This window comes from Luteibacter mycovicinus, assembly GCF_000745235.1.
Taxonomy (GTDB): domain Bacteria; phylum Pseudomonadota; class Gammaproteobacteria; order Xanthomonadales; family Rhodanobacteraceae; genus Luteibacter; species Luteibacter mycovicinus.
This window is the reverse complement of sequence record NZ_JQNL01000001.1, coordinates 2562501-2965000: the sequence shown is the minus strand read 5'-3', so window position 1 is coordinate 2965000 and position 402500 is coordinate 2562501. Positions and strand designations below refer to the sequence as shown.

Sequence of the window (402500 nt, the reverse complement as noted above, 5' to 3'; positions counted from 1 at the left end):
CGACACCGCCCGCATGGCAAGGGCGTTTACGTGATTACCGACGGCCCTCGCGACGATCTTTTCGCCGCCGTCGAGGCCGCGCTGGCCGGTGGCGCCCGCATGCTTCAGTACCGCGACAAGTCCACCGACGCGGACCGCCGACGCAGAGAGGCCGACGAGATCTCCCGCCTGTGCGCCCTCCACGACGCGCCCTTTATCGTGAATGACGACGTCCCGCTCGCCCTGGCCACGGGCGGCGGGGTGCATCTGGGCCGCGAGGATGTGTCGATCGCCGAAGCCCGCGCGGAACTGGGCCCGGACGCCATCATCGGTGTCTCCTGCTATGGATCCCTCGAGCGGGCGAAGCAACTGGCGGGAGAGGGGGCGGACTACCTGGCTTTCGGCGCCATGTACCCGTCGACCACCAAGCCCCATGCCCCGGTCGCCCCGCACGACGTTTTGACGCAGGTCGCCCTCCTGGGCCTGCCGGTCGTGGCGATTGGCGGGATCACCCCCGACAATGGACGGGTCCTTATCGAAGCGGGTGCCGACTACCTTGCCGTGGTCTCCGCCGTTTTCGCCGCGCCCGATATCCAGGCCGCGACGCGCCGCTTCGCCGATCTTTTCGACTCACGCCCCGGAATCATTCAATGACCAGCAACCAGGAACTCTTCGCCCGCGCCCGAAAGCTGCTGCCCGGAGGGGTCAATTCGCCCGTGCGCGCCTTCCGGTCGGTCGGCGGCGAGCCGTTCTTCACCGCCCGGGCTGACGGTCCCTTCCTCTGGGACGTCGAGGGCAAGCGCTACATCGATTACGTCGGCTCCTGGGGCCCCATGGTCGTGGGCCATAATCATCCGGCTGTGCGCGAGGCCGTCGAACGCGCCGTCAGGAACGGACTGTCGTTCGGCACGCCCTGCCCCGCCGAGGTCACGATGGCCGAGACCATCGTCGATCTGGTGCCGTCCATCGACATGGTGCGCATGGTCAACTCGGGTACGGAAGCCACGATGTCGGCGATCCGCCTGGCGCGTGGTGCGACCGGCCGCTCGAAGATCGTCAAGTTCGAAGGCTGCTACCACGGCCACGGCGACAGCTTTCTGGTGAAGGCCGGTTCGGGCGCGCTGACCTTCGGCGTGCCGACCTCGCCGGGCGTGCCCAAGGCGTCGGCCGACCTGACGCTCACCCTCCCCTATAACGACATCGATGCCGCCCGCCTGCTCTTTACACAGGAAGGCAAGGAAATCGCCGCCCTGATCATCGAGCCGGTCGCCGGCAACATGAACTGCATCCCGCCGAAAGAAGGTTATCTCCAGGCCTTGCGCGACCTGTGCACCGAGCATGATGTGCTGCTCATTTTCGACGAAGTCATGACCGGCTTTCGCGTGGCTCTCGGCGGCGCGCAGGCGCATTACGGCATCACGCCGGACCTGACCTGCTTCGGCAAGATCATCGGCGGCGGCATGCCGGTCGGTGCCTATGGTGGCCGCCGCGACCTGATGGAGCAGATCGCTCCGGCCGGTCCGATCTATCAGGCGGGCACCTTGTCGGGTAATCCGGTGGCGATGGCTGCCGGCCTGGCGATGGTTGAACTGATCCAGGCGCCGGGCTTCCATGACGATCTGGCGGCGCGCACGGTGAAGCTGACCGACGGCATCCTGGGCGCGGCGAAACGTGCCGGTGTGCCTTTCAGCGTCAATCGCGTGGGCGGTATGTTCGGGTTGTTCTTTACGGACGAAACCGTCGAGAGCTATGCGCAGGCGACGAAGGCGGATGTCGACGCATTCAACCGCTTCTTCCACGGGATGCTGGAGCGTGGGGTGTATCTGGCTCCGTCGGCGTTCGAGGCCGGGTTTGTTTCCAGCGCGCACGACGATGATGTCATCGCGGGCACGGTGGCGGTGGCGGGTGAGGTGTTTGCTTCGCTGTGATGTCTGCGGAATAACGCATGTGGAGGCCGTGCCTGGCGTTGGATGCGCGGCACGGCTTCACTCGTTTTTTTGGCGGGGTGAGGGTTCGCCAGCAGGCTGGCTCCTGCCGGAGAAGAGCATCGTCGATCCGGGCGGCGAGGCCGGCCGGATCGACAGGATCGCTCAGGCGACTTGCGCTTCCTTGGTGAAGGCGTGCAGTGCCGCGCCGAGGCGTTCGAGGCCTTCCGCGGTTTCTTCGTCGGTGATGGTCAACGGCGGGACGATGCGCAGCACGTCGGGGCCGGCCTGCAGAATCAGCAAACCATGCGCGGCGGCAAGGTCGAGGATTTCACCCGCCCGGCCCTTATAGGCATCACCGAGCACCGCACCGATCATCAGGCCACGCCCACGGACTTCCGAGAAGAGGTGCAGGTCGTGGTTGAGCTTGTTGAGTCCGGCGCGGATGTCGTTGGCCTGGCGTTCGACGTTGAGCAGCACGGCGGGCGACGAGATCTTCTTCAGCGCGACGCGGGCCACCGCGGCGGCCATCGGATTGCCACCAAACGTGGTGCCATGCGCACCGAACTGCATGATGTCGGCGACCTTGGGGCCGACCAGCATCGCACCGATCGGGAAGCCCGCGCCCAGCGCCTTGGCCAGCGTGACGATGTCGGGCGTGACATGGTCGTGCGCGTGGGCGAACAGCGTGCCCGTCCGACCCATGCCGGACTGGATTTCATCCAGCACCAGCAAGGCGTCGTGCTTGTCGCAGAGCTCGCGTACGGCCTTGAGGAAACCGGGTTCGGCCGGCATCACGCCGCCCTCGCCCTGAATCGGCTCCAGCATCACCGCCGACACGCCGCCCTGCGCAAACGCTTCTTCCAGTGCGGGCACGTCGTTGAATGCCACATAGCGGAAGCCACCGGGCAACGGCTCGTAACCTTCCTGGTATTTCGGCTGCGCCGTAGCCGTCACCGACGCGAGCGTGCGCCCGTGAAACGAGCCCTTGAAGGTGATGATGACGCGCTCTTCCGGCGGGCGGCCCTTCGAAGTAGCCCACTTGCGCACCAGCTTGATGGCGGCCTCGTTGGCCTCCGTGCCGGAGTTGCAGAGAAAGACCCGCTCGGCGAACGGGGCGTGCCCGATCAGTTCTTCGGCCAGGCGCAGCGGCGGCTCGGTCCAGAAGACATTGCTTGCGTGCCAGAGCTTGCCGGCCTGCGTGGTCAGCGCGGCGACCAGATCGGGGTCCTGGTGACCCAGCGCGTTGACCGCGATGCCCGCACCGAAATCGAGGTAGTCGCGGCCTTCGGTATCCCAGACGCGGGAGCCCTTGCCGTGGTCAAGGACGACGTCGCGGGGACGATAAACGGACAGCCAGTAGCGCTTGCCGAGGCCGATGAGATCGGAGGAATCGACAGGATGCGAGGACATGGAACGAACTCCCGGGCCCGGCCGCAGCGCCGGAACCCTTACAGAAACGGATGGAATCGCACGGTACGCTCTGCGGTCCGACATCGAACCCGCATCGTATGATCGGCTGTACCGCGCGTGCAACGACTCTGTGACACGCCGCTTCAGCGGCTGAACGGCCACGCGCCGCAGACCGACGGGAAACTCCTTGCGAATCAAAGCACCTGCCACGTGGCACGGCGTTTGCTGCCTGTGGGACAAGGCCCTGTGAAGCCCGCGATGTTCGTTCGCCCGACGACCCTGCCAAGCCGAGCGACGAATGGGAACTCCCGGTCCCCCAGAGGACCGGGAGTTTTCTTCACTCCGCTGACGGATCAACGCAGCTGGTCGAGCGCCAGCTGGTGCTTCTTGCAAAGGCGATAGACGGTGACGCGGGAGACGCGCAGACGGCGCGCGCATTCGCTGATGTTGAACGCACTGGCGCGCAGACAATCGACGATCGCCTCGCGCTCGGCCGAGGTTCGGGCGCTGCCAAGGCTGTCCCGGTCGCCGCCGGGCGCATCCGGCGTCAGCTCGAGATCCTCGGGCGTAATGAGGGCGTCGTCGGCAATGACGGCGGCGCGCTGCACGCGGTTCATCAGCTCACGGACGTTGCCCGGCCACGGGAAGCCGTTCATCGCCTTGCGCGCGGCGGTGCTGAAGGCCCGTGCGCGCGTGCCATAGGTTTCGCGGAAAGCGTCGAGAAAATGCTGGGCCAGCAGCTCGATATCGCCGGCGCGCTCCCGCAGGGGCGGCATCCGCAGTCGGAGCACGTTGAGCCGGTAGAACAGGTCCTCGCGGAAACGGCCCTGGGCGACGGCCTTTTCCAGGTCCACATGAGTGGCGGCCAGCACGCGGACGTCGACATGCACGGACTGACAGCTGCCGACGCGATCGATCGTTCCTTCCTGAAGCACACGCAGCAGATTGGTCTGGGCATCCAGCGGAAGGTCACCGATCTCGTCGAGAAAGACGGTGCCGCCGTCCGCCGCCTCGAAATGGCCGATACGCCGTGCCGTCGCGCCGGTGAAGGCACCGCGCTCGTGCCCGAACAATTCCGACTGGACCAGGTTGGCCGGCAGCGCACCGCAATTGATCGCGGCGAACGGCTTTCCGTGACGGCCGGAGAGTTGATGCAGGGCGCGGGCGGCCATTTCCTTGCCGGTGCCTGTCTCGCCCGTAATGAGGAGCGGGAGTTCGACCGGCGCGAATTTTCGAATGTTCTGTGACAGTGCGCGAATGGCCGGGCTGTCGCCGGTCATCACGGTGGGGCGCTCGTCCGGCGGCTCGAGACCACCCTCATGCGGCACCCTGAGCAGCGCCTGGCGCAGGGCGGCGAACGACGACGCGCCGTCGATGAGTTCGAGCGCGCAGGGCAAGGCGAGCCGGACGGCAGGGTCGCTGGAGGGCGTGTGTGGACCGGTGAGCCCGATCCAGGGCATGCCGGGATGCAACCGCCGCAGTTCGCCCAGGAGTTTCAGGGCTTCAGGAGCCGCCGAACGCAGGTCGACCACGGCGACCGCCATCTCACCGCACTCGGGCAGGTCGCCGCCCACACGACCGGGATCGGCTACCAACGTACGCCATCCCGCCCGGATCAGACCGAAGTGTTCCTCGACGCTCGGCCTGCCCACCCAGACGACACAACGACCCGTCATTTCCCCGCGCGACATGCCTGCTCCTCACACGATACGTGGCCTGCTGCCGGCTCTCGCGGATTCATGACCGGACCCGCCGCCGGCACCCCCTGCTGGCCGACAAGCCCCACATCGCCACTCGGCTGTCAGCCGGCGGCGACAGGGAGAGACGGTACCGCTGCCTGCCGGAAGCGGCCATACGCCAAACGGGCTAGCTCCCGGGAGGCCGCGGCATAGCTGTCGCGGTAGCTACAGAAACAAATCGGGCAGCAGCGGTTCGCCGGGCACCACGGCGTAGCGGTCGAAGTCGGTGACACCCTGCTCCCGCAGGATGTCTTCATCGATGACGAAGTGCCCGGTGTAATCACGGGAAGGCCGCGTCAGGATGGCATGCGCCGCATCGGCCACGATCGCGGGCGTGCGGCAGTTCTGCGGGCGGACGCCATCGATCATGGCGATGGCCGCCGTGGCGATCACCGTCCGGGGCCACAAAGCGTTGACGGCGATACCCATCGGCGCGAACTCGGGCGCCATACCCAGGACACAAAGGCTCATGCCGAACTTGGCGATCGTGTAGGCCACATGCGGCGCGTACCACGTCGGGTCGATGCTAGGCGGAGGCGACAGCATCAGCACGTGCGGATTCGCGGCTTCTTTCAGGTACGGCAGGCAGGCCTGCGTCACCAGGAACGTGCCGCGGGTGTTCACCTCGTGCATCAGGTCGAAGCGTTTCATCGGCGTGTCTTCGACGCCCTTCAGCCAGATCGCGCTGGCGTTGTTCACCACGATGTCGATGCCGCCGAAGCGCTCGGCTGCCGTAGCCGCCGCCATGCGCACCTCGGCTTCCTCACGGATGTCCACTTTCAGGGGCAGCGCCACGCCACCTTCCGCTTCGATCTCGGCGGCTGCGCTGTGGATGGTTCCCGGCAGCTTCGGATTGGCCACGCTGCTCTTGGCCGCGATGACGATGTTGGCGCCGTCACGGGCCGCGCGCTTCGCGATCGCCAGGCCGATACCGCGCGACGCGCCGGTGATGAACAGCGTCTTGCCCTTCAGCGATGTCATGGTGGTACCCCTTAGGCGCGCTGGAAGCGCGGGAGGATGTCACGCAATTCGGCCAGGCGTTGCAGCGGGTCGTCGAGCTCGAGCATGTGCTGGCACTCGTTCGGATCCAGCGGCAGCAGTTCGGAAAGACGAAAACCGACCCAGCTCGCGTCGTCGGCGTGCTCGGCCATGTCATGACGCCACGGCGGCATCATCTGATCGGCGAGCCGCTCCAGAATCGTCGCGAGCAAGCCGAATTCCGCCGGCAGTTCCATCTTCGGTTCGTCGACCCACGGCGCGATGTCACCGCGCACCTGGCCGTCCGAACGCACGCGCGTGCGGGTGACGCGAAAGCGCTGACCGCCCTGGGCGACGATGCCGAGCAAGCCGTCCTCACTGGTATGAAAGTCGGTGATGGTGGCCAGCGTGCCGACGGCGGCGGGCACCGCGGGCTGTCCCGCCTCACGGCCCTCGAGGATCATGCAGACGCCGAACGCGCGACCGGTCCGCGAGCATTCGCGCACGAGGTCGATGTAGCGCGGTTCGAAGATGCGCAGCTGCAGGTGACCGCCCGGGAAGAGGACGTTCGACAGGGGAAACAACGGCAGATCGAGTGCGGGCGTGGTGGCAGCCATGCCCCTGAGTCTAACCTGCGTCCAGCGCGTTGAAGAAGCGCCGGGGCGCGCCTTCGAAGCCACCGTTGGACATGAAGACGACCTGGTCGCCGTCCGCCGCTTCGGCGACCAGCGCGTCGATCAGGGCATCGACGGTGGAGGCGGTGGTTCCGCGGCCACCGAGTGCGCCGGTCACCTTGCCCGCGTCCCAGGCCAGCTCGGGACGATGCAGAAACACCACACGATCCGCATCGGCGAGCGAGGGCGCCAGCGCATCGGCATGCGCGCCCAGACGCATCGAATTGGAGCGCGGCTCGAGTGCCACGACGATGCGACCCTTACCGACTTTGGCGCGAAGGCCGGCCAGCGTCGTGGCGATGGCGGTCGGGTGATGGGCGAAGTCGTCGTAAACGGTGACGCCCTTTGCCTGGCCGATCAGCTCCATCCGCCGCCGGGCACTGGCGAAATCGGCGAAGGCCGGCAGCAACGCCACGGGATCGGCACCGGCGGCGGTCGCCGCCGCCAGCGCGGCCAGCGCGTTCATCACGTTGTGACGCCCGAGCGAACCCCAGCGAATCTCGCCGAGCGCGGTGTCACCACGGCGCACACGGAAGTGCGAACCGTCGGCGGCGATCAGCTCGGCACGCCAGTCGCCCGCGTCGATGCCGAAGGTTTCGACCGGCGTCCACGCACCCATCGCCAGCACCTCGGCCAGATACGGATCCTCGGCGTTGACGATCAGCCGGCCATTGCCGGGCACCGTCCGCACGAGATGGTGGAACTGGCGCTGGATGGCGGCGACGTCCGGGAAGATATCCGCGTGGTCGTATTCGAGGTTGTTGAGAATGGCGATGCGCGGGCGGTAATGAACGAACTTGGAGCGCTTGTCGAAGAACGCCGAGTCGTATTCGTCGGCTTCGATGACGAAGGGCTTACCGGTGCCACGCCGCGCGGACACGTCGAAGTTGCCCGGGACACCGCCGATCAGGAACCCGGGCGACTGCCCCGCGGCTTCGAGCAGATGCGCCAGCAAGCTGGTGGTCGTGGTCTTGCCGTGGGTGCCGGCGACAGCCAGCACCTCACGCCCGCCCAGCAGCGTCTCGCCCAGCCATTGCGGGCCGGAGATATAGCGCAGGCCCGCGTCGAGCATGTACTCGACCGCCGGGTTGCCGCGCGTCATCGCGTTGCCCACCACCACCAGATCGGGCGCGGGCTGCAGGTGCTCCGCCCTGTAACCCTGCATCAGACCGATGCCGAGCTGCTCGAGCTGGGTGCTCATGGGCGGGTAGACGTTGGCGTCCGAACCCTCGACCGTCAGACCGAGCTCACGCGCCAGCGCGGCGACTCCTCCCATGAAGGTGCCGCAGATACCGAGGATATGGACGCGCACGGGGGTCAGGCGCTGGCGGCCTTGACGTTACCGGGCAGCACATCCAGCACGCGCTGGGTGACCTCGTCGAGTTCGCCGACGCCGTCGACGACCTGCAGCTTGCCGCGCTGCTTGTAGAAGTCGGCTACCGGAGCGGTCTGGTCGGCATAGATGCCAAGACGCTTCTTGACCGTATCCGGGTTGTCGTCGGGACGGCCTTCCTTCTCGAAACGGACCTCGCAGCGGCCGATGATGGCCGCGTCGGGCACGTCGAGCTTGACCACCACGTCCAGCGGCTGGCCGATACGGGCCAGCACGGTGTCCAGCGCGTCGGCCTGGGCCAGGTTGCGCGGGTAGCCGTCGAGGATGAAGCCCGGCCCGGCGTCCGGCTCGCCCAGACGGTGCTCGATGATGCCGAGCATGATGTCGTCGGGCAGCAGCTGACCGGCGTCCATCAGGCCCTTGGCCTTGAGGCCGAGCTCGGTGCCTGCCTTGATCTCACCGCGCAGAAGATCGCCGGTGGAGATGTGCGGCACGCCGAGGCGCTCCTTGAGGCGGGTGGCCTGAGTACCTTTGCCGGAGCCGGGGGCGCCGAATAGCACGAGTCGCATTGATGCTCCGTTCGTCGGACATGCGGGGTAACCCCGCCGCCGGACACAAGAAAATGGGTCTCAAGGTAACGGGCGGGGCGCCACGCCGTCAAACAGGCGACATGTCGCAGGTGTAGGGCGGTTTGACGCGCGTCGCGTTACCCTGCCTGCTCCGCTCCCGCAGAAGGACCCGAAGCATGGCCGCCGGCAAAATTCTCTACGCCCAGTCGGGCGGTGTCTCCGCCGTCATCAACGCCACCGCCGCCGGCGTCATCGAGACCGCCCGGGACAAGGGCATCCCCGTCTATGCCGCGCGCAACGGGATCCTCGGCGCACTGCGCGAGGAGCTGATCGACACGACCAGGGAAGCCAAGGCGAACATCGCCGCGCTGAAGCACACGCCGGGCGGCGCCTTCGGCTCCTGCCGCTACAAGCTCAAGTCGCTCGAAGAGAACCGCGCCGAATACGAGCGCCTGATCGAGGTCTTCAAGGCGCACGACATACGTACCTTCCTTTATAACGGCGGCAACGACTCGGCGGACACGGCCAACAAGGTCTCCAGGATCGGCCAGGCACTCGGCTACGAGGTCAACTGCATCGGCGTGCCGAAAACCATCGACAACGACCTGGTGGTGACCGACACCTGCCCGGGCTTCGGCTCCGTGGCCAAGTACACCGCCATCGCCGTCCGCGAAGCGAGCCTGGACGTCGCCTCCATGGCCGACACCTCGACCAAGGTGTTCATCATCGAGGTCATGGGCCGCCACGCGGGCTGGATCGCCGCGGCCGCCGGGCTGGCGGGCTCGGGACCCAACGATGCACCGCACGTCATCCTGTTCCCGGAGAACGTGTTCGACCCCGAGGCCTTCCTGGCCAGGGTGCAGGCCACGGTCGAGAAGGTCGGCTACTGCACGGTCGTGGTATCCGAGGGGGTGAAGAACAAGGAGGGCACGTTCCTGGCCGAGTCCGGCGCGCGCGATGCGTTCGGCCATGCGCAGCTCGGCGGTGCGGCACCGGTGCTGGCGGCTCTCGTTCGCGAGAAGCTGGGCTACAAGTATCACTGGGCGTTGCCCGACTACCTGCAGCGCTCGGCACGGCATGTCGCATCCAAGACGGACGTCGATCAGGCGTACGCGGTGGGCAAGAAGGCGGTGGAGTACGCCGCCGAGGGGCTCAACGCGATCATGCCGGTGATCGTGCGCGTGTCCGATGAGCCGTATAAGTGGAAGATCGAAGCGGCGCCGCTGGACAAGATCGCCAACCACGAGAAGAAGATGCCGAAGAACTTCATGTCGAAGGATGGCTTCGGGATCACCGCGGCGGCGCGACGGTATCTGGCGCCGCTGATCGTGGGGGAGGTGCCCCCGCCCTACGGCGACGATGGGCTGCCGGTGTATGTGACGCTGAAGAATGCTTCGGTGCCGAAGAAGCTGAGGAAGTTCAAGCCTGGGTGACGTGTCGCGTCGGGCCGGCGGCGAGCGGGGCGCGCCAGCGGTCGTCGCGGTGTGGGTCGCGCGCAGGCGCGCTCCTACATGGTCACCGTGTACGTGTAGGAGCGCGCCTGCGCGCGATGCTCCGACCTCAGTCCAACACACCGTGCATCAACCCCAGATCCCGCACGAACTCCGCATACCCCGCCTCTCTCGCCTCGGCATCCGGCAAGCGCAGCAGATACGAAGGGTGCACCGTGGCCATCGCCTTCCGTCCATCGGGCAGGTCGATCCATTCGCCACGTTGCGCCATCAGCCGGAACGACGAACCGAACACCGCCTGCGCCGCCATGGCGCCAAGGCAGACCAGGGCCTCGGGCTGGACACGATCGATCTCGGCTGCGAGCCAGGGTCGGCAGGCGGCCTGCTCCTCCGCGTTGGCACGTTTGTGTAACCGCACCTTTCCGCGCGGCTCGAACTTGAAGTGCTTCACCGTGTTGGTGACATAGAGGAGGTCGCGCTCGATCCCCGCCTCTTCCAGCGCGCGGTCGAACAGTTTGCCGGCTGGCCCGACGAACGGCTTTCCGGCCAGATCTTCCTGATCGCCCGGCTGCTCGCCGATCACCACCACCTTCGCGTGCACCGGGCCTTCGCCGAACACCGTCTGCGTCGCGGGCTTCCACAGGTCGCAGGCTCGGCATTCGCGCGCCTGCGCGCGCAACGCCGTGATACTGCCTTCGGGCGCCGCCGCGACGGCTTTCTGCAGCGGCGTGATTTTCTTCTTCGGAATCGTCGGCTGCTTGTCGACCATCGCCTGCATCCTCGGTAACGCGTCGCGTACCAGGCCTGGAATGAGCTTCGCTTCCGGCAGGTTCTTCCAGTACTTCACCGGCATCTCGCGCCGCATCGCATCGACTTTCAACCGGGCCGGATTGAAGATGCTGGCGTAATACGTGCGCCAGAGATCTTCGAGCGCATCGTCGGTGGGTGCATCCGCCCTGCTCGCACCCGGCCCGAACGACAGCGTCTCGCCATTCCAGTGCGCCGTGCGTGACGGCGTCAGCAGGGACCAGTGCATGCCGGTGAAGCGGCGCACGAAAAATGGCGCGACGCGTTTGACAATGTCGAACGACGGCTCGAACCAGGCGACGTAGACCGTGTCCTCCCCATACCGGACTTCACGAAAGCGCACGAACGCCTTCATCTTGTGCATGTCGCGGCTGACCTGCTTGACGCAGGTGTGCGCCCAGGCGACATCGTCGTCGGTAGCGATGCGCAGCAAGGCTTTCTCACCGTGCGCCAGCCGCCACAGCATGCGATAGAGCGTGGCGTGGCGACGCCTGTCGGTATGCGCCAGCACGGCGCTGGCGACATTCAGAAAGTCGCGGGGGACGGCGGGAACGCTGGTGCGCACAGGCGGAGGAATCGCGTCGTCGCCGGCGAACAATCCGCCGGTGCCGCCGCCCTCCCAGTCCACTTCGGACGGTTCGATGTCGGCCAGCAACAGCGCCCGCGCCTTGGCGCGCCACTCGTCGAAGTCCGACGGATCGTCCAGCGTGACGACGCGCATGATCAGCCGAAAAGATCCGGCTGCGAGGGCTCGCGCAGGTCACGGCGAAGCGCCACGCTCTCGTGATCCCCGCGCGGACGGTGATCGACCGTCTCGACGAAGGGTGCCACTTTCTTCACCGGCACACGCAGGCGAATGAGATCGTCATAGCGGATACGCCGGTGCCCTCGCATCGCGATCATCTTGTCGACCGTCTTGACGCCAAGGCCAGGCACGCGCAACAAGGTCTCGCGTGGCGCGCGGTTCACATCCACGGGGAACTGATCCCGATGGCGCAGCGCCCAGGCCAGCTTCGGATCGACGTCGAGCGACAGCATGCCGTCGTCGCCCGGCGGCGCGATTTCGTCGGCGCCGAAGCCGTAGAAGCGCATCAGCCAGTCCGCCTGGTAGAGGCGGTGCTCGCGTACCAGCGGCGGTGGCTTCAGCGGCAGGATCTTCGACGCGTCGGGGATCGGGCTGAAGGCCGAATAGTAGACGCGACGCAGCCGGTAATTCGTATACAGGTTGGTGCTGGCCGAGAGCACGTCGCGGTCGCTGGCATCGTCGGCACCGACGATCATCTGCGTGCTCTGACCGGCAGGCGCGAAGCGAGGCGCCTTCTTCTCCGCCTTGGCTTCGTCGATGGACAGGCGCAAGCGACCCATCGCGCTGCGGATGTCACCCAGGTGTTTCTCCGGCGCCAGCGACTTCAAGCCGCCTTCGGTCGGCATCTCGACGTTGATGCTCAGGCGATCCGCCCAGCGACCGGCGGCGTCGATGAGTTCAGGCGACGCGTCGGGAATGGTCTTGAGGTGGATGTAGCCGCCGAACTTGTGCTCGGTGCGCAGCGTACGTGCCACGCGCACCAGCTGCTCCATCGTGTAGTCGGGCGACTGGATGATGCCTGACGAGAGAAACAGGCCCTCGATGTAATTGCGCCGGTAGAACTCGAGGGTGAGATTGACCACTTCCTCAGCCGTGAAGCGCGCTCGCGGCACATTGCTGCTGCGCCGGTTGACGCAGTACACGCAGTCGTAAACGCAGAAATTGGTCAGCAGGATCTTCAACAGCGATATACAGCGGCCGTCCGGCGCGTACGCATGACAGATGCCCATACCTTCGGTCGAGCCGATGCCCCCGCTTTTCAGCGAGTTGCGGCCCTTGCCACCGCTGGATGAGCAGGACGCGTCGTACTTCGCGGCGTCGGCGAGGATGGCGAGTTTGTCGGAAAGCTTCATGGGGGAAGTGATGGTGCCAAAACCGGGCCGGGCCTGCGTGAAGGCGGCCGATCGAGCGATTACCCCGCCAGCGACCCGCCCGTTATCATCCCTGCTTTAAACACCGGCGCCCACCATGGACCTCATCATCCGTCACGCCACGCTTCCCGACGGCCGCAAGGACGTCGACATCGGCATCGAGGGCGGGCGATTCGCAGCGATCCAGCCGGCGCTTCCGGCAAAGGGCGTCGAAGAGATCGACGCGCACGGCCGTCTGGTCAGCCCGCCGTTCGTCGACGCGCATTTCCACATGGATGCGACGTTGTCCCTGGGCCTGCCACGCCTCAACGCCTCCGGCACCCTGCTCGAAGGCATCGCACTATGGGGCGAACTCAAGCCCGACCTCACGCAGCAGGCGCTGGTCGACCGCGCCATGGCCTACTGCGACATGGCGGTGGCCCAGGGCCTGCTCGCCATCCGCAGCCACGTCGACATCTGTGACGACCGTCTGCTGGCGACCGAGGCCCTGCTCGACGTGAAGCGCCGCGTCGCGCCCTACCTGCATCTCGAACTCGTCGCTTTCCCACAGGACGGGCTGCTCCGTTCACCGACCGCGAAGGCCAACCTGGTCCGCGCCCTCGACATGGGCGTGGACGTGGTCGGCGGCATCCCGCACTTCGAACGCACGATGGCCGACGGCGCGGCATCCGTCCGCTGGCTGTGCGAACTCGCCGCCGAACGTGGCCTGCGGGTGGATATGCACTGCGACGAATCCGACGACCCGCTGTCACGGCATATCGAGACGCTTGCGGCGGAAACGGTGCGCACGGGCCTGCAGGATCGCGTCACCGGGTCGCATCTCACCTCGATGCATTCGATGGGCAACTACTACGTGTCCAAGCTGCTACCGCTGATCGCCGAGGCGGGCGTGCATGCCATCGCCAATCCGCTGATCAACATCACCCTCCAGGGCCGGCACGACACCTACCCGAAGCGTCGCGGCATGACGCGTGTCCCCGAGTTGCTCGATGCGGGCGTCAATGTCGCGTTCGGCCACGACTGCGTGATGGATCCCTGGTACGGCATGGGCTCCGGCGACATGCTGGAAGTGGCACACATGGGCCTGCATGTGGCGCAGATGACCTCGACCCGGGGCGTCGCACATTGCTTCGACGCGGTGACGGTCAACGCCGCGCGCGTCCTCGGGCTGGAAGGCTACGGGATCCAGCCGGGCCACCGTGCGGACTTCGTTCTACTTCAGGCGGGTGACGCCTTCGAGGCCATCCGGCTGAAGGCGGCCCGTCTTCTGGTCGTTCGGAGCGGAAAAATCCTTGCCCGCGCACCTGAACGGCGTTCGGCGCTCTTTCTGACGGAACGCCCGTCGAATCTGACACTTGAGTTCCGGCCCGGATCGATTTCCTGAACCGACGGGTTCAATAGCTGTCGCGACAGTGAACGCTTTCGTGAACCTTTCAAAATGTAAGACTTTGCGTTCAGCTTTCCCTTCATAGCATCCGAATCGTCGATCGGCCGTAGCGAGTCACGGCGAGACGATCGTCCAGGAGACAGGCTATGAAAATGATGCTTCGTACCGCCTTTGCCGCCCTCGCTCTGGTCGCCACGACCGCGGCGTTCGCCGACGACCACCGCGATCACGATCGCCACGGTGACTACCGTGGGCATGATCGCGGCCATGACCGTGGCGACTGGCATCATGACAACGGCTGGCACGGTCACCGTCCGCCGCCCCCGCCGCCGCGCTACTACGGCGGGTATCACCACGGGCCGGATCACTACTACCGTCCGCCCCCGCCGCGGTACTACGGCCACTGGGAGCGCGGGCACCGCTACGCCGGTCGCAACGTCGTCGTGTACGACTACGGCAGCTACCGCCTGCGCCCGCCGCCGCGCGGCTACCACTGGGTCCGCGAGAACAACGATTTTCTGCTCGTCGCTGTGGCGACCGGCATCATCCTCGACATCGCCACGCGCTAAAGCGCGCTTAACAGAGACTCGCTCATGAAGATGCTCACAAGAATGGTTTTCTGCATCGCCGCAGCTGGCGCGATCGCACCGGCTTTCGCCCTGGCACCGGCGCCGCAGGACTGGCACCACGACGATCACGACAATCGCAACGATCGTCGTGACGATCATCGCGACGACCGCCGCGACGATCATCGCGACCATCGGGACGACCGCCACGACGATCGTCGTGCCGACTGGCACCCGCGCCCGGGCGGTCACTGGGAGCGCGGTCACCGCTATGACGGTCGCGTGGTCGTCGTGAACGATTATCGCGAGCGTCACCTCCGCGAACCGCCACGTGGCTACCACTGGGTGCGCGCCGATAACAACGATCTGCTGCTCGTGGCGATCGCCACCGGTGTGATCGCGGACATTCTGTCGCAGTAACGAAGTGAGGCTTAACAAGGGATTGTGGTCTGAAGCGCCGGATCGGCATATGGATTTGTGCCGATCCGAACGCTGAGCCCGTGCATGAAGGCGGATTCGGGCTATAAAGGAGACGGCAATCTCTGACGCATGGATGTGTCGACATCATGAATGCTCGTCTTGGAGTTATCGAGCCGGAGTCGCTCACCGCGCCCGTCGTGTCACCTCCGATCGGCACGAACTGGGAAGATCCGGATATCCGTGGAGCGGTCTCGTTCGAGATCCCCCTGCCGCTTCCCGCAGCCAGGGGGGCACCCATACTTCGCTTTTCCTATGTGTCGACTTGTGCCTCCGGCCCTTTCGGTGTTGGCTGGAGCCTCAACATGCTTCCGATCGCAAGACGCCCGGGCGGAACAGCGTTGCGATTCGACGACACGGACAATTTCTGCGGGCCTGATGGATCGCCCATTTTCCCCTGGGATGAGACGAGCGTGACGTCGTTCCGGGGCGATGCACTTCCAATGCCCTTTCGTGTTCGCCAGTTCCTTCCCAGGGTGGAAGGAGCCTTCAGACGCATCGAGCATTGGCAAGCGGAAGGCGCACACGATTTCTGGCTCGTGCACGATGCGGACGGTACGCTGCACGTCTATGGCGCGCACGCCGACGCGCGACTGAGCGACCCCGCCGACCCCGGGAGGATCGCAGAGTGGCGCGTCCAGGAATCGCTCTCACCGCACGGAGCACGCACCGTCTACGAATATGCGCGAGAAGACGGCGTGGGACACCCGGACGATGGTCGCGACTCCACCTCCGCTCGCTACCTATCTCGCATCCGCTATGGGAACCGCCACCCCGGAGCGAATCTGCTCGTCTGGGAAACCGCGACCCTGCCTGACGATGACTGGCACTTCGACTGCATATTCGATTACGGGGCCCGGGACACAGGGCCATCCTCCTGTCCGTCGTATGAGCCCGGCGCGCCTTGGCCAGCACGACCCGACCCGGTATGCGATGTCGCGTATGGATTCGAACATCGGCAACTACGCCTTTGCCGTCAGATCCTCGCATTCCATCGCTTCCCCCTGCTCGGGGCGAATCCCGTACTGGTGCATCGCCTGCTCCTGGATTACACGGCCACGCCTCGCTATTGCCTGCTCCAGCGAGTAACACGACTGGCATACGACGAGCACGAGAAATGTCACGCGCTGCCTCCCCTGACGCTTACCTGGAACGAACCCGACGCATCCTTAGGCCAGACCTGCATCTTCGACTGCCCCTCCCCGATGGATCGGACGTCCGATATCCGACTGATCGATCTCTACGGCGGGGGCCTTCCCGGACTGCTCTGGCAGAGCACCGTGGGATGGCTATATGCCGAACCGTACAGAAATCCTGGCGAAGCGGACGGCATTGTCTACGGGCCGGCGGTAGCTTTACCCATGCCAAGCACGGGTAAACCTGGCACATCGCTCCTCGAATTCGTCGGAAGCAGTCCCTGGCGATTCGTCGATGCCAGCAGCGACGGCCGGCTGGAATGGATGCTCAACACCGACACCGTCAAGGGAACGAACCGAATCGGGTCGAACAAGCAATGGACGCGCTTCACCTCGTGCACGTCCATGCCGACGGAATACGTCCCTTCATTTGCCCACGAGGTCGACATCGACGGCTCAGGTCGCCGTGCGATGGTCATCGTAGAACGGCATGCACTCCGCATCTTTGCGCGAAACGCCGCCGGCGACTTTCTTCCACCCCGCACCGAGATGCACCTCGCCGACGCGCTCCCCACAGGGTCGGATCCACGCGAATGGAAAGCGTTCGCCGCGCTCCTGGTCCCTGGAGCAAATGACCTCGTCACAGTGGATGTCCATGGCGCGGTTGTCGCCTGGGCCGACAGGGGTCATGGACGGCTTGCCGCTCGTCGTGCCGTCTGCCAGCTCGATGTCGGTGAAAACCTCGACCCTGCACGACTCTTCGTGGTCGATGTCGATGGCGACGGGCTTGCCGACATTCTCTACGCATCGCGCCGGGGGTTGTTGATTTTCTTTAACCGATCCGGCCATGGTTTCGATCAGGCGCTGATACGTGCCTGGCCCGACGGCTACCGGCTGGACGATACGTGGCGCTTCGAGACAGGCGACGTTGCAGGACGCGGAGGATTCAGCCTGCTGATACAGGCACCCGGTGTCGCGGGTAACCGGCCGACGAGATGGCGAATGGATATCGGACTGCCGTTCCCCCTTCGTCTCGCCACGACCGACAACCACCAGGGCGCGCTCACCCGTGTGGATTGGCGGAGTAGTGCGCAGGAAGCGCTTGACGGCGCTCACCAAGGGCTATGCCCCATCGACAGACTCCCTTACGCCATACCCGTTGCCAAACGCATCACCTTGACCGACGAGATTGCCGGCCGGTCCTGCTATCGCGAGTACGCCTATCGCGACGGCCACCACGACGCCGTGGAAAACATATGTCGTGGGTTTCAACGTATCGATACGTTGACCGTGCCAGGAGACGACAGCATCGCCGCTAACTTACAGCGTTGCTGGTACCACGTTGGAGACGCGTCCGTCGACGATGGGCGTACGGGTTTCAACGACGCGGCCCCAGGCGCGATCCCGCTAGCGGAAGTGCGGTTCACACAATGGCTCGGCTCGGATGACCGTGACGATCCTCTGCAGAACCCCGAAGACGCCAATGAGCTGCGTCATGCGCTGATCGGATCTCTCCGTCGAAGGGAAACTTACGAGTGCGACAACGTAGGCGAGAACACCATGCTTATCGCCCTCACCGAGGTCAGACATCAGGTGCGCCGCGTCGTGGCGGCCGGCGAAGCCGCACCTTTCGGATGTTCGCTGCCGCTCATGCTCGAGGATTCGAACGAGGATCGCTCCGGCTGGGAAAGCGATCCTCGACGAGAGCATGGCCTGTATCTCGATCACGACGCTTTCGGCATCGCGCGGCGAACCATCCGCGTAGCGTGCTCGCGAGAGATGGGATGCCCTCCAGATGACGATGAAAGCCGCCGACTATGGGCCGACTCGCACGACGAACAGCAACATGTTCAGACCGTTGTGGAAACTCATATCATGCCGTGGCACAGTTCCGATCGCCAGGCGTGGCGACTTGGACTTGCGGGAGACTGGCGAGTAGACCGCATGATCCTGAGTAACGTCGCCTTGCCCACCGCAACCATCCGCGCCGAGCGCTTCGAGGGAGAGAGCGACCCTACCCTTCATGGGACACGCGCACTGGTCGCTCTTTCTTCGACCGAGTATGTATCGGCCGATGGCCAGGCTCTCCCTGATCTGAACGGCCTGGTCGCGTGTGTCATGGTCGCAAGCATCGACGCCGAAGCGCAGACCGGCTTCCGGTTGGAGCTTGGCGACGACCGCTTTGCGACGATGGCAGACCACGCCGGTCATATACCTATGCGCAGCCGCTTGATGAGTCCATCGGAAGGCCTCCTCGGCGAGGAACTGGAGCTGCGTGAATACGATGGTCGCGACCATTTCTTCCGCGTCCGACGCGACTCTCCAGCGCGAAGCATCGGATGGACATCCTATCGCTACGATGCCAGCGACCTGTTCGTCATCAGCGCCAGTGACCCTGTCGGTTGGAACGTGCGATTCGACATCGACTACCGCCGGCTTCGGCCGTGGCGAACAACCGATGCCAACGGCGTCGTCCGCTCCATCGCCATGGATGCCTTCGGTTCGCTTCGGCGCGGCACCATCCATGGCAAACAACGCGACTCCGCCGGCGTAGTGTCCGACACCGGTTTCGGCCAGATATCTCCCGTCACACCACTACCTGCCTCGACCGTCGGCGAGAGCGTGGACGACCCGGGAAGTGCGGTGGGCGATCATGGCTTCGCATGGGTTGCCAACGAAAATGCCTGGGACACCGAAAGGCAGCCCACGCATGCTCTGAAGATCGTCGCCGATCGCTATCCCACCGACGCCGCGCGTCAATTTCATCGCTCGATCGTGCATTTCGACGGTTTCGGGAGGCTGATCAGGGAAGTGCACGCAGCGTCGTCAACAGCAACGGCATGGTCCGTGCAACGGCAGTTCCACTGGATAACGGATGGCCCGATTGCCGCCAGTTCACTGCCTTACGGCACACAGGACTGGCTCTACCGCGCCATACCTCCCGATGTCGGCGCGACGCGCTTCGCATGGGATGCGCGTGCGCGCCTGACAGCGACGACCGATGCCGAGGGACGCACGAAAAGAACCTGGCGCTTTAGCTGGTACACGGTCGACGAGGACGAGAACCGCGTCGCCGCGAAGCAAAACCTTGCTGACCCGCTTCCTTCCTCACCGCAGATGGTTTCCTTCGATGCGGGCGGCACGGCTATCCGCTTCACCCGCTATCTTGCTGGCGCCACATCGGACGTGACGGAACCTTGCATCGAACGCACCTTGCTTCACCTCGACGGACAGCCTGTATCGGTAGTCGACGCACGATCCTTTCCGCAGGGGCAAGCCGTGCGAACGTACGCCACAGGTCTCGGCGCCGGTCACGTGTGGAGCGCCGATGCCGGGGACGTCTGGTCGCTTACCAACGATGCGGGCAACCTGGTCTGGCGACGGGATGCGACAGGTGTGGACCACGAATGGACCTACGATGCCGCCGGGCGGCTGACCACTACCGACGTGGCGACCGGCACATCCCGCCGAACCATCACACGAGTCGCTTACCGCGACCCGGAGAGCTCCCCGTCGGGAGACAATCTCGCGTCGTTGGCGACATGTACGTACGACACAGGTGGACGCATCGATATCGTTCGTGCATCGCTTCTGGGCCGCCCGTTGACTCGGTCGCGTCGACTTCTGAAGGCAGGCGTCCTGGCGAACTGGATCGATAACGATACGATCGACGACGCGCTCGAAGCGGAAGCTTCGGTGACCCATATGGATTGCGACGCGCTGGGAGCGCCCGTCTCGATCACCCACTCCGCAGGCTACCGGCAAGAAGCATCGTGGGCCGCGGATCGCACGATGAAGGAACTACGGGTCTTCACCACCGGCGATGCGCCTGTTGCCGTCGTCGGATACGACTCGCGTGACGCCGCCGGTAGGGCACTTCAGGTGCATTTCGGCTCTATGACCCGGGCCCTCGAGTACGAGGCTGCAACCGGGCGCCTGATCTCCGAGTCCACCGCGACCGGAGCGGGCGGTGTCCTTCACCAGACGCGGATCACCCGTGACCGCGTTGGTAACATCATCGCCCTGGACCTTGGCGATGACGACCAGCGCCATTATCGCTACGACGGCGGCTACCGCCTGGTCGAGGCTTCGGGCCGTGAGTCCGTGACGTCGCCGGTCGACGGCGCCCTTCCTCCGCTGATCCTCGGTCCCGTACTCCCCTCGCTCACCGTGGGCTACACCCAACGATTTGAGTACGATGCATCCGATAACGTAGTGAACGTCGAACATCGTCGCGACGATGGCCGTTTGCGATCCGAATCCACGGTGGTAGCCGCCCTGTCCAATCGCGGATTGCCGGCAGCCACCGGCGCCGTCCCAGGGGACGTGGACCAGTGGTTCGACGCTGCCGGAAGGTTGTCCGTGCTCTGGCCCGGCAAACGACGTCTACTCTGGGACACGGAGGGGCGCCTGCATGAACTCGGCTCGGTGAGCGATCCAGATGGCCACGAGGTCAGCACGTACGGGGGCGACGGCATGCGCCTCCGCAAGACCTGGTGGAGACCCGATGGCACCGGCGAAATCCGTTACGATGGCGCGCTCGCACAGCAAAGCGGCTCACTCGGCGAAACGGACGTCCTCGAAGTGCCGGCAGAAGGCGTCGTGCTCCGCATGCGGGTACACCAGGGCTCCCCCGCGGTGTCTTATGAACTGGATACGACCTCCCGACCGGCTTCTTATGTGGTGGACGACAGCGGCACCATGCTGACGAGCGAGGAATACCATCCATACGGTACTTCGGCGTTACGCGCTGCCCGCGCCGAAGCGGATGAAGCGGCGAAGAATGTCCGTTACAGCGGCAAGGAACGGGAAAGCTGGGGAGGCCAGGACTTCGGCCACCGATTCTACGAGGCGTGGCAATGGCGATGGATGTCGCCGGATCCGGCAGCCGATGCAGCCGGCCTCAATCGCTATGCGATGGTCCACGGCAACCCCGTCACTCACGAAGACGTCGATGGGCTCATGACGCCCGAGGAGCGCCTCGTGCGAGACCAGGACGAACGAGGCATGCGCACGCCCGGAGCCGATATCGCCAGGGCAAGACGACTATTCTTGGACGACGCCGCACGTTACGTTTCCGCACGCCTGCGCGAGGGGCAGACGGGCGAGCAAGCCTTACAGCGAGGCGCCGCGTACGCGGGATTTTTCATTCCTGTCACTGGAACGTTCAGCTTGCAGGCCGTGTCCCATGCGCTGGAGACGCATGCCGATACGCTGCAGGTAAGCCTTCAGAACAACGCGGTCGTCGGGATCGCGCAGAATGGCTTCGTCAATCCAGTGGCTCCGGTGTATGGCGATGGGCCGTTCCCCGGCACAACGCCGCTGACGCATGGGGAAATCAGGGGATCCAACGTGTCGTTCAACATTGCTGAGCAGCATCTTCAGGGGGGCACTGCGAGGACGGCGAGTCAGTTTGCGATTACCGACTTCGATGCGTATATCGGCGGCATCAATCGTGCATTCAGACGCTCTGCCAGCGATAGCAGGGCAATCCGCCGTGAGCCCCACGCCGCACCGGCAGAGCTTCATCAATGGACGATAGAGAACATCCGTCAGCATCTCGCGCCACATACCGCTCCGCGAGATCAGGGTGATGTCACCGTTGAGGTTCGGCCCATGCGGCGTGTGGACGGTATCGGCGGCGCACACGCCGAAGTTCAGGCGATCAACCAGGCAAATCGCATCCTCGCGAGTCGTCTTGCATTTAACGACATCCCGGAGAGAGTCATCGTATTCACCGTCAAATTACGACCATCCATTCAGCTCGGACGTGCAGCATCGACCGGGCAGATCGATAGGAAACTCTTGCCATTCGTGGCCTGCTATCACTGCGACGGCATTCTGAGCGGCGCACCAGTGCCGCATGGCGCCATCGCACGGGTGCAGACGGGCCGCTCTAACAACAGCGGATACTTGCCTGAGAGACCCGCATCGCAAAATCGGCCGGACAATGAGCGCAGACATCGCCGTCCGGACTATCGCAGTGATGCCGAGAGCAACTACGCATCATCGGGTAGCAGCCGTTCCAGCAGCGTATCCAGCCGCTCCAGCCGCTCCAGCAGCGTATCAAGCAGAAATTCGGGGAGCTCGCATCACACCAGCGAGAGCGGACGTTCCAGCCGCGGCGAATCGCGACAAGATAGAAGCCGCTCTCCTCGCGGCCGCCCCTCGGAGTTGGCGCAGCGACACCCCATCCTTTATCGAGCGCTCACCACGGATATGCCGCCGCCCGGGCACCGCCCCCCGCGGTCACCCGTCCAGGGGAACAGAACTCCGCGATCACCGCCGCACCGTCCGGGTACGTCGCGGCAACTGGAATTTTGATCGTAGCCAGTTCTCGTCACGCCGCGCACGTGGCGCAGCGCACAACACCTTCGACCGCCTCCCCTGCCTATACTCGGCCCGGGCCCTTGGCGGGCTCCTACAATTCGGGGAGGCTTCGATGCTGCAGCAGTACGGTTTATGGATCGCGCTGGCATGTGCGGTCGTTGCGATTCTGTATGGCGCATTTTCGGTCAGCTGGGTTCTGGCCAGATCGCCGGGCAACGAACGAATGCAGGAGATCGCCGCGGCGATCCAGGAAGGCGCCCGCGCCTACCTCAACCGCCAGTACGCCACCATCGGTGTCGTCGGCATCGTCCTTTTCCTGCTCATCGGCATCTTCCTCGACTGGGGAACGGCGATCGGCTTCGCGCTGGGAGCGCTCCTCTCGGGGGCGACCGGTTACATCGGCATGAACGTGTCCGTTCGTGCGAACGTGCGAACGGCCGAGGCCGCCAGAAGCGGCCTTTCTTCCGCCCTCGCGGTAGCTTTCCGGGGCGGCGCGGTCACCGGCATGCTGGTGGTGGGCCTCGGCCTGCTCGGGGTCGCTGGCTACTACGGCGTATTGCTGCACATGGGCTACGAGCGCACGCACGCGCTGCATGCCCTCGTCGGCTTCGCCTTCGGGTCGTCGCTGATCTCGATCTTCGCGCGTCTGGGCGGCGGCATCTTTACCAAGGGTGCCGACGTGGGCGCGGACCTGGTCGGCAAGGTCGAGGCCGGCATCCCCGAGGACGATCCGCGAAACCCCGCGGTCATCGCGGACAACGTCGGTGACAACGTCGGCGATTGCGCGGGCATGGCGGCCGACCTGTTCGAAACCTACGCGGTCACGCTGATCGCCACGATGCTGCTGGGCGGTGTCATGGCCACCGAGGTCGGTCCGTCGGGGGTGCTGTATCCGCTGGTGCTCGGCGGCGTATCGATCGTCGCTTCGGTGATCGGCACGTTCTTCGTCAAGACCCGCGGCGGCAAGATCATGAATGCGCTGTATGCCGGCGTGTTCGTCTCGGCGCTGCTTGCGGCCATCGCATTCTGGCCGATCACGCAGTCGCTGATGGCCGACTCCTCCTACGGTGCCAACCGGATCTTCGGCTGCGCCGTCATCGGGCTGGTGCTGACGGGCGCGATGGTCGTGATCACCGAGTACTACACGGCGACCGAATATCGCCCCGTGCGTCACGTGGCACAGTCGTCGACTACCGGCCATGCGACCAACATCATCGCCGGTCTGGGTGTGTCGATGAAATCGACGGCCTTGCCCGTGCTGGCGGTATGTGCGGCGATCTGGGGAGCGCACACGCTCGCGGGTCTGTACGGCATCGCCATCGCGGCCACCGCGATGCTGAGCATGACCGGCATGATCGTGGCGCTGGATGCCTATGGCCCGATCACCGATAACGCCGGCGGCATCGCCGAGATGGCCGAACTGCCCGCCGAAGTACGCGGTGTCACCGACCCGCTGGACGCCGTGGGCAACACGACCAAGGCGGTGACCAAGGGGTACGCGATCGGCTCGGCCGGCCTCGCCGCGCTGGTGCTGTTCGCCGACTACACGCACAACCTCAACCTGCACTTCGGCGGCACGGAGGTGCGTTTCGACCTGTCCAACCACTACGTCATCATCGGTCTGCTGATCGGCGGCCTGATCCCTTACCTGTTCGCCGCGATGGCGATGGAGGCCGTGGGCCGGGCGGCGGGAGCGGTAGTCGAAGAAGTGCGGCGGCAGTTCCGCGAGATCGCCGGGATCATGGAAGGTACGACGCGCCCCGATTATTCGCGGGCGGTGGACATGCTGACCCGTTCGGCCATCCGCGAGATGCTGGTGCCGTCACTGTTGCCGGTACTGGTGCCGGTGGTGGTGATTTTCGGCTTCAAGTGGCTGGGCGGTCCCGAAGCCGGCGCGCAGGCACTGGGTGGTGTGCTGATCGGCACCATCGTGACCGGCCTGTTCGTCGCGATCTCGATGACGACGGGCGGCGGCGCCTGGGATAACGCGAAGAAGTACATTGAGGACGGGCACTTCGGGGGTAAGGGCTCCGATGCGCACAAGGCGGCGGTCACGGGAGATACCGTGGGCGATCCGTACAAGGACACGGCCGGACCGGCGGTGAATCCGCTGATCAAGATCATCAATATCGTGGCTCTGTTGTTGATTCCCCTGTTGTAGGGCTTCCGAGCGAGGAGCATCGCCAGCAGTGCTGGCTCCTACCCGAGCAGGGATACCCAGCTCGCGTGGGGGCCAGAGCCAGGGGTACCCAGCTCCGGTGGGAGCCAGCCATGCTCGCGAAAGCCCGGCTGCCTCAGCGTCGGACTGGCACCCGCTAGCCCACAAGTCATGCCCCGGACCCCGCCTTCCGTAAGCTAATGTCAGGGAACCGCTAGCAAACGGACCCGACCCCATGCACCGACGCTGGATTGCGCTGGCCATCGCCCTTACTTTCAGTGGCATGACCCACGCCCACGACACTCCCAAGACTTCCTCCGCCCCCGCCATTCAGGCCGCCGGCGACGACGAAAACCTCTGGCTCGACGACATCGACGGCGCGAAGCCGCTCGCATGGGTCAGGCAGGAAAACGCGAAGACCGTCAGCCGCTACGCGGAAGGCGCGGACTTCAAGACGCTGGAGGCACGCATCCTCGAGGTGCTGGACTCCGATGCGAAGATCCCGATGGTCAGCAAGATCGGCGATCATTTCTACAATTTCTGGCGCGACAAGCAGCATCCCAAGGGCCTCTGGCGCCGCACCACCCTGGCGGAATACCGCAAGGACAAGCCGGCCTGGGAGACCGTGATCGATCTGGACGCCTTGTCGGCGGCCGAGAAGGAAAACTGGGTCTGGCACGGTGCGCAATGCCTGCGTCCGGCGAACCGCCGCTGCCTGGTGTCGCTGTCGCGCGGCGGTGCCGATGCCGACGTCGTCCGCGAATTCGACCTGTCGACCCGGACGTTCATCAAGGACGGCTTCACCCTTCCGGAGGCGAAGACGCTGGTCAGCTGGGTCGACGACGACCATCTCTTCGTCGCCACGGACTTCGGCCCCGGCTCCATGACCGAATCGAGCTACCCGCGCATCGTGAAGGAATGGAAGCGCGGCACCCCGCTGTCGTCGGCGACGGTGGTTTACGAGGGCACGCCCAAGGACATGTCCATCTCGGCGTACCGCGACCAGACGCCGGGATTCCAGCGCGATTTCGTACAGCGCTCGCTCGAGTTCTACAACTCGGAAGTGTTCCTGCGCGGCAAGGACGGCAAGCTGAGCAAGATCGACGTACCGAACGACGCCGAAACCGACATCGAACGCGAATGGCTGCTGATCGAGTTGCGTACGGCGTGGACGGTGGGAGGTAAAACGTACCCGTCCGGTGCGCTCCTCGCGGCGAAGTTCGATGACTTCATGGCCGGCAAACGCGACCTCACCGTGCTGTTCACCCCCGATGAGCACAGCTCGCTGGCTGGCCACTCGTGGACGCGCCATCACCTGATCCTCAATGTGATGCGTGACGTGGTCAGCCAGATCCAGGTGCTGACGCCGGCCGACAAGGGCCCGTGGAAGAGCGAACCCCTGGGCGGAGCACCGGCGCTGAGCACGGTGCAGGCTGGCGGCATCGATGCGGATGAGAGCGACGAGTACTTCCTCACCGTGTCGGGCTATACCCAGCCCACGACGCTCTATTACGGCGTGATCGGTCAGGGCGAAGGCGAGGCGATCAAGCACAGCCCGGCCTTCTTCGACGGCTCGAAATTCACCGTGAGCCAGCACTTCGCCACCTCGAAGGACGGCACGAAGGTGCCCTACTTCGAGATCGCGCCGAACGGGATGAAGGCCGACGGGAGCAACCCGACGCTGGTCTACGGTTACGGCGGCTTCGAGATTTCGCTGCAGCCGATGTACTCGGGCGGCGTCGGCCGCGCCTGGCTGGAAAAGGGTGGCGTCTACGTCGTGGCCAATATCCGTGGCGGCGGCGAATACGGCCCACGCTGGCACCAGGCGGCCGTCAAGGCCAACCGTCCCCGCGCCTATGAGGATTTCGCGGCGGTCTCGCAGGACCTGATCGACCGCAAGATCACCAGTCCGAAGCATCTGGGCATGATGGGCGGCAGCAACGGCGGTCTTCTGGCCGGCAATATGCTGACCCGGTACCCCCAGTTGTACGGCGCGGTGGTCAGCCAGGTCGCCCTGCTCGACATGAGGCGCTACACGCATATGTCGGCCGGTGCCTCGTGGATGGCGGAATACGGCGACCCGGACAAGCCGGAGGAGTGGAAGTACATCCAGACCTTCTCGCCGTACCACAACCTGCACAAGGGCACGCATTATCCGGCGGTGCTGTTCACCACCTCGACCCGCGACGACCGCGTGGGCCCTGTGCATGCCCGCAAGATGGCGGCCCGCATGCAGGCCATGGGTTTCGACGCGGCGTTGTACGAGAACCTCGAGGGTGGACACGGCGCGGCGGCGGACAACAAGCAGTCGGCCTTCATGAACGCACTGAGCTACACGTACCTCTGGGACCACCTGAAATAGGCCGCAAAAGGCTTTATGCTACCCGGCCGTTCTTCTACCCCACTGAATCGTCAAGGAATCCCATGGGTCTGCATCTCGTTCCCGCCGGCAAGAATGTGCCGGACGAAATCAACGTCATCATCGAAATCCCCAAGGACGCCGAGCCGGTCAAGTACGAAGTGGACAAGGAAAGCGGCGCGATCTTCGTCGACCGCATCCTCTCCACGCCGATGCGCTACCCGTGCAACTACGGCTATGTGCCTGGCACCCTGGGCGGAGACGGCGATCCGCTGGACGCCCTGGTGATCCTGCCGCTGTCGCTGGTCCCGGGCTCGGTGATCCGTTGCCACCCGGTCGGTATGCTGAAGATGACCGACGAAGCCGGCGCCGACGAGAAGCTCGTCGTGGTTCCGGTGGAGAAGGTGTTCGCGGGCTACGCGCACATCAAGGACATCGAGCAGGTTTCCGGCCACTGGCTGGAGCGCATCGGCCACTTCTTCGAGCACTACAAGGATCTGGAGAAGGGCAAGTGGGTCAAGGTCGACGGCTGGGTCGGCGCCGCTGAGGCCAAGGCCGAGATTCTGGCGGGCATGGATCGTTACAAGGCCGACCACTAAGAACGACGGTCGGCAACATATGCAGGAGCGCGCCTTGCGCGCGATGTTTCAGGTTCGCGCGCATGGCGAGCTCCTACATTGTTTTTGTTACCCGCGGTTCAACAGCCCGCGCAGATCGATGATCGCGGCATTCGCCCGCGAGATGTAATTCGCCATCACCAGCGAGTGGTTGGCGAAGAATCCGAACGGCGAACCATTGAGCACCACCGGGCTGCCGAGCGCCTTCTGCGATTCCTCCAGTTCACGAATCACCTGCTGCAGACTGGCATCCGCATTCTTGCTTCGCAGGATTGGCGCGAAGTCGTGGCGGATGGCCTTGAGCTGCTCCAGCAACGCCCACGTGTAGCCACGCGCTTCGTAGAAGTTGTCGTCGATCTTGTTCCAGGGCGTCTTGACGTACACCGCCCGTGCCGGGCCGGCGTTGCCGCTGACGTCGGCGTTGGGCGCCGCATCCACCTTGAGCTGTCCCGCCGCTGCGGACAGCCGCTGCGAGAGGGAGCCGAGGCGCGCCGACACTGTCTGCAGGTAGTCCGCGAGGTTATCCGCGCGTGCGTAGAAGTGCGCGTTGGCGTCTTCCGCATCGCTGAGACGCCCCAGATACTTCTCCAGATCGTCCACCGCCTTCGAATACTGCGATTCCGAACTCGGCAACAACCAGCGATCGTTGGGGCTGTTGAGCAGCGGATCGGCCTCGCCCAGATCCTTGTCCTCGGTGGACTGCGTCTGCGACCGGCTGAGGTCGTTGCGCAACGCGCGCGACAGGTCGCGCGAGGCGGTCAGCGAACCGAATTCCCAGTTCGGCATGTTGTCCATGAACACGCCCGGCGGCATCTTGTCGTTGCTGAGGTAACCACCGCGCTTGTCCATCAGGGTGTCGACGGAGCGGATCAGCGTATACGTGGTGACGGCACCGGTGCTCAGGGGCCTGCCGATGTCTTTCATGTGCGCCGTGGTGACGGTAACCGGGTCGAACTGTTCCGGCTCCTTGTCCCACCACCACATGAAAAACAGGATGACGAGGATCAGGATCGCGATCGGCACGGCGACCAGCAGTCCGACAGGGTTGCGCCGACGTGGGGTCGGCGCGGGTGAGGCGGTCGCATTCATGATGTCTTTCCTTATCGTCGCGAACGTGAGCGCCTAGCTTACCCAATCAGTGCGCGGAGGGGTTCGAGGGTTCCCAGGTCGTCGTCGGCTCGCCCTTGGCGCCGAGGTTCTCCAGCAGCGTCGCCATGTCCTCGGCGTGCTCTTCTTCCTGCGCAAGGATGTCTTCCATGATGCGGCGCGTGGTCGGGTCGTCGTCGCCGATGTACGTGACGATCTCACGGTAGCTGTCGATGGCGATGCGCTCGGCGATCAGGTCTTCCTTGATCATGTCGACCAGCGTGGTGCCCTCGACATAATCGGCGTGGCTGCGGGAAAGCAGGCCTTCCGGATTGAAATTGGGCGTACCGTCGAGCTGGGTGATGCGCTCGGCGATGCGGTCGGCGTGGCCCTGTTCCTCGTTGGCGTGTTCCAGGAACTCCGACTTGACGCTCTGCGAATGAATACCCGGTGCCATGTAGTAATGGAACTTGTAGCGAAGCACGCAGACGATCTCCGTCGCGAGGGCTTCATTGAGCAGTTTGATCACCGTTTCGCGATCGGCGCGATAGCCCGCGGTCACCGCGCCGTCGTCGATGTGCTGACGCGCACGCTTACGGATGTTCTCAATATCGCTGATGAAAGGCTTGCTGCTGGCCATGGCCTGGTCTCCTGGGAGAGTGGGTTCAGGTATGGCCGGAGACGTTAAGGGCCCCGCCGGGAAGGCGGGGTGAAGGGTTTGCGGGGTAGGCCACCGGGTTGGGGCCTGCCGGCGCAGGCACCCGGCCACGCCGTCAGGCCTTTCGGTACACCTCGGCGCCCTGTGCCACGAACTCCATGCTCTTTTCCGCCATGCCCTGCTCCGCGACAAAATCGCGCACGTCCTGGGTGATTTTCATGGAACAGAACTTCGGACCGCACATCGAGCAGAAATGCGCGGATTTGTGTGCGTCTTTCGGCATGGTCTCGTCGTGAAATTCGCGGGCCTTGTCCGGATCGAGCCCCAGGTTGAACTGGTCGTCCCAGCGGAATTCGAAACGTGCCTTCGACAGCGCGTTGTCGCGCACCTGCACCCCCGGATGCCCCTTGGCGAGATCGGCCGCGTGGGCGGCGATCTTGTAGGCGATGATGCCGTCGCGTACGTCCTGACGATTGGGCAGACCGAGGTGTTCCTTGGGCGTCACATAGCAGAGCATCGCCGTGCCGAACCAGCCGATCATCGCGGCGCCGATCGCACTGGTGATGTGGTCGTACCCGGGCGCGATATCGGTGGTGAGCGGGCCCAGCGTGTAGAACGGCGCTTCGTGGCACTTCTCCAGCTGACGTTCCATGTTCTCCCTGATCAGCTGCATCGGCACGTGGCCGGGACCTTCGATCATGGTCTGCACGTCGTGCTTCCACGCCAGCTTCGTCAGTTCGCCCAGTGTGTCCAGCTCACCGAACTGCGCCGCGTCATTGGCATCCGCCACGCAACCGGGACGCAGGCCATCGCCGAGACTGAAGGACACGTCGTACGCCTTCATGATTTCGCAGATGTCTTCGAAGTGCGTGTAGAGGAAGTTCTCGCGATGATGGGCGAGGCACCACTTGGCCATGATCGATCCGCCCCGGGAGACGATGCCGGTGACGCGCTTGGCGGTGAGGGGCACGAAGCGGAGCAGGACGCCCGCGTGGATCGTGAAATAGTCGACGCCCTGCTCCGCCTGCTCGATCAGCGTGTCGCGGAAGATGTCCCACGTGAGTTCCTCGGCCACGCCGCCGACCTTTTCCAGCGCCTGATAAATGGGCACGGTACCGATAGGCACGGGCGAGTTGCGGATGATCCATTCGCGTGTCTCGTGGATGTGCTTCCCCGTGGAAAGGTCCATGACGTTGTCGGCGCCCCAGCGGATCGCCCAGACCAGCTTTTCGACTTCTTCCGCGATGCCGGAGCTGACCGCGCTGTTGCCGATGTTGGCGTTGATCTTGGTCAGGAAATGACGGCCGATGATCATCGGCTCGGCTTCGGGGTGGTTGATGTTGGCCGGGATGATGGCGCGGCCGCGCGCGACTTCATCACGTACGAACGCCGGGGTAATGCGCCCCGGCAACGCGGCGCCGAACGCTTCCCCACGATGCTGCGTGCGCAGGGCACTGTCGGCCAGCGCCTCGATGCGCTGGTTCTCGCGGATCGCGATGTATTCCATCTCCGGCGTGACGATTCCGCGGCGCGCGTAGTGCATCTGGGTGACGTTGGCGCCAGCCTTCGCCCGAAGCGGCAGGCGCGTGCTGCCGAAGCGGAAGGCATCGAGGCGTGGGTCGTGCACGCGCGAGCGGCCGAACGCCGAGGACAGCCCATCGAGGCGCTCGACGTCGCCCCGCTCCTCGATCCAGCCTGCCCTCAGCGCAGGCAACCCCGCGGCCAGGTCGACCGTGTGCGCCGGATCCGTATAAGGCCCCGAGGTGTCGTAGACGACGATGGGCGGGTTCGCCTCTCCGCCGAACAGCGTGGGCGTGGCCGACTGCGCGATCTCGCGCATGGCGACGCGAACGTCCGCCCGGCTGCCGCCGATGTGGATCTTGCGCGAGCCGGCGATCGGCGTGGTGACGGAGGTGGAAAGCTCGCGCGCGGCGCGGGCAAGATCGGTGGGACTGGCGTTCATCGGCTTCTCGTACCTTGCGGATAAGGAAGAAGCGGACGGCGCCGCCACGCCGTGCCCCGTGCATGGACGCACGTTGCCTGTCGTGGACGAAGCTTCCTACGCCGGTACGGACCGGATCAGGTTCGAAGGGACTCTCTCAGCCCGCGCAATTGCTTGGGCACCCCCGCTTCGAGGGCGATTCAACCACGAAGCGGGGCGGGAAGCGAGCGCTCAGCCCTGGGACGAGCGCGGCTCATAGGCGCGGAGGAACATGTCGACGGCCGCCAGGGCATTGGCCTTGACCTCCTCGCCGAACTGCACGGCGCAGTCTTCGCAGCCAAACAGGCGCCGGATGAGCAGGTCGCCCTTGAGCAGCGCGAGGAACTGCGTGGTCGCACGGGAAATGTCGACGATATCGAGCTGACCGCGCGAGGTGGCGCCCTCGAGCAGGCGCATCACCAGCTTGTGCATACGTGCCGGGCCTTCCTCCCAGACCAGGCGACCGAAACGCGGATTACCGCCCGACTGGCAATCGGAAAGAATCGCGCGGAACGTACCGACGGACTCGGTGTTGGTCTCCATCGCCGCATGCCGGCTGGCGATGTTGGTCAGCGTGACGCGGATGTCCGCGCCCGGGCTGAAGTCGAACAGGTCGTCCGGCAGGCGCTCCTGTACGTGCGCACGGATGACTTCACGGAAAAGGTTGTCCTTGTCGCCGAAGTGGCTGTACACGGTGAGCTTGGAAACGCCCGCGGATGCCGCGACCGCATCCATGCTGGTGCCCGCGAAGCCGCCCTGCGTGAAGAGCGCCTTGGCGGCATCCAGGATAGCCGCGCGCTTCTCCATGTCCTTGGGACGCCCCGGGCCCTGGCTCTTCATTTTCGGGCTGGCGTTCATGGCTGCACCTTCACAAACAGAAATTATGACTTTATTATACGCAGCGGTTCAGTTATTTCCACCACTCCTGCGGCATGAGCCTCAAGGTGGCGGTACGACGGAAGCGCTGTGCGGCGGATTACAATGAAGTGGGGCCACTGCCCGGGTAAACCCAAGGCGTTCAGGGGCTTGCACCATTCATCGTTCAGGCGCCAGCGAGTGAAGGCACGGTCAGGCATGACTTCCGTCAGCCCGGTCCGGTGACTTCCGGCACTTAGCTCGGGCGGTGGCGCACCCGCAGCCTTGGCAACATTGGGAAAACGGGCGCTAAGCGCTTATCCTTTCGAACCTTTTTCAGCTTTTCGTACGGGATCCAAAAACCATGGCGATGAATTTCGAGCAGGCACGTCAGAACATGGTCGAGAACCAGGTTCGTCCCTGGGAAGTCCTCGATGCCGACGTCCTGGAGACGCTGAAGGGCGTCCGTCGCGAAGATTTCGTCGCGCCGTCCCACCGTAATGTCGCCTTCGCCGACCTGACCCTGCCGCTGGGCCATGGCGAAGTGATGATGAAGCCGGTGGTCGAGGGTCGCGTGCTGCAGGCCCTGGAACTGAAGAAGACCGACGAGGTGCTGGAAATCGGTACCGGCTCGGGCTTCCTGACGGCTTGCCTCGCCCGCCTCGCCGGCAAGGTGACCAGCATCGACATGCACGCCGACTTCGTCGACGCCGCCCGCGAGCGCCTGGCCGCCGCCTCGGTGGTCAACGCCACGGTGGAAACCGCCGAAGCCGTCAACGGCTACCAGCCGACGGGCGTTTTCGATGCCGTCGTGGTCACGGGCGCCGTCCATGCGGTTCCCGAAAAATTCGTGCGCTGGCTCAAGCCGGGCGGGCGCATGTTCGTCATACGCGGCAATTCCCCCGCTCAGACGGCGGTCCTCCTCACCCACGAGGGTGACGGCCGCTATCGCGAGGAATCGCTGTTTGAAACGGACCTTCCTTACCTGGCGCATGCCGCGCCGGTGAAGCGCTTCGTGCTTTGACCCAAAGATCTCCCATCACCCACGAGGCGAAACCATGCGCTTGAAGCTGCTCACCGTCGCGCTGGCACTGGCCGCGACGCCGTTCGCGAGCCACGCTGAAGACCTGCTCGACGCCTACCGCCAGGCCCGGGCCAACGATCCGGTGCTGTCGCAGGCCGATTCCACCCGTCTCGCCACGGGTGAAACCGTCGTACAAAGCCGTGCGCTGCTGCTCCCGCAGATCAGCGCGCAGCTGGGTATCACCCAGACGGATCAGAATGGTCCGGATCGCGACACGACCACGGGCACGGACCTCGGCCATACCCGCACGCGCAGCGAGTCGGCCACGGTCACCCAGAGCGTGCTCGACTTCAGCAGGTACGCCGATCTGAAGGCCGCCAAGTCGTCGTCGCAGGCACAGGACGCCACGTACGAAGCCGCTTTGCAGCAGCTCTCCACGCGCGTGGCCACGGCCTATTTTCAGGTCCTGACCAACGACGACGCCCTGACCTTCGCCAAGGCCAACGAGCAGGCGCTCGCTCGTCAGCTCGAGCAGGCCCAGCAGCGTTTCGACGTCGGCCTGTCCGCGATCACCGACGTGCAGGACGCCAAGGCCCAGCACGACACCTCGGTCGCCGCCGTCATCACCGCCGAGAACACCCTGGCGGATTCGCGTGAAGCACTGACCCAGATCACCGGCAAGCCGGCGGACAATCTGAAGAAACTTCGCGAAGACCTGCCCATGGACGCCCCGTCGCCCAACGATCCGAAGGCCTGGGTCGCCGAAGCGGTCAAGAGCAACCCGAGCATCCTCGCGTCGCAGTACAACGTCGACTCGGCGGAGCACAGCATTTCCTCCGCCCGCGCGAGTCATCTGCCGACCATCGACGCGAGTGCCGGTTACAGCAAGAGCACCTCCTGGACGCAGAATGCGGGCAGCCCGGCGACGAACGCCCTGAACCGTGTCTCGGGCAACGGTCGCGGCGGCACCAGCGTCGGCCTGACGCTCAGCGTGCCGATCTTCTCCGGCGGCGCCACGCAGTCACGCGTTCGTCAGTCGATCTACCAGCGCGATGCCGCCCAGGACTCCCTGGAAAGCACCCGTCGTCAGGTCGTCCGCGACACGCTGAACTACTACCGCTCGGTGGTCGCCGGTATCAGCAAGGTGGAGGCCACCAAGGCCGCCGTCGCCTCTTCGGAAAGCGCGCGCGACGCGACGCAGGCCGGCTTCGAAGTCGGCACGCGCACCATCGTCGACGTGCTGATCGCCCAGCAGAACCTGACCTCGTCGCTCAGCGACTACTCGCAGGCCCGCCATCAGTTCATTCTCGACAAGCTGCTGCTCAAGCAGACGGCCGGGACCGTGGATGTGAAGGACCTCGAGGCGATCAACGCGCTGCTGCAGTAACGACTTTCCTTTCGGGGGAAGAATAAGAAACGGGCCCTCGCGGCCCGTTTTTTTTGCTCTTTGGCGGACACGCCCCACACGATCGCACGGGCGGCGCTGACTCCGACGAACCTGCTGCCCGACGAAGATGGCCGGGCCCAACCGGGCCTCGGAACCAAGGAAGAACCATGAAGGGATTTATCATCGTCGGCCTGCTGGCGAGCACTGGCTTAGCCCATGCGTCGCCGGCCTCCCCGACGAACCACCGGCTCAAGGTGGTCGAATACGCGAGCGCCACGTCGTTCGAATACGACGTCCGGGCCAAAGGTGTTCTCGGCGACGTCGTTGCGCCATATGCCACGGTCTGGACCAGCGCCATGGACAACTGCGATGTGCGCGGCGGCTACGTCACCGAGTACCACGACGGGTTCAAGCGCAGTTATTACGACACGCGCGAAGGCGGCGTACGGGTGAACGCCTATGCCACCTGCCGCGTTGCCGAGGATCCCTTCGCCGATCGGATCAAGGAGGGCCCGATGCCCGCGGCGGCGATCGTCACCGGTGATGGCCTGGGTCCGTCGACGGGGCTTGCCCAGGCGAGCGGCGAGCCGCACGCGGCCTATCGGGCCGTCCGCGAACTGGTATACAAGACGTGCCTGGACCAGGCTCGCCGCGTTCGCTTCATGAGCACTCATGTCGACAACCGGCCCAACGCGACGCCGCAGGTGGAAGCCCGGTTCGCCTGCAATTCCGGCCTCGACGCCGGGAACCAGAGGGACTGACCCTTCACTCCTGAAGCAGGGTATCCACCAGCGCCATCACCTTGCCCACGGATCCGCGCTCGCTGTCGAAGACGTGGCGAGCGCGGTTTCCCATGATCTCCCGGCGGTCTTTGTCCCGAAGCAGGGCCAGCACCTGCTCGCCCAGCTCGTCGCCGTCCTTCACCCGCTGACCGCCGCCTTCATCGAGCAGGGCCTGCGTGATTTCCTCGAAGTTGTACGTATAAGGCCCGACAAGCACCGGCTTGTTCAGTGCGGCGGGCTCCAGGACGTTGTGTCCACCGATGGACACCAGGCTGCCACCGACGAAGGCGACATCGGCCGACGCGAAGAAACGCAGCAGTTCGCCCATCGAATCGATGACGAAGCACTGCGTGGAATGACCGGGAATGTCATCGCCGCTGCGCGTTCCCACCTGGAAGCCCAGGCTGCGGACGGATGCCTCGACGGCCTTGAACCGCTCAGGGTGACGGGGTGCGATCAGCAGCAGCGCATCCGGCAGCCGGCGCATCACCGCGAGGTGAGCCTCGAGGACGCACATTTCCTCGCCTTCGTGCGTGCTGGCGGCGATCCAGACCGGACGCCCCGTGCCCCATGCCTCGCGCATGGCCAGGCCCGCCTGCAACGCCGTGTCCGGCACCGGCATGTCGAACTTGAGGTTGCCGCAGACCGTGAGCTGGCTGGGCTCCGCACCGAGCAGCCGATAGCGCGCGGCATCGGTGCGGGACTGTGCGGCGATATGACTGACGCAGCGCAGGGCGCGGCGGACGAGGGAGCTCATGCGCGCGTAGCCGCGCAGCGATCGCTCGGATAACCGGGCATTGGCGATCAGCAGCGGAATGCCGTGCTTGCGGCAGGCGAAATACAGGTTCGGCCAGATTTCCGTTTCGACGATGATCGCCAGCCGCGGGCGCGTACTGCGCAGGAAGCGCTTCACGGCGAACGGCAGATCGTACGGCAGGTACACGCTGTGGACGCTGCTGCCGAACAGCTGACGCACGCGTTCGGAGCCGGTCGGGGTCACCGTGGTGACCAGCATCGGCGCCTGCGGATAAGCCTCCATCAGCGCTTTCACCAGCGGTTCCGCGGCATTGACCTCACCTACCGATACCGCGTGCACCCAGAGGCAGCCGGCGAGGCGCGGTTCGCGGAAGCGACCGAAGCGCTCGCGCCAGCGCACGTGGTAGTCGCCGTAGCGCATGCCACGCGCCATCAGACGCAGCATCACCAGCGGTGTGAACAGGTACATCGCGAAGTTGTAGAGCAGGCGCAGCAGCACGCGATTCCCTGGGTTGACCCGTGACCGGTCAGTATAGCCGCGCCCATTCGCTACAATGGGCGGACATGCCTGGTATGACCCGCCCTACCCTGACGCGCCAGCTTCTTACGCCCCGCCACTGGCCGGCGTGGCTCGGCGTCGGCTTCATCTGGCTTATCGCCCACCTGCCCTTCCGCTGGCTGATGCGCCTCGGACGCATGGCGGGCCGCCTGGCCCTGCACCTGAACCCCGAACGGCGGCGCATCGCCGCGACCAACATCGCCCTCTGCTTTCCGGAGCTGGATCCGGCGGCACAGAAGGCGCTGGTTCGGGCCAATCTGTGCGACGTCGGCATGATGCTGGCCGAATTCGCACTGGGCTGGATGGGCTCGGATCGCGCGATCGCGAAGGTCCCCGTCACGGTCGACGGGCTCGAACACCTGGAAGCCGCACGCGCCGCCGGCCGTGGCGTGCTCCTGGTCGGCGGACATTTCTCGCACCTCGAACTGAGCGCGCGCCTCGTCTCCTCACGCATCCGCATCGCGGGCATGTACCGCCGCATGGATTCGGAGGTGTTCGAATTCGCGGTGCTGCGCTCGCGCCTGCACTACGCGGATGCGATGTTCGACAAGGACGATATCCGTGGCACCGTGCGCTACCTGAAGGCCGGCGGCACGCTCTGGTATGCGCCCGACCAGGACATGCGCAGCAAGGACAACGTCTTCGTGCCGTTCTTCGGCGTGCCGGCCGCGACCATCACGGCCACGCATCACCTGGCGCGCCTCTCCAACGCGCTGGTGATTCCGTTCTATCACCGGCGCCTGCCGGGAGACGCGGGCTACGCCATGCGCCTCGGCGCGCCGCTTGAGGATTTTCCCAGCGACGATGCCGCGCGCGATACCGAGCGGGTGAATGCACAGATCGAGCAGATGGCGCGTGAGGCGCCTGAGCAATACCTGTGGGTGCATAAGCGGTTCAAGACGCGGCCGCCGGGTGAGCCGAAGATTTATTAGGTGGTAGCGATGGGTGGTGCGGCATCTTTGCTTCGTTGGCTTTTCGCGAACAGGGTTCGCTCCTACAGGTGCGCGGTGGGGCCAGACGGATAGCTGCCCTGGATGCTTCTTTCATGGGAGTTTCTCCCACCTTTCTTGCGGTATACGCTGACGAAATGCCGAACCTTTCGTCATAAACAACGAAAGCTTCGCGAAAAAACACGCGCGTAGAACGTCCGTCGTCACTCCTCAAGACGGACCTTCCCATGCAGTCGATCTTTCGTTTCGCGCGTTCGTTGCGCGGCCGCAGCGCGTGGCACCGCAAGCGGTCGCACGTGGTCAATGCGGTACTCAACTATGTCGGCCGCAGTGTGGCGCACTGGCGGGAGCACGACGCATGGCTGGCCTTCCTGGAGACACCGCCGATGGCCGGCGTCTCGTCGATCGACACCATCCTCACCGAGCGCTACCAGCACCGCTATATCAGCAAGGCCTGGAATCGCGAGCGCCGGCTGAAGGTGCTGCGCGAGCATTACGAATTCGCCCTTGCCCGGTTCCCCCGGACGCTGTTCCACGTGCTGTACCGCGAGCGCCAGGTTTTGCTTGGCAAGGTGCTCCTGCGTAACGGTGAGGCTCTCTCGCTGATGCTCAAGGCGCCGTTCCGACGCGCCCGCGAGGGCGAGATGACGCTCTCGCTGGTCGATCACCAGGGCATGCAGATCTCCTATGCGGCGTTCTCCTTCGTCGACGGCGGCAAGGCCATCGCCATCGGCTGCCTTCAGGGTGCGCCCAACCACGCCGGCCTGGAAGCCGTGCGCGAACTCACGCGGCAGTGCCATGGCCTGCGTCCTAAAAACCTCCTGCTGTCGCTGATCCGTTCGCTCGCCGAGGCTTTCGAGGTGGAACGCGTCCTCGGGATATCGAATGAGGCTCACGTCTTCGCGGGCATCGCCGACAAGGTAAAGGCCGACTACAACGGCTTCTGGCGCGAGGCCGGTGGACAGGAGACCAGCGAGGGCTTCTACGCCATGGCCCCTCACGAGCCCGTGCGTTGCGAAACCGAGGTCGAAAGCAAGCGCCGCAGTGAGTTCCGTCGGCGCGAAGCGCTGCGTCACGAAGCCTGCGATCTAGTCCTCAGGGCGTTCGGATTCGAACGCGCCGTGGTCCTGCCGCTGGCCGCCTGATACGCGGCGCTCGTACAGCTTCGCGTACTTCAGGAACGCATAGAAAGCATGTACCCGGGCGGCGATGAAACCCGCCCAGCCGCCCCGCCAGTGACCGCGCCAGAAGTAGTACCGGGCAAAAGCGATGGCGGGATAGACCACCATCCGCAGACGAAGCATCCGCGGCTCGCGCGTCTGCCGGTCGCGCACCTGCAACGTCGAGTAACGGTTGGCCTTGTCGACCCGCCCGTCGATATCGCGCTCGCCATAGTGGTCGATGACGGCATCGAGGCGCCGCACCGACCCGCGCACCAGGACACTCTCGTGTACTTCGTGACCACTCATGCCGGCGCGTGTGCGGTCGAACAGACGCACGTAGTGATTCAGGCGCGCGCGACCGGGCTGCCAGCGCCAGAACACCCACTCGCGACGGAGCATCTCGAAACCCGCGACATCGGGCGTGACGAGCGCCGCCCTCACCCGCTCGGCGGCGATGGCGGGCAGCGCCTCGTCCGAGTCCAGCAGCAATACCCAGCGGTGGACGGCGAGATCGATCGCCGCCTGCTTCTGTGCGCTGTAGCCGGCGAACGGCTGAATGCTCACCCGTGCCCCATGCGACGCGGCAATGTCGCGCGTCTCATCGGTCGATCCGGAATCCAGCACGACGATGTCGTCCGCAAAACGGACGGAAGCGAGACAGGCGCCGATCGTCGCCGCGCTGTTGAACGTGGTCACGACGACCGACAGCGGCTCACGCGCCACGGGACGGTTCCAGGTCCGGCAGATCGACGAGCAGCGCCGCGCACCACACGGCGAACAGCCACGCGGTGAGCAGACCCCACCATGCCGAATAGAAGGCCATGTGCGTGTTCAGCGGGAAGAAGATCGCAAACAGCGCCACGCTGGCGGGGAATGCACGCTCGCGCGCCACGGGACCGGCTTTCCACCAGACGCGGACGGCCAGCACGGTGGCCGCCAGCCACGCGAGGAGGCCGAGGGTTCCGGTCTCGGTGGCGGCCTCGAGCACGACCTGATGAGGATGGCAGGCACCCTCCCCATCGCCGCATTTCTCGATGGTCAGGAAGTGGTCTCCGGGCGACGCGACCGATGGATAGGCCACGCGGAAGCCGCGGACGCCCACGCCGTTGATGGGATGCGCCGCATAGAGGCGCAGCGACGTCGTCCAGATATCGAGACGCCCGGTCAGCGCGGCGTCCAGGCCCGCGCTGGTACCGGTGAGGGCGGGCAAGGTATGCGCCACCCGGTCGCGGAATCGCGGCGATACCTGCCATGCCAGTGCGCCGACCAGAAGCACGACCGCGCCCATGCCCAGACAGGCCACGGCGAAGCGACGGAACGTACCCGCCTCACGCCAGAGGAACGCCAGGGCCACGAGTGCGTAGCAGATCCACGAGGCGCGCGAACCGGAAAGCAGCACCGGCCCGAGCGCCAGCAGGAACGTCAGGATCAGGCCCCGGCGTCCCCAGCGCTCGCGCCCGGCCCAGAGAAGGAACGGCGCCAGCGCGGACACCGCGGGACCGAGCTTCAGGTTGGTCGCACCGAAGATGCCGGACAGGCGCGCCGGATCGGAGGCGCCCGCGAGGCCATAACCGGTCAGCGCCTGCACCCAGGCATCGGCGACCCAGAGCGCGACGACCGCTGCGGTGGCGAACCACATGGCACGCACCTTCCCTGGCCGGCGCATGGCGAAACACGTGTACACACCCAGCGGAGCGAACCGGAGGATGCCCGCCAGCGTGCCCCAGCTCTTCCCGGGCGCGACGGCGTCGACGACGGAGACGAGCGCGGCACCCGCGTAGGCGGCGAATAACCAGAGAAACAGGCGCGCACCGGGATGATGACGAATCGCCGTCGGCTCGCGCACGACGAGCAGTATCGAGCCGACCAGTGCGAGAAACACGCCGACCTCGGCACTGCGCCCCAGCGGCAGCAACGCGGGCACCAGCCAGATCGGCAGGAGCGGCGAGGCAAGCCCCGCTTTCAGCAGCGCACCGGGCCCGCGCGAGCTCACGCGGCCGGGGTGCCTTCGACCAGCTCGGCGTACAAGGCGAGCGTGGCCGACTGCATGTCGACGAGGCGGTAGCTGCGCGGCGGCGGAATCGGCGGAGCGAAACGCAGGAGTTCGGCGGCGCGCTCGACCAGGCGTTCGCGATCGCCCAGCGGCACGCGGCCCGCGGGATAGAGCTCGGCCAGAAGTTCGCCGACGCCACCGTGCGCGTAACCCATGACGGGGCGGCACAAGGCCAGCGCCTCGACCACCGTACGGCCGAACGACTCCGGCCGCACCGACAGCTGCAGGACGAGATCGGACAGGGCGTAGACGTCGCGCACGTCCGATCGCGCCGGCGAGATCACCACACGGTCGTCGAGGCCGCGCGCATGAATGAGCTGACGCAGCTCGGCGACATACGCCTCTCGCCCCGGTTCGTCCGCGCCGAGCAGCAGCAGACGCGCATCGATGGCGCGCTGTTGAAGGTCCGCGATCAGTTCGATCGCGTCGGCATGACCTTTCAGGCGGGTGCCACGGCCCGGCAGGGTCAGCAGGGGCGCGCCGGCCAGTTGCGGGTATTGCTCGAAGAACGCCCGCTGCCAGCTGTCGTCGGGACGGTAACCGTAGGGAAACGCCTCGGTGTCGATGCCACGCGGCACCACGGCGATCCGCGCGGTCTCGATATCGTCGGGGTAGTGGCGGAGCACGTAGTCACGCAGGGTCTGCGAGACCACGATGACCCGCTCCCCTCGGAGCAGGATCGCGCTGTAGCGACCCGGACTGTTCAGCCCGTGAACGGTCGTGACGAAGTGCGGACGGGGCTTGACCCCACGCATCGCCCACCAGCCGATCCATGCCGGCAGCCGCGACCGGGCGTGCACGATGTCGGGCTTCAGTTCGCGCAGGATGCGGCGCAGCTTGCCTACCGTGAACAGGGTGCCCAGGGATTTGCGACCGATGGGCAGGGCGATGTGCTCGCTGCCTTCGGCCTCCAGCTGCGCCACCAGGCGTCCGCCCGCCGACACCACTACCGACCGGTGCCCCGCAGCCACCAGCGCCCGCGCGATTTCCAGGGTCGAGCGCTCGGCCCCGCCCGAATGGAGCGAGGGGATCAGCTGTACGACGGTCATCGTCCGGTGCGGGGAGACGGTGGCCATGGGTGGTTCCGGTGAGTGTGATGACGCAGACGAAGCACGAAACGTGCCCGCAGGGGGCCGTTCAGTCTTTCAGGACGTACGTCGCGCCACAGTACATGCACTTTGAGGTGCCACCGTCGTCTTCGATGGACAGGTAGACCCGGGGGTGCGAGTTCCACAGGTACATCCCCGGCATCGGGCAGGACAGCGGCAGGTCGGCGCGCGTCACTTCGTAACGGTTTTCGGCGTTTGCCGGGATCAGCGGCGCTGCCGCGGGATTGGGTCGCATGGGGAAACTCCGGGCAAAACGGTAAACCGAGGCCTGCGATGGTAACAAAAAAGAAAACCCGCGCCGTTGCCGGCGCGGGTTTTTCACGGCCGTGAAAGCCGGGACGATTACTTTTTGTCAGCCGAGGCGTCGTGGCCTTCGGTCGTGATGCGGATCTTGATGTCGTCCGACACGTTCGGGACGTAGGCACCGACGCCGAAGTCCGAGCGCTTGATGGTGGCGGTGGCGTCGAAGCCGATCGACTGCACCTTCATCATCGGGTGCGGGCCAACCTTGTTCAGGGTGGCGTCGAGGGTGACCGGCTTGGTCACACCGTGGACGGTGAGGTCACCGGTGACCTTGAGCTTGTCCTTGCCGGCCGAGACCACCTTGGTGCTCTTGAAGGTGATGTTCGGGAACTTGGCGGCATCGAGGAAATCCGCCGACTTCAGGTGCTCGTCGAGCTTGGGCACGAAGGTGTCCAGACCGGACAGCGGCAGGGTCACCTCGACGGTGGCCTTGGTCGGGGCGGCTTCGTCGTAGACGAGGGTGCCGTCGACCTGATTGAGATTGGCGGTCGGATTCGAGAAGCCGAAGTGATTCCAGCTGAACAGGACCATGGTGTGGGTCGGGTCGAGCTTGTAGGTCACCGGGGCGGCGGCGGCGGTGCCGGCGGTGGCGAGCAGGCCGGCGAGGGCAACGTAACGGAGGGCGCGCATGGTGTTTCTCCAGCAGTGAGGTGGGTACGGCGTGTGACGGCGGGACCGGAGGGTCACCGCGGGAAAGAGGTCAGGCGATCTGGGCGGCTTCGTCGAAGTCCAGACGCGGCAGGCGGCCGAACAGGTTCTTGTCCGGATCGCCGTAACCGATGTTGATGAGAAAATTGGACTTGACCTGGCTGCCGGCGAAGAACTCGGCATCCACGCCCGCCTGATCGAATCCGGACATCGGACCGCAGTCGAGCCCCAGCGCGCGGGCCGCCATGATCAGGTAGGCGCCCTGCAGCGAACCGTTGCGCGAGCCGGAGGACTGGATCAGGTCTTCGTTGCCGACGAACCAGCTGCGTGCGTCCGCATGCGGGAACAGCTTGGGCAGGTGCTCGTAGAACGCGAAGTCGGTCGCGACGATGGCCGTAACCGGAGCCGACATGGTCTTCTCGGCGTTGTTCTCGGCCAGGTACGGCTTCAGACGCGCCTTGGCGTCCTGCGACTTGATGAAGATGACGCGCATCGGCGAGGAGTTGGCGGCGGTGGGGCCGAACTTCGCCAGCTCGTACAACCGGTGGATCTGCTCGTCGGTCACTTCCTTCGGCAGCCAGGCGTTGTAGGTGCGGGCGGTGAGGAAGAGCTGGTCAAGCGATGCATCGGACAACGGAGCGCTCATGGATATCCTTGTACAGTGATGGAACGCCGGAGGCCCGGCATCCCGACAGTGTAAGCGTCGCGACGCCCTGTGTGGACCGGTCGGACAAGGAACGAACTGTGCCGAATTCGACAACAATCACCGATCGTGACCTGTGCTGGGTCGTGACCGACGGCGCGGCCGGCAATCGCCGCCAGGCGCTGGCACTGGCCGAAGCTCTCACGCCGTCGATCCGCGAGATCACCATCGATCTGCGCGCCCCCTGGTCGTGGGCGGCCCCGCGCCTGCTGCCGGGCGCGCGTCTGGCGCTTGGGCGTGCCAACCAGAACCTGCTGCCGCCATGGCCCTCGCTGGTCATCGGCTGCGGACGCACGGCCGCCTGGGCGACGCGGCAGATCCGCCGCTGGTCGGCAGGCCGCACGCTGTCGGTGCAGTTGCTCGATCCCCGGCTGGATCCGCGACACTGGGACCTGGTGATCGCGCCGAAGCACGATGAGCTGACCGGCGACAACGTGCTCCGTCCGATCGGGTCGCTGCATCCCATCGATGACGCCTGGCTCGCCGACGGGCGCGAGGCGTTTGCCGGCCTGGCCGACCTACCCGGCCCGCGTCTGGGGGTGCTGGTCGGCGGCGACCGGCGTGGCGCGCCGCTCGACGGCAAGGCGGCCGATGCCTTCGTCTCCGCCGTTCGCCGGCGACTTGCGACGGATGGCGGCTCGGTCATGGTCGCCGCCTCGCGACGCACGCCGCCTGCGCTCCTGCCGGTGCTTCGCGACGCCTTCGCCGACTGGCCGGGCGTGATCTGGACGGGCAGCGCCGACGGCCCCAATCCGTATCCCGGCATCCTGGCGTGGGCCGACCGTCTCGTGGTCACACCCGACTCGGTCAATATGTTGTGCGAGGCCTGCGCCACCGGGGCGCCGGTGCATACCGTCGTGACGGCGCCGCTGGATGCGAAGCTGGGGCGGTTTCATGCAGAGCTGCGAGCGGCGGGACGGCTGCATGACATCGATGCGGTGACACCGGAGCGGCAGGCACCGCTGCGGGAGACGGCGACAATCGCGGACGAGGTACGCAAGCACCTCGGACTGCCTGCATCCCCGGCCCGATAGTCCCCGTCCTACGGCCTGGGTTTCAGCCGCGCCCGGAACCCTGCCTTCAGCTCGTCCGACATCGGCGCGGCGGCGAGTATCGCGTCGAGCTTCGCTACCCGGTTGCGGAAGGCCGCCACTTCGTCCCTGAACCGGTCGGGATGGTAGTCGATCAGCAGGTCCGCCTGCGCCGCCGCCGAAAGCTCGTCGGGGATACCGCCGAAGTCCTCCCAGTGCCCCTTCAGCCAGGCCACCGCATCGCGCACATCGCGCATCTGTCCGACCAGACCGTCGACATCGGGTGCATCGGTGGGCCACGTCACGTCGACCACCTGCGGATGGGCGAAGTCGTGCTCCGGCAGCGTCACATGCAGCGTCAGGTCGCGTCCGGTGAGCCGCCAGGTGCCGGGCTTGTCGTCATCCGCCCGCGGAAGCGCCACGCCGTCCACCGTCACCTTCGATGGCATCGCGACGGCGACGAAGGCCACGGACCACGTCCGTGACGTCGGCATGCCGGGATACGTGCCGTCGCGCGCCGCGATTTTCAGGCGTACGCCCTGCTTCGTCCGCTCGGTCGCCAGAGCCGTGCGAGCGAACGCCGTGCCCCGGTAGGCTTCGTCGTCGCCCGCGTCTTCGTACAGCGTGGCCGACTGATTGCCGCCCGGGTAGACGAGCAAGGTCCGCGCACCCGTGTCGTGGGACACGCTCACCGTCGTATTCGTATTGGTCGGCACGATGGCGCCGGCACGCGCAAAGACCGGTACCTCATCGAGTCGGTAACGGCCCGCGAGCGCACGCTCACCATGCAACGAGCGACCGCGGGTCGTGTCGAACCAGTCGCCTCTCGGCAACCAGGTCTCCTGGCTGGCGAAACCGTCGCTGCCCGCGGCGGCCGTTACCGGATCCACCAGCAGGTCGTCGCCGAACATGTATTCGGCGCCGCTCGCGTAGGACCGGTCGTCTTCCGGCCACGCGTAGTACAGCGGCCTGACCAGCGACACGCCCGTGTCGAACGCCTTCCGACCCATCGTGTAGGTGTACGGCAGCAAGCGGTAACGTGTCAGCACCGTGTCGCGCAAGGCGTCGAATTCCGCAGGCGCGAACCGCCAGGGCTCCTTGCGCAGGTTCGGGTTCTTCGTGGTGTGTGTGCGCATGATCGGGCTGTACGCACCGAACTGCATCCAGCGCACGTAGAGTTCCGGATCGACCCGGCGCGCCTTCGGATCGCTTTCGTCGCGGAAGGTGTGACCGCCGAGGTCATGGCTCCAGTAGCCATAAAGCACGTTGGACGCGGTCGACGTGAAGCGCGGCTGGAACGCCAGCGAACCCCACGAGATGATCGAGTCGCCCGAGAAGCCGATCTGGTAGCGGTGGTTTCCCAGTCCGCCCCAGCGGTGATAGATCAGCGCACGCTTGTCACTGGTCTGCTGCATGTGGGTGAAGAACACATGGTTGAGCCACCAGGTGTTGCTCAGTCCCGGCATGGCTTTCGATTCGCGCCATTGCTGCCAGTCCAGCCACCAGAAGCTCACGCCCATCGCCTGCAGGGGATCGAGCACCGTGCTGAAGAGTGCCGACATGTAGCTCGCGTCCGCGGCTTCGAAAGGCAGCGGATGGGTGCGGTCGGCCTTCATCGCATCCATGAATCGGCCGTACGCATCCTCGTGGGGAAGCATGCCCGAGGCGGGGTGCAGGTTCAGCGTGATCCTCAGGCCCTGGTCGCCAAGCCAGCGGAGCAGCCGTTGCGGGTCGGGAAACAGGCTTCGGTTCCAGGAGAAGCCCGTCCAGCCCGGCGTCTGGCCCGCAATGTCCCGTTTGTCCGAACCCGATGCGAGACCTGGCGTCGTGTGCCAGTCCATATCGATCACGAGAACATCCATCGGAATGCCGTAGCGCGCGAAGTCCGCCGCCACGTCGCGGATCTCGCTGTCACTGTAATTCCAGTAACGCGACCACCAGTAACCAAAGGCATAGCGCGGCGGCAACGGCTCGCGGCCGGCGATTTTCGTGAAATCACCCAGCGCGGCGACGTAGTCGTGGCCGTAGCCGAAGAACGTCCAGTCGGTGCATGCCTGGCAGGCGCGACGGTGCACCCACGGCAGCTTCTCATCGCCAAAGACGAAGCTTCCCGTGTCGTCGACGACGTGCCAGCCGTCGCGTGAGAGCAAGCCGTCGCCGAGATCCAGCGGCGTGTTGTCGGACGCATGACGGTCGCCATCGACCTGATCGAGCGTGCGCGCCGTACCGCCGAGATTTCGTGTTTCCTTCAGGCCGGGGTGCCAGGCGATGGCCGGCTTGAGCTGCTTCGATTCGACCGTCAGGTTGTCGGCACCGAACGGGCCGGAACCCTCTTTGTAGCGCAGCGTCAGCAAGTCGGTGCGAATGACGAGCCAGCCCTTTTCATGGGAGACCTTCGCGGGAACGTCGCCTGCGTTACCGCGTGTCGCGAAGACCAGCGAAGGCGCGTCCTCGAACTGTTTCGAGGACGAATATTCCATGCGAATGACGCGGGGCGTCAGGACCGTGAAGCGAGCCTCGCCGCTGGTGACGGGATCGGCGTGCGCCGATGACGATGCGACGGCGACAACAAACGTCGCGAACGCGACGGCAGCCCGGATCACTCTCATGCACCCTGCCTCCCCTTAAAGGAAGCTCCGACTCTAGCATGAGTCCGTCAGGCGTCGACGTAACGCGCCGCGTCGCCGACCCAGCGTGCGATGAGCCTCTCACAACGCGCGGGATGATCTTTCATCATGGCTTCGGCGACCCGCTGCACTTCGGGCATGAGATGACCGTCACGGGTGAGGTCGGCTATGCGGAACTGCAGCTGGCCCGTCTGACGCGTGCCCAGTACTTCACCGGGGCCACGCAGTTCCAGATCCTTTTCGGCGATGCGAAACCCGTCGTTGGTCTCACGCATCACCTGTAGTCGCTCTTTCGCCAGACGCGACAGCGGTGTCTGATAGAGCAGCACGCAATTGGATGCGATGGCGCCACGACCCACGCGCCCGCGCAGCTGATGCAGCTGGGCGAGACCGAGGCGCTCACTGTTCTCGATGACCATGAGGCTGGCGTTGGGCACGTCGACGCCCACCTCGATGACGGTGGTGGCGACCAGCACGGCAAGTTCGCCGGCCTTGAACGCATCCATCACCGCCTGTTTCTCCTTCGGCTTCATGCGTCCATGAATCAGGCCCACGGCCAGATCGGGAAGGCCGGTCGTCAGCTCCGCGTGCGCCACCTCGGCGGCTTGCGCGTTCAGCTGCTCGGACTCTTCGATCAACGTGCAGACCCAGTAGACCTGCCTGCCCTGCATGCAGGCCGCATGGATGCGCTCCATGACCTCGTAGCGACGCTCGTTCGAGATCGCGACGGTCTGCACCGGCGTGCGTCCGGGTGGCAGTTCGTCGATGGACGACACGTCGAGATCGGCGTACGCGCTCATCGCCAGCGTACGCGGGATCGGTGTGGCGGTAAGTACGAGCTGGTGCGGAATGAGCGAGCCCTCGGCGCCCTTGTCGCGCAGAGCGAGCCGCTGATGCACACCGAAGCGGTGCTGCTCGTCGACGATCACCAGGCCGAGTTTCCTGAACGCGACGCCTTCCTGCATGAGTGCGTGCGTGCCGACCACGACATGGGCGTGGCCCTCCGCCGCGCGTGACAGCGCGCTCTTGCGCGCCTTGCCCTGCACCTTGCCGGCCATCCATTCCACTTCGAGACCGAGGGGCTCGAGCCATGCACGGAAGTTACGAAGATGCTGCTCGGCAAGCAGTTCGGTCGGCGCCATCAGGGCGACCTGGTAACCGCTCTCGACGGCGGCGACCGCGGCCAGCGCGGCAACGACCGTCTTGCCGCTGCCGACATCGCCCTGCACGAGTCGCAGCATGGGATGGGCACGCGACAGGTCGCGCGCGACTTCCTTCGACACGCGCGTCTGCGCACCGGTCAGCGCGAACGGAAGCGCGGCGAGCAGACGATCCTTCAGTGTGCCCGCGCTTTTCAGCGCGGGCGCCTTGCGTTCTTTCACCGCCGCACGCATGCGGCGCAACGTCAGGTGCTGGGTCAGCAACTCCTCGAAGGCGAGCCGCTGTTGCGCCGGATGCCGCCCTTCCTCCAGCTGCCGCAGATCGACATCCGTGGGGGGGCGATGCACGTAGGACAGCGCGTCGCGCAGCGACGTCAGCCCCGCCGGCCGGCCGATATCCTCGGGGATCAGTTCCAGACGATCGTCGGTCGGCAGGTGCGCCAGCGCACGGGCGATGACGCTGGCGAGGCGACGCGGCCCGAGTCCTTCCGTCGTCGGATACACCGGGGTCAGCCGCTCGTCCATGAGGACGGGTTCGTCGGTCTCGATGCGCTGGTACTGCGGATGGACGATCTCCAGCCCTTGCGGGCCCTGGCGCACTTCACCGAAGCACAGCAGGCGCGCGCCCTTCGGCAGCTGATCGACCTGCGACTTGCGAAAGTGGAAGAAGCGCAGCAACAACGGACGACCGGAGTCGTCGCCGATAATCACCTTCAGTTGCGGACGAAAGCGAAAGCCGCGCTCGACATGCTCGACGACACCCTCGACCTGGGCGCGATCGCCCGGGCGCAGATCGGCGATCGGCACGACCGTGGTGCGGTCCTCGTAACGCAAAGGCAGATGGAACCAGAGGTCCTGCACTTCGCGAAGGCCGAGCTTGCGCAAGGTCTCGGCAAGCGCCGGCCCGACGCCGCCGAGCGATGTCAGCGGCGCACGCCCGGGGTCCGCCACCGGAACGGCAGCGGTGATCGGCGTTGCGCGACGGGCCACGGGAATGACGGCGCCCTTACGGCAGGACGAGGATCGCGTCGACTTCGACCGTTGCCGCCTTGGGCAGTGCCGAGACCTGGATGGTCGAGCGCGCCGGGTACGGCTGCTGGAAATATTCGGCCATCACGGCGTTCACCGCGGCGAAGTCGCCCAGATCGGTGACGTAGATGCCCACACGGACGATGTCGGCCAGCTTGCCGCCCGCGGCTTCCGCCACCGCGACCAGGTTGTCGAAGACGCGACGCGTCTGCACGGTGATGTCGCCCTCGACGAGATTGCCGGTGGCCGGGTCGAGCGGAATCTGCCCTGAGAAATACACCGTGTTGCCGGCGCGCACGGCCTGCGAGTATGGGCCGATGGCCGACGGAGCCTTATCGGTGGCGATGGTGCTGCGGGTCATGGATACATCCTCGATGAATTCACAGCAGTCTATCTACGCCGCGCCACGCTAGCTACCTGAAGCGACGTACAGGAGCACGCCCCGTGCGAAAGCTCACCCACGGTGAACCCATCGCGCGCAGGGCGCGCTCCTACAGGGGGTGGCGGTATACGCCGCTGACTACACCCGTGCGCCTGACCCGGCGCATGACGTCGGCAAGATGCTTGCGTCCCTTGACCTCGATGGCGAAGAGCAGCGTGGCGGCCGTGCTATCGCGCTCGATGTATTCGACGTTCTCGATGTTCGAGCTGGCGTCGGCGATGGCCGCGGCCACCGTGGCGAGGACGCCGGGACGGTTGAGCACCTCGATGCGCAGCTCGGCACGGTAGTCGCCCGACACGTCGCGATCCCACTCGATGGCCACGATGCGCTCGGGCGTCTTGCGGAACTCCGGCACGTTCGGGCATTCCACCCGGTGCACGACGATACCCTTGCCCGAGGAAAGGAATCCGATGATTTCGTCGCCCGGCAACGGATGACAGCAATTGCCGAAGCTGAGCACGCCGCGCTCGGCGCCGCTGATGCGGATCTTCTCCGCGCTGTGCTGCTGCTCCGACGACGCCGACGGCTCGCCCTTGCCCGGTCCGAGCAGAGCGACCAGCTGCGTGGCGACCTGGTCGGCAAACCGGTTACCCAGCGCGATCTCGGACAGGAGTTCTTCCAGGCGTTTGAGCTTGGCGTCTTCGAGGAAGCGATCCAGCGTAGCGGCCGGCACCGAGTCGAGGCTCATGCCGCGCGCGTCGAGCGCGCGATCCAGCATGCGGTGACCGAAGTCCACGGCATCCTCATGCTGCAGATGCTTGAGGTACTGACGAATGGCGGTGCGCGCCTTGCCCGTGACCACCGCTTCCAGCCATGCAGGGTTGGGCACCGCCGACGGCGCCGTGATGATCTCGACCTGCTGGCCGGAAATCAGGCGCGTGCGCAGCGGCACGAGTTTCTTGTCCACACGCGCCGCGACGGCGTGGTCGCCCACATCCGTATGCACGGCGTAAGCGAAATCCAGCGCAGTCGCGTTTCGCGGCAGCGAGAAAATCTCGCCGCGCGGGGTAAACAGGTAGACCTCGTCCGGGAACAGGTCGATCTTGACGTTTTCCAGGAACTCGGAAGCTGAGGGGGTGTTGGCCTGGCTGTCCGCCAGCGCGGACAGCCACTCACGTGCACGCGCCTGGGCACTGTTGGCGGGACCGGAATCGGACTTGTATGCCCAGTGGGCCGCCACGCCGCGCTCCGCGACCGACTCCATCTCCGAAGTACGGATCTGGATCTCGATCGGCGCCCCGAAGGGCCCGAGCAGCACGGTGTGCAACGACTGGTAGCCGTTGCCTTTGGGAATGGCGATGAAGTCCTTGAAGCGACCGTCGACCGGCTTGTACAGCCCATGCACGGCGCCCAGCGCCATGTAGCAGTGCATGGCGTTGTCGGTGATGACGCGGAAGCCGTAGACGTCCATCAGCTGCGCAAACGACTTGTGGTCGCCGCGCATCTTGGAATAGATGCTCCATGCCGACTTGATCCGGCTGACCGCACGACCGGGAATCTTCTCGGCGGCAAGCCGACCTTCGAGGGCCATCTCGATCTTGGCCATCGCTTCGCGACGGTTACCGAGTGCGGCGCGGATGCGCTCGCCGATGATGCGGTGGCGATCCGGGTAGAGCGCCTTGAAGCCGAGGTCCTGCAGTTCGGCCTTGAACTTGTTCATGCCGAGGCGTTGGGCGATCGGCGCGTAGATCTCGAGCGTTTCGCGCGCGATACGACGGCGCGAGGTCGCGTCCTTGGCGCCCAGCGTACGCATGTTGTGCAGGCGGTCGGACAGCTTGATCAGGATGACCCGCAGGTCGCGCGCCATGGCCAGGAGCATCTTGCGGAAGCTTTCCGCATCGGCTTCCTGGCGACTGGAAAAGCGCATCTTGTCGAGCTTGGTGACGCCGTCGACCAGCTCCGCCACGGTCTCGCCGAATTCGCCGGCGAGCTCTTCGCGGGCAAGCCGGGTGTCTTCGAGGGTGTCGTGCAGGATCGCGGCGATGATGGTCTCGGCGTCGAGACCCAGCTCCGCCAGGACGTGGGCCACGGCCACAGGGTGCGTGATGTACGGCTCACCCGACTTTCGCGTCTGGCCCTCGTGCGCGGCGGCGCCGATGAGAAACGCGCGGCGGATGCGCATGACCTGGTCGTGCGGCAGGTAAGCGCCCACGCGCTCTTCCAGCGCCTGCACATAGGGAGGCACCGGGCCATCATCGACCACGTCGGTCAGTTTTTTGGCGGGAATGACTTCCATGGGAGAACCTTACACCGTCAGCCGGTGCAGCCTCCCGCGCGCGGCGTCAGCAGCCGCGCGTCAACGTGCGCAACGTTCAGATGAGTGCTGGGCCGACAGCGACCCGGCATCATCAATCATCCCCACCCTTCGAGAGGTCGTCGTCCACTTCCGTGGCGGCCCACTCGAGGGCTTCGCGCTCGGCGCGCTCGCGGGCGGCGCGGTCGATCTCGTCGATCATTTCGTCGTTGACGCGACGATCGGCGATTTCGCGCAGGGCGAGCACGGTCGGCTTGTCGTTGCCCGGATCGAGCGTGGGTTCGGCACCCTTGGACAGCTGGCGGGCGCGCTTGGTCGCCATGAGCACGAGCTCAAAGCGGTTGTCGACTACCTCGAGGCAGTCTTCGACAGTAATACGGGCCATTTCAAATCCTTGACAATAAAGACACTTCTGACTGTGCAGTTTAGCGGTCAGCCCCGTTGGCTGGCAATGAGGTGAGGGGTATCATGTGCGGTTCTGACCAGGACGGACGGGCATTAGTGCAAATAATAAAACCAGGCGGTACACTATCCTATCGCCCCACCCCCAAAGTCACTCCGATGCGCCCCATGAACCTCCCCCGGATCGTCCGTAACGCCGTCGGCCTGGCCGCGCTGGCGCTGTTGGCCGCGTGCCACATCGCCCCGCCGCGAAACGACGATCCGAACGAAAAGTTCAACCGGAAGGTCTACGCCTTCAACGACAAGCTGGACAAGGCCATCATCCGGCCGGTCGCTGTCGGCTATCGTAAGATCACCACCCCGCCGGTGCGGACGGCCGTCAGCGACTTCTATACGAACATCCGGCTGCCGATCACCATCGGCAACCAGCTGCTCCAGGCTCGTCCGAAGCAGGCGGTCATTACGACCGGCCGCTTCGTGGTCAACCTGACCATCGGCTTCCTGGGCTTCAAGGATCCGGCCAGCATGCTCGGCATGCCGCTGTACGACAGCGATTTCGGCGTGACCCTGGCCCGCTGGGGCGTCCCCGAGGGCGACTACCTGGTCGTGCCGTTCGTCGGTCCAAGCACGGTGCGCGACATCTGGCGTCTGCCGGTCGACAGCTACTTCTTCGATCCGCTGAGCTACCTGTCGCGTAACCACGACTTCAAGGCCGGCCAGTACTACGCCCCGTCGGTGCTCTATCTCATTACCCTGCGCGCCCGCGCCATCGACGCGGAAAGCTTCCTGGCCTCGGCCTACGATCCCTACGTGTTCCTGCGCGACGCTTACCGCCAGCAGCGCCTGAGCCAGATCTACGACGGCAACCCGCCGGCGGAAGCGATCGAACAGCTGCAGGGCCTCGACCAGGACAAGGACTTCGATCCCGAGAAGCTCCTGGATGAACAGCACAAGTGGGAAAACCAGAACGGGCAGCAGCCCAACTGATGAAAAGGGCCCCTCGGGCCCTTTTTTTTTGCCTGGACCCTTATGGATCGGGCGCGCCCAGCTACGAAAAAGGCCCCGAAGGGCCTGTCTCAGCTCGACATAACCACGACATCACAACAACTCGTCGACGCCCGACACCCGCGCCAGCGCCTGCAGCCCCTCGGGGACACGAGCGACCTTGATGGCCCTGCGCTGGGCCCGCGCATGCGCCAGCAACGCCAGCACCGTGGCCAGCCCGGCGCTGTCGGCGTGCGACAGGCCGCCGAGATCCAGCACTGTCTGCTTGCCGCGGTCCAGCTCGGCGCGGGCCGAGTGGAGGGCGTCGGCGGCCGTGGCGAACGTAAGATCACCGGACACCGCGAGGGTGTCCGGCGCCGGGGTCGTCAGCGAGAACGACGTGTCGCTCACTTGTTCGCGCCGCCCGTGTCCTGCTTCATTTCCTCGATCGCGCCGGCACCCTTCTGCTCCAGGTCGGCGGTCAGCTTGTCGAGACCTTCCTTCTTGATCTCGGCATCCACCTGATTGCGATAGTTGGTGATGTACGAGATGCCTTCGATGACAACGTCGTAGGCCTTCCAGTCGCCGGTGGTCTTGCTCTGGCGGAACACGTAGTTGACCGAGACGGTCTTGCCGTCGTCGAGCACGACCTGGGTCTGGACCAGGGTGCGCGACTTGTTCAGGTCGCCGTTGAACGGCAGCACCTTGACCCGGCCACGCGTGTAGTTGAGCAGGCCCTCGGCGTAACGGTGGGTGATCGAGTTGTAGAACGCCTTGGCGAAACGCTCGCGCTGCTGCGGCGAGGCTTCCTTGGCGTGCTGACCCAGCACCAGGATGGACGCGTAATCGATATCGAAATGCGGCAGGAAGGTGTCGTCGATGACGGCGATCAGCTTTTCCTTATCGTTCTTGAGCTCGGCCTGGTGCCCTTCGATGGCCTTAGCCAGGTCGTCGGAAATGGTCTGGACGACCTGCTGGGGACCCTGCTGCTGGCCGGCCGACGCCGGAGCGGCATCCTGGGCGAGCACGGGGGCGGCCACGACCGTACCGATGGCAAGGGCAATGGCGAGGGAAATCTGACGCAGCATGCGATATCTCCTGAGCCGGCCTTACTTCTTGCCGGCGTTGTCGGGTTGGTTGCCGCCCGGGGCGGAACCGTTCTTGTTGTCGCTCGGCGAACCGTTCACGAGGAACTTGCCGATCAGATCTTCCAGCTGCAGCGCCGACTGCGTGAGCACCAGCTCATCGCCGTCAGCCAGGTATTCCGGCGAGCCGCCGGGCTGGATCGCAACATACTGGCTACCGATCAAACCGCTTGTGAACACCGCGGCGGCCGAGTCGTCAGGTATCTGGGAGTAACGCTTGTCGATCGCAAGGGTCACGGTCGCTTCCGACGAACCGGGCTTGACCACCACCGATTCGACGCTGCCGATCGGCACACCGGCCAGCTTGACCGCGGCACCGGGCTGCAGGCCGCCGATGTTGGTGAAGTTGCCCGTCACGTGGAAGGTGCCACCCAGACGGTCGGGGGCGCTGCCGCCGCCGAAGAACTTGCCGATCATCTCTTCCAGCTGCTGAGCCGGACGGGTGAAGGCGAGCTCACCGCCCGCCTTGACCGGCGTCTTCGACTGGCCGAACTGCAGGCCGACGTACTGGTCGCCGAGCAGGCCGCTGGTGTAGATCGTGGCCACGGAGTCATCGGGAATGTCCTTGTGGCTGTCGTCGATCGACAGGGTCACCTTCGCCTCTTCCTTGCCCGGAACCAGGTCGATCGCGTCGACCGAGCCGACACGCACGCCGGCAACCTTCACCGGGGCGCGGACCTTGAGCTGTCCGACATTGACGAAGCGCGTGGTCACCTCATAGGCGGAACCGCGATGCGAATTGGCCACCGACGTGGTCTGCGTGGCGAGGTAGGCCAGCGCGGCGAAACCGAGCACGATGAACAGGCCGGTGCCGACGGCATAGGAAGGTCTCTGGCTCACGGCACGATCCTCGAATGGGAGATAGGGAAAAGAAGAGTCATGGCGGGTCTCCGGTGCCTCAGATCAGGAACGAGGTGAGGACGAAGTCCAGCGCCAGGATGGCGATGGACGAAGCGACCACCGTGCGCGTCGTCGCGTATGCGACGCCCTCGCTGGTGGGCGGCGTGGTGTAGCCCTGGAACACCGCGATCAGCGAGACCACGATGCCGAAGGCAAACGATTTGAGCAGGACCCCGTCGATGATGTCCTTGTGGACGTCGACCGACGCGGTCATGTTCGACCAGAAGGTGCCGTTGTCGATGCCCAGCCAGGTCACGCCGACCAGATGGCCGCCGAACACACCCATGGCGCAGAACACGACGGCCAGCAGCGGCAGCGCGACCACGCCGGCGAGGAAACGCGGCGCCACCACATAGGCGACCGGATCCACCGCCATCATTTCCATGGCGTCGAGCTGATCGGTCGCGCGCATCAGGCCGATCTCGGCGGTCACCGAGGTGCCGGCGCGACCGGCGAAGAGCAACGCGGTGACGACGGGACCGAGCTCGCGGTAGATCGCGATGGCGACGACCGTACCCGTGGCCGAGGTGCCTCCGAAGATCGACAGCACGTCGTACAGCTGCAGGCCGAGCACCATGCCGACGAACAGACCGCAGGTCATCACGATCGTCAGGCTCATCGCGCCGACGAACCAGATCTGCCGCAGCGTCTCACTGAAGTAGCGGAAGCTGCGCGGCACCGCACCGAGGATATTGATGAGGAACAGGCCACACGCGCCGATCTGCGCGAGGCTGCGGATGACGACATTGTCGTCCCGGGTGGTCATGCCTTGCCTCCGGGGAAACCGAGCGCGGTGGCGTAATCGCCCGCGGGATACTGGAAAGGAACGGGACCGTCGATCTCACCGCCGAAGAACTGCGCCGTCCACGGCGAGCCATCGGTGGCCAGACTGGCGGGATCACCCTGCGCCACGACCTTGCCGTTGGCGATCAGGTAGACGTGGTCGGCCACCTTCTGCACGGCGGCGAGCTCGTGCGCGACGAGCACGCTGGTGATACCGAGCGTCTGGTTGAGCGTGCGAATCAGCAGCAGCACCTGATTCAGCGCGATCGGATCGAGGCCGACGAAGGGCTCGTCGTAGAGGATCAGCGCCGGATCGAACACGATGGCCCGGGCCAGCGCCACGCGACGGGCCATGCCGCCGGATAGCTCCGTCGGCTCGAGCTTCGCCGCACCGCGCAGGCCCACCGCCTCGAGCTTGTTCAGCACGATGTTGCGGATGAGTTCCTCGGGCAGCTTCGTGTGCTGGCGCAGCGGAAAAGCCACGTTCTCGAAGACGTCGAAGTCCGTGAGCAGCGCGGAATTCTGGAATAGATAACCGATGCGTTCGCGCAGCTCGAACAGCTTCTCGCGCGACAACGAGGGAACGTTGTTGCCATCGACCTCGACCGTACCGGCATCGCCACGCATCTGCCCGGTGATGTGTTTGAGCAGGGTGGTCTTGCCGGTACCGCTGGGCCCCATGATGGCGGTGACCTTGCCACGCGGAATATCGAGATCCAGGGAATCGAAAATCGTCTTACCGTTGAGTACGGTCGTCAGTCCGCGAATGCGGACGATGGCGTCGTCGGTCATGGGGCCAGCAGCTCCTCGATCAGCGTTTCGTGGCGGCGCGCCGACATGGGCGTGCGCTGGCGGACGGCGCGGACGATCGCCTGAAGGTCCGCCAGGGCGTCCTCGAAGCGATCGTTGACGATGATGTAGTCGAACTCGTGCGCATGAGCGATCTCCTCGCGCGAGTTGAACAGGCGGCGTTCAATCACCTCGGGCGCGTCCGAACCTCGACCGCGCAGGCGGCGTTCGAGTTCCGTGCGGGACGGAGGAAGGATGAAAACTGACACGCAATCGGGCTTGCCCTTACGCACCTGACGCGCGCCCTGCCAATCGATCTCGAGCAGGACGTCAGAGCCGACCTTCAGCTTCTCCTCGACCACGGTGCGCGAGGTGCCGTAGAGGTTGCCATGGACTTCGGCGTGCTCGAGGAAGATGCCCTCGGCGATCTCGTTCTCGAAGTCCGGACGCTCCACGAAGAAATAATGGCGGCCGTACTGCTCACCCACGCGCGGCGGACGCGTCGTGTGCGAAATCGACAGGGAGATATCCGGCTCGCGCTCGAGCAGCGCGTTGACCAGCGTGGATTTACCCGCACCCGAAGGCGCGGCCACCACGAACAGGGTGCCTTCGATCATCCGCGGGCTTCTCGTAGGGGGTTCATGGACATTCCCTGCCGGGCAAAACGCAATTGTAGCGAAATTCTGCACGTACCCGGCTTTCGCGGGCACTTCAGCCCCCGTACCGGCTCGGCGAGATACCGACCACGCGCTTGAACGCGTGGCTGAAAGCGCTTTCGGAGGCGTAGCCCAGATCGCGTGCCAGCGCCGCGACCGGCACGCCGCCACGACGTAGCGCGTGCTCAGCCAGACGCATCCGCCAGCGGGTGAGGTAAGCGAGCGGCGCCACCCCCGCTACGGCCTTGAACTGCGTCGCGAAGACGGTTCGGGACATGGCGGCGGCCCGGGCCAGCTGGTCGAGGCGCCAGGCGCGGCCCGGCTCGCCGTGCATCATCTTCAACACAGGCCCAAGGCGAGGATCCGCGGCGGCGCGCAGCCAGCCCGCGGGCAATTCGCCGCCCTTGTCCAGATGAGAACGCAACACGTGGACGAACAGCAGATAGGCCAGCTGCGTCGTTACCATCCCTGAGCCCGGGCGGTCTACGTCGCATTCCTCGACCAGACGATCGAGCACCCAGCGCATGACCTGGGCCTCATCGGATTCGCCGCGGACGTGGATCAGGGGCGGGAACGCCTCGTTGAGCATAGACGCGTAAGCGGGATTGATCCGCACATGGCCACCGAGATGCAGAGTCACGTCCTGGCCGTCCTCGCGGGGACTCCCGCCCAGCGCCCGGATCTCAGGGCGCGTCATGCCGGCGAAGAGGGATGACGCCTCGATCGGCGGCTGATCCGGATCGCTGGCCATGATGAAGCCTCGTGCCGCCGTCAGGAGGACGACATCGCCCTCCTCCATCCGCAGCGCGGCCTCTTCGCCATCCATGCGCAGCCAGCAGGCGCCGTGGACGGCGGCGAAGAACTTGATGCGGTCCGGCGGTGGAAAACGGACCGCCCACGCGCCGCTGGCGGAGAATCCGCCCGACATCACGGATTCGACGTCGGCCAACCGAAGGACCTGGGAAATGGGATCGTCGTTCATTCCCGAACGATTGAGCATGCATGAGGGATTTTCAAGCATTCATCGTTCGACTTCGTACCCCTATCTTTGCTGGGAGACCCCACAGGATCCCATCCTATGTCGACCCCGCAGAGCCCCATAGCTACTGGATTTACCGCCGCCTCCACCGCCGACGACGTGCTGGCCGGCATCGACCTCGCCGGCAAGACCGCCATCGTCACCGGCGGCTACTCCGGCATAGGCACCGAGACCAGCCGGGCCCTCCGTGCCGCCGGCGCCCGCGTTATCGTCCCCGCACGGGACCTCGCCAAAGCACGAAAGGCACTGGACGGCCTGGACATCGTCATCGAACCCATGGACCTGGCCGATCCGGCGTCCATCGACGCTTTCGCCGCTCGCTTCGTCGCACGAGGCGAACCGCTGCATATCCTCATCGACAGCGCCGGCGTCATGGCCTGTCCACTGGAAAGGGATACGCGTGGCTACGAACGCCAGTTCGCGACCAATCACCTCGGTCATTTCCAGCTCGCCATGCGGCTATGGCCCGCACTCGCAGCGGCAGGCGGTGCGCGCGTGGTGTCACTGTCGTCTCGCGGCCATCGACTCGCGGGCATCGATCTCGACGACCCGCACTTCGAGCGCCGCGCGTACGATCCGTGGATCGCCTACGGTCAGTCAAAGACCGCCAACGCACTATTTGCGGTTGCACTCGACGCCCGTGGTAAAGCACATGGCGTCCGCGCCTTCTCGGTGCATCCGGGGGCAATCGTCACCGATCTTGCGCGCTACATGAGCGAAGACGATCTCCGCGCCCGTGGCGCCATCGACGAGGAAGGCCGGCCGGTCGTGGACCTTGCGCGTGGCATGAAAAATGTGGCGCAGGGCGCGGCGACCAGCGTGTGGTGCGCGACGAGTCCGCAACTCGACGGCATGGGTGGCGTCTACTGCGAGGACGTCAATGTGTCGCCCGTCATGCCGCCCGTCGATGACGAACTCGCCCTGGGCTTCCAGGCGGTTGGCGTGCGTCCCTGGGCGGTCGATGTTGAAGCCGCCGAACGACTGTGGACACTCAGCGAAACGCAGACGAACGTGAGATTTCCCGCGTACTGACAGGGCATTCAGTTGCGCCGGTGAAAGTATCCGGCGCAACTGTCAATTGCAGTTCGACACCGTGTATGTGCACGAGAGGGACGACGTGAGCCGCCATAACTGGTCGCCCGGTTATTACGTACGCAACGACGAGACCCTCTCGCACTACGCGCATTACCTCGATGAGATCGCCACCGGCATTCCCGAGCGCTTGTAAACCACCCCGCCCTTCATGACGAACGCCACGTTCGCCAGCGCGCCGATATCCGTCGTCGGGTCACCTTGTACCGCGATGATGTCGGCGTCCAGACCGGGCTTGAGCTGACCGATGCGATCCTGCTGACGCAGCACGTTCGCGTCGATAGCGGTGGCGGCCAGCAATGCCTTCGCAGGTGACATACCGTCGCGCACCATCCAATCCAGTTCCTTGTAGTTCTGCCCATGGGTGAAGACACCCACGTCGCTGCCGTTACCTATCGTCACACCCGCATCCATCGCCAGCTTGAATGCCCTCGCCGCCCTCTGCATCGATTCCGTCGGCGGGCGGCCCGGCTTCCAGCCACCGAAATATTCCGACGTCGCGGCGCTGGCCTCGAGCGTCGGCATGAAGGCGACACCGTGCTTCTTCATCAGCGCGAAGACTTCGGGCGTGCCTTCGTAGCCGTGCTCGATCGTGTCGACGCCCGCCATGACGGAACGACGCATGCCTTCGGCTGTGGTCGAGTGGACGGCAACGGGCAGGCCCATGGCGTGAGCGGCATCCACGGCGGCCTTCAGCTCTTCTTCGGTGAACGTCGGCATCGAGCCCTTCGCCTTGCCGCAGTGATAGTCCGCGTAGAGCTTGATCCAGTCCGCTCCGTGGGCGGCCTGGTCGCGCACGGCATCGAGCATCTGCGCCGTGCCGCTGACCGGAATCGCGCCCTGCGGCAGGTCCATGTCGTCGCGGAAGCCCAGCGGGCCCGGGCCGTAGCAGTGCGCGGCGATCGTGGCTCGCGTGGCCACATACAGATGGGGGCCCGGGATAACGCCCTTATCGATCGCGTGCTGCACGTCGACATCGGCGTAGCCGGCGCCTTCGGTGCCGAGGTCTCGTAGCGCCGTGAAGCCGGCCATCAAGGTGTCGCGCGCGTGCTGCACAGCTTCGATCGTGCGGAAGGGCAAGGTTTCCTTGAGTACCTGGTCGTTCCAGGAGGTCTCGTTGTACGGGTGCAGGAAGATGTGCGAATGCGCGTCGATGAGTCCAGGCAAGAGCGTCGTCCCGGGCAGATCGATGGTCTGTGTGCCGGCGGGAACGGTGACGTCGCTGGGCGCGCCCACCGCCAGGATGCGCTCGCCCTGCACCAGCACGACCCAACCCGAATGAGTCTTCTCGCTGCGGGCGTCAAAGACGCGGTCAGCCTTGAGCAGCCACGTTGATTGCGGGGCGGCTTGCGCTGACGCTATTTCCTGCGCCACCGCACTGGTGGCGAGCAGCAAACCGATCACACACGCGAGCCCTGCTCGCAACCCCACAGACCGTGCCATAGATATCCCCATGTGAATCGGTTACTCGCCAGGATGATAGGTGCGCTCGATGTGGCCTTGCAGATCCTCGGGCCAGAAATACACCTTACGCAGGTTGCCCGTGGTGTAACGCTCGGCCTCGTCATTGAAGTGCTTCGACCCAGGATCACCGCTCTCACCGCCCGCCGTGATCGCGCGGGCGCTCACTTTGTCACCGAACTCGACCACGGCGACAAAGCTATTGCCGCTGGTTCCGTAATAGCGTTTCGCACCCGGCCAGCGATGCGCGCCGAAGGAGGCGAGAGATCCCCAGCGCGACGAGGTGAATGGCACCGGGATGCTCGGTTTGCCGTCGTCGAAGTCCTGCTTGATCGCGCCGTCAACGCGCTGATAGCGGTTGATCTCGCCCCAGGGTACGCCCCAGCTACCGAAGTCCTTCTGCAGACGATCGACCGCTTCGGACAGCGCGGCGAGCCTCACGTCGGGCCCCGCCTTTTCCGCCATCCTGTCGTAAACGCTGAGCCCCTCTTCGGAGTCCAGTTTGCTCGCCTTGTCCCAGAGGATGTCGCCCCAGAACACCGCCAGTGACGTCGGCATCGACGTGACGCCCCAGCGATAGTCCCAGCTACGCAGGAGGCCGATCGGCCCGGCCAGGGCCTTCTTACGCGGATCGCTCGACGGCAATGCGTCATAATCGGCGATAAGGATCGGCAGCTGCCGGGCGAACGCCGTGAGATACGGGTCGAACGCCGCGTCGATCAACGACGCCTGGGTGAAATCGTGACGTCCCGTCAGCACGCGCGTCGCATGCAGGCCACGCGGATTCTCGCCAACCGCGTCCATGTAGCGCGGAAAGTCGGCCTGCTTCGGACTGTCGGGGCCCGCTGCTGAATACGGCCAGTCGTTGGTGTTGAAGATCCAGCCCGTCGGCGGGTCGAGCAGATGTGGCGCCTTGTCGAGCGGCAACAGGCTCTTCCAGTCCGTCGCCGGATCGCTGCCGTCGACCGGCTTCGAATAATCGAAGCGGTTGTCACGGTTCGGGATGAACTGCGGATGCAGGTACGCGATGTGGCCCTTATCGTCTGCGTAGATCGTGTTGTTCGACGAATTGGCCTTGAAGTCCGCGACTTTCATATACGCGGCGTAATCGTTGGCCTTGGTGCGAAGCCAACTCTGCTGCAGCGCTTCGAGCGGCTTGTTCATCAGCGCAAGCGCAATCCACTTATCGCCCTCGGCACGCACGATGGGGCCGTGGTGCGTGGCGTACACCGTGAAGGTACGCGCGGCGCGCGAGCCATCCGCCATGCGATACGGCACGACGACGTCGCGCGACGTGACCGGACGAAGCTCACTACCGTAGCGGTAGAAGGGCTTGCCGTCCCTTTGCACGATGGTCTCGGCGAATTCATCCACCACGTCGGCACCGGTCGACGTATGCATCCAGCCGATGTGCTTGTTAAAGCCCTGATAGATGAAGAACTGCCCCCAGGTCACCGCGCCATAGGCGTCGAGACCCTCGTCGCTGGACATCTGCAACTCGGAGCGGAAGAAAAACGAGGTATGCGGATTGATCAGCAGCAAGGCATGTCCGTTCGCCGTCAGTTTCGGCGCGATGGCGATGCCATTGGAGCCCGTGGGCTCCCACCAGCTGGAGGGTGGGGTGAACTGTGCCAGGGCGCCTTCCGGGTCGTTGCCATAGAAGGCCTGCAAGCCCTTCGTCGACGCACGCTCGATGTCGCCGCCGATGCTGCCTTCGCTGAAGCTCAGCGCCATCCAGGGTTCGAAATGCGTGATGACCCGCGGATGCACGTCCGGATGGGTGGCCAGGTAGTCGTTCAGTCCGTCCGCCCAGGCATTCATCAGCGACTTGAGCCAGTCGGGGCTGCGCGCATAGAGCGCGTTGAGATCGTTCGGGTCGACGAAGAGCTTCTGGCGCAGGTCCTGCCACAGGGCCGACTCTCCTTCCGCTTCGGCCAGTCGACCGAGCGAGACGAGATAGTTGGTCTCGACGCGGTTGAAGTCGTCCTCGGCCTGGGCATACGCCATGCCGAAAACGGCATCGGCATCGGTCTTGCCATGCACATGGGCGATGCCCCAGTCATCGCGCTGGATGGTGACCGCGCCCGCCTCGTGTTTCCAGCGAACCGCATGGTCGGCGGCCTGGACGGACGATACGGCCGTCAGCGCCAGAAGCAGGGGCAGACACAACGAGAGGCGACGTACGGACATGCATTCCCCTTGGCAACCATAAGAATATCTAATCAACATGATAACGGGATAGTCATTCCCATTATGGCGATGCGCTACTAGCTTCACACGGATATAAATCGAGGAAGCGCGCCATGTCGACCTATCCACGCAGTTTTTCCCATATCGGCCTCTCCGTCACCGATCTGGACGCCGCCGTCACCTTCTATACCGAGGTCATGGGCTGGTACCTCATCATGCCGCCGACCACGATCGATGAAGACGACAGCGCCATCGGCGTGATGTGCACCGACGTATTCGGCGTCGGCTGGGGTTCGTTCCGCATCGCGCATATGTCCACGGGCGACCGCGTGGGCGTGGAGATCTTTCAGTTCCGTAACGCGCAGCGCCCGGACAACAACTTCGAATACTGGAAGACCAGCGTCTTTCATTTCTGCGTACAGGATCCTGACGTCGAGGGTCTGGCGGCGAAGATCGTCGCCGCGGGCGGCAAGCAGCGCATGCCCGTGCGCGAATATTTTCCCGGCGAGAAGCCCTATCGCATGGTCTACATGGAAGACCCGTTCGGCAACATCCTCGAGATCTACAGCCACAGCTATGAGCTGACCTATTCCGCGGGTGCGTACGGCAAGGCAGCGGATGCATGAGCACGACGACGCTCTTCGACGCCTATGACCTCTCGGGCGTACCGCTGAAGAACCGCGCGGTCATGGCACCCATGACGCGTGCGCGCGCCCCGGGCTATGTGCCCACGGACGATACCGTGCGTTATTACCGCCAGCGCTCGGGAGCCGGCCTGATCGTCACCGAAGGCACGCCGATCTCGAGGGAAGGCAATGGCTTCGTCGACTGCCCGGGCCTGTGGAACGACGAGCAGGTGACGGCCTGGCGCAAGGTGACCGACGCGGTGCACGATCCCGGGGGCGTCATCTTCACGCAGATCTGGCACGTCGGACGCATGTCGCACACCTCGCTCCAGGAAAACGGTGCGGCACCGGTAAGTTCCACTAACCGTCCGGCCGCCGGTTGTTCGGCGTTCGGTTATGACGCGGACGGCAACCCGGCTTTCGTTGCCGCCAGTACGCCGCGCGCGCTTGGCACCGACGAAGTGCCGCGCGTGGTCGCCGATTTCGCGCGCGCGGCGACCAACGCCGTCGCCGCCGGCTTCGACGGCGTGGAAATCCACGGCGCCAACGGCTACCTCGTCGAGCAGTTCATCAACGGCGCCGTCAACGACCGCACCGATGCCTATGGCGGCGACACGGTCGAACACCGCGCACGCTTCGCACTCGATGTCGTGGATGCGTGCATCGCCGCCATCGGCGCCGCGAAGGTGGGCATTCGACTGTCGCCGTTCGGACGCCTGCATGACCTGGGCGACTTCGAAGGTGAAGAGGAGACCTTCCTCTATCTGGCACGTGAACTGGGCAAGCGCAACATCGCGTACGTCCACATCATGGATCAGGCCAGCCGTGGCGCACCCGCCATGCCGACTGGGTTCCTCGCGAGATTCCGGGCCGCCTATGGTGGAACGTTGATCCTTGCAGGCGGCCTCGACCTCGCGAAGGCCAACGCGATGATCGCGGGCGGGCTGATCGATCTGGCCGCCTTCGGCGCGCCGTATATCGCCAATCCCGACCTCGTCGATCGTTATCGTCATGGCTGGCCGGTGGCCAAGGCGGACCAGGCGACGTACTACGGCGGCGATGCGCGGGGTTATACGGACTACCCGTTCTACGGGGCCACAAACGCGGTCTAACGCACGAAGTAACCCGTGGCGGCCGGTAGAGCCGGTGGGAGCCAACCCTGTTACCGTGAGGCGTGGCTCAGTCGTTCGCGAGCGAGTGCCACGCCTTCGCGACTGAGATCACAATCGCGCATCCGTTGAATGATTCTGACGGAGGCATCGGCACTATCGAGGAAGACAAACCATTCCTGAAGCATGCTGTATAGCCCTTCGTCGACCCGAGCCAACATCGCACGCCACTCATCCCCAGGTCCAGCGCACAGCGCAAGAGTTTGGCTAAGTTGATCGAGGGAGTCCGCTAGCCCCGTTGCCATCATTCCCGGCGCTGCCTCCTCCTCAAGCTGAAAGCTCATCGAGCTTCTGTCAAAGCCCGTCACCATGAGCAGGGCGCTGTCTCGCATAGCACTACGGTCGCCTGCGCACTGGGCAAGCAATACCTGCTGGAAGAGCTCAAGAGCCTTACTCGCGAAGAGAATATCCACGCCTCTGGATCCGACAAGCGGACGGCCGCCGAAGAAAATTGTCGCGGTAGCGGTCTCACTTTTTTCGTTGAGCGCCGCTTCGAGGTCCGCCTCGATCGCCTCTATCCTGCATTTGTATTGCAAGATGGCTAGCGGGTCACGATAGGCGCGAGCAGACCGAAGCATGTCGCGTGCCGCTCCAAGGTCGGCGCGTAGCCACTCTATGTTTGAGAAGTTACTCACTATTTAATCCTTTCGTTGCTAAGGCGAGCTCACCAGAATCGACAAGATCGACCTGAAGCATGCCCTTCCATCGATTGCTTTCACGACGGTGTGAGAACAGTCCGTGCCAATAGGTTATCTGGCGCATGAGCCACAATGATCGTGAATCGAGGTCGATGCAATAGGCATCACATCGGAACATCAGCTTGGTCCGATGCGCCGCGAACAGGTCGCCGCGCTCATCCATCGCCGTCCACCAGGCTTCGTCTCGCCGGAGATGGCGCGGGCGACGCGCGAACGTGACGACATCGATGTCGCGCGGACAACGATTTTCGGTTCGCTCGACGTCTTCGACGAAGCTGCCGTCGAGCCACTGGAAACCGTCGACGATGCCGAAGCCTCGGAGGGCTTCGCGATAGCGCAAAAGGCCGTCGAATAGCTCTTTTCGGGCAGGAGACGTAGCCAGTCGCTCGTGAACTTCACGGAGGCTCACCGGATACGGAGAGCGCCCATCTATCGCCTGGGCGCTGCCTGTATAGGGCGGAAGGACGCCCGAGAAATCGAATGCCGGAATCATGGCCCCGCCGTCCGTGAAGTGATCGGCTGAGCATGCGTGTGAGTAAAGTTCTGAACGACCAGCGTCGGCCGATGCTGTGAGTAGGCTTTGCCCAGACCGGCGGCCCAGCTTGCTGCGCGGACAGCGCTGGTTTGCCCGATTCGCAGGTGTTTGCACGCCGACGCAGCGGTAAATTGTCGCTTTGGCACGGCAGAATGTAGCACCTCCAGCAGCTTCAGCACCTCTGCTACCTCGACCTCGGCAAGTTGACGACGTGGGCGTCGGGCTCGATGCACATCACGCTCGGCGATCGACCGGGGCCATGCTGCCGCTGGAATTGGACATCCACTTCATCGCACCCGGTCGGCCCGAGGCGGATGAACTTAAGCTCAGCGGCTATCTGGATACGTCGCGGGTGGCGCGCGAAGGACAAGCGGGACGCGTGAGCGGCCGATCCGGGTTCTACGCGATCGGGTCTCAGAAGGTTTTCCACGAGCCAGGAGACACACGCCGCGGGCTGACCATGGCGGCCGAGTGGATGTGGGCCGACCGCCATAGCGCCCGGATCACCCGCTGGTATTCGCTCGATGCGATGTATCGGGGCCCCTTCCCCGGCCTGCCGGCACGAGCCGGATGCGGTGGCTATCGGCGCGCAGCTGATGGCGACCTTCTGAGCGCCGATTGCTTCATGCCTGATGCGCCAGCGCGTAGTCGAAGGCCGCACGCACCGCCGCCACCTGGGCATCGTTGCACTGCTGAGGCGTCGCGCGCGGGCTGTCCGGATAGACCTCGGTGGTCGTGACATAGCGGGCGTTGGTGATGCCTGCGCAGAGCCCGAGTTTTTTGACGTCGTATTCGATCACGCCCGGTGCGACGACCGGCGAGCCGATGATTTCGCCCTGCGCATCGGCGGGTGCGATATGGGTGACCTTGGCGACCGCCTCGATGATGGCGTTCTGGAACGCCGGCTGCGGGTTGCCTGAATCGTCGACGAGGTAGAACCCGTCGGGGATCTCACCCGGCTCGTAATCGACGCCATCGCGCGCGGCCAGTGCCGGGCGGAATTCCGACTCGTCGGAGTCGGTGGTCTCGTGCAGATCGATGTGCACCAGCACGGCATCGACGAGCGGCGCCAGCAGTTCGACCAGCGCGGCCGACTCCGCCGCCGGGCTGTCGACGACGAAGTTGCGGTTGGGGTCGATCGCTTCCGGGTTCCAGCGCAGGATGCGCTCATAGGCCCACGGGCTCACGCAAGGCACGACCAGAAGGTTGGCATGACCGGCGTAATCGTCGCCATGCTCACGCACGAACTGCAGCGCGCCTTCGACGCCACTGGTCTCGTATCCGTGTACGCCACCGGTGACGAGCAAAACGGGAAGCTGGTCGTTCCAGCCACGGCTACGGATCGCCAGCAGCGGGTATTCGCCTTCCGCATACATGAGGCGGCCGTATTCGCTCACATCGAAACGTTCGCGCAGCGGCTCAATGGCACGCAGGACGTCGTCCGCATAGGTGCGCGTCTTCACCTGACGCGCGCGCCAGGCGGCAACGTCACATGCGTTCCAGGGCTGACCGGGCGTGCCGACGGGGTATGCAGGGGTATTCATGGTGGGGTGGCTCATTCGATGTTCTGCACCTGCTCACGCATCTGCTCGATCAACACCTTGAGCTCGACGGCGGCGTTCGTCGTACGCGAATCGACCGATTTCGACCCGAGCGTATTCGCTTCGCGGTTGAATTCCTGCATGAGGAAGTCGAGACGACGGCCGACCGGCTCCTTCAGCGCCAGCACGCGACGTGCCTCGGCGATATGGGTGGTCAGGCGATCCAGCTCTTCGTCCACGTCGACGCGGGTGATCTGCAGCACCAGTTCCTGCTCCAGACGGCCCGGCTCCACCGGCTGCCGGATGTCGGCAAGCCGCCCCTCGAGGCGGGCACGCAAGGCCGCCTGAATTTCGGGCAGCCAGACGCGGACGTCGGCCACGATCTTTTCGATGCCGTCCAGACGTTCTTTCAGCATCTCGCCCAGCTTCTGGCCTTCACGGGCGCGGGTGTCGTTGAGGGCAACCAGGGCTCGCTCGAGCACGTCCAGCAGGGCGACCTGCAGGGCATCGGCGTCGGTTTCCGGCTGCTGGAGCACGCCCGGGAAGCGGAGCAGTTCCGTGAACTCGATGGTCATCCGCGGGAAGCGCTGCTCGAAGTCCAGCGCCAGCTCGGACAGGCGCGCCAGCACCGCGCCGTTGACCTGCGGGCCTTCCGCCGCACCGGCCTCGGCGCGCAGGCGCACCGTGATATCGACCTTGCCACGGGACAGCCGGGCGCCGATCCGCTCGCGCAGGGCGCTCTCGAAGCCGCGCATGTCCTCGGGCAGCCGGGGGCTGATCTCGAGGTACCGGTGGTTCACGGTACGCAGCTCGCAGGTGAGCGTGCCGGACGGGCCGGCGCGCTCGGCGGAGGCGTAAGCGGTCATGCTGCGGATCATCGAAGGCTCGCTTGCGCTGGAGGAAAGGGCGCAATGGTAAACTGACCCACCGCCCGCGCCCAAATCAGGCCCTCCATGACTTTCTCCCGCCCGAGCGGACGCGCAGCCGACCAGCTGCGCCCCGTCACCATCGAACGCCACTACACCCGCCACGCCGAGGGCTCCGTCCTCGTGTCCTTTGGCGACACCAAGGTGCTGTGCACCGCGTCGATCGAAGAGCGCGTCCCACCCTGGCTGCGCGGCAAGGGCGAGGGCTGGGTCACCGCCGAGTACGGCATGCTGCCCCGCGCCACCACCGACCGCACGCAGCGCGAAGCCGCGCGCGGTGGCCAGGGCGGCCGCACCATGGAAATCCAGCGCCTGATCGGCCGCTCCCTGCGCGCCTGCGTCGACCGCGCCGCCCTCGGCGAACGCGTCATCACGCTGGACTGCGACGTGATCCAGGCCGACGGCGGCACGCGCACGGCCGCCATTACGGGTGCCTACGTAGCCCTGGTCGATGCGGTCGCGACACTGACGAAGCGCAATGCGATCAAGCGCAACCCGATTCTCGGCGCCATCGCCGCCGTGTCGGTAGGCGTTTACAACGGCGTGCCGGTGCTGGATCTCGACTACCCCGAAGACTCCAACTGCGATACCGACATGAACGTCGTCATGAACGACGGTGGCGGCTTTATCGAGGTGCAGGGTACGGCCGAGGGCCACGCGTTCCGCCGTGACGAGATGAACGCGCTGCTCGACCTGGCCGCCAAGGGCATCGACGAACTGGTGGCCGCGCAGCGCGCCGCACTGGAGACGGCCCCATGACCGAGGTCCGTGCCGCCACGGCCGCCGATCTCGACGCCATCGTCGCCATCCACCGCGCCGCCTTCGGGCGCGACGCGGAGGCGACACTGGTGCGCAAGCTGGTCGACGCCGGCCGCGCCACGGTGTCACTGGTCGCCGTCGATGACGAGGACACGGTGATCGGTCACGTGCTGCTGTCGCCGGTCTCGATCGAAGAAGGCGACGACGGGAAGTCGCTGGGCCTGGCCCCCGTCGCCGTGCACCCCGACCACCAGCGCCAGGGCATCGGCCATGCGCTGATCGAGGAAGGCATCGGCGCGTGCTTCGTGCAGGACGCGCGAGCGATATTCGTGCTGGGCTCGCCCGCGTATTACACGACGTTCGGCTTCGGCAAGGCGTCCGCGCATGGTCTGCACGATGCGTCCGAGGGCGGCAACGCGTTTCAGGTGCTGCCGCTGACGATCGAGGGACTGACCGGCTATCGCGGACGCGTGGACTACGCTCCCGAGTTCACGGCCGGAGACCTCTGACCCATGCGTTTCGTACTTGCATCCGGTAATGCCGGCAAGGTCGTGGAACTGGAACAGCTGCTCGCCGGCAGCGGTGTCGAACTGGTCGCGCAGACCAGCCTCGGTGTCAGCGACGCGGACGAGACCGGCCTGACCTTCGTCGAGAATGCGCTGATCAAGGCGCGCCACGCGGCGCGTATCACCGGACTGCCCGCGCTGGCCGACGATTCGGGCATCTGCGTCGACGCGCTGGACGGTGCCCCGGGCCTGTACGCCGCACGCTATGCCGGCACGCACGGCGACAGCGCCGCCAACAACGCGAAGCTGCTGCGCGAGCTCGACGGCGTGCCGTCCGACAAGCGCACGGCGTATTTCATCGCCGTGCTGGTGGTGCTGCGTCATGCGGACGACCCCGCGCCGCTGATCGCCGAAGGCCGCTGGTATGGGCGCATTCTCGAGGCGCCACGCGGTGAGGGCGGTTTCGGCTACGACCCGCTGTTCCTGCCCGACGGCTACGACGTCAGTGCGGCGGAACTCGATGTCGCCCTGAAGAATCGCCTCAGCCATCGCGGCCAGGCGCTGGACGTGCTGAAGGCGCGCTTCGCCGAGCTCGCATGACGCTGATCCCGCCGCCGCTGTCGCTTTACGTCCACATGCCGTGGTGCGTGCGCAAATGCCCGTACTGCGATTTCAACTCGCACGGCGTGCGCGGCACACCCGAATACGCGACGTATGTCGACGTGCTGCTGGCCGATCTCGACGCGGATCTGCGTGACATGGGCGAGGCGCTGCACGGCCGGTCGATCGGCACGGTGTTCTTCGGCGGCGGCACCCCCAGCCTGTTCTCACCCGAACTGGTTGGCCGGTTTCTCGACGGCGCCAAAGAACGCTTCGCGTTCGCGCACGACGCCGAGGTCACGCTGGAAACCAACCCGGGCACCGTCGAGCACGGCCGCTTCGACGGCTACCTCGCCGCGGGCGTGAACCGCATTTCCTTCGGCGTGCAGAGTTTCGACAACACCAAGCTGCACCGTCTGGGTCGCATCCACTCCGCGAGCGAGGCCGCCAACGCGGTGCGCAGCGCGCAGGACGCCGGACTGGACAATATCAACATCGACCTGATGTATGCCCTGCCCGAGCAGGACCTGGCGGGCGCGCTTGACGATGTCGACAAGGCCATCGCGCTGGCACCGACGCATATTTCGCATTATCAGCTGACGCTGGAGCCGAATACGGCGTTCGCCGCCAACCCGCCGCCGCTGCCCGATGACGATGCCGCCTGGGCGATCCAGGAAGCCTGCGAGGTTCGCCTCGCGGAGGGCGGCTACGGACAGTACGAAGTGTCGGCTTATGCGCAGGCTGGCCGCCGTTGCGCGCATAACCTGAACTACTGGCGCTTCGGCGACTACCTCGGCATCGGTGCCGGGGCACACGGCAAGATCAGCGACGCCAGCGGCGTGCGCCGTCGCTGGAAAACCCGCCTGCCTGCGGCCTATCTCGCGTCCGCAGGTCAGCCGGCGCGTATCGGTGGCGACGGCTACGTCGGTGCGGACGACCTGCCCTTCGAATACATGTTGAATGCGTTGCGCCTGATCGATGGCGTGCCCATGGCCGATTTCACGCAACGGACCGGGCTGCCGCCGGAGACGATCGCGCAGGGTCTTGCGCTCTGCCTCCGGCGCGGCTGGCTGGTGGACGACCCGTCGGTCCTGCGCACCACCGCGCTCGGCCAGCGCTTTCTCAACGATGTGATCGAAGCGTTCATGGCGTAACGGTTAGCGCCCGCCTACTCCATAAGTGGTAAGCCGTAAGCCCGCCATGGTTTCGCTGGCGTCGCACCCGCCCGCACACCTAAACTTCCTGCGAAGGTCGGGGAGGACCTTAAGTCATGACACCAGGCACGCCGCCGTACGGCCGGACGGGACCGCATCCCGTCGCCCTGTCGCCGCGCGCCGAGCGCGAAGCGCAGCAGGGTCTGTCGCTTTGCCTGACGTGGCTGGACATGCCCTTGCGGGAGTCGCTGCGCGATTTCGACCGGCGCCTGTTCGCGTCCGCCGAGAGCAGCCGCAACCATCTCGAGCAACAAGCGTGCTTCGAGAGCCGCACCATCGTCGAACGCGATGGCCCGGCGTTCCGTAACCGTTTCGCGGCCTGCCTGTCGGAGCGCTTCCGCCATCTGGGCGAGAGCGCGGAGCACAAACCGTCTCTGGCCGGTCAGCTGACCACGGGGCTCAGCCTCGTCGATCCCGAAGAGCAGGAAATCGAGGACGCACTGGCCAGCATGGCTGCCCGCGGTGAAGCGCGCAGCGCCAGCAGCCTGTTCGAACTGGGTTACCGCCTCGCGGTGCTGGCGGGAACCCCGCCACTGGAAGGCGAGGCGCTGCCCGCCGGGCCGCGCGCACTGGCCGCCGCACTGAACGCCGCGGTCAAGCCGATGCCGTTGACCACCGCCCATCGCCTGCTGCTGTTCCACGCGGTGGACGCACGCGTGCTGGCGCAGAGCGAATCGTTCTACGGAGCCCTCAACGAGCACTACCGTACACGCGGCATCCTGCCCGGATTCCGTGTCTACCCCAACGTGCGCGTCGCATCCACGCCGGCGACCGAGCGCCGGTCGAAACCCGGCGAGCCCGCGGCGGCAACCGCGACGACGCACGATGCATCCGCCGCGCCCACGGCGACCGCCGAGGGCCACATCGGAGTGCTCGAAAGTCTGCGCAACCTGCTGACCACGCGCGTGCAGACGGGACGTGGCGCCGGTTTCGCTCCAGGCCGTCTGGCCTCCGACGACGAACTGCAGACCGCGCTGCTCGCCCTGCAAGGTCACGTGAGTGACGTCACCGACGCGGCGCAGCGGGAAATCCGTAGCGCCCAGGCCTTGCGCGACGAACTGCTCACCCAGCTCAACCGCAGCCGGCCGGCCGGCTCCCCGCTTGCCGAGCTGTCGCAGGAACAGGGCGACACGGTGGAACTCACCGCCCTCCTCTTCCAGAACCTGGGCCAGCAGGTCGCCGTCGCCAGTCCGGCGCGCGCCGTCCTGGGTGGACTGCAGTGGCCCATGCTGCGTGCCGCCGTCAACGATCGCGGCTTCTTCGACCAGCCCGAACATCCGGCGCGCCAGCTGCTCGACACGGTGAGCGAGGCCGCACACCACTGGCTCGATCCGACGGAAGGCGAGCCGGATGCGGCACTGGTCGACCGCCTCGAGCGACTCGTCGTGGAAGCCAGCCACGCGCAGGTAATCGACCCCGCGTGGCGCGCGGACATCGAGCAGCAGATCGCCATGCTGGCACGCAAGGCGCATGTCGCCGAGCGCCGGCAGATCGAAGCGATGGAAGGTCGCGACCGTCTCGAGCGGGCGCGCCAGCGCGCCACCGAGATCATGGGTGAGCGCATGACCGGCGACGCGCCGCCACGCGGTGTCCTGCGCATCCTGCTGGAACGCACCTGGGCCGACGTACTCGCGCTGCACATCCTGCGTGGTGGCGAGAACGGTGAAGCCTTTCTTCACTGCCTCGGTGTCACCGATCAGTTGCTCGGACGCCGACCGATCGCCGATGTGCAGAAGCTGCGCGTCGAAGTCGAACGGGGACTGGAACATCTGGGCATGCATCCCGCGGAAGCGCGGCAGGTCGCTGGCGGACTGTTCGAGCCGTCGGGACGCGAAGCGACCGATGCCGATCTCACGCCGACCGACGTGGCCGTACGCCTGAAGCAGCGGCCGCGCCTTGGCGAAGGCACGGCGCACGGCGAACCGGTCCCCGCCGTCGAGCCGACGCCCATGGACGGCGCCGCGCGGCGCGTCTACGACGGTTTCGCCACGCTTCGCTTCGGTACCTGGTTCGAATTCACCCAGCCGGACGGCAGCCAGACCCGCCGCAAACTGGCGTGGTTCTCGCCAGCCACCGGCCGCTGCCTGTTCGTGAACCAGCGCGGCGGCCGTACCGACGATATCGACCTTACCCGCCTGGCCCGCCTCGTCGCCACGAACGAAGCGCGTGAGTGGAGGGAGCAACGTGTGTCGCTGATCGATCGGGCCTGGCAGGCCATAGCGCGCAACCTGCGCCGCGACAGTGACGACACCCGGCGCAAGGCGGGCCACGCATGAACCGCGATTTCGAACAACGTCGCGCACCGCGCAAGCGAGCCACTTCACCCATACCGATCGTGGACGTCATGACCGAGCGCGTGATCGGCCAGCTCGGCAATCTCTCGGCCACGGGACTGATGCTGCTGGGCCCTCATGCGCCGCGCAGCGGTGCCGTCCACCAGGTGGCTTTCATGCTGCCGGGCGCCCAGCATGGCGAGCATCGCGTCGAGATCGGCCTCCAGGAACAGTGGCACGAACCGGCGGCCGCCGCCGGCCAGTTCTGGTCCGGCTACCGCATCGTGGCCGCGAGCGACGACGACGTCCGCGCCATCGACGAGTGGATCGGACCGCCACCGGACTGAACGGAGCCATTTGTCCATGCTTTACGACGCCCCGCGCGGAGAGTCAACATCGCTCCTTATGAGCGACGCCACCACGATCCTGGTCGATACCGAACTCGAACGCGACGATGCCGCGGCCGCCGCCGTCGAGCTGTATCGCCGCCTGGTCGGCGAAGGCAGTATCGCGCCGCTGCCATCGAACCCGTCCGACCCCTCTTTCCCCGTGCTCGACGATCCGCTGTTCGCCGAGAGCGGCGTGCGTGCGATCGGCCTGCATGCCAGCGGTCATCGCTGGCGTGAGGACGGCACGGGCGGCGCCGTACTGATCGACGGTGGCCGTGAGAATGGCATTTTCTGCCCCTATGACGGCAGCTTCTGCATCCGCTGCCCCGAATGCAATCAGCCGCTCGCGCCCGGCGACGATGGCAGCGAAGCCCTCGAGGAAGCCCTGGCGGTGTGGTGCGAAGCGCCCGATTCCGCCTACGTGGCCTGCCCCTCCTGCGCCAACTGGACCCCGCTGACCCAGTGGCGCTCCCCCGGTCACGACTTCGCGGTGGGCCATTTCGCCATCACCCTCTACGGCGCCCATGTGCGGTCCCTCACCGGCGCGGGCGCCGATCACGCGGCGACGCTGCTCCGCCACCGGCTTGGCGATCTGGCCAGCGACTACGCCGTGGTCTTCGCCCGGGGCTGATAGCGCTCCCCGGGGTTGGCTAGGTGCGCACGGAGGCGCACCATTGACGTTTGTCCCACTCCCCTTCCCCGGAGATCACGATGAACGACGCGCTTGCCGCGCTTTACCCCCAGCACCTCGCGACCCTGCGCGAGCGCACCGACACCGCCCTGGCGCGCGGCGGCTTCGAGCATCTGGTGGTGCCCGCCGGCCGGCCGATCACCAAGTTCCTGGACGACCAGGACTACCCGTTCATCGTCAATCCGCACTTCAAGCACTGGCTGCCACTGGTCGACGCGCCGGGTAGCTGGCTGGTCTACACCCCGGGCGAAAAACCGAAGCTGGTCTTCCTGCAGCCGCGTGACTACTGGCACGTGGTGCCCGAAGCGCCGACCGGTTACTGGGTCGACCACTTCGACATCGTCGTCGTGCGTAAAGCGGCCGACGCCATCGCCGAACTGCCGGGACTCGCACGCAGCGCGGTGATCGGCGATCAGCATTGCGGCCTCCAGGAGATCGTGGCGAACAACCCGCCCGAGGTCATCGACCACCTGCACTATCACCGCGCGTTCAAGACGCCGTACGAACTCGAACTCATGCGTGAGGCCAGCCGTCGGGGCACGCGTGGTCACCGCGCCGCCGAGCGTGCCTTCCGGGAAGGCGCCGGCGAACTGGGCATCCATCAGGCCTACCTGGCCGCCGTCGGCCAGCTCGACGCGGAGCTGCCTTACGCCAGCATCGTCGGGCTCAACGAGCACGGCGCCGTCCTGCATTACACGAACTTCGACCGCAGCGCGCCGGCCGACAGCCGCTCGTTCCTGATCGACGCCGGTGCCAGCGCCTCCGGCTACGCCAGCGACATCACCCGCACGTATGCAGGCAAGAACGCGGGTGAATTCCAGGCACTGATCGATTCCGTCGATGCCGCCGAGCAATCGTTCGTCGCCAGGGTCCGTGCGGGGCAGAGCTATCCGGAGTTGCATGTCCATGCACACCACGTGCTCGCGGGCGTCTTGCGTGAGCACGGCTTCATTCGCATGAGCGCCGAGAGCGCGGTCGAATCGGGTGTATCGTCCGCCTTCTTCCCGCACGGGCTGGGTCACGGCATCGGCATGCAGGTGCACGACGTCGGCGGCTTCCAGGCGGCTGAGACGGGTGGCACGATCGCCAAGCCCGAAGGTCATCCGTATCTTCGTCTGACGCGCAAACTCGAAGCCGGGATGGTCGTCACCATCGAGCCGGGCATCTACTTCATCGACATGCTGCTGGCCGAACTAAAGGACAAGCCGTTCTCGGGCGACATCGACTGGGCCAGGGTCGACGCCTTCCGCAAATACGGCGGCATCCGCATCGAAGACGACGTGGTCTGCACCGCGAGCGAGCCGGAAAACCTGACCCGCGACGCCTTCGCCCTCCTGTAGGAGCGCGCCTGCGCGCGACCGCACGACGGTCGCGCGCTACACCTTCAGATAGATCCCGCGCCGGTCCATCCAGCGCACGACACCCCACCAGATCGTCACGAACACCACACCCCACGCCGCCGAAGGAACATACGGGCCGAACAGCGGCGTCATCCACGACGCAAAAGCGATGCGGTACAGGGGCGCCGTGACACCCAGGGCGATCAACAGGTAAACCATCAACCCGGAACCCGCGTAAGCCGCGATGGCGTTCTTGCCAAAGGCTCGGCCTGGAAGGCGCCAGCCACGCCGATCCACCAGCACGTGAGCCAGGGACAACAGTGCGAACGACACCCCGGCGGTCCACAGGACATAGCTCGGTGTCCACAGGTTCTTGTTGAACGGCCAGATCCCTTGCAGAAGCCAGCCCGCCGCAGCGAATACGACGGCGGCCACAAGCAGCTTTCGCAGCGCGCCCGTGCGCAACCACGCCCCGGCGCGCATGCCGATCAACGTGGTCGCCAGCGACGGAAGCGTCGCAAGCAAGCCCTCCGGATCGTGACCACGCCCCGTCGCGGGATCGATGACGTAAACGAACGGACCGAACACCGTACTGTCTAGCTTACTGGCCCAGTTTGTCCACGGCGACATGCCACCGGCGAGCAACAGCGCCCCGTACAGAACGAGCAATCCAACCCAGACGATGTCCCGGGTCACTGCCCGTGCGTAGATCGCGAGCAACGAAGCGAAAGCGAAGCAGATGCCGATCCGCTGGAGAACTCCCGGAAAACGTAGGTGCGCCTCCGGAATGGCGAGCCATGCGACCACGTTCAGCGCCAAGCCCAGGCCGACGATACGCAGCCCACGGCGAAGGGCGGCATCGCGGATCGGCGACTGCACGGCGCCAGCTTCGACACGCGGCACGATCGCCAGCGCGATCGATACGCCGACAATGAAGAGAAACAGCGGGAAGACCAGATCGGTGGGTGTGCAGCCGTTCCATTCGGCGTGTTCGAGCGGCCACCAGACGTGGCCCCAGTCGCCGGGGTCGTTAACCAGAAGCATGGCCGCGACGGTGAGGCCTCGAAGGACATCGACGGAACCATAGCGCACTGTGTTCTGCGTCATTCGGGATACGCTTGCGCCTGTAGGAAAGCGGAAGGATAACCCCGACAGGGCACGAGCAGATCGTCTCCGTCGGCTCATGCCGATGCCCCGGATTTCAACCGGGCTTTACACACTTTACCTGGTACGTGACCGACGGCGTCCACACGCCATCGAGATCCCGAGCCTCGACGGTGAATTCGACGGGCCCCTTCTCGTCGCCGCGCCAGCACAAATGATTGAAACGATAGGCGTCAGCTTCCTTCTTGCTGTGCACCATCTTAGCCTTGGTGCGACACTTCACCTGCCCGCAATGAAGTTGCGTCGCCCTGATATCGACGGGGTAGACGGGATTCCCGGAAAGTGAAACAGACATCCAAGCATCCTTTCCAAGGTTTGCGGTAAAGGGGGGCTGCTCTTGGACCAGGAAAGGAGCGCACGACGCGCCATCCCGAAATAGCCGCAATCCTTTTGCAACGCCTCTCATTGAGAGCCTTTGAAAGTCCCGCTCCTGCAGAAGCTTCGCATCGTTCGTATTGGTGTGGAAGCCTACTTCCACGATCCTCGAGGGAACCTTGGCGTATCGATTTTCACCTTTTGAAGGATCGCCCGTCGGTGCACGTGATACCGAGTAGCTTGCGTATCGGGGGTCGGATCCGAACGATTCCTTCATACTGCAAAGCGTCAGCTCCGCTAGCTTTTGGTCCTTCTCTCGCCCGGGATGCACGATGACTCGGGTGCCCGTGGCGGATGGCGCGCTAGCGTTCGTATGGATATGGACCACAGCGTCAGCACCAATGAAGTTGGCGTACAGCGGTCGACTTCTGATGTCTTGAAATCGCTCCCGCTGCGGATCTTTGTCTTCTGGACTCGTACCCCAGATTTCCGGATTCTCCGGCCTCCAGTTTTCGAGAAAGTACCTGGCAGCGACACTCCGCCATGGCAGACCGCTAGGTTCGTGCACCAAGCTGACTCGGCCACCACGAACCCTCACCGCCTCCACACCACTTGGCGCAACGAACTGAGCAAGATACTCAGCAAAATCCTGAGTTATTTCGTCTTCGAGCACCCCATTTATGCGTTCGCGCTGCATGGTCCAGCCATATTTCCCATGAAGGTACGCACCATGACCCGCAGCGACTACTACCTTTGCGGCCTGATCAGCGTCGGCACGCTGCATTGTCTGGGATGGAGTGACGGTATTCGTGAGGGGGACGGCTTTATTGAACCAATAGTCCATATCTCGACCGCCAATTCTCCAGTCTACGAAAGTAAATCCAGGAATTTTATCAGTCAGATCTTCGAGGCCGGTCCTTATCCAACCCTGCATGTCCTCGAGCTCCAATCCACCGACATAACGACCGAAGCTCTCATCAAGCTCGAGGATCACGGAGTTTGAAGAACGATCCAGGGAGGCCCGGATAGTCACAGGCCGGGTGACCTCTTCGAAAAACTCGCGGCTGTTGGCTATCTCGTTGACTCGCTCGCCTATTGCTTTCTCAAGCTGCTGCCACTGCACGTCGGTCAGCGGAGTTGAGGGTGGGATCTGGTCCTGGGCAAATGAGGGAGAAGCTACAAGCAATCCAGAAATCATGAATGCGCAAATAACTTTCTTGCGGAGGGTCGAGCGGAAGGCCCAATAAAAGTGATGCATGTCGACATTCCTGGCAGGCCGCATATGCGGCCTGTCCATACTCGACATTTACCTTTTTTAACGGCATCGGCCGCGCCTGCGTCGTTACGGGCGCAAACGCTCTGGCCACGTAAGCCACGCCCGCGGTTGGTCAGCGCTCCAGCGCATCCGGTGATTTCGGCACCATCGCCGTCATCACATCCGGCGAGCCCTTCGTGACCGCCACATCGTCCTCGATGCGGACACCGATACCGCGCCAGCGCTCATCGACTCGCTTGTCGTTAGGCGGCACGTAGATACCCGGCTCGACCGTGACGACCATGCCCTCTTCGAGAATGCGCGGCTCCCCATCGATGCGATAGTCGCCGACATCGTGGACATCGAGACCGAGCCAGTGCCCCGTCTTGCTCGGGAAGTACGGCTTATAGCTGCCTTCCGCAATCGCGCGGTCGGCGCCGCCCTTGAGTATCCCGACAGCGCAAAGACCCTCGACGATAATGCGCACGGCCGCGTCGTGCGAATCGGCGAAGGAACGCCCCGGGCGCACCGCGTCGATCGCCGCCAGCTGCGCTTCATGCACGATCTCGTACAGCGCGCGCTGCTCCGTCGTGAAACGACCACCGACGGGGAACGTACGCGTGATGTCGGACGCATAGCAATCGACTTCCGCGCCGGCGTCGATCAGCAGCAGATCGCCCTCGCGCAGAACCGCACGATTGGCCTGGTAATGCATGATGCAGGCGTTGGCGCCACCAGCCACCGTCGGAGGAAAGGCGGGAAACGCGCCCTTGCCGCGAATCGTGCGAAGGATCTCACCTTCGATTTCGTATTCGGCGACGCCGGGCCGCGCGATCGCCATCGCCGCGACGTGCGCCGCCCCCGCCACTTCCGCCGAGCGACGCATCAATGCCAGTTCGTCTTTCGACTTGAAGAGCCGCATGTCGTGCAGCAGATGGCTGAGCGCGACGAGGTCTTTCGGCACCACACCGCCGCCACGTGCGGTGCGTAAACGACGCATCCACGCGAGCAGCCGTGCGTCGAAGTCGGGCTCCTGACCGAAATGGCAGTAGACCCGCGCGCGCCCCTCGATCATCCCCGGAAGGATGTCGTCGATATCGTCGATGGGGAAGGCATCGTCCAGACGAAGTTCGCGCGCCGCACGATCGGTGCCCATGCGCTCGCCATCCCAGCGTTCGCGCTCGGCATCGCGCTCGCGGCAGAACAGCACGGTCTCGCCGTGCGCTCGCCCCGGCAGCAGGGCGAGCACGGCTTCCGGCTCATCGAAGCCGGTGAGGTAATGAAAGTCCGAGTCCTGTCGGTAGGGCCACGGGGCGTCGGCATTGCGCATTCGCTCGGGAGCGGCGGCAAGGATCACCACCGCGTCCTCACCGGTCATACGCATCAGCTCCCGGCGCCGCCGGGCGTACTCGGCCGCGGCAATCAATGCAGGGTGTCGTTGGCCGGTCGGGAGGCGCGGCTGAGTTCGGCGTGCAGCAGCATGGCGCCAGCGCGGACGAATTCTTCGAGCTCGGTCAGGCTTTCGTCGTTGACGTCGTCGTCCGCGTCGAACTCGAACTCCGTGGTGGCGATGCCGGCCATGTCCTGCAGCACTTCCTTGGCGTCATCGCTCATGCCCCGGTTGACTTCGACCGAGCCGCCGAGGCCGAAACCGCCTAGAAAGCCCTGGACCCAATCGGTCAGGCCCTCCGCGCGTTCCGGCACGGGTGCGTCGTCATCGGGAAGCCACGGCGAAAAGGTCAGCTCGGGGTCGGCCAGCCACTCTTCCGTCTGATGACGCAGCCGGGTCAGCATGGCCTGCTCGTCCGCATTGGGTGCGGGATCGGGCTCGAATTCGAGGGCGGACAGCACGGAGCCGTGAGGGAAACGGCCGCCGGCACTTAAGTAACCCACGAGAGAGCCATGAAATTCACTGACCGATATGGACAGCTTGCAGCGGGCGATGAGTTCGGCGATCTCTTCCGGATCGACGGTCTGGTTGGCCGACATGGCGGATACTCCTGGGAAACTGAGCGGTCAGTCTAATGCAGCCGCCTTCACGCTGCGCCTGCCTTCCGCTTCACGGATTGCCGACAGCGCGAAAACGTCCTGTTATAGTCCGCGCATGACGAACCCGGACGCCTTCAAGACTGAACTGGAAGCCCTGAGCGCCACGCTCGACCGGCTCGTCGACACCGTTCGCCGTCTTACCGAGGAAAACCGCAGTCTGCGGCACAGCCAGGAACAGCTGGCGAACGAACGTGCGGGGCTGATGGCGCGCAATGAACAGGCGCGCAGCCGCGTGGAAGCGATGATCCAGCGCCTCAAGGCGCTCGAGAACACGGGCTGATACCTCCTTATGAATGCCACCGCCAGCGAACCGGTATCCCTGCGCCTGCTCGATCGCGAGTTTCACATCGCGTGCGCGCCGGAGGAACGTGACGGCCTGATCGACGCCGCCCGGTTTCTCGACGGCAAGATGCGTGAGCTGAAGTCGCATTCCAAGGCGCCTGGCTTCGATCGCCTGGCCGTCCTGGCCGCCGTCAGCATCGCCCACGAGCTGCTTTCGCTCAGAAAGGAGCACGGCTCGCAGGAACAGGTGCTGACCGACGGACTGGCCGCTTTGCGCAGAAAGCTTGATGGTCTGCTCGACGCACCGGTAAAATGACGGCAGGCGTTCCCTGCGGTGTTCGCCAGCGCACTTTACATTTGCCTTGTTCCTACATACGACCCCGGGTCGGCTTTTGGTGGCTGTTGTGCATGTCCGCCTTCGTGCGGAAAGCCTTGATGCCGCCTAGCTCTCCCACCTGATCCTTTGGATCAAGGTCGTTTGGTGCGCAGCGGCATCGCGGAGAACGCCTCTCCCTATTTAGCCGGTCGGTCCGCAGGGGCCGGTCAGCGCCCCCACCGCGGCTGATCGTCCCATGTCAAAGCTCCCCGAGAGACGCGAACTTCGAGCCGACCTCGTCCAGCGCCGACGCCAGCTGAAGCCGGCCGAGCGTGTCGCCGCGGCCCAGGGTCTGCGCCATTCGCTCGAACAGCTGCCGGAATTCCTCACCGACAAGCACGTCGCCGGCTACTGGGCCACGGGCGGCGAATTGCCGCTGAACCTGGCCATCGCCCCGCTCGCCGAGCGCGGGCAGACGTTCTACCTGCCCATCGTGACCAAGTCGGGTGGCAAGCGCCGTCTGACCTTCGCACCGTGGACCACGGGCGAGGATGTCGAGGCCAACGAAATGGGCATCCCCGAGCCGAAAGCCTCCGGGCACGTCGTCGAGGCCGCGAAGCTGGACCTCGTGCTGGTGCCGCTGCTGGGCTTCGACCGCAAGGGCAACCGCCTCGGCTTCGGCGGCGGCTACTATGACCGCAGCTTCGAATTCCTGCGCGATCAGAAGCGCCCGGCACAGCCCCTGCTGGTCGGCGTGGCGTATGACTTCCAGGAACTCGACGGTATCGAGAGGGCCGAGTGGGATATCCCGCTCGACTACATCGCCACCGACAAGGAGCTCATCGACTGCACGGGCGCCGCCGAATGAAGTACTGGCTCATGAAGTCCGAGCCGGACACCTTCTCGATCGACGATCTGAAACGCAAGGGTGTCGAGCCCTGGGACGGGGTGCGCAACTATCAGGCGCGCAACTTCATGCGCGACGGGATGAAGGTCGGCGACAAGATCTTCTTCTATCACTCCAATACCGACGTACCCGGCATCGTGGGCATCGCATCGGTGGCTTCGTCCGCGTATCCGGACGAGAGCCAGTTCAACGCCAAGTCCAAGTATTACGACGAGAAGAGCACGCGCGAAGAACCGCGCTGGATGCTGGTCGACGTGAAGTTCGAGCGCAAGCTCGCACGCACCATCTCGCTGGACGAACTGAAAAACCGTGACGAACTGGCGGACATGCCGCTGGTCCGCAAGGGCAACCGGCTGTCGGTGATGCCGGTGGCCAAAGGCGACTGGGATTTCATCCTCAAGCTGGAAAAAGCATGAGCCAGGACAACGAGAAGCGCCTTGCCGCCGAAACCGCCGCCTTCCGCTACGTGGGTGAAGGCCGTTTCAAGGGCGGCATCATCGGCGTGGGTACCGGTTCCACCGTGAACTTCTTCATCGACGAACTGGCCCAGTACCGCGACCGGATCAAGGCCGCCGTCTCCAGCTCCGAAGCCTCCAGCGATCGCCTGCGCAAGCTCGGTATCGACGTGCTGGACCTCAACGCCGCCGGCCGCCTCGACCTCTATGTCGACGGCGCCGACGAGTGCGATCCGCAGCGACGCCTGATCAAGGGTGGCGGTGCCGCGCTCACGCGCGAAAAGATCGTCGCCGCCGCCTCCGACAAATTCGTCTGCATCATCGATGCGAGCAAGCAGGTCGATGTGCTGGGCAAGTTTCCGCTACCCATCGAAGTGATCCCGATGGCGCGTAGCCATGTGGCGCGCGAGATCGTCGCGCGTGGCGGTCAGCCGGTGTGGCGCGATGGCGTCGTGACCGACAACGGCAACTGGATCCTCGACGTGCACAACTGGCGCATCGCGAATCCCGTGGAACTGGAAGCGGATCTGAATCAGATCGTCGGCGTGGTGGCTGTGGGGTTGTTTGCGAAGCGGCCCGCCGATGTGGTGATCGTGGGCAATCGCGAGATCTGAGAAGGCCAGGCGATAGCCTGGCGCCTGCGGATCATCGCGAACACAGGTACCCTCTCGCCCCATGACCCTCGAATCCATCCTACTTATCATCCTGCTGGTGGCCGTTCTGGCGTGCCTGGCGCTGCTTTTCGTCCTGATGTCCCGCAACGGCAGACAACAGGACGACGGCAGTGCCGCAAAGCTGGACGCACTGCGCGACGACACGCGCCGCCTCGAGTCCGTGCTGCGCGACGAACAGCGCGCCGGCCGTGGCGAACTCGGCGAGAGTTTCGGCCAGTTCCGCGGTCATGTGCAGGAACAGCTGCAACTGGCCGCCGAGCGCCAGCACGAGCGCATCGAAGCCTTCGGCAAGCGACTCGACCAGCTCACCGAACGCACGGATCTCGGCCTGCAGTCGCTTCGCCAGGGCCTCGCCGACGACTCGCGCAAGACCCGCGAAGAGTCCGCCGTTACCCTGAAGCACTTCGGCGAACTGATCGACCAGCGCTTCGCCGCGCTTACCCTGGATAACGAGAAGCGCCTGACCGAAGTCCGCGCCACGCTGGAAACCCGCCTGGGCGCGATCCAGCAGGACAACGCGGCCAAGCTCGAGCAGATGCGCGCCACCGTGGATGAGAAGCTGCAATCCACGCTCGAAACCCGCCTCGGCCAGTCCTTCCAGCTGGTGTCGGAGCGCCTGGAAGCCGTCCAGCGCGGCCTCGGCGAAATGCAGGCCCTCGCCACGGGCGTCGGCGACCTCAAGCGCGTGCTGACCAACGTGAAAACCCGCGGCACGTTTGGCGAAGTCCAGTTGGGCGCCCTGCTCGAACAGATCCTCATCGCCGAGCAGTACGCGGCCAACGTGGCCACGGTGCCCGGTTCGGCCGAGCGCGTGGAATATGCGATCCGCCTGCCCGGCGCCGACGATGACGGCGCCCAGGTATGGCTGCCGATCGACGCGAAATACCCGATCGAGGATTATCAGCGTCTGCTGGACGCCCAGGACGCGGCGGACGTCGAAGGCGCGCTCGTCGCCGGCAAGGCCCTTGAACTACGGGTGCGGGAAGAAGCCAAGCGGATTCGCACGAAGTACGTCGCTCCGCCGCATACCACGGACTTCGCTATTCTCTTCCTGCCCACCGAAGGCCTGTACGCCGAGGTCATCCGCCGACCGGGGCTGTCCGACCAGTTGCAGCGCGACCATCGCGTTACCGTCGCCGGACCGACCACGCTCACCGCCCTGCTCAACAGCCTGCAGATGGGCTTCCGCACCCTGGCCATCCAGAAGCGCTCGTCCGAGGTCTGGCAGGTGCTGGCGGCGGTCAAGAACGAGTTCGGCAAGTTCGCCACGGTCCTGGAACGCACCCAGAAACAGCTCGATTCGGCGACCAACAGCATCAAGAACGCGGGGGTCCGCACCCGCGCCATCGAGCGCAAGCTCCGCGGCGTCGAATCGCTGGGTGGCGAAGAGTCGCAGAAGCTGCTGGATCTGGGTGCGGCCGATGAGCCAGACGCGGCCGCGGACGACACCTCGGACTGAGCCGGGGCCTCCCGGGCCATCGCGAGCAGGCCCGCTCCCACGTTACAATCGTCGTTTGCACCGTTAAGGAACCCCCCCCGATGAGCGACGACGCCAAGTTCCGTCCGGTCAGCCGCGAACAGGCGGAAGAAGCCGTACGCACCCTGCTGCTCTGGGCAGGTGAGGATCCGAACCGCGAAGGCCTGCTCGACACGCCCAAGCGCGTGGTCAAGGCCTATGGCGACTGGTTCAAGGGCTACGACGAAGATCCCGCCGAGTACCTGCGCCGGACGTTCGAGGAAGTGGCCGGTTACGACGAAATGATCGTCCTGCGCGACATCGAGTTCGAAAGCCATTGCGAGCATCACATGGCGCCGATCATCGGCCGCGCGCACGTGGGTTACGTGCCTACCGACCGCGTCGTCGGCATCAGCAAGCTGGCCCGGGTGGTCGATGGTTTCGCCCGTCGCTTCCAGGTCCAGGAAAAGCTCACCGCCCAGATCGCGCATTGCATCGAAGACACGCTGCGTCCGCGCGGCGTCGGTGTGGTCATCGACGCCAGTCACGAATGCATGACCACCCGTGGTGTGCACAAGCGTGGCGTGTCGATGATCACCAGCCAGATGCTCGGCAGCTTCCGCGAAGATCCACGCACACGGGGTGAGTTCCTTCGCTTCGTCGGCGTCGACCGTCGCTGACCTTGAGCGGCCCGCTCGATACCCACGTCCACGACGAACGCCTGCAGGATCTCTTCCGCGACGGCGTCGTCGCCGAGGACCTCCCCACCGCTTTTCCGCTCTTGCGCGGTCGCGGCTTGCTGCGCGCGTTTTCCGCGCTGTTTCATGGGAGCGAGGCACAGGTGCTGTTGCGCCTGCTCGTGCTGCGCACGATCGGCGCACGCTCTCACGCGACGGAATGGACGCCGCAGGAAATCCGCGACAACCTGGCGTTCGTCGACACGGTAAAGCTCGAAACGGTGGTTCAGCGACTCAAGGACCACGAGCTGCTCGTCTACGACGCGGAGACCCAGCGTTATCGCGTCGGCCCGCTCGGTCGTAAGGCGCTCGCCGCGCTGGCGGTGATGCTCGAGTTCGAGAACGACGACGACGACGGTCTCGGTTACCTCACCGCGCAGCTCGCTGCCGGTCAGGCGGTGGGCCGTGTGTCCGTCGACGAGCTCGGCCATCTGCTTTCGCGCCTGACGGAGCTGAAGGAAGACTTCGACCGCGCGGTGTTGTCCGGCTCGGAGCACCGTATCCGCCGCGCCGCCGAACGTCTGGATTCCGTGTGGACCTGGGTCGAGAAAGGCACCGAGGTCGTCGCCGGCATCACCGAAAAGGACGAGCTCGAGCCGGCGGCGCACCGGCTCGCCCAGGCCGTGGGTCGCGCCCAGAGCGCGCTGCTGCGTCAGGCCGGCACGTTCCAGCGCGAACTGAACAAGATCGACCAGCATCGTGTGCACCTGGGACGCACCGGCCTGTCCTCGTCGGACCTGGTCGGCTGGCTGCGCGCCCAGGACATCGATGCACTGGCTTCCTTCGAAGACGGGCAGCTGCTGCTGCCGCTGCCTGCGCCGTTCATCCACGATCAGATCGCCCTCGACGTGGCGGAGTTCGAGCTGCTGGAGCGTGAGCGTCTTGCCGCCGAGGTCACCGCCCTGCCCGGCGCGGAAGAACCACCCGATGCCGCCGACCTGCCGATGGACGAGGAAGACCTGCGATTCCTCGAAGACTGGAGCATCGAACTGGCCGCCATCACCGAGCCGCGCGAACTGTCGGACACCCTGATCGGCGACGACTACGCCCTGTCCGCTTACCGGCTCTCGCTGCTCGGCCTGCTCGGCGATCCCGAATCCGCCGCCCTCGAAGGGGGCACCGCCGATCTCGCGCGACTACCGCTCGCGCTCGAGATCGAGCCCCTGCTCATCGAAACCGACCTGCCCCAGATCGCGCTGGTCAGCGCGGGACGCCTGCGTCCACGCGACGCCGCCAAGGACACCGCCGATGCATGACGATACCGCCACCCTCGTAACCCGGCTGCTGTCACAGCGCTGGTTGCCACGCGACGACGTGCAGGCCCGCAAGGCACTGCTCGACGAGGGATACCGCGAAGAACTCGACCGCCGGCTCGAAGCGGTCGGCCTCGAACTGCGCGAACACCCTTATGCCGCGTACATCGGCCTTGCCGTGGCGCGCAAGAGCGAGCGCGCCGTCTTCGGCGGCAGCGACAGCTGGATCTCCAACACCCTGCAACTCGACCGCGACGGCGTCGCGCTGCTGGTCGTGGTCTGGGCCCTCATCGTGCTGCCCAAGCGCCAGCGCCAGGTGGAGCGCCAGGAGGCCGAAGCCGCCGCCTCGCAGAGCCAGATGTTCGCGGAAGAGAAACCGATCCCGCGCGACCCCGCCGTGTCGCCAGTGATCGCCGAGCGTACCCTCCTCGCCGATTTCGGTGACAAGCTGGGCGGCAAGACGCGCGTCGGTTTCAACCTCGGCACGCTGAACCGCCTGGGCTTCATCATCCGTCGCAAGGGCGAAGTGGCCGAGGGTCCGCTGCTGGATCTCGCCTTCGATTACGAACGCACCGCTCGCCGCATCCTCGACGGCGCACTGGGCGACCTGCTGTCCGATGCCGCGGCACGCGCGCCGGTCCGGTCGCACCATGACGACACCGACGATCCGGACGAGCCGGGCGACGACGACGTAATCGACGACACCGAGGAAAGCACCGATGTTTGATTTCCGCAGCCTCGAAGTCGTCCACTGGGATTACTGGCAGCGCTTCAGCCTGCCGCTCGACACCAACATCGTCACCGTCGTGGGCCCGAATGGCTCCGGCAAGACAACCCTGCTCGACGCGCTGCGCACGTTGCTGACGATCGACTGCGCGGGCAATCGCGACTACAAGAGCTACCTCCGCCACAACGGCAAGCCGTTCGCGTGGCTGCGCGCCCGCGTCGGCAATATCCCCGGACCGAGCGGCGAGCGTCCGTTCTTCCCGCTGATGGACCGTGAGGTCACCCTCGCCTGCCGCATTCAGAAGAAGGGCGGCGAGTGGACGCGGCAGTACGCCGTGGTCGGCGGCGACGTGAGTGTCGAAGAGATCGAAGCGCGCAACGATTTTCTCGGCCTTCGCGAGTACCGCGTGCGTCTCGAAGGCGCCGGTCTTTCGCAGGCGATCCGCCGCGTGCTCACGCTCGAACAGGGCGCCACGGACAAGCTCTGCCAGATGCCGCCCAAGGCGCTGCTCGACCTGGTCTTCGACGTGTTCGGCGACAAGGCCGTTCTCGATGACTATCAGCGGGCACGCAACGAACAGATCGAAGCCGACCGCGAACAGCACGGTCTCGAACATCAGCTCTCGCTGATCGGCGTGAGCCTGCAGGAGGCCGAAGGCCGCGCCCGCTCGTTCCAGGAATGGAACGCGCTCAAGAGCGAGCGCGTCGATCTGGTGGCGAGCATCCTTCCGCGCACCGAGCTGGCCGAGCTGGGCGGTGGCGTGCGCGGTGCACGTCCGCAACTCACCGGCGTCAAACGTCGCGTCGCCGAACTGGAGCAGCGCGATGCGGACCTCGCGAAGCAGCTCGGGGAATTCGATGCCTCGGGCGAAGCGCTTCGCGGCGAACAGCACGAGGCCGACCTGGCGCGCCAGCAGACGCAGAAGAGCCTCGACGCGGCGCGTGCCGAGCTGGCCCAGAATGACCTGTTGATCAAACAGGAGGCGCGCCTGCGCGAGATGGTCGCCGCCCAGGGTGACGCCGATCACGAACGTCTCGCCGATGTCGCACGCGATGCCCGCGCCCAGGCGAGCCTGCTGCAGACCGAGGAAGGCAAGCTGCGCCAGGAACTGGCGACGCTGACCGGTCAGCTGTCGGCGTGGCGCAGCGGCCGACGCTACACCCCGGATTTCGAAGCCTCGTTCCGTCGCGCCCTCGATGAGGCGGGCATTCGTCACAGCATGCTCAGCGAGATCGTCGAGATCGTCGAGCCGCGCTGGCAGCCGGCCGTCGAAGCGGTCCTCGCGGGCTATCGCCACGTGGTGCTGCTCGACGACCCGCGCGATCGCGAGAAAGCGTGGAAGCTGGGCGAGCAGCACCGCTACAAGCACTTCGTCGTCGCCGACCGCGCCCCCGCCGGGCGCGCCACGCGCAGCTCGCTGCTCGAGGTGGTCGAGTTCTCCGCCGCACCGCCTGACTGGCTGCTGCGTAACCTCGACCGTATCCGCCGCGTCGAGGACATCGCCGATGGCGCGACATTGGGCAAGGATCAGGACTGGATCACGCCGCAGGGCTACTTCCGCGAACGTCGCGGCGGTCGCCATCTCGGCGTGGATGACATGTACTTCGGTTCCGGCGCGCGCGAACGACAGCTGCGCGACGGTGAGGCGAAACTGCGTGACATCGAGGCACGACTGCGCGACATCGCGACCGAGCGAAAGGACGCCATGGCGCGCGCCAGCGACGCCGAAGGCATCCTGCGTGGCGCCAGCGCGAGCAGCCAGCTCGCCGACCGCGCGGACGAATTCGCCGAAGCGCACGCGCAACAGGCCGGCTTGCGCGAAGACGTGCAGCGGACGGCTGACAGCCATGTCGCTGCGGAGGCGCATTACGAAGCGGTGCGCGAAAAACGCCTCAGGACGTCGAACGCACGCGACAACGCCGCGCGCGAACAGCTTTCGACGCAGAAGCAACTCGCCGAGACCGTTCGCCAGTACCACCAGCTGCGTGGTGAGCAGATCGACCGGCTGAAGGCATTCCGCGCGAAGCGTGCGCATATGCCCCTGGCTTTGCGCAGCCGCGCCGCCGTCGCGGCACTACGCGAGCGTTACGAGTCGCCCGCATCCGTGCGTCGCGAGATCGACCGCATCGAGCGTCGCCTCGAGGAGGGCCACTGGGAGGAGGATCCGAGCGTCGTCGCGCTGCGCGAGAAACTGCTCGCCGATCACGAAGGCCTCAGACACGATCTCGAGAAACGCCGCATCCACCTCGAGCGCGCCTCGCGCATCACGCACGAGGCGCGCGGCGCCTATATCCAGGTCTTGCGCAACACGGTGCGTCGTTACGCCCGGAACCTGAAAGTGCTTGCCGAACTCGCGGGCATCGGCGTCGACGTCGATCTCCCGGAGCTCAGCAACGACGATCTGGCACTCGCGTCGGCCGCGCTGTATGTGCGCTTCGAGTTCGACAAGAAGGGCTGGATCGGGATGGACGATGGCGAAGCCTCGGGCGGCCAGCAGGTGATGAAGTCGCTGCTGCTGCTCGTGGCGCTGATGCGCGATGAAGACCGGCCCGGCGGATTCGTGTTCATCGACGAGCCTTTCGCGCATCTGGACATCTTCAACATCGACAAGGTCGGTGCATTCCTGAAGTCCACGCGCGCGCAGTACATTCTGACGACGCCGGCCACGCATAACGTCAACGTGTTCCAGCCGTCGGAACTGACGCTCGTCACCAGCAAGCGCCGGCCGGGCGCAACCTGGGCACAACCGTTGGCGGTATTGCGGCGGCGCTCACACGCCGCCTGACGTAACGGCCCCGACAAGGGGCCGTTCGATCGCTCAGTGGCGCGCGGTCTCGCCCGACATGGGATTGTCTTCACCCGATCCATCCAGCGCGTTGCCGCTGGCATCGGTCGGGCGCTGACGCGTCGGATTATGTTCGTCTTCCTCGGGCCGCACGCGTGCATGGTGACGCGCGATGAGCCATGCCGCCGCGATGGCGCCGACACCCAGACCCACGCCAATGGCGAGACCCAGCGGGCGACGACGCGCGTGACGTCCCGCTTCCGCCAGCGCCTGCGAGGTCAGTGAGCCCGCGCGGCCGGCATACTCACGCGCCGTGCCGATGGCCTGATGTTCGCGGTTGCCGGTCATCGAACCGACGAGGCGCTCGGCGCGGCCGAAAAGTTCCGCACGGAGGCTCTTGCTGCGCAGGAATGTCATGGCTGTCTCCTTGTTTCGAGACCGACACGATGACCGCCATGGCGTGATGATTTTGCGGTGGCGGCGTGGAGGCTGCTACGCCTCCACGCCCTGGTCGTGCGCGGGGCGCGATCCTAGGGTTTCCAGCCAGGCTTCGTCGGAGCCTTCTTCCACGCCCTCGAACAGGAAGGTGGAAAGATAGCGCTCGCCGGTGTCCGGGAGCATGGCGAGGATGACGCTGCCCTCCTCGGCGCTTTCGGCGTATTTCAGGGCGGCGGCAAGCGTCGCACCGGCGGAGATACCGACAAAGAGACCTTCCTCGCTGGCGAGTCGGCGGGCCGTATCGCGGGCGAGCACCTCGTCCACCGGGATATCGACGTCGAAGATCTTGCGGTTGAGTACCTCGGGCACGAAGTCCGGCGTCCAGCCCTGGATCTTGTGCGGTGCCCAGGGCTGGTCGGCGAGCAACTGGGCCGCGGCCGGCTCGGTGGTAACAATCTTCACCTCGGGGCGCGCGATCTTGAGCACCTCGCCCACACCGGTCAGTGTGCCGCCGGTGCCCCAGCCGGTCACGAAGGCATCGAGGCGGCGGCCGGCGAAGTCCTGGAGGATCTCGGCGGCGGTGGTGCTCCGGTGATAGGCCGGGTTAGCCGGATTCTGGAATTGCCTGGGCAGGAACCAGCCGTGCTTCGCCGCAAGCTCCTCGGCACGTCGGACCATGCCGCTGCCGCGCTCGGCGGCGGGGGTCAGGATCACGCGGGCACCGTAGGCGCGCATCAGCTTGCGGCGCTCGACGGAGAAGCTGTCCGCCATGGTCGCCACGAACTTGTAACCCTTGGCCGCGCAGACCATGGCCAGCGCGACGCCCGTATTGCCCGAGGTGGCCTCGACCACGGTGTCGCCGGGTTTCAGCAGACCCTTGGCTTCGGCATCGAGAATGACCGCGATGGCCAGGCGGTCCTTGACCGAGCCGCCGGGGTTGAAGAATTCGACCTTCGCGTACAGGGAAATGCCAGCCGGGGCGACGCGATGCAGGCGAACGATGGGCGTGCGGCCGATCGTGTCGAGAATGCTCTCGTGAATCATGGGGTAATCCTTGACGGGAAGTACGAGAACCCAGAAGGTACTCCCCGGACCACGGGGCGACAAACCCCACCGGATCACGCAGACTCCCGGTCCATGAATCGACGTCCATACGCCTTCGCCGCCACCCTGCTGCTGACCGCCGCCGCCCAGGCACAGGACTTTCCGCGGACGCCGGCCGAATACCTCCGACGCATGGACGCCAATGGCGACGGCAAGGTCGACGAGGCCGAGTACGTCCGCTACATGAGCCAGGGCTTCCTGCGCATGGACGTCAACGGCGACGGCGTGCTCGATGCCAACGATGGCCCGATGCGGCCCGGCGCCAGGCCCGTGAGGCTGGAAGAGTTCCAGCGCAACCTGATCCTCCAGTTCCACAAGCTGGACAGGAACAGGGACGGTTTCCTCAACGCGAAGGAACTGTCCCAGCCGCCGATGTGACATCGCGCCCGCAAGAGCCTGCGGTGCGTTACCCTCTGCCCCACTTTGGAGAGGACGGATGAATACGACGGAACTGTTCCTGATCGCGATGACGATCATTCTTGGCGTGCCTTATCTGATCTGGCGCGTCTTTCGGACCGACTACTGGGCACCGCTGGTGGTGGTGCAGATCCTTACCGGGATCCTGCTGGGGCCGGGCGTGCTGGGGAAGGTCTTCCCCGACTACTACACGACGGTGTTCGCGCCGCCCGTCATCGGTGCCCTCAACGGCATCGCCTGGTGGGCCGTGATGGTCTTCGTCTGGATCGCCGGCATCGAGCTCGACCTGCGCGACGCCTGGAAGCAACGCCGTGAATGCGGGACCACGGCCGCCCTCGCCCTCGGCGTGCCTCTTGCGACCGGCTGCCTTGCCGCGCTGGCCATGCTGGCCTGGCGCGGGGGATGGATGGGTGAAGCGGCGACGACGTGGCAATTCGTGCTGGGCATCGGCATGGCCTGCGCCGTGACCGCGCTACCGATCCTCATCCTGCTGATGGAGAAGATGGGTATTCTGCGGGCACCGCTGGGACAGCGTGTGCTGCGTTATGCGAGCCTGGACGATCTCGCGATCTGGGCGGTGCTGGCGATCATCCTGCTCGACTGGAAACGTGTCGGCCATCAGGTGGCCTTCCTGGCCGTGTTCGCTGTCGCCTCCGCCGCATTCCGGCGGCTGATGGCACGTGTGCCGGAGCCGGACCGCTATTTCATCGGTCTGATCTGGCTGGCCGCGTGTGGTTACGGTGCCGACTGGTGCGGTCTGCATTTCATGGTCGGAGCCTTCCTTGCGGGCGCCGTGATGGAACGTGACTGGTTCACGCTCGAGAAGCTCGACGGTCTGCGTCACAACGTCCTGCTCGTCATCATGCCGGTGTTCTTCCTGTCCACCGGTCTGCGAACGAACTGGCAGGTCGGAGGCACGGCGGTGTTCGCCGCCGCGGCTCTGCTGCTGGTCGCCTCCGTCGTGGGCAAGCTGGCCGGCGTCGGCATCGCCGGTAAGCTGCTCGGCTGGGCACGTGGCGATGCCTGGACCATCGGCTGGCTGCTGCAGACCAAGGCGCTGATCATGATCATCTTCGTCAACGTGCTGCTCGACCGTCACATCATCACCAGCGAGACATTCACCGCGCTGCTGCTGATGGCGGTGGCCAGCACCATGCTGACCACCCCGATCGTCAAACCGCGGCTGAAGCACTTCACCCCATGAGTACGACGGAACCGAAGAGCACGACGCACACACCGGTGCGCCGCGCCGCCGTGATCTTCATCTTCGTCACGGTGCTGATCGACATTCTGGCGTTCGGCATCATCATTCCGGTGTTGCCGCACCTCATCGAACAGATGACCGGCAATACCGTATCGAACGCGGCGTGGTGGGTCGGTGTGTTCGGTACGGTCTTCGCCGCGGTGCAGTTCATTTCGTCGCCGATCCAGGGGGCGTTGTCGGACCGCTTCGGGCGTCGCCCTGTCGTGTTGCTTTCGAATCTCGGGCTTGGGCTCGACTTCGTATTGATGGCCGTGGCGCCTTCGTTGTGGCTGCTGTTCGTCGGGCGCGTCATCTCCGGCATGACCGCCGCCAGCTTCACCACGGCCAATGCCTACATCGCCGACGTCACGCCGCCGGAAAAACGCGCGGCGGCCTTCGGCATGCTCGGCGGCGCGTTCGGTATCGGCTTCATCATCGGACCGGCGCTCGGCGGATTCCTTGGCGGATTCGACCTGCGCCTGCCGTTCTGGGTCGCCGCGGGTCTGGCGCTGACGAACTTCCTTTACGGGTATTTCATCCTGCCGGAGTCGCTACCGGTGGAGAAGCGCAGCGCACGCTTCGAACCGCACAGCGCAAGTCCACTGGGCTCGCTGAAGATGCTTCGCCGGCATCGCGAGATTTTCGGTCTGTCGGTCGTGATGTTCCTTTTCTACCTCGGGCACTACGTTTTACAGACGGTGTTCGTCCTCTATGCCGACTACCGTTATCACTGGGGTCCCCAGGCGGTGGGGTACGTGCTCGCGCTCGTCGGCGCCTGCGATGGATCGGTGCAGGCATTCCTCACCGGTCGACTGACTGCGCGCTTCGGGGAGCGACGGGTCATGGTCGCGGGGCTGTCGTTCGGTGTGGCGGCATTCGCCGTCATGGGTTTCGCCACGACCGGATGGGTATTCCTGATCGGTATTCCGCTGCTGTCACTGTGGGGGCTGTCCGGACCGCCGATCCAGTCGATCATGACGCGCCATGTGGCGCCCGATGAGCAGGGTCGTCTGCAAGGCGCCGTGACCAGCCTGGGCAGCTTCGCCGGGATCTTCGGGCCTTATCTGTTTGCGCAGATCTTCGCCTTCGCGATCGCGCCGGAGCGGAGCGTGCATGTACCGGGCGTCCCGTTCATCCTGGCCGCTGCGCTGGTCGGGGCCGGAGCGGTTATCGCCGCGCGGGCTACCCGGCAGGAGAGCCCCAGCATAACGAGCCCCTGACACGTTCGGGCGGTCCATGACCGCCTGGGCGTGCCCTTCGCCAGGGTCAGGTGATGGACGAGCCGCCCCTCCGGCGCTACCCGCGAAAACGTGAGCTAATTCGCAATCGCCGTCGTATCATGGGCAGAATTTCGACCTATCACGCGACGGCTGGGGCGTGCGTTTGGACAACCAGTTGTGGGAAAGCAAATATCACGAGGCGGTCGACCGGCTGACCCGTGAGGAAACCCAGTGGAAGACCGCCGAGTCCCTGCTGCGCCAGCTGGTCGGCTGCCTTGGCCGCGCGGCGCACGGCTCGAACGACCAGCTCGATCCGCATATCGAGCAACTGTCCTCGGCCTTGCACGGCCCCGTCGACGCCATGGTGCTCGAGCCACTGGTCAACGACCTGAGCCAGGCGCTGGACAGGCTGGGCGAGCGCCCGCAGAACGCCGTCGAAGAACGCTCCATCCCGATCACCCGCCCCCAGCGCACCGAGCACGGATCCTCCGTGCAGTCGGCGCTGAGCCGGCTGGTCGATCGTATCGTCGTCCTGCCGAAGCTGGCTGACCGCGCCAACGACCTCCGTCACGATGTGGCGGACGCCGGCGACCTGGTCGCCCTGGCGGCGTGCGGTGATCGCCTCGCGGATCTGGTCAACGAGCAGCGGATCGGCCTTCAGCGGGAAATCGACGCGCTTCAGGCGGTGCTTCGCCATGTCACCAGCCGTCTCGACGAGATGAGCCAGTACATGTCGCGCGAGCTCGCCGACCAGTCCACCGGAGAGGCCAATGGCCAGGCGCTGGACGCCTCGGTAAGTCACGAGATGCGCCTGCTGGACGAAGCCGCCCTGGAACTGGACGACATTCACGACCTGCGCGAGCGCGTCGGCGAAAGCATCGAAAAGATTGCCGCCTGTTTCCGCGAGTTTCGCGATCGCGAAGGCAGCCGTCTTACGGCGTACCGTGACCGTGCCGAAAAGATGCGCCTGCGCATCGAACAGCTCGAAACCGAACGCAACGCTCTGCAGCGTTCGCTCGAACGCGAGCACGAGCTGGCCCAGACCGACACGATGATCGGCATGCCCAACCGCCTTGCTTACGAAAAGCGGATCGAGGTGGCGTTCGAGGCATGGAAGACGGCGTCCCGCCCGCTGTGCGTCGCGGCGATCGACATCGACCACTTCAAGAGCATCAACGACACCTACGGCCACACCGCCGGCGACGCCGTCCTGCGCATCATCGGCCAGGCCCTGGTGAAGCATGTGCGCCCGTGCGACTTCGTCGCCCGCTACGGCGGCGAAGAGTTCATCGTGGTGTTCGATGGCGCCGACGAGCATGAAGCGCTGCAGGTCTGCGAGCGCCTGCGCGGGAAGATCCAGCATCTGGCCTTCCACGCCAGCCGGCAGCCGGTGCGGGTCACCGCCTCCATCGGTCTGACGCAGTTCCAGTCGGGCGATACACCCCAGACGGTGTTCGATCGCGCCGACCTTGCGCTCTATACCGCCAAGAACGGCGGACGGAACCGCTGCGTCATCGGCTAGCCCGCTACGTCGCCACGCCGAAGATACGCCCGACCGTCGAGGACAGCACCATCGCGGCGGTGCCCCAGAACACGATGCGCACCATGCCGCGAAGCATGCCGGCGCCTGCCAGCCGTGCCGACATCGCCCCGAGCGCCGCGAGAGCGATCAACGAGACGACGATGATCGCGGGTGTCATTGCCACGCGAGGCACCAGCGCGGCAGCCGCGATGGGCAGAATCGCGCCGACGGCAAAGCTGGCCGCCGACGCCGCGGCAGCCTGCAATGGCCGCGCAGCCGTCGCATCCGACATGCCGAGCTCGTCGCGCAGATGCGCACCCAACGCGTCGTGCGCCATCAGCTGATCGGCGACCTCACTGGCAAGCTTGCGGTCCAGACCGCGATGCACATAGATCTCGGTCAGCTCGCGATGCTCGCCCACCGGATCTTCGGCCAGTTCGATCGATTCGAGCTGACGCTCGGCGTGCTCACTGTCGGCCTGCGAACGCACGGAGACATACTCACCCGCCGCCATCGACATCGCGCCGGCGACCAGCCCAGCGACACCGGCCAGCAGGACCTGGCTGCCACCGGCCTTGGCGGATGCCACGCCGACCAGCAGGCTCGCCGTGGAAAGGATCCCGTCGTTGGCCCCGAGCACGGCGGCGCGGAGCCAGCCGATACGGTCCAGGCGATGATGCTCATGGTGTCGTATGCGATGCATCGTCTTCTTCCTTCTTCTTGTTCTCGTCAGCGCGCTCTTCCGCGAACGCCACGAGCCAGCCGATGCCCAGGGCGCAGGCCGTACCCAGCAAGACTTCACCCAGTCGATAGAGCGCGGTTTCCCAAACGGGGCCATCGCTGGGCACGAGGAGCAGGATGGCGGCCGTGATGCCACCCACGCGTGCCGCGGCACCCGCATTGGCGGTCCAGCAGGCAATAGTGACGACGCCCAGCCCGACGGCGAAGGAAAGCAGGTCGCCACCGCCGCCGACCCAGAGGCCGAGCAGCCCGGCCACGCCACCGAAGGCGGTCCCGAGGATACGATCGCGACCGGCGCCACGCGTATCGCCGAAATGGGGCTGAATGACCGCGATGGCGCTGATCGCGGCCCAGAAGGCCTGACCCGTGTGCAGCGCATGGCCGATGCCGTAAGCCACACTGGCGGCGAGAACCGTCTTCAGCGCCATGAACACGCCGGTGCGCACCCGGCCGCCCAGCGGCATGGTGCGGAGCATGCGGTCCAGCATCGACTGCGCGCGATGCAGGCGGGTCGTCCGGCGCTCGGTCTCGGTTCGGGAGTCGGTCTCGCTCATGCCACCATCGTAACCGCAGGGTGTGTGGAGAAATCGCGCGCGGGGCGCGCTCCTACACGAGCAGGGGACTTCAGGACTTCAGTTTCCAGCCGGTACGGAAGATCCACCAGACCACGGCGAGGCAGACGACCAGGAACCCCACCGTCGCTCCCACGCTCACCAGCACGTTGACGTCGGCCTGGCCGTAGAAGCTCCAGCGAAAACCGTTGACCAGATAGACCACCGGATTGAACAAGGTGATCTTCTGCCACATCGGCGGCAACATCGAGATGGAATAGAAGCTGCCGCCGAGGAAGGTCAGCGGCGTGATCACCATCAACGGCACCACCTGCAGTTTCTGGAAATCATCCGCCCACAGACCGATGATGAAACCGAACAGGCTGAAGGTCACCGCGGTCAGCAGCAGGAAGCCGATCATCCACACGGGGTGCTGGATCTCGTAAGGCACGAACAAGCGTGCGGTCACGAGGATCAGCAGCCCGAGAATCACCGACTTGGTGGCCGCCGCACCGACGTAGCCGATGACGACTTCGACATAGGACACCGGTGCCGAAAGCAGCTCGTAAATCGTGCCAGCCCATTTCGGCATATAGATACCGAACGATGCATTGGAGACGCTCTCGTTGAGCAACGACAGCATGATCAGGCCGGGGATGATGAAAGCGCCGTAGCTGATGCCTCCGATGGCGCCCATGCGTGAGCCGATGGCCGCGCCGAAGACGACGAAGTACAACGACGTGGAAAGCACGGGCGAGGCGATGCTCTGGGTCAGCGTGCGGAACGTGCGGGCCATTTCGAAGCGGTAGATGGCACGGATCGCGTGGATATTCATACGCCACCCCTCACCAGGCTTACGAAAATGTCTTCGAGCGAACTCTCGCTCGAATGGAGATCCTTGAAATCGATGCCCAGCTCGTTGAGCTTGCGCAGCAGCACCGCGATACCGGTATCGTCGCCCTGCGTATCGAACGTGTACGTCAGGGACTGGCCATCCGCGCTCAGCTCCAGCGGCCACTCGTTCAGGCCTTCGGGCACGGCGGTCAGCGGGCTCTGCAGGGACAGCGTCAGCTGCTTCTTGCCCAGCTTGCGCATGAGAGTGTGCTTCTCTTCCACGATGACGATTTCGCCGCGATTGATGACGCCGATGCGGTCGGCCATCTCCTGCGCTTCTTCGATGTAATGCGTGGTGAGGATGATGGTGACACCCGACTCGCGCAGGCGACGGACCATCTGCCACATGTCGTGGCGCAGTTCGACGTCGACACCGGCCGTGGGCTCGTCGAGAAACAACACGCGAGGCTCGTGCGCCAGCGCCTTCGCGATCAGCACGCGGCGCTTCATGCCGCCGGACAGCGACATGATTTTCGAGTCGCGTTTCTCCCATAACGACAGATCGCGCAGGACGCGTTCCAGGTGCACGGGGTTGGGCGCCTTGCCGAACAGGCCGCGGCTGAATTTCACCGTGGCCCAGACGGTTTCGAAGGCATCCGTGGACAGCTCCTGCGGCACCAGCCCGATCAGGCCGCGCGCGGCGCGGAAGTCCTTGCGGATGTCATGACCGTCGACGGTCACGCTGCCGCCGGTGCCGTTGACGATGCCGCAGACGATGCTGATCAGGGTGGTCTTGCCGGCGCCGTTCGGGCCGAGCAACGCGAAGATCTCGCCCCGCTTGATGTCGAGGTCCACGCCGTTCAGTGCGCGCAGCCCGCTTTTGTATTCTTTGGTCAATCCGCGGATCGCGACGATGGCGTCGGGCGCGGCGGTGGTGGCATCCATGGTAACCCGCGATGTCGATGGGTAAGACGGCCGATGGTAGACCCATGCGGAGCATGGGGCGAGACCTTGTGGATCGGCGCGGCGGCCCCAGATCGAACGCGATTGCCCACCCAAAGGCCCTGCCATGTCCATCTCGCTCTACGACGCCACGGTTCCCGTCTTCGTCCGCGGCTTCCGCGTCCTGTCCGACCTGCTCACCAAGGCGGAGGCCCAGGCCGACGCTTCCGTCCTGATCGATGCCCGTCTCGCGCCGGACATGCTCAGCCTCGCGGGCCAGATCCAGCGCGCCAGCGATACCGCCAAGTTCGCCGTGGCCCGCGTGGGTGAAGTGCAGCCGCCGTCGTTCGAGGACAACGAAACCACCTTCGCCGACCTGCGCAAGCGCATCGATGCGACCGTAGCCTGGATCGAATCCGTGGACCGCGCCGCCATCGACGCGGGCGAATCGCGCACGATCACGCGCAAGTTCAAGGATAAGGAATACAACTTCTCGGCGCAGGAGTACCTGCTGACCTTCGGCATCCCCAACTTCTTCTTCCACGTGACCACCGCGTACGACATCCTGCGCCATAACGGCGTCGCCATCGGCAAGCTGGATTACCTCGGCTTTGCCGGATGAGTGACGGCCGATGCCGTTGCGCCTGGGGTGAGACCGACGACCTGCTGCGCGGGTACCACGACCGCGAATGGGGCGTGCCCGAGCGCGACGGCCGGCGGCTATGGGAGAAGCTGGTTCTGGACGGTTTCCAGGCGGGGCTGTCGTGGCGAACCATCCTGGCGCGTCGCGACGGCTTCCGGCAGGCGTTCGAAGGATTCGATCCGGACGTCGTCGCGGCCTACGGTCCACGCGAGATCGAGCGGCTGTTGGCCGATCCGGGAATCATCCGCTCGCGGTCCAAGATAGGCGCCGCCGTCGGCAACGCGAAGGCGTACGTGGCCATGCGGGAAGCTGGCGAGGATTTCGCCGGTTTCTGCTGGAACTTCGTGGGGGGTGACCCCATGCTTTGGGAAGGGCCGGTGCCACCGAACAGTCCACTGTCGGAGCAGGCATCCAGAGCCCTGAAGAAACGCGGTTTCACCTTCGTCGGACCGACCATCGTGTTCGCCTGGATGGAAGCCACCGGGATGATCAACAGCCACGCCCCGGACTGCTTCAGGCGCACCGAGCTATCGCGTAAGCCTTTACCGGACAAGGGTTAACGCCTTTTTTAGCCGGGAAGGCGTAGGTTCGACTCAACGCCGCCACGCGGCGTTTTCCGTCTGGTCCACCCAACCATCTGTGAGGGTCCCATGGCTTCGAGTTCCGCCCAGCTGTTCATTCCGCACTGCGAATCGACACAGGGACCGTGGATCGTCCGCCGTGCCTCGTCACCGCTTGGCCGCTACGCCAGTCAGGCCATGGCCATCGCCGCCGCGGAGGCGCTCGCGCCGGGCCTCTCCGACAGCCTCGGCCTCCCCGTGGAGATCCACGTTCAGCAAGCCGATGGCACGTGGGAAGAACACACCTACGTAGTCGCCGGGCTGGTGGCCGGCCTCCCTGCGTCGCCCGCCGGGATCAACCGTCACGCCTGAGCGTCATGGGGTGAGACGTCGATGAGGTAACCTTGACCGGTTGCCTCTTCCTCTTTTGCGCCCATCGATGCTCACCGACGACACCAAAGCCGCCATCCGCGCTGCCTACACGCGGCTGAAGGACGGGCTTGCGGGTTTCCGCGGCCGTTCGGCGCAGCTGAAGATGATCGCGGAGGTCGCCAAGGCGCTGGCCGAACCGGCGGGCGCCGCGGTGATCGAGGCGCCGACCGGCACGGGTAAGTCGATGGCTTACCTCATCGCTGGCCTGGAAGTCGCCCGGGCCCAGAAGAAGAAGCTGGTCATCGCGACGGCCACGGTGGCGCTGCAGGAGCAGCTGGTCCAGCGCGACATTCCCCAATACCTCAGCTTGTGCGGCGTCGAGGCCAAGATTGCGCTGGCCAAGGGCCGTGGCCGTTACCTGTGCCCGCGCAATCTGCGCATGGCCGGTGCCGAACCCGCCGCCCAGACCGGTTTCGATTTCGACGCCGATCTCGCCTTGTGGTCACGCCCACCGGCGGAGCGCGACACCAAGGCGGTCGAGAAACTCGGCAAGGCCTTCGAATCGCGTGAGTGGAGCGGCGACATCGACACCAGCCCGGAGCCTCTGTCCGATCTGGTCCGCGGCATGATCACGACCAGCGCCGGCGGTTGCACGGGACGCAAATGCGGCGCCTTCGCGGTGTGCCCGTTCTTCGTCGCCCGCCGCGCCATCGGCGAGGCCGACATCGTGGTCGCCAACCAGGATCTGGTGCTGGCCGACCTGACCATGCCGCGCGACGAAGACACCTTCGGCGGCGTCATCCTGCCGAAGCCGGAAGACACCCTCTACATCTTCGACGAGGCGCACCACGTGCCTGCCAAGGCCATCGACCGTGGCGCGGCCGACGTGCACCTCGCCACGGCCGTGCGTCGCATCGGTCGTCTGCAGAACCAGATTCACGGCGCCTATTCGCTCACCGACAAGGAGAGCATCGGCAACCTCACGCTGGAAGCCGGCGACGAGAAGATGGTGGCCATGTCCAACGCGCTCGAAGAAATCGAGCGCGAGATCCGCATGACGTGGACGCCGTCGTCCAACGAAACCGAGCCCGTCTTCCGCGCGTCGCTGGGCCAGCTTCCGGAAAACTGGAAGATGCACGCCGAGCATCTGCACCTGATCACGCGGGACATCCAGCGCTGGCTGCGCACCGTGCGCCGCACCGTCGTCGAGATGGAAGCGGGCGGCCCCACGCAGGAAGCGCTGTCGCGCGAGCTGGGCATCGCGCTCGAACGCCTCGAGCGCCAGGTGAAGACCTGGTATGCCTGGTCGACCGAGGATCGCGAGAACGGTCCGCCGCTGGCGCGCTGGGTCACCATGACGCCGGAGCAGCAGCTGGTCTGTCATGCATCCGCGGTATCCGCGGGTGGCCTGTTGCGTAACGTACTGTGGGACAACGCATCGGCGGTGGTCATGACCTCGGCCACGTTGAGCGCGGGCGGAAATTTCCGGGGGTTTGCGGACTCCGTCGGACTGCCCAACGAGGCCGTCACGCTGAGCCTTCCATCGCCATTCGATCTCGAGAATCAGGCGACATTGAGCGTGCCGAGCATGCGCACGTTGCCGGACGATCGGGAAGGCCACGCTCGGGAAATCTCCGAGTGGCTGGCGAAGAATCTGGACTGGAACGCGGGCAACCTCGTGCTGTTCACCTCGCGCGCCAAGCTCGACCGTGTGCTGCAGACATTGCCGATCGAGTTCGTGCGCAAGGTGCGCGCGCAGGGTTCGTTGTCCAAGCAGCAGCTCATTACCGAGCATCGCGAAGACATCGAAGCCGGCAAGGGCAGCACGCTGTTCGGTCTGGCCTCGTTCGGCGAGGGCCTCGATCTGCCCGGCAAGCTGTGCGAGACCGTGGTCGTGACGCAGCTTCCGTTTGCCGTGCCGACCGATCCGGTAGGCGCGACCTATGCGGAGTGGCTGGAGTCGCGCGGACGCAATCCGTTTATCGAGGTGAGCGTGCCGGACGCGACGCGTATTCTCACGCAGTACTGCGGCCGGCTGATTCGTACCGAGACGGATACGGGGCGCATCGTGCTGCTCGACCGTCGCGTGATCACCAAGCGCTACGGCACCGGCATGTTGCGCGCGCTGCCGCCGTTCGCGCGCGATATCGAGCGCGTGGCATGAGCATCGTCCGCTTCGACGCATTGAAAGCCGTGCCGTGGAAGAACGGCCTCGGCATCACGCGTGAGATCGTGGTCGAGCCGCCGGGCGCGACGATGGATGATTTTCTGTGGCGTGTGAGCATCGCCGACGTGGATACGGCCTCGCCGTTCTCGGTGTTCGCAGGCATCGATCGCACGATCGTTCTCATCGAAGGCGATGGATTCACGATGACCCTCGACGGTGAGCGTCAGCATGCGTTGACGATGGCTTGCGAGCCGTTTGCGTTTGCGGGCGAGTCACGGGTGGACGTGCGGCTTGCCGGTGGCGCGACGCGTGATTTCAATCTCATGGTGCGGCGCGGCCATGCCTCGGGACGGATCGATGTCGTGCGCGGGCCCGTTACGATGGACGGCTCGAACATCGCGTTGCTGCATGTCGCGCGCGGCGAGGCAACCATCGATGGCGAGGCCTGCGCTCAGGGCGACACCGCTATCGCTCCGCGGTCGGTGACGCTGCGCGATAACGCGACCGCCCTTCTGATCCGGATCGCCTGACCCGACCGGTTCGATCAGGCGACGTGGTCGACCGCCGGATCTTCCGGCGCCTGGGGCTCTTCCCGCTTCCACAGGTCCACGGACGTGAGCTGAAAGGCCACCGGAGGCACGGCGGCCTGCCAGTCCCCGATGCCGGGGAACGCCTTTCCGAGGTCGCGGACCAGTTCGGTGAATCCCCGGTCCTTCTCGGACACGGCCAGGGGCGGAATGCCTTCCGCGTGGAAATACAGGAAAACCGTTTCGAACGAGCCGTCGTCGCGATTGCCCGCCTCGACGCGCGTCACCTGCTCCAGTGCCAGTTCCGTGGCGTGGAAACGCGCCGGGCAATGCACGATGACCTGCGCCTCGCGGTCCAGGTGCACCGTGCCGCGCGCGCCGAACCGGTCGCGCAAGCGCCGGAGCAGGGGCCTTCGGGCAGGGGGTGATCGGTGATCCATGGCGCGACGTTACCCAGCGTCGATCGCAAATTCAAACGGGGTTCACCCCCGATACGCATCGTAGGGGGTCGCCCCAACGGAATCTCCGCCATGCGCTCTGCCCTCACGGCCCTTCTCCTGTCCATGGCCTCGACCGGTGCCCTTGCGAGCACGCCGGTCACGGCCGTCTCCGATCTCGACCTGCAGCGCTATGCCGGAACGTGGCACGAGATCGCCCGCCTGCCCATGTGGTTCCAGCGGAAGTGCGAGAAGGACGTTACCGCGCATTACACCCCGAATCCCGACGGCACGGTGGCCGTGCGCAACGCATGCGTCACGGCGGAGGGGAAGACCATCGCCAGCGACGGCGTGGCTCGTCGGCCTGAGCCGTATTCACGAGGCAAGCTGCAGGTGCGCTTCGCGCCAGCCTGGCTGTCGTGGGTGCCCCTGGTCTGGGCGGATTACTGGGTCATCGCGCTGGACGACGACTATCGCTGGGCGATGGTGGGGCAGCCGGGGCGCAAGTACCTGTGGATTCTGTCCCGGGAGCCTACGCTGGACCGGAAAACGTTCGAGGCCCTGAAGGCGCAGGCGGTGGCGATGGGCTACGATCTCGCGCCTCTGATCATGTCCGGAAAAGTCGAGTAACCCGAATGAGCAGCGCAAGCCCCGCTACCTGCCCCTGCGGGCTCGATACGCCCTACGTCGCATGCTGCGGCCGATGGCATGGCGGTGTGCCCGCGCCTACGGCCGAAGCGCTGATGCGCTCGCGCTACACCGCTTACGTCCTCGGACTCGAGGACTACCTGCTTGCCACCTGGCATGTATCGACGCGTCCTGCGGCACTTGGACTCGCGAGTCAGTCTCCCAGGCCCACGTGGCTGGGTCTGACTGTGAAGCGGCACGAGAGTCCCTCGCCCGATACGGCGATCGTCGCCTTCGTCGCACGCCTGCGCATGGGCGGTGGCAGAGCGGAACGGATGCACGAGACGAGCCGTTTCGTACGCGACGACGGGCGCTGGTTTTACGTGGACGGCGATCTGGGCGCATGACGCCCGATTCCGGCGCGATCGTTTGTCGTGCCATTCGTGAGCGGCGCTTGCTCGTGGTCGGATACGGCGGTGCGCAGCGTGTCGTGCAGCCCCATGTGTATGGCGACGACCATTCCGGTGACCGGTTGCTCAGCGCTTATCAGGTCAGCGGCGGCAGCGCTTCCGGTGCATCGCAGGGGTGGAAGACGCTCCGGATGGACCGGGTGGAATCGATCGCTTTATCCGACGAGCGGTTTCACGGTGCGCGGTCGGATTTTCAGCGCGATGATGGGGCGTTTCTGAGGATCGTCTGTCAGCTGACCGACTGAGGCGGCGTGTTCTCACCAGTGGGCTGGCTCCGACCAGGTGCCGGTTTCGGTGGGAGCCAACCCTGTTGGCGATGGGCCGCGGCAGCAGCCCATCCGATCAGATGATGGACCGCGTCACGCCACCATCGACACGAATGGCCGCACCTGTCGTGCCCGACGCCTGCTCGGACGCGAGGTAAACCGACGCGTTGGCGACTTCCTCAACGCTCAGCAGGCGCTTGATCAGCGACGTCGGACGATGCGTCTGGATGAAGTCCTTCTCGACCGCCTCCATCGTCGTCCCCTGATCCTTCGCGATCTTGCCGAAGAACTCGCTCACACCTTCGGACAAGGTCGGACCCGGGAGGATGGCGTTGACCGTGACACCGGTGCCCGAGAGCACCTCAGCGAGACCACGCGACACGCCGAGCTGCGCCGTCTTGGTCACGCCGTAATGGACCATCTCAGCCGGTACCTGCACGCCCGACTCACTGGAGATGAACTGCACGCGACCCCAGCCACGCTCGGCCATCCCCCTGGCGTAGTGACGCGACAGACGCACGCCGGAGTTCACGTTCACTTCGAAGAAGCGGCTCCACTCGGCGTCGTCGATGGCGAAGAAATCCTTCGGCTCGAAGATGCCGAGGTTGTTTACAAGGATGTCGGTATCGGGGACGGCCTTGATCAGGGCCGCGGCACCCTCGGCCGTGCCGAGATCGGCGGCGACGCCCGTGACGGTCGCATTCGGCGCGGCCTTCTTTACGGCGGCGATCGCTTCGTCGACGCGACCCTGGGTGCGGCCGGTGATGACAACGCTGGCGCCGGCGACGGCGAGGCCGGTCGCGATGGCCAGGCCGATGCCCGCGGTGGAACCGGTGACGATGGCGCTGCGCTTGCTGAGGTCGATGTTCATGGAGTGGCTCCGGATGGATGAGGGGTAGACCTCCATCATCGTCGGGGCGGTGTGGGACGGGATCAATCGCTGACCGGAGGAAAGACTTTCGCGCTGGGGCCAAGAAACGGGTGTGATGGGGTGCCCCCTGGCGCGGGAATCGCCAGCAGGGCTGGCTCCTACAGGGGCATCGCAAGACTCGGCGTTTGGACCGGCGTCCGGGTTAAACGGCCGGATCGGCGGTGAGGCGGGTTTCGCCCTGGGGGACGCCGTTGGGACCGAAGCGACGTTCGGCGATGGTGGTGCGGCCCTCGTGGTCGACGAGGATGACCGTGCTGGCGCGGGTGCCGTAGGCCTCACCTACGATGAATGCGCTGGAGAGAAAGCGCTCCCGCTCGATACCGATGCCGGTGTCGGGGAGCACGTCATCGGGCCAGCGGCCCTGATCGGAGAGCATGGCGAAGAGCGACTCCAGTGTGCCTTCCGCAGTCGCAGTGGCGCCAACGGCGCTGGCTGCGCGGCTGGTGTTGACTTCAGCGCTTGCGTTGGGCGCGAGGCCGTAGCCAGCGCCATGCTTCAGCCAATCGGATAGGCGACCTACAAGTGCACGTGTCTTCGGCCAGGGCGCATTGAAGTCCGCGTTACTCAGGCCGTGCACGCCGCCTTCGACCGGCTGCGCGCGGGCAACGGGATGATTGCCGAGGTAATACGCGTCGTCGCGATCGAAGGTCAGCAGATTGAAGGGCCGGTAGTCCCGCGCGCTCGCCATGAGTTCGATCGCGTGCGTCCGCGCCGGCAACGTGGAGCCGAGGTAGTCCGCGACCAGCAGGCCACGGGAGAGGCCGCTGTGGTCGGCGGTCATGTCCCGGACGTTGGTGATGACGCTGACCCTGCCATCGGGAGCGACGCCGGCCCAGGTTCCCCCGGCTTCGAGATCACGGCCGGCGAGGATCTGCGGTGCCTCGTCCCAGGGGGCGAGTGGCGCGGTCGGACGGGCGTGGAATTCATCGCGGTTAGCGACGAGCACGAGGCGCCAGCGCGGATGGGCGCGCCAGGCGAAGGCGATCAGGCACATGAGGGGGTCGGAGCCTGGGGAAGCATTGCGGCTATTGTGCGCCCTCGAGCCGTCCTGTGGACACCGGCCTGGCGGGAGCCGACGCCCCGCTGGGCGCAACCGGGCTGGCTCCCGCCAGAACACGGTGGCACCGGTTCACCGGTGCCACCGGCACGCTTACGCCGCGACGGTGACCTCGGCTTTCTTCGCGGCGAGCATGCGTGCGATGGAAGCGGCGGCTTCGCGACCGTCGTAGACGGCACGCACCACAAGATCCGCACCGCGCACGTTGTCGCCGCCGGCGAAGACGCGCGGATTGCTGGTCTGCAGCGGCAGGCGGCCTTCGCCACCGGCCACGATGCGACCGCTGCGATCGCGCTCGATGCCGAACGTGTCGCACCAGTCGGGCGGACTCGCCTGAAAGCCGAAGGCCTGGATGACGACGTCGGCGCGCAGATCGGTTTCGCTGCCCGGTACGTTCTGCGGACGCGGACGGCCGTCGTCGCCTTCGACCAGCTGGGTCTCGACGACACGAACGGCTTTCACACGGCCATCTTCACCGACCAGGGCCGTCGGCTGACGCTGAAACAGGAAGCGGACGCCCTCTTCGCGGGAGTAACCGACTTCGCGACGCGAGCCCGGCATGCTGGGCTCGTCGCGACGATAGACGCAGGTGACCGAAGCGGCACCGAGACGAATCGCCGTGCGGTTGCAGTCCATGCCGGTGTCACCGCCGCCGAGCACGACGACGTGCTTGCCGGCGAGATCGTATTCGGCGGCCGGCTCTTCTTCGCGCAACAGACGGTCGGTGTTGGCGATGAGGAACGGGAGCGCGTCGTGCACACCCACCAGATCGCGACCGTCGAGCTGGCCGTCGACATAGGTATATGCGCCGGTACCGACAAACACGGCGTCGTAATCCGCCAGCAACTCGTCGAACGCGATGTCGCGACCGATCTCGATGCCGAGGCGGAAGGTCACTCCCATGCCTTCGAGCACCATGCGGCGCGTGCGCACGACGGACTTGTCGAGCTTGAACGGCGGAATGCCGAAGGTCAGCAGACCACCGATCTCGTGATACTTGTCGAACACATCGGCGGCGATACCCGCGCGACGCAGGCGATCCGCGCAGGCCAGACCAGCGGGACCCGCGCCGACGATGGCGACGCGCGCACCGGTTTCCTTCACACGCGACAGATCGGGGCGCCAGCCCTGACGAATCGCTTCGTCCGTCGCCCAGCGTTCGACGCTGCCGATGGTGACGGCACCGAAGTCACCCTGCTCGAGGGTGCATGCACCCTCGCAGAGACGATCCTGCGGACAGACGCGACCGCAGATCTCCGGCAAGGGGTTGGTCTCGTGCATCAGCGTCGCCGCTTCGAACAGACGGCCGTCCTGCACCAGCTTCAGCCAGTTCGGGATGTAGTTGTGCACCGGGCAGGCGTGCTCGCAATACGGGTTACCGCAGTCGATACAACGCTCCGACTGCGATGCGGCTTCCGACGACGCGAAGTCGCCGGAGATCTCGCCGTAGCCGAGCACGCGCACCGCGACCGGCACCGTACGCGGCGTCTGGCGGGGGATTTCGAGAAAGCGGAAGTCCTTCGAACTCATGCCGCACTCCGCAGTTCTTCGGCCAGCGCGTCGAGACTCGCGGCCTTGGGTTTCACCAGCCAGAAGCGCTGCAGCAGGCCACGGAAATCGCCGAGTACCTTGCGACCCCAGGCGGAGTCGGTGAGTTCGGCGTGGCGGGCGATCAGCTGGCGCAGATGCTGCATGTAATGTTCCATGCCTTCGTGAGAGATGCGCACGATGTCGACGAGTTCGTGGTTGTAGCAATCGACGAAATTGCGCTCCATGTCCAGCACGTAGGCGAAACCGCCGGTCATGCCGGCGCCGAAGTTCAGTCCGGTGCGACCCAGCACGGCGACGACGCCACCGGTCATGTACTCGCAGCAATGGTCGCCCGCGCCTTCGACGACGGCCAATGCGCCGGAATTGCGCACGGCGAAGCGTTCGCCGGCCTGACCCGCGGCGAACAGTTCGCCACCGGTTGCGCCGTACAGACAGGTATTGCCGATGATCGAGGCGTCCTGGCTGGCGAACGGCGAATCGGCCGGCGGACGAATGACCAGACGGCCACCTGCCATACCCTTACCGACGCCGTCGTTGGCCTCGCCGATCAGATCGATGTTGACGCCGGCGGCGTTCCACGCACCGAGACTCTGCCCCGCCGCGCCGAGCAGATGCAGGTTCACCGGTTTGCCCGCCATGCCCATATCGCCCCAGCGACGGGCGACGTCACCGGACAGCCGCGCACCGATGGCGCGATCCGTGTTGGCGATCGGGTAGGTAAACGTGCCGCCCAGGCCATCCTTCACCGCTTCGCGCGTTTCCGCCGCGATGCGACTGGCGAGCGCCGCGGGGTCGCGCATCGGGTTACGCGCGAAGGTGCAGGCGAAGTCGACCTTCTCACCCATGCCGTCTTCGCTGATGAGCGGCGACAGATCGAGGCGTTCCTGCACCGGCGTCACGCCGTCACGCTGCTCGAGGCGACCGCTCTGGCCGATGAGTTCGGCGATGGAGCGGACACCCAGTTGCGCGAGATGCTGGCGCACGTCCTCCGCGATGAAGCGGAAGTAGTTCATCACCATGTCGGGCAGCCCGAGGAAGTGCTTCTGCCGCAGGATCGGGTGCTGCGTGGCGACGCCCGTCGCACAGTTGTTCAGATGGCAGATACGCAGGTACTTGCAGCCGAGCGCGACCATCGGACCGGTGCCGAAGCCGAAGCTTTCGGCGCCGAGCATCGCCGCCTTGATGACATCGAGACCGGTCTTCAGACCACCGTCGGTCTGCAGGCGCACGCGACCGCGCAGGTCGTTGAGGCGAAGCGTCTGCTGCGTCTCCGCCAGACCCAGCTCCCACGGGGTACCCGCGTACTTGATCGAGGTGAGCGGACTGGCACCGGTACCGCCGTCGTGGCCGGAAACCGTGATCAGATCCGCGCCCGCCTTGACCACACCGGCGGCCACGGTGCCGACGCCCGCGTGCGAGACGAGCTTCACCGAGATCAGCGCCTGCGGATTCACTTCCTTGAGGTCGTGGATCAGCTGGGCGAGGTCTTCGATGGAATAGATGTCGTGATGGGGCGGCGGCGAGATCAGCCCGATACCCGGCTTCGCGTAACGAAGACGAGCGATGGTCGCGTCGACCTTGTGACCCGGCAGCTGACCGCCCTCACCCGGCTTGGCGCCCTGGGCGATCTTGATCTGCAGCACTTCGGCGTTGACCAGATACGTCGGTGTGACGCCGAAACGACCCGAGGCCACCTGCTTGATCTTGGACGCGCGGTCGGTGCCGTAGCGCGCGGGATCTTCACCGCCCTCACCCGAGTTGCTGCGGGCGCCGAGGCGGTTCATCGCGATAGCGAGCGCCTCGTGCGCTTCGGGCGACAGCGCACCGAGCGACATGCCGGCGGAGTCGAAACGCTTGAGGATGTCCTCGACCGGTTCGACGTCGTCCAGCGGAATGGGCGTGGTCGCGCGTGGCACGAGCAGATCGCGCAGTGCGGACGGCGGACGCGTGTCGACGTAACGTGCGTATTTGGCGTAGTCGGCGTAGTCGCCCGTACGTACCGCCACCTGGAGGCTGGCGATGACGTCCGGGTTGTACATGTGGAACTCGCCACCGTGCACGTACTTGAACAGGCCACCGGCACGCAGCGCGTGCGCTTCGTCCCAGGCTTCGGCAGCGAGCAGACGCTGCTCCTGCTCGAGGTCGGCGAAGGTGGACCCGCCGATACGCGACGGCGTGCCCGGGAAACAGGTGGCGACGACTTCCGGCGCCAGACCGACGATCTCGAACAGCTGCGCACCGCGATAGCCCGCCACCGTGGAGATACCCATCTTCGACAGGATCTTCAGCAGGCCCTTGCGGATGCCGCGACGGTAGTTGCGGCCGATCTCGCGCGGAGCGCCTTCGCCGTTGCGGATGTGCCCGCTGCGGCCCATGTCGAACAGACTCTGGTAGGCCAGCCACGGGTAGATCGCGGTGGCGCCGAAACCGAGCAGACACGCGAAGTGATGCGGATCGCGCGGCGTCGCCGTCTCGACCATGATGTTGCACTGACAGCGCAGGCCCTTGTCGACCAGACGCGCATGCACGGCACCGGTGGCCAGCAGCGAATGAATCGGCAACAGATCGCGGCGCGGATAGCGGTCGCTGAGGAACACGATACGCACGCCCGCGCGCACGGCTTTCTCGACGTCGTCGCAGATACGCAGGAGCGCCTGCTCGAGCGTTTCGTCCGCGCCGTACATGAGGTCGAAACGTGGCGTGTCCGCATAGTCCTCATTCGCCAGGATCTGACGCAGCTTGCGCTGCGAAAGGATCGGCGAGTTGAGCAGGATCTGCTTCGCGTTCTCCGGGCCGAGATCGAAGATGTTGCGTTCCTGGCCTATCTGGGTAACCAGCGACATCACCAGGCGCTCGCGCAGCGGATCGATCGGCGGATTCGTCACCTGGGCGAAGCCCTGGCGGAAGCGATCGAACAGCGGACGGATCTGTCGCGACAGCACGGCCATCGGCGTGTCGTCACCCATCGAGCCCGTGGCTTCCGCCTCGGTTTCGGCCAGCACCTTCAGCACCGACTCGCACTCTTCGCGCGACAGGCCGTAGAGCTTCTGGTAGCGGCGCAGTTCGTCGGCGGGCAGCGGTTCCGCCGCCAGGCTCGGATCGATCAGGTCGGACTCGAGATAGGTCACGCCGTCGCGCAGCCAGTCACGGAACGGTGCCCGCTGGCGGTTGATCGCGTCGATGTCGGCGTCACGCAGCAGACGGTGCTCGCGGAAGTCCACGGCGATCATCTCGCCGGGCGCAAGCCGACCCTTGGCGACGATACGCGACGACGGGACGTCCCACAGACCGGCCTCGGACGCCACGATCAGATGATTGTCGTCGGACAACGCCCAGCGCGCGGGACGCAGGCCGTTACGGTCCAGGGTGCAGGCGGCGTAACGGCCGTCGCACATCACCAGACCGGCGGGGCCGTCCCACGGCTCGCTATGCAGCGCGTAATACTCGTAGAACGCGGCGAGATCTTCGTCGATGTCTTCGCGCGCGGCGTAAGCCGGCGGCACGAGCACGCGCATGGCGGTGAGCAGATCCATGCCGCCCATGAGCAGCACTTCGAGCGCGTTGTCGAGACTTTCCGAATCCGAGCCGCTCTGGCGCACCAGCGGACCGATGTCGGAGAGATCGACGAGCTCGGAACGCATGACGGCCGTGCGGGCCTGCATCCAGCGACGGTTGGCACGAATGGTGTTGATCTCGCCGTTGTGCGCGAGCAGGCGGAACGGCTGGGCGAGGCGCCACTGCGGCGACGTGTTGGTCGAGAAACGCTGGTGGAAGACCACCGCGTCGGCGACCAGCGCCGGGTGCGCGAGGTCCGGATAGACCTGACGAAGACGACCGGGGGCCGCCATCGCCTTGTAGCCCACGACCTCGCCCGAGAGCGAGACCACATAGAACTGCTTGTCGTCGACCAGCTGCAGCTCGGTGCGGCGACGCGCACGGAACAGTGCGGCTTCGAATTCCGCCGGCGAAAGGTCGCCCGGCGCGTCGACGAAGATCTGTCGCACGCGTGGCATCGAAGACGACGCCAGCGGACCGCAGGCATCCGTGTCGACAGCGACGTCGCGCCAGCCGGCGACGGAAAGATTCACGGCGGCCAGCTCGGCCTCGAGCACACGAGCGCCGGTGTCGTCGCCGTTCGGGTCGAGGAAGACCACGCCCGCGGCGAAATGGGTGGCGAGCGTCACGCCCGCTTCGCCGGCGAGCGCGCGCAGCCATTCGACAGGACGGCGAATGAGCACACCGCAGCCGTCGCCGCTTATACCGTCGGCGTTGACGCCACCACGGTGGGAAAGTTTCGCGAGCGCGTCGAATGCGGTGTCGACCAGCTTCGCGCTGGCGTGACCGTCGATCTGCGCGACGATACCGAAGCCGCAGCTGTCGTGTTCGAACGCCTCGTCATAGAGGCGCGGAATGCCTTGCTTCACCATCCGCCTCCTGGTGGCCGTTGGTTTTGCTGGGGTGACGCAGACGTGGCCCCGCGACCTGGAACGGCCGACTCTTCACGTATACGCAGGAAACTAGCGGCCCACTTTAGTCACATTTGTCGCGGCGCGTCAAAGCGTTCGGACGTCCAAACGGAAAGCCAACGGAAATCTTACGGAAGGGAACGAAAGACCAGTCGGGGAAAATGAGGCATGGGGCGGGTTGCGGGGCATACCAGGCCATACGGCGAGGCGACCCCGAATCGCCAGCAGGGCTGACTCCTACCGGGCCCGGATAGGTAATAATCGACCCTATGCGCCCAACTTTCCGTCTGCCACTCGCCCTGACCCTCGCCATCGCCACGCTTACGCCCCTCCTGCCCGCCCACGCGGCGCAGGATGGCAAGACGCGGTCCCAGCAGGACGAGGCACGGCAAAAGCTCGAAGGTGTCCGCAAGGACATCGACAACCTGACGAAAGAGCAGCGCGAGACCGCCAACGCCCGTGACAGCGCCAACGCCGCGCTGGCGAAACAGGCCGAGCAGGTATCCGCCGCCGCCAGGGCGGTGCGCGAGACGGATGGCGACCTCCAGCAGCGCCAGCACGACCTGGAGCAGCTGAACGCGCAGCGGGCACAGATGGAAGCGGGCCTCTCGAAGCAGAAGGACGCCCTCGGCGACTTGCTCCGCGCGACCTATACGCTCGGACGCGGCTCGGATCTGCAGCTCCTGCTCGGCGACGAAGACGTCAACCGGATCTCGCGCGCCCTGGCCTACTCGAAATATTTTCAGGACAACCGGGTCGAGAAGATCCGCGGCCTGCTTGCGGATCTTTCCCGCCTGCAGGAGGTCGAAGCCGCCATCACCGCCGAACAGCAGAAGCTCGAGGCGACGCGGGCGGAGCGCGAGTCGCGCGCCGCGGAACTGGAAAAGCAGCGCGCCAGCCAGGCGAAACTGGTGGCCGAGGCGGACTCGAAATACAAGGACCAGGCCCAGCGTATGGCCGCGCTGAAACAGAACGAGCAGGACATGAACTCACTGGTCGGCCGCCTGCAGAAGGTGATCGACGACGCGGCGAAGGCCGAGGCGGCCCGGGCGGCCGTCGAGGCGGCTCCTGCGCCCAAGGGCACGCCCGCAGCGGCACCGGTGGGCAACATGCGCGGCAACCTGCCCTGGCCGGCCAACGGTCCGGTGCACGCGTTCGGCAGCGGCGTCATCATCGTCGCGCCGCGCGGCAGCGAGGTGAAAGCGGTCGCGCGCGGCCGCGTGGTCTTCGCCAACTTCCTGCGTGGCTACGGCATGATGATCATCGTGAACCACGGCAACGGATTCATGAGCATGTACGGCAATAATGAGACGCTGCTGCACGGCGTGGGCGACACGGTGGAGGCCGGCCAGGCGGTCGGCACCGCCGCCGCACCCGCCGGCGACAACGGCGCGTACTTCGAGCTGCGCCAGGGTGGCAAACCCATCGACGCGCGTGGCTGGTTGAGCAAGAAGCATTGACCCCGGAGACAGGCATGCGTCAGCACCCCCTTCGCCTCGCCCTCGCACTGGCTCTCGCCGGTGCGATCGCGGTTCCCACCGTCCAGGCGCAACAGGCGAAGCCCGCGCTGAAGCAGCCCGACGCCCCCGCCGCGTCGTCGACCACGGCGGCGAAGGTCGCCACGCAGGCCGACGACGCCGTCGATCTGGACGACATTCGCAATTTCACGCGGGTGTACCAGATCGTTCGACAGGCCTACGTCGAGAAGCTCGACAACAAGACGATCATGAAAGCCGCCATCAGCGGCATGCTCCAGAACCTCGATCCGCACAGCGAATACCTCGACAAGGAAGGCCTCGACGAACTCGATGAGGACACCACGGGCCAGTACGGCGGTCTGGGCATCGAAGTCCTGCAGGTCGAAGGCGCGCTGAAGATCGTCTCGCCCATCGACGACACCCCTGCGTCGCGCGCGGGCATCAAGCCGGGCGACACCATCCTCAAGGTCGACGGCATGGTCGTCGACAGCCAGAACATCGACGACGCGTTCAAGAAACTCCGCGGCGATCCCGGCAGCAAGGTCACGCTCACCATTCTGCACGAGAAATCCGACAAGCCGATCGACATGCCGCTGGTGCGCGAGCGCATCGCGGTCACCAGCGTCAAGCTGCGTCAGCTCGATCCCGGCTACGTCTACATCCGTCTCAGCCAGTTCCAGGAAGATACGTCGACCGACCTCGACAAGAAGCTCTCGGACTGGATCGCGAAGAACGGCGCGCCCCGTGGCGCCGTGCTCGACCTGCGCTCCAATCCGGGCGGTCTGCTGACCACGGCCGTCGGCGTCGCCGACACCTTCCTGGACTCGGGCACCATCGTCACGACCAAGGGCCGGTTGCCGGACGCCAACCTGCACTTCGATGCCCACCCGGGCGATCTGCTCAAGGGCGCACCGATGGTCATCCTCACGGACAACGGCACGGCTTCCGCCGCCGAGATCGTGTCCGGTGCACTGAAGGACAACCACCGCGCACTCATCATGGGTCGTCGCACCTTCGGCAAGGGCGTGGTGCAGACCGTGTTGCCGCTGGATCAGGACCACGCGGTGAAGATCACCACCGCACGCTACTACACCCCCAACGGCACCTCGATCCAGGCCGAAGGCATCAAGCCGGACATCGCGCTGGCCGACCTCTCCGTGAACAAGAGCGACACGCCGCCCGCGCTGATCGGCTCGGAAGCGGACCTGCCCAATCATCTGGTGAACGAGAAAGCGTCGTCGGACGACAAGAACGCCAACGACGACGACGGCAAGCTAGCGATCGAAGACTATCCGCTGTCGCAGGCGCTCAACGTGCTGAAGGGTTTGTCGCTGGGCCGTAACGTATCGAAGTAAGCGCCCCGGCGCTTACCAGAACTTCCACCAAGGACGCGCGGCGCGGGCCTTGACCATCTCACGCCGCAGCTTCCGTGGGAGCTGCGGGGTGGCGCCCGGCGCCAGGGTTTCTTTCGCCGTCCAGCCGGTGAACACCAGCTTGCCGTAAGCGCTGGCGGGAAGGTCCACGTCGAAGGTGGTCACGCTCTGCGCCAGCTCGGGCGGCAGCGAATAAAAATGGTCGACATCGTCGCCTTCGGCATCGGAGGCATCCTGCAATGCTTCGATACGGGCATGGATGGCATCGAACGCCGGCGGTGGTTCGCCATGCGAGACGATGTGACGGACGTCGTCGCCCTCCCCGTCGTGCTCGACATGCCAGGTGCGCAGGCCATCGACGTAGCACGTGGCGGCGCTGACCATCACGTGCTCCTCCTGTTCGCAGGTGATCACCGTGCAGCCACGCGAGAGCGGGCGCAGCGATTCCTCCGCGATCAGGGGCGAGGCGAACCGTGTGACGACGACAAACCAGCCGGACGGCAGTTCGATGGCGTAGCCTCGACGCGGATCGGTCGTGGTCTGCTCATTGCGGACCAGGTCGAGAGCGGCGAGGACGGCATCGCCATCCTTGCCTTTGACCGCCAGCCAACCGACCGAAACGCCCATCGGCTCACGCCTGCTCGGGCGGTGGTTTCAGAAGAAACTTCACGGCCAGCAAACCGAGCTCGTACAGGATGCACATCGGCACGGCCAGCATCACCATCGAGAGCAGATCCGGCGGCGTGATGAAGGCGGCGATGGCGAACGCGCCCACGACGGCGTAACCGCGCCCCTTACTGAGCTTTTCGGCGTCGACGATGCCGATGGCGGCGAGGATCACGACCGCGACCGGGACTTCGAAGCACAGGCCGAAGGCGAAGAACATCAGCATGACGAAGTCGAGGTAATGCGTGATGTCCGTCATCATCGCCACGCCGTCGGGCGTCACGGCATTGAGAAACTTGAACGCCGCCGGCAGCACGATGAAATAGGCGAAGGCGCAGCCCGAATAGAACAGCACCAGCGATGCCACCAGCAACGGGCGCGCCAGGCGCTTCTCGTGCTTGTAGAGGCCCGGGCTGACGAAGGCCCAGAGCTGGTACAGGATCATCGGCATGCTGATGAACAGCGCGCAGAAGAAGGCCAGCTTCAACGGAGTGACGAACGGGCTGGCGACTTCCGTGGCGATCAGATGCGCGCCCTGCGGCATGCGCTCGACCAGCGGTTTGGCCAGTTCCGCATACAGGTGGTTGGCGACGGGCATCAGCGCCAGCAACACCACGAGCAACACCACGATGGCGCGGAGCAGGCGGGAACGGAGTTCGATCAGGTGGGAAAACAGACCCTCTTCGACCACGTCGTCGCCGGACGGATCGGAGTCAGCTGCGCTCATGCGGTTCGTTCCTGGGCGGCGGGGTGTCGCCGTGGGCCAGCGGCAGCATGTCGCGCGCCGGGTCGGGCTCACGACCCTCGACGCGAGCTACCGGGGTATCGGAAAAGGTGTCGCGCACACGGTCACCGGTCTGGCGGGCATCGTCGGCGGCGGCACGGAAGTCTTCACGGACGCTGCTGCCAGCAGCGCGGATGTCGTCACGCACGCTGTCATGCGTGGCACGCGCGTTTTCGGCGGTCTCGCGCAGCGTGCGCTTGATCTCTTCGGCCTGGATCTCGCGCTCCACCTCGGATTTGACGCTGTCCCAGCCGTTGCGCATGCGCCGCAACAGGGCACCTGCCGTACGCGCGGCGTGCGGAAGGCGCTCGGGGCCGAGCACGATGAGCGCCACCACCGCGAGCAGCAGCAATTTACCGAAGCTGATCTCGATCATGGCGCCGCCGGGATCACGGAGCGCGGTCGCGCGGCTCGGTGGTTTCGCTGTGGACCGGCGGGACCTGGGTGCTCACGGGCGGATCGGCACGCAGCTTCTCCTCCCGTTCGCGCGCTGCACGGGCCTCTTCGTCGCCGTCCAGACCCTTCTTGAAGTCGCGCATGGCGCCACCCAGGTCCGAGCCGATGTTGCGCAGCTTCTTCGTGCCGAAGATCAGCACGACGACGAGCAGCAGGAGGACGATATGGGTAATGCTCATGAAAAACCTCGCGGGCCCGTTCGCTCCGGGCCGTGGGACGGTCCGGCGCCCCTTGGGGCACCGGGTGGGACGACACTCAGCGGTTAGTGTACTCCTCAAGTTTATCCCTGAATTCCACTACCTCGCTTGGAACATTCGTCACACCGCCTTCAAAAATGCGGCGGGCCGTGATTCCGGGGCCGTAAATCTGCTCGTTGGAGTCGTCGTCGATGCTGAAATGGGTGCCATCGAGCGCGATGCCGGCAAACAGGCCCTTGGCGCGCGAGTAGGTGTAGATCTCGGCTTTCATCTGGCCATCGGTGGCGGCCGTGGCGGAGCGGCCGACCGGGCCGGCCGCCGCGGAGGCGTTGGCGCCCATGGTGAACTTGCCGTCGATGATGCTCTGCACGCCGCGGTCGGTGCGGAACACGAGGATCACGTCGGCGGACTGGATGCCGACCTGGAAGCCGACGCCCGCACCGGCCATCGAGATGAAGTTGGGGTTCGACCACGTGCCGTCACGCGTCTTGATCGAGATCAGGCCTTCGCCCTTGGAGCCAGAGAACACGAAGCCACCCTTGACCATGGCCGGCAGCACCGCGATGGCCTTGGCGTTCTTGAGCAGATCGGCAGGCAGCGATTTGTCGGGCGCGTCGTCGATCATCTCGGACAGCACACGGACCGCGTTCCGGGCCTGTTCTCTCGGCGGGTCGGCGGCCTGGACGGCCAGCGAGGGCAGCAGGGCGAGAAGGCCGAGGGCGAGCAGGCGAAGCGGGCGTGGGGACATCGGGTGGCTCCTATCGATACGCGGGGTGGCAGCGGCTGCGGCATTGAGAGCGAGCCTCGTCGCGCCGCCCTATGGCAGACTGCAACGATTCCCGCGAGCGCCGGACTCCGATGCCAGGTACGCCAAACTATACCGGCCTTGCCGGTCATTCCCACGACACCCTGCCCCAGGCGGGTGTGCTGCTGGTTAATCTCGGTACACCTGAGGCGCCCACCGCGGCGGCCGTACGGCCGTACCTCGCCGAGTTTCTGGGTGACCCGCGCGTCATCGAGTACCCGCGCCTGCTGTGGAAAGCCATTCTCCACGGCGTCATTCTCCGCGTCCGTCCCAAGCGCTCCGCCCACGCGTATGCCCGTATCTGGACCGCGGAAGGCTCGCCCCTGCGAACAGGCAGCGAGGCGCTGGCCGCGTCCCTGCAGGCCGAGCTCGGGCGCCGTCGCAACGGACCGATCCGCGTCGCCCTGGCCATGCGCTACGGGCGGCCCAGCGTGGCGGCGACGGTTGCCCAGTTGCAGCGTGAAGGGGTGCGGCGGTTGCTCGTTCTGCCGCTCTACCCCCAATACTCGGCCACCTCGACCGGCAGCGTGTTCGACGCGGTGGCCGACACGGTGAAGGGTCTGCGCTGGCCACCGGAACTGCGCCAGATCAACGACTACCACGACGATCCCGCCTATATCGCGGCGCTCGCCGTCAGCGTGCGCGACCACTGGGAGCGCAACGGCCGGGGCGAGAAGCTGCTGATGAGTTTTCACGGCATTCCCGAGCGCTACGTGCGCAACGGCGATCCGTACTTCTGCCAGTGCCACGCCACCGCTCGCCTGCTCCGCGACGCGCTGGGCGTCACCGCGGAGGAGGCGCCGATGAGCTTCCAGTCACGGGTGGGCCGCGAACGCTGGTTGCACCCGTACACTGACGAGATGGTCAGGCAGTTCGGCGCACAGGGCGTCAAGCGCATCGACACGATCAGTCCGGGCTTTGCCGTCGACTGCCTGGAAACCCTCGAAGAGATCGCCATGCAGAACGCGGAATTCTTCCGCGAGGCCGGCGGCGAGACGCTCAGCTACATCCCCTGTCTCAACGCCCGTCCGGACCACGTGGGCGCCATCGCGGACCTGGTGCTGCGCCACACGCAGGGATGGCCCGAGTTCGCGGCAGATTACGACCCGGCCGCGGCGGCCATGCGCCTCGCCGCCGCGCGCGAACGTGCGCGTAAGGCACGCGCCGATGCGTGAGTTGCGCATCGCCATACCAGGCATGGAGCTCGCCGGACTGAGCTGGGGCGAACCCGACGCCGCGCCGCTGGTGCTGATCCATGGCTGGCTCGACAACGCCGCGAGCTTCGCTCTGCTCGCACCCCGGCTTGCCGACCGGTTCCACGTGATCGCGCTGGACCTTCCTGGCCACGGTCACTCGGACCATCTGCCCGAGAGCACGATCTACACGCATCAGGATTACACGCGGGCCGTGCTCGCCGCCGTCGACTCGCTCGCGCTGCCGCGCTTTCATCTGCTGGGTCATTCTCTGGGTGCCGGTGTGGCGACGATGGTGGCCATCGCGGCGCCGGAGCGCATTCGCGCACTGTCTCTGATCGAAGGCTTGGGGCCGCTCGGAGACGACGGATCGCGAACGCTGGACCGGTTTCGCGAAGCGATGGTGTCGACGGCTGGCGGCTCCCGGCCCCTGCGCGTCTTTCCGTCGATCGACGATGCGGCCCGTGCCCGCGCACTGGCCAGCGGCCTCGATGCGACGCTGGCACGACACATCGTGGAACGCGGCCTGCGCGAAGTCGACGGTGGATACAGCTGGCGCAGCGATGCGCGCCTGTCGCGGCCCACGGCCCTCCGTCTCGCGGAAACGCAGATCATGTCGTTGCTGCTGGGGCTCGCTGCGCCGACGTCGTTGTTGCTCGCCAACCCCTCGCCGCCTTATCTCGAGCCCGAGGCATTGCAGGTACGGATCGATTGCGTCGACGACATCCGGGTGAAGCACATGGATGGAGGGCATCATCTGCACCTCGAGCACCCGGAGGCCGTGGCTGACTGGGTGCATGGCGCGCTGTAAGCAGACAGAGAAAGACACATGCTCGCCAGAGTCACACGCCTGTTTCCTCTCTGGGCTCTCGCCGTTTCGGTCGCTGCGTACTTCCAGCCCGCCCTCTTCCTCCCCGTCGGCCCCTGGATCGCCTGGCTGCTCATGCTCGTGATGTTCGGCATGGGCGTGACCCTCAGCCTGGACGACTTCAGACGCGTCCTCGTACGCCCCATGCCCGTCTTCGCCGGCACGTTCCTGCACTATCTGGTGATGCCACTTGCGGCGTGGGGGCTGACAAAGATATTCACGATGCCGCCCGATCTCGCCGCCGGCATGATCCTGGTCGGCAGTGTCGCCAGCGGTACGGCGTCCAACGTCATCATCTATCTGGCGAAAGGTGACGTGGCGCTGTCGGTCACGCTGTCATCGGTATCCGCCCTGGTCGGCGTGGTGGCGACACCGCTGCTCACGCGCCTCTACGTCGACACCCGCGTGGCGCCGGACACATGGGCGATGCTGCTGAGTATCGTGCAGATCGTCGCGCTGCCGATCGGCCTGGGCCTGTTGATCCATCACACGGCTCGCGGCGTGGTCAAACGCATCGAGCCCGGCTTACCCTTGTTCTCGATGGTCTGCGTACTGATCCTGATCGGTGCCGTGGTCGCGGCCAGTCAGCCGTCGATCGCCGCCGTGGGCGCGATCACCATCGTCGCGGTCATCCTGCACAACGGCATCGGGCTGATCAGCGGCTACTGGGGCGGCAGGCTGTTCCGCTTCGACGAATCCACCTGCCGCACCCTGGCGATCGAGGTGGGCATGCAGAATTCGGGGCTCGCGGCGACGCTGGGCAAGCTCTATTTCTCACCGCTGGCCGCGCTACCCGGGGCGCTGTTCTCGGTCTGGCACAACCTGTCGGGCTCGATGCTGGCCGGCTACTGGTCGGGCAAGCCGACCGGCGAAGCAACGCATGACGGCCCGGCGGCCCCACGCGGGCCGGTTTAAACCACCGGTTCCATCCGGAAGCCCGGCTGCACGACCGGGTCGACCAGCCAGTGATCCGCGAGCAGGAAGGCGAACAACACCATCAGGTACACGATGGAGTAGTTGAACATCTTCATCGCGAACATCTCGTCCGGCGGATTGAACATGCGTGCGGCGTACCAGAGGAAACCGAGGCCGAGGATCACCGCGCCGAACAGGTAGATCAGTCCGCTCATCCCCGTGAAGAACGGCAGCATGGTCACGACGAACAGCAGGATCGTGTAGAACAGGATGTGCCAGCGCGTGAACACCACGCCGTGCGTCACCGGCAACATGGGTACCTGGGCCCGCGAGTAATCGTCGACGCGGAAGATCGCCAGCGCCCAGAAATGCGGCGGTGTCCACACGAAGATGATCAGCAACAGCTGCAGCGCGAACGGATGCAGCTCGCCGGTCACCGCGGTCCAGCCGAGCATCGGCGGCGCGGCGCCGGCAAGGCCGCCGATGACGATATTCTGCGGCGTCGCACGCTTCAGGTAGGCGGTATAGATCACCGCATAACCGATCAGCGAGAAGAACGTCAGCACCGCGGTCAGCCTGTTGACCAGGAAGACCAGCACCAGCATCGAAACGATGCCCAGCGTCATCGCGAAGACGAACACCTGCATCGGCGTCAGCTGGCCGGTCGCCAGCGGACGATGCGAGGTACGCGCCATGATCTTGTCGATGCGCTGGTCGATCAGGTGATTGAACGCCGCGGCGGAAGCCGACGCCAGCCAGATGCCGAGCGTGCCGAAGATCGCCGCATGCCACGTCGGCAGTACACGCTGACCGTCGGCGTCGACGGCGAGGAACATGCCGATGACCGCGCAGAACACCAGCATCGCAACGACACGTGGCTTGGTCAGCTCGAAATATTGACCGATGATGCTCACGGGGACTCCGTCGTGGCGGGCAGCCGCTGCGTGCTCGCCAGGGCGGCAAGCAGCGTGAACAGGAGCAGCGCGGCGACGCCATTGTGCGCCGTGGCGACGGGCAAAGGCAGGCCGAGGTGCACATTGCCGATGCCGAGCAGCACCTGCGCGATCAGCACCACCGCCACGGCGATACCGATCCTGCGCAGGCCGGCGCGCGCCAGCTTGTGCGACAACCAGCCCAGGTAGACGAAGGTCACCAGCGCACCGATGCGGTGGGCGATCTGGATCGCGCTACGTGCGGCCATGTCCAGCACGCCGCCCTCGTAGTTGACGCCGATGCCGCGCCAGAGCACGAAGGCCTGCGGGAAGTCCGTCTGCGGCCACCACTGCCCGAGGCACTGCGGAAAATCCGTGCCACAAGCGAGCGCCGCGTAATTGGAACTGGTCCAGCCGCCGAGCGCGATCTGGCAGACGAGCACGACGATGCCGATGGCGACCGGCGCGCGAAGTGCCGCGAACCGGTCGTCCGGTGTGCCGACACGCCACCAGCGCAGGGCTGCCCATGCGAGAAGGGCGAAGGTCGCCAGTCCGCCGAGCAGATGCCCCATCACGACGATGGGCTTGAGCAGCAATGTCACCGTCCACATGCCGAGCATGGCCTGGAAGATGATCACGGCAAGCGCGGCCACGCCGACGCGCCAGGCGCCGGGTCGGTCGAGCATCGCCGCGGCGATCAGCGGCAGCGCGATGGCCAGTGCGGACAGGAACGACGACACCACGTATTCGCCGCGCATGTACATCACGACACCCACCGTCGCGAACACCGCCGCCACGAGCACCGCGGCCATCGCCATGCGTCGGCGCCAGGCCGACATCAGGGCGATGACGAGGACCATCACACCGAGGCTGCCGGCGAGGAAGCGGTGTACCTGCTCACGCCACGCCTTGTGCGTTTCGTACGGACGATCGGGGAAGGCTTCGTTCGCGCGGGCGATGTCCTGAGCGTGGCCCGGCCACGTGGCCTTGCCGTAGCAGGTCGGCCAGTCGGGACACGACAGCCCCGCGTTGGACAGACGCACGAAGGCGCCGAACATCACGATGCAAAAGGCGAACAGCGCAGCCAGCAAGGCCAGCGTGCGCAGGGTTTTAAGAGCTCGGGGCGACATCAGCGGATCACCTTCTGCAGGTCCTTACGCAGGCCGCTCGGATCGAAACCGGCGGGATACCAGGACAACGCGGTGGCATTGGATTCAACCAGCACGGCGGCGACCGTGTCGGGCTGCGTGGGACGGAATTCTTCGAAGGCCTTCGCCGCGTCGGTACCGGTCTTCCAGTCGGGCATGACGGCGTCCGCGCCCTGCGCGGTCGGCGGCGTGCCGATATAAAGAAGGCGCAGGCGATCGGCGTTGCGGTTGAGCACGATGCGCGCGTTACGCATGAGCGCCAGCGTCTCGAGGCAGTGTGCGGCGCAATCCGGCCCCGGCAACGCGACCAGGGTCAGTCGCGGCTCGCTGTCACGCCATGCCCAGGCCGTGCCGGCGACGTCCACGCGGACCTCGGCCATGCTGCGCTGCGGCACGATGGGACGACCGTTGCCTTTGCCTTCCGGCTGCCAGCCACTCAGCGTCAGCAGGCCCGCCGCGATAATGGGCGCCAGGAACACCAGCATGATCAAGACGAGCTTGAGCCGGCCACTGCCGGGTTTGCGTGGGGGGACGTTCGGATCGGTCATGAATGCTCGGGCCGTTTCGGGCGTCGCTTGCGATGCAGGAGGACGAAGATCACCACAGCCGCCAGGGCGAAGGTGAACCATTGGAAGGCGTAGGCGCGATGGCGCGCCGGCGGCATGAAGCCGGGCGTCCATTCACGGATGTAGATGCTGGCCGGGTCGGGATCCAGAAGGAGTACGCGAGGATACAGGGAGCGCCCGATGTCGTTACCGATCTCCCTGAGATCGACGTAGACCATGGTCTTCTCCGCGCCGTGCTGCTCCGGGAGACGGTCGCCACCCAGGCGCACACCGACACCCGGCGCCGGTACGTAGAGCCCCCGCACGGTGGTGACGCCCACGGGAAGCGGCGGCAGCCGGGGGTTGGCGCCCGCTTCCTTCGGCAAGAAACCGAGGTCGACGAGGAGGTACGGATCGCGCCCGTGCGGCGAAAACGGCGCATAGACGTGCACGCCGACCTGACCGGAGTGGGTCTGGTCGTCGAGCAGGTAGTAATGGTCGGGCAGGTAAACGCCACGTACCGAAAGCCTCGGGTATCGATCGAGGGGAGGATTATCGGCGATCGAACCGAACTCCTCGACGCTTGCTGCGGCCGATGCGGCGTACCGCCGCAGCAATTCATCCTTCTCGTCCGCGCGATCCAGCTGCCATATGCCCAGGCGTACGAACGCCAGCACGCCCACCAGCGTGAGTGCGACAGCGAACCACGTCGGACGGCGCAGGAAAGTCATGCAAGACGCCCCATGCCCAACGCTATACTCGGATTGTCGATATGGCGCGGAGCCGTCACGTGGAAACCATCTACAAATATGCGCTGGTGATTTTGCTGCTCGTGGTGTTGTTCAACCTCGGGCAGGCGCTGTTCTTCATGATGACCGACAAGGGCCAGAGCAAGCGCACCGTCTGGGCACTCACCCGCCGTATCGGACTCTCACTGCTGCTCATCGCCATGGTGGCGCTGGGCATCTTCATGGGCTGGCTGCACCCCCACGGGGTCGGTCAATTCTAACGCTTGGGGCCGGGGGGCCAAGGCGCGGTGCGGCAATCGGTGCCGTGAAGGACTGACTGGGGCGGAAAGGACGTGGAACAAGAGAATCGGACGCCGTTACCGGCGGGGCTCTATCTGGCGCTGATCGCCGTCATCTGGCTGGCTGTCACCGTACTCTGCACGTCGTTGATCGCCGTGGTGTGGGCGCCTCCGCAGGCCGCAGCCGTGCGCACCCTTTTTGCCCAGGCGCCTCCGGCGCTCCTCGCGGTCTGGGCCTGCACTCTCATCCCGGCGGCCGGCGCACTCTGGGCGCGCGGACGACATCCCCGTGCGTGCGCCGCTCTCGCGGCGCTGTTCCTCGTAGCGTACGCATTCCTCGCGCCGAGGCTCTACCAGGCGCGGCCGCTGGGCTTCTGGGTCGCCTGTGGAGCCCTGGCGCTGACCGCCATGGGTGCGCTCCAGCTTGCGCGAGTCGCAAAGCACTGACCAGAGCCACCTCAGGCAATGACGCACCCTGAATACCTGCGGTTGACAGCGTCCGGGCGGCGGGAGAGGATCGGACCATGAACCGCCTCGCCGCCCTCATTACGCTGATTAGCATCGCCATCTCATCGATGGTGGGTTGAATCACGCGCGACAGGTGACCGACAACCCGCCCTCCGAGGCGGGTTTTTCGTATCCGCCTCCGGGAAAACGAACGCACCGGAGACGCACGCCATGTCCCTCCCCGCTTCACGTCACGCCACTCGGGACGAACCCGTACGCGATGCCGCCGACTACCTGAGGCGCATCCTCAACGCCCGCGTGTACGACGTGGCCCAGCGGACGGAACTGCAGCATGCGACGGTGCTGTTCGAGCAACTGGGGCACCACGTCCTGCTGAAGCGGGAAGACACTCAACCCGTATCGTCGTTCAAGCTCCGCGGCGCCTACAACCGGATCCGCAACCTGTCCGCCGACGTACTGGCACGCGGCATCATCACGGCGTCAGCGGGAAACCACGCGCAAGGCGTCGCCTGGTCCGCCGCGAAGCTCGGCATCCCGGCGGTCATCGTCGTGCCTGAAACGGCACCCCTCGTTAAGGTCAATGCGACGCGGCGATTCGGTGGGCCCACGGTGGAAGTCATCAAGGCGGGCGATTCGTATAACGATGCGTTCGCCCACGCGATGGCGCTGCAGCGAGAACGCGGCATGACGTTCATCCCAGCCTTCGACGATCCCGACGTTATCGCAGGACAAGGCACCGTAGCGATGGAGATACTGAGCCAGCACCACGGGCATATCGACGCCATCTTCGTGCCCATCGGAGGGGGCAGTCTCGCCGCGGGAGTCGCGACCTACGTGAAAGCGCTCCGCCCGGATATCCGCGTGATCGGCGTACAGACGCGTGACTCGTGCGCCATGGCGCAATCGATCCGGGCCGGGCGACGGGTCGAACTCACGGAGGTCGGGCTTTTTTCCGACGGCACGGCGGTGAAGCTGGTGGGGCAGGAAACGTTTCGACTGTGCAGCCAGTACCTCGACGAAGTGATGCTGGTCGACACCGACGAGGTATGCCTTGCGATCAAGGATATCTATCAGGACACGCGGCGTTTCGTTGAGCCGGCGGGAGCGCTCGCCGTCGCGGCTGCGCGTCGCTACGCGACCCAGGCCACCGCCTCGGGAGCGGTCGACCACCCGCTCACCCTTTGTGCCATCGTCTCCGGCGCCAATCTCAATATCGACCGCATCCGCTTCATCGCCGAGCGCGCCGCGGTGGGCGAATCGCGCGAAGCCTTGTTCGCGGTGAGCATCCCCGAGGAGCGCGGCAGCTTCCTGCACTTCTGCGAGCTCGTAGGCGAGCGCAACGTGACGGAATTCAACTACCGTCTCGGCACCGATGAAAACGCACGGATCTTCGTCGGCCTTCAGGTGGACGACCCGGTAGACGAAGCGTCGCTTGCAACCGTCTTCGAGGCAGCGGGATTCGCCGTCGTCAATCTTGGCAACGATGAGCTATCGACGCAGCACATCAGGCATATGGTGGGCGGACGCTCGACAGCCGCACAGGGCGAGCGATTGTTTCGCTTCGAGTTCCCCGAACGACCGGGTGCGTTGATGCGCTTCCTTCGTTCGATGTCGCCAAGCTGGAATATCAGCCTGTTCCATTACCGCAACCAGGGCGCCGATTACAGCTCGACGCTGGTCGGCATCCAGGCGGAAGCGGCGGACGAAGACGCGCTCACGCGGTTCCTCAACCGGCTGGGCTATCCGTACCGCGAAGAGACCAGCAATCCCGCCTACCGACTGTTTCTGAGATGAACGAGGGAAGCAGGAGCGCGCGAGCGCTCCTGTGAAACAACGGCCCGTGCGGATCAATGAGCCTTTGACACGACCAGGTCGATCGATCCCACCGGCGAGAGGTTCCCCGCTTCGTCCGAGCCTTTCGCACACACGCGTAACGGGCCTTTGGCCTTGGGCAGACTGATGAACGACGAAGGCAGCGTGCGGTACTTCGCGTCGTCGGCGCAATCGGTGGAGTCGAGGCGCCCCACCTTCACGATCGGCGGCGCGACGTAAGGGCTACGGATCTCCATAATCCATGCAGCATCCGTCTCATCGCGAACGGCCGGTACCGGCACTGCGGTAGGCGCCGTATCGTCAATCACCCGAAGCATGACGCTCGCATGCTCAGGCGCCTGCCAGTCGTTATCGATGCCCAGCTGTCCGATGACGCACATGGCGTACACGCCTTCGGACGGTCCGACCGGCAGACGGTCCAGCGGCTGCTCGCGGGCATACATCGGAGCGCTGTAACCCTCGGGGCTGGCGCAATCGACCGTCGCGGCATCACCGTGCTTGTAGCGGACCCAACGGGTATCGTCATTCACCAGCACGCCCCACCGCGCGGGTACGAGATCCCCCTCTTCGTCGATCTGGCTGCGTGTGTACTCACCGACGGTGCGATCGAGCTTCACGCCGTTACCCGCGTCGAGGGCACTGGCGTCCCAGCCGCCATCGGCACGAAGTGCCGAGAGCAGCGGCGCCGCAATACTCTGGTAGCTCGCGCCGACGCGCGACACCGGCTGCCGCCCGGTGAGTTCGCACGGGCGGTCGAAACCGCATCCGTCAAAGCGCGGATCGACCTTCGTACCGAGCACGCCGACAATATCCGACGTGCCGTGGCGCAGCACCGGGGAGCCCGACGAACCACCCGATACACCGGCGCAATCGGTCGCCGATTCACGCAGGAAGAAGCGTTCGCCCTCGAACAGCCGAACGGGCTCACTGGCCTGACAGGTTGCCAGGCGAAGGAAGCGGTCTTCTTCCGACACGCCCACCGCGGGAACCTGCACTAGGTCGACAGGGAGCGACCCGACAATCGCCGGCGCACTCGGGACAAGCGGAGCGACACCGAGTGCCGCAAGATCGGCGTATGAGACGTCCAGCCGGAGCACGGCGATGTCCATGTTCTTGGTGGTCGCGTACAGAATTCGCTCGACTCCAATGGGTCGATGGACCGGCTGGGCATCCTGAAAATAAGCGGGCGTAAAGCGGTAACCCGATGGCGCCACCTCGTCGATCATGACCTGATTGGGGATGAGTTCCTGGCCGAGAACGCAGTGCCCGGACGTAAGCAACAACGCGGGCCGACGACCGTCCGGACTGGCGGAACCCGCGACGATCGAGCCGGTACAGGTTCTTCCGTCGAGCAGATCGAGCTGACCGACAGCGCGGAAGCGCGGGTCGCTGGACGAAGGAAGCAGGTTTGCGTCGCTTGCTAATGCACCGACGGCGTAGCCCATCGACAGGAGCAAGAGCGATGCACGCGACAAACGAGCGGATACTCTCCGATTCATAAGCACTCTCCATGTGTTCGCGTTTTTCGAAGACCTTCACTGCGAAGGCCGATGCCGACTTTAGCAACGCGGTTGGAGAGGAAACATGTCAGAAAGCCCGGTAGATCTGTAGGCGTAAGCCGAAGTCAGTCACGCTTTGACAAAGGCGACTTCTTCCAGCGTCCGTGGAGCCACTCGTACTCTTGCAGCACCGTCGGGGAAAACCGCTCGCGGAGTTTATTGACGAGCGGTTTAGCCCGCTCCCAGGACGTAACAACAGCCGAGTACCAAGTCTTCTTCAGCATCTCTTCGTCGTAAATTCCGGCCTGAATGCCGATACTCACCGCCTCGAAATGATTGAGGAAGTACCGAATGCATACAGCTTCTTCCGACTCGATATTTTCCGGCGAGGCGAGGCAAGCCACATTTCTGTCGTTCGCGTCGACGAAATACTCCAGCTTCCTGGCGCCATTCTGGAGGATGACATCGTTCCGACTCGCAAATAGAAGATCCGCGCTTTGCTTTTTCCGCGCGATGCTGCGCGCGGTGAGAACCGACGCAACGGCAACACCGACGCCGCTGGCAACCAGAAGATTCCTGAAGAGGCCAGAATCGACGGTATCGAAAATCCACTGAAACACTGAGCTTTCCTTCGCATTTCTTGTCCCTGAAAACAAGCTACCCGCCAAGGGGCGGGTAGCTTGGTGTGGCTCACAGGCCGCCAGCGGTGTCATTCATGACTGTCTCCTTTGATGGCAAGACCAGTCTAGCTTGTGCTCAGATCATACGTCCGTAGGAAAAATCTGAATTTCAAACAGAAAAAACTCAAAGCACGTAAACAAACAAGAACAGCGCCAGCCACACCACGTCGACGAAATGCCAGTACCAGGCCACCGCTTCAAACCCGAAGTGATCGTCCTTCGTGAAGTGTCCCTTCGCGCAGCGCAGCCAGATGATGGCCAGCATGATCGTGCCCAGCGTCACGTGCATGCCGTGGAATCCGGTGAGCATGAAGAACGTCGCGCCGTACACGCCGCTGCCCAGCGTCAGGTTGAAGTGCTCGTACGCCTCGGCGTACTCGTGCGCCTGGAACCACAGGAACAGGCAACCCAGCAGCACGGTGGCGCCGAGGCCGATCAGCAACGCCGTGCGATGACCCGCCTTGAGCGCGTGGTGCGCAATGGTGATGGTCACGCCGGATGACAGCAGGATCAGCGTATTGAGCAGCGGCAGGCCCCATGCGGCGATGGTCTGGAACGAGCCGCCGATCTTCTGCGGACCGCCGCCGCCGTTGGCGCCCCAGGAGGCTTCATAACCCTGCCAGACGAACTGGTGGGTGAGCACACCGTGGCCTTCGCCGCCCAGCCACGGCACCGAGAAGATACGGGCGTAGAACAGCGCACCGAAGAAGGCGCCGAAGAACATCACCTCGGAGAAGATGAACCACATCATCCCCATGCGGAACGAGCGATCCACCTGGCCGTTGTAGCTGCCTGCCATGGACTCGCGGATGACCGAGCGGAACCAGCCGAAGAACATGCCCAGGATCATCACGATCCCGATCCAGAACAGCGGCTTGCCAAACGTGCTGCCCTCGCCCGGTTGCGAGTTCAGCCAGTGCGCGGCACCGAACACCGTGACGAACATCGAGACCGCGGCCACGATCGGCCAGTAGCTCTTGCTCGGTACATAGTAGACGTCGTGTTGCTGGTGACCCATGGTGGTTTCCCGTGGATATCGCGTGTTTGGCCGGTCAGACCCGGAGCATCTGAACGATCGAGAGCAGGAACACCGCGACCGCGAAACCGCCCGCGATCATGGCCGTCCTGCGGGCGCGCTTGCGACGCGCCTCCGTCCCGGTGTCCGTCATGCCCTGCATCGATCAGTGATCCGTGTTGCCGTGGGCGAGCTCGTCGTCATGGATGACCGGCGGCACGTCGAACGTATGGAACGGCGCGGGTGAAGGCACCGTCCACTCCAGACCCTTGGCGCCTTCCCAGGAACGATCGGCGGCTTTCTTCTTCGAGAAGAACACGCAATGCACGACCACACCGAGGAAGATCAGCTGCGAGGCGCCGAACCAGAAGCCGCCGATCGAGCTGATCATGTTGAAGTTCGCGAAGGCCACGTTGTAGTCGGGGATACGGCGCGGCATGCCGGCCAGCCCGAGGAAGTGCTGCGGGAAGAACAGCACGTTGACCGAGATGACGCTGGACCAGAAATGGATCTTGCCCCAGGTCTCGCTGTACATGTTGCCCGACCACTTCGGCATCCAGTAATAAGCGGCGGCCATGATCGAGAACGCCGCGCCGGTCACCAGCACGTAGTGGAAATGGGCGACCACGAAGTACGTGTCGTGGTACTGGAAGTCGGCCGGGGCCAGCGCGAGCATCAGGCCCGAAAAGCCGCCGATGGTGAACAGGATGACGAAGGCGATCGAGAACAGCATCGGCGTCTCGAAGGTCATCGAACCGCCCCACATCGTCGAGACCCAGTTGAAGACCTTCACGCCCGTGGGCACCGCGATCAGCATGGTCGCGTACATGAAGAAGATCTCCGCGCCCATCGGCAGGCCCACGGCGAACATGTGGTGCGCCCAGACGATGAACGAGAGGAAGGCGATGGACGCGATGGCGAACACCATCGCGCGGTAGCCGAAGATCGGCTTGCGGGCGAAGGTGGGGATGATCTCCGAGATGATCCCGAACGCCGGCAGGATCATGATGTAGACCTCGGGATGCCCAAAGAACCAGAAGATGTGCTGGAAGAGCACCGGGTCGCCGCCGCCGGCGGCATTGAAGAAGTTGGTATGGAAGTACTTGTCGGTCAGCAGCATGGTGACCGCGCCGGCCAGTACCGGCATCACCGCGATCAGCAGGAACGCCGTGATCAGCCAGCTCCACACGAACACCGGCATTTTCAGCAGGTCCATGCCGGGCGCGCGCATGTTGAGGATGGTGGCGATGATGTTGATCGCGCCCATGATCGAACTGATGCCCATCAGGTGGACCGCGAAGATGGTATACGCGATGGACTCGCCCTGCAGCGACAGCGGCGGGTACATGGTCCAGCCGCCGGCCGGGCCACCGCCCGGCATGAACAGCGTCGACAGCAGCAGGATGAAGGCGAACGGCATGATCCAGAACGACAGGTTGTTCATGCGCGGCAAGGCCATGTCCGGCGCGCCGACCATGAGCGGAATCATCCAGTTGGCCAGGCCGACGAACGACGGCATGATGGCGCCGAAGATCATCACCAGCGCGTGCATCGTCGTCATTTCATTGAAGAAATACGGCTGCACCAGCTGCATGCCCGGCTTGAACAACTCCGCGCGGATGACCATCGCGAAGGCGCCGCCGATGAAGAACATCGTCAGCGAGAAGATCAGGTACAGCGTGCCGATGTCCTTGTGGTTCGTGGACATCACCCAGCGCTGGAAGAACCCCTTCGGGGCCCCGTGGTGATCGTGGTGGTCGTGGGTGGCTGCGTGGGCCATAACCTTGAACCTCTGCCGGATACTTGAGCGGGTTAACCCTGGGGGACCGGGGCGGGGGCGTTCTGGGCGGTCGCGGCGGCCTTCTGCAGCCTGGAACCGTCTTCCTGCGTCGCCAGCCACTGTTCGAATTCGGCCTTGGGCACCGCCTTGACCACGATCGGCATGAAGCCGTGATCCTGGCCGCAGAGCTCGGCGCACTGGCCGCGGTAGACGCCCGGCTCCTTGATCTTGGTCCAGGCCGCGTTGGCGATGCCCGGGATGGCGTCCATCTTCCAGCCGAGCGCCGGCACCCACCAGGAGTGGATGACGTCGCCGCCGACGATGATGAAACGGATCTTGGTACCGACAGGGACGACCAGGGGTTTGTCCACGTCGAGCAGATAGGTCTGGTAGCCGTCGACCTGGATCTTGCCCGGGTCGAGGTTGGAATGAAGCTGGCGGGTACGGTCGGAGGACTCTTCGAGCTTGGAGATGAAGCCGACCTTGTCGACCCCCTTGCCCTTGTAGTCGACGTAGTCGTAGCGCCACTTCCACTGGTAGCCGGTGATCTTGATGGTCATCTCGGCATTCGTGGTGTCGGCGAACGAGGTCAGACCGCCGGTGGCCAGATGGGCCAGGAAGATCAGGATGATGACGGGGATGACCGTCCAGACGATCTCGAGTCTGGTGCTGTGCGACCACTTCTCGGCGACCGCACCCCGCGACTTACGGAAGCGGAACATCGCCACGAACATGGCACCGAAGACGATGACGCCGATGACCACGCAGACCCACAGGGCCACCATGTGCATCGCATAGGGCGACCACTCGCTGACACCCCGGGTCATGTTCAGCTGGTTGGGTTCCGGGTTGGCCCATGCCGCCCCGCCGAACAGGGCGAGGGCAACCGCCGCCCACGCCGCTTTCCATCGTCCGATGCCGCCAGATGTCATGTCTTGCACCTTTAGTGAACCTACCTGCGCGTCTGGCCTGAGACTTCGGACAGCAGCACCATGAGTTTCCTGGACGCCTCGGCCCTTTCCTCTTCCCCAAGGAACGCGCCGATTTCAAGCTGATTGCCGTGTGACCTGAGCAACAGACGCTGACGCCCGTCCCCCGATGCCAACCCTACCCGTACCCAGTACGTCTGGAAACGGACGATCCGACGACCCGGCACGGCACGCACCTCCAGCGTGTCGGGCCCCACCACGATCCGCTCGCCCCGGCCGCCGGCCCGCCAGGCCGCGCCAAGGGCGAACCCCACGACGAAAGCCTCCGCCAGGGCGAACACGGGAGCGAAAACATTCCCCTGCCACGCACCGAGCGACGCCGTCGCCAGGGCCATCGCCGCGAGACCCACGATCAGTCGACGCAGACCGCGCCTGTCCAGCGCACGGTTGGGCCGGAGCCACAACACGCGCGGCTGACCCGCGGCGGTCGGTCGAAGCACGATCATGCGAATCCCGCGTGCCTTGAACGGACCGATGATAGGGCGGCGGTCAGAATGCGGCAAGGTTGGGAAGCGGCGTGATGCCGCAGGGCGCCCCATCCCGCAAAGCAACACACATGCAGGCCCTGCGTCCCATACAATGCGCGGTCTCCCCCGTCCCGACCCACCCCAAGTGAACCCACAGATCCTCCGTCCCGAACTCCCGACCGGCGCCGAGCCGGCACGCGCGCGTATCACGTCCGCCTGGTTGCGCGACGAAACCGAGGCCGTGAACGACCTGCTTGCCCAGGCCACATTGCCCCCGACCGAGCGTGAGCACGTCATCGACGTGGCCGCCGGCCTGGTGACCCGGGTTCGCGCCCGCGCCAAGGACCAGAGCGCCGTCGAATCCTTCATGCGCCAGTACGACCTGTCCTCGGAAGAGGGGGTCCTGCTGATGTGCGTGGCCGAAGCGCTGCTGCGCATCCCCGACAAGGCCACGGCGGACAAGCTCATCCGCGACAAGCTGGGCGATGCGGACTGGAAGAAACACCTGGGCCAGAGCGAGTCGGTGTTCGTCAACGCCTCGACCTGGGGCCTGATGCTCACCGGCCACCTGGTCAACCTGGCGGAAGAAACCCGCCACGACTTCACCTCCGCGCTGCGCCGCCTGGTCGGCCGCGCCGGTGAACCGGTAGTGCGCCTCGCCGTGCGTCAGGCCATGCGGATCATGGGCCACCAGTTCGTGATGGGTCGCACCATCAAGGAAGCGCTGGACCGTTCCGCCGAAAAAGAGCACGCGGTCTACCGCTATTCGTACGACATGCTCGGCGAGTCGGCGCTGACCCAGGCCACGGCTGAGCGTTACCAGCAGGATTACCGCGACGCGATCAACGCGCTCGGTGGCCGTGGTCCGTTCACCAGCAACCTCGAAGCGCCGTCGATCTCGGTCAAGCTGTCGGCGCTGCATCCGCGCTACGAAGTGGCCAACCGCGCCCGCGCCCGTGCCGAACTCGGCGCCAAGCTGCTCGAACTCTCGCAGCTGGCCTTCAGGAACGGCATCGCGCTGTCCGTCGACGCCGAAGAAACCGATCGCCTCGAGCTCTCGCTCGACATCATCGGCGACGTCTTCGAGCATCCGTCACTGCAGGGCTGGAACGGCCTGGGCATCGTCATCCAGGCGTACCAGAAGCGCGCGCCGTTCGTGATCGACTGGGTGACCGAGAAGGCTCGTACCACCGGTCGCCGCTGGTTCGTACGACTGGTCAAGGGCGCCTACTGGGACGCCGAGATCAAGCGTTCGCAGGAAAACGGCCTGTCGGGCTATCCGGTGTACACGCGCAAGCCCAACACCGACGTCTCGTACCTGGCCTGCGCGCATCGTCTGTTCGCCGCCGGCAGCGACGCGGTGTATCCGCAGTTCGCCACGCACAACGCGCACACCATCGCCGCGATCCATCACATCGCCAGGGGCCGTCCGTACGAAAACCAGCGCCTGCACGGCATGGGCGCGGACCTCTACGCGGAAGTGATCGGCAAGGACAAGCTCAACGTGCCCTGCCGCGTGTACGCGCCGGTGGGCAGCCACGAAGACCTGCTGCCTTACCTGGTCCGCCGCCTGCTCGAGAACGGCGCCAACACCAGCTTCGTCAACCGCGTGGTCGACGAAAGCGTGCCGGTGCGCGACCTGGTCGCCGACCCGTGCGAAACGGTGCGCGCCTTCACCTCCATTCCCCACCCCCGCATTCCCCTGCCGGTCAATCTCTACGGCGAACTTCGGAAGAACTCCATGGGCATGAACTTCGCTAACGACAACGAGCTCAACGAGCTCGCCGACGCCGTCAACCGCCACAGCGGTCCGTGGACGGCCGCGCCGCTGGTCGCCGGTGGCAGCACCGCTGGTGTGAAGACCGAAGTGACGGATCCGTCCGATCGTCGCCGCATCGTCGGCACGGTCGAGAACGCCGATCCGGCGCTGGTCGACAAGGCGCTCGCCGCCGGTGTGAAGGCGCAGCCGGGCTGGGACCGCCTGCCGGCCGCGAGCCGCGCCGCGATCCTCGAGCACGCCGCCGAGCAGCTCGAGCACAACCGCGCGGAGTTCATCGCGCTGTGCGTGCGCGAAGCCGGCAAGAGCCTGCCCGACGCCATCGCCGAAATCCGCGAAGCCGCCGACTTCCTGCGCTACTACGCCACGATGGCGCGTCGCCTGTTCGGCCAGCCCGAGCAGCTGCCGGGCCCCACCGGTGAGAGCAACCAGCTGTTCCTCAATGGCCGCGGCGTCTTCGTCTGCATCAGCCCGTGGAACTTCCCGCTGGCGATCTTCCTCGGTCAGGTGGCCGCCGCGCTCGCCGCCGGTAACGCGGTCGTCGCCAAGCCCGCCGAGCAGACCTCGCTGATCGGCTACGCCGCCGTGAAGCTGCTGCACGCCGCGGGTGTGCCGGCCGACGTGCTGCAGTACCTGCCGGGCGACGGTGCCACGGTCGGTGCCGCCCTCACCCGCGACCCGCGCGTCGCCGGCGTCGCCTTCACCGGCTCGACCGACACCGCCTGGGCGATCAACCGTGCGCTGGCCGCGCGGAATGCGCCGATCGCCGCGCTGATCGCCGAGACCGGCGGCCAGAACGCGATGATCGCCGACTCGTCCGCGCTGCCCGAGCAGATCGTCAAGGACGTGATCAACTCGGCGTTCCAGTCGGCCGGCCAGCGTTGCTCCGCCGCGCGCGTACTGTTCGTGCAGGAAGACATCGCCGACAAGGTGATCGACATGCTCGCCGGTGCCATGGCCGAGCTGAAAGTCGGCAACCCCGGACTGCTCTCGACCGACGTCGGCCCGGTCATCGACGAAGACGCGCGCCAGATCCTCGTCGACCACGCCGCGCGCATGGATCGCGAAGCGAAGAAGATCGGCGAAGTCGCCCTGCCGGAAGCCACGACGCACGGCACGTTCTTCGCGCCGCGCGCCTACGAGATCCCGTCGCTGGACGTGCTCACGCGCGAAGTGTTCGGCCCGGTGCTGCACGTCATCCGCTGGAAGGGCGCCGACCTGGAGAAGGTCGTCGACCAGATCAACGCGACGGGCTTCGGCCTGACGCTGGGTATCCACAGCCGCATCGACGACACCATCGATTACATCTCCAGCCACGCGCGCGTCGGCAACTGCTACGTCAACCGTAACCAGATCGGTGCGGTGGTCGGCGTGCAGCCGTTCGGCGGCGAAGGCCTGTCCGGCACCGGCCCCAAGGCGGGTGGCCCGCACTACCTGCTGCGCTTTGCCGGCGAACGGACGCTCACGGTCAACACCACCGCCGCCGGTGGCAATGCGTCGTTGCTGACGATCGGCGAGTAATCGCCGGCCTGCGTCAGCGCTGGCCATTCGAAGCCGCGCCCCTGCGAGGGCGCGGCTTTTTTCTGCGCGCAATTCCGGCAACTCGCCGGCAACTCTTTTACGCGACGGTGGAAGATCAAATGCCCGGCCCGTTGCAGCCCGGACACGCCAGTCCTAGGCTGAAGCATGTCAGGACACGACGTCGCTGACCCATCGTGCCGCGAGGGAACCACCGATGAACCACAGGATGTGGGCGCGTATCGTCGCTGTGCTGATGCTGGTGTGCTCCGTTGCAAGCCACGCGGCACCCGGGCGCGCAAAGAGCGAGCTTTGTCCGGCGCCTTTCATTTCGGACGGGCAGTGGAGCGTGGGGCCTTATGGACCCATCCTGACACTGCACACGACACTCTGCGGACGTCTGGCGGATGGCTACGATCTGGCCTCCGTGTATGTCGAGGTGGTCAAGCGCTTCAGCGGCAATCCGCTCTGGTACAACCCGCAAGGACTGCGCGACCAGGTTCGCTGCCACTTCGCGCTCTTTCGTCAGGATGTCACGTTCGAGATCGAGCCCAGCCTGCCTTACGTCGGCGAAGCCCGGACCATAACGTCGCGGTGTAAACCGAAAGTCGCCGACCCCGATCCGCCGGCAAAGAGCTGAACCGACATGAAGACGAGAACGTGCCATCTCACCGCCTTCATCACGCTCGCCTGCGGTGTGGTGACCGCCTGCGCTTCCACACCGGACCCACGGGAGATAACGTCATCGCGCGCCGTCAAGGCTCCGCCCTCCGACTGCCCGCCCCCTTTTGTCGAAAAGGGCGAGTGGACCATCGACGAATACGGCCCGATCCTGCATATCACGCCGACGGCATGTGGGCGCCAGGCGCGAAACCGGGATCCGACGTATGTCGACGTTTTCGACGACGAGGTCCTCAGCAAGTTTTCGGGAAACCCTCTCTGGGATATGGGGCATAACACCAGGGGCTTGCTCGACCAGCTGGAGTGCCACGTCCGGCTCTATCCCGACAAGCCGACCTACAACATCGAACCGACGCGACCCTATGTAGGGCGCAGGAAGACCGAGCAGGAGCAATGCAACCCGTCGGTGTACGATCCCGATCCCGCACCCAAAACCTGATCCGCCGCGCTACGCCTCACGGCCTATTGCGCAGTGCTACGGCGTGATGCAAGAGTTGCCATACTTCGCGTCGGCCGGTACCCGACGTCCATCCCCCAGAGGAGGACAGCGACATGACGTCGCCCGGTACCGATTGCCTGATCCAGCAAGACCGCGGCCATGCCCGCACGATCACCATGCGGGCGCCCTCACCAAAGGGACACCTGACGCCGCTGCAACATATACGCTCGCACAAGGAACTCATGCATCTGAGCTTGCCGCAGGGCAATGAACAAGCCAGTGAGCGTCAGGTGCTGTCGTTTGCCCATCTCGATGAAGGACAGTTGCCGGCCGATGTGCCATTTCGCATCCCCGGAGCGTGGATACTTCCTGTCGAAAAGGACGCCTTGATCGGCGTTCTCGAAGACGACGACGAAAGTCGCGTCGTGTTGACGGCACGACGCGGGTCGAAGAACGAGTGCCTCGTATTGTTCGATGCCAGTTACCGGAAGGTATGCGTCAGCGTCCTGCAGCCGCCGTCGACCCATGAAGCGACCATCACGTTTCTGCGTCATACGACGTTCGCGCGTCTGTACGCGGCGCACTATGAAAAGAGCGGCAATGGGTGCATCGAACGGATGGATAAGCTGGCTGCCCAGAATCTGCACGAGATCCAGGGCATCGTCTGGCGCGGCATGGCCATGGGCATCGAGCGAATCGAACTGATCCCGTGAGGCACTCAAACGAAGACGGCCTCCTTGCGGAGGCCGTCGATCAGGCATTTTAAAAATGCTTATTTGAGACCGCGATCCTTCAGCATCGGCTCGATGCTCGGCTCCTTGCCGCGGAAGTCACGGTAGAGCTTGCCGAGTTCTTCCGTGTTGCCCTTCGACAGGATCTTGTCGCGGAAGATCTGGCCGTTTTCGCGGGTCAGGCCGCCGTGCTCCTTGAACCACTCGAAGGCATCCGAGTCGAGCATCTGCGTCCACAGGTACGCGTAGTAACCGGCGGCATAACCGTTACCCCAGATATGCTGGAAGTAGCTGGAGCGGTAACGCGGCGGCACCTGCGCCAGCGTAAAGCCGGCCTTTTTCAGCGCATCGGCTTCGAACTGGTCGACGTCCTGCTTCTTGTCGCTGGCCGGCAGCATGTGCCACTGCATATCGAGCAGCGCCGCCGAGATCAGCTCGCTCATCGCGTAGCCCTGATTGAAGCTCGAGGCCTTCTTGATCTTTTCGACCAGCTCGGCAGGCATGGGCGCGCCGGTCTGGTAGTGCTTGGCGTAGTTGGCGAAAACCTTCGGGTCGGACGCCCACTGTTCGTTGAACTGCGACGGGAACTCGACGAAGTCGCGCGCGGTATTCGCGCCCGAAAGCGACGGGTACTGCGAGTCGGCGAACATGCCGTGCAGCGCGTGACCGAACTCGTGGAACATGGTGGTGACGTCGTCGAACGAGATCAGCGCCGGCTGGCCCGGGGCGGGCTTGCTGAAGTTGGCGACGTTATAGACCACCGGCTTGTTGCCGAACAGCTTGGACTGGTCGACGAGATTGCTCATCCACGCGCCGCCGTTCTTGTTGTCGCGCTTGAAGTAATCGACGTAGAACAGCGCCATCGAGGTGCCGTCCTTGTCGAACACCTCGAACACGCGCATGTCGGGCTGCCAGGTCGGGATGTCCTTGCGCTCTTTGAACGTGATCCCGTAGAGCTGGTTAGCGGCGTAGAACACGCCGTTCTGCAGCACGTTGTCGAGTTCGAAATACGGCTTGACCTGCGCTTCGTCGAGATCGTACTTGGCCTTGCGGACCTTCTCGGCGTAATGGTCCCAGTCCCATGCCTGGACCTGGAAGCCACCCTTTTCCTTGTCGATCACATCCTGGATGTCCTTCGACTCGCTCTTCGCGCGGGCGACCGCCGCAGGCACCAGGCGCTCCATGAACTTCTCGGCGGCCTCGGGCGTCTTCGCCATCTGGTCGTCGAGTTTCCATGCGGCGTAATTGGGGAACCCAAGAAGCTTGGCGCGTTCGGCGCGCAACTGCGCAATGCGCGTGATGGTCTCGCGCGTGTCGTTGGCGTCGCCGTGCTCAGCGCGCTCCCACGAGGCCTTGAACAGCTTCTCACGAGTGGCGCGATCGTTCAGGCCCTGCAGGGCGGGCTGCTGCGTGGTGTTCTGCAGCGCGACCACGTACTTGCCGTCGAGCTTGCGATCTTTGGCGGCATCGGCGGCGGCGGCGATGTCGCCGTCGGACATGCCATCGAGTGCTTTCTTGTCATCGACCACCAGCGCGCCAGCCTTGGTATCGGCGAGCAGCATGTTGGTGAATTTCGTGCTGAGGGTCGACTCTTCCTTGTTGAGCTCTTTCAGCCTGGTTTTGTCGGCTTCGGAGAGCTTCGCGCCTTCATGCACGAAGTCCTTGTAAGTGACCTCGAGCAGACGTGCCGATTCCGGATCGAGTTTGAGCGAATCGCGCTTCTCGTAGAGCGCCTCGACGCGCTTGAACAGCTTGTCGTTGAGGTAGATGGCATCGCTGTGCGCGGCGAGTTTGGGCGACTCTTCTTCGTCGACCTTCTGCAGCGTGTCGTTCGTGTTCGCGCCGGTGAGCGCGTTGAAGACGCTCTGCGCGCGCTTGAGCAGCACGCCGGACTTTTCCATTGCGACGATGGTGTTGTCGAAGGTCGGCTCGTCGGCCGAATTGGCGATCGCCTCGATCTCGGCGATCTGCTGCTTCATGCCTTCTTCAATAGCCGGCTGGAAGTCGCCGTCGGCGATCTTGTCGAAGGGCGGCGCCTGGAACGGCAGCGTGCTGGCGACCAGCAGCGGGTTCTCGTGCGCGGCCGGGGCGGCGGCGGTCGTAGCCGCATGGGCGGGAGCCGTGCCGGCGGGTGCCGGGGCGGTGGCCTTATCGGCGTCGTTCGACGACGAGCAGGCGGCGGTGAGAGCGATCGAAGTGGCGATCACGAGGCTACGGACCTTCAGCATGGGTAGGTTGTCCCCTGGCGGTGAGCAAAGCGCCGACTCTAGCGGCGTAAGCCCGGCGGGGACAACCGCCATCAGTCAGGGCAAGGGTTTTCACCGGGTGTCGCGCAGCTCCCAGCTGGAGCCGATGAGAAGATTCAGACGATGCTTGACGATCCGCATGGGCAGCGATGTCGTCAGCTGAATGTCGGTGCGGTCGTTGGACAGCTCACCTTTTGCCGAAGCGGTGCCGTCGGTCACGCCCAGGCTGGGATCGACCTCATCCGGCTCGGGCTGCCTGGCGCGCCAGCGCTGGAACAAGCCATCGCCGCGCATGGCGTCGGCGATGTCCGTGGCGAGCTTGTCCGGGCCGATGCCCTCGAACGAAAGCTCCGGGTCCGGACCTTTCGCCCGGCTCATGTCTTTGATCGAAAGAAAGTACGTGGTCATGACGTCCTAGTTACGGCCGCGCGCGTGAAGCCGCCGTCAGCCCAGCGGGGAGAGATCGAGAAACATGGCCGCATCGGGTGGGGCCACGCGGTAAGGCAGCACGCCCAGACAGGGGGCGGCCAGGCTCGCCCGGAGCGTTGCGATGTTTTCTTCCAGCAGCGGCATCGTCGGCTCGATGATGTTGGCGATCCAGCCGGCGAAGCGACAGCCGTCGGCCTCGATCGCCCGTGCGGTGAGACGGGCATGACTGATGCAGCCAAGGCGGACACCGACCACCATCACGACCGGCAGGTCCCAGCGACGGGGAATGTCCTCGGCCGAGATGCCGTCCCCCAGTGGCACCAGCCAGCCGCCGACGCCTTCGACCACCACACGCTCGTAGTCGGCGGCCAGGGACTGAAAGGCCGCGTCCAGCGGCGGCCAGGTGACGGGTCGTCCGCTGCGCAGGGCAGCCAGATGAGGGGCCACGGCCTCCTCGTAGGCGAGCGGGTTGACCAGCGCATACGGGGGCGGGGGCGCGCTGGCGCCGATCAGATCGAGCGCGTCCTGATTACGCAGGCCCTCCCGGCTTCGCGCCGAGCCGCTGGCCACCGGCTTCATGCCGGCGACGCGCTCGCCCGCCTGACGAAAGGCATGAACCAGAGTCTGGGCTCCGTGCGTCTTGCCGATGCCGGTGTCGGTACCGGCGACGAAGAGGTGTCGCGACATGCTGTGACGGCCTTGCGGGGACAGGGTCGTGGCACCATACACGTCTTCTTCCGATCACGAATCCCCTGGATATATCGCCATGTTTGAAGCCAAGGCGCTCGCCACCGACGACAAGGCCACCCTCTACGCCGAGCTGCTGCAGCAGGCGAAGGGGCTGATGCACGGCGAGACGAATACGATCGCCAATGCCGCCAACTTCGCCGCACTGATCTACGACGCCGTACCCGATCTCAACTGGGCCGGGTTCTATCTGTTCGATGGCACCGAGCTGGTCGTCGGCCCGTTCCAGGGCAAGCCCGCCTGCATCCGCATCGCGCTGGGTCGCGGCGTGTGCGGGACGGCCGCGCAGACGCGGCAAACCCAGGTCATCCGTGACGTGCACGACTTCGACGGCCACATCGCCTGCGATGCCGCATCGAATTCGGAGATCGTGGTGCCGCTGGTCAAGGCCGACGGCAGCCTGTTCGGCGTGTGGGACGTGGATAGCCCGTCGGTGGCGCGCTTCGATGACGAGGATCGTCGCGGGATGGAGGCGCTGTGCGAGGCTTTTATGGTTACCGTCGCCTGATACCTTGATCGCGCGGGCGCGCTCCTACCTGTAGGAGCGCGCCCGCGCGATGTTTTTTATAGTTCGTGCGGTCGCGGCGTAGCCAGCAACTCCATCACCCGCGCCCGCGCTTCCTCGATACCGGTCTTGGCCAGCGACGAGAACATCTGCACGGTCCCCGGCACGTTGTTCTTGCGGAAATCCTTGCGCAGCGTTTCCAGAGCGGCTGACGCCTGGCCGCGCGACAGCTTGTCGGCCTTGGTCATCAGCACGTGGCACGGCAGGTCGGTGGCCGCGCAGAACTCGATCATGGTGCGGTCGAAGTCCTTCAGCTCATGGCGAATGTCCACGATCAGCACGATGCCGCGCAGGCTCCGGCGCATCTTCAGGTAGGCGTCGATCTCGCCACGCCAGTGCTTGCGCATGGCTTCGGGCACCTTGGCGTAGCCGTATCCGGGAAGGTCGACCAGGCGCGCGTCCACCGGCGACTCGCCCTCGATCTTCAGTGGCGCCAGGTCGAACACCACCATCAGCTGCGTGCGCCCCGGCGTCTTCGACGTGCGGGCCAGGCCGTTGTGCCCGGTCAGCGCGTTGAGGGCGCTCGATTTGCCGGCGTTGGAGCGACCGGCGAACGCCACTTCGGCGCCCTGGTCATAGGGCAGCTGGGTGATTTCATTCGCGGCCAGGACGAAGCGGGCGCTGTTGAGGGGGTTCGAAGACATGTTCGGCGGGCCGGGGAGCGTATACGACAGTCCGGCAGTGTATGCGATACCGCGCGGAGCCGCGCGCCGCACCGGTTTGACCGGGCTCTCTCCCGCCCCCCATAATCTTTTGATCGCGGCGCGCTGGGGAGTTCGCCCGACTCGGAAGCATCCCTCCTGGAGATAGCTATGAAGTTTCGGCACGCCGCCGCTGCCATTACCGCGATGCTCGTCATGAATCTCGCCACGGCTCAGACCGCGGCACCCGCCAGGGCAGGCACCGCCCCGGCAGCGGCAGGCACCGCCGCGAAACCGGGCGCGAATCCGGCGACCGACCCGGCGACACCGGGGATGCCGAAGACCGAAACCAGCACCGCGCCCGTCGGCGGCACCACCGCCGCGATCAAGCCCGGTGACGCCACCGCCGGTCAGGGCAAGGCCGCTGCCTGCGGCGCCTGCCACGGCCTCGACGGCAACTCCACCGATCCGCAGTACCCGCGTCTGGCCGGACAAAGCGAGCAGTACATCGCCGCGCAACTGGCCGACTTCAAGTCGGGCAAGCGTTCCAATCCGATCATGGCTGGCTTTGCCGCGCCACTGAGCGAACAGGACATGCACGACATCGGCGCCTACTTCGCCACCAAGGCGTCGCTGCCGGGCGTGGCCGATCAGGCCTATGTCGATCAGGGCCAGAAGCTCTATCGCCAGGGCGATGTCGATCGCGGCATTCCCGCCTGCATGGCCTGCCATGGGCCGGACGGCGGCGGCAACCCGGGCGCGCGCTACCCGCAGCTGACCAGTCAGCACGCGAAGTACGTTGAGTCGCGGCTCAAGGCCTGGCACGAGGGCGGCACGCCCAACGACGACCCGCACACGAAGATCATGGTGACCATCGCGCAGAAGCTCGACGACAAGGATATCGCCGCCGTCGCCAGCTATATCGAGGGTCTGCACACGAACGAGGCGACGCAGGCCGCACCCGCGACGCCCTGATGGCGTTAAAGTTGGAAGATCGAACGGGCCCCTTCGGGCCCGTTCTCGTTTAAGAAGGTAAGAAAAGGAACCCTGATGCGTATGCGCCTTCCCCTCCTCTGCGCCGCCCTGATCGGCCTCGCGGCCTGCAGCTCCGGCAACAACGATGCGGCCACCACGCCGCCACCCGCCGCCGCTTCCACCGCCGCGCCGGCTCCGGCCGCCGCGCCGGCCGCGCCGTCCACCGCCAGCGCGCCAGCCGCCACGGATGCCACCGCTTCGGCCGCCCCGGTCGCCGCGCCCAGCGACGCCGACGACAAGCGCCCGCCGGCCAAGCCCTTCGTCGACGACGGCAAGTGGGTCGAAGGTAAGCACTACTTCCGCATCGATCCGTCGCAGCCCACCAGCACCCCGGGCAAGATCGAAGTGACCGAGGTGTTTTCGTACGGCTGCCCGGCCTGCTTCCAGTTCCACGGCATCGTCGACCAGCTGGTCAAGGACCTGCCGCGCGGCACGGTCATGACCTTCACGCCCGCCTCGTTCCGCCCGGATGAGAACTGGCCGCTGCTGCAGCGCGCCTATCTCACCGCGCAGGCCTTCGGCGTCGACAAGCAGAGCCACGACGCCATGTTCGACGCCGTCTTCAAGAGCGGCGAGCTGGGCATCATGGATCAGCAGACCAACAAGCCGAAGCCGCAGTCGGCATGGCCGACCATCGACGACGTCGCAAAGTTTTACGCGAAGTACGGCGTCAAGCCGGAAGAGTTCGTGGCTACGGCCAACTCCTTCACGATCAACACCAAGATGAAGCGGGCGGATGAACTGATCCGTGCCTACGAGGTCGATAGCACGCCGACCATCGTAGTGAACGGCAAGTACCGCTTCACGGCGATCACGGCCGGTGGCTATCCCCAGGCGATAGAGCTCGCACAATGGCTCATCAGCAAGGAAGCCGCGGGTAAGTAACCGCGTTCTCGACCTCTCACGGAGATATCCATGTTCAAGCGTCTCTCGCTCCTTTTCGTCGGCCTCGCGCTCACCGCCGCGTGCAGCGCCAAGCCGGCCGAAGGTGCGCCCCCCTATACCGAAGGTCAGCAGTACGTGGCCACCACCACCCCGCAGCGCCTCGATCCGAAGGACGGCAAGGTGGAAGTGGTCGAGGTGTTCTCGTACGGCTGCATCCATTGCGCCCACTACGAGCCGTACGCGGAGACCCTGCAGAAGAAGTTGCCCAAGGGCGTGACGTTCCGCGTCATTCCGGCGGCATTCAACGATGCATGGCTGCCGTACGCGCAGGCTTACTACGCGGCCAAACAGCTTGGCGTGGCCGAGAAGGCCCATGCCGCACTGTTCAAGGCGATCCACACCGATCACTACCCGATCGCCACGATCGACGAGCTGGCCGACTGGTACGCGAAGAACTACGGTGTCGACAAGGCCAGGTTCCTGCAGCTGGCGACCAAGGACGATGCCATCCGTCAGCGGATCCTCGCCGACGGCAAGCTGATTCAGAACTGGGGCATCGACGGCACGCCCACGGTCGTGGTCGACGGCAAGTACCGCAGCGCGCAGATCAAGGACTTCGACGAGCTCAACGGCGTCGTCAGTTACCTGGTCGACAAGGAACTGAAGGGCGGCAAGTAAGCCCTGACGATCGCCTGCCCTCCGTTCACACGACGGAGGGCATTCTCTGGCGTTATCGCCAGACGAGACCCGACAAAGCCCCTCACATGACCCGCTTCACGCCGCCATCCATCCTCGCTCCGGAGCGCACCCTGCGCCTTCTGAGCTGCAACATCCTCGCCGGCGCGAGCGTCCAGCGGTACACGGACTACGTCACGCGCAGCGTGAACGCGGTCCTTCCGGGCCGCTCGAAGCTGGCAAACCTGGACTCGCTCGCCGAGCTCCTTCACGAATTCGATGTGGTCGGCTTGCAGGAAGCCGATGCTGGCAGCCTGCGCTCCGGCTTCCTCAACCAGACCCGTTACATCGCGGAAGCCGCCGGCATGCCCTTCTGGAGCCATCAGCCGAACCGGCCGATGGCGCGCGTCGCGCATTCCGCCAACGGCCTGCTCAGCCGCATCGAGCCCACCGAAGTCATCGACTATCCGCTGCCCGGCCGCATCAAGGGCCGGGGCGCGCTGTTCGTGCGTTTCGGCACGGGGGCCGATGCTCTGGTGGTGGTCATCGCCCACCTGTCTCTGGGCGCCGCGGCACGCATGGGACAGCTGGGTTTCATCGCGGAATTGCTCGCGCCCTATCCGCATGCGGTACTGATGGGCGACCTCAACACCGAGCCCACCTCACCCGAGATGCAGCGCCTGTTCGAGAAGACCGCCCTGCAGATGCCGACGATCAGCACACCGACGTTTCCCAGCTGGAAACCGCGCCGTGCGCTCGACCACATCCTCACGTCGGCCGACATCAAGCTCGAGCGCACGTGGACATTGCCGCGGGCGTTCTCCGATCATCTGCCGCTCGCCGCCGAAATTCGCCTGCCGCTCGCGCTAGCCGAAGCCGCTGGCGCCGCCACCCCCTGAGGTAAGTCGTCCATGAAATCGAGCCTGCGCGCCGCCCTGCCCTGGGCCGTCATCATTATCGTCGCGTTCGCCGCCACCGTGCTGCGTTACGGCTTTATCGAGCCGGCCGATGCGGCGCATGCCTGCGACGGCGCGGGCGGTCCGTGGTGGTGCGGCACGCGCAACCTCATCGTGCAGGGCTTCCTGACCTACGCCTACGGATACGCGGCGGTGCTGATGGCGCTGGTGGCGCTGTTCTGGCGTAGCACCGTGTCGGCGGTGCTGGCGGCGTCGCTGGGCGTGATCGCGCTGCAGCTGTATTGCTACGAGGGCGGCGCGGTGGCGCTGCTGATCGGCTCGCTGCGACTGGTACGTGCGCAGTTCGGTGGAGCGGAGCCCGCGGCGGCCTGACTAAAGCCGCCGTGCCCGCCGCCAGGCCGTCAGCACCGGCCACGCCAGCGCCAGATTGAGCAGCAGCCAACCCCAGGAGACCGCGTTGACACCGGTTTCCTCGACGACGACCGCGATACCCAGCAGCGGAATCCACACCGCCATCAAGCGCTCCTCGACCAGCGGCATCAGGCTGTCCTCGCGCGTGCGCAGCAGCCCCAGCAGGAAGAACCCGATGCAAGGCAGCGCGAACAGGCCGATCGGGAAATCGCGATAGCGACCGTTGAAGACCTGCAGAATCCCGTACAGGGTCAGTACGAACATCCAGAAGAAGCGCTGCGGTGTAAACGCGTCCGACCACGCGATACCCAGGCGACGGCGCTCGACCGGACGCGGTGCGACCGCCGCCAGATCGATCGGCGATGCCAGACGCGCGGCGATCGCACGCCCCAGCGACAGCGCCGTCGCCAGTGCGACGACTCCGATGATGATGCCGGTAGCCCATTCGACGTTGTCGCGCGCGGCGAAGGACAGGAGCCGCGCGTGCGCCGCCAACGCCGTGCCCGAGGCAAAACCGGCGAGCGCCAGCGACACCCAGCCCGACGCGCCGTGCCAGCGACGGCGAACGGCGCCCGCAAGCAGGAACAGCAGCGCACCCACGCCGCCGATGCCGAGTGCCCAGGTCCAGCGCGGCTCTTCGACGATCGGGCCCTGCATCGCGAACTTCGGCTTCGCATCCACGTCGAAGATGCCCCAGTAGCCGCCGACCGTGCCTTCCAGGTCGCGCTTCCACGGCTGATCGAAGGCCTCGATCACGTTGTAGGGCATGTCGACCGTGGCGGCGTAGTTGAGGAACTCGCGCATGTAGCGCGCCTCGTTGACCAGGCTCGCACTCGCGTGCCGGCGCGTACGGCCCTGGCTGGGCCAGCCTGTCTCGCCGATCATGATCTGCTTGCCCGGGAACTCGCCCTTCATCTTCTGGTAGACGTCGGCCACATGGCGCACGGCGTCTTCCGGAGCGACGGGCTCGTCTTCCCAGTAGGGGAGAATGTGAATCGTGAGGTAGTCCGTGACCTTGGCCAGTGCCGGGTGCTTCTGCCAGAACTCCCACACGTCAGCGTAGGTGACTGGTACGTCGGTCGCTTCGTTGACGCGGGCGATGTAGGCCGCGAGCGCCTTTTCCGACAACTCGCCCCGGAGAAGCACCTCGTTACCGACGACGATGCCCCGCAGACTGTCGTGATCCCGACGCGCGGCCTCGATGCCCAGCTTGATCTCGCGCTCGTTGGCGACGGGGTCGCGCCCCAGCCAGATGCCCATCAACACCTTCATGTGGTATCGGCCGGCGATGTCAGGCACGGCGCCCAGTCCCTGCCCCATGGAATACGTGCGCACGCAGTCGAAACGCGTGGACAGCGCCTTAAGGTCGGCATCGATCCGCTCGGGCGGGATAAACGCGTTGAGGTCGAACGGCGTCTCGCCCTTGAGCCGGAAGGGCGCGTAGGACACGCAGGCGATCTTCGCCGTCGGCGAATCCGGCAGGGCGATCGGGCGGCCCAGCACAAACCAGTAGCCAGCGCCGAAGACGGCGGCGGCAACGAGCACGAGCCATGCGAGCGGTCGCGCGAATCGCGCGTAAGGAAGATGGGGCGGCATGCCGTTCCAGTTCGAGAGCGTAAAGGGGGAAGCCGGACAAGCTTAACGGGCCGGGCCCGCGAGGGCGATTGCCGCTGCATTGGCTGCGTTCATCAAGCCTGCGCACACGCTTCCCTTACAATGATGCGGTACGTACACGTGAAGGAATCCCGATGGTCTCCGCCCCGGCAACGCGACGCGCCGCCCGCTCCATTCGCCTCCTGGCCGGCCTCGCCATTGCCGCCTGCGGCCTCGCCGGTAGCCTCCGGGCCTCGGCGGAAGGTTCCGACACGGAGCGCACGCGCTTCCGCCAGGCCTACGCAACGGCCCAGCAGGGCGGCGATGCATGGCGCGCCCAGGCCACCGGACTCGAACACTACGTGCTTTTCCCGTACCTGGAAGCCGCGTCGCTGGAGCATGATCTGCGGACGCTCGATCGCGCCCGCGTCGATGCCTACCTCGCCGCCAACCCCGGCCTCATCCCTGCCGCCGACCTGCGCCGCGACTTCCTCAACGAGCTGGCGCGCCGTAAGGACTGGGTGACTTTCACCGCGATGTACCAGCCCGGTCTCGGGGACGGACTGAGTTGTTTCGCCCTGCAGGCCAAGCTGTCGCGCGGCCAGCCGCTCGTCTTCGAGACCGACCTGGCCGACCTGTGGAAGAAGGCCAGCCTGCCGAACGCATGCGATCCGGTGCTGAGCGCCGCGCATGACCAGGGCCTGCTGACGCCCGATCGCCTGTGGACGCGGATCCAGACCGCCGCCGATGCGGGCAAGGGCGGCACGGTGGCCGGACTCGCCGCCTGGCTTCCGCCCGAAGATGCCGCTGCGGGCCAGCGCATCGCGCAGGCCCTCAACGACCCGACCAGTGCGCTGCGTGACGCGGCCACCTGGCCGGATACGCCGCGCCATCGTCAGGCCGTGACGCTCGCCCTGCAGCGCATGGCCCGCAAGCAGTCGACCGTGGCCGACAGCGCATGGACCTCGCTGGCGCCGCGCTTCTCACTGAGCGAGCAGCAGAAGGGCGCCGTTCTCAACGCCCTCGCCCTCTTCCACGCGACCGATTTCGACGAGTCGGCGCTCGATCGCCTGGTCGCGCTGCCGCCGGGTGCGCAGACCGACGCGACGCGCGAGTGGCGCGTGCGCGTCGCATTGGCCCGACAGGACTGGCCGGCGGCACTCGCCGCCATCGACGCGCTCGCGCCTGCGCAGAAAGACGACGGCGAATGGCGTTATTTCCGTGCGCTGGTGCTCGCAAAGCTCGGACGCCAGGGCGAGGCGAAGGCCATCTACCAGAACGTCGCACAGGAGGCGACGTACTTCGGATTCCTGGCCGCCGACCGGATCGATGCCTCGTATGCCATCTGCCCCGCGACGATGGCCACCGATGAGCGTCGTGAGGCCGCGTTGTTGACGGAGCCCGGCGTCGACCGCGCTTTCGAGCTCTACTCGGTCGGCCTGCAGAAGTACGCACGTCGTGAATGGACGGCCGCGCTGGCAGGGCGGGACGCCGACACCCAACGGCTCGCCGCCGACCTCGCCTTCCGCAAAGGCTGGTATGACCGTGGCGTCTTCGGCCTGTCGTCGGGCGAGGCCCTGCGCTTGTACGAACAGCGCTTCCCGCTGGCACGCCAGGATGGTGTGGTCGAACAGGCCAGCCAGGCTGGCATCGAAGCACCCTGGGCCTACGCCATCATCCGCGCCGAGAGCGCATGGATGACGGACGCCCGTTCCGGCGCCGACGCGCGAGGGCTGATGCAGCTGTTGCCCGGCACCGCGTCTCTCGTCGCCAGGCGTAACGGGCTTGCGTGGAGCGGCGGCGACAGCCTCTACGAACCGACGACCAACATCATTCTCGGCACGCGTTATCTCTCGCAGATGGCCGCCCGGTACAACGGGGCGCCCTGGCTGGCGAGCGCCGCCTACAACGCCGGCCCGAACAAGGTCGACCAGTGGGTGAGCGCCCGTGGCTCGCTGGACCCCGACCTCTTCGTCGCGAGCATCCCCTACAAGGAGACGCGCGAATATGTCGCACGCGTGATGGCCTTCGCCGTGATCTACGATTGGCGGCTGACGGGTAATGCGCTGCCGATCGGGTCGCGCATGACACGGATCGGCAGCATGTATGCCCTGCCTAGCCCTGGCGCCGTACGTAAACCGGTCTCCTGTCCGGCGCCTTCGGTCGCCAGACCCGCACCCCCCACGGCGCCGGCTGTCACCCAGCCGGCGCCCGCCGAGGCGACTTCCGCTCCGGCCCCACAGGAACCCCAGAGCTGACTCGCTTGGCGTCGGGCGCCAAGCGGCCTAGGCTGAACTCATGAACGCTCAACGCATTGTCATCCTCGGCGGCACCGGCTTTGTCGGCGGCACGCTCGTACCCCGGCTTGCCGCCGACGGACACTCGCTTCTGTTGCTGTCACGCAACCGGGAAAACCGCCGGCATAGCGCGGTGGGTCGGCAGGTCACCACGGTCAGCGCCGACGTCTACGACCCCGCCGTCCTGCGCAGGCACATCGCGGGAGCGGATGCCGTCATCAACCTGGTGGGCATCCTCAGCGAGAGCGGTCGTCAGACCTTCCAGCGAGCGCACGTCGAACTGACCCGCCTGATCATCGAGGCCTGTCAGGCCACGGGCGTCCATCGTCTGCATCAGATGAGTTCACTCAAGGCCGGCCAGGGGCTGTCCAGATACCTGCGTTCGCGCGGTGAGGCGGAGGCCCTGGTCAAGGGGTCGACGCTCGACTGGACCATCTACCAGCCCAGCACGATTTTCGGCCCGGGCGACGGACTCGTCACACGCTTCGACAAGCTGCTGCGCGTCGCGCCCGTGATGCCGTTGCCGCGCCCGCAGGCGAAGATGGCGCCCGTCTACGTAGGCGATGTGGCGGAAGCCATCGCCCGCTCGGTCGCCAACCCGGCGATCGGCGCCTTGCGCACGTTCGAACTGTACGGGCCCGAGACCTTGACGCTGATCGACATCGTGCGTGCCATTCGTGATGCGCGTGGCCGCCGCCGTGTCGTCATCCCCATGCCTGACAGCCTCGGCCGCCTGCAGGCGGAGTTCGCGCAGTTCGTGCCGGGCAAGCCGTTCACGCCGGATAATTTCCTCTCGCTGCGTACGGATTCCGTCGGCAAGGTCGACGGCCTCGCGCAGCTGGGCATCGCGCCTCAGTCCTTTTCCGCCTGGTTGCCGCGTCTGCTCGGCCAGCCCGTTCGTCAGCGCCGCCTGGATGAAGCGCGCACCAAACGTCGGCCCTGAACGATCTTATGGATATCTACCTCGTCGGCGGCGCCGTCCGCGATCAGCTGCTGGGCCGTCCGGTCGTGGATCGCGACTGGGTGGTCGTCGGTGCCACGCCCGAAGCCATGCTCGCCGCCGGCTATAAGGCCGTCGGCAAGGACTTCCCCGTTTTCCTGCACGGAGAAACGAAAGAGGAATACGCCCTCGCTCGTACCGAGCGAAAGACGGGTCGCGGATATCACGGGTTCGCGTTTCACGCCGATCCGTCCGTCACGGTGGAGCAGGACCTCGAGCGCCGCGACCTGACCATCAACGCCATCGCCCAGCACGAGGACGGCACGCTGGTGGACCCGTTCGGTGGCGTAGGCGACATCGAGACACGCACGTTGCGTCATGTGTCGGATGCCTTCGCCGAAGATCCGGTCCGCCTGCTGCGCGTTGCGCGCTTCGCCGCACGTTACGCTCCGCTGGGCTTCACCGTAGCGGAGGACACCATGGCGCTGATGCGACGCATGGTCGACGACGGTGAAATCGACCATCTCGTTCCCGAGCGCGTATGGGCCGAGACCCGCAAGGCACTCGCCGAACCGGCGCCGTCGGTCTTCGTGCGTGTGCTTCGGGATAGCGGCGCGTTGCGCGTGCTGTTCCCGGAAGTGGACGCGCTGTACGGCGTACCGCAACGTCCCGAATACCACCCGGAAGTCGACACGGGCATCCACATCGAAATGGTGCTGGATGCCGCGGCCGCGCTCGCGCCCGGCGACGCTCTGGTCGGCTTCTGCGCCCTTACCCACGACCTCGGCAAGGCGCTGACACCGGCGGACGTCCTGCCTCGCCACATCATGCATGAGCAGCGCGGCATCGAGCCCGTGCGCGAGATCTCCGCGCGACTCAAAGTGCCGGCGGAATACGCCTTCATGGCGGAGATGGTCTGCAAACACCACCTCAACGCACACATGGCGCTCGAGCTGAAGCCGACCACGATTCTGCGCCTGCTCGAAGCACTCGGCGCGCTACGCCGACCGGAACGTCTCGAGACCTTCCTCCTTGCCTGCATGGCCGACAAGCGCGGCCGCGGCGGCAACACTGACGCCCCCTACCCGCAAGCCGATTTCCTGCGCGCCTGTCGCCAGGCCGCCGCGGCCGTTACCTCACAACCCTTCGTCGAAAAAGGCCTGCAAGGCCCGGCGATCGGCGAGGCCATGAAAAAAGCCCAGGCGTCAGCCATCGCGTCGGTGCTTAAGCCTTAAAGCCGAGCCCCCTGATCCGCCGCCAACACCGCAACCGGCAACGCCGCCGGATCCACGCCCTTGGCGAACATCATCACCTGAAACCGCTCCCCCATCTGATCGGGCAGGGTCAGCTTCTTCACTTCCTGCGACAGACGAAAGCGCGCCGCCTCATCGCTGAGCCGCAGGTAATCGTCCTCGAAGAACTCCTGCATCCCCGCCGCGATCAGAAACTGCGCCTGAGGGAGATACGCGGCGACACCGAACCCGGCGTTATTTCCCGCCTCCGCAAGCGCCGTGAAGTCGACCGATGCCGTCAGATCCTGCAGTCCCGGAAGAAAGAACGCGTCGCCATGCGCACGATGCCGATAAAACGCACGCAGCGTCCCGTCGGTGCGCTCAGGCAGGTAGTACTCACTGCGGGTGTAGCCGTAGTCGGCGAACACCATCGCGCCACGGCGCAACGTGCCCGCCACCGCCTGCATCCAGTACGGCAGCTGCGGAAGAATTTCCGTCCGGTAACCCGCGTCGAATTCGCGCCCGAGGTCACGCTCCACGTGACGGACGGCGCCGCCGACAAGCGCATCCGCCGGACGATCGCTACGCATGAAGCGGCCATCGCCGTCGAGGATCACGTACTCCTCGTAGATTTCTCCGTCGCGCGCGGTAAACCGCGTCGTCGGCAGCGCGTCGATCACTTCGTTGGCGAAGATCACGCCGTCCCACTCCTCCTCGAGTGGACCGTCGAGCCATACGGCACGTGCCGCAAGCCCGGCAGGAAGGTTCGCATGCAGTCGTTCGCGCTGACGCTCGCGCAGGTCGGCGCTGGGTTCCAGGATCATGAATCGGCGAGGCACGACACCCGCTGCCTCGAGCGCCAGCAGGGCTGCCTCGGCGAACGCGCCGCTGCCGCCGCCGATCTCGAGAAAATCCGCGTCGGGGCCGAGCGACGCCAGCACCGGCTCGAACGCGCGCACGACGCAACGGGCGAACAAGGTCCCCAGTTCCGGTGCCGTGACGAAGTCGCCGTCCGCGCCGAACTTGGTCTTGCCGGCGCTGTAATAACCGAGGCCAGGAGCGTAAAGGCAGCGTTCCATGAAACGAGAGAACGGCATCGGCCCATGGGCCGCGATCTCCTCGCGCAGGAGGCTGGTCAGGTGCTCGGAATGAGCGCGCTCGTCGGCGCTGGGTTCGGGAAGCCGGGTATTCATGCCTTCAGGATAAACGAAGGCATGGTCCTATTGCAGGGGAGCGCTTCCCGGGGATGCGAAGCCCCGGGAAGCGCCCGGACTCAGAAGTCCTGCTGTAGCGACAGGAACACGCCGCGGCGCGGACCGAACTGCGGCGCACCGACGCCGATGCCGGAACCGTCACGGAGTTCGTACGTGCGATCCAGCGCATTGACCAGAGCCAGCTGCGTGTGGGTAGCACCGAGGCTGGTGAGGTTGAAGTCGTGCGCCACGCTCAGGTTGAGCTGAAAGTACGACGGCATCGTGTCGCCGTTGGGCACGAGGCCGTCGCGGCGCAGGCCGGAACCGAACAGGTAGTCGGCACCGATGCGCGTGCTGTCGGCGAACGCGTAGCTGACGCCGCCCGACGAGGTGTACTTCTGGTCGTGATCCAGGTGAATGAAGTGGTCCTGGATGTAGGCGAGATCGTCCGGATCGAAGTTGTACTGACCCGTGATAATGCGCTTGCCGACGGAACGGTTGTACGCGAAGTTGAAGTACGCGGTCAGTGCGCCGCCATTGTAGTTCAGGGTGAACTCGTCGCCCTTGACCTTGCCCTGGTCGTAGTTGAAGGTCGAGTAGACCACGGCGGCGCCGAACTGGCCTTCGTCCTGGATGCGCGCAACGTGACGCAGATAGCTGTCGATGCCGACGGTCCACTGGTCACCCAGCTTCTGCGAGATGCCCACGTCGTAATAGCTGCTGCGCTCGGCCAGGGGCGTGTCGTTACCGTTGTCCGGCAGCGCGTTGGTCGTGCCGTTGAACTTGGCGATGGAGGTCGGGCTGATCGACTCGCTGGCCGGCGGCGTGAAGTAACGCGAGTAACCGGCGTGGATCGTCGTGCTGTCGGTCGGCTGATAGACGACGCCGAGGCGCGGGCTCAGCTGGCTTTCCGGCTTGAACGCATCGTAGCGATCCGCGCGCGCACCGTAGTTGACCGTCCACTTGTCGCCGATGCTCCACTCGTCCTGCAGGTACAGGGCATAGGTGCGGGCCAGGATGCGGCTGCTGTCGAGGATGTTCATCGGCGTGGTCGACGTCTGATTGCCGTCGGCATCGGCCGGGAACACCAGCGCATTATTGCTCGACGTCGCGCGCTCGAACTCACCGTAAACGCCGTAACGCAGCGTGTGGTTGTCGCCCAGCGGCGTGGAGAAGTCCGCCTGCAGCGTGGTCGCGCGGTTGGCGCGGTGGACGTCCGATGCGACCCCGTTGAACATCAGGTCGCCGATGTCGTCCGGCGTGAAGTTCAGACCGCTGTAACGTTCGCCCGCCGAGACCTGGTAGGCGGTGCTGCCCATCTTGCCCTGCAGGCTGAGGATGCCGAAGCGCGTCTTCTCCGACTGACGCTCGTTGAGCTGTGCCGAGTCGAAGTCAGTCACGTCGAGATAACCGAACTGCGGCGACTGGCCGGGATTGTTCGGGATCTCGAAGCGGTTGTTGGTCGCGCCGAACATGAAGCTGAGGCGCGTGTCGTTATTGATCAGGTACGAGATGTCGCCGAATGCCTTCACCTGGTTGGTGTGGTCGTGGATGGCCTTGCGGCTCGAGGTCGGGTTTTCGATACCGACATCGTTCTCAAGGTAGTTGGCGGTCAGGAAGAAGCTCCAGTCGTCCTTCTTGCCGAACAGCGTGGCATTCGGGTTGAGCGTGCCGAACTGGCCGCCGGTGATACCGACACTGCCACCGATGCCGTCCTTCGCCGTGCGGGTGGTGATGTCGACGATGGCCGCGGTGCGCTCGCCGTACTGCGCGGGCAGCGCGCCGGTGAGCAGCTTCACGCTGTCGATCATGCGGGCATCCAGCGTCTGGCCAAAGCCGCCGATGCTCTCGGGGATCAGCACGCCGTTGATGCGGTACTGCAGGTTGGCGTGGTCGCCACGCACATGCAGCTGGCCGTAGGAATCCTGCACCACGCCCGGCGCCTGGAGGACGACCTGGTTCAGCGGCGTCGAATCACCCAGCGGCAACGCCTGGATCGTCTGGCGATCCATGACGTACTGGCTGCTGCCGGTGTCGGGCGAAAGGCTGTTACGCGCCGCGTCGAGCTGCGCGCTGACATCCACTTCGCCCAGATTCGTGGTTTTTTGCGGCGGAGCCGGGTCATCGGTCGCGAAGGCCGGAGCGGCGGACAAGGCAAGGGCGATGCAGAGTGCAAGGCGAACGGGTGTCATCAGGGACTCTTCTTGGCAATGTTATAACGTAACTACCTGCGGCCGCAGGAAGGGGGAATTGGGCGAGGCGACTATGAGGTCTGGACCTTTCGAGCCGCTTTCATGCTTGAGATTTACCTCAAAGCATACACCCGCCCGTTGCGCCGCAACATGCGACCCGCCGCCCCGCCCCGATCAAACCCGGCTCCTTGTAGGAGCCAGCCCTGCTGGCGACCCACCCCGCCTCAAGGCTTCATGACCGACTCACGCTCCCACCCCCACCATTACCTCCATCGAATCCCAGGGAGCACACATGGCGAAGAACGACGCCACCTCCACCTCGAAAGAGATCATCGCCGTCGTCGCCGATCGCGCCGAAAGCCCCGTCGCGAAAGCCATTCTCGAGTTCGTCAGCCGCATCCCCGACAGCGACGTCCCCCGTGCCGCAAAGGGCACCGTCGAGGACGAATGCCGCCGCCTCTCCAGCGCGGCAGCGAACAAGGCGGGTCTCACCGCTGGTTCCCTCGCCCTGCCGCCGGGCCCGCTCGGCTGGCTGACCGTTCTCCCCGAACTCGTCGCCATTTGGCGCATCCAGGGCCAGCTGGTCAGCGACATCGCCGCCGCTTATGGCAAAACGGCGAAGCTCGGCCAGGAACAGATGCTCTGGTGCCTGTTCCGCCACACTGCCGCGCAGGCCTTCCGTGACATCGCCATCCGTGTCGGCGACCGCCTCGTCTTCCGTACGGCCGCCACCAGCGTCCTCCAGCGTCTCGCCGGTCGCATCGGCGTCAGCGTCTCGAAGCGCGCCGTAGGCAAAGGCATCTCACGCTGGCTGCCCATCGTCGGTGCACTAGGCGTTGGCGCCTACGCCTACTACGACACCGGCCAGGTCGCCAAAACCGCCATGGAACTCTTCAGCGGCGAAATCCACATCGAAGGCGACGACACCCCGGACGGCAGCGGCAGCAAGAAGTCCTCGCGCAACGAGCCGAAAGGCGAGCCAGCGCCACACACCTCGGGCGCCACCGGCCCAGTGGCAGCCAGCTCCGCTGGCGAAACCCCGCCTGGCCCCACCGCCAGGCGAGCCGCAGCCTCTGCAGGAGCCAGCCTTGCTGGTGGCGATGCGCCCAAAGGGCGCTCCCGCAAGGCAGCAACAAAAAAACCGGCCACCCCCAAACGCGCCACCGCCAAAAAATCCGCCGCCCGCAAAGCCACCCCCACCAGGGTCGCCAAGGCATCCACCAGGAAAGCGACAAAGAAAACCGCCGCCCGCCGCACGCCCGCAAAGAAACCAGCTGCCCGCAAAATCAAACCCGCGACGTGACGACAGCGCCCGTTTACGGCAAGCTCCCCACCGATAGAACAGGGAGTCGCACGTGAACAAGCAACCGGTCGTCCTCGTCACCGGAGGCGCACGCCGCGTCGGCGCCGCCATCGTGCGTCACCTGCACGCGTCAGGCTGCGACGTCGCTATTCACTATCGTCAATCGGCAGACGAAGCCAAAGCTCTGTCGCGGGAGCTCAACGCCGCGCGCCCTGAAAGCGCCGCCATCTTCGCCGGCGCTTTGGAAGACGACGCCACACCCGACATACTCATCGCCACCGTCACCGACCGCTTCGGCCGCCTCGACGGACTGGTCAACAACGCGTCCGCGTTCTACCCGACGCCGATCGGCGACACCACGGCAGCCCACTGGAACGACCTGTTCGCCGCCAACGCGCGCGCACCGTTTTTCCTCGCACAGGCAGCGACGCCCGCCCTTTGTAAAGCGCGCGGATCGATCGTCAACATCGTCGACATTTACGCCGAACGTCCGCTTGCCGGACACGCGGTGTACTCGATGGCGAAGGCCGCTCTGAACATGCTCACGCAGGCGCTGGCCAAAGACCTCGCACCCGACGTCCGCGTCAACGCCGTCGCACCCGGCGCCATTCTCTGGCCCGAGTCCGGCAAGCCCGAAGAAGCCGCCGATGCGCTCATCGCCAAAACACCGCTCGGCCGCAAAGGCGAGCCCACCGACGTCGCCGAAGCCGTGCGCTGGCTGCTGATGGACGCGCACTACACCACCGGCCAGGTCATCCGCGTCGACGGCGGCCGCGCACTCAACATCTGATTCGCGGTAACGCAAGGGCTACGTGATAGTACCGGCAGGGTTCGCTCCCACCGGCATGGGTTGGCTTCCAGCATCTACAAATGAAGAAGGCCCCGAACGTGGTCGGGGCCTTCCTCGTCATCACAGCGGTGCCTTAGTTCTTCTGACGAAACGCCGATTCCAGCAGAGCGCGGTCGAAGCCCTGACCCGGGTCGCCTTCCGTCGCGAAGCGATACAACGCAGCGGAGTACACGCCGTGCATCGCCGCCTGAAACAGGCTCAGCACGACGAGACTGACAACCGCCGCGACGCCGACCGTGATCATCAACGCCACTGAATGCGTCGCGACGGCACCGAAGAACAACACGGCGCTGGCGAAGATCAGGCAGAAGGTGAGGATGCCACCGGCGAGGCCGATGCCGGCGTTGCCGATCAGGTTTTCGCCCCAGGTTTCCTTCAGCAACGAGGTGCTGCGCTTCACCGCGTCCACCGGGCCGATGTCCTGCGCGGCGAGCACCGGCACGACGAGGAAGGTGGCGACCGTCCAGCCGAAGCCGAGGATGCCGGCGACGATGCGACCGACGAAGCCGAGACGTTCCTGCAGCGCACGCAGGATCATGCCGACCGTGGCGGCGATCAGGGCATATCCGATGATGTTCGGCAGCTTGCCCATCGCGGCGCGGAGGCCGTCACCGAGCGTCGGGTTGCCACCGTTGAGACGGATCATGGCGGCGGAGGCGAGCGCGACGTTGAAGAAGATCACCACGCCATACTGCACGAAGTAAAACGCGAAGCTGACCAGCATAAAGAGCGGCGAAACGTGATGGCGCTGGCCTTCGAGATCGACCTGATTCGATCCGACCATGGCGATCACCGGCCAGGCGAAGGTGGCGATGACCAGAAGCGAGGCGAGACCGGCCAGGAGTGGAAAGAGCATCAGCTCCTTGTCCTGGCGGAGGATCGTGGCGCTGGACTTCATCAGCGCCCAGCTGCGTGCGAACTTACCCATATCCTTTCCTTAGAACCCCTTGGTGGAACGCGTTGTATCACCTTGGCTGGGCAGCCGCCACCGTAGGCTGTCACGGGACAGGACGTCCAGACCGACGGCTTTCTCAGGCAACGGCGACCGTGCAGGCCTCGTCGACCACCAGCGGCTCACTCTCCGCCGGAAAGGCAGCCCAGAGTTCGCCCAGCGTCCGTCCATCCACAGGGTGGCGCACGTCCGGCGCGATATCCGCCAGCGGTTTAAGCACAAACGCATGCCGAAGCTCGCCCCGTGGCAGCTCCAGGTGCCCCTTCCCGCTCAGGACCAGATCGTCATAAAGGACGATATCGACATCCAGCGTCCGGTCGGCGTAACGCTCGCCACCCCGAACCCGCCCATGCCGATCTTCAAGCGCATGCAGCCAGTCATTGAGCGCTTCCGGCCCCAGGTCGCTGTCCAGCGCCACCGCGAGGTTGAGGAAGTCCGGCCCATCGAAACCGACAGCCGCACTGCGATACACCTGCGACACATTCAGCGCGCCGAAGCGCGCCCGCAACTCGGCGACCGCCGCACCCAGCCAGCGCGCAGCGTCGATGTTGGAACCAAGACTCAGATACGCGCGGCCCATGTCAGTCCTCCGCCGCGACCGGCGTCACCACGGCGGCCGAGCGCATGGACGCGAAGCCCTCGCGCAGATCCCCACCCGACGGCTGCTGGAACGGCCGCAGCCCGAACTCGGGAAGGATCGCAATCAGATGATCGAAGATATCCGCCTGGATGCGCTCGTAGTCGAGCCACACCACCGTATTGGTGAACGCGTAAATCTCCAGCGGAATGCCCAGGGCACCCGGATCGCGCATACGCACCATGCGGGTCATCTTGTCGTGCACATCGGGATGTGCCTTGAGGTACGCATCCGCGTAAGCACGGAACGCACCGATGTTGGTCTGGCGACGGCGATTGACCGGCAGCTTGCCGGCGTCACCCAGCGCTTCGTTCCAGCGACGGATGTCTTCGCGCTTGCGCTCGAGATAGGCGGTCAGCAGATGCATCCTGCCGAAACGCTCGAGCTCCTCGTCCTCGAGAAACCGCACGCCCGCCGCATCGATGAACAGCTCGCGCTTGATCCGCCGGCCACCGGAATCCTGCATGCCGCGCCAGTTCTGAAACGACTCGGCGATCAGCCGCCAGGTCGGCACCGTCACGATAGTGCGATCGAAGTTGCGTACCTTGACCGTATGCAGCGTGATGTCGATAACGTCGCCGTCGACACCGGCGGACGTCATCGTGATCCAGTCGCCGACGCGCAGCATGTCGTTGGTGCTTAGCTGGATTCCGGCGACGAAGCCGAGAATCGTATCCTTGAATACCAGCAGCAACACCGCCGACATTGCGCCGATGCCGGACAGCAGCAGGCCGATGCTCTGATGGGTGAGTTTGGTGATCACCAAAACGAGGGCGACGATCCACAGCGCCAGCTGAAGCAGCTGCACCACGCCCTTGATCGAACGCTTACCCGCCGGCGTAGCGCTGTACAGCGATTCGAATGCGATCAGTGCGCGACCCAGCGACGCGATGACGCAGACGATCATCCAGCAGACCGCGAGGTTGCGGATGAAGGCACCCATATCGTCGTCGGCGATCGAGAGGAACATCCCGATGCCGTAATAGACGACGATGGCCGGCAGCATGCGCGCCAGCCAGCGGAACGCGCCGTACTCATAGAGCGCGTCGTCCCAGCGCCAGGCGGTATGACGGGTGGCGACACGTACGACGCGATGCAGGAACACGCGGCCAAGCAGACCAACCAGCCAGGCCACGACGAACAGGCCTGCGACGAAAGCCACCCGCTTCAGCTCGGGGGACGCGACAAAGTCTTCCATGACGGTCAATGTTTTCTCGAAGTGGATCATTCCGGTCGGGTGCCACGCTCGATGCGGACACCCACGGCCTTCGCCCCGCGTACGGCACCGGGCTTGGACAGCTTCAGGCGAACCCACGACACGCCGAACTCCTCACGGACGATCTCGGCGCAGCGCTCGGCCAGTGTCTCGACCAGGCCGAAGCTGGACGACTCCACATACGTCTGCAGGCGTTTGGAAATCGACTTGTAGTTCAGCGTCTCGTTGATGTCGTCACTGGCGGCCGGCTTGCGGTTGTCGAAAGCCATTTCGAGGTCGAACGACAGCGTCTGCCGGATCCGGCGCTCCCAGTCGTAGATGCCGATGACCGCGTCGATGCGCAGGTCTTCGATGAAGACGATATCCATGAGGGGTTCTGGTGGTGCGAAGGGGCGTACAGGGTCGGCGACCGGGGCGTTTTGTGCAACATACGCCCCGGTTGATCGCGCGCGGGGCGCGCTCCTACAGGGACGTCAGGCGGCCGGAAGGGTTTCGAGACTCCACCGCGGGTGCACCTGAATCGTGCGGTCCTGCTGCTGACCCGCCGCGAGGCGAATCGCTCCTGCCAGCGCGATCATCGCGCCGTTGTCGGTGCAGAACGCCAGCCGTGGGAAATACACCCGGAAACCGTCTTTCGCACCCGCTTCGGCCAGCTGCTCCCGCAGACGCTTGTTGGCACCGACGCCACCCGCGATTACCAGCCGTCTGGCACCGCTGGCCTCGAGCGCCCGGCGGCACTTGATCGCAAGGGTGTCGACGATGGCTTCTTCAAAGGCCCGCGCGATATCGGCACGGGTCTGATCCGTCTTGTCCGAGGCCTGCCAGGCCAGCAGGACCTGGGTCTTCAGGCCGGAGAAACTGAAATCGAGCCCCGGGCGGTCGGTCATCGGCCGGGAGAAGCGGAAACTCCCCGGCGTGCCCTGCTCCGCCAGCCTGGCCAGCGCGGGACCGCCGGGGTACGGCAGACCCATCATCTTGGCGGTCTTGTCGAAGGCCTCACCCGCCGCGTCATCCAGCGTGTCGCCAAGAATCCGGTACTCGCCGATGGCCTTCACCTCGACCAGCATCGAGTGGCCGCCGGAGACCAGGAGCGCCACAAAGGGCGGTTCCGGCGGGTCATCCTCCAGCAAAGGCGCCAGCAGGTGACCTTCCATATGGTGAACACCGATGGCCGGCACGCCGAGCGCCCAGGCCATGGCGCGGGCCGCCGACGCCCCCACCAGCAGGGCACCCACAAGGCCGGGGCCCGCCGTGTAGGCCACGCCACCGAGATCCGATGGTGTCAGACCCGCGTCCTTAAGTGCTTCTCGCACAAGGGGAAGTAGCTTACGGACATGGTCGCGACTGGCCAGCTCGGGCACCACGCCGCCGTACTCGGCGTGCAGGGCGATCTGGCTGAACAAGGCATGGGAAAGCAGGCCACGGCCCGGCTTCTCCGGGTCCCAGCGCAGAAGGGCGACGCCCGTTTCGTCACAGGACGTTTCCACACCTAACACGGGCTTTGAATTTTTCGAATCGATCACGTTATAATCCACGGCTCACCCGGGTAGACGGGTCAGTTTAAACAAGTGGAGTTTCCATGCCGAGCGTTAAAGTCCGCGAGAACGAGCCGTTTGAGCTTGCCCTTCGCCGCTTCAAGCGTACGTGCGAGAAGGCTGGCGTCCTGGCCGAAACGCGCAAGCGCGAATTTTACGAAAAGCCCACCCAGGAGCGTAAGCGTAAGCGCGCTGCTGCCGTGAAGCGTCACCTCCGCCGTCTGTCTCGCGACACGACGCGCCGGACCCGCATGTACTGATTGCCTCCCCGGCCTCACGGTCGGGTGTTGGATCCGCGGCTGGCGCGTTCGCCCGCTGCCGCCGCAATCAGGCGGAAAACCGAGCCGGCTTCGCCGAAAGGCGGAGCCGGCTTTTCGTCGTCCCGGAGAAATGCCATGAGTCTGAAAGCCAAGATCACCGAAGACATGAAGGCCGCCATGAAGGGCGGCGAGAAAGACCGTCTGGCAGTTATCCGCCTGATGCAGTCCGAGATCAAGCGACGCGAAGTCGATGAGCGGATCGAGCTGGACGATAACCAGGTCCTGGCCGTCCTCGAAAAGATGCAGAAGCAGCGCCGCGACTCGATCGAGCAGTTCGACAAGGCGGGTCGTACGGACCTGTCGACCATCGAGCGCTATGAGATGAGCGTCATCGAGACCTACCTCCCTGCCAAGCTCAGCGACGCCGAGCTGGACGACGTGATCACCGCGGCGATCGCCGAGACGGGTGCGACGACCGCCCGGGATATGGGCAAGGTCGTGGCGCTGGTGAAGGAAAAGGCCGCCGGGCGTGCCGATATGGGCGCGGTGGCCGGTAAGGTTAAGGCCAGACTCGCCTGACCCAGTACTTGTAGGAGCGCGCCCCGCGCGCGACCCGAGCCCGACGCAAAGTTGGCTTCGCGCGCAGGGCGCGCTCCTACAGGCCTCGCCGTTTCACGGCGAGCCTACACATTTGTGAGCATGCTCCGCACCGCGGCTGGCAGGACGTTCCTCCGGCGCTCGACGGAGAGATCCCATGCTCAAGTACGCCATTATTTTCGGCCTCATCGCCCTGGTCACCGGCGCCCTCGGCTTCAGCCGGATTTCGGGCATCGCCGGCACGATCGCCAAGGTCTGCTTCGCCATCTTCCTGATCCTGTTCGTGATCGCGATCCTGGCAGTCATCGGCGTCTTCCACCTGGCGTTCTGATCGCCCGATAAGGGAATGCGGACTCCATACGGAAGCGGATGCGTGGCATCCTAGGCGACTGATGCGTGGCCGTATTCCCGACAGCTTTATCGATGAACTGCTGACCCGCGTCGACATAGTCGACGTGATCGAGCGGCGCGTCCCGCTGAAGAAGGCGGGGCGCGAATGGACGGCGTGCTGCCCGTTTCACAACGAGCGCTCACCGTCGTTCTACGTCAGCCCGCAGAAGCAGTTTTTCCATTGCTTCGGCTGCGGCGCCCACGGCAGCGCGATCAAGTTCATCATGGACTACGACCGGCTCGAGTTTCCCGACGCGATCGAGGAACTCGCCCAGTCCGCCGGCCTGAAAGTGCCCTACGAGGGCGGCCGCGACGATAAGCCACGGGAAGACCGCAGCGACCTCTACACCCTCCTCGACGAAGCGGCCAGCTTCTACCAGCGCGAGCTGGGCAGCAGCCCCGAGGCGAAGGCCTACGTCGACGGCCGTGGGCTGGACGAGGAGATCGTCAAACGCTTTCGCATCGGCTGGGCCCCCGCCGGCTTCGACGGCGTGATGAAGGCGCTGGGCACCAATGACCGTCGGCGCCAGCTGCTCAACGAAGCAGGCATGGTCGCCAGCAACGAGCGCGGCAACAGATACGACCGGTTCCGCGAACGGGTCATGTTCCCCATTCTGGATCGCCGCGGCCGGGTCATCGCCTTCGGCGGCCGCGTGCTGTCGTCCGAGCAGAGCCCCAAGTACCTCAATTCGCCGGAGACCGCCCTGTTTCACAAGGGCAAGGAACTGTTCGCGCTGTGGCAGGTGAAGCAGGCGCACCAGCAGGTCACCCGGATCATGGTGGTCGAGGGCTACATGGACGTCATCGCCCTGCATCAGGCCGGGCTGCCCATCGCCGTGGCCACGCTGGGCACCGCGACCACGCCGGACCACGCGGAAGTCCTCTTCCGTGCCGCCCCCGACGTCTATTTCTGCTTCGACGGTGACCGTGCCGGTAAGGCCGCCGCGTGGCGAGCGCTCGAATCGGTGCTGCCGCGCATGCGCGACGGCCGCCAGGCCCACTTCCTGTTCCTGCCCGACGGGGAGGACCCGGACACCCTGGTCCGCAAGGAAGGCAAGGAGGGCTTCGAGAAGCGCATGAAGGACTCCATGCCGATGTCGGAGTACTTCTTCGAGGAACTGGCCCGGGACGTGGACGTGACCCGCCTCGACGGCCGCGCCCGCCTGGCCGAGCGGGCCCGTCCGCTGATCGCGAAGCTGCCCGATGGCGCCTTCCGCGATCTCATGGGCCAGGAGCTGGAGCGCCGCACCGGCGCCCGTGCCGTACTGGAGCCTGAGCCGCCGGCCCCGCGCCAGGACGCCAACCGCCCCACCAACGTCCAGCGCAGCCTGGTACGCAGCGCGATCACCCTGCTGCTCGCCCAGCCCGATCTGGCGGCCGAAGTGGAGCCACCCTACCCCTTTCTCCGCCTCGACCGGCCTGGCGTCGCGCTGCTGGCCGAGCTGCTCGATGTGGCCCGCGCGCGTCCCGGCATCCGCCCGGCCGTGCTGGTCGAGTACTTCATGGAGCGTCCGGAGTACGCCTCGCTGCAGAAGCTGATGTCGGCCGAGGTCATCGGCGAGCCGGAGATGCAGCGCGTGGAGTTCCACGACGCGCTGATTCAGATGGAGCGCCAGGCGACGACACAACGCCGCGAGTACCTGATCTCCCGGGTTCGCGAAGGCGTGCTGGACGACACCGAGAAGGCGGAACTGCGCGTTCTCCTGGCGGCCCGCGCCGCGCCGGCCCGCACGGCGGGCGAATGATGCGGCGCACCGCTCTCATAACACGATCCATGGGATCATCCCCGCCTCGTTCCTCGAAGGGACCGGCCCCAGCCGGCTTTACGCGCCACTGATGGATCTACTCAACGACCTCGTCGATTTTTTCGGAAGGAACGGCTACGCCGCCGTTTTCTTCGCGCTGATGCTTTGTGGCGCGGGTATCCCGCTGCCCGAGGACATCACCCTCGTGGCCGGAGGCATCATTACCGGGCTCGGCTATGGCGACGTCCACACCATGGTGGGCGTCGGCATGGCGGGCGTGCTGTTCGGCGACTCCACGATGTTCCTGCTGGGCCGGCATTTCGGCGGGCGGATCATGAGCTGGCGTGTCGTTGCCCGCCTGCTCACCCCCGAGCGCTATGCGAAAGTGCAGGAGAAGTTCGAGAAGTACGGCAACCGCATGATGTTCGTGGCCCGCTTCCTGCCGGGTATGCGTACCGCGGTGTTCATCACCGCCGGTGCCACTCATCGCGTGGGCTTCTTCCGCTTCCTGCTGCTCGATGGACTTGCCGCCGCCATCAGCGTGCCGATCTGGGTGTATCTGGGTTACTTCGGCGCGCATAACCACGAATGGCTGTCAATGTGGATCCATCGCGGGCAGACGGGGATTTATCTGGCCATCGCCGCGGCAGTGATCGGGCTGGGCGTCATCTGGTGGCGAAAGCACAAATCTGCGGACGAGCGCTAAGCCTCCGTAATGAATCGCGGCGGGTCACCTACAACGAACGGTCTATATCACTGCCTGAATCCAACTGCTAGCGTCCTGATACGCGACGTTCCGTCGCCTTAACCAAGGGAAGGATCCCTGATGAGCAGCGACAGCGACGTCACGAATGCTCCATCCGCCGCCACCATCGACGCGGCTACGTACAGCGCACTCTTCGCCGAGGATGCGAATCTGCTGACGGTGGCAGGAGCCGTCGACGACGAGACGGGCCCGGTGGCTTATCTCAGCGACTTGTTCACGTTGAGCAGCCGGCTCGAAGAGGGCGCCGCCCCCGAAAAAGCCTGCCTGCTCGCGATGCGACGACCAGACCTCCCCGACCTCGCTCTCGATAGCGCGGCGCTCCGTCGGGAATATTCCACGCTCGATCTCGTTAACGAGCTGCTGGAGAAGCGCATTGTCCTGTGCACCGGCAGCTCCGCGAGCGTCCAGGAGCGCATGGTCAGCGCCACGACACCCATCGGGCTCCCCTATGACGCGCCATGGAATCGCGTACTCAGCATCCTGCACCTGCGCGGCATCCCGCTATGGCGGGCAGTGCGCCATTCGGACCCGGAATTCCCGGCATTCGTCGCCACGGAGAAACCCAGTAAAGGCTTGCGCGACGCAGTGACGATGGGCTGCGGCTTCTCTCCCGCCGTGCGCAAGATGTTGATCGGGCCAGCCGTGACGACGGATGCGTCCGCGGCAGCGTTGTTCAGCAAAAAAGCTGGCGCCACCCTTGGCGAACTGAGCGCGGTGCAGACGCTCATGGAAGCCACGGGACTGAAACGTCGCGATTTACGCCATCTTCTGGCCGTCGACGGCGTTGCCAAGGAAGCCGATGCAGCCACCGCTGTGTCCCTCGCCCGATACGCTCCCGACGGCACGGGCAAGCCGTCCAGCAAAGCGTATGGCGCTGCGTTTATCAATGCAGGCGCCGGCCCGCTGTGGATAAAACAGCGTGCCGGATCCGCCGACGCCATGGATACGGAAATCGCCGGACTAACAGCCAAGCACATGGATCGCATGCAGCGCCTGCTGCAAGTCCGCACGCGCCTCGACGTTTCGTACGCCGAAGCCGACCTGCTGCTTCGCAGCGCGCTCGCTGCAGAGAAGGCAGCGGCGGATACCTTACCGACCGAGCAGACGCTACGCGCACTAGGCCTCTACGGCCACCTGAAAGCCAGCACAGAGATCACTCCGGACGGCTTCGCCGCGCTTATCGGGAACCTCCCCGTCTATGCGATCGGTCGTACGCCTGCGCTGCTCGACAGCCTGATCAAGGTAACCAACAAGCCGTTCACGGCAGACGACACCGCCGCGTTCGCCACCGCACTGCGCATCGATACCACGTTGCTGGAACAACTGTTGCAACGTGTCGAAGCGGTGCAGAAAACAAGGGCGTGCACGCTGCCAGTGATCTCCGCCTGCTACCGCCTGACCTCGCTACCGCGTCTGCTCGGCCTTAGCATCGAAGAAGGGCTCGCCATGTTGGACCTGCTCGAGCAGCAGACCAACGGTTACAACGCCCAGATCGCGGGTAACCCGTCTATAACCAGCTCGCTGGATGCTTTCGACATCCTCGATGTCATACCGGCCCTCTGGAACGCGACCGACTGGGCCCGGCAGCACCATCTTTCGTTTATTAAGCTCAAGCCGCTCTGTGACGACACGGCGCCGACCACCGCCACAAACGCCTGGTTGGCGGCTCTTGCCGATGCTGCCCAATCGCTGTCGACCAGTCGGCTGGATACGCTGACGATCAAGAAGCTCATGCGAGACACCGAGGTCGACTACGACCTCGGTGTAAAAGCGTGGAGCGAGGTCCTGAACGAGTTCGTCGACAACAACGGACTGATCCTTCCCGCCGCACAGGCCATGCAGAGTCCAGCCCTGCGTATCAAGCTGTCCGGGCTTCTGACGAAGCTGAAAAAGCCTGACACCGTATCGCCCGTCGAGGACTACGTGTCAAAACTCGGCAATGCGATCGCCGATACCGCCGCGTCTCAGAACGAGGTCGCGAGTCAATTGCTGCGCACGGCATTCGCACTTGACGTCGCCCAGGCCCCGGCCGTCCTGACCTGGGCCGGCGTCAGCGGTTACCAGTTGCTCGGCGACGCCATGATGGCTCTGAACAACCGCGTCGATGGTGACGCGGACGCAAGCACATTCTCCAGCGACATGACGCAGCGCTGGCATCGGGTTCACCGTATCGCTTCGGTGGTCCGCATGTTCGGTCTCAGCGGCACTTGTCTCGATGGCCTCGTCGCTCATCCGGAATGGTTCAACCTGCGGAGCTCTGACGGCAAGCCGACACATTCGATCAGGCTTGACATGCTCTATCGTTTAAGCCGCTACCGCGACTGGGTGGGAACGCTTGCAACTGGCTTCGACGAGCCAGATGCATTGGCGTACCTGAAACGCACCCATGAAAAGGAGCCGCCTGCCATTGACGAAGCGGCAGCGAACCTGGCCAGACTGCTTGGCACCACCCCCACGGAGGTCCGCGAGCTCTCCAGGAGCATCGGAAAAAAGGCCGTTGCCGGCATCGCGGGAGACGTGGCGGACATCGACTATGTCATGCGTTTGCTGGCCTTGCAGCAAGAGCTGGGAATTTCAGTTGCTACGCTGAAGGATCTCAATGACATGAAAGGGACGCCGGACGCGCCGCAGGTCGAGCGCGTGGCTGCGGGCCTGAGTACCACCCTGGACGCCTCCCAGCGTACCGTGCTGGATGGCACGCTCGCGGAAGCCTGGCGCGACGCACTCTGCACGTGGCTTTTGCAATTCGGAAGCTCGCAGCCCGTACCACTGCCGGAGATGGTGCGCCGTGTCGACCTGTCCGCCTACTTGCTCATCGACGTCGAAGTGGGAAGCGAGCCTCGTACGACGCGTGTCGCCGCCGCCATCGCCAGCCTGCAGCAGTACATCCATCGCGTGTATGCGCGCCTGGAGGATGGCTATGCATGGCAGGAACACTTCGTCAGCGAACGCAAGGCGTGGCGCGCCTGGCGCAGCCAGTTCGGCTCGTGGCAGACCTACAACACGATGAAGCGCCAGCCATCGGGCTTTCTCGATCCATCCCGCCGGAGCAGCAAATCAAGCCTGTTCGAGGCTTTTGAGAAACTCGTGGGGCAGGGTAAGTTCGCTGCCGACGAGATTCAGACCGCTATGCTGACTTACCTGGCCGGCTTCGAGCGCGTCAGCAATATCCAGCCGCTATCCGCGTATCACGACGGGGTGGATCCTCAGAACGACACGTTTCACTTCATCGGCCGCTCAAACGTGGAGCCGGCGGAGTATTACTGGCGCACACTGGACATGTCGATACGGGACACCCGCGGGGCACCCAGCATGCTGGCCTGGGGAGAATGGCAGAAGATCACGCTGCCCGCCACGGGCGTCATCGTGCAGACACCTCTCAACAAGGAAACGAGCGCCAACTTCGGCAACGACCCGCGAACCTCGATCGATGCGGTTCGCCCGGTCGTCATTGCAGGGCGCCGATACGTCGTGTGGCTGGAGCGTGACGGCACCGCCGCGAACTTCGACAACAAGACAAGCGACGTCTATGTCTTCCGGCTGTGTTACGCCTACCTGCAGACCGATGGTCAATGGAGCACGGCCAACGAGCTTATTCGGCTCGACGGCACCGATCCGGCGGGTCGGCCTGAACGGTGCGGTGGCCAACCTGACAAGACCCTGATGAAAACGCTGAGTTACCAACCCCGCATTGTCGTGATGGTGGACGAAAGCGGCCCACGTACGGACGATCCCTGGCTGGTCGCTCTACTGGTCACACGCGATACCGACGTGTCCTGGAAGAAGAAAAAGGCCACCTACGCGCGCAACAGCGATTACTACATCGCCGCAAAGGATCTTCTTCTCGTCGAAACGCGGGAGATCGATACAGACGACCCGGTCGGACGCCCACGCGAGGCAAAGCTCGTCGACCGGTGGAGCAGGATGTTCGACGACCCCAGGGTCATTCAGCATCGATATGTGGGAGCTGCCACCATCATACGCGACGAGTTAGCTGGCGAAAGCCAGAACGTCATTGCGGATGAAAAGTTGAATCGGACGTTGACCAAACTTAAAGATGAATGGAAGGCAGAAGCCGAAGCGATTGCGAGCGCGGATGAAAAGGATAAAGAGGCTCTGCGTGACAGATATTTCAAAGCTCCTGTCTCAGAACCTCTTCACATTCCTTTTATCAAATTAGATTCCGCGGCGAACGGGGATCGGATACGTGTCTTGTACGGGATAGAAGGGAACATGGCGTTACCGTCTTTACCTAGCGATATGCCGTCTACCGACAGCTACGATACGAACCTCTGGCTCTCACCGTCGAAGCCTGGCTACCTCCAGCTGCGAAGATATAGCAGAGCACCCGGAAAAATGGCCGAGTTGACTTTCTCGGACGGATCGAGCCGCTCACTTTCCTTCGCAAAGTGGTCCGGTAACTTTGGTTACTATTCTTACCAGGAAGCAAAAAGCTTGCTGGGCTCGGTAAGTGTCTATAACCGGGACTTCCGGTATTCGATGGGGCGGTGGGAGTGGAACTTTCCAACCTCCGGGATTGCTTTGGCTGACACGCTCGTTCGCGTTACCGATAGTAAGGGTGCGGAACTTGCACAATTCGTATGCAAGGCTGGTGATGGTCCCGCCGCTTTGACGAGTGAACTATTCGTGGAGCGAAGCAAGCTCAACGATCCATTCGAAATCACGGTGACGCTCAGCCGCCTGAAGCCCAAGTCGGAACCATATGCCACGCGAACTGCGCGCCTGGCGATTGTCGACCTGCTGGCGGACGAGCTTCAACCCGACGATGGTGTGCCGTCGGTCGTCATGCGCTGCAATGCGTCGCGCATACATAGCCTGGACTTCACTGAGGCGAATCGTAAGGCGCAAGGAGGGAGCACGCTGCCACCGACAGCGATTCCCCTCAGCACCCTTTTCGGCAAGCGCCTCGTTGCCTTGGCCACACACTCCGTTCAGCGCGTGCTCGCCTGGCGCACGCAAACAATGGAAGAGCCTGGCGCGACCAGCGATGCCTCGCCGTCGCCCATCGACTTCGGTGGTTGCAACGGCGTGTATTTCTGGGAGCTCTTCTTCCACGTCCCATGGCTGGTCGCATGGCGTCTTCGCGAAACAAGGCAATTCCGCCTTGCTGAGGAATGGTGTACGAGGCACCTGTTCGATCCGCAGCGCGGTTTGCCTGATGGCGGTAATGGTATGTCGAGGTACTGGAATGCCGTGCCGCTCACCCTCAAGGGCGGTGCGCTCGCCAGCCAGACCTATGTGCAGGATCCGGATGCATTGGCCGACTTTAACTTCGACCACTATCGCCGCGCGACGTTCCTTTTCCTCGTCGAGCTATGGCTCGCCGAAGGCGACAGTTTCTACCGGCAAATGACGCGCGACGCACTGGTGGAGGCGTGGCTGTGCTACGAGAAGGCATTGCGTCTTATCGGTCGGCTACCGGAACCGTTAGCCCCGGAGCGGTGGCAGGTAACCGAACTGAAGTCGCTGTCGATGGAAGCCCTGCATGCCTCGCCAGACCGGCGGATCACGCAGGCTCACCGGAATCTCGTACGTCGCATGGACAACCTACGCCATGGCTTGACCCTCGACGGCAAACCCGGGTTACTTCCCCTGTACGCGGGCGAGACCTCACTCAATTACCTGCTCAATCCGCGCACGGGCTCATCGAGCCAGGGCAGGCCATCCCGGACGCTGACCGCGCCGGGCTACCGATATGGCGAGATCATGCCCAAGGCCCGGGAGGCGGCGGCTTGGTTGACGGAGATGGGCCAGCAACTGTTCCACGTGTATGAGGCGGAGTTCGACGCCGAACTGGCGGTCATGCAGCAGAAGAACCTTATCGATCTTCACCGCTTCACCATCAATCTTCAGAGCAACGGGCTCACGTCCGCACGAGCCGAGCGACTAAAGCTTGAGCGCGGTCGTGACCTTCTCCTCGAGCGCAAGAAGCATTTCGAACGGTTGGTGGACAATGGCCTTTACCACGCCGAGGCCGCTGGCTTCGTGCTCGGCACGACGGCCGGTTTCTTGCGCACCCAGGCTGGGGTGTTCGGCAGCGTCGAGAAAGGGAGCGAAGTCTATCCGACCATCTTCGGGGTGGCCTCAGGGGGTGCTAAACCAGGAGCCATCGCCGGTGCAGTGAGCCAGGCCGTGAAATACGCGGCCGACATGATGGACGTGGCGGCTCAGGCGGCTTTCAAAGAGGCCGAGTTCGCTCGCCGCACGGCGGAATGGAAATTTGAGATTGCGACCGCCAAGGCCGAGTTGTCGGTCTGCGACAGCGAGATAGCGGTGCAGGACCTTGCGGTGGCGGCGGCGGGTCTTGCGCTGGACGAAGCCCAGACCAAGCTGCGCCTCATGGATGACGAATACGTATTCATGACGACTGGCTTCGCCATCGGGCCGACCTATCACTGGATGATTTCCCAACTGACATCGATTTATTCGATGGCATATGACGCGGTCTTCGCACTGTGCCTGGATGCGGAGGCTGCTTACCAACGCGACACAGGCGATTTCGCCAGCGAGTTTGTCAGTTCCGCAGCGTGGTCCGACAAGTGGAAAGGCATGCTGGCCGGCGAATCGTTTCAACGCGATCTGTTGATGATCGACTCCGCTTACCTTCGCAAAAACGAGCGGCGGATACTGGTGGAGCGAGACATATCGCTTGCGGGGCTGAAGGGTGGCGATGACGTCACGGCGCTGCGCCATGGGCTGTCCGGCAGGGGCTTCGTGTTCTCGCTGCCGTCGCTGTTGTTTGATCAGGATTATCCGGGACATTACCTGCGCCAGATCCAGCATGTTTCGGTCACGCTTGTCCTGAACGGCGTGGAGGCCGTCGATCCCACGTGCCACGTACCCGCTTTACTCACACAGATCAGCAGCACCATCCTTACTGAGGCGGACACGAAAGCACTCGAACGCCTCTACAAACCCGAGACCGGCACACACGAGGCGCTACGCACCTCTGTGCGGGCCAATCAGCAGACCGCGGTGTCGACACGGACCGCCGACGCGCTGACGGCGGAAGGTGAGAGCGTGCTGGCCTCGCTGCTTTTTGACGATTGCCGGCTACTGCCCTTCGAAGGCACGGGCGCCATCTCAACATGGCGACTGGAGCTGCCCGGCATCAGGACCGGGTGGGAGACGGTGCTGGGCAAAGGCGCCTCGCGACTCACCGACGTCATTTTCCGCGTCAAGTACACGGCTCGTGATGGGGGAGCCGCATTCGCGGCCGCAGCCAGCGCCCTTGCGAACACAGTCGGCAGCAAGGTTCTGGGCCGATCTCCGCTGGCCAGCCCGGTGGCGACATATCAGGAGAATCCAGCCGAGATCGACCCCGCGATAGCAGTGGCTTTCTTTAAGAACTTCTACGAGATCATCGTTGGCACCACGAAGTTCGGTCCCCAGGCCAAGGCTGCCAGTGTTGCCGCTTACTACCGAAAATCCATGCCGGATGCCATTGCGAACGATACGACGCTGGCCATCCTCGGCTCGTTAACGTCGCGCGTTACAGGGCAATACGCCATCTTCGATATCGTCCTGGCCATGGTAAGCGAGGACGGGACGTTACTGGACGAAGCTTCGACCGATACCAGGGGAGGGGTATACGACCGCGTTGTCGTGGACATCTCGGATGCGGCGTGGAAAATCACCGAGCACGCTCGTTCGAATCATCCCTTTGACGAATGACCCGAAGCCGATCGTGAACACTGGCGGTACCACGTCAGGGCGTGGATACCGCTCACGCCCCGACCGACACTTCGGCGAACAACCAGTCGCGAAACACCATCGTCTCCTCGCGCGACGCCGCATCACGCGACACCGCCAGATAATACGTGTGCTGCAACGGCAATTCGAGCCGGAACGGCTCGACCAGTCGCCCGGCGGCGAGGTCATATGCGACCAGCAGTTCCTGCGCCAGCGCCACGCCCTGCCCCTCGATCGCCGCCTGCAGCATCATCGTGCCGTCACCAAAGCCCATGTCGCGCGCGATGGCTCCGGGCTCGATCCCCGCGCGCTCGAACCACTGATCCCAGCTCGCCGCGGCCGCCGAGCGGCGATTGGACCGCTCATGCAACAGCATCTGGTCGAGCAGCGAGGCAGGCTCCCCGACACGAGCCGCCACAGCGGGCGAACACACCGGCGTGTAGCCGCTGCTCGCCAGGATGACCTGCTCGAGACCCTCGCCCAGCCGATCGTCGATCGCGAGGTCCCAGCCACCCTCCTCGGCACCGTCCGTCACGACCTCGACAGCGATCCCGGGATGCCTTCCGAAAAAGCGGAACAACCTCGGCACCAGCCATTTCGTACCGAACGTGGGCGGCACCGACACCCTCAAAGAGGCCGGGGGCTCGCCCATCACCTGGCCCGTAGCATGTTGCAGCGCACGAAACGCGTCGCGAACGCGGGGAAAATAATTCTCACCGGCCGCCGTCAGCGACAGTCGATTGTTGCTCCGCACAAATAACGGCGTACCGAGATAGGACTCCAGCAATTTGACCTGAGCGCTCACCGCGGCCGCCGTCAGAGAGAGTTCTTCACCAGCCTTCGTAAAGCTCAAATGCTGCGCTGCAAGTTCGAAGACGCGCACGGCATTCAGGGGTAGGGAGCGCTTCATTGCGAAGTCATCAAATTTTTTTTGGGGAAGACCCCGACAAATTCTAGTTTGCCTGCCTGATTCGCGAACGCCAAGAATCCGTAGCGCTCTTCCCACGGACACTCGATGAACATCCTCACCATCGACACAGGCACGACCAACACGCGAGTCACCGTCTGGCAGGACGGCAAGGTCGTTGGACACGGTGCCCGACAGGTCGGCGTACGCGACACCGCCATTACCGGCAATACGCGCAAGCTGGAGGAAGGCGTCCGCGAGACCATCGCCGAAGCTCTCGCCAACGCCAGGCTGGAAGCCGGCGACATCGGCCGCGTACTCGCCTCGGGCATGATCACCTCCAATGTGGGGCTCTGCGAGATTCCGCACGTACCGGCACCGGCAAGCATCGACGACCTGGCAAAGGCCATGCGCGAGTCGCTGGTCGAAAACGTATGGCACGCGCCGATCTGGTTCGTGCCGGGTGTGCGTAACGCCGTCGACCACATCGGCCTGCACAACTGCGAGGCGATGGACATGATGCGCGGCGAGGAGACCGAATCCTTCGCGCTGGTCGAACGCCTGGGCCTCGACGAACCCACCGTCATCGTGCTGCCAGGCTCGCACTCGAAGTTCGTCAGCATCGACAAGAGCGGGCGCATCGACGGCTGCGTCACGACGCTGGCCGGTGAGCTGCTGCACGTGATCTCGCACGACACCATCCTGGCTGGCTCGCTGAAGGAAGGCTTCGCCAAACGCATCGATCCGGAAATGCTGCTGGCGGGTGCCGCTTCGGCGAACAAGATAGGCCTGGGCCGTGCGTGCTTCAGCGTGCGTATCCTCGATCAGTTCGCGGTGTACGACGCCAATGCGCGCGCCAACTTCCTGCTCGGCGCGGTGCTGGGTTCCGACCTGCTCACCCTCAAGAATTCCAGCGCGATCCGGATGAGTCCGGGCACGCGCTTTGTCGTCAGCGGCAAGCCGATCCTGCGCGAAGCGATCGCGCGGCTGGTCGAAGGCGACGACTTTTTCTCCGGCACCGTGACGGTGCTGGGCGACGACGACCAACGCGATCTAGCGGGAGCCGGCGCGATCGCCGTGGCCCGTCGCCGTGGGCTGGTCGACCATGAGTAATCCGAGGAGGGAACGCATGAAAACGAAAATCGCACTGGGCCTACGTGTCCTGGCTGTCGCACTCGCTATCGGCTCGGCACCGGCTTTCGCCGCCGACGAGCCGGTCAAGATCGGTTTCGTGGTGAAACAGCCCGAGGAGCCCTGGTTCCAGGACGAGTGGAAGTACGCCGAACAGGCCGCCAAGGAAAAAGGCTTCACCCTGGTCAAGATTGCCGCTCCCGATGGCGGGCAGGTGCTCACCGCCATCGACAACCTGAAGTCCCAGCATGCGCAGGGCTTCGTCATCTGCACGCCGGACGTCAAGCTCGGGCCGTCGATCGTCGCCAAGGCCAGGATCGACAAGCTCAAGCTGATGACCGTGGACGATCGCCTCGTCGACGGTTCGGGCAAGCCGATCGAATCCGTGCCGCACATGGGCATCTCGGCGACCAAGATCGGTGAGCAGGTCGGTCAGGCGATCTCCGACGAGATGAAGAAGCGTGGCTGGAAGCCGGAAGAGACCGGCGCGCTGCGTATTTCGTACGACCAGCTGCCGACCGCCAAGGACCGTACGGATGGCGCGATCGCCGCGCTCACCGCCGCGGGTTTCCCGAAGGCTAACGTAATCAACGCGCCGCAAGCCAAGACCGATACGGAGAACGCGTTCAACGCGGCCAACATCGCCATCACGCAGAACCCGAAGTTCAAGCACTGGGTCGCGTTCGGCCTGAACGATGAAGCCGTGCTCGGTGCCGTGCGCGCTGCGGAAGGTCGTAACTTCCGCGCCGACAACATGATCGGCGTGGGTATCGGCGGCAGCAAGTCGGCACTCAACGAGTTCGCCAAAGCCCAGCCGACCGGCTTCTTCGGCAGCGTACTGATCAGCCCGAAGCGTCATGGCTATGAGACCTCGGTGAACATGTACGAATGGATCAAGAACGACAAGGCCCCGCCGCCGCTCACGCTGACCACCGGCAAGCTGGTGACACGCGCCAACGTGACGGAAGTCCGCAAGGAAATGGGTCTCTGATGATGAGTGACACGCCACGCCTGGAATTTCGCCACATCGGGAAGACGTTCCCGGGCGTGCGCGCGCTCGGCGACGTGGGTTTCGCCGTGCGTGCCGGCACCGTTCACGGCCTGCTCGGCGAGAACGGTGCCGGCAAGTCGACGATGATGAAAATTCTCGGCGGCGAATACATCCCCGACGAGGGTGAGGTGGCGATCGACGGTCAGGTCATGCATTTCCGCAAGGCCGCCGACGCCATCGACGCCGGTGTCGCCGTGATCCACCAGGAGCTCCAGTACGTACCGGAGCTCTCGGTCATGGAGAACCTCCTGCTCGGTCGCCTGCCAACGCGTTTCGGCCTGGTCGACCGGCGCAAGGCGCTGGCCTGGACGCGTGAGCGCCTCGACGCCCTCGGTGTCGACCTCGACCCGCGTGCGAAGCTCAGGCAGCTGTCGATCGGTCAGCGGCAGATGGTCGAGATCGTCAAGGCGATCCTTCGCGACGCGAAGATCCTCGCCCTCGACGAGCCGACCAGCTCGCTGTCGCACCGTGAGACCGAGGTGCTGTTCCGCCTGGTCAACGACCTGCGTGCGCAGGGCAAGGCCATGATCTACATCTCGCATCGCCTCGATGAGATTTTCGAGCTTTGCGATGCCGCCACGATCTTCCGCGACGGACGTAAGGTGGCCGACTTCGACACGCTCGAAGGCGTCACCCGCGACCAGCTCGTGCAGCGCATGGTCGGTCGCGAGATCAGCGATATCTTCGGTTATCGCCACCGTGCGCACGGCAAGGTGCGTCTCGACGTCAAGGCCGTCACCGGCCGCGCCGTGCAGCTGCCCGTGAGCTTCGAGGTGAAGGCGGGCGAGATCGTCGGTTTCTTCGGTCTGGTCGGCGCGGGTCGCAGTGAGGTGATGCGAGTGATTTACGGTGCGGATCGCCGCACTGCCGGGGAAGTCACGGTGGACGGGCGTGCGGTGAAGCCATCGCACGTGCGCGACGCCATTCGTCACGGTCTGGTGTTCTGCCCCGAGGACCGCAAGGAAGACGGCATCATCGGCGTGCGCTCGGTGTCGGAAAACATCAACATCAGCGCGCGACGCAACCATCTCACGGCGGGCCTGTTCGTCAACGACCGCAATGAGGCGCGCACCGCCGACACCTTCATCGATCGCCTGCGCATCCGTACGCCGCATCGTCGGCAGGAGATTCGTCTGCTCTCGGGCGGCAATCAGCAGAAAGCCGTACTGTCGCGCTGGCTGGCCGAGAAAGATCTCCGCGTGCTCATCGTCGACGAGCCCACCCGCGGCATCGACGTCGGCGCCAAGAACGAAATCTACAACGTGCTTTACGAACTGGCCGACCGTGGCGTCGCCGTGGTGATGATCTCGAGCGAACTTCCCGAAGTGCTCGGCGTCTCCGACCGCGTCGTCACCATGTGCCGCGGTCGCATCACCGCACAGTTCGACCGCGCGCAGGCGAATGAGGAGAACGTCCTCGCCGCCGCTCTCAATGAAGGCGCCAGCGCCATCCCGACGAGGAACGTTTCACCATGACCGAACCCAATGCCGCCGCCATAGGCGCGACGCGCGAAACACGCGACGACCGCCGCCGTGCCCTGCTCTGGCAGGCTATCGACGACTACAGTCTGATCGGCATCTTCATCGTGCTGTTCGGGGTGCTGAGCGTCACCGTGCAGTACTTCTTCTCGTGGGACAACATCGTCGGCCTGGCCTTGTCCGTCTCACAGATCGGCATGGTCGCCTGCACCATGATGTTCTGTCTGGCTTCGCGGGACTTCGATCTTTCGGTCGGTTCCACCGTGGCTTTTGCCGGCGTGTTCTGCGCCATCGTCTCCAACGCCACCGGCAGCGTCACGCTGGGTATCGGCGCGAGCCTGCTGGCCGGTGCGTTCATCGGCTTCATCAACGGCGCGGTCATCGCCAAGCTGAAGATCAACGCGCTGATCACGACGCTGGCGACGATGGAGATCGTCCGCGGTCTGGCCTTCATCGCGTCTTCGGGCCAGGCGGTCGGCGTCACCAGCGAGGCGTTCTTCACCCTGGGCAGCGCGGAGCTGTTCGGTCTGCCGGTGCCGGTGTGGGTCACGCTGGGCTGCTTCGTCCTCTTCGGTGTACTGCTCAACAAGACGATCTACGGCCGCAATACGCTGGCCATCGGTGGCAATCCCGATGCCGCGCGTCTTGCCGGTGTGCCGGTGGACCGCGTGCGGATCCTGATCTTCCTGATTCAGGGCCTGGTCGCCGCACTGGCCGGCATCATCCTCGCTTCGCGCATGACCAGCGGTCAGCCCAATGCGGGTGAGGGCTTCGAGCTCAACGTGATTTCGGCCTGCGTCCTGGGCGGCGTCTCGCTGATGGGCGGCCGGGCGAGCATCAGCGGCGTGCTCGTTGGCGTTCTCATCATGGGAACTGTGCAGAATGCGATGAGTCTGATGAACATCGACGCCTTCTACCAGTATCTGGTCCGCGGCACGATCCTCCTGATCGCCGTCCTCGTGGACCAGCTCAAGAACCGCAGGCAAGCCCGCTGATGACCGATTCGTTCAAACCCTTGTCCCCGCAGCGCCAGGCCCATGGCGAGGGCGTGATCTGGGACGACCTGATGGGACTGGTCCGCTGGACCGACATCTCCGCGTCAACGATCTACGACTACGACCCCGGCACGGGCGTGGTGCGCGAACACGCGCTGCCCGCCCGCGTCTGTTGCTTCGCCCTGACCCATGAGCCCGGCGTACTGCTGCTGGCACTGGAGAAGCAGCTGGCCCGTTTCGATACACGCGACGGCAAGCTGCACGTGCTCGGGGACATCGAGGCGGATGTCGCCGGCACCCGCGCCAACGACGGTCGCTGCGACCGGGGTGGCAACTTCATCTTCGGCACCCTCAACGAGCGCGGCCCGGAGCAGATCGCTTCGTTCTGGCGTTACACGCCGGCAGGCGGGCTCAGCCGCCTGTCATTGCCCAAGGCCGCCATCACCAACAGCATCTGTTTCAGCCCTGACGGGAAAACGATGTATTTCACCGATTCGCCGACGGCACGGATCATGGCCTGCGACTACGACGACAGCACGGGTGAGGTCGACCGCATCCGCGGTTTCGCCGAGCTGAGCGCCGGTCATGAGCCCGACGGCTCGACGATCGATGCGGAAGGCTACCTGTGGAATGCGCAGTGGGCGGCGTCCCGCGTGGTGCGCTACGCACCCGACGGTCGCGTCGATGCCACCATCGAGCTGCCCGCGCGCCAGCCCAGCTGCGTGAGCTTTGCCGGCGCCGAGCTGGACCGGATGGTGATCACTTCCGCGTACAAGGGTCTCGACGAGGCCGTGCTGAAGGACGAGCCGCTCAACGGTGCGATCTTCATCGGCACGCCGCCGCGCGGTCGCGGTCTTCCCGAAGCCCGCTACGGGCACAAGGTCGTCACGTGAGCGCTGTCATGACCGCGGACCCGCGCACGACACCGCTTCCCCGCCTGGCTGGGAAGGTCGCCATCGTGACGGGTGCGACGCAGGGCATCGGTGCGGCGACGGCGAGGTTGTTCGCGGCGCATGGGGCGAAGGTCGTGCTCAATGTGCTAGAGGACAACGCGCAGGCACGTGAGACGCTGGCATCGCTGAACACCGACGATGCGATGCTGTTTCAGGCCGATATCACCGACGGGGAGGCCATCACGCGCATGGTGGCCGCCGCGACGGAGCGCTTCGGCGCGCCGGACGTACTGATCAACAACGCGGGTATCAACGTCTTCAACGAGCCGCTGTCGCTCACCGATGACGAGTGGGCGCGTTGCTTCGAGGTGGACCTGAAAGGCGCGTGGAACTGCGCCAGGGCCGTCCTGCCGGGCATGCTCTCGCTCGGTCGCGGCAGCATCGTCAATATCGCTTCGGTGCATGGGCACAAGATCATTCCGCACTGCTTCCCCTACCCCGTCGCCAAGCACGGCCTTATCGGCCTGACCAAGGCACTCGGTATCGAGTACGCGCCGCACAACATCCGGGTGAACTCGATCTCGCCGGGACTGGTCCTCACCGCGATCGCGGAAGCCGGCTTTGCCGCCGCCGCGGATCCGGTGGCCGAGCGCCGCAAGCAGACCGATATCCTGCCCAACAAGCGCATCGGCGAACCGCTGGAGATCGCCTATACGGCGCTGTTCCTCGCTTCCGATGAGGCCCGCTACATCAATGCCGCCGACATCCGCATCGACGGCGGTCGTTCGCAGCTTTACCACGAGTAATCGTCATGGCCTGGCCTACCGCTCTTCCCCTTATCGCGATCCTGCGCGGCATCACTCCCGACGAGGTCGTCGACCACGTCGAGGCACTGATCGAAGCCGGTTTCGATGCGATCGAGATTCCGCTCAATTCCCCGGACTGGCGACGCAGCATCCCGCTGGCCGTCCAGGCGGCCGGCAAGCGTGCATTGGTGGGCGCGGGGACCGTGCTGTCGCCCGAGCTGGCATCCGAAGTCGCCGATCTGGGCGGCCATCTGATGGTCACGCCCAACACGGATCCGGCAACCATCCGCAAGGCGCGCGAGCGCAATCTCTACACGGCGATCGGTTTCATGACGCCGAGCGAGGCATTCGCCGCCCTCGCCGCCGGAGCGCAGTCGCTGAAGCTGTTCCCGGCGACCAACCTCGGACCGGCGTACATCAAGGCGATTCGTGCCGTGTTGCCACCCGATGTGCCGCTGCTGGCGGTGGGTGGGGTCACACCCGATAATCTCGGACAGTTCCTCGACGCCGGTTGCATCGGCGCGGGTCTGGGCGGCGACCTGTATAAACCAGGACAGCCCGTCTCCCGCACGCGCGACCAGGCCGCCGCCTTCGTCAAAGCCTATCGTTCGGTCTGAGCATGAAAGTCACCAAGATCACCACCTATCGCGTTCCGCCTCGCTGGATGTTCCTCAAGATGGAGACCGACGAAGGCGTCGTCGGCTGGGGCGAGCCCGTGGTGGAAGGCCGCGCGCGCACCGTCGAGGCCGCCGTGCAGGAGCTGTCCGAATTCGTCATCGGACAGGATCCCGCGCGCATCAACGACATCTGGCAGGCGATGTATCGCGGCGGCTTCTACCGCGGCGGCGCCGTCTTCATGAGCGCCATCGCCGGCATCGACCAGGCGCTCTGGGACATCAAGGGCAAGGTGCTCGATGCCCCGGTATACGAACTGCTCGGTGGGCGCGTGCGCGACCGCATGAAGACCTATTGCTGGGTCGGCGGCGATCGTCCGGCGGACGTCATCGCGCAGATTCGTGAACGCCTGACCCATGGCTTCGACACGTTCAAGATGAACGGTTGCGAAGAAATGGCGATCATCGACTCGAGCAAGGCGGTCGACGCCGCGGTCGCCCGTGTCGCCGAGATCCGCGAGGCCTTCGGTAACACCATCGAGTTCGGTCTCGATTTCCACGGTCGCGTCTCCGCGCCGATGGCCAAGGTGCTGGTGAAGGAACTGGAGCCGTTCCGCCCCCTCTTCATCGAAGAGCCGGTGCTGGCAGAACTTGCCGAGTACTACCCTCGCATCGCCGAACAGACGTCCATTCCGCTCGCGGCGGGAGAGCGCATGTACTCGCGTTACGAGTTCAAGCATGTGCTCGAGCGCGGCGGCATTTCTATCCTGCAGCCCGATCTGTCACACGCGGGCGGGATCACCGAGTGCGTGAAGATCGCCGCCATGGCCGAGGCCTATGACGTAGCGCTCGCCCCGCACTGCCCGCTGGGCCCGATCGCCCTGGCCGCGTGCCTGCACGTGGACTTCGTCAGCTGGAACGCCACGCTGCAGGAACAGAGCATGGGTATCCACTACAACAAGGGTGGCGAGGTGCTCGACTACGTCCGCAACAAGGACGCGCTGAAGCTGGACGACGGCGGTTATGCGCAGCCGTTCACCGGTCCGGGTCTGGGTATCGACGTGGACGAGGAGCGGATCATCGAACGCAGCCGCGAGGCCGCGGAGTGGCGGAATCCGCTGTGGCGGCATAAGGATGGGTCGGTCGCGGAATGGTAAGCCATTGCGCGAATTGACGTTTCTCAGATTATCCATAATTATTCAACTTTGAATAATTATGGATAACTGGTATGGGCCGGTCGTTCGAACTGCCGTACTTCCCCCGGAAAGGACTCGTTGAGGACGTCCTTCAGATCCTGACCAGCGGACTGAAGCAAGGGGTGACGCTGTTTGCCCCTCGACGGCAGGGTAAGACTTCCTTCGTCCGGCACGAGCTCATCCCGGCTGCTCATGAGCTCGGCTGGAAGACGCTGTATATCGATCTCTGGAGGCGAAGAGGCGAGCCGGAACTTGCGCTCGTCGAGGGCCTGGAGGCTTTCCTCGAGGCAAGACGCAGCGGCTGGAAGCGACGTCTACGTTTCAGGCAGCTTCGCGCCAAGGCGAGCGCCGGCGCCGCCGAAGTCGAATCGACTCTCGAGCCCGTGAGTTTCACGCCCGATGCCGTTCTGGAGAACAGGCTCGACTTCGCCCTGTCCGCGCTTGCGGAGAAAGACGTCACCCTCCTTGTGCTCGACGAGGTCCAGGCGCTGGCCGGAGCAAAGCGCGAAGACTTCGTCGCGGCACTAAGGACGGTGATCCAGAAACTGCAAGGGCGACTACTGGTGTTTTACACGGGATCCTCCCGCGAGGGTTTGAACCATATGTTCCGCCAGCAAAGAGCGCCGCTGTTCGCGTCTGCGATGCCCGTACAGCTCCCCGACCTTGGCGACGACTTCATCGAAGACCGAGTGGTTTTTCTCGCGGAACGTACCCGAGCCCGGATCGACGAGGCGTCGCTCAGAAACGCGTTCGAACGACTCGGCCGGACGCCCGAGTTCCTCAACGAAGTGATCCTGCACCTGTTGATCGCGGGCAACGGCAATATCGATGCCGCGATGGCGAAGTGGATGCAGTCGCACACGGAGGCGGGTGCGGGCGCGCTGCTCGAAGAATTGCGACCACTCGAACTCGCCTTGATGAACATGCTGGCGCAACCCGGTCATCCATCGGTATACAGCACCGAATCCGTCGCCTGGCTGAGCCGCTGGCCTGACATCGACGCGAGCCTTACGACTGCGAAGATCCAGGCTGCGCTGAAGCGACTGACCAGAATGGAACTCGTCGCACCCACGGGCAGGCAAGGTGACTATGAAATCGAAGATCGTGCCGTGCTGCTACACCTCCGCGCAGGCACGTGAACGTGAGGCCGAAGATGTCGCCCGCGAGTCGCGCTCCTACCTGAAAAAACGCGACTCGATGACACGGACCTCGCCCAGGCCCAGCCCGTCCAGGCGATAGTCGCCGATCGCTTCGCGGATAAGCCGCAAGGTGGGGAGGCCTACCGCCGCCGTCATCCGCCGCACCTGGCGATTACGCCCTTCGCGCAGCACGATCCGCAACCATCCGTCCGGCACGGTCTTGCGAAAACGCACCGGCGGATCGCGCGGCCACAGCCACTCCGGCTCGTCTATCGTCTCGACCCCCGCCGGTAGCGTCGGCCCGTCGTTGAGCGTCACGCCGCGACGCAGGCGCCCGAGGGCTTCCTCGGAGGGCACACCCTCGACCTGCACGACATACGTCTTCGGCTGCTTGTGCTTCGGGTCGGCCAGGCGATGCTGCAACTTACCGTCATCGGTCAAAAGCAGCAGACCTTCGCTGTCGTGGTCCAGTCGCCCCGCCGCGTAGACTCCCTTCTGCGGCACGAAGTCGGCCAGCGTGCGCCGGCCGGCTTCGTCGGTGAACTGACAGAGCACCCCGTAGGGCTTGTTAAGCGCGACCAGCACCTTACTTCGCGGAAGCGGGCTTCACGAAGCGCAGCGTCATGCGATCGGACTCGCCGATCGCCGCCCACTTCGCCTTGTCCGTCTCGCCCATGTCGTAGGTCGGCGGCAGCGTCCACACGCCCTTGGGATGGTTGTGGTCATCCTTCGGATTGGCGTTGATCTCGCTCTGCGCGTCCAGCTTGAAGCCGGCATCGGTGGCGAGCTTGATCACGTAGTCGGTCGGCAGGTAGCCGGAGTTGACCACGTCGTCGAGCTTCTTGCCCGCGTCGGCGCGATGGTCTTCCACGCCGAGCACGCCGCCGGGCTTGAGCACCGTGAAGAACGACTTGAACATCGCTTCGGCACTGCCATCGGCGGCCCAGTTATGCACGTTGCGGAAGGTCAGCACCATGTCGGCCGATCCCGGTGCGCCCAGCACAGGGGCCTTGTGGTTGAACTCCACGATCTTTGCCGTGCCGTACTGTGCCGGGGCGAACGAGAACTTCTTCTGCATCGAGGCCACGCCCTTGGAGCCGGTCTCGATCGCGCCGATGTAGTGGCCGTTGTCGTGCAGGTAAGGCGCCAGTATCTCGGTGAACCAGCCGCCCGACGGCCAGATCTCGATCACGGTCATATCCGGGCGAATACCGAAGAAGGTCAGCATCTGCTTGGGGTGACGGTAGACGTCGCGCGCCTTGTTCTCCGGCGAACGCCAGCTGCCGGCGATCGCCTTGTCGAGCTGGGCCGAGCTGAGCTGACCGGCGCTGGCGGGTGGCGTGGTCTGCGCGGGCTGGTCGACGTCGGCCGCCAGCGCGGTGTGCGAGAGGGCCAGACCGAGCAGTCCAGCGCAGGCGAATGCGAGCTTCTTCATGGCGACACCGGGTGTTTGCGGGAATGTAGCCGGGAAGGCTAGCACGGCGATCCGGCCCTGCCACCTGCCTTTCCGTTCGTCTGCGGCGGACCGGTGAAAGCGCGAAAACATCCGTGCCGTTACACTGGGCGCCTTCTGCATTGCAGCATTTGTTCCGCAGGGATCCTCACACATGCGCTCTTTCCCCCTTCGCCCGCTCGCCGCTGGCGTACTCCTCGCGCTGGCCGGCAACGCCGCCGCACAGGAAGCCACGCTGACACCCGTCGTGGTCACGGCCACCCGTACCGCCCAGTCTCCCTACGATATTCCGGCGGCGATCGACGTGGTGACGACGCCTCCCGATGGCTCGCTGGACGTGAATCTCTCGGAGCGCGTGCAATCCATTCCCGGCATTATCGCCCGTGACCGCCAGAACTATGCGCAGGACGCCCAGGTGTCGATTCGCGGCTTCGGCGCGCGTTCCACCTTCGGCATCCGCGGCATCCGCCTGTACACCGACGGCATTCCGGCGACCATGCCGGACGGTCAGGGCCAGGTATCGCACTTCAACCTCGATTCCTCCGACCGTATCGAAGTGTTGCGCGGGCCGTTCTCGGCCCTCTACGGCAATGCGTCAGGCGGCGTCGTGCAGATCTTCACCGCCGACGGTACCGAGACCCCGGAGCTGCGCTTCGGTGTGGCCGGCGGCAGCAACGGCAACTTCCGCAGCTCGGTCAACGCGCGCGGCACCGAAGGCCCGGTGGACTACAACATCGACTTCAGCCATTTCCGCACCAGCGGCTACCGCGATCACAGCGCCGCGCGCCGCGAGTCCGGTAACGCGAAGATCGGCTGGAAGATCGACGACGACAGCAAGCTGACGCTGGTCGTGAACACTGTCGACGTGCCGGATGCGCAGGATCCGCTCGGTCTGACCCGGGCCCAGGTGAAAGCCGACCCGCAGCAGGTCGCCTCGGTCGCGGAGACGTACAACACGCGCAAGTCGACCGATCAGCAGCAGGCCGGTCTGATCTGGGACCAGCGCATCGACAGCGCGAACAGCCTGCGCGTCATGGGCTATTACGGCCAGCGCAGCGTCACCCAGTACCTGTCGATTCCCAAGGCGACGCAGGCGGCTCAGCCGGGCAACTCCGGCGGCGTCGTCGACCTGGATAACGAATACGGCGGCGGCGACGCGCGCTGGACCTGGAGCGACACGCTGGCCGGCCGGCCCTTCGAGGTCGCCGGTGGCATCAGCTACGACAACCAGGAACAGCATCGCCAGGGTTACAACAACTACATCGGCAATACCCTCGGCGTACAGGGCGCGAAACGTCGCGACGAGATCGACCGCGTGTTCGACTTCGACCAGTACGCACAGGCCACGTGGCGTGTCGCCGAGGACTGGAGTCTGATGGGCGGCTTGCGTCACAGCGAGGTGCGCTTCCGCTCGACGGATCGATACATCGCCGCAGGCAACCCGGACGACAGCGGCACCACGAAGTACAGCGCGACCACGCCGGCCTTCGGTGTGATGTGGCGTGCGGCCCCATGGGCACATGTGTACGCGAACTGGGGTCGCGGCTTCGAGACGCCGACCTTCTCCGAGCTCGGATATCGCGCCGATGGCGGTGCGGGTCTCGCCTTCGAACTGAAACCCTCGCGCTCGCACAACGGCGAAGTCGGCATCAAGCTGCAGCCGTCCGACCACACCGAAGCCGGCCTCGCCGTGTTCCGTGCGGACAGCGACGACGAGCTGGCCGTGGCGACCAACCTGGGGGGTCGCACGACCTACCAGAACATCGCGCGCTCGCGCCGTCAGGGGCTGGAAGCATCCTTCCGCACCGAGCTCGCCCCGAACCTCGACTTCGTCGCGTCGTACACGCGCCTGCAGGCGACCTTCCGTACGCCGTTTCTCACCTGCGTTTCGACCGGCTGCTCCACGCCGGATACGCCGGTGGCCGCGGGGACGCGCATTCCCGGCGTGCCACGCTCGAACGGTTATGCCGCGCTGAAGTACGGTGCCGAGCGTGGCTGGCAGGTCGGGCTGGATATGAATGCCATGGGCTCGACCTCGGTGAACGACCTGGGGACCGAGTCGGCCGCGGGATACGCGCTGTTCGGTCTGTCCGGCGGGTACATCGTCGATGACGGCCCGTGGCGGATCAACACGTTCGCGAGGATGGACAACCTCGCCGACCGGCACGTGGTGGGCTCGGTGATCGTCAATGACGGCAACGGGCGATATTACGAGCCGGCGCCGGGACGGACGTTCCTGGTGGGTGTGGATTTGCGCTGGCGGTAAGGCAGGAGCGAGTCAGCCCGAAATCGCCAGCCGCTCCGACCGGTACAACATCGCCGCGGCCCACACGGCCACGAGCGCCGCGGCAAACCCACCGGCAAGGCAGGTACCGATCTGCCACGCCGGCATGCCGTCGCCACGCAGCAACTGCACGATCCCCAGGTTCTGCCCCAGCAAAGGCACCGCATACATCCACGGTTCCGCGCGCACCGGAATCACCGACAAAAGCACGCTGGGCAGAATCGGGATCATCATCAGGATCGACAGATACGTCTGCGCTTCGCGGTAGCTTTTGGCCATCGCCGACACGAGCGACTGCAGCGCGGCCATCAGCACGATCAGCGGCAGCATGATCAGCGCCACCTGCGCACCGAAGCGAGGCCCCAGATCGAGCGCGATACCCAGCTTCTCCGTCGGAATGAAGAACGGCGCGGTCATGAACGCGGCGATCGTGAGGAACAGGCTGACCAGCGAGAACGTGCTGATCGCGGCCAGCTTGCCGGCGAGGATCTTCCAGCGCGCGACGGGGTTCACGAACAACGGTTCCAGCGACTGCCGCTCACGCTCGCCGGCCGTCAGGTCGATGGCGAGGTACATGCCACCGAGAAACACCGTGAGCGTGAAGAAGTAAGGCAGGAACGAAAACATCAGCGCCGAACGCGACTGTGAAGTCGCCTGGTCACGCTCCGCGACCTGCACCGGCCACGCCGTGGTCGGTGAAAGCCCGCGCGCGATCAGACGCATCGCGCCCTCACGACGTCCGTAGCTCTCGACCACGCTGCGCACACGCATCACGGGCGTCGATGCATCGCGTCGCGAGGAGTCGTAGATCAGCTCGACCTGGACGCTCTGGCCTTTGTTCCATGCCCTGGCGTAGTCCGGCCCGATACGGATGACGACATCGGCACGCTGTTCACGGACGGCGTTCTCCGGATCGCTCATGCCGGGATCGGCGTTGATGCCCGCACCTTTCAATGCCGCCATGAGGTTGGGTGCCAGCTCGGCGCCGATCACCGGCACTTCGATGTTGCGGTCCGCTTTGGCGAGTTCCCGGTTCACCATGACGTTCATCAGCATGATGAAGATCACCGGCCCCAGCAGCGGGCCGGTGATCAGCGCACTGACCAGCGTCCGGCGATCGCGGAGGTTCTCGCGAACTTCCTTCCAGTAAACGGCGGAGAAGGCGCTCATGCGGCAAGCCCCTCGTCGGTACCGATGATTTTCACGAAGGCATCCTCGAGGCTGGTCTCGCCCGTCTGCTCCAGCAGCGCGGCCGGTGTTTCGTCGGCGACCACGCGACCGTGCGCGATCACCACGATGCGATCGCACAGCGCGGCCACCTCCTGCATGATGTGGCTGGAAAAAAGTACGCAGCGGCCCTCATCGCGCAACTGCCGCATGAAACGCCGCATGGCGCGGGTCGCCATGACGTCGAGGCCGTTGGTGGGCTCGTCGAGCAGTACGTTACGCGGATCGTGAACCAGTGCCCGGGCGATGGCGGTCTTCACGCGCTGGCCCTGCGAAAAACCTTCGGTGCGTCGATGGGCGATGTCACGCATCTCCAGCGCATCGATCAGCGCTTCGCGGCGACGTGCCAGAAGCTCCGGCGCCATGCCTTGCAGACGACCGAAGTAATCGATGTTCTCCGAAGCGGTCAGGCGCTTGTAGAGACCCCGGGCATCCGGCAGCACACCGAGCCGGCGACGCACCGCCAGCGCGTCGTCGTAGGCATTCACGCCATCGACCAGCACCTCGCCGGCGTCGGGTTTCATCAGCGTGTACAGCATGCGCAGCGTGGTCGTCTTGCCCGCCCCGTTCGGACCGAGCAGGCCCGTGATCTCGCCGTCGCGCGCGGTGAAGCTCACACCGTTGACGGCATGCACCTCGCCAAACGACTTCAGCAGGTTCTTCACCTCGATCATGGCGTCGCTCCGTTGAATCCGACAAAGACCGGCAGCGGCTGCAGCCGATCGAGGCAACCGACGTCGAGCGTCTTCGCGTTGGCGTCGTCGACGAAGTGGTCGAGCACGCGTGGCATGCAACCGCGCGCGATCACGTTATGGCCCTGCCCTTTCAGCACGACGTGCCGACCGTTGGGAAGTCCCTTGAGCACCTCGTCACCGTAGCGCGGCGGCGTCACGGGATCGAACTCGCCCGACATCAACAGCGTGGGAACGTTGCTCCTGAGCGGTTCGTGGAAGTCGGCCGGGCGCTGCCCATGTGGCCACACCGAACACGCCGCACGGAATGCCTCGATCATCTTGTCACCGAGAATCGTGTCCTTGTCCTGCGGGCGTGACGTCAGCAGATCGCCGTCCTCGCTGCAGATCACGGAGTACTGCATGCCACCGTCCATCGTGTCACCGAGATCGCCGGTCAGCAGCTTGGCCTGACCGAGCAGCGGTCCGACATCGCCGCGCGCGGCGGCGTCGATGGATAGCGGCAGCAATGCCGCCGTCTCCGGCGAGTAGGCGAACATACGAACCACCGTAGCCAGGGCGTGCTCGCTGAGTACGCGTTTTACCGACGCGTAGTTCTGCGGGTCGCGAAAGCTCACGGTATGCGGGTTGGCGCGCAGCGCATCGCGCAGCTGGAACAGCGTCTGATAAGGGTCGCTGAAGCGCGCACGGCAGGCATCGTCCGCTTCGCAGCGGGCGAACTGCGCCTTCAGCGCCGCGTCGAGATTCACCGCGAAGTCTTCGCCGAGCACCAGCGCGTTAGGGGCCACGCCATCGAGTACCAGGGTGCGCAGACCGTCGGGGTGCCGCATGGCGTACTGCTGGGCCACACGCGTGCCATACGACACGCCGATCAGGTCGAACTTCGGCGTCCCCAGCGCATGCCTCACGTCCTCGAGATCGGCGACGGCGTCGGTCGTCGTGTAGAAACGTACGTCCGCATCCTGCGACAGCTGGTCGAGGCAGTGCTGGGTTTCCCTGCGCACCGCGGCTGCGTCGAATCCGTGAGGTTCGTCGTCACTGGAGGGCGCACCCGGTTCGTCGTCGCGACAGCTCAGCGGGTGCGAGCCGCCGGTACCGCGCTGATCGAGCAGGAGCAGGTTGCGATGCGCGAGCAGGGGCGCCATGGCCGGCGCGATCGCCGGGTAGCTCTCGGCGGCCGACTGCCCCGGGCCACCCGCGATAAAGGCGAGCATGTCGTCAGCGGGCAGCTGGGCACTGCTGCGAACGACGGCCAGGCGCAGCGTGATCTTGCGCCCCTGAGGCCGCGAGCGGTCCTCGGGAACCTGATAAGGCGCGCACCAGGCGGCGGTCGAGAGGCCCGAATGCGGTTGCGCCAGTTCGCAGGGCGTGAGCTCGACCGAGCCCAGATGCCAGACGCGCGGCGGCGCGGGACGGGTCGCCGCCGGCGTCGACGCGCGAGCCCCGTCCTCAACCGGGGACGCCTTCACGAAATGTCGGCCGGAGAGCACGGCGGCAAGGATCGCGACGATGATGGCGATGCGTGGCGGTCGTTTCATGCCGTCATTCCTCGGGAACGAAGATGGATTCGATGGACAGGTCGAACAGGCGGGCGATCTTGAACGCCAGCGGCAGGCTCGGGTCGTACTTGCCCGTCTCGACGGCATTCACGGTCTGACGCGAGACGTCGAGGCGGTCGCCGAGGTCGGCCTGCGACCAGCCCAGCGCGGTGCGGAGTTCACGGACGCGGTTATTCATCGTGCGCGGTGGTAGTACAGCCTGAAGACACACTTGGCCATGCCGAAGACGAACATCATCACCGGCATCACCCAGATGGCGACAGCCTCGGCGGGCGGTGCGGCCAGCACTTTGGCGTTGAGCAACATGCCGAAGGTAAAGAAGCCGAAGCTACCGATGCCGCCCGCCACCGCGAGGGCCTCGAGGTCGATCCGGCGCTCGAACTCGTCCTGATCGCGGATCACCCGGACCATGGCCCGGATAACGAAGGCGACGGGGATGGTGGGGAGCAAGGTCACGAAGGTGCGCGCGACAGTGCCTTCCAGCGTTTTCAGCCAGCTGACCGACAGGAGGATCAGCAGCACGTAGGCGAACATCGCCGGAAAGAACTCACGCAGATAACGCTTGTGCACGGCACGCATGGCCATTCCCCGATCTCCCTGGTCGTGTCAGGTCGAAACGTGACGTGCAACGCCATCACGAATCGTTCGTCAGCAAAAAGATGTAAAGCACCCTTGACACGCATCGTGACCCTCTCCGCGCGCCATGTCAAGCAGCCTTGACATAAGGGTGAACACATTCGGCATCGCTACGTCGTTCCGGCATGGCGCGAGGTCATCCACTCCCGTGACGTCCTACCTTCCCCGATCCTTGCTTCCGACGGAGACACAGCTCAGCGACGCGCCGGGAATACGACGCATCGAACCTCACAGGAGAACATCATGTCCTTCCGCTCGATCGCCGCCACCGCCACCCTGCTCGCCGCCTCCGTCGCCGCCACCTCCACGCAGGCCGCCACCGCGACCACGACCTTCAACGTCCGTATCACCATCACCGCCGCTTGCGACATCAGCACGACGGCACCAACGGACGTCAACTTCGGCACCGCGCCGTCGACCGCCACCAACGTCGACAATCAGGGCGCGCTCAACGTGAACTGCACGCCCAGCGCGCCGTACACCATCGCGCTCGACAACGGGCAGAACGGTACCGACGCCAACACGCGCAAGATGAGCAGCGGCACCGCACAGGTGCCGTATCAGCTCTATCGCGCCGCGACGCGCACCGCCGCCGACGTCTGGGGAAGCACCACCGGCACCGGCGGCAACGTGTATGCGGCCACCGGCAGCGGTACCGTGCAGACCGTCCCGGTCTACGGCCGTGTGCCTAACACCAATTTCCCGGCGGGCAGCTACGCCGACGTCATCACCGCCACGATCACGTATTGACGGTGTGCCCGTGGCCGCTCCGCTGGGCGCTGGCCGTCGCGCTGGCCGCCGCGGCCCTCGCCACGCACGCGAGCGGCCTGCAGGTCTCGCCTATCGGCCTGCGGCTGGCCGCCTCGGCGTCGGCCGAAGCCATGTGGCTGACCAATACGGGCACCGATCCGGTCCATGCCCAGGTACGCGTCTTTCGCTGGACGCAGGTGGATGGCAAGGATGTGCTCGAGCCATCGCGCGATCTCGTGGTGAGCCCGCCGATGGTGACGATCGCACCGGGCGACCGACAGCTGGTGCGCGTCATCCGTCGGGTGGCGCCGCCCACCGATGGAACGGAGACCGCGTACCGGGTGCTCGTCGACGAATTGCCGGTGGATGCGGGCGACAAGCCCGGGCTGAAGTTCGTCCTGCGCTATTCGGTGCCGGTCTTCCTCGCGCCCACGGGCGATCCCTCGATGAAGGCGACATTGCAGGCCACCTGGGAGCACACGCCGGAAGGTCCCCGACTGCGCGTGCGCAACACGGGAAACGGCCATGCGCAGATCGCCGACGTGACATGGCAAGGCGCCAGAGGCCAGCGAACGACACTCCTGCCGGGGCTGGTCGGATACGCCCTCCCCGGCGCGACGATGAGCTGGAAACTGCCGGACAACGCACGGCACGCGGATGGTGCCGTGCGCGCAAGGATCAACGGTGAGCCGGCCGAATCGACCTTGGTGGTGGACGCGGACGGCCGCTAGCATGCTGGCCCTCGACGCCGCTGCCGCGCATGCCGTGGAGCGCGAAACGGAGCCCGCACCGCCACCGGCGACGGTCACGCCGCGCGTACGCGTCGCGGGCGAAGACCTCTATCTCGAAGTGGTGCTCAACGGCACGCGAACCGAAAAGCTGGTGCACTTCACCCGTCACGGCGAAGCGCTTTGCGCACTGGCGCCGGATCTTCGGGGCCTCGGCTTCGTTCTGTCGCCGGGCGAAGACGAGCGCTGCCTGCCCGACCTTCCCGGCGTGCGCTACACCTACGACGTCGCACAGCAACGCGTGAACATCGACGTGCCGACCGGTCAGCTCAATTTGCCGACGCAGATCCTCAACGCCCCGGAGCATACCGGCACCCGGGCATCGAGCGGCACGGGCATCCTGATCAACTACGACATCTACGCGGCTCACGGCGGTGGTCTCAGCAATGTCAGCGGCCTGGCGGAACTCCGTGCTTTCAGCGACGGGCTGGGCGTACTCAGCAACACGTCGCTGACGCGTCGCTATCAGACCCCTGCCGACGGCTGGCAAGGCGACACGGTGCGACTCGACACGCAATGGCGACTGTCATTCCCCGACCGCGCACAGACGTTGACTGTCGGCGACACGTTCACCGGGTATCTTTCGTGGTCACGCGCCACGCGCATCGGAGGCATCGCCTATGGCACCGACTTCGCGCTGCAGCCTTACCGCGTCACCACGCCGCTGCCGCAGTTCTTCGGGCAGGCCGCCGCGCCCTCGTCCGTTGAGCTCTATATCGACGGCATCCGCCAGTACTCGGGCAAAGTCCCCGCCGGTCCTTTCCAGCTCACGGCCGTGCCCGGTGTGGACCAGGCGGGTCAGGCCCAGGTCGTTCTGACCGACGCGCTCGGTCGCAGCAGTACGGTGACCTTCCCGTTTTATGCCGCGCGCCAGCTGCTTCGTGCCGGCCTCGACGACTGGTCGGTCGAACTCGGCACCGTCCGCGAGGCATACGGTATCGACTCCTTCTCGTACGGCGACGCGCCCGTGGGTAGTGCGACGTGGCGGCGAGGCATCACCGACCGGCTCACACTCGAAGCGCATACCGAGGGCGGCGATGGACGAGGTACCGCAGGCGCAGGCATGGTGTGGAACCCCGTCGGGGCCTTCGTCGTTAACGGGTCGTACGCGAGATCGCGCGACGCCGGCGCCCAGTACGGCGGGGGCTTTTCGTGGAACGGGCGCTACATCAACGCATCCGTGGACACCCTGCGCAGCAACTCGCGCTATAACGACATCGCCAGCGGCTACGGCTCGCCGCCGCCCCGTACCAGCGACCGCGCGCTGATCGGTTTCAACGTGCGCGAGTCGAGCTTCGGCGCCAACTACGTGCGCCTGCGCTATGGCGGACAGCCGGCAACGCGCTATGCGGGGCTGTTCGCGCTGCGTAACTTCGGTCGTGGGATCTCGGTCAACGTCAGTTACAACCAGAACCTGGATCTGGCATCGGACCGTAGCTTCTTTCTCGGCATGACGATGTCGCTCGACGCGCGCACGACATGGAGCGCGTCCGCGCAGCGCGACCGCGAACAGACGTTCGGCATCGTCGATGCGAGCCGTCCGATCGACGGCGACGGTGGCTTCGGCTGGCATGTCCAGGGACGGACCGGCGATACCGGCGGCGGACTGGGCGAGGTCGGCTGGCTCGGCAACAGCGGACAACTCACGGTCGGTGCGAGCGACTTCGGCAGCTCGTCGTATGCGTATGCCGACGCGAACGGAGCGGTCGTGCTCATGGGTGGCCATGCCTTCGCCGCGCGACGTATCGACGACGCGTTCGCACTGGTCACCACGGAAGGAACGCCGGACATTCCCGTACTCCTCGAAAACCGGCGCACCGGCGTCACCGACAGCAGCGGACTGTTGCTCGTGTCACGACTGAACGCATACCAGGACAACCGGCTGGCGATCGACCCGATCGACCTGCCTGCGGATGAGCGTGTACAGCGGGTCGAGACCATCGTCGCACCGTCCGATCGCGCCGGCGTCGTGGTGCGTTTTCCCGTGAAGCGCGTACGTGCGGCGTCGGCGATCCTCGTCGATGCCGGCGGCCAGCCGCTGCCCGTCGGCGCTACCGTCGCGACGGGTGATGCGGCTCCCGCCATGGTCGGCTATGACGGCCTGGTGTACCTCGACAACCTGCAGGGTGGCGATACGCCTCTGAATGTGACGCTGCCCGGAGGGACACACTGCAAGACGACGCTGACGTACCCGGCACATGCGCGCGACCTGCCGGAACTCGGCCCGCTGATCTGCCGCACGGTGACGCCATGAAGTGGTTCGTCCTCATACTCCTGGCCATCGCGGCGATGGCAGCCACGCCGCGCGTCGAGGCCGCGACCACCTGCAGCATCACCAGCATTACCAACCTGGCCTTCGGCACGGTGGATCCGACCGGTACCGTCGTCAACACGCAGGCGACCGTGAACTACAGTTGCAGCTACTCGGGCGTGCTCGGTGGCCTGTACGGCAGCTACATCTCGGCATGTGTCAGCCTCGCGCCGGACGACCTGGGAAATTTCGCTCCACGAACCCTGCTCAACACCGCGAATACCGACCGCATGCAGTACCAGGCGTTCAAGGACGGGAGTTACAGCACGATCTGGGGGCGTGTGAACAATGCGACGTACACGCCGCAAACGTTCACCCGAAACTTCGGTTTGCTATCCAATAACGTGACCATCACCGGCAGCCTCACGATCTACGGTCAGGTACCGGCGCTGCAGAGCGGCCTTTCGCCTGGCAACTACAGCGGCACGCTTGCCGGGTCGGTCACAGGCACGTCGATTACCTGGAGCTACAACGAAGTTCTTCTGACGCTCGGCACCTTCCCTGCGTCGTGCACCAGCGGCGGAACCGTAGCGGCGCAGACGGCGGCCGGTCCCGCACTGACCGCCACCGCCAACGTCGTCGCAAAATGCACCGTCGGCACGGCGACCGAACTCAACTTCGGCAGCGTCTCCGGCCTGCTCCGTGTCAATACCGACCAGACCTCACTGGTACGCGCGACCTGCACCCAACGGGCGGCGTACCAGATCGGTCTGGACAACGGAAAGAATGCGTCGGGAACGACGAGGCGCATGACCGATGGGGCGCATTTCGTTACGTACCAGCTGTTCACCGACCCCGGACGGACGACGCGGTGGGGCAACACGCTCAACACCGATACCGCCGCGGGAACCGGTTCCGGGTCCGAGCAGACGCTCACCGTCTACGGCCGTGTACCCATACAAGCCGCACAACCGGCAGGTTCGTACAGCGACATCGTGACGGTGACCGTGACCTATTGAGATCGCGTGGCGTCAGAACGCGATCGCGGCACCGAGGCGTACACCGAAGGAGGAGTCCCCCCGGCCGCCGATCCTGACTTGCCGGTTGATGTCGCCGGAAAGCGTGATGGCCCGGCGAAATGCCAACGTGGTACCCGCCGCCACGTGGAGCGCCCGGCCGCCATGTCCCGTTGCGAAGCGGACGCCCGACAAGGCCAGCGCCGCACCGGTGTCCCGTGTCGCTTCGATACGACCGTCAAGAAACGCGGACCACGCACTCACCCGCTGCCCCTGCACCGTAAAGAGACGCGTAGCTCGCGCTCCGACACGCGCCGTCATACGTTCCGGACGCCCGGGCTGCAGGATGATGCCGTCGCGGTCGGTGACCTTGCCGAAGCGAAGACGCTGCCAGAGCACTGATATTCCCGGCTCGACGACGACGTTCCGTGGCGCCGCCCAGCGGAAGCCCGCGGACAACGATGCATCGCTACTGTTCACCCGCAACCGGGCGAGCGTCTCGCCGCGTCGCGGTGTTCGCACCGCGACGCGGTAATGCGTAAAAGCGTAGGCCGCGCCGATACGCCATCCGTCATCGCCGCTGGACGTGTGGGTGATCGCCAGGCCGCGACCCTGCGCACGGGCGTCGCTCGCGCCGTCTACGGCACGAGGGGTGACCTGCGTGCTTCCGAGACTCGCGGACACACCCGAACGCATATGCCACGTCCCGGCATCGAAAGACGCGAGATCGCCACCTACCTGCAGGCCGCGGTCGCGACGGATGCTGTCGAAGCCAAAGCGCGTGAAACCGAGCGAATTGCGATAGCTGGCGTTCCCGCCAAAGCTGCGTGCGCGGAAAGTCGGCCCGCCGTCGTTGGCGGAGGCGTCGGGTCCCGCGGCATCGATGGCAGTCCGGCCGTAGCCGAACAAGGCCCCGGCGAGCACCAGATAGGAAGGCACCTGCGGCGCCAGCGCATCGCGGGCAGGCATGGCCGGCGAGGTCGGATCCGCCGTGCGGCCGAGCGCGTCACGCCAACGCCCCTGCGAATCGATCTTCGTGCTCTGCAGGCGGTAGTCCCAGAAGCCGGATCCGTTTTCCGCGACGAGTCGTTGCGATGCGTCCGACTCGCCGGGACCGTATGCGTTCAGACCGTAACGCCATGGTCCCGCCACCACGTAGTCGCCGGCGAGACGGAACGATGTGTCGCTGGCCGAACCGTTGACCTGCACGAGACTGATACCGCCAGAGCTACCGGGTGCGGTGCCGGCACCGCCGCCCTCCACCGCCGCGACCTCGAGTCGTGTCGTTCCGTCGACGTCGCCGTCGACCAGCAGCCGGTCCGTACCCTGCCGCGAGAGGATGCCGCCGGCATCCAGGCGCGTACGCAGACGGATGGCGGCGACGCCGCCCTGGCTAGCGAGGTGGCTCACGCGTAGCGTCGAAAAGGCGCCCGTGCCCTCCGGGAAAGACACGCGGGCGGCACCTGCGAGCGTCAGCCGTCCGAGGACGCTGCCCCCTGTCAGGGACCAATGGCCGTCATGGATGGTCAGAGCGCTGACACCCTGTGCACGTCCCAGCCACCGGGATCGCGCAAGAGTGACATCCAGCGATCCCGTGCCTGCCCGATGCAGATCGCCGCGCAGTTCGCTGTCCTCGGCGTTGAGCACGAGCGAAGCGTCGCCGCTGACGATGTCGCCCACCGAGCGTGAGCCCCCCAGCAGATCGACCTGCAACGTGCCTGCGCCGGGAACACGCGTGGTGATCGCACCTCCGTTGCCATTCAACTCCGCCGCGGTGAGGATCGCGCGCCCCGAGGTACCGGAAAGCGCCCAGGCGTGTTCACCCTCGGCAACGATATGGCTGCGCGATGTGCTGAATCCCGAGGCCTCACCATCGATTACGACGGCACCGACATTCGCATGTCGGGCAATGACCGAGCTGTCGCTCAGGCTGATCCGCGCGCCGTCGCGAACGGCGATGGCTTGCGCGCGACCCGGCGCGGATGCGGCACCCCGGTGTTCTATGTCGGCAAGCCCGACGACGGCGGCGTCCGTGCCCTGTGCGACCAGCGCCGTGCTATCCGGTCCGTCGATACTCAGGTGCGCGCGGTTCATCAGGATCGCCGCACCTGACCGCGCGGTGATGCCGATGCTGTTCGCGCCGAGCGTAGTGAGCTGCACCCCGGCGAACACGGCACGCGAGGCGCCCTGCACCTGCACGCCCACCGACCGGTCACCGCGGGTGATGAGCGATCCGGCGGACATCGACGCCTGGCTGCCGTCGAACGCCAGCACGCCGTAGGCATAGCCTGCCGGATTGCCGCTCGTGCGGTTCTCGATCGAAACGTCCGTGGCGTCGAACGAGCCGCGCGACTCCACGGTGATGACACGCCCGGTCGCCAGGCCGCTTACCGAGATGCGGTCCCCGGGCTCGAGCGTGAGTGCCGTGCCTTTCTCGACGAGGATGCCGTAAGGAAACTCGGTAGCCGACGCGGACGCGGCAAAAACACCGCACAAGGCAGCCGCTACTGCGCGGCGCCGGTAACAATGGACGACCATGAAGACTTCCTCGCTCTCGTAGGGAGGAAGTCAACTTATTCAGCAGGTGGATGCCTGTATGTCGGGAGCGCGCGCGACGAAAGTAAGTGTTAGTCGTCTCCGCGTCGCCACTCGCCGCGTTTCGGTTTACCGGCGGGGCGCGGACCCGCCTTGCGCTTCAGGCGTGCTTCGAGGGTCGCCGCCTGCTCTTCGCGCTCGTCGTGCAGCTTGAGAAAATTGCGCCAGCGTTGCGGCGACAGCTCGCCGGAAGCGAGCGCGGCCTGGATCGCGCAACCCGGTTCGTTGCTGTGTCCGCAGTCGGCAAAGCGGCACTGCGCGGAAAGCGCTTCGATGTCGGCGAACAGGTCGAGGTTTTCCTCGCCGGTCAGCTTCAGTTCGCGCATGCCGGGCGTATCGATCAGGCAACCGCCGCTGGGCAGGCTGAGCAGCGCACGGTGCGTCGTGGTGTGCCGGCCGCGGCTGTCGTGCGAGCGTACCGCGCCCGTGGCCATGCGTTCTTCGCCCAGCAAGGTGTTGGTGAGCGTCGACTTGCCCGCTCCCGACGAGCCGACGAGGACCGCGCTGGAGCCCGGCCCGAGATAGGACGCAAGCAAGGCCACCGTCGCGGGATCCTTCGCGTTGATCGCATGCACCGCCGCTTCGGCGGGCAGGCGCGCGGCGAGAGCGGCGACCGCTCCCTCGACGTCCACGTCGGTATCCGCCTTGCTGAGCAGGACGACCGGACGCGCCCCGGAACCCTCGACCAGGGTCAGGTAGCGCTCGATGCGCGACGGGTTGAAGTCGCCGTCGAGGCCGGTGATGACGAGAACGTAGTCGATGTTGGTGGCGATGATCTGCCGCTCGTATCGCTCGCCCGCGGCGGCACGGGTCAGGACGGAACGGCGCGGCAGCACCTCCTCGATCACCGGGTGGCTGGCGTGGTCGAGGAAGACGAAGTCGCCGACCGCCGGGCGAAGCGACGGGTCCAGCCCCCTTTTCAGAAACTGGCCGGCAGGCTGCGCGTTGAAGGCCGAGGAGCCGTCGTGCAGCTCGTAACCGGCGCGATGCTGGGCCACGACGCGGGCAAGGCGGCGGGAATCGTCGGGCAAGGCGGGGTCGCGCCAGCCGATATGGCGCAGGCGCGCCAGGTCCGGGGTGTCGGTCATGGGCGGGATTATGCCCGCTTATCGCCCGAAATCCGCCTCGCGACGCCGCCGCGACGCTGTTAGGATCGGGTGACGACGGCGGGAAACGGCCCGCCGTACTTACCGGAAGTCGTCAGAAGTGTCCTCGATCAAGCCCAGCGCGCACCTGGCGGAAGTGCGCTACGAAATCCGCGGCGCCCTCACCCGGCGCGCCCGCGACATGGAAGCGGCCGGCCAGCCGATCATCAAACTGAACATCGGTAACCCGGGCCGCTATGGTTTTTCCACGCCCCCGCACCTGCGCGAAGCCATCGGCGCCCATCTGACCGACAGCGAGGCCTACGGGCACGAGCAGGGTCTGGAGGAAGCCCGCGAGGCCATCGTGGCCCAGCAGAAAGCGCGTGGTTCGTTCGGCGTGGACGTGGAGCGCGTGTTCATCGGCAACGGCGTCAGCGAACTCATCGACATCTCCCTGCGCGCACTCCTGCAGCCGGGCGACGAGGTGCTCCTGCCCAGCCCGGATTACCCGCTGTGGAGCGCCGCCACGATCCTCAACGACGGCAGCCCCCGCTACTACCGCTGCCTGGCCGAGAACGCGCACCTGCCCGATCCGGAAGAGATCGAGGCCCTGATCGGACCGCGCACGCGCGCCCTGGTCCTGATCAATCCGAACAATCCCACCGGCGCCGTGTATCCCGGGGCCTTGCTCGAGCGCATCGTCGACGTCGCCCGCCGCCATGGCCTGCTGTTGCTGTGCGACGAGATCTACGACGAAATCCTCTACGACGACACGCCCTTCCAGCCACTGGCGGCCGTGGCCGGCGATCACCCCTGCGTCAGCTTCGGCGGTCTGTCGAAAGTGCACCGTGCCTGCGGCTACCGGGTCGGCTGGATGAGCCTGTCAGGCGACCCGAAGCGCACCGCGGAATACCGCGACGCATTGCAGTTGCTGGCCGCGCTACGCCTTTGTGCGAACGTCACCGCGCAGTGGGCCGTGCGTCCCGCGCTGCTCGACAAGCCGACCATCGGTGAACTCACCGCGCCGGGCGGCCGCCTGCACCGCGCGCGTCAGGTGGTGCTCGACAGCGTCGCCGCCAGCCCGTTCCTGGATGTCGTGGCACCGGGCGGAGCGATCTACGCGTTTCCGCAGATCCGCGCCGACGCCATCGCGCATTTCGACGACACGGCGTTCGCGCTGCGCCTTCTCGAACAGGAAAGCGTGCTGGTCGTGCCCGGCACCAGCTTCAATCTTTCCGCCAGCCGGCACCTGCGTCTCACGCTGCTGCCCGAGCCGACGCAGTTGCAGGAGGTGTTCGTGCGGATGAACCGCGTGCTGGAGCGGATGGCCGAGGAAGCCGCACCGGTCGCGAGCGCGGTCGCCTGAGCCGTGGCGGAAGCGAGCTTCCTCGCCCTCGGCGATTCGTACACGATCGGCGAGGGCGTGCCCGAAGAAGGTCGCTGGCCGGTGCAACTGGTTGCCCGGCTGCGCGAGCATGGTGTGGCCGTGGCTGCGCCACACATCGTCGCCACTACCGGCTGGACGACGGACGAGCTGTCGTCGGCGATGGATGTCGCCGGACTGCACGGCAAGTACGGGCTGGTGACCCTGCTGATCGGGGTCAACAACCAGTACCGCGGGCGCTCATCGGTCGAATATCGCGAGCAGTTTCTTGCTCTGCTCGAACGCGCGGGCAAGCTCGCCGGCGATTCGCGCCGCGTGGTGGTCGTGTCGATTCCCGACTGGAGCGTGACGGCGTTTGCCGAGGGACGGGATCGCGCGGCGATCGGGCGTGAGATCGATGCGTTCAATGCCATTGCGCGTGACGAAACGCATCGTGCGCACGCACGCTGGGTGGATGTGACGGCCGCTTCGCGCGAGGCCGGCGCGAAGCCGGACATGCTCGTGGATGATGGCCTTCATCCTTCCGCCAGGCAGTATGGAATGTGGGTGGAGCGGATTTTTCCGCAGGCGCTCGCGGCCGTCCGCGAACTGCCAGGCTGATCGTCGGCAGGCCGCCTCCCGCCAGGCCACTCCCAACCGGCCACCGCAACCCGGAGGGAACCTGCCCCCGCGATGCATGCCCCGGATGCCCACCCGCAACACTCCTGCAACACCCACGCCATGCCCCGGTTACCTCCCGGCCCGAGACTGATCTCCCGGGACAACCCCGGAAATCGCCGCCATGGCCAAGTTCACGTGTCGCGCCGCCTTCATTTCCGACGTGCATCTGGGTACGCCGGACTGCAAGGCCGCTTATCTCCTCGATTTCCTGAAGAGCCTCGATTGCGAGCGCCTTTACCTCGTCGGGGACATCGTCGACCTGGAAGCGCTGGCCAGGCGCCACTGGTGGCACCCCGACCATAGCGCGGTGATCGCCGAACTGATCGCCATGGCCGCCCGCGGCATCCAGGTGACCTACCTCCCGGGCAACCACGACTACCAGATGCGCGGTCTCGCCGGCTCGACCATCGCCGGGATCCGGGTCGAGCTGGACGCCGTCCATGACGGTGCGGATGGCCGCCGCTACCGCGTCAGCCACGGCGACGAATACGATCCCGAACACATCGGCCGCAAGTGGATCAACTGGCTGGGCGACACCCTGCATCGCTTCATCTGCTGGGCCAACCGCCGCGTGCATGCGGTGCGCAAGCGGCTGGAACTGCCCTACATGCCGCTGTCGATCATCCTCAAGTCACACGTCGGTGCCGCACTGGCCTATATCCGCGACTACGAACAACGCGTCGCCACCGATGCCCGCGAGCGCGGGTTCGACGGGCATATCTGCGGGCACATCCACTTCGGCCACATCCGTCCGCTGGAAGGCGTGCTCTACATGAACGACGGCGACTGGGTCGAGCACTGCACCGCCCTGGTTGAGGACTTCAGCGGCGCGATGGAGCTGATTCACTGGACCGAGCGCCGCACGCCGCTGGGTCGCGCCAGCCGTGAGACGGTACTGCCCTCGCCCGAAGCCGTTCTGGGGTTCGCTCCGCTCGCCGATTGCCGGGCCAATCTGGCGGAGTTGCGGGCGGAAACGTCACTAGCAGGTTGAAAGTCACGAGAACGGGCCCATGTGCGAGGGATGCCGGTAAAATGGCCCCTTTCCTATCCGCGGTGACCCCATGGCCCTCGATACACCCACTCGCGAGCGCATCGAATCCCTCCTTTCCGAGCACGAGGTCGTGCTGTTCATGAAGGGAACGCGCCAGCAGCCGATGTGCGGTTTCTCCGCCGCGGCGACCAACACGCTCAACGACATCATCCCGACCTACCACACCGTCAACGTGCTGGAAGACCCGGAAATCCGCGAGGGCATCAAGGAGTACGGCCAGTGGCCGACGATCCCGCAGCTCTACGTCAAGGGTGAGCTGGTCGGCGGTTCGGACATCATCCGTCAGATGTACACCAGCGGCGAGCTGTACACGCTGTTCGGCGCCAGCGCGCCGGACCGTACCCCGCCGGAAATCACCATTACCGACAAGGCCGCCGAAGCCATTCGTGGCGGCATGGCCAATGCCCAGGGCCAGGCCCTGCATCTGGAAATCGGCCCGGACCACAGCGCCGGCTTCCAGCTGGCTCCGGCCGGCGACCACGACATCGTCGTCGTCGCCAGCGGTATCGAAGTGCACTTCGATCCGGGCAGCGCCCAGCGGGCCAAGGGCATCGTGATCGACTGGGTCAGCACCGTCCAGGGCGAAGGCCTCAGCCTCAAGTTCCCGGGTGCGGTCGAGATCACGTCGATCACCGTGCATCAGCTGAAGGACAAGCTCGCCGCGGGCGAGGTCATCCTCGTCGACGTGCGCCCGGCGCACGGTCGCGCCATGGCGGCCCCGCTGGCCGGCGCGCGCATTCTGGAAGACGAGGGCTACGAAGCCTTCGCCGCTCTGCCCAAGGACACGGCCATCGCCTTCATCTGCCACCACGGCATTTCCAGCCAGGCGGCGGCCGAGCGTCTGGCGGCGCACGGCTTCACCCACCTGTTCAATGTGGAAGGCGGCATGGATGCATGGGCTCGCGAGATCGACCCGACGGTTCCGCGTTACTGATCGCGTTCGACAGCGAAGAAAAAGGCGCCCCTCTCGCGAGGGGCGCCTTTTTCTTTAGGTACCCGCCGCAGCGAGCTTTTTACACGCGCTGCGAGCGGGCTTTTTCCCCGGATGCGTCGCCTCAGAAAGCGACGCGCACACCGGCAGTCACACCGTATGCCGTCCGGCCCGAACCCTGTTCGGCGGTGAGGCCGCCGTAGAGGTAGGTGTTGCGGGCAAGGCGCATCGTACCGTTCGCGTTGAACTGCACGAAACCGCGGCCCGCATCCGGCGCCTTGGTTTCGAACTGTTCGCCGGCGAGCTGGGCGCGTACCGTCGGATCGAGCAGCTTGCCCGAATCCACGCCGCCGGCGACACCGACGCGCCAGGTCAGCTCGGAGGCGAGCGGATCGTTCGCGTTCGAGCCGGCGGTCACGCCCACGAGGGCACGGGTGCCGGTCACGGACAGCTTGTCCAGCGACAGCGCCGCCGGCGACGTGCCCGTCTCGTTCACCGCGTCACGTTCCACCTTCTGCCAGATCACACCGGCATACGGCTCGATGCGCAGGCCACCGGCATTCATCGGAAGGCGCGCCGTGAGGCTGGCCATCGTGTCATGACCATCCGTGCGCGTCTCGAGCGAACCATTGCCGAACGGATCCATGCGACGGCTCGACCAGTCGTCCGAACCGTAGGACACGACACCGTCGACGATGACGGCACCGGCCTTCTGCTGGGCGTAGATCAGGCCGGCGTTGCCGCGGATGGTGCCCTGGCCGCCGGTGGCGATGATGTTGCTCTCGCCATGCGACGCGCCCACACCGATGACCGTGGTGTCGTTCGTGAATACGTCTACGCCCGCGGTGACGTGGCTGGTGCTGGCGTTGTAGCCGGAGCCCTGGTTGTCGGCGACAAAGCGCTGGCCGTCCTGGGTCACGTTTGCCCAGACCTTGTTGGCCGGATTGGTCGTGTCGGTGCCCAGGTGATCGAAGGCATCGCGGTTGAGCGCCAGACCCATGCCGCGTGCTGCGGCCGCCTGGTCGGCGTGCACTTCGCCGGCCATCGCCTTGACGGTGTCGGCGATGCGACCGGTATCGAGCGCACCGATGGCGTTGACGACAGCGGTATAGGCCGCGCCGTTGCCGGCGATCTGCGCATCCACCGCGCGGTCCAGCGCACCGGCCAGCGCCAGCGTATTGCGCGTGGTACCCGTGCCGAGGAACTCGCTGTACGCCTTCGGCACGACGCGCAGGTCGATGCTGTTGCTGTTGGCGAGGTTGTAGAAGGCCAGGAAGCGCGTGTTCGCGGGCAGGCCGACGCTCGGCTGGTCGAGGCTGCTGAAGCGTCCGACGATGCCGCCTTCGGCGGTGACGATACGGTAGGTATCGCCCAGCGTCGGCGTGAAGGTATTGCTCGCGTCACCGGTGATGCCGCGAAGCAGCGGTGCCAGCGTGCCATTGGCGATGAACTGATGACCCGCGCCTACCACGAGCAAACGGGAGTAGTTGCCTGCGCCCGTGCCGGTTCCCTTGCCATCGATGTCAGCTTCGAAGGTGCTGCCCGCATTCATCGTCACCGTACCGTTGACGGTCAGCGTACCCGGCGAGTTACCCGGTGCCAGGCGCCCTGTCACGTTGACGGGACCGTTGATGACACCGACGCCACGCAGCGTGCCGATCGCGTCGACATTGACGAAGCTGCTGTTGAGCGTGCCGTTCGCGCGGAGGGTACCGTTCTGCACGCAGGTACCCTGGTCGAGCGACGCCTTGCCGGTGAGGCTCAGTGCACCGGCGCCGCTCTTGATGAAGCAACCCGAGGCGCCACTGGTGTTGATGTCGCCCGACAGCACGGTGGTGGTGCCGGCGGAGACATTCACGCCTGAGTTGCCGCTGACCAGGACCGTCTGACCCGTACCGAGGGTCGCATAGGTCTGCAGCGTGCCACCTTGCAGGATGATGTCGCCGGTGCCGAGCGACGAACCGCTGTCGATGCGGATGGTGCCGCCGTTGACCAGTGTGCCGCCCGTGAAGCTGTTGTTGCCGCTGACGATCAGCGTGCCGCCACCGAGCTTGGTCAGCGTGCCGTTGCCCGAGATGCTGCCCGTCTGGCTGAGCGTGGCCCCGATGTCCGTGGTGATCGAGCCGCCGCCGTTGTCGATGACGATGTTGCGCGCGGTAGTGATGCTCGAGGTCACCGTCAGGTTGCCGCCGTTGAGCGTGACGGCATTGGCGGCATCACCCAGGTTGGCATCGCTGGCGATGCTCAGCGTGCCGCCGTTGATCACGGTTCCGCCGGTGTAGGTGTTGTTGCCCGAGAGCACCAACGTGCCTTCGTTGACGGTCGTGCCGCCGGTATGCGAGGCGACGCCGGTGATCGAGAGCGTACCTTCGCCGTTCTTGACCAGTCCGCCGTTGCCGACAACTGCGCCCGCGGCGGTGAACGAGGTGCCGGCGTCGCTGACGACGGTGGCATTGCCGGCGAGGTTGAGCGTGCGCTGGGTGACGATGTTACCGGTGGTGTGCAGCGAGCCGCCGTTGAAGGTCAGGCCGGATGTCGATGCGCCGAGGTTGGTGTCGGACGCGATCTGCAGCGTGCCGGCGTCGATCGTGGTCGCACCCGTGTACGTGTTGTCGCCGCTGAGAATCAGGGTGCCGTCGCCCTTCTTCGTGACGCCACCGTTGCCGGAAACCGTACCCGATGTCGCGAAGCTCGCACCGGCATCCGTCGCGATGACCGCGTCGGCGTTCACCGTGACGGCGCGCGCACCGCTTACGTCGCCGGTGGCGTGCAGCGTGCCGCCGTTGAAGACCAGGGCGTCCGACGTATTGCCGAGGTTCGCGTCGCTGCCGACCTGCAGCGTGCCGCCGTTGAGCGTGGTGCCGCCGGTGTAGCTGTTGTTGCCCGTCAGAACCAGCGTACCGTCGTTGATCGTGGTACCGCCGGTGTGCGACGCCGTGCCATCGATCTCGAGCGTGCCGCTGCCGTTCTTCACCAGACCGCCGTTGCCGCCGACGTTGCCCGTCGTGGCAAACGTGGCGCCCTGATCGATGGCGAACGCACCGCCGTTCACCGTGACGTTGCGGGCCGAAGCGACATCGCCCGTCGCCTGCAGCGTGCCACCGGCTAGCGTGATGGCGCCGGTTGCGGCACCGAGCGCCGCGTCGTTACCGATCTGCACCGTGCCGCCGTTCACGGAGGTACCACCGGTGTACGTGTTGGCGCCCCCGAGGACCAGGGTACCCGTGCCGGATGCCACCAGACCGCCCTGGCCCTGCACCGTGCCGTTGAGCGCTACCGTCTTCCCGCCGTCGACGACGAGGTCGGCATCGGAACCGGCGGTCGTGTCGACCGTGCGCGCCGTCGTGGTATCGCCGGTCACGTGCAACTGGCCGCCCTGGAAGACGACATGGTTGGCGGCGTCACCGAGGTTGGCGTCGCTGGCGATCTGAAGCGTGCCGTCGTTGAGGGTGTTGGCACCCTCGTAGGTGTTGTTGCCCGACAGGACCAGCGTGCCGTCGTTGACCGTCACGCCACCGCCCTGGCTGAGCGTGCCGGACATCGCGAGCGTGCCTTCGCCATTCTTGATCAAGGCTCCGGCACCGTTGACGGTACCCGAGGTGCTGAAGGTGGTTCCTGCGTCGACATCGACGCCGCCCGCACCGCCCGTTGTGACGTCACGCGTGCTGGTGATGTCGGCGGTCGAGTGCAGGGTGCCGCCGAACAGGCCGATGGCGCCGCCCGCTGCGCCGAGACTGGCGTCGGAAGAGATCTGCAGGACGCCACCGTTGATCGCGGTGCCGCCGGTGTAGGTATTCGTTCCGGCAAGCACGATCGTGCCCGCGCCCTGCGTGTTCAACGTACCGCTGCCGGACACGACGCCCGTCGATGTGAGCGTGGTGCCCGTGCTGGCACCGAGGCTGCTACCCGCGCTGCCGACCGTCACGTCGCGCGCCGTGGCGAAGCTTCCGGTCGCGATCAGCGCGCCGCCGTCGAGATCGACCTGGTTCGCGGACGCGCCGAGGTTGTTATCGCGAGACACGAGGACGGTCGCACCGGTGTTGATGGTCGTGTCGCCGGTATAGGTATTGGTGCCGCCCAGGGAAAGCACGCCACCGTTCGCGGTCACGCCACCGGCCTGCGAGGCGACGCCGTCGACGATCAGGGTGCCGCCGCCGTTCTTGATCAGGCCACCGGTACCGCTGACGCTTCCGGTCGAGGTCAGCTGCTGACCGCCGTCCACCGCGATGGCGCCACCGGCCACGTGGATGTCGCGTGCCGTGCTACCCGTGCCGGTCGCTTCGAGCGTACCGCCGTTGAGGGTCAGGCTGCCCGCCGCGTCGCCGAGGTTGGCGTCGCTGGCGAAAGCGAGCGTGCCGTCGTTGACCGTGGTACCGCCACTGTAGGTGTTGCTGCCAGTCAGGACCTGCGTGTTGCTGCCATTCTTGATCAGGCCGCCGGTACCGGAAAGCACGCCGCCGTACGTGGTGGACGCGCCGTTGCCGCTGAGGGTCAGGGTCGTGCCTTCGAGATCGATACCGCCGTCGCCAGCAAGGCCTGCGACCGTCTGCGTGGCGTTGTTCATCGTTACGGCGGAGCCGGTGTCGACGTTCAGTATGCCGGTGCCGAGGTTCCCGCTGCTGGCGACGATCAGGTCGCCCCCGGCGACATGGGTGCCGCCGGTGTAGGTATTCGTGCCGGACAGCGTGAGCGTGCCCGTGCCCGTTTTGGTCAGCGAACCGGTGCCCGAGATGCTGTTGGAGACATCGGTATCGTAGGTCTGCAGGTCGAACGTGCCGCCATTGGCGCCAAGCGTGACGTTGCGCCCGCTGTTCAGGTCGAAATCCGCACCCCACTGCAGGCTGCCGCCATTGAACTTGAGGTCGTTGCTCGTATCGCCCAGGGCCGCATCGGACAGCACGTTAATCGCGCCACCGTTGAGGTCGATCTCGCCGACGGACGTGTTGTCGCCGCGCAGATTGAGCGTACCTTCACCCTGCTTGATGAGCGCGCCGCGGCCATCCATCTCGCCGGTGAGCGTGAGGTTGTGGCCGTTGGTGTCGAACGTGCCGTTGTTGTTCGTGATGCTGACGATCTGGCTCATGGTGCCGTCGGCGGTGTTCTTCACCGTGCCGCCGTCCATGATCAACGGATCGATCGCATAGGTCTGGTCGACGACCTGGCCGGCCACCACGTGCGGTGCCGTGCTGAGGTCGGCATTGATGATCGTGATCGTGCTCGACAGGATCACGTTGTCGATCGGTGCCCAGACCTGGGTCGGGTTGGCGATGGGGATATAGGTGAAGGTGTAGGTACCGTGCACCAGGTTATTGAAGGTCACGCCCTGCCAGTTCGCGATGACCTGATTTGGCGTACCGATGAGCTTGGTGCCGTCCGAGAAGAAGTTCGTGTCGCCGTCGACCAGGCCGGCCGGCTTGGTGCCGGTCAGGATGTTGAACGAGACGGTCTGGTCGAAGCCGGCGGTGGAGGTGAGGTGGAGCGAACCTTCCGTGTACGTCGCTTCGTCGGACTGATGGTACGTGCCGTAATAGAACGACAGCGAGTTGTTGCCCGAATTCGTGTAGCCGATGGACGTCGTGTGCGCGAAAGCGCCAGTCGTCCCGGCCAGGGCGAGCAGTACACCAGCCGCCAGGCGGCCCGTGGTGGTGGCGATCGCGGAGCCGCCGCCGGTGGAGCGTGCGCCCTTGGCGCGCGAACGGCAAAGTTCAGAGGCGACCACGAACTGATTAAGTGCGCGATTCCATACGATGCGAAAAACTCTGTTCAAAACGGCGATCTCCTGAATTTTGGGTGCGACAGGCCGTCACGGTTCCGTGGAACTGCGCTAGGTAAAGACGGCTGGATGCCAATGCGGCGGCTTCCCCTGTACGGAGAAGGATCAGAGCAAAGTGTGTGCCAACACCAATGAGATGTAATTTCGGCAAGACGTGAAGAAAATGTGGCGACACATAACAGAAATGAGAACCTGTGCACAGATTCCATGTGTGACGACGTGTAGTGCCTCATCGCGGCACGATCTGTCGCGCTGCGTCACCCATCCGGCCAGCCACGCGGCATGCGCAGGCTCGCCCCGCCAGACCGGGCGGACCCGATCGATGCAGACTCGATGATTACCGGAGCGATCTGCCTCTAGTGGACGCCGGGTGTCGTCGACAGTGGCGTCAGCGCGTCGCCATGAGCGCGAGTACGGTCGCCACTTCCACCATCTCCACCATCGCCCCGGCGGTATCGCCGGTGAAGCCGCCAAGGCGAATCACGCACGCGCGCCGCCAGCAGGCGCCGACGACGAGGCCGACGCCGATTGCGATGGCGCCCCGCGCGCCGAAGCAGGCGGCGACGGCCACCGCGATGAAGAATGACGCCCAGCAGCCGGTGGCCGAAGCGCCGCGCAAGGCATCGCCCATCCCGCCCTTGCGGACATACGGCGTGGTGAGAAACAGGCCGACCAGCGCCGCGCGCCCCAGCAGGGGCGGCAGCACCAGTAACAAGGGATCGGCCAGCGAGGCCAGCGCCGAGAATTTGAGCAACAGGACGAGCACCAGAGCGACGATGGCCGCCGGCCCGCTGCGCGGATCCTTCATGATCGTCAGGGTGCGTTCGCGATCGCCCATTCCGCCGATCCACGCGTCGGCGCTGTCGGCAAGGCCGTCCAGATGCAGGGCACCGGTGAGCGCGACCCAGAGCAGAAGCAGGACGGCGGCTACGGGTAGCGTCGCCCATCGCTGCGCCACGAGGGCCAGCGCGCTGAGCGCCAGGCCGATCACCAGTCCCACGAAGGGGTACCACTTCAGCGAAGCGGCCTGTTCGCGCTCACCCATCGCCACGCGGGGCATCGGGATGCGCGTGAGGAAGGCGAACGCGGTCACGAGTCCGCGCATTACGGTGTCCAGGCGATGCGGTGCAGCGACGCGTGCGGAACGTCGATGCCCGCCATGTCACCGAAGCAGCGATGTTCCGCCACGCAACGGAGCAGGCGAATCGCACCGCCGTGGGTCACGACGAGCACGCGCGCATCGCTCGCCTCTACCGCGATGTCGTCGAGCGCCGCCGACAGTCGCTCGCGAAAGGCGTCGAATGTTTCCGCACCCGGGGGCGGATGCATCACGGGGTCGGCCCAGAAGCGGCCGAGCGCATCGCCGTCCGTCTCCGCGATCGTCTCGACAGGCACGCCCTGCCAGTCGCCGAAGTGATACTCCACAAGCCGCGTATCGATGCGCAGCGGCAGACCGCGCCGTTCGGCCAGTTCGGTCGCGAAACGCGAGCAGCGCGCCATCGACGAGCAGACGATGCGATCCCACTGATGGCCCAGCACCGCATCGCGGAGTTGTTGCCAGCCCAGCTCGGTCAGGGGATCGTCCAGCTGCCCGCGATAGCTTCGCTGGCCGGTGTCGCCATGGCGCAGCAGATCGATGCTCATGCCTCGGACACTCCGGCCTCGGCGAAGGTCGCCATCGAACCGTGCAGGGTGCAGGCCAGACGCAGCAGCGGGACGGCCAACGCAGCGCCACTGGCTTCGCCCAGCCGCAACTGCAGGTCGAGCAACGGCTCGCCACCCAGCGCGGCGAGCACGCCCGCGTGGCCGCGCTCCTGTGAGCGATGCGCAAACATCAGCCATGGGCGCACATCCGGGCGCAACGCGACGGCCGCGAGCGCGGCCACGGAGGTGATGAAGCCATCGACGAGCACCGGCATGCCATGCTGAGCCGCGGCGATGAAGGCGCCGGTCAAGGCGGCGATTTCGAAACCGCCCAGACAGCGCAGGCATTCGAGCGGCGAGATGGCTGCCGCGTTGGCACGCAGCGCGCGCTCGATCGTCGCGGCCTTGCGTGCGATGCCCGCCTGGTCGAGTCCGGTGCCGGCGCCCACGAGCACATCGGGCGATTCACCCAGCAAGGCGCAGGCAAGCGCGCTGGCGACCGCCGTATTGCCGATACCCATGTCACCGCCGATGAAGACCTGCGCATCGGCGGCGACCGCGCGCTCGACACTACGTACGCCAGTGATCAGCGCCGCGTCGAGCTGGGCATCCGTCATGGCCGGCCCCTCGGCGATATTGGCGGTCGACGGCGCGATGATTTCACGGCGTACGCCGGCGACGTCGCCCGGATCGTTGACCGTTCCGAGGCTGACGACATCGAGGGTGGCGTTGAGCGCCCTCGCCAGCACGGATATCGCGGCGCCGCCGAGCGCGAAGTTACGCAGCATCTCGCCGGTGACCACCTGCGGGAACGCGGAGACACCTTCGACCGCCACGCCATGGTCACCGGCGAACACCGCGATCCAGACCACGTCGACGCGAGGACGCTCACGCCCCTGCAGCGCGGCGAGTTGTACGGCGAGCGATTCCAGTCTACCCAACGAGCCAGGCGGCTTGGTCAGCGTCGCCTGGCGCAAGGTCGCCGCCTCGGCGGCGGCGGCATCGGGGACCCGTGCGGGTGTGGCGAGCCAGTGCTTCATGGCAGGGTTCCTTTCAAAGCGAGAGGCAGGCCGGCGACGGTAAACAACACGCGATCGCAGCGCTGGGCCAGTGACTGGTGAAGCCGACCGGCTTCGTCGACAAACCGGCGGCTCAGCGCGCCCATGGGAGTGACACCCAGACCGACTTCATTGCTCACGAACAGAATGTCGCCCGGCAACGTCGCCACCGTGGCCAGCAGCGCCTCGTGCTCACTGCCGAAATGACGACCGTCGTCGATGCCCAGCAGATTGGACAGCCACAAGGTGAGGCAATCGACGAGTACGCAGCGATGCTCCGCCGCGTGCTCCCGAAGGACGCGGGCGAGCATCAGCGGCTCTTCCACGGAGGTCCACGACGCGGGCCGCCGTGCGCGGTGATGCGCGATGCGTTCGGCCATCTCCAGGTCGAGCGCCTGCGCGGTGGCCACGTACACCACATCGCGGCCGGACGCGCTGGCCAGTCTCTCCGCCAGCGCACTCTTGCCGGAGCGGGCTCCGCCCAGAATCAGGGTCTGCATGCATCGAGTCCAAAAAGTCGGGTGAGTACCGCCGTATTCATATGCGCGTCTATCGTGTCGGCCAGGCGGTCGATCGTCGCCTCGCGTAACGCGCCGAGGTCGAAGGGCGCCGACCCATCGAGACCCGCGTGTCCCAGCCATGCGCGCAACGCATCCGGGTGATCGAACAGCCCGTGCAGGTAGGTGCCGATGACGCGTCCATCGTCGGAGCGCGCGCCGTCGTCGCGCCCGTCGTCCAGCACGACGGCGGGACGCTTCATCCCCGCGCCGGTGCTTACACCGCAGTGAATCTCGTAACCGATGACGGTGGCATCGCTGCCACTCACCTGGCCGCTGACGATGCGCAACTGTTTGGCGGGCGCCAGTGTCGTTTCGAGGTCGAGCAGGCCGAGCCCGCTGCTAGAACCCGCGGCCCCTTCGACGCCAAGCGGGTCGTGCACCGCGTGGCCGAGCATCTGCATACCGCCGCAGATGCCGATGACGTGGCCGCCGTAACGGACGTGCCGGAGGATGGCCTGGTCCCAGCCCTGAGACCGCAGCCATGCCAGATCCGCGCGGGTGGACTTCGATCCGGGCAGGACGATCAGGTCGCATGCCGGAAAGCTCTCGCCCGGCCCGACGAAGACACATGCCACATCGGGATGCAGGCGCAGCGCGTCCAGATCGGTGTGATTGCTGATCCGTGGAAGCGCGGGCACGGCCACACGCAGGCGCGCGTGCTCGCGACGCACCCGGTCCCGCGGCAAGGCGTCTTCGGCTTCCAGCACCATGCCGTGAAGATAGGGCAGGACGCCCAGTACCGGCTTGCCTGTTTCACGCTCCAGCCAGTCGAGACCGGGCTGGAGCAGCGCGATATCGCCGCGAAAGCGATTGATGACGAAGCCCGCCACGCGGTTACGCTCGCTCTCCGACAGCAAAGCCAGCGTGCCGACGAGATGGGCGAAGACGCCACCACGATCGATGTCGGCCACCAGAATGACAGGACAGTCGACCGCCTCGGCGTACCCCATATTGGCGATATCGCGATCGCGCAGGTTGATCTCGGCCGGGCTCCCGGCACCTTCGACAACGATCGCCGCATAGGCGTCGGCGAGTCGCGCATGCGATGCGAGCACCGCGTCCATCGCGACACGCTTGTACGCGTGATAACCGACGGCGTCCATGTTGCCGACGGGGTGTCCGTGGACGATCACCTGCGCACCGGTGTCGCTGTTCGGCTTGAGCAGGACGGGGTTGAAATCGGTATGCGGCATGACGCCCGCCGCCTGCGCCTGCACCGCCTGTGCGCGACCGATCTCGCCGCCATCGACCGTGACGGCGGAGTTCAAAGCCATGTTCTGCGGCTTGAACGGCGCGACCACGACACCGCGGCGGCGCAGCCAGCGGCACAGCGCGGCGACGACGGTGCTCTTGCCCGCGTCGGACGTGCAACCCTGCACCATGAGTACGCGCGCGTTCAAGCCATCACCTCGGCCAGTGCCACATCGAGGCACTCGAAACCGACCTCGTCGCCTGGCAGGCCGAAACGCAGCGCCGGCGGATTGTCGAAGCGGCGGGTGAGGATGGCACGCGTCGCGAGGGCGTCGTGAAGACGAGCGGCGTCGGGATGGCGACAATACTGAAAGAGATCGCAGCCACCATCGGGACGCAGTCCGTGCTCCGTCAGCAACGCAACCAGCCGCGCACTGTCTTCGCGCAGCCGCGCGCGCATCGTGATCTGCCAGTCGACGTCGGTCAGCGCCGCCTTCACGACGTGGCGCGTCGGCCCGCTCAGCGTCCACGGCCCCAGACATTCACGCAGTGCCTCCAGCAGGCCCGGCGACGACGCGACAAACCCCGCGCGCACACCTGCGAGGCCGAAGAACTTACCCACCGAGCGCAAGACGATCAGGCTGTCGCATGCCGCGGCACACAGCGTGCCGTTCGGTCGCGTGTCGACGAACGCCTCGTCGACGATCAACCAGCCACCGCGCGACGCGAGCGATGCGTGCAACGCGAGCAGCGCCTCGCGACGGAACCGGTCGCCGCCAGGGTTGTTGGGATGAATGAGCACGATCACGTCGAAGTCGGCGGCGCGTTCGAACAATGCATCCGCCGGACACTCGCGGACGTCGTGACCGTGTTGCCGCCACGCATGCGCATGCTCGTTGTAGCCCGGCGAGATCACGCCCACACGCGAGCGTGACCGCATGCGCGGCAACGCCATGATCGCCGCCTGCGAGCCGGGAACGGCCAGAAGATGCGGCGCCGCGTAGTAGGCGCGGGCCACGTGCATGAGCCCGTCGTCGTCCTCGGGCAACCGGTGCCATGCCTCGGCCGGTACGGCAGGCACGGGATAGGCATACGGGCTGATGCCCGTCGACAGATCGAGCCAGCGTTCGCGTGGAATGCCGTGCTGTGTCACCGCACGGGCCAGACGTCCGCCATGCTCAAGCATGAGCGGCTACTCCAGCCACGAGTGCGAGACCGATCCAGATCGCTGCGCCCCGATCGACGAGACGCAGGGCGCGTCGTATAGAGGTGGCGTCGGGCGCATCCCCGGTACCGAGGACAGGACGGTCTTCCCACTGACCGTGGTATGGCGCGGGCCCACCCAGTCGGACGTTCAGCGCGCCCGCACCGGCGGCCATCACCGGGCCGGCGTTGGGGCTGTCCCACAACGGTGCCTGCGTCGCCCAGCAACGACGTGCCGTCGTGAATTCGCCCGCCAGTGCATACGTCAGCGCGGTGAGCCTTGCGGAGATGAACCCGAGCACGTCGTCGATACGCGCCGCCGCCCAGCCGAAGCGCAGGTAGCGCGGCGTCCGGTAGCCCCACATCGCATCCAGCGTATTCGCCAGACGGAACACCAGCACGCCCGGCGCGCCCAGCAACAGAAACCAGAACAGCGCACCGAAGACGGCGTCGTGGCCGTTCTCGAGGACGGATTCCGTCGCGGCGGCGGCCACACGCGAGGCATCCAGGGCCTCCGTATCGCGGCTGACCATTCGACCGACCGCCTGCCGCGCCGCACCGATATCGGCCGCGCTCAGCGCATCGGCGACGGGCAACGCGTGCTCCGCGAGGCTGCGCCGACCCACGGCGAGATACAGCACCACCGTATCGATGACAAACCCGGGCGCGGCGGGCATCCCGTATCGGATCAGCGCGAGCAGTCCGACCAGCGGAAGCACCGCCAGGCACCAGGCCAGGACGCCCCGGGGGCGGCGACCGGCATAAAGCTGTCGCTCGATCCATTGAGCGAGATGGCCGAAGCCGACCAGCGGATGCGCGCGTCGTGGCTCGCCCCACCATGCATCGAGCAGCAGCGCCGCGAGCATCGCGAAGGCGGTGGTCACAGCAGGAAAAGACGCAGCGCGGCGTCGATATTCGATGGGAAATAAAAGTGCACGAAGCTGGCGGTCATGCGCCCACGGCGGTAGACCGCCTCGGCGGTGGGCCCGCCATTCGGGTTGCTCGCCACCGCCAGAGCCGTGGCGGCGATCGTCGCCTTCGCATAGTGAAACGAATGACCGCGCAGGATCCCTTCGGGCAGGTCCACCGACTGCATGCCGAGCGCCGCCATGCGCGGCTGCATCATCGCGTCTCCGGCGATCAGCCCCGCCATGCCGGCTGCATGGCCATGCGTGTCGGTAAGCCGGTCGAGGGCATAGAGCAGACCGCCGCACTCCGCCAGCAGGGGGCGTCCGGCATCGACATGCGCGTGCAGATCGCGGCGCAGATCGTCACGGCTCGTCAGCGTGTCGAGGTGCAATTCGGGGTAGCCCCCCGGAAGCCAGATCGCATCGCATGGGGGCAAGGCGTCACCCGCCAGCGGACTGAAGAAGATCAGCTCCGCGCCGGCGTCACGCAGCACGTCGAGATTGGCCGGGTACACGAAGGCGAATGCCTCGTCGCAGGCGATGGCGATGCGGCGGCCATCCAGCCGCCGCGTGGAATGTCGGTCGACCGGCGGCTGGAAAACGACCGCGGGTGGCAGCTGGCCCACCGCCTCGGCGGGCAACGCGTCGGCCAGCGCATCCAGCCGCGCGTCGAGATCCGCCAGCTCCGCGGCGGACACGAGGCCGAGATGCCGCTCCGGCAGACCCATGGCCGCATCGCGCGGGAGCGCGCCGTACCAGGTAAGCGCAGGCGGCAGGCTCTCGCGCAGCAAGGTGGCGTGATACGCGCTGCCAACACGGTTGGCGATCACGCCGTGCACGATGAGCCCGTCGCGATAACTGGCCAGTCCATGCGCCAGCGCACCGAACGTCTGCGCCATGGCACTGCCATCGATCACGGCGAGAACGGGCAAACCGAACCGCTGGGCCAGATCCGCGCTCGACGGGCGCCCGTCGAACAGCCCCATCACGCCCTCGATGAGGATCAGGTCCGCCTCCTCCGCCGCGGCATGGAGTCGCGCGCGAACGTCGTCTTCGCCACCCATCCAGGTGTCGAGCTGGTAAACCGGAGCGCCGGCTGCGCGCTGGAGGATCATCGGGTCGAGAAAATCGGGTCCGGTCTTGAAGACGCGGACCCGGCGGCCGGCACGCGCATGCGCACGCGCCAGGGCCGCCGTCACACTGGTCTTGCCCTGCCCCGACGCAGGTGCCGAGACCAGCAGCGCGGGACACGAACGGCTCACAGTTCCACGCCCTTCTGCGCGCGGATACCCGCCTGATAGGCGTGTTTCACCACGCGCATCTCGGTCACGGTATCCGCCAGTTCGACGAGCGCGTCCGGCGCGCCACGGCCCGTGATCACCACATGCTGTCGTTCGGGTCGCGCCCGGCAGGCGTCGAGCACGCGATCGAGCGGGATGTATTGCTTCACCAGCGCGATGTTCAGCTCGTCGAGCAGGATGAAATCGTATGCCGGGTCGGCGAGCATGCGCTCGGCGACATCCCACGCGGCCATGGCGGCCGCGATGTCGCGCGCCTTGTCCTGTGTCTCCCACGTATAGCCTTCGCCCATCACGTGGTAATCGAGCGGACCGTCTTCGTACATGCGGAAGAATGCCTCCTCGCCGGTGAAAAAACTGCCCTTGATGAACTGGACGACGCCACAACGAAAGCCATGGCCGAGCGACCGCGCCAGCATACCGAATCCGGACGAGCTCTTTCCCTTGCCGTTGCCGGTGTTGACCACGAGCACGCCGCGATCGATGGTCGCTTTCGCGATACGTCGGTCGATCAGCTCCTTCTTCCGGCGCATGCGGTCGCGATGACGAGCCTCCTCGTCCATTTCACGCCATGGCGTGGTGTCGCCGCTCATGCGTGAGTGGTACGGGCGTCCCGTGCCCGCGGTGCGAAGCGCCAGACCGCCGCCTGGACCACCTGAGCCACCAGCACATACGCCGCGGCGGCACGCACGAAAAGCGGCGCCCATTGCATGAAGCGCTGCACGTACTGGGTCATGTTGGTATCGGTGTAACGGCCGCCCAGCCAGTAGAACGCACCATTGGATATGGCGTACGAGACCGTGGCGCAGACCAGCAATGCCGCGAACACCATCGCATGCGATGCCAGTGAACCGTCGAAACGCGGTGCCACCAGGCGGCCGCCGTACCAGAGCACGGCGTACGCCAGCGGCATGAACGAATAGGCCACCGTGATGCAGAAGTCGCTCACGCCCGCGTAGCTGATCGAAACCCAGTCGATCAGCACGGCCAGGACGACGAAGGCGACGAAGGCCAGGTGCTTTCGCAGGTAGATACCCCCGAGGAAGAACAACGCCATCGACGCGTCGGGAAGATGCAGTACATCGCCGAAGTGATGAAAACGCGTGGCGATCATGATCAGCGCGAACCATGCCGACATGGCGACAAACAACGGACGTAACAGGGGTTTCATCGGGGCGTACCTCGTACGGGGGGACGGATTACGAGCGGGGCTGGTAACGGAACGTGAGCATGTAGTTGCGACCCAGCTGATTGAAGTAACGCGCAGTCTCGTAGTGGCGATCGAAGACATTCTTGCCGGCCAGCTCCACCGACCACGCCGGCGCGAAGGCGTACGCGATGCGCAGATCGGTCAGCGCGTAGCCACCCAGCCGGTGCAGGTTGGTCGAGTCGTCATAGCGATAGCCCGAGGCGAACACACTGGCACCGACGCTCAGCGCGCCGAACGAGCGGTCGACGTCGATATTCGCGGTACGGCGGGCACGTCGTGGCAACAGGTTGCCCTTGCTGTCGTCGTCGCTATCGTCTTCCGGCTGCAGCCACGTCGCGTTACACGAGAGGTGCCAGTCGGCGACGGTGGTGTCGGCTGCCAGCTCCACGCCACGGATCCGTGCGCGGTCGATATTGTTCGCGCCACCAAACGGGAACAGCGGACCGGTCAGGCTCGAGTCGAAGACGATCAGGTTGTCGATGTGATTCTGGAAGGCATTGATCGACCAGTTACCCCACGTGGGCGTACCGCGCAGCCCCAGCTCCCAGTTGCGGGAAGTTTCCGGGCGGAGGTCCGGATTGCCGTAGTCGGGGTAGTACAGGTCGTTGAACGTCGGTGCCTTGAACGCGGTGCCGTAGCTGCCGGTGACACGCAGGTCCTTCGTCAGCATGTAGCCGTACTGCAGGCTGCCGGTGGTCTTGCCGCCGAACTGGCTGTTCTCGTCACGGCGCAGACTGGCCTGGATCGAGCTGTCGCCGAATGCCTGCAACCACTGGCCGAAAATCGCGTGGTTGCGACGCGCATCGACGAAGTAGTCGGTACTGCCGACGACGCGATCGCGCTGCCAGTCGTAACCGAGCGTGGTCTGGCCTGCGTCCCCACCGACGTGACCGAGGTCCGCCTGCACCGAGGCGACGTCGCGATGCGTGTTGAACGTATCGGCGTAGACGCCGTTCTCGTAGTCGGTCGAGAAGTCACCGCTGCGACCGAGGTTGAGGGTGAACTTCACGTCCTTCGACGGTGTATAGCGCAGACGGCCGCCAACGACCTGCGTCGACGAGTCGGCGAAGTTGCTGCTGGTGCCGTCGTAATGGTTGGCGCCTTCGGTGCGCATGGCATTGACGTCGGCGTCCCACTGCTCGTCGAAGCGCCATCCGCCCTTCAGCGACAGCGCATTGTTGCGGTAACCGTCCTTGTCCGGCTCGTAGGTGTAGCAACCGCCGCCGCCCGGGCTGGGGCGGCCGCGGCATGCGTTGATGCCGTCGGTCTGGTCGTGGTTCGCTTCCACCGCGTACCAGCCGTTCGAGCCGCGTCCGCTGAAGCCGGCCGAGCCGCGCAAGGTGTCGTAGCTGCCGCCGCCGACGGAGAAGTTCGGCACGAAGCTGCCTTCCGGACGACGGGTGAAGATCTGGATGACGCCGCCCAGCGCGTCCGAGCCATAGAGACTGGAGAACGGGCCACGGACGATTTCGATGCGCTCGATCTGGTCGACCGGAATATCCTGGAAGGCCGCCGTACCGGAGGTCGCTGAACCCACCTTCACGCCATCGATCAGCACCAGCACGTGGTCGGACGCGGTGCCGCGCATGAAGACGGAGGTCGACTTGCCCGGGCCGCCGTTATTGGCGATGGACACACCGGGCGTCGCACGCAGCAGGTCGGCCAGCGAGCGCGGCTGCAGCCGCTCGATCCCGGCACGGTCGATCACCGTGGAGGCGGACAGCACCTGCGCCTGGGTCTGCTCGGTCCGGCTCGCGGTGACCACGACCTTGTCGAGGTCGGTGGAGGTGTCATCGGCGAAGGCCGCGGCGGGAACGAGGCATGCCATCGCGATGGCGACCGCGAGGGTGGAAATACGAAGCGACACGTGGTGACTCCTGCACTACCGCGCCCATCCGCGCGGCATGAATGGCGAGAGACAGGGAGACGGTAGCGGGGAGCGCCGATGGCGGAAGGCCGGCCGGCCACCCACGACATGGCCCTCCGCCTGTCCGGTGTTACCTCGAAGGCCGGTCTCCGGGCTTGCGAGCGCAGGGAGAATCCCTGCCGGTCGGCGCCTTCCCATGCCTTTCGGGGCACAGTGGCTTCATGCAGACCTTTGGCTCGCCTACCGTTGCGGGGGCAGCTCCGGAATGACGCGGACCTCGTGGGTCGCGCGGGTCACCGGATTCCCGTTTCAATCCCCGGCTGCGACACCGGGAATCACCTTGGGCGGCGGTAGTGTATCCGAAGCATGAACGCGGCGGTCGCGCCAGCGCAGGAACGGGCGCTCGACACCGTAGTGAAGCAGCGCACCGCCAGCCAGAGTCGCGGCCGCATAGATGGCGAAACGGACAAAGCGATGATCGGCCAGACCGTCACCGAGCAGCCCCTCCGTCAGATGAAAAACGCCTTTGTGGCAGAGATAGAGGCTGTATGAAGCGGCGGCCAGCCATCCGGCACCGGGCACCCGCAGCCTTGCGAAGACGGTCGGGCCGCTGAAGGCGGCGACGAAGCCACCCATCGCCAGCGACAGCAGGGGGTAGCCGATGACGCAGGGCCAGAACAGGGGGCGTGCACCGTCGAAAAGGACCAGACAGACGCCAAGGAGAACGGTGGCGGCGCCGAGCACCCAGCCCGCGCGCGCATGGATCCATGCCATCCACTGCGGGCGATACACCCCGCACGCCGCCAGGGCGACACCGGCGACGAGCCCATCCAGGCGCGACCACGTGGGGTAATAGAGGTAACGGAGATAGACCAGGCCCGCACTGATGTCCGTATCACGAGCCGGTCCCAGCAAATCGGACCACAGCCACGCCCGCAACAGGAGGCCGCCGGCGACCACCGCGACGCATACGGTGATGAACTTCCACAGAGCGGGTTTGCGCGTCAGCGCGAAGGCCAGCAAGGGAAAGACGAGATAGAAGTGTTCTTCCACGCATAGCGACCACACGTGGGAGAACGCATAGTTGTCGCCGTTGTCGAACAACAGGTTGAAGGTAAACGTCGGAAATTGCCACAACGGCTGCATACCCGGCGTTTCTCGCCATGCCGGCCATAACGCATAAAGTGCCAGCACGACGAAGAAGGCGGGAAGTATTCGTATGAAGCGTCGTCGATAGAAGCCGACGAAATCGAGCTTGCCCGTGGTCTTCAGGGACTTCAGCACCTGCGTGCCGATGAGGTAGCCGCTCAGCACGAAGAACAGGTCGACGCCCATCCACCCCGACCATTCCAGCTTGCTGAAGCCATCGCCGAGGCCGCCGACCAGATAACTGTGAAACAACATCACCCAGGCGATGGCGATCGCGCGCAGCGTGTCGAGGCCGGGAGTGCGGTTCATGCGTGGGATCCCCTGGGTGTCACGTCAATGTGCGGGCGCGTCCGGGCGGATGCACGGCGCGTTTATGGCGATTCGCGGGCGCGCTCATTGCCCGCGGTGCAACGCGGCGAGCAGGGCATCGATATAGGTACGACTTGCGCGCAGCGTCGCACCATCTTTCAATCGAACCACCGCGTCGCGGTTGGACCGTGGCAGGAGTTCGGCGACCTGATCCACCCGAACGATGGCCGAGCGGTGCACCCGGAGAAAGCGCAGCGGGTCGAGTCGCCTGGACAGCGTATGCAGGGTTTCGCGGAGCAGATACCGTTCGCCGCGTACATGCAGCGCCGCGTAATCACCGTCGGCCTCGATCCACTCGACCTCGTCCGCAGCGACGTAGTGAATGCGGGCACCGATACGAATGGCGAAGCGTTCGGCCTGCCTCGTTGTCGTGGTCACCGCCCTGCCGAGTTGTCGACGAGCCCGTTCAATCGCTTCGGCGAAGCGTTCATCATCGATGGGCTTCAGCAGGTAATCCACCGCGCCCAGTTCAAAGGCACGGAGAGCGAAGCTGTCGTGCGCGGTCAACAGGATCGCCAACGGTCGGTCGGGAGGCGGTATGGCCGCCAGGGCATCGATACCGGTCAGGCCAGGCATCTGGACATCGACGATCGCGAGATCCACATCGGTTCGACGCATGGCGGCCAGCGCCTGACCATCCGCCGCCTCGGCGACGACGATAACGTCGGGCTCCGCATTAAGGCGGACCTGCACGCCCCTGCGAGCGAGGGGCTCGTCATCGACGACGGCGATGCGAATCATGCGGTTGTCCGCATGACGGCAGAGCGCACGGGCAAGGTGACCGCCGTGCGCCACCGATCGCCGCGAGGGCCAGCTTCCAGCAGGTGATTGCCGGGATAGAGCACATCTAGGCGGGCACGTACATTCGTCAGACCCACGCCCTGCCCTCCTGCTGAAGGCCCGTCGAAGCGATCGTTATCGACCCACACCCGAAGTGTTCCTCCGTCACGCTCGACACGAATGTCGATCCGGCCGCCCTCACGGCGGGGTGCGATGCCATGCCGGATGGCGTTCTCGACCAGCGGCTGCAGCAGGAGGTAGGGCACCTGCGCATCGAGCGTGTCCGGACCGGTGTGAATGTTCACGCGCAGCCGGTCGCCCAGCCGCGCCTTCTCGATATCCAGGTAGGTAGAGGTAAAGGCGATCTCGTCCGCGACCGTCACTTCGTGCCCGGGCGACTGCTCCAGCGTCGCGCGAAGAAAATCGCCCAGGCGGGCGATCATGCGCGTGGCATCGCGCTTACGATCGTCGCGTACCAGGGCCGAGATCGCATTCAGCGTGTTGAAAAGGAAGTGTGGCTGCAGCTGGTAGCGCAAGGCACGCAACTCCGCATCACGGGCCGCTTGCGATGCCTCGCGCAACCGAAGGCCTTCGGCGCGAAGTTCCGCCCGGTGCAGCACCATTGCCTGCATGCCACAAAAAGCGATCAGCGCCAGCCAGCAGCCGTCGAGCCCGCCGAACACCCAGGCCCAGCCGACCCGCGCTCGCATGGCCGGACTCGCGAGAAATTCGAGGGCGAAGAGTGCATTGGCGACGGACATCGCGTAGCTGATCGGCAGCAACCAGGCTGCCATCGTCCATGCGCTCGCCGCCCGTCGCCATAGCACGCGCTGGAGCCAGCCCAGCGGGACGATCCATGCCAGGTACGCAGCGGTGTAGAAGAGGCGAAACGCGAGGACCTTCGGATCGGCAAGCGACGGCAAACCCATCACCAGCATGCAGCCGAGGATAGGCAGGCCTGCGATCCAGGCCATGCCCGGCGATACTGTTACGTTCCTGTCTTCCCGCATGCGCCGCCCTCGTTCGCCCGGATCCGATTCTATCGGTCAGAAGTTCGACGAGTAGAGCATGGCCGCGATTTTCCAGCCGTCCGGCGTATGGATCATCTGCCAGGTTTCGGCGCCATGGTTGGCTATCTTGCCGTCGGCGAGGAAGTCGAAATCGAAGTAGACGGAGGCGACCGTTCCGTCGGTATCGATGCGGACGTTGTGGAAGCGCTCCTCGACCTGGACCTTGCCGGAGCCGATGAAGTCGGTGAACTGTTTGAGGGTGCCGGCTTTGTAAGCCGTGGTTACCTCGGAGTGTCTGGCCTTGACGCTCGTGAAGGACGCATCACCCAGTGAGGTGTACCAGGAGATGTTGTCGTTGAGAAACAGGGAGGAGACGCTTTTGGCGTCGTGAGCTTTCAATGCGGTCTGGAAGGTGTCGACGACGTGCTGGATTTCGGCTTTGGGTGCGTCGGCGGCGAAGCAGGGGAGCGTGAGCAGGAGAGCGAATGCGCTGAATGCGGGGTGCAAGGACATGGTCAAGGCCTCGTACGTGGTGAGACGTACGAGGAGATCAGGTGTGGGGATGGGTCGCCAAGAGTGTGTGCGGTGGGGCGGGCGTGGAGTGCGATGAAACGGTTGGGAAGCGTTACTGGCACAACGGAAGTTCGCCGCGTCACCGCCTTGTTGGCTTTTCGCCGGCAGGGCTGGCTCCGACGACAGCGGGAAGCCGCCGGCGCCGCTTTCGCGGAGCCGGCGGCCCGGGTCGTATCAAACCTTACCGGTATAGCCCGATGGGCTCAGAGACAGCCGACGAGGCTGTCGTAGACGGAATTGCGGGACCCGGGGAGCTTGGCGTTGAGGGCGTCATCCGCCTTCATGGCCTCGTAGAACTGTTCCACCAGCATGTCCTTCGGCAGACGGATCTTGCACTTGTACAGCTTGCCGGCGGCCTGCACGGCACCGGACTTGGTGACCACCGAAGCGGTGGTCCCGGCAAAGGTCCACACGCACTGCTTCATGCTGCTTTTGGTCGCGTCGACCGAACAGGTCAGCTGCATAGGGCGGAGGTTGTGAAACTCGCCTTCGCAGAAGGTGTCGCCGCAGATCTTGTCGAAGCCACCGTTGAGCGTGGCTTCGACACCGGCGAAACGGTCGAGGCTGGCTTCCGCGGTCGGCCAGTTGACGATGTCGACGTACCGATCGGCGGCGGGCGGCGTCTGGGCGAAAGCCGCCAGCGGCAGGACGAGAAGAGCGGCAGCGAGGGTGTTTCGAAGCATCGTTGTGACTCCGTGGTTGAGGAGCACACATGACACCGTGTTCGGCGCGGCGGGTCTGTCCCGCCGCGCCCAGGGCACATCGTAGCGTTCGGGCGACGCTTCCTGTGGGACGCGATCCCTACAGCCAGTGGCCGTAGCGCTTGATGTAGATCGTCTTCATCACCTGGGTCAGCACACAGTAGGACGCCAGGGTGAGCGCCAGCCAGGCGAAGTAGATGCCCGGCAGCGGCTGCATGCCGATGCGCGCACCGATCGCCGTGTACGGAATGAACATGCCGATGATCATGATCGCGACGGTCAGCGCCAGTACCGGCGCCGATGCGACGCTCTGCAGGAACGGAATGCGTCGCGTGCGGATCATGTGCACGACCAGCGTCTGCGAAAGCAGACCCTCGATGAACCAGCCGGACTGGAAGAGCGACTGGTGAGCGACATCGTTCGCCCCGAAGTAATGCCACATCAGCCAGAACGTCGTGATGTCGAACACCGAGCTGACCGGGCCGATCCACACCATGAAACGACCGATATCGCCCGCGTCCCACTTACGCGGCACACGCAGGTATTCCTCGTCCATGCGGTCGAAGGGGATGGACAGCTGCGACAGGTCGTACAGCAGGTTCTGCACCAGGATCTGCAGCGGCAGCATCGGCAGGAACGGCAGGAACGCGCTCGCCACCAGCACGCTGAACACGTTGCCGAAGTTGGAGCTGGCGGTCATCTTGATGTATTTCATGATGTTGCCGAAGGTGATACGCCCTTCGATCACACCCTCTTCCAGCACCATCAGGTTCTTTTCGAGCAGGATGATGTCCGCCGACTCCTTGGCGATATCGGTCGCCGTATCGACCGAGATGCCCACGTCAGCGTCGCGCAGTGCCGGCGCGTCGTTGATGCCGTCGCCGAGGAAGCCCACCGTGTGACCACGGCGCTGCAGCGCCTTGACCACGCGCGCCTTCTGCACGGGCGACATCTTGGCGAAGACCGTGGTGCGCTCGACCATCGCGTCGAGAGCATCGTCGTCGAGCTGCTCGATATCGCGGCCCAGGACGGACTCCTGCACATCGAGACCGACCTCGGTGCAGATCTTGCGCGTCACCGCCTCGTTGTCGCCGGTGATGACCTTCACCGCCACGCCGTGGTGGTTCAGCGCGCGAATGGCGGTCGCCGCGGAGTCCTTCGGCGGATCGAGGAACGCGAGGCAGCCGACAGCCGTGAGGCCCGCTTCGTCCGCCACGCCATAAGCGCGGTCGCCGGTGGGATCGCGACGCACGGCGACGATCAGCACGCGCAGCCCGTCCTCGTTGAGGCGATTTGTCATGGCGCGGATCTCGGCGCGCTTCTCCGAGGTCATCGGCTCCGTGACCTCACCGATGCGGGCCTCGCTGCAGATCGCCAGCATCTCTTCCACGGCGCCCTTGCAGACGAGCAACTGCTCGCCCTGCCCGTCCGCCACCACCACCGACATGCGGCGGCGCTGGAAGTCGAACGGAATCTCGTCGACAACGTGGAAGCGACGTGCCACCGGCTCGAGGTCGCGGTGGGCCAGCACGGCCTTGTCCATCAGGTTGCGCAGGCCGGTCTGGAAGCGGCTGTTGAGGTAGCCGTATTCCAGCGCGTCGTCGGAGTCGTCGCCGTTGAGGTCGACGTGACGCTCGAGCACGATCTTGTCGAGCGTCAGGGTGCCGGTCTTGTCCGTGCACAGCACGTCCATGGCACCGAAGTTCTGGATCGCGTTGAGGCGCTTCACCACCACCTTGCGCTTCGACATGGCGATGGCGCCCTTGCCGAGGTTGGCGGTGACGATCAGCGGCAGCATTTCGGGGGTCAGGCCCACGGCGACCGACAGGCCGAACATGAAGGCGCCCAGCCAGTCGTGCTTGTCGAAGCCGTTGATCAGGAAAACGACCGGCACCATGACCGCCATGAAGCGAATCAACAGCCAGCTCACCGAGGAGATACCGCGGTCGAAGCTGGTCTGCACGCGCTCGCCCGAGAGCGTGTGCGCCAGCGAGCCCAGGTAGGTGCGCGCACCCGTGGCCATCACCACGGCGGTCGCGGTGCCGGACACCACGTTGGTGCCCATGTAGCAGACGGTGGGCAGGTCGAGCGGACCGTTGGCGTCGCTGGCGAGAGTGGCGCCGGCCGCGGGCGCGACTTTCTCGACGGGGATGGACTCGCCGGTCAGGATCGCCTGGCTGATGAACAGGTCCTTGGCCGCCAACAGGCGGAGATCGGCGGGCACCATGTCGCCCGCCCCGAGATGGACGATGTCACCGACGACGAGTTCCTCGACCGGCACCTCGATACGCTCGGCGTGACCGTCCTCGGCGCGGCGGGTCACCGTGGAGGTATTGCGGACCATCGCCTTGAGCCGCTCGGCGGCCTGCGACGAGCGGAACTCCTGGGTGAACGACAGCAGCACGCTGATGCCGACCATCACGCCGATGATGATCGGCCCGGTGTAGTCGTCCTCGGTGAACAGCTGCACGACCGCAAGCACGAGCAGCACGATGATGAACGGGTTGCGAAAGGCATGCAGCAGCTGGATCGACCAGTGCGGCGGCTTCTCGTGGCCCACCTCGTTGATCCCGTCACGGTCGAGCCGCTCGGCGATGGCCTCTTCATCCAGGCCGTCCGGCCGGGAATGCAGCGCGCGCAGCAACTCGTCCGCCGGACGGTAGGCGTCCGCGGCGACGGTGGTGAAGGTCTTGGCGGCGACGGCCGCCTGCGAGGTGTGCTTCTTCATGACTCGCTGCCTTTCCGGACGCGGTGTCCGGTAGGGCGCGGGCGGCTCTCAGCGCTTAGCTGAAGGCGTGCGCGCCGGCGCGGAGCCGACGTTCGGTGTTCCGGGTAAACGTGAGGAACGGCGTAAGCCGCGCCGTAGTGTCTATGTCGCTGTTCATCGTTACGGGAGTTTGACGTCAGCCGGTTTCGCCTGGCTTTCCGCAAGTTCCAGCGGACGCGGCACGGTGATCGTGCGCTTGGCCGGGGCGGAGGCAGCGCCACGACGGCGGGCGAGAGCAAAAGCGAGACGGCGACCGAACATGCGCGGGCCGGTCTTTTCGATCTGGAGGTTCATGGCTCAATCCTCGGATAGCGGAAGCTCACGGCTTCCGACCGGGGAGAGCCGGACTTTCCCTAGCGGAGGAAAGCGCCGGCCGACCGGGTACGGTCGCCGTAGGCGTTGTTGTTTGCCAGCGCCGGGACCCGATGCGTGCGGGAGCCGGCGCGTCGACTAGGGTAGACGTCCATATGCCTGGGTAAGCTAAGAAGGGTGCCAGCCGAACCTGAGACGGCTCGGTAGCCGGGCAATTGTCGCGCCGCAGCGAAGATCGGTCAAGGGGTGGCGACGTTCCTACGCCGGTAGCGGGGCGGCGTCGGTGATTCGGGCCTCATACTCACGCGCCTCGCCCAACAACCATTCGCGGAAGCGCCCTACGCCACTGTGTGACTCGGACCGCTTCGGATACACGAGGTAATACGCTTCCGCCACGCGCAGCCGCTCCTTGCACAACACGGTCAGCGCGCCGCACTCGATCAGCGACCGCGCCATGACCAGACGTCCAAGCGCGACGCCCATGCCTTCGAGCACCGCGCGCTGCAGGTGCTCGGTATTGTCGAAGCGGGCGACATATCGGGAAGGCAGTGGCATGCCGAACGCCTCGGCCCAGTCGTTCCATCGACCCGACGGATCGCCCAGCAGCGGCCAGCCTGCCAGCGACACGTCCGGCAGGCCGCCCATCTTGCGCACCAGCGACGGACTGGCGATCGGAACGATGTACTCGCCGAACAGACGATCCGACTTCGTACGCGGCCATGACCCGAGCCCGTAGCGGAACGCCACGTCGATCGCCGGCTCGCGATCGAAATCGACCACCGAGACGGATGACGAGAGGCTGAGCTCCAGTTCGGGATGCGCGCCCACCAGTTTCGGCAGACGCGGTACGAGCCAGCTCGAGGCCACGGAAGGCATCACGCTGAGCGTCACGGCGTCCTCGTGGCGACTCTCATAACGATTGAGCGCGTGCTCGATTCCCTCGAAATGATGGCCGATCGCATCGAGCAGATGGGCGCCATCCGCCGTGAGGGTCACGCCGCGCGGACCCCGGTCGAACAGCGACCGCCCGAGACGCTCCTCCAGATTGCGGATCTGATGGCTCAACGCACTGACCGTGAGGTTCAGCTGTTCCGCGGCGCGCGACAGCTTGCCCGTGCGGGCGACCAGGACGAACCCCTGAAGCAGACCGAGCGGGAGGCGGGACATGTGAATTTTCCTCAAGGCCGGGTTGCAAACATATCGCTTTTTGGCGTCTTGCGGAACGGGCACCCTTTAGCTCACTGATAGTCGCAAGGGGTTGCGACTCCACCGCACGGGAGCACTCTCATGGCATCGATCTTCACCGGCCTCGCCTTCATGCACGGTCACATCGTGGACCGCGATCTGGTCATGCGCCTGGGTCGCGATGAGCCGACGCCGCAGGCAGGTGCAGGGGCCCCGGCGCCGGTCGCCCGTCCGCGAAAGGAATGGCCCCGAACCGTCGACGCAACCGCGGTGCACGCCGCGTGCCCCACCTGCTGCTGACCGACACATCACGTGAACCTTGCGTGCTTCACCATGGGGGTTTCCGCCCACATCGGAGAGACGCATGAAGCATCGTCAACTGGGACGCTCGTCCCTGCAGGTCGCGCCACTGGCGTTCGGTGGCAACGTGTTCGGCTGGAGTGCGGACGAAGCGCGCTCGTTCGAACTGCTGGACGCGTTCGTCGATCACGGGCTCAACCTGATCGACACGGCGGACGTCTATTCGCGCTGGGTCGAGGGTAACGAAGGAGGCGAGTCGGAAGCCATCATCGGCCGCTGGCTGAAACAATCGGGCAAGCGTGACAAGGTGCTGATAGCGACCAAGGTGGCTAAATGGGACCGCTATCCTGGCCTGTCCCCGGTCAACATCAAAGAGGCGGTGGAGGATTCGCTGCGTCGGCTTCAGACCGATCACATCGATCTGTATCAGGCGCATGAAGACGATCCGAAGGTGCCGCTGGAGGAAACCCTGCGCGCGTTCGACGACCTCGTGCAGGCGGGCAAGGTACGCGTCATCGGCGCATCCAATTTCGAAGCGGCGCGCCTGGACGATGCATTGAAGACGAGCGAGGAAAAAGGCCTTTCACGCTACGAATCGCTGCAGCCCGAATACAACCTGATGGATCGCGCGGGGTTCGAAAGCGCTCTGCAACCGCTCTGCGTCAGGGAGCGCGTTGGAGTGATCAGCTACTACTCGCTGGCCAGCGGGTTCCTCAGCGGCAAGTACCGCAGCGAAGCGGATCTGAGCAAGAGCAAGGCACGCGGCGGCAAGGTCAAGGCTTACCTCAACGACCGGGGCTATCGCGTCCTTGCCGCGCTGGATCAGGTTGCCGAAGCCCACAGCGCAAAGCCCGCGCAGGTGGCGCTCGCCTGGGTGATGGCGCAGCCTTCCATTGCTGCCGCCATTGCCAGCGCAACGACGGTGGAGCAGTTGGCGGAACTGGCGAAGGCCGCGGAGCTCACGCTGTCCAGCGAGCAGCTGGACGCACTGAAGCAGGCGTCGGATAGCTGAGGTCTGGCGATCAGTGACTGCCGCGTCGTCAGACGTCGGCCGTGTATAAAAAAACGGGCCCCGGTCGTCATGACGACCGGGGCCCGTGCGTTTCGCGGCCAGAGGCCGCTCCTACATGATCAGCGTGCGGCGTTCAGCGCATCCAGTGCCGCGTTGAGCGTAGCGCTCGGGCGCATCGCCGCGCTGACCTTCGCCATGTCCGGATGATAATAACCACCGATTTCGACGGCCTTGCCCTGCGCACCGTTGAGCTCCCCGATGATCTTGTCCTCGTTTTCAGCCAGCGTCTTCGCCACCGCCGTGAACTTCGCCTTGAGGTCGGCATCGTCGCTCTGTGCCGCCAGCGCCTCGGCCCAGTACATCGCCAGGTAGAAGTGGCTGCCGCGATTGTCGATCTCGCCGACCTTGCGAGCGGGCGACTTGTTGCTGTCGAGGAAACGGCCGTTGGCGATATCGAGCGTCTTCGCCAGCACGCGGGCATGCTTGTTGTCGTAGCGCTCGCCGAGGTGCTCGAGCGACGCTGCCAGGGCGAGGAATTCACCGAGCGAATCCCAGCGCAGGTAACCCTCTTCGACAAACTGCTGGACGTGCTTCGGCGCCGAACCACCCGCGCCGGTCTCGAACAGGCCGCCACCCGCCATCAGCGGCACGATGGAAAGCATCTTCGCCGACGTACCCAGCTCCATGATCGGGAACAGGTCGGTGAGGTAGTCGCGCAGCACATTGCCGGTGACCGAGATCGTATCTTTCCCCTGGCGGATGCGCTCCAGCGAGAACGTCGTCGCGGCGACGGGATCGAGCACGCGGAGATCGAGGCCACTGGTGTCGTGATCCTTCAGGTAACGCTCGACCTTGGCGATCACCTGCGCGTCGTGCGCGCGGTTCCTGTCCAGCCAGAAGACCGCCGGGGTTTCGGAAAGACGGGCGCGCTGCACGGCGAGCTTCACCCAGTCCTGGATCGGCGCATCCTTGGTCTGACACATGCGCCAGATGTCGCCCTGCTCCACGGCATGTTCGAACACGACCGTGCCGTCGTCGGCGACGACGCGAACCGAGCCATCGGCGGGCACCTGGAACGTCTTGTCGTGCGAACCGTATTCCTCAGCCTTCTGCGCCATCAGGCCGACGTTGGGCACACTGCCCATCGTGGCCGGATCGAACGCCCCGTGGGCGATGCAATCCTCGATCACCGCCTGATAGACGCCAGCGTACGAACGATCGGGAATCACCGCCTTCGTATCCTGCAACTTGCCTTCGGCATTCCACATGCCGCCGGAGTCGCGGATCATCGCCGGCATCGACGCGTCGACGATCACGTCGCTGGGCACGTGCAGATTGGTGATGCCCTTATCCGAGTTGACCATGGCCAGCGACGGACGGTTGGCGTATTCGGCCGTCAGGTCGGCTTCGATAGCGGCGCGGGTGGAGTCATCGAGTTTGCCGAGCCGGGCGTAGAGGTCACCGATGCCGTTGTTGGCGTCGAAGCCGACCTGCTTCAGCGCGTCGGCGTGCTTTGCCAGCACGTCCTTATAGAACTCGCGCACCACGATACCGAACATGATCGGGTCGGAGACCTTCATCATCGTGGCTTTCAGGTGCAACGAGAACAGCACGCCCTTAGCCTTCGCGTCGGCAATCTGCGCATCGATGAACGACGCCAGCGCCTTCCGGCTCATGACCGCGGCGTCGACGATTTCGCCGGCTTTCACCGCGACCTTTTCTCTCAGAACCTTGCTGCTGCCATCCTTGCCGGCAAATTCGATACGCAGGCTGCCGGCCTTGTCGATGGTCGCCGACTTTTCGCTGCCATAGAAATCACCGCCCTCCATGTGCGAGACATGCGACTTCGACTCGGGCGACCACTTACCCATGCGATGCGGATGCTTGCGCGCGTAGTTCTTGACCGAAAGCGGTGCGCGGCGATCTGAGTTGCCTTCGCGCAGCACGGGATTGACAGCGCTGCCCATGGCCTTGCCATAGCGCGCGTTGATCTCTTTCTCTTCGTCGGTCGACGGCGCGTCGACGTAATCGGGCAGCTTGTAGCCCTGCGACTGAAGCTCCCTGATGGCCGCCTTCATCTGCGGCACGGAGGCGCTGATGTTGGGGAGTTTGATGATGTTGGCTTCCGGCGTCGTCGCCAGCTCGCCGAGTTCGGCAAGGTGGTCGCCGATCTTCTGCTCAGCCGTGAGGCGGTCGGGGAACTGCGCGAGGATACGACCGGCGAGCGAGATGTCGCGCGTTTCGACGGCCACACCCGCCGTGCCGGCGAAGGCTTCGACGATGGGCAGGAAGGAGGCGGTGGCCAGGAACGGCGCTTCGTCGGTGAGCGTGTAGATGATCTTGGGCGAGCTGGACATGATTCGGCGAGCCTTATGCTTGAGTGGGCCAGGTCATGGGGGCTGGCCGGCGCAAGCCTCAAGGGGCGCACCGGCGAGCGGGAAACCGGACCATTGTGGCCCGATTGGGCGACTATCGCCAACAGGCCCGGGCGCCACCGCAGGCTGTCCGACTGACACCCGCCCCTGTCGCCAGCAGGCCTGCACGCCACCCGTCTGCGGCGAGCCAGTGGAGACGCGTCCGTGCTCCCGTGGGAGCCACCCTCCTGGCGATGCGTTACGCGCCGGTATCGAGCGCGAGCCGCCGGGCTTTCCGACGTGCCTTACGCGCTTTCCAACGCTCCGACAGGCAAGCGAAGATCACGTACAACGCCGGCGTCGACAACAGGGTCAGGCTCTGCGAAATCAGCAAACCGCCGATCATCGCGATACCCAGCGGGCGACGCAGTTCCGAACCCTCGCCCAGGCCGATCGCCAGCGGAAGCGCCGCCAGAATGGCGACCATCGTGGTCATCATGATCGGACGGAAGCGCACCAGGCAGGCCTCACGGATCGCCTCCTTCGAGGTGAGGTGATGCTCGCGCTCGGCGACCAGGGCGAAGTCGATCATCATGATCGCGTTCTTCTTGACGATACCGATCAGCAGCACCAGCGCGATCATCGCCACCACGGACAGTTCGGTATCGGTGATCACGAGCGCGGCCAGTGCCCCCACACCCGCGGCCGGCAGCGTGGAGATGATCGTCACCGGATGGATCAGGCTCTCGTAAAGCATGCCCATCAGCAGATACACCACGACGATCGCGGCAAGAATCAGCAGCGGCATATCGCTCTGCGACTGCTGAAAGCGCCGGAAGTCGCTGCCGGTATCCAGACGGATATCGCCCGGCATGCGCATGCCGTCGATCGTCTTCTGGATGATCTCCATCGCCTCACCCATGCTGACGTTGGGCGCGAGATTGAAGCTGACGCCCATGCTCGTGTACTGATCCTCGTGCACGATCTGGCTGGGCGCGAGGCCCGCCTCCTGCTTCGTCACGGCGGACATCGGCACCATCGCGCCGTTGTCGGAACGCACGTAGATCTGGTTGAGCGCTTCCGGGGTCGCCGCGAACTGCGGCAGCGAGTTGACGATCACCCGGTACTGGTTGATATCCGAATAGATCGTGGATACCGCGCGCTGGCCGAAGGCGTTGTACAGCGCCCCGTCGATGTTGCCGATCGACACGCCGAGGCGGGACGCCGTGTCTCGGTCGATCACCATGTTCTGACGCAGGCCCTGCGCGTCGATGTCGCTGCCCACGTCGGTCAGCATCTTGTTCTTCTTCAGCGCATCGACCAGCTTCGGCAGCCAGGTCTGCAGTTCGACGATGTCGTTGCCCTTCAGCGACACCGAATACTGACCGCCCTGCGTCGAACCGCCACCGCCACCGGTCGGCAGGTCCTGGATCGGACGGAGCCGCAGGTTGAGATCGGGGTATTTGTTCGCCGCCGCGGAGAGACGGTCGAGCACGTCGAACGTCGTACCCTTGCGGCCCTCGGCCACCGTCTTCAGCTCGATATTGAACTGACCGGTGGAACCCGTGCGGCTCGTACCCAGGCGCGAGCCCACGGCCTTCACGTCCGGATCGTCGAGCAGCATGGTCGTCAGTCTGGCCTGGCGCGTCTGCATCTCACCGAACGACACGGTGGAGCTGGATGTCGCACGCGCACCGATGAGCCCGGTGTCCTGGGGCGGGAAAAAGCCGCCCTTCACCATGCCGAAGAGGACGATCGTGATGCCGATCAGCACCAACGGCGTGAGAGCCATCAGCAAGGCGTGACGCAAGGTCCAGTCGAGCGCACGGCGGTAGACGCCGACCATGCGCTCGTGCATGCGCTCGAGAGCCAGCCCGAACTTCGACTCCGGCTCGTCGTTTTTATGCGCGGTGAGAAAATGCGCGCACAACGAGGGTGTCAGCGTCAGCGAGATCACGGCGGAGACGAGAATCGCCGCCACCAGCGTGACCGTGAACTCCTTGAAGAACATGCCGATGATGCCCGGCGCGAGCAGCAGCGGAATGAATACCGCGACCAGCGAGCCGGTAATCGAAACGATGGTAAAACCGATTTCGCGCGCACCGAGCAACGCGGCCTCGAATCGGGGAATCCCTTCGTCCATATGACGGATGACGTTTTCGATCACGACGATGGCGTCATCGACGACGAAGCCGATCGCGATGACCAGCGCCAGCAGCGTCAGGTTGTTCAGCGTGTATCCGAACGCATACATCACGACGAACGCGCCGGCCAGCGACAGCGGCACGGCAAGCCCGGCGATCACCGTCGGTGCCAGTCGGCGCAGGAACAGCGCCATGGTCATGATCACCATGGCGAGACTGATCAGCAGCGTCGCCTGTACTTCGTGCAGCGACGCGCGGATCGTGGGCGTGCCATCGAAGAACGAATGCAGCTGGACACCGGCGGGAAGCCAGGTCTGCATCGTGGGGATCTGCGCCTTGATGCGATCCACGGTGTCGATGACGTTCGCGTCCGACTTGCGGAACACGTACATCAGGATACCGGGGCGTCCGTTGAACCACGCCGCCTGGTACGCGTCCTGCTGGCCGTCGTATACCTTGGCCACGTCGGAAAGGCGGATCGGCACGCTGTTGTTCACGCCGATGATCAGCTTGCCGAACTCCTCCGCCGTATGTAGTGAGTCGGTGGCGGTCACCGCCATGGTCGTCTTGCCGTCCGAAAGGAAGCCCTGCGGTGAGGTGACGTTGGCCGCGGTGAGCGCATTACGCAGCTGATCCGGCGACAGGCCCATGGCGTTGAGCGCGCGAAGGTTGACGTCGACACGGATCGCGGGCGTCGCACTGCCCGCGATGTCCACCGAGGCGATGCCTTCCTGCTGGCGAAGGCGCTGGGCGAGGATGGAGTCGGCGACGTTGTAGAGAGCGGTGGGCGCGACGGTGTCCGATGTCAGCGCCAGCACGATCACCGGATCGTCGTTGGGATTGGCCTTCTGGTACGACGGCGCATTCAGCAACCCGCTGGGCAGGTCCGGCTGGGCGGCATTGATCGCGGACTGAACGTCGCGTGCCGCGGCATCGATATTGGTGCCGTTCTGGAAAAACAGCAGCACGAAGCTGCTGCCCTCGGAGCTGTTCGACCGCATCGACTCCACACCGGGCACCTGGCCCAGGTGGCGTTCCAGCGGCGCGGCTACCGTCGATGCCATCGTACTGGCGTCCGCACCCGACTGCTGCGCCTGGACGAAGATCGCCGGGAACTGGATGTTCGGCAGCGCGGCCACGCCGAGCAGCGAATAACAGATGACGCCGATCACGAAGATACCGATCGCCAGGAGCGATGTACCGATGGGACGACGGATGAACGGACCGGAGATATTCATGGATGGGAACGGGACATCGTGCTCGGGATGGCGCGGAGTGATCCGTTCCTAACGCGCCATCCGGAAAAAGGTTTCGCCGGGCGGCGAACCGTCCGGCGAAAAAGGGGGTTTCCAGGGGCTTCGAAGCCTGGCGTCATCGGCTCGCCGGCCGGGCCTGCGAGGCTTCCAGTGCCAGGGCGCGTTGTCGCTTGCGCTCCGCCAGCCAGTCGGAGAACCGCTCCATGTAGAGGTAGATGACCGGCGTGGTGTACAACGTGACCAGCTGCGAAAGCAGCAGGCCGCCGACGATCGACACACCCAGCGGCTTGCGCAGTTCCGAGCCGATACCGTTGCCCAGTGCCAGCGGCAGCGCGCCGAGCAGCGCCGCCGCCGTGGTCATCATGATCGGACGGAAGCGAAGCAGGCAGGCGCGGCGGATGGCGTCGTGCGCGTTCAGGCCGGTCCGCTTCGCCTCGATGGCGAAGTCGATCATCATGATCGCGTTTTTCTTCACGATACCGATCAGCAGCACGATACCGACGATGCCGTCGACCGAGAGGCTCATGCCGCAGAGGATCAATGCGAGCAGCGCGCCGACACCCGCGGGCGGCAGCGTCGAAATGATCGTCAGCGGGTGGATGTAGCTCTCATAGAGCACGCCCAGCACGATGTAGATCACGATGATCGATGCCAGCAGCAGCAACACTTCGTCGCCGACGGACGAGGAGAACTCCGCGGCCTTGCCGATGAACTGACCGCGCACCTGCGGCGGGAAGTTGAGCTGCTGCTCGACCTCGTGGATCGCGTCCACCGCGCTGGAAAGCGATTCGCCCGGCGCCAGGTTGAAGGAGATCGTCACCGCGGGCAGCTGCTGCAGGTGGCTGACCACCAGCGGTGCCGTGGTGACGACCGCGCTGGCAAGAGAGGCGATGGGAATGTTGCCGCCTGCACCGACCTGGAAGCCGACGTTACCCGTGTTGCCGATGCCCGACGGGGTCGCCGAGTTGCTCGACGCCAGCTGACCGAAACTGGTCGCGTTGGAACCGGTCAGGGCGCCGTTGCCGTTGCCGCGGACCGTCAGCTTGTTCAGCAGATCGTTGCTGTTGCGGAACTCCGGCGCGACTTCGAGTACGACGCGGTACTGGTTGAGCTGGGTGAAGATGGTCGAGATCTGGCGCTGGCCGTACGCGTCGTACAGCGTGTCGTCGATCGTCTGCACCGGCACGCCGAGGCGGCTGGCGCTGTCACGATCGATGGTCAGCTTGAGCGCGGTGCCCTGATCGGCCAGGTTGTTGTCGACGTCGGCCAGTTCCTTGCGTTTACGCAGCGCGGAAGTCATCTGCTGCGCATAGCCGGCCAGTTCGGTCGAGCTCACGTCCGACAGCGAGTACTGGTACTCCGTGGCGGACACCTGCGTGTCCAGCGTCACGTCCTGCACGGGCTTCAGGTAGAGCGCGACGCCGGCGATACCCGACGCCGCCCGCTGCAGACGTGGCAGGACGGTGTCGAGCGCTTCGCGGTCGCCGCGGTCCTTCAGCACCAGCGACAGCTGACCCTGATTGAGTGTCGGATTGATCGAACCCGCACCGATGAAGGCGGCCACGCCGGCCACGGCGGGGTCCTTGGCCAGGGCATCGGCCACGGCCTTGGTGCGGACTTCCATCTGGGGGAAGGCGACGTTCTGGTCGGCCTGCACGACAGCCGTGATCATGCCGGTGTCCTGCTCGGGCAACAGGCCTTTCGGAATGACGATGTAGAGCACAACCGTGAGGGCGACGGTGAGCGCGGCGACGATCATCGTCAGCGGGCGATGATCGAGCACCCAGTCGAGGCTGCTGCCGTAACCTTCGACGATGCGCGACCACGCGTTGTGCTTGCCCGAGGCGGCCGCGTGCTCGTGCGCGTCTTCCGCGTCCGGCAGTTCGTCGGCCTTGAGCAGGTAGGCGCACATCATCGGCGTGAGCGTCAGCGAGACGAGCATCGAGATGATGACCGCGATCGTCAGCACCCAGGCGAACTCGTGGAACAGGCGACCCGTGACACCCGGCATCAGCAGGAGCGGCAGGAACACGGCCACCAGCGAGACGGTCAGCGACAGCACCGTGAAGCCGATTTCCTTCGCGCCGACTTCCGCGGCGGTCTTCGCGTCCTGACCCTGCTCGATATAGCGGACGATGTTTTCGATCATCACGATCGCATCGTCGACCACGAAGCCCGTCGCGACCGCCAGCGCCATCAGCGACAGGTTGTCCAGCGACATGCCGGCGAAGGACATCACACCGAACGTGCCCATCAGCGACAGCGGCACCGCCACGGACGGAATCACCGTGGCCCACAGACGGCGCAGGAAGACGAAGATCACCGCGACGACGAGGCAGATGGTGAGGATCAGCGTGAACTGCACGTCCTCCACCGAAGCGCGGATGGTAATCGTGCGATCCGAGAAGACCTTCAGGTGAACGTCGGCCGGCAGCACCTTCTGCAGATCGGGAATGGTCTGACGGATGGACTGCACCGTCTGCACGATGTTGGCACCGGGCTGGCGACGGATGTCGAGCAGCACGGCCGGTTTGCCGTTGGCCCAGGCCGCCAGCTGATCGTTCTCGACACCATCGATGACATTGGCCACGTCGGACAGGCGCACGGGCGCACCGTTCTTGTAGCTGATGATCGTGCCCTTGTAATCGGCGGCGTCGGCCAGCTGGTCGTTCGTGCCGATGCTGTAGGACTGCGTCTTGCCGTTGAGCGTGCCCTTGGGCGCGTTGACGTTGGCTTCCGTGAGCGAGCTGCGCACGTCTTCCATGGTCAGGCCGAGGTTGGCCAGCTGCGCCGGGTTGACCTGGATGCGCACGGCGGGGCGCACGTTGCCGGCGATCGACACCAGGCCCACGCCCTGAACCTGGGCGAGTTTCTGCGCGATGATCGAGTCCGCGTAATTGTTGACGTCGCGCAGCGGCAGGCTGTCGGACGTGAGCATCAGCGTCATGATCGGCGCATCGGCCGGGTTCACGCGGTTGTAGACGGGCGGATACGGCAGGTTGTTGGGCAGCGTGCCGCGTGCCTGGTTGATCGCCGCCTGTACGTCCTGCGCGGCGATGTCGATATCCCGGTCCATGTTGAACTGCAGGATGATCGTCGACAGACCGGCCGACGAATCCGAGCTCATCGAGGCCAGACCGGAGATCTGTCCGAAGTTACGTTCCAGCGGCGTGGTGATCAGCGCCGCCATCGTGGACGCGCTGGCGCCGGGATACTGCGTGGTGACGACCAGGCTCGGGGCATCGATTTCCGGCAGCGCCGAAACCGGCAGCTGGCGGTAGCCAAGGATGCCGAGCAACAGCACCGCCACCATCAGCAGCGAGGTCGCGATCGGCCGGCGAATGAAGAGTGTCGAGAAACCCACGAGTAAGTCCTGGTGTCGGGACCTTGCGGTCCGTTGGCGGCGCGTCCGTCATGGACGCGCCACGCGCGCTATCAGCCGCGGCGACCGCCGCCCTGGCGACCCTGCTGACCCGTCTTGGCCTTCTGCAGTTCTTCCGCCGTCGGCGCCGCTGGCACCTGGCCCGGCGCCAGCGGGTTCACCTTCGAACCCGGCTTCAGGCGGAACTGGCCTTCGGTGACGATCTTGTCGCCCAGCTTCACGCCCTTGGTCAGCATCACGTGGCTGTCGCCCACTTCCGTGGCGGTTTCCACCGTCTGCATCTTGACCGTGTTGTCGCCCTGCACGACGTAGACGTAGTCGCCATCCGGACCACGCTGTACGGCCTGCGAAGGCACCACGAGGCCGTTCTTGACGGTGCGCACCTTCAGCTGCACGTTGACGAACTGGCCCGGCCACAGCTGGGTCTTTTCGTTGTCGAACAGCGAACGCAGACGGAAGGTGCCGGTCGTGGTGTCGATGGTGTTGTCGAGCACGTCGAGGTGACCCGTGGCGATCGGATGCGCATCGACACGGTCGAGCGCCGACACCTCGAGCTGGGACAGACCGTCGCCACTCACCGAGCTGCGGACCAGGTCCAGGTTTTTCTCAGGGAGGTAGAACATCACGTAGATCGGATGCAGCTCGGTCAGGGTGACGATGGCATCGCCCGACGCGACGATGTTGCCGGCGTCGACCGAGCGGATGCCGGCCAGGCCGTCGATCGGCGCGATGACCTTGGTAAAGCCCAGTTGCACCTGTGCGGCGCGGATGGCCGCCTGATCGGCCGTCACGGTCGAAGCCGACTGGTCGAGGGTGTTCTTCAGGTTATCCAGGTCCTGCTTGGACACATACTGCTGGCCGCCTTTGCTGACCAGATTCTGGGAACGGTCGAGGTTGTTCTTGGCCGTCGCCACCAGAGCCTGGTCCTGCCTGAGCTTCGCGACGGCCTGGTCGTAGTTGGACTGGATGGTGCGCGGATCGATTTCCGCGATCACGTCACCCTTCTTCACTTCCTGGCCTTCCTGAAAGTTCAGCTTCATCAGCTGACCGCCGACCTGCGGGCGGACCGTGACGGTGTTGCGCGCCTGGACGGTGCCCAGCGCGGTCAGGTAGACGGGCACATCCTGGCTGGCCACGGGCACGACCGTGACCGGAACCGGCGGCTGATCCTTGCCCTGCCCCTCGCCGTTGGCCTGCGCACTGGCCGCGTGGGCGGGATCGCCCTCTTTGGCACGGTGGCTGCGAACGACAAAGAAGCCCGCGATCAGCACGACGACAATGACGGCCAGCGCGATTTTCCAGAAACGCGACATGAAACACTCCCAGGTGGATAACCGGACGAAACAGCGTTCTCGTCCGTGCGCGCCGTGCGCCAGGGGGTTTATAGCCCCTGAAGGTTAAGATTCGACGCCGACAATATAGGGTTAGGGGAACGGCATTGAACAATGCCGGTTGACAGGGGTACAGCATGACTGACGGCACGGGTTGGCGGGTGAGCAGGCCGTTTCGGCAGACCGCCGACTCCCGGGGAGGTTCCGTTATACTCGCCCGGTTCGACGCCGCATCGCGGCTTGCAGGCACGCCGAATCCCGGGGAGGGGGCCGGCACACCCAAATCCAGTGGAGTGAATGCGTGAGCGGTTCTCCAAGCAAGTCCGACCAGAACTTCATGCGTCAGTTTTCCCTGCTGACCGCCGGCCTCAGCGTCCTCGCCATCGTCCTGATGGTCGTGGCGTACCTTATATACAGTCGCATCCCCAAGGATGAGGACCCGGCCGTCGCCAAGCGGACCGAAGCCCGTATCGCGCCCGTCGGCGCGGTCTATGCCGGCGACACGGGCCGTGCGGCCATGCAGGCCGCGCAGGAGGCCGCCGCCAAGGCCGCCGCCGCGCAGGTCGCCTACGGCGGCAGCACCGACGGCAAGACGATTTACGACAACCTCTGCCACAGCTGCCATACGGCCGGCGTGGCCGGTGCGCCCAAGCTGGGTGACAAGGGCGCCTGGTCGGCGCGTCTCGCCGAGGGCATCGCGACCCTGACCAAGCACGCCATCGAGGGCTACACGGGCCCGGACGGCAACCACATGCCGGCCAAGGGCGGTAATCCGTCGCTGACGGACGAGCAGGTCACCAACACCGTCAAGTGGATGGCCGACCAGGCCAAGTGATCGCGGCCGGGGCTTCCCCGGTCCGTTCCGCTTGCCGGACGATCAGCTCCGCCCGAGCACCCAGTTCGCCGCGAAGGCCCTGAGTTCCGGGAAGAAACGCTCGAACGTCCCCTTCAGCGCGTCGTCTTCCGAGAGCAGAAGCGGCATGGCATCGGCCACCGGGTTCGCCCGCGATAGTCGCTGGGAAATCCCGCGCAGCGCCTTACCGATCGCCTCGGCGTTCCGATAGCCCGCCGGCAGGTCATTGGCGTCCATGTAGCCGAGGAACCGCTTCAGGTGGTCCGGCAGCAGGGCATCGGCCTCGTGCAGCTCCTGGCGTAGCCGGGTCGAGTAGGTCTCCAGCGGCACATCGGACCAGCGGGCGAAGTCGCGCGCCAGACAATGGTCGAACCACATGTCCAGAAGGATTCCCGCGTAGCGGCGGAACGGCGCGGGCATACGCTCGCGGGCGGCACGAACTTCCTCATGCCGGTCGGTGAAGCTGTCGATGGCCCGGTGCAGATGGATCCCGTCGCGGACGCGCGGCGGCAGGTGATCGCCGGGGGTGCCGTGCACGAAGTCCCCCATCGTTCCGCCCAGCCGCAACGCCGCGTCGTCACCCGCCAGCAGGGCGTGGGCGAGGACGTTCATGGCGTGTCACCGCCGCGTCGCGAACGGCCACCGGTTATCATGGAGGGCATGAGCGCACTTCAACCTACAGCGCCGGAGCATTTTCCGGACGAGACCGTGAGCTTCGCGCTGGCGGGTCCCGCAGGCAAGCTCGAATGCGAAGCCAAGCCCAGCGACGCCGAACTCCGCCGCGATGCCATCGCCGTCATCTGCCACCCGTTGTCCACCGACGGCGGCAGCATGCATAACAAGGTGGTCACGATGGTCGAGCGCGCGCTACGCGAGTCCGGCCTGGACACCGTCATCTTCAACTTCCGCAGCGTCGGTCAGTCCGAAGGCGAGTTCGACGGCGGTGAGGGTGAGAGCGACGATCTCGCCGCGGTGGTCGACTGGGCGCGTAAGGCGCGACCGGGCGCCGCGCTCTGGCTCGCCGGCTTCTCCTTCGGCAGCTACGTGACCCTCCGCAACGCCGTGCGCCTCGACGCCCGTGCACTGATCAGCATCGCGCCTCCCGCCGCCGGTCGCGGCTGGGATTTCTCACAGGTCGAGCTGCCCGCGTGCCCGTGGCTGGTGGTCATGGGCGACGCCGACGAAATCGTCGAGCCGCAGGCCGTCTACGACTGGATCGAGAGCATCCCCGACGCGCAGCGGCCGCATCTGGTGAAGATGGAGGAGACCAGCCACTTCTTCCACCGCCGTCTCATGGATCTGCGGGGCGCCATCAAGAACGCGGTCAAGGAATGGCCGCCGGCGCCGCACGCCGCATGAACGGCACGGCAGCGACACCCGGCGAGCGTTACCGGGACGGCATCGCCGGCCACCGGTGGGAATCCGACCCCGCCCAACTGCCGGTGATCACCGAGTTCGACCGGCTGCACGCCGGCCTGTGCGCGCCGGTAACGGCGCCGGCCGGGGCTTGTTCGGCCGCCTGCGCAACATGCTCGGCGGCGAGCCGCGTCAGGCGGTTCCCGGGCTGTACCTGTGGGGAAGCGTCGGTCGCGGCAAGACCTTCCTGATGGATCTGTTCGTCTCGAGCCTCGCCCCCGGGCTGGCGCTGCGCCGGCACTTCCACCGTTTCATGCTGGAGGTTCACGGCATGCTGCGCGAGCTGGGCGAACGACAGAACCCGCTCGACGAAGTGGCCGGGCAGCTCGCCGCGAAGTGCCGGGTGCTCTGTCTCGACGAGTTTCTCGTGTCGGACATCGGCGACGCCATGATCATCGCCGGGCTGCTCGACGGCCTGTTCGCCCGTGGCGTCACGCTCGTCACCACTTCGAATACACCGCCATCCGGGCTCTACAAGGACGGCTTGCAGCGTGCGCGTTTCCTGCCCGCCATCGCGGCGATCGAGAAGCACTGCGTCGTCCACGAGATGGTCTCGCCGCGCGACTGGCGACTGCGCGCACTCAGCCAGGCGTCCGTCTATCTGGTGCCGCCCGGCCTGGAAGCCGAGCATTCGCTGACGCGGATCTTCTCGGGTCAGGCGCAGGGCGACACGATCGACGGTGGCGAACTCGCCATCAACGGACGCGAGGTGCCGGTGCGCAAGCGTGCCGGGAACATCGTATGGTTCGACTTCGCCGCGCTCTGCGAGGGGCCCCGTGCCGTCGCGGACTACATCGAACTGGCCAGGGCCTACCCCGCCGTCATCGTGTCCAACGTGCCTCAGTTCACCGTCTTCACCGAGAATGAAGCCAAGCGCTTCGTGCTGCTGGTCGACGAATTCTACGACCGCCACGTCAAGCTGGTGATATCCGCCGCGGCGCCGATCACCGAGCTCTATGACGGAACGAAGCTGCGCGCGGAGTTCGGTCGTACCGAGTCACGGCTGATCGAGATGCAGAGCGAGGACTACCTCGGGCGTGACCATAAGCCTTGATCCAGCGTGGACAGCGACGGCTGGAAGGCCGCATGCTTGGGGCTTCATGCTTTACGGGCGGGGTCACCCGCGCCACCTGACGAGGAACGCCATGGAACATTGCGAGCTGATTCCGGGTCGCGGCATTCGCCGCGGCGACACCGACATTTTCTTTGGCATGACGCGCAAGAAGCTCCGCGACGCGCTCGGCTGGAAGTCCGGTGGTGACAACATCTGGGACGATGAAGACGAATACAGCGACGCCGAAGGCAACGACTGGGTCCGGCTGCGCTTCCTCGACGACAAGCTTTGCGACATCGAGGTCATGGGCGGCCAGCTCACCCACGAAGGCATCGATCTGCTTCCCACCAGCATGCCCGCGTTGCGCGCGGCCCTGAAGAAAGGCGGGATGGCGCTGGAGAAGACGGAGTGGTTGTCCGAAGGGCACGACTGTGTCGACCTGCAGATCGTCGTCGCGTCCAAAGACGATATCGGCGACGCGGGCGACGAGATCGAATGGGTCATCACCAGCAGCGACTTCCGGGTCGAATGATCGGCCATGGCGCCATGATGGCAGGGCGCCTGCGCGCCGCTTCAGGCGTCCTGCTCGCCTTGTTGCTCACGGCCTGCGCCTCCGCGCCGGCCATCGCGCCGCAGCACAGTCCGCTGGCTCATTGGACGCCGTCGCCAAACTTCAATGCGCGCAAGCCCCAGCTCATCGTGCTTCACCACACGTCCATCGGCGATGCGAGCGCCGCGCTCCGCGTCCTGCGCACGCGTAACAGCGAAGGCCCCGTCAGCGCGCATTACCTGGTGGAAATGGATGGCCGCATCGACCAGCTGGTCGACGATGGCAACCGCGCCTGGCATGCGGGTGCGGCGCGCTGGGGCGACATGACCGACCTCAATTCATCGTCGATCGGCATCGAGATCGACAACGACGGGGTGTCGCCCTTCACCGAACCGCAGATCCAGGCACTGATCAACCTGCTCGCCGATCTGACCTCACGCCTCGGCATCCCGAGACAGGCCGTGGTCGGCCATGGAGATATCGCGCCGGGCCGCAAGAACGACCCGAGCGCGCTCTTCCCGTGGGCCACGCTGTCACGCTACGGCTTCGGTCTGTGGCCCGATGCCACGCTGCTACCCGCACCGGCCGGCTTCGACAGCCTCGCGGCCATGCGCCTTGTCGGCTACGACGTATCCAATCCTCGCAGCGCCATCATCGCGTTCCATCGGCACTACCGCGCCATGGAGACCGATGCGCTGGACGTGACCGACGCGGCGATCCTGTATTCGCTTCAGCGCAAGCTGATGGCGCCGCGTCAGTAAGCGAACGACGCGAACGCGGCGATGGTCCGATCCACGCCTTCATCATCGATGTCCAGATGGGTCACGAGGCGGACCGACGGCAGATAACCGATGCTCAGTCGCACGCCGGCGTTCGCCATGTGCGTGGCCAGATCCTTCAGCCGCGGGGCCGGAACGTCGACGAAAACCATGTTCGTATGGCAACCGGTGACATCGAGGCCATCGATTGCGCGCAGTCCGTCAGCGAGTCGCGCGGCACGGGCATGGTCGTCGGCGAGGCGCTCCACGTGGTGATCGAGCGCGTACATCGCGGCGGCGGCAAGCATGCCGGCCTGACGCCAGCCGCCACCGGCGACCTTGCGCCAGCGGCGGGCGCGTTCGATCAGGGCCGTGTCGCCCAGCAGCACCGAGCCCACGGGCGCGCCCAGACCCTTCGAGAGACAGACGGAGACGCTGTCGAAACCTGCGACGACATCGCGTGCCGGGCGACCGTAGGCGGTGGCCGCGTTGTAGAGGCGCGCGCCATCCAGATGCAGGCCGAGACCGCGACGGGTCGCGACTTCGCGCGCCTGTGCCAGATAGTCGAAGGGCAATGCCCGACCGTGCCAGGTGTTTTCCAGCGCCAGCAGGCGCGAGCGGGCGAAGTGCGGGTCCACCGGCTTGATCGACGCCTCGACCTTATCCAGCGGCAGCGTGCCGTCGGCGGCCTGCGGAATCGGCTGCGGCTGGATCGAACCGAGCACCGCCGCGCCGCCGCCTTCAAAACGATAGGTGTGGGCATCCGCACCCACGATGTATTCGTCGCCGCGCTCGCAGTGAGCCATCAGCGCCAGCAGATTGCTCTGCGTGCCGGTCGGCACGAACAGCGCGGCGGCAAAGCCGAGCTCACCGGCGAGGCGCTCCTGCAACGCGTTGACCGTGGGGTCCTCGCCATAGACATCGTCACCGACCGGCGCACGCAGCATGGCCTCGCGCATGGCGTCGGTGGGACGGGTAACGGTGTCGCTGCGCAGATCGATGAGGTTCATGAGCGTTGTCGGCAAGGAAGACGTATCGCCGATGGTACGCGAAGCCGTTCACGAATCAGTGGCCGACGCCACGGCATGCTTGTCCGATGATCACTATCGTCATGGGCGTCTCCGGCAGTGGCAAAAGTACGATAGGCGAGGGCCTGGCCGCGCGCCTTGGCCAGCCTTTCGTGGATGCCGACCCTCTCCATCCGCAGGTCAATCGCGACAAGATGGCCCGTGGCATTCCACTCGACGATACGGACCGCCAGCCCTGGCTGGAGGCCATCGTCGCCGAGATGGATCGCCATCGCGCGCTCGGCGAATCGATGGTGCTGGCATGTTCGTCGCTGAAGAAACGCTATCGCGATTTCCTGCGGCATGGACATGACGATGTGCGCTTCGTCTACCTGCATGCTTCGCGCGAGTTGCTGGCGGAACGGCTCGGTCATCGTAGTGGGCACTTCTTCGATCCGACCTTGCTGGACAGTCAGCTGGCGACGCTGGAGGAACCGTCAGCGGATGAGGCGCTGCGGATCAATGTGGGAATGCCTCCGGCCGAGGCGATCGAGAAAATCGTCCGGGCGGGGTGTCACGATGAGCAGGACGTGTGACGGTTCTAGCCACGGTAGTGACTCGGTGGCTTGCCCAGCGCCCGCCGGAACATCGTCGAGAAGCTCGCCGGACTCTCGTAGCCCAGATCCAGCGCGACCGTCGTCACCGTCGCTCCCGCGCCGAGGCGCGGCAATGCCGCAAGCAGGCATGCCTGCTGCCGCCATTGCGCGAAACTCATGCCGGTTTCCCGCCGGAACAGCCGCGTAAAGCTTCGCCGGTGCGTACCCAGCTCATCCGCCCAGTCGTCGATGCCCTCGGTCATCCGCGGGTGCTCCAGAAAGCGCGCGCAGCGCGCGGCAAGCCGCGTGTCGGTAGGGAGCGGTAACGCCAGCGGTATCGTCCGGGCGCTGCCCACTTCGGCCACCAGCAGCGACATCAGCATGCCGTCGCGGCCGACCAGATCGTATTCGCGAGGCACCTCGACCGCCGCGACCAGCAGCGCGCGCAGCAGGGGCGAGACGGCAAGTACACGGCAGACATCGCCCAGCGGGCTCGCGGCATCGTGTTCGGTGTAGACGCTGCGCGTGCTGACCGTGCCGATCATGCGCACGGAATGGGGCGTGGTGGCCGGAATCCACACCGCGCGTTCGGACGGCGCCAGCCAGGCCCCGTCGGGCGTGGTCACGGCGACCGTGCCGGCGGACGCGTAGAGCAGCTGGCCGCGACGGTGCCGGTGCGTCGCCAGCTCGAACGACGAGGGGTATTCGTTGCCGCTCGATACGACCGCCCGCGGCGTATCGTCGAAGACGTCGCGAAACGGGATGTCTGCGGTGTCCCGATCTCCAATACTCATGACCCATATCCTAGCGCGGGACAGGGTGGCCTCGTGTTCTCATAAGCCTCCCCCGCCCCAGGACACCCGCATGCAAGCGCCCGTGAGCGCCGCGGCAGACACGCCGCGCGCCGACCCGACCGTTTACGGCGTCATCTTCGCTATCAGCTTCTGCCATCTGCTCAACGACATGATGCAGTCGCTGCTGCCCGCCATCTATCCGGGTCTGAAGGCCGGCTTTCATCTGGACTTCGGCCAGATCGGCCTGATCACGCTGACCTACCAGATCACCGCGTCCATCCTGCAGCCGCTGGTGGGCCTTTACGCGGACCGCCGTCCCACGCCGCTGGCGCTGCCGGGCGGCACGCTGTTCTCGCTGGCCGGTCTGCTGGTGTTGTCGGCGGCACATACCTACCCGATGCTGCTGATCGGCGCGGCGTTGCTCGGCATGGGCTCGTCCGTGTTCCACCCCGAATCCTCGCGCGTGGCGCGGATGGCCTCGGGTGGTCGTCATGGCCTGGCCCAGTCACTGTTCCAGGTCGGCGGCAACGCCGGGCAGGCACTGGGTCCGCTTGCCGCGGCGATCGTCGTGGTCCGCTGGGGCCAATCGAGCCTGGCCTTCTTCGCCATGTTGGCCCTTCTCTCCGGCGCGGTGCTGTGGAACGTCGGCCAGTGGTATCGCCATCACGGCCTGCCACGCCTCAACGCGAGCGCCGGCAAGCACGCGTCCATCGCGCCGAGCAGCAAGGATGCGAAGCGCGGCATCGCCGTCCTGCTCGCGCTGATCTTCTCCAAGTACGTGTACCTCGCGAGTCTGACGAGTTACTTCACCTTCTACCTGATCCACCGTTTCAACGTGTCCGTGCAGAACGCGCAGCTGCACCTGTTCGTCTTCCTCGGCGCGGTCGCGGTCGGGACGGTGCTGGGTGGTCCGCTGGGCGACCGTTTCGGGCGCAAGCGGGTGATCTGGTTCTCGATCCTGGGCACCCTGCCCTTCACCCTGTTGCTGCCGCACGCCAGCCTGTTCTGGACGGCGCCGCTGACGGTGGCGATCGGGCTGATTCTGGCCTCGGCGTTTCCGGCGATCGTGGTGTTCGCGCAGGAGCTGGTGCCGGGTAAGGTCGGGATGATCTCGGGATTGTTCTTCGGCTTTTCGTTCGGGATGGGCGGGCTGGGTGCCGCGGGGCTGGGCGAGCTGGCCGACCACCTCGGGATCGAGGCGGTGTATCAGGTTTGTGCGTTCTTGCCGTTGATCGGGTTGCTGGCGGCGTTCTTGCCGGAGCCCAGAAAGGCCTGATCCTGCAGGAGCGCGCCTTGCGCGCGACATCGGCATGGCAGACCGATCGCGCGCGGGGCGCGCTCCTACAGGAGCGCGCCCCGCGACGTTTTTTTACTTCGGCAACGCGTAAGCGATCACCCAGTCGCCCTGCTTCGTGCCCAGGGAACCATGTCCGCCGGCGACCACCAGCAGGTACTGCCGGCCGCTGCTGTCGGCATAGGTCATCGGCGTTGCCTGGCCGCCGGCCGGCAGACGCGATTCCCAGAGCTTTTTGCCCGTACGGACGTCGTACCCACGCACGTAATAGTCGAGCGTGCCGCTGAGGAAGGTGACGCCGCCAGCCGTGGTCACCATACCGCCAAGGCTGGGCACGCCAAGCGGCATCGGGATCGGCAGCGGCGCGCTGTCGACGATGGTGCCGTTCTTGTGCCGCCACATCATCTTGCCGCTGCGCAGGTCCACGCCCGCGACATAGCCCCACGGCGGTGCCTGGCACGGAATGCCCAGCGGCGACAGGAAGGCCGACAGCTCGATGCCGTAGGGAATGCCTTCGGCTTTCTTGACGCCCTCGGTCTCGCTCTTCGCCGGGCCGACTTCCATCTTCGCCAGCTCTTCCTTCGGAATCAGCTTCGACTGGAAGGCCATGTAACTCGGATTGATCAGCATCAGCTGGCGCGTCGGATCGACCGACACGCCACCCCAGTCGAACACGCCGAAGTTACCCGGAAACACCAGCGATCCCTGCAGCGAGGGCGGAGTGAACATACCGTCGTAACGCAGCGAGCGGAAACGTACGCGGCACCAGAGCTGATCCAGCGGCGTGGTGCCCCACATGTCCCTCTCGCGTACCTGCGGCGGCGCGAAGTTCAGGTCGGACAACGGCTGCGTGGGTGCCGTATGGTCGCCCGCCACGGCACCCTGCGGGCGCGGTACTTCCTGAATCGGCACGATCGGTGTCCCGTCGCGGCGGTCCAGCACGTACACGCTACCCTGCTTGGTCGATGCGATCACCGCGGGCTTTACGCCGTCCGCGGTCTGCAGGTCGATCAGGGTCGGCTGGCCACCCACATCCATGTCCCACAAATCGTGGTGGGTGAACTGGTAGTTCCACTTCACCTTGCCCGTGGCGACGTCGAGGGCGACGAGACCTGCACTGTACTTTTCCGACGTCGGCGTACGACCGCCGCCGAACTGATCCGGCGTCTGGTTGCCCATCGGCAGATAGACGATGCCGAGGCCTTCGTCGACGCTGAAGAGCGACCAGACGTTGGGCGAGTTGCGCGTGTAGATGCCGTCGGGCCCGATCGGCGCGGTCGCGTCCGGATTGCCCGGATCCCAGTTCCAGACGAGGTGACCGTCATGCACGTCGAAGGCACGGATCACGCCGGACGGCTCGTTGGTCGACTCGTTGTCGGTCACGTGACCGCCGATGATCACGAGGTCTTTCGTCACGGCGGGTGGCGACGTCGAGTAATAGCCGCCCGGGGTGAACGGGCCGACATTCGTCCGCAGGTTCACCGTCCCCTGCTGGCCGAAGTCCGTGCACGGCTGGCCGTTGTCCGCATCGAGCGCGATCAGGCGCGCATCCGCCGTCGGCAGGAACAGACGGCGCGGGCAGCTTGCCGTGGCAATGGCCGACGGCGGCAGCGGTGCGGTCGACGCGACCGCCGGCACTCCGGCCGCCGTGGTCGCCGGAGCGGGAATCACCGCCGCCGCATACTTCGCATCGTCGTGATAGGACACGCCGCGGCAGGTCATGTGCTCCCAGTGTTTGAAGCCGACGGGGCTCTGGATCTTCGGGTCGAACTCCCAGCGCTTCTCACCGGTGGCCGCATTCACCGCGATCACCTTACTGTGCGGCGTGCACAGATACACGGTGTCACCGATCTTCAGCGGCGTGTTCTCCGCCGTGGTCTCGGCGGGGTCATCCGGGCCGGGCACATCGCCGGTCTGAATCTTCCACGCCACCTGAAGCTGGCCGACGTTATCGGGGGTGATCTGCTTCAACGGCGAGTACCGCTGACCGTAGGGCGAACCGCCGTAGTCGGTCCAGTCGCTGTCCGGGCGCGCGGCACGGTCGCCTTGCGGTCCCGAGACATCGGCCATCGGAAGCTCGCCCGGCAGGTCGTGATCGATATGCAGCGCACCGACGATGCCGACGGCGGCGACGATCAGCAACGATAGAAAGAGAAAACCGCCGCCGGTGCCGCGTGCCGTTTCGCCAAAGCGATCGTGGCCGAGCCCGCGTCGCGGCCAGGGCAACAAGAGCCATAGGCCGAGCACAAACCAGACATCCAGGCGCGGCAGAAGCTGCCACCAGTCCCACCGTACTTCCCACACGGCCCAGGCCGCGGTGGCGATCAGCAGCAGGGCGTAGATCGGTACGGCGAGCCGCACGCGGAACAGCAGCAGCGCGGCGACCAGCAACGTGATCGCGCCCGCGGCCAGGTAATACACGGAGCCGCCGGATCCGAAGAGGCGGATGCCGCCCAGCAGCATCACGGCACCCCAGAGGGCGAAGACCAGCGCGCTGAACAGCGTCGCCGGGTGGAATCTCCTGACTCGGTTCATACGGACTCACTCATGGCGTCGGCCCTCCCCTGGCGGACAGATTCGTGCGGAAGACGTGAATCCGAGGTGGAGGCGCGGATGATCCGGATCGTGCCCAGAATCATCCTTTCGCGGGGCTTACATCGCCTCGCCTCCGGCAAGCTCCGCGATCATCGTGTCCCGCATCAGATACTTCTGCACCTTGCCAGTGACCGTCATCGGAAACGCGTCGACGAAGCGCACGTAATGCGGCACCTTGAAGTACGCGAGATGCTTGCGGCAATAGTCCTGAATCGAAGCGACCGTGGCCGGCGAGCCTTCACGCAGACGAATCCAGGCGCATACCTGCTCACCCAGCCGCGGGTCGGGCACGCCGAACACCTGCACGTCCTGGATGTCCGGGTGGCCGTAGAGGAACTCCTCGATCTCACGCGGATAGATGTTCTCGCCACCGCGGATGATCATGTCCTTCAGCCGGCCGACGATGGTGCAGTAACCGGCATCGTCCAGCGTCGCCAGGTCGCCCGTGTGCATCCAGCGCGCCTCGTCGAGCGCCATGCGCGTGTTCGCATCGTCGTTCCAGTAGCCGCGCATGACCGAGTAGCCGCGGGTCAGCAGTTCGCCCGTCATGCCTCGCGGTACCACGCGGCCCTGCTCGTCGACGATCTTCACCTCGACATGCGGGTGTACGCGGCCCACCGTCGACACACGCAGGTCGAGCGGGTCTTCCGGAATGGTCTGGAAACTGACCGGGCTGGTCTCGGTCATGCCGTAGGCGATGGTCACCTCGCTCATGTGCATCTCACGAACCACGCGTCGCATCACCTCGATGGGACAGGGCGAACCCGCCATGATGCCGGTACGCAGCGTGCTGAGATCGAACTCGTGAAAGCGTGGATGCTCGAGCTCCGCGATGAACATGGTGGGCACGCCGTGCAAGCCGGTACATCGTTCCTCGGCCACGGTCTCCAGCGTCGTCAGCGCGTCGAACCCTTCGCCCGGGATGACCATGCAGGCGCCGTGCGTCACGCAGGCCAGATTACCCAGCACCATGCCGAAGCAGTGATAGAACGGCACCGGAATGCACAGACGATCTTCCTCAGTCAGACGCATCGCCTCACCGATGAAGAATCCATTGTTGACGATGTTGTGGTGGGTCAGCGTGGCGCCTTTGGGCGCACCCGTGGTGCCGGAGGTGAACTGGATATTTACCGCGTCGTCGAAACCCAGCTCCGGTTCGATCGCCCGCAGTCGGGCGCGTGCGGCGTCATCCGCGCGCAGGTCCTGCCAACGCAGCGTGCCGGGGGCGGCTTCATCGTCCAGCAGGATGACGTGGCGCAGATCGGGCAACGCAGCCGCACGCAGACCGCCCGGTGGGGCGGAGGCCATCTCGGGCGCGAGACCGGTAAGGATCTCCAGGTAATGCGAACTCTTGAAGACACGGGGCAGGATCAGCGCGCGACAACCGACCTTGTTCAACGAATAAGCCAGTTCGTGAGAACGATAGGCCGGGTTGATGTTGACCAGGATCAGTCCGGCTTTGGGCGCCGCGAACTGGGCCACCACCCACTCCGCGCGATTGGGCGCCCAGATGCCGACGCGATCGCCCGGATCCAGACCGAGGGCGAGCAGCCCGGCCGCCACGCGGGCGACTTCGGCCTGGAACTCCGCATACGTCCAGCGCACACCCTGCTGACGCACGACCAGCGCGGGCCGGTCGGGCCAGCGCCCGGCGATACGGTCGAGCAGTGCGCCGACCGTCTCCCCGAGGAGGGGCGTGGCGCTTGCGCCGTGGACGTAGCTGGGAGCGTGGTGCATGCGGGGTCTCGTGCCGGTGCGATGACACCAGCATAAAACACCCTCAGGCGAACTCCACCCAGGCATCGCTGCCGGTCGCGGCCGGCGCGGTCGCCTTGCCGACCTGACCGAAACGGGCATCATGCGCGGCGCGTTCGGCGGGCGAGGCTTTCAGCGCCGGCCGCTCGACCGCGTCCACGGTGAAGAACGCCACCTGATCGCGCAGCGACTGGGCCTGGTCCTGCATCGACTTGGCGGCGGCCGCGGCCTCCTCGACCAGTGCCGCGTTTTCCTGGGTGACCTGATCGATCTGTGCGATCGCGGTATTGACCTGATCCACGCCGGCCGACTGCTCGGCACTCGCGGCGGCGATCTCCGCGACGATATCGGTGACCTTCTTGACGCTGGCGACGATGCTCGTCAGGGCGGTCGACGACTGCTCGACCAGTGAGGCACCCGCTTCGACACGCTCGCCGCTTTCGACGATCAGGCGTTTGATCTCCCTGGACGCGGACGCGCTGGACTGAGCCAGGCGGCGCACCTCGGCGGCGACTACCGCGAAGCCACGCCCCTGCTCGCCGGCACGTGCCGCTTCCACCGCCGCATTCAATGCCAGCAGATTGGTCTGGAAAGCGATCTCGTCGATCAGGCCGACGATGTCGGCAATGCGACGACTGGAATCACCGATCTGGATCATCGCGTCCATCGCCTGGGCGACGACGTCGCCGCCCTTCTCCGCTTCGCGACGCGCATGCCGGGAGAGGCGATCCGCGGCGACGGCGTTCTCCGCGTTCTGTTTCACCGTCGCGGTCATCTCTTCCATCGACGCGGCGGTTTCTTCGAGGCTGGACGCCTGTTCCTGCGTGCGCTGCGACAGGTCGTCGTTGCCCCGGGCAATCTCGCCCGAGGTGGTCGACACGACATGTGCGCCTTCCTGTACCTCGGTCACGATGGACGACAGCGTGGCGCGCATGCGCTCGAGCGCGCCGAGCAGGCTGGCGGGCGCGAACGTGGTGCCATCGGTGCGCAGATCGCCCCCGGCGATACGCCCGGCGATCTCCACCGCGTCACGCGGCTCGCCGCCCACCGTGGTACGGATGCTGCTCATGGACAGCCAGACGATGAACATCGCGAGCACCGCGATGATGCCCGACTTCATCAGGTCGCGTTTCAGCTGCGCGGCGAAGGCGGCGTCGATATCATCGAAGTAGGCACCGGAAATCAGATGCAGATCCCACGGCTTGTACCACGACGAGTAGCTGATCTTGTCGCGCAGCTCCTTCGTCTTGGGCATGATCTGCGTGTAACGCGTGACGCCGTGGCCGGCGGCGATATCCGCCTTGAGCATGGCCTCGTAATGGTGGAAGCCCTTGCCATCCGCATCGTCGCGGATGTTCTGGCCGACCTCGTCGTGGCGCAGAGGATGCATACGCATGGCCAGCGTCGAATCGAAAGCGAACACGTAGCCCTTGCCGTCGTCCCAGCGCATCGACTCGACCGCCTCAAGGGCGGCGACACGGGCTTCCACGTCGCTCATCTCACCCCTGGCGGCTCGCGCGTGGTAGCCGTCGACGATGGCGATCGCCGCGTCCACGTGCTGGGTCAGCGTGTCCTGCAGGTCGCGCATCTGCACCGCGCGGCTTTCGATGCCCGACATCACGGTCTGCGCCAAGAGGCCGAGCACCACGACCGTCATCACCATCCACACGCGCGTATTCAGCCGCGTGCGGCCAAACCAGTTTTTTATCGACGACATGCCCCTCACCCCCGTGATTCCCCGTATAGGCGTTATCGGCAAGCCGGGCGTCAAACTTTATTGCAGAGATGTGAAGGGACAATGCGGCAGCGCATCATCCGGTAAAGAGCAGGCGCGTCCCTCACGCGACTCACCTACGGCGTGGAAAAGCGATGCCTCCCCGAGGAAACCACCACCTCGCCCCGCCCCGGCAACCGCACCACCGCCTCCGCCCCCACCGGCACAAGCACCTCGGCCACCACTTTCCCACCCTCTTTGCTCCAGGCCACCGAGGCCTCGCCATAAGGCGTCATCACCGATGCCGATGCGTGGTCCAGCCATGCTGTCAGCGCAGGACGCACCTCGAACCGGCGCCATCCCGCCTCCAGCGGACGCAGGCCCGCGACATCGCCAAAGAGCCAGTCGTCCACGGTGCCCAGGAAGTAATGGCCCCTGGAGCGCGATGCGAGCTTCCAGTGCTCCCACAAGCTGGTCGCCCCGTGGTCGCGCCAGAACCCCCAGCTCGGAAACGTCGTCTGCGTCGCGATACGCCAGGCGTCGTCGGCGTGACCGGTCGCGGTGAGCACCGGCAGAATCACCTTCGTCGCGAGCGCACCCGTGTCGAGGTGATCGCCCCGCGTTTTCGCATCCGCCGCCACGCCGGCGGCGACCCGCTCGCGCAACGCGTCTGGCACGAGACCGAACGACAGCGCCAGCAGGTTGTGCGCCTGGCGGTAGCCGCTGTCCCCTTCCCCGCGGTATCGGGCGGCGTCGCGGTCGAGGAAGCGCGCATTGAACGCGTCGCGCACGATCTCAGCCTTCGCGTCGAAACCATCCGCGCGCTTCGTGTCGCCGAGGAGGCGATACATGCTCGCCACCGTACGCTCCATGCCATAAAGGTACGCCGTGGCGGCGACATGCTTGTCCTCGGGGGCATTCTCGCCACCCGGGTCGGTCTCGGGACTGACCCAGTCACCCAGTTCGGTGTCCGCGATGCCTCCCGGTGACCGGGCGTCCTCCATCGCGACATAGCGCGAGATGCCATCGAGGTGTTCCTCCATGGGTCGGCGGTCTCCCGTCTGCATCCACAGCGACCAGGGAATGAACACGTACGCCGAGTGCCAGGTGGGCGCGCGCACCTTGCCCCAGCCGGGGTTAGGTGCGATCAGCAACGGGACGCCATCGGGCCCGCGCGTGTCGGCGATATCGCGGACCCATTTCGCGAGCAGGCGTCCCGTGTCGAGGTTCCGCAGGAACATGTCCGCACCGACCATGCCGTCACCGGTCCAGCCATTCTTCTCGTACATCGGCGTATCGGTCGGAATGCCGTAGAGATTGTTGAGCATGGTGTCGACGGCCGCGCGGTGGATCCAGTCGAGCAACGCATTCGCGCTGTCGAAGTGCCCGGTCTCGGCGACGTCGGTGTGTATGACCTGTGCGGTCACCGCGCCGGGGAGCGGCTTGCCGCCAGGCCATCCATCGACCTGTACATAGCGAAAGCCCTTGTACGAGAAATGCGGATGCCAGTGCTCACGCACGCCAGCCAGGGTAAGCCGGTCGGTCTGGAAACCCTGCCTGAAATAATGATGCTCATCGCGTGCGTCGACCGTGCCGTCGGGCATCAGCTTCTCACCGTAGTGCGCCGTGACCGTCGCTCCCGACGGTCCCGACACGTCGAACGTCGCCCAGCCGGCGATAACGCGCGGAAAAGCGAAAACATACGTACCGGGTTTCGGCTCCGTCACCTCGACGGCGTTCAACGTATCCACGACCCGTATGGGCTGCTCGGTCTGCGCGACGAGCGTTCCGCGCGGGGCGGGCAGCTCACTTGCGGCGGCCCATGTCGACGGGGATGCGAGACGCGCATCGTAGTTTTCGCCGCCGTACAGATCGTCGAGCCGTGTCGGGCCATCGGCGAGCTTCCACCCCGCGTCGCTGACGATGTCCTGCCGGTGACCGTCGGCATAGCGGATGCGCAGCAGTGCTCGCAGGCGCGGCTGCCCGTGCCACGGGGCTTTCTCCCAATGCCAGACGTTGGGGTTGGTCATGCCATAGAAGCCGCGGCCGAGCTCGGCACTCAGCGTATGCTCCCCGGCATCGAGCCGCACGTCGGTGGCGACGACTTCCACGCGCTTGTCGTAGTCGGTGAAGCCGGGCGACAGCACCGCGTCGCTCACGGGCTGCCCGTCGATCGACATATCCGCGTATCCGCCAGCCGCCACGTAGAGCGTGGCGCGATCGACCTTGCCGTTTACCCGAAACGTCTTGCGCAACAGCGGCGCGGGCAAGCTCGTGGCGTCCGCCTTGCCGATCCAGCGCGCGCCCTGCCAGCCTGAGTCATCGAGCGCGGTGTCGAAGTGCGAGCTCACCACACCCTGGCCGTCCGACGTACGCACCTGCGCACGCCAGTCGTAACGTTCGCCTGGTGCCAGCGCGGGTCCCGCGTAGTCGATGTCGAAGGATCGGGTCGAACGTACGTCGCCGCTGTCCCACACGGTTCTTCCGGCTTGCGTGACGACGATGCGATAGCCCGTCTGCACCGTGCCGTTGCGATCGCTCCGGACGATCCACGAAAAACGTGGCTTGGCCACGTCGACATACGTGGGAGTATCGCTGCGCTCGACACGTGGCGCATGGACGCTGACGGTGGCATGGACCAGCGGAGCGAAGGGCAGAAGAACGAAAGCGAACCGGCGGAGTGAGTGCAAGCGGATGGCCTCGGGCGCGATGACTTCCGAGCATATCGCGAAGGCGTAGTGAGGAGACCGCATACATCCATCTAACGTGAAAAGGTTTATCCCTTTCCCACCTTCGCCACCGGAGCCACGTCATGAAGACCGCCATTGCCGGCATCGTCCTCGCCGCCACGCTTGCCTCGGGCGGCGCCGCCGCAGCCCAGCTCGACAGCCTCAAGGGCATGATGGGAGGATCCGGATCGCTCACCTCGGGCAGCGCCAGCAACGCCGCAGGCATTCTCCAGTACTGCATGACCAACAACTACCTCGGTGGCGACAGCGGCGCCAGCGGGGTCAAGGACAAGCTGCTCGGCAGCCTGAGCGGCGACCACCAGGCTGCGGACAACGACGCCGGCAGCTCCTCGACCCGCTCGATGCTCGGCAAATTTACGGGCGGATCGAACACGAAAACCGACACCGCGCCCACCCAGGACAAAGGGTACTTGGATGGCGCACGGGGCATCCTGACGTCGGGCGACGGCAAGTCGCTGAATCTGGGTGGCGCCAGCGGCGCGTCATCGGGCAACGGTGACCTGAAGGCGCAGCTCACCCGCAAGGTGTGCGACGCCGTACTGAAGCAAGGCAGGAAGATGGCCGGCATGTAACGAACACTGACAGTGCGTGGACGGCGCATGGACGCGCCGCCCCGTACACCTGACGTCCTCCCCACCCAAGAGGACTTCCCCATGACAGATGTCACGAACGATTCGTATGCGATGCGCGACCCACGCACGCAGTATCCGCAACCCGACTTCTCCAAACAGCCGCAGCCCGCGCCGGGTCTCGCAAAGGAGATGTCACCGAAGCCCGATCACGGCGAAACCAGCTATCGCGGTAACGGTCGCCTGAAAGGCCGTAAGGCACTGGTGACCGGCGGTGATTCCGGCATCGGCCGCGCGGCGGCGATCGCGTTCGCGCGGGAAGGTGCCAGTGTGGTGATCAACTATCTTCCGTCCGAACAGAAGGATGCCGACGAGGTCGTCGCGCTGCTCAGCGGCGAAGGTCACACCATCGTCGCCGTGCCGGGTGACCTGAGCGACGAGGCGTTCTGCAAGGATCTGGTCAAGCGCACCGTGAAGGAACTCGGTGGCCTCGACATCCTCGCCAACGTGGCAGGCCGTCAGCAGTTCAGCAAGTCGATCGACGAACTGGACACCGCGTCGTTCGAAGCGACGTTCCGCACCAACGTCTTCGCGCTGTTCTGGCTGAGCAAGGCTGCGCTGGAACACATGCCGCCGGGCGCGACGATTGTCAACACGGCCTCGATTCAGGCTTATGAGCCGTCGGACATCCTGCTGGACTATGCGCCGACGAAAGCGGCGATCGTCGCCTTCACCAAGGCATTGTCGAAGCAGGTGATCGAGAAGGGCATCCGCGTGAATGCCGTGGCGCCGGGTCCGGTCTGGACACCGCTGCAGCCGAGCGGTGGTCAGCCGCAGGAGAAGGTGGTGGAGTTCGGCAAGAACGTACCGCTGGGACGTCCGGGCCAGCCGGTGGAATGTGCGCCATTGTACGTGTTGCTCGCCAGCCAGGAGTCGAGCTTCATTACCGGTGAGACGTACGGGGTGACGGGGGGCAATACCCTGCCCTGACTTCCGGTGTCGTCCTCGTGGCGGCCGGTGCACTGGCCGCCGTCAGCCCCGGGTGATCCGTCCCAGTGCTTCCATCAGATCGGCGACGCCGTAGGGCTTGATGATGACCGCCGTATGCGAATCGCGCTGAACGCCATTCGCCAGGTGATCGCCTGTAGCGAATATCACCGGTAGCTCCGGCTGGTTTTCGCGCAGGCGCTCCGCCACCTCGACACCGCTCATGCCGGGCAGGCCCACATCGGCGAGCAGCACGTCAATACCCTCGACACCGTGCAGGCGGATCGCCTCGTTGCCGTCGCCCGCCTCGAACGCCGTGTGCCCGCGGCTTTCCAGCATCTCCGCGATGGACATGCGGATCAGCGCATCGTCCTCCAGGACGAGGACACGCAAAGGACGCAGCGCGGCAGAAGACGATGCTGAGGAACCGGCAGCGGGTGCCGATACCGTTTCGGCGATCGTGCGCGGGACGCGCGAGCTCAACAACTGACGCACACGCCGTGCCAACTGCTCGCGCGTGTACGGCTTGCTGAGCAGTTCAACGCCTTCGTCGAGACGGCCACCGTGGACGATAGCGTTCTCCGTGTAGCCCGAGGTGAACAACACAGCGATCCCCGGCTGGCGCTCGACGGCTTTGCGCGCCAGCTGCGGACTGCGCAGCGGACCGGGCATGACCACGTCGGTAAACAGCAGGTCGATGGCGATGCCACTTTCGATGATCGACAGGGCGCTCTCCGCGTCACGCGCCTTGAGCACCCGATAGCCCAATTCACCCAGCATGCCCACGACAGTCTCGCGCACGGCTTCATCGTCTTCGGCGACGAGGATCGTCTCGTCACCGCCGCGCACCGCTTCTTCCTCGATGGCTACCACGCGATCTTCGCTCTGCGTCGAACGCGGCAGGTAGATCTTGACCGTCGTGCCTTCACCGGCCTCGCTATACATCTTGACGTGGCCGCCGGACTGTTTGACGAAGCCGTAGACCATCGAAAGGCCAAGGCCCGTTCCACGCCCTTCCGGCTTGGTCGTGAAGAAGGGATCGAACACCTTGTCGAGGATGTCGTGCGGAATACCGGTACCGGTATCGGTCACGGCGAGCATGACGTACTGGCCCGGCCGCAGGTCGCCGTGTGCCGTGGCATAGGCCTCGTCGAGCAAGGCGTTACCGGCTTCGATGGTGAGCTTGCCCTGCCCGTGCATCGCGTCGCGTGCATTGATCGCGAGATTCAGCAGCGCGTTCTCGACATTGGACGGATCGACCAGCGTGTTCCACAAGCCACCGGCGATGACGGTCTCGACCTCGATGGCCTCACCGAGCGCGCGGCGCAACAGTTCGTCCATGTCGCGGATGAAGCGACCGATGTTGACGACCTTGGGCGCGAGCGGCTGACGCCGGCCGAAGGCGAGCAACTGGGCGGCCAGCTTGGAGCCACGGGTGACGCCGGCCATCGCATTGGCGACGCGCCGCTCGGCCCGTTCGTTGCCCGACACATCCGCGCCAAGCAGCTGCAGATTGCCGCTGATGACTTGCAGGAGGTTATTGAAATCGTGCGCGACGCCACCGGTCAGGTTGCCTATCGCATCCATCTTCTGCGCCTGGCGCAGCTGTTCCTGGGCGGCATCCAGTTCAGCGTCGCGTGCGCGCTCGCTGGTGACGTCACGCGCCACGGCGAAGATCATGCCCTCACTCGGGACCGCCCGCCAGGACAGGTGCCGGAAGCCACCGTCCGCGGTGCGGTAGCGGTTCTCGAAACGGAGCGTAGCCACACCGTCGGCCAGCTGCTCGGTTTCCTCACCAGTGCGCCCGGTGTCGTCCGGATGCACGAAGTCCAGATAGGAGCGGCCGATGGTGTCGCGCTCGCTCCAGCCGAGAATCGCGGTCCACGCCGGGTTGACCGAGAGCAGGCGGGTGTCGGTGTCGGCGACGACGAGGATGTCGCTCGACAGGCGCCAGATGCGGTCGCGTTCCAGCGTACGTTCGGCGACCTGACGCTCCAGACTGTGCGCGAACTCGAGCAGCTCGGCCTCGGCGCGACGGCGCTCCACCGCGACGCGCGTGCGATGGGCGACCTCGCGGACGAAGTCGATCTCTTCTTCCGGCCACTCCCGCGGGCTTTCGTGGTTCAGATAGAGCAGCGCCACCGTGCCGCCACGCTCGGTCACCGGCATGTTGATGAACGAGGTGGCGCTGATCGACGCCAGCGCGTCCGCCGTATGGATCGTGCGCGGGTCCTTGTACGCATCGGACACGACCGCGGTACGGCCGGCCTTGATATCGTCGATGTAGGAGCCGTATTCACGGAAGTTGAGGACACCGGCGATCGTGACGATGCCCGGCGCGTTCCAGTCGCGCTCGATCGTGATGGTCTCCGCGATCGTGTCCACCGAGCCATAGCCCGCACGGCTGACATGAAGCGCGCGGCCGAGTACCTCGGCCACGCGGTAGGCGATCTCGGCGGGATCTTCGACTTCGCGGAGGATGTCGCTGACCTCGATCAGCGCCACACGACGCTCTTCGATGGTGCGCGCGGCCTCGGTCTGCCCGGACAGCGGGCGGATGCTCACGATGAAGGACGCCTGGCCCAGCGCCGAAGCGCGCCACGGCTCGATCGAGACCCGCCAGGTGGCGCCCTCCACGGAGCCCAGGGCCAGCTCTCGGACGCCCCCGGCGTCAGCAAGCGACAAGGCGGTCTCGAGGCGAGACCGGCTTTCCTCATTCCACCAGGTCAGAAAGCCGCACGCACCCGCGTCGCGGAGGCGTGCCGTCATCCAGGCATTGGCATACAGGAGCTCGCCATCCGCCGTGACGGCGGTGAAGCCGAAGGGCAGCGCGTCGAACGCATCGGTGACCAGGGCATGTTCCTGCAGCGCGAACGTCAAGGTCATCTAGCGAGCGATCCTATGAGGGATCGCAGATGTTATCGGTTAGAGGTCATGCGCTTTGTGTAGACGATCTTCACAAAACCCTCATGGTCCTCTTCGTCGCGGGGCGGGAAAGGGGTTGCAAAAAATCACTTGCGGCGGATCAAGCACATAGCGGCGACACCCTACATCTTGTGTTGACGCTGCCACCCCCCGCCTATATGGTGTGTCCCGTTGGTGTCCGGAGAGGCGCGACTGCCCGTCGGACTTAATAGGGAATCCGGTGCGAATCCGGAACTGCCCCGCAGCGGTAAATGGAAACGATCCCGTTCAATGCACTGGTCCTTCAGGGGCTGGGAAGCGACGGGTAGGCGGACCGAAAGGTCCATGTCCATGAGTCCGAAGACCTGCCAGCAATCGGTGCCCGGGCGGCCTCGATAGTGGTGACGGCTTCCGCGGGGAAGCACGTCGCGGACCGGAGCCCCTTCGCGGCGCGCTCCGTCCCCGGCCGTTTCCCGCATCAGCCCCATCCCTCACGAGCCAGCCGACCGGGAACGGGTGATAGAACCTGGGGCGAGCCAAGACAATGACCACGATGGATTCTTCCGCGCGCGAGCGCACCGAGACGGCCGATGCCGCCGTCTCCGCCAATAACACTACGGACAAGGCGCCTGCCGCCGGCTACCGCAGCGACCCGCCGCCGGCGTTCGCGCTGACGCCCCCGCACAACCCTGGCCAGATGCGCGTCACCAAGCGCAACGGCGGCCAGGAAGTCGTCGACGTGAACAAGATCGTGCGCGCGGTGACCCGCAGCGCCGACGGCCTGTTCGCGGTCGACCCCATGCGCGTCGCCCTGAAGACCATCGGCGGACTCTACGATGGCGCCACCACGCAGGAACTCGACCAGCTGTCGATCCGCACCGCCGCGGCGCTCACCGCCGAAGAACCGGAGTACGGCCAGCTGGCCGCACGCCTGCTCGCCGCCTTCGTCGACAAGGAAGTGTCCGGACAGGACATCCAGTCGTTCTCGCAGTCGATCTCCACCGGTTTCGACCTGGGCATCCTCAACGAGCGCCTGCGTGACTTCGTCCTGGTCAATGCGCGCAAGCTCAATGACGCCATCGACACGACCGGGTCGCGCCGCTTCGAGTACTTCGGCCTGCGCACGGTTTATGACCGCTACCTGCTGCGTCACCCGACGAAGCGCTTCGTCATCGAGACGCCGCAGTATTTCTTCATGCGCATCGCCTGCGCGCTCGGCGGCAACGACGTGGCCGAGACGCTCGAGCTGTATCGCATGCTGTCGTCGCTGGAGTACCTGGCCAGCTCGCCGACCCTGTTCAATGCCGGTACGGCGCACGAGCAGCTGTCGTCGTGCTTCCTGCTGGACTCGCCGCAGGATGCCCTGGAGTCGATCTACGCCAAGTACGGCGACGTGGCCCAGCTGTCCAAGTTCGCCGGCGGTATCGGCCTGGCTTACTCGCGCATCCGTTCGCGCGGTTCGCTGATCAAGGGTACCAACGGTCATTCCAACGGCCTCGTGCCCTGGCTGAAGACGCTGGACGCCTCGGTCGCCGCGGTAAACCAGGGTGGCAAGCGCAAGGGCGCCGCCTGCGTGTACCTCGAGTCCTGGCACGCCGACATCGAGGAATTCCTCGAGCTGCGTGAGAACACCGGCGACGACGCGCGCCGCACGCACAACCTCAACCTGGCCAACTGGGTGCCCGACCTCTTCATGCGCCGCGTGGAGACCGACGGCGACTGGTCGCTGTTCGATCCGAAGATCGTGCCGCACTTCGTCGACACCTGGGGCGCGACGTTCGAGGCCGCCTACGAGAAGGCCGAGGCCGAGGGCCTGGCCGCCAAGTCGATCAAGGCGCGCGAGCTGTACGCCCGCATGCTGCGCTCGCTGGCACAGACCGGCAACGGCTGGATGACCTTCAAGGACCGCTCGAACGCCACGAGCAACCAGACCGCGCGTCCGGAAAACGTCATTCACCTGTCCAACCTGTGCACCGAGATCCTTGAAGTCACCTCCGAGGGCGAGACCGCCGTGTGCAACCTCGGCTCGGTCAACCTGGCCCGGCACGTGGTGGACGGTCAGTTCGACTACGAGAAGCTCGGTACCACGGTGCGCACCGCCGTGCGTCAGCTCAACCGCGTCATCGACCTCAACTTCTACCCGATCGCCACGGCGAAGACGGCCAACATGAAGTGGCGTCCGGTGGGTCTGGGCGTGATGGGCCTGCAGGACGTCTTCTTCAAGCTGCGCCTGCCCTTCGACTCCGAAGAAGCGCGCAAGCTGTCCACGCGCATCCAGGAAGAGATCTATTTCCACGCGCTGTCGATGTCCAACGAGATCGCCGAGCGCGACGGTGCCCACCCGGGCTTCGACGAAACCCGCGCCGCCAACGGCGAGCTTCAGTTCGACTACTGGCCGGCGGCCACGCCGACCGGCGTAGAGGGCCGCTGGGCCGAGCTGCGCGAGAAGATCAAGGCCAAGGGCCTGCGCAATTCGCTGGTCATCGCCATCGCTCCGACCGCCACGATCGCTTCGATCGCCGGCTGCTACGAGTGCATCGAGCCGCAGGTGTCCAACCTGTTCAAGCGCGAGACGCTCTCGGGCGACTTCCTCGTCGTCAACCGTTATCTGGTCGATGAGCTGAAGACGCTGGGCCTGTGGACCGCCGACGTGCGCGATCAGATCAAGCTCGCCGAAGGTTCGGTGCAGGGCATCGCCGCGATTCCGGCCGCGCTGCGCGAGGTCTACCGCACGACGTGGGAGCTGCCGCAGAAGGCACTGATCGATCTCGCCGCCGCGCGTGGTGCGTACATCGACCAGAGCCAGTCGCTGAACCTGTTCATGGAAAACCCGAACATCGGTCAGCTGTCCTCGATGTACATGTACGCGTGGAAGTCGGGCATCAAGACGACCTACTACCTGCGTTCGCGTCCCGCCACCCGCATCGCGAAGACCACGGTGAGCTCGTCGTCGGCCTCGCTGCCCACGCCGGCCGCTCCGGTCGCCGATGCGCAGGAGCAGGCCGAAGCCGCGGTGTTCTGCTCGCTCGAGAACCCCGAGTACTGCGAAGCCTGCCAATAAAAGCAACGCGCCCCGCAAGGGGCGCAGCATCCCTGTAGGAGCGCGCCCCGCGCGCGAAGCCGCTGCCTGCGCCAAACGTTTCAGCATCGCCGCTTCGTTGGTTTTTCGCGCGCAGGGCGCGCTCCTACACGTATTTAATTCGAGGTAGCCCGATGTCCGCTTCTCCCGTCACCCGCGATACCCATATTCTCGATCCCGGCTTCGAGCTGACCCTGCGGCCGATGAAATACCCGCAGTTCTACGAGATGTATCGCGCGGCGATCCGCAACACCTGGACCGTGGAAGAAGTGGATTTCTCGCTCGACACCACCGACCTGAAGTCGAAGATGTCGGATGCGGACCGTCACCTGATCCATCGTCTGGTCGCGTTCTTCGCCACCGGCGACACCATCGTGTCGAACAACCTGGTACTCAATCTGTACCAGCACGTGAACTCGCCCGAAGCGCGCATGTACCTTTCGCGCCAGCTGTACGAAGAAGCGCTGCACGTGCAGTTCTACCTCACGCTGCTGGACACCTACATTCCGGAACCGGCCGAGCGCAACAAGGCCTTCGCCGCGATCGAGAGCATCCCGTCGATCCGTCAGAAGGGTGAGTTCTGCTTCAAGTGGATCGACTCGATCCAGAACCTCAACCGTCTCGAGACGCGCGAGCACCGTCGCCAGTTCCTGCTCAACCTGATCTGCTTCGCCGCGTGCATCGAAGGTCTGTTCTTCTTCGCCGCCTTCGCTTACGTGTACTACCTGCGTTCGCGCGGGCTGCTGCACGGCCTGGCCTCGGGCACCAACTGGGTGTTCCGCGACGAGTCCGGCCACATGGCGTTCGCCTTCGAGGTCGTGCGCACCGTGCGCGAGCAGGAGCCGGACCTCTTCGACGACCAGATGCGCCAGGAAGTCGAAGCGATGCTCGAGGACGCCATCGCCTGCGAGACCCAGTTCGCCGCCGACGTGCTCTCGGGCGGCGTGGCCGGCCTGTCGGTCAACGACATGCGCCAGTACCTCGAATACTGCGCCGACCAGCGTCTGGTCCAGCTGGACATGCCCAAGAAGTATGGCTCGAAGAATCCGTTCGACTTCATGGACCTGCAGGACGTCCAGGAACTGACCAACTTCTTCGAGCGCCGCGTGTCGTCGTACCAGGTCGGCGTGCAGGGCGAGGTCGCGTTCGACCAGTCGTTCTGAGGAAACGGGGGACCCTGTATGATGCATGCTGCACTGCAACAGGATTCGTCCCCCATGACCGCTATCGACCGTCCCACCGAGGCTCGCGTCCTCGAAATCGTCTTCCCCGACCACACCAACCACCTCGGCACGCTGTTCGGCGGCCAGGCGCTGGCGTGGATGGATAAGGCCGCCTTTCTGGCGGCCTCGCGTTACTCCCGCCAGATCGTCGTCACCGCCCGTTCGGAGCAGGTCGACTTCCACGTGCCCGTTCGTAAAGGCCAGATGGTCGAGCTGATCGCCACGGTGATTTCGGTGGGTCGTACGTCGATGAAGATCGACGTGGCGATGTACACCGAGGATCTGATCACCGGCGCGCGCGAGCTGTGCACGCGGGGCACGTTCACGATGATCGCGCTGGACAGCGAGTACAAGCCGACGCCCGTGCAGCCGCTGCCCGCAGCCGCATAAAAAGAGGCGCTTGACCTAGAGCGCACTCGAAGGCGTAGGCTTTCGGCATGACCACCTACCTGACCATCGCCGAGGCCGCCCTGGCGACCGGCCTGACCGTCCATACCCTGCGTTATTACGAGCAGATCGGCCTGATCGACCCGGTGCCGCGCCGCAGCGGCCAGCGGGTATACGGCGAGCACGAGCTCGCCCTGCTGCGTTTCGTCGTCCACATGCGCGCCACCGGCATGTCGATGCGTACGCTGCAGGAGTATTCCGAGCTGCGCCGCCAGGGTGAGACGCCCGACAGCATCCGCCTGCGCGGCGACCTGCTGGCACGCCACGCCGCTTTTCTGCGCGACGAACTGGTCACCCTGACCGAGACGATCGCGCGGCTGGACAAGAAGATCGCCATGTACCGCTCCGCGTATGGCGAGGAAGGTGTGTCATTCCCTGAACCGGCGCCTCCTGCCGTGACGGCGCCCCCGCCGCCCACGGCGCGGCCCCGCGAAAAGACCCCCACCTTCCCGCGCAGGAAACAGGCATGAAGACACGCAAACTCGGTAAGAACGGCCCGGACGTATCGGCTCAGGGCCTCGGCTGCATGGGCATGAGCGAGTTCTACGGCCCCGGCGACGAGAAAGAGTCCATCGCGACACTGGAAACGGCGCTGGATCTGGGCATCACCTTCTGGGACACCTCCGACGCCTACGGCCCGCACACCAATGAAGAACTGATTGGCCGCTTTCTCGGCGGTCGTCGCGACAAGGTGTTCCTCGCCACCAAGTTCGGCATCGTGCGCGATCCGAACGACCCGTCGAAGCGCGGCATCAGCGGTCGCCCGGAATACGTGCGCGAGTCGGTGGAAGGCAGCCTGCGCCGCCTGAAGACCGATCACATCGACCTGTATTACCAGCACCGCGTGGACGCCAACGTGCCCATCGAGGAAACCGTCGGCGCCATGGCGCGGCTGGTCGAGGAAGGCAAGGTGCGTTACCTCGGTCTTTCCGAAGCCTCGGCCGAGTCGATCCGCAAGGCGGCGGGCGTACACCGGATCACCGCCCTGCAGAGCGAGTACTCCCTGTGGACGCGCGATCCGGAAACCACCGGCACGCTGGCCGCCTGCCGCGAGCACGACATCGGGCTGGTCGCGTATAGCCCACTGGGCCGAGGCTTCCTCACCGGTGCGATCACCTCGCCGGACGACTTCGCCGAGGACGACTATCGCCGCAACAATCCGCGTTTCGAGGGCGAGAACTTCACGAAGAACCTCGAGATCGTCGAAAAGGTCCGCCGCTTCGCCACCGACAAGGGCTGCACGCCGGGTCAGCTGGCGCTGGCGTGGGTGCTGGCGAAGGGTGAGGACATCGTGCCGATCCCAGGCACCAAGCGTGTGAAGTACCTGAAGGAAAACGCCGGCGCCGATGACGTCAGCCTTACGGCTACCGAGATCGCCGAGATCGACGCGGTGTTCCCGCCGGATGCGGCGCTTGGCGATCGTTATCAGAGCAGCATGATGGGCTTCGTCAACGCCTGAACGCCCGGACAGCCGCCCCGATACCGGTACCCGGTCGCGGGGCGGTCGTCCCTTATAATGGCGGCCTTTACCGCCGCCGTTGCCGCCATGTCGTCCCCCGAACATTCGCCCCTGGGCAAGTCCACCGTCTACGCGGATCGCTACGACGCCGGCCTGCTGTTTCCCATTCCCCGCCAGGGCAAGCGCGATGAGATCGGCGTGGCGGAAGCCGCGTTGCCCTTCCACGGGGTGGACGTGTGGAACGGCTACGAGCTTTCGTGGCTGGATAAACGCGGCAAGCCGCACGTGGCGGTGGCTGAATTCCGCTTTCCGGCGACGACGCCCAACATCGTTGAATCGAAGTCGTTCAAGCTGTATCTGAACAGCTTTGCCCAGGAACGCGTGGCCGATGCGGCGACACTGCGCCAGACACTGGTCCGCGATCTCTCAGCCGCCGCGGGTGGTCCGGTCGGCATCGTCCTGCACGCGCCCGGCGAGCTGGACGGCACTCCAATCTCGGAGCCGGAAGGCCTGCTGCTGGACACGCAGGAGCTGGATTTCGACAGCTACGGCCCGCCCAGGGCGGATTTCCTCGTCACGAACGACGGGGACGCCCGCGAAGTGCTGGTGTCGCACCTGCTCCGCTCCAACTGCCCGGTCACCGGCCAGCCGGACTGGGGCAGCGTGCAGATCGCCTATGCCGGCGCGCCGATCGACCGCGCGGGCCTGCTTCGCTACCTCGTCTCCTTCCGTAACCACACGGAATTCCACGAGCAGTGCGTCGAGCGCATCTTCATGGATGTCACGGCCCGCTGCGCGCCCCGCGAGTTGTCCGTGTACGCCCGATACACCCGTCGTGGCGGCCTGGACATCAATCCGTTCCGCAGCACGGACCCGGCCGCCGTGCCGGCCAACCCGCGGGGCGCCCGGCAATAATGAATGACACATTCATGCGTTCTTCATTGGTCTTGCCTTTAGTTGTGTAGCCTGTACTCTGCGGCGGCCAAGGGGATCGGCCCCGATACCGCCCCGTTCGAACCTGACTCGTCATTCCGGAATCCAGACATGAAGCTTTCCTTCCGCTCGTACGCCCTCTGCACGGCCACCGTTGCCGGCCTGCTGGTCCTCACCGCCTGCGGCAAGAAGGAAGAGCAGCAGAACACCGCGCCGGCCGCTGCCGCGACCGCCCCGGCTCCGGCCGCCGCCCCTGCGGCGGCGACCACGGCGCCGGCCGCGCCTGCCACCTCGCCCACCGCCGCTGCCGCTCCGGCTGCTCCGGCCGCCGCCCCGGCTGCGCCCGCCGCCGCCAGCGAGTCGCTGAAGGTCGGTTCGGTCACCCTCGGCAGCGCCGTCGGCGCCGACAAGAAGGTCGCCAAGGCGAAGAACGCCTTCGCCCCGGGCGACAAGACCATCTACGCTTCGGTCGCCACCGAAGGCACCACTGCCGGCGCTACGCTGAACGCGAAGTGGACCTTCCAGGACGGCGAGACCACCACCACGGTCAGCGACATCAGCCAGTCGATCAGCACCGACGGCCCGGCCGTCACCACGTTCAAGATTCAGAATCCGAACGAGTGGCCGGAAGGCAAGTACAAGGTCACCGTGTCGCTCAACGGCCAGGCCGTGGGCAACGAAGCCTTCGAGGTCAAGAAGAAGTAATTCATCGACCCCGATGCGATGGAAAAGGGCAGCGAAAGCTGCCCTTTTTTTTGGGTCCGGCGTGCATTGCCGATGAGGCAACAGGGTCGCGCGCCCGCCCGGATGCGTGTAGACCGTGTCAGCGAGCGGTGAGAACACGCCTCACCGCGTGAAGACGCTCCTTTCAGACCGGCGATGGTCGAATGGCACCCGACTCGACGCGGCGATGGACGCCCGGCGGGGCGCCATCAACCAACCCGCATCCCTAGGAGAAACATCATGCTTCAGTGGGCCGTTATCTTCTTCGTCATTGCGCTGATCGCAGCGATCTTCGGTTTCACCGGCATCGCCGCCGGCGCAGCCAGCATTGCGAAGATCCTGTTCGTGGTCTTCCTGATCCTGTTCATTCTGTCGCTGCTGTTCGGCGGCCTGCGTCGCGGGCCGAGGATATAAGCCTCGACACACCCAGGTAAGAAAGAAGAGCGCCCCGGCCCCAGACCGGGGCGTTGTTCTGTCCGCGGTACGGATTTCCCACACTGAGGGCCCAGGCCATGAATCGCATTCTCGTGACGCTGCTTGCGTTGTCCATGACCGGCACCGCCATCGCCCAGCAGGCGAAGACGACTGCCACCGATACCGACTTTATCCGGCGCGCCAGCAGTGCCAGCCTGACCGAGATCGCACTGGGCAAACTCGCCGCCGATCAGGCGTCGTCCAGCGACGTGAAGAAATACGCCGAACGCATGGTCGCCGACCACACGAAGGCAAACGAGTCGCTGGGCAAGCTTGCGGGTAGCAAGGGCGTGCAGATTGCGGTCGCACCGGAGCCGGCGCAGCAACAGGACATCGACCGGATGAAGGGCCTGGACGGTGCGAAGTTCGACCGCGCTTACTCCGATGCGATGGTTCGGGACCACAAGCTGGCCACAGGCCTCTACGAACTCGAAGCGGAAAAAGGCGAAGACGTGGACATCCGCGATTACGCGCGCGGCCAGCTGCCCATGCTGAAGGAACACGAGAAGCTGGCGCAGAGCCTGCCGCCGTTCTGACGTCGTCGCGATGCGCTGTCGATCAGGCCAGGTGCCGCTTCAGAAACTCACACGCTCCGGATGTCAGCACCGAAGCAGTTGAGCCCTAAGTGGCGTGATTGGGCATACCCAGCAGTTCCGACAGTCCACCCCAGAGCAACTGGATGCCAATGCAAAAAATCACGAAGGCCAGCAGTTGCAGAATGACCTTGGTGCGCTCCTTGCCCAGCCGGTGCCCTATCCGGTCGGCGTAACGCATGCTCAGATAAATGCTGACGCTGATCGCAGCGAGTGCGACCGCTGCGGCCACGAAGTGCACCCAGTCGACACCATGGCGCGGTGAGCCGGTACCCACGGCGATGGCCACCGCGATGGAGCCCGGCCCCACGGTGAACGGCAGTGTCAGTGGGTAGAACGAGGGGTCGCCATGGTGCCGGTGCACTTTGGCGTCGTCCTCATCATCGTCGTTCGAGCCGTTGAGCATGCGCCAGCCAGCGGCGGCGATGACCAGACCACCGCCGACCCGCAGCACCGGAATCGAGATGCCGAAGAAGGCGAGCACATAAGCCCCGATGAACAGCGATCCGGTCAGCAGGAGCAGGCTGTTGAGGGCGACTTGTCGCGCAAGGCGCTCGCGCTCTTCCGCCGTGGCTACAGGCACGATGCCCAGCGACATCAGCGCCGAGCCGGGCGGGTTCACGATGGGCAGCAAGGCTGCCACGATGACGAAGATGGCCTTACCGATGTCCATCCACATGCGCGCATCGCTCCGGGTCGCCACTATGCAGCGTTGTATACCTCAGTGACGGCCTGCCCGATAGCAGGTAACAGCTGCGCCACGAAGCCAGCCATCGTTACCTCGCCCATGTCGACGGACTTCGCCCCACCACCCGCGACGAGCAGCACATCCAGCTGGTGCTGACCGATCCGGTCGACCCGGGCACGGAAAGTTACGGACTGGCGATCCACGCCGCCCGCGCCGTATCGGCGCAACCCGGGGCGAGCGATACCTTCCGCTAACTTCGACGGGTGTACGCTCGACGGGCTTCCAACCACAGAGAGATGACCCATGGAATACCGTTCGCTTGGCGGCTCCGGCTTGCAGATTCCCGCCCTGATCCTGGGCACCGCGACCTTCGGTGGCGGCAACGAGTTCTTCAAGAAATGGGGCGACACCGACGTCAAGGAGGCAATCTCCATGATCGACGCCTCGCTCGAACTCGGTTGCAACATGTTCGATACCGCGGACGCCTATTCGGGCGGTTTGTCGGAAGAGATTCTCGGCAAGGCCATCGCCGGCCGTCGCGATCAGGTGCTGCTGTCGACCAAGACCGGCATGGGCATGGGTGCCGGACCGAACGACATCGGCACGTCCCGTGACAAGATCATCCGCAGCTGCGAAGCGAGCCTGAAGCGTCTGGGTACCGACTACATCGACCTGTACCACCTGCATGCCTTCGACGCGCTCACGCCCATCGAAGAAATGCTGCATGCCCTCGATACGCTCACGCGCGCCGGCAAGATCCGTTACTTCGGCGTGTCCAACTACTCGGGCTGGCACCTCATGAAGATGCTGGCACTGGCCGACCGCCACGGTTTTACCAGGCCGGTCATCAACCAGGTCTATTACGCCCTGACTGACCGCGAATACGAGTGGGAGCTGATGCCGCTCGGCCTCGACCAGAACGTAGGTGCACTTGTCTGGAGCCCGCTTGCCGGCGCCAAGCTGACCGGCAAGGTCGGTCGCCACAAAAAGCCCGCCGAAGGCAGCCGTGCCGCGACGGACGCGACCTGGGCCGTGCCGGACGAGCACCTGTTCGCGATCACCGACGTGCTCGAAGCCCTCGAGAAAGAGACCGGCCACAGCGTGCCGCAGATCGCCCTCGCCTGGGTGCTCTCGCGTCCCACCGTGTCAGGCATCGCCATCGGCGCACGTAACGTGACTCAGCTGCGCGATAACCTGGGCGCCACGTCGTTCAAGCTGGACGCCGACCAGATCAAGCGTCTCGACGACGCCAGCGCCACGCGTCCGATCTATCCGTACTGGCATCAGCAGACGACTCTGGCGTCGCGCAATCCGAGTCCGGTGACATTGGGCAAGTAAGCGATCGCGGTGCGGGTCGCAGATTCCTGCGATCCGCCCCATGTACGAACGTGCGACGGCGTCGCTGGATTTAGCCCCGCCGGGCGGGCAATCTCGGTGAGGGCCGCCCATGGGCCCTGGTGGCTACGAGGTCTTTGCGTGACGACATTCAACCCGGTGCCGAATGCGCGTGCGCATGCGCTGCGGCTGGCCATGCTGGAAGACGACGACCTGCTGCGCGAACGCGTACTGACGCCGAAACTCGCGCAGTTTGGGTTCGAGGTCACGGCTTGCGCCAGCGCGGCAGCGCTGGATGAGGCGATACGGCGAAACGTACCGGATATCTTCCTGCTCGATATCGGCTTGCCGGACGGCGACGGGTTCGAGGTCGCACGACGGTTGCGCGCGGCGATACCGGCTGCGGGCATCGTCATCCTCACCGGCCGGGGCGATAACGTGGATCGCGTGCGAGGCCTGTTCGAAGGGGCCGACGCCTACCTGTCCAAACCCGTAGAGATCGACGTGCTTGTGGCCACGTTGTACAGCGTCGCTCGACGTCTGCATCCCTCGCCACGAACCCACGAACGATGGGCGCTCAGTCCGGACGAATGGTTTCTGCTCTCGCCTTCCGGTGCGCGCGTGATGCTCAGCAAAAACGAGCGCAAGCTGCTGGAAGCGATGCTTCAACACGCCGATGAGGTGGTGCCGCGTGAGGCGCTGATCGCCGCCCTGACCGATGACGTCCACGCCTTCGACCCGCACCGGCTGGACTCGATGGTCCATCGTTTGCGCCGCAAGGTGCTGGCCGCCATCGGCGAGCCGTTACCCCTCAACGCGGTACATGGGACCGGATACATTCTGCAAGCCTGATTCCACGGCCGAGACGCCCGCCCGCGGTAAGGACAGCCGGATCGTCGTGCCCTGCCCCGGCGTGCTCTCGACCGCGGTCCATCCACCGGCCTGTACTACGAGCCCCTGCACCACGCTGAGTCCGAGACCCGTACCGCGCCCCGCCGGCTTGGTCGTGAAGAAGGGTTCGAACACCTGCGTGCGTATCGACTCCGCCATGCCCATCCCGGTGTCGCTCACCGACAGCACCGTGTGCTCCGCGCCATCCTCGATGGCGATTGTGCAACACCCCCCATCCGGCATGGCGTCTCGCGCGTTCGTCACCAGATTGATGATGGCCAGCTCGAACTGGCTGCGATCGAAACGGATCAGTCGAGGCGCATCGGGCAACCGCAGCCTCAACTCGTTGTGCGAGGAGAGCGACTGCCGCAGCAGCGGATGCAGCTCGCGCAATGCCGCGACCACGTCGAACTCTTCCGTGAATGCCACATCGCGGCGGCTGAAGTTGAGCAGCTTGCGACACACCGCGGTGCCACGGCGGGCGGCCAGTTCGATCCCTTCGAGCGCATCCGCGATGGTCCGCATGTCGCCCGGGGGCAGATCGTCGCTTTCCGGCAGGCGGTCCCGCTCCGTGGAAAACCCCAGGATGATGTCGAAGACGTTGTTGACGTCGTGCGCCACGCCGCTGGCAAGCTTGCCCACCGCGTCCATCTTCTGCGCGTGCAGCAGTTGCTCCTGCGTACGTTCACGCTCGGCGATCTCGCGGACCAGTTGCAGGCGCCGGTGTTCCGATTCGATCAGGCTGTCGCGCAAGGCATGGATACTGCGATCCACGATCAGGGCGATGAGCAGGTAGCTGGTCAGAGCGCGCAGGGGCAGGACGTCGTAGAGGGCCATCATCATCCCGGGAAGATGGCTGGCCGCCGGTGCCTTCAGCGGATCCACGCTCATCACGAGAATGAGCGCTTCGACGCCGTAAGTGATCCACAGCGCCCTTCGGCCCAGCATCAGACCGCTCAGCGCCAGAATCATCATCAGCGTCAGGTTGCCGTCGGTCGCGCGATAACCGAAGGCGGCATAGGCCACCGCGCCGCACGCAAGCATCGTCGCCACGAATTGTGCGACGGCCTGCGAAAAACGACCGCGACGGATGAGGCAAAGACCCAGCCACGCCGACACGGTCATCGCCAGGTCGGTACCGATATCTATCGCCATGGCGGCAGGCGCGCCGATGCGTGCCTTGCCGTAGAAACGATCCTGCAGATACGACCAGTGAAGGCCGAACAGATAGAGCTTGGTCACCGGTATCCGGACACCTTCGAAAATCAGCAACAGCTGCATGAAGGTGGCATTGCGCCGGTCGACCGGATCACGGATCGGCGTGTCGGCGAGCCACTGACGGATACGGGACATCATCGTGCGGCTCCCAGGCAACCGACGGTGAGAATTCGGTGAGAAACGTGCCAGTCGAGCGTGTGTGACTTTGCCGGGAATGTAAAGCTATGGTGGGACAGCGTGCCGAGGGGCAGTCCTCCGGGCTGGGCACGAGCGACGTCACGGCGTTACGGGCTCTTTCCTTCGGGGGTACTATGTCAGCAATTCTTTCCAGGCCTTGGCTGGCCGGCGCGGCGATGCTCATCGCCACCGGCGGCGCGTGCGAGGCACACGCTTCCGTCGACACCGCGGGCAGCACCACGGCGACACCGCTGATCACCAGAACGGTCGACAGCCACCAGATGACCACGCTGCCGGGAAGCATCCCGGCGAGAGTCCATACCAGTGTCGACGCGGGGCCGATGGGCACCGCCGAGGTCATCCCTTCGATGACCCTGGTACTGAAGCGCAGCGCGGAACAGCAGAAGCAGTTCGATGCCTACCTCGCGTCGCTGGATAACCCCTCGTCGCCCAACTTCCACCAGTGGCTGACCGCGCGCCAGGTGGGCGAACGGTTCGGTCCGAGCAGGCAGGACATTGCCGCGGTAAAGACGTGGCTGAGCAGCCAGGGTCTCGGCGTGAAGACCATCTCCGCCGACGGCATGCTGATTCGTTTCACCGGCTCGGTCGGCGCCGTGCAGCAGGCCTTCGGTACCTCGCTGCACCGTTTCAGTGCGAACGGAAAAACGCACTTCGCCAACGCCGCCGAACAGAAGCTGCCGACCGCACTGATACCGGTGGTCCGTGGCGTCGCATCCCTGACCGACTTCTTCCCGGAGCCGCAGGTGAAGAACGTACGGCCGGTGAAGCGCGACAAGCAAGGGGCATGGATCGCCGCCGGCGCGCCCTCCGGCGACTTCAACTTCGTTTATCAGGGAGAGACGTTCTTCGATCTGGTACCCGCGGATTTCGCGACGATCTACAACGTCAATCCGTTGTGGAATCAGGCGAGCCCCGTGCGCGGCGCCGGACAGACTGTGGCCGTGCTGGAAAGAACCAACGTTCTCGATGCCGACATCAAGACCTTCCGCCAGGTATTCCTCCCGACGGATGCCAAAGGTGTCTTCACCCAGGTTCATCCCGCAGCTTTCACCGGCGACACCAGCTGCGTGAATCCCGGTACCAACGGCGATGAAGGTGAGGCCGCGCTCGACGCGGAATGGGCCGGCGCCGCCGCACCCGATGCCGACATCACGCTCGCCTCGTGCCAGGACACCGGCGCGGACTTCGGTGCGTTTCTCGCCGCGCAGAACCTGCTTGAGCAAGCCGCCCCACCACCGATCCTCAGCCTCAGCTACGGCGAGTGCGAACTCGTCAGCGCGGCGGTGGGTGACATCGACGAGGCCAGCGCGCTGTGGGCGACCGCCGCGGCCGAAGGCGTTTCGGTGTTCGTCTCGACCGGTGACTCCGGATCCGCGGGTTGCGACCAGGGACAGTCGGCTTCCAGCTTCGGCCTAGCCGTCAACGGCCTGGGCAGCACGCCGTATAACGTGGCCGTCGGCGGTACCGACTTCAACGACTACAAGCGGACCAGCAAGTACTGGCTGCCCGGTAACGGCGAACTCGGCGCCAGCGCCATCGGCTATATCCCGGAGCAAACCTGGAACGACTCCTGCGCCAGCGCGCAGCTGGATACGATCCTGGGATACAGCGACCCCAACACGGCCTGCAACTCATCCGCCGGGCTCGACTTCCTCAACACGGCGGGCGGAAGCGGCGGACCAAGCTACTACTGGAGTCAGCCCACCTGGCAGCAGGGTCTGGCCGGCATGGATCAGAACGTCACCCGTGCCACACCGGACGTCTCGCTGTTCGCGGCCAACGGCATTTACGGTCACGCGCTGATCTTCTGCATGTCGGACGCCGACGAAGGCGGTACGCCCTGTAATTACCTCAGCCCCACGGACTCGATCTACAACAGCGCGGGCGGCACATCGTTCGCGGCGCCCGCGATGGCCGGCGTGCAGGCCCTGGTGAACCAGTCCAGCGCGGCTCGCCTGGGTAACGTCGCGCCAACGCTGTACAGCCTGGCCCGCAGCCAGTACGGCACCATCGCTTCGCCCGGCACCGGGTGCGCCGCCACGGACGCCACGTGTGTGTTCCACGACGTCGCCACGGGGGATATCGACGTGCCTTGCTTCGCCGGCACCGGCGACTGCTACGTGAAGAGCGGACAGTCGTACGGCATCGTCAGCGATGGCGGTCGTGCATCCCTCGTCACCGCATGGAAGGCCGGCAAGGGCTACGACTATGCGACAGGCCTGGGCTCGATCGACGTGACCCATCTCGCCAACGCCGTGGCCGCCCGGTCGGCACGCGGCAAGACGATCTCGCGCACATGGGATCTGGCCGGCCGCGACGACAGCGGCAACCCCGGCGTCGGTCTCAACGCGATCCTCGACGGCAAGAGCACCTTGCTGCTGGTCGGTCCGAAGACCGGCAACGCCACGTTTGTCCGTATGAACGGCAGCACGGTGCTCAGCACCGACACATGGTTCCCGGGCAGCCGCGATGGCGGCGACACGATCGTCGACGGTTTCCAGGCCGGCGACCAGATCAAGGCCATTCCGTACGACATCTTCGGCGGCACGCTCGCCGGACAGACGGTGATGGAAAGCGATAACCCGACCACGCACACCATGAACCTCGCGATCTACAGCTATGGCTGGGAGGCGTTCCGCTTTCCGTACCCGGCCGGCTGGACGCTGGTCGGCGCGGGCGATGTGGATGACGCGGGCACGCCGCAGCAGATCTGGTTCAACGCCAGCACCAGCCAGCTGTCGTTCTGGACGATCAAGTGCAGCGGTGGCCTCCTGTTTGGCCGTCTGAACGATCTGGACTGCACGCAGGCCGTCGACCGCACGGTACCCGCTCCGGCCGGCTTCACCCCGCATCTGGCCGATCTCAATGGCGACGGCGTAATCGATATCGTCTGGACCAGCGCCAGCCGCGCGGTGAAGTACTGGGTCAACACCGGCAAGGACCGCTTCACCAAGACCGATGCACCGGACGCGTCACCGAACGGCTTCGACCTGATCGGCGCGGGCGAGATCGCCGGCACCGGCAGGACCGACCTGATCTGGTTCAACGCCGCGACCGGCAACATCGGCTGGTGGCTGATGGACGGCACGACGGTGACGGGCCGCAAGACCACGGCGGGCCCGGCGGGTTACAGCGTCGCCACCATCGAGGACTTCGACGGTGACGGTCTGGCGGACGTGTTCTGGACCAACGCCAAGAGAACGGCGTATGTCTGGCAGGGCACCGGCGGCGGCTTCATCTCACAGCAGGTCGCCGACGGGGCGGGCACGCCTTACGTGGTGCCAACCGGCTACAAGGTGCAGATGAACCGTTTGCAGGGCGTGGCCAACCCCATCGCCGCGCACGCCGCCAGGGCGCAGATCGCCGCGGTTTCGCACTGACTCGGGAGAGGTTCTGCGGAGAGGCGGACGGGAAACCGTCCGTCTTTTCTGAATGGTGCGCCTGGAGGGATTCGAACCCCCGACCAATGGCTTCGGAAGCCACTACTCTATCCGGCTGAGCTACAGGCGCTGATGCTGCGGTCGGGCATTGTAGCGGGAATCCCCGGGGCGGCCTAGCCTCAGTGTCAGGCCCTGGCCGCCAGGGGCTCAGCGCCGGCCGCCGTGGCGCGAAGGCTTTCCCTGTAACGTCGGCTGCACGGCAGAACCGTGCCGTCGGCCATGTGCAGGCGGGCTTCGCCCGCGTCCAGCGGCTCGATCGAGGTGACCTGAGCCAGTTGCACCACGTAGCTCCGATGCGCGCGGACGAAGACGGCGGGGTCGAGCTTGGCCTCCAGCGCGGCCAGGGTCGTCCGCAGCGGGTAGTCGCGACCGCGCACCCGCAGATTCACGTAGTTCCCCGACGCCTGCGCCCACTCGATATCGGCGGTGGCCACCAGGAAGTCACGTCCGAGCTTGCGGACGAGAAAGCGCTCCGGGCGGTCGACCGGCTCCACGGGCGGCCCTTCATCCGGGATGTCGAGCAGACTGGCCTCGCCTTTGACGTGTCGGCCGAACCACTCGACCATGTGGCCGACGGCGACGATCGTAAAGAACGTGCGGATGTCCTTCAGATATTCGTAGACGAACTGCAGGCCCAGCGACCCGGGATCGTAGTGGGCGCCGCCGAGCGTGAAGCCGAGCAGCCGGAGCAGGTCCATGCCGACGACGTGACCCACGCACCAGGCGAGGCTGCCCACAAAGTAAAGCGGCAGATAGCGTCGCCACGTATCCGCATGCAGCGGCCAGCGGTCGCACGCACGCAGCAGGAAGGGCAGCATGAGCAGCGAGACGAGGACGCTGCTGAATTCGTTGACGGCGATCTGCCAGGTGGCGACGTGGATGTCGTAACGGTCCGCATCGATCCGCGCGGTCATCGTGTTGCCGATCGCGGCCGCACCGAAGACCGTGCCCCAGAAGACGATCATGAAGAGGCGACGACGGCGGTGAGCCTGGTCGAGTTCTTTGCCGGGAGGTGTGGGGGTGGCTTCCATCCGCCGGATGATAGCCGTGTCGCGGGTTGGAATCGCCCGCGGGGCGCGCTCCTACGTAAAGAAGAAGGGCCCCTTGCGGGGCCCTTCGGTGCATCACTTGGTCTTGTAAAGCTCGCCCAGCCAGTCGGGCTTGCTCTTGTCGCGTTCCAGGTGCGGGTACATCAGGCCGCCGTGGTAGTCGATCTTGATGGTCTTGTAGTCATCGAAGTTCTTGACCAGCAGCTCGATCGGCGCCTTGTCGGTCTTCGCGGTGGTGACGGCTTCCTTCAGCGCGTCGCCATCGAATTCCTTGTTGTTGACCGCGACGATGTGCATGCCCGGAGAGAGGCCGGCATTGAAGGCCGGGCCGTCCCAGCGCACGTCGGAGATATCGCCCTTGGACGACACGGCGAAGCCGGCCGAATAGGTGAGATCGACGTAGTGACGACGGCCTTCGAACGCCTTGACCGCTTCCGACGGCTTGTCGTTGTAGACGAGCTTCCAGCCGCCGCGCTCGATGCCTTCCAGGTCGCCCTTGTGACCGTCGATGCGGTCGTGCAGGTAAGTCGCCCAGTCGTACGGCGAAATGCCGTTCAGCGTCGAGACCACGTCTTCGAAGGTATACGGATTGACCTTCCAGTCACCGTCCTTCATGCCGAAGAAGGCCTTGGCGAAATCGTCGAGGCTACGCTTGTTTCTGGTCAGTTCGCGCAGCTTGGTGTCGACGTCGAGCCAGACCATCTGGCCGCCCGAATAATAGTCTTCACTCATCTGGTAATTGCGATACGACAGCGGACGACGCTGCGCGATCGTCGGATCGTTGGTCGTGTCACCGATGGTGCGCCAGGACAGACCCGGGCGACCCTTGTCGTACGTAGCGGCGACGAGTGCGAGCACGTCACGCGCCTGATCCTGCGAAACGAGGCCCGAGCGTGCGGCGACGACGTTGCCCCAGAACTGCGTCTGGCCTTCATACACCCAGAGCAGGCTGTCGCCCATCGGCACGTTGAAGCTCGGCGTGGCGAGGTCGGCGCCGCGACGGTATTTGCCGTCCCATGAGTGGTTGTACTCATGCGAGAGCAGGTCGCGTCCCAGCCAGCTCTTGTCCCACTCCGTGAAGTAGTTGGGCTGTGCGCTGTTTTCGGACGAACGGTGGTGCTCCAGACCGATGCCGCCGAGCTTGTCGGTCAGCGCCAGCAGGAAGTCGTAATGGTTGTAGTGACGCGCACCGTAGAGCTTATCCATCTGCTGGACGAGCTTGCGGTGGATCTCGAGCGCTTCGGGCTTGATCTCGAGCGCCTTCGCGTTGTCGGCCACGATGTTCAGGTGCACCGGCGACTTACCGTTCGGGTCGAGATCGACTCGCTTGAAATAGCGACCGGCGAAGATCGGCGAATCGACGAGGTCGTCGTAGTTGATCTCCTTGAACGTCACCGTGTCGCCGCTCTTGCTGGCCTGCTCGAGGGCGGTGCCGAACTGGAAACCGGCCGGCAGTTTCACGGACGCTTCGACGTTGACGCGATCGGCGCGGTAGCCGGCCGGATACAGGGAGACCTGGTTCCACTGCACGTTGACGATGTCGGGGGTCATGACGATCCGACCCTGACGCGTGTCCTGCGGGGTCAGCGTCTGAAACTCGACGTCGACCGACGAGGCGCCGGCCGGCACGTCGACGTGGAAGGCGTAGACGTTGTACTCGTCACGCTTCCACTCGAGGCGCTTGCCGCCGGCGGTCACGATGAGACCAGCGAACTGGTCGATCGGGCCGGTCGGCGAATGGTGGCCCGGGATCCACTCGGGGAACAGCAGGGTCAGCGGACCGGCCTGCGCGGGGATGGATTCCTTGACGCGGAAAATGCGGTGATCGGTGTCGGTGGCGTCGACGGCGAGCTTGACGGTACCGGCGAACGCGACGTCCTTCGGCGGCGGAACATCGTCCGCGCGGACGGCGGTGGCGCCTGCGCTGGCCAGGGCGGCCAGAAGCGCGGAGGCAAGGATGGTGGATTTCACTGGAATTCTCCCGTGGAGCGTGTGGATCGCCCGGCCATCCCTGCGAGCGGGTCGGCGCGGTCCCCTGCGGTCCGCGCAAGCCTTCGATGCTAAACGTCATGGTCCGGAGCGCCCTATGCCAGAGGTCACGGTCACGGCACTCAGAATTCTCGTAAAATGCCGCGCCCGCCCATGCGGGACCGTACGGCGCCGGAGCCGACGGACATCATCAGGAACAGGGAACACCATGCATAAGGTCATGCGCACGGCGGTCGTTACCGCTCTTCTCGCGATCGCTCCGATCGCCGCCCAGGCCGACGGCCAGGCCTTTATCACTGCCTCGGCTGGCAAGTCGCACTACAGCGGGGATACCGGCGAAAGCGGCACGTATTCCTATTACGGCATCGACGCGACCGAGCATGTCGACAAGAAAGACACCGCTTTCGGCGTCACCGGCGGCTATCGCTGGATGATCGACGACGTGTTCTCGATCGGACCTGAAGCCGGCTTCGTCGACCTGGGCAAGTTGTCGGACCGGGTGGATGCGACCTCGCCAGGCCGATGGACGGAGACCGACCGCTCCGAGATCAAGAACAAGGCCGCGCTACTGGGCATCAATGCCAAGTGGATGCTCGGCCATTCATGGTCGCTGGGCCTGCGCACAGGCTTCCTTCACATGTGGTCGCGCCTGCGCAGCGATGTCGACGGCGTCGATCTTTACTATTCGCCGGGCAGCCGCGACCACTATTCGTACAAGAACGCGTCGCACGACAACGGTTTCTACGGTGCGTTGAACGTCGGCTATGACTTCACCCGCAACTTCGGCGTCACGCTGGGTTACGAGCACTACCACGGCGACTACAAGAGCGATGCGGGCAGCATCAGCCAGAAGATCGGCGTGTGGGCGGCGGGGGCTGAGTTCCGGTTCTGAGAAGTAGGTAGTCTCAGGTGCAAAAAAACGGCCGCCTAATGCGGCCGTTTTTTTGGCTAGAAATAAATAGCACCCAGTGCTACCCTAAGCCATGGACGAATGGACGCAAGGCCAGCGGGTGTTCAAGACCGCGTGGTTCGCCAAGATGGCGAAAAAACACCTGATCAGCGACTCGGAGCTACGAAACGCGGCTCGAAGTCATGCGCGGCCAAGCCGATGACCTGGGCGGCGGGGTTTTCAAGAAACGCCTCAACCGCAACATGCACAGGTCTATCGTGGTCGCGAAAGGACGGCGGTACTGGATCTTTGCCTATCTGTTCGCGAAAAAGGATCGGGCAAATATCGACGACTCGGAACTCGCCGCGTTCAGGAAGCTTGCGGCACTTTACAGTCGAAAGGTAGAGCAAGACATCGACAAGGAAGTGGCGATCTCGGAACTCATTGAGGTACGTAATGAACGCTAATCGTAAGCATAAGAGCGACGCATTCGAGGCGATTCACAGCGCCGTGTCCGGAATGCGCAGAGCTGGGACCATCGACAAGGCAACCATGCGGGACTTCGATGATCTCTGCATCGCTACACCCCCAATGATCGACTCGTTGCAGATCAAGCAGCTTCGCGAGCGGAATCATGTGAGCCAGCCGGTATTCGCGCGCTACCTGAATACGAGTGAGAGCACGGTTGAGAAGTGGGAATCCGGGGCCAAGAAGCCTAGCGGCATGGCGCTGAAGCTTCTTGCGGTTGTCGCCAAGCATGGACTCCAAGTGCTGGCCTGATACCTCAGGTCCGCGCCGGAATCTTCAATCCGCGCTCCACGCCAGGCCGCGACGTGCCACGTTCCAGCCACCCGATGACGTTCTGGAAGTCATCGAAGCCCACCAAGTCACGGGCACCATAGAACGTCACCAGATTATTGACCCAGCCCAGCGTGGCGATATCCGCGATGGTGTACTCATCGCCGACGATCCAGTCCTTACCGTCGAGCTGCCGGTCGAGCACTGCGAGCAGTCGTTTGCTTTCCGCGACGTAGCGCTCCAGCGGACGTTTATCTTCGTATTCGCGGCCGGCGAACTTATGGAAGAAGCCGACCTGGCCGAACATCGGGCCGATGGCCGCCATCTGGAAAAAGACCCACTGGATCGTTTCCCAGCGCTTCGCTTCGTCCTTCGGCAGGAAGCGGCCGGTCTTCTCCGCGAGATAAAGGAGGATGGCGCCTGATTCGAACAAGCCAAGTGGCTTTCCACCCGGACCGTCCGGGTCGATCATCGCAGGGATCTTGCCATTCGGATTCAGCGACTCGAACTCCGGCAGCTTGCTCTCGTTCTTGCCGATATCCACGAGGTGGACCTCGTAAGGAATGCCCAGTTCTTCGAACATGATCGATACCTTGACGCCGTTAGGCGTGGGCAGCGAGTAGAGCTGGATACGATCGGGGTGTGTGGCAAGCCAGCGCGACGTGATCGGGAAGGCGGATAGGTCGGACATGAGGCATACCTTTGGGCCATAAAGCAGCAAAGGTAGGCCTCCTCCCCTTATTTGGGAAGCACCCGCGGTCCGACGCGGACGGGCAGGAAATACACCTTCCCGTTGAGTTCGACGATGCGCTTCACGTCGACGAAGCAGCCGCGCATGCCTGCATCCACACGAGCGGATACCTCGTAATCCGCCCCTTCGTCGACATGGAATTGCCCGTCGACGGGACCGCATGACTGACGCGTACCGGGTGCGTATTTGCTACCGGGTGTACGCAAATCGTAAGTAAACCAGACTTGTACATCCTGATCGGCCTCGACGTAGTATTCGTCGGCCCAAGAGGTCGGCTCTTCGTGGTCCGGCATCCCGAGTTTCTGGCGCGATCCGGGATACAGCACGCCATGTGCGACGAAGCCGCCGTGCCGACCGCCCGGCTGTCGCTTCGGCGTCACGATAAGGTCGCCGCCACCGCCAATGACGCGAATCCTCGCACGTGGCCCATCGGTGGGCTCTGTCGCCCTGGGTACGAACACCGTGCACGCGCTCAACTGGACTACCGCTGCGGCAGCCAACATCCATTTCCGATACATCATTACCACCTGCTCCCTGAAATCCCTGATTGACCGATCCGGACCGCTGTGAGGCGGCGACCGACTTCCGGTCGCTTTTAGCGGCGGCCGCAAGGAATTCTTTAGTCAAAAAGCAGATCCCCGTGATGAGAGGCGATATCGCCCGTACGCGCCTGGCGTCGATGCGCATCGGCTTTGCCCTCACGCCGACTACTGATCTCTCGCTCGACGTTTCGCGCTATACGCTCGCGGGAGCCCGCATCCGGCCAGGCGGCAAACGCATACACGTTCATACGATTCACGCCGGCGTGGATATGCGTTTCTGAGGCCCTGGCCGCGCCGGAGCGCCCCCTGGCGCCGACGCAGCCGACCGGACGTTCTTTCGAAAAGGCCGTCTAAACCCCTATACATCCCCGTAACTTTTCTATATAACCGATAGCAAGTGCTGCGACGCAGCACGTGAAGTCTTCTGAAGGGAAGCGACGCGCGGATGCGCGTTTACGCGGCTCGTTCCGCGCTGACAACGCGCGTTGTCAGCGTCGGAGGCGTGCGCCAGGGTTTGCCTTTATCAGCCATTACGGGTGCCGCGCCGCGGCCACCCGTGCATGTCCGTGCGTCCAAACAGATCCAGGGAGACGTTTCTTCATGCTTAGCCGTAACAAGCCCTTGAACAAGTCCGCGCTGGCCATCGCCCTCGCAATCGTCGCGAATCCCGCCGCCTTCGCCCAGTCCACCACCGGTGGCATCTTCGGCCAGGCGCCTGTCGCTGCCGGCGAGACGGTCGTCATCACCAGTGACACCGGTATCACCCGCGAAATCGCCGTGGATGAGCGCGGCCGTTACTCGGCCGGCCAGCTGCCGCTGGGCACGTATACGGTATCCCTGCGCGCCAATGGTCAGACCGTCGACACGCGCCAGAACGTCGTTCTGAAGGTCGGCGCCGGTACCGAAGTGTCGTTCGCTCCGGCCGAGGCACAGACCACCGACATGTCCGGCGTCTCGGTCTCCGCTTCCGCGCTGCCCAAGATCGACGTATCGACGATCGATTCGCGCACCGTCGTCACCTCGGAACAGCTGGCACGCCTGCCGCTGGGCCGTAACTCGGAAGCCATCGCACTGCTCGCGCCCGGCGTGGTGCAGAACGGTGGCAGCTTCAAGGGTCCGACCGGCAATTCACTGGTGAGCTTCGGTGGTTCGGCCGCGAGTGAGAATGCCTATTACGTCAACGGCTTTTCGACCACCGACCCCCTGCGTGGCTTCGGCGGCCTGTCGTTGCCGTATGGCGCGATCGAGCAGCAGGAGGTCTACACCGGCGGATACAGCGCCCAGTATGGCCGATCCGACGGCGGCGTCATCAATGTGGTCGGCAAGCGCGGCACCAATGAATGGCACTTCGGCACGCAGGTGCTGTGGGAGCCGAGCTTCGCGCGCGCCAACCAGCGCAACCGCTACTACGAAAGCGGCCTGCCCGCCTCGCCCCGAGCCGGCAATCTGTACTCGCCCGATAGCGAGAACGGCGGTGACAGCACCACGGTCAGCGCCTATGCCGGCGGCCCACTGATCAAGGACAAGCTGTTTATCTTCGTTGCCGGCGAATACCAGCGACAGGAAGGCAATACCGTCAACCCGGTGAGCGGTTACACGAGTACCAAGCCCTACGTCGATTACCGATACAACTCGCCGCGCTGGTACAGCAAGATCGACTGGAACATCACGGACAACAACATCCTCGAGTTGACCGGCGCGTCGGACAAGTATCAGACCTCGGGCAGCATCTACAACTACGACTACGTCAACCGCGTGCGGCAGGATCGCATCGGCCAGGACGACGATATCAAGACCGGCGGCAACCTGTGGACGGCCAAATACACCGGCTACATTACCGATGATCTGACCGTCAGCGCGCTGTACGGCAAGCTGCATACCACCGACTACGATGCGCCCGGCGGCTACAACTCGAGCCTCACGTACGTCGATGGCCTGGTCAACCAGAACCCGGCGCTCAACGGCGGATCGTCGCGCGGCAACAGCCAGACCGTATCCAGCCTCAGTCCCTCGGGCCGCGGTAACCGCACCACCAATACGCGCATCGACATCACCTACAAGATCGGCGATCACACGATCACCGCCGGTATCGACAACCAGACCGCGGTGGCCATCGACCAGGGCTCGGTGACGTCGGGTCCCGGCGGGTACTCGTGGACGTATGGCCAGTCCGATCCGAACACACCGATTTCCACGGGCCTAGGTGTGCCGGCGACGGCCGGCTTCCCCAACGGTGCCGGCGGTTACTACGTCATCCAGAACATCAACAGCAGTCTCGCCACCGTTCGCTCGACGCAGCGCGCGCAGTACATCGAGGACAAGTGGCAGGTGAACGATCGCTGGCTGCTCTCGTTCGGTATCCGTAACGATCAGTTCGAGAACTTCAACGCGGATGGCGACGCCTTCATCACCCAGCACAAACCGCAGTGGGCGCCCCGCCTGGGAGCCAGCTGGGACGTCTTCGGTGACGCGACCTTCAAGGTGTATGCCAACGCGGGGCGTTACTACCTCGGCCTGCCGCTGAATCCGGCGCTCAATGCCGCCGGCGGCGCGCTGACGACGTCGCAGTACTTCACCTATGGCGGCATCGCGGCCGACGGGACGCCGACCGGCCTTACGGCGATCTCGCCGCCGGTCGCCGCCAACAACACGTTCGGTCAGCTGCCCGATCCGAAGACGGTGACGACGCAGGGCCTCAAGTCCGAGTACCAGGACGAGTTCATCCTCGGCTTCACGAAGACGCTGGGAACCGACTGGGTCTACGGCGCCAAGGCCACGCAGCGCATTCTGCGTAACGCCATCGACGACTACTGCGACATCGACCTGGTGCTGGCCAAGGCTCAGTCGCTGGGTTACGACGTGACCGACCAGAGCAATCCGGTCAGCTGCTGGCTGTTCAACCCCGGTAAGTCCAACACCTTCAACCTGGTGGATACCTCGGGCAATTACGTGAAGGTGCCGCTGTCCAACGAGGAGTTCGGTTTCGATCGCCTGAAGCGCCGTTACTACTCGCTGGAGACCTTCCTCGAGCATCCGTTCGCCGACGGCTGGTATGGCAAGGTCAGCTATACGTATTCGCGCAGCTACGGCAACACGGAAGGCCAGCTTCGCTCGGACCTGTACCGCGAATCGCGCGGCACCGGCCAGACCGCGGTGTCGACCACGCAGGACTGGGACAACTCGTACATCATGGTCAACACCAACGGTGTGCAGAACAACGATCACAAGCACCAGCTGAAGTTCTTCGGCTACTACCAGTTCAGCCCCGAATGGCTGGTCAGCGGCAACCTCAGCATGATCTCCGGTGCGCCCAAGCCCTGCCTCGGCTACTTCGGCGCGGATCGTACCGACCCGGCGGGCTACGGCAACAGCTACCACTTCTGCAACGGCGAGCCCTCCCCGCCCGGCAGCCACGGCCGCCTGCCGTGGGTGCGCCAGGTGGATCTCGGCGTGACCTATCGTCCCGCCTTCGCCGATGCGAAGCTGGCCTTCAACGCCAATGTGTTCAACGTGCTCAACGAGCAGCGGACGATCGGTATCTACCCGAATGGCGAGCAAAGCCCGAACCTGGCGAACCCGCTGTACGGGACGCCGACGGCGGTGCAGCAGCCGCGTTATTTCCGCCTGAGCGTGAATTACGACTACTGAGCCCTGACCCGAAGGACCTGTCTCCGGGGTAGTGCCGCGAGGCACAACACGGGGTTGCCGTTGACGAGAAAGCCGACCAGGCGCAGCCCGGTCGGCTTTCTTGCGTTTAGGCCGCCCGCGCCATAAAGGTCGACTGCGTCACATTCGTGAATGTGACCTTCATCACACTTAGGGCCGCTTTCGGCTAGTCTTGCCGAAAACGTGCCTCGCCTGGATTGCCCGCAAAGCGCATCCGCAAGTTGTGAGTAGCCCACGAAGCGAACGTTTCAGTGCGTTTTACCAGCCAACCGGTCAAAACAAGGAAGCCTCTGAGATGTCCGGAAATTCGATGAAACGCGCCCTCATCGGGCACCTGCCTGCCATCGCGCCGGTCGACCACCTCGTTCACCTGTTCGGCTTCGTGATGCAGCACCGGCGCCTGCCGCGTCGACGACACCCCTTGTTCAACGACGTCATCCATCGCATCAAGGCCTCCACCGAGATCGTGGACCCGTTGCGCGTCTACGTGACCGACAAGGAATTCGTGAAGACCTTCGTCCGCGACCGCGTCGGCGACGAGCACAACGTGCCGACGCATACCGTGTTCCGCCGGGTGGACGACGTCGACATCGATCTCATCCCCGACCGCTGCGTGATCAAACCCACGCATGCGAGCGGGCAGATCGTCACGCGCAAGCATGGTGAGCCGGTCGATATGGCGCGCATCCGCGGCTGGTTCGCGCTGAATTATTACCGGACCTCACGGGAGCGGAACTACAAGAACCTGCAACCGAAGGTGATCGTCGAGCCGTTGATATTCAACGACGCGGAAATCACCGACTACAAGGTGTTCTGCTTCCATGGGCGACCGCGGCTGATTCAGGTCGACTACGGAAGGCACTCGCGGCATGTGCGCAAGTTCTACGACCTGGACTGGCGCGAGCAGGGTTTCGGGCTGGTGTACGAGCGTGGGTCGATCGACTTCGAGCGGCCGGCGAATCTCGACAGGATGCTGCAGGTGGCGACGCGGCTGAGCCAGGGATTCTCGCTGGTGCGCGTGGATATGTATTCGGACGGCGAGTCGGTGTTGATTGGCGAGATGACCAATTGCCCGAGCGGCGCCATGGGCGTGTTCAGTCCGCCGGATGGCGAGCGCCTGGCGTCGGCGATGATCTTTGGCGATCTCACCGACGAGATGCTGCACACGCAGGTGGCTTGAGTTCCGTTGGGCGCACGCTCTTTGTGATCTTGGTGCACGACCGTGCGTAGTCCTTCTCCCAGTCCCACGTAAGCGCTTGCTGAGAAGCACGGGCGGGTGCGCGTAACCACTTGCGCTGGCGATTGAATTCTCGCCCTGAGGCTGTCCGATGGCCCCCTGTCGATGCCGTCGTCCCCCATCCTCGTGATGGCGCACTCCGCCTAGACTGCCGTCGCCTCCACGGCCCGTCGGCGCACCGCCCGACGGAATGCTGCACGCTTCACAAGGATGCCTCATGCAAAAGGTCTTGCTCGTCACCACAGCCGCCCTGGCTCTGACAGCCGCTTCCTTCACCGCCGCCGCCAACCCGGCCGGCGCTTTCCTCCGTGCCGATATCGGCAAAGCTCGCTACGCCGTACCGAGCAAGCTCTATGACGGCAAGTCCGCACGCGCCTATGAACTCGGTGGCGGTTATCGCTGGGGCATGGGTGAACACGTCGCCCTCGGTGCCGAGCTTGGCTACGCGGACCTGGGCAAGGTGAAGTACCGCGCCACGGGCACGCACCGGTACGGCAGCCGGACGTATCCGCTGAGCACGCGAAGCGAGATCGGATCGCGTGCCGTACTCATCGGCGCCAACCTGAAATGGGAGCTGCCGCAGAGCTTCTCCGTCACCGGCCGCGCCGGTATCGCCCGCATGCGAACGCAGCACTGGAGCCACACGCAGGCTGGCCCGGGTTCGGACTATTACCGTGGGACGCTCAAGGGCGGCAGTCGTTATCTCGGGCTTGGGGTGGGGTATGCGGTGACGTCGCATCTCGACGTTGGCATCGATGTGACGCGTTACACCTCACAGATCTCCGGGATTGCTTCCAGACATCGGACGCTGTCGACGCGCGTGCTCGGCATGGCGATCGAAGCGCACCTGTAATGGCATGGCCACCGTGCGGAGCCTCGCTCGCGCACGGTGGCTCGCTACCGGATCAACCCGGATGCGGGGCGCTCGTGAAGGTAGCCAGCTGGGCAGCGAACGCGCGTTGATAGGCGGGTCGCGCCTCGGCGCGCGCTACGTACGCGGCCAGCCGGGGAAACTCGTCGAGCACGCCGGACGGCCGTGACCGCAGAAGCACCGACGCCATCACCAGGTCACCCGCGCTGAATGCGCCGTCGAGCCAGTCGGCATCGCCGAGGCGGGCGGACAGCTGGACGAAACGATCGCGGATGCGGTCCATGATCAGCGGGAGGCGTTCCTTCGACCAGGGTTTGTCGCCTTCGAGAAACCTTGCCGTGACGAGCTCGAGCATGGGTGGCTCGACGGTGTTGATCGCGGCGAACATCCAGGCGATGGCGCGCGAGCGGGCATCGGGGTTTGTAGGAAACAGGCCCGGGTGGCATTCGGCAATGTGGAGGACAATTGCGCCGGTTTCGAAGAGGGCCAGGTCGCCTTCTTCGTAGGTGGGGATCTGGCCGAAGGGGTGCAGGGCAAGGTGCGCGGGTTCTTTCAGGGCGCGGAAGGAGACAGGGCGGACTTCGTAGGGCTGGCCGACTTCTTCGAGGGCCCAGCGGACGCGGGTGTCGCGGGAGAGACCTTTGCCACCGTCGGGGGAGCGTTCGAAGGCGGTGATGGTGATGGTCATGGGCGGGGGCCCTTCTCGCTGTGTTGCCGCACGTTAGCACGGCGATTCGCCAGACGTTGCGCCGACGAGCCGAAGATTCAGCGCTTATTGACTGGCATTTACTCGATATCGACCATCGGGGCGCCTCCGGTGAGTGCGCGAATGAGATCGAAGACTGACCAATTCGACGATCGGTAAACCGTAGCCAGTTCAGGCCAGGCCGTCGTCCCGCGAGTGACTTACCCAGTCACCTCGACCTCGTCGACAAACAATTGCCCGCGGTCGTGGAGAAACCGCATAGATCCATGATCGGTGGTGAAATCAGCTATCCAGTTACCGAAGTTGTCAGGCGACGCGGCAACCGCTTGCACACCGTAGACCTCGACCTTGGCGCGCCTTGAGGCGCGGAGCACTTGCACTATCTCGTGCGACACAGGAAGCTCCGACTGGAGCAAATCGCCATCGGCTAACCACGCGTATCGCGCAGCGAAGGAATAAAGAGCTCACAGCCTGTCACCTTCAGGACCGACCAGGCACGCTGAAGGTTTGTCGCATCAGAACTGCCATAAAGCTTTATGTACAGTTCTTCCAAAGCGCCGTCCGCTGCGTGGATCGCCGACAACTCGACAAGTCCCGCTCCGTACTTCTCGGCTTCGTCATACGAGTCAATGAAATCGAGACCGAGTTCGCGAATCAGGCCTTCTTTGACTTCGGGAGATACAACCCCGTGGTGAAGAAACGTCCATCCATCTGTATCCAGGCGTTTGGTGGATCCACGCGGAATGACAAAAGCTGCGCTGTATCTGCCCCTCATCGGGACCGCTCCTTGAACGGACCCATGTCGGATATAGGCCTCACACGTAATCCTCAGTCGCGGAAATCAACAAAATCGCTCAAGGGCATACATCTCAATGCGGCGCCCTTTGCTGCGGGCTACGGGACGACCGTCACTCAGCGGATCGCCCGATCGGTCACTTCCGCCTGTCACGACCGTAGTAGCCCAGGCACATTAGAACGAACATCGAGAGGCCACATGTCTCACCCGACTTGGCCGCCTGCAAAGCCATGGTACGGAACAGGGGCCAATCAACATTGACACCTCGAACAATGCAATAGATGCCGCCTCCGGCCAGCACAACGATAAAGGTAAGCAGGAAGAAGATGCCACTTACTAGTACAGCCTTGAGAAAGAAATTCAATTCAATGGGTCCATCTTGCATCGCACGCTGACCGTGACCTGCCCCCAGCCGCCGTACCAGTGATCACTGTGAAAGTCCGGGGTTGAAGATTACTGCGTTGTTGTTAGATTGTGCGCGGTGGTGGGCAGCGAATTGCGATGGTGGGATGCGGCCACAGCTGCTATGGGGCCGAACCTCGTTGTAATCCCGACGCCAGGGTCCAATGACGTCACGCGCTTGGGTTAGTGACGTGAACCAGTGCTCGTTGAGACACTCGTCGCGGAACCTGCCGTTGAAGCTTTCGATGTAGCCGTTCTGCGTGGGGCAGCCCGGTTCGATGAGGATGTGCTCGATGCCGTGCTGCTGCGTCCAAGCGATAAAAGCGCGACTGGTGAATTCCGACCCGTTGTCGGTTCGTATGGGGCGTGGATAGCCACGAAAGCAGGCCGCCTGATCGAGAAGCCGCACGACATAGGCACCGCTGATGCCATGGTCCACGGCGATGTCCACGCTCTCACGAGTGAAGTCATCGACTACGGTCAGACACTTGATCCGGCGCCCGTTGGCTAGTGCGTCGAAGACAAAGTCCATGCTCCAGGCGTCGTTCGGCCGACACGATGCGCGCAGCTTATGGCGCTCGCCGACTGGACGCTTCGCCTTACGGCAACGGCGCACCGACAGCTTGGCCTCCTGACGACGTCCCCCCGCCTTCAGTAGCGGTCCGGTTTGAGTCCGGAATTACTGTAACTGTTTTGCATAGGCGGCGGGCGTCAGTCCGCCCAGTGCTTTTTTCGGTCGCTCCTCTTTGTATTCACGGCGCCAGTTTTCGATTTCTGTGCGGCGTGCAGAAGGCTGGGAAACCAGTGCTCGTTGAGGCATTCATCGCGTAGCCGTCCGTTGAACGATTCGATGTAGGCATTCTGGTTCGGCTTGCCGGGCTCGATATGCCTCAATTGCACGCCACGGTCGTGAGCCCAGGCGACCATCGCCTTGCCACAGAACTCCTTTCCGTTATCGCTACGAATTACCCTGGGTAGGCCGCGCGTGACGGCTAGGCGATCCATGACGCGCGTCACGCCGATGCCCGAGATGGCTCGCTCGATTTCTATGGCGACAGCCTCATGCGTCGCGTCGTCGACGATCGTCAGACATTTGATGACGCGGCCCTCGGCGGTGCGGTCAAACACGAAATCAATCGACCAAACCTCGTTCGCAGCCGCCGGGCGAAGCAGCGGCTGCCTTTCGGCCGGCGGGACTTTCTTTCGCTTGCGCCGCCGCACCTGGAGGCTGGCCTCCTGATACAGGCGCTCGACCCGCTTGTAATTCACTGCGTGTCCGGCCTGGCGAAGCTTCAAATAGATCATGCCCACGCCATAGCGTTTATGGCGATTCGCCAGCGCGAAGATCATCTCGCGGAGTCCGACGTTACGGTCCGGGCGCGGCTCGTAGCGGTAGGCGCTTGCGCTCATGTCGGCAATCGCCAGCGAACGGCGCTCGCTCAACTCTCGGCCGACAAGATAGCGCACCAGCTCACGCCGGTCCGGTGCGCTCATCATTTTTTTCGCAGGGCATCCTTGATGACCTCATTTTCCAGAAGCTGCTCGGCCAGCAGCTTCTTCAGCCGGCCGTTCTCAGTCTCCAGGTCCTTCAGTCGCTTGGCCTCCGGCACGCTCATACCGCCGAACTTGCTTCGCCACAGGTAGTACGAGGCTTCACTGAAGCCGTGCTTGCGACACAGGTCTTTGACCGCCATGCCGGCCTCGACCTCGCGTAGGAAGCCGATGATCTGTTCTTCGGAAAAGCGTTTCTTCACATCCAATCTCCTTCTCGTGGGGGATTGGACTCGAAACCGGGCCGCTACTCAAATCTGGGGGGACGTCGCCCTAAGCCTAATCAGTCACCGGCCCATTCATCTCCATTTATCCGAAATAAGGGTGAAATACATCCACGGCATGCCCTCCGCGTCGAAGAGAGCGTCTATCTCGAGCAGGAGTGATTCGCTATGCATTCCTTTCGGTGCTACATATCTGCAGTTCAAGCCACCGGCCGAGGGCTCCGGTATTACACAGATGCGAATCGAACGGATCAGCGGGCGACAGGTCTACGACCAAGCTCCTCAGGGCCATCGCGGGCATTGCAGTGGATTTGTCGCCACCCCGTAAAATTGTCCCGGTTGTCACTTGCACTTGCCACGTCCAAAGTCGCCCCGGCGCGTTACTGCGAACATCGCGACGCTACACGACTCGTCGCCCTTGGCCGCCTGCATCGCGACGCCGAACTGCCACACTAGCGTCGCTTGCGCAAAAACGCTGATGCCGCCGGCTCAAGCGCTCACTTATCACTTTCATCGTGTTCACTTCCCTTCACCTGCTCGCCACCACCCCGGGATTGCCGACCTGCGCCACCGCCATCGGTCTCCGAATTGCCCTTCGGGTAGTGAATTGCCTGAACAAAGGCCATCGCAATGCCCACCACGACGGCAGCTCTCGACGCACGATTCAGGATATAGCGCACAACCACAGCGTCGACTTCAAACCCCCGCATGACGTAGATGAGCAAGTACAGACCTACGCCTAAGACAATCGTCAGGAGCGCGAACATGCCGCCAAAAGCCAAACATTTAAGTAGCTTTATCATATCTTCCCTTTCACTTCGTCTCAGCCGCGGGAGAAGGCTTTTTATCCAGATCTAACAGCGGCCCTAAGAGCTCGCTTATTATCGGACCGAGTACATTTCCTCCGACAGCTGGAGCGAATGAGTTCGCTGTCCTTGTACCGAGCCAAGTCGAAAATTTCTCTCCGGCCAAGTAACCGCCGCCTGCTGTTGCTCCAGCGGCTACTGTATTCAAAGCAACGCTTTTGTTTTCATTGTATTGCCAATTGTTGTACTCGGTTTGCACGAATCCACCCGCCGACCCGACAGCAGTATTCCACCAAAAGCCGCCCCCAGCCCCTAGGCTCCCCGTAGCGGTTGCAACGAGCACATTGCTTACGCGTACGGGCTCTCCTTGAGAGTATTGAGACGCCGCATTTACACCTCCGGCGATCAGGCCCGCTCCAGCTCGCGCCGCGAGTGTCGACTGAATCATGCTCATGACGGTCTGACCTTGGCCAGCGACGTTGATCGCGCTCGTTCCAGCAAGACCACCGGCGAGTGCCAGCTGAGCATTGAAGCTCAAGAACTGCGCAGTGTCCCTTTTTTCCCATGCGTCATAGCGCTCCGGATAGCTCGCACCCACGTAATATCCTCTGAGGGCTTTTTCGACGGCCGAATCACCAGTTGGATTCATAGCTTCAAGAACGTAACCCATCGCCCTCTGATCTTGCACAAGCATCGCCGATCCTAATGTTGCATCTGACTTATCGTCGCCCCACGAAGACAGATCGTATCGCAATCCCTGGGCACCAAAAGGAGTGTTGTAATAGAGGAAAATCATTGCATCGGTTCGCGATTGTTCTGTGTCCACAGTGCCGATGTATCGCGCGCTGAAGTCATCATTTTCCGCCATGGCGGCACGAATAAGTAAGCCACGAGCCTCATCCTCTGATATACCTTTCGCTTCCGCATATTTTGCGGCCACGCCGTCAGCAATGAAGGTCACCAGTTCTGGATGTATTTGCCGATTGTACTTATCTCCGTTCAGCGCCACGGCCGCGCCGGAACCTTGTCCAGAAACCCCTCCAATGGCGGCACTTCCCAGTTCCATAAGGGCATTCCAGTCCTCACTTCCCGGCGCCACGCCTTGCTCAAATAGAAACTGCTGCATCGCCTTCGATGCCGCTTCGCTGGTCGCACCGCCAACGGTGCCCTGGATCGCATTGCCGCCACCAAGCGACGCCATCACCGCACCCACCAACCCGTGCAGAATGACCTTGTTACGACCGCCATCACCCCAGGCCGCACGCTCGGCATCGGACGAACTGTGGTTCTGCATGTATTGGGCGAGATCACCCACTCCACGCATACCCGTGTAGCCCGCCAGGCTGGTCAGCTCCTGCTGCTCAGCAACTTTCTCCTGATCGAAGGCATTCTTAAGCGCCTCGTTCTCCAGCGTCGGATTCCGATCCAGGTCGCTCAGATCCTTACCCGGGTCGTTGCGAACAATAATGGTCCCGCCCGCGATACCCGAATGGGTATCGCTACTCACATTGTCATGCTGCGGCGTCATAGCACCCACTGCAGCACCGACCGCCCCGGAGATATTGCTCGCCATCGTGCTGCCGCCACTGACCGTGACCTGGCTCGCCTTGTACTTCGACTCGTTATGCAGATCCTCGTAAATCAGATCGCCCGTGCTGAGGATGTTCTTCGACGCATCGGCACTGCTGGCAATCTGCCCACCGATCAGATGCGTGGTTCCGCCCACGTCCAGCTGGAAGCCGCCGTCCCCCGCCTTGACTCCGCTGACCTCACTGACACTCTGATAGTGGCTATCGATCTTGCCCTGGCTGTAATAGCCACTCGCACTGACAAAGCCGCTCTGGGTCAGGCCAAACATCACCTTCGCCCCGGCCTGCATCGTCTTGCTGGAGAAGTCGTCGGTATCCTGCTCGCTGCGGATCGTCAGGTTGTTGCCGATGTTGGCGATAACCTGATTGCCCTTAAGCTGGGCGCCCTGAATCGTAGTGTCGTTGCCACTGATCAGCGTCAGCACATTGTCGGCGTTGATCGTCGTCTCGGCATGCGTGATGCCGTTGCCGCGCGCCTTGCCGCTGCCAATGCTTGCCTCGGCATAGATACCGAAACCGTCCGTGCCGAAGCTGACCCCCACGCCACCGCTGCCGTTCTTCGAATCGTTCTTGAGTGAATGATTCTCCGCCTGGCTTAGCAGATTGATGTCATGGGCGGCCGCGAGGGCGACGTTGTCGCCGATGACTTCGCTGCCGATGATATTGAGGTCGCCACCGGTCGCGGCGATGGTGACGTCGCCGTTGCTACGGATGTGACTGCCGAACGCCGTCTCGTCGTGGCTGGTGGTCTTGCTGCTCGCACTCTTACCGCCGATGCCGACCTGGACGTTAATGCCTTCCTGGCCAGCACCGCCCTTGCCTGCGCCGATGCCCTGCGTCTTATACGTATCGAGGATGTCCTTGCCGTCGTAGTAGGCCTTGGCGGCGTAGAGCGCTTTCAGCCGGTCATCGTCGACCTCGCTGCCCCGCTTCACTGAATTCCGCGCGTCCATCGCCAGCTCGACCATGGAACCACCGAGACCCACCGTGATGCCGCCTTCGTTATGCCGCTGAAACTGCGTCGTATCCGACGTATCCACCGCCGCATCGATCGTCACGTTTTTGGCGACGATCGTAGTCGCCTTGTTGCTGATGACGTCGGTGCCGGTCAGGTGCAGGTTATTGCCCGCCGTGAGCGTGACCTTCCCATCCGTCGAGCCGACCAGGCTGCCGGTGTGGGTGATCTCCGTATCGCTCTGGCCCTGGTTGTCCTTGACCTTGCCGTAGTGATCGTTGAGGCCCTGACGCGAGAAGCCGGTATACGTGACGGACTTGTCCTGGCCCGTGCTGTACGTGCTCTCGGCCGTGGTCAGGGTGAGGTCGTTACCGGCAGCGAGCAGGACGTCGTTGGTCGCGGCAATCTGCACGCCTTCACCGACGATGTTACGACCCGCCGCCGCAGTCACGCTGTCGCCGCTGAGGGTGGTGCCGTGGGCGATGGTTTGGGTCGTCGAGGAATCGCGGTCGGTTGTCTTGCCCTGCAGCATCGGCGCCAGGCCGTGATTCAGGACGAAGCCCGACTTCTTGACCGTCGACTCGTGCGATTCGCTGCAGCTGTCGTGCGTGGCTTCGAGGTTGATGTCACGACCCGAAGCCAGCGCGATCGCGCCGCCTGAGGCGAGCTGCGTGCGGAGGAGCGTTGCATCGCGGGATATGAACGCTCTAGGACTTATCCAAACCACCGTGAGCCAGCAGGAGCTGCATCCGCGCAAATCGGGACAGCACACATGGTTTTCCGTCCATATTAGAAACCATGCTTCAATCGAACTAACTGGGCTCTGCAACTTGACGCGGAGCCCCGTCGGTGGATGCAACTCGACGGGATCTAACGCACTGGTTGAACGTGTACGAAATACCGTTGCTAGTCGGAAAAAGGAGCGGAGACCAAAATCTCAGCAATCTCACGCTCCTGCCTATCGCCCCAGTCGGGACGCAACTGCGCCATCAGAAGCACTCTCCGGGAGAAATACACCCGCCTCCAATCCTGCCCTTGAACTCGGTGGTCAAGTTCGAACGCAAGCGCCATCTGCGACACGACCCGATCCATGATCCGGTAAACAAGTTCGTCCGAACTCGTGTAGGAAAGGCGGAAATTCTCGACTCCGCGCTCGGACGATACGTAATTGTACGACCCAGAAGACAGCTCGACGTAAGGAGTTCCATCTGACACAGGCGCCAACGGGATTATCAGGAGCAACGGAGGAGCATTGATCTGGGACCCGAGCCGAGTCACCTCTTCTTGCAAATCCACGATGCTATTCGAACTCACTTGACCTTCCTCAGATATCCATTGTCTAGGAGCCACTGCACATTAACCTTGCCTGGCAAGTTGGGTAGCATTTGCACGCCTCCTCCAGATTGCCCGAACGCAGGAGCTATCTCGCCTTGAATGACAGGCAGTGGCTTAATGACCTCGTACTCACTGTATGGGTTGGCTCTAGTACCTGGTGCTAACGCCCTTTGCTCGTACGTGGTTCCTACGGGAGACAAGAACGACCCTGCCGTATCACCGTAACGATCGAGTCTGGTGCCCACCGCAATGGTATTACTGATTGGCTTATCCGCGAAGCCCATGTTAGCTGGCCAATTCCATGAGCCATCGGCTTTTTGATACTGTGCATATTCGGAATAACCGCCCGCTTCGGCATCGACCGCCCCCGCTATAGGCGACGCCTTCTGCGGGACGTCCTGCGTCCGGGGGAGCGGCGCTGTTCCCATTGCAAGGCGTCCAGCCGCGACTGCCGTAATCGTGTCTGTAAGCGCCTGTGCGTTCTGCGCTGCAGCATCCGACAGCCCTGCGTCTTTCCACATGCCGTACTGCAGTGTCTGATACGACTGCCCAGTCCACCACGTACTTACACCGGCGGAGAAGGAATCGCTTTGCTGCGCGATGTTCACCGCACTTGCGCCGCAAGCAGCTCCCCCGAACTGGCAGAGCTTAGACACCAGAAGCGCGTTTACGAAGCTATTAGTGGCCTGACCCAGACCTTCCAAGCGCTTCGTGCCATTTATGTCAGCCCACGCATCCTCAGCTGCGGCTAGTGGGCCATACTCGAAGAGTCCGGTAGCCTTCAACTCGGCCGCAATCTCGGCTTTCCGGCCGTCAGACATCTGCGCCAGTACGTCATTGTACTGGTCCACAAGTTGCTGCCCCGCAACGGTATAGTGGATACCAGTGTCAGTCAGCACTGTCGCTTGCACCAAACCTCTGCCGTTGACACACGATACGATGACACACGCAATCGCCTGAACCTCCTCCTCGGAGTAACCCTTGCTCCTTGCAAGATTCACGATGGCCGACTGTTCGTCGACATGCAATTCACGATTGTAGAGAGATCCATTTAGGGCGCTCGCTGCGCCTGATCCTCCACCTAGCGCACTGCCAAGGGCTGCACTTGCCGCGGCCAGGAGCTGCCTCCCTTCTGGCTGATCAGGATCAATGCTCTGGCTAACAAGAAACTCAGCCATCGCCTTGCTGGCCGCCTCGGAGCCCGCAGCACCGAGGCCGCCGCCGAGTGCGTCACTTCCTCCCAAGGCGACGCTGGCCGCGCCTACAAGACCATGAAGCAGCACCTTGTTCTGTCCACCGTCCGCCCATTTTGCTTGATCCTCAGTAGTCGTTGCATGCTTGAACATGTAAGCGGCAACGTCGCCCACTGCAGTCATGCCCACTTGACCAGCTAAATTCCCCAACTCCTGGTTTTCGCGGACCTTCTCCTCGTCGTATATAGGTTTGAGGCCCTGTGCGTCGAGGCTGCCGTCACGCTGAAGACTCGCAAGATCAGTAGCCTGATCGCGCGTGATAATTTTCCCGCCAGCAATGCTGGACTGAGTATCACTACTGCTCTTGTCACTCTGAGGAACCGAAAGCCCCGTCGGCGAAAATCCGCCGGAGCCGCCCCCCACACCGAAGCTACTCGCGCTATAGCTTGCCTCGTTGTGAATCGAATCCCAGGTCAATGAGCCTGTATCGAGGATGTTCCTGCTCGGATCGGCTGAGCTGGCGATTACGCCGCCAACCAGGTGAGTATTTCCACCGACGGTGATATCGAAACCACCCTTCCCTGCACCAATCCCGCTGACTTCATTGACGCTATCGTAGTGGCTATTCACCTTGCTCTGGCTATAGCTGAAGCTACCGCCATAGCCGAACGTGACACTTGCTCCGACCTGCTGCTGCTTGCTTGCATAGTCGTCGGTATCTTGTTCGCTTTGGATAAGCAAGTTGCCAACCACATTTGCAAGCACTGAGTCACCCTTCAACTGGGCGCCCTTGATTGTCGTGTCGTTACCCGAGATCAGCGTAAGGTTATCGCTGGCGTTAACCACCGTCTCGGCATGTGTTGTCCCATTACCAACAGCCTTACCCATCCCGGCCGACGCCGAGACGTAGATGCCCGTCTGCGAGCCGACAGAGAAGCCGATTTCGCCACTGCCATTCCGGTTCGTGCTCTTACTGGAATGGTCTTCAGCCTGGCTGAGAAGAGTGAGATTATTGGCAGCCGCGAGCGCAACGTTCTTACCGTCGATGTTGCTGCCGATGACATTCAGATCGCCGCCAGTAGCTGCGATAGTGACGTCGCCGTTACTGCGAATGTTGCTTCCATACGCGCGCTCTTCGTGCGTCTTCGTCTCGCTACTTGCGCTGCTCGCACCAATGCCGACGCGCAGCGAGATACCCGTCGCCTGGCCTGCCGCCTGTGCACCGGCGGCACCACCCCCGGCGTTGTCGTACGCATCGGCTGCGCCACCCAGCGATGCGATCGAATCCATCCCATCGCCTGAAAGACCCATTCCACGGCCCGCACCATCCGAGAACAAGTACTGAGCCGACTGCGCCGCATAGAGGGCCTTTAACCGGTCGTCCTTAACTTCACCTGCCCGGTGCGCCGCACCGTAAGCGCCTTGAATGGCGCTTACGGCACCGCCCGTCAAACCCAACGTGATACCCGCCGTCTGTTTCTTATACGTCTGACGCGTGTCCGCGGTGGCGACGGCGGCATCAACCGTCACATCCTTACCGACGATCGTGGTCCCTTCCTTGCTGAGCACATCGCTACCGGTGATGTGTACCGTGTTACCGGCCGTCAGCGTGACCTTGCCATCCGTGCTGCCGATGACACTACCCGTCGGCGTACTGTCGTTCTCTTCGTAGCCGGTCTGCTCCTTCGACCCGCCAATCATCACACTGAAGCCACCGCCGGACATCAGACCCGATTTGCTGACGGTCTTGTCGTGGGTTTCGCTATGCGCGGTCTCGGCCGTGCCGATGGTCAGGTTGTTTCCCGCGGCCATCACCAGATCGTTGGTTGCACCGATCTGCGCACCCTGCGCAGTGATGTCGTTCCCCGCCGCCACGGTCACACTGTCCCCGCTGATCAGCGTACCGACCGCAAGGCTATCGACCGTCGCGTCGTAAGCCTTTTTCGTCGTGCTCGACATCGTGCCGGACTTGACGCTCTTGGTCTGCTGCTCCCAGGTATGCAGCTCCTGACCGGCATTGAGGTTGACGTCATTCTTTGCCGCCAGGGCGACGCCGCCCGTCTCGCTGGTGATCTTTGCGGCCGTTGCATTGATGTCATGCCCGGCGCTGACGATCACGCCGTTGCTGCCGTCCAGGCTGGTGCCTGTCAGCGTCTGGTCCATCGTGTGGGTCTGGACAGCCTTCTTGCCGTCCTTGGTGTAGCTTTCGCTGCGCTGGGTGTCGGTGATCGCATTCAGCACGACGTTGCGGCCGGCACTGATCGCTACCTGATCCCCCGCCTTAACCTTAGCCCCCTCACTCACCACATCCCGACCCGCCGCGAGCACCGCATTCCCGCCCGCGTCGATCGTCGTCACCGTATGCACGGTGCTCTCGCTGCTCTGCTTTCCACCCTGCGCGGCCGTCGTCTGGCCGATGGCATTGAGGCTCAGGTCACGCCCAGCGACCAGCTGTGCATCGCCGCCCGCCTTGACCGACGTCGCCGTGAGCGAGAGATCGCGCTTGGCCGACAACGACAGATCGCCACCGGCGGACACCGGCACCGCACCCAGCGTCAGGTCGCGACCCGCGCTTGCTGACAAGTTGCCCGTCGCGCTGATCAAACCGCCCGAGGCGAGACCCAGGCGCGCGGCATCCACTGGTGCGATCGTGTCGCCCAGTTTCAGGCCGCCCAGATCGACGCGGCCGATGTCCGCCCCGCTGAGGATGTCATTGCCCGCAGTCAGGCTGACATTGCCGCCCTTGATACTGCCCGCGTTGAGGATGTCCTGCGCGGCGGTGACGCTGAGGTTCCCGCCCGCGCTGAGGTTGCCACCGTTGAGCAGCGTGCCGGCCTTGAGGCTGGCGTTTTCACTCGCGGCGATCGTGCCCGTGTTGGTCAGCGTGCCGGAGGCGTCGAGGATCACCGTCTTGCCAGAGAGGATCGCGCCGTTCTGCGCGACTTCCTGCGCGTGCGCGGCGGACAGGTAGACCACCGGAACCAGCACCTTCTCGCCGTTGACCTCCTGGCTCACCATCCAGACGATGTCCTGCGTGAGGCTGGCCATCTGGCTGGCGGTGAGTGCGATACCGACCGAGAGCTGGAACTCGCCCGACGCCGAGACGCCCGCGTCCATCAGCGCGCGGTATTGCGCCACGGCGTCGGTATTGTCGGTGAGGTAGCGACGACCGGTGAGCGAGGTGATCTGGTCGAGCACCATGCGCTGCTCGTAGAAGCCGTCACCCAGACGCTTCACCGTGCTTTCGCCGTTGAAGCCGAGGCGGTCCATCAGGTAGTCGCTACCGAGGAAACCGGCCTGGCTGGCGAAGCGCGGATCGGTCTCGATCAGGTACGGGCTGGCGCTGCCCGGGTGGGTGGTATACACGCCGTCGGCAGTGCCGACGGCACCGTCGTTGTTTGTGGAGGAGGCATTCCCGGGAGGCCGGCACCGCCCGGATTGCACTAAGAGATCAGAGGATCATACCTCTTAGCCGAAGGCTCAGCCTAGCTCGCCACACCGACCGCAACGCAGGCGTAGGCGTAGGCGTAGGCCTATCGGCAACGAGAAAAACCCAAAATAAGAGCGTCGCCGATCTCTTTCAGACTCGAACTCAATGCCACTGCCACCTTATCCTCTTGATCAATGCCTTCTCCCGTCCAAGCGTCAAGTCTCTCGTGAACAGTAGGTGACACGACTATAATGCCATCTGCCTCGTATATCGAACAGCACTTCATATCACGGTAGAGCTGCTTTCTCGTTTTGTAGCCGAAGGCTTCAATCAGATGAGCATCCCTTGCGGCTTCATCCTTCTTCCGCTCCTTCCAATCGAAGAAGGTTGGGTACTCATCCAAGCTAAGCCAACGGCTCTTCTCTAGCGCGCCTTTAACCGCGTTACCGAGTATTTCTGGCTCAGCATCGGCGTTGAGGCAAGCGCTTAAACCCATAGGATCTCGCCCCATGAGACCAAGACCCGAGAAGGTGTCCACAAGAATGAATTCAGGCTTGAGGTAAGCAGAGGCCCCACGCCGAGGTTTTAATGACATGTCAATTTCCCGCTGCCTTTGTCACATTCAGTCGGACATCCTTAGATGCTGCGTAGTCTACAGCGCGCTGAATCTGTTGCTCGGCCAGCAGCTTCTTCAGTCGGCCGTTCTCAGTCTCCAGGTCCTTAAGCCGCTTGGCCCCCGGCACGCTCATGCCACCGAACTTGCTGCGCCACAGATAGTACGAGGCCTCGCTGAAACCGTGCTTGCGGCACAGGTCCTTGACCGGCGTGCCGGCCTCGACCTCACGCAGGAACCCAATGATCTGCTCTTCGGAAAAACGCTTCTTCACGTCCAATCTCCTTCTCGTGGGGGATTGGACTCGAAACCGGGCCGCTACTCAAATCTGGGGGGACGTCGCTGGAGATGCGCTTTTACATGAGCTATTAGACACGCGCCCGTTTCGCTATGCACCATCGGCCTCGATATCAAATCCCAGTCAACTATCCGGTCACCCTCTGAATGCGCCTCCTGATCAAAAGCCCAAATAGCTTTCCAATTCGGAGAACTGAAACGTATATCTGTCACATGGCACTTCAGCCATCCAGGCAATGGGCACCAAATCATCTTGAATGTTAATTGTTCTTCCCATTGCCCAACAAAGCCTGAGATAGATAGTCGCTGGCGATGAAATGAGGTCTTCGGTAAAGCCGTCTTCGACACGCCTCCTGGGAGAAGACAAGCTAGCCTCACACAGTTTTTTCAGAGCCAGCTCAAGATCGAGATCGGATCCTTCATGCATCGCCTTGAGAACTGCAATATCGGGCAGAAAAATCGATTTCGATGCAGTATCTTCAATATAAAGAAGATTCCGCGCTGCGGCAGCCGCCGCCGAATCGAATGCTCCTTGAAGCATCAACCCTATCTGTTCGGAAATAAACGATAGCGGCTCGCTCTCAGGTCGGGCGTGCATCGCGGCAATAATCGACCCGAGTTCATACTTGAGACTCGCATCATCGGTACAGGAGACGTCCAATGACCTGAAAGTCGACGTCGCACCGCTCCATCCTGATCGTTCAACCAAGGACATGCGCTTCACCTGAAGTCGCGATGCTGTCCAGAACCACGACTTGCACAAGAGCAGATCACGATCCGAAAACCATGAATACAGCGCCATCGCATGCGCGTGCGTCTCGAGAACACGAAGGCATCCCTTTTCGTCCCCTTTTCCGGTAGCTAGATAGCTTACCGCGAGACGCATTGCCCTCTCCCCGGATTCGCCATGCACACGACTCGAGATGTGCGCGATCCGCGCACTCACAGCATCGTTTCGTCGATTTCCATTCATCGCTTAGTTGACCCGAATCAAAACTGGTCGGCCCGTATTTCGGTCGACGCCCGCAACACCCTTGACCAAGGTACCGTGAAGCTGCGCGTCAACTATAGCCTGATGAACCGCCGAGGATTGGTCAATTCGACTAAGCACAGCTTCGACCCATTCATCCGACATCTGCACGTTCCCATTCTGGTCTTTGGCCAGCTTAGCGGCACCGCCCACTATTTGCTTCGAATCTACGATGATTGTGACGCTTCCATCCGCTCCTTGAAGAACGTGATCAAAGCCGTTGTTACTCCCGTATTTGCCTCCATCAAGAACCGTCAGCCCTTGGCGCTCCGCCATGACGTTGATCAAATTTTCTGTATTAACACCCGTCTTGTCGCCGTTGTTCTTGACATGCTGCGCAATAATCTGCTCATCCGGTGTGAGATCGATCAGCGAGACGCCCGACGTATTGAACTTCCCGGCACTCAGATTCCCGGAAGCGGACGGGAAAACGGCCGTCATATCCGCCAATCCTCCGATACCCCCAACGACAAGACTGGTGTTTCGCGCGCCGCCTAAGGCAAGGGCCAACGCAAGGTTACTCGAGCCCCCGCTTGCAGCGAGCCCACCATCACTCAAGATCATACCGAGCTGTGACGTGTACGCGGCCGATCCAGGCGTTGCCAGCGCATTCCAACCGGAGGTACCTACCGGCCAGCCCGCAGCGGACTCAAATGAACCAGCCGCCGCGCCGCCCGCTGCCAGCCCGGTCTTGATCAGCGCTCCGTAAAGAAAAGCCCCGGTATTCGCGGCGGTCGGCCGACCATATGCGTCGGCGACCTGGTTCGAAAGCGTCCAGGCGGGTACGTCACTTGAGAGGTACGTGACCGTCCCTGTGATGATGCTCTTTCCGTTCTCATAGACGCCGTTTACGACTGCGGCAGGAATCTCCGTTGGATTCGCCTGATAGTGCGCAAGAGTCGTCGAGAGGGAATCGCGTGCGCCGCTAAAGCCAGCGACAACCTGGCGAAACTGGTATCCCAGCTCGTAAGCCGGGGCATAGTCTGCAGCGATCGACTCGCCAGGCTTGAGCCCATATTGCGCATAGTACGCGTTTGCGACGTAATCACGGTCCGAGTAGGTCAAGCCACCCTGTGCCTTCGCAATTTGAGCGAAGGCGTTATTTGAGAAGACCTCCCGCTCGTGATCGCGCGAAAGACTGAGCATCTCCATTTCTGCGGTAATCTTGTCCTTGCACGCCTGATTGGCGCACGCCGCCCTGCGCTTGTCCGCATCCTCGACCTCGGAGTGAAGTAGCCAGTTGTACTGCGTCGCCGCCTCGGCGACGCTCGATCCTGTGTCTCCGCCCACCGCCAGGCCGAGGGCGGCACTCCCCATTTTCAGCAACGTTGCAAACTCTGGGGAGCCGGGCTGATAGCCGGCGTCCTGCAAGGACTTAGCCATCGAATTGATCGCGAGCTGATTCGCCGTCGTTCCTGCCAAAGCGGAGCCGATATCGCCTCCGCCGAGGCTAGCAACCGCCGCCGCGACAGCGCCGTGCAGTGCGATCTTCTCCGGACTTCCGTCTTTAAGCCCAAAGGTCTCACCGATAGCGCCAGCAGTACGAAATCCCACCTGTCCCGCGACCTGAGCCATCTCCTGCTGCTCGGCCAGCTTCTTCTCGTCAAAGATCGGCTTCAGGGTCAGGCTATCGAGGGTGCCATCGCGCTTCAGACCCGAAAGATCGACCGGGCCGTCGCGTACGATGATCGTGCCGCCGGCAATCGAGCTTTCCGTCGTACTACTGCTATTGCTCTTCTGGGCAAGGCCAAGGCTCGGGGAACCGGATACTCCCTCGGGTCCATAAGGATTTCTGGCGCCGTCGTCGCCCGACTTACCCGTGCTGAAACCACCACCGACACCGATGCTGCTGCTCTTGTAGCTAGCTTCATTCTGGATGTCTTCCCACGTCAGTGAACCGGTCGAAAGATAGTTCTTCGACGGGTCTGCGGTGCTGGCAATGACCCCGCCCGCAAGGTGAGTATTACCGCCGACGACGAGCTGGAAGCCACCGTCGCCAGCACCGATACCACTGACCTCGTTGACGCTCTCGTAGTGGGACTTTGTCTTGCTCTGACTGAAGCTTCCGCTGCCGCCGTAGCCGAACGTCACCGTCACACTGGCCTGTTGTTGCTTACTCGCGTAGTCATCGGTGTCCTGCTCGCTCTGGATGAGCAGGTTTCCGCCGATGTTGCCGACGACGGAGTTCCCCTTGAGCTGTGCGCCCTTGATCGTCGTATCGTTGCCAGAGACGATCGTGAGTCCGTCCGTTGCGTTTACGACGGTTTCGGCATGAGTCACGCCATTACCGACGGCCTTTCCACTACCTGCCGATACCGACAGGTAAATGCCCGTCTGCGAGCCAATCGAGAAGCCGATCTCGCCACTTCCGTTGCGGTTGGTGCTCTTGCTTGAATGCGCCTCTTCCTGGCTAAGCAGGTTCAGGTTGTTAGCAGCGGCAAGCGCAACGTTCTTGCCATCGATATTGCTGCCAATGATGTTCAGGTCGCCGCCCGTTGCGGCAATGGTCACATTGCCGTCGCTACGGACGTTGCTCCCGTAGGCACGTTCCTCGTGAGTCTTTGTTTCGCTACTGGCACTGCTTGCACCAATGCCCACGCGAAGCGAGATGCCGCCATCGGCGCTTCCCGTACTTCCGACCGCGTCCTGGTACGCGGATACACCATCCTTGATCGCGTAGGCCGTCTTCGCCGCGTACAGCGCTTTGAGGCGGCCATCCTCGACCTCGGCACCTCGGTGCGCCGTGCCGTAAGCGGCCGTAGCAGCATCGACGACGCCACCGGTCAGACCCAGAGTAATACCCGCCGTCTGCTTCTTATACGTCTGACGCGTGTCCGCGGTGGCGACGGCGGCATCAATCGTCACATCCTTACCGACGATCGTGGTCCCTTCCTTGCTGAGCACATCGCTACCGGTGATGTGTACCGTGTTACCGGCCGTCAGCGTGACCTTGCCATCCGTGCTGCCGATGACACTACCCGTCGGCGTACTGTCGTTCTCTTCGTAGCCGGTCTGCTCCTTCGACCCGCCAATCATCACACTGAAGCCACCGCCGGACATCAGACCCGATTTGCTGACGGTCTTGTCGTGGGTTTCGCTATGCGCGGTCTCGGCCGTGCCGATGGTCAGGTTGTTTCCCGCGGCCATCACCAGATCGTTGGTTGCACCGATCTGCGCACCCTGCGCAGTGATGTCGTTCCCCGCCGCCACGGTCACACTGTCCCCGCTGATCAGCGTACCGACCGCAAGGCTATCGACCGTCGCGTCGTAAGCCTTTTTCGTCGTGCTCGACATCGTGCCGGACTTGACGCTCTTGGTCTGCTGCTCCCAGGTATGCAGCTCCTGACCGGCATTGAGGTTGACGTCATTCTTTGCCGCCAGGGCGACGCCGCCCGTCTCGCTGGTGATCTTTGCGGCCGTTGCATTGATGTCATGCCCGGCGCTGACGATCACGCCGTTGCTGCCGTCCAGGCTGGTGCCTGTCAGCGTCTGGTCCATCGTGTGGGTCTGGACAGCCTTCTTGCCGTCCTTGGTGTAGCTTTCGCTGCGCTGGGTGTCGGTGATCGCATTCAGCACGACGTTGCGGCCGGCACTGATCGCTACCTGATCCCCCGCCTTAACCTTAGCCCCCTCACTCACCACATCCCGACCCGCCGCGAGCACCGCATTCCCGCCCGCGTCGATCGTCGCCACCGTATGCACGGTGCTCTCGCTGCTCTGCTTTCCACCCTGCGCGGCCGTCGTCTGGCCGATGGCATTGAGGCTCAGGTCACGCCCAGCGACCAGCTGTGCATCGCCGCCCGCCTTGACCGACGTCGCCGTGAGCGAGAGATCGCGCTTGGCCGACAACGACAGATCGCCACCGGCGGACACCGGCACCGCACCCAGCGTCAGGTCGCGACCCGCGCTTGCTGACAAGTTGCCCGTCGCGCTGATCAAACCGCCCGAGGCGAGACCCAGGCGCGCGGCATCCACTGGTGCGATCGTGTCGCCCAGTTTCAGGCCGCCCAGATCGACGCGGCCGATATCCGCACCGCTGAGGATGTCATTGCCTGCGGTCAGGCTGACGTTGCCGCCCTTGATGCTGCCCGCGTTGAGGATGTCCTGTGCGGCGGTGACGCTGAGGTTGCCGCCCGCGCTGAGGTTGCCGCCGTTGAGCAGCGTGCCCGCTTTGAGGCTGGCGTTCTCGCTCGCGGCGATCGTGCCCGTGTTGGTCAGCGTGCCGGAGGCGTCGAGGATCACCGTCTTGCCGGAGAGGATCGCGCCGTTCTGTGCGACTTCCTGCGCGTGCGCGGCGGACAGGTAGACCACCGGCACGAGCACCTTCTCGCCGTTGACCTCCTGGTTCACCATCCAGACGATGTCCTGCGTGAGGCTGGCCATCTGGCTGGCGGTGAGTGCGATACCGACCGAGAGCTGGAACTCGCCCGACGCCGAGACGCCCGCGTCCATCAGCGCGCGGTATTGCGCCATGGCGTCGGTGTTGTCCGTGAGGTAGCGACGGCCCGTGAGCGAGGTGATCTGGTCGAGCACCATGCGCTGCTCGTAGAAGCCGTCGCCCAGGCGCTTCATCGTGCTTTCGCCGTTGAAGCCGAGGCGGTCCATCAGGTAGTCGCTGCCGAGGAAGCCGGCCTGACTGGCGAAGCGCGGATCGGTCTCGATCAGGTACGGGCTCGCGCTGCCCGGGTGCGTCGTATACAGGCCGCTGGTCGGCAGGCGGATCTGGCCGGCCGGGGCGTCGGGCGAGCCGACGCTCTGCGAGCCAGGACGCGGCCCTGCGTTACGCGTGTCGCCGCTGGTGGTGCCGACGGCACCGACGCTGTTTGCGTCCGGAGCGTTGCCCAGGCCACCGACGCCGCCGAGATCGACGTTGCCGCCTGCCGCGCCGACATGGCCCGCGGCTGCGCCGGATACGTTGCTGCCGCCGCTATTCGCACCGAGCTGCACGCCGCTGATCGGATTACCGTCGGCGCCGACCGTGGTGTTCTCGATGGTCTGGCCGTGAAATTCCAGCGTGCCGCCCGCAGTCATCCGCGAGACGAGGCCCTGACCCGGATCGATGCCGATCCATGCGGGACGCTGTCCGTCGCCAAGGGCGATGGTCGCGGTGCTGCTGCCGTTGCCATAGATCTTGAAGCCATTCGGCTCCCAGCGGCGCGGATCGTGGACGAGCGACTCCCAGCCCACGCCATACTCCGAGACGGTACGCACGGTACCGGTCGGATTCCAGGCGATGTTGCGGATGATCTCGCCGCCGATGTTCGTGTCGCCCGCGCCGAGCGCGCTCTGCCCCGCGCCGTTGATGACGAGGTTGCTACCGGCGGCCACGGTCGACTTGTCGTTGGTGACCGAGCCGGACAGCGTGATGTTTCCGCCGGCGACCATGCGGCCTTCCGCGCTGGCACGCGACAGTCGCTCATACGACAGCAAAGTGTCGGTGTACGTTGCCTGGAAACGGGTCGGAATACCGTCGCCGCTCTGGAAGCCCGTGCAGCGGTTGTCCGTATATCCCGCGCCCTGGCAATACGTCCGCGCCCGCTGAATTTCTTCCGCACTGACGACCTGGCTCGGATCGATGTTCGGCGGCTGGTGGTTCGGATCCGGATCGTTATACGCATAGCGCACGATCGGGCCGCCCACCTGCTGCATCGCGCCGTCCGCCAGGTTGACCGTCTGCGTTTCGAAGATACGGCGCTGATTGGTGATCTGGTTGGCGGCGAGCGTGATCGAGCCGTCGGCTTCGATATCACCGGACAGGTTGGTGATCGCCCCGGCACGGCTGCCACCGTCGTTGGCGGCGATGAAGATGTCGCCCAGCGCGAACACCATCGCATCGCGGTTGAGGAACGTACCACCGATCAGCAGGCGGACGTTGTTCGTCGCGGCGATCAGGGCCGACTGATACGCCGTGTTGTCCGCGACACCGCCCAGGTCCACGCCGTTGGTGAAGTTGTTCGCGCGAACGGTGATGTTGTCCCCGATCAGCGAACCGGTATTGTCGACATCCGTACCGTTGACGTTGAGCGTGTCACCTTCGAGGCGACCGCGGTTGACCACGGCCCCGCGTGAGTTGAGCGCGGTCGTCGCGCTGCTGATACGCGCGCCGTTGCCGTTGGTGATGCTGGCGGCATCGACGGTCAATGCGCCGACGCTTTCAAGTGCCGCGCCGTCGCTGTTGTATAGAGAGCCACCCAGGTGCAGACCGAAGTTGCGGTTGGCCTTGAACTGACCGCCCGCGCCGTTGGTGAAATCGCCCGGCAGCGTGACATCGAGATCACGACCCGCGATGACGCGGCCGTTACCCTGGATACCGCCGAGCAAGTTGAGCGCTACGTCGCCGTTGGACGACGTGTTGCCGCCCGCGTTGTTGAGCCACGCCAGCGTCAGGGCAAGACGCGTACCGGCACCAAACTGGCCGTCGGTATTGGTCAGCGTCGCACCGCCGTTGTTCCAGTCCAGGGTACCCGCCGCGTAGACGTTACCGCTGGTGTTCTCGAAACCACCGATACCGAGTGACAGATCGCCGCCGGAAACCACCCGGCCGCCGGTGTCGTTCAGCGAGGTCGCATTGATTGCCACGCCACCCTGACCGCCAAGCGTGCCGCTGGTGTTGTTGATGGCTCCGCCCGAGGCAAGGCGGGTCGTGCCCGTGCCCGTATTGGCGATGCGGCCATTGATGTTGGAGAAGCCACCGCCCATGACGGTCAGCGTGGCCGCCGTATCGCCGCTGCCGCTCTCGATACGACCGTTGTCGTTGATCAGCGAGCCGTTGGCGACCACCGTCGATGAACCCATCGACTGGACGGCGCCACGATTCACGAGGCTACCCGTGGCGGCGATATCCGCCGTCGTATTGGCGTACAACTGCCCCGCGTTATCGACTGAGCCGGCATGCAGCCACAGACCCCCGTTGCCGCCGATGAAGCCGCCGACACCGTTGCTCAGCGCCTGCGCGATGCTCAGGCGCATCAGCTCACCGGACAACCCCTTGATCTGACCGCTGCCGTTGGCCAGCGAGCCTGCCGTGACCGACGTCGCGCCACCCGACTGAAGCGTGCCTGCGTTGTTACCCAGCGCACCCGCCGTCGTGATCGTGAGCGCGCTGGCGACCAGCGTGCCGTTGTCGTTGGCGATGCTGGCCGCGTCGATCGTCGCGCCGTCAGTCAGGCTGATCGTGCCGCCGGTGGAATCCAGCGCACCGCGCGTGTCCAGATCGAGCGCCCCGTTACCGACAATGCGCCCACCGCGATTGGCGATGCCGTTATAGCCGTCGATCGTCAGCGTGCCTGTACCCGCGTGCTCGATCGCACCGTTGTTGTTAGTGATCGAGGACGCGCGCACGGTGAGGTTGCCACCGTTGCCGGCGATACGACCGTTGGTGTTATCCAGGGCACCGGCAAAGTCCAGCGCCTGATCGGTCGTACCCGTCTGGACAAGCGTGCCACCGGTGTTGTCGAGGCTGACGGCCGTGACGTCGAGCGTGCCACCCTGCAACGTGCCGGCACGGTTCTTCAGCGCGCCGCTCGCCTGAAGCGCCAGCATGCCGTCCGTCGCAATATTCGCGTTACCGGTATCGATGTCACCCGCCGTGGCGATCAACGCGATGTCGCCGCCAGTACGCAGGCGCGAGGCGGCCAGGTCGAGGGACGCGGCACGTAACGCCAGGCGGCTGGCCGCCAGCGTGTTGCCATGCACCGCCAGCGCGCCGGCCACCGTGGCGTCGAGCACGCCCGACGCGCCGAGACTGCCGTCAGCCTGCACGCCCGCGCCGAGGACGCCGGTGGAGACGAGAGTGCCGGCGACCACGGTCAGGTCGCCCTGAGCGACGAGGGTGCCGGTATTGCTCAATTGCTGGGCCAGGGTCCAGCTGGCTTTGCCGCCCGTATAGATGCTGCCGTCGTTGCTGGCCGTGGTCGCGTTGACGGTCAGGTCGCCGCCCGTGCGCAGGCTGCCGCTATTCGTCAGCGAGCGCGTCGACAGCGTGGCATCGCTGCCGGCGTAGACCGAGCCGGCGTTGTCGATAGCGTCCGTCGTTGCGACGTCGAGATGCGAGGTAGCGTAGAGGCTGCCGGTCGCCGTGTTGTCGAGACGCGTCAGGGCCTTTGCGTAGAGATCCGTTCCGGCCTGCACCGTACCCGCGTTGGTGAGCGTGCCGGTGTTGTCGATGCGGAGCGCGCCGTCGGCGACGATCATCGCGTCCGCGGCGTTGTCGACATCACGACCGCGGAGGGTCGCATCGCGTTTCGCGTAGATCACGCCCTGCTGCGTCAGCGTGCCCGTGTCGATGGCCACGTCGCGGCCCGCTTGCAGGTGGCCGCTGTTGGTTACCGCAACCGCTGCGACGGACAGATCGCGATCCGCCACCGTCGTGCCCGTGTGGGTCAGGTTCTGCGAGGCCGTCAGGCTGATGTCGCCCACAGCGCTGACCGTGCCGCGCTGGGCGATGTCCGTCGCGATCAGCGTCGCATTGCCGGTGTCGGCAAGCAGCTTGCCGATGTTGTCGACCGTGGTGTTCGCCGCTACAGCGACCGAACCCACCGCTTCCGCTGTACCCGCATTGCTTACCGAGCCGCCACGAAGCGAGACATCGGTCTGCGCGTAGATATCGCCCGAAGCCGCGTTGTTGAGAGCCTGACCGGCCGTCGCTTCCAGTGCACCGCCGATCGCGTACAGCTTGCCGCTGTTGGTCAGCGCACCCGACGCGTCCAGCGCCAGCTTCTGCGCCGCCTGCATGGCGCCGGTATTGACGATGTCGCCGGCCACGTCGACGACAAGGTTGCCGTCGGCACGCAGGAGGTTGCCGTTGTCCAGCGAACCCGCATGCAAGGATGCATTCGTCGTCGCGTAGATCTGACCGGCATTGCTCACCTTGCCGTCGACATCGATCGTCAACGCGCGACCGGCATACAGCACCCCTTGCGCACCCAGCGTCAGCGCAGCCGTCGATACGACCAGGTCACCGCCCGACTGAATCTGGCTGTTGTTGGTGATGTTGGCGGAATGGATCGCCGTGTCGCCGCCGGTCACGATGTTGCCGCTGTTGGTCAACGCGCGCGATGCATGCAGCGACGCCTGCCCGGCAAGGCTGATGCGACCGCTGTTGTCGATGTTGGCCGCATCGAGACCGGCAGCCCCACCGGCGATGATGGTTCCGGCATTGCCGAGGCGATCGTTCGCCTGCAGGCTCAGTTCGGTACCCGACTCGACCGACGCGGCGTTGTCGATACTCCCCGCGCGCAGCGTGGCGCGCTTTCCTGCGTAGACATCACCCGCACCGCTGTTGGTGATGGCGGAGGCGTTGACGTCGAGCGAGCCGCCGACGGCATAGGCCTTGCCGCTGTTGGTCAGGGCGCCAGCGGCGTCGATCGATGTGTCGCTGGTTCCGTAGATGGTGCCGCTGTTATCGAGCGCTCCCGTGGTCGTTACCGCCACGTTGCTGCCTGCCGCCAGCGTGCCGCTGTTCGACAGCGCCGCACCCTGTATCGCCAGCTGCCCCGTCGACGTCGTCCTGCCGGTCAGCTCGAGACGGCCCGCCTGCGTGATCGTGAAGTCACCGCCCTGGGTCGCCAGCTCGCCCGCATTGCGCACGCCGACACCGGCTTCGGTACCGACGAGGCGGATCTTGTTCGCATACATGCCGCCCAGCGCGGCAACGTCCAGGCTCACGCCGTCCGTGGCGCCTTCGCCCGCGATCGCCTGCGTCGACAGGTCGCCGTAGTTCACCTGGTTCGCACCGGTGACCACGTTGAGCTCATTGGCCCAGACCTTCGCGTTGGCCGCGACGGTACGTGCGATCAGGTCGAGCCGGTCCGTGCCGGTCCCGTTGAGACCCGCACCGTTGATGGCCAGCGTACCGCGCGTCACACGGAAGGCCGCGAGGCTGCCATCGCCACCGAATACCGGCGTCCCCGTGACCAGCGTGCCGCGCGAGGTGTTGATGAAGCCGCAGCCGTCGCAGCTGATCCCGTTCGGGTTGGCGATGATCACTTCGGCGCGGTTGCCCGCCACTTCCGTAAAGCCGCGCAGGCTCGACGCGTTCTGTGAGGTCACCTCGTTGACGATGATCCGCGCCGACTGACCGTTGGCGAGGTTCGCGTTGCCGACGATGTAACCCGCCTGTTGCGTCTGACTGACCGCGGCGCTGTTATTGAGGATCAGACCCTTCGGGTCGACGTTGAAGTGCTCGTACTGGTTATGCGACACGCCGCCCTGCGTGGGCGCGACGATGTTGACCACCGGCGTGCCGTTGGCCGCCGTATCCACGGTCGGCCGGTGGGCCGGGTTCGCGGCACCGGCCACCTGGGCCTGCGAGGCGACAGGCGCGCCAACGAAGGCGACGAGCAGCGCGAGGGCCAGCGTATGCGTCACGCGGCGGGCAAAGTGAGGGCGCAGTGTCATCGTGCAGTCCTTGTCAGTACTGGTAAACGAGCTGGAAGCCCGTCGCCGGTCGCATCGTGTTGAGGGCGCGACCGCCCTTGTCCGCCCAGCCGGCGAACGCGTCGAAGCTGAAACGCCCGAAGCTGCCGCGCAGGCCGACGAATTCGCCACGCAGGGTTTTCTCGGGCAGCGTGCGAATGCTCGGCCCGCCGACGTGGCCGCCGTCGATACCGGCGTAGGCCGCGATGGGCAGGTTGCCCAGCGGCACGCTGAAGGTGTTGCGCCAGTACCAGCCACGCTCGCCCGCCAGCGTCTCTTCACCATCGAACCCACGGACGGAATAGCGTCCGCCCAGCGTGATGAATTCCGAGGCGTAGAGCGTGTCGCTGCTGCGCTGGGCACGCAGTTCCGTCGTCCACTGCACCGGCACACGGCCGAGCTTGAACGGCACGTTGAGTGAGGCATCGAGCAGGTTCAGGCCGTACTGGAAGGTCGGCGCGTCTTTCGACAGGCCCGCCACATCCTGCTGGCCGCCGAACCAGGTGACACCGCGGCGATGGGCAAGGCGCAGATCCAGCTGGGCGTTACCCAGGTACTGGCGCTGCACCAGCGCGAGCTCGGCCGTGGTGACGTCACGCTTCTGCGTCAGCAGCTCGGAGTCCTCGATAAAGCTGTGCGCCCAGCGTTTGCCGATGCGCAGTTCCAGCGAGGTCTTGCCGTACTTCGTGCGATGGAGCATGCGCTGCACGGTGATGTCAGTCGTGCGCGACTTGCCGCTGGAGGTGAAGGTCTGCTGCGAGCCTTCCACCGTCTGGTGGTACTTGTAGTCATACAGCGAAGCGGTGAACAGCCAGTCGCCATAAGGCACCGCATAGTTCGCCGTGTTGCCGCGCGTGCCGTGCCCGTCGCTGTGATAGACGTCGTGGTTGTAACCCAGCGACAGCACGTCGTTGATGCGCAGAGGATTGTCGAGTCCGAGGTTGATACCGCCCTGCAGGCGGCCGGTTGCGCGCGACCCGCTGTCGTCGAGCGACGCGACCACATGCCAGGGTCGCGAGCGCTTCGCGGTGATGACCAGATCCGACTCGCCCGGTTGTTCGCCCGGGGCGATGTCGATAGTGACGTCCTGCGAAGGCACGCGCTTGAACTGCTCCAGCCCCTGCTCGATGTCGCGCAGGTTGAGCAGGTCGCCCGGCCGGGCGGCGAGCGCGGTCTGCCAGGCACCCACGGCCGTATTATCGGCGAAGCGCACCGCACGAATCGTCCCCGGCACCAGCGTGAGCCTCAGCGTGCCGCTCGACAAGTCCTGCGGCGCGAGCCCCACACGAGTAGTCACGAATCCGCGATCGATGATCATGTCCGATACACGGCGGACAATGGCGTTGACGCCCTCGTGGCCGACGCATTTAGCGGCGTAGCGGTCGAGATAGCGCTGCGCGAAGACGAAGTCCTCCACGCGCTGGCCTTCGAGCACGACATGGGCGAGTCGGAAGCATTCCGCTTCAACCGGCACATCCGTGCGACGGAAATCCGTCACGGGGACGGAATTCAGTCGCACATCCGGCTGTTGTTGCTGCTCCAGACGAGCCTGTGCCTCGCGCTGGGCGCGATCGCGTTGCTCTTGCTGGTCAAGCGTCTGGACTTGTTGCGCCTGTGCGACGCCCGTCACAGTTAGCAGAATGCCGGCCACACGCATGGCCGTCGAGACGCCCTGCCCGCGCCTTCCTGAGGTGATGCTCACGTTTTCCCCTGTTTCTGGCCGGTCCGGGCCGTGCTGCTCCGAGGTGGGGAATTTTAGAGCCTGCGCATCTCAGGGGCTGAGCTTTAGTCGTAGGATATTGCCGACACGTCGTGTAGGGGAATTCCTACAAGACGCGTAAGGCGTTCACCCATGCCGTCGCGGCAGCGCTTCAGCGATACCCACGATTGAGCTTGCTGTTCCGAACGCCATACGTGAAATACACGATCAGGCCCAACACCATCCAGATCGCAAACCGCTCGAAGGTGATCGCCGGCAGCCCCCAGATCAGCGCCAGCGAGAACAAAATACCCAGCGGCGCCACGAACCACACGGCCGGCGTCTTGAACTTCCGTTCGAGATGCGGCTTGCGCACACGAAGCACCAGCACCGAGGCGCAGATCAGGATGAACGCGCTCAGCGTGCCGATGTTGACCAGCTCCGCCACTTCACCGATCGGCAGCAGGCCGGCCACCACGGCGGTAAAGATGCCAAGGATCATCGTCGGACGTGCAGGCGTGCCGAAGCGCGGATGCACCTGCGCGAACCATGCCGGCAACAGCCCATCACGCGACAGCGCGAACCAGATGCGCGCCGCGCCGAGCATGAAGGCGAACAGCACGCTGATCACACCGATCACCGCCGCGACGGCGATCACGTTGCTAAGCCACGGCAGGCCGATGGCGTTGAAGGCGTCGGATACCGAGGCTTCGCCGCTTAGCGTCCCGTAAGGAACGATGCCGGTAAGCACCAGCGACACGGCGATATAAAGCACCATCGCGACCGCCAGCGAGAGCAGCACCGCGCGTGGCAGGTCGCGCTGCGGGTTCTTCGCTTCCTCGGCCGCCGTGGTCAGCGTGTCGTAGCCGAACACCGCGAAGAAGACGACGCTCGCGCCCGTCAGCACGCCCTGCCAGCCGAAGTGGCCCATGCCCTTGGCGTCGAATACACGCGCCGGGATGAACGGGTGCCAGTTGGCGGTGTTGATGAAAAACGCGCCAACGCCGATCACCAGCGCTACGCCGATCACCTTGATACCGACGATCACGGTGTTGAGGCGCGCACCCCACTCCGTCTTGATCGACAAAAGAATGGCGACGAACAGCGAGATACCGGCGGCGATGACATTGAAGCGGTGAGCGTCGGTCGGGCCCGGCAGCGGATTCGCGACGCTGAAGCCGACGCCCAGCTTCGCCTGCTGCCAGTAATAGTTCATGGTGTCGGCGCTCATGCTCTTCTGCGCCCACTCCGGCAGATGCACGCCTGCCGTGGCCAGCAACACCTGCACGTAGCCGGACCAGCCGATGGCGACCACCGCCACCACCAGGGCGTATTCCAGCAGCAGATCCCAGCCGATGATCCAGGCCGCGCCCTCGCCGAGCACGGCGTAGCCGTAGGTATAGGCACTGCCGGTGACCGGGATCAGACCCGCGAACTCCGCGTAGCAGAGTGCGGCACAGGCACTGCCGAAGCCGGCGATGATGAAGCTGAGGGCGACGGCCGGGCCGGCGTTCAGGGCCGCCTGCTGGCCGGCGAGCACGAAGATGCCCACGCCGATGATGCCGCCGATACCGATGGCCGTGAGCTGCCAGAGGCCGAGGACCCGGCGGAAGTCCGTACGCAAGCCGACCTCCGCCTGCAACTGCTCGACGGACTTGTGGCGGAGAAACTTGGCTAACGACATCGGGGCGACCCCTGGAGCTGGCAGAGCCCGGGATCATAGCGGGGCAAGGGCCAGGGTGTCGTCAGAAAAGCCCGACACCCCGCAGGATCAGGGGCGATCCAGCGCCTTGCGCCCCAGCGCAGGGTCGTCGGTAAAGAACGCATCGATCCCGGTCGCCAGATAGGCCCGGATCTCAGCCACCGAACCGGCGTCGTTCCGCGCCGCATCCCCCGCGTCGTCGCGGAAATCCGCCGCCAGGAAGTGGTTCTCCGGCCGGAACGTATACGGATGCACCTCCAGCCCGGCGGCGTGCGCGTCGTGCACCAGCGGCGCGACCGGCGCCAGCTTCCCGTCTCCGGTCAGCGGAATGATGCTGCGCGTGGACGGCCCGATGGCGTCGGCGTAGGTGGCGATGGCCTTGAGACCTTTCGGGGTCATCATCGCGCCGTAGGTGGTCGACGGCTGGTCGGCCGGGTGCTGGTCGGCCAGATCCATCAGCTGGAGCAGACGGATGTTCGGGTGATCCTTGCCCAGCTTGCCGCGCACGTACTTCAGATTGCGGATCTCGAACGACTGGATCTCCACGGGTGCGGTGCGCGTATAGGCGTGCGCCGCCAGCGTAGCCAGCACCTTGTCTTCCATCGGCAGGCCGACGTCATGGAAATACGTCGAGTGCTTGATCTCCGGAATGATGCCGATGACCCGATGCCTGGCCGACGCTTCCGCGGCGACAAACTCGATCATCTCGTCGAAGGTCGGCACGGTGAACTGGCCGTCGTAGGCCGTGTTGGCTTTGCGGATATCCGCAAGGCGCTCTCGGGCGCGCAGCGTCTTCAGCTCGGCGAGGGTGAAGTCTTCGGTAAACCACCCCGTGATCGACTCGCCATCGACGGTCTTGGTCACCCGGCGGCTGGCGAACTCCGGATGCGAGGCCACATCGGTCGTCCCGCCGATCTCGTTTTCGTGACGCACGACCAGCACACCGTCCCTGGTGGAGACCAGATCCGGCTCGACGAAGTCGGCACCGTCCTCGATGGCCACGGCGTACGAGGCCAGCGTGTGCTCGGGACGCAGCGCACTGGCACCGCGGTGACCGATGACGAGGACCTTCGCGGCAATCGGCTTACCGGGAGCCGGGGCGGCGGACGTGGGCATCGAGAGCACTCCAAGGGCCAGGGCCAGAGCGCATGAGGATAGAGCAATCGCCTTCATCAGAAATCCGCCGACAGGGTAACGAAGCTCTGGCGTGGCGCGCTGGCATGAAACGCCAGTGCGCGGCCGTTCGGATCGGTCGCGCCGAACGCGGTCAGATTGGTCGCGTAACGATGGTCGGTGAGGTTGGTGACGTTCAGCGCCAGCGTCAGCGACTTGAGGTAGCCGATCGTACCGAAATCGTAGCCCGCGCCGAAGTCGAACGAGGTGGCGCCGGCCACGCTCTGATCGTTGGTATAGGTGTAGTAGCGCTTGCCGGTGTACTTGCCACGCAGGCTGGCCGACCAGGGGCCGTAGGTGTAGCTGATCTCGCTCGAGTACATGCGCTTGGGCGTATCCACCGTGGTCTTGCCCTTCACCGGGACGACCACACCGCTGGCGACGTAGTTGTCGTCGTAGCGCGAGCGGTTGAACGAGGCGGAGTTGTACCACTCGAAGCCACGGACCGGCTTCCAGATGAAGGTGAATTCCGCGCCGCGACTGGACACCGAGCCGACGTTGACGAAGGCGGTGTTGCACTCCGGACGCGTGCCCTGCTCGATGCTCGGGCAGGGGTTGAGGGAGAGCAGACGATTGTCGAACTTCACGTCATACAACGCCACCGACGCTTCGTACGACTGACCGACGCTGCGGAAGCCACCATCGATGGAGCGCGACTGTTCGGGCTTGAGGTTGGCCTTGGTACCGTCGAACGCACTCTGCGACACGGAGAGCGGGCCACCGGCACCGCCGCCCTGGAACGCCGCGATGTTCTTTGCATACGACAGGAACACCTCCTGACCGGGCGCCAGCTGGAAGGCAAGACCGGCCTGCGGCAACAGCGACTTGCCCGCCTTGAGCGTGCCGTTGGCATACGGGCTTTCCACGCCCGGCGCTTCGACCGCCTTCATGGTCGTGTGCGGGCTCTTCACACCGACGTCGATGGTCAGACGATCGTCCATCGCCTTGAAGCTGTCCTGCAGGTACGCCTGTTTGGTGGTGATCGTATAGTCCTGCGAGAACAGACGACGATCCGGGTCGGACAGATAGAAATCGTCGTTGAACGGACCGTCCACGTAGTAGAAGTTGCGCTCCACGTGATGGTTGTTCTTCTCGTACCACACGCCGCCCTCGACATGATGATTGCCGAGGTCCCACGACAGCGACGCGATCGCGCCATTGCGGTTGATCGTGTAATTGGTGCTGCGCAGGGAGATCGGCAGCTCCCCGGCGGTGCCGGGGTTGGACTTCTGACCCGGCGCCCACCAGTGGCCCTGGCCCGCGTTCTCATGGTGATAAACCTGGGTATGCAGCGTCGCGCCATCGGCCACGGCGAAGTCGCCCGCCACGTAGTACAGATCGTCGCGACGCAACGCGCGGCTCAGGTAGTAGGCATCGTCGGTGTTGTCGACGCCGCCGGAGTAGCCGCAACGCGAGTCGCGCACCCCACCGACCGTGTAAGCCGGCGTGCAATAGGCCGCCGCCAGGGCGCGGTTCCAGTCCGGTGCGTAGAGATTCCAGTCCCAGCCGAGGCCGCGCCTCATGCCGCTCCTGGACAGATAGGCGTAGTCGGCCTGCGCGGTCCGCGAAGTGTCCGCGAAGCCGGTGATCCGGTTGCCGTCACCGAACTCATAGACGGCCTTGCCGTTGAACTGCCTGGTCGTGGTCTTCGAGCCCGGCTGGGCCCACATGTCCGCGTCGGCCTTGATGCCGGACAGGTACATCGAAAAACCCTTGTAGTCACCCGTGTCGATGCGCGCATAGGTGCGACGGTTGTGGTCGCTGCCGAAGGTCTGCGCCGCCTTGCCACCGAAGGTCTTCGCCGGATCCGACGAGAAATACTGAATGGCGCCTCCGAGGTTGCTGGTCGACGCCGTCCCGAGCGCGCCGATGCCCTCTGACAACTCCACCGTCGCCATGTTCTCGGCGATCAGGGCGCGCGAGATATTGAGGCCGTTGTAGTTGCCGTAGGCGTTGTCGCCCAGCGGCAGACCGTCGAGGGTGTAGCCGAGGCGCGTGGTATTGAAACCGCGCAACGTGATCGACTGGGACTCCTCGTTGGCGCCGAACGCGTCATTGGACTGCACCGAGACGCCCGGCAGGCGATTCAGGATCTTCTGAGGGCTGGTACCCGGCGGGAGAACCTTCTGGTCCTGGGGCACGATGCGCTGCACCTGGCGGGTCTCGCCCTGGCCGATCACCGAGACCGCGTCCAGATCCTGCGTCTTCGGGGGCGGCGCGTCTTCGGCGTGAGCCTGCAGGGCGATGGCGGCGGCGAGGGCGAGGAACAGGGCGCTGCGGTTGTGCTTCATCGGCAGGAAACTCGTAAAACGTAAGAAGCCTTCGAGCGTGGCCGCCCAGTGTTTAGGTTTTCTTACGAAGAGAAGAACATGTGACGCGGAGTGACGCAGGTCGCAGTTCGGCCGCGTCCCCGTACTGCAACACGCACGCCTCACCATGGCGCCCTTTACCCTCACGCGGAACCGATCCATGCGCCGACTCGCCCGCTTTGCCGCCCTGCTTCTGGTGATCCTGGCCGTGGACGCGCACGCCTCCCGCCGCGTCATCGTCTTCGTCTGGGACGGCATGCGGCCGGATGCCATCAGCGAAGACGACACGCCGAATCTGGCGGCGCTGGCCAGGCAGGGCACGTATTTCGCGGACAACCACTCGACCTACCCGACCTTCACCATGGTCAATGCGTCGAGTTTTGCCACGGGCTCGTTCCCGGGGACGATCGGTTTTTACGGCAACCGCTTCTGGGCGCCGGGCGCCAGCGGTTTCGATGCGAAGGGCGCACCCAGCGACTTCGCCTCGCCGGTCTACACCGAGGACTATGCGGTACTGCGCGCGCTGGACGATCACTGGCACCACGATCTGCTGGAAGCGCCCACGTTGCTGGAGCGCGCACGCAAAGCGGGGCTGAAGACCGCTGTGGTAGGCAAATCGGGCCCGGCCTTCCTCCAGGACATCCACGAAGGCGGCGTGATCCTCGATGAGAACGTGGCGCTGCCGCTGGCCTTCGCGCAGCGACTGACGAAGGCCGGCTATCCGCTGCCGGCCAATACCGTACACGCCTACGATCCGGACCATTTCCACCTGGAACCGGACAACGGCACGCCCACCGCGCCGTTGCCGCTGGTCACGATGAAGGACGGCGCGACCACGGACGCCTCCGATGGCGCCGGTGCACCGGCCACACCGTCCAATGCGTTCCTGATGAAGGCCTTCCTCGACTACGTTCTGCCGGTCGAGAAGCCCGATATCAGCTTCGTCTGGCTGCGCAATCCCGACGGCACCGAGCACAGTTACGGTGTGGGTTCACCGAACTTCCATCTCGCCCTGCGCGCACAGGACGAACTCCTGGGCCAGCTCCAGGCGAAGCTGAAGTCGTTGGGCATGGACGCGGATACCGATCTGGTGATCGTCTCCGACCACGCGCACAGCAACGTCGCCGGTCCTGCCGACCTGTTCCCGTTGCGTCAGATCGCCGATGGCCGTGTCGGTCGCGTCGAAGCGGAATGGGGCTTCTCCACGTCGGGCGCGATTCGTCTCGCCGATGAGATGACCCACGCCGGCTTCAAGGCATTCGACGGTTTCGGCTGCATCTACGCGCCGGTGATGTCCGGCCTCAAAGCGGATGGCGCGCAGCTGCATCCGACCCGCTTCGACGACGACGGCCGCGTCTGTGGCAAGCCCGGCCCGTATACGACGCCGTCGTATAAGCTGCCGGCCGACCTGCCGACGGACGCCTTCGTCATCGCGCCGAATGGCGGCAGCGAATACCTCTACCTGCCCTCGCACGATCGCGCACGCGTCGTGGAAGCCGTACGCTTCCTGCAGAGCCGCGAGATGTTCGGCGCGATTTTCGTCGACGCCCGCTACGGCAAGATCCCCGGCACACTCCCGCTGGCGGCCGTGCACCTTGAGAACACGCGTTCACCCGACATCATCGTCAGCTACGACTTCAACGCCGACGCGACCGTGCAGGGTTTCAAGGGCACGGTCTATACCAGCATGTCCAACGAGCGCGGCATGCACGGCAGCTTCAGCCCGATCGACGTGCACAACATGCTGCTGGCCAGCGGCCCGGATTTCCGCAGGAACCTGCGCAGCGAACTGCCGAGCGGCAACGTGGACGTCGCGCCGACCATCGCGGCCTTGCTGAACATCGACCTCGGCAAGCCGGACGGGCGCGTGCTGCGCGAGGCGCTGGAAGGGCACTCGCCCGAAGGTCTGAGCGTGAAGCCCGCCGATATCGCGACCGATACCTCGACGGGCCTGGACGTGCGTCGCGTGGACGGCACGCCGATGAATCGTTCGACGTACCGCTTCGTCCTCAAGACCAGACAACTGAGCGATAACGGCAAGACCTACACCTACTTCGACCAGGCTAAGGCGGAACGCCTCCCGTAGGAGCGCGCCCCACCCCCGCGTGTAGGAGCGCGCCCTGCGCGCGAAAAGCCAACGAAGCGGTGACGCGGCACACCAGCGGCACCCCAGAGGCACCCCCGCAACACACCCATCGCGCGCAAGGCGCGCTCCTACATGACCTTTTTCTGCTAGTTTTCCGCCCCGAATCTCCTTGTTCCCACCCGGATACCCTTCGATGTTCAGATCTCTCGCGATGGCCACGCTTTCGGCCGCCCTTCTCGCTGCGTGCGCCAGCGCGCCGACCGCGGACAAGTCCGGCAAAACCGGCAGCGTGAAAGATGGCGCCACGCTCGACCTCGCCATCCTCGAGACCACCGACGTCCATTCGAACATCCTGTCGTACGACTACTACAAGCAGAAGGACGACCCGAGCTTCGGCTACGAGCGTCTCGCCACGCTGATCCGTCAGGCGCGCAAGGAGTTCCCGAACACCGTGCTGTTCGATAGTGGCGACACCATCCAGGGCTCGGTACTCGCCGATTATCAGGCACTGGTCAAGCCGGTCGGTTGCGATACCGAGCTCGGCATCTACGCCGCGATGGACGCGATCGGTTACGACGGCGGCACCGCCGGCAATCACGAGTTCAACTACGGCCTGCCGTTCCTTGCTCAGGTCACCAACACCGCGATGAACGTCGACGGCGTGAAGCCGCGGCAGTGTGCCGGCCCGAAGTTTCCGCTGGTGTTGTCCAACGTCTACAGCGTTCGTGACAAGCAGCCGATCTTCAAGCCGTGGACGATCGTGACCAAAACCGTCGAGGTGAAGAACGCCGACGGCAGCACCACGCCGACCGCGCTCCGCATCGGCATCATCGGCTTCACGCCGCCGCCGATCCTCGACTGGGACAAGCGCAACCTGCAGGGCAAGGTCACTGTCGACGGCGTCGTCGAAGCGGCCAACCGTTACATGCCGGAAGTGCTCGCGCAGAAACCGGACCTCGTGGTCGCCATCCTGCACGGCGGCCTCAACACCGCGCCGTACACGCCGCAGATGGAGAACGGCGGGTGGTACCTCGCCGGTGTGCCGGGCATCGATGCGCTGCTGCTCGGCCATTCGCATACCGAGTTTCCGGGGCCGCGCTACATGGACATGAAAGACGTCGACGCGAAGCGCGGCATCGTCCGCGGCGTGCCTGCGGTCATGGGCGGCTTCTTCGGCAAGGATCTCGGTGTCATCAACATGACCATGACCCGCGAGAACGGTCGCTGGGTGGTGCAGAAGGACAAGAGCCACAGCCAGGTCCGTCCGATCTGTCCGAAGAAGAACGAGTGCGTGCCTGCGGATCCGGCCATCGCGCCGATCGTGAAGGAAGCGCACGACGCCGCGGTCGCGTACGTCAACACGCCGATCGGCGCGACCGATCACGACCTCACCAGCTACTTCGCCGACGAAGGCAACATGAGCGCGCTGGCGGTGGTCAACGCGGCTCAGGCCGACTATGCACGCGACGAGATCGCACGTGAGCATCCGGAGTGGAAGGACATTCCGGTGATTTCCGCGGCCTCCGCCTTTCGTACGGGCTTCGGCGGTCCGGACGATTACACCGATGTCGCCAGGGGACCGATGACGATCCGTAACGCCGCGGATCTTTACTTCTATCCGAACACGCTGGCGGCGGTGAAGATCGACACGGCAGGGGTGAAGGCCTGGCTCGAGAAATCGGCGACGCGCTTCAACCAGATCGATCCGTCGAAGGAAGGCGAACAGCCGCTCACCGGCAAGCTGGTGCCGTATAACTTCGACCAGATGCAGGGCGGCATCACGTACACCATCGACATCACGAAGCCGGAAGGCCAGCGTATCGGCAATCTTCGGTACAAGGGCAAGGCGATCAGGGATGGCCAGACCTTCATCGTCGTGACCAACAGCTATCGTGCGAACGGTGGTGGTGAGTTCCCCGGCATGAACGGTGAGTCCGTCGTGCTCAACGCGCCGGACGGCAACCGCGAAGTCGTGATCAAGTGGGTCGAGGCGAAGAAGACCGTGACCGCGAAGGACGTGGACAAGCGTTCGTGGAGCTTCGTGCCGGTGAAGACCAGGGGGCCGGTGACGTTTACGGCGGCGTCCGGGAAGGAAGGCGTAGCCAAGGCGCAGGGACTGGCGGTCAGGCAGCTGCGCGACAATGGCGACGGTACGGCGGTTTATGCGCTGGATCTTTCGAAGCGTTGAGGTAGTTCGCGTCGCCCGCGGGGCGGGCTCCTACAGAGACTGCGATGGACGGGGTCGCCCGCGGGGCGGGCTCCTACAAAATTACGCAGACTTGTAGGAGCCCGCCCTGCGGGCGATTCAACCTTGCCCCGCCCCCCCGGCAGCAAAGCCATATCCTCCATAGGCCATCCGGCCACGTCCGACACGCTTGACAGCCCCCATCACCCGGGCATAACGTCGGGCACATGTATCCCATCACGCCAGCGCTGCGTTTCACCACGGTCTCCCCGACCGGCACGCTTGCGTCCGTGACCACCACCGCGACCACATCCACTACGACCATTACCATGGTCGGAGGATCGGAGTTCGCGCGCGCCTAGTTCCTTGTCGCTGCCGGCCCCGACCTCCCGCAGGACGGGATCGGCGCCGGAACTCCCAGCCAAGATCCCCACCTGACGTGACCACGGGCCTCTCACCGGAGGCTTTGATCGTGTCCATCGCTGTCGCATTACCCCGCTCACCCTTACGCGCCGCGCCCGTGCGCGCCGCCGTCCAGCCGCTCGTCGTGCAAGTCGGTGTCGTCGGACCCGGCAAGGTCGGCAGCGCGCTGCTGAACCAGTTGCGCCTCGCGGCTCCGCGTCTGCTGCGTGACTGCAACCTCGAACTCAGCCTGCGCGCCGTAAGCGACAGCCGGCACATGTGGCTCGACTGCGACGACGACGCCCTCAACGGCCGCCAGCACGGCGCGCAGACCTGGCGTCCGGCCGAACTCGATGAGTTTGCCGCCTATGTCGCCGGGGACGGCCACCATGTCGCCGTCATCGCTGACTGCAGTGCCAGCGACCTGGTCGCCGACCACTATGCCGGCTGGCTCGGCGCCGGTATCCACGTCGTCACCCCGAATAAACGCGCGGCCAGCGGCCCGCTCGATCGCTGGCGCAAGATCGCCGCCGCGGCCGATGCGAGCGGTGCGCACCTGTACTACGAAGGCACGGTCGGTGCCGGCCTGCCCGTCGTGCAGACCCTGCGCGACATGATCGACACGGGCGATGAGCTGACGGCCGTGGAAGGCATGCTTTCCGGCACGCTGGCCTGGCTGTTCAACCGCTTCGATGGCTCGGTACCGTTCTCGGCGCTGGTCCGCGAGGCCCATGCCATGGGTTACACGGAGCCGGATCCGCGCGACGACCTCTCCGGCATGGACGTGGCCCGCAAGGTGGTGATCCTCGCCCGCGAGGCCGGCGTTGCCCTGTCTCTGGACGATGTGGCTGTCCGCAGCCTGATCCCCGCCGAGCTCGCCGGCTCCTCGCGCGACGAATTCATGGACAACCTCGAAGCGATGGATGCGCCCATGGCCGCCCTGCTCGCCGATGCCCGTATCGCGGGAGGTGCACTGCGCCACGTCGCGCGGCTCGATGGCCACCGTGCCTCGGTCGGCGTGCAGGTGGTCGACGCCGACCATGCCTTCGCCCATTCGAAGCTCACGGACAACGTGCTGCGTTTCGCCACGCGCCGATACTGCGACAATGCCCTGGTCGTCCAGGGGCCGGGTGCCGGTCCCGAGGTCACGGCCGCGGCGGTATTTACGGATCTGCTGCGCGTGGCCGGCGCCATGGGAGTAAAACGGTGCGCATGCTGAAAGAAGAATCCTCACCCCTGATCCGCGCGGATGTCGCTGTCGCCGAGGCGTATGCGAGTGTCGGCAACGTCGGCGTCGGTTTCGACATCCTGGGCCACTGCGTCGCCGGCGCGGGCGATCGCGCCGAAGTGCGCCGCATCCCCGAACGGGAGGTGCGCATCGCCGCCATCCATGGCGTGATCACCGACCTGCCGCTGGCCGCCGTGGACAACACCGCCGGCGCCGCACTGCTGTCGATGATGCGTGCGCTCGACCTGCCCTTCGGCTTCGAACTCACCCTGCACAAGGGCATCGCGCTGGGCTCCGGGATGGGCGGCTCCGCCGCGTCCTGCGTGGCCGCCGTCGTCGCCGCCAACGCGTTGCTCGACGAGCCGCTGCCGCGCGAGGCGCTCTATCCGTTCGCGCTGGATGGCGAAGCCGTCGCCAGCGGCAGCCGTCACGGTGACAACCTCGGCCCCATGCTGCTCGGCGGACTGGTGTTGGCCACCGACAAGCGCCTCGTGCGCATCCCGGTACCGGCGGCATGGCATTGCGCCCTGGTCCATCCGCATGTGGTGCTGGAGACCCGCCGGGCGCGCGCCGCACTCGCGGGCCATTACGCGCTGGGTGAATTCGTGGCGCAGAGCGCCAACCTCGCCCTCGTGCTCGCGGGTTGCTACCGCGGCGAAGCGGCGCTGGTACGCGAGGGTCTGTCGGACGTACTGGTCGAACCGCGACGTGCGCCGCTCATTCCGGGCTTTGCCGACGTCAAGCAGGCCGCGCTGGATCACGGTGCCTTCGGCGCCAGCATTTCCGGCGCGGGGCCCAGTGTGTTCGGCTGGTTCGAAGACCGCGCCTCGGCTGACGCCGCGTCGCACGACATGCGCGCCGCGTTCGCTGCGGCTGGCCACGACAGCGACATACTGGTCGCTCCCATCGACGGCCCTGCCGCCAGGATTCTCTGAGCATGCGCTACGTCAGTACGCGCGGCGGTGCCGCGCCCACGCGCCTTTCCGACGCCATCGCCGCAGGCATCGCACCGGACGGCGGGCTCTACGTTCCCGAACGGATGCCGACGGTATCGCTGCCTTTCCGCCAGGGTGACCTCGCCGGTACCGCGCTGCGGATGCTGGAACCGTTCTTCGCAGGCGATCCGCTAGAGGATGAACTGCCTGCCATCTGTGCGGAAGCCTTCGCCCATCCGACGCCCCGTCGTCAGCTGCCCGTCCACGGCGCACATGTGCTGGAGCTGTTCCATGGCCCCACGGCGGCGTTCAAGGATTTCGGGGCGCGCTTTCTCGCCGCGTGCCTCAGCCGGCTGCGTCGCGACAACGACCGGCCGCTGACCATTCTCGTCGCGACCTCCGGCGATACCGGTGCGGCGGTGGGAGCCGCCTTCCACCATCTGCCGGGCGTGCGCGTCGCCATTCTCTACCCGGACAACCGGGTATCGCCGCGACAGGCGCATCAGCTCGGCAGCTTCGGCGGCAATGTGCGTGCACTACGCGTGGAGGGCAGCTTCGACGACTGCCAGCGTCTCGTGAAGGCGGCGCTCGGTGACCCAGCCCTGCAATCCGACGTACCGATGTCCTCGGCGAACAGCATCAGCCTTGGCCGCCTGCTGCCACAGATGGCCTACTTCGGCCATGCCTCGCTGGAGGCCGACGAAGCGATGCACACGATCGTGCCGACGGGGAATCTCGGTAACGCGGTAGCCGCCTTGTGGGCGCGCGAGATCGGGTTACCGATCGGGGATGTGATGTTTGCCTGCAATGCCAACGATACGCTGCCGGAATTCTTCGGCGGACAGCCTTATCGCGCGCGCGATGCGGTGGCCACGATCGCCAACGCGATGGATGTCGGCGCGCCAAGCAACTTCGAGCGGCTCTGCCATTTGTTCGGCGGTGAGGAAGCGGCGCGACGCGGCGGGCACGCCGAAAGCGTCGACGACGCGGAGATCCGCGATGTCATTCGTCGCCATGCGAGTAACGACGGCGAGATCTTCTGTCCGCATACCGCGACGGCTGTCCGCGTGTTCGAGCGGCATCGGCATGCCGGCGATCGACGCGCATGGACGATCGCGGCGACGGCACATCCCGCGAAGTTCGATACGGTGGTGGAGCCGTTGATCGGGCGTACGGTCGCGGTGCCCGAAGCGCTGGATGCCATGCTGTCGCGCAGGGCGACCGCGGAGCCGATGGCGGCGGATGGACGGATGTTCGCGGAGTGGTTGCGGGGCTGGTAACCAGCCCCAGCCGGCGATGCGTCCGATCAGAACTGGTAAGCGATCATCAGGCGGTTGCTTGTCCACGGCAGGTTGCCGGGATTGAGATTGTTGGTACCGCCCACCGGGTGCTCCCAGCGATCACGGATCTGCAGACCCTTCAGCACGTCGTCGAGCTTGTAGACGATGTCGACGTACAGATTGTGGCTGGTACCACGCAGATTGGTGTCGTAGTGCGCATAGGCCGCCGTGAGGCTCAGCGCATCGTGCAGCATCAGGTAGGTCGCCTTCGCCTTCCAGGCATGTCCCGGCCCCTGCTCGACCAGGCCACGCAGCATCGACGTGGTGTACAGCGGATCGGCCGAATAGCTGTTGCTGTACGGCGAGATGATCGCGCCACCGCCCACCGCGTCGTGCTGACGCTCGAGCTTGTTGTACGCCACGTCGAACCTGGCCTTGCCGACCGACGCACCCGCATCCACGCCCCATGCCTGCGCATCGACGCGGTCGCCGGCGGCACCGGTGAGCCTGGTGTGCGTCTCGACGAGCACGTTATCCGAGCCACTGGTCTGGCGAACGATCTGCGCGCCGACGAACGGCGTGATACCGCTGTCGTTCCTGAACGTGTACATGCCGTCCACGTAGCCCATCCGGCCGAAGTGCTCGAAGTCGTAGAACCACGCCTGCGCCTTCAGGCCGCCGGTCGCGTAAGTCGTACCGATCGCCGTGGTGCCGTCCATTTCCTGCGCGGTGCGCGGCAATGCGCCGTTGTTGCCGTACATCGAGTCGTGATGGTACGTCGACGGGTAATACAGGTTGTCGTCGTTGTAACCGCTGGAGGTTCGGCTTTTCCAGCGGAGCGTGCGGATGGCGAAAATGTCCCAGCCTCTGGCCGGTTTGAAGTCGAACATGGCCGCCTGATAGGAAGCGGGGATTGCCCGCGAGTCGAACTGCCCCATCCACGGCGTGTTGAGATATTGGTCACCGGCCCGTGCCACGAGCCAGTCGTTCGCATACTCGGCATAGGCCTGGGTAAACCCGCTGACCGCGTGGTTCGGTCCCATCAGCGAGGTATCGACCCGGCCCGGGTTGTCGGCACGCGTGCCGAGCGACTGCGCCGAGAACGCGGTGGCGGCGAGACTGAAGCCACCGACCTTGCCGCTCTTCACGGTGAACAGCCCCGCCAGTGACGTGGCTCGCGTGTTGTACTGCGTGTCGGCATCGTAATGACGAGCAAAGCTGTACAGGCGCAGTTCGCCGTTGAACGAGCCGTCGCGGAAGAAATCATCGGCCTGGACGCCGGCGGCCGTGCATGCGAGTGCGACGGCGATCAGATAACGGGCGCGCATCAGTGCACCGCACCGGCGTAAAACGAGCTGACCACGGTTGTATCCCCTGCTTTGCGTTTCAAGCGCAATTTCAATTCAAGACCGGGGACGTCGCGGAAGAGGTACTTCGCTCGTCACCCACGCTTTTCGCAACTTCATGCGATTCGACTTGCAACAGCGCGGATGACGCGACGGGTTGCCCGCCCATTATCGGCAACCCTGTAACTAACTTGAAACAAAAATGACATTTCCGAGTTGAGGAAAATGCATGGCGGGACCCGGTTCGTGGGAGCGGCGGATGCCGCTCCCACGAGCTCCAGCCTCGACGTCAGGGCTCGTCCCGGCTCTCGGAGCGGGCCAGCAGTGCGCGGATCGCATCGCCCGTCTTAGCCACCACCCCCAGCGGCCCGGGCGAACCGACCTCAGGCAACTGGGCCGTGATCGACGCAAGCAGTAGGCCAAGCCTTGCTTCGGGGTCGTATTTCCCTTGCGCATCGATCGACGTGCCGTCGCTTCCCTGCACCCGTCGCAGCGAACCGTCGGCGGCGTAGATCAGGGTGACCCGATCACCGATGGTGACCACGCGATCGTCATTGATGAGAAATTCGGACACCGACTCACGGGAGACGCCGCGTACCCGGATGCCGGCATCCTCCTCATTCACGGTCCAGCGCACGCTCCCCCCGCCCTCGGTCACCTCGCGCAAGGCGAGCTTCCCGTCCTGGTAGGCATCCGCGACTTCGCGCTTTCCGGCAACCGCCGACGCGCGCCCCGCCGCCTGACAGAACACGGGGAACATGTTGTCCACATCGAGTTCCCGGTTCGCGAAGGGCCCCATCGGCACGCCGAAGGCCATCATGTAGACCGAGAAGCCCGGCGCGCAGGACATGTAGCCGTAGCCGCCATCGCCGCTGCTCCGCCATTCGCTGTCGCCGCCCGGCCGGTCATAGCGGAACTGGTAGGTGTACGCGTAGCCGATGTCGCTGGTTCCTGCCGAGATGAGCTGGCAGTCGGGTTCGTTGAAGTGTTCGCAGCGCGCGTGCATGGCCCGGAGGCTCACCTGCATCAGGTCGGTGAAATACTCACCGGCGGCTTCGTACTCGATAAAGGGAGGGGGCGCGTCAGCCGTATGGGCGAGAGGGGTGAACGCGAGGAAGGTGCATGCCGTGAGCCGCGCAAACATGCGCGCTCCGGCCGTCCGTTGCTTGGCCATGAATCGTCCTTTGGGATACGTCGATTGGAACGTGACCAGTTTAGGTGGCGCAAAAAAACACGGTCAACGTGACCAAGTGCGACCTCCGTCACACTCCCACTAACTGTCCATTTTTCTCATTCCATGAGGGCCATACCACTTGGCTGCAGGCCGCATTCCAGCGCGGCCTGCGTAGGAGAACCACGACATCGGGCGTCTAGCCGTCCAAACGTCCTAGGAAAAAAGTTTCGCGCGAAAGTGTTGACACGCGCCGACGAAGTGACATACGTTCGATGACATGACGCAGCGCACCACCCATGGCCGCTTTGACCTGAACCGCCTTCCGGCGGTCGGCGAGCTGCGTCTCGGTGGCGGCCTCCTTCTTCTTAGCCTTGTACTTATTACCTGCGGAGGTGCGGGCTGAGGGCAAGTGTCCAGGTGAATAAGCAACAAACCTGAAGACTCCTGAAGAACCCCGCACCCGGCAACGGATGCGGGGTTTTTTATTGCCCCGGGCCCGCCTCATTCACGAGCGGAGCCAGACATGAATCCAGCAAACCAGGGCAGCACCGAATCCGTCGAGAGCGACGTAGGCGGCCGCGTGCGTATCTTCGACACCACCTTGCGCGACGGCGAACAGGCCCCTGGATTCTCCATGGACCGACGAGCCAAGCTGCGCATGGCGCACGCCCTGGAAGAACTGGGTGTCGACATCATCGAGGCCGGGTTCCCCCAGGCCTCACCCGACGATTTCGCCGCCGTGGCCGAGATCGCAAGATCGCTGAAGACGCCCACGGTCGCCGCGCTGGCCCGATGCCAGCCAGGCGATATCGACAGCGCGGGCAGAGCATTGCAAGGCGCGCATCACTCACGGATCCACCTGTTCCTGTCCACCAGCCCGCTGCATCGCGAACACAAGCTGGGCAAGAGCAAGCAGCAAGTCATCGACATCGCCGCCGAATCCATCCACCGGGCGAAGGCCCTGGCCCACGAAGTCGAATTCTCCGCCGAAGATGCCCTGCGCACCGAGCCGGACTACCTCGCCGAGATCTTCTCGGTCGCCGTTGAAGCCGGCGCCAGCGTCCTGAACGCTCCCGACACCGTCGGCTACGTCACCCCCGACGAAATCACCCGGATGTTCACCTACCTGCGCGCCCACGTGAGAAACGCGGACAAAGTCGTGTTTTCGGCCCACTGTCACGACGATCTGGGCCTGGCCGTCGCCAACTCGCTGGCCGCCGTCGCCGCCGGTGCACGCCAGGTGGAATGCACCATCAACGGCATCGGCGAACGCGCCGGCAACGCCGCCATGGAGGAGATCGTCATGGCGCTGCACACGCGCCGCCCGCTGTTCAAGGTCGATACCGGCATCGTCACCCGGCACTTCTATCCGACCTCTCGCCTGCTGGCCGAAGTGACCGGGCAGGCCGTGCCGCGCAACAAGGCGATCGTCGGCGACAACGCCTTCGCGCACGAATCCGGCATTCATCAGCACGGGATGATCAAGCATCGGGGCACGTACGAAATCATGCGGCCACAGGACGTCGGGGCGAAGACCTCGCTGGTCCTGGGCAAGCACTCCGGTCGCCACGCGCTGCGGCAGCGCCTGGAAGAACTGGAGTACGACATCGACGAAACGACGCTGGACGCCGTCTTCGATCGCTTCAAGGTGCTGGCCGACAGGCAGCGCTCGGTAACCAACGACGATCTCACCGCTCTGATGAGCGCTTACGAATTCGATACCCAGGCCGCGCCCGTCGCGGTCCAGTCCTGAGGAGGATCCATGGAAGCCCCGAAACATCTCTGGCACAACGGCCGCATCACGTCCTGGCAGGACGCCACCGTCCATGTCGGCGCACACGCGCTGCATTACGGCTCCTCCGTCTTCGAAGGCATTCGCGTGTACTCCACGCCGGATGGCCCGCGCTATTTCCGACTGGAAGAACACACCGAGCGCCTGTTCCATTCCGCGCGTGTGTACGACCTGGTGATGCCGTACGACGCCAGGGCGATCAATCAGGCCTGTCGCGATGTCATCACCGCGAACGGGCTGCAGTCCGCTTACGTGCGCCCCATCGTGTTCCGTAGCGGATTCACCTTCAGCCTGGCGCCGTCGCTCGACACCAGGGTCGACGTGTCGATCATCGCCTTGCCCTGGGGCGCTTACCATGGCGCCGACGCGATCGAGAAGGGTGTCGACGTCTGCGTCTCCTCGTGGAACCGCGCCGCGCCCAATACCTATCCCAGCGGCGCCAAGGCCGGCGGCAACTACCTCAACAGCCAGCTGATCGCGCGCGAAGCGATCAATGGCGGCTTCGCCGAGGGCATCGCGCTGGGCACCGACGGACTGCTGAGCGAGGGCGCGGGCGAGAACCTGTTCATCGTGCGCAAGGGCGTGATCTACACGCCGCCCGCCGCCTCGTCGATCCTGTGCGGTATCACGCGGGACTCCGTGCTGACGCTGGCTCGCGCGCGCGGCTTCCAGGTCATCGAACAGCCGCTGCCACGTGAAATGCTCTACTTCGCCGATGAAGTGTTCATGACCGGCACGGCCGCCGAAGTCACCGCCGTGCGTTCGGTCGACCGCAAGCCGGTCGGCAGCGGTCGTCCGGGGCCGATCACCCGTCAGTTGCAGGACGACTTCTTCGGGCTGTTCGACGGCCGCACCGAAGATCAGTGGGGCTGGCTGTCGCCCATCGAGGAAACCGCGGACGGGAGGGTCGCGGCATGAGCGCGCGTACCCTGTTCGACAAGCTGTGGGACAGCCACCAGGTAAAAGCCGAAACGGAAAGCACGCCCGGCGTGCTCTACATCGACCTGCACCTGGTGCATGAAGTCACGTCGCCGCAGGCCTTCGACGAGTTGCGCGCACGCGGGCTGAAGGTGCGCCGCCCCGATCGCACACTCGCCACGCTGGACCATTCCACGCCGACGCTGCCCGCCGATGCGGACGGCAGGCGCCCGTATTACACGAGGGAGGCGGAAGCCCAGGTCGCGAAGCTGGAGTCCAATGTCGCCGAGTTCGGCATCGACCTGATGGGCTGGGATAGCCCGCAACGCGGCATCGTGCATGTGGCCGGACCTGAAGTGGGCGCCACGCAGCCCGGCATGACCATCGTCTGCGGCGACAGCCACACCGCCACGCACGGCGCCTTCGGCGCCCTGGCCTTCGGGATCGGCACCACGGAAGTCGGCCATGTGCTGGCCACGCAGTGCCTGCTGCAGCGGAAGCCGAAGTCCTTCGCGATCCATGTCGACGGCGCGTTGCAGCGAGGCGTCACCGCGAAAGACCTGATCCTGCACATCATCGGCCAGATCGGCATCGGTGGCGGCACCGGTTACGTGCTCGAGTACACCGGCGAAGCCATCCGCGCGCTGTCGATGGAGGAGCGCATGACGGTGTGCAACATGTCGATCGAGGCAGGCGCACGCGCAGGCCTGATCGCGCCGGACGAGACCACCTTCGACTGGCTGAAGGGCCGCGAGCGCGCGCCGCGCGGCGAAGCCTGGGACCGCGCCGTTACCGCATGGCGTGCGCTGCCCACCGACGCAGGCGCCACCTACGACCGCGAAGTCCGCATCGACGCGTCGGCGATCCAGCCGTCGGTCACTTACGGCACCCATCCCGGCATGGTCGTGCCGATCCACGGCAACGTGCCCGCCGCCGCCGACGCGCAGGAACAGCGTGCGCTCGACTACATGAAGGTCACCGCGGGCAAGCCGATCACGGGCGAGACGGTCGACGTCGTCTTCGTCGGCAGCTGCACCAACGGTCGCCTGTCCGACCTGCGCGCCGCCGCGGAAATCCTGCGCGGCCGCACCGTTGCCGCCGGCGTGCGCATGCTGGTGGTGCCGGGCTCCGAGCAGGTACGTCGCGATGCCGAGCGCGAAGGGCTGCACGAGGTGTTCCGCGCCGCTGGTGCCGAATGGCGCGAGCCGGGCTGCTCCATGTGCATCGCCATGAACGGCGACCTCGCCCAGCCGGGCCAGCTGGTCGTCGCCACCAGCAACCGCAATTTCGAAGGTCGTCAGGGCAAGGGCGCACGCACGGTACTGGCCAGCCCGCTGGTCGCCGCCGCGTCGGCGATCGCCGGCCGAGTCGCCGACCCCCGCGATTACATGAACCAGGAAGTCGCCGCATGAGCCAGACTAGCCGCCCGCTCGCCTACGTGCATTCCCGCACGGCGGTGCTGCGTAACGAAAACATCGACACCGACCGGATCATCCCGGCGCGCTTTCTGACCACCACCGAACGTACCGGCCTGGGCAAGCATTGCTTCGAAGACTGGCGCTACGCCGCCGACGGCAGTGACGACCCCGCGTTCCCGCTGAATCAGCCCGCGGCGCGCGGTTGCTCGATCCTCGTCGCCGGCCACAACTTCGGTTGCGGCTCCTCGCGCGAACACGCGCCCTGGGCGCTGCTGGACTACGGCATCCAGGCGGTGATCTCCAGCGAGATCGCGGATATCTTCCGCGGCAATTCGCTGAAGAACGGCCTGCTGGCGATCGTGGTCAGCGAGGCCGAGCACCGCTGGCTGCTCGACAATCCCGGCGTCGAACTGCGCATCGATATCGCCGAAGGCAGCATCCGCCTGCCGGACGGCGGCACCATTCGTTTCAATCTGGACGCGTTCTCGCGTCATTGCCTGCTCAACGGCGTCGACCAGATGGGTTTCCTGCTGCAGCAGGAAGCCGACATCGCGGCGTTCGAAGCACGCATGGAGGAAGCCGCATGAAGGCCTCGATCGTCGTATTGCCGGGTGACGGTATCGGCCCGGAAGTCGCTGAGGCCGGCGTCGCCGTGCTGAGCGCCATCGCCGAACGTTTCGGCCACGAGTTCACGTTCGCCGAGCACGCCATCGGCGGGGATGCGATCGATCGCTTCGGCGATCCGCTGCCGCCGCCGACGCGTGACGCGTTGCTGGCTTCCGACGCGATCCTGCTCGGTGCCGTCGGTGGCCCGAAGTGGTCCGATCCGGCTGCGAAGGTCCGTCCCGAGCAGGGCCTGCTGGCCATGCGCAAGCTGCTGGGTGTGTTCGCCAACGTGCGCCCGCTGAAGCTGCATCCGCGCACCGCGGCGCTGTCACCGCTGAAAGCGGAGCGGACGAAGGGTGTCGACCTGGTCTTCATCCGCGAACTCACCGGTGGCATCTACTTCGGTGCGAAAACGCGCAGCGAGAACGATGCGACGGATGAATGCCGCTACAGCGTCGAAGAAGTGGAACGCGTGGTCCGCCATGCCTTCGAGCTGGCACGTACACGCCGCGGGAAGGTGACCTCGGTCGACAAGGCCAATGTGCTCGAGACATCGCGCCTGTGGCGCTCGGTGGCAACGCGCGTCGCCGCCGATTACCCCGATGTCGAGCTGGAACATCAGCTGGTCGACTCCATGGCGATGCATCTGCTGACGCGTCCCGCCGACTACGACGTCATCGTGACCGAGAACATGTTTGGCGACATCCTGACCGACGAAGCCTCGGTGCTCGCCGGCTCGCTGGGTCTGTCCCCTTCCGCGTCCATCGGCGGTCCTGGCGCGGGCGTCTACGAGCCGATCCACGGTTCCGCACCGGATATCGCCGGCCAGTCGCTGGCGAACCCGCTCGGCACGATTCTCTCCGCCGCGATGTTGCTGCGTCACTCGCTCGGTCTGGCCGACGAGGCCGCCGTGATCGAAGCCGCGGTGGATCACGTCCTGGAGCACGCCAACCTCACCCGCGACCTGGGCGGCAGCGCGAGCACGCATGACGTGACCCGCGCCGTCCTGGAAGCCTGTCACGCCAACGCGGAGGCCGCATGAACGACAAGAAGATCCCCATCCGCACGCTGCGCAGCGATGCGATCAAGACCGGTCCCGACCGCGCGCCGGCACGTGCCATGCTGCGCGCCACCGGTCTCGACGACGACGCCATCGCGCGGCCGATGGTCGCCATCGTGCACAGCTGGTCCAACGTGTCGCCGTGCAACCTCAACCTGCGTGAACTGGCGGAAGCCGCTGCCGAAGGCGTCCGTGCGGCAGGCGGCACGCCGGTCGAGTTCAACACCATCGCCGTCACCGACGGCATCGCGATGGGCACCACCGGCATGCGTTCGTCGCTGGTCAGCCGTGAGGTGATCACCGACTCGATCGAGCTGGCCGTCGATGGTCACTGTCTGGATGCCATGGTGGTGCTGTGTGGCTGCGACAAGACCATTCCCGCCGCCGCCATGGCCCTGGCCCGCCTGAACATCCCCGGCGTCGCGCTGTACGGCGGCAGCATCGATCACGGCACGCGCAACGGCTGCGCCATCACGGTACAGCAGGTGTTCGAAGCGGTGGGCGCTCATGGCGCGGGCAAGATCGACGATGCCGAACTGGAAGACGTCGAGCGTCACGCCTGCCCCGGCGCGGGTGCCTGCGGCGGGCAGTACACCGCCAACACCATGGCGATGGTGCTGACCACGCTGGGTCTGTCGCCGGTCGGTCTCAACGATATCCCGGCGACACATCCGTCGAAGCGCGACGCCGCCTTCCGCTGTGGCGAGCTGGCGATGGAATGCCTCAACGCCGATCGCAAGCCGCGCGACATCATGACCCGCAACGCGTTCGACAATGCCGCGCGCATGGTCGCCGGCACGGCCGGCTCCACGAACGCGGTACTGCACCTGCTCGCCATCGCCAACGAAGCGCGCGTTCCGCTGTCGATCGAAGATTTCGAGCCGGCCTCCGCGCATACGCCGGTCATCGCCGACCTCATGCCCGGCGGCCGTTACAGCGCCGTCGAACTGACCGCCGCCGGCGGCACGACCATCGTCGCCCGCGAACTGCGCAAGGGCGGCATGCTCAATGACACGCAGACCGTCACCGGCCGCAACCTGTTCGCCGAGCTCGACGCCGCACCCGCGGCCACCGAGGGCCAGGAGGTCGTTCGCTCCGTCGACAACCCCTTCAAGCCACGTGGCGGCTACAGCATCCTCTACGGCAATCTGTCACCCGAGGGCTGCATCCTGAAACTCGCGGGCCACGGCCGCAGCAGTCACGCCGGACCGGCCCGTGTCTTCGAAAGCGAAGAGGAAGCGTTCGCCGCCGTGAAGGCCGGACGTATCCGTGCCGGTGACGTGATGGTCATCCGCAACGAAGGACCCGCCGGCGGTCCGGGCATGCGCGAGATGCTGGCGGTGACGGCCGCCCTGATCGGTCGCGGGCTCGGCAACGATGTGGCGCTGATCACCGATGGCCGCTTCAGCGGCGCGACGCACGGATTCATGGTCGGGCACATCGCACCGGAGGCCGCGCGCGGCGGCCCGATCGGCCTGATCCGCGAGGGCGATGCGATCTTCATCGATGCCTCGACGCGGGAGCTCCGCACCGACGCGGACCTGGCATCGCGCCGCGCGGCATGGCGACCGGAGCCGCCGAAGGTCACCCGTGGCGTGCTTGCCAAGTACGCACGCCTGGTCGGCTCCGCCGCCGAGGGTGCCGTGACGCAGGCCTTCGACGATGCGCCCGCTACCGCTACCGCCATCGCTAACCCGCCACGCCGCGAATACGCCGAAGACGACTGCACGCAGGAGCTCATCGGCAACTGATCGTTCCGACGATTCATCAACGGGAATCGCCAACCGACCTGGCTCCCGCCCAGACAACGACGCATCAAGGAGAACACCGTGACCGACAAGCAAGCCACCACCGCCCCCCTGCAGAACGCCCGTATCGCCGTCCTCGGCTACGGCAGCCAGGGCCGCGCGCATGCCCTCAACCTGAAGGACTCCGGGCTCGACGTCGTCGTCGGCCTGCGCGCCGGCGGCCCGTCCTGGAGCCGCGCCTATAACGACGGCTTCGCGGTCGCCGAGCCCGCCGACGCCGTGCGCGGTGCCGATCTGGTCGCCGTGCTGACTCCGGACATGACCCAGCCTGGCATCTACAAGGACGCTATCGAAGCCAACATCAAGGCGGGTGCCACGTTGCTGTTCGCGCACGGCTTCAATATCCACTTCGGCCAGATCGAACCGCGCAAGGACATCGATGTGGTGCTGGTCGCGCCGAAGGGTCCCGGCGCACTCGTCCGTCGCGAGTACGAGATCGGTCGCGGCGTCCCGTGCCTGTACGCCGTGCACCAGGATGCGACCGGTCACGCGACCGAGCGTGCCACCGCCTATGCGGCCGGCATCGGCGGCGCTCGCGCCATGCTGATCGAGACCGACTTCAAGGAAGAAACCGAGACCGATCTGTTCGGCGAGCAGGCCGTCCTTTGCGGTGGCGCGACCGAGCTGGTGATCAAGGGTTTCGAGACCCTGACCGAAGCCGGCTACCGCCCGGAGATCGCCTATTACGAAGTGATGCATGAGCTGAAGCTGATCGTCGACCTGTTCTACGAGGGCGGCATCGCGCGCATGCTCGAGTTCATCTCGGAGACGGCCCAGTACGGCGATTACACCCGCGGTCCGCGCGTGATCGACGCCAGCACCAAGGAACGCATGAAGGCCGTGCTCAAGGACATCCAGGACGGCACCTTCGCACGTGAGTGGACGGCCGAATACAAGGCGGGCCTGCCGAACTACAAGAAGTTCAAACAGGCGGATCTGGATCACCCGATCGAGAAGGTCGGCGCCCAGTTGCGTGCCCGTATGCCGTGGCTGCAGGCGAATCAGCCGAAGGCCCCCGCCGAAGCGGCCAAAGCCGCGGAATAACCGAGAAACCCTGTAGGAGAGCGCGCTGCGCGCGATGTCCCTCAGTCGCGCGCAGGGCGCGCTCCTACACGCCGCCAAAGGAATCGATATCAACGTGAACGCGCAACTGGATACCGTCGGCGAAACCCGCCGCATCGCATCGAATCACCCGCTCGCCGGTCAGGCCATGACCGGTGCCGACATCGTCGTGCAAGTGCTTGCCGACGAGGGCCTCGACGTACTCTTCGGTTACTCCGGCGGCGCGATCCTTCCCGTATACGATGCGGTGTTCCGTTACAACGCGGAGCACACGAAAGACGACGGCAACGAACCGATGCCGCTCATCGTCCCCGCCAACGAACAAGGGGCCTGCTTCATGGCCGCCGGCTATGCCCGTGCCTCCGGGCGGGTGGGTGTGGCCCTGGTCACCTCCGGCCCCGGCGCGACCAACGCCGTGACACCGGTGCGCGACTGCATGGCCGACTCCATTCCCGTCGTCGTGATCTGCGGCCAGGTGCCAACGGGCGCCATCGGCACCGATGCCTTTCAGGAGGCGCCGATCAGCACGATCATGGGCGCTTGCGCCAAGCACGTCTTTCTGGTCACGGACGCCTCCACGCTCGAAGCCACGTTGCGTACCGCGTTCCATATCGCGCGCAGCGGCCGTCCCGGCCCCGTGGTGATCGATATCCCCAAGGACGTGCAGAACGCACCCCTCATTTTCGAAGGCCGCCGCGAATTACCCGTGCGCGGCTATCGCTCGCGGCTGCGCGCCGTGGAGTCGGCGACTATCGCCGACGCCCATTGCGCGAGCTTCTTCGACGCCCTAGCCAGGGCCGAACGCCCCCTGATTTACTCGGGCGGCGGCATCATCGCGGCGGGCGCGTCATCCATCCTCCGTGAGTTCGCACACGCCTTCGGCATTCCGGTGGTCACCACACTCATGGGCATCGGCGGCTTCGACACCACCGACCCGCTCGCGCTGCACATGCTGGGCATGCACGGCGCGGCGTATGCCAACTATGCGATGGACGACAGCGACTTCGTCTTCGCCCTCGGCGCGCGCTTCGACGACCGCGTCGTGGGCGTGCCGACTAAGTTCGCACCGAGCGCACGCGCCATCGCGCAGATCGACATCGATCCCGCCGAAATCGGCAAGGTCAAGTCGGTGGACTGGCACCACGTCGGCTCGCTCGACGTGTCGCTCCAGCGACTGCTGGATTACGGCAGGCGCATCGGATTCAAACCCGACTACGCGGCATGGCACGACCATGTCGGCGCATTGAAGACCACACACGCGATGAATTTTTGCCGGGACGGCGAGACCATCCAGCCTTGCGCGGTCATCCAGGCGATCAATCGCATCACGGACGGCCGCGCCATCATCACTACGGGCGTGGGCCAGCACCAGATGTGGGCCGCGCAGTACTTCGATTTTCGCGAGCCCAGACACTGGCTCACCTCGGGCTCGATGGGCACCATGGGCTTTGGTTTGCCCGCCGCCATCGGCGCCCAGTTCGCGCGGCGCGACCTGACCGTCATCGACATCGATGGCGACGCCAGCATCCGCATGAACATCGGCGAGATGGAGACGGTCACCACCTATGGCCTGCCGGTAAAGGTCGTCGTGCTCAACAACAGCGGCGACGGCATGGTTCGTCAGTGGCAGAAGCTGTTCTTCAAGGGCCGCTTCTCCGCGTCGGACAAGAGCCTGCACAAGAAGGATTTCGTGCGCGCCGCGCAAGCGGATGGCTTCGAATGGGCGCGGCGCCTCGACGACCCCGCCGCCATCGACGCGACGATCGCCGATTTCCTTGCCTTCGACGGCCCCGCCTTCCTGGAAGTCGTGATCGATGCCGACGCCGGCGTCTATCCGATGGTCGGCCCGGGCGCCACCTACGCCGAGATGATCACCGGCGACTGGATCGCCAGCCGCAACCCGCCGATCGCCTCCACCGCCGAACCTACAGGGATGTTCTGACCATGCGCCACTTGATCTCCATGCTGTTGCAGAACGAAGCCGGCGCCCTGGCGCGTGTGGCGGGCCTGTTCGCATCGCGTGGCTACAACATCGAATCGCTGACGGTAGCGGCCACGCACGATGCGGACGCCTCCCGACTCACGCTGGTGATCTTCGGCGACGACGACGTGGTCGAGCAGATCATCAAGCAGTCGGCCAAACTGATCGACGTGATCGAGATCGCCGAACTCACGCGCCGCGAACACGTGGAACGCGAGCTGCTGGTGGCGCGCATCGAGGCCAGCCATGCCGCGGTCGATCTCTGCCTCGCGCAGTTCGGCGGGCGCATGCTGCAACGCGCGGCGGGTCAGTCGGTTGTCGAGTACACGGGGCGCGCCGACGAAGTGGATGCGTTTCTTGTCGCACTGCGTGTCGCGGGCGAGATCGTCGATCATGCGCGGAGCGGGATCGCCGCGATCGAAAGACCGCTGGCGATCGCCTGACGTTGGGGCGGGATGGTCTACCAGACCTTGTAGATCTTCCCCGTCTCCCGCCCCTCGACCGACCGCGAAAACGCCAGCGCCGCCCGCGCCGCGCCGACCGGCTCGAAGCCCCGAAAATACGGCCCATACGATGCCATGGCCTCCGACAGTACACTGGGGCTGACGACGTTGATGCGGATACCGCGCGGCAGCTCGATGGCGGCGCCACGCACATAACCCTCGACCGCGCCGTTGACCATGCTTGCGCACGCGCCGGCCAGGATCGGCTGCTCGGTGAGAATGCCGGTAATCAGCGTGAATGAGCCGCCGTCGTGAAGGGAGTCGACGCCGAGCTGGACGAGGCGGACCTGCCCCAGCAGTTTGTCCTGCAGGCCCTCGACGTATTTTGCCTCGGTCAACTCGGCCAGGGGCGCGAACGGTACCTTGCCCGCCGCGCAAACCACGGCGTCGAGCTTGCCCAGTTCACGGTACATGGCCTCGATGCTTTCGCTGTCACGAAGATCCACGCGGAGATCGCCACCCGAGCGCCCCGCCGTGACGATCTCGTGGCGCTCGCCGAGTTCGGCCGCCACGGCGCGGCCCAGCGTGCCACTGGCACCGACGATGAGAACCTTCATTGCACTGCTCCTTGGAGATTGCCAGCGGGAGAGGGTACTCTCGGCCGCATGAATCGTCGCGCCGCCCTTTCGCTGCCGCCACCCATGGCCGATACGTCGGCACTCGGTCGTGAGCAGGATCTGCTGGGTCTGTCCGACGAACCGTCGATTCATTACCTCGAGCACGGCTCGCGCAGCCGGCTGATCCGCTGGCATTACCACCCCGCGTACGAGCTGCACCTGATCGTAGCGACCGAGGGCACGGCTTATGTCGGCGACTACGAAGGCCGCTTCGCGCCTTATACCTTGATGCTCACCGGGCCCAACGTTCCGCACAACTGGGTCACCGATGCAGGATGCGAGCCCTCGCCGCTGCGTGACAGGGTGATCCTTTTCTCAGAAGCCTTCGTCCGTCGGTGTACTGAATTTTTCCCATCCGCCCGCCACGTGAAGTCCCTGCTGCTCGAGGAAGCCCGCTACGGTATCCAGTTTTCTTCGGAGCTGGGCAGGCAGCTCGAACCGCTGTTCCGCCGCGTCTCCGATCATCCGGGACTTCGCCGGGTAGCCAGCTTCTTCGAGATGGTGGAGGCCCTGGCCGAAGATACCGCGCGCCGGCCACTCAGCAGCCGGCCCTTTCAGGCCTCGGCCGACCCCAGCCAGTCGATGAAGCTCCACCGCGCCGTGGCCTTCATCGACCGGCATTACACCGGGGACGTATCGCTCAGGGCGGTGGCGGACCGCCTTGGCATGTCGGAATCGGCGTTCTCGCGCTTTTTCCATCAGCACACGGGCTACCGCTTCATCGACTACGTCAACCAGACGCGCGTGCAGCACGCCTGCGAGAAGCTGGTCAGCTCACCGGCCTCGATTACCGACATCTGCTACGAGGTCGGTTTCAGCAATCTCTCCAACTTCAATCGTCGGTTCCTGAGCCTCACCGGGATGACCCCGCGCGAATATCGGATGCGTCATCGGCTGCCCGTCGCCGACCTTTGATGTCGCGACGCGTCACGCGTCCGTTACTGCCGAATCCTCATCCTCGCGTTTTTACGTACTTTATTGTCGTGCAACGGGAATGCTGCATCGCAGCATAAAGCTCGTTGTATCGCCGTTTTCCCGCGCCCCTGCGAGGGCCTTTCCGCAAAAAAGTATGTATTTTCACCGGAAAACCACGTTGCGCGTATTGGTGAGCCGTCCGCGATAAAACCTATAAACGCACATCCACTTCGACGCGACGGCAGATACGTCACCGCGCGAAAGCCCGCCGCCCAGGGAGGCACGATGAGCGATTACCGGAACCGGCTCGGCGCCCTAGCCGCCTCCGCGCTGTTCGCAGCGCTGGGGATTTCCGCCGCCCACGCCGACACGACACTGACGATCGGTACCGTGAACAACGCGGACATGGTGCGCATGCAGGCACTGTCCCCCGAGTACGAGCGCACGCATCCCGGCGTGCATCTGAACTGGGTGGTGCTCGAAGAAAACACGCTGCGTCAGCGTCTGACCACGGACATCGCCACCCATGGCGGGCAGTTCGATGTCATCACCATCGGTGCGTACGAGGCGCCGCTATGGGGCAAGCAGCAGTGGCTGAAACCGCTTGATAACCTGCCGGCCGACTACGACGTCAACGACGTCATGAAGAACGTGCGCGAGCAGCTGACGGTGGATAACCACCTGTATGCCGTGCCTTTCTACGCCGAAGCCAGCGTTACGTACTTCCGCACGGATCTGTTCGCCAGGGCCAACCTGACCATGCCGGCCGAGCCGACCTGGGATCAGATCAAAGGCTTTGCGCAGAAGCTGCATGACCCGGCCAACGGCGTGTACGGCATCTGCCTGCGCGGCAAGGCCGGCTGGGGCGAGAACATGGCCCTGCTCGGCACCATCGTCAACAGTTACGGCGGACGCTGGTTCGACGAGCAGTGGCATCCGCAGATCGATACGCCCGAGTGGCACAAGGCGGTCAATTTCTACGTCGATCTCCTCAAGAACTACGGGCCACCCGGCCCGTCGGATAACGGGTTCAACGAAAACCTCGCCCTGTTCGCCGCGGGCAAATGCGCCATGTGGGTCGACGCAAGCGTTGGCGGCGGCACGGTCACCGATCCGAAGGAAAGCAAGGTGGTCGGCAACGTCGGCTTTACGCGCTCGCCGCATCAGATCACCGATCGCGGTTCGTCGTGGCTGTGGGTCTGGTCGCTGGCGATCCCGGCCAGCACGCGCCAGCCCGATGCGGCGCGTGACTTCATCCTCTGGGCGACGTCCAAACCGTATCTGAAGCTGGTCGCGGACAAGTACGGCGCGCAGGCGACGCCACCGGGTACCCGTGAGTCGACGTATGCGAACGCGGGCTACATCGAGGCGGCACCCTTCGCGAAGGTCACCTACGACTCGCTGAAGGCCGTCGATCCCTCGCACCCCACGCTCAAGCCCGTGCCGTACAAGGGTATTCAGATCGTTTCCATTCCCGAGTTCCAGGCGGTGGCGACGCTGGTCGGCCGCCAGATCGCCGGTGCGCTGGCCGGCCGCGGCAACATCGATGAATTGCTGCACACGGCCCAGGGCGCGGTCAGCCGCACCATGAAACGTGCCGGCTACTACGACAACAAGCCGGTCATCCAGAAGGAGTCGCCGTAATGAGCGCGCGCATCCGTAAACGTCCGGAACGGCTGCTCGCCCAGCCCGCGATCATCATGCTGCTGGTATGGATGATCGTGCCCCTGGCGATGACGCTGTATTTCTCGACCCAGTATTACAACCTGCTTTACCCGGGTAAGTCGGCCTTCGTCGGGCTGGAAAACTTCGCTTACTTCTTCACCTACCCGAGCTTCTGGACCTCGATCCTCAACACGATCCTGCTCGTGGGCAGTGTGCTGGTGATCACCGTGGTCGGCGGTGTGCTGATATCGGTTTTGGTGGACGAGACGTTTCCGGGCCAGGGCATCGTCCGCATGCTTCTGATCTCGCCGTTCTTCATCATGCCCACCGTGGCAGCGCTGGTCTGGAAAAACCTGCTGATGAATCCGGTATCGGGCTTTCTCGCGTGGGTGTGGAAGGCCTTCGGGGCCACACCCGTGAACTGGTTCGCCGACTGGCCGCTACTTTCCGTGATCACCGTGGTGTCGTGGGAATGGCTTCCGTTCGCCATTCTGATCTTCGTCACCGCGCTGCAGTCGCTGGATCGCGAGCAGATGGAAGCCGCACGCATGGATGGTGCGCGGGGCTTTGCGATCTTCCGTTATCTGACCCTGCCCCACCTGGCGCGCCCCATCGCCGTGGTGGTGATGGTCGAGGCCATCTTCCTGCTCAACATCTTCGCCGAGATCTTCGTCACCACCAACGGTGGTCCGGGCGATGCGACGACCAACATTCCGTACCTGGTGTACACGCAGGCACTGCTCGAATTCGACGTGGGTGCCGCGTCGGCCGGCGGTCTGGTCGCCGTGGTACTGGCCAACATCATGGCGGTGTTCCTCATCCGCCTGATCGGCAAGTCGTTGACCGAGAAGGCGTGAGGAGACAGCCATGGCCAAGAAGACCCGCAACCCCCTCGCCCGCACGCTACGCATCGTCGCTTCATGGATCGTCGCGTTCGTCATGTTCTTTCCGATTCTCTGGATGGTGCTGACCAGTTTCAAGTCCGAGCTGGATGCCTTCAGCATGCCGCCGCACTTCCTGTTCGCGCCGACCCTGGAGAATTACGAGCAGATCCTGGCCCGTGCGAACTATCTGCACTACGCGTGGAACTCCATCGTGACGGCGGGCGGCGCCACCATCCTCGGCATGATCGTGGCGGTGCCGGCGGCGTACGCCTTCGCGTACCACCCGACGATGAAGACCAAGAGCGTGCTGCTGTGGATGCTCTCGACCAAGATGCTGCCGAGCGTGGGCGTACTGGTGCCGATCTACCTGATCTGCCGCGATCTGAACATGCTCGATTCGAAGACCGCGCTGGTGATCATCTTCGCGTTGATCAACCTGCCGATCATGGTCTGGATGATCTACACGTACTTCCGCGACATTCCGTACGACATCCTCGAAGCGGCCCGCATGGATGGCGCCAGCACCACGCAGACGATGTTCCGGGTACTGATCCCGGTGAGCCGCGGCGGCCTCGCCTCGACCGCGCTGCTCTGCCTGATCCTCTCGTGGAACGAAGCGTTCTGGTCGCTCAACCTCACCACCGCCAGCGCCGCGCCACTGACCGCGCTGGTGGCCTCGTTCTCCAGTCCCGAGGGGCTGTTCTGGGCGAAGTTGTCCGCCGTGTCGACCCTGGCCTGCGCACCCATCCTGGTGCTCGGCTGGCTGTCGCAGCGACAGCTCGTCCGCGGTCTCACCTTCGGCGCAGTCAAATAAGGAGCCACCCATGTCCCGTCTGGAAATCCGTCAGCTGCGCAAGTCTTTCGAGGGCGTCGACGTCATCAAGGGCATCGACCTCGTCGTGGAGGATCGCGAGTTCTGCGTCTTCCTCGGGCCTTCGGGCTGCGGCAAGTCCACCACGCTGCGTCTGATCGCCGGCCTCGAAGAGGCCGACGACGGGCAGATCCTGCTCGACAAGGACGACATCACCGATAAGCCGGTGGATAAGCGCGACCTTGCCATGGTGTTCCAGAGCTACGCGCTCTATCCGCACATGACCGTGCGCGAGAACATGTCGTTCGCGCTGAAGCTGGCGAAGATGGACCAGCGCGCGATCGACGAGAAGGTGGCCAGGGCGACGAAGATCCTCGCCCTGGAACCGTACCTCGACCGCAAGCCGTCCGCACTCTCCGGCGGTCAGCGCCAGCGTGTCGCGATCGGTCGCGCCATCACCCGCGAACCGCGCGTATTCCTGTTCGACGAGCCGCTGTCCAACCTCGATGCCGCGCTGCGTGCGGCGACGCGCCTCGAGATCGCCCGGCTGCACACCGAACTCAACGCGACGATGATCTACGTCACCCACGATCAGGTCGAAGCCATGACGCTGGCGGATCGCATCGCGATCTTCAGCCACGGGCGTATCGAGCAGATCGGCAAACCGATGGCGCTGTATCACAAGCCGGTGAACAAGTTCGTCGCCGGGTTCCTCGGCATGCCGCAGATGAACTTCCTCGAGGCGACAGCCGAAGGCGGTACGTTCCGCCTCGCCAACGGCAATACCGTCAGCGTGGCCGGCGTCGAAGCCACCGGCAAGGTCACTATCGGCATTCGCCCGGAACACCTTCGCGTGTGTGACGGCGACGGTAGCGGCGAGACGATCAACGGCAAGCTCAGCGTCGTCGAGCGGCTTGGCAGCGAAACCTATGCTTACGTCGACGTGCCGCAGGTCGGCTCGATCACGGTGCGCGCGGAAGGCGACTTCGAGCGACGCGCCGGTCGCGACATCTGCATCCGCCTCGACCTGACGCACGCTCACGTCTTCGATGCCAACGACGTCGCCATTCATCATCCTCCACGAGTCTGACCATGGCCTTCCCCCTCCGTAACGACTCGCTCGACCGCCTTCCCCAGGGCGTCGACGCACCGCCCTTCGACCGCACGAAGGTCACCGCCGGCATCGCACATATCGGCGTCGGCGCGTTTCATCGTGCGCACCTGGCGATCTATACCCATCACGCGCTGTCCGATCCCGCGATGCATGCGTGGGGCATTCTGGGCATCAACCTGCTCGAGCATGACCGTCCGCTGGCGGAGGCGTTCAAGGCACAGCAGGGCCTGTATTCAGTCAGCGAATACGATCCACGCGGCGAGCGGAAGACGCACGTCGTCGGCGCCATGGTCGACTACCTGTATGCGCCCGATGACGGCACCAGGGTACTCGACCGCCTCGCCGACCCGGCCATCCGTATCGTCTCGCTGACGATCACGGAAGGTGGCTACCTGATCGATGAGCACGGGACGTTCCGGCTCGACGATGAAACGGTGGCCTATGACCTGAATCATCCGGACACGCCGAAGGGCGTATTCGGCTTCATCGTCGGCGCGCTGGAAAAGCGCCGTGCCGCCGGCGTGGATGCGTTCACCGTGATGTCGTGCGACAACCTTCGTCACAACGGTGCGCAGGCGAAGCGCGCCGTGCTCGCGTTCGCGAAGGCACGGTCGGACGAACTGGCGGACTGGATCGACCGGGAGGTCGACTTCCCCAACGCCATGGTCGATCGCATCACGCCGGCGACCACGGCGAAGGTGCGCGACGAACTCAATGCCGCGACCGGCCTCGACGATCAGGCGCCCGTGGTCTGCGAAGACTTCATCCAGTGGGTACTCGAAGACAAGTTCCGACACGGTCGGCCATCGTGGGAGAAGCACGGCGTGCAGATCGTCGACGACGTCTCGCCGTACGAGGATGCCAAGATCCGCCTGCTCAACGGCTCCCACCAGATGCTGGCGTATCCGGCCTTCCTGGCCGGCCACCGTCGGGTCGACATCGCCGTGAAGGATCCTCTGTTCAACGCGTACCTCACCGCCTTTCTCGACGACGACGCGGGCGTCTGGCTGAAGTCGCTGCCAGGCATGGATCTCGGGCCCTACAAGAAGAAGCTGCTCGACCGGTTCAGCAACGCGTCGATCGCGGACCAGCTGGACCGGCTGTGCCTCGATGGCGGCTCGAAGATCCCCGGGTTCCTGGGGCCGACGATTACCGCGTGTCTGGAAGACGGCAGAGATGCCCGCCGCGTGGCCTTCCTGCTGGCGACCTTCGACCGCTATGTACGTGTCGGCAAGGACGACAACGGTGAGACGTATCCGTTGCGCGAACCGAATGCGATGCGTCTCGTCCAGCCGCTGATCGACAGCGGTTCGAAAGACGCGCTGATCAAAAGCGTCGAACTGGTGGGTCCGTTGCCCGCCAGCGACAAGCGATTCCGCAGGCAGTACGACATTTACGTGGAATCACTGGAAAAGCAGGGCGTACGCAAAACGTTGGAGAACCTCGACTCCCTCGTCGACTGAGGTTTCATGGGGCGATCTCAGGGACTTCACTTACCCGATCCTACGGTGGTCCCCCGACCTCGTAGCAAGTGGAGTCCCCACCATGCCCTACAATCCGACCAACCCGCAGCCGCCCTTTGCCGAACCGGGCAAGAACCGCCCGGAAGATGAGATCCGCCAGCCCGGCAGCTATAAGCCGGAGCGCGACGCGGACCCTGAGCCGCCAGTCAACGATGATCCCATCGAGCGGCTGGAACCTTGATCGACCCCGGGCGCCGAGAGGCGCCCTTTTTTTAGACTCGCTTCTGTGTGACGCAGTCCCGCCGGCGAATCCCGGCGAAGCGATGACGCGGTCACCGCTTCAGCCGCTAGACTTCACGGCATGAGTCCGACACCGAAGAAGCCCGCCCCGCGACGCAAGGCGCCGACCACCGCGCGCAAGGCAGTAGCGCCCGCGCCCGACGTAGCCGCACGCCCCGCCGACGCGTCCACCAGCGCCGAACGCGTGCTTGCCTTCCTGCTCAAGGGTTTGCCCGCGGCCCATCGCGAGAAGATCCACGCCTATCTCGTCCTCACCCGCATGGACCGCCCCATCGGTGCGCTGCTGCTCCTGTGGCCAACCTGGTGGGCACTCTGGCTCGCCGCGAAAGACTTCCCGCCGGTCGGCCCGTTGATCATTTTCACCCTCGGCGTGTTCGCCATGCGCTCCGCCGGCTGCGCGATCAACGACTACGCCGACCGCAAGCTCGACCCTCAGGTCGCGCGGACGGCCGGACGGCCGATCGCCAGCGGGCGAGTGACGCCGCGCGAAGCGCTCTGTGTGTTCGCCGGGCTGCTCGTTTTTTCTTTCGTGCTGGTCCTGTTTACCAACACGCTGACCATCCTGCTGTCATTCGCCGGCGCGGCGCTCGCGGCGGTGTACCCGTTCTCCAAGCGCTACACCAACCTGCCCCAGGTGGTGCTCGGCGCGGCCTTCGGCTGGTCGATCCCGATGGCGTTCGCCGCCGTGACCGACACGGTGCCGCCGGTCGCGTGGCTGCTCTTCATCGCCAACATCATCTGGTCGGTGATTTACGACACCGAGTACGCCATGGTCGACCGCGAGGACGACATCAAGGCCGGCGCGAAATCCACGGCCATCCTGTTCGCCGATGCGGACCTCGTCATCATCGGCATCCTGATGGGCACGTTCCTGCTCGCCATGCTGCTGGTGGGCACACGTTCGGGGCTGGGCTGGCCGTACTGGCTCGCGCTCGCCGCCACGACGGGGCTCTTCGCCTGGCAGCAATGGATCATGCGCGACCGCGATCGCCAGGCCTGCCTTACGGCGTTCCGCCAGAACAACTGGGTGGGCCTGGCGTTGTGGGTGGGGATCGTGGTGGCGCTGGCCCTGTAAGCGGCATGCCCGGCGCCGGCGTGCGCGCCAGGGCCCACACATCCACCCGAGGGATGCCGGCTTCGATCAGCAACTGCGCGCATTCGCCTAGCGTCGCGCCGGTGGTCATGACGTCATCGAGCAACGCCACGTGACGTTGCGGCGGCATGCGCCGTACGTCGAAGGCGCCGCGTACGTTACGCGCGCGCGTGACCGCGTCGAGTTCGGTCTGCGCCGTGGTCCGCTTCACCCGCCTGAGCACGTCGTGCCTGACCGGAATACCCAGATGCCTGCCCAGCGGACGGGCGAGTTCGAGCGCCTGGTTGTAGCCACGGGAGCGCAGACGGGACGAGTGCAACGGCACGGGCAGGATGAGCTCCGGCATCGTCGGCGGCTGGCCGGCGGCTAGCCACGCGTCGGCGAGCACCCGGCCCGCGACAAGACTTCCCGCGAACTTGAAACGGGCCTCCAGCGCGTCGATCGGCCAGGTGTAGACGAACGGCACCCAGAGATCGGCCCACGGCCTTTCGCGCTGGCGGCACGCGTCGCATTCGGCCACGGCTACCGGGAGCGGAACGGCACACCGGCCGCAGCAGACGTCATTACGGACGAGGCCGGAACGGCACGCTCCGCAAAGGGCCCGGCCATCCAGCCCGTCGGCCTCGCAGACCAGACAACGCGGCGACAGGAGGAATCGCGTCGCCGCGTTCAGCCACGGACGGTACCGGGATGCATCCATGCGTCGCAGGCCGCGTCAGTCGCGCCGCCGGAACATCGCGGCGTCGACGATCGACCACAGGTGGATGATCCAGCCCAGCCAGATGATCCATAGGACAGCCGCCAGCACGAACATGATGAGTGCCTTGAAGACGCGGCCCTGGACCAGCTGACCCAGGCCCGGGATAAAGAAACTGCACACGGCGGCGATGACGTTGCCGCTGCTGCCTTGTCCAGCGCTCATAGATGGTCTCCGGGAAGGTCGTTGTCCCCATCGTACGGCGGCACGCGTCGTTCGACCGTAAACCCGCGAATAGCCGTTAAGGTTGACAGTGTGAGCCGACCTTTCCACACTGCGCGCCTTCGTACCCGGGATCTCACCATGACCGCAGCCCTACGCCACGACTGGTCCCGCGAAGAGGTCGAGCACCTTTTCGCCCTGCCGTTCAACGACCTGCTCTTCCAGGCGCAGAGCGTGCACCGTGCGTATCACGACCCCAACGCCGTGCAGGTTTCGACCCTGCTCTCCATCAAGACGGGCGGCTGCCCCGAGGATTGCGCCTACTGTCCGCAGGCGGCGCGCTACGCCACCGGCGTCAAGGCCGAGAAGCTGATGAGCGTCGAGGCCGTCGTCGCCAGGGCGCAGGCCGCCAAGGATGCGGGGGCCAGCCGCTTCTGCATGGGCGCCGCGTGGCGCTCGCCGAAGGATCGGGATGTGGCCAAAGTCGCCGAAATCGTCGGCGCGGTGAAGGCCCTGGGCCTGCAGACCTGCGCCACGCTGGGCATGCTGACCCAGCCGCAGGCCGATACGCTGAAGTCCGCCGGCCTCGATTTCTACAACCACAACCTGGACACGTCGCCGGACTTCTACGGCGAAATCATCCACACCCGCGAGTACCAGGACCGCCTGGACACGCTGGAGCATGTGCGCCACGCCGGTATGAAGACCTGCTGCGGCGGTATCGTCGGCATGGGTGAATCGCGCGCCCAGCGCGCCGGCCTGCTGATGACCCTGGCGAACCTGCCCGAACATCCGGAGTCCGTGCCGATCAATCGCCTGGTGCAGGTCGCCGGTACGCCGCTGGCGGGCACCGAGGCACTGGATCCGTTCGAGTTCGTGCGCAGCATCGCCGTCGCCCGCATCCTCATGCCGGCCTCGGTCGTCCGCCTCTCGGCCGGCCGTGAGTCGATGGACGACGCTCTGCAGGCACTGTGCTTCGCCGCGGGCGCCAATTCGATCTTCTATGGCGAGAAATTGCTGACGACCGGCAATCCCGATGTGGAGCACGACCGTCGCCTGTTCGAGCGCCTCGGTCTGAAACCGATGGAGGTCGAGATCGAGCCGGGCACCGTGCACGCGGACATCGTCGAACGCGCCGACGCGGCGTGAACCGGCCGGGCCTCCTCGTCCGACTGGAGGCCGCGCGCGCGGCGCGCGAGCAGACCGGCCTGCTGCGACGCGCGCGAACCTGCGAAAGCCTGGGCGGCGCCCGTCGCATGATCGACGGGCGCGTGCTCATCGACTTCTGTGGCAACGACTATCTCGGGCTGGCCGGACATCGCGACCTGATCGCCGCGATGTCCCGCAGCGCCTTCGCTGAAGGCGTCGGCACCGGAGCCGCGCACCTCGTCTCGGGGCATCGCGGCGAACATGCGGCGCTGGAAGAGGAACTGGCCGACTGGACGGGCCGCGAACGCGCCGTGCTCTTCTCGACCGGCGTCATGGCCAACCTCGGCGCCCTGCAGGCCCTGCTCGGAGCCGGCGCGATGCCCTCGCCGGGCAAACCGGCGGCCCTCTGCGTCCAGGACCGCCTCAACCACGCCAGCCTGCTGGACGGCGCCCATCTCGCCGGCGCCGAGCTGCGCCGCTATCTCCATGGCGACGCGCAGGCCGCCGCACGGCAACTCGATACACGCCCGGACCTGCCCGCCCTCGTGGCGACCGATGGCGTGTTCAGCATGGACGGCGATATCGCCCCGCTGGCCGAACTGGCCCGGGTCTGCCACGCGCGCCAGGCCACGCTTTATGTGGATGACGCGCACGGCCTGGGCGTGCTCGGCCCGGAGGGCGCGGGCTCGGTGGCGGCGGCGGGGCTCGATGCGAGCGCGGTGCCCGTCCTGATGGGCACGCTGGGAAAGGCCCTCGGCAGCGCCGGGGCTTTCGTCGCCGGCGACGCCGCGGTCATCGAGGCGATCGTTCAGTTCGCCCGGTCTTACATCTACACGACGGCGATGCCCGCGGCGCTCGCGGCCAGCACGCGAGCCGCACTGCGACTGGTCCGCAAGGATCCGGAAGGCCGGCGCGAGCGCCTCCGGGAGAACATCGCCCGTTTCCGGGCGGGAGCGGCCCAGATCGGGCTGTCGCTCATGCCCTCCCCCACGGCGATCCAGCCCCTGCTGATCGGCGGGGCGGACGACGCGATGGCCGCCGCGCGCGCGCTCGAGGCCGCCGGCTTCCTCGTGGTGGCGATTCGCCCGCCGACGGTGCCTCGCGGAGCGGCGCGCCTGCGCATCACGCTATCCGCGACACATACGCCCGACCGCATCGACGGCTTGCTGGGCGCCCTGGCGGCGCTGCCCCGCCCCCGGCAGGACGTGGCCGTATAATGGACGACCGCACGCCCCACGCCATGCCCATGTCGATCCTCAATATTTCCGCCTACAAGTTCGTCGCCCTGGACGACCTGGACGACCTGCGCGCGCACTTTGTCGCACGCTGCGACGCCCTGGCGCTGAAGGGCACGATCCTGCTGGCGCCGGAAGGGATCAACCTGTTTCTGGCCGCGCGGCGTGAGGCCATCGCGTCGTTCATGGCCTGGCTGCACGAGGACGCCCGCTTCGCGGATATCGCACCGAAGGAGAGCCTCTCGGACCACGTGCCGTTCAGCCGCATGCGCGTACGCCTGAAGAAGGAAATCATCACCATGCGCGCGCCTGCGATCCGCCCCGGGGCGGGCCGCGCGCCGCATGTCCTGCCGACCGATCTGCGCCGCTGGCTCGATCAGGGCCATGACGATGACGGCCGTGAAGTGGTGCTGGTCGATACGCGCAACGATTACGAAGTGGCGGCCGGCACGTTCGAGAACACGGTGGAGTACGGCATCGCCAGCTTCACGGCGTTTCCCGACGCCGTCGCCGCCGACCGCGCGCGCTTCGATGGCAAGACGGTGGTGTCGTTCTGCACGGGCGGCATCCGCTGCGAGAAGGCGGCCATCCACATGGCGGGGATCGGTATCGATCGCGTCTTCCAGCTCGAAGGCGGCATTCTCAAATACTTCGAGGAAGTCGGAGGCGCGCACTGGCGCGGCGACTGCTTCGTCTTCGACGATCGCGGCGCGGTCGACCCGGGCCTGGCGCCGAGCACCGCGGCATGACCGGCCTGCATATCGAGACGCATGGTACCGGCCCGACGCCGCTGGTGATGATCCATGGCTGGGCCATGCACGGCGGCATCCTCGCGCCACTGATCGAAGCGCTTGCCGACCGTTTCACGATGTATGTCGTGGATCTGCCGGGCCACGGTTATTCCCGCGACTCCGACATCCCGCTCGAGCCGCTGGCATGCGCGCGCGCCATCGCCGAAGTCACCCCGCCCGCCGTGTGGCTGGGCTGGTCGATGGGCGGACTGGTCGCGCTCGTGGCGGCACTCGACCTGCCTGACCACGTCCGCGCTGTGGTGCCGATGTGCTCCACGCCGTGCTTCGTGAAAGACGAGAACTGGCCGCATGGCAACGATGCAGCGATGGTGCGGAAGCTGGCGGCGGACCTCGATGCGGACTACCGCGCGACGGTCGAACGCTTCATCGCACTCGAAGCCATGGGTAGCGCCGACCCGCGCGCGGAGGCGCGACGCCTGAAGGACGAGGCGTTCTCGCGCGGCGAGCCCGATCCGCGCGTGCTGATGGAAGGCCTGCGACTCCTCGAGGCCACCGACCTGCGACCGCGCCTGCACGAGATCGCTCGCCCGAGCCTCTGGATAGCCGGTCGTCGCGACCGCATCGTCCATCCCGACACGATGCGCTGGTCCGCGCAAGCGGCCGGTGGACGGTTCGAAGAAATCGCCCATGCCGGGCACGCCCCCTTTATCGGACACGCCGCCGCCGTGGCGGAAGTCCTCACGCAGTTCACCGACGCGAATCCATGAGCGACTTCCATTTCGATCGACGCCAGGTCCGACGTAACTTCGGCCGTGCCGCGGGCACCTACGAAAAACACGACGCGCTACAGCGCGAAGTGCAGTCGACACTGGTCGAGCGCCTTGAGATCTTCGAACAGGTGCCCGAGGTCGTACTCGACGTGGGCGCCGGAACGGGACGCGGCAGCGCCGCCCTGAAGAAGCGTTATCCGAAGGCCCAGGTGATCGCGGTCGACCTCGCGCTGCCGATGCTGAAGCAGGCGAAGCAGCATGCCAGCTGGCTGAAACCGTTCGGCCGCGTCGTCGCCGATGCGTACACACTGCCGGTGCCGGATCGGAGCGTCGATATCCTCTTCTCCAATCTCTGTTTTCAGTGGTGCGAGGACCTGTCGCGACTTTTCGCCGAGTGCGCGCGCGTGCTCAAACCCGGTGGCCTGCTCACCTTCTCGACGTTTGGCCCGGACACGCTGACCGAATTGCGTGCCGCCTGGGCCGAAGCCGATCAGCGCGCCCACGTGGCACGCTTTCTCGACATGCACGATGTCGGTGACGCGATGCTCGCGCAGGGACTGAAGGACCCGGTGCTGTTCGCCGAGCGCTACACCCTGACGTACCCGACGCCGCGCGCCGTACTCGACGAGCTGAAGGGCCTGGGTGCCAACAACGCCGATGCCGACCGTGCGCGCGGCCTCACCGGCAAACAGCACTACAAGCGCATGATCGACGCGTACGAAGCCATGCGAAGCGACGGCGTCATTCCGTCGACCTGGGAAGTCGTCACCGCGCACGCATGGGGTCCGCCCGCGGGTCAGTCGCGCCGCGAAGGCGGTGGTGAGATCGCAAGCTTCCCCATCGAGAACCTGCGTGGCTCACGGCGCAAGACTCCGTTCTGATCGCGAGCACTCGCACCGCGCCAGATGGTCGTTGACCATGCCGGTGGATTGCATCAGCGCGTAGCAGAGCGCGGTACCCGCGAAGCGAAACCCACGCTGGCGCAACGCGGCGCTCATCCGGTCCGACGCTTCACTGCGACAGGGGACGTCGCACGCCCGCTGCCATGCATGAATCACCGGCGCGCCGCCGACAAAGTCCCACAGGTAAGCCGACAGCGAGCCGGTGTCCTCGACAATACGCTGGCATCCACGCGCGTTGCCGCGCACGGATGCGAGCTTCAGGCGATGTCGTATCAGTCCGCGGTCGAGCGCGAGGGCCGCAAGCTCGCCGTCGCTCATCGCGGCCACCCGCCCGATGTCGAAGCCATGGAAAGCGCGGCGGTAATTCTCACGCTTATCCAGCACCAGACGCAGGGCGAGGCCCGCGCGCGCGCCATGAAGCGTCAGATGCTCGAAGAGGCGCGTGTCGTCATACACCGGCACGCCCCACTCGGTGTCGTGGAACCGACGCTCCACCTCGCTTCGCTCCGCCCAGTCGCAGCGCATGTCCCCACCTCACGGTTCATCCGAAGGGGGACAAGCATATGAAGCCGGACGCACACAACGATGTCCGCGAACACAGGCTGCGGACGTGCGAATGCGGGGAACACCATCGAAGTACATCCGCCCGCACCGACACTGGGCGTCTCCGTCAGTCTGTGGGCAGGACGGCGGTAGCTACCAGGGCAGTGCGTCGAGATCGACATTGCCGCCGCTAAGCACGACGCCCACACGACGTCCGGCAAAACGGTCGGGATAACGCAGCATGGCGGCGAGCACCGTGGCGCTCGATACTTCGACGACGATGCGCAGCTCCGTCCACAGCAGCTTCATGGCGTCGATCGCTTCACCGTCGGTCACGCGCAGCACGCTGACGCCATGCTCGCGAAGGACATGAAAGTTCGGTTCGCCGATCAGCGTGCGCAAGCCATCGCATACCGTCTCCGGGGTGAACGGCCCGACCCGCCGTCCGCTCTCGAGCGAACGCGCCGCGTCGTCGGCACCTTCCGGTTCGGCACCGAACAAGGCGATGCCTGGATCGATGCCGTGCGCGGCGATCGAACATCCGGAAGCCAGACCGCCACCGCCGACGGGAAACAGGATGGTGTCGAGGCCAGGTGCCTGACGGAGCAGTTCGGGCAGGAGCGTTCCCTGACCCGCCATCACGCGCGGATCGGCATACGGGTGCACCAGTTCGGCGCCGGTCCGCGCCTGTATCTCGGCGGCCGCCGCTTCGCGCGCCGCGGTCGTCGGCGCGCAACGGTGAATGGTCGCGCCCGCTGCGGCGATCGCATCCACCTTGGCTTTCACCGCGCCCTCAGGCACGACGACGTGGGCGGCAATGCCCCGGGTACGTGCCGCCATCGCCAGCGCATTGCCGTGGTTGCCGGACGAATGGGTCACCACACCGCGCGCGGCTTCCTCGTCACCGAGTGACCAGACGGCGTTCGTGGCGCCACGAAACTTGAACGCACCGCCGCGCTGCAGGTTTTCGCACTTGAACACGATCGATGCACCGACCAGCGCGTCGATGCGGTCGCTGCGCAGCACCGGTGTCACGAGGGCATACGGCGCGATACGCGCGGCGGCATCACGCACATCCGCGAAGGTCGGCCCTGTCACGCGTCGAACTCCACACCGCAGATGAAGCGACGTTCCTCGCCCGGCGCCAGCGTGATCAACGGCGCGCAGTCATCGCGATTGAAGGCATCGGGCATGCACTCCATCGGTTCGAGGGCGACGGACTTACGCGCGTCGCGCTCCGCCGTATCCGAGGTGAAGACGAGCATGACGCCCTTCTCCTGCCAGACCGCGATCGCCGCGCCCGTCGCCGGATCGCGCAGGCGCGTACGCGCCTTGCCGTCGGTGCCGAGCTGAAGGTCTGCATAGGTATGATTCAGCGCCGTCGCGCCGATGGCCCGCGGCTTGCGAAAGTCGAACTGACGATCCGCCTTGTCCACGGACTGCCACGCACGCGTACCCGGCAATGGAATGAAGCCTTCGTCCGTCGCGATGATCTTGTCGGCGGGCACTTCGAGCTCCCAGCCTTCGATCGGGTTGTCCGACAGGCGGAAGTACGGGTGCCAGCCGAAAAAGGTCGGCGCCGCGTTGTCACCGACGTTGCGCGTACGCGCATCGACCGTCAGGCCGTGCTCGTCGAGCGTAAAGGTCACGCTGAAGTCGAGCGAGAACGGATAGCCAGGCTGCAGGTCCGGACGGATCACCGGGGTGGCGAACGTGACCGACGCTTTATCGTCGTCACCCTGCTCGTTCTGCACGTCGAAAAGAACGCCGCGCAGAAAGCCGTGACGAGCCGCACGGTCGGCACCGACGGCACCGGGCTGCAAATCGTAAGATTTTCCTTCAAAGGTGTAGCGCGAGTCGTTCACGCGATTCGCGAAGGGCGTCATGATCGCGAAGCGCGAGCCCTTGTGGCCCACCAGCTCGTTCTCGTCCCGGAAGCCATCGGCGATGTTGCGCTGCACGCCGCCCGCGCGCGTGGTGATCGACAGCACGGTGGCGCCACGGCGCGCGATGCGGACTTCGCGATCCGCGTCGGCATCGACCAGCACAACCAGTTCGTTGGCGCCCAGGGTGGAGCGCGTCACGGTGAAACGGGACATGGGTAGGCTTCCTTTTGACGGATCTGGCCGCATGTTAGCCTGCCTGTCAGACAAGAAGATGTGTTGTGCCTGCCATGAGCGATCGTTCGGACGCCCCCACCACTGTCATCCGCCTGGCCGACTACCGGGCACCCGCCTGGACGGTCGAGCACACCGCGCTGACCTTCGATCTCGGTATCGACCGGAGTGAGGTCACCGCGACGCTCGAGCTCCGGCGCCGAGCCGACGAACCGGTCCGCCTCAATGGCGAAGGCCTCGAACTGCTCGAACTGACGGTCGACGGACGCCGTCTGGTCGAGGGTGAGTACATCCTCGCCAACGGCCTGCTGGAGATCGCAATCGAAGGCGATCGCTGCACGATCGGCACACGGGTCGCCGTGCGGCCGGCCGAGAACACGGCCTTCGAGGGTCTCTACCTTTCCGGTAGCCGCGAGAAGGGTTTTCTTCTCACTCAGTGCGAAGCCGAGGGGTTCCGGCATATCACCTTCTTCCCGGACCGCCCCGACGTCCAGTCGAAGTACACGGTGGAACTGCGCGCGGACAAGGCCCGTTTCCCCGTACTGCTCGCCGGCGGCAATCCCGATGGTGCCGGTGATCTGCCCGACGGGCGGCACTGGGCACGCTTCGTCGATCCGCATCCGAAGCCGAGCTATCTGTTCGCGCTCGTGGCCGGGCATCTGGAGCGGATCAGCCACGACTACACCACCGCGGACGGCCGTGCCGTCGCGCTGCACATCTGGGCCGAGGCCGATGTCATCGACCGCTGCGACTACGCGATGGATTCGCTGATTCGCTGCATGAAATGGGATGAGCGGACGTACGGTCGCAATTACGATCTGGACGTGTTCCACGTCGTCGCCACGCATGACTTCAACATGGGCGCGATGGAGAACAAGGGCCTCAACATCTTCAACGCGAAATACCTGCTGGCCGATCCGGATTCGAGCACCGACGACGAGTACCGTCACGTCGAGGCCGTGGTCGCCCACGAGTATTTCCATAACTGGAGCGGCAATCGCGTCACCTGCCGCGACTGGTTCCAGCTCAGCCTGAAAGAAGGCCTGACGGTTTTCCGCGAGCAAAACTTCTCCGCCGACATGAACTCGGCGCCGCTCAAGCGCATCGAAGACGTCGCCCTGTTACGCCGCGCGCAGTTCCCGGAAGACGCCGGCCCCTTGTCGCATCCGGTACGCCCCTCGCAGTACAGCGAGATCAACAACTTTTACACCGCGACGGTGTACGAGAAGGGCTCGGAACTCGTGCGCATGCTCGCCGGGCATCTCGGCGCGGCCGGCTTCCGCCGGGGTATGGATCTGTACTTCGACCGGCATGACGGTCACGCCGCGACCATCGAGGATTTCCTCGCCGCGCTGGGCGAGGCGAACGACACGGATCTCTCGCCCTATCTTGCCTGGTACGGCCAGGCCGGCACGCCGCGCCTGACCGCCGAGGGCCGCTACGACGCGGCACAGCGACGCTACCGCCTGACGCTTCGTCAGCGTACGCCGGCGAGCGCGGGTCAGCCGACCAAGCAGCCGCTTCCCGTGCCTGTCCGCCTGTCGCTGTTCGATCGCTTGGGCAAGGCCTTGCCGCTCCGCCTGGAGGGGGAAGATGCCACCGGCGAGACCGAGCGCACGCTGGTGCTGCGGGACGCGGAGCATGCCTTCGTCTTCGAGGACCTCGACGCCGTTCCGGTGCCCTCCCTGCTGCGCGGCTTTTCCGCCCCGGTCATCCTGGAATTCGATTACGCGCCGGATGAACTGGCCGTGCTGCTTCGTCACGATGTGGACGGCTTCAATCGCTGGGAGGCGGGCCAGCAACTGGCCGGCCTGGCCTATGACGATGTCCGTGACGGTCGAACCACGAGCGCCGCCATCGGGGCGTGGACAGCGGCGCTGGCCGACCTGTTCGCCGACCCGGCGATGGACGATGCGCTGCTCGCCGAACTGCTCACCCCGCCCGGTGAGATCGAGTTGGTGGAGCGTCAGGCCGAACGTGACCCCGACCGGATTCGCGAGGCCCGTCAGGGCATGCTGCGCGCACTGGCGACGCGCATCGGCGCATCGACGCTGCGGACGCGCTACGACACCCTGCGCGCGGCGACCAGCGCCAGTCTCGATTCAGTCAGTCAGGCCCGACGCCAGCTCAAACGGCGCGTACTCGACCTGCTCGGCCTGGTCGACAAGGACACCGCCGCAAAACTGGCACGCGCTCAGTACGACGAGGCGCCGGGCATGACCGACCGTCTTGCCGCCCTGAGCACGCTGGCGACCCTGGACCCGGCGGCAGCCGCGTCCGCCATCGCCCACTTCCGTCAGCGCTATGAGGGCAATGCCCTTGCACTGGATAAGTGGTTTGCCGTGCAGGCGCAGTTGCCCGGCGATGGCGCGTTCGCCCGCGTTCAGGCCATCGAGCACGATGTCGCCTTTACGCTGAAGAACCCCAACCGGGTGCAGTCGCTGATCGGAACGTTTGCCCGCGCCAATCCCAGCGGCTTTCATCGCGCCGATGGTGCCGCGTACCGCTGGCTGGGCGATCGCCTGGTCGCCATCGACGCGCTCAATCCGCAGGTGGCCGCTCGCGTGGCGACGGCATTCAATGGCTGGAAGCGGCTGGAGCCCGTACGACGGGAGGCTGCCCATGCGGTCGTGGCCGAACTCGCGGCGCGCAAGGATTTGTCGCGGGATCTCACCGACATCCTGGCTCGGGTGGCCATGGGCTGACGCGGCACCACGTAAAAAACTGACGCACCGCGTCACCAATTGCCGAAACAGAGCACTTGGTTGACGAAAAAGTCACACACAGTTCATTCGAACGGTGTAGATTCTCACCCAACGAAGAAAGCCGCAGCTGATGCCGCGGCTCTTTGTGCCAGTCATACGGTTTCTGGCGCCCGGCAGCACGGTCATCCTGGATTCCCCCTGTTCCTGAGACCGCCGGGCGCCAGATCTCATTCGATAAGTCGAATGGGGCATCCTTGCCCACATCCCGCTTCCTCCCTCCGGCACACGACCAAACCCCTGTCGTTCGGTCTCGGCGCGCGTGTTATCGCGCAGCGTCTGCCCAGGTGAAGTGCCTGACTTAGAAAGCATAACGCGTGCCAACCTACACGGTCTTGCTGGCGTAAAATGCGGGCAGGCCTCGCGCGAACCATTCCCATGCTGCATACAGAAACCTACGACGTCATCGTGGTCGGTGGCGGACACGCCGGCACCGAGGCGGCGCTTGCGTCCGCACGCGCCGGCGCACGAACCCTGCTGCTCAGCCACAACATCGAAACGATCGGGCAGATGAGCTGCAATCCCGCCATCGGCGGCATCGGCAAAGGGCATCTGGTCAAGGAAATCGATGCTCTTGGCGGCGCTATGGGGCATGCGGCGGATCGGGCCGGTATCCAGTGGCGGACGCTGAACGCGTCCAAGGGGCCGGCCGTCCGCGCGACGCGCTGCCAGGCCGACCGTGCGCTTTACCGCGCCGCCATTCGCTCCATCGTCGAGACGCAGCCCAATCTGGTGCTGTTCCAGCAGGCGGTCGACGACCTGATCCTGGTAGATGGCCGGGTGGCCGGCGTACGTACGCAGATGGGCCTGGACTTCCACGCGCCCGCCGTCGTGCTTACCGCGGGCACGTTCCTCGCCGGCAAGATTCACATCGGCAGCGCGCAGTACGCCGGTGGCCGTGCGGGCGATCCGCCAGCCTCGACGCTGGCCGCGAAGCTTCGCGAGTTGCCGGTCGCCGCCGACCGCCTGAAGACCGGTACCCCGCCGCGCATCGACAGCCGCAGCATCGACTTCTCGCTGCTGGCCGAGCAGCCGGGCGACGATCCGATGCCGCACTTCTCGTACATGGGTTCGGCGGCGGAACATCCGCGCCAGGTCAGCTGCTGGATCACGCACACGACCGAGGCGACGCACGACCTGATCCGTGGTTCGCTGGACCGGTCGCCGCTGTACAGCGGACAGATCGAGGGCGTAGGCCCGCGGTACTGCCCGTCGATCGAGGACAAGGTCGTTCGCTTCGCGGACAAGACCTCCCACCAGATCTTCGTCGAGCCCGAGGGCCTCGACACGTTCGAGATCTATCCGAACGGCATTTCCACGTCACTGCCCTTCGATGTGCAGTACGCACTGGTCCGTTCGATCCCCGGTTTCGCGAATGCCCACATCACGCGCCCGGGCTATGCGATCGAATACGACTACTTCGACCCGCGCGGCCTGCATCCGTGGCTGGAAACCCGGGCCATTCCCGGCCTCTGGTTCGCCGGCCAGATCAACGGCACCACGGGTTACGAGGAAGCGGGGGCTCAGGGCCTGATCGCCGGCATGAATGCCGCACTGAGCGTACGCGGCGACGCGCCGTGGTATCCGCGCCGCGACGAGGCTTACATGGGCGTGCTGATCGACGACCTGACGACCAACGGCACGATCGAGCCGTACCGCATGTTCACCTCGCGGGCCGAATATCGCTTGCATCTGCGCGAAGACAACGCCGACCTGCGCCTGACCGCGCAGGGCTATGCGAAGGGCGTCGTGTCGGAAGACCGCTTCCGCCGTCTGGAAGCCAAGCGTGACGCCGCCGAGCGCGAAACCGCCCGCCTGCGTGGACTCTGGGCCGCACCCGCCAACGCGCTTGGCGCGGCCGTGCAGCGCTCGCTGGGCATCGCCGTGAGTCGCGAGACACACGCACTGGACCTGCTTCGTCGGCCGGAGATGGACTACGCGGCGCTGACCGCCGTTCCCGAACTGGGTCCGGCGGTAGACGACGCCGAAGTGGCGACCCAGGTGGAGGTCCAGGCCAAATACTCGGGTTACCTCGAGCGCCAGCGTGAGGAGATCGAGCGCCAGCGCCGTCATGAGTCGACCAGCATCCCCGAGAGCTTCGACTACGACCGCGTGCGTGGCCTGTCGGCTGAGGTACTGCTCAAGCTGAAGCGCTCGCTGCCGGCGACCATCGGCCAGGCCTCCCGTATCAGCGGCGTCACTCCCGCGGCGATTTCGCTGCTGCTGGTGCACCTGAAACGACGAGCCGCCTGAGCCCGGGCGAGACCACCGTGGCTTTCAGCAGGCGGCGGATGACGCACCCATCTGGCATCATCGCCTCATCGGTTGAGGCGGGAAGACAGCAGCATGCAAGTGTGGATCGGACGAAACGGCGAGCGGTTCGGGCCTTACGCGGACGACGAGATCCGTCAGTGGCTGCGGGACGGCACTTGCCGTCCTGAGGAACTCGGCTGGTACGAGGGCATGAGCGACTGGCGCCCCCTGGGCGAACTCTTTCCCGACGACCGCCCCGCGCCCGGCGTCGTGCCGCCCCCGCCGCCGCCCTTCATGGGAATCAACGAGGCCGCCGTGGAGCCGGAGTACGCCGGTTTCTGGCTGCGCTTCGGCGCCTGGGTGATCGACTACATCATCCTGATGGTCCCCTTCACCGTCATCAGCCTGATGATGGGGCTGGGCAGTCTGATGGCGTCGATGATGGCGCAGTTCGAACACGATCAGGCCGGCGCGATCAAGGCGTACGCCGAGGCCGTGCAACCCATCTCCTATGTGCTGCTGGTGATCGGTTTCGCTTACTACGCCTTCTTCGAAAGCTCGAAGTGGCAGGCCACGCCCGGCAAGCTCGCGTGCGGCATCCGCGTGACCGACGCCAGCGGTCAGCGCCTGACGATCGGTCGCGCCGCCGCCCGCAACGTGGTTCGCCTGTTCAATGCCGTGACATTGCTGGTACCCATGGTGTTCTACGTGGTCGCCGCCTTCACCGAGCGCAAGCAGGGGGTCCATGACCTCCTGGCCAGCACCTACGTCGTACTGGGTCGCGCGGACAAGGCCGCCGTGCAAGCCCCACGTACCGGGACGAACGGCAGCTTCGACGCCTGATTGCCCGACCTGCCCCGGCCCGGAGGCCGGGTTACCACCTGTGCTTGCTATCATCGGCGGCCCGGCCCGACATGCCGGCCGGCTGAGTCAAAGCACAGGAAAGTCATGCAGAGCATCGAACAACGTATTGCCCAGGACATCGCCGCGAAGCCCGAACAGGTGCGCGCGGCGGTGGAACTGCTCGACGGTGGCGCCACGGTGCCGTTCATCGCCCGCTACCGCAAGGAAGTCACCGGCGGTCTCGACGACATCCAGCTTCGCCTGCTCGAAGAGCGCCTGCGCTACCTGCGCGAGCTGGAAGACCGTCGCGCCGCGATCCTCGACAGCGTCGCCGAACAGGGCAAGATGACCGACGCCCTCAAGGCCGACATCCTCAGCGCCGACACCAAGGCCCGCCTGGAGGATCTCTACCTTCCGTACAAACCCAAACGCCGTACCAAGGCACAGATCGCTCGCGAAGCCGGCCTCGAGCCCCTCGCGCTCGGCCTGCGCGAAGATCCCACGCAGGACCCGGAAACCGTCGCCGCGGCCTTCGTGGATGCCGACAAGGGCGTGGCCGACGTAAAGGCCGCACTGGACGGCGCGCGCGCCATCCTGATGGAAGCCATCGCTGAAGACGCCACCCTCGTGGGCGAGCTGCGCGACTGGCTCTGGGAGAACGGCCAGATCCGCGCCACCGTCGTGCCCGGCAAGGAAAACGAAGGCGCGAAGTTCCGCGACTATTTCGATCATGCCGAGTCGGTCTCGAAGATTCCGTCGCACCGCCTGCTCGCGCTGATGCGCGCCCGCAACGAAGGCGTGCTCGAGATCGACCTCAACCCCGCCGTCGATGCCGATCAGGGCCATGCCGAGGGCGAGGGCCGCGTGGCCGCACGCGCCGGCATCGTCAACCAGGGCCGCGCGGCCGACGCCTGGCTGCGCGAGACCGTGCGCCTGACCTGGCGCGTCAAGCTGCATCTGCACCTGACGCTCGACCTGTTCGGTCGCGTACGTGAAGGCGCCGAGGACGAGGCTATCCGCGTCTTCGGTGAAAACCTCAAGGACCTGTTGCTGGCCGCTCCGGCCGGCGGCAAGACCGTGATGGGCCTCGATCCGGGCATCCGGACCGGCTGCAAGCTCGCCATCGTCGACGCCACGGGCAAGCTGCTCGCGTACGACACCATTTATCCGCACGAGCCGCGCAACCAGTGGGATCAGTCGGTCGCGCGCATCGCGCAGCTCAGCAAGCAGCATGGCGTCAACCTGATCGCCATCGGCAACGGAACCGCCTCGCGCGAGACCGACAAGCTGACCGGTGAAGTGATGCGCAAGCACGCCGACCTCAATCTGTCGAAGGTCGTCGTCAGCGAAGCCGGCGCGTCGGTGTACTCCGCGTCGGAGCTCGCATCGAAGGAATTCCCCGAACTCGACGTGTCGATCCGCGGCGCCGTGTCGATCGCACGCCGCCTGCAGGATCCTCTGGCGGAGCTGGTCAAGATCGAACCGAAGGCGATCGGTGTCGGCCAGTATCAGCACGACGTCAACCAGGTGAAGCTGGCGCGCGCACTCGACGCACGCGTCGAAGACTGCGTCAACGCCGTAGGCGTCGACGTCAACACCGCGTCCGCCCCGCTGCTCGCGCGTGTCGCCGGCTTGTCCAGCAGCGTCGCCGAGAACGTCGTCAAGCATCGCGATGCGAACGGCCCCTTCCCCAGCCGCAAGGACCTGCTCAAGGTACCGCGCCTTGGCGACAAGGCCTTCGAGCAGTGCGCCGGCTTCCTCCGCATCAGCGCGGGCAGCAACCCGCTCGACGCCAGCTCCGTGCATCCCGAGGCGTACCCCGTCGTCGAGCGCATCCTCAAGCAGTGCGGTCGCGAGGTGAAGCAGGTGATCGGCGATACGTCGTTCCTGCGCAGCCTGAAGGCGGAAGACTTCACCGATGAGAAGTTCGGTGTACCGACCGTGCGCGACATCCTCAGGGAACTGGAAAAGCCCGGCCGCGATCCGCGTCCGGAGTTCGTCGCGCCGAGCTTTGCCGAGGGTGTGGAAGACCTGAAGGATCTCACCGTGGGCATGGTGCTCGAAGGACGCGTGACCAATGTCGCCGCCTTTGGCGCGTTCGTCGACATCGGCGTGCATCAGGACGGTCTGGTCCACGTGTCGGCGCTGTCGCATACCTTCGTCAAGGATCCGCGCGATGCGGTGAAAGCGGGCGACATCGTCAAGGTGAAGGTCATGGAGATCGACCTGCCGCGCAAGCGCATCGCACTCAGCATGCGCCTGGATGATGTGCCGGGCGAAGCGCGCGGTGGTCGCCCCGGTCAGCGCGACGACGCCCCTGCGGGTGGCGGCAATCGTCGCGGCGGGCAGGGTGGCGGTGCCCGTGCGCCCCAGCCACCGAAGCAGGCTGCCGCCCCGTCCAACAGCGCGTTCGCCGACGCTTTCTCGCGCGCGCTTAAGAAATAACGCAACACCGCTCCGCGCCTCGTCCGAGGCGCGGAGTCAGGGGACCACCCATCCGCAAGATCCTAGTGCGCCGCAGCATGCGCTGGCGTATGGCTTCGATTACCGTAACGTTTCTCTAACGCCCCACACACGGAGTGATTCCACATGCGTATTCGTCATCTTGCCGGTGCCATCGGCGCCGCCCTTCTCTTCAGTGCCGGGGCGCACGCCGACGGTTTCACGCAGGTGGTGTCCTTCGGTGACAGCCTGAGCGACAACGGCAACGTCTCCACGCTGATCCGCTCGCCTGTCGCGCTCCGCTTCACCACGAACCCGGGCACGGTCGCGGTCGAGAACATCGCGTCGTACTACGGGCTCTCGCTCACCCCGTCACTCAAGGGCGGAACCGACTACGCGTACGGCAACGCGCGTGCCGCCACGGTCAACCCGGTCACCGGCACGCCGCTGACCGTCCCGCCGACCTCGACACAGATTCAGACGTATCTCGCGTCCACCGGCGGCAAGGCCGACCCGAACGCGCTGTACACCATGTGGATCGGCGCCAACGACCTGCTGGCGGCACTGAACAACCCGGCCACGGCCCAGGTGACCGTCGCCACGGCCGCCACGAACGAAGTCGGCCAGATCAAGGCACTGCAGGCGGCTGGCGCGAAGACCATCGTCGTCTTCAACCTGCCCGACGTCGGCAAGACCCCCGCAGCGCTGGCTCAGGGCGCAACGGCCGCCGGCCAGATCAGCCAGCTGTCGCAGGTCTACAACGGCATCTTATCCGGCGGTCTGGCCCAGGCCAACCGCGGCATCGTGCCGATCGACACCTACGCGCTGCTCAACGAAGTCATCGCAAGCCCGAGCACCTACGGCTTCACCAACGTCACCGTGCCGGCCTGCAGCACGGCCAGCTCGCTGACCTGCACGCCGGCCACCCTGCGCGACCCGAATGCGGCATCGACCTACCTGTTCGCCGACGGCATTCACCCGACCACGGCGGCTCACGCGATCCTCGGCCAGTATGCGATTTCGGTGATTACCGCCCCGCAGAAGATCTCGCTGCTCGGCGAAGCCGGTCTCGCCTCCGACGCCGCGCATGTCCGTGTGCTGCGTAACCAGATGCTCGCCGATAACTTCGGCGCCGACTCCCGCGTGTTCGCGGCCGTCGACTACGGCCAGCAGAAGTTCAAGACGACCGACACTTCGCCGAAGACCGACAGCGACAACGTCAACCTGACGGTCGGTGCGGATGCCAAGGTCAACGAGAACGTCTCCGTCGGTGTCGCTCTTGGCCTGTCCCAGAACAACGCCGACTTCCAGGGCGGTGGCGGCTACAAGATGCAGGACGTCGCCGGTTCGGGTTACGCCTTCTATCACCAGGGCGGCGGTTACGGCGGCGCGTTCGTCACCTTCGGCCAGCTCAGCTTCACCGACATCGATCGCCGCATCGACCTCGGCGCCGCACGTCGCACCGAGACGGGCAAAACCGATGGCTCGCACGTGGGCGCAGGCCTGCAGGGCGGTTGGTGGTTCGGTAGCGACACACTCAAGACCGGCCCGTTCGTCAGCGTGGAATTCGAGCAGCTGCGCGTGTTCGGTTACACCGAGCGCAGCAACACCAGCACCGCGATGACCTTCGGCAAGCAGACGCGTAACGCTCGTATCGAAACGGCAGGCTGGCGCCTGCAGGGGTCGATGCAGGCCGGCAGCACCATGCTGCACCCGTTCGCCGAGGTGTCCTACAACCACGACGGCCGCGCCGACGATCGTTACGTCACCGCGGGTCTCAACAGCATGGCCGGTAAGTTCGAGGTCCAGGGTTTCACCCCGGACAAGACCTGGGCCACGGCCGACCTCGGCGTCACCGCCGACTTCAGCCAGACCTGGAGCGGCTGGGCGAGCTACAGTGGTCGCTTCGCAGACGACACGCAGCGTTACAACAGCCTCAACCTCGGGCTGAAAATGTCGTTCTGATCGAGCCTCTCACGAGCGGATCGGTTGCAAAAAAAGACGCCGGCTTCAGCCGGCGTCTTTTTGCTGTAATGGCAGAGGGCCGTCAGTTCCCCCAGCCCACATTCCACGTCCATCCCTTATCCATAAGCCTATCGATTTCCGGGACATCGGATGATTCGCACTCGGCAATGGAGCATGCTTGCTCGATACCGAGAAACCCTGGAAGGGTGTACGAGACAATGCGCGTCCCGGGAACGATGTAGCTCACCTGAGGAGGAGACTTTCCACCGGCCCCCTGGCAGAGGATTTCTTCGTCAATGACGTACGCCGTATGCACATTACCTGCATAGTACGAATGGTTCGAGCAGAGTGCAATTTGCTGACCGACGAGAATTCCGTTCTCGTCAAAGTATTTTCTGGACTCGTTGTAGATCGCTGCAGCATGAGCGGATGTAGCCGCGAAGAGCGAGAGCGACAAGCCGAGAACGGCAAAGCTTTTCATATTGGTCCTTCGTCAAGGAAGCACACTATGTGCCGTGGCCATAGCATCCGATGGAGCCATGGAGATGTAGTTCCGAGTGACTGCTAATACGCGGCTTTACAACGGCCGTAGTCGTCCTACGTCCGTAATGACTAGTTCTACGGGTTAGTCCAAGTCCAACCCTTATCTTCCAGCATTCGCGGTTCTGCGACGCCGACCGGTTCGCACTCCGCGATGCTGCACGCGGTAGCAATCGGCAGAGAACCCGGCAACGTGTAAGCCGTGATGATCGTGTTGGCCACGATATAGCGAGGCTTACGGTCGGATCCGCAATTCACTTCTTCGGTAATCGAATAAGCGGTGTGGGTATTACCGGCCTGGTATGTCAGGGCTTCACACGTACGGATATCCTGACCGACCAGAGCCCCGGTTTCATCGAAGTACTTGTGAGAACTCGCGGTAAGGGCAAGCGCCTGGGCCGTACCGACAAATCCGAGGAGAGGCAGCGCGAAAACGGCGAGCTTGGGGAGGAGGTGCTTCATCTTTCGTATCTCCGTGAGGCGGAAAAAGATTCCGCGTTTCATGCAGTACGGCCTGGGCCGGACATCAGCCGCCCGTAGCCGTAAGCCGACGATCCCGTCGTTGGGACTCACCAAAAATGCGCCGGTACTCGCCTCAAGTCTGTAGGAAAAACCTTACACGGCAGCTTTTAGCGCCTTCGTTGCCGAATATCGCCATCTTTTCGCAAAAAAAAAACGCCGGCACTAGGCCGGCGTTTTTTTACATCCGAGTGGACGTCTTACTTCTTGCCGCCAGCCTTCGCGTACATCGCTTCGGCCTGGCTCTTCAGCGCGGCCGCCGCGTCGTCGCCGAGCACGTCGACCTTGCCGCCAGCCTCGTTCTGCTTGAGGACGAGTTCGCCGGCATCGTTCCAGCCAGCACGCTGGGTGGAGGTCGGCTTGCCGTCCTTGCTCGGCTTCTTCTCCTGAACGATCACCCACGGCTTACCGTTCTTGTAAGCGTAGTTCGTCGAGGTGAAGCCCTTATCGCCGTAATCGACCAGCTCGATAACGAACTGCACGTCGTTGCCCTTCTTGAAGATCTGCCAGCCGCGCGACTCGCCTTCCTTCAACGCGGTGCCCTGCGTCATCTTCAGGCCGCCGATGTTCTTCTTCAGCGAGTTGTAGCCGCTGAGCTCTTTCTCGCCCGGCGTCGCTTCGCCGACCAGCTGAATGTTGGCGACGTTCTTCGCGCCCTTGGTCAGCACGGGGGTCTTCAGCGGAGCCGAATAGTGACGCTCGCCGTCCTGCAGGGACGCTTCGACGATGTACATGTCGTTGGGATTGAGGTCGGCGGCATTGAAGTCCAGCTGGAACTGCTGCGGCAGGGTCACCGGCTGCACCGTCTTGGTGGCCAGCGGCTGCGAACCCTGGGCGCTGACGTCGACCAGCTTGAGGTCGAGCTTGGCGTCCGGCGACAGCTGGGCGCCGGCGTCACGCAGGGTGATGGTGCCGGTCACGGCGTTGGCGGGAGCGGCATTGTCGCTGCCACCGGCGGCGGCCTGCTGGCCGTTGTTGTCGGAGCCGCCACCGCAACCGGCGAGCGCCAGGGCGGAGACAGAAGCGAGCGACAAGAGGATCCTGCGCATGGTCAAACCTCGTATGGAACGGAATGGTTTTGGGGTCACGGACAATACGCGCGCGCATGGCGCTGCAACATGTCCGGGGGGACCTTGGAGCATACCGAGAAATGCGCCGATGTAAAAGTCAAGGGTGAAACTACCCGACTTGGCGGAAACGGGAGCGGGTTGGCAAGCTGACGGTCAGGTTTGCCGGAAAGCGGCACCCACGCGACTTGCATGGAAAGCAACAACTTGCGTGACCCGTCGTAAAGTCCGCGCAAGCGGGTTGCCAGACCGGATCATGGGCGCTGCCAACCGACGGAATACCAGTCGGCGTTCCACACGAAAAAAACGCCACGATAAGTGGCGTTTCTCAGAGCACCAGCTTAAAGATTGCTTGCTGCCTGTCCATCCAGGACGGGCAGCGTCCACTCAACTACCCCAGCCGCTCAACCAGGGACCAATGGTCGAGATTTCCTGAGGCGCAGGGAATGCGCAGTCCGACCGACCGACAAACTCGGTGGCATGGTTGTAGTTTCCGTCGCAGTAGTCCTGAATCGTGTAGCCCGTTGCCGACAGAAAGTACGGCACGCGTGTGGCGTAATCCGGATCGTACGAGCAGAACGTGTTGCCGTTCGATGTTTCGCAGTCTACGAGGACAGGGTTACCACATCCGAAATCCATCTCCATGTGATATGGGTTGCTAGTATCGATGACACCTGCATGGAACGCACGGTTGTCGCACTGGATAAACTGCTGCCCAACGATCTTGTTATTCGCATCGAAGTAAACGATGTTGCGCGCATTGTTGATAGCGGCCAGCGTTGGGCCACTGCAGACAATGATCAAAGCGACGAATGCCAGACGCATTACTTTCTTCACAGCATACATATCAAATCCTTTGCAGATTGACACAAAACCCGTGTGCCATTCGGACTCACCCCGAGACCGACAACAAGAGATCTTTACGAAGCGCCGAGACTGGATTGAATCTGCCACCCGTCGTCAGCGAGTCATTTTATGACGCAGCCTCTCACAACCATGTAGGGCAACCCTTACATGACGTGCGCAATGTGTCCGGAACTCGTGACGCGCGTCGCAAATCGCAACGTCGACTCGACGAGCGAAGTCACCGAATTGCTTCGGCCACGATGCAAAAAAAACGCCACCCGTAGGTGGCGTTCTTATCTATCACACGTTTACGACATCCTTAAATCAGAAGTCGTAGGTAGCGCCGAAACGCACCGAGCGCGGGGCCTGATACGTCAGCGCACGACGATATTCCGGATTCGGAGCGTCGGAGACGCCGTAGTACGGATACGACTGGGTCTTCTGCTGCTCGTTGAGCAGATTGAAGACTTCGATGCTGAAGGCCAGCTTGTGATCCGCGAACGCCGGACGGTATTCCGTGCTGAGCGAGACCGTATGGGTCATCGGCAGACGGCTACCCGAACCCGGAGGCGACGGCTGACCCGCGCACCAGTGGTACGACTCGACGCCATAACCGGCATCTTCCTGGTCCGGACCGAAACCACCGTAGCAGTTACGCGGCGCACCCGACACGATGGCGATGTTACCGGCAACCATCCATTCCGGCGTGATCTGGTAAGCGCCGTATGCCTTCAGAGCATGCGTGTGATCGTTGGCGAGCTTGCCATTCGAGTACACCATCAGCGGGGCGTTATCCCAAGCCTGGGTGACCGACGGCGCGCTGCGCGTGCCGGCATCTGTATCGACCTGGCCTTCGCTGTTGCCATAGAGCTTCGAGTACACGTACGTAACGTTGCCCCACCAGTCGCCATCACCCTTGAGGCGGCTCAGGCTGAGCTGAGCGGCGTAGTAGTGACGCTTCAGGTGCGGGAAGCCCAGATCCTTGTTAGACAACGTGACCGAATCGTAACCCCCCGCGGCGTTGCCGACGCGGAACGTGTTCGCGCGACCCGGATTGAACAGGTAGCAACCAACGGCATCCCAGTTCTGCGAATTGACGTCGTAACCCTGGGCAGCAAACGCATCCTGCACGCGGCCGGTGTCGCAGAAGTCGTCGATCGCGTTACCGAGCTTACGGTAGGTCAGCTTGACGCCATAGGTCCAGTTCGCGCCCAGCGTCTTGTCGAAACCAGCGATGAACTCATCCTGGTATTCGGCCTTCAGACCCTTACCCGTGACCGTCGTCGGATCCGGCGACTGGCCGTACTCGTTGTTGGTCGAGATCTCGGCGCCCGGGCCCTTGACGGTGTCGAGCGGGGTCAGGCCGGTCGGATAGCCGGTGGCCTGATCGATACCCGTGTACGAGTAGTACACGCGGGTGTAGTAGGAGCCCGAAGCAGCACGCAGTGCGGGCGCTGCCGGCAGAGCAAGGTAGTAACGACCGGCATTGGCGTACACCTTGAACGTGCTGTCGCCGAACACATCCCAGCTACCACCCAGGCGCGGAGCCCACTGCGGGTGCGTCTGGGTGATGTACGGCTGGCCGCTGCCGTTGTAGTTGGTGAACTGGTCGTTGCGAAGACCCAGCGACAGAAGGACATTGTCCGAGACCTGCCACTTGTCTTCCACGTACTGCGCGCGCTGCTTCACGCGGACGCTGCCCGACGTGACGTAACGGTACTGAGCGACGTAGTACGGGCTGCCGACCGGTGCCTGCACCTGGCCATTGGCGATCGTCGTGCCCGAAGCCACGGTACCGTACGCCCACGAGTAACCATCGTTACCGTAGATGTAGGTGCCGTCGTCGTTGTCCTGGGTGTTCTGGTTGTCGATGCCGGCCGACAGCAGGTGATCACCCAACTGCCAGCTGAGGTCGACGCGATAGTTGCTGCCCTTGCTCTCGTGCTTCGGATCATCCACATCGCGCAGGGTCTGCGCGTTGCTGATACCGCCGGCAACGCCACCGGTGTAGTCCGGGTTTTCGCTGCCCGGGCTGGTGATGTAGATCAGGTTGGCATCGGTCTGCGGCGGACGGGTGTAGAACGCCGTTTTCTGACGACCGTACTGAGCCGTCAGGGTCAGCGAGTCGGTGATGTAGCTGGTGTACTTTGCCAGCCACATCGTCTGCTTGGTGTTCTCTTCGGTGTCCGCGTTACGGAAGCCGCCACGGGTAGCCGTGTCGTTGTCGTAATCGTAGATGTTGCCCGAATAGTTGTGCTTGTACGACGCGCCGGTCAATTCGAGCAGGTTGCTGTCGTTGATGTTCCAGTCGACCTTGCCGTAGAGCTTCGGATCGTCGTAACGATAATCCGTCTGCTGCGTGGTGGCGACGGAGCCAACGCTCTTGCCTTCGCGGCGATCAGCCTCGACGGCGACGAACGCGAACAGCTTGTCCTTGATCAGCGGGCCACCGGCGTAGGCCGAGACCACGGTTTCCCAATCCTTGTTGTCCTGCTGACGACGGTACAGCTCGTTTTCGCTGGACGAACCCTTCGCGAAATAAATGTTGCGCGGGTCGGCCTTCGCCCATGACGGGGTGAAAAGGATCTGACCACCGAAATGGAAGTCGTTCGTGCCACGACGACCCACGACGTTGATAACGCCACCAGCCGAACGGCCGTACTGTGCGCCATAACCGCCGGTCAGAACTTCCTGCTGGTCGATCGCGCCGTACGGGAGGACGATACCGCCGTAACCGTTGATCGGGTCGGTGGTGTTCATGCCGTTGACGTAGTACGCATTCTCGTTGACCGACGAACCAGCGAACGAGATGAGGCCCTGGCCAGTCGGGCTGGCGATACCGGTACCGGTCGCGCCAGCGGCGACGCCAGGCGCGAGGAGCGCGATGGCTTCAGCAGAGCGACCGAGTGGAAGCTGCGCGAGCTGCTGCTGGGTGATGACGGTGCGCGAGTCAACCGACGAAACGTCGATCGGCGGCAGCGCGGTGCCGACGACAGTGACGCCTTCGAGGGTCGAGGCGCTGGCGGCGCTGGCGGCTGCGGCGTTGGTGAACGAGACATCGGTACCGGCGTTGACGCGCAGTTCGACGTTGTCGCGCGAATCAACCGTCGCGCCACCCTTTACAAGGCTGACCTTGTAGGTGCCGAGCGGCAGATTGCCGAAGCTATAACGGCCGTTTTCGCCGACCGTGGTGGAACGGGTAACGCCCGTGCCGCTGGTGATCTGAACGGTATCGCCGGCTTCAGCCGAACCGAACAGGCTACCCGTGGTCGCCTGGGCGAACACGTTGCCGGTAAGGCCCATGCCCATGGCCAGCGCGAGCGCCAACGACGAACGACGCAGGACGGAAGCCTGCCGGATGCTGCGAGAACTCATTGCAAATCTCCCCAGATCGACCCCAACGGGCCAAAAAAAACGAGCAAAACCGACCAAAGGCCGGAAAAAAATGGCCTTGCCGTTGCTCGGATCCGAGGGGTGGTGTTCTGGCGCCAACTCCTCCCAGAGTCGACTGCCTCCCCCGACCTGCTCCCGACAAGCCCTGACTAGCACCAAACCGAGACGCCTTCGCAGTTCACGAAAGGCTCAGTCGAGTGTCGCCGATGCCGAACATAGGCGTGACCTTACTGCCGTGTCAACAAATTATTTACACGGTGTAGGCGTTTTTCCTAGTGCGGTGCTCGTTCAGGATTCCCGGCCAACTCACGGAAATCAGGGGATTTTTGCTTGAGAAATAAATGCTTCCGAAAAAAAAGCCCTCGTCCGCGGGACGGAAGAAGGCGATCTGGGGAGCACATTTCGTGACCGTCGGGGGGCAGATCCCTGCCCCCCTCGGCTTTTTCTTGTTGTGCGATACGCGACGCGCTATCAGAAGTCGTACGTGATACCGAAGCGGGCGTAGCGCGGCTGGGTCTGGTAGAGCGGCACGTCGTAACGCGGGTTGAGGCTCGCCGCGCTGCCGTGGATCGGATAAACCTGCGTTTCCTTGCGCTGGTTCAGCAGGTTGAACACGGTGACGTTGAAGGCCAGCTTCTTGTCGGCCCACTCCGGACGGTACTCGACGCTACCCGTGACGATGTAGGTCCACGGATTGTGGCCTGCCTCACCCGGGGGCGACGGCTGACCATCGCACCAGTGGTAGTACGAGCCGTAGCCGAGGTTCGGGTTGGTCTCGTTCGGGCCGTAGAAGCCCAGGCAGCTCCTCGGCGCACCCGAAGCGATGTTGATGTTGCCCGAGACCAGCCACTCCGAAGCCAGCTGATAGGAGCCGTAGATCTTGAAGTTGTGCTTGCGGCTGTTGGCGAGTTCGCCGTTCGAGTACTGCATGACTTCCGCGTAATCCCAGTCCACCGTCGCCGAGACGTTGTCCTGACGGATGTCCGAACGGACCTGACCTTCCGAGTTGCCGTAGCTCTTCGAGTAGACGTAGTCGAAGCGGACCTGGTACTTGCCGTCCCACGCGTGATCCAGGTACAGCTCGAGGCCGTAGTAGTTACGCTTGGAGTGCGGGAAGCCGAAGTCCTCATTGTTCATGTCGACGCTGTAGTAGCCGCCGTTGGTGTTCGGGATCAGGAAGGTGTTGGCACGACCCGGGTTGAACAGATAGCTGCCCTGGATGTCGCCGATGGTGTCCGGATCGATACCCGAGCGTTCCATCTTGCGCAGGATCGCACCGCTGTCGCCGACGTCGTCGATCGCGTTACGCAGCTTGCGTACCGTGGCCTTCGCACCGTAGGTCCACTTGTCGGTCAGCGCCGCATCGAAACCGAGGATGAACTCATCCTGGTATTCCGACTTGATGTTGGTGGCGGCGGCGGTCTTCGGATCACGCGGGATGCCGTACTCGCTGTTCGCCGAGATCGGACCGCCGGTGCTGCTGAAGATCGGGGTCAGGCCCTGCGGAATACCGTTGGCGTCGATACCGGTGTAGTTGAAGTACTCGCGGGTGTAGAGCGAAGCACCGGCGGAACGCAGCGCGACGGTCGCCGGCAGCGCGAGGTAGTAACGACCCGCGTTGGCGTAGATCTTCAGGCTGGAGTCGCCGTTGACGTCCCAGGTGGCGCCCAGACGCGGGGCCCACTGCGGCGTGGTCAGCCTCAGGTACGGCTCGCCGTCCTGGTTGTAGTTGGTGAACTGGTCGTTGCGCAGACCCACCTTCACCATCCAGCGGTCATTCACCTGCCAGGTGTCTTCGATGTACTGAGCGCGCTGCGTGGTGCGGACCGACGCGGCGGTGCCGTAGACGTAGCGGGCGACGTAGTAGCCACGGCCACCCGGCGGGGCGACATAGGACGCGTCCGTCGGCGCTTCGCCGATGATCGGCGTGCCGGCGTCGGTCTTGTTGTACTCCCACGCGTAACCCGGACCGGTCGTGCTGTCGCCGTCGTTCTTGTCGAGCACCTTCTGGTTATCGATACCGGCCACGATCGTGTGGTCGCCGATGTGATAGCTCAGGTCGACACGGAAGTTGGTGTTGGTCGAGGTGTGCTTCGGATCCGCGGTGGTGGCCGACGGGTTGGCGTTGGTGATCGGATTGCCGCCATTGAGCAGCGGATCCTGATTCGTCGCGGTGAGGATGGACGGCAGCGACTGGTCACCGCCGGTGGCGGTGTAGTACGTGCCCTTCATCTTGCCGTAGAGGGCCGTCAGGGTCAGGTCGTCGGTGATGTAGCTGGTGAACTTGGCGCTGTAGAGATCCGCGCCCGACTTGTTGTTGACCGAGTTGTCCTTGCCGACGTAGTCGCCACGGGTCTTGGTCGGATAGTCATACTCGTAGATCGAAGCGTCGTAATCCTGCTTGTTCGACGCGCCGGTGATTTCGAGGATGTTGCTGTCGGTGATGTTCCAGTCGACCTTGCCGTAGAACTTCGGGTTGCGGTACGACTGCTTGTAGACGAACGGCGTCGCGACGCTGGTCGTCTGCTCGCCCGAGCGACGCTCCTGCTCAGCGGCGACGAACACGTACAGGGTGTCCTTGATCAGCGGACCACCGGCGTACACGGAGTACGTGGTGCGGTCGAGCTTGTCCTTCTTGTTGTCGTCGTACAGCTGACCGGCCTGTGCGCCGACCTGACGGTAGTAATTGATCTGGTTGGCCTTGGTGCCGTTCGGCTCCCACAGGACCTGCGCACCGAAGTGCCATTCGTTCGTACCGCGCTTACCGACCTGGCTGATCACGCCGCCCGAGGAACGGCCGTAAGCAGCGCCGTAACCGCCGGCGAGGATTTCCTGCTGGTCGATGGCGCCGTACGGCAGGGTGATACCGCCGAAGCCGCTGAGCGGATCGGTCGTGTTGAAACCGTTGATGTAGTAAGCGTTCTCGGTGACGGCGCTGCCGGCGATCGAGACCAGCGGGTTACCGGTCGGGCCGGTGAAGAACGAGCTACCGGCCACGGCGCCCGGCGCCAGCAGTGCGATGGCTTCAGCGGTGCGCGCCAGCGGCAGCTTGGACAGCTGCTCGGAGGTGATGACGGTGCGCGAGTCGACCGCGCTGACGTCGATCGAGGGCAGCGCATTGGCCGAGACGGTCACGCCTTCGAGGCTGGAGGCGGCCGTGGCCGACGCGGCGGCGTCAAAGGCCACTTCCGTACCGGCGCCGACGCGCAGGCTCACGTTGGAACGCGAATCGACGGCGGCACCGTCCTTGTTCAGCGTGACCTTGTAGCTGCCGAGCGGCAGCGACGTGATGGAGTAGCGACCGGCGGCATCGACGTTGACGGTGCGGCTGACGCCCGTCTCGTTGGTCGCGGTCACGGTCTGGCCCGCACCTGCCGGCACCTGGCCGAAGATGGAACCGGTGGTGGACTGTGCGAAGGCGGCACCGGACACAGTACCCAGGCCAATGGCCAGGGCCAGTGCGGTGCGACGGCCCAGCATGGCGGCGCGGTTGTGGCGCGAATTCATCTTGCATCTCCCCGATTAAAATTCCGCCGACGCAAAAACCTGCGCCGAGCGGCAAGCCGACCCCGGCCCGGCTAGCGCCAGGCTTCTTAGAGATCGGAGTTTAAAAATCCCCTTTAAACAGCAGGATCCGTGAAAGGATCCCGCGCCCCGAAACGCCACTGCGTGTGACGTGGAACACATATATCCGCAGCGGTCACCGGACTGCAATACGAAATTCTCACGGTAATTTTACAAATCTAGGCAATTACTTCCGAAGCAACTGCCGGGCCGCAGAAAAATAGCCGGCTGCACAAGAAGTTACAGATGTGACTTTTGGCATTTGCCGGCGTCCTATGACTCGCTCCTAGGAATCATTCCTAGAAAAAAATGCCCCCGTCCGGGGGGACGAGGGCGATCTGGGGAGACACTTTTTGTCGCCCCGTGGCGAATCCTTTCACCCGGGACTCTTGTTGTTGGAAAGTTTTTGCCGGTACGGCGGATCAGAAGTCGTAGCGGGCGGTGAAACGGACCGTACGCGGATCGGTGAAGTTGAGTTCGCGGTCGTAAAGCGGGCTGACGGTGGAGCGCGACGACGCATAACGGGGGTTGTACGAGGTCGGTGTCTGCTTGTTGAACGCGTTGAGCACGTCGACCTGCAACGTCAGGTTCTTGTCCAGCCAGCTCGGGGTGTATGCCGCATTGAGGTTGACGATATAGGTCCACGGCGTGTTGCCGTGCGAGCCACGCGGTGAGCGCTCGTAACCCGCCGTGCCCGGCAGACCGCACCAGTAGTAGAACGCACCGTTGTACAGGCCCGCGTCGGCGGTCGGGTAGAAGCTCGTGCAGTTCTTCGGACGACCCGATGCGATGTTCAGGTTGGCACCGAAGCGCAGATCGTCGGTGGCCTGGAAGTAACCGAAGGCCTTGATCTGATGCGTACGGTTGTTCGGCAGCTTGCCGTTCGCGCCCACCATCAGCTGCGGCAGATCCCAGTCCTGGGTCACCGAGACGTCAGCCTGACCGCCGTTGCCCGTGTCCAGGTCGGATGCCAGCTGACCTTCCGTGTTGCCGTAGCTGCGCGACCACGTGTAGTCGATGCGGCCGTACCACTTGTCGGCGAACGGATGCTCCAGGTACAGATCGACGGCGTAGTACTTACGCTTCAGGTCGGGAAGCTGCAGGGCGTCCTTCGAGTAATGCACGGCGACGAACGAGCCGTCGTCCTGCTCCTGCAGGAAGGTGTTGCCGGTACCCGGGTTGAACAGGAAGCACGCGCCGCCCAGTGCGGGGGTGCAGGTGTCGTCGATCGCGCTGCGCAGCTGACGCCAGGTCAGCTTGGCACCCCAGTTCAGGGTGGGCGTGATCGCCTGATCGAGACCGGCGATGTATTCGTCCTGGTAGTGGGACTTCAGGCCCTTCGCGGCGACGGTACGCGGATCCGGAGCCACGCCGCACTCGAGGTTGGCCGAGACCGCGTTGGTGCCGCCGCAGGTGTAGCCGGCGGCCTGGTTGACCGGAACCGGTGCGAGACCCGTCGGGGCGCCAGTGACCGGATCGGTTCCCGTGTACGTGAAGTATTCGGAGGTGCCCAGCGAGCCGGACGCCGCACGCACGGCGACGTTGTTCGGCATGGCCAGATGGTAACGACCGGCGTTGGCGTAGACCTTGAGGGTCGAATCACCCATCACGTCCCACGACACGCCCAGACGCGGCGCCAGCTGGTGACGCTGCTTCGCATACACCTCGTTATTGCCGTTGAAGTTCTTGAACTGCTCGTTGCGCAGACCCGCATAGACCAGCCAGCGATCGGTGACCTGCCAGTGATCTTCGAGGTACTGCGATTCCTGCACCGTTTTCACGGTCGCGGAGGTGGTCGTGTAAGCGCGGGTCACGTAGTAACCCTGCGTACCGAGACCACCCGCCGAGGCGGGCGAGCCGACGCCGTGACCGGCGTCGATCGCCTGGGCCGCATTGTTCTGCTGGTTGTACGTCCAGCTGTAGCCGCCCGGCAGGGACGTGCCCGTGAACGACTTGGCCTGCTGACGATCGGCGCCGAACTTGATGTCGTGATCGCCGAGGCGATACTCGAGATCGAGGCGCCAGCCGTCGGTCGCATCGTTCGCGCCCGGTACGCGTACCGACGTCGCGGTGGTCTGGCAGCTGCCGTAATTGATGCCCGGCGCCCGGGAAGCGGCACTGGCGATCGAGATCAGGGGGCAGTTCGCGTTGTAGCCGAACGGCGTCTGCACGTGATCGACGCGTTGCTGGCCATACAACGCCGAGACCGTGAAGTTATCGGTGATGTAACCGGTGTACTTACCGACGTAGAGGTCGCCGCCGTCCTTCGTGTACGAGCCGCCGTTCTGCACATCGCCGTGGGTCTTGCTGGCGTAGTTGAAGCCATAGGTGGCCGACGTGTACTCCGTCTTGTCGGACACACCGGTCAGCTCGATGTGGTGATCGTCGGTGATGTTCCAGTCGAGCTTGGCCAGCCAGCGAGGAATCTTGTACTGGTAGTCGTTCCAGCCGTTACGGCCGACGGTCGCGGAAGTGACGGCGCCCGCTGTCGTGCTGGACTGCACGCCGGCACCTTCGCGGCGGTTCATTTCGGCGTCGACGTAGAAGAACAGCTTGTCCTTGATCAGCGGGCCGCTGGCGTAGGCGCCGACGGTCGAGCGCCAGTATTCGTTCTTCTTGAAGTACTGATAGACCGTGCCATCGGTCGTCGGATAAAAGCCGGTATCCGGATAGTTCGAGTTACGCGGCGAGGCGCGCGTCCCCGAGGGCTCCCAGATCGTGTACACGCCGGCGTGCCATTCGTTGGTACCGCGCTTGGTCACGATATTGATGACACCGCCGGTCGAGCGGCCGAATTCCGCGCCATAGCCGCCGGTGAGCACCTGCTGCTGGTCGATGGCGTCGAAAGGAAGCTGAGTCAGGCCGATCGACGTCAGCGGATTGGTCACCGCGTAGCCGTTGATGAAGTAGGCGTTCTCGGACGACGCGGAGCCACCGAAGCTGGGCACCGGATTGCCGAGCGCGTCCTTGTAGCTGGAGTTCCCGATCACGCCAGGCGCAAGCAATGCCGCGGCGAGCACGTCCCGGGTAATCGGAAGCTTGTTGAGCTGCTCGGCGGTGAGCACCGTGCGGGTATCGACCGACGACACGTCGATCGACGGCATCGCCGATGCGGAGACCGAGACGCCCTCGAGCGTGGCGGCTTCGGTGGTCGATGCCGACGAGCCGAACGAGACGTCGGAACCGCCCGAGATGGTCACGGTCACGTTGTCACGCGTGCTGACCACCGCGCCATTGTTTTCCAGCGAAACCTTGTAGTTGCCGGGCGGCAGCGCGCTGAAGCGATAGCGGCCGTTCGCGTCGACGTTGATCGTGCGCGAGAAGCCGGTGTCGGCGCTGGACACGGTCACCGAGGTGCCCTGCTGATTTACCGAACCGAAAATGGAACCGGTAACGTTGGACTGTGCCAATGCGGCGCCGGAGACGGTGCCCAGACCGATGGCCAGGGCAAGCGCGGTGCGGCGACCCAGCGACACGGCGTGATGATGACGCAAATTCATGTACTGCCTCTCCCCTAGAAAGCCCGAACCGCACGTTGTTGCGATTCGGAGCAAGCCGATCCCGCCCCGGCTGTGGCCAGGTTTACTTGGGTCATCGACGACGTTGTTATCCCTTATGCCACGCCGCGTGATGCCAGCGGCGCGCCCCCGGAGTCGCCCTGCTGAGCGACCCGCGACCAGATATAGCGAAACTAATTGCGAATTCGCAACATGATTTTTTCACCTGAGCTTTACATGTCGCGACGTCTGAGGATCCGTTTCGTCATGACCTGTGCAAAAAATCACGTCGACACAAACCGTTACGATTTCGAGATACGTGACTTATGGCCTATATAGGACTTGAGCCTAGGAAACATTCTTAGGCAGAACATCGATTTAGATGCGCCCGTCGCACGTTCTGGATCGCTTTTGGACGACTCTTTTACGAAACTTCTCAACGGAAAGGCTTTCGAAGGGAAGTTGCTGTACACCGAATGCAGGCTCCGCGCGTTGGATCGCGGGATGGCCGGGGGGCGATCTACTTAGAAACGAGGTTCCAAGCGCATGAATTACAACTCAAGGGGCTCCGTTATGGCCGATGCATCTGGCGATAGCCTGGAGTCCGCACGAATCGACTCGACGCCTATCGCGTCGTCCTTCGCCACTCGCGTACGGGCAGTCATCAAGATGTCGGGGAGCGTGAGCGAAATCGCTCGCCGGTGCGGCTTCTCTGAAGGCGTGGTGCGCAGCTGGCGCGATGGCAACACCGATCCTTCGCGGGGCCGTTGCGTCACGATGGCCAAGACGCTGGGCCTTTCGCTGGTCTGGCTCGCCGCTGGCGAAGGCCCGATGATGCTGGACGGATCGGGCGACGATGCCGTGGCCCGTACCGAAACCACCGAGACCGCGCGCGGTCGCGACGGGCGCGAGGGTACGGTGTCGTCCGCACTCGACGCATCCCGCCTCGCGGCGGCGATGAAGCTGCTGCAGTCGGATATCGAGTTGACCGGTAGCCGGTTTTCGCCGGTGCGTCACGCCGATCTGGTGGCCGAGATGTATTCGATCCTCGGACGCTCCGGCGAGTCGGATTATGCGGACCGGATGATCGCGTTCCGTCACACGCTCATGTCGCGCGTCGCAGACGATCAGTCCAGCGCCGCGGCCTGACCGGACCGAACGCCTCGCCAACCGGCCTGGCGTCCTCCCATCAGCTCGGCCGCCAGTGGCCCTGGCTGATGGGAGTCCATCCGTTGGGCGATCGATCGCGCGGGGAAGCCGCGCGATATCGGTTAAAGCCGCGAGATGTCCGCGATGGCGCCAAACGCCGCCTTGAGCTGCGCAAGCAGTGCGAGACGATTGGCGCGCACCGCCGGATTTTCCGCGTTGACCAGCACGTCGTCGAAGAACGTGTCGACCGGCCCCTGCAGCGCCGAGAGGCGCGCCAGCGTTCCGGTGTAGTCACCGGAGGCCAGTAGCCCCTGCGTGTCCGCGCGGGCGGAAGCGAGCGCCTCATGCAGGGCACGTTCGGCGTCGGACTCGAAGTGCGCCGGATCGACCGTCGACGGAATGGGTGCCGCACCCGCTTCCTCGGCCTGCTTGCGCAGGATGTTCGCGACACGCTTGTTCGCGGCGGCAAGACTGGCCGCCTCACTGCGACGGGCGAACTCGCCCACCGCACGAAGCCGGCGGTCGAAATCGGGCAACGTCGCCGGGCTCACCGCGATCACGGACTCGAACTGGTCGGCCGAGAAGCCCTGGTCCGCGTAATACCCACGCAGGCGTTCGAGCACGAAGCCGTGCACTTCGTCGCCCAGCTCGCGGCGACGGGCACCGATGTCCACGACCGGCGCCTTGCCATCCTTGCCCGGCTTCACGCCGGCCACGAATGCCGCCTCGGGAACCAGTTCGAAGGCCTCGGCCAGCGCGGCGCGCAGATCGATGTCGAGCCCCCCCTCGATAAGGGTGCGTGCGAGGCCAAGTGCGGCGCGACGCAACGCGAACGGGTCCTTGTTGCCGCTCGGCTTGAGCCCGACGGCGAAAATGCCCGCGAGGGTATCGAGGCGTTCGGCCACCGCCAGTACCTGGCCGACCTTGCCCGCCGCGATGGCATCGCCACCGAAGCGCGGCTGGTAGAAGCTGTCGAGGGCATCGGCCACGTCGGCCGGAAGACCCTGGCGCGTCGCGTAGTAGCGACCCATCACGCCCTGCAGTTCGGGGAATTCACCCACCATGCGGGTCAGCAGATCGCACTTGGCCAACGCCGCGGCATGCGTCGCCTGGCCGGCGTCGACGCCGACGCGGTTGGCGATGACACGGGCCAGCTCGGCCACACGGACCGTCTTGTCCCAGAGGCTGCCCAGCGACTGCTGGTAGGTGACGTTCTTCAGGCCTTCCTGATGATCGGCCAGCGGCGTCTTGAGGTCGGCGTCCCAGAAGAACTTGGCGTCGGCGAAGCGTGGGCGGATCACGCGCTCGTAGCCCTTGCGGATCTCCGCCGGATCGAGACTCTCGATATTGGCGACGCCGATGAAGTGCTCGGTCAGGCGACCGTCTTCATCGAACACCGGCACGAACTTCTGATTGGTCTCCATCGTGGTGACCAGCGCTTCGGGCGGCACATCGAGGAACTCACGTTCGAACGTGCAGGCGATGGCGACCGGCCACTCCGTGAGGTTGGCGATCTCGGCGAGCAGGCCCTCGGACAGGCGGGGCACGCCGCCGGTGGCCACACGCGCCACGTCATCGACCACGCGCTGGCGGCGCTCGGCCGGATCGGCGAGCACATGTGCGCCGCGCAGCGCGCCGAGCCAGCTGTCGGCGTCGGCGACATGCACCGGCTTGGGGTGATGAAAGCGGTGGCCGTTGCTGAGGCGGCCGCTGGTCAGGCCCAGGATCTGGCCATCGACGATGTCGGCACCGTGCAGCATGAGCAGGGTGTGCACCGGGCGGACGAAACTGTCCTCGCGGTTGCCCCAGCGCATGGCCTTGGGAATCGGCAGCGCCTTGAGCGACTCGGCGACCACCTCGGCCAGCAGGGCGGCGGTGGACTGGCCGGCCTTCACGGCACGGAAGACGAACCACGCGCCCTTGTCGGTCTCGAGCTTCTCCAGCGCGGCGACGTCGACGCCGCACGACTGCGCGAAGCCGATCAGCGCCTTGCTGGGCTCACCGTCGGCGCCGATGCTCGCCGCGATGGCGGGCCCGCGGCGTTCCACGGTCTGCTCCGGCTGGGCGACGGCCACGTCGGGGATGTAGACGGCGAGGCGGCGAGGCGACGCGTAGGTCTTCGCGGCTTCGTAGCCGCCGGCGACGCCGCGCTTCTCCAGGCCTTCGACGACGCCGCGCGCGAACGCGCCAGCGAGGTCGTCGAGGGCCTTGGGCGGCAGTTCTTCGGTGCCCAGCTCTATCAGGAGGGGCAGGCGCTTATCAGCCATTGACGGCCTCCTTGACGTTCTTCAGGCCGGGAAAACCGAGTTTTTCGCGCTGCGCGACGTAGGCCTCGGCCACGCTGCGAGCCAGGGTGCGAACGCGCAGGATGTAGCGCTGACGCTCGGTCACGCTGATGGCCCGGCGCGCGTCGAGCAGGTTGAACGCGTGGCTGGCCTTGCAGACCTGCTCGTACGCGGGCAGCGGCAGGCCGGCTTCGATCAGTTTGGCCGCTTCGCCCTCGCACACGTCGAACCAGTGGAACAGCTCCGGCACGTTGGCGTATTCGAAGTTGTACGTGCTCTGCTCCACCTCGTTCTGGTGGAAGACGTCGCCGTAGGTGACCACGCCATGCGGCGCGTTGGTCCACACGATGTCGTAGATGCTGTCGACGTTCTGCAGGTACATCACCAGGCGCTCGAGGCCGTAGGTGATCTCACCCGTGACGGGACGGCATTCCAGGCCACCGGCCTGCTGGAAGTAGGTGAACTGGGTGACCTCCATGCCATTGAGCCAGACCTCCCAGCCAAGACCCCAGGCGCCCAGCGTCGGCGACTCCCAGTTGTCCTCGACGAAACGCAGGTCGTGCACCAGGGGGTCGATGCCCAGCGCCTTCAGCGATCCGATGTACAGATCGAGGATGTTGTCCGGGTTCGGCTTCAGCATCACCTGGTACTGGTAGTAATGCTGGAGACGGTTCGGGTTGTCGCCGTAGCGACCGTCCGTCGGCCGGCGGCAGGGCTGCACGTAAGCGGCGGCCCAGGGCTCCGGTCCGAGCGACCGGAGAAAGGTCATCGGGTGAAAGGTGCCCGCGCCGACTTCGGTATCGAGCGGCTGGACCAGCACGCAGCCCTGCTCCGCCCAGTAGCGGTTCAGGGTCTGGATCACGTCTTGGAATGTGGGCGCGGACATGGTTCCCGAGTCCTTGAGAAAGCGGGCTAGTATAGCGGCGTAGCATTGAACACGGGGTTGGACCTGATGGCAGTGAATCCGCAGCACGCCGCCCTCCTGGGCCGTCGTGGCCGGCTGGAGCTCGACGAGGTGCTCGCCTCGCTCATGGTGGACGGATACCTCGGCGCCGAGGACGCCAAGCGCGTCCGGATGGGTTCGCGCAGCGGAAAGTCGGCCATTGAATTGCACCCCCTCGTGGTGGTCTCGAGCGCCAAGGTCGACAACGCCCGCGAGCCGGGTCGCCCGCTCAGCCTGGAAGTCCTCGTGGAATGGCTCGCCGGCAAGGCCGACCTCGACTACATGAAGGTCGACCCCATGAAGGTGAACGTGGCGCAGGTCACCCAGGTGGTCAGCAGCGCGTACGCGCAACGTCACCGGATCCTGCCTGTGGCCGCCACCGCGAGCGAGGTGGTGTTCGCGACGGCGGAGCCGTTCGACACCAGCTGGGCGACGGATCTCGGCCATATGCTCCGCCGCGACATCCGTCGCGTCGTCGCCAACCCGATCGACATCAACCGCTATCTGCTCGAGTTCTACGGCGTGCAGCGCTCGATCCAGCTGGCCGTCGATGCCAAGGGTCAGGACTCCGCCAACAAGATCATCAACTTCGAGCAACTGGTCGAACTGGGCAAGGGCGGCGAGCTCGGCGCCGACGACCGCCACGTCGTCCATATCGTCGACTGGCTGCTGCAATACGCGTTCGAGCAGCGCGCGTCCGACATCCACCTCGAGCCCCGTCGCGACGCCGGACAGATGCGTTTTCGCATCGACGGCGTCATGCAGAAAGTCTTCGAGCTGCCGCCGCCGGTCATGACCGCGGTCACCGCACGCGTAAAGATCCTCTCGCGCATGGACGTCGCCGAAAAGCGCCGTCCGCAGGATGGCCGTATCAAGACGCGATCCGCCGGCGGACGCGAGGTGGAACTGCGTATCTCGACCATGCCGACGGCGTTCGGCGAAAAGGTCGTCATGCGTATCTTCGATCCCGATCTGGTGATGAAGGATTTCTCACAACTCGGCTTTTCGGAGGAGGAGGGGCGTATCTGGCGGGGCATGGTGGAACGCCCTCACGGCATCGTCCTGGTAACGGGACCGACAGGCTCGGGCAAAACCACCACGCTGTATTCGACACTCAAGCATCTGGCCAAGCCCGAGCTCAACGTTTGCACCGTCGAAGACCCGATCGAAATGGTCTCGCCCGATCTCAACCAGATGCAGGTGCAGGCGTCGATCGACCTGGATTTCGCCGCCGGCGTGCGCACGCTGCTCCGTCAGGATCCGGACATCATCATGGTCGGCGAAATCCGCGATCTCGAAACCGCGCAGATGGCGGTGCAGGCGTCGCTTACGGGCCATCTCGTCCTGTCGACGCTGCATACCAACGACTCGCCCAGTGCCGTGACCCGCCTGCTCGACCTGGGCGTACCGCATTACCTCATCCAGTCCACGCTGACGGGTGTCGTCGCGCAGCGACTGGTGCGTACGTTGTGCCCGCATTGCAAACGCGCGACCGCGCAGGATCCCGATGAGTGGAGCGTCGTGACGCATGGGTGGGATGTCCCGCTGCCCGAGCGCGTCTTCGAACCGGTCGGTTGCCTGGAGTGCCGCAAGACCGGCTTCCTCGGGCGTACCGGCGTTTACGAAATGATGCCGATGTCGGGGCGCCTGCGAAGCCTGATTTCGGCCGAGCTCGATCTCGGCAAGTTCGGCGCGGCGGCGCTACGCGAAGGCATGAAGCCCTTGCGCATCTCGGCGGCGGCGCAGGTGGCGGCAGGCCTGACGACCGTGCGCGAGGTACTCAACGTGCTTCCCCCCAGCGATATCGAAGATACTTCCGCGTCATGAAACCCTTGCTCATCGTTCGCACCGGCCGCGCGCCCGACGTGATCAACGCGCGCCACGGAGACTTTCCACGCTGGTTCCAGCTGGGCCTTCGTCTGCGTTCGCCTCATCTCGCCGTCATCGATGTCGAGAAAGGCGACACCCTTCCGCCGCCGGAATCCGTTGCCGGCGCGGTGATTACCGGTTCGGCTTCCATGGTGACGGAGCGGCATGCCTGGAGCGAACGCACGGCGGGATGGATCCGCGACGCGATGGATCGTGAACTTCCGATGCTTGGCGTGTGCTACGGACATCAGCTGATGTCGCATGCGCTCGGTGGGCGCGTGGACTACCTGCCCGGTGGCCGTGAAATGGGTACCGTGCCGCTAACGGTGCACGACGGTGCGGGGCATGACGCGCTCGCCGCATCGTTGCCGCCGACCTTCGATGCGCACACGACGCATGAGCAGGGGGTGCTCGAGCTACCGCGCGGCGCGGTGTCGCTGGCAAGCTCGCGGCAAGATCCCCATCATCTGGTCCGCTACGGCAGGCACGCGGTGAGCACGCAGTTTCATCCGGAGTTCTCGACCGAGGTGATGCGTGCCTATATCCGGCGCCGGCATGACGTGCTTGACCGGGAAGGACTCGCCCCTGCGGCCATGCTGGACGCCGTGGTGCCGACGCCGCATGCGACACGGCTGCTGCGCGGTTTCGTCCGCGAGCACCTGCGGGCCGCGCCCGCCGGAATGTCAGTTGCGTAGACGGCGAACGATCGCACCGCGCGAGAAGAACGCGAAGACGATGCCGAAGAGAAACCCGCCGATGTGTGTCCACCAGACCACCGCGCCGTAGCTCGCACCGGCGTAGCTGAAAAGCAGCTGCACCAGGGCCCAGATACCGATCAGCACGAAGGCCGGTACGCGTACGAACTCGAGGAAAAGCCCCAGCGGAAGCACGAGCCCGAGCCTGGCGCGTGGGAAGAGCGTGACATATGCACCCACGACCGCCGATACCGCGCCGCTGCAGCCGATGATCGCCACCCGCGCACCGGTGAGCGAGATCGCGCCGATCAGATTGGCGACGACACCACCCAGCAGGAACAGCAGAAGAAAACGCGGCGAACCGAGACTCCGCTCCGCTGGCAGACTGAAGATCACGAGGAAGAGGAGGTTGCTGACCAGATGCAGCCAGCCGCCATGAATGAATGTCGCGGTGAACAGGCGGAGCAGCGCCGGATCGCTCACCTGCTCCCACAAGGGCAAGCCGGTCCCGAACAGGTGGGCCGGCACCGTACCCCAATGCCTCATGATGTCGGCACGCTCGTTGTGACCCGCCAGCGCCAGACCGACAAAGATCACTACGCACGTGATGACGATCAACATCGTCGCCCAGCACAGCCGCGACCGGCGTCGCGTGTCCACCTGCACGAACATCATCAGGGGATGCCGCGGGCGAGGTGTGGACCATCGGCCTCGAGCGACGAAAGGGCGAACATGGTTTCCGGCCCGACGACGCCATCGGCCGCGATGCCGAAGCGCTGCTGGACGGCGACGACACGTGAGAGCACAGCGCGATCAAACGTCGTCGAGGGCGGCCCCCCCGCCGGGTCCGCCGGCAGATGGCCGATCAGCCAGGACATCCCCTGGCCGGTATCCCCGCGGGCCAGCTTGGAAGGCATTGCCGGATCGACCCGAAACACTGCGTAAAAGCGGCCGTTCCATACGCGTTCGAAGACGTCACGTGTAAGTTCGACGTATTTGCCGCCGAGGTAGAGGCGGACGTCCTGATCGCCAGCGCCTACGAGCAGAACTTCCTGCTTCGCGTGCGCATCGTCCAGCTCGAGAATGAGTGGCCGATCGAAGCGACGCAACTGGTCGAGCGATCCTCGACCGCTGACGCAGGCGAAGCCCGGAAAAATAACCGCGTCGCAGCCGATCGCGTTGGCGACCGATGTCTCTTTCGACGTAACCTGCCACCGTGCGAGCAGTTCACTCCACACGCGTAGCTTGCCCGTGTCCGGCGGGGGAAGCGCGTCCTGAAATTTGGCCAGGGCCTGCTCTGGCGTCGCGGTGGCGAGATTCTTGGGACGCGATGGGCTACGCCCGGAAAGAAACCACGTGGCCGCACCACCCACGAACAGGATCGCCAGCATGGCACCGATCGCCAGAATCGGTTTGCGATAACGGCGCAGCCAGTACCGGGCGTGTTGCGGCAGGACCTCGCGCGCCACGAAACCCAGCGCGCGCTCACCGATCGAGCGCTCGCCTCGCTCCGCCGCACGCTCGAGCGCCCGATGGGCAAGCGTATTGAGTCGGCGTGGATTCCCTTTGCCGTCGTCGCGCAGGCTTCGAAGCCCCAACCGGCTGAAAGGCATCTGCGTCGTGCCGGCGACATGCAAGCGATGTCTCACGTAGCGCTCGCTTTCCTCCGGGGTGAGCTGGGCCAACGGCAAGCGACTACGGACATGCGCGGCCAACGACGGCGCCCCGGAGCCCTCGAGGCGCTCGCGCAGCGCAGGCGATCCGACCAGCACGATGTGGAAAGGCGCATTGGCATTCTCGCACGCGAGTAGAAGGCGCTCTACGATGGCGAGATCATGATCGTGGAGCGTATCCACATCATCCAGGATCAGCAGAAAGCGATGGTTGACGTGATGTGCCAGGCGCCCGAGCCCTGCGGCCAGGCCATCGACCAGATGATCTTCGGTGTTGGCTTCCGCACTCAGCGGAAGCGGCAAGCCGAATCCCGCGTACATCGAGCGTAGCCACGCCGTCGTGCCCAGCGCGTAGTCATCCGCACCGCGGCGAACGGGCCGCACGCCATGGTGGGATGCATCGGCTTCCATCAACAGGCACAGAAGGCTCTTGCCCGACCCGGCCTCACCAGTAATCAGGGTCACACTGGAATCGTCTGAACCGGACTGGTATTCGACGTGCGCGAGAATCTCGCGTTCGCGCGCAAACAGACACGCGAAGCGCGTATCCGGTGCATCGCCAAACGGCGGTTCGCGCAGCCCGAAGGTTTGTAGATACATAGGCCTAATGTATCCGATTCCGGCTGGATCCAGCCTTTCGGCGGAAGGCATTCGGCGGCAATCATTGCGGGCGTGGATCGCGGACGTGGCGATCAGCCGAACGTCGGCGGAAATCCGGTGGTAACGGCCCTGGTGTGGTCGCGGAATTGCGCGCAAAAGAAAACCCGCCCTCTGGTGAGGACGGGTGTTTCAGGATAGAGCCCCTGGCGGTGACCTGTTGCGGGTCGCGCTGCGCGCAAGAGCGCGTTCGAGGCGGAATGTCGGGCAAAGAAAAACCCGCCACGATAGCTCGTAGCGGGTTTTTGGGATAAAGCCCCTGGCGGTGACCTACTCTTGCATGGCTTGAGCCACACTACCATCGGCGCATGCGCGTTTCACTTCTGAGTTCGGGATGGGATCAGGTGGTACCACGCCGCTATAGCCGCCAGGGAAGGGGTGGGAGCAGCGCATTGAGCGCCGGCTCCACAGAGGGTGTAAACGAGTGACAAGCGTCCGGGTTTTCATCGAACAGCGAGTTAAGAGATAAGACGGTGAAGCGTCTTGGGGTTATATGGTCAAGCCTCACGGCTCATTAGTACACGTAAGCTCAATGCATTGCTGCACTTCCACACCGTGCCTATCAACCACCTAGTCTTGATGGTGCCTTAAGGAGAGTCAAGCTCTCGGGAGATCTCATCTTGGGGCGTGCTTCCCGCTTAGATGCTTTCAGCGGTTATCACTTCCGTTCGTAGCTACCGGGCAATGCCATGGGCATGACAACCCGAACACCAGCGGAACGTCCACTCCGGTCCTCTCGTACTAGGAGCAGCCCCCCTCAAATCTCCAACGCCCACGACAGATAGGGACCGAACTGTCTCACGACGTTCTGAACCCAGCTCGCGTACCACTTTAAATGGCGAACAGCCATACCCTTGGGACCGGCTACAGCCCCAGGATGTGATGAGCCGACATCGAGGTGCCAAACACCGCCGTCGATATGAACTCTTGGGCGGTATCAGCCTGTTATCCCCGGAGTACCTTTTATCCGTTGAGCGATGGCCCTTCCATACAGAACCACCGGATCACTAAGACCTACTTTCGTACCTGCTTGATCCGTCGATCTCGCAGTCAAGCACGCTTATGCCTTTGCACACAGTGCGCGATGTCCGACCGCGCTGAGCGTACCTTCGTGCTCCTCCGTTACTCTTTGGGAGGAGACCGCCCCAGTCAAACTACCCACCATACATGGTCCCCGATCCGGATTACGGACCTAGGTTAGAACGTCAAGCACTTCAGGGTGGTATTTCAAGGATGGCTCCACCAGAACTAGCGTCCTGGTTTCATAGCCTCCCACCTATCCTACACAGAAGAACTCAACGTTCAATGTAAAGCTATAGTAAAGGTTCACGGGGTCTTTCCGTCTTGCCGCGGGAACGCTGCATCTTCACAGCGATTTCAATTTCACTGAGTCTCGGGTGGAGACAGCGCCGCTGTCGTTACGCCATTCGTGCAGGTCGGAACTTACCCGACAAGGAATTTCGCTACCTTAGGACCGTTATAGTTACGGCCGCCGTTTACTGGGGCTTCGATCAAGAGCTTCGCCTTGCGGCTGACCCCATCAATTAACCTTCCAGCACCGGGCAGGCGTCACACCCTATACGTCCACTTTCGTGTTTGCAGAGTGCTGTGTTTTTGATAAACAGTCGCAGCGGCCAGGTTACTGCGACCCCTCGATGCTCAGTCACGCACGTGACCACACCAAGAGGCGCACCTTCTCCCGAAGTTACGGTGCCATTTTGCCTAGTTCCTTCACCCGAGTTCTCTCAAGCGCCTTGGGATTCTCACCCTGCCTACCTGTGTCGGTTTACGGTACGGTTTTTCTACAGCTGAAGCTTAGTGGCTTTTCCTGGAAGCGTGGTGTCAGTCACTTCGTCCCAAAGGACTCGTCTCGGTGCTCGGCATAAAGATTCCCGGATTTGCCTAAGAATCATGCCTACCGCCTTTCCCCAGGACAACCAACGCCTGGTAGACCTAACCTTCTCCGTCCCCACATCGCACTGTAGAAAAGTGCAGGAATATTAACCTGCTTCCCATCGACTACGCATTTCTGCCTCGCCTTAGGGGCCGACTCACCCTGCGCCGATGAACGTTGCGCGAGGAAACCTTGGGCTTTCGGCGGGGAGGCTTTTCACCCCCCTTATCGTTACTCATGTCAGCATTCGCACTTCCGATACCTCCAGCAGACTTTACAATCCACCTTCACAGGCCTACGGAACGCTCCTCTACCGCGTACGGATCAAAATCCGTACACCCCGAGCTTCGGTGCATAGCTTAGCCCCGTTAAATCTTCCGCGCAGACCGACTCGACCAGTGAGCTATTACGCTTTCTTTAAAGGGTGGCTGCTTCTAAGCCAACCTCCTGGCTGTCTATGCCTTTCCACATCGTTTTCCACTTAGCTATGACTTTGGGACCTTAGCTGCGGGTCTGGGTTGTTTCCCTTTTCACGACGGACGTTAGCACCCGCCGTGTGTCTCCCGTGTATCACGTGTTGGTATTCGGAGTTTGCCATGGGTTGGTAAGTCTCAATGACCCCCTAGCCATAACAGTGCTCTACCCCCAACAGTGTTCGCACGAGGCGCTACCTAAATAGCTTTCGAGGAGAACCAGCTATCTCCGAGTTTGTTTAGCCTTTCACTCCGATCCTCAACTCATCCCCATCTATTGCAACAGATGTGGGTTCGGTCCTCCAGTGCGTGTTACCGCACCTTCAACCTGGTCAAGGATAGATCACTCGGTTTCGGGTCTACTGCCAGAGACTATTCGCCCTATTCAGACTCGGTTTCCCTTCGCCTCCCCTATACGGTTAAGCTTGCCACTGACAGTAAGTCGCTGACCCATTATACAAAAGGTACGCAGTCACCCTTGCGGGCTTCCACTGCTTGTACGTATACGGTTTCAGGGTCTATTTCACTCCCCTCTCCGGGGTTCTTTTCGCCTTTCCCTCACGGTACTAGTTCGCTATCGGTCAGTCAGGAGTATTTAGCCTTGGAGGATGGTCCCCCCATGTTCAGACAAGGTTTCACGTGCCCCGCCTTACTCAATTTCATGCCATGCACCCTTTCGTCTACCGGGCTATCACCGTCTACGGCCAGCTTTTCCACGCTGTTCGACTAGAATGTACGACACTTTTGGGCTAGTCCGCGTTCGCTCGTCGCTACTGACGGAATCTCGGTTGATTTCTTTTCCTCCGGGTACTTAGATATTTCAGTTCCCCGGGTTCGCTTCGTACAGCTATGTATTCACTGCACGATACCGCCTAAGCGGTGGGTTTCCCCATTCGGACATTGCCGGATCAAAGCTTGTTGCCAGCTCCCCGACACTTTTCGCAGGCTGCCACGTCCTTCATCGCCTCTGACTGCCAAGGCATCCACCGTATACGCTTAGTCGCTTGACCATATAACCCCAAGTCGCCTCGGGGCCACATACATCCAGCCACTTCGTTTCGCCTTAACACTTATCTCGGTTCGGTTTGAACCAAGACGCTTGTCA

321 protein-coding genes, 1 tRNA gene, 2 rRNA genes, 1 other RNA gene, 7 pseudogenes and 3 riboswitches (1 of these 335 only partly in view) are annotated in these 402500 nt (G+C 64.9%); of the genes and pseudogenes, 165 read left to right on the top strand and 167 right to left on the bottom strand.

Features of this window, described 5'->3' with window-relative positions; translation table 11 throughout:
• A protein-coding gene (gene thiE, locus FA85_RS12975) for a thiamine phosphate synthase (protein ID WP_036116150.1) crosses the window boundary here: on the top strand, positions 1-633 show its 3' portion. The gene continues 15 nt to the left of window position 1, outside the view; the window shows 633 of its 648 coding nt (coding positions 16-648); the start codon falls outside the window, past its left edge; the stop codon is at positions 631-633.
• Positions 630-1907 carry a glutamate-1-semialdehyde 2,1-aminomutase gene (gene hemL, locus FA85_RS12970; RefSeq protein WP_036116151.1) on the top strand — a complete coding sequence of 426 codons (1278 nt, stop codon included), beginning with the start codon at positions 630-632 and terminating at the stop codon, positions 1905-1907. Before thiE ends, hemL begins: the two co-directional genes overlap by 4 nt.
• A 162-nt stretch (positions 1908-2069) precedes the next feature.
• Here hemL and FA85_RS12965 read toward each other — a convergent pair whose 3' ends face one another.
• The 6 genes from FA85_RS12965 to FA85_RS12940 form a co-directional block, all read right to left on the bottom strand.
• On the bottom strand, positions 2070-3317 hold the full coding sequence (locus FA85_RS12965; protein WP_036116152.1) for an acetylornithine/succinylornithine family transaminase: 1248 nt from the start codon (positions 3315-3317) through the stop codon (positions 2070-2072).
• Positions 3318-3670: 353 nt separating this feature from the next.
• On the bottom strand, positions 3671-5008 hold the full coding sequence (locus FA85_RS12960) for a sigma-54 interaction domain-containing protein (RefSeq protein WP_036116153.1): 1338 nt from the start codon (positions 5006-5008) through the stop codon (positions 3671-3673).
• Between the two features lie 213 nt (positions 5009-5221).
• Positions 5222-6037: an SDR family oxidoreductase gene (locus FA85_RS12955; protein ID WP_036116156.1), complete on the bottom strand. Its 816-nt coding sequence runs from the start codon at positions 6035-6037 to the stop codon at positions 5222-5224.
• A gap of 11 nt (positions 6038-6048) precedes the next feature.
• Positions 6049-6651, bottom strand: coding sequence for an LON peptidase substrate-binding domain-containing protein (locus FA85_RS12950; protein ID WP_036116158.1), 603 nt, complete (start codon positions 6649-6651; stop codon positions 6049-6051).
• 10 nt (positions 6652-6661) lie between these two features.
• Complete coding sequence (mpl, locus tag FA85_RS12945) at positions 6662-8020, bottom strand: UDP-N-acetylmuramate:L-alanyl-gamma-D-glutamyl-meso-diaminopimelate ligase (RefSeq protein WP_036116159.1); 1359 nt, start codon at positions 8018-8020, stop codon at positions 6662-6664.
• Between the two features lie 5 nt (positions 8021-8025).
• Complete coding sequence (locus tag FA85_RS12940; protein ID WP_036116161.1) at positions 8026-8610, bottom strand: adenylate kinase; 585 nt, start codon at positions 8608-8610, stop codon at positions 8026-8028.
• Between the two features lie 176 nt (positions 8611-8786).
• Here FA85_RS12940 and FA85_RS12935 point away from each other — a divergent pair, with 176 nt between their 5' ends.
• Positions 8787-10043 carry a 6-phosphofructokinase gene (locus FA85_RS12935; RefSeq protein ID WP_036116163.1) on the top strand — a complete coding sequence of 419 codons (1257 nt, stop codon included), beginning with the start codon at positions 8787-8789 and terminating at the stop codon, positions 10041-10043.
• A 127-nt stretch (positions 10044-10170) separates the two neighbouring features.
• Here FA85_RS12935 and FA85_RS12930 read toward each other — a convergent pair whose 3' ends face one another.
• Both FA85_RS12930 and FA85_RS12925 read right to left on the bottom strand, forming a co-directional pair.
• Positions 10171-11589: a UdgX family uracil-DNA binding protein gene (locus FA85_RS12930; protein WP_036116165.1), complete on the bottom strand. Its 1419-nt coding sequence runs from the start codon at positions 11587-11589 to the stop codon at positions 10171-10173.
• 2 nt (positions 11590-11591) lie between these two features.
• Positions 11592-12806 (bottom strand): putative DNA modification/repair radical SAM protein, encoded by a 1215-nt coding sequence (locus FA85_RS12925; RefSeq protein WP_036116172.1) that lies wholly within the window; start codon positions 12804-12806, stop codon positions 11592-11594.
• A 115-nt stretch (positions 12807-12921) separates the two neighbouring features.
• On the opposite strand from FA85_RS12925, the gene FA85_RS12920 reads away from it, so the two are divergent.
• From FA85_RS12920 to ppa, 7 genes are all read left to right on the top strand, one after another.
• Positions 12922-14208: an amidohydrolase family protein gene (locus tag FA85_RS12920; protein WP_036116174.1), complete on the top strand. Its 1287-nt coding sequence runs from the start codon at positions 12922-12924 to the stop codon at positions 14206-14208.
• Between the two features lie 149 nt (positions 14209-14357).
• Positions 14358-14780: an RcnB family protein gene (locus FA85_RS12915; protein WP_036116175.1), complete on the top strand. Its 423-nt coding sequence runs from the start codon at positions 14358-14360 to the stop codon at positions 14778-14780.
• Positions 14781-14804: 24 nt separating this feature from the next.
• Positions 14805-15197 carry an RcnB family protein gene (locus FA85_RS12910; RefSeq protein ID WP_036116177.1) on the top strand — a complete coding sequence of 131 codons (393 nt, stop codon included), beginning with the start codon at positions 14805-14807 and terminating at the stop codon, positions 15195-15197.
• A gap of 146 nt (positions 15198-15343) precedes the next feature.
• Positions 15344-22714 carry a SpvB/TcaC N-terminal domain-containing protein gene (locus FA85_RS12905; RefSeq protein WP_081907596.1) on the top strand — a complete coding sequence of 2457 codons (7371 nt, stop codon included), beginning with the start codon at positions 15344-15346 and terminating at the stop codon, positions 22712-22714.
• A gap of 118 nt (positions 22715-22832) precedes the next feature.
• Positions 22833-24881 carry a sodium-translocating pyrophosphatase gene (locus tag FA85_RS12900; protein WP_036116182.1) on the top strand — a complete coding sequence of 683 codons (2049 nt, stop codon included), beginning with the start codon at positions 22833-22835 and terminating at the stop codon, positions 24879-24881.
• 232 nt (positions 24882-25113) lie between these two features.
• Entirely contained in the window at positions 25114-27240 is a 2127-nt protein-coding gene (locus FA85_RS12895; protein ID WP_036116184.1) for a prolyl oligopeptidase family serine peptidase, read from the top strand.
• A gap of 62 nt (positions 27241-27302) precedes the next feature.
• Positions 27303-27836 carry an inorganic diphosphatase gene (gene ppa, locus FA85_RS12890; RefSeq protein ID WP_036116186.1) on the top strand — a complete coding sequence of 178 codons (534 nt, stop codon included), beginning with the start codon at positions 27303-27305 and terminating at the stop codon, positions 27834-27836.
• Positions 27837-27923: 87 nt separating this feature from the next.
• Here the strand turns inward: ppa and FA85_RS12885 are convergent, their stop codons facing one another.
• The 4 genes from FA85_RS12885 to FA85_RS12870 form a co-directional block, all read right to left on the bottom strand.
• Positions 27924-28943 carry a DUF2333 family protein gene (locus FA85_RS12885; RefSeq protein WP_036116187.1) on the bottom strand — a complete coding sequence of 340 codons (1020 nt, stop codon included), beginning with the start codon at positions 28941-28943 and terminating at the stop codon, positions 27924-27926.
• Positions 28944-28989: 46 nt separating this feature from the next.
• Positions 28990-29580: a ferritin-like domain-containing protein gene (locus FA85_RS12880; RefSeq protein ID WP_036116189.1), complete on the bottom strand. Its 591-nt coding sequence runs from the start codon at positions 29578-29580 to the stop codon at positions 28990-28992.
• 133 nt (positions 29581-29713) lie between these two features.
• Positions 29714-31561 (bottom strand): phosphomethylpyrimidine synthase ThiC, encoded by a 1848-nt coding sequence (gene thiC / locus FA85_RS12875; RefSeq protein WP_036116191.1) that lies wholly within the window; start codon positions 31559-31561, stop codon positions 29714-29716.
• Positions 31562-31637: 76 nt separating this feature from the next.
• Positions 31638-31736, bottom strand: a riboswitch (TPP riboswitch).
• 35 nt (positions 31737-31771) lie between these two features.
• The gene (locus tag FA85_RS12870; protein ID WP_036116193.1) at positions 31772-32437 is read right to left on the bottom strand and encodes a TetR/AcrR family transcriptional regulator; all 666 of its coding nucleotides are present in this window, start codon (positions 32435-32437) and stop codon (positions 31772-31774) included.
• A gap of 361 nt (positions 32438-32798) precedes the next feature.
• Between FA85_RS12870 and FA85_RS12865 the strand changes: the two genes are divergently transcribed.
• The 3 genes from FA85_RS12865 to FA85_RS12855 all read left to right on the top strand — a co-directional run bounded on the left by FA85_RS12865 (position 32799) and on the right by FA85_RS12855 (position 35606).
• Positions 32799-33458: a protein-L-isoaspartate O-methyltransferase family protein gene (locus FA85_RS12865; protein ID WP_036116195.1), complete on the top strand. Its 660-nt coding sequence runs from the start codon at positions 32799-32801 to the stop codon at positions 33456-33458.
• A gap of 34 nt (positions 33459-33492) precedes the next feature.
• A complete protein-coding gene (locus FA85_RS12860; protein ID WP_036116197.1) occupies positions 33493-34845 on the top strand; it encodes a TolC family outer membrane protein in 1353 nt (450 codons plus the stop codon).
• Between the two features lie 167 nt (positions 34846-35012).
• Positions 35013-35606 carry a hypothetical protein gene (locus FA85_RS12855; RefSeq protein ID WP_036116198.1) on the top strand — a complete coding sequence of 198 codons (594 nt, stop codon included), beginning with the start codon at positions 35013-35015 and terminating at the stop codon, positions 35604-35606.
• A 4-nt stretch (positions 35607-35610) separates the two neighbouring features.
• On the opposite strand, the gene waaA is transcribed toward FA85_RS12855, so the two are convergent.
• Positions 35611-36876, bottom strand: coding sequence for a lipid IV(A) 3-deoxy-D-manno-octulosonic acid transferase (gene waaA, locus FA85_RS12850; protein ID WP_036118482.1), 1266 nt, complete (start codon positions 36874-36876; stop codon positions 35611-35613).
• 80 nt (positions 36877-36956) lie between these two features.
• On the opposite strand from waaA, the gene lpxL reads away from it, so the two are divergent.
• Positions 36957-37874 carry an LpxL/LpxP family Kdo(2)-lipid IV(A) lauroyl/palmitoleoyl acyltransferase gene (gene lpxL, locus FA85_RS12845; RefSeq protein ID WP_036116199.1) on the top strand — a complete coding sequence of 306 codons (918 nt, stop codon included), beginning with the start codon at positions 36957-36959 and terminating at the stop codon, positions 37872-37874.
• Positions 37875-38113: 239 nt separating this feature from the next.
• A pseudogene (locus FA85_RS12840) lies at positions 38114-39037 on the top strand (VirK/YbjX family protein); the annotation flags it as partial.
• Here the strand turns inward: FA85_RS12840 and FA85_RS12835 are convergent.
• From FA85_RS12835 to FA85_RS12810, 6 genes are all read right to left on the bottom strand, one after another.
• Positions 38981-39778 (bottom strand): glycosyltransferase family 2 protein, encoded by a 798-nt coding sequence (locus FA85_RS12835; RefSeq protein WP_051944022.1) that lies wholly within the window; start codon positions 39776-39778, stop codon positions 38981-38983. The pseudogene FA85_RS12840 and the gene FA85_RS12835 overlap by 57 nt on opposite strands.
• A complete protein-coding gene (locus FA85_RS12830) occupies positions 39768-41048 on the bottom strand; it encodes an O-antigen ligase family protein (RefSeq protein WP_051944024.1) in 1281 nt (426 codons plus the stop codon). Before FA85_RS12830 ends, FA85_RS12835 begins: the two co-directional genes overlap by 11 nt.
• Positions 41045-42184: a glycosyltransferase gene (locus FA85_RS12825; RefSeq protein ID WP_036116201.1), complete on the bottom strand. Its 1140-nt coding sequence runs from the start codon at positions 42182-42184 to the stop codon at positions 41045-41047. The genes FA85_RS12830 and FA85_RS12825 overlap by 4 nt, the downstream gene beginning before the upstream one ends.
• Before the next feature lie 61 nt (positions 42185-42245).
• Positions 42246-42452, bottom strand: a complete 207-nt coding sequence (locus FA85_RS12820; protein WP_036116202.1) for a zinc-finger domain-containing protein — start codon at positions 42450-42452, stop codon at positions 42246-42248.
• Between the two features lie 107 nt (positions 42453-42559).
• On the bottom strand, positions 42560-43150 hold the full coding sequence (locus FA85_RS12815; RefSeq protein WP_036116203.1) for a YceI family protein: 591 nt from the start codon (positions 43148-43150) through the stop codon (positions 42560-42562).
• 70 nt (positions 43151-43220) lie between these two features.
• Entirely contained in the window at positions 43221-43814 is a 594-nt protein-coding gene (locus FA85_RS12810; protein ID WP_036116204.1) for a malonic semialdehyde reductase, read from the bottom strand.
• Between the two features lie 98 nt (positions 43815-43912).
• Between FA85_RS12810 and FA85_RS12805 the strand changes: the two genes are divergently transcribed.
• Complete coding sequence (locus FA85_RS12805) at positions 43913-44905, top strand: mitochondrial fission ELM1 family protein (protein WP_239708949.1); 993 nt, start codon at positions 43913-43915, stop codon at positions 44903-44905.
• 8 nt (positions 44906-44913) lie between these two features.
• On the opposite strand, the gene FA85_RS12800 is transcribed toward FA85_RS12805, so the two are convergent.
• The 5 genes from FA85_RS12800 to rpoZ form a co-directional block, all read right to left on the bottom strand.
• On the bottom strand, positions 44914-47511 hold the full coding sequence (locus FA85_RS12800) for a glycoside hydrolase family 31 protein (RefSeq protein WP_081907597.1): 2598 nt from the start codon (positions 47509-47511) through the stop codon (positions 44914-44916).
• Positions 47512-47558: 47 nt separating this feature from the next.
• Positions 47559-49679, bottom strand: coding sequence for an ATP-dependent DNA helicase RecG (gene recG / locus FA85_RS12795; RefSeq protein ID WP_036116205.1), 2121 nt, complete (start codon positions 49677-49679; stop codon positions 47559-47561).
• A 16-nt stretch (positions 49680-49695) separates the two neighbouring features.
• Complete coding sequence (locus tag FA85_RS12790) at positions 49696-50079, bottom strand: RidA family protein (protein ID WP_036116206.1); 384 nt, start codon at positions 50077-50079, stop codon at positions 49696-49698.
• Between the two features lie 130 nt (positions 50080-50209).
• Complete coding sequence (locus tag FA85_RS12785) at positions 50210-52396, bottom strand: RelA/SpoT family protein (RefSeq protein ID WP_051944027.1); 2187 nt, start codon at positions 52394-52396, stop codon at positions 50210-50212.
• Between the two features lie 112 nt (positions 52397-52508).
• Complete coding sequence (gene rpoZ, locus FA85_RS12780) at positions 52509-52799, bottom strand: DNA-directed RNA polymerase subunit omega (RefSeq protein WP_036116209.1); 291 nt, start codon at positions 52797-52799, stop codon at positions 52509-52511.
• Positions 52800-52984: 185 nt separating this feature from the next.
• Here rpoZ and FA85_RS12775 point away from each other — a divergent pair, with 185 nt between their 5' ends.
• Complete coding sequence (locus tag FA85_RS12775) at positions 52985-53803, top strand: MlaA family lipoprotein (protein WP_036116210.1); 819 nt, start codon at positions 52985-52987, stop codon at positions 53801-53803.
• A 111-nt stretch (positions 53804-53914) separates the two neighbouring features.
• Here FA85_RS12775 and FA85_RS12770 read toward each other — a convergent pair whose 3' ends face one another.
• The 7 genes from FA85_RS12770 to FA85_RS12740 all read right to left on the bottom strand — a co-directional run bounded on the left by FA85_RS12770 (position 53915) and on the right by FA85_RS12740 (position 59055).
• A complete protein-coding gene (locus tag FA85_RS12770; RefSeq protein WP_036116213.1) occupies positions 53915-54211 on the bottom strand; it encodes an STAS domain-containing protein in 297 nt (98 codons plus the stop codon).
• Complete coding sequence (locus FA85_RS12765; RefSeq protein WP_036116214.1) at positions 54208-54888, bottom strand: MlaC/ttg2D family ABC transporter substrate-binding protein; 681 nt, start codon at positions 54886-54888, stop codon at positions 54208-54210. Before FA85_RS12765 ends, FA85_RS12770 begins: the two co-directional genes overlap by 4 nt.
• Positions 54889-54909: 21 nt before the next feature.
• Entirely contained in the window at positions 54910-55785 is an 876-nt protein-coding gene (gene mlaD / locus FA85_RS12760) for an outer membrane lipid asymmetry maintenance protein MlaD (protein WP_036116215.1), read from the bottom strand.
• A gap of 58 nt (positions 55786-55843) precedes the next feature.
• Complete coding sequence (gene mlaE, locus FA85_RS12755) at positions 55844-56611, bottom strand: lipid asymmetry maintenance ABC transporter permease subunit MlaE (RefSeq protein WP_036116216.1); 768 nt, start codon at positions 56609-56611, stop codon at positions 55844-55846.
• Positions 56608-57420 (bottom strand): ABC transporter ATP-binding protein, encoded by an 813-nt coding sequence (locus tag FA85_RS12750; RefSeq protein ID WP_036116217.1) that lies wholly within the window; start codon positions 57418-57420, stop codon positions 56608-56610. Before FA85_RS12750 ends, mlaE begins: the two co-directional genes overlap by 4 nt.
• On the bottom strand, positions 57417-58034 hold the full coding sequence (gmk, locus tag FA85_RS12745) for a guanylate kinase (RefSeq protein ID WP_036116218.1): 618 nt from the start codon (positions 58032-58034) through the stop codon (positions 57417-57419). Before gmk ends, FA85_RS12750 begins: the two co-directional genes overlap by 4 nt.
• A gap of 94 nt (positions 58035-58128) precedes the next feature.
• A complete protein-coding gene (locus tag FA85_RS12740) occupies positions 58129-59055 on the bottom strand; it encodes an AraC family transcriptional regulator (RefSeq protein WP_051944304.1) in 927 nt (308 codons plus the stop codon).
• A 96-nt stretch (positions 59056-59151) separates the two neighbouring features.
• On the opposite strand from FA85_RS12740, the gene FA85_RS12735 reads away from it, so the two are divergent.
• Positions 59152-60144, top strand: a complete 993-nt coding sequence (locus tag FA85_RS12735; protein WP_036116225.1) for an oxidoreductase — start codon at positions 59152-59154, stop codon at positions 60142-60144.
• 46 nt (positions 60145-60190) lie between these two features.
• A complete protein-coding gene (locus FA85_RS21915; protein WP_156110291.1) occupies positions 60191-60340 on the top strand; it encodes a hypothetical protein in 150 nt (49 codons plus the stop codon).
• Here the strand turns inward: FA85_RS21915 and FA85_RS12730 are convergent.
• On the bottom strand, positions 60298-61608 hold the full coding sequence (locus FA85_RS12730; protein WP_239739897.1) for an amidohydrolase family protein: 1311 nt from the start codon (positions 61606-61608) through the stop codon (positions 60298-60300). The genes FA85_RS21915 and FA85_RS12730 overlap by 43 nt on opposite strands.
• 60 nt (positions 61609-61668) lie before the next feature.
• A complete protein-coding gene (locus tag FA85_RS12725) occupies positions 61669-63855 on the bottom strand; it encodes a penicillin acylase family protein (RefSeq protein WP_036116228.1) in 2187 nt (728 codons plus the stop codon).
• A 113-nt stretch (positions 63856-63968) separates the two neighbouring features.
• Between FA85_RS12725 and FA85_RS12720 the strand changes: the two genes are divergently transcribed.
• Complete coding sequence (locus FA85_RS12720; protein WP_036116229.1) at positions 63969-64481, top strand: lactoylglutathione lyase family protein; 513 nt, start codon at positions 63969-63971, stop codon at positions 64479-64481.
• The gene (locus tag FA85_RS12715) at positions 64478-65593 is read left to right on the top strand and encodes an alkene reductase (protein ID WP_036116231.1); all 1116 of its coding nucleotides are present in this window, start codon (positions 64478-64480) and stop codon (positions 65591-65593) included. The genes FA85_RS12720 and FA85_RS12715 overlap by 4 nt, the downstream gene beginning before the upstream one ends.
• A gap of 50 nt (positions 65594-65643) precedes the next feature.
• Here the strand turns inward: FA85_RS12715 and FA85_RS12710 are convergent, their stop codons facing one another.
• Together FA85_RS12710 and FA85_RS21910 are read right to left on the bottom strand one after the other, a co-directional pair.
• Positions 65644-66285 (bottom strand): hypothetical protein, encoded by a 642-nt coding sequence (locus FA85_RS12710; RefSeq protein ID WP_036116232.1) that lies wholly within the window; start codon positions 66283-66285, stop codon positions 65644-65646.
• Complete coding sequence (locus FA85_RS21910; RefSeq protein WP_156108807.1) at positions 66278-66841, bottom strand: DUF6932 family protein; 564 nt, start codon at positions 66839-66841, stop codon at positions 66278-66280. Before FA85_RS21910 ends, FA85_RS12710 begins: the two co-directional genes overlap by 8 nt.
• A 301-nt stretch (positions 66842-67142) precedes the next feature.
• On the opposite strand from FA85_RS21910, the gene FA85_RS22745 reads away from it, so the two are divergent.
• Entirely contained in the window at positions 67143-67622 is a 480-nt protein-coding gene (locus FA85_RS22745) for a carbohydrate porin (RefSeq protein WP_428977048.1), read from the top strand.
• Here the strand turns inward: FA85_RS22745 and FA85_RS12700 are convergent.
• Together FA85_RS12700 and FA85_RS12695 are read right to left on the bottom strand one after the other, a co-directional pair.
• On the bottom strand, positions 67507-68427 hold the full coding sequence (locus tag FA85_RS12700; RefSeq protein WP_036116234.1) for a M14 family metallopeptidase: 921 nt from the start codon (positions 68425-68427) through the stop codon (positions 67507-67509). The genes FA85_RS22745 and FA85_RS12700 overlap by 116 nt on opposite strands.
• A gap of 11 nt (positions 68428-68438) precedes the next feature.
• Entirely contained in the window at positions 68439-69302 is an 864-nt protein-coding gene (locus FA85_RS12695; protein WP_036116235.1) for a YicC/YloC family endoribonuclease, read from the bottom strand.
• A 75-nt stretch (positions 69303-69377) separates the two neighbouring features.
• On the opposite strand from FA85_RS12695, the gene rph reads away from it, so the two are divergent.
• The 8 genes from rph (at position 69378) to pepQ (ending at position 77122) form a co-directional block, all read left to right on the top strand.
• Positions 69378-70109 carry a ribonuclease PH gene (rph, locus tag FA85_RS12690; protein ID WP_036116236.1) on the top strand — a complete coding sequence of 244 codons (732 nt, stop codon included), beginning with the start codon at positions 69378-69380 and terminating at the stop codon, positions 70107-70109.
• Positions 70106-70618, top strand: coding sequence for a GNAT family N-acetyltransferase (locus tag FA85_RS12685; RefSeq protein ID WP_036116239.1), 513 nt, complete (start codon positions 70106-70108; stop codon positions 70616-70618). The genes rph and FA85_RS12685 overlap by 4 nt, the downstream gene beginning before the upstream one ends.
• A 3-nt stretch (positions 70619-70621) precedes the next feature.
• Positions 70622-71215, top strand: coding sequence for an RdgB/HAM1 family non-canonical purine NTP pyrophosphatase (gene rdgB, locus FA85_RS12680; protein WP_036116240.1), 594 nt, complete (start codon positions 70622-70624; stop codon positions 71213-71215).
• A complete protein-coding gene (gene hemW / locus FA85_RS12675; RefSeq protein WP_036116242.1) occupies positions 71212-72369 on the top strand; it encodes a radical SAM family heme chaperone HemW in 1158 nt (385 codons plus the stop codon). Before rdgB ends, hemW begins: the two co-directional genes overlap by 4 nt.
• Positions 72370-72485: 116 nt before the next feature.
• Positions 72486-74705 (top strand): DUF1631 family protein, encoded by a 2220-nt coding sequence (locus FA85_RS12670; protein ID WP_051944031.1) that lies wholly within the window; start codon positions 72486-72488, stop codon positions 74703-74705.
• Positions 74702-75049, top strand: a complete 348-nt coding sequence (locus tag FA85_RS12665; protein ID WP_036116246.1) for a PilZ domain-containing protein — start codon at positions 74702-74704, stop codon at positions 75047-75049. The genes FA85_RS12670 and FA85_RS12665 overlap by 4 nt, the downstream gene beginning before the upstream one ends.
• A 58-nt stretch (positions 75050-75107) precedes the next feature.
• Positions 75108-75722 carry a hypothetical protein gene (locus tag FA85_RS12660; RefSeq protein ID WP_036116248.1) on the top strand — a complete coding sequence of 205 codons (615 nt, stop codon included), beginning with the start codon at positions 75108-75110 and terminating at the stop codon, positions 75720-75722.
• Between the two features lie 80 nt (positions 75723-75802).
• Positions 75803-77122, top strand: coding sequence for a Xaa-Pro dipeptidase (pepQ, locus tag FA85_RS12655; protein WP_036116250.1), 1320 nt, complete (start codon positions 75803-75805; stop codon positions 77120-77122).
• 36 nt (positions 77123-77158) lie between these two features.
• Here pepQ and FA85_RS12650 read toward each other — a convergent pair whose 3' ends face one another.
• The 4 genes from FA85_RS12650 to FA85_RS12635 form a co-directional block, all read right to left on the bottom strand.
• The gene (locus FA85_RS12650) at positions 77159-78229 is read right to left on the bottom strand and encodes an acyltransferase family protein (protein WP_036116252.1); all 1071 of its coding nucleotides are present in this window, start codon (positions 78227-78229) and stop codon (positions 77159-77161) included.
• Between the two features lie 94 nt (positions 78230-78323).
• Positions 78324-79859 (bottom strand): N-acetylmuramoyl-L-alanine amidase, encoded by a 1536-nt coding sequence (locus FA85_RS20950; RefSeq protein WP_051944033.1) that lies wholly within the window; start codon positions 79857-79859, stop codon positions 78324-78326.
• A gap of 130 nt (positions 79860-79989) precedes the next feature.
• The gene (locus tag FA85_RS12640) at positions 79990-81282 is read right to left on the bottom strand and encodes an aminopeptidase P N-terminal domain-containing protein (RefSeq protein WP_036116254.1); all 1293 of its coding nucleotides are present in this window, start codon (positions 81280-81282) and stop codon (positions 79990-79992) included.
• Positions 81279-81845, bottom strand: coding sequence for a UPF0149 family protein (locus FA85_RS12635; protein WP_036116256.1), 567 nt, complete (start codon positions 81843-81845; stop codon positions 81279-81281). The genes FA85_RS12640 and FA85_RS12635 overlap by 4 nt, the downstream gene beginning before the upstream one ends.
• A gap of 115 nt (positions 81846-81960) precedes the next feature.
• Between FA85_RS12635 and FA85_RS12630 the strand changes: the two genes are divergently transcribed.
• The 11 genes from FA85_RS12630 (at position 81961) to FA85_RS12585 (ending at position 91497) form a co-directional block, all read left to right on the top strand.
• The gene (locus tag FA85_RS12630) at positions 81961-82185 is read left to right on the top strand and encodes a TIGR02449 family protein (RefSeq protein ID WP_036116258.1); all 225 of its coding nucleotides are present in this window, start codon (positions 81961-81963) and stop codon (positions 82183-82185) included.
• 9 nt (positions 82186-82194) lie between these two features.
• A complete protein-coding gene (locus FA85_RS12625; protein WP_036116260.1) occupies positions 82195-82503 on the top strand; it encodes a cell division protein ZapA in 309 nt (102 codons plus the stop codon).
• A gap of 7 nt (positions 82504-82510) precedes the next feature.
• A non-coding RNA gene (gene ssrS, locus FA85_RS21505) (6S RNA) lies at positions 82511-82694 on the top strand.
• Positions 82695-82759: 65 nt separating this feature from the next.
• Positions 82760-83371: a 5-formyltetrahydrofolate cyclo-ligase gene (locus FA85_RS12620; protein ID WP_036116261.1), complete on the top strand. Its 612-nt coding sequence runs from the start codon at positions 82760-82762 to the stop codon at positions 83369-83371.
• Entirely contained in the window at positions 83368-83826 is a 459-nt protein-coding gene (locus FA85_RS12615) for an EVE domain-containing protein (protein WP_036116262.1), read from the top strand. Before FA85_RS12620 ends, FA85_RS12615 begins: the two co-directional genes overlap by 4 nt.
• A complete protein-coding gene (gene rpiA / locus FA85_RS12610) occupies positions 83823-84479 on the top strand; it encodes a ribose-5-phosphate isomerase RpiA (protein ID WP_036116263.1) in 657 nt (218 codons plus the stop codon). The genes FA85_RS12615 and rpiA overlap by 4 nt, the downstream gene beginning before the upstream one ends.
• Positions 84480-84540: 61 nt before the next feature.
• Positions 84541-85998: a DNA recombination protein RmuC gene (locus FA85_RS12605; RefSeq protein ID WP_036116264.1), complete on the top strand. Its 1458-nt coding sequence runs from the start codon at positions 84541-84543 to the stop codon at positions 85996-85998.
• Between the two features lie 80 nt (positions 85999-86078).
• The gene (folE, locus tag FA85_RS12600) at positions 86079-86675 is read left to right on the top strand and encodes a GTP cyclohydrolase I FolE (RefSeq protein WP_036116265.1); all 597 of its coding nucleotides are present in this window, start codon (positions 86079-86081) and stop codon (positions 86673-86675) included.
• A 2-nt stretch (positions 86676-86677) separates the two neighbouring features.
• The gene (locus FA85_RS12595) at positions 86678-87988 is read left to right on the top strand and encodes a hypothetical protein (RefSeq protein ID WP_036116266.1); all 1311 of its coding nucleotides are present in this window, start codon (positions 86678-86680) and stop codon (positions 87986-87988) included.
• Entirely contained in the window at positions 87981-88712 is a 732-nt protein-coding gene (locus FA85_RS12590) for a hypothetical protein (RefSeq protein WP_036116267.1), read from the top strand. The genes FA85_RS12595 and FA85_RS12590 overlap by 8 nt, the downstream gene beginning before the upstream one ends.
• Complete coding sequence (locus FA85_RS12585) at positions 88705-91497, top strand: AAA family ATPase (RefSeq protein WP_036116268.1); 2793 nt, start codon at positions 88705-88707, stop codon at positions 91495-91497. Before FA85_RS12590 ends, FA85_RS12585 begins: the two co-directional genes overlap by 8 nt.
• A 33-nt stretch (positions 91498-91530) precedes the next feature.
• Here the strand turns inward: FA85_RS12585 and FA85_RS12580 are convergent, their stop codons facing one another.
• Both FA85_RS12580 and cysK read right to left on the bottom strand, forming a co-directional pair.
• On the bottom strand, positions 91531-91914 hold the full coding sequence (locus FA85_RS12580; protein ID WP_036116269.1) for a hypothetical protein: 384 nt from the start codon (positions 91912-91914) through the stop codon (positions 91531-91533).
• Positions 91915-91989: 75 nt separating this feature from the next.
• Positions 91990-92979 carry a cysteine synthase A gene (cysK, locus tag FA85_RS12575; RefSeq protein WP_036116270.1) on the bottom strand — a complete coding sequence of 330 codons (990 nt, stop codon included), beginning with the start codon at positions 92977-92979 and terminating at the stop codon, positions 91990-91992.
• A 93-nt stretch (positions 92980-93072) separates the two neighbouring features.
• On the opposite strand from cysK, the gene FA85_RS12570 reads away from it, so the two are divergent.
• The 4 genes from FA85_RS12570 (at position 93073) to FA85_RS12555 (ending at position 97441) form a co-directional block, all read left to right on the top strand.
• A complete protein-coding gene (locus FA85_RS12570) occupies positions 93073-93417 on the top strand; it encodes an EF-hand domain-containing protein (RefSeq protein WP_036116277.1) in 345 nt (114 codons plus the stop codon).
• Between the two features lie 58 nt (positions 93418-93475).
• Positions 93476-94660 carry a cation:proton antiporter gene (locus tag FA85_RS12565; RefSeq protein ID WP_036116279.1) on the top strand — a complete coding sequence of 395 codons (1185 nt, stop codon included), beginning with the start codon at positions 93476-93478 and terminating at the stop codon, positions 94658-94660.
• Positions 94657-95919: a TCR/Tet family MFS transporter gene (locus FA85_RS12560; protein WP_036116281.1), complete on the top strand. Its 1263-nt coding sequence runs from the start codon at positions 94657-94659 to the stop codon at positions 95917-95919. Before FA85_RS12565 ends, FA85_RS12560 begins: the two co-directional genes overlap by 4 nt.
• A gap of 157 nt (positions 95920-96076) precedes the next feature.
• Complete coding sequence (locus tag FA85_RS12555; protein ID WP_036116282.1) at positions 96077-97441, top strand: GGDEF domain-containing protein; 1365 nt, start codon at positions 96077-96079, stop codon at positions 97439-97441.
• A gap of 4 nt (positions 97442-97445) precedes the next feature.
• On the opposite strand, the gene FA85_RS12550 is transcribed toward FA85_RS12555, so the two are convergent.
• From FA85_RS12550 to FA85_RS12535, 4 genes are all read right to left on the bottom strand, one after another.
• Complete coding sequence (locus FA85_RS12550; RefSeq protein ID WP_036116283.1) at positions 97446-98144, bottom strand: VIT1/CCC1 transporter family protein; 699 nt, start codon at positions 98142-98144, stop codon at positions 97446-97448.
• Positions 98122-98736, bottom strand: coding sequence for an FUSC family protein (locus tag FA85_RS12545; protein ID WP_081907601.1), 615 nt, complete (start codon positions 98734-98736; stop codon positions 98122-98124). The genes FA85_RS12550 and FA85_RS12545 overlap by 23 nt, the downstream gene beginning before the upstream one ends.
• A 70-nt stretch (positions 98737-98806) precedes the next feature.
• Complete coding sequence (locus FA85_RS12540; RefSeq protein ID WP_036116285.1) at positions 98807-99568, bottom strand: ABC transporter permease; 762 nt, start codon at positions 99566-99568, stop codon at positions 98807-98809.
• Positions 99565-100512 (bottom strand): ABC transporter ATP-binding protein, encoded by a 948-nt coding sequence (locus FA85_RS12535; protein WP_036116286.1) that lies wholly within the window; start codon positions 100510-100512, stop codon positions 99565-99567. Before FA85_RS12535 ends, FA85_RS12540 begins: the two co-directional genes overlap by 4 nt.
• Positions 100513-100636: 124 nt before the next feature.
• On the opposite strand from FA85_RS12535, the gene FA85_RS12530 reads away from it, so the two are divergent.
• The 5 genes from FA85_RS12530 to FA85_RS12510 all read left to right on the top strand — a co-directional run bounded on the left by FA85_RS12530 (position 100637) and on the right by FA85_RS12510 (position 104781).
• Complete coding sequence (locus tag FA85_RS12530) at positions 100637-101131, top strand: DUF1993 domain-containing protein (RefSeq protein WP_036116287.1); 495 nt, start codon at positions 100637-100639, stop codon at positions 101129-101131.
• The gene (locus FA85_RS12525) at positions 101128-101712 is read left to right on the top strand and encodes a DNA-3-methyladenine glycosylase I (protein ID WP_036116288.1); all 585 of its coding nucleotides are present in this window, start codon (positions 101128-101130) and stop codon (positions 101710-101712) included. The genes FA85_RS12530 and FA85_RS12525 overlap by 4 nt, the downstream gene beginning before the upstream one ends.
• 90 nt (positions 101713-101802) lie before the next feature.
• On the top strand, positions 101803-102084 hold the full coding sequence (locus FA85_RS12520; protein ID WP_036116289.1) for a DUF2188 domain-containing protein: 282 nt from the start codon (positions 101803-101805) through the stop codon (positions 102082-102084).
• Between the two features lie 67 nt (positions 102085-102151).
• Positions 102152-104248, top strand: a complete 2097-nt coding sequence (gene dinG / locus FA85_RS12515; protein WP_051944037.1) for an ATP-dependent DNA helicase DinG — start codon at positions 102152-102154, stop codon at positions 104246-104248.
• The gene (locus FA85_RS12510) at positions 104245-104781 is read left to right on the top strand and encodes a HutD/Ves family protein (protein ID WP_051944038.1); all 537 of its coding nucleotides are present in this window, start codon (positions 104245-104247) and stop codon (positions 104779-104781) included. Before dinG ends, FA85_RS12510 begins: the two co-directional genes overlap by 4 nt.
• Positions 104782-104795: 14 nt before the next feature.
• On the opposite strand, the gene FA85_RS12505 is transcribed toward FA85_RS12510, so the two are convergent.
• The gene (locus tag FA85_RS12505) at positions 104796-105173 is read right to left on the bottom strand and encodes a hypothetical protein (RefSeq protein WP_036116292.1); all 378 of its coding nucleotides are present in this window, start codon (positions 105171-105173) and stop codon (positions 104796-104798) included.
• Positions 105174-105308: 135 nt separating this feature from the next.
• Here FA85_RS12505 and FA85_RS12500 point away from each other — a divergent pair, with 135 nt between their 5' ends.
• The 3 genes from FA85_RS12500 to FA85_RS12490 are packed head-to-tail and all read left to right on the top strand — an operon-like array spanning position 105309 to position 106557.
• Complete coding sequence (locus tag FA85_RS12500; RefSeq protein ID WP_036116294.1) at positions 105309-105845, top strand: lipocalin family protein; 537 nt, start codon at positions 105309-105311, stop codon at positions 105843-105845.
• 5 nt (positions 105846-105850) lie between these two features.
• Positions 105851-106249: a YchJ family protein gene (locus FA85_RS12495; RefSeq protein ID WP_036116297.1), complete on the top strand. Its 399-nt coding sequence runs from the start codon at positions 105851-105853 to the stop codon at positions 106247-106249.
• Positions 106246-106557: a WYL domain-containing protein gene (locus tag FA85_RS12490; RefSeq protein WP_051944040.1), complete on the top strand. Its 312-nt coding sequence runs from the start codon at positions 106246-106248 to the stop codon at positions 106555-106557. The genes FA85_RS12495 and FA85_RS12490 overlap by 4 nt, the downstream gene beginning before the upstream one ends.
• Before the next feature lie 97 nt (positions 106558-106654).
• Here the strand turns inward: FA85_RS12490 and FA85_RS12485 are convergent, their stop codons facing one another.
• The 4 genes from FA85_RS12485 to gltB form a co-directional block, all read right to left on the bottom strand.
• Positions 106655-107449 (bottom strand): SDR family NAD(P)-dependent oxidoreductase, encoded by a 795-nt coding sequence (locus tag FA85_RS12485; RefSeq protein WP_036116299.1) that lies wholly within the window; start codon positions 107447-107449, stop codon positions 106655-106657.
• Positions 107450-107651: 202 nt separating this feature from the next.
• Positions 107652-108503 (bottom strand): NRDE family protein, encoded by an 852-nt coding sequence (locus tag FA85_RS12480; protein ID WP_036116301.1) that lies wholly within the window; start codon positions 108501-108503, stop codon positions 107652-107654.
• Between the two features lie 156 nt (positions 108504-108659).
• Positions 108660-110096, bottom strand: a complete 1437-nt coding sequence (locus FA85_RS12475) for a glutamate synthase subunit beta (RefSeq protein ID WP_036116303.1) — start codon at positions 110094-110096, stop codon at positions 108660-108662.
• Entirely contained in the window at positions 110093-114544 is a 4452-nt protein-coding gene (gene gltB / locus FA85_RS12470; protein WP_036116304.1) for a glutamate synthase large subunit, read from the bottom strand. The genes FA85_RS12475 and gltB overlap by 4 nt, the downstream gene beginning before the upstream one ends.
• A gap of 308 nt (positions 114545-114852) precedes the next feature.
• On the opposite strand from gltB, the gene FA85_RS12465 reads away from it, so the two are divergent.
• On the top strand, positions 114853-116043 hold the full coding sequence (locus FA85_RS12465) for a murein hydrolase activator EnvC family protein (RefSeq protein ID WP_036116306.1): 1191 nt from the start codon (positions 114853-114855) through the stop codon (positions 116041-116043).
• 14 nt (positions 116044-116057) lie between these two features.
• Complete coding sequence (locus tag FA85_RS12460; protein ID WP_036116308.1) at positions 116058-117416, top strand: S41 family peptidase; 1359 nt, start codon at positions 116058-116060, stop codon at positions 117414-117416.
• A gap of 12 nt (positions 117417-117428) precedes the next feature.
• Here the strand turns inward: FA85_RS12460 and FA85_RS20945 are convergent, their stop codons facing one another.
• The 5 genes from FA85_RS20945 to FA85_RS12435 all read right to left on the bottom strand — a co-directional run bounded on the left by FA85_RS20945 (position 117429) and on the right by FA85_RS12435 (position 120285).
• Positions 117429-118061, bottom strand: coding sequence for a hypothetical protein (locus tag FA85_RS20945; protein WP_051944042.1), 633 nt, complete (start codon positions 118059-118061; stop codon positions 117429-117431).
• Positions 118062-118065: 4 nt separating this feature from the next.
• Complete coding sequence (gene tatC, locus FA85_RS12450; protein WP_036116310.1) at positions 118066-118827, bottom strand: twin-arginine translocase subunit TatC; 762 nt, start codon at positions 118825-118827, stop codon at positions 118066-118068.
• Positions 118814-119260, bottom strand: coding sequence for a Sec-independent protein translocase protein TatB (gene tatB / locus FA85_RS21500; RefSeq protein ID WP_079520632.1), 447 nt, complete (start codon positions 119258-119260; stop codon positions 118814-118816). Before tatB ends, tatC begins: the two co-directional genes overlap by 14 nt.
• Positions 119261-119273: 13 nt before the next feature.
• Positions 119274-119519 carry a twin-arginine translocase TatA/TatE family subunit gene (gene tatA, locus FA85_RS12440; RefSeq protein WP_036116312.1) on the bottom strand — a complete coding sequence of 82 codons (246 nt, stop codon included), beginning with the start codon at positions 119517-119519 and terminating at the stop codon, positions 119274-119276.
• Positions 119520-119595: 76 nt separating this feature from the next.
• Positions 119596-120285: a lipid-binding SYLF domain-containing protein gene (locus FA85_RS12435; RefSeq protein ID WP_036116315.1), complete on the bottom strand. Its 690-nt coding sequence runs from the start codon at positions 120283-120285 to the stop codon at positions 119596-119598.
• Positions 120286-120395: 110 nt separating this feature from the next.
• Between FA85_RS12435 and hemH the strand changes: the two genes are divergently transcribed.
• From hemH to panS, 3 genes are read left to right on the top strand one after another with little or no spacing between them, the layout of a single operon-like run.
• The gene (gene hemH / locus FA85_RS12430; protein WP_036116321.1) at positions 120396-121517 is read left to right on the top strand and encodes a ferrochelatase; all 1122 of its coding nucleotides are present in this window, start codon (positions 120396-120398) and stop codon (positions 121515-121517) included.
• Positions 121510-122346: an alpha/beta fold hydrolase gene (locus tag FA85_RS12425; protein ID WP_036116325.1), complete on the top strand. Its 837-nt coding sequence runs from the start codon at positions 121510-121512 to the stop codon at positions 122344-122346. Before hemH ends, FA85_RS12425 begins: the two co-directional genes overlap by 8 nt.
• 18 nt (positions 122347-122364) lie before the next feature.
• Positions 122365-123318 (top strand): ketopantoate/pantoate/pantothenate transporter PanS, encoded by a 954-nt coding sequence (gene panS, locus FA85_RS12420; protein ID WP_051944044.1) that lies wholly within the window; start codon positions 122365-122367, stop codon positions 123316-123318.
• Here panS and cyoE read toward each other — a convergent pair.
• From cyoE to FA85_RS12400, 4 genes are read right to left on the bottom strand one after another with little or no spacing between them, the layout of a single operon-like run.
• On the bottom strand, positions 123315-124181 hold the full coding sequence (gene cyoE / locus FA85_RS12415; protein WP_428977063.1) for a heme o synthase: 867 nt from the start codon (positions 124179-124181) through the stop codon (positions 123315-123317). The two genes, panS and cyoE, sit on opposite strands and share 4 nt — an antisense overlap.
• A 47-nt stretch (positions 124182-124228) precedes the next feature.
• The gene (locus FA85_RS12410) at positions 124229-125380 is read right to left on the bottom strand and encodes a COX15/CtaA family protein (protein WP_036116329.1); all 1152 of its coding nucleotides are present in this window, start codon (positions 125378-125380) and stop codon (positions 124229-124231) included.
• The gene (locus FA85_RS12405; protein ID WP_036116331.1) at positions 125380-125946 is read right to left on the bottom strand and encodes a hypothetical protein; all 567 of its coding nucleotides are present in this window, start codon (positions 125944-125946) and stop codon (positions 125380-125382) included. Before FA85_RS12405 ends, FA85_RS12410 begins: the two co-directional genes overlap by 1 nt.
• Positions 125943-126674: an SURF1 family protein gene (locus FA85_RS12400; RefSeq protein WP_036116334.1), complete on the bottom strand. Its 732-nt coding sequence runs from the start codon at positions 126672-126674 to the stop codon at positions 125943-125945. Before FA85_RS12400 ends, FA85_RS12405 begins: the two co-directional genes overlap by 4 nt.
• Positions 126675-126715: 41 nt before the next feature.
• Between FA85_RS12400 and FA85_RS12395 the strand changes: the two genes are divergently transcribed.
• The 3 genes from FA85_RS12395 (at position 126716) to ilvA (ending at position 129232) form a co-directional block, all read left to right on the top strand.
• The gene (locus FA85_RS12395) at positions 126716-126952 is read left to right on the top strand and encodes a twin transmembrane helix small protein (RefSeq protein WP_036116337.1); all 237 of its coding nucleotides are present in this window, start codon (positions 126716-126718) and stop codon (positions 126950-126952) included.
• 72 nt (positions 126953-127024) lie between these two features.
• Complete coding sequence (locus tag FA85_RS12390) at positions 127025-127417, top strand: hypothetical protein (protein ID WP_036116339.1); 393 nt, start codon at positions 127025-127027, stop codon at positions 127415-127417.
• 231 nt (positions 127418-127648) lie between these two features.
• Positions 127649-129232: a threonine ammonia-lyase, biosynthetic gene (ilvA, locus tag FA85_RS12385; protein WP_051944046.1), complete on the top strand. Its 1584-nt coding sequence runs from the start codon at positions 127649-127651 to the stop codon at positions 129230-129232.
• A gap of 53 nt (positions 129233-129285) precedes the next feature.
• On the opposite strand, the gene FA85_RS12380 is transcribed toward ilvA, so the two are convergent.
• The 7 genes from FA85_RS12380 to FA85_RS12355 all read right to left on the bottom strand — a co-directional run bounded on the left by FA85_RS12380 (position 129286) and on the right by FA85_RS12355 (position 135680).
• Positions 129286-130770, bottom strand: coding sequence for a trypsin-like peptidase domain-containing protein (locus FA85_RS12380; protein WP_081907602.1), 1485 nt, complete (start codon positions 130768-130770; stop codon positions 129286-129288).
• A gap of 125 nt (positions 130771-130895) precedes the next feature.
• Positions 130896-131483, bottom strand: a complete 588-nt coding sequence (locus tag FA85_RS12375; protein ID WP_081907603.1) for a DUF4760 domain-containing protein — start codon at positions 131481-131483, stop codon at positions 130896-130898.
• A 91-nt stretch (positions 131484-131574) separates the two neighbouring features.
• A complete protein-coding gene (locus tag FA85_RS12370) occupies positions 131575-132468 on the bottom strand; it encodes a cytochrome c oxidase subunit 3 (RefSeq protein WP_036116344.1) in 894 nt (297 codons plus the stop codon).
• Between the two features lie 34 nt (positions 132469-132502).
• Positions 132503-132628, bottom strand: coding sequence for a hypothetical protein (locus FA85_RS22550; protein ID WP_255349729.1), 126 nt, complete (start codon positions 132626-132628; stop codon positions 132503-132505).
• Between the two features lie 3 nt (positions 132629-132631).
• Positions 132632-134245 (bottom strand): cytochrome c oxidase subunit I, encoded by a 1614-nt coding sequence (gene ctaD, locus FA85_RS12365; RefSeq protein WP_036116347.1) that lies wholly within the window; start codon positions 134243-134245, stop codon positions 132632-132634.
• A gap of 32 nt (positions 134246-134277) precedes the next feature.
• Positions 134278-135177 carry a cytochrome c oxidase subunit II gene (coxB, locus tag FA85_RS12360; RefSeq protein WP_036116349.1) on the bottom strand — a complete coding sequence of 300 codons (900 nt, stop codon included), beginning with the start codon at positions 135175-135177 and terminating at the stop codon, positions 134278-134280.
• Between the two features lie 20 nt (positions 135178-135197).
• A complete protein-coding gene (locus tag FA85_RS12355; RefSeq protein ID WP_197056540.1) occupies positions 135198-135680 on the bottom strand; it encodes a DUF2244 domain-containing protein in 483 nt (160 codons plus the stop codon).
• Positions 135681-135813: 133 nt separating this feature from the next.
• Between FA85_RS12355 and putA the strand changes: the two genes are divergently transcribed.
• From putA to FA85_RS12335, 4 genes are all read left to right on the top strand, one after another.
• Entirely contained in the window at positions 135814-138999 is a 3186-nt protein-coding gene (gene putA, locus FA85_RS12350; protein ID WP_051944048.1) for a bifunctional proline dehydrogenase/L-glutamate gamma-semialdehyde dehydrogenase PutA, read from the top strand.
• Positions 139000-139213: 214 nt separating this feature from the next.
• Positions 139214-139636, top strand: a complete 423-nt coding sequence (locus FA85_RS12345) for a DUF2599 domain-containing protein (RefSeq protein ID WP_036116351.1) — start codon at positions 139214-139216, stop codon at positions 139634-139636.
• A gap of 6 nt (positions 139637-139642) precedes the next feature.
• Complete coding sequence (locus FA85_RS12340; RefSeq protein WP_036116353.1) at positions 139643-140116, top strand: DUF2599 domain-containing protein; 474 nt, start codon at positions 139643-139645, stop codon at positions 140114-140116.
• 113 nt (positions 140117-140229) lie between these two features.
• Complete coding sequence (locus FA85_RS12335) at positions 140230-140829, top strand: hypothetical protein (RefSeq protein WP_036116355.1); 600 nt, start codon at positions 140230-140232, stop codon at positions 140827-140829.
• 59 nt (positions 140830-140888) lie between these two features.
• Here the strand turns inward: FA85_RS12335 and dcp are convergent, their stop codons facing one another.
• The 3 genes from dcp to bioD form a co-directional block, all read right to left on the bottom strand.
• Positions 140889-143075, bottom strand: coding sequence for a peptidyl-dipeptidase Dcp (gene dcp / locus FA85_RS12330; protein WP_036116356.1), 2187 nt, complete (start codon positions 143073-143075; stop codon positions 140889-140891).
• 90 nt (positions 143076-143165) lie between these two features.
• Positions 143166-143501 carry a hypothetical protein gene (locus FA85_RS12325; protein ID WP_036116358.1) on the bottom strand — a complete coding sequence of 112 codons (336 nt, stop codon included), beginning with the start codon at positions 143499-143501 and terminating at the stop codon, positions 143166-143168.
• A 36-nt stretch (positions 143502-143537) separates the two neighbouring features.
• Complete coding sequence (gene bioD, locus FA85_RS12320) at positions 143538-144209, bottom strand: dethiobiotin synthase (protein ID WP_036116359.1); 672 nt, start codon at positions 144207-144209, stop codon at positions 143538-143540.
• A 79-nt stretch (positions 144210-144288) separates the two neighbouring features.
• Between bioD and FA85_RS12315 the strand changes: the two genes are divergently transcribed.
• On the top strand, positions 144289-144777 hold the full coding sequence (locus FA85_RS12315; RefSeq protein ID WP_036116361.1) for a GAF domain-containing protein: 489 nt from the start codon (positions 144289-144291) through the stop codon (positions 144775-144777).
• Positions 144778-144833: 56 nt separating this feature from the next.
• On the opposite strand, the gene yihA is transcribed toward FA85_RS12315, so the two are convergent.
• Complete coding sequence (gene yihA, locus FA85_RS12310) at positions 144834-145478, bottom strand: ribosome biogenesis GTP-binding protein YihA/YsxC (protein ID WP_036116362.1); 645 nt, start codon at positions 145476-145478, stop codon at positions 144834-144836.
• A 168-nt stretch (positions 145479-145646) separates the two neighbouring features.
• Here yihA and FA85_RS12305 point away from each other — a divergent pair, with 168 nt between their 5' ends.
• The 5 genes from FA85_RS12305 to FA85_RS12285 all read left to right on the top strand — a co-directional run bounded on the left by FA85_RS12305 (position 145647) and on the right by FA85_RS12285 (position 149359).
• Positions 145647-146450 (top strand): c-type cytochrome, encoded by an 804-nt coding sequence (locus FA85_RS12305; protein ID WP_239739899.1) that lies wholly within the window; start codon positions 145647-145649, stop codon positions 146448-146450.
• Positions 146451-146525: 75 nt separating this feature from the next.
• Positions 146526-147395 (top strand): thiol:disulfide interchange protein DsbA/DsbL, encoded by an 870-nt coding sequence (locus FA85_RS12300; RefSeq protein ID WP_036116364.1) that lies wholly within the window; start codon positions 146526-146528, stop codon positions 147393-147395.
• A 30-nt stretch (positions 147396-147425) separates the two neighbouring features.
• Positions 147426-148073, top strand: a complete 648-nt coding sequence (locus FA85_RS12295) for a thiol:disulfide interchange protein DsbA/DsbL (protein ID WP_036116366.1) — start codon at positions 147426-147428, stop codon at positions 148071-148073.
• Between the two features lie 86 nt (positions 148074-148159).
• Positions 148160-148969 (top strand): endonuclease/exonuclease/phosphatase family protein, encoded by an 810-nt coding sequence (locus FA85_RS12290; protein ID WP_036116368.1) that lies wholly within the window; start codon positions 148160-148162, stop codon positions 148967-148969.
• Between the two features lie 12 nt (positions 148970-148981).
• Positions 148982-149359, top strand: coding sequence for a hypothetical protein (locus tag FA85_RS12285; protein ID WP_051944050.1), 378 nt, complete (start codon positions 148982-148984; stop codon positions 149357-149359).
• On the opposite strand, the gene FA85_RS12280 is transcribed toward FA85_RS12285, so the two are convergent.
• The gene (locus FA85_RS12280) at positions 149360-150994 is read right to left on the bottom strand and encodes a glycoside hydrolase family 17 protein (protein WP_036116370.1); all 1635 of its coding nucleotides are present in this window, start codon (positions 150992-150994) and stop codon (positions 149360-149362) included. It lies immediately after the preceding gene.
• A 152-nt stretch (positions 150995-151146) separates the two neighbouring features.
• Here FA85_RS12280 and FA85_RS12275 point away from each other — a divergent pair, with 152 nt between their 5' ends.
• From FA85_RS12275 to FA85_RS12265, 3 genes are read left to right on the top strand one after another with little or no spacing between them, the layout of a single operon-like run.
• Positions 151147-153249: a transglycosylase SLT domain-containing protein gene (locus FA85_RS12275; protein WP_036116371.1), complete on the top strand. Its 2103-nt coding sequence runs from the start codon at positions 151147-151149 to the stop codon at positions 153247-153249.
• A 40-nt stretch (positions 153250-153289) separates the two neighbouring features.
• Positions 153290-154231 carry a complex I NDUFA9 subunit family protein gene (locus FA85_RS12270; RefSeq protein ID WP_036116373.1) on the top strand — a complete coding sequence of 314 codons (942 nt, stop codon included), beginning with the start codon at positions 153290-153292 and terminating at the stop codon, positions 154229-154231.
• 8 nt (positions 154232-154239) lie between these two features.
• Positions 154240-155463 (top strand): multifunctional CCA addition/repair protein, encoded by a 1224-nt coding sequence (locus FA85_RS12265; RefSeq protein ID WP_036116375.1) that lies wholly within the window; start codon positions 154240-154242, stop codon positions 155461-155463.
• On the opposite strand, the gene FA85_RS12260 is transcribed toward FA85_RS12265, so the two are convergent.
• Positions 155460-156653: a class I SAM-dependent methyltransferase gene (locus FA85_RS12260; RefSeq protein ID WP_036116377.1), complete on the bottom strand. Its 1194-nt coding sequence runs from the start codon at positions 156651-156653 to the stop codon at positions 155460-155462. The two genes, FA85_RS12265 and FA85_RS12260, sit on opposite strands and share 4 nt — an antisense overlap.
• Positions 156654-156733: 80 nt before the next feature.
• Positions 156734-158845 (bottom strand): TonB-dependent receptor, encoded by a 2112-nt coding sequence (locus tag FA85_RS12255; RefSeq protein WP_036116378.1) that lies wholly within the window; start codon positions 158843-158845, stop codon positions 156734-156736.
• A 292-nt stretch (positions 158846-159137) separates the two neighbouring features.
• On the opposite strand from FA85_RS12255, the gene FA85_RS22400 reads away from it, so the two are divergent.
• Together FA85_RS22400 and FA85_RS12245 are read left to right on the top strand one after the other, a co-directional pair.
• Positions 159138-160148, top strand: coding sequence for a hypothetical protein (locus FA85_RS22400; RefSeq protein ID WP_239739903.1), 1011 nt, complete (start codon positions 159138-159140; stop codon positions 160146-160148).
• 52 nt (positions 160149-160200) lie between these two features.
• Entirely contained in the window at positions 160201-160938 is a 738-nt protein-coding gene (locus FA85_RS12245) for a pteridine reductase (protein WP_036116380.1), read from the top strand.
• Positions 160939-161071: 133 nt separating this feature from the next.
• On the opposite strand, the gene FA85_RS12240 is transcribed toward FA85_RS12245, so the two are convergent.
• From FA85_RS12240 to tsaD, 5 genes are all read right to left on the bottom strand, one after another.
• Complete coding sequence (locus FA85_RS12240) at positions 161072-161926, bottom strand: DUF6159 family protein (protein WP_036116382.1); 855 nt, start codon at positions 161924-161926, stop codon at positions 161072-161074.
• 103 nt (positions 161927-162029) lie between these two features.
• Positions 162030-162530 carry a 2-amino-4-hydroxy-6-hydroxymethyldihydropteridine diphosphokinase gene (gene folK, locus FA85_RS12235; protein ID WP_036116383.1) on the bottom strand — a complete coding sequence of 167 codons (501 nt, stop codon included), beginning with the start codon at positions 162528-162530 and terminating at the stop codon, positions 162030-162032.
• A 1-nt stretch (position 162531) separates the two neighbouring features.
• Positions 162532-163785: a mechanosensitive ion channel family protein gene (locus FA85_RS12230; RefSeq protein WP_156108808.1), complete on the bottom strand. Its 1254-nt coding sequence runs from the start codon at positions 163783-163785 to the stop codon at positions 162532-162534.
• Between the two features lie 26 nt (positions 163786-163811).
• The gene (gene folB / locus FA85_RS12225; RefSeq protein ID WP_036116385.1) at positions 163812-164171 is read right to left on the bottom strand and encodes a dihydroneopterin aldolase; all 360 of its coding nucleotides are present in this window, start codon (positions 164169-164171) and stop codon (positions 163812-163814) included.
• Positions 164172-164276: 105 nt separating this feature from the next.
• Positions 164277-165299 (bottom strand): tRNA (adenosine(37)-N6)-threonylcarbamoyltransferase complex transferase subunit TsaD, encoded by a 1023-nt coding sequence (gene tsaD / locus FA85_RS12220; RefSeq protein ID WP_036129334.1) that lies wholly within the window; start codon positions 165297-165299, stop codon positions 164277-164279.
• A gap of 83 nt (positions 165300-165382) precedes the next feature.
• Between tsaD and rpsU the strand changes: the two genes are divergently transcribed.
• The 6 genes from rpsU to FA85_RS12190 all read left to right on the top strand — a co-directional run bounded on the left by rpsU (position 165383) and on the right by FA85_RS12190 (position 176791).
• Positions 165383-165598, top strand: coding sequence for a 30S ribosomal protein S21 (gene rpsU / locus FA85_RS12215; protein WP_029213735.1), 216 nt, complete (start codon positions 165383-165385; stop codon positions 165596-165598).
• A 135-nt stretch (positions 165599-165733) separates the two neighbouring features.
• Positions 165734-166177, top strand: a complete 444-nt coding sequence (locus FA85_RS12210; RefSeq protein ID WP_036116389.1) for a GatB/YqeY domain-containing protein — start codon at positions 165734-165736, stop codon at positions 166175-166177.
• A gap of 175 nt (positions 166178-166352) precedes the next feature.
• Positions 166353-166526 (top strand): DUF1328 domain-containing protein, encoded by a 174-nt coding sequence (locus FA85_RS21495; RefSeq protein ID WP_036116391.1) that lies wholly within the window; start codon positions 166353-166355, stop codon positions 166524-166526.
• A gap of 61 nt (positions 166527-166587) precedes the next feature.
• On the top strand, positions 166588-168330 hold the full coding sequence (gene dnaG / locus FA85_RS12200) for a DNA primase (RefSeq protein WP_036116393.1): 1743 nt from the start codon (positions 166588-166590) through the stop codon (positions 168328-168330).
• A 91-nt stretch (positions 168331-168421) separates the two neighbouring features.
• A complete protein-coding gene (locus tag FA85_RS12195; protein WP_036116396.1) occupies positions 168422-169036 on the top strand; it encodes a DedA family protein in 615 nt (204 codons plus the stop codon).
• A gap of 120 nt (positions 169037-169156) precedes the next feature.
• Positions 169157-176791, top strand: a complete 7635-nt coding sequence (locus tag FA85_RS12190; protein WP_036116398.1) for a Tc toxin subunit A-related protein — start codon at positions 169157-169159, stop codon at positions 176789-176791.
• Positions 176792-176843: 52 nt separating this feature from the next.
• Here FA85_RS12190 and FA85_RS12185 read toward each other — a convergent pair whose 3' ends face one another.
• Positions 176844-177692, bottom strand: coding sequence for a LysR substrate-binding domain-containing protein (locus FA85_RS12185; protein ID WP_197056539.1), 849 nt, complete (start codon positions 177690-177692; stop codon positions 176844-176846).
• A gap of 132 nt (positions 177693-177824) precedes the next feature.
• Here FA85_RS12185 and FA85_RS12180 point away from each other — a divergent pair, with 132 nt between their 5' ends.
• The 9 genes from FA85_RS12180 (at position 177825) to FA85_RS12140 (ending at position 187019) form a co-directional block, all read left to right on the top strand.
• Positions 177825-178829, top strand: a complete 1005-nt coding sequence (locus FA85_RS12180; protein WP_036116403.1) for a 2-dehydro-3-deoxygalactonokinase — start codon at positions 177825-177827, stop codon at positions 178827-178829.
• Between the two features lie 16 nt (positions 178830-178845).
• Positions 178846-179838 carry an arabinose ABC transporter substrate-binding protein gene (locus FA85_RS12175; protein WP_036116405.1) on the top strand — a complete coding sequence of 331 codons (993 nt, stop codon included), beginning with the start codon at positions 178846-178848 and terminating at the stop codon, positions 179836-179838.
• Positions 179838-181373, top strand: a complete 1536-nt coding sequence (araG, locus tag FA85_RS12170) for an L-arabinose ABC transporter ATP-binding protein AraG (protein WP_197056538.1) — start codon at positions 179838-179840, stop codon at positions 181371-181373. Before FA85_RS12175 ends, araG begins: the two co-directional genes overlap by 1 nt.
• Positions 181370-182371 (top strand): L-arabinose ABC transporter permease AraH, encoded by a 1002-nt coding sequence (gene araH, locus FA85_RS12165; RefSeq protein ID WP_051944054.1) that lies wholly within the window; start codon positions 181370-181372, stop codon positions 182369-182371. The genes araG and araH overlap by 4 nt, the downstream gene beginning before the upstream one ends.
• Positions 182371-183264, top strand: a complete 894-nt coding sequence (locus FA85_RS12160) for an SMP-30/gluconolactonase/LRE family protein (protein ID WP_036116407.1) — start codon at positions 182371-182373, stop codon at positions 183262-183264. Before araH ends, FA85_RS12160 begins: the two co-directional genes overlap by 1 nt.
• A complete protein-coding gene (locus FA85_RS12155) occupies positions 183261-184070 on the top strand; it encodes an SDR family oxidoreductase (RefSeq protein ID WP_239708941.1) in 810 nt (269 codons plus the stop codon). Before FA85_RS12160 ends, FA85_RS12155 begins: the two co-directional genes overlap by 4 nt.
• Before the next feature lie 5 nt (positions 184071-184075).
• On the top strand, positions 184076-184687 hold the full coding sequence (locus FA85_RS12150) for a 2-dehydro-3-deoxy-6-phosphogalactonate aldolase (RefSeq protein WP_036116410.1): 612 nt from the start codon (positions 184076-184078) through the stop codon (positions 184685-184687).
• Positions 184688-184689: 2 nt separating this feature from the next.
• Positions 184690-185841, top strand: coding sequence for a galactonate dehydratase (gene dgoD / locus FA85_RS12145; RefSeq protein ID WP_036116413.1), 1152 nt, complete (start codon positions 184690-184692; stop codon positions 185839-185841).
• Between the two features lie 71 nt (positions 185842-185912).
• Positions 185913-187019 (top strand): ATP-binding protein, encoded by a 1107-nt coding sequence (locus tag FA85_RS12140; protein ID WP_036116415.1) that lies wholly within the window; start codon positions 185913-185915, stop codon positions 187017-187019.
• A gap of 36 nt (positions 187020-187055) precedes the next feature.
• On the opposite strand, the gene FA85_RS12135 is transcribed toward FA85_RS12140, so the two are convergent.
• Positions 187056-187604 (bottom strand): rRNA large subunit pseudouridine synthase E, encoded by a 549-nt coding sequence (locus tag FA85_RS12135; protein ID WP_036116417.1) that lies wholly within the window; start codon positions 187602-187604, stop codon positions 187056-187058.
• Position 187605: 1 nt separating this feature from the next.
• On the bottom strand, positions 187606-188454 hold the full coding sequence (locus tag FA85_RS12130) for a class I SAM-dependent methyltransferase (RefSeq protein WP_036116419.1): 849 nt from the start codon (positions 188452-188454) through the stop codon (positions 187606-187608).
• Positions 188455-188626: 172 nt separating this feature from the next.
• Here FA85_RS12130 and FA85_RS12125 point away from each other — a divergent pair, with 172 nt between their 5' ends.
• A complete protein-coding gene (locus FA85_RS12125; protein WP_051944055.1) occupies positions 188627-190738 on the top strand; it encodes a TonB-dependent receptor family protein in 2112 nt (703 codons plus the stop codon).
• Between the two features lie 12 nt (positions 190739-190750).
• Here FA85_RS12125 and FA85_RS12120 read toward each other — a convergent pair whose 3' ends face one another.
• From FA85_RS12120 to FA85_RS12100, 5 genes are read right to left on the bottom strand one after another with little or no spacing between them, the layout of a single operon-like run.
• Positions 190751-191926 carry an ABC transporter permease gene (locus FA85_RS12120; protein ID WP_036116420.1) on the bottom strand — a complete coding sequence of 392 codons (1176 nt, stop codon included), beginning with the start codon at positions 191924-191926 and terminating at the stop codon, positions 190751-190753.
• The gene (locus FA85_RS12115) at positions 191923-192657 is read right to left on the bottom strand and encodes an ABC transporter ATP-binding protein (protein WP_036116422.1); all 735 of its coding nucleotides are present in this window, start codon (positions 192655-192657) and stop codon (positions 191923-191925) included. The genes FA85_RS12120 and FA85_RS12115 overlap by 4 nt, the downstream gene beginning before the upstream one ends.
• Positions 192654-194213: an alpha/beta hydrolase gene (locus tag FA85_RS12110; protein ID WP_036116424.1), complete on the bottom strand. Its 1560-nt coding sequence runs from the start codon at positions 194211-194213 to the stop codon at positions 192654-192656. Before FA85_RS12110 ends, FA85_RS12115 begins: the two co-directional genes overlap by 4 nt.
• Positions 194214-194217: 4 nt before the next feature.
• Complete coding sequence (locus FA85_RS12105) at positions 194218-194412, bottom strand: helix-turn-helix transcriptional regulator (RefSeq protein ID WP_036116425.1); 195 nt, start codon at positions 194410-194412, stop codon at positions 194218-194220.
• Complete coding sequence (locus tag FA85_RS12100; RefSeq protein WP_036116428.1) at positions 194409-194819, bottom strand: hypothetical protein; 411 nt, start codon at positions 194817-194819, stop codon at positions 194409-194411. The genes FA85_RS12105 and FA85_RS12100 overlap by 4 nt, the downstream gene beginning before the upstream one ends.
• A 294-nt stretch (positions 194820-195113) precedes the next feature.
• Here FA85_RS12100 and FA85_RS12095 point away from each other — a divergent pair, with 294 nt between their 5' ends.
• Genes FA85_RS12095 through FA85_RS12080 form a run of 4 tightly spaced genes read left to right on the top strand, consistent with a single transcriptional unit; the run spans position 195114 to position 199678 of the window.
• Positions 195114-195620: a Csu type fimbrial protein gene (locus tag FA85_RS12095; RefSeq protein WP_036116434.1), complete on the top strand. Its 507-nt coding sequence runs from the start codon at positions 195114-195116 to the stop codon at positions 195618-195620.
• A 2-nt stretch (positions 195621-195622) separates the two neighbouring features.
• Positions 195623-196351 (top strand): fimbrial biogenesis chaperone, encoded by a 729-nt coding sequence (locus tag FA85_RS12090; RefSeq protein WP_051944308.1) that lies wholly within the window; start codon positions 195623-195625, stop codon positions 196349-196351.
• A gap of 1 nt (position 196352) precedes the next feature.
• Positions 196353-198662, top strand: a complete 2310-nt coding sequence (locus FA85_RS12085; RefSeq protein ID WP_051944058.1) for a fimbria/pilus outer membrane usher protein — start codon at positions 196353-196355, stop codon at positions 198660-198662.
• Positions 198659-199678 (top strand): Csu type fimbrial protein, encoded by a 1020-nt coding sequence (locus FA85_RS12080; RefSeq protein ID WP_036116437.1) that lies wholly within the window; start codon positions 198659-198661, stop codon positions 199676-199678. Before FA85_RS12085 ends, FA85_RS12080 begins: the two co-directional genes overlap by 4 nt.
• A 12-nt stretch (positions 199679-199690) precedes the next feature.
• Here the strand turns inward: FA85_RS12080 and FA85_RS12075 are convergent, their stop codons facing one another.
• Both FA85_RS12075 and rsgA read right to left on the bottom strand, forming a co-directional pair.
• Positions 199691-202213 carry an autotransporter outer membrane beta-barrel domain-containing protein gene (locus tag FA85_RS12075; RefSeq protein WP_036116440.1) on the bottom strand — a complete coding sequence of 841 codons (2523 nt, stop codon included), beginning with the start codon at positions 202211-202213 and terminating at the stop codon, positions 199691-199693.
• An 89-nt stretch (positions 202214-202302) separates the two neighbouring features.
• Positions 202303-203358 (bottom strand): ribosome small subunit-dependent GTPase A, encoded by a 1056-nt coding sequence (gene rsgA / locus FA85_RS12070; protein WP_036116442.1) that lies wholly within the window; start codon positions 203356-203358, stop codon positions 202303-202305.
• Between the two features lie 118 nt (positions 203359-203476).
• Between rsgA and FA85_RS12065 the strand changes: the two genes are divergently transcribed.
• From FA85_RS12065 to grxD, 4 genes are all read left to right on the top strand, one after another.
• Positions 203477-204721: an aminotransferase class I/II-fold pyridoxal phosphate-dependent enzyme gene (locus FA85_RS12065; protein WP_036116445.1), complete on the top strand. Its 1245-nt coding sequence runs from the start codon at positions 203477-203479 to the stop codon at positions 204719-204721.
• A gap of 3 nt (positions 204722-204724) precedes the next feature.
• On the top strand, positions 204725-205339 hold the full coding sequence (locus tag FA85_RS12060) for an SGNH/GDSL hydrolase family protein (protein WP_036116447.1): 615 nt from the start codon (positions 204725-204727) through the stop codon (positions 205337-205339).
• A 181-nt stretch (positions 205340-205520) separates the two neighbouring features.
• Positions 205521-206390 (top strand): UDP-2,3-diacylglucosamine diphosphatase, encoded by an 870-nt coding sequence (locus tag FA85_RS12055; protein ID WP_036116449.1) that lies wholly within the window; start codon positions 205521-205523, stop codon positions 206388-206390.
• A 70-nt stretch (positions 206391-206460) separates the two neighbouring features.
• Positions 206461-207384 (top strand): Grx4 family monothiol glutaredoxin, encoded by a 924-nt coding sequence (gene grxD / locus FA85_RS12050; protein ID WP_036116451.1) that lies wholly within the window; start codon positions 206461-206463, stop codon positions 207382-207384.
• A 121-nt stretch (positions 207385-207505) separates the two neighbouring features.
• Here grxD and FA85_RS12045 read toward each other — a convergent pair whose 3' ends face one another.
• The 20 genes and pseudogenes from FA85_RS12045 to FA85_RS11955 form a co-directional block, all read right to left on the bottom strand.
• Positions 207506-213148: an autotransporter-associated beta strand repeat-containing protein gene (locus FA85_RS12045; RefSeq protein ID WP_036116452.1), complete on the bottom strand. Its 5643-nt coding sequence runs from the start codon at positions 213146-213148 to the stop codon at positions 207506-207508.
• A gap of 394 nt (positions 213149-213542) precedes the next feature.
• Positions 213543-214259 carry an adenosylcobinamide-GDP ribazoletransferase gene (locus FA85_RS12040; protein ID WP_036116454.1) on the bottom strand — a complete coding sequence of 239 codons (717 nt, stop codon included), beginning with the start codon at positions 214257-214259 and terminating at the stop codon, positions 213543-213545.
• Entirely contained in the window at positions 214259-214798 is a 540-nt protein-coding gene (locus FA85_RS12035) for a histidine phosphatase family protein (protein WP_036116455.1), read from the bottom strand. Before FA85_RS12035 ends, FA85_RS12040 begins: the two co-directional genes overlap by 1 nt.
• Positions 214795-215838, bottom strand: a complete 1044-nt coding sequence (cobT, locus tag FA85_RS12030; RefSeq protein ID WP_036116457.1) for a nicotinate-nucleotide--dimethylbenzimidazole phosphoribosyltransferase — start codon at positions 215836-215838, stop codon at positions 214795-214797. Before cobT ends, FA85_RS12035 begins: the two co-directional genes overlap by 4 nt.
• A complete protein-coding gene (gene cobU / locus FA85_RS12025) occupies positions 215835-216356 on the bottom strand; it encodes a bifunctional adenosylcobinamide kinase/adenosylcobinamide-phosphate guanylyltransferase (protein WP_036116459.1) in 522 nt (173 codons plus the stop codon). The genes cobT and cobU overlap by 4 nt, the downstream gene beginning before the upstream one ends.
• Positions 216344-217816 carry a cobyric acid synthase gene (locus FA85_RS12020; protein ID WP_036116461.1) on the bottom strand — a complete coding sequence of 491 codons (1473 nt, stop codon included), beginning with the start codon at positions 217814-217816 and terminating at the stop codon, positions 216344-216346. The genes cobU and FA85_RS12020 overlap by 13 nt, the downstream gene beginning before the upstream one ends.
• Positions 217813-218793 carry a threonine-phosphate decarboxylase CobD gene (gene cobD, locus FA85_RS12015; protein WP_036116462.1) on the bottom strand — a complete coding sequence of 327 codons (981 nt, stop codon included), beginning with the start codon at positions 218791-218793 and terminating at the stop codon, positions 217813-217815. Before cobD ends, FA85_RS12020 begins: the two co-directional genes overlap by 4 nt.
• Positions 218786-219676, bottom strand: coding sequence for an adenosylcobinamide-phosphate synthase CbiB (cbiB, locus tag FA85_RS12010; protein ID WP_051944310.1), 891 nt, complete (start codon positions 219674-219676; stop codon positions 218786-218788). Before cbiB ends, cobD begins: the two co-directional genes overlap by 8 nt.
• Positions 219677-219690: 14 nt before the next feature.
• Positions 219691-220980, bottom strand: a complete 1290-nt coding sequence (locus FA85_RS12005; RefSeq protein WP_036116466.1) for a cobyrinic acid a,c-diamide synthase CobB — start codon at positions 220978-220980, stop codon at positions 219691-219693.
• On the bottom strand, positions 220977-221579 hold the full coding sequence (gene cobO, locus FA85_RS12000; protein ID WP_036118552.1) for a cob(I)yrinic acid a,c-diamide adenosyltransferase: 603 nt from the start codon (positions 221577-221579) through the stop codon (positions 220977-220979). The genes FA85_RS12005 and cobO overlap by 4 nt, the downstream gene beginning before the upstream one ends.
• Positions 221580-221605: 26 nt before the next feature.
• Positions 221606-222187: a hypothetical protein gene (locus tag FA85_RS11995; RefSeq protein ID WP_036116468.1), complete on the bottom strand. Its 582-nt coding sequence runs from the start codon at positions 222185-222187 to the stop codon at positions 221606-221608.
• A gap of 28 nt (positions 222188-222215) precedes the next feature.
• Positions 222216-224093 carry a TonB-dependent vitamin B12 receptor gene (gene btuB, locus FA85_RS11990; RefSeq protein WP_036116469.1) on the bottom strand — a complete coding sequence of 626 codons (1878 nt, stop codon included), beginning with the start codon at positions 224091-224093 and terminating at the stop codon, positions 222216-222218.
• 123 nt (positions 224094-224216) lie between these two features.
• Positions 224217-224451, bottom strand: a riboswitch (cobalamin riboswitch).
• A gap of 23 nt (positions 224452-224474) precedes the next feature.
• A pseudogene (locus FA85_RS11985) lies at positions 224475-225551 on the bottom strand (acyltransferase family protein); the annotation flags it as partial.
• An 84-nt stretch (positions 225552-225635) separates the two neighbouring features.
• The gene (locus FA85_RS11980; protein ID WP_036116471.1) at positions 225636-226352 is read right to left on the bottom strand and encodes a LytR/AlgR family response regulator transcription factor; all 717 of its coding nucleotides are present in this window, start codon (positions 226350-226352) and stop codon (positions 225636-225638) included.
• Positions 226349-227365 (bottom strand): sensor histidine kinase, encoded by a 1017-nt coding sequence (locus FA85_RS11975; RefSeq protein ID WP_197056537.1) that lies wholly within the window; start codon positions 227363-227365, stop codon positions 226349-226351. Before FA85_RS11975 ends, FA85_RS11980 begins: the two co-directional genes overlap by 4 nt.
• 72 nt (positions 227366-227437) lie before the next feature.
• Positions 227438-227914 carry a Cif family virulence factor gene (locus FA85_RS11970; RefSeq protein ID WP_036116473.1) on the bottom strand — a complete coding sequence of 159 codons (477 nt, stop codon included), beginning with the start codon at positions 227912-227914 and terminating at the stop codon, positions 227438-227440.
• A gap of 263 nt (positions 227915-228177) precedes the next feature.
• Positions 228178-228657 carry a hypothetical protein gene (locus FA85_RS11965; protein WP_036116475.1) on the bottom strand — a complete coding sequence of 160 codons (480 nt, stop codon included), beginning with the start codon at positions 228655-228657 and terminating at the stop codon, positions 228178-228180.
• A gap of 118 nt (positions 228658-228775) precedes the next feature.
• Positions 228776-231403: a magnesium-translocating P-type ATPase gene (gene mgtA / locus FA85_RS11960; protein ID WP_036116477.1), complete on the bottom strand. Its 2628-nt coding sequence runs from the start codon at positions 231401-231403 to the stop codon at positions 228776-228778.
• A 159-nt stretch (positions 231404-231562) separates the two neighbouring features.
• On the bottom strand, positions 231563-231736 hold the full coding sequence (locus FA85_RS21905) for a hypothetical protein (protein ID WP_156108810.1): 174 nt from the start codon (positions 231734-231736) through the stop codon (positions 231563-231565).
• A 276-nt stretch (positions 231737-232012) separates the two neighbouring features.
• Complete coding sequence (locus FA85_RS11955; protein ID WP_036116481.1) at positions 232013-232921, bottom strand: LysR substrate-binding domain-containing protein; 909 nt, start codon at positions 232919-232921, stop codon at positions 232013-232015.
• Between the two features lie 120 nt (positions 232922-233041).
• Between FA85_RS11955 and FA85_RS11950 the strand changes: the two genes are divergently transcribed.
• Both FA85_RS11950 and FA85_RS11945 read left to right on the top strand, forming a co-directional pair.
• The gene (locus FA85_RS11950) at positions 233042-233239 is read left to right on the top strand and encodes a hypothetical protein (protein ID WP_036116483.1); all 198 of its coding nucleotides are present in this window, start codon (positions 233042-233044) and stop codon (positions 233237-233239) included.
• Between the two features lie 64 nt (positions 233240-233303).
• Positions 233304-234251 carry an aldo/keto reductase gene (locus tag FA85_RS11945; RefSeq protein ID WP_036116484.1) on the top strand — a complete coding sequence of 316 codons (948 nt, stop codon included), beginning with the start codon at positions 233304-233306 and terminating at the stop codon, positions 234249-234251.
• A gap of 119 nt (positions 234252-234370) precedes the next feature.
• On the opposite strand, the gene FA85_RS11940 is transcribed toward FA85_RS11945, so the two are convergent.
• The 4 genes from FA85_RS11940 to FA85_RS11925 all read right to left on the bottom strand — a co-directional run bounded on the left by FA85_RS11940 (position 234371) and on the right by FA85_RS11925 (position 244700).
• Positions 234371-236608, bottom strand: a complete 2238-nt coding sequence (locus FA85_RS11940; protein WP_036116485.1) for an NADP-dependent isocitrate dehydrogenase — start codon at positions 236606-236608, stop codon at positions 234371-234373.
• Between the two features lie 256 nt (positions 236609-236864).
• Positions 236865-239987, bottom strand: a complete 3123-nt coding sequence (locus FA85_RS11935; protein WP_036116486.1) for an efflux RND transporter permease subunit — start codon at positions 239985-239987, stop codon at positions 236865-236867.
• Positions 239988-240120: 133 nt separating this feature from the next.
• Positions 240121-243369: an efflux RND transporter permease subunit gene (locus FA85_RS11930; protein ID WP_036116487.1), complete on the bottom strand. Its 3249-nt coding sequence runs from the start codon at positions 243367-243369 to the stop codon at positions 240121-240123.
• Positions 243370-243440: 71 nt separating this feature from the next.
• Positions 243441-244700: an efflux RND transporter periplasmic adaptor subunit gene (locus FA85_RS11925; protein WP_036116488.1), complete on the bottom strand. Its 1260-nt coding sequence runs from the start codon at positions 244698-244700 to the stop codon at positions 243441-243443.
• 355 nt (positions 244701-245055) lie between these two features.
• On the opposite strand from FA85_RS11925, the gene FA85_RS11920 reads away from it, so the two are divergent.
• A complete protein-coding gene (locus FA85_RS11920) occupies positions 245056-245553 on the top strand; it encodes a c-type cytochrome (protein ID WP_036118559.1) in 498 nt (165 codons plus the stop codon).
• Positions 245554-245595: 42 nt separating this feature from the next.
• On the opposite strand, the gene FA85_RS11915 is transcribed toward FA85_RS11920, so the two are convergent.
• Positions 245596-246183, bottom strand: a complete 588-nt coding sequence (locus tag FA85_RS11915) for an acyl carrier protein phosphodiesterase (protein ID WP_036116489.1) — start codon at positions 246181-246183, stop codon at positions 245596-245598.
• 48 nt (positions 246184-246231) lie between these two features.
• On the opposite strand from FA85_RS11915, the gene FA85_RS11910 reads away from it, so the two are divergent.
• The 4 genes from FA85_RS11910 (at position 246232) to FA85_RS11895 (ending at position 249352) form a co-directional block, all read left to right on the top strand.
• Complete coding sequence (locus tag FA85_RS11910; protein ID WP_036116490.1) at positions 246232-246930, top strand: alpha/beta hydrolase; 699 nt, start codon at positions 246232-246234, stop codon at positions 246928-246930.
• A 118-nt stretch (positions 246931-247048) separates the two neighbouring features.
• Positions 247049-248041, top strand: a complete 993-nt coding sequence (gene zapE / locus FA85_RS11905; protein WP_343122866.1) for a cell division protein ZapE — start codon at positions 247049-247051, stop codon at positions 248039-248041.
• Positions 248042-248132: 91 nt separating this feature from the next.
• The gene (locus FA85_RS11900; RefSeq protein WP_036116491.1) at positions 248133-248573 is read left to right on the top strand and encodes a hypothetical protein; all 441 of its coding nucleotides are present in this window, start codon (positions 248133-248135) and stop codon (positions 248571-248573) included.
• Positions 248537-249352: an N-acetylmuramoyl-L-alanine amidase gene (locus tag FA85_RS11895; protein WP_239739904.1), complete on the top strand. Its 816-nt coding sequence runs from the start codon at positions 248537-248539 to the stop codon at positions 249350-249352. The genes FA85_RS11900 and FA85_RS11895 overlap by 37 nt, the downstream gene beginning before the upstream one ends.
• Here the strand turns inward: FA85_RS11895 and ltaE are convergent.
• A complete protein-coding gene (gene ltaE / locus FA85_RS11890) occupies positions 249346-250359 on the bottom strand; it encodes a low-specificity L-threonine aldolase (RefSeq protein WP_036116492.1) in 1014 nt (337 codons plus the stop codon). The two genes, FA85_RS11895 and ltaE, sit on opposite strands and share 7 nt — an antisense overlap.
• Before the next feature lie 86 nt (positions 250360-250445).
• On the opposite strand from ltaE, the gene FA85_RS11885 reads away from it, so the two are divergent.
• Positions 250446-250952, top strand: a complete 507-nt coding sequence (locus tag FA85_RS11885) for a gluconokinase (RefSeq protein ID WP_036116493.1) — start codon at positions 250446-250448, stop codon at positions 250950-250952.
• Between the two features lie 5 nt (positions 250953-250957).
• Here the strand turns inward: FA85_RS11885 and FA85_RS11880 are convergent, their stop codons facing one another.
• Positions 250958-251746 (bottom strand): AraC family transcriptional regulator, encoded by a 789-nt coding sequence (locus FA85_RS11880; protein ID WP_051944062.1) that lies wholly within the window; start codon positions 251744-251746, stop codon positions 250958-250960.
• Between the two features lie 70 nt (positions 251747-251816).
• Between FA85_RS11880 and FA85_RS11875 the strand changes: the two genes are divergently transcribed.
• Positions 251817-253022 carry an MFS transporter gene (locus tag FA85_RS11875; RefSeq protein ID WP_036116494.1) on the top strand — a complete coding sequence of 402 codons (1206 nt, stop codon included), beginning with the start codon at positions 251817-251819 and terminating at the stop codon, positions 253020-253022.
• Positions 253023-253115: 93 nt separating this feature from the next.
• Here FA85_RS11875 and FA85_RS11870 read toward each other — a convergent pair whose 3' ends face one another.
• From FA85_RS11870 to FA85_RS11855, 4 genes are all read right to left on the bottom strand, one after another.
• A complete protein-coding gene (locus FA85_RS11870; protein ID WP_036116495.1) occupies positions 253116-255575 on the bottom strand; it encodes a membrane-bound PQQ-dependent dehydrogenase, glucose/quinate/shikimate family in 2460 nt (819 codons plus the stop codon).
• A 117-nt stretch (positions 255576-255692) separates the two neighbouring features.
• Positions 255693-257372, bottom strand: coding sequence for an AMP-binding protein (locus FA85_RS11865; RefSeq protein WP_036116496.1), 1680 nt, complete (start codon positions 257370-257372; stop codon positions 255693-255695).
• 43 nt (positions 257373-257415) lie between these two features.
• A complete protein-coding gene (locus FA85_RS11860) occupies positions 257416-259107 on the bottom strand; it encodes a methyl-accepting chemotaxis protein (RefSeq protein ID WP_051944064.1) in 1692 nt (563 codons plus the stop codon).
• A gap of 134 nt (positions 259108-259241) precedes the next feature.
• Positions 259242-261794 (bottom strand): alpha-L-rhamnosidase, encoded by a 2553-nt coding sequence (locus FA85_RS11855; protein WP_197056536.1) that lies wholly within the window; start codon positions 261792-261794, stop codon positions 259242-259244.
• Positions 261795-261916: 122 nt separating this feature from the next.
• Here FA85_RS11855 and FA85_RS11850 point away from each other — a divergent pair, with 122 nt between their 5' ends.
• Both FA85_RS11850 and FA85_RS11845 read left to right on the top strand, forming a co-directional pair.
• Positions 261917-262426 (top strand): DUF2501 domain-containing protein, encoded by a 510-nt coding sequence (locus tag FA85_RS11850; protein WP_036116497.1) that lies wholly within the window; start codon positions 261917-261919, stop codon positions 262424-262426.
• A gap of 81 nt (positions 262427-262507) precedes the next feature.
• Positions 262508-263413, top strand: coding sequence for an SDR family oxidoreductase (locus tag FA85_RS11845; RefSeq protein WP_036116498.1), 906 nt, complete (start codon positions 262508-262510; stop codon positions 263411-263413).
• Between the two features lie 42 nt (positions 263414-263455).
• Here FA85_RS11845 and FA85_RS11840 read toward each other — a convergent pair whose 3' ends face one another.
• A complete protein-coding gene (locus tag FA85_RS11840; RefSeq protein WP_051944068.1) occupies positions 263456-266296 on the bottom strand; it encodes a hybrid sensor histidine kinase/response regulator in 2841 nt (946 codons plus the stop codon).
• Positions 266297-266490: 194 nt separating this feature from the next.
• Positions 266491-266701: riboswitch (cobalamin riboswitch) on the top strand.
• Positions 266702-266867: 166 nt separating this feature from the next.
• Here FA85_RS11840 and FA85_RS11835 point away from each other — a divergent pair.
• The 9 genes from FA85_RS11835 (at position 266868) to FA85_RS11795 (ending at position 275188) form a co-directional block, all read left to right on the top strand.
• Positions 266868-269375: a ribonucleoside-diphosphate reductase subunit alpha gene (locus FA85_RS11835; RefSeq protein ID WP_428977047.1), complete on the top strand. Its 2508-nt coding sequence runs from the start codon at positions 266868-266870 to the stop codon at positions 269373-269375.
• A gap of 152 nt (positions 269376-269527) precedes the next feature.
• Positions 269528-270556, top strand: a complete 1029-nt coding sequence (locus tag FA85_RS11830) for a ribonucleotide-diphosphate reductase subunit beta (protein ID WP_036116501.1) — start codon at positions 269528-269530, stop codon at positions 270554-270556.
• Positions 270557-270610: 54 nt separating this feature from the next.
• The gene (locus FA85_RS11825) at positions 270611-271006 is read left to right on the top strand and encodes an acyl-CoA thioesterase (RefSeq protein WP_036116503.1); all 396 of its coding nucleotides are present in this window, start codon (positions 270611-270613) and stop codon (positions 271004-271006) included.
• Positions 271007-271053: 47 nt separating this feature from the next.
• Positions 271054-271533 (top strand): MerR family transcriptional regulator, encoded by a 480-nt coding sequence (locus tag FA85_RS11820; protein WP_036116505.1) that lies wholly within the window; start codon positions 271054-271056, stop codon positions 271531-271533.
• Positions 271530-272522, top strand: a complete 993-nt coding sequence (locus FA85_RS11815; protein WP_036116507.1) for an aldo/keto reductase — start codon at positions 271530-271532, stop codon at positions 272520-272522. Before FA85_RS11820 ends, FA85_RS11815 begins: the two co-directional genes overlap by 4 nt.
• A gap of 87 nt (positions 272523-272609) precedes the next feature.
• Entirely contained in the window at positions 272610-273437 is an 828-nt protein-coding gene (gene queF, locus FA85_RS11810) for an NADPH-dependent 7-cyano-7-deazaguanine reductase QueF (RefSeq protein WP_036118577.1), read from the top strand.
• 129 nt (positions 273438-273566) lie between these two features.
• Positions 273567-274160 (top strand): hypothetical protein, encoded by a 594-nt coding sequence (locus FA85_RS11805; protein ID WP_036116508.1) that lies wholly within the window; start codon positions 273567-273569, stop codon positions 274158-274160.
• Positions 274161-274418: 258 nt separating this feature from the next.
• A complete protein-coding gene (locus FA85_RS21490) occupies positions 274419-274592 on the top strand; it encodes a DUF1328 domain-containing protein (protein ID WP_036116509.1) in 174 nt (57 codons plus the stop codon).
• 98 nt (positions 274593-274690) lie between these two features.
• A complete protein-coding gene (locus FA85_RS11795; protein WP_051944070.1) occupies positions 274691-275188 on the top strand; it encodes a DUF4142 domain-containing protein in 498 nt (165 codons plus the stop codon).
• A gap of 85 nt (positions 275189-275273) precedes the next feature.
• On the opposite strand, the gene FA85_RS11790 is transcribed toward FA85_RS11795, so the two are convergent.
• Both FA85_RS11790 and FA85_RS11785 read right to left on the bottom strand, forming a co-directional pair.
• A complete protein-coding gene (locus tag FA85_RS11790) occupies positions 275274-275924 on the bottom strand; it encodes a MarC family protein (RefSeq protein WP_036116511.1) in 651 nt (216 codons plus the stop codon).
• Between the two features lie 23 nt (positions 275925-275947).
• Positions 275948-276238 (bottom strand): hypothetical protein, encoded by a 291-nt coding sequence (locus FA85_RS11785; RefSeq protein WP_036116514.1) that lies wholly within the window; start codon positions 276236-276238, stop codon positions 275948-275950.
• Between FA85_RS11785 and FA85_RS11780 the strand changes: the two genes are divergently transcribed.
• Positions 276237-277271, top strand: a complete 1035-nt coding sequence (locus FA85_RS11780; protein ID WP_036116516.1) for an aldo/keto reductase — start codon at positions 276237-276239, stop codon at positions 277269-277271. The genes FA85_RS11785 and FA85_RS11780 overlap by 2 nt on opposite strands.
• A 138-nt stretch (positions 277272-277409) precedes the next feature.
• Positions 277410-278120 carry a response regulator transcription factor gene (locus FA85_RS11775; RefSeq protein WP_239739905.1) on the top strand — a complete coding sequence of 237 codons (711 nt, stop codon included), beginning with the start codon at positions 277410-277412 and terminating at the stop codon, positions 278118-278120.
• Here the strand turns inward: FA85_RS11775 and FA85_RS11770 are convergent.
• Positions 278073-279515, bottom strand: coding sequence for a sensor histidine kinase (locus tag FA85_RS11770; RefSeq protein ID WP_051944072.1), 1443 nt, complete (start codon positions 279513-279515; stop codon positions 278073-278075). The two genes, FA85_RS11775 and FA85_RS11770, sit on opposite strands and share 48 nt — an antisense overlap.
• 173 nt (positions 279516-279688) lie before the next feature.
• Between FA85_RS11770 and FA85_RS11765 the strand changes: the two genes are divergently transcribed.
• Positions 279689-282955 (top strand): protease pro-enzyme activation domain-containing protein, encoded by a 3267-nt coding sequence (locus tag FA85_RS11765; RefSeq protein WP_197056535.1) that lies wholly within the window; start codon positions 279689-279691, stop codon positions 282953-282955.
• Positions 282956-283008: 53 nt separating this feature from the next.
• On the opposite strand, the gene FA85_RS11760 is transcribed toward FA85_RS11765, so the two are convergent.
• The 3 genes from FA85_RS11760 to FA85_RS11750 form a co-directional block, all read right to left on the bottom strand.
• Positions 283009-283085: transfer RNA gene (locus FA85_RS11760), tRNA-Arg, on the bottom strand.
• 55 nt (positions 283086-283140) lie between these two features.
• Positions 283141-284046 (bottom strand): LytTR family DNA-binding domain-containing protein, encoded by a 906-nt coding sequence (locus tag FA85_RS11755; RefSeq protein ID WP_036116520.1) that lies wholly within the window; start codon positions 284044-284046, stop codon positions 283141-283143.
• Between the two features lie 93 nt (positions 284047-284139).
• On the bottom strand, positions 284140-286035 hold the full coding sequence (locus FA85_RS11750; RefSeq protein ID WP_036116521.1) for a M61 family metallopeptidase: 1896 nt from the start codon (positions 286033-286035) through the stop codon (positions 284140-284142).
• A 226-nt stretch (positions 286036-286261) separates the two neighbouring features.
• On the opposite strand from FA85_RS11750, the gene FA85_RS11745 reads away from it, so the two are divergent.
• From FA85_RS11745 to FA85_RS11735, 3 genes and pseudogenes are all read left to right on the top strand, one after another.
• Positions 286262-286945, top strand: coding sequence for an outer membrane beta-barrel protein (locus tag FA85_RS11745; protein WP_036116523.1), 684 nt, complete (start codon positions 286262-286264; stop codon positions 286943-286945).
• A gap of 91 nt (positions 286946-287036) precedes the next feature.
• A pseudogene (locus FA85_RS11740) lies at positions 287037-287409 on the top strand (type II toxin-antitoxin system RelE/ParE family toxin).
• Positions 287399-287722, top strand: a complete 324-nt coding sequence (locus tag FA85_RS11735; RefSeq protein ID WP_036116525.1) for a helix-turn-helix domain-containing protein — start codon at positions 287399-287401, stop codon at positions 287720-287722. The pseudogene FA85_RS11740 and the gene FA85_RS11735 overlap by 11 nt, the downstream one beginning before the upstream one ends.
• Before the next feature lie 4 nt (positions 287723-287726).
• Here the strand turns inward: FA85_RS11735 and FA85_RS11730 are convergent, their stop codons facing one another.
• Together FA85_RS11730 and FA85_RS11725 are read right to left on the bottom strand one after the other, a co-directional pair.
• Entirely contained in the window at positions 287727-288431 is a 705-nt protein-coding gene (locus FA85_RS11730; protein ID WP_036116528.1) for a glutathione S-transferase N-terminal domain-containing protein, read from the bottom strand.
• Positions 288432-288478: 47 nt separating this feature from the next.
• A complete protein-coding gene (locus FA85_RS11725) occupies positions 288479-288871 on the bottom strand; it encodes a hypothetical protein (protein WP_036116530.1) in 393 nt (130 codons plus the stop codon).
• A gap of 167 nt (positions 288872-289038) precedes the next feature.
• On the opposite strand from FA85_RS11725, the gene FA85_RS11720 reads away from it, so the two are divergent.
• The 4 genes from FA85_RS11720 to FA85_RS11705 all read left to right on the top strand — a co-directional run bounded on the left by FA85_RS11720 (position 289039) and on the right by FA85_RS11705 (position 294789).
• Entirely contained in the window at positions 289039-289314 is a 276-nt protein-coding gene (locus FA85_RS11720; protein WP_156108811.1) for a hypothetical protein, read from the top strand.
• Between the two features lie 319 nt (positions 289315-289633).
• Positions 289634-292681 (top strand): TonB-dependent receptor, encoded by a 3048-nt coding sequence (locus FA85_RS11715; protein WP_036116534.1) that lies wholly within the window; start codon positions 289634-289636, stop codon positions 292679-292681.
• Between the two features lie 328 nt (positions 292682-293009).
• On the top strand, positions 293010-293879 hold the full coding sequence (locus FA85_RS11710; RefSeq protein WP_197056532.1) for an ATP-grasp fold amidoligase family protein: 870 nt from the start codon (positions 293010-293012) through the stop codon (positions 293877-293879).
• Between the two features lie 274 nt (positions 293880-294153).
• Positions 294154-294789, top strand: a complete 636-nt coding sequence (locus tag FA85_RS11705; protein WP_036116539.1) for an outer membrane beta-barrel protein — start codon at positions 294154-294156, stop codon at positions 294787-294789.
• Between the two features lie 52 nt (positions 294790-294841).
• Here FA85_RS11705 and FA85_RS11700 read toward each other — a convergent pair whose 3' ends face one another.
• The 16 genes and pseudogenes from FA85_RS11700 to FA85_RS11610 all read right to left on the bottom strand — a co-directional run bounded on the left by FA85_RS11700 (position 294842) and on the right by FA85_RS11610 (position 327021).
• Positions 294842-295495, bottom strand: a complete 654-nt coding sequence (locus tag FA85_RS11700) for a glutathione S-transferase family protein (protein WP_036116541.1) — start codon at positions 295493-295495, stop codon at positions 294842-294844.
• Positions 295496-295940: 445 nt separating this feature from the next.
• Entirely contained in the window at positions 295941-296288 is a 348-nt protein-coding gene (locus tag FA85_RS11690) for a hypothetical protein (RefSeq protein WP_036116545.1), read from the bottom strand.
• 448 nt (positions 296289-296736) lie between these two features.
• Positions 296737-297345: pseudogene (locus FA85_RS11680) on the bottom strand (IS3 family transposase); the annotation flags it as partial.
• 45 nt (positions 297346-297390) lie between these two features.
• Positions 297391-298465 (bottom strand): annotated as a pseudogene (locus FA85_RS11675) (IS3 family transposase).
• 518 nt (positions 298466-298983) lie between these two features.
• Positions 298984-299289 (bottom strand): hypothetical protein, encoded by a 306-nt coding sequence (locus FA85_RS11665; RefSeq protein WP_036116550.1) that lies wholly within the window; start codon positions 299287-299289, stop codon positions 298984-298986.
• A gap of 10 nt (positions 299290-299299) precedes the next feature.
• Positions 299300-302608, bottom strand: coding sequence for a hemagglutinin repeat-containing protein (locus FA85_RS11660; protein ID WP_156108813.1), 3309 nt, complete (start codon positions 302606-302608; stop codon positions 299300-299302).
• A gap of 134 nt (positions 302609-302742) precedes the next feature.
• Positions 302743-303150 carry an Imm63 family immunity protein gene (locus FA85_RS11655; protein ID WP_051944077.1) on the bottom strand — a complete coding sequence of 136 codons (408 nt, stop codon included), beginning with the start codon at positions 303148-303150 and terminating at the stop codon, positions 302743-302745.
• Positions 303147-307730, bottom strand: coding sequence for a hemagglutinin repeat-containing protein (locus FA85_RS11650; RefSeq protein WP_051944078.1), 4584 nt, complete (start codon positions 307728-307730; stop codon positions 303147-303149). Before FA85_RS11650 ends, FA85_RS11655 begins: the two co-directional genes overlap by 4 nt.
• Positions 307731-307897: 167 nt before the next feature.
• Entirely contained in the window at positions 307898-308389 is a 492-nt protein-coding gene (locus tag FA85_RS11645) for a contact-dependent growth inhibition system immunity protein (RefSeq protein WP_036116552.1), read from the bottom strand.
• A 67-nt stretch (positions 308390-308456) separates the two neighbouring features.
• Positions 308457-308681: pseudogene (locus FA85_RS11640) on the bottom strand (transposase); the annotation flags it as partial.
• Between the two features lie 183 nt (positions 308682-308864).
• The gene (locus FA85_RS21900) at positions 308865-309590 is read right to left on the bottom strand and encodes a hypothetical protein (protein ID WP_156108814.1); all 726 of its coding nucleotides are present in this window, start codon (positions 309588-309590) and stop codon (positions 308865-308867) included.
• 90 nt (positions 309591-309680) lie between these two features.
• Positions 309681-320132 carry a hemagglutinin repeat-containing protein gene (locus FA85_RS11630; RefSeq protein ID WP_036116556.1) on the bottom strand — a complete coding sequence of 3484 codons (10452 nt, stop codon included), beginning with the start codon at positions 320130-320132 and terminating at the stop codon, positions 309681-309683.
• Between the two features lie 13 nt (positions 320133-320145).
• On the bottom strand, positions 320146-321852 hold the full coding sequence (locus tag FA85_RS11625) for a ShlB/FhaC/HecB family hemolysin secretion/activation protein (RefSeq protein WP_156108815.1): 1707 nt from the start codon (positions 321850-321852) through the stop codon (positions 320146-320148).
• A 169-nt stretch (positions 321853-322021) separates the two neighbouring features.
• Positions 322022-323533: an amino acid permease gene (locus tag FA85_RS11620; RefSeq protein ID WP_036116559.1), complete on the bottom strand. Its 1512-nt coding sequence runs from the start codon at positions 323531-323533 to the stop codon at positions 322022-322024.
• Between the two features lie 87 nt (positions 323534-323620).
• Positions 323621-324667: a glycerophosphodiester phosphodiesterase gene (locus FA85_RS11615; RefSeq protein WP_036116560.1), complete on the bottom strand. Its 1047-nt coding sequence runs from the start codon at positions 324665-324667 to the stop codon at positions 323621-323623.
• A 56-nt stretch (positions 324668-324723) separates the two neighbouring features.
• Positions 324724-327021 (bottom strand): TonB-dependent receptor, encoded by a 2298-nt coding sequence (locus tag FA85_RS11610; protein ID WP_036118604.1) that lies wholly within the window; start codon positions 327019-327021, stop codon positions 324724-324726.
• Between the two features lie 172 nt (positions 327022-327193).
• Between FA85_RS11610 and FA85_RS11605 the strand changes: the two genes are divergently transcribed.
• From FA85_RS11605 to thrC, 5 genes are all read left to right on the top strand, one after another.
• Entirely contained in the window at positions 327194-329119 is a 1926-nt protein-coding gene (locus tag FA85_RS11605; RefSeq protein WP_036116563.1) for an alkaline phosphatase family protein, read from the top strand.
• A 193-nt stretch (positions 329120-329312) separates the two neighbouring features.
• Positions 329313-331307 (top strand): bifunctional 2',3'-cyclic-nucleotide 2'-phosphodiesterase/3'-nucleotidase, encoded by a 1995-nt coding sequence (locus FA85_RS11600; RefSeq protein WP_036116565.1) that lies wholly within the window; start codon positions 329313-329315, stop codon positions 331305-331307.
• A 469-nt stretch (positions 331308-331776) separates the two neighbouring features.
• Positions 331777-332925, top strand: coding sequence for a homoserine dehydrogenase family protein (locus tag FA85_RS11595; protein WP_428977046.1), 1149 nt, complete (start codon positions 331777-331779; stop codon positions 332923-332925).
• Positions 332919-333869, top strand: coding sequence for a homoserine kinase (locus FA85_RS11590; protein WP_051944320.1), 951 nt, complete (start codon positions 332919-332921; stop codon positions 333867-333869). The genes FA85_RS11595 and FA85_RS11590 overlap by 7 nt, the downstream gene beginning before the upstream one ends.
• Positions 333870-333871: 2 nt before the next feature.
• Positions 333872-335149: a threonine synthase gene (gene thrC / locus FA85_RS11585; protein WP_036116566.1), complete on the top strand. Its 1278-nt coding sequence runs from the start codon at positions 333872-333874 to the stop codon at positions 335147-335149.
• A gap of 26 nt (positions 335150-335175) precedes the next feature.
• Here thrC and FA85_RS11580 read toward each other — a convergent pair whose 3' ends face one another.
• Positions 335176-336477 carry an OprD family porin gene (locus FA85_RS11580; RefSeq protein ID WP_051944085.1) on the bottom strand — a complete coding sequence of 434 codons (1302 nt, stop codon included), beginning with the start codon at positions 336475-336477 and terminating at the stop codon, positions 335176-335178.
• Positions 336478-336784: 307 nt separating this feature from the next.
• On the bottom strand, positions 336785-337669 hold the full coding sequence (locus tag FA85_RS11575) for a hypothetical protein (protein WP_036116569.1): 885 nt from the start codon (positions 337667-337669) through the stop codon (positions 336785-336787).
• Between the two features lie 523 nt (positions 337670-338192).
• Between FA85_RS11575 and FA85_RS11565 the strand changes: the two are divergent.
• From FA85_RS11565 to ilvN, 9 genes and pseudogenes are all read left to right on the top strand, one after another.
• Positions 338193-339368, top strand: a pseudogene (locus FA85_RS11565) (2-isopropylmalate synthase); the annotation flags it as partial.
• A gap of 63 nt (positions 339369-339431) precedes the next feature.
• The gene (locus FA85_RS11560; protein WP_036116573.1) at positions 339432-340379 is read left to right on the top strand and encodes a branched-chain amino acid transaminase; all 948 of its coding nucleotides are present in this window, start codon (positions 339432-339434) and stop codon (positions 340377-340379) included.
• Complete coding sequence (gene leuC, locus FA85_RS11555; RefSeq protein WP_036116575.1) at positions 340376-341791, top strand: 3-isopropylmalate dehydratase large subunit; 1416 nt, start codon at positions 340376-340378, stop codon at positions 341789-341791. Before FA85_RS11560 ends, leuC begins: the two co-directional genes overlap by 4 nt.
• Positions 341788-342384 (top strand): 3-isopropylmalate dehydratase small subunit, encoded by a 597-nt coding sequence (gene leuD, locus FA85_RS11550; RefSeq protein ID WP_036116577.1) that lies wholly within the window; start codon positions 341788-341790, stop codon positions 342382-342384. The genes leuC and leuD overlap by 4 nt, the downstream gene beginning before the upstream one ends.
• Positions 342381-343445 (top strand): 3-isopropylmalate dehydrogenase, encoded by a 1065-nt coding sequence (gene leuB, locus FA85_RS11545; RefSeq protein ID WP_036116579.1) that lies wholly within the window; start codon positions 342381-342383, stop codon positions 343443-343445. Before leuD ends, leuB begins: the two co-directional genes overlap by 4 nt.
• On the top strand, positions 343442-345214 hold the full coding sequence (gene ilvD, locus FA85_RS11540; protein WP_428977045.1) for a dihydroxy-acid dehydratase: 1773 nt from the start codon (positions 343442-343444) through the stop codon (positions 345212-345214). The genes leuB and ilvD overlap by 4 nt, the downstream gene beginning before the upstream one ends.
• A gap of 78 nt (positions 345215-345292) precedes the next feature.
• Positions 345293-346315: a ketol-acid reductoisomerase gene (gene ilvC / locus FA85_RS11535; RefSeq protein ID WP_081907615.1), complete on the top strand. Its 1023-nt coding sequence runs from the start codon at positions 345293-345295 to the stop codon at positions 346313-346315.
• A gap of 166 nt (positions 346316-346481) precedes the next feature.
• Positions 346482-348275, top strand: a complete 1794-nt coding sequence (gene ilvB / locus FA85_RS11530) for a biosynthetic-type acetolactate synthase large subunit (RefSeq protein WP_081907675.1) — start codon at positions 346482-346484, stop codon at positions 348273-348275.
• A 2-nt stretch (positions 348276-348277) separates the two neighbouring features.
• Positions 348278-348757: an acetolactate synthase small subunit gene (gene ilvN / locus FA85_RS11525; RefSeq protein WP_036116582.1), complete on the top strand. Its 480-nt coding sequence runs from the start codon at positions 348278-348280 to the stop codon at positions 348755-348757.
• A gap of 17 nt (positions 348758-348774) precedes the next feature.
• Here the strand turns inward: ilvN and FA85_RS11520 are convergent, their stop codons facing one another.
• On the bottom strand, positions 348775-349374 hold the full coding sequence (locus FA85_RS11520; RefSeq protein ID WP_036116583.1) for a short chain dehydrogenase: 600 nt from the start codon (positions 349372-349374) through the stop codon (positions 348775-348777).
• A gap of 48 nt (positions 349375-349422) precedes the next feature.
• Between FA85_RS11520 and FA85_RS11515 the strand changes: the two genes are divergently transcribed.
• The 8 genes from FA85_RS11515 (at position 349423) to ubiA (ending at position 357661) form a co-directional block, all read left to right on the top strand.
• Positions 349423-350349, top strand: a complete 927-nt coding sequence (locus tag FA85_RS11515) for a helix-turn-helix domain-containing protein (protein ID WP_081907616.1) — start codon at positions 349423-349425, stop codon at positions 350347-350349.
• A gap of 285 nt (positions 350350-350634) precedes the next feature.
• Positions 350635-351993 (top strand): ABC transporter substrate-binding protein, encoded by a 1359-nt coding sequence (locus tag FA85_RS11510; RefSeq protein WP_051944087.1) that lies wholly within the window; start codon positions 350635-350637, stop codon positions 351991-351993.
• Positions 351993-352871 (top strand): carbohydrate ABC transporter permease, encoded by an 879-nt coding sequence (locus FA85_RS11505; RefSeq protein WP_036116586.1) that lies wholly within the window; start codon positions 351993-351995, stop codon positions 352869-352871. The genes FA85_RS11510 and FA85_RS11505 overlap by 1 nt, the downstream gene beginning before the upstream one ends.
• A gap of 10 nt (positions 352872-352881) precedes the next feature.
• Positions 352882-353712, top strand: a complete 831-nt coding sequence (locus tag FA85_RS11500; protein ID WP_036116587.1) for a carbohydrate ABC transporter permease — start codon at positions 352882-352884, stop codon at positions 353710-353712.
• 10 nt (positions 353713-353722) lie between these two features.
• Positions 353723-354799, top strand: a complete 1077-nt coding sequence (locus tag FA85_RS11495) for an ABC transporter ATP-binding protein (protein ID WP_036116590.1) — start codon at positions 353723-353725, stop codon at positions 354797-354799.
• A 2-nt stretch (positions 354800-354801) separates the two neighbouring features.
• The gene (locus tag FA85_RS11490) at positions 354802-356286 is read left to right on the top strand and encodes a mannitol dehydrogenase family protein (RefSeq protein ID WP_036116592.1); all 1485 of its coding nucleotides are present in this window, start codon (positions 354802-354804) and stop codon (positions 356284-356286) included.
• Between the two features lie 82 nt (positions 356287-356368).
• Positions 356369-356527 carry a hypothetical protein gene (locus FA85_RS21895; protein WP_156108817.1) on the top strand — a complete coding sequence of 53 codons (159 nt, stop codon included), beginning with the start codon at positions 356369-356371 and terminating at the stop codon, positions 356525-356527.
• A gap of 243 nt (positions 356528-356770) precedes the next feature.
• Positions 356771-357661 carry a 4-hydroxybenzoate octaprenyltransferase gene (ubiA, locus tag FA85_RS11485; RefSeq protein WP_036118630.1) on the top strand — a complete coding sequence of 297 codons (891 nt, stop codon included), beginning with the start codon at positions 356771-356773 and terminating at the stop codon, positions 357659-357661.
• On the opposite strand, the gene FA85_RS11480 is transcribed toward ubiA, so the two are convergent.
• Complete coding sequence (locus FA85_RS11480) at positions 357588-358379, bottom strand: ComF family protein (protein WP_239739907.1); 792 nt, start codon at positions 358377-358379, stop codon at positions 357588-357590. The genes ubiA and FA85_RS11480 overlap by 74 nt on opposite strands.
• A 15-nt stretch (positions 358380-358394) precedes the next feature.
• Positions 358395-358601 (bottom strand): hypothetical protein, encoded by a 207-nt coding sequence (locus tag FA85_RS11475; protein WP_036116594.1) that lies wholly within the window; start codon positions 358599-358601, stop codon positions 358395-358397.
• Positions 358602-358739: 138 nt separating this feature from the next.
• Between FA85_RS11475 and bioB the strand changes: the two genes are divergently transcribed.
• The 5 genes from bioB to bioC are packed head-to-tail and all read left to right on the top strand — an operon-like array spanning position 358740 to position 363385.
• The gene (bioB, locus tag FA85_RS11470) at positions 358740-359747 is read left to right on the top strand and encodes a biotin synthase BioB (RefSeq protein WP_036116596.1); all 1008 of its coding nucleotides are present in this window, start codon (positions 358740-358742) and stop codon (positions 359745-359747) included.
• Positions 359744-360964 carry an 8-amino-7-oxononanoate synthase gene (gene bioF, locus FA85_RS11465; protein WP_036116598.1) on the top strand — a complete coding sequence of 407 codons (1221 nt, stop codon included), beginning with the start codon at positions 359744-359746 and terminating at the stop codon, positions 360962-360964. The genes bioB and bioF overlap by 4 nt, the downstream gene beginning before the upstream one ends.
• Complete coding sequence (locus FA85_RS11460; protein ID WP_239739916.1) at positions 360964-361731, top strand: sulfurtransferase; 768 nt, start codon at positions 360964-360966, stop codon at positions 361729-361731. Before bioF ends, FA85_RS11460 begins: the two co-directional genes overlap by 1 nt.
• Positions 361728-362501 carry a pimeloyl-ACP methyl ester esterase BioH gene (gene bioH, locus FA85_RS11455; RefSeq protein ID WP_036116600.1) on the top strand — a complete coding sequence of 258 codons (774 nt, stop codon included), beginning with the start codon at positions 361728-361730 and terminating at the stop codon, positions 362499-362501. The genes FA85_RS11460 and bioH overlap by 4 nt, the downstream gene beginning before the upstream one ends.
• Positions 362498-363385, top strand: a complete 888-nt coding sequence (gene bioC / locus FA85_RS11450; protein WP_036116601.1) for a malonyl-ACP O-methyltransferase BioC — start codon at positions 362498-362500, stop codon at positions 363383-363385. The genes bioH and bioC overlap by 4 nt, the downstream gene beginning before the upstream one ends.
• Here bioC and FA85_RS11445 read toward each other — a convergent pair.
• The 3 genes from FA85_RS11445 to FA85_RS11435 form a co-directional block, all read right to left on the bottom strand.
• The gene (locus tag FA85_RS11445; protein WP_036116603.1) at positions 363362-363931 is read right to left on the bottom strand and encodes a DNA-3-methyladenine glycosylase I; all 570 of its coding nucleotides are present in this window, start codon (positions 363929-363931) and stop codon (positions 363362-363364) included. The two genes, bioC and FA85_RS11445, sit on opposite strands and share 24 nt — an antisense overlap.
• A 171-nt stretch (positions 363932-364102) precedes the next feature.
• Positions 364103-365047: a threonine ammonia-lyase gene (locus FA85_RS11440; protein ID WP_036116605.1), complete on the bottom strand. Its 945-nt coding sequence runs from the start codon at positions 365045-365047 to the stop codon at positions 364103-364105.
• Positions 365044-366048: an aldose 1-epimerase gene (locus FA85_RS11435; protein ID WP_036116607.1), complete on the bottom strand. Its 1005-nt coding sequence runs from the start codon at positions 366046-366048 to the stop codon at positions 365044-365046. Before FA85_RS11435 ends, FA85_RS11440 begins: the two co-directional genes overlap by 4 nt.
• A 74-nt stretch (positions 366049-366122) precedes the next feature.
• On the opposite strand from FA85_RS11435, the gene pepN reads away from it, so the two are divergent.
• From pepN to FA85_RS11410, 5 genes are all read left to right on the top strand, one after another.
• Positions 366123-368771, top strand: a complete 2649-nt coding sequence (pepN, locus tag FA85_RS11430) for an aminopeptidase N (RefSeq protein WP_036116610.1) — start codon at positions 366123-366125, stop codon at positions 368769-368771.
• A gap of 435 nt (positions 368772-369206) precedes the next feature.
• The gene (gene mnmG, locus FA85_RS11425; RefSeq protein ID WP_036116613.1) at positions 369207-371081 is read left to right on the top strand and encodes a tRNA uridine-5-carboxymethylaminomethyl(34) synthesis enzyme MnmG; all 1875 of its coding nucleotides are present in this window, start codon (positions 369207-369209) and stop codon (positions 371079-371081) included.
• 93 nt (positions 371082-371174) lie between these two features.
• Entirely contained in the window at positions 371175-371924 is a 750-nt protein-coding gene (locus FA85_RS11420; protein WP_051944089.1) for an RDD family protein, read from the top strand.
• A 105-nt stretch (positions 371925-372029) separates the two neighbouring features.
• Positions 372030-374369 carry a Tex family protein gene (locus FA85_RS11415; protein ID WP_036116615.1) on the top strand — a complete coding sequence of 780 codons (2340 nt, stop codon included), beginning with the start codon at positions 372030-372032 and terminating at the stop codon, positions 374367-374369.
• 144 nt (positions 374370-374513) lie between these two features.
• Positions 374514-376331 (top strand): autotransporter domain-containing protein, encoded by a 1818-nt coding sequence (locus FA85_RS11410; RefSeq protein WP_036116616.1) that lies wholly within the window; start codon positions 374514-374516, stop codon positions 376329-376331.
• An 82-nt stretch (positions 376332-376413) separates the two neighbouring features.
• Here the strand turns inward: FA85_RS11410 and FA85_RS11405 are convergent, their stop codons facing one another.
• The 7 genes from FA85_RS11405 to FA85_RS11375 all read right to left on the bottom strand — a co-directional run bounded on the left by FA85_RS11405 (position 376414) and on the right by FA85_RS11375 (position 389760).
• Positions 376414-376812 carry a hypothetical protein gene (locus FA85_RS11405; RefSeq protein WP_036116617.1) on the bottom strand — a complete coding sequence of 133 codons (399 nt, stop codon included), beginning with the start codon at positions 376810-376812 and terminating at the stop codon, positions 376414-376416.
• A 137-nt stretch (positions 376813-376949) separates the two neighbouring features.
• Entirely contained in the window at positions 376950-377333 is a 384-nt protein-coding gene (locus tag FA85_RS11400; RefSeq protein ID WP_139382838.1) for a hypothetical protein, read from the bottom strand.
• A 257-nt stretch (positions 377334-377590) separates the two neighbouring features.
• Entirely contained in the window at positions 377591-378439 is an 849-nt protein-coding gene (locus FA85_RS11395; protein WP_036116619.1) for a YbaY family lipoprotein, read from the bottom strand.
• Positions 378440-378844: 405 nt separating this feature from the next.
• Entirely contained in the window at positions 378845-379303 is a 459-nt protein-coding gene (locus FA85_RS11390) for a hypothetical protein (protein ID WP_036116621.1), read from the bottom strand.
• A 324-nt stretch (positions 379304-379627) separates the two neighbouring features.
• Positions 379628-382678 carry a TonB-dependent receptor gene (locus tag FA85_RS11385; protein ID WP_036116624.1) on the bottom strand — a complete coding sequence of 1017 codons (3051 nt, stop codon included), beginning with the start codon at positions 382676-382678 and terminating at the stop codon, positions 379628-379630.
• A gap of 489 nt (positions 382679-383167) precedes the next feature.
• Entirely contained in the window at positions 383168-386203 is a 3036-nt protein-coding gene (locus tag FA85_RS11380; protein ID WP_036116626.1) for a TonB-dependent receptor, read from the bottom strand.
• Between the two features lie 479 nt (positions 386204-386682).
• Positions 386683-389760, bottom strand: coding sequence for a TonB-dependent receptor (locus tag FA85_RS11375; protein WP_036116628.1), 3078 nt, complete (start codon positions 389758-389760; stop codon positions 386683-386685).
• Positions 389761-390438: 678 nt separating this feature from the next.
• On the opposite strand from FA85_RS11375, the gene FA85_RS11370 reads away from it, so the two are divergent.
• Positions 390439-390906 carry a helix-turn-helix domain-containing protein gene (locus tag FA85_RS11370; protein WP_239708932.1) on the top strand — a complete coding sequence of 156 codons (468 nt, stop codon included), beginning with the start codon at positions 390439-390441 and terminating at the stop codon, positions 390904-390906.
• 122 nt (positions 390907-391028) lie between these two features.
• Here FA85_RS11370 and glyS read toward each other — a convergent pair whose 3' ends face one another.
• Together glyS and glyQ are read right to left on the bottom strand one after the other, a co-directional pair.
• Positions 391029-393173: a glycine--tRNA ligase subunit beta gene (gene glyS / locus FA85_RS11365; RefSeq protein WP_036116629.1), complete on the bottom strand. Its 2145-nt coding sequence runs from the start codon at positions 393171-393173 to the stop codon at positions 391029-391031.
• On the bottom strand, positions 393166-394077 hold the full coding sequence (glyQ, locus tag FA85_RS11360; RefSeq protein ID WP_036116631.1) for a glycine--tRNA ligase subunit alpha: 912 nt from the start codon (positions 394075-394077) through the stop codon (positions 393166-393168). The genes glyS and glyQ overlap by 8 nt, the downstream gene beginning before the upstream one ends.
• Before the next feature lie 66 nt (positions 394078-394143).
• On the opposite strand from glyQ, the gene tfpB reads away from it, so the two are divergent.
• Entirely contained in the window at positions 394144-395961 is a 1818-nt protein-coding gene (tfpB, locus tag FA85_RS11355) for a type IV pilus assembly ATPase TfpB (protein WP_036118641.1), read from the top strand.
• On the top strand, positions 395958-396698 hold the full coding sequence (locus tag FA85_RS11350; protein WP_036116633.1) for a glutamine amidotransferase: 741 nt from the start codon (positions 395958-395960) through the stop codon (positions 396696-396698). The genes tfpB and FA85_RS11350 overlap by 4 nt, the downstream gene beginning before the upstream one ends.
• Here the strand turns inward: FA85_RS11350 and FA85_RS11345 are convergent.
• The 4 genes from FA85_RS11345 to FA85_RS11330 all read right to left on the bottom strand — a co-directional run bounded on the left by FA85_RS11345 (position 396687) and on the right by FA85_RS11330 (position 402405).
• The gene (locus FA85_RS11345; protein WP_036118643.1) at positions 396687-397370 is read right to left on the bottom strand and encodes a rhomboid family intramembrane serine protease; all 684 of its coding nucleotides are present in this window, start codon (positions 397368-397370) and stop codon (positions 396687-396689) included. The genes FA85_RS11350 and FA85_RS11345 overlap by 12 nt on opposite strands.
• A gap of 2 nt (positions 397371-397372) precedes the next feature.
• Positions 397373-398971 carry an AAA family ATPase gene (locus tag FA85_RS11340; RefSeq protein ID WP_036116636.1) on the bottom strand — a complete coding sequence of 533 codons (1599 nt, stop codon included), beginning with the start codon at positions 398969-398971 and terminating at the stop codon, positions 397373-397375.
• 314 nt (positions 398972-399285) lie between these two features.
• Positions 399286-399400, bottom strand: a 5S ribosomal RNA gene (gene rrf, locus FA85_RS11335).
• Between the two features lie 121 nt (positions 399401-399521).
• Positions 399522-402405, bottom strand: a 23S ribosomal RNA gene (locus FA85_RS11330).
• Positions 402406-402500: the final 95 nt, after the last annotated feature.

Excerpts from the sequence above, each read along its gene's own strand:
- hemL (WP_036116151.1), top strand. The coding sequence starts at position 630 with ATGACCAGCAACCAGGAACTCTTCGCCCGCGCCCGAAAGCTGCTGCCC.
- FA85_RS12965 (WP_036116152.1), bottom strand. The coding sequence starts at position 3,317 with ATGTCCTCGCATCCTGTCGATTCCTCCGATCTCATCGGCCTCGGCAAG.
- FA85_RS12960 (WP_036116153.1), bottom strand. The coding sequence starts at position 5,008 with ATGTCGCGCGGGGAAATGACGGGTCGTTGTGTCGTCTGGGTGGGCAGG.
- FA85_RS12955 (WP_036116156.1), bottom strand. The coding sequence starts at position 6,037 with ATGACATCGCTGAAGGGCAAGACGCTGTTCATCACCGGCGCGTCGCGC.
- FA85_RS12950 (WP_036116158.1), bottom strand. The coding sequence starts at position 6,651 with ATGGCTGCCACCACGCCCGCACTCGATCTGCCGTTGTTTCCCCTGTCG.
- FA85_RS12940 (WP_036116161.1), bottom strand. The coding sequence starts at position 8,610 with ATGCGACTCGTGCTATTCGGCGCCCCCGGCTCCGGCAAAGGTACTCAG.
- FA85_RS12935 (WP_036116163.1), top strand. The coding sequence starts at position 8,787 with ATGGCCGCCGGCAAAATTCTCTACGCCCAGTCGGGCGGTGTCTCCGCC.
- FA85_RS12930 (WP_036116165.1), bottom strand. The coding sequence starts at position 11,589 with ATGCGCGTCGTCACGCTGGACGATCCGTCGGACTTCGACGAGTGGCGC.
- FA85_RS12925 (WP_036116172.1), bottom strand. The coding sequence starts at position 12,806 with ATGAAGCTTTCCGACAAACTCGCCATCCTCGCCGACGCCGCGAAGTAC.
- FA85_RS12920 (WP_036116174.1), top strand. The coding sequence starts at position 12,922 with ATGGACCTCATCATCCGTCACGCCACGCTTCCCGACGGCCGCAAGGAC.
- FA85_RS12915 (WP_036116175.1), top strand. The coding sequence starts at position 14,358 with ATGAAAATGATGCTTCGTACCGCCTTTGCCGCCCTCGCTCTGGTCGCC.
- FA85_RS12910 (WP_036116177.1), top strand. The coding sequence starts at position 14,805 with ATGAAGATGCTCACAAGAATGGTTTTCTGCATCGCCGCAGCTGGCGCG.
- FA85_RS12905 (WP_081907596.1), top strand. The coding sequence starts at position 15,344 with ATGAATGCTCGTCTTGGAGTTATCGAGCCGGAGTCGCTCACCGCGCCC.
- FA85_RS12900 (WP_036116182.1), top strand. The coding sequence starts at position 22,833 with ATGCTGCAGCAGTACGGTTTATGGATCGCGCTGGCATGTGCGGTCGTT.
- FA85_RS12895 (WP_036116184.1), top strand. The coding sequence starts at position 25,114 with ATGCACCGACGCTGGATTGCGCTGGCCATCGCCCTTACTTTCAGTGGC.
- ppa (WP_036116186.1), top strand. The coding sequence starts at position 27,303 with ATGGGTCTGCATCTCGTTCCCGCCGGCAAGAATGTGCCGGACGAAATC.
- FA85_RS12885 (WP_036116187.1), bottom strand. The coding sequence starts at position 28,943 with ATGAATGCGACCGCCTCACCCGCGCCGACCCCACGTCGGCGCAACCCT.
- FA85_RS12880 (WP_036116189.1), bottom strand. The coding sequence starts at position 29,580 with ATGGCCAGCAGCAAGCCTTTCATCAGCGATATTGAGAACATCCGTAAG.
- thiC (WP_036116191.1), bottom strand. The coding sequence starts at position 31,561 with ATGAACGCCAGTCCCACCGATCTTGCCCGCGCCGCGCGCGAGCTTTCC.
- FA85_RS12870 (WP_036116193.1), bottom strand. The coding sequence starts at position 32,437 with ATGAACGCCAGCCCGAAAATGAAGAGCCAGGGCCCGGGGCGTCCCAAG.
- FA85_RS12865 (WP_036116195.1), top strand. The coding sequence starts at position 32,799 with ATGGCGATGAATTTCGAGCAGGCACGTCAGAACATGGTCGAGAACCAG.
- FA85_RS12860 (WP_036116197.1), top strand. The coding sequence starts at position 33,493 with ATGCGCTTGAAGCTGCTCACCGTCGCGCTGGCACTGGCCGCGACGCCG.
- FA85_RS12855 (WP_036116198.1), top strand. The coding sequence starts at position 35,013 with ATGAAGGGATTTATCATCGTCGGCCTGCTGGCGAGCACTGGCTTAGCC.
- lpxL (WP_036116199.1), top strand. The coding sequence starts at position 36,957 with ATGACCCGCCCTACCCTGACGCGCCAGCTTCTTACGCCCCGCCACTGG.
- FA85_RS12825 (WP_036116201.1), bottom strand. The coding sequence starts at position 42,184 with ATGGCCACCGTCTCCCCGCACCGGACGATGACCGTCGTACAGCTGATC.
- FA85_RS12820 (WP_036116202.1), bottom strand. The coding sequence starts at position 42,452 with ATGCGACCCAATCCCGCGGCAGCGCCGCTGATCCCGGCAAACGCCGAA.
- FA85_RS12815 (WP_036116203.1), bottom strand. The coding sequence starts at position 43,150 with ATGCGCGCCCTCCGTTACGTTGCCCTCGCCGGCCTGCTCGCCACCGCC.
- FA85_RS12810 (WP_036116204.1), bottom strand. The coding sequence starts at position 43,814 with ATGAGCGCTCCGTTGTCCGATGCATCGCTTGACCAGCTCTTCCTCACC.
- FA85_RS12800 (WP_081907597.1), bottom strand. The coding sequence starts at position 47,511 with ATGAGAGTGATCCGGGCTGCCGTCGCGTTCGCGACGTTTGTTGTCGCC.
- FA85_RS12790 (WP_036116206.1), bottom strand. The coding sequence starts at position 50,079 with ATGACCCGCAGCACCATCGCCACCGATAAGGCTCCGTCGGCCATCGGC.
- FA85_RS12785 (WP_051944027.1), bottom strand. The coding sequence starts at position 52,396 with ATGGAAGTCATTCCCGCCAAAAAACTGACCGACGTGGTCGATGATGGC.
- rpoZ (WP_036116209.1), bottom strand. The coding sequence starts at position 52,799 with ATGGCCCGTATTACTGTCGAAGACTGCCTCGAGGTAGTCGACAACCGC.
- FA85_RS12775 (WP_036116210.1), top strand. The coding sequence starts at position 52,985 with ATGAACCTCCCCCGGATCGTCCGTAACGCCGTCGGCCTGGCCGCGCTG.
- FA85_RS12765 (WP_036116214.1), bottom strand. The coding sequence starts at position 54,888 with ATGCTGCGTCAGATTTCCCTCGCCATTGCCCTTGCCATCGGTACGGTC.
- mlaE (WP_036116216.1), bottom strand. The coding sequence starts at position 56,611 with ATGACCACCCGGGACGACAATGTCGTCATCCGCAGCCTCGCGCAGATC.
- FA85_RS12750 (WP_036116217.1), bottom strand. The coding sequence starts at position 57,420 with ATGACCGACGACGCCATCGTCCGCATTCGCGGACTGACGACCGTACTC.
- gmk (WP_036116218.1), bottom strand. The coding sequence starts at position 58,034 with ATGATCGAAGGCACCCTGTTCGTGGTGGCCGCGCCTTCGGGTGCGGGT.
- FA85_RS12740 (WP_051944304.1), bottom strand. The coding sequence starts at position 59,055 with ATGAACGACGATCCCATTTCCCAGGTCCTTCGGTTGGCCGACGTCGAA.
- FA85_RS12735 (WP_036116225.1), top strand. The coding sequence starts at position 59,152 with ATGTCGACCCCGCAGAGCCCCATAGCTACTGGATTTACCGCCGCCTCC.
- FA85_RS12725 (WP_036116228.1), bottom strand. The coding sequence starts at position 63,855 with ATGTCCGTACGTCGCCTCTCGTTGTGTCTGCCCCTGCTTCTGGCGCTG.
- FA85_RS12720 (WP_036116229.1), top strand. The coding sequence starts at position 63,969 with ATGTCGACCTATCCACGCAGTTTTTCCCATATCGGCCTCTCCGTCACC.
- FA85_RS12715 (WP_036116231.1), top strand. The coding sequence starts at position 64,478 with ATGAGCACGACGACGCTCTTCGACGCCTATGACCTCTCGGGCGTACCG.
- FA85_RS21910 (WP_156108807.1), bottom strand. The coding sequence starts at position 66,841 with ATGATTCCGGCATTCGATTTCTCGGGCGTCCTTCCGCCCTATACAGGC.
- FA85_RS22745 (WP_428977048.1), top strand. The coding sequence starts at position 67,143 with ATGCTGCCGCTGGAATTGGACATCCACTTCATCGCACCCGGTCGGCCC.
- FA85_RS12700 (WP_036116234.1), bottom strand. The coding sequence starts at position 68,427 with ATGAATACCCCTGCATACCCCGTCGGCACGCCCGGTCAGCCCTGGAAC.
- FA85_RS12695 (WP_036116235.1), bottom strand. The coding sequence starts at position 69,302 with ATGATCCGCAGCATGACCGCTTACGCCTCCGCCGAGCGCGCCGGCCCG.
- rph (WP_036116236.1), top strand. The coding sequence starts at position 69,378 with ATGACTTTCTCCCGCCCGAGCGGACGCGCAGCCGACCAGCTGCGCCCC.
- FA85_RS12685 (WP_036116239.1), top strand. The coding sequence starts at position 70,106 with ATGACCGAGGTCCGTGCCGCCACGGCCGCCGATCTCGACGCCATCGTC.
- rdgB (WP_036116240.1), top strand. The coding sequence starts at position 70,622 with ATGCGTTTCGTACTTGCATCCGGTAATGCCGGCAAGGTCGTGGAACTG.
- hemW (WP_036116242.1), top strand. The coding sequence starts at position 71,212 with ATGACGCTGATCCCGCCGCCGCTGTCGCTTTACGTCCACATGCCGTGG.
- FA85_RS12670 (WP_051944031.1), top strand. The coding sequence starts at position 72,486 with ATGACACCAGGCACGCCGCCGTACGGCCGGACGGGACCGCATCCCGTC.
- FA85_RS12665 (WP_036116246.1), top strand. The coding sequence starts at position 74,702 with ATGAACCGCGATTTCGAACAACGTCGCGCACCGCGCAAGCGAGCCACT.
- FA85_RS12660 (WP_036116248.1), top strand. The coding sequence starts at position 75,108 with ATGAGCGACGCCACCACGATCCTGGTCGATACCGAACTCGAACGCGAC.
- pepQ (WP_036116250.1), top strand. The coding sequence starts at position 75,803 with ATGAACGACGCGCTTGCCGCGCTTTACCCCCAGCACCTCGCGACCCTG.
- FA85_RS12650 (WP_036116252.1), bottom strand. The coding sequence starts at position 78,229 with ATGACGCAGAACACAGTGCGCTATGGTTCCGTCGATGTCCTTCGAGGC.
- FA85_RS20950 (WP_051944033.1), bottom strand. The coding sequence starts at position 79,859 with ATGCATCACTTTTATTGGGCCTTCCGCTCGACCCTCCGCAAGAAAGTT.
- FA85_RS12635 (WP_036116256.1), bottom strand. The coding sequence starts at position 81,845 with ATGTCGGCCAACCAGACCGTCGATCCGGAAGAGATCGCCGAACTCATC.
- FA85_RS12630 (WP_036116258.1), top strand. The coding sequence starts at position 81,961 with ATGACGAACCCGGACGCCTTCAAGACTGAACTGGAAGCCCTGAGCGCC.
- FA85_RS12625 (WP_036116260.1), top strand. The coding sequence starts at position 82,195 with ATGAATGCCACCGCCAGCGAACCGGTATCCCTGCGCCTGCTCGATCGC.
- FA85_RS12620 (WP_036116261.1), top strand. The coding sequence starts at position 82,760 with ATGTCAAAGCTCCCCGAGAGACGCGAACTTCGAGCCGACCTCGTCCAG.
- FA85_RS12615 (WP_036116262.1), top strand. The coding sequence starts at position 83,368 with ATGAAGTACTGGCTCATGAAGTCCGAGCCGGACACCTTCTCGATCGAC.
- rpiA (WP_036116263.1), top strand. The coding sequence starts at position 83,823 with ATGAGCCAGGACAACGAGAAGCGCCTTGCCGCCGAAACCGCCGCCTTC.
- FA85_RS12605 (WP_036116264.1), top strand. The coding sequence starts at position 84,541 with ATGACCCTCGAATCCATCCTACTTATCATCCTGCTGGTGGCCGTTCTG.
- folE (WP_036116265.1), top strand. The coding sequence starts at position 86,079 with ATGAGCGACGACGCCAAGTTCCGTCCGGTCAGCCGCGAACAGGCGGAA.
- FA85_RS12590 (WP_036116267.1), top strand. The coding sequence starts at position 87,981 with ATGCATGACGATACCGCCACCCTCGTAACCCGGCTGCTGTCACAGCGC.
- FA85_RS12585 (WP_036116268.1), top strand. The coding sequence starts at position 88,705 with ATGTTTGATTTCCGCAGCCTCGAAGTCGTCCACTGGGATTACTGGCAG.
- FA85_RS12580 (WP_036116269.1), bottom strand. The coding sequence starts at position 91,914 with ATGACATTCCTGCGCAGCAAGAGCCTCCGTGCGGAACTTTTCGGCCGC.
- cysK (WP_036116270.1), bottom strand. The coding sequence starts at position 92,979 with ATGATTCACGAGAGCATTCTCGACACGATCGGCCGCACGCCCATCGTT.
- FA85_RS12570 (WP_036116277.1), top strand. The coding sequence starts at position 93,073 with ATGAATCGACGTCCATACGCCTTCGCCGCCACCCTGCTGCTGACCGCC.
- FA85_RS12565 (WP_036116279.1), top strand. The coding sequence starts at position 93,476 with ATGAATACGACGGAACTGTTCCTGATCGCGATGACGATCATTCTTGGC.
- FA85_RS12560 (WP_036116281.1), top strand. The coding sequence starts at position 94,657 with ATGAGTACGACGGAACCGAAGAGCACGACGCACACACCGGTGCGCCGC.
- FA85_RS12550 (WP_036116283.1), bottom strand. The coding sequence starts at position 98,144 with ATGCATCGCATACGACACCATGAGCATCATCGCCTGGACCGTATCGGC.
- FA85_RS12545 (WP_081907601.1), bottom strand. The coding sequence starts at position 98,736 with ATGAGCGAGACCGACTCCCGAACCGAGACCGAGCGCCGGACGACCCGC.
- FA85_RS12540 (WP_036116285.1), bottom strand. The coding sequence starts at position 99,568 with ATGAATATCCACGCGATCCGTGCCATCTACCGCTTCGAAATGGCCCGC.
- FA85_RS12535 (WP_036116286.1), bottom strand. The coding sequence starts at position 100,512 with ATGGATGCCACCACCGCCGCGCCCGACGCCATCGTCGCGATCCGCGGA.
- FA85_RS12530 (WP_036116287.1), top strand. The coding sequence starts at position 100,637 with ATGTCCATCTCGCTCTACGACGCCACGGTTCCCGTCTTCGTCCGCGGC.
- FA85_RS12525 (WP_036116288.1), top strand. The coding sequence starts at position 101,128 with ATGAGTGACGGCCGATGCCGTTGCGCCTGGGGTGAGACCGACGACCTG.
- FA85_RS12520 (WP_036116289.1), top strand. The coding sequence starts at position 101,803 with ATGGCTTCGAGTTCCGCCCAGCTGTTCATTCCGCACTGCGAATCGACA.
- dinG (WP_051944037.1), top strand. The coding sequence starts at position 102,152 with ATGCTCACCGACGACACCAAAGCCGCCATCCGCGCTGCCTACACGCGG.
- FA85_RS12510 (WP_051944038.1), top strand. The coding sequence starts at position 104,245 with ATGAGCATCGTCCGCTTCGACGCATTGAAAGCCGTGCCGTGGAAGAAC.
- FA85_RS12500 (WP_036116294.1), top strand. The coding sequence starts at position 105,309 with ATGCGCTCTGCCCTCACGGCCCTTCTCCTGTCCATGGCCTCGACCGGT.
- FA85_RS12495 (WP_036116297.1), top strand. The coding sequence starts at position 105,851 with ATGAGCAGCGCAAGCCCCGCTACCTGCCCCTGCGGGCTCGATACGCCC.
- FA85_RS12490 (WP_051944040.1), top strand. The coding sequence starts at position 106,246 with ATGACGCCCGATTCCGGCGCGATCGTTTGTCGTGCCATTCGTGAGCGG.
- FA85_RS12485 (WP_036116299.1), bottom strand. The coding sequence starts at position 107,449 with ATGAACATCGACCTCAGCAAGCGCAGCGCCATCGTCACCGGTTCCACC.
- FA85_RS12480 (WP_036116301.1), bottom strand. The coding sequence starts at position 108,503 with ATGTGCCTGATCGCCTTCGCCTGGCGCGCCCATCCGCGCTGGCGCCTC.
- FA85_RS12475 (WP_036116303.1), bottom strand. The coding sequence starts at position 110,096 with ATGAGTTCGAAGGACTTCCGCTTTCTCGAAATCCCCCGCCAGACGCCG.
- gltB (WP_036116304.1), bottom strand. The coding sequence starts at position 114,544 with ATGGTGAAGCAAGGCATTCCGCGCCTCTATGACGAGGCGTTCGAACAC.
- FA85_RS12465 (WP_036116306.1), top strand. The coding sequence starts at position 114,853 with ATGCGCCCAACTTTCCGTCTGCCACTCGCCCTGACCCTCGCCATCGCC.
- FA85_RS12460 (WP_036116308.1), top strand. The coding sequence starts at position 116,058 with ATGCGTCAGCACCCCCTTCGCCTCGCCCTCGCACTGGCTCTCGCCGGT.
- FA85_RS20945 (WP_051944042.1), bottom strand. The coding sequence starts at position 118,061 with ATGGGCGTTTCGGTCGGTTGGCTGGCGGTCAAAGGCAAGGATGGCGAT.
- tatC (WP_036116310.1), bottom strand. The coding sequence starts at position 118,827 with ATGAGCGCAGCTGACTCCGATCCGTCCGGCGACGACGTGGTCGAAGAG.
- tatB (WP_079520632.1), bottom strand. The coding sequence starts at position 119,260 with ATGATCGAGATCAGCTTCGGTAAATTGCTGCTGCTCGCGGTGGTGGCG.
- tatA (WP_036116312.1), bottom strand. The coding sequence starts at position 119,519 with ATGAGCATTACCCATATCGTCCTCCTGCTGCTCGTCGTCGTGCTGATC.
- FA85_RS12435 (WP_036116315.1), bottom strand. The coding sequence starts at position 120,285 with ATGTCCCCACGCCCGCTTCGCCTGCTCGCCCTCGGCCTTCTCGCCCTG.
- hemH (WP_036116321.1), top strand. The coding sequence starts at position 120,396 with ATGCCAGGTACGCCAAACTATACCGGCCTTGCCGGTCATTCCCACGAC.
- FA85_RS12425 (WP_036116325.1), top strand. The coding sequence starts at position 121,510 with ATGCGTGAGTTGCGCATCGCCATACCAGGCATGGAGCTCGCCGGACTG.
- panS (WP_051944044.1), top strand. The coding sequence starts at position 122,365 with ATGCTCGCCAGAGTCACACGCCTGTTTCCTCTCTGGGCTCTCGCCGTT.
- cyoE (WP_428977063.1), bottom strand. The coding sequence starts at position 124,181 with ATGCTGGTGTTCTGCGCGGTCATCGGCATGTTCCTCGCCGTCGACGCC.
- FA85_RS12410 (WP_036116329.1), bottom strand. The coding sequence starts at position 125,380 with ATGTCGCCCCGAGCTCTTAAAACCCTGCGCACGCTGGCCTTGCTGGCT.
- FA85_RS12405 (WP_036116331.1), bottom strand. The coding sequence starts at position 125,946 with ATGACCGATCCGAACGTCCCCCCACGCAAACCCGGCAGTGGCCGGCTC.
- FA85_RS12400 (WP_036116334.1), bottom strand. The coding sequence starts at position 126,674 with ATGACTTTCCTGCGCCGTCCGACGTGGTTCGCTGTCGCACTCACGCTG.
- FA85_RS12395 (WP_036116337.1), top strand. The coding sequence starts at position 126,716 with ATGGCGCGGAGCCGTCACGTGGAAACCATCTACAAATATGCGCTGGTG.
- ilvA (WP_051944046.1), top strand. The coding sequence starts at position 127,649 with ATGTCCCTCCCCGCTTCACGTCACGCCACTCGGGACGAACCCGTACGC.
- FA85_RS12380 (WP_081907602.1), bottom strand. The coding sequence starts at position 130,770 with ATGAATCGGAGAGTATCCGCTCGTTTGTCGCGTGCATCGCTCTTGCTC.
- FA85_RS12375 (WP_081907603.1), bottom strand. The coding sequence starts at position 131,483 with ATGACACCGCTGGCGGCCTGTGAGCCACACCAAGCTACCCGCCCCTTG.
- FA85_RS12370 (WP_036116344.1), bottom strand. The coding sequence starts at position 132,468 with ATGGGTCACCAGCAACACGACGTCTACTATGTACCGAGCAAGAGCTAC.
- FA85_RS22550 (WP_255349729.1), bottom strand. The coding sequence starts at position 132,628 with ATGCAGGGCATGACGGACACCGGGACGGAGGCGCGTCGCAAGCGCGCC.
- ctaD (WP_036116347.1), bottom strand. The coding sequence starts at position 134,245 with ATGGCCCACGCAGCCACCCACGACCACCACGATCACCACGGGGCCCCG.
- coxB (WP_036116349.1), bottom strand. The coding sequence starts at position 135,177 with ATGACATCTGGCGGCATCGGACGATGGAAAGCGGCGTGGGCGGCGGTT.
- FA85_RS12355 (WP_197056540.1), bottom strand. The coding sequence starts at position 135,680 with ATGATCGTGCTTCGACCGACCGCCGCGGGTCAGCCGCGCGTGTTGTGG.
- putA (WP_051944048.1), top strand. The coding sequence starts at position 135,814 with ATGCGCGGTCTCCCCCGTCCCGACCCACCCCAAGTGAACCCACAGATC.
- FA85_RS12345 (WP_036116351.1), top strand. The coding sequence starts at position 139,214 with ATGAACCACAGGATGTGGGCGCGTATCGTCGCTGTGCTGATGCTGGTG.
- FA85_RS12340 (WP_036116353.1), top strand. The coding sequence starts at position 139,643 with ATGAAGACGAGAACGTGCCATCTCACCGCCTTCATCACGCTCGCCTGC.
- FA85_RS12335 (WP_036116355.1), top strand. The coding sequence starts at position 140,230 with ATGACGTCGCCCGGTACCGATTGCCTGATCCAGCAAGACCGCGGCCAT.
- dcp (WP_036116356.1), bottom strand. The coding sequence starts at position 143,075 with ATGCTGAAGGTCCGTAGCCTCGTGATCGCCACTTCGATCGCTCTCACC.
- FA85_RS12325 (WP_036116358.1), bottom strand. The coding sequence starts at position 143,501 with ATGACCACGTACTTTCTTTCGATCAAAGACATGAGCCGGGCGAAAGGT.
- bioD (WP_036116359.1), bottom strand. The coding sequence starts at position 144,209 with ATGTCGCGACACCTCTTCGTCGCCGGTACCGACACCGGCATCGGCAAG.
- FA85_RS12315 (WP_036116361.1), top strand. The coding sequence starts at position 144,289 with ATGTTTGAAGCCAAGGCGCTCGCCACCGACGACAAGGCCACCCTCTAC.
- yihA (WP_036116362.1), bottom strand. The coding sequence starts at position 145,478 with ATGTCTTCGAACCCCCTCAACAGCGCCCGCTTCGTCCTGGCCGCGAAT.
- FA85_RS12305 (WP_239739899.1), top strand. The coding sequence starts at position 145,647 with ATGAAGTTTCGGCACGCCGCCGCTGCCATTACCGCGATGCTCGTCATG.
- FA85_RS12300 (WP_036116364.1), top strand. The coding sequence starts at position 146,526 with ATGCGTATGCGCCTTCCCCTCCTCTGCGCCGCCCTGATCGGCCTCGCG.
- FA85_RS12295 (WP_036116366.1), top strand. The coding sequence starts at position 147,426 with ATGTTCAAGCGTCTCTCGCTCCTTTTCGTCGGCCTCGCGCTCACCGCC.
- FA85_RS12290 (WP_036116368.1), top strand. The coding sequence starts at position 148,160 with ATGACCCGCTTCACGCCGCCATCCATCCTCGCTCCGGAGCGCACCCTG.
- FA85_RS12285 (WP_051944050.1), top strand. The coding sequence starts at position 148,982 with ATGAAATCGAGCCTGCGCGCCGCCCTGCCCTGGGCCGTCATCATTATC.
- FA85_RS12280 (WP_036116370.1), bottom strand. The coding sequence starts at position 150,994 with ATGCCGCCCCATCTTCCTTACGCGCGATTCGCGCGACCGCTCGCATGG.
- FA85_RS12275 (WP_036116371.1), top strand. The coding sequence starts at position 151,147 with ATGGTCTCCGCCCCGGCAACGCGACGCGCCGCCCGCTCCATTCGCCTC.
- FA85_RS12270 (WP_036116373.1), top strand. The coding sequence starts at position 153,290 with ATGAACGCTCAACGCATTGTCATCCTCGGCGGCACCGGCTTTGTCGGC.
- FA85_RS12265 (WP_036116375.1), top strand. The coding sequence starts at position 154,240 with ATGGATATCTACCTCGTCGGCGGCGCCGTCCGCGATCAGCTGCTGGGC.
- FA85_RS12260 (WP_036116377.1), bottom strand. The coding sequence starts at position 156,653 with ATGAATACCCGGCTTCCCGAACCCAGCGCCGACGAGCGCGCTCATTCC.
- FA85_RS12255 (WP_036116378.1), bottom strand. The coding sequence starts at position 158,845 with ATGACACCCGTTCGCCTTGCACTCTGCATCGCCCTTGCCTTGTCCGCC.
- FA85_RS22400 (WP_239739903.1), top strand. The coding sequence starts at position 159,138 with ATGGCGAAGAACGACGCCACCTCCACCTCGAAAGAGATCATCGCCGTC.
- FA85_RS12240 (WP_036116382.1), bottom strand. The coding sequence starts at position 161,926 with ATGGGTAAGTTCGCACGCAGCTGGGCGCTGATGAAGTCCAGCGCCACG.
- folK (WP_036116383.1), bottom strand. The coding sequence starts at position 162,530 with ATGGGCCGCGCGTATCTGAGTCTTGGTTCCAACATCGACGCTGCGCGC.
- FA85_RS12230 (WP_156108808.1), bottom strand. The coding sequence starts at position 163,785 with ATGGAAGACTTTGTCGCGTCCCCCGAGCTGAAGCGGGTGGCTTTCGTC.
- folB (WP_036116385.1), bottom strand. The coding sequence starts at position 164,171 with ATGGATATCGTCTTCATCGAAGACCTGCGCATCGACGCGGTCATCGGC.
- rpsU (WP_029213735.1), top strand. The coding sequence starts at position 165,383 with ATGCCGAGCGTTAAAGTCCGCGAGAACGAGCCGTTTGAGCTTGCCCTT.
- FA85_RS12210 (WP_036116389.1), top strand. The coding sequence starts at position 165,734 with ATGAGTCTGAAAGCCAAGATCACCGAAGACATGAAGGCCGCCATGAAG.
- FA85_RS21495 (WP_036116391.1), top strand. The coding sequence starts at position 166,353 with ATGCTCAAGTACGCCATTATTTTCGGCCTCATCGCCCTGGTCACCGGC.
- dnaG (WP_036116393.1), top strand. The coding sequence starts at position 166,588 with ATGCGTGGCCGTATTCCCGACAGCTTTATCGATGAACTGCTGACCCGC.
- FA85_RS12195 (WP_036116396.1), top strand. The coding sequence starts at position 168,422 with ATGGATCTACTCAACGACCTCGTCGATTTTTTCGGAAGGAACGGCTAC.
- FA85_RS12190 (WP_036116398.1), top strand. The coding sequence starts at position 169,157 with ATGAGCAGCGACAGCGACGTCACGAATGCTCCATCCGCCGCCACCATC.
- FA85_RS12180 (WP_036116403.1), top strand. The coding sequence starts at position 177,825 with ATGAACATCCTCACCATCGACACAGGCACGACCAACACGCGAGTCACC.
- FA85_RS12175 (WP_036116405.1), top strand. The coding sequence starts at position 178,846 with ATGAAAACGAAAATCGCACTGGGCCTACGTGTCCTGGCTGTCGCACTC.
- araG (WP_197056538.1), top strand. The coding sequence starts at position 179,838 with ATGATGAGTGACACGCCACGCCTGGAATTTCGCCACATCGGGAAGACG.
- araH (WP_051944054.1), top strand. The coding sequence starts at position 181,370 with ATGACCGAACCCAATGCCGCCGCCATAGGCGCGACGCGCGAAACACGC.
- FA85_RS12160 (WP_036116407.1), top strand. The coding sequence starts at position 182,371 with ATGACCGATTCGTTCAAACCCTTGTCCCCGCAGCGCCAGGCCCATGGC.
- FA85_RS12150 (WP_036116410.1), top strand. The coding sequence starts at position 184,076 with ATGGCCTGGCCTACCGCTCTTCCCCTTATCGCGATCCTGCGCGGCATC.
- dgoD (WP_036116413.1), top strand. The coding sequence starts at position 184,690 with ATGAAAGTCACCAAGATCACCACCTATCGCGTTCCGCCTCGCTGGATG.
- FA85_RS12140 (WP_036116415.1), top strand. The coding sequence starts at position 185,913 with ATGGGCCGGTCGTTCGAACTGCCGTACTTCCCCCGGAAAGGACTCGTT.
- FA85_RS12130 (WP_036116419.1), bottom strand. The coding sequence starts at position 188,454 with ATGAAGAAGCTCGCATTCGCCTGCGCTGGACTGCTCGGTCTGGCCCTC.
- FA85_RS12125 (WP_051944055.1), top strand. The coding sequence starts at position 188,627 with ATGCGCTCTTTCCCCCTTCGCCCGCTCGCCGCTGGCGTACTCCTCGCG.
- FA85_RS12120 (WP_036116420.1), bottom strand. The coding sequence starts at position 191,926 with ATGAGCGCCTTCTCCGCCGTTTACTGGAAGGAAGTTCGCGAGAACCTC.
- FA85_RS12115 (WP_036116422.1), bottom strand. The coding sequence starts at position 192,657 with ATGATCGAGGTGAAGAACCTGCTGAAGTCGTTTGGCGAGGTGCATGCC.
- FA85_RS12110 (WP_036116424.1), bottom strand. The coding sequence starts at position 194,213 with ATGAAACGACCGCCACGCATCGCCATCATCGTCGCGATCCTTGCCGCC.
- FA85_RS12105 (WP_036116425.1), bottom strand. The coding sequence starts at position 194,412 with ATGAATAACCGCGTCCGTGAACTCCGCACCGCGCTGGGCTGGTCGCAG.
- FA85_RS12100 (WP_036116428.1), bottom strand. The coding sequence starts at position 194,819 with ATGGCCATGCGTGCCGTGCACAAGCGTTATCTGCGTGAGTTCTTTCCG.
- FA85_RS12095 (WP_036116434.1), top strand. The coding sequence starts at position 195,114 with ATGTCCTTCCGCTCGATCGCCGCCACCGCCACCCTGCTCGCCGCCTCC.
- FA85_RS12085 (WP_051944058.1), top strand. The coding sequence starts at position 196,353 with ATGCTGGCCCTCGACGCCGCTGCCGCGCATGCCGTGGAGCGCGAAACG.
- FA85_RS12080 (WP_036116437.1), top strand. The coding sequence starts at position 198,659 with ATGAAGTGGTTCGTCCTCATACTCCTGGCCATCGCGGCGATGGCAGCC.
- FA85_RS12075 (WP_036116440.1), bottom strand. The coding sequence starts at position 202,213 with ATGGTCGTCCATTGTTACCGGCGCCGCGCAGTAGCGGCTGCCTTGTGC.
- rsgA (WP_036116442.1), bottom strand. The coding sequence starts at position 203,358 with ATGACCGACACCCCGGACCTGGCGCGCCTGCGCCATATCGGCTGGCGC.
- FA85_RS12055 (WP_036116449.1), top strand. The coding sequence starts at position 205,521 with ATGGCCAAGTTCACGTGTCGCGCCGCCTTCATTTCCGACGTGCATCTG.
- grxD (WP_036116451.1), top strand. The coding sequence starts at position 206,461 with ATGGCCCTCGATACACCCACTCGCGAGCGCATCGAATCCCTCCTTTCC.
- FA85_RS12040 (WP_036116454.1), bottom strand. The coding sequence starts at position 214,259 with ATGCGCGGACTCGTGACCGCGTTCGCCTTCCTCACGCGCATCCCGATG.
- FA85_RS12035 (WP_036116455.1), bottom strand. The coding sequence starts at position 214,798 with ATGAGCATCGATCTGCTGCGCCATGGCGACACCGGCCAGCGAAGCTAT.
- cobT (WP_036116457.1), bottom strand. The coding sequence starts at position 215,838 with ATGAAGCACTGGCTCGCCACACCCGCACGGGTCCCCGATGCCGCCGCC.
- cobU (WP_036116459.1), bottom strand. The coding sequence starts at position 216,356 with ATGCAGACCCTGATTCTGGGCGGAGCCCGCTCCGGCAAGAGTGCGCTG.
- cobD (WP_036116462.1), bottom strand. The coding sequence starts at position 218,793 with ATGCTTGAGCATGGCGGACGTCTGGCCCGTGCGGTGACACAGCACGGC.
- cbiB (WP_051944310.1), bottom strand. The coding sequence starts at position 219,676 with ATGCTCGCGGCGCTGCTGCTCGATGCATGGTGGGGCGAGCCACGACGC.
- cobO (WP_036118552.1), bottom strand. The coding sequence starts at position 221,579 with ATGGACGAGGAGGCTCGTCATCGCGACCGCATGCGCCGGAAGAAGGAG.
- FA85_RS11995 (WP_036116468.1), bottom strand. The coding sequence starts at position 222,187 with ATGAAACCCCTGTTACGTCCGTTGTTTGTCGCCATGTCGGCATGGTTC.
- FA85_RS11980 (WP_036116471.1), bottom strand. The coding sequence starts at position 226,352 with ATGATTCGCATCGCCGTCGTCGATGACGAGCCCCTCGCTCGCAGGGGC.
- FA85_RS11975 (WP_197056537.1), bottom strand. The coding sequence starts at position 227,365 with ATGGCCTGGATCGCAGGCCTGCCTATCCTCGGCTGCATGCTGGTGATG.
- FA85_RS11970 (WP_036116473.1), bottom strand. The coding sequence starts at position 227,914 with ATGTCCTTGCACCCCGCATTCAGCGCATTCGCTCTCCTGCTCACGCTC.
- FA85_RS11965 (WP_036116475.1), bottom strand. The coding sequence starts at position 228,657 with ATGCTTCGAAACACCCTCGCTGCCGCTCTTCTCGTCCTGCCGCTGGCG.
- mgtA (WP_036116477.1), bottom strand. The coding sequence starts at position 231,403 with ATGAAGAAGCACACCTCGCAGGCGGCCGTCGCCGCCAAGACCTTCACC.
- FA85_RS21905 (WP_156108810.1), bottom strand. The coding sequence starts at position 231,736 with ATGAACCTCCAGATCGAAAAGACCGGCCCGCGCATGTTCGGTCGCCGT.
- FA85_RS11955 (WP_036116481.1), bottom strand. The coding sequence starts at position 232,921 with ATGTCCCGCCTCCCGCTCGGTCTGCTTCAGGGGTTCGTCCTGGTCGCC.
- FA85_RS11950 (WP_036116483.1), top strand. The coding sequence starts at position 233,042 with ATGGCATCGATCTTCACCGGCCTCGCCTTCATGCACGGTCACATCGTG.
- FA85_RS11945 (WP_036116484.1), top strand. The coding sequence starts at position 233,304 with ATGAAGCATCGTCAACTGGGACGCTCGTCCCTGCAGGTCGCGCCACTG.
- FA85_RS11940 (WP_036116485.1), bottom strand. The coding sequence starts at position 236,608 with ATGTCCAGCTCGCCCAAGATCATCTACACGCTCACCGACGAAGCGCCG.
- FA85_RS11935 (WP_036116486.1), bottom strand. The coding sequence starts at position 239,987 with ATGAATATCTCCGGTCCGTTCATCCGTCGTCCCATCGGTACATCGCTC.
- FA85_RS11925 (WP_036116488.1), bottom strand. The coding sequence starts at position 244,700 with ATGTCGCGTTTCTGGAAAATCGCGCTGGCCGTCATTGTCGTCGTGCTG.
- FA85_RS11920 (WP_036118559.1), top strand. The coding sequence starts at position 245,056 with ATGCGTCAGTTTTCCCTGCTGACCGCCGGCCTCAGCGTCCTCGCCATC.
- FA85_RS11915 (WP_036116489.1), bottom strand. The coding sequence starts at position 246,183 with ATGAACGTCCTCGCCCACGCCCTGCTGGCGGGTGACGACGCGGCGTTG.
- FA85_RS11910 (WP_036116490.1), top strand. The coding sequence starts at position 246,232 with ATGAGCGCACTTCAACCTACAGCGCCGGAGCATTTTCCGGACGAGACC.
- FA85_RS11900 (WP_036116491.1), top strand. The coding sequence starts at position 248,133 with ATGGAACATTGCGAGCTGATTCCGGGTCGCGGCATTCGCCGCGGCGAC.
- FA85_RS11895 (WP_239739904.1), top strand. The coding sequence starts at position 248,537 with ATGGGTCATCACCAGCAGCGACTTCCGGGTCGAATGATCGGCCATGGC.
- ltaE (WP_036116492.1), bottom strand. The coding sequence starts at position 250,359 with ATGAACCTCATCGATCTGCGCAGCGACACCGTTACCCGTCCCACCGAC.
- FA85_RS11885 (WP_036116493.1), top strand. The coding sequence starts at position 250,446 with ATGATCACTATCGTCATGGGCGTCTCCGGCAGTGGCAAAAGTACGATA.
- FA85_RS11880 (WP_051944062.1), bottom strand. The coding sequence starts at position 251,746 with ATGAGTATTGGAGATCGGGACACCGCAGACATCCCGTTTCGCGACGTC.
- FA85_RS11875 (WP_036116494.1), top strand. The coding sequence starts at position 251,817 with ATGCAAGCGCCCGTGAGCGCCGCGGCAGACACGCCGCGCGCCGACCCG.
- FA85_RS11870 (WP_036116495.1), bottom strand. The coding sequence starts at position 255,575 with ATGAACCGAGTCAGGAGATTCCACCCGGCGACGCTGTTCAGCGCGCTG.
- FA85_RS11865 (WP_036116496.1), bottom strand. The coding sequence starts at position 257,372 with ATGCACCACGCTCCCAGCTACGTCCACGGCGCAAGCGCCACGCCCCTC.
- FA85_RS11860 (WP_051944064.1), bottom strand. The coding sequence starts at position 259,107 with ATGTCGTCGATAAAAAACTGGTTTGGCCGCACGCGGCTGAATACGCGC.
- FA85_RS11850 (WP_036116497.1), top strand. The coding sequence starts at position 261,917 with ATGAAGACCGCCATTGCCGGCATCGTCCTCGCCGCCACGCTTGCCTCG.
- FA85_RS11845 (WP_036116498.1), top strand. The coding sequence starts at position 262,508 with ATGACAGATGTCACGAACGATTCGTATGCGATGCGCGACCCACGCACG.
- FA85_RS11840 (WP_051944068.1), bottom strand. The coding sequence starts at position 266,296 with ATGACCTTGACGTTCGCGCTGCAGGAACATGCCCTGGTCACCGATGCG.
- FA85_RS11835 (WP_428977047.1), top strand. The coding sequence starts at position 266,868 with ATGGATTCTTCCGCGCGCGAGCGCACCGAGACGGCCGATGCCGCCGTC.
- FA85_RS11830 (WP_036116501.1), top strand. The coding sequence starts at position 269,528 with ATGTCCGCTTCTCCCGTCACCCGCGATACCCATATTCTCGATCCCGGC.
- FA85_RS11825 (WP_036116503.1), top strand. The coding sequence starts at position 270,611 with ATGACCGCTATCGACCGTCCCACCGAGGCTCGCGTCCTCGAAATCGTC.
- FA85_RS11820 (WP_036116505.1), top strand. The coding sequence starts at position 271,054 with ATGACCACCTACCTGACCATCGCCGAGGCCGCCCTGGCGACCGGCCTG.
- FA85_RS11815 (WP_036116507.1), top strand. The coding sequence starts at position 271,530 with ATGAAGACACGCAAACTCGGTAAGAACGGCCCGGACGTATCGGCTCAG.
- queF (WP_036118577.1), top strand. The coding sequence starts at position 272,610 with ATGTCGTCCCCCGAACATTCGCCCCTGGGCAAGTCCACCGTCTACGCG.
- FA85_RS11805 (WP_036116508.1), top strand. The coding sequence starts at position 273,567 with ATGAAGCTTTCCTTCCGCTCGTACGCCCTCTGCACGGCCACCGTTGCC.
- FA85_RS21490 (WP_036116509.1), top strand. The coding sequence starts at position 274,419 with ATGCTTCAGTGGGCCGTTATCTTCTTCGTCATTGCGCTGATCGCAGCG.
- FA85_RS11795 (WP_051944070.1), top strand. The coding sequence starts at position 274,691 with ATGAATCGCATTCTCGTGACGCTGCTTGCGTTGTCCATGACCGGCACC.
- FA85_RS11790 (WP_036116511.1), bottom strand. The coding sequence starts at position 275,924 with ATGTGGATGGACATCGGTAAGGCCATCTTCGTCATCGTGGCAGCCTTG.
- FA85_RS11780 (WP_036116516.1), top strand. The coding sequence starts at position 276,237 with ATGGAATACCGTTCGCTTGGCGGCTCCGGCTTGCAGATTCCCGCCCTG.
- FA85_RS11785 (WP_036116514.1), bottom strand. The coding sequence starts at position 276,238 with ATGGGTCATCTCTCTGTGGTTGGAAGCCCGTCGAGCGTACACCCGTCG.
- FA85_RS11770 (WP_051944072.1), bottom strand. The coding sequence starts at position 279,515 with ATGATGTCCCGTATCCGTCAGTGGCTCGCCGACACGCCGATCCGTGAT.
- FA85_RS11765 (WP_197056535.1), top strand. The coding sequence starts at position 279,689 with ATGTCAGCAATTCTTTCCAGGCCTTGGCTGGCCGGCGCGGCGATGCTC.
- FA85_RS11755 (WP_036116520.1), bottom strand. The coding sequence starts at position 284,046 with ATGGAAGCCACCCCCACACCTCCCGGCAAAGAACTCGACCAGGCTCAC.
- FA85_RS11745 (WP_036116523.1), top strand. The coding sequence starts at position 286,262 with ATGCATAAGGTCATGCGCACGGCGGTCGTTACCGCTCTTCTCGCGATC.
- FA85_RS11735 (WP_036116525.1), top strand. The coding sequence starts at position 287,399 with ATGAACGCTAATCGTAAGCATAAGAGCGACGCATTCGAGGCGATTCAC.
- FA85_RS11730 (WP_036116528.1), bottom strand. The coding sequence starts at position 288,431 with ATGTCCGACCTATCCGCCTTCCCGATCACGTCGCGCTGGCTTGCCACA.
- FA85_RS11715 (WP_036116534.1), top strand. The coding sequence starts at position 289,634 with ATGCTTAGCCGTAACAAGCCCTTGAACAAGTCCGCGCTGGCCATCGCC.
- FA85_RS11710 (WP_197056532.1), top strand. The coding sequence starts at position 293,010 with ATGAAACGCGCCCTCATCGGGCACCTGCCTGCCATCGCGCCGGTCGAC.
- FA85_RS11705 (WP_036116539.1), top strand. The coding sequence starts at position 294,154 with ATGCAAAAGGTCTTGCTCGTCACCACAGCCGCCCTGGCTCTGACAGCC.
- FA85_RS11700 (WP_036116541.1), bottom strand. The coding sequence starts at position 295,495 with ATGACCATCACCATCACCGCCTTCGAACGCTCCCCCGACGGTGGCAAA.
- FA85_RS11690 (WP_036116545.1), bottom strand. The coding sequence starts at position 296,288 with ATGAGGGGCAGATACAGCGCAGCTTTTGTCATTCCGCGTGGATCCACC.
- FA85_RS11665 (WP_036116550.1), bottom strand. The coding sequence starts at position 299,289 with ATGATAAAGCTACTTAAATGTTTGGCTTTTGGCGGCATGTTCGCGCTC.
- FA85_RS11645 (WP_036116552.1), bottom strand. The coding sequence starts at position 308,389 with ATGTCATTAAAACCTCGGCGTGGGGCCTCTGCTTACCTCAAGCCTGAA.
- FA85_RS21900 (WP_156108814.1), bottom strand. The coding sequence starts at position 309,590 with ATGCGTCTCGCGGTAAGCTATCTAGCTACCGGAAAAGGGGACGAAAAG.
- FA85_RS11630 (WP_036116556.1), bottom strand. The coding sequence starts at position 320,132 with ATGACACTGCGCCCTCACTTTGCCCGCCGCGTGACGCATACGCTGGCC.
- FA85_RS11620 (WP_036116559.1), bottom strand. The coding sequence starts at position 323,533 with ATGTCGTTAGCCAAGTTTCTCCGCCACAAGTCCGTCGAGCAGTTGCAG.
- FA85_RS11615 (WP_036116560.1), bottom strand. The coding sequence starts at position 324,667 with ATGCCCACGTCCGCCGCCCCGGCTCCCGGTAAGCCGATTGCCGCGAAG.
- FA85_RS11605 (WP_036116563.1), top strand. The coding sequence starts at position 327,194 with ATGCGCCGACTCGCCCGCTTTGCCGCCCTGCTTCTGGTGATCCTGGCC.
- FA85_RS11600 (WP_036116565.1), top strand. The coding sequence starts at position 329,313 with ATGTTCAGATCTCTCGCGATGGCCACGCTTTCGGCCGCCCTTCTCGCT.
- FA85_RS11590 (WP_051944320.1), top strand. The coding sequence starts at position 332,919 with ATGCTGAAAGAAGAATCCTCACCCCTGATCCGCGCGGATGTCGCTGTC.
- thrC (WP_036116566.1), top strand. The coding sequence starts at position 333,872 with ATGCGCTACGTCAGTACGCGCGGCGGTGCCGCGCCCACGCGCCTTTCC.
- FA85_RS11580 (WP_051944085.1), bottom strand. The coding sequence starts at position 336,477 with ATGCGCGCCCGTTATCTGATCGCCGTCGCACTCGCATGCACGGCCGCC.
- FA85_RS11575 (WP_036116569.1), bottom strand. The coding sequence starts at position 337,669 with ATGGCCAAGCAACGGACGGCCGGAGCGCGCATGTTTGCGCGGCTCACG.
- FA85_RS11560 (WP_036116573.1), top strand. The coding sequence starts at position 339,432 with ATGGAAGCCCCGAAACATCTCTGGCACAACGGCCGCATCACGTCCTGG.
- leuC (WP_036116575.1), top strand. The coding sequence starts at position 340,376 with ATGAGCGCGCGTACCCTGTTCGACAAGCTGTGGGACAGCCACCAGGTA.
- leuD (WP_036116577.1), top strand. The coding sequence starts at position 341,788 with ATGAGCCAGACTAGCCGCCCGCTCGCCTACGTGCATTCCCGCACGGCG.
- leuB (WP_036116579.1), top strand. The coding sequence starts at position 342,381 with ATGAAGGCCTCGATCGTCGTATTGCCGGGTGACGGTATCGGCCCGGAA.
- ilvD (WP_428977045.1), top strand. The coding sequence starts at position 343,442 with ATGAACGACAAGAAGATCCCCATCCGCACGCTGCGCAGCGATGCGATC.
- ilvB (WP_081907675.1), top strand. The coding sequence starts at position 346,482 with ATGACCGGTGCCGACATCGTCGTGCAAGTGCTTGCCGACGAGGGCCTC.
- ilvN (WP_036116582.1), top strand. The coding sequence starts at position 348,278 with ATGCGCCACTTGATCTCCATGCTGTTGCAGAACGAAGCCGGCGCCCTG.
- FA85_RS11520 (WP_036116583.1), bottom strand. The coding sequence starts at position 349,374 with ATGAAGGTTCTCATCGTCGGTGCCAGTGGCACGCTGGGCCGCGCCGTG.
- FA85_RS11515 (WP_081907616.1), top strand. The coding sequence starts at position 349,423 with ATGAATCGTCGCGCCGCCCTTTCGCTGCCGCCACCCATGGCCGATACG.
- FA85_RS11510 (WP_051944087.1), top strand. The coding sequence starts at position 350,635 with ATGAGCGATTACCGGAACCGGCTCGGCGCCCTAGCCGCCTCCGCGCTG.
- FA85_RS11505 (WP_036116586.1), top strand. The coding sequence starts at position 351,993 with ATGAGCGCGCGCATCCGTAAACGTCCGGAACGGCTGCTCGCCCAGCCC.
- FA85_RS11500 (WP_036116587.1), top strand. The coding sequence starts at position 352,882 with ATGGCCAAGAAGACCCGCAACCCCCTCGCCCGCACGCTACGCATCGTC.
- FA85_RS11495 (WP_036116590.1), top strand. The coding sequence starts at position 353,723 with ATGTCCCGTCTGGAAATCCGTCAGCTGCGCAAGTCTTTCGAGGGCGTC.
- FA85_RS11490 (WP_036116592.1), top strand. The coding sequence starts at position 354,802 with ATGGCCTTCCCCCTCCGTAACGACTCGCTCGACCGCCTTCCCCAGGGC.
- FA85_RS21895 (WP_156108817.1), top strand. The coding sequence starts at position 356,369 with ATGCCCTACAATCCGACCAACCCGCAGCCGCCCTTTGCCGAACCGGGC.
- FA85_RS11480 (WP_239739907.1), bottom strand. The coding sequence starts at position 358,379 with ATGGATGCATCCCGGTACCGTCCGTGGCTGAACGCGGCGACGCGATTC.
- FA85_RS11475 (WP_036116594.1), bottom strand. The coding sequence starts at position 358,601 with ATGAGCGCTGGACAAGGCAGCAGCGGCAACGTCATCGCCGCCGTGTGC.
- bioB (WP_036116596.1), top strand. The coding sequence starts at position 358,740 with ATGACCGCAGCCCTACGCCACGACTGGTCCCGCGAAGAGGTCGAGCAC.
- FA85_RS11460 (WP_239739916.1), top strand. The coding sequence starts at position 360,964 with ATGGACGACCGCACGCCCCACGCCATGCCCATGTCGATCCTCAATATT.
- bioH (WP_036116600.1), top strand. The coding sequence starts at position 361,728 with ATGACCGGCCTGCATATCGAGACGCATGGTACCGGCCCGACGCCGCTG.
- bioC (WP_036116601.1), top strand. The coding sequence starts at position 362,498 with ATGAGCGACTTCCATTTCGATCGACGCCAGGTCCGACGTAACTTCGGC.
- FA85_RS11445 (WP_036116603.1), bottom strand. The coding sequence starts at position 363,931 with ATGCGCTGCGACTGGGCGGAGCGAAGCGAGGTGGAGCGTCGGTTCCAC.
- FA85_RS11435 (WP_036116607.1), bottom strand. The coding sequence starts at position 366,048 with ATGTCCCGTTTCACCGTGACGCGCTCCACCCTGGGCGCCAACGAACTG.
- pepN (WP_036116610.1), top strand. The coding sequence starts at position 366,123 with ATGAGCGATCGTTCGGACGCCCCCACCACTGTCATCCGCCTGGCCGAC.
- mnmG (WP_036116613.1), top strand. The coding sequence starts at position 369,207 with ATGCTGCATACAGAAACCTACGACGTCATCGTGGTCGGTGGCGGACAC.
- FA85_RS11420 (WP_051944089.1), top strand. The coding sequence starts at position 371,175 with ATGCAAGTGTGGATCGGACGAAACGGCGAGCGGTTCGGGCCTTACGCG.
- FA85_RS11415 (WP_036116615.1), top strand. The coding sequence starts at position 372,030 with ATGCAGAGCATCGAACAACGTATTGCCCAGGACATCGCCGCGAAGCCC.
- FA85_RS11410 (WP_036116616.1), top strand. The coding sequence starts at position 374,514 with ATGCGTATTCGTCATCTTGCCGGTGCCATCGGCGCCGCCCTTCTCTTC.
- FA85_RS11405 (WP_036116617.1), bottom strand. The coding sequence starts at position 376,812 with ATGAAAAGCTTTGCCGTTCTCGGCTTGTCGCTCTCGCTCTTCGCGGCT.
- FA85_RS11400 (WP_139382838.1), bottom strand. The coding sequence starts at position 377,333 with ATGAAGCACCTCCTCCCCAAGCTCGCCGTTTTCGCGCTGCCTCTCCTC.
- FA85_RS11395 (WP_036116619.1), bottom strand. The coding sequence starts at position 378,439 with ATGCGCAGGATCCTCTTGTCGCTCGCTTCTGTCTCCGCCCTGGCGCTC.
- FA85_RS11390 (WP_036116621.1), bottom strand. The coding sequence starts at position 379,303 with ATGTATGCTGTGAAGAAAGTAATGCGTCTGGCATTCGTCGCTTTGATC.
- FA85_RS11385 (WP_036116624.1), bottom strand. The coding sequence starts at position 382,678 with ATGAGTTCTCGCAGCATCCGGCAGGCTTCCGTCCTGCGTCGTTCGTCG.
- FA85_RS11380 (WP_036116626.1), bottom strand. The coding sequence starts at position 386,203 with ATGAATTCGCGCCACAACCGCGCCGCCATGCTGGGCCGTCGCACCGCA.
- FA85_RS11375 (WP_036116628.1), bottom strand. The coding sequence starts at position 389,760 with ATGAATTTGCGTCATCATCACGCCGTGTCGCTGGGTCGCCGCACCGCG.
- glyS (WP_036116629.1), bottom strand. The coding sequence starts at position 393,173 with ATGGCTGATAAGCGCCTGCCCCTCCTGATAGAGCTGGGCACCGAAGAA.
- glyQ (WP_036116631.1), bottom strand. The coding sequence starts at position 394,077 with ATGTCCGCGCCCACATTCCAAGACGTGATCCAGACCCTGAACCGCTAC.
- tfpB (WP_036118641.1), top strand. The coding sequence starts at position 394,144 with ATGGCAGTGAATCCGCAGCACGCCGCCCTCCTGGGCCGTCGTGGCCGG.
- FA85_RS11350 (WP_036116633.1), top strand. The coding sequence starts at position 395,958 with ATGAAACCCTTGCTCATCGTTCGCACCGGCCGCGCGCCCGACGTGATC.
- FA85_RS11345 (WP_036118643.1), bottom strand. The coding sequence starts at position 397,370 with ATGTTCGTGCAGGTGGACACGCGACGCCGGTCGCGGCTGTGCTGGGCG.
- FA85_RS11340 (WP_036116636.1), bottom strand. The coding sequence starts at position 398,971 with ATGTATCTACAAACCTTCGGGCTGCGCGAACCGCCGTTTGGCGATGCA.